The sequence below is a fragment of the Pseudacidovorax sp. 1753 genome, from assembly GCF_040544975.1.
GTDB lineage: Bacteria > Pseudomonadota > Gammaproteobacteria > Burkholderiales > Burkholderiaceae_C > Xenophilus.
In genome coordinates this window covers 1-445,154 of record NZ_JBEPKY010000001.1, presented here as the reverse complement: position 1 = coordinate 445,154, position 445,154 = coordinate 1, and the positions used below count along the sequence as shown (strand labels likewise).

At 69.4% G+C, this 445,154-nt stretch carries 406 protein-coding genes, 3 tRNA genes and 3 pseudogenes (1 of these 412 running past the window's edge); 216 read left to right on the top strand and 196 right to left on the bottom strand.

The genetic code is table 11. The features are described from left to right. The 6 genes in view from ABIC63_RS02060 to ABIC63_RS02035 are tightly spaced (at most 30 nt apart) and all read left to right on the top strand, a layout consistent with a single transcriptional unit that may run on beyond the window. Positions 1-719 carry the 3' portion of an alpha/beta fold hydrolase gene (locus ABIC63_RS02060; RefSeq protein ID WP_354318488.1) on the top strand. 79 nt of this gene lie to the left of the window's left edge, so 719 of the gene's 798 nt are visible here — the last part of the coding sequence; the start codon falls outside the window, past its left edge; the stop codon is at positions 717-719. 30 nt (positions 720-749) lie between these two features. Further along, the gene (locus tag ABIC63_RS02055) at positions 750-2,177 is read left to right on the top strand and encodes an FAD-dependent oxidoreductase (RefSeq protein ID WP_354318487.1); all 1,428 of its coding nucleotides are present in this window, start codon (positions 750-752) and stop codon (positions 2,175-2,177) included. After that, positions 2,174-2,992 carry a sugar phosphate isomerase/epimerase family protein gene (locus ABIC63_RS02050; protein WP_354318486.1) on the top strand — a complete coding sequence of 273 codons (819 nt, stop codon included), beginning with the start codon at positions 2,174-2,176 and terminating at the stop codon, positions 2,990-2,992. Before ABIC63_RS02055 ends, ABIC63_RS02050 begins: the two co-directional genes overlap by 4 nt. After that, a complete protein-coding gene (locus ABIC63_RS02045) occupies positions 2,973-3,794 on the top strand; it encodes a shikimate dehydrogenase family protein (protein ID WP_354318485.1) in 822 nt (273 codons plus the stop codon). The genes ABIC63_RS02050 and ABIC63_RS02045 overlap by 20 nt, the downstream gene beginning before the upstream one ends. Further along, a complete protein-coding gene (locus ABIC63_RS02040) occupies positions 3,791-4,681 on the top strand; it encodes an alpha/beta fold hydrolase (RefSeq protein WP_354318484.1) in 891 nt (296 codons plus the stop codon). Before ABIC63_RS02045 ends, ABIC63_RS02040 begins: the two co-directional genes overlap by 4 nt. A gap of 28 nt (positions 4,682-4,709) precedes the next feature. Then, a complete protein-coding gene (locus ABIC63_RS02035) occupies positions 4,710-5,801 on the top strand; it encodes an SMP-30/gluconolactonase/LRE family protein (RefSeq protein WP_354318483.1) in 1,092 nt (363 codons plus the stop codon). A gap of 43 nt (positions 5,802-5,844) precedes the next feature. Here ABIC63_RS02035 and ABIC63_RS02030 read toward each other — a convergent pair whose 3' ends face one another. From ABIC63_RS02030 to ABIC63_RS02010, 5 genes are all read right to left on the bottom strand, one after another. After that, entirely contained in the window at positions 5,845-9,909 is a 4,065-nt protein-coding gene (locus ABIC63_RS02030) for a translocation/assembly module TamB domain-containing protein (RefSeq protein WP_354318482.1), read from the bottom strand. A 7-nt stretch (positions 9,910-9,916) separates the two neighbouring features. Next, the gene (locus ABIC63_RS02025; protein WP_354318481.1) at positions 9,917-11,848 is read right to left on the bottom strand and encodes an autotransporter assembly complex protein TamA; all 1,932 of its coding nucleotides are present in this window, start codon (positions 11,846-11,848) and stop codon (positions 9,917-9,919) included. A 92-nt stretch (positions 11,849-11,940) separates the two neighbouring features. Beyond that, on the bottom strand, positions 11,941-13,128 hold the full coding sequence (locus tag ABIC63_RS02020; RefSeq protein ID WP_354318480.1) for a vWA domain-containing protein: 1,188 nt from the start codon (positions 13,126-13,128) through the stop codon (positions 11,941-11,943). A gap of 19 nt (positions 13,129-13,147) precedes the next feature. Further along, positions 13,148-13,744: a GNAT family N-acetyltransferase gene (locus ABIC63_RS02015; protein WP_354318479.1), complete on the bottom strand. Its 597-nt coding sequence runs from the start codon at positions 13,742-13,744 to the stop codon at positions 13,148-13,150. Between the two features lie 65 nt (positions 13,745-13,809). Continuing rightward, entirely contained in the window at positions 13,810-14,652 is an 843-nt protein-coding gene (locus ABIC63_RS02010; RefSeq protein WP_295524575.1) for an AAA family ATPase, read from the bottom strand. A gap of 142 nt (positions 14,653-14,794) precedes the next feature. Here ABIC63_RS02010 and ABIC63_RS02005 point away from each other — a divergent pair, with 142 nt between their 5' ends. Further along, positions 14,795-15,478: a c-type cytochrome gene (locus ABIC63_RS02005; RefSeq protein WP_354318478.1), complete on the top strand. Its 684-nt coding sequence runs from the start codon at positions 14,795-14,797 to the stop codon at positions 15,476-15,478. A gap of 110 nt (positions 15,479-15,588) precedes the next feature. Here ABIC63_RS02005 and ABIC63_RS02000 read toward each other — a convergent pair whose 3' ends face one another. Next, positions 15,589-16,434, bottom strand: coding sequence for a class III extradiol dioxygenase family protein (locus ABIC63_RS02000; RefSeq protein ID WP_354318477.1), 846 nt, complete (start codon positions 16,432-16,434; stop codon positions 15,589-15,591). 20 nt (positions 16,435-16,454) lie between these two features. Further along, a complete protein-coding gene (locus ABIC63_RS01995) occupies positions 16,455-16,811 on the bottom strand; it encodes a protocatechuate 4,5-dioxygenase subunit alpha (RefSeq protein ID WP_354318476.1) in 357 nt (118 codons plus the stop codon). Between the two features lie 81 nt (positions 16,812-16,892). Between ABIC63_RS01995 and ABIC63_RS01990 the strand changes: the two genes are divergently transcribed. Continuing rightward, positions 16,893-17,801 (top strand): LysR family transcriptional regulator, encoded by a 909-nt coding sequence (locus tag ABIC63_RS01990; RefSeq protein ID WP_502935834.1) that lies wholly within the window; start codon positions 16,893-16,895, stop codon positions 17,799-17,801. A gap of 985 nt (positions 17,802-18,786) precedes the next feature. On the opposite strand, the gene acs is transcribed toward ABIC63_RS01990, so the two are convergent. Both acs and ABIC63_RS01980 read right to left on the bottom strand, forming a co-directional pair. Continuing rightward, positions 18,787-20,754, bottom strand: coding sequence for an acetate--CoA ligase (gene acs, locus ABIC63_RS01985; protein ID WP_354318474.1), 1,968 nt, complete (start codon positions 20,752-20,754; stop codon positions 18,787-18,789). A gap of 28 nt (positions 20,755-20,782) precedes the next feature. After that, on the bottom strand, positions 20,783-22,426 hold the full coding sequence (locus ABIC63_RS01980; RefSeq protein WP_354318473.1) for an acyl-CoA synthetase: 1,644 nt from the start codon (positions 22,424-22,426) through the stop codon (positions 20,783-20,785). A 126-nt stretch (positions 22,427-22,552) separates the two neighbouring features. Between ABIC63_RS01980 and ABIC63_RS01975 the strand changes: the two genes are divergently transcribed. The 6 genes from ABIC63_RS01975 to ABIC63_RS01950 all read left to right on the top strand — a co-directional run bounded on the left by ABIC63_RS01975 (position 22,553) and on the right by ABIC63_RS01950 (position 30,778). After that, positions 22,553-24,556 carry a hybrid sensor histidine kinase/response regulator gene (locus tag ABIC63_RS01975; protein ID WP_354318472.1) on the top strand — a complete coding sequence of 668 codons (2,004 nt, stop codon included), beginning with the start codon at positions 22,553-22,555 and terminating at the stop codon, positions 24,554-24,556. Beyond that, positions 24,553-25,326 (top strand): response regulator transcription factor, encoded by a 774-nt coding sequence (locus ABIC63_RS01970; protein WP_294378926.1) that lies wholly within the window; start codon positions 24,553-24,555, stop codon positions 25,324-25,326. The genes ABIC63_RS01975 and ABIC63_RS01970 overlap by 4 nt, the downstream gene beginning before the upstream one ends. Before the next feature lie 239 nt (positions 25,327-25,565). Then, positions 25,566-25,874 (top strand): DUF485 domain-containing protein, encoded by a 309-nt coding sequence (locus ABIC63_RS01965; RefSeq protein WP_017760087.1) that lies wholly within the window; start codon positions 25,566-25,568, stop codon positions 25,872-25,874. Continuing rightward, on the top strand, positions 25,871-27,613 hold the full coding sequence (locus tag ABIC63_RS01960; protein ID WP_502935833.1) for a cation acetate symporter: 1,743 nt from the start codon (positions 25,871-25,873) through the stop codon (positions 27,611-27,613). The genes ABIC63_RS01965 and ABIC63_RS01960 overlap by 4 nt, the downstream gene beginning before the upstream one ends. A gap of 120 nt (positions 27,614-27,733) precedes the next feature. Further along, on the top strand, positions 27,734-29,284 hold the full coding sequence (locus tag ABIC63_RS01955) for an alkaline phosphatase D family protein (RefSeq protein ID WP_354318471.1): 1,551 nt from the start codon (positions 27,734-27,736) through the stop codon (positions 29,282-29,284). Positions 29,285-29,569: 285 nt separating this feature from the next. Then, on the top strand, positions 29,570-30,778 hold the full coding sequence (locus tag ABIC63_RS01950) for an MFS transporter (RefSeq protein ID WP_052383685.1): 1,209 nt from the start codon (positions 29,570-29,572) through the stop codon (positions 30,776-30,778). 866 nt (positions 30,779-31,644) lie between these two features. Here ABIC63_RS01950 and ABIC63_RS01945 read toward each other — a convergent pair. Next, positions 31,645-33,105: an MFS transporter gene (locus ABIC63_RS01945; protein WP_354318470.1), complete on the bottom strand. Its 1,461-nt coding sequence runs from the start codon at positions 33,103-33,105 to the stop codon at positions 31,645-31,647. 122 nt (positions 33,106-33,227) lie between these two features. Between ABIC63_RS01945 and ABIC63_RS01940 the strand changes: the two genes are divergently transcribed. Beyond that, entirely contained in the window at positions 33,228-33,464 is a 237-nt protein-coding gene (locus tag ABIC63_RS01940; protein ID WP_294366798.1) for a hypothetical protein, read from the top strand. A gap of 245 nt (positions 33,465-33,709) precedes the next feature. Here the strand turns inward: ABIC63_RS01940 and ABIC63_RS01935 are convergent, their stop codons facing one another. The 5 genes from ABIC63_RS01935 to ABIC63_RS01915 all read right to left on the bottom strand — a co-directional run bounded on the left by ABIC63_RS01935 (position 33,710) and on the right by ABIC63_RS01915 (position 37,811). Beyond that, on the bottom strand, positions 33,710-34,540 hold the full coding sequence (locus ABIC63_RS01935) for an urease accessory protein UreD (protein WP_354318469.1): 831 nt from the start codon (positions 34,538-34,540) through the stop codon (positions 33,710-33,712). A 129-nt stretch (positions 34,541-34,669) separates the two neighbouring features. Further along, positions 34,670-35,188 carry a nucleoside deaminase gene (locus tag ABIC63_RS01930; RefSeq protein ID WP_354318468.1) on the bottom strand — a complete coding sequence of 173 codons (519 nt, stop codon included), beginning with the start codon at positions 35,186-35,188 and terminating at the stop codon, positions 34,670-34,672. Positions 35,189-35,392: 204 nt separating this feature from the next. Next, the gene (locus ABIC63_RS01925) at positions 35,393-35,662 is read right to left on the bottom strand and encodes a hypothetical protein (protein WP_294366804.1); all 270 of its coding nucleotides are present in this window, start codon (positions 35,660-35,662) and stop codon (positions 35,393-35,395) included. Positions 35,663-35,802: 140 nt separating this feature from the next. Continuing rightward, a complete protein-coding gene (locus ABIC63_RS01920; protein ID WP_354318467.1) occupies positions 35,803-36,765 on the bottom strand; it encodes an isopenicillin N synthase family dioxygenase in 963 nt (320 codons plus the stop codon). A 17-nt stretch (positions 36,766-36,782) separates the two neighbouring features. Next, positions 36,783-37,811 carry an ABC transporter substrate-binding protein gene (locus ABIC63_RS01915; protein ID WP_354318466.1) on the bottom strand — a complete coding sequence of 343 codons (1,029 nt, stop codon included), beginning with the start codon at positions 37,809-37,811 and terminating at the stop codon, positions 36,783-36,785. A gap of 535 nt (positions 37,812-38,346) precedes the next feature. On the opposite strand from ABIC63_RS01915, the gene ABIC63_RS01910 reads away from it, so the two are divergent. Beyond that, positions 38,347-39,351, top strand: coding sequence for an isopenicillin N synthase family dioxygenase (locus ABIC63_RS01910; RefSeq protein ID WP_354318465.1), 1,005 nt, complete (start codon positions 38,347-38,349; stop codon positions 39,349-39,351). A 33-nt stretch (positions 39,352-39,384) separates the two neighbouring features. Here ABIC63_RS01910 and ABIC63_RS01905 read toward each other — a convergent pair whose 3' ends face one another. Continuing rightward, the gene (locus ABIC63_RS01905; protein ID WP_354318464.1) at positions 39,385-40,074 is read right to left on the bottom strand and encodes a GntR family transcriptional regulator; all 690 of its coding nucleotides are present in this window, start codon (positions 40,072-40,074) and stop codon (positions 39,385-39,387) included. A 101-nt stretch (positions 40,075-40,175) separates the two neighbouring features. Between ABIC63_RS01905 and araD the strand changes: the two genes are divergently transcribed. The 6 genes from araD to ABIC63_RS01875 all read left to right on the top strand — a co-directional run bounded on the left by araD (position 40,176) and on the right by ABIC63_RS01875 (position 46,763). Beyond that, complete coding sequence (gene araD, locus ABIC63_RS01900) at positions 40,176-41,906, top strand: L-arabinonate dehydratase (protein WP_354318463.1); 1,731 nt, start codon at positions 40,176-40,178, stop codon at positions 41,904-41,906. Positions 41,907-41,980: 74 nt separating this feature from the next. Further along, the gene (locus ABIC63_RS01895) at positions 41,981-42,691 is read left to right on the top strand and encodes a ribonuclease activity regulator RraA (protein ID WP_354318462.1); all 711 of its coding nucleotides are present in this window, start codon (positions 41,981-41,983) and stop codon (positions 42,689-42,691) included. Positions 42,692-42,734: 43 nt separating this feature from the next. Continuing rightward, positions 42,735-43,715, top strand: coding sequence for a Bug family tripartite tricarboxylate transporter substrate binding protein (locus ABIC63_RS01890; RefSeq protein ID WP_354318461.1), 981 nt, complete (start codon positions 42,735-42,737; stop codon positions 43,713-43,715). 12 nt (positions 43,716-43,727) lie between these two features. After that, positions 43,728-44,699 (top strand): tripartite tricarboxylate transporter substrate binding protein, encoded by a 972-nt coding sequence (locus ABIC63_RS01885; RefSeq protein ID WP_354318460.1) that lies wholly within the window; start codon positions 43,728-43,730, stop codon positions 44,697-44,699. Positions 44,700-44,764: 65 nt separating this feature from the next. Beyond that, entirely contained in the window at positions 44,765-45,724 is a 960-nt protein-coding gene (locus ABIC63_RS01880; protein WP_354318459.1) for a 2-hydroxyacid dehydrogenase, read from the top strand. Between the two features lie 49 nt (positions 45,725-45,773). Further along, positions 45,774-46,763 carry a Bug family tripartite tricarboxylate transporter substrate binding protein gene (locus ABIC63_RS01875; RefSeq protein ID WP_354318458.1) on the top strand — a complete coding sequence of 330 codons (990 nt, stop codon included), beginning with the start codon at positions 45,774-45,776 and terminating at the stop codon, positions 46,761-46,763. 56 nt (positions 46,764-46,819) lie between these two features. Here ABIC63_RS01875 and ABIC63_RS01870 read toward each other — a convergent pair whose 3' ends face one another. After that, the gene (locus ABIC63_RS01870) at positions 46,820-47,269 is read right to left on the bottom strand and encodes a C40 family peptidase (RefSeq protein WP_294367611.1); all 450 of its coding nucleotides are present in this window, start codon (positions 47,267-47,269) and stop codon (positions 46,820-46,822) included. 89 nt (positions 47,270-47,358) lie between these two features. Beyond that, a complete protein-coding gene (locus ABIC63_RS01865) occupies positions 47,359-48,408 on the bottom strand; it encodes a DUF2272 domain-containing protein (RefSeq protein ID WP_354318457.1) in 1,050 nt (349 codons plus the stop codon). Positions 48,409-48,635: 227 nt separating this feature from the next. Here ABIC63_RS01865 and ABIC63_RS01860 point away from each other — a divergent pair, with 227 nt between their 5' ends. Next, positions 48,636-49,049: an OsmC family protein gene (locus ABIC63_RS01860; protein ID WP_294366826.1), complete on the top strand. Its 414-nt coding sequence runs from the start codon at positions 48,636-48,638 to the stop codon at positions 49,047-49,049. A 342-nt stretch (positions 49,050-49,391) separates the two neighbouring features. Here the strand turns inward: ABIC63_RS01860 and ABIC63_RS01855 are convergent, their stop codons facing one another. The 8 genes from ABIC63_RS01855 to ppc all read right to left on the bottom strand — a co-directional run bounded on the left by ABIC63_RS01855 (position 49,392) and on the right by ppc (position 61,633). Next, on the bottom strand, positions 49,392-50,159 hold the full coding sequence (locus tag ABIC63_RS01855) for an ABC transporter permease (protein ID WP_294366827.1): 768 nt from the start codon (positions 50,157-50,159) through the stop codon (positions 49,392-49,394). 24 nt (positions 50,160-50,183) lie between these two features. Next, positions 50,184-51,026 carry an ABC transporter ATP-binding protein gene (locus tag ABIC63_RS01850; protein ID WP_354318456.1) on the bottom strand — a complete coding sequence of 281 codons (843 nt, stop codon included), beginning with the start codon at positions 51,024-51,026 and terminating at the stop codon, positions 50,184-50,186. A gap of 80 nt (positions 51,027-51,106) precedes the next feature. After that, the gene (locus ABIC63_RS01845) at positions 51,107-52,138 is read right to left on the bottom strand and encodes an ABC transporter substrate-binding protein (protein ID WP_294366831.1); all 1,032 of its coding nucleotides are present in this window, start codon (positions 52,136-52,138) and stop codon (positions 51,107-51,109) included. Positions 52,139-52,325: 187 nt separating this feature from the next. Further along, on the bottom strand, positions 52,326-54,626 hold the full coding sequence (locus ABIC63_RS01840; RefSeq protein WP_354318455.1) for an NADP-dependent malic enzyme: 2,301 nt from the start codon (positions 54,624-54,626) through the stop codon (positions 52,326-52,328). Positions 54,627-54,913: 287 nt separating this feature from the next. Further along, positions 54,914-55,888, bottom strand: coding sequence for a 2-hydroxy-3-oxopropionate reductase (locus ABIC63_RS01835; protein WP_354318454.1), 975 nt, complete (start codon positions 55,886-55,888; stop codon positions 54,914-54,916). Positions 55,889-55,929: 41 nt separating this feature from the next. Beyond that, on the bottom strand, positions 55,930-56,709 hold the full coding sequence (hyi, locus tag ABIC63_RS01830; RefSeq protein ID WP_354318453.1) for a hydroxypyruvate isomerase: 780 nt from the start codon (positions 56,707-56,709) through the stop codon (positions 55,930-55,932). A 93-nt stretch (positions 56,710-56,802) separates the two neighbouring features. Then, the gene (gene gcl / locus ABIC63_RS01825) at positions 56,803-58,596 is read right to left on the bottom strand and encodes a glyoxylate carboligase (RefSeq protein ID WP_354318452.1); all 1,794 of its coding nucleotides are present in this window, start codon (positions 58,594-58,596) and stop codon (positions 56,803-56,805) included. Positions 58,597-58,771: 175 nt separating this feature from the next. Beyond that, positions 58,772-61,633: a phosphoenolpyruvate carboxylase gene (gene ppc / locus ABIC63_RS01820; RefSeq protein ID WP_354318451.1), complete on the bottom strand. Its 2,862-nt coding sequence runs from the start codon at positions 61,631-61,633 to the stop codon at positions 58,772-58,774. A gap of 104 nt (positions 61,634-61,737) precedes the next feature. On the opposite strand from ppc, the gene hemC reads away from it, so the two are divergent. From hemC to ABIC63_RS01800, 4 genes are read left to right on the top strand one after another with little or no spacing between them, the layout of a single operon-like run. Further along, positions 61,738-62,649: a hydroxymethylbilane synthase gene (hemC, locus tag ABIC63_RS01815; protein ID WP_354318450.1), complete on the top strand. Its 912-nt coding sequence runs from the start codon at positions 61,738-61,740 to the stop codon at positions 62,647-62,649. A 42-nt stretch (positions 62,650-62,691) separates the two neighbouring features. Next, entirely contained in the window at positions 62,692-63,450 is a 759-nt protein-coding gene (locus ABIC63_RS01810; RefSeq protein ID WP_354318449.1) for a uroporphyrinogen-III synthase, read from the top strand. After that, positions 63,447-64,532, top strand: coding sequence for a uroporphyrinogen-III C-methyltransferase (locus ABIC63_RS01805; RefSeq protein ID WP_354318448.1), 1,086 nt, complete (start codon positions 63,447-63,449; stop codon positions 64,530-64,532). Before ABIC63_RS01810 ends, ABIC63_RS01805 begins: the two co-directional genes overlap by 4 nt. Positions 64,533-64,536: 4 nt before the next feature. After that, entirely contained in the window at positions 64,537-65,811 is a 1,275-nt protein-coding gene (locus ABIC63_RS01800; RefSeq protein ID WP_354318447.1) for a heme biosynthesis protein HemY, read from the top strand. 208 nt (positions 65,812-66,019) lie between these two features. Here the strand turns inward: ABIC63_RS01800 and ABIC63_RS01795 are convergent, their stop codons facing one another. Continuing rightward, the gene (locus tag ABIC63_RS01795) at positions 66,020-69,067 is read right to left on the bottom strand and encodes an Rne/Rng family ribonuclease (RefSeq protein WP_354318446.1); all 3,048 of its coding nucleotides are present in this window, start codon (positions 69,065-69,067) and stop codon (positions 66,020-66,022) included. Positions 69,068-69,637: 570 nt separating this feature from the next. On the opposite strand from ABIC63_RS01795, the gene ABIC63_RS01790 reads away from it, so the two are divergent. The 4 genes from ABIC63_RS01790 (at position 69,638) to ABIC63_RS01775 (ending at position 72,948) form a co-directional block, all read left to right on the top strand. Next, positions 69,638-70,696, top strand: coding sequence for an RluA family pseudouridine synthase (locus ABIC63_RS01790; protein ID WP_476346131.1), 1,059 nt, complete (start codon positions 69,638-69,640; stop codon positions 70,694-70,696). Next, on the top strand, positions 70,683-71,363 hold the full coding sequence (locus ABIC63_RS01785) for an HAD-IA family hydrolase (RefSeq protein WP_294366859.1): 681 nt from the start codon (positions 70,683-70,685) through the stop codon (positions 71,361-71,363). Before ABIC63_RS01790 ends, ABIC63_RS01785 begins: the two co-directional genes overlap by 14 nt. A 118-nt stretch (positions 71,364-71,481) precedes the next feature. Beyond that, positions 71,482-71,853: a Rieske (2Fe-2S) protein gene (locus tag ABIC63_RS01780; protein ID WP_017760026.1), complete on the top strand. Its 372-nt coding sequence runs from the start codon at positions 71,482-71,484 to the stop codon at positions 71,851-71,853. 45 nt (positions 71,854-71,898) lie between these two features. Further along, on the top strand, positions 71,899-72,948 hold the full coding sequence (locus ABIC63_RS01775) for a S49 family peptidase (RefSeq protein WP_234196049.1): 1,050 nt from the start codon (positions 71,899-71,901) through the stop codon (positions 72,946-72,948). 26 nt (positions 72,949-72,974) lie between these two features. On the opposite strand, the gene ABIC63_RS01770 is transcribed toward ABIC63_RS01775, so the two are convergent. Genes ABIC63_RS01770 through ABIC63_RS01760 form a run of 3 tightly spaced genes read right to left on the bottom strand, consistent with a single transcriptional unit; the run spans position 72,975 to position 75,534 of the window. Further along, on the bottom strand, positions 72,975-74,153 hold the full coding sequence (locus ABIC63_RS01770; RefSeq protein ID WP_294366863.1) for an MFS transporter: 1,179 nt from the start codon (positions 74,151-74,153) through the stop codon (positions 72,975-72,977). After that, positions 74,150-74,956 (bottom strand): SAM-dependent methyltransferase, encoded by an 807-nt coding sequence (locus tag ABIC63_RS01765; RefSeq protein WP_354318445.1) that lies wholly within the window; start codon positions 74,954-74,956, stop codon positions 74,150-74,152. The genes ABIC63_RS01770 and ABIC63_RS01765 overlap by 4 nt, the downstream gene beginning before the upstream one ends. Then, positions 74,953-75,534: a Maf family nucleotide pyrophosphatase gene (locus tag ABIC63_RS01760; protein ID WP_294366867.1), complete on the bottom strand. Its 582-nt coding sequence runs from the start codon at positions 75,532-75,534 to the stop codon at positions 74,953-74,955. The genes ABIC63_RS01765 and ABIC63_RS01760 overlap by 4 nt, the downstream gene beginning before the upstream one ends. 82 nt (positions 75,535-75,616) lie before the next feature. Between ABIC63_RS01760 and ABIC63_RS01755 the strand changes: the two genes are divergently transcribed. The 23 genes from ABIC63_RS01755 (at position 75,617) to ABIC63_RS01645 (ending at position 96,187) form a co-directional block, all read left to right on the top strand. After that, positions 75,617-76,183 carry a YceD family protein gene (locus ABIC63_RS01755; RefSeq protein WP_354318444.1) on the top strand — a complete coding sequence of 189 codons (567 nt, stop codon included), beginning with the start codon at positions 75,617-75,619 and terminating at the stop codon, positions 76,181-76,183. Between the two features lie 275 nt (positions 76,184-76,458). Further along, entirely contained in the window at positions 76,459-76,641 is a 183-nt protein-coding gene (gene rpmF, locus ABIC63_RS01750) for a 50S ribosomal protein L32 (RefSeq protein ID WP_017760020.1), read from the top strand. 60 nt (positions 76,642-76,701) lie between these two features. Further along, complete coding sequence (plsX, locus tag ABIC63_RS01745) at positions 76,702-77,793, top strand: phosphate acyltransferase PlsX (RefSeq protein ID WP_354318443.1); 1,092 nt, start codon at positions 76,702-76,704, stop codon at positions 77,791-77,793. After that, positions 77,790-78,767 (top strand): beta-ketoacyl-ACP synthase III, encoded by a 978-nt coding sequence (locus tag ABIC63_RS01740; protein WP_294366876.1) that lies wholly within the window; start codon positions 77,790-77,792, stop codon positions 78,765-78,767. The genes plsX and ABIC63_RS01740 overlap by 4 nt, the downstream gene beginning before the upstream one ends. 72 nt (positions 78,768-78,839) lie before the next feature. Continuing rightward, positions 78,840-79,787 carry an ACP S-malonyltransferase gene (gene fabD, locus ABIC63_RS01735; protein WP_354318442.1) on the top strand — a complete coding sequence of 316 codons (948 nt, stop codon included), beginning with the start codon at positions 78,840-78,842 and terminating at the stop codon, positions 79,785-79,787. Positions 79,788-79,817: 30 nt separating this feature from the next. Beyond that, complete coding sequence (gene fabG, locus ABIC63_RS01730) at positions 79,818-80,561, top strand: 3-oxoacyl-ACP reductase FabG (protein WP_295531038.1); 744 nt, start codon at positions 79,818-79,820, stop codon at positions 80,559-80,561. 152 nt (positions 80,562-80,713) lie between these two features. Beyond that, positions 80,714-80,953: an acyl carrier protein gene (acpP, locus tag ABIC63_RS01725; protein WP_017758944.1), complete on the top strand. Its 240-nt coding sequence runs from the start codon at positions 80,714-80,716 to the stop codon at positions 80,951-80,953. A gap of 181 nt (positions 80,954-81,134) precedes the next feature. Next, complete coding sequence (gene fabF / locus ABIC63_RS01720) at positions 81,135-82,379, top strand: beta-ketoacyl-ACP synthase II (protein ID WP_114802592.1); 1,245 nt, start codon at positions 81,135-81,137, stop codon at positions 82,377-82,379. 50 nt (positions 82,380-82,429) lie between these two features. Continuing rightward, positions 82,430-82,891, top strand: a complete 462-nt coding sequence (locus ABIC63_RS01715; RefSeq protein ID WP_354318441.1) for a hypothetical protein — start codon at positions 82,430-82,432, stop codon at positions 82,889-82,891. Next, positions 82,888-83,526 carry an RNA polymerase sigma factor RpoE gene (rpoE, locus tag ABIC63_RS01710; protein ID WP_294366888.1) on the top strand — a complete coding sequence of 213 codons (639 nt, stop codon included), beginning with the start codon at positions 82,888-82,890 and terminating at the stop codon, positions 83,524-83,526. The genes ABIC63_RS01715 and rpoE overlap by 4 nt, the downstream gene beginning before the upstream one ends. Positions 83,527-83,538: 12 nt before the next feature. Beyond that, complete coding sequence (locus ABIC63_RS01705; protein ID WP_354318440.1) at positions 83,539-84,165, top strand: sigma-E factor negative regulatory protein; 627 nt, start codon at positions 83,539-83,541, stop codon at positions 84,163-84,165. 158 nt (positions 84,166-84,323) lie between these two features. Then, the gene (locus ABIC63_RS01700; protein WP_354318439.1) at positions 84,324-85,274 is read left to right on the top strand and encodes a MucB/RseB C-terminal domain-containing protein; all 951 of its coding nucleotides are present in this window, start codon (positions 84,324-84,326) and stop codon (positions 85,272-85,274) included. A gap of 129 nt (positions 85,275-85,403) precedes the next feature. Next, positions 85,404-86,873 carry a DegQ family serine endoprotease gene (locus ABIC63_RS01695; RefSeq protein ID WP_294366893.1) on the top strand — a complete coding sequence of 490 codons (1,470 nt, stop codon included), beginning with the start codon at positions 85,404-85,406 and terminating at the stop codon, positions 86,871-86,873. A 558-nt stretch (positions 86,874-87,431) separates the two neighbouring features. Beyond that, the gene (gene lepA, locus ABIC63_RS01690) at positions 87,432-89,243 is read left to right on the top strand and encodes a translation elongation factor 4 (RefSeq protein WP_294366895.1); all 1,812 of its coding nucleotides are present in this window, start codon (positions 87,432-87,434) and stop codon (positions 89,241-89,243) included. 52 nt (positions 89,244-89,295) lie between these two features. After that, complete coding sequence (gene lepB / locus ABIC63_RS01685) at positions 89,296-90,270, top strand: signal peptidase I (RefSeq protein WP_354318438.1); 975 nt, start codon at positions 89,296-89,298, stop codon at positions 90,268-90,270. Positions 90,271-90,333: 63 nt separating this feature from the next. Next, positions 90,334-90,690: a DUF4845 domain-containing protein gene (locus ABIC63_RS01680; protein ID WP_017758935.1), complete on the top strand. Its 357-nt coding sequence runs from the start codon at positions 90,334-90,336 to the stop codon at positions 90,688-90,690. A 55-nt stretch (positions 90,691-90,745) separates the two neighbouring features. Continuing rightward, on the top strand, positions 90,746-91,432 hold the full coding sequence (gene rnc, locus ABIC63_RS01675; RefSeq protein WP_354318437.1) for a ribonuclease III: 687 nt from the start codon (positions 90,746-90,748) through the stop codon (positions 91,430-91,432). Between the two features lie 80 nt (positions 91,433-91,512). Then, positions 91,513-92,499 carry a GTPase Era gene (gene era, locus ABIC63_RS01670; protein ID WP_354318530.1) on the top strand — a complete coding sequence of 329 codons (987 nt, stop codon included), beginning with the start codon at positions 91,513-91,515 and terminating at the stop codon, positions 92,497-92,499. A gap of 221 nt (positions 92,500-92,720) precedes the next feature. After that, a complete protein-coding gene (gene recO, locus ABIC63_RS01665) occupies positions 92,721-93,503 on the top strand; it encodes a DNA repair protein RecO (protein WP_354318436.1) in 783 nt (260 codons plus the stop codon). Positions 93,504-93,561: 58 nt separating this feature from the next. Beyond that, positions 93,562-94,326, top strand: a complete 765-nt coding sequence (locus ABIC63_RS01660; protein ID WP_354318435.1) for a pyridoxine 5'-phosphate synthase — start codon at positions 93,562-93,564, stop codon at positions 94,324-94,326. Next, entirely contained in the window at positions 94,323-94,718 is a 396-nt protein-coding gene (gene acpS, locus ABIC63_RS01655) for a holo-ACP synthase (protein WP_354318434.1), read from the top strand. The genes ABIC63_RS01660 and acpS overlap by 4 nt, the downstream gene beginning before the upstream one ends. 120 nt (positions 94,719-94,838) lie before the next feature. After that, on the top strand, positions 94,839-95,942 hold the full coding sequence (gene nagZ / locus ABIC63_RS01650) for a beta-N-acetylhexosaminidase (protein ID WP_354318433.1): 1,104 nt from the start codon (positions 94,839-94,841) through the stop codon (positions 95,940-95,942). Between the two features lie 11 nt (positions 95,943-95,953). Beyond that, the gene (locus ABIC63_RS01645) at positions 95,954-96,187 is read left to right on the top strand and encodes a DUF167 domain-containing protein (protein ID WP_354318432.1); all 234 of its coding nucleotides are present in this window, start codon (positions 95,954-95,956) and stop codon (positions 96,185-96,187) included. Between the two features lie 37 nt (positions 96,188-96,224). Here the strand turns inward: ABIC63_RS01645 and lysS are convergent, their stop codons facing one another. Together lysS and ABIC63_RS01635 are read right to left on the bottom strand one after the other, a co-directional pair. Beyond that, entirely contained in the window at positions 96,225-97,763 is a 1,539-nt protein-coding gene (lysS, locus tag ABIC63_RS01640) for a lysine--tRNA ligase (protein WP_354318431.1), read from the bottom strand. A gap of 231 nt (positions 97,764-97,994) precedes the next feature. Continuing rightward, positions 97,995-98,621, bottom strand: a complete 627-nt coding sequence (locus ABIC63_RS01635; RefSeq protein ID WP_354318430.1) for an LON peptidase substrate-binding domain-containing protein — start codon at positions 98,619-98,621, stop codon at positions 97,995-97,997. A 72-nt stretch (positions 98,622-98,693) separates the two neighbouring features. Between ABIC63_RS01635 and ABIC63_RS01630 the strand changes: the two genes are divergently transcribed. Continuing rightward, on the top strand, positions 98,694-99,251 hold the full coding sequence (locus ABIC63_RS01630; RefSeq protein ID WP_294366920.1) for a YggT family protein: 558 nt from the start codon (positions 98,694-98,696) through the stop codon (positions 99,249-99,251). A 60-nt stretch (positions 99,252-99,311) separates the two neighbouring features. Here ABIC63_RS01630 and ABIC63_RS01625 read toward each other — a convergent pair whose 3' ends face one another. The 21 genes from ABIC63_RS01625 to ABIC63_RS01525 form a co-directional block, all read right to left on the bottom strand. Beyond that, positions 99,312-101,777: a PepSY domain-containing protein gene (locus ABIC63_RS01625; RefSeq protein WP_354318429.1), complete on the bottom strand. Its 2,466-nt coding sequence runs from the start codon at positions 101,775-101,777 to the stop codon at positions 99,312-99,314. A gap of 18 nt (positions 101,778-101,795) precedes the next feature. Further along, the gene (locus tag ABIC63_RS01620; protein ID WP_354318428.1) at positions 101,796-103,889 is read right to left on the bottom strand and encodes a TonB-dependent siderophore receptor; all 2,094 of its coding nucleotides are present in this window, start codon (positions 103,887-103,889) and stop codon (positions 101,796-101,798) included. Positions 103,890-104,056: 167 nt separating this feature from the next. Next, on the bottom strand, positions 104,057-104,929 hold the full coding sequence (gene accD, locus ABIC63_RS01615; RefSeq protein WP_017761322.1) for an acetyl-CoA carboxylase, carboxyltransferase subunit beta: 873 nt from the start codon (positions 104,927-104,929) through the stop codon (positions 104,057-104,059). 108 nt (positions 104,930-105,037) lie between these two features. Then, the gene (gene trpA / locus ABIC63_RS01610) at positions 105,038-105,901 is read right to left on the bottom strand and encodes a tryptophan synthase subunit alpha (protein ID WP_294366944.1); all 864 of its coding nucleotides are present in this window, start codon (positions 105,899-105,901) and stop codon (positions 105,038-105,040) included. Continuing rightward, positions 105,898-107,154: a tryptophan synthase subunit beta gene (trpB, locus tag ABIC63_RS01605; RefSeq protein WP_354318529.1), complete on the bottom strand. Its 1,257-nt coding sequence runs from the start codon at positions 107,152-107,154 to the stop codon at positions 105,898-105,900. Before trpB ends, trpA begins: the two co-directional genes overlap by 4 nt. Positions 107,155-107,281: 127 nt before the next feature. Then, complete coding sequence (locus ABIC63_RS01600; RefSeq protein WP_354318427.1) at positions 107,282-107,974, bottom strand: phosphoribosylanthranilate isomerase; 693 nt, start codon at positions 107,972-107,974, stop codon at positions 107,282-107,284. A gap of 64 nt (positions 107,975-108,038) precedes the next feature. Beyond that, a complete protein-coding gene (truA, locus tag ABIC63_RS01595) occupies positions 108,039-108,851 on the bottom strand; it encodes a tRNA pseudouridine(38-40) synthase TruA (RefSeq protein ID WP_354318426.1) in 813 nt (270 codons plus the stop codon). A 124-nt stretch (positions 108,852-108,975) separates the two neighbouring features. Further along, positions 108,976-111,663, bottom strand: coding sequence for a motility hub landmark protein FimV (locus tag ABIC63_RS01590; protein ID WP_354318425.1), 2,688 nt, complete (start codon positions 111,661-111,663; stop codon positions 108,976-108,978). Between the two features lie 145 nt (positions 111,664-111,808). Further along, a complete protein-coding gene (asd, locus tag ABIC63_RS01585) occupies positions 111,809-112,939 on the bottom strand; it encodes an aspartate-semialdehyde dehydrogenase (RefSeq protein ID WP_354318424.1) in 1,131 nt (376 codons plus the stop codon). 319 nt (positions 112,940-113,258) lie between these two features. Next, the gene (leuB, locus tag ABIC63_RS01580; RefSeq protein WP_354318423.1) at positions 113,259-114,329 is read right to left on the bottom strand and encodes a 3-isopropylmalate dehydrogenase; all 1,071 of its coding nucleotides are present in this window, start codon (positions 114,327-114,329) and stop codon (positions 113,259-113,261) included. Positions 114,330-114,358: 29 nt separating this feature from the next. After that, a complete protein-coding gene (leuD, locus tag ABIC63_RS01575) occupies positions 114,359-115,009 on the bottom strand; it encodes a 3-isopropylmalate dehydratase small subunit (protein WP_354318422.1) in 651 nt (216 codons plus the stop codon). A gap of 17 nt (positions 115,010-115,026) precedes the next feature. Continuing rightward, a complete protein-coding gene (gene leuC, locus ABIC63_RS01570; RefSeq protein WP_354318421.1) occupies positions 115,027-116,448 on the bottom strand; it encodes a 3-isopropylmalate dehydratase large subunit in 1,422 nt (473 codons plus the stop codon). A gap of 208 nt (positions 116,449-116,656) precedes the next feature. Next, positions 116,657-117,628: a LysR family transcriptional regulator gene (locus tag ABIC63_RS01565; protein ID WP_294366971.1), complete on the bottom strand. Its 972-nt coding sequence runs from the start codon at positions 117,626-117,628 to the stop codon at positions 116,657-116,659. Between the two features lie 186 nt (positions 117,629-117,814). After that, the gene (locus ABIC63_RS01560) at positions 117,815-117,955 is read right to left on the bottom strand and encodes an entericidin A/B family lipoprotein (RefSeq protein WP_114802580.1); all 141 of its coding nucleotides are present in this window, start codon (positions 117,953-117,955) and stop codon (positions 117,815-117,817) included. Between the two features lie 171 nt (positions 117,956-118,126). After that, positions 118,127-119,437, bottom strand: coding sequence for a citrate synthase (locus ABIC63_RS01555; protein ID WP_294366975.1), 1,311 nt, complete (start codon positions 119,435-119,437; stop codon positions 118,127-118,129). Between the two features lie 63 nt (positions 119,438-119,500). Next, a complete protein-coding gene (locus tag ABIC63_RS01550) occupies positions 119,501-119,812 on the bottom strand; it encodes an FAD assembly factor SdhE (RefSeq protein WP_294366978.1) in 312 nt (103 codons plus the stop codon). A gap of 34 nt (positions 119,813-119,846) precedes the next feature. Further along, positions 119,847-120,548: a succinate dehydrogenase iron-sulfur subunit gene (locus ABIC63_RS01545; RefSeq protein WP_017761520.1), complete on the bottom strand. Its 702-nt coding sequence runs from the start codon at positions 120,546-120,548 to the stop codon at positions 119,847-119,849. 28 nt (positions 120,549-120,576) lie between these two features. After that, positions 120,577-122,385 (bottom strand): succinate dehydrogenase flavoprotein subunit, encoded by a 1,809-nt coding sequence (sdhA, locus tag ABIC63_RS01540; RefSeq protein WP_294366993.1) that lies wholly within the window; start codon positions 122,383-122,385, stop codon positions 120,577-120,579. A gap of 4 nt (positions 122,386-122,389) precedes the next feature. Further along, positions 122,390-122,755: a succinate dehydrogenase, hydrophobic membrane anchor protein gene (gene sdhD, locus ABIC63_RS01535; protein WP_017761522.1), complete on the bottom strand. Its 366-nt coding sequence runs from the start codon at positions 122,753-122,755 to the stop codon at positions 122,390-122,392. Between the two features lie 25 nt (positions 122,756-122,780). Continuing rightward, positions 122,781-123,227, bottom strand: coding sequence for a succinate dehydrogenase, cytochrome b556 subunit (gene sdhC, locus ABIC63_RS01530; RefSeq protein WP_234196121.1), 447 nt, complete (start codon positions 123,225-123,227; stop codon positions 122,781-122,783). Positions 123,228-123,414: 187 nt separating this feature from the next. Then, positions 123,415-124,170 (bottom strand): GntR family transcriptional regulator, encoded by a 756-nt coding sequence (locus ABIC63_RS01525; protein WP_354318420.1) that lies wholly within the window; start codon positions 124,168-124,170, stop codon positions 123,415-123,417. A 206-nt stretch (positions 124,171-124,376) separates the two neighbouring features. Here ABIC63_RS01525 and ABIC63_RS01520 point away from each other — a divergent pair, with 206 nt between their 5' ends. From ABIC63_RS01520 to ABIC63_RS01500, 5 genes are all read left to right on the top strand, one after another. Beyond that, positions 124,377-125,363: a malate dehydrogenase gene (locus ABIC63_RS01520; RefSeq protein WP_058644257.1), complete on the top strand. Its 987-nt coding sequence runs from the start codon at positions 124,377-124,379 to the stop codon at positions 125,361-125,363. A 135-nt stretch (positions 125,364-125,498) separates the two neighbouring features. Then, positions 125,499-126,275 (top strand): trans-aconitate 2-methyltransferase, encoded by a 777-nt coding sequence (gene tam, locus ABIC63_RS01515; protein WP_354318419.1) that lies wholly within the window; start codon positions 125,499-125,501, stop codon positions 126,273-126,275. Next, positions 126,272-127,297 carry an HpcH/HpaI aldolase/citrate lyase family protein gene (locus tag ABIC63_RS01510; RefSeq protein ID WP_354318418.1) on the top strand — a complete coding sequence of 342 codons (1,026 nt, stop codon included), beginning with the start codon at positions 126,272-126,274 and terminating at the stop codon, positions 127,295-127,297. Before tam ends, ABIC63_RS01510 begins: the two co-directional genes overlap by 4 nt. A 31-nt stretch (positions 127,298-127,328) precedes the next feature. After that, complete coding sequence (locus ABIC63_RS01505) at positions 127,329-127,913, top strand: hypothetical protein (protein ID WP_354318417.1); 585 nt, start codon at positions 127,329-127,331, stop codon at positions 127,911-127,913. Positions 127,914-128,060: 147 nt separating this feature from the next. After that, the gene (locus ABIC63_RS01500; RefSeq protein ID WP_354318416.1) at positions 128,061-130,652 is read left to right on the top strand and encodes a bifunctional aconitate hydratase 2/2-methylisocitrate dehydratase; all 2,592 of its coding nucleotides are present in this window, start codon (positions 128,061-128,063) and stop codon (positions 130,650-130,652) included. A gap of 149 nt (positions 130,653-130,801) precedes the next feature. Here the strand turns inward: ABIC63_RS01500 and ABIC63_RS01495 are convergent, their stop codons facing one another. Then, entirely contained in the window at positions 130,802-131,299 is a 498-nt protein-coding gene (locus ABIC63_RS01495; protein ID WP_234196131.1) for a pyridoxamine 5'-phosphate oxidase family protein, read from the bottom strand. A 117-nt stretch (positions 131,300-131,416) separates the two neighbouring features. After that, entirely contained in the window at positions 131,417-132,277 is an 861-nt protein-coding gene (locus ABIC63_RS01490; protein WP_294367020.1) for a helix-turn-helix domain-containing protein, read from the bottom strand. Positions 132,278-132,413: 136 nt separating this feature from the next. On the opposite strand from ABIC63_RS01490, the gene ABIC63_RS01485 reads away from it, so the two are divergent. The 6 genes from ABIC63_RS01485 (at position 132,414) to ABIC63_RS01460 (ending at position 139,615) form a co-directional block, all read left to right on the top strand. Then, positions 132,414-132,833, top strand: a complete 420-nt coding sequence (locus ABIC63_RS01485; RefSeq protein ID WP_354318415.1) for a hypothetical protein — start codon at positions 132,414-132,416, stop codon at positions 132,831-132,833. An 81-nt stretch (positions 132,834-132,914) separates the two neighbouring features. Then, positions 132,915-135,671 carry an aconitate hydratase AcnA gene (gene acnA / locus ABIC63_RS01480; RefSeq protein WP_502935832.1) on the top strand — a complete coding sequence of 919 codons (2,757 nt, stop codon included), beginning with the start codon at positions 132,915-132,917 and terminating at the stop codon, positions 135,669-135,671. 224 nt (positions 135,672-135,895) lie between these two features. Then, positions 135,896-136,189, top strand: coding sequence for a FeoA family protein (locus ABIC63_RS01475; RefSeq protein ID WP_234196137.1), 294 nt, complete (start codon positions 135,896-135,898; stop codon positions 136,187-136,189). Then, a complete protein-coding gene (feoB, locus tag ABIC63_RS01470) occupies positions 136,182-138,062 on the top strand; it encodes a ferrous iron transport protein B (RefSeq protein ID WP_354318413.1) in 1,881 nt (626 codons plus the stop codon). The genes ABIC63_RS01475 and feoB overlap by 8 nt, the downstream gene beginning before the upstream one ends. A gap of 25 nt (positions 138,063-138,087) precedes the next feature. After that, positions 138,088-138,354, top strand: a complete 267-nt coding sequence (locus ABIC63_RS01465; RefSeq protein WP_114802575.1) for a DUF6587 family protein — start codon at positions 138,088-138,090, stop codon at positions 138,352-138,354. Positions 138,355-138,418: 64 nt separating this feature from the next. After that, positions 138,419-139,615: an FAD-dependent monooxygenase gene (locus tag ABIC63_RS01460; RefSeq protein WP_354318412.1), complete on the top strand. Its 1,197-nt coding sequence runs from the start codon at positions 138,419-138,421 to the stop codon at positions 139,613-139,615. 187 nt (positions 139,616-139,802) lie between these two features. Here the strand turns inward: ABIC63_RS01460 and kynA are convergent, their stop codons facing one another. Together kynA and ABIC63_RS01450 are read right to left on the bottom strand one after the other, a co-directional pair. Beyond that, complete coding sequence (kynA, locus tag ABIC63_RS01455; RefSeq protein WP_354318411.1) at positions 139,803-140,687, bottom strand: tryptophan 2,3-dioxygenase; 885 nt, start codon at positions 140,685-140,687, stop codon at positions 139,803-139,805. A 26-nt stretch (positions 140,688-140,713) separates the two neighbouring features. Further along, on the bottom strand, positions 140,714-141,907 hold the full coding sequence (locus ABIC63_RS01450) for an amino acid aminotransferase (protein ID WP_354318410.1): 1,194 nt from the start codon (positions 141,905-141,907) through the stop codon (positions 140,714-140,716). Between the two features lie 220 nt (positions 141,908-142,127). On the opposite strand from ABIC63_RS01450, the gene ABIC63_RS01445 reads away from it, so the two are divergent. Next, positions 142,128-142,508 (top strand): RidA family protein, encoded by a 381-nt coding sequence (locus ABIC63_RS01445; RefSeq protein ID WP_017761821.1) that lies wholly within the window; start codon positions 142,128-142,130, stop codon positions 142,506-142,508. 6 nt (positions 142,509-142,514) lie between these two features. On the opposite strand, the gene kynB is transcribed toward ABIC63_RS01445, so the two are convergent. The 4 genes from kynB to ABIC63_RS01425 form a co-directional block, all read right to left on the bottom strand. Continuing rightward, a complete protein-coding gene (gene kynB, locus ABIC63_RS01440) occupies positions 142,515-143,159 on the bottom strand; it encodes an arylformamidase (protein WP_294367053.1) in 645 nt (214 codons plus the stop codon). 101 nt (positions 143,160-143,260) lie between these two features. Then, positions 143,261-143,569 (bottom strand): YkgJ family cysteine cluster protein, encoded by a 309-nt coding sequence (locus ABIC63_RS01435; RefSeq protein ID WP_294367055.1) that lies wholly within the window; start codon positions 143,567-143,569, stop codon positions 143,261-143,263. A gap of 19 nt (positions 143,570-143,588) precedes the next feature. Next, a complete protein-coding gene (gene argF, locus ABIC63_RS01430) occupies positions 143,589-144,545 on the bottom strand; it encodes an ornithine carbamoyltransferase (protein WP_354318409.1) in 957 nt (318 codons plus the stop codon). A 4-nt stretch (positions 144,546-144,549) separates the two neighbouring features. After that, positions 144,550-145,755 carry an aspartate aminotransferase family protein gene (locus ABIC63_RS01425; RefSeq protein WP_354318408.1) on the bottom strand — a complete coding sequence of 402 codons (1,206 nt, stop codon included), beginning with the start codon at positions 145,753-145,755 and terminating at the stop codon, positions 144,550-144,552. A 179-nt stretch (positions 145,756-145,934) separates the two neighbouring features. Between ABIC63_RS01425 and ABIC63_RS01420 the strand changes: the two genes are divergently transcribed. Beyond that, positions 145,935-146,258: a DUF3579 domain-containing protein gene (locus ABIC63_RS01420; RefSeq protein ID WP_017761816.1), complete on the top strand. Its 324-nt coding sequence runs from the start codon at positions 145,935-145,937 to the stop codon at positions 146,256-146,258. A gap of 140 nt (positions 146,259-146,398) precedes the next feature. Here the strand turns inward: ABIC63_RS01420 and rpsT are convergent, their stop codons facing one another. Then, on the bottom strand, positions 146,399-146,713 hold the full coding sequence (gene rpsT / locus ABIC63_RS01415; protein WP_017761815.1) for a 30S ribosomal protein S20: 315 nt from the start codon (positions 146,711-146,713) through the stop codon (positions 146,399-146,401). A 165-nt stretch (positions 146,714-146,878) separates the two neighbouring features. On the opposite strand from rpsT, the gene murJ reads away from it, so the two are divergent. The 5 genes from murJ to yccS all read left to right on the top strand — a co-directional run bounded on the left by murJ (position 146,879) and on the right by yccS (position 154,048). Further along, a complete protein-coding gene (gene murJ, locus ABIC63_RS01410) occupies positions 146,879-148,441 on the top strand; it encodes a murein biosynthesis integral membrane protein MurJ (RefSeq protein ID WP_354318407.1) in 1,563 nt (520 codons plus the stop codon). Positions 148,442-148,527: 86 nt separating this feature from the next. After that, a complete protein-coding gene (locus ABIC63_RS01405; protein WP_354318406.1) occupies positions 148,528-149,379 on the top strand; it encodes a SirB1 family protein in 852 nt (283 codons plus the stop codon). Between the two features lie 146 nt (positions 149,380-149,525). Continuing rightward, positions 149,526-150,215, top strand: coding sequence for a response regulator transcription factor (locus ABIC63_RS01400; protein WP_076507850.1), 690 nt, complete (start codon positions 149,526-149,528; stop codon positions 150,213-150,215). Continuing rightward, complete coding sequence (locus tag ABIC63_RS01395; RefSeq protein WP_354318405.1) at positions 150,212-151,651, top strand: sensor histidine kinase; 1,440 nt, start codon at positions 150,212-150,214, stop codon at positions 151,649-151,651. Before ABIC63_RS01400 ends, ABIC63_RS01395 begins: the two co-directional genes overlap by 4 nt. A gap of 117 nt (positions 151,652-151,768) precedes the next feature. Then, positions 151,769-154,048: a YccS family putative transporter gene (gene yccS / locus ABIC63_RS01390; RefSeq protein ID WP_294367083.1), complete on the top strand. Its 2,280-nt coding sequence runs from the start codon at positions 151,769-151,771 to the stop codon at positions 154,046-154,048. Here yccS and ABIC63_RS01385 read toward each other — a convergent pair. The 5 genes from ABIC63_RS01385 to purM form a co-directional block, all read right to left on the bottom strand. Beyond that, positions 154,003-155,064 (bottom strand): GlxA family transcriptional regulator, encoded by a 1,062-nt coding sequence (locus tag ABIC63_RS01385; RefSeq protein WP_354318404.1) that lies wholly within the window; start codon positions 155,062-155,064, stop codon positions 154,003-154,005. The genes yccS and ABIC63_RS01385 overlap by 46 nt on opposite strands. Next, positions 155,061-155,414 carry an antibiotic biosynthesis monooxygenase family protein gene (locus ABIC63_RS01380; protein ID WP_354318403.1) on the bottom strand — a complete coding sequence of 118 codons (354 nt, stop codon included), beginning with the start codon at positions 155,412-155,414 and terminating at the stop codon, positions 155,061-155,063. Before ABIC63_RS01380 ends, ABIC63_RS01385 begins: the two co-directional genes overlap by 4 nt. 96 nt (positions 155,415-155,510) lie before the next feature. Continuing rightward, on the bottom strand, positions 155,511-156,083 hold the full coding sequence (locus tag ABIC63_RS01375) for an isochorismatase family protein (RefSeq protein WP_354318402.1): 573 nt from the start codon (positions 156,081-156,083) through the stop codon (positions 155,511-155,513). Positions 156,084-156,207: 124 nt separating this feature from the next. Continuing rightward, positions 156,208-157,257, bottom strand: coding sequence for an AI-2E family transporter (locus tag ABIC63_RS01370; RefSeq protein WP_294367097.1), 1,050 nt, complete (start codon positions 157,255-157,257; stop codon positions 156,208-156,210). A gap of 25 nt (positions 157,258-157,282) precedes the next feature. Further along, a complete protein-coding gene (gene purM / locus ABIC63_RS01365; protein WP_354318401.1) occupies positions 157,283-158,350 on the bottom strand; it encodes a phosphoribosylformylglycinamidine cyclo-ligase in 1,068 nt (355 codons plus the stop codon). Between the two features lie 160 nt (positions 158,351-158,510). Here purM and hda point away from each other — a divergent pair, with 160 nt between their 5' ends. The 5 genes from hda to ABIC63_RS01340 all read left to right on the top strand — a co-directional run bounded on the left by hda (position 158,511) and on the right by ABIC63_RS01340 (position 163,203). After that, complete coding sequence (hda, locus tag ABIC63_RS01360) at positions 158,511-159,194, top strand: DnaA regulatory inactivator Hda (protein ID WP_294367103.1); 684 nt, start codon at positions 158,511-158,513, stop codon at positions 159,192-159,194. Between the two features lie 46 nt (positions 159,195-159,240). After that, entirely contained in the window at positions 159,241-160,881 is a 1,641-nt protein-coding gene (gene pcnB / locus ABIC63_RS01355; RefSeq protein ID WP_294367106.1) for a polynucleotide adenylyltransferase PcnB, read from the top strand. A gap of 95 nt (positions 160,882-160,976) precedes the next feature. Then, positions 160,977-161,429, top strand: a complete 453-nt coding sequence (gene folK, locus ABIC63_RS01350) for a 2-amino-4-hydroxy-6-hydroxymethyldihydropteridine diphosphokinase (protein WP_354318400.1) — start codon at positions 160,977-160,979, stop codon at positions 161,427-161,429. Positions 161,430-161,528: 99 nt separating this feature from the next. Further along, positions 161,529-162,173 (top strand): DUF47 domain-containing protein, encoded by a 645-nt coding sequence (locus tag ABIC63_RS01345; RefSeq protein ID WP_017759823.1) that lies wholly within the window; start codon positions 161,529-161,531, stop codon positions 162,171-162,173. 19 nt (positions 162,174-162,192) lie between these two features. After that, a complete protein-coding gene (locus ABIC63_RS01340) occupies positions 162,193-163,203 on the top strand; it encodes an inorganic phosphate transporter (protein ID WP_354318399.1) in 1,011 nt (336 codons plus the stop codon). Between the two features lie 28 nt (positions 163,204-163,231). Here ABIC63_RS01340 and ABIC63_RS01335 read toward each other — a convergent pair whose 3' ends face one another. Next, entirely contained in the window at positions 163,232-163,732 is a 501-nt protein-coding gene (locus ABIC63_RS01335; RefSeq protein WP_294367114.1) for a TM2 domain-containing protein, read from the bottom strand. Positions 163,733-163,741: 9 nt separating this feature from the next. After that, positions 163,742-164,269, bottom strand: coding sequence for a GNAT family N-acetyltransferase (locus tag ABIC63_RS01330; protein WP_294367118.1), 528 nt, complete (start codon positions 164,267-164,269; stop codon positions 163,742-163,744). Positions 164,270-164,425: 156 nt separating this feature from the next. Between ABIC63_RS01330 and rpsP the strand changes: the two genes are divergently transcribed. The 7 genes from rpsP to hisC all read left to right on the top strand — a co-directional run bounded on the left by rpsP (position 164,426) and on the right by hisC (position 169,671). Further along, positions 164,426-164,701, top strand: a complete 276-nt coding sequence (gene rpsP, locus ABIC63_RS01325; protein WP_294367120.1) for a 30S ribosomal protein S16 — start codon at positions 164,426-164,428, stop codon at positions 164,699-164,701. A 17-nt stretch (positions 164,702-164,718) separates the two neighbouring features. After that, positions 164,719-165,279, top strand: coding sequence for a ribosome maturation factor RimM (gene rimM / locus ABIC63_RS01320; protein ID WP_017759818.1), 561 nt, complete (start codon positions 164,719-164,721; stop codon positions 165,277-165,279). Positions 165,280-165,314: 35 nt separating this feature from the next. Then, positions 165,315-166,073 (top strand): tRNA (guanosine(37)-N1)-methyltransferase TrmD, encoded by a 759-nt coding sequence (gene trmD, locus ABIC63_RS01315; RefSeq protein WP_354318398.1) that lies wholly within the window; start codon positions 165,315-165,317, stop codon positions 166,071-166,073. A gap of 148 nt (positions 166,074-166,221) precedes the next feature. Beyond that, the gene (gene rplS, locus ABIC63_RS01310) at positions 166,222-166,605 is read left to right on the top strand and encodes a 50S ribosomal protein L19 (protein ID WP_017759816.1); all 384 of its coding nucleotides are present in this window, start codon (positions 166,222-166,224) and stop codon (positions 166,603-166,605) included. An 88-nt stretch (positions 166,606-166,693) separates the two neighbouring features. Continuing rightward, positions 166,694-167,452 (top strand): CoA pyrophosphatase, encoded by a 759-nt coding sequence (locus tag ABIC63_RS01305; protein ID WP_294367132.1) that lies wholly within the window; start codon positions 166,694-166,696, stop codon positions 167,450-167,452. A gap of 75 nt (positions 167,453-167,527) precedes the next feature. Further along, positions 167,528-168,523 (top strand): CobD/CbiB family protein, encoded by a 996-nt coding sequence (locus tag ABIC63_RS01300; protein ID WP_294367135.1) that lies wholly within the window; start codon positions 167,528-167,530, stop codon positions 168,521-168,523. A 62-nt stretch (positions 168,524-168,585) separates the two neighbouring features. Continuing rightward, positions 168,586-169,671: a histidinol-phosphate transaminase gene (gene hisC / locus ABIC63_RS01295; protein WP_354318397.1), complete on the top strand. Its 1,086-nt coding sequence runs from the start codon at positions 168,586-168,588 to the stop codon at positions 169,669-169,671. A 93-nt stretch (positions 169,672-169,764) separates the two neighbouring features. Here hisC and rsgA read toward each other — a convergent pair whose 3' ends face one another. Beyond that, a complete protein-coding gene (gene rsgA, locus ABIC63_RS01290; RefSeq protein WP_294367621.1) occupies positions 169,765-170,679 on the bottom strand; it encodes a ribosome small subunit-dependent GTPase A in 915 nt (304 codons plus the stop codon). Positions 170,680-170,740: 61 nt separating this feature from the next. Continuing rightward, entirely contained in the window at positions 170,741-172,009 is a 1,269-nt protein-coding gene (locus tag ABIC63_RS01285; RefSeq protein WP_354318396.1) for a M48 family metallopeptidase, read from the bottom strand. 69 nt (positions 172,010-172,078) lie between these two features. Between ABIC63_RS01285 and orn the strand changes: the two genes are divergently transcribed. From orn to greB, 4 genes are all read left to right on the top strand, one after another. After that, a complete protein-coding gene (gene orn, locus ABIC63_RS01280) occupies positions 172,079-172,663 on the top strand; it encodes an oligoribonuclease (protein ID WP_294367142.1) in 585 nt (194 codons plus the stop codon). A 275-nt stretch (positions 172,664-172,938) separates the two neighbouring features. Further along, positions 172,939-174,861 carry a DEAD/DEAH box helicase gene (locus ABIC63_RS01275; protein ID WP_294367144.1) on the top strand — a complete coding sequence of 641 codons (1,923 nt, stop codon included), beginning with the start codon at positions 172,939-172,941 and terminating at the stop codon, positions 174,859-174,861. Positions 174,862-175,289: 428 nt separating this feature from the next. Next, positions 175,290-175,366, top strand: a tRNA-Arg gene (locus ABIC63_RS01270). Between the two features lie 83 nt (positions 175,367-175,449). After that, positions 175,450-176,016 carry a transcription elongation factor GreB gene (gene greB, locus ABIC63_RS01265; protein WP_354318395.1) on the top strand — a complete coding sequence of 189 codons (567 nt, stop codon included), beginning with the start codon at positions 175,450-175,452 and terminating at the stop codon, positions 176,014-176,016. A 37-nt stretch (positions 176,017-176,053) separates the two neighbouring features. Here greB and ABIC63_RS01260 read toward each other — a convergent pair whose 3' ends face one another. From ABIC63_RS01260 to ABIC63_RS01245, 4 genes are all read right to left on the bottom strand, one after another. Continuing rightward, positions 176,054-178,309 carry a RelA/SpoT family protein gene (locus ABIC63_RS01260; RefSeq protein WP_294367148.1) on the bottom strand — a complete coding sequence of 752 codons (2,256 nt, stop codon included), beginning with the start codon at positions 178,307-178,309 and terminating at the stop codon, positions 176,054-176,056. 101 nt (positions 178,310-178,410) lie between these two features. Continuing rightward, positions 178,411-178,614: a DNA-directed RNA polymerase subunit omega gene (rpoZ, locus tag ABIC63_RS01255; protein ID WP_017758912.1), complete on the bottom strand. Its 204-nt coding sequence runs from the start codon at positions 178,612-178,614 to the stop codon at positions 178,411-178,413. Between the two features lie 22 nt (positions 178,615-178,636). Next, entirely contained in the window at positions 178,637-179,257 is a 621-nt protein-coding gene (gene gmk, locus ABIC63_RS01250; protein WP_017758911.1) for a guanylate kinase, read from the bottom strand. A gap of 5 nt (positions 179,258-179,262) precedes the next feature. Further along, on the bottom strand, positions 179,263-180,180 hold the full coding sequence (locus tag ABIC63_RS01245; RefSeq protein ID WP_294367152.1) for a YicC/YloC family endoribonuclease: 918 nt from the start codon (positions 180,178-180,180) through the stop codon (positions 179,263-179,265). A 119-nt stretch (positions 180,181-180,299) separates the two neighbouring features. Here ABIC63_RS01245 and ABIC63_RS01240 point away from each other — a divergent pair, with 119 nt between their 5' ends. The 6 genes from ABIC63_RS01240 to ABIC63_RS01215 all read left to right on the top strand — a co-directional run bounded on the left by ABIC63_RS01240 (position 180,300) and on the right by ABIC63_RS01215 (position 185,097). Then, a complete protein-coding gene (locus ABIC63_RS01240; RefSeq protein WP_294367153.1) occupies positions 180,300-181,313 on the top strand; it encodes a serine/threonine protein kinase in 1,014 nt (337 codons plus the stop codon). Then, a complete protein-coding gene (locus ABIC63_RS01235) occupies positions 181,310-182,212 on the top strand; it encodes a PP2C family protein-serine/threonine phosphatase (protein WP_354318394.1) in 903 nt (300 codons plus the stop codon). Before ABIC63_RS01240 ends, ABIC63_RS01235 begins: the two co-directional genes overlap by 4 nt. 82 nt (positions 182,213-182,294) lie before the next feature. Then, entirely contained in the window at positions 182,295-183,026 is a 732-nt protein-coding gene (gene rph / locus ABIC63_RS01230) for a ribonuclease PH (RefSeq protein ID WP_017760655.1), read from the top strand. 23 nt (positions 183,027-183,049) lie between these two features. After that, positions 183,050-183,658 (top strand): RdgB/HAM1 family non-canonical purine NTP pyrophosphatase, encoded by a 609-nt coding sequence (gene rdgB / locus ABIC63_RS01225; RefSeq protein WP_294367163.1) that lies wholly within the window; start codon positions 183,050-183,052, stop codon positions 183,656-183,658. Then, complete coding sequence (gene hemW, locus ABIC63_RS01220) at positions 183,655-184,914, top strand: radical SAM family heme chaperone HemW (RefSeq protein WP_294367166.1); 1,260 nt, start codon at positions 183,655-183,657, stop codon at positions 184,912-184,914. Before rdgB ends, hemW begins: the two co-directional genes overlap by 4 nt. A gap of 98 nt (positions 184,915-185,012) precedes the next feature. Then, positions 185,013-185,097, top strand: a tRNA-Ser gene (locus tag ABIC63_RS01215). On the opposite strand, the gene ABIC63_RS01210 is transcribed toward ABIC63_RS01215, so the two are convergent. Beyond that, on the bottom strand, positions 185,086-185,433 hold the full coding sequence (locus ABIC63_RS01210; RefSeq protein ID WP_354318393.1) for a hypothetical protein: 348 nt from the start codon (positions 185,431-185,433) through the stop codon (positions 185,086-185,088). The two genes, ABIC63_RS01215 and ABIC63_RS01210, sit on opposite strands and share 12 nt — an antisense overlap. A gap of 397 nt (positions 185,434-185,830) precedes the next feature. Between ABIC63_RS01210 and ABIC63_RS01205 the strand changes: the two genes are divergently transcribed. The 9 genes from ABIC63_RS01205 to ABIC63_RS01165 all read left to right on the top strand — a co-directional run bounded on the left by ABIC63_RS01205 (position 185,831) and on the right by ABIC63_RS01165 (position 191,774). Next, positions 185,831-186,061: a hypothetical protein gene (locus tag ABIC63_RS01205; RefSeq protein WP_354318392.1), complete on the top strand. Its 231-nt coding sequence runs from the start codon at positions 185,831-185,833 to the stop codon at positions 186,059-186,061. 270 nt (positions 186,062-186,331) lie between these two features. Next, positions 186,332-186,640, top strand: a complete 309-nt coding sequence (locus ABIC63_RS01200) for a hypothetical protein (RefSeq protein WP_354318391.1) — start codon at positions 186,332-186,334, stop codon at positions 186,638-186,640. Positions 186,641-186,766: 126 nt separating this feature from the next. Next, complete coding sequence (locus ABIC63_RS01195) at positions 186,767-186,949, top strand: hypothetical protein (protein WP_354318390.1); 183 nt, start codon at positions 186,767-186,769, stop codon at positions 186,947-186,949. Continuing rightward, positions 186,946-187,191, top strand: coding sequence for a hypothetical protein (locus ABIC63_RS01190; protein ID WP_354318389.1), 246 nt, complete (start codon positions 186,946-186,948; stop codon positions 187,189-187,191). Before ABIC63_RS01195 ends, ABIC63_RS01190 begins: the two co-directional genes overlap by 4 nt. A 79-nt stretch (positions 187,192-187,270) precedes the next feature. Continuing rightward, positions 187,271-187,501: a major capsid protein gene (locus ABIC63_RS01185; RefSeq protein WP_354318388.1), complete on the top strand. Its 231-nt coding sequence runs from the start codon at positions 187,271-187,273 to the stop codon at positions 187,499-187,501. 1,233 nt (positions 187,502-188,734) lie between these two features. Next, positions 188,735-189,055: a virulence factor TspB C-terminal domain-related protein gene (locus tag ABIC63_RS01180; protein WP_354318387.1), complete on the top strand. Its 321-nt coding sequence runs from the start codon at positions 188,735-188,737 to the stop codon at positions 189,053-189,055. A gap of 27 nt (positions 189,056-189,082) precedes the next feature. Continuing rightward, entirely contained in the window at positions 189,083-189,349 is a 267-nt protein-coding gene (locus tag ABIC63_RS01175; RefSeq protein WP_354318386.1) for a DUF2523 family protein, read from the top strand. After that, positions 189,346-190,461, top strand: coding sequence for a zonular occludens toxin domain-containing protein (locus ABIC63_RS01170; RefSeq protein ID WP_354318385.1), 1,116 nt, complete (start codon positions 189,346-189,348; stop codon positions 190,459-190,461). Before ABIC63_RS01175 ends, ABIC63_RS01170 begins: the two co-directional genes overlap by 4 nt. A gap of 362 nt (positions 190,462-190,823) precedes the next feature. Continuing rightward, on the top strand, positions 190,824-191,774 hold the full coding sequence (locus tag ABIC63_RS01165) for a rolling circle replication-associated protein (protein WP_354318384.1): 951 nt from the start codon (positions 190,824-190,826) through the stop codon (positions 191,772-191,774). Here ABIC63_RS01165 and ABIC63_RS01160 read toward each other — a convergent pair. Next, positions 191,751-191,978 (bottom strand): hypothetical protein, encoded by a 228-nt coding sequence (locus ABIC63_RS01160; RefSeq protein ID WP_354318383.1) that lies wholly within the window; start codon positions 191,976-191,978, stop codon positions 191,751-191,753. The genes ABIC63_RS01165 and ABIC63_RS01160 overlap by 24 nt on opposite strands. Positions 191,979-192,081: 103 nt before the next feature. Between ABIC63_RS01160 and ABIC63_RS01155 the strand changes: the two genes are divergently transcribed. From ABIC63_RS01155 to ABIC63_RS01140, 4 genes are all read left to right on the top strand, one after another. Further along, positions 192,082-192,675 (top strand): recombinase family protein, encoded by a 594-nt coding sequence (locus ABIC63_RS01155; protein ID WP_354318382.1) that lies wholly within the window; start codon positions 192,082-192,084, stop codon positions 192,673-192,675. A gap of 208 nt (positions 192,676-192,883) precedes the next feature. After that, on the top strand, positions 192,884-195,061 hold the full coding sequence (locus ABIC63_RS01150; protein ID WP_294367169.1) for a sensor histidine kinase: 2,178 nt from the start codon (positions 192,884-192,886) through the stop codon (positions 195,059-195,061). Next, complete coding sequence (locus ABIC63_RS01145; protein ID WP_354318381.1) at positions 195,058-195,672, top strand: response regulator transcription factor; 615 nt, start codon at positions 195,058-195,060, stop codon at positions 195,670-195,672. The genes ABIC63_RS01150 and ABIC63_RS01145 overlap by 4 nt, the downstream gene beginning before the upstream one ends. 150 nt (positions 195,673-195,822) lie before the next feature. Further along, on the top strand, positions 195,823-196,806 hold the full coding sequence (locus tag ABIC63_RS01140; protein ID WP_294367176.1) for a tripartite tricarboxylate transporter substrate binding protein BugE: 984 nt from the start codon (positions 195,823-195,825) through the stop codon (positions 196,804-196,806). A gap of 146 nt (positions 196,807-196,952) precedes the next feature. Here the strand turns inward: ABIC63_RS01140 and ABIC63_RS01135 are convergent, their stop codons facing one another. From ABIC63_RS01135 to ABIC63_RS01120, 4 genes are all read right to left on the bottom strand, one after another. Continuing rightward, a complete protein-coding gene (locus ABIC63_RS01135) occupies positions 196,953-198,269 on the bottom strand; it encodes a c-type cytochrome (protein WP_354318380.1) in 1,317 nt (438 codons plus the stop codon). Then, entirely contained in the window at positions 198,266-198,973 is a 708-nt protein-coding gene (locus ABIC63_RS01130; RefSeq protein ID WP_294367183.1) for a c-type cytochrome, read from the bottom strand. Before ABIC63_RS01130 ends, ABIC63_RS01135 begins: the two co-directional genes overlap by 4 nt. A gap of 93 nt (positions 198,974-199,066) precedes the next feature. After that, positions 199,067-200,200: an HPP family protein gene (locus tag ABIC63_RS01125; RefSeq protein ID WP_294367186.1), complete on the bottom strand. Its 1,134-nt coding sequence runs from the start codon at positions 200,198-200,200 to the stop codon at positions 199,067-199,069. Between the two features lie 168 nt (positions 200,201-200,368). Beyond that, positions 200,369-201,784 (bottom strand): short-chain fatty acyl-CoA regulator family protein, encoded by a 1,416-nt coding sequence (locus ABIC63_RS01120; protein ID WP_294367188.1) that lies wholly within the window; start codon positions 201,782-201,784, stop codon positions 200,369-200,371. Between the two features lie 163 nt (positions 201,785-201,947). Here ABIC63_RS01120 and prpC point away from each other — a divergent pair, with 163 nt between their 5' ends. The 9 genes from prpC (at position 201,948) to ABIC63_RS01075 (ending at position 213,085) form a co-directional block, all read left to right on the top strand. Then, positions 201,948-203,126: a bifunctional 2-methylcitrate synthase/citrate synthase gene (gene prpC / locus ABIC63_RS01115; RefSeq protein WP_294367191.1), complete on the top strand. Its 1,179-nt coding sequence runs from the start codon at positions 201,948-201,950 to the stop codon at positions 203,124-203,126. Positions 203,127-203,236: 110 nt separating this feature from the next. After that, positions 203,237-204,214, top strand: coding sequence for a tripartite tricarboxylate transporter substrate binding protein (locus ABIC63_RS01110; protein ID WP_354318379.1), 978 nt, complete (start codon positions 203,237-203,239; stop codon positions 204,212-204,214). Positions 204,215-204,296: 82 nt separating this feature from the next. Next, entirely contained in the window at positions 204,297-206,945 is a 2,649-nt protein-coding gene (acnD, locus tag ABIC63_RS01105) for a Fe/S-dependent 2-methylisocitrate dehydratase AcnD (RefSeq protein ID WP_354318378.1), read from the top strand. 3 nt (positions 206,946-206,948) lie between these two features. Next, entirely contained in the window at positions 206,949-208,142 is a 1,194-nt protein-coding gene (gene prpF, locus ABIC63_RS01100) for a 2-methylaconitate cis-trans isomerase PrpF (RefSeq protein WP_354318377.1), read from the top strand. 64 nt (positions 208,143-208,206) lie between these two features. Further along, positions 208,207-209,067 (top strand): isocitrate lyase/PEP mutase family protein, encoded by an 861-nt coding sequence (locus ABIC63_RS01095; protein WP_354318376.1) that lies wholly within the window; start codon positions 208,207-208,209, stop codon positions 209,065-209,067. Between the two features lie 12 nt (positions 209,068-209,079). Next, positions 209,080-210,048, top strand: a complete 969-nt coding sequence (locus ABIC63_RS01090) for a DUF4434 domain-containing protein (protein ID WP_354318375.1) — start codon at positions 209,080-209,082, stop codon at positions 210,046-210,048. Between the two features lie 133 nt (positions 210,049-210,181). Beyond that, complete coding sequence (locus ABIC63_RS01085) at positions 210,182-211,354, top strand: acyl-CoA dehydrogenase family protein (protein WP_354318374.1); 1,173 nt, start codon at positions 210,182-210,184, stop codon at positions 211,352-211,354. A gap of 34 nt (positions 211,355-211,388) precedes the next feature. Continuing rightward, positions 211,389-211,628 carry an acyl carrier protein gene (locus ABIC63_RS01080; RefSeq protein WP_017760834.1) on the top strand — a complete coding sequence of 80 codons (240 nt, stop codon included), beginning with the start codon at positions 211,389-211,391 and terminating at the stop codon, positions 211,626-211,628. A gap of 17 nt (positions 211,629-211,645) precedes the next feature. Then, the gene (locus ABIC63_RS01075) at positions 211,646-213,085 is read left to right on the top strand and encodes an AMP-binding protein (RefSeq protein ID WP_354318373.1); all 1,440 of its coding nucleotides are present in this window, start codon (positions 211,646-211,648) and stop codon (positions 213,083-213,085) included. Here ABIC63_RS01075 and ABIC63_RS01070 read toward each other — a convergent pair. From ABIC63_RS01070 to ABIC63_RS01030, 9 genes are all read right to left on the bottom strand, one after another. After that, positions 213,075-213,761 (bottom strand): alginate O-acetyltransferase AlgF, encoded by a 687-nt coding sequence (locus ABIC63_RS01070; protein ID WP_294367212.1) that lies wholly within the window; start codon positions 213,759-213,761, stop codon positions 213,075-213,077. The two genes, ABIC63_RS01075 and ABIC63_RS01070, sit on opposite strands and share 11 nt — an antisense overlap. Beyond that, on the bottom strand, positions 213,761-215,344 hold the full coding sequence (locus ABIC63_RS01065) for an MBOAT family O-acyltransferase (RefSeq protein ID WP_294367214.1): 1,584 nt from the start codon (positions 215,342-215,344) through the stop codon (positions 213,761-213,763). Before ABIC63_RS01065 ends, ABIC63_RS01070 begins: the two co-directional genes overlap by 1 nt. A 5-nt stretch (positions 215,345-215,349) precedes the next feature. After that, positions 215,350-216,456 (bottom strand): alginate O-acetyltransferase AlgX-related protein, encoded by a 1,107-nt coding sequence (locus tag ABIC63_RS01060; RefSeq protein WP_294367623.1) that lies wholly within the window; start codon positions 216,454-216,456, stop codon positions 215,350-215,352. A 2-nt stretch (positions 216,457-216,458) separates the two neighbouring features. After that, positions 216,459-217,448 (bottom strand): alginate O-acetyltransferase AlgX-related protein, encoded by a 990-nt coding sequence (locus ABIC63_RS01055; protein ID WP_294367216.1) that lies wholly within the window; start codon positions 217,446-217,448, stop codon positions 216,459-216,461. Positions 217,449-217,509: 61 nt separating this feature from the next. Continuing rightward, the gene (locus ABIC63_RS01050; protein WP_294367217.1) at positions 217,510-220,713 is read right to left on the bottom strand and encodes an NfrA family protein; all 3,204 of its coding nucleotides are present in this window, start codon (positions 220,711-220,713) and stop codon (positions 217,510-217,512) included. Next, positions 220,710-222,407: a glycosyl transferase family protein gene (locus ABIC63_RS01045; RefSeq protein WP_354318372.1), complete on the bottom strand. Its 1,698-nt coding sequence runs from the start codon at positions 222,405-222,407 to the stop codon at positions 220,710-220,712. The genes ABIC63_RS01050 and ABIC63_RS01045 overlap by 4 nt, the downstream gene beginning before the upstream one ends. A gap of 198 nt (positions 222,408-222,605) precedes the next feature. Further along, a complete protein-coding gene (locus ABIC63_RS01040; protein WP_354318371.1) occupies positions 222,606-224,801 on the bottom strand; it encodes a cellulose biosynthesis cyclic di-GMP-binding regulatory protein BcsB in 2,196 nt (731 codons plus the stop codon). Continuing rightward, positions 224,798-225,973: a non-hydrolyzing UDP-N-acetylglucosamine 2-epimerase gene (gene wecB, locus ABIC63_RS01035; RefSeq protein ID WP_294367219.1), complete on the bottom strand. Its 1,176-nt coding sequence runs from the start codon at positions 225,971-225,973 to the stop codon at positions 224,798-224,800. The genes ABIC63_RS01040 and wecB overlap by 4 nt, the downstream gene beginning before the upstream one ends. 411 nt (positions 225,974-226,384) lie before the next feature. Then, positions 226,385-226,576: a CsbD family protein gene (locus ABIC63_RS01030; RefSeq protein WP_017757436.1), complete on the bottom strand. Its 192-nt coding sequence runs from the start codon at positions 226,574-226,576 to the stop codon at positions 226,385-226,387. A 383-nt stretch (positions 226,577-226,959) separates the two neighbouring features. Between ABIC63_RS01030 and ABIC63_RS01025 the strand changes: the two genes are divergently transcribed. Genes ABIC63_RS01025 through ABIC63_RS01000 form a run of 6 tightly spaced genes read left to right on the top strand, consistent with a single transcriptional unit; the run spans position 226,960 to position 234,669 of the window. Beyond that, positions 226,960-227,418 (top strand): type IV pilin protein, encoded by a 459-nt coding sequence (locus tag ABIC63_RS01025; protein ID WP_294367221.1) that lies wholly within the window; start codon positions 226,960-226,962, stop codon positions 227,416-227,418. Then, positions 227,406-228,035, top strand: coding sequence for a GspH/FimT family pseudopilin (locus tag ABIC63_RS01020; protein ID WP_294367223.1), 630 nt, complete (start codon positions 227,406-227,408; stop codon positions 228,033-228,035). Before ABIC63_RS01025 ends, ABIC63_RS01020 begins: the two co-directional genes overlap by 13 nt. Before the next feature lie 7 nt (positions 228,036-228,042). Continuing rightward, positions 228,043-228,468, top strand: coding sequence for a type IV pilus modification PilV family protein (locus ABIC63_RS01015; protein ID WP_294367225.1), 426 nt, complete (start codon positions 228,043-228,045; stop codon positions 228,466-228,468). Positions 228,469-228,473: 5 nt separating this feature from the next. Further along, entirely contained in the window at positions 228,474-229,670 is a 1,197-nt protein-coding gene (locus ABIC63_RS01010) for a PilW family protein (RefSeq protein ID WP_354318370.1), read from the top strand. Next, a complete protein-coding gene (locus tag ABIC63_RS01005) occupies positions 229,667-230,296 on the top strand; it encodes a pilus assembly PilX family protein (RefSeq protein ID WP_354318369.1) in 630 nt (209 codons plus the stop codon). The genes ABIC63_RS01010 and ABIC63_RS01005 overlap by 4 nt, the downstream gene beginning before the upstream one ends. A 53-nt stretch (positions 230,297-230,349) precedes the next feature. Next, a complete protein-coding gene (locus tag ABIC63_RS01000) occupies positions 230,350-234,669 on the top strand; it encodes a PilC/PilY family type IV pilus protein (RefSeq protein ID WP_354318368.1) in 4,320 nt (1,439 codons plus the stop codon). Between the two features lie 33 nt (positions 234,670-234,702). Here ABIC63_RS01000 and ABIC63_RS00995 read toward each other — a convergent pair whose 3' ends face one another. Continuing rightward, positions 234,703-236,841, bottom strand: a complete 2,139-nt coding sequence (locus ABIC63_RS00995) for a putative bifunctional diguanylate cyclase/phosphodiesterase (RefSeq protein WP_354318367.1) — start codon at positions 236,839-236,841, stop codon at positions 234,703-234,705. A gap of 192 nt (positions 236,842-237,033) precedes the next feature. Between ABIC63_RS00995 and ABIC63_RS00990 the strand changes: the two genes are divergently transcribed. The 5 genes from ABIC63_RS00990 to ABIC63_RS00970 all read left to right on the top strand — a co-directional run bounded on the left by ABIC63_RS00990 (position 237,034) and on the right by ABIC63_RS00970 (position 243,524). After that, positions 237,034-237,948 (top strand): DUF4394 domain-containing protein, encoded by a 915-nt coding sequence (locus ABIC63_RS00990; protein ID WP_354318366.1) that lies wholly within the window; start codon positions 237,034-237,036, stop codon positions 237,946-237,948. 21 nt (positions 237,949-237,969) lie between these two features. Next, positions 237,970-238,593, top strand: coding sequence for a methylamine utilization protein (locus ABIC63_RS00985; protein ID WP_354318365.1), 624 nt, complete (start codon positions 237,970-237,972; stop codon positions 238,591-238,593). Then, the gene (locus ABIC63_RS00980; protein ID WP_354318364.1) at positions 238,590-241,007 is read left to right on the top strand and encodes a putative bifunctional diguanylate cyclase/phosphodiesterase; all 2,418 of its coding nucleotides are present in this window, start codon (positions 238,590-238,592) and stop codon (positions 241,005-241,007) included. The genes ABIC63_RS00985 and ABIC63_RS00980 overlap by 4 nt, the downstream gene beginning before the upstream one ends. A 155-nt stretch (positions 241,008-241,162) precedes the next feature. Next, a complete protein-coding gene (locus ABIC63_RS00975) occupies positions 241,163-241,747 on the top strand; it encodes a protein-tyrosine phosphatase family protein (RefSeq protein ID WP_294367241.1) in 585 nt (194 codons plus the stop codon). Positions 241,748-241,763: 16 nt separating this feature from the next. After that, positions 241,764-243,524, top strand: coding sequence for a hypothetical protein (locus tag ABIC63_RS00970; RefSeq protein ID WP_354318363.1), 1,761 nt, complete (start codon positions 241,764-241,766; stop codon positions 243,522-243,524). A gap of 21 nt (positions 243,525-243,545) precedes the next feature. Here ABIC63_RS00970 and ureG read toward each other — a convergent pair whose 3' ends face one another. The 8 genes from ureG to ABIC63_RS00930 form a co-directional block, all read right to left on the bottom strand. Further along, the gene (gene ureG / locus ABIC63_RS00965) at positions 243,546-244,193 is read right to left on the bottom strand and encodes an urease accessory protein UreG (RefSeq protein WP_234196406.1); all 648 of its coding nucleotides are present in this window, start codon (positions 244,191-244,193) and stop codon (positions 243,546-243,548) included. 38 nt (positions 244,194-244,231) lie between these two features. Beyond that, positions 244,232-244,903: an urease accessory protein UreF gene (locus ABIC63_RS00960; RefSeq protein WP_354318362.1), complete on the bottom strand. Its 672-nt coding sequence runs from the start codon at positions 244,901-244,903 to the stop codon at positions 244,232-244,234. A gap of 225 nt (positions 244,904-245,128) precedes the next feature. Further along, positions 245,129-245,785 carry an urease accessory protein UreE gene (ureE, locus tag ABIC63_RS00955; RefSeq protein ID WP_354318361.1) on the bottom strand — a complete coding sequence of 219 codons (657 nt, stop codon included), beginning with the start codon at positions 245,783-245,785 and terminating at the stop codon, positions 245,129-245,131. A 76-nt stretch (positions 245,786-245,861) separates the two neighbouring features. Beyond that, entirely contained in the window at positions 245,862-246,374 is a 513-nt protein-coding gene (locus ABIC63_RS00950) for a GNAT family N-acetyltransferase (protein ID WP_354318360.1), read from the bottom strand. Beyond that, complete coding sequence (gene ureC, locus ABIC63_RS00945; RefSeq protein WP_354318359.1) at positions 246,374-248,092, bottom strand: urease subunit alpha; 1,719 nt, start codon at positions 248,090-248,092, stop codon at positions 246,374-246,376. The genes ABIC63_RS00950 and ureC overlap by 1 nt, the downstream gene beginning before the upstream one ends. Beyond that, positions 248,092-248,397, bottom strand: a complete 306-nt coding sequence (locus tag ABIC63_RS00940) for an urease subunit beta (RefSeq protein WP_017761531.1) — start codon at positions 248,395-248,397, stop codon at positions 248,092-248,094. Before ABIC63_RS00940 ends, ureC begins: the two co-directional genes overlap by 1 nt. A gap of 16 nt (positions 248,398-248,413) precedes the next feature. Further along, a complete protein-coding gene (locus tag ABIC63_RS00935) occupies positions 248,414-249,019 on the bottom strand; it encodes a HupE/UreJ family protein (RefSeq protein ID WP_354318358.1) in 606 nt (201 codons plus the stop codon). Between the two features lie 113 nt (positions 249,020-249,132). Beyond that, positions 249,133-249,435: an urease subunit gamma gene (locus ABIC63_RS00930; RefSeq protein ID WP_017762114.1), complete on the bottom strand. Its 303-nt coding sequence runs from the start codon at positions 249,433-249,435 to the stop codon at positions 249,133-249,135. A gap of 69 nt (positions 249,436-249,504) precedes the next feature. On the opposite strand from ABIC63_RS00930, the gene ABIC63_RS00925 reads away from it, so the two are divergent. From ABIC63_RS00925 to ABIC63_RS00910, 4 genes are all read left to right on the top strand, one after another. Further along, entirely contained in the window at positions 249,505-253,344 is a 3,840-nt protein-coding gene (locus ABIC63_RS00925) for a hybrid sensor histidine kinase/response regulator (protein ID WP_354318357.1), read from the top strand. Between the two features lie 2 nt (positions 253,345-253,346). Continuing rightward, positions 253,347-254,438, top strand: coding sequence for a response regulator (locus ABIC63_RS00920; protein ID WP_354318356.1), 1,092 nt, complete (start codon positions 253,347-253,349; stop codon positions 254,436-254,438). A 781-nt stretch (positions 254,439-255,219) separates the two neighbouring features. Then, the gene (locus tag ABIC63_RS00915; RefSeq protein ID WP_354318355.1) at positions 255,220-256,998 is read left to right on the top strand and encodes an ATP-dependent nuclease; all 1,779 of its coding nucleotides are present in this window, start codon (positions 255,220-255,222) and stop codon (positions 256,996-256,998) included. Positions 256,999-257,017: 19 nt separating this feature from the next. After that, the gene (locus ABIC63_RS00910; protein ID WP_354318354.1) at positions 257,018-258,076 is read left to right on the top strand and encodes a DNA cytosine methyltransferase; all 1,059 of its coding nucleotides are present in this window, start codon (positions 257,018-257,020) and stop codon (positions 258,074-258,076) included. 497 nt (positions 258,077-258,573) lie between these two features. Here ABIC63_RS00910 and ABIC63_RS00905 read toward each other — a convergent pair whose 3' ends face one another. The 5 genes from ABIC63_RS00905 to ABIC63_RS00885 all read right to left on the bottom strand — a co-directional run bounded on the left by ABIC63_RS00905 (position 258,574) and on the right by ABIC63_RS00885 (position 263,600). Beyond that, entirely contained in the window at positions 258,574-259,293 is a 720-nt protein-coding gene (locus tag ABIC63_RS00905) for a gamma-glutamylcyclotransferase (protein WP_354318353.1), read from the bottom strand. 64 nt (positions 259,294-259,357) lie between these two features. Continuing rightward, positions 259,358-260,344, bottom strand: coding sequence for a Bug family tripartite tricarboxylate transporter substrate binding protein (locus ABIC63_RS00900; protein ID WP_294367271.1), 987 nt, complete (start codon positions 260,342-260,344; stop codon positions 259,358-259,360). A 78-nt stretch (positions 260,345-260,422) separates the two neighbouring features. After that, positions 260,423-261,571 carry a mandelate racemase/muconate lactonizing enzyme family protein gene (locus tag ABIC63_RS00895; RefSeq protein ID WP_076510661.1) on the bottom strand — a complete coding sequence of 383 codons (1,149 nt, stop codon included), beginning with the start codon at positions 261,569-261,571 and terminating at the stop codon, positions 260,423-260,425. 37 nt (positions 261,572-261,608) lie between these two features. Then, a complete protein-coding gene (locus ABIC63_RS00890) occupies positions 261,609-262,604 on the bottom strand; it encodes an NAD(P)-dependent oxidoreductase (protein ID WP_354318352.1) in 996 nt (331 codons plus the stop codon). Positions 262,605-262,754: 150 nt separating this feature from the next. Further along, positions 262,755-263,600 carry a FadR/GntR family transcriptional regulator gene (locus ABIC63_RS00885; RefSeq protein WP_354318351.1) on the bottom strand — a complete coding sequence of 282 codons (846 nt, stop codon included), beginning with the start codon at positions 263,598-263,600 and terminating at the stop codon, positions 262,755-262,757. Positions 263,601-263,737: 137 nt separating this feature from the next. On the opposite strand from ABIC63_RS00885, the gene ABIC63_RS00880 reads away from it, so the two are divergent. Genes ABIC63_RS00880 through ABIC63_RS00860 form a run of 5 tightly spaced genes read left to right on the top strand, consistent with a single transcriptional unit; the run spans position 263,738 to position 269,261 of the window. After that, positions 263,738-264,709 carry a 2-hydroxyacid dehydrogenase gene (locus tag ABIC63_RS00880; protein WP_354318350.1) on the top strand — a complete coding sequence of 324 codons (972 nt, stop codon included), beginning with the start codon at positions 263,738-263,740 and terminating at the stop codon, positions 264,707-264,709. Between the two features lie 24 nt (positions 264,710-264,733). Next, a complete protein-coding gene (locus ABIC63_RS00875) occupies positions 264,734-266,203 on the top strand; it encodes an NAD-dependent succinate-semialdehyde dehydrogenase (RefSeq protein WP_354318349.1) in 1,470 nt (489 codons plus the stop codon). A gap of 40 nt (positions 266,204-266,243) precedes the next feature. Continuing rightward, entirely contained in the window at positions 266,244-267,131 is an 888-nt protein-coding gene (locus ABIC63_RS00870) for an NAD(P)-dependent oxidoreductase (protein ID WP_354318348.1), read from the top strand. Between the two features lie 22 nt (positions 267,132-267,153). Then, entirely contained in the window at positions 267,154-268,251 is a 1,098-nt protein-coding gene (locus ABIC63_RS00865; protein WP_354318347.1) for an isocitrate/isopropylmalate dehydrogenase family protein, read from the top strand. A gap of 41 nt (positions 268,252-268,292) precedes the next feature. Further along, positions 268,293-269,261, top strand: a complete 969-nt coding sequence (locus ABIC63_RS00860; RefSeq protein ID WP_354318346.1) for a Bug family tripartite tricarboxylate transporter substrate binding protein — start codon at positions 268,293-268,295, stop codon at positions 269,259-269,261. A gap of 100 nt (positions 269,262-269,361) precedes the next feature. Here ABIC63_RS00860 and ABIC63_RS00855 read toward each other — a convergent pair whose 3' ends face one another. The 8 genes from ABIC63_RS00855 to ABIC63_RS00820 all read right to left on the bottom strand — a co-directional run bounded on the left by ABIC63_RS00855 (position 269,362) and on the right by ABIC63_RS00820 (position 277,082). Further along, positions 269,362-270,873 (bottom strand): tripartite tricarboxylate transporter permease, encoded by a 1,512-nt coding sequence (locus ABIC63_RS00855; RefSeq protein WP_294367287.1) that lies wholly within the window; start codon positions 270,871-270,873, stop codon positions 269,362-269,364. Positions 270,874-270,910: 37 nt separating this feature from the next. Continuing rightward, positions 270,911-271,396, bottom strand: coding sequence for a tripartite tricarboxylate transporter TctB family protein (locus ABIC63_RS00850; RefSeq protein ID WP_354318345.1), 486 nt, complete (start codon positions 271,394-271,396; stop codon positions 270,911-270,913). Positions 271,397-271,572: 176 nt separating this feature from the next. After that, on the bottom strand, positions 271,573-271,959 hold the full coding sequence (locus ABIC63_RS00845) for a type II toxin-antitoxin system VapC family toxin (protein ID WP_294367291.1): 387 nt from the start codon (positions 271,957-271,959) through the stop codon (positions 271,573-271,575). Further along, a complete protein-coding gene (locus ABIC63_RS00840) occupies positions 271,956-272,204 on the bottom strand; it encodes a type II toxin-antitoxin system Phd/YefM family antitoxin (RefSeq protein WP_294367293.1) in 249 nt (82 codons plus the stop codon). The genes ABIC63_RS00845 and ABIC63_RS00840 overlap by 4 nt, the downstream gene beginning before the upstream one ends. Positions 272,205-272,267: 63 nt before the next feature. Beyond that, the gene (locus ABIC63_RS00835; protein ID WP_294367295.1) at positions 272,268-273,644 is read right to left on the bottom strand and encodes a HAMP domain-containing sensor histidine kinase; all 1,377 of its coding nucleotides are present in this window, start codon (positions 273,642-273,644) and stop codon (positions 272,268-272,270) included. After that, complete coding sequence (locus ABIC63_RS00830) at positions 273,644-274,360, bottom strand: response regulator transcription factor (RefSeq protein WP_294367297.1); 717 nt, start codon at positions 274,358-274,360, stop codon at positions 273,644-273,646. The genes ABIC63_RS00835 and ABIC63_RS00830 overlap by 1 nt, the downstream gene beginning before the upstream one ends. After that, positions 274,357-276,108 carry a single-stranded-DNA-specific exonuclease RecJ gene (gene recJ, locus ABIC63_RS00825; RefSeq protein ID WP_354318344.1) on the bottom strand — a complete coding sequence of 584 codons (1,752 nt, stop codon included), beginning with the start codon at positions 276,106-276,108 and terminating at the stop codon, positions 274,357-274,359. The genes ABIC63_RS00830 and recJ overlap by 4 nt, the downstream gene beginning before the upstream one ends. Continuing rightward, the gene (locus ABIC63_RS00820) at positions 276,105-277,082 is read right to left on the bottom strand and encodes a hypothetical protein (protein WP_354318343.1); all 978 of its coding nucleotides are present in this window, start codon (positions 277,080-277,082) and stop codon (positions 276,105-276,107) included. Before ABIC63_RS00820 ends, recJ begins: the two co-directional genes overlap by 4 nt. Positions 277,083-277,187: 105 nt before the next feature. Here ABIC63_RS00820 and ABIC63_RS00815 point away from each other — a divergent pair, with 105 nt between their 5' ends. From ABIC63_RS00815 to ABIC63_RS00800, 4 genes are all read left to right on the top strand, one after another. Beyond that, positions 277,188-278,444, top strand: coding sequence for a lipoprotein-releasing ABC transporter permease subunit (locus ABIC63_RS00815; RefSeq protein WP_294367303.1), 1,257 nt, complete (start codon positions 277,188-277,190; stop codon positions 278,442-278,444). Further along, positions 278,437-279,201, top strand: coding sequence for a lipoprotein-releasing ABC transporter ATP-binding protein LolD (gene lolD, locus ABIC63_RS00810; RefSeq protein WP_294367305.1), 765 nt, complete (start codon positions 278,437-278,439; stop codon positions 279,199-279,201). Before ABIC63_RS00815 ends, lolD begins: the two co-directional genes overlap by 8 nt. Positions 279,202-279,352: 151 nt before the next feature. After that, a complete protein-coding gene (locus ABIC63_RS00805) occupies positions 279,353-279,532 on the top strand; it encodes a type II toxin-antitoxin system HicA family toxin (protein WP_294367307.1) in 180 nt (59 codons plus the stop codon). A 26-nt stretch (positions 279,533-279,558) separates the two neighbouring features. Beyond that, on the top strand, positions 279,559-279,954 hold the full coding sequence (locus tag ABIC63_RS00800; protein ID WP_294367308.1) for a type II toxin-antitoxin system HicB family antitoxin: 396 nt from the start codon (positions 279,559-279,561) through the stop codon (positions 279,952-279,954). A 26-nt stretch (positions 279,955-279,980) separates the two neighbouring features. Here the strand turns inward: ABIC63_RS00800 and ABIC63_RS00795 are convergent, their stop codons facing one another. Next, a complete protein-coding gene (locus ABIC63_RS00795) occupies positions 279,981-280,886 on the bottom strand; it encodes a LysR family transcriptional regulator (RefSeq protein WP_294367310.1) in 906 nt (301 codons plus the stop codon). 91 nt (positions 280,887-280,977) lie between these two features. Here ABIC63_RS00795 and ABIC63_RS00790 point away from each other — a divergent pair, with 91 nt between their 5' ends. Both ABIC63_RS00790 and ABIC63_RS00785 read left to right on the top strand, forming a co-directional pair. Continuing rightward, a complete protein-coding gene (locus ABIC63_RS00790) occupies positions 280,978-282,312 on the top strand; it encodes an arylsulfatase (protein ID WP_354318342.1) in 1,335 nt (444 codons plus the stop codon). Between the two features lie 36 nt (positions 282,313-282,348). Then, on the top strand, positions 282,349-283,320 hold the full coding sequence (locus ABIC63_RS00785; RefSeq protein ID WP_354318341.1) for a Bug family tripartite tricarboxylate transporter substrate binding protein: 972 nt from the start codon (positions 282,349-282,351) through the stop codon (positions 283,318-283,320). Between the two features lie 27 nt (positions 283,321-283,347). Here ABIC63_RS00785 and ABIC63_RS00780 read toward each other — a convergent pair whose 3' ends face one another. From ABIC63_RS00780 to ABIC63_RS00740, 9 genes are all read right to left on the bottom strand, one after another. Beyond that, on the bottom strand, positions 283,348-283,716 hold the full coding sequence (locus ABIC63_RS00780) for a RidA family protein (protein ID WP_354318340.1): 369 nt from the start codon (positions 283,714-283,716) through the stop codon (positions 283,348-283,350). Between the two features lie 17 nt (positions 283,717-283,733). Then, positions 283,734-285,197: an N-acyl-D-amino-acid deacylase family protein gene (locus ABIC63_RS00775; RefSeq protein ID WP_354318339.1), complete on the bottom strand. Its 1,464-nt coding sequence runs from the start codon at positions 285,195-285,197 to the stop codon at positions 283,734-283,736. Between the two features lie 26 nt (positions 285,198-285,223). Then, positions 285,224-286,225, bottom strand: a complete 1,002-nt coding sequence (locus tag ABIC63_RS00770) for an ABC transporter ATP-binding protein (RefSeq protein ID WP_354318338.1) — start codon at positions 286,223-286,225, stop codon at positions 285,224-285,226. After that, entirely contained in the window at positions 286,222-287,259 is a 1,038-nt protein-coding gene (locus tag ABIC63_RS00765; RefSeq protein WP_354318337.1) for an ABC transporter ATP-binding protein, read from the bottom strand. The genes ABIC63_RS00770 and ABIC63_RS00765 overlap by 4 nt, the downstream gene beginning before the upstream one ends. After that, a complete protein-coding gene (locus ABIC63_RS00760; RefSeq protein WP_354318336.1) occupies positions 287,256-288,152 on the bottom strand; it encodes an ABC transporter permease in 897 nt (298 codons plus the stop codon). The genes ABIC63_RS00765 and ABIC63_RS00760 overlap by 4 nt, the downstream gene beginning before the upstream one ends. 180 nt (positions 288,153-288,332) lie before the next feature. After that, positions 288,333-289,268 (bottom strand): ABC transporter permease, encoded by a 936-nt coding sequence (locus ABIC63_RS00755; RefSeq protein ID WP_354318335.1) that lies wholly within the window; start codon positions 289,266-289,268, stop codon positions 288,333-288,335. A gap of 20 nt (positions 289,269-289,288) precedes the next feature. Next, complete coding sequence (locus tag ABIC63_RS00750; RefSeq protein WP_354318334.1) at positions 289,289-290,875, bottom strand: ABC transporter substrate-binding protein; 1,587 nt, start codon at positions 290,873-290,875, stop codon at positions 289,289-289,291. 62 nt (positions 290,876-290,937) lie between these two features. After that, positions 290,938-292,380: a M81 family metallopeptidase gene (locus tag ABIC63_RS00745; protein WP_354318528.1), complete on the bottom strand. Its 1,443-nt coding sequence runs from the start codon at positions 292,378-292,380 to the stop codon at positions 290,938-290,940. Positions 292,381-292,401: 21 nt separating this feature from the next. Then, positions 292,402-293,574, bottom strand: coding sequence for an NAD(P)/FAD-dependent oxidoreductase (locus ABIC63_RS00740; RefSeq protein ID WP_354318333.1), 1,173 nt, complete (start codon positions 293,572-293,574; stop codon positions 292,402-292,404). A 158-nt stretch (positions 293,575-293,732) separates the two neighbouring features. Between ABIC63_RS00740 and ABIC63_RS00735 the strand changes: the two genes are divergently transcribed. After that, on the top strand, positions 293,733-294,422 hold the full coding sequence (locus tag ABIC63_RS00735) for a helix-turn-helix domain-containing protein (RefSeq protein WP_294367331.1): 690 nt from the start codon (positions 293,733-293,735) through the stop codon (positions 294,420-294,422). On the opposite strand, the gene ABIC63_RS00730 is transcribed toward ABIC63_RS00735, so the two are convergent. The 9 genes from ABIC63_RS00730 to ABIC63_RS00690 are packed head-to-tail and all read right to left on the bottom strand — an operon-like array spanning position 294,403 to position 301,792. Then, on the bottom strand, positions 294,403-294,951 hold the full coding sequence (locus ABIC63_RS00730; protein WP_354318332.1) for a methyltransferase family protein: 549 nt from the start codon (positions 294,949-294,951) through the stop codon (positions 294,403-294,405). The two genes, ABIC63_RS00735 and ABIC63_RS00730, sit on opposite strands and share 20 nt — an antisense overlap. A gap of 53 nt (positions 294,952-295,004) precedes the next feature. After that, the gene (locus ABIC63_RS00725; protein ID WP_354318331.1) at positions 295,005-296,054 is read right to left on the bottom strand and encodes a LacI family DNA-binding transcriptional regulator; all 1,050 of its coding nucleotides are present in this window, start codon (positions 296,052-296,054) and stop codon (positions 295,005-295,007) included. Then, positions 296,051-297,037, bottom strand: a complete 987-nt coding sequence (locus ABIC63_RS00720) for a 2-hydroxyacid dehydrogenase (RefSeq protein ID WP_354318330.1) — start codon at positions 297,035-297,037, stop codon at positions 296,051-296,053. Before ABIC63_RS00720 ends, ABIC63_RS00725 begins: the two co-directional genes overlap by 4 nt. Beyond that, a complete protein-coding gene (locus tag ABIC63_RS00715) occupies positions 297,034-297,987 on the bottom strand; it encodes a sugar kinase (RefSeq protein ID WP_354318329.1) in 954 nt (317 codons plus the stop codon). The genes ABIC63_RS00720 and ABIC63_RS00715 overlap by 4 nt, the downstream gene beginning before the upstream one ends. A 35-nt stretch (positions 297,988-298,022) precedes the next feature. Beyond that, a complete protein-coding gene (locus ABIC63_RS00710; protein ID WP_294367342.1) occupies positions 298,023-298,772 on the bottom strand; it encodes a sugar phosphate isomerase/epimerase family protein in 750 nt (249 codons plus the stop codon). 4 nt (positions 298,773-298,776) lie between these two features. Then, complete coding sequence (locus ABIC63_RS00705) at positions 298,777-299,553, bottom strand: amino acid ABC transporter ATP-binding protein (protein WP_354318328.1); 777 nt, start codon at positions 299,551-299,553, stop codon at positions 298,777-298,779. 41 nt (positions 299,554-299,594) lie between these two features. Then, the gene (locus ABIC63_RS00700; protein WP_354318327.1) at positions 299,595-300,392 is read right to left on the bottom strand and encodes a transporter substrate-binding domain-containing protein; all 798 of its coding nucleotides are present in this window, start codon (positions 300,390-300,392) and stop codon (positions 299,595-299,597) included. A gap of 50 nt (positions 300,393-300,442) precedes the next feature. Next, positions 300,443-301,096 carry an amino acid ABC transporter permease gene (locus ABIC63_RS00695; RefSeq protein WP_354318326.1) on the bottom strand — a complete coding sequence of 218 codons (654 nt, stop codon included), beginning with the start codon at positions 301,094-301,096 and terminating at the stop codon, positions 300,443-300,445. 24 nt (positions 301,097-301,120) lie between these two features. After that, positions 301,121-301,792, bottom strand: coding sequence for an amino acid ABC transporter permease (locus ABIC63_RS00690; protein ID WP_354318325.1), 672 nt, complete (start codon positions 301,790-301,792; stop codon positions 301,121-301,123). Between the two features lie 178 nt (positions 301,793-301,970). Between ABIC63_RS00690 and ABIC63_RS00685 the strand changes: the two genes are divergently transcribed. After that, on the top strand, positions 301,971-302,390 hold the full coding sequence (locus ABIC63_RS00685) for a BLUF domain-containing protein (protein ID WP_354318324.1): 420 nt from the start codon (positions 301,971-301,973) through the stop codon (positions 302,388-302,390). Between the two features lie 24 nt (positions 302,391-302,414). On the opposite strand, the gene ABIC63_RS00680 is transcribed toward ABIC63_RS00685, so the two are convergent. From ABIC63_RS00680 to ABIC63_RS00670, 3 genes are read right to left on the bottom strand one after another with little or no spacing between them, the layout of a single operon-like run. Then, the gene (locus ABIC63_RS00680; protein WP_354318323.1) at positions 302,415-303,272 is read right to left on the bottom strand and encodes an SDR family oxidoreductase; all 858 of its coding nucleotides are present in this window, start codon (positions 303,270-303,272) and stop codon (positions 302,415-302,417) included. After that, complete coding sequence (locus ABIC63_RS00675; protein ID WP_354318322.1) at positions 303,265-303,900, bottom strand: cysteine hydrolase family protein; 636 nt, start codon at positions 303,898-303,900, stop codon at positions 303,265-303,267. Before ABIC63_RS00675 ends, ABIC63_RS00680 begins: the two co-directional genes overlap by 8 nt. Next, a complete protein-coding gene (locus ABIC63_RS00670) occupies positions 303,897-304,796 on the bottom strand; it encodes a manganese catalase family protein (protein ID WP_354318321.1) in 900 nt (299 codons plus the stop codon). Before ABIC63_RS00670 ends, ABIC63_RS00675 begins: the two co-directional genes overlap by 4 nt. Before the next feature lie 411 nt (positions 304,797-305,207). Between ABIC63_RS00670 and ABIC63_RS00665 the strand changes: the two genes are divergently transcribed. Further along, positions 305,208-305,729 carry a ferritin-like domain-containing protein gene (locus ABIC63_RS00665; RefSeq protein WP_354318320.1) on the top strand — a complete coding sequence of 174 codons (522 nt, stop codon included), beginning with the start codon at positions 305,208-305,210 and terminating at the stop codon, positions 305,727-305,729. Positions 305,730-305,804: 75 nt separating this feature from the next. On the opposite strand, the gene ABIC63_RS00660 is transcribed toward ABIC63_RS00665, so the two are convergent. Beyond that, positions 305,805-306,086 (bottom strand): hypothetical protein, encoded by a 282-nt coding sequence (locus ABIC63_RS00660; protein WP_354318319.1) that lies wholly within the window; start codon positions 306,084-306,086, stop codon positions 305,805-305,807. A 342-nt stretch (positions 306,087-306,428) separates the two neighbouring features. Between ABIC63_RS00660 and ABIC63_RS00655 the strand changes: the two genes are divergently transcribed. After that, on the top strand, positions 306,429-306,692 hold the full coding sequence (locus tag ABIC63_RS00655) for a hypothetical protein (protein ID WP_294367362.1): 264 nt from the start codon (positions 306,429-306,431) through the stop codon (positions 306,690-306,692). Between the two features lie 425 nt (positions 306,693-307,117). Here the strand turns inward: ABIC63_RS00655 and ABIC63_RS00650 are convergent, their stop codons facing one another. Next, positions 307,118-307,297 (bottom strand): hypothetical protein, encoded by a 180-nt coding sequence (locus ABIC63_RS00650; RefSeq protein WP_294367364.1) that lies wholly within the window; start codon positions 307,295-307,297, stop codon positions 307,118-307,120. Between the two features lie 378 nt (positions 307,298-307,675). Between ABIC63_RS00650 and ABIC63_RS00645 the strand changes: the two genes are divergently transcribed. Further along, positions 307,676-308,311 carry a response regulator gene (locus tag ABIC63_RS00645; RefSeq protein WP_354318318.1) on the top strand — a complete coding sequence of 212 codons (636 nt, stop codon included), beginning with the start codon at positions 307,676-307,678 and terminating at the stop codon, positions 308,309-308,311. Positions 308,312-308,362: 51 nt separating this feature from the next. Here the strand turns inward: ABIC63_RS00645 and ABIC63_RS00640 are convergent, their stop codons facing one another. Both ABIC63_RS00640 and ABIC63_RS00635 read right to left on the bottom strand, forming a co-directional pair. After that, complete coding sequence (locus tag ABIC63_RS00640; protein WP_354318317.1) at positions 308,363-308,632, bottom strand: hypothetical protein; 270 nt, start codon at positions 308,630-308,632, stop codon at positions 308,363-308,365. A gap of 265 nt (positions 308,633-308,897) precedes the next feature. After that, the gene (locus ABIC63_RS00635) at positions 308,898-309,533 is read right to left on the bottom strand and encodes a response regulator (protein ID WP_354318316.1); all 636 of its coding nucleotides are present in this window, start codon (positions 309,531-309,533) and stop codon (positions 308,898-308,900) included. A 345-nt stretch (positions 309,534-309,878) separates the two neighbouring features. Here ABIC63_RS00635 and ABIC63_RS00630 point away from each other — a divergent pair, with 345 nt between their 5' ends. The 3 genes from ABIC63_RS00630 (at position 309,879) to ABIC63_RS00620 (ending at position 314,101) form a co-directional block, all read left to right on the top strand. Beyond that, entirely contained in the window at positions 309,879-311,291 is a 1,413-nt protein-coding gene (locus ABIC63_RS00630; protein WP_294367371.1) for a sigma-54-dependent transcriptional regulator, read from the top strand. Between the two features lie 56 nt (positions 311,292-311,347). After that, complete coding sequence (locus tag ABIC63_RS00625) at positions 311,348-313,729, top strand: PAS domain S-box protein (RefSeq protein WP_354318315.1); 2,382 nt, start codon at positions 311,348-311,350, stop codon at positions 313,727-313,729. A gap of 126 nt (positions 313,730-313,855) precedes the next feature. Continuing rightward, positions 313,856-314,101 (top strand): hypothetical protein, encoded by a 246-nt coding sequence (locus ABIC63_RS00620; protein ID WP_354318314.1) that lies wholly within the window; start codon positions 313,856-313,858, stop codon positions 314,099-314,101. A gap of 46 nt (positions 314,102-314,147) precedes the next feature. Here the strand turns inward: ABIC63_RS00620 and ABIC63_RS00615 are convergent, their stop codons facing one another. Beyond that, positions 314,148-314,492, bottom strand: coding sequence for a hypothetical protein (locus tag ABIC63_RS00615; RefSeq protein WP_354318313.1), 345 nt, complete (start codon positions 314,490-314,492; stop codon positions 314,148-314,150). Between the two features lie 29 nt (positions 314,493-314,521). Beyond that, on the bottom strand, positions 314,522-315,880 hold the full coding sequence (aptA, locus tag ABIC63_RS00610) for an omega-aminotransferase AptA (RefSeq protein WP_354318312.1): 1,359 nt from the start codon (positions 315,878-315,880) through the stop codon (positions 314,522-314,524). Between the two features lie 243 nt (positions 315,881-316,123). On the opposite strand from aptA, the gene ABIC63_RS00605 reads away from it, so the two are divergent. Continuing rightward, positions 316,124-317,023 (top strand): LysR family transcriptional regulator, encoded by a 900-nt coding sequence (locus ABIC63_RS00605; protein ID WP_354318527.1) that lies wholly within the window; start codon positions 316,124-316,126, stop codon positions 317,021-317,023. Positions 317,024-317,081: 58 nt separating this feature from the next. On the opposite strand, the gene ABIC63_RS00600 is transcribed toward ABIC63_RS00605, so the two are convergent. Both ABIC63_RS00600 and ABIC63_RS00595 read right to left on the bottom strand, forming a co-directional pair. Beyond that, the gene (locus ABIC63_RS00600) at positions 317,082-318,062 is read right to left on the bottom strand and encodes a Bug family tripartite tricarboxylate transporter substrate binding protein (RefSeq protein ID WP_294367380.1); all 981 of its coding nucleotides are present in this window, start codon (positions 318,060-318,062) and stop codon (positions 317,082-317,084) included. A 111-nt stretch (positions 318,063-318,173) separates the two neighbouring features. Next, complete coding sequence (locus tag ABIC63_RS00595) at positions 318,174-318,965, bottom strand: substrate-binding domain-containing protein (RefSeq protein WP_294367382.1); 792 nt, start codon at positions 318,963-318,965, stop codon at positions 318,174-318,176. Between the two features lie 85 nt (positions 318,966-319,050). Between ABIC63_RS00595 and ABIC63_RS00590 the strand changes: the two genes are divergently transcribed. Then, complete coding sequence (locus tag ABIC63_RS00590; protein ID WP_294367384.1) at positions 319,051-319,989, top strand: LysR family transcriptional regulator; 939 nt, start codon at positions 319,051-319,053, stop codon at positions 319,987-319,989. Positions 319,990-320,094: 105 nt separating this feature from the next. Further along, positions 320,095-320,874 carry an oxygen-binding di-iron domain-containing protein gene (locus tag ABIC63_RS00585; protein ID WP_354318311.1) on the top strand — a complete coding sequence of 260 codons (780 nt, stop codon included), beginning with the start codon at positions 320,095-320,097 and terminating at the stop codon, positions 320,872-320,874. A gap of 15 nt (positions 320,875-320,889) precedes the next feature. Here ABIC63_RS00585 and ABIC63_RS00580 read toward each other — a convergent pair whose 3' ends face one another. Both ABIC63_RS00580 and ABIC63_RS00575 read right to left on the bottom strand, forming a co-directional pair. Next, on the bottom strand, positions 320,890-321,123 hold the full coding sequence (locus tag ABIC63_RS00580; protein ID WP_295379895.1) for a hypothetical protein: 234 nt from the start codon (positions 321,121-321,123) through the stop codon (positions 320,890-320,892). Between the two features lie 173 nt (positions 321,124-321,296). Beyond that, entirely contained in the window at positions 321,297-322,175 is an 879-nt protein-coding gene (locus tag ABIC63_RS00575) for a peptidoglycan DD-metalloendopeptidase family protein (protein WP_354318310.1), read from the bottom strand. 97 nt (positions 322,176-322,272) lie between these two features. On the opposite strand from ABIC63_RS00575, the gene pcp reads away from it, so the two are divergent. Continuing rightward, positions 322,273-322,944, top strand: a complete 672-nt coding sequence (pcp, locus tag ABIC63_RS00570; RefSeq protein ID WP_354318309.1) for a pyroglutamyl-peptidase I — start codon at positions 322,273-322,275, stop codon at positions 322,942-322,944. 80 nt (positions 322,945-323,024) lie between these two features. Here pcp and ABIC63_RS00565 read toward each other — a convergent pair whose 3' ends face one another. Continuing rightward, positions 323,025-323,966, bottom strand: a complete 942-nt coding sequence (locus ABIC63_RS00565) for a LysR family transcriptional regulator (RefSeq protein WP_354318308.1) — start codon at positions 323,964-323,966, stop codon at positions 323,025-323,027. A gap of 116 nt (positions 323,967-324,082) precedes the next feature. On the opposite strand from ABIC63_RS00565, the gene ABIC63_RS00560 reads away from it, so the two are divergent. Continuing rightward, positions 324,083-325,192 carry a YeiH family protein gene (locus tag ABIC63_RS00560; protein ID WP_354318307.1) on the top strand — a complete coding sequence of 370 codons (1,110 nt, stop codon included), beginning with the start codon at positions 324,083-324,085 and terminating at the stop codon, positions 325,190-325,192. A gap of 181 nt (positions 325,193-325,373) precedes the next feature. Next, complete coding sequence (locus ABIC63_RS00555; RefSeq protein WP_354318306.1) at positions 325,374-326,945, top strand: tannase/feruloyl esterase family alpha/beta hydrolase; 1,572 nt, start codon at positions 325,374-325,376, stop codon at positions 326,943-326,945. 22 nt (positions 326,946-326,967) lie between these two features. On the opposite strand, the gene ABIC63_RS00550 is transcribed toward ABIC63_RS00555, so the two are convergent. The 7 genes and pseudogenes from ABIC63_RS00550 to ABIC63_RS00520 all read right to left on the bottom strand — a co-directional run bounded on the left by ABIC63_RS00550 (position 326,968) and on the right by ABIC63_RS00520 (position 335,061). Next, the gene (locus ABIC63_RS00550) at positions 326,968-327,180 is read right to left on the bottom strand and encodes a YbdD/YjiX family protein (RefSeq protein WP_476346328.1); all 213 of its coding nucleotides are present in this window, start codon (positions 327,178-327,180) and stop codon (positions 326,968-326,970) included. 16 nt (positions 327,181-327,196) lie between these two features. Further along, a complete protein-coding gene (locus ABIC63_RS00545; RefSeq protein ID WP_354318305.1) occupies positions 327,197-329,275 on the bottom strand; it encodes a carbon starvation CstA family protein in 2,079 nt (692 codons plus the stop codon). 130 nt (positions 329,276-329,405) lie between these two features. Then, on the bottom strand, positions 329,406-330,050 hold the full coding sequence (locus tag ABIC63_RS00540; protein WP_354318304.1) for a response regulator: 645 nt from the start codon (positions 330,048-330,050) through the stop codon (positions 329,406-329,408). Continuing rightward, positions 330,047-331,405 carry a cache domain-containing protein gene (locus ABIC63_RS00535; protein ID WP_354318303.1) on the bottom strand — a complete coding sequence of 453 codons (1,359 nt, stop codon included), beginning with the start codon at positions 331,403-331,405 and terminating at the stop codon, positions 330,047-330,049. Before ABIC63_RS00535 ends, ABIC63_RS00540 begins: the two co-directional genes overlap by 4 nt. 182 nt (positions 331,406-331,587) lie before the next feature. Beyond that, positions 331,588-332,136: pseudogene (locus tag ABIC63_RS00530) on the bottom strand (pseudouridine synthase); the annotation flags it as partial. A gap of 100 nt (positions 332,137-332,236) precedes the next feature. Beyond that, entirely contained in the window at positions 332,237-332,932 is a 696-nt protein-coding gene (locus ABIC63_RS00525) for a uracil-DNA glycosylase family protein (protein WP_354318525.1), read from the bottom strand. 242 nt (positions 332,933-333,174) lie between these two features. Then, a complete protein-coding gene (locus ABIC63_RS00520) occupies positions 333,175-335,061 on the bottom strand; it encodes a glutamine--tRNA ligase/YqeY domain fusion protein (RefSeq protein WP_294367412.1) in 1,887 nt (628 codons plus the stop codon). Positions 335,062-335,262: 201 nt separating this feature from the next. On the opposite strand from ABIC63_RS00520, the gene ABIC63_RS00515 reads away from it, so the two are divergent. Next, the gene (locus ABIC63_RS00515) at positions 335,263-335,592 is read left to right on the top strand and encodes a hypothetical protein (protein WP_294367414.1); all 330 of its coding nucleotides are present in this window, start codon (positions 335,263-335,265) and stop codon (positions 335,590-335,592) included. Between the two features lie 108 nt (positions 335,593-335,700). On the opposite strand, the gene ABIC63_RS00510 is transcribed toward ABIC63_RS00515, so the two are convergent. The 6 genes from ABIC63_RS00510 to ABIC63_RS00485 are packed head-to-tail and all read right to left on the bottom strand — an operon-like array spanning position 335,701 to position 340,267. After that, on the bottom strand, positions 335,701-336,498 hold the full coding sequence (locus ABIC63_RS00510; protein WP_354318301.1) for a LytR/AlgR family response regulator transcription factor: 798 nt from the start codon (positions 336,496-336,498) through the stop codon (positions 335,701-335,703). Positions 336,499-336,511: 13 nt separating this feature from the next. Continuing rightward, positions 336,512-337,678, bottom strand: a complete 1,167-nt coding sequence (locus ABIC63_RS00505) for a sensor histidine kinase (protein WP_354318300.1) — start codon at positions 337,676-337,678, stop codon at positions 336,512-336,514. Then, positions 337,675-338,649 (bottom strand): sterol desaturase family protein, encoded by a 975-nt coding sequence (locus tag ABIC63_RS00500; RefSeq protein ID WP_354318299.1) that lies wholly within the window; start codon positions 338,647-338,649, stop codon positions 337,675-337,677. Before ABIC63_RS00500 ends, ABIC63_RS00505 begins: the two co-directional genes overlap by 4 nt. 49 nt (positions 338,650-338,698) lie before the next feature. Then, entirely contained in the window at positions 338,699-339,373 is a 675-nt protein-coding gene (locus tag ABIC63_RS00495) for a glutathione S-transferase family protein (RefSeq protein WP_294367424.1), read from the bottom strand. A 41-nt stretch (positions 339,374-339,414) separates the two neighbouring features. After that, positions 339,415-339,699 (bottom strand): 2TM domain-containing protein, encoded by a 285-nt coding sequence (locus tag ABIC63_RS00490; protein WP_294367427.1) that lies wholly within the window; start codon positions 339,697-339,699, stop codon positions 339,415-339,417. Positions 339,700-339,730: 31 nt separating this feature from the next. Continuing rightward, a complete protein-coding gene (locus ABIC63_RS00485; protein WP_294367429.1) occupies positions 339,731-340,267 on the bottom strand; it encodes a DUF6622 family protein in 537 nt (178 codons plus the stop codon). Positions 340,268-340,577: 310 nt separating this feature from the next. On the opposite strand from ABIC63_RS00485, the gene ABIC63_RS00480 reads away from it, so the two are divergent. The 5 genes from ABIC63_RS00480 (at position 340,578) to ABIC63_RS00460 (ending at position 350,980) form a co-directional block, all read left to right on the top strand. Further along, positions 340,578-342,197 carry an efflux RND transporter periplasmic adaptor subunit gene (locus ABIC63_RS00480; RefSeq protein WP_354318298.1) on the top strand — a complete coding sequence of 540 codons (1,620 nt, stop codon included), beginning with the start codon at positions 340,578-340,580 and terminating at the stop codon, positions 342,195-342,197. Continuing rightward, positions 342,194-345,364 (top strand): efflux RND transporter permease subunit, encoded by a 3,171-nt coding sequence (locus tag ABIC63_RS00475; RefSeq protein ID WP_354318297.1) that lies wholly within the window; start codon positions 342,194-342,196, stop codon positions 345,362-345,364. The genes ABIC63_RS00480 and ABIC63_RS00475 overlap by 4 nt, the downstream gene beginning before the upstream one ends. Continuing rightward, a complete protein-coding gene (locus ABIC63_RS00470) occupies positions 345,361-348,645 on the top strand; it encodes an efflux RND transporter permease subunit (protein ID WP_354318296.1) in 3,285 nt (1,094 codons plus the stop codon). Before ABIC63_RS00475 ends, ABIC63_RS00470 begins: the two co-directional genes overlap by 4 nt. Next, positions 348,642-350,114, top strand: coding sequence for an efflux transporter outer membrane subunit (locus tag ABIC63_RS00465; RefSeq protein ID WP_354318295.1), 1,473 nt, complete (start codon positions 348,642-348,644; stop codon positions 350,112-350,114). The genes ABIC63_RS00470 and ABIC63_RS00465 overlap by 4 nt, the downstream gene beginning before the upstream one ends. A 161-nt stretch (positions 350,115-350,275) precedes the next feature. Next, positions 350,276-350,980: an SGNH/GDSL hydrolase family protein gene (locus ABIC63_RS00460; RefSeq protein ID WP_354318294.1), complete on the top strand. Its 705-nt coding sequence runs from the start codon at positions 350,276-350,278 to the stop codon at positions 350,978-350,980. Positions 350,981-351,014: 34 nt separating this feature from the next. Here the strand turns inward: ABIC63_RS00460 and ABIC63_RS00455 are convergent, their stop codons facing one another. From ABIC63_RS00455 to ABIC63_RS00430, 6 genes are all read right to left on the bottom strand, one after another. Then, positions 351,015-354,176, bottom strand: coding sequence for an EAL domain-containing protein (locus tag ABIC63_RS00455; protein WP_354318293.1), 3,162 nt, complete (start codon positions 354,174-354,176; stop codon positions 351,015-351,017). Between the two features lie 106 nt (positions 354,177-354,282). Beyond that, complete coding sequence (locus ABIC63_RS00450; protein WP_354318292.1) at positions 354,283-355,002, bottom strand: murein hydrolase activator EnvC family protein; 720 nt, start codon at positions 355,000-355,002, stop codon at positions 354,283-354,285. 80 nt (positions 355,003-355,082) lie between these two features. Continuing rightward, positions 355,083-356,831 carry an ATP-binding cassette domain-containing protein gene (locus ABIC63_RS00445; protein ID WP_354318291.1) on the bottom strand — a complete coding sequence of 583 codons (1,749 nt, stop codon included), beginning with the start codon at positions 356,829-356,831 and terminating at the stop codon, positions 355,083-355,085. Positions 356,832-356,843: 12 nt separating this feature from the next. After that, positions 356,844-357,320 (bottom strand): CreA family protein, encoded by a 477-nt coding sequence (locus ABIC63_RS00440; RefSeq protein WP_294367443.1) that lies wholly within the window; start codon positions 357,318-357,320, stop codon positions 356,844-356,846. Beyond that, the gene (locus ABIC63_RS00435) at positions 357,320-357,868 is read right to left on the bottom strand and encodes an NUDIX hydrolase (RefSeq protein WP_354318290.1); all 549 of its coding nucleotides are present in this window, start codon (positions 357,866-357,868) and stop codon (positions 357,320-357,322) included. Before ABIC63_RS00435 ends, ABIC63_RS00440 begins: the two co-directional genes overlap by 1 nt. A 25-nt stretch (positions 357,869-357,893) precedes the next feature. Continuing rightward, on the bottom strand, positions 357,894-358,598 hold the full coding sequence (locus tag ABIC63_RS00430; RefSeq protein WP_354318289.1) for a fumarylacetoacetate hydrolase family protein: 705 nt from the start codon (positions 358,596-358,598) through the stop codon (positions 357,894-357,896). 76 nt (positions 358,599-358,674) lie between these two features. On the opposite strand from ABIC63_RS00430, the gene maiA reads away from it, so the two are divergent. Then, positions 358,675-359,316: a maleylacetoacetate isomerase gene (gene maiA / locus ABIC63_RS00425; protein WP_354318288.1), complete on the top strand. Its 642-nt coding sequence runs from the start codon at positions 358,675-358,677 to the stop codon at positions 359,314-359,316. Between the two features lie 28 nt (positions 359,317-359,344). Beyond that, positions 359,345-360,097: a peptidoglycan editing factor PgeF gene (gene pgeF, locus ABIC63_RS00420; protein ID WP_354318287.1), complete on the top strand. Its 753-nt coding sequence runs from the start codon at positions 359,345-359,347 to the stop codon at positions 360,095-360,097. On the opposite strand, the gene ABIC63_RS00415 is transcribed toward pgeF, so the two are convergent. Continuing rightward, a complete protein-coding gene (locus ABIC63_RS00415) occupies positions 360,026-360,289 on the bottom strand; it encodes a hypothetical protein (RefSeq protein ID WP_354318524.1) in 264 nt (87 codons plus the stop codon). The two genes, pgeF and ABIC63_RS00415, sit on opposite strands and share 72 nt — an antisense overlap. A 141-nt stretch (positions 360,290-360,430) precedes the next feature. Between ABIC63_RS00415 and phaC the strand changes: the two genes are divergently transcribed. Both phaC and ABIC63_RS00405 read left to right on the top strand, forming a co-directional pair. Then, a complete protein-coding gene (gene phaC, locus ABIC63_RS00410) occupies positions 360,431-362,164 on the top strand; it encodes a class I poly(R)-hydroxyalkanoic acid synthase (RefSeq protein ID WP_354318286.1) in 1,734 nt (577 codons plus the stop codon). A 41-nt stretch (positions 362,165-362,205) separates the two neighbouring features. Further along, a complete protein-coding gene (locus ABIC63_RS00405; RefSeq protein WP_354318285.1) occupies positions 362,206-363,384 on the top strand; it encodes an acetyl-CoA C-acetyltransferase in 1,179 nt (392 codons plus the stop codon). A gap of 77 nt (positions 363,385-363,461) precedes the next feature. On the opposite strand, the gene ABIC63_RS00400 is transcribed toward ABIC63_RS00405, so the two are convergent. After that, positions 363,462-365,261, bottom strand: a complete 1,800-nt coding sequence (locus ABIC63_RS00400; protein WP_354318284.1) for a sensor domain-containing diguanylate cyclase — start codon at positions 365,259-365,261, stop codon at positions 363,462-363,464. Next, positions 365,258-365,803, bottom strand: a complete 546-nt coding sequence (locus tag ABIC63_RS00395; RefSeq protein ID WP_354318283.1) for a nucleoside 2-deoxyribosyltransferase — start codon at positions 365,801-365,803, stop codon at positions 365,258-365,260. Before ABIC63_RS00395 ends, ABIC63_RS00400 begins: the two co-directional genes overlap by 4 nt. Positions 365,804-365,921: 118 nt before the next feature. On the opposite strand from ABIC63_RS00395, the gene cuyB reads away from it, so the two are divergent. Next, complete coding sequence (cuyB, locus tag ABIC63_RS00390; RefSeq protein WP_354318282.1) at positions 365,922-366,710, top strand: cysteate racemase; 789 nt, start codon at positions 365,922-365,924, stop codon at positions 366,708-366,710. A 76-nt stretch (positions 366,711-366,786) separates the two neighbouring features. Here the strand turns inward: cuyB and ABIC63_RS00385 are convergent, their stop codons facing one another. The 6 genes from ABIC63_RS00385 to ABIC63_RS00360 are packed head-to-tail and all read right to left on the bottom strand — an operon-like array spanning position 366,787 to position 371,734. Continuing rightward, positions 366,787-367,677: a LysR family transcriptional regulator gene (locus ABIC63_RS00385; RefSeq protein WP_354318281.1), complete on the bottom strand. Its 891-nt coding sequence runs from the start codon at positions 367,675-367,677 to the stop codon at positions 366,787-366,789. Positions 367,678-367,707: 30 nt separating this feature from the next. Beyond that, the gene (locus tag ABIC63_RS00380; protein WP_354318280.1) at positions 367,708-368,208 is read right to left on the bottom strand and encodes a dihydrofolate reductase; all 501 of its coding nucleotides are present in this window, start codon (positions 368,206-368,208) and stop codon (positions 367,708-367,710) included. Between the two features lie 13 nt (positions 368,209-368,221). Beyond that, complete coding sequence (locus ABIC63_RS00375; protein ID WP_354318279.1) at positions 368,222-369,043, bottom strand: thymidylate synthase; 822 nt, start codon at positions 369,041-369,043, stop codon at positions 368,222-368,224. Between the two features lie 27 nt (positions 369,044-369,070). Next, positions 369,071-369,856: a tRNA-uridine aminocarboxypropyltransferase gene (locus ABIC63_RS00370; protein WP_354318278.1), complete on the bottom strand. Its 786-nt coding sequence runs from the start codon at positions 369,854-369,856 to the stop codon at positions 369,071-369,073. Between the two features lie 35 nt (positions 369,857-369,891). Next, a complete protein-coding gene (locus ABIC63_RS00365) occupies positions 369,892-371,322 on the bottom strand; it encodes an FAD-binding oxidoreductase (RefSeq protein ID WP_354318277.1) in 1,431 nt (476 codons plus the stop codon). Positions 371,323-371,326: 4 nt separating this feature from the next. Beyond that, positions 371,327-371,734, bottom strand: coding sequence for a DUF2069 domain-containing protein (locus tag ABIC63_RS00360; RefSeq protein WP_294367464.1), 408 nt, complete (start codon positions 371,732-371,734; stop codon positions 371,327-371,329). Positions 371,735-371,796: 62 nt separating this feature from the next. On the opposite strand from ABIC63_RS00360, the gene ABIC63_RS00355 reads away from it, so the two are divergent. Then, positions 371,797-373,071, top strand: a complete 1,275-nt coding sequence (locus ABIC63_RS00355; RefSeq protein WP_354318276.1) for a YihY family inner membrane protein — start codon at positions 371,797-371,799, stop codon at positions 373,069-373,071. 43 nt (positions 373,072-373,114) lie between these two features. On the opposite strand, the pseudogene ABIC63_RS00350 reads toward ABIC63_RS00355, so the two are convergent. Beyond that, a pseudogene (locus ABIC63_RS00350) lies at positions 373,115-373,468 on the bottom strand (Mpo1-like protein). Positions 373,469-373,561: 93 nt separating this feature from the next. On the opposite strand from ABIC63_RS00350, the gene ABIC63_RS00345 reads away from it, so the two are divergent. The 4 genes from ABIC63_RS00345 to ABIC63_RS00330 all read left to right on the top strand — a co-directional run bounded on the left by ABIC63_RS00345 (position 373,562) and on the right by ABIC63_RS00330 (position 376,547). Then, on the top strand, positions 373,562-373,933 hold the full coding sequence (locus tag ABIC63_RS00345; protein WP_294367470.1) for a thioredoxin family protein: 372 nt from the start codon (positions 373,562-373,564) through the stop codon (positions 373,931-373,933). Positions 373,934-373,976: 43 nt separating this feature from the next. After that, positions 373,977-374,636 (top strand): response regulator transcription factor, encoded by a 660-nt coding sequence (locus tag ABIC63_RS00340; protein ID WP_294367472.1) that lies wholly within the window; start codon positions 373,977-373,979, stop codon positions 374,634-374,636. Continuing rightward, on the top strand, positions 374,633-375,991 hold the full coding sequence (locus tag ABIC63_RS00335) for an ATP-binding protein (RefSeq protein ID WP_354318275.1): 1,359 nt from the start codon (positions 374,633-374,635) through the stop codon (positions 375,989-375,991). The genes ABIC63_RS00340 and ABIC63_RS00335 overlap by 4 nt, the downstream gene beginning before the upstream one ends. Before the next feature lie 142 nt (positions 375,992-376,133). Next, positions 376,134-376,547: a YgiW/YdeI family stress tolerance OB fold protein gene (locus ABIC63_RS00330; RefSeq protein WP_354318274.1), complete on the top strand. Its 414-nt coding sequence runs from the start codon at positions 376,134-376,136 to the stop codon at positions 376,545-376,547. On the opposite strand, the gene ABIC63_RS00325 is transcribed toward ABIC63_RS00330, so the two are convergent. Both ABIC63_RS00325 and ABIC63_RS00320 read right to left on the bottom strand, forming a co-directional pair. Further along, positions 376,540-377,343 (bottom strand): alpha/beta fold hydrolase, encoded by an 804-nt coding sequence (locus ABIC63_RS00325; protein ID WP_354318273.1) that lies wholly within the window; start codon positions 377,341-377,343, stop codon positions 376,540-376,542. The genes ABIC63_RS00330 and ABIC63_RS00325 overlap by 8 nt on opposite strands. 1 nt (position 377,344) lies before the next feature. Then, positions 377,345-378,655 (bottom strand): O-acetylhomoserine aminocarboxypropyltransferase, encoded by a 1,311-nt coding sequence (locus tag ABIC63_RS00320; protein ID WP_354318272.1) that lies wholly within the window; start codon positions 378,653-378,655, stop codon positions 377,345-377,347. 159 nt (positions 378,656-378,814) lie between these two features. Between ABIC63_RS00320 and ABIC63_RS00315 the strand changes: the two genes are divergently transcribed. Beyond that, positions 378,815-379,282, top strand: a complete 468-nt coding sequence (locus ABIC63_RS00315) for a CBS domain-containing protein (RefSeq protein WP_354318271.1) — start codon at positions 378,815-378,817, stop codon at positions 379,280-379,282. An 82-nt stretch (positions 379,283-379,364) separates the two neighbouring features. On the opposite strand, the gene ABIC63_RS00310 is transcribed toward ABIC63_RS00315, so the two are convergent. Next, positions 379,365-380,591 (bottom strand): polyhydroxyalkanoate depolymerase, encoded by a 1,227-nt coding sequence (locus ABIC63_RS00310; RefSeq protein WP_354318270.1) that lies wholly within the window; start codon positions 380,589-380,591, stop codon positions 379,365-379,367. A gap of 117 nt (positions 380,592-380,708) precedes the next feature. On the opposite strand from ABIC63_RS00310, the gene ABIC63_RS00305 reads away from it, so the two are divergent. Beyond that, positions 380,709-381,365 (top strand): glutathione S-transferase, encoded by a 657-nt coding sequence (locus ABIC63_RS00305; protein ID WP_234196590.1) that lies wholly within the window; start codon positions 380,709-380,711, stop codon positions 381,363-381,365. Positions 381,366-381,413: 48 nt separating this feature from the next. Here ABIC63_RS00305 and mog read toward each other — a convergent pair whose 3' ends face one another. Both mog and yjgA read right to left on the bottom strand, forming a co-directional pair. After that, positions 381,414-382,013: a molybdopterin adenylyltransferase gene (gene mog, locus ABIC63_RS00300; protein ID WP_294367491.1), complete on the bottom strand. Its 600-nt coding sequence runs from the start codon at positions 382,011-382,013 to the stop codon at positions 381,414-381,416. Continuing rightward, complete coding sequence (yjgA, locus tag ABIC63_RS00295) at positions 382,013-382,669, bottom strand: ribosome biogenesis factor YjgA (RefSeq protein ID WP_354318269.1); 657 nt, start codon at positions 382,667-382,669, stop codon at positions 382,013-382,015. Before yjgA ends, mog begins: the two co-directional genes overlap by 1 nt. A gap of 61 nt (positions 382,670-382,730) precedes the next feature. Here yjgA and pmbA point away from each other — a divergent pair, with 61 nt between their 5' ends. Next, entirely contained in the window at positions 382,731-384,101 is a 1,371-nt protein-coding gene (gene pmbA / locus ABIC63_RS00290; protein ID WP_354318268.1) for a metalloprotease PmbA, read from the top strand. A 4-nt stretch (positions 384,102-384,105) separates the two neighbouring features. On the opposite strand, the gene ABIC63_RS00285 is transcribed toward pmbA, so the two are convergent. Then, positions 384,106-385,011: a LysR substrate-binding domain-containing protein gene (locus ABIC63_RS00285; RefSeq protein WP_354318267.1), complete on the bottom strand. Its 906-nt coding sequence runs from the start codon at positions 385,009-385,011 to the stop codon at positions 384,106-384,108. Positions 385,012-385,224: 213 nt separating this feature from the next. Between ABIC63_RS00285 and ABIC63_RS00280 the strand changes: the two genes are divergently transcribed. Further along, positions 385,225-385,983 carry a sulfite exporter TauE/SafE family protein gene (locus tag ABIC63_RS00280; RefSeq protein ID WP_354318266.1) on the top strand — a complete coding sequence of 253 codons (759 nt, stop codon included), beginning with the start codon at positions 385,225-385,227 and terminating at the stop codon, positions 385,981-385,983. A gap of 42 nt (positions 385,984-386,025) precedes the next feature. On the opposite strand, the gene ABIC63_RS00275 is transcribed toward ABIC63_RS00280, so the two are convergent. The 12 genes and pseudogenes from ABIC63_RS00275 to ABIC63_RS00220 form a co-directional block, all read right to left on the bottom strand. Next, positions 386,026-386,487: an NUDIX domain-containing protein gene (locus ABIC63_RS00275; protein WP_294367503.1), complete on the bottom strand. Its 462-nt coding sequence runs from the start codon at positions 386,485-386,487 to the stop codon at positions 386,026-386,028. Positions 386,488-386,491: 4 nt separating this feature from the next. Then, positions 386,492-386,938, bottom strand: coding sequence for a GatB/YqeY domain-containing protein (locus tag ABIC63_RS00270; RefSeq protein WP_354318265.1), 447 nt, complete (start codon positions 386,936-386,938; stop codon positions 386,492-386,494). A gap of 149 nt (positions 386,939-387,087) precedes the next feature. Further along, the gene (rpsU, locus tag ABIC63_RS00265; RefSeq protein WP_007833691.1) at positions 387,088-387,300 is read right to left on the bottom strand and encodes a 30S ribosomal protein S21; all 213 of its coding nucleotides are present in this window, start codon (positions 387,298-387,300) and stop codon (positions 387,088-387,090) included. 255 nt (positions 387,301-387,555) lie between these two features. Beyond that, positions 387,556-388,776 (bottom strand): BaiN/RdsA family NAD(P)/FAD-dependent oxidoreductase, encoded by a 1,221-nt coding sequence (locus tag ABIC63_RS00260; RefSeq protein ID WP_354318264.1) that lies wholly within the window; start codon positions 388,774-388,776, stop codon positions 387,556-387,558. Between the two features lie 137 nt (positions 388,777-388,913). Next, a complete protein-coding gene (gene cobA / locus ABIC63_RS00255) occupies positions 388,914-389,726 on the bottom strand; it encodes a uroporphyrinogen-III C-methyltransferase (RefSeq protein ID WP_354318263.1) in 813 nt (270 codons plus the stop codon). Next, complete coding sequence (gene ybiB / locus ABIC63_RS00250) at positions 389,723-390,631, bottom strand: DNA-binding protein YbiB (protein WP_354318262.1); 909 nt, start codon at positions 390,629-390,631, stop codon at positions 389,723-389,725. The genes cobA and ybiB overlap by 4 nt, the downstream gene beginning before the upstream one ends. A gap of 47 nt (positions 390,632-390,678) precedes the next feature. Next, on the bottom strand, positions 390,679-393,516 hold the full coding sequence (locus ABIC63_RS00245) for a nitrate reductase (protein WP_354318261.1): 2,838 nt from the start codon (positions 393,514-393,516) through the stop codon (positions 390,679-390,681). A 7-nt stretch (positions 393,517-393,523) separates the two neighbouring features. Continuing rightward, positions 393,524-394,726, bottom strand: a pseudogene (locus tag ABIC63_RS00240) (NAD(P)/FAD-dependent oxidoreductase); the annotation flags it as partial. Positions 394,727-394,764: 38 nt separating this feature from the next. Beyond that, a complete protein-coding gene (locus ABIC63_RS00235; RefSeq protein ID WP_354318260.1) occupies positions 394,765-395,595 on the bottom strand; it encodes an ABC transporter ATP-binding protein in 831 nt (276 codons plus the stop codon). Then, the gene (gene ntrB, locus ABIC63_RS00230; protein ID WP_294367516.1) at positions 395,592-396,527 is read right to left on the bottom strand and encodes a nitrate ABC transporter permease; all 936 of its coding nucleotides are present in this window, start codon (positions 396,525-396,527) and stop codon (positions 395,592-395,594) included. The genes ABIC63_RS00235 and ntrB overlap by 4 nt, the downstream gene beginning before the upstream one ends. A gap of 34 nt (positions 396,528-396,561) precedes the next feature. Beyond that, positions 396,562-397,809, bottom strand: a complete 1,248-nt coding sequence (locus tag ABIC63_RS00225; protein WP_294367519.1) for a CmpA/NrtA family ABC transporter substrate-binding protein — start codon at positions 397,807-397,809, stop codon at positions 396,562-396,564. Between the two features lie 419 nt (positions 397,810-398,228). Continuing rightward, complete coding sequence (locus tag ABIC63_RS00220) at positions 398,229-399,488, bottom strand: nitrate- and nitrite sensing domain-containing protein (protein WP_354318259.1); 1,260 nt, start codon at positions 399,486-399,488, stop codon at positions 398,229-398,231. Between the two features lie 167 nt (positions 399,489-399,655). Here ABIC63_RS00220 and tsaD point away from each other — a divergent pair, with 167 nt between their 5' ends. After that, the gene (gene tsaD, locus ABIC63_RS00215; protein ID WP_354318258.1) at positions 399,656-400,717 is read left to right on the top strand and encodes a tRNA (adenosine(37)-N6)-threonylcarbamoyltransferase complex transferase subunit TsaD; all 1,062 of its coding nucleotides are present in this window, start codon (positions 399,656-399,658) and stop codon (positions 400,715-400,717) included. On the opposite strand, the gene ABIC63_RS00210 is transcribed toward tsaD, so the two are convergent. After that, a complete protein-coding gene (locus tag ABIC63_RS00210; protein WP_354318257.1) occupies positions 400,656-401,723 on the bottom strand; it encodes a LacI family DNA-binding transcriptional regulator in 1,068 nt (355 codons plus the stop codon). The two genes, tsaD and ABIC63_RS00210, sit on opposite strands and share 62 nt — an antisense overlap. A 187-nt stretch (positions 401,724-401,910) precedes the next feature. Here ABIC63_RS00210 and ptsP point away from each other — a divergent pair, with 187 nt between their 5' ends. From ptsP to ABIC63_RS00190, 4 genes are all read left to right on the top strand, one after another. Next, positions 401,911-404,469 (top strand): phosphoenolpyruvate--protein phosphotransferase, encoded by a 2,559-nt coding sequence (gene ptsP / locus ABIC63_RS00205; protein ID WP_502935831.1) that lies wholly within the window; start codon positions 401,911-401,913, stop codon positions 404,467-404,469. Beyond that, on the top strand, positions 404,466-405,434 hold the full coding sequence (locus ABIC63_RS00200; RefSeq protein WP_354318255.1) for a 1-phosphofructokinase family hexose kinase: 969 nt from the start codon (positions 404,466-404,468) through the stop codon (positions 405,432-405,434). The genes ptsP and ABIC63_RS00200 overlap by 4 nt, the downstream gene beginning before the upstream one ends. A gap of 85 nt (positions 405,435-405,519) precedes the next feature. Further along, a complete protein-coding gene (locus ABIC63_RS00195) occupies positions 405,520-407,292 on the top strand; it encodes a PTS fructose-like transporter subunit IIB (protein WP_354318254.1) in 1,773 nt (590 codons plus the stop codon). Between the two features lie 107 nt (positions 407,293-407,399). Then, positions 407,400-408,242 carry a shikimate 5-dehydrogenase gene (locus ABIC63_RS00190; RefSeq protein ID WP_354318253.1) on the top strand — a complete coding sequence of 281 codons (843 nt, stop codon included), beginning with the start codon at positions 407,400-407,402 and terminating at the stop codon, positions 408,240-408,242. A 98-nt stretch (positions 408,243-408,340) separates the two neighbouring features. Here the strand turns inward: ABIC63_RS00190 and ABIC63_RS00185 are convergent, their stop codons facing one another. Then, entirely contained in the window at positions 408,341-408,715 is a 375-nt protein-coding gene (locus ABIC63_RS00185; protein WP_294367537.1) for an Hsp20/alpha crystallin family protein, read from the bottom strand. Positions 408,716-408,841: 126 nt separating this feature from the next. Between ABIC63_RS00185 and ABIC63_RS00180 the strand changes: the two genes are divergently transcribed. The 25 genes from ABIC63_RS00180 to ABIC63_RS00060 all read left to right on the top strand — a co-directional run bounded on the left by ABIC63_RS00180 (position 408,842) and on the right by ABIC63_RS00060 (position 432,612). Further along, positions 408,842-410,125: a branched-chain amino acid ABC transporter substrate-binding protein gene (locus ABIC63_RS00180; RefSeq protein ID WP_354318252.1), complete on the top strand. Its 1,284-nt coding sequence runs from the start codon at positions 408,842-408,844 to the stop codon at positions 410,123-410,125. Positions 410,126-410,139: 14 nt separating this feature from the next. Further along, positions 410,140-411,303, top strand: a complete 1,164-nt coding sequence (locus tag ABIC63_RS00175) for a pyridoxal phosphate-dependent aminotransferase (RefSeq protein WP_354318251.1) — start codon at positions 410,140-410,142, stop codon at positions 411,301-411,303. A gap of 140 nt (positions 411,304-411,443) precedes the next feature. After that, positions 411,444-411,710 carry a 30S ribosomal protein S15 gene (rpsO, locus tag ABIC63_RS00170; protein WP_017756937.1) on the top strand — a complete coding sequence of 89 codons (267 nt, stop codon included), beginning with the start codon at positions 411,444-411,446 and terminating at the stop codon, positions 411,708-411,710. Positions 411,711-411,916: 206 nt separating this feature from the next. Next, a complete protein-coding gene (gene pnp, locus ABIC63_RS00165; RefSeq protein ID WP_294367546.1) occupies positions 411,917-414,271 on the top strand; it encodes a polyribonucleotide nucleotidyltransferase in 2,355 nt (784 codons plus the stop codon). 80 nt (positions 414,272-414,351) lie between these two features. After that, the gene (locus ABIC63_RS00160; RefSeq protein WP_294367548.1) at positions 414,352-415,341 is read left to right on the top strand and encodes an NAD(P)H-quinone oxidoreductase; all 990 of its coding nucleotides are present in this window, start codon (positions 414,352-414,354) and stop codon (positions 415,339-415,341) included. A 28-nt stretch (positions 415,342-415,369) separates the two neighbouring features. Beyond that, the gene (gene tpiA, locus ABIC63_RS00155) at positions 415,370-416,122 is read left to right on the top strand and encodes a triose-phosphate isomerase (protein WP_354318248.1); all 753 of its coding nucleotides are present in this window, start codon (positions 415,370-415,372) and stop codon (positions 416,120-416,122) included. Between the two features lie 32 nt (positions 416,123-416,154). Beyond that, the gene (secG, locus tag ABIC63_RS00150; RefSeq protein ID WP_354318246.1) at positions 416,155-416,523 is read left to right on the top strand and encodes a preprotein translocase subunit SecG; all 369 of its coding nucleotides are present in this window, start codon (positions 416,155-416,157) and stop codon (positions 416,521-416,523) included. Positions 416,524-416,657: 134 nt separating this feature from the next. Beyond that, positions 416,658-416,742 (top strand) — tRNA-Leu (locus ABIC63_RS00145). A gap of 74 nt (positions 416,743-416,816) precedes the next feature. Continuing rightward, positions 416,817-417,176: an NADH-quinone oxidoreductase subunit A gene (locus ABIC63_RS00140; RefSeq protein WP_017756932.1), complete on the top strand. Its 360-nt coding sequence runs from the start codon at positions 416,817-416,819 to the stop codon at positions 417,174-417,176. Between the two features lie 30 nt (positions 417,177-417,206). Then, positions 417,207-417,689 (top strand): NuoB/complex I 20 kDa subunit family protein, encoded by a 483-nt coding sequence (locus ABIC63_RS00135; protein WP_017756931.1) that lies wholly within the window; start codon positions 417,207-417,209, stop codon positions 417,687-417,689. A gap of 13 nt (positions 417,690-417,702) precedes the next feature. Beyond that, positions 417,703-418,311, top strand: a complete 609-nt coding sequence (locus ABIC63_RS00130; protein ID WP_294367557.1) for an NADH-quinone oxidoreductase subunit C — start codon at positions 417,703-417,705, stop codon at positions 418,309-418,311. 15 nt (positions 418,312-418,326) lie between these two features. Next, positions 418,327-419,580 carry an NADH-quinone oxidoreductase subunit D gene (locus ABIC63_RS00125; protein WP_294367558.1) on the top strand — a complete coding sequence of 418 codons (1,254 nt, stop codon included), beginning with the start codon at positions 418,327-418,329 and terminating at the stop codon, positions 419,578-419,580. Beyond that, positions 419,577-420,122 (top strand): NADH-quinone oxidoreductase subunit NuoE family protein, encoded by a 546-nt coding sequence (locus ABIC63_RS00120; RefSeq protein WP_288407935.1) that lies wholly within the window; start codon positions 419,577-419,579, stop codon positions 420,120-420,122. The genes ABIC63_RS00125 and ABIC63_RS00120 overlap by 4 nt, the downstream gene beginning before the upstream one ends. After that, positions 420,122-421,462 (top strand): NADH-quinone oxidoreductase subunit NuoF, encoded by a 1,341-nt coding sequence (gene nuoF / locus ABIC63_RS00115; RefSeq protein WP_294367564.1) that lies wholly within the window; start codon positions 420,122-420,124, stop codon positions 421,460-421,462. The genes ABIC63_RS00120 and nuoF overlap by 1 nt, the downstream gene beginning before the upstream one ends. Positions 421,463-421,482: 20 nt before the next feature. After that, positions 421,483-423,639: an NADH-quinone oxidoreductase subunit NuoG gene (nuoG, locus tag ABIC63_RS00110; RefSeq protein ID WP_294367567.1), complete on the top strand. Its 2,157-nt coding sequence runs from the start codon at positions 421,483-421,485 to the stop codon at positions 423,637-423,639. Then, a complete protein-coding gene (gene nuoH, locus ABIC63_RS00105) occupies positions 423,636-424,712 on the top strand; it encodes an NADH-quinone oxidoreductase subunit NuoH (RefSeq protein ID WP_234196621.1) in 1,077 nt (358 codons plus the stop codon). The genes nuoG and nuoH overlap by 4 nt, the downstream gene beginning before the upstream one ends. 12 nt (positions 424,713-424,724) lie before the next feature. After that, positions 424,725-425,234 carry an NADH-quinone oxidoreductase subunit NuoI gene (gene nuoI, locus ABIC63_RS00100; RefSeq protein WP_058641599.1) on the top strand — a complete coding sequence of 170 codons (510 nt, stop codon included), beginning with the start codon at positions 424,725-424,727 and terminating at the stop codon, positions 425,232-425,234. Between the two features lie 25 nt (positions 425,235-425,259). Continuing rightward, on the top strand, positions 425,260-425,901 hold the full coding sequence (locus ABIC63_RS00095) for an NADH-quinone oxidoreductase subunit J (RefSeq protein WP_294367578.1): 642 nt from the start codon (positions 425,260-425,262) through the stop codon (positions 425,899-425,901). Then, on the top strand, positions 425,901-426,209 hold the full coding sequence (gene nuoK, locus ABIC63_RS00090; RefSeq protein WP_354318243.1) for an NADH-quinone oxidoreductase subunit NuoK: 309 nt from the start codon (positions 425,901-425,903) through the stop codon (positions 426,207-426,209). The genes ABIC63_RS00095 and nuoK overlap by 1 nt, the downstream gene beginning before the upstream one ends. Positions 426,210-426,211: 2 nt before the next feature. Continuing rightward, on the top strand, positions 426,212-428,245 hold the full coding sequence (gene nuoL, locus ABIC63_RS00085) for an NADH-quinone oxidoreductase subunit L (RefSeq protein ID WP_354318241.1): 2,034 nt from the start codon (positions 426,212-426,214) through the stop codon (positions 428,243-428,245). 22 nt (positions 428,246-428,267) lie between these two features. Continuing rightward, positions 428,268-429,743 (top strand): NADH-quinone oxidoreductase subunit M, encoded by a 1,476-nt coding sequence (locus ABIC63_RS00080; protein WP_354318239.1) that lies wholly within the window; start codon positions 428,268-428,270, stop codon positions 429,741-429,743. Between the two features lie 28 nt (positions 429,744-429,771). Further along, positions 429,772-431,259 carry an NADH-quinone oxidoreductase subunit NuoN gene (gene nuoN, locus ABIC63_RS00075; protein WP_294367585.1) on the top strand — a complete coding sequence of 496 codons (1,488 nt, stop codon included), beginning with the start codon at positions 429,772-429,774 and terminating at the stop codon, positions 431,257-431,259. 7 nt (positions 431,260-431,266) lie between these two features. After that, a complete protein-coding gene (locus tag ABIC63_RS00070) occupies positions 431,267-431,575 on the top strand; it encodes a DUF2818 family protein (protein WP_294367587.1) in 309 nt (102 codons plus the stop codon). A gap of 3 nt (positions 431,576-431,578) precedes the next feature. Further along, on the top strand, positions 431,579-432,172 hold the full coding sequence (locus ABIC63_RS00065) for an NUDIX domain-containing protein (protein ID WP_294367589.1): 594 nt from the start codon (positions 431,579-431,581) through the stop codon (positions 432,170-432,172). Then, positions 432,169-432,612 carry a DUF1178 family protein gene (locus tag ABIC63_RS00060; protein ID WP_294367590.1) on the top strand — a complete coding sequence of 148 codons (444 nt, stop codon included), beginning with the start codon at positions 432,169-432,171 and terminating at the stop codon, positions 432,610-432,612. Before ABIC63_RS00065 ends, ABIC63_RS00060 begins: the two co-directional genes overlap by 4 nt. Positions 432,613-432,761: 149 nt before the next feature. Here the strand turns inward: ABIC63_RS00060 and ABIC63_RS00055 are convergent, their stop codons facing one another. Beyond that, positions 432,762-434,450, bottom strand: coding sequence for an ABC transporter transmembrane domain-containing protein (locus tag ABIC63_RS00055; RefSeq protein ID WP_476346407.1), 1,689 nt, complete (start codon positions 434,448-434,450; stop codon positions 432,762-432,764). Positions 434,451-434,639: 189 nt separating this feature from the next. On the opposite strand from ABIC63_RS00055, the gene ABIC63_RS00050 reads away from it, so the two are divergent. The 9 genes from ABIC63_RS00050 (at position 434,640) to ABIC63_RS00010 (ending at position 444,738) form a co-directional block, all read left to right on the top strand. Beyond that, a complete protein-coding gene (locus ABIC63_RS00050; RefSeq protein ID WP_294367594.1) occupies positions 434,640-435,185 on the top strand; it encodes a MarR family winged helix-turn-helix transcriptional regulator in 546 nt (181 codons plus the stop codon). Further along, positions 435,182-436,672: an efflux transporter outer membrane subunit gene (locus ABIC63_RS00045; protein ID WP_294367596.1), complete on the top strand. Its 1,491-nt coding sequence runs from the start codon at positions 435,182-435,184 to the stop codon at positions 436,670-436,672. Before ABIC63_RS00050 ends, ABIC63_RS00045 begins: the two co-directional genes overlap by 4 nt. A gap of 35 nt (positions 436,673-436,707) precedes the next feature. Further along, positions 436,708-438,054, top strand: coding sequence for an HlyD family secretion protein (locus tag ABIC63_RS00040; RefSeq protein WP_294367598.1), 1,347 nt, complete (start codon positions 436,708-436,710; stop codon positions 438,052-438,054). Between the two features lie 21 nt (positions 438,055-438,075). After that, a complete protein-coding gene (locus ABIC63_RS00035; protein WP_294367600.1) occupies positions 438,076-439,644 on the top strand; it encodes a DHA2 family efflux MFS transporter permease subunit in 1,569 nt (522 codons plus the stop codon). Between the two features lie 329 nt (positions 439,645-439,973). After that, on the top strand, positions 439,974-440,744 hold the full coding sequence (locus ABIC63_RS00030; RefSeq protein WP_354318237.1) for an ABC transporter ATP-binding protein: 771 nt from the start codon (positions 439,974-439,976) through the stop codon (positions 440,742-440,744). 77 nt (positions 440,745-440,821) lie between these two features. Next, positions 440,822-441,532, top strand: coding sequence for an ABC transporter ATP-binding protein (locus ABIC63_RS00025; RefSeq protein ID WP_294367604.1), 711 nt, complete (start codon positions 440,822-440,824; stop codon positions 441,530-441,532). A gap of 43 nt (positions 441,533-441,575) precedes the next feature. Continuing rightward, entirely contained in the window at positions 441,576-442,769 is a 1,194-nt protein-coding gene (locus tag ABIC63_RS00020) for an ABC transporter substrate-binding protein (RefSeq protein WP_017761172.1), read from the top strand. Positions 442,770-442,867: 98 nt separating this feature from the next. After that, positions 442,868-443,743, top strand: a complete 876-nt coding sequence (locus tag ABIC63_RS00015) for a branched-chain amino acid ABC transporter permease (protein ID WP_294367606.1) — start codon at positions 442,868-442,870, stop codon at positions 443,741-443,743. Between the two features lie 17 nt (positions 443,744-443,760). After that, complete coding sequence (locus tag ABIC63_RS00010) at positions 443,761-444,738, top strand: branched-chain amino acid ABC transporter permease (protein ID WP_294367607.1); 978 nt, start codon at positions 443,761-443,763, stop codon at positions 444,736-444,738. Positions 444,739-444,900: 162 nt separating this feature from the next. Here ABIC63_RS00010 and ABIC63_RS00005 read toward each other — a convergent pair. Beyond that, on the bottom strand, positions 444,901-445,154 hold a 254-nt coding region (locus ABIC63_RS00005; protein ID WP_354318236.1), incomplete at its 5' end, for a hypothetical protein.

Genomic DNA, 445,154 nt, shown 5'->3' with positions numbered 1-445,154 from the left:
AGTCACTCCCCTTCGTCCTCGTGCATGGGGCCTGGCACGGCGGCTGGTGCTGGAAGCACGTGGCGGCGTCACTGCGCGCTGCAGGGCATCTGGTCTTCACGCCGACGCTCACGGGGCTCGGCGAGCGCCGGCACCTCCTGTCGCCCCAGGTCAACCTCGACACGCACATCGACGACATCGTCAACCTGCTCGAGTACGAGGAGCTGGAAGACGTGGTGCTGGTGGGCCACAGCTACGCCGGCATCGTCATCTCCGGCGTCGCCGATCGTGCGCGCGCCCGGCTGAGGCAGCTGGTGTTCCTGGATTCGCTGCTTCTCGAATCCGGCAAGAGCCTGTTCTCGGACTTCCCGCAGTCCGTGGTCGACCAGCGTCTGAAGACGATCCGTGAGACCGGTGCCGGCGTGGGCGCAGCGCCTGCGCTGCCCCCGTCGGCATTCGGGGTCACGGCTGCGGCCGATGCAGCATGGGTCCAGCGCCGCATGACGCCGCAACCCGTGGGCACCTACCTGCAGCCGCTGCAGCTCAAGTCCTCCTTGGGCAGCGGCCTGCCAAAGACCTACATCGAATGCACCGTCGATCCGATCGCCACGCTGGAGCCGACCAAGGCCCGCGTCCGCGCCGACGCAGGCTGGCAGACGCGAAAGCTCGCGACAGGCCATGACGCGATGGTGACTGCACCCGGGCCCTTGAGCGAGCTACTTCGCGAACTGGCCGCCTGACATCCACCTCTCCTTCTCGAAAGCTGCACGATGGGAACCCTCACCCCGGAAGACCGCCACTTCTTCCAATCCGACGTCAACCTGCGCCAGAGCCAGCGCACGCAGCGTGCGCCGCAAGGCCACATCGCCGAGGCCGCACGGCACACGCCGGTGCACACACGCTGCGACGTGCTGGTGCTGGGCGGCGGCCCGTCCGGCGTCGCGGCCGCGGTTGCCGCTGCGCGTTCCGGCGCGCGGGTGGTGCTGCTCGAACGCTACAACCACCTTGGCGGCCTCTCCACCGGCGGCCTCGTGATCTGGATCGACCGGATGAGCGACTGGCAGGGCGAGCCGGTGATCCAGGGGCTTGCCGCCGAGATCATGGAGCGGTTGGGTGCCGATGCCGTCGCGGGGCCGCCGCGCGAGGCGTGGGGATCGCAGGATCCGGACCAGGCCGCGCACTGGGCGCTGCGCACCGCGGCCTTCCACGGCGTGGTCACCCATTCGCCGACCATCGATCCCGAGAGGCTGAAGGGCGTGTACCACCAGATGGTGCGCGAGGCGGGCGTCGACCTGATCCTGCACGCCTGGATGGTCGCGCCGGTGGTCGAAGATGGCCGCGTGACCGGCGCCATCTTCGAGAGCAAGCAGGGCCGCCGCGCCGTCCTGGCCCACGTGGTCGTCGACACGACGGGCGAGGGCGACCTCTATGCCGCGGCCGGTGCGGCCTACGACTCGGACATCGACGCGCGCGAGATCCATCACTGCATCAACACCTCCTGGCTGTTCGCGGGCGTGAACATGCAGCGCTGGCTCGAATTCCGCGCCCACGAGCCCGAGGCCTTTGCCGCGTTCATGGCGCGCGGCCGCGAGACGGTCGGCAGCTTCGAGAAGCCCCTCGTCTCGTGGCGCAACGACGTCGCCACCTTCCTCGGGCCACGCAAGGCGGGCTTCAGCGCGCTCGATGTCGACGACATGACGCAGGTCGAATGGGAATCGCGCCGGAGCATGGAAGACCATCTGGCGTTCTACCGCGCGCATGCACCGGGCTTCGAGGGCGCCTGGATCATGCTCATGGCCCCGCAGATCGGCACACGGCACGGGCGCCGGCTGGTGGGCGTGAAGCGGGTGCTTCGCGGTGCATGGGACGCCGGTGCCATCGAGCCCGACGAGATCGGCATCAGTCCCAGCCCGTCGCCGCGCTTTCCCAACATCTCCGTGCCCTACGGTGCGCTCGTGCCCGAGACGCTGGACGGCGTGCTGGCGGCGGGCAAGCACATCGCCTGCGATGCGAACTCCCACGGCTTCCTGCGGGAGATTCCCCAGTGCTGGCTCACCGGCCAGGCCGCCGGCACGGCCGCAGCGCTGGCGGCCGACCACAACGTGCTGCCGCGCAACGTGGACCTGAAGCGGCTGCAGGCGGCGCTGACGGCACAGGGCGTGCCGCTGCGCCAGGCGCGTGCGGCGGTGCCGGCATGAGCTTCACGCTCTCGCTCGCGCACCTGGGCATGCTCGATGCGTCGCCGCCGCAACTGGTGGAGGCGGTCCATGCGGCGGGGTTTCGCGGCGTCGGGATGCGGCTGCATCCTGCGCGTCCCGGCGAGGCGCCCTTTCCCATGCACGAGGGTGGCCCGATGCTGCGCGAGACGCTCGCTCGCCTTCACGACCTGGGGCTCGAGGTACACGATGTCGAGATCGTGCGCATCGGGCCTGCGTTCGACGCGCGGGCGTTCGACGGCGTCCTGGCTTCGGCCCAGGCGCTGGGCGCACGGCGGCTGATGGTGAACGTGGACGACGTCGACACCGGCCGCGCCACGGCCCACATCGGCATGCTGGCCGAGCGTGCCGCCTCGCACGGCCTGAATCTCGGCCTCGAGTTCATGGTCTACACGGCGGCGCGCTCGCTGCAGGTGGCCCGGGAACTGGTCCGGCCATTCGCGCACGATGCGGTGCGCGTGGTGGTCGACGCGCTGCATTTCTTCCGCGCAGGCTGCACGCCGCAAGACATGGCGGACCCGTCCATCGACCACCACTTCATGCAGATCAACGACGCACCCGCCCGGCGGCATCCTGGCCTGTCGGCCAGCGAAGAGGGCCGGGCCCACCGGCTCTTTGCCGGCGAGGGTGCGTTGCCGGTCCATCGTCTGCTGCCTTACCTGGGCGACGACGCGGTGCTGTCGGTGGAGTCGCCGAGTGCGATCCGAACGGCCACGCTCGACATCCATTCGCGCGCCGCCGCCGCCTGGCGCAGCGCCCATCACTTCCTGCAAGGACATGGCCATGACCACGAATGAAAGCTGGGAGGGGTTGCGGCTCGACGGCCGCACCGTCGTGCTCGGCATCATCGGAGACCCTGTTGCCCAGGTGAAGGCGCCGCTGCCGCTGACGCGCCTGCTCCAGGCGCGGGGAACGAACGCGGTGCTGGTGCCGATGCATGTGCGGGGAGAGGCGGTAGGCAGCCTGCTCGACGCCCTGCATGTGGTGCACAACTTCGCGGGCATCGTCGCCACCGTGCCGCACAAGCAGCGCGTGGCTGCGCTGTCGATGGAACTGCTGCCGGCCGCGCAGCGGGCGCGCGCCGTGAACGTGGTCCGGCGCACCCCGCACGGTTGGCAGGGCGACCTGCTCGACGGTGCCGGCTTTCTGCGCGGGCTGGTACGCAGCGGCTTCGACGTCGAGGGACGTCGTGTGGGCCTGGTTGGTGCGGGTGGGGCGGGCTGCGCGATCGCCTTGTCGCTGGCCGCGGCGGGCGCGGCGGCCATCGACGTGCACGACGTCGACGAGACGAAGCAGCTTGCCCTGGTCGATCGCCTGCGTGCGCTTGGGCATGCCGCCGGCCGGTGGGACGCTGCCAGTCCGCGCGATCTCGTCGTGAATGCAACGCCCGCGGGCATGCGGCCCGATGATCCACTGCCCATCGCGCCGTCGGCCATCCTGCCCGGCCACACGGTGGCCGAGGTCATCATGGAGCCGTCCATCACGCCGCTGTTGGCGCATGCACGGCAACTCGGTGCGCGCGTCGTGCCTGGCCGGCACATGATGGACGAGCAGCTCGAAGCGATGGCCGATTTCTTCTTCGACGGAGACCAGCGATGAGCACGCCTTTCTTTCCAGGTTTCGAGGTGCGTCGCTTCGCACTCGGTGACGCAACCATCCATGCAGAGGTGGGCGGCAGCGGGCCGCCGCTGCTGCTGCTGCATGGGTATCCGCAGACCCATGTGGCCTGGCACCGCATCGCGCCGACGCTGGCGCGGCAGTTCACCGTCGTGGCGCCGGACCTTCGCGGCTACGGCGACAGCGTCGGGCCAGGCGGCGATCCGCTGCACATCCGTCACTGCAAGCGCACGCTGGCGGGCGACCAGGTCGCCTTGATGAATGCCCTTGGCTTCGAACGCTTCGCGGTCATGGGCCATGACCGCGGCGCGCGCGTCGGCTATCGCCTGTGTCTGGATCGGCCGGAGGTTGTCAGCGCCTTCGTCTCGTTGACGGTGGTCCCGACCGAGACGATGTGGCAGCGCGCCGGCATGGCGTTCGGGCTCAAGGCCTTCCACTGGTACCTGTTCGCGCAACCCTTCGACCTGCCCGAGCGCATGCTGCGCGCCGATCCGGGCTACTTCCTGGACTGGGCGCTGCGCAATGCGGTGCTCAAGGTCGACGCCGTCACGCCCGAGGCATTGGCCGAGTACCACCGGGCATTCGCCAAGGAGTCGGTGCGACATGCCATGGTCGAGGACTACCGCGCGGCGGCCTCGATCGACCTGCAGCACGACCGCGACGATCTCGCGGCCGGCCGCCGCATCGCGTGCCCCCTGCAGGTGCTGTGGTCTGCATCGAGTGCAGGGGCACCGGATCCGGTCGAGACCTGGCGGGCCTGGGCCGATGATGTCGAGGGCGCGGCCGTCGACTGCGGTCACCTGATGGCCGAGGAGGCACCGGACGAGGTGCTGCGGCATGTCCTGCCCTTCCTCCAACGTCACGCCTGAACGCCGAGAACAAAGAAGGAGACATCACATGCGACGGATGATGATGCTGGCCGGACTCGTTCTGGCGCTGCAGGCCCATGCGCAGCCGGCGCCCATGCGGCTGAGTCAGCTCGGCGATGCCGCACCGGCGCGCCAGCAGGAGTTCTTTCCCGCACCTTCCTTCGAGCTGGTGCACACGGGCGGCTGCGGCGTGATGGAAGGCATCGCCAGTGCGTCCGACGGCAGCGTCTACTTCACCGAGATCACACGCTCGGTCGGCTGCAGCGATGCGGCCGGTGTGCAGGGCGGTCGCATCTGGGTGGTGCCGCCCGGTGGCACGCCGCGCATCTTCCGCGAGCCCAGCAACATGGCCGCCGGCTTGGCCATCGACGCGCAGGATCGATTGGTCGCCGCGGAAGGGGCCGACTACGGCGGCCGTCGCGTCTCAGTGACCGACCTGCGCAGCGGCAGCTACCGCGTGGTTGCGTATTTCCACGAGAACCGGCAGTTCAATGCACCGAACGATGTGGCGATTGATCGCGCCGGCCGCATCTTCTTCTCGGACCTTCGCCTGTTCGGACCCGAGACCATCGAACAGCGGATCAACGCCGTCTACCGGCTCGATCCGCCCGAGGCCAGTTCGAAGGGCCTGTGGCCGGTGTCGCGCATCCTCGGCAACGACGCCAAGATGAACGGCGTCGAGCTGTCGCCGGACGGACAGACCTTGTACGTGGGCCACTGCGATCCCGGGACCAATGCGCTCGGCGAGCAGGGCAGGCCGGCCCTGGACCGCACGGGGGCGGGCGGCCTGGTGGCGTATCCGCTGGATGCCGCCGGTCGGCCGGGCGCACCCCGGGTCCTGCTCGACCTGGAGAAGGCCGGCTGCGTGGACGGCATGACGACGGATGTGGATGGCAACCTCTATCTCGCCCTGCCGAGTGCGCCGTCGGGGCCAGGTATCTACGTGTTGACGCCGGACGGCGCCCTGGTGGCGCGACTCACCCTGCCGAACCGTGAAAGCCCCGTCAACGTGGGCTTCGGTCGCGGCCCGGAGGCGGGCACGCTGTATGTCGCGACGGTAGGCGTGGGCAAGGTCTATCGCCTGCGCACGGGCAAGGTCGGGTTTGCGCCGTCCCGCTGACGGGTCTTCCTGCCCCTCGACTGCCGTGCTCTGCACGCGCCCGTCAGTCGTACTGCACCGTGTAGATCAGGTCGATCCCGCTCTGAATCCCCGCCTGCCCGCGCAGCGTCAGGTTGCGCGTGAGGTCGTAGAAGAAGTAGATCGTGCCCAGGGTGCCCGCCAGGCTGCGCTCGTAGGTGACGTAGAAGTCGTCCGAGAGCCGTTTGCCCAGCGTGATGGCCGAGCCGGCCACGTCGCCGTTGCCGCCGCCCTTGAAGCCGATCTCGTCCAGCCCGAAGCGGCTGGCCAGGCTGCCGCCTTCGCCGCCCGCGCCCAGGCGGCCCAGCAGCGCCAGGGCGGCCTGCTGCATCAGCTGCGCCTCGCCACCGCTGGCGGCGGAGGCCCGGCCCAGCACCACCCACGACAGCACCTCGGCGTCCGACAGCGGCGGGTCGGAATAGAGCTTGACCCGCGGCGCCTGCGCCGAGCCGGTGATCTGCACGCCCGCGCGCTGGCTGATGTTGGGTCGCAGGGCCAGGATGTCCAGCTGCGGGTTGTCCACGGGACCGTTGAAGCGGACGATGCCGCTTTCCACGTCCAGCGCCTGGCCGTAGGCGCGGTACTGGCCCTGCACGGTGCGGATCTCGCCGGTCACGCGCGGCGGCGCGGTGGTGCTGGTGGCGCGGATGTCCAGCTTGCCTTCCAGCCGGGTGGTGATGCCGCGGCCCTGCACCGCAAAGTCGCGGCCCAGGTCGAAGCTCACCTGGATGTCCGGCGGCCTGGCCGTGGTCGGCTGCTGCGGCGACACCTCGGCCGCCTCGGCCTTCTTGCGTTCCTGCACGTCGCGGGCGGCCGAGTGCACGACCACGTCGCTGCCCAGGCTGGGCGCGCTTTCGTCGGGCAGGATGATCACGGCGCGGTCGGCCGTGAGGGCGCCGCGCAGGCGGATCTGCCCGTCCTGCAGACCGGCCTGCAACTGGCCGGACAAGGTGAGCTGCCGGTCGGAGCGCACCAGCGCACGCAGGCTGCGGATCTCGCCGCGCATCGACATCGACAGCCCCGAGCGGCCGGCGCTGGCGGGGCCCCAGCCCAGCTCGCCGCTCATCGTGAGGCTGCCGCCGTCCTGCGCGGCCTGGCTGGCGACGGTGCTCAGGTTGCCGCTGCGGCCAGGAATGCGCACCCGGCTGCCGGGGCCGCCCTGCAGGCGGAATTCCTCGATCACCACGCGGTTGCCCGCCAGCGTGGCGCGCAGGCGGCCATCGCGCAGGTCCAGGCCCTCGACGGCGGCCTTCAAGGCGAGCTGGTCGGCGCGGACGGTGCCGTTCCAGCGCGGGTCGTTGCGCTGGCCGGCCAGGGTGGCGTCGGCCTCCAGCGTGCCGGCAATGCGCCAGCCCGGCGGCGCCAGCATGGACCACACGCCCAACTGCGGCAGGCTGGCCTGCAGGCGGCCGGCCAGGGGAGCATCGGTTGGCCACTGCCAGCCTTCGCCCTGGCGCTGCAGGCGGGTGGAGGCATGGGCCTGGATGCGGCCGGCACGCTGGCTGTCCCAGTCCAGGCTGGCGCGGACGGTGTCGCCTTCGGCGTCCAGCCGCAGCTCGGCCTGGCGCAGGCCCGCGGGCGTGGAGGGCGCGGTGTCGCTGGAGTCGGTCTTGACCTCGCCGGGTGCGCCGGTGCCGTGGCTTTCGAGCTTGCGCACCAGCGCGGCTTCGCCCGCCTGCACGCGCAGGTCGCCGCTGGCGCGGCCCAGGCGCACACGGGCGCGCAGCTGGTCGAGGGCGGCGATGTCCCAGTCGCCATCGAAGACCAGGTCGCCGCTGATGCCCAGTTCGCGCAGGCTGGTGTCGCCGCCGAAGGCGCGGCTCCAGGTCATGGGCAGGCCCTGCAGGCGGCCCTTGGTCTGCAGTTGCACGCCGTTATTGCCTGAGCTGAGGCGGATCGGTTCCCACGACAGCCGCACGGTGCCGGGCACCGGACCGCGCACGGTGGCGCTGCCGGCGGTGGTCTCCACCTGCAGGCGGTCGCCGGACTGGCGCACGCGGGTCTCGAAGCCCTGGCCCAGTTCCAGCACCCAGGGCGTGTCGCCACGGCCGCCGTCGTCGAGGTCGGCGCGCAGGCGGGCCAGGGCCAGTCGCCATTGGCCGGCGGCTTCGAGGCCGCCGCTGGCGGTGGTGTCGAGCCGGGCCCGGCGCTCGCCCTGCCGCACTTCGCCCGACAGCGCGAGGTTGGCGCGTGCCAGGCTGCCGTCGATCGTGGCGGAAAGAGCCGTCAGCTGGAGCGGAACCGGCCGCGTGCCGTCCGCGGCAGGGCCCGGCTTGAGCAGCAGTTGCGGCGTGCTCAGCTTGGCGTTGACCGTGGGTTCGGCGCTGCCGCGGGGCAGGGGTGCCGTCGGCTTGGCCAGCCGTTCCTGGAAGCTGCGCCAGCCGCCGCTCCAGCGCGCGTCCAGCCGCGCGCCGCCTTCGGCCGTCATCGCCTTATTGATGTTGGCGAGGCCGGGCAGCTTCTGCAGCCAGGCCTGCAGCCGGGCGGCATCCTGCAGCTGCACCTCGGCCTGGCCAGTGCCGCGCGCGGGCGCCATGTCGGCCTGCAGCCGCGCGTTGACGCCCGGCAGCACCAGGCGCAGATCGCCGCTGCCGGCCTGCTCGGCGACACGGGCGCGCACCTGACCCTCGATGCTGGCGCCCTCGGCCTCCACACGAAGGGTCGGCAGCTCGGCCAGCTGCGTGCGCAGGTTGTACTGGCCCTTGGCCAGCAGACGTTCCAGGCCGAAGCCCTGCAGGCCCTGGGCACTGGCCCGACCGCCCTGGGCGCGCAGGTCGGTGTCGAAGCGCAGCACATCGCCTTCCTGTCGCGCGGTCACCGGGCCGCTGATGGCGCCGCCTTCCAGTGCGGTGTGCAGTTCGCCAGGGCGCACGCCCTCGATGCGAGCTTGCACCTGCCACGGGGCCGGAGCGGGCTTCCAGCTGCCCTGGGCGTCGATGCGGCCATGGCCGGCCTCGACATGGGCTTCGTCCACCGTCCACGTGCCATCCGCCGGGCCGGCGTAGCCGATGCGGGCGCGCAGGCGCTCCACCGGCAGGCGCTGCTGGTCCCAGGGGCCGGGCATGGCATTGCGAAGGTCGGCGCGCAGACGCCAGGCCTGCTCCCCAGTCGGCGGATCGGGCTGCACGGCGACCTCGCCGCTGAGGCGGGTCAAGGGCCCGGTCTTCCAGAAGGTGGCGACATTGACGTCGCGCAGCGTGGCCAGGGCGTCGATGACGGGCTGCGGCGCCCAGGGTGCCAGGTTCGCATCGAGCTTGGCGTACAGCGCGCCGGCCTTGTCGTCGGTCTGCTCGGCGCGGGCCTCGGCCTGCACGGTCAGCCGTGCATTGGCGCCCGCCAGGTTGCCCTTGGCCGTGGCGGTGGCTTGAACGGGCAGGGTGCGGCCGTCGCCCAGCGGGGCCTGCAGGCGGCCCTGGAGCGCGGCATTCAGCGCCATCGGCCCGTCGCCCTGCAGCTGCACCTGGCCGCTGTAATGGCCGCCTTCGAGGTCGACGCCGTCCAGGTCCAGCCGGTGCTCGGCCTTCTGGTAGCGGTAGTGGCCGGCCAGTTGCTGCGCCACCACCGGTGGCGGGCCCGCCCAGCGGACCTCGCCGATGCGGAAGGGCACGTCCACCTCCACCACCGGCAGCACCAGGCGTTCGAGCGGTTGCAGCGGCTTCTTGGGCGCGTCCGCGGGTGCGGGCTTGGCCTCGATGAGCACCTGCGCGGCGCGCACTTCGCCCAGTTGCACGCGGCGGTCGAACAGGGGGCGCAATTGCCAGTCGATCTCGGCCTGGTGCACCTCGACGGTGAGGTCGGGCGTGCGGTAGCGCAGCAGGCCGATGCGGCCGCCTTTGCGCAGCGAGCCGGTCACCTCCTGTGTCTCCAGCGTCTGGCCGGCGGGCAGGTACCGGGCGGCGCGTGTCAGGACGGTGGCGAGCGAGCTGTCGCTGCCGGCCCACCACCAGGCGCCGCCCAGCAGCACCAGCACCAGGGCGAGCAGGCCGACGACTGTCCAGGCCAGGCCGCGCAACACCCGGCGCGTGCGGGAGCGAGTGGGCGGCGTCGTGGGGCGCTGCGGCGTCGGGGGCTGCGGGGTGTCGGTACTCACGGCGTCGTCAGAAGCTGAAACCCAGGCGCAGGTGCAGCCGGAACTTGCGCGTCTCCACGCCATAGCCCAGATCGGCCTGCACCGGCCCCACGGGGCTGCGCCAGCGGGCGCCCACGCCCACGCCCACCTGCGGCTTGTTGAGCTGGCTCACCTGGTCGGCCACGCTGCCGGCATCGACGAAGACCACGCTTTCCCAGGCCGAGACCTTGTTGTCGAAGACCAGCGGCTTCTGCCATTCGGCGCTGAGCACGGCCAGGTAGCGGCCCGCCACCGTGGCGCCGCTGGCATTGGTGGTGCCGATGGAGCGGTAGGCATAGCCGCGCACACTGGTGTCGCCGCCGGTCAGGAAGAGCAGGGTGGAGGGGATCTGCGCATCGTCCGTGGCCGTCACGGCGCCGACCTGCGCCCGCAGCGCCAGCCGCGATTGCCGTGCCAGGCCGGGCGTGTCGCCCTCGGCCACGCGGCCCAGCGGCAGGATGTAGAGCGAGCGCACGTCGGCGCGGGTGAACGGCCGCTGGGCGCCGCTCAGGGTGTAGCCGGCACCCAGCTCCAGGCCCAGGCCCCAGCCGCGTCGCGGCGCGCCCGCATCGTCGAAGTAGCGGCCCGTCCACGACCAGTTGGCGCTCAGAGCCGAGGCCGAAGGCGGCGCGCCCACGCCGCGGTTGAGCGCGTAGTCGTACTGCAGGTAGTAGGCGCGGTCGATCTTGGGGTCGGACTTGCTGCGGCCGAAGCGGGCCCGGCCGCTGTCGACCTCGTAGTCGCCCGACAGGTCCTGCTTGAGCTCGCCGGAGGTAATCCAGCGCCAGCCGTCGTCGCCCGGGATCGCACTCCATTCGGTGTTGAGCGAACGGGTATTGCGGTCCACCGAGAGCTTGGTCACCGCGCGCCAGTCCAGCAGCGGCATGCGGTTGTGGATGTGGTCGGCCGACAGCCGCGGCCCGGAGTCGGAGGTGAAGCCCGCCCCCAGCACGATCTTCTGCAGCTTGGCCTCGCGCACCTGCGCGACGACGGTGGCGGCCTGCGGGTCGGCATCGGTGTCGAGCGTGAGGAAGACCGAGTCGTAGTAGCCGCTGCTGGCCATGCGGGCCTGGGCGTCGAGCAGCTCCTGCTGGTCGTAGGGCTGGCCGGAGGGCACGCGGGCGATGCGCCGCGCGCCGTCCACGCTGTAGCGCTCGGCGCCGCGCACCTCCAGCGGCCCGAAGCGGTAGGCCGGGCCCGACTGGTAGGTGACCGACAGCCGGGCGGTGCCGGCATCGGCGTCGACGTCGGCGCGGCTCAGCGAGATGCTGCCGGTGGGAAAGCGCTGCGCGACCAGCTTGCGCAGGCCGGTGTTCTTGGCGCCGTCCCAGGCCGACTGGGTGAAGTCCTGGCCGGCCGACAGCGTCCAGCCGTCGCGGATGGCTTTGCGCTGGGCGGCGGTCTTCTCGTCGGTGGCGGTGGCGATGGGGCCGGCGAAGTCCACCTGGGCGGCCGTCACCTTGGTGCGCGGGCCCGGATCGACCCGGATGCGGACCTCGTAGGGCACGGCGGCGTCGGCCGGCAGGTCCACCAGTTCCATCTTGAGCGTGGGCGTGAAGTAGCCCAGCGTGCCCAGCAGCTCGCGGGCATTGGCGTCGGCGGCCACCATCAGGCGGGAGATCTCGGCCAGTTGCAGGTCGTCCAGGCGGCGGTAGCGCTGCAGCTCCAGGTGCTGCTCCAGCAGCTCGCGGGCTTCGTCCGGGCCTTCGACGCGCACGTTGAAGCCGTGCCGTCCGCCCGCGGCGTCTGCTCCGTTGCTCGTGAGGGCCGACGGCGCGTCGTCGGCCCCCGCCTTGTCGTCCTTATGGCGGCCGGGCAGCAGGCTGCAGCCCTGCAGCAGCAAGGCGCCGAGGAGCAGCAGCACAAAAAGAAACGCCGGCGCGCGTGCCGGCGTCGGTCGACGGGAATCCACCCTGGGCATGGGGCGCCATTCTGGCATCGGGCCCCGGGCCGGCTTGTCGGAATGCCGCCCGTCCTGCGGGGGCTTGCCGATGCAGAGCCTGCTGCCTTGTGCTACTTCGACAGCAGCCGCATCGCGTCTTCCAGCCCCTTGAGCGTGAGCGGGAACATGCGCTGCGACATCAGCTGCTGGATCACCGAGATGCTCTGGCGGTATTGCCACACGCCCTGCGGCTCGGGGTTGATCCAGGCGAACTTGGGGAAGGCATGCGTCAGCCGCTGCAGCCATTCGGCGCCGGGCTCCTCGTTGTTGTATTCCACGCTGCCGCCGGGCTGCAGGATCTCGTAGGGGCTCATGGTCGCGTCGCCCACGAACACCAGCTTGTAGTCCTTGTTGTACTTGCGGATGATGTCCCAGGTCGCGAACTTCTCCGAGAAGCGGCGCCGGTTGTTCTTCCACATGAAGTCGTAGACGCAATTGTGGAAGTAGTAGAACTCCAGGTGCTTGAACTCGGTCTTGACGGCCGAGAACAGCTCTTCCACGCGTGCAACGTGCTCGTCCATGGTGCCGCCCACGTCCATCAGCAGCAGCACCTTGACGTTGTTGTGGCGCTCGGGCCGCATCTTGATGTCGAGGTAGCCGGCATTGGCGGCGGTGCGGCTGATGGTCTGGTCCAGGTCCAGCTCGTCCTCGTGGCCCTCGCGCGCGAAGCGGCGCAGCCGGCGCAGCGCCATCTTGATGTTGCGCGTGCCCAGCTCCTGGGTGTCGTCGTAGTCCTTGTAGGCGCGCTGCTCCCAGACCTTGACGGCGCTCTTGTTCTTGCCGGCGCCGCCGATGCGGATGCCCTGCGGGTTGTAGCCGCCGTGGCCGAAGGGCGAGGTCCCGCCGGTGCCGATCCACTTGCTGCCGCCCTCGTGGCGCTCCTTCTGCTCCTCCAGGCGTTTCTTGAGCGTCTCCATCAGCTCGTCCCAGCCCATCTTCTCGATGGCGGCCTTCTGCTCGGGCGTGAGCTCCTTCTCCAGCACCTGGCGCAGCCAGTCGAGCGGCACTTCCTTGGTGAAGTCGGTGAGCATCTCCACGCCCTTGAAGTAGGCGGCGAAGGCGCGGTCGAACTTGTCGTAGTGCTTCTCGTCCTTCACCAGCGCGGTGCGGCTGAGGTAGTAGAAGTCGTCCATGCCGAAGGCATCGTCCGAGTTCGGCCCCACCACGTCGGCCTGCAGGGCCTCCAGCAGCGTGAGGTATTCCTTGACCGACACGGGCAGCTTGGCCGCGCGCAGGGTGTAGAAGAAGTCGATCAGCATGGGAGATGTCCTTGCACGATCAATCGCGCGGCTTGTCCAGCAGATACAGCAGCTGCGCCTTCACCTCCGGCCACTCGCCGGAGCGCAGGCTGTACATCACGGTGTCGCGGATGGTGCCGTCGCGGCGCAGGGCGTGGCCGCGGATCACGCCGTCCTTCTTCGCGCCCAGGCGCTCGATGGCGCGCTGGCTGGCGAAGTTGAAGTTGTCGGTGCGCCAGCCCACCACGTGGCACTGCAGCGTCTCGAAGGCGTGGCGCAGCAGCATCAGCTTGCAGGTGGTGTTGACATGCGTGCGCTGCACGCGCTGCGCGTACCACGTGTAGCCGATCTCCACCCGGCGGATGGCGGGCACGATGTCGTGGTAGCTGGTGGTGCCCAGCACCGTGCCGCTGGCCTCGTCGAGCACAGCGAAGGCGAGGCGATTGCCGTCCTCGCGCATCTTCAGCGCCTGGGCGATGTAGGTGGCGGTGTTCTCCGGCTCCGGCACCGAGGTGACGCGGATGTTCCACAGCGCGCCGTCGGCGGCGGCCGCCGCCAGGCCGGCCTCGTGCTGCGAGGTGAGCGGCACCAGGCGCACGCCGCGTTCGCTCAGTTCAACGGGTTCGACGACGGCCATGGGCGAAACGGCAAAGAGGGACGGTGGGAAAGGTCGGAGAACTTAGGAAGGCGCGCGCCTGCGGCTCACCGGTTGTTGCGCTGCATGAAGACCAGCTTCTCGAACAGCGTCACGTCCTGCTCGTTCTTGAGCAGCGCGCCCACCAGCGGCGGCACGGCGACCTTCTCGTCCTTGCTCTGCAGGGCCTGCAGCGGGATGTCCTCGGCCACCAGCAGCTTGAGCCAGTCCAGCAGCTCCGAGGTCGACGGCTTCTTCTTGAGGCCGGGCAGGCCGCGCACGTCGTAGAAGGTCTTCATCGCCGCGGCCAGCAGCTCCTGCTTGAGGTCGGGGAAGTGCACCTCGACGATGCGGCGCATGGTCTCGGCATCGGGGAACTTGATGTAGTGGAAGAAGCAGCGGCGCAGGAAGGCGTCGGGCAGCTCCTTCTCGTTGTTGGAGGTGATGAACACCACCGGCCGGTGCTTGGCCTTGACCAGTTCACGCGTCTCGTAGCAGTAGAACTCCATGCGGTCCAGCTCGCGCAGCAGGTCGTTGGGGAATTCGATGTCGGCCTTGTCGATCTCGTCGATCAGCAGCGCCACCGGCTCGTCGGCCGTGAAGGCCTGCCACAGCACGCCCTTGACGATGTAGTTGTGGATGTCCTTGACCCGCTCGTCGCCCAGCTGCGAATCGCGCAGGCGGCTGACGGCGTCGTACTCGTACAGGCCCTGCTGCGCCTTGGTGGTGGACTTGATGTGCCACTGCAGCAGCGGCAGGCCCAGCGCGCTGGCGACTTCCTCGGCCAGCATGGTCTTGCCGGTGCCCGGCTCGCCCTTGACCAGCAGCGGGCGCTTGAGGGTGATGGAGGCGTTGACCGCCAGCATCAGGTCCTGCGTGGCGACGTAGTTGTCGGAACCCTTGAATTTCATGGATGGCTTGCAGTGGGGAAAAGCGGGAGAAAGGTGCGCCCGATGCACGTGCGATCAGGGCTTTCCAGCGGGTCGGCGCAAGGGTCGGCTTCCTATAATCGCCCGCCGATCCCCCAAGTCCTCACGAGATTTTGCGCGCAAAATGAACAAGCTGTTGACCACGATGTTTGCCCTTGCTGTCGCTTGCGTGACCAGCGTGGCCTCTGCGCAAAAGGTGACGGGCAATGCCGACAACGGCGCCAGGAAGGTGGCCATGTGCGTGGGCTGCCACGGCATCGTGGGCTACCAGGCCAGCTTCCCCGAAGTGCACAAGGTGCCCAAGATCGCGGGCCAGAGCGCCGGCTACATCACCGCGGCGCTCACCGCCTACAAGGGCGGTGACCGCAAGCATCCCACCATGCGGGCCATCGCCGACACGCTCACCGAGCAGGACATCGCCGACCTGGCCGCCTATTACTCGGCCCTCGGCATGAACGACGGCGCTGCCCCGCCGGCCACCGCCAAGGCGCCCAGCGACAAGGTCCAGGCCCTGATCGCCCGCAACGCCGACAACAGCTGCACCAAGTGCCACGGCGCCAACTTCAACACCCCCAACGACGCCACGGTGCCCAAGCTGGCCGGCCAGTACGGCGATTACCTCTTCGTGGCGCTCAAGGCCTACAAGACCAGCCACCCGATGGTCGGCCGCTCCAACGCGGTGATGAGCACCCAGGTCAAGCCCTACAGCAACGCCGAGCTCAAGCAGCTGGCTCAGTACATCGCCTCGCTGCCGGGCGAACTCAAGACGGTGCCGGAGTCCGAGCTGCACCGCACCGCCAGCAAGTAATCAAGTTAGCGGGGTCAGCCCCCATCGAAAAGGCCTGCGAGGCGACTGCCCGCAGGCCTTTGCTCATGGGGCGCCTGGTTTGTCGCGGGCCGAGGGCGGCGCCGCGCGCCTCAGGCCGTCTCCAGCGCCAGCAGCGCCGTCGCGGTGTTCGAGATCGGCAGGTGGTAGTTGGCGTGCACCTTGCGCGCCGACGGGCCTGCGGCGGTGAGTGCCCCGCGCATGGCCAGCCACATGAGCAGTTCCACGCCCTGGGTGCCGGCCTTCTCGACGATCTCGTGCACCGAGAACTGCGTGGCCCATTCCGGGTTGGTGAGCAGGCTGTCCATGAACTGCAGGTCGAAGCGCTTGTTGATGTGGCCGGCGCGCGTGCCGTCGAGCTGGTGCGACAGCCCGCCCGAGGCGACGAAGAGCACGCGCCGGTCCTCGCCCCAGGCCGCCACCGCCTCGCCGACGGCCTTGCCCAGCGCATAGACGCGGCTGGCCTTGGGCAGCGGGAACTGCACCGTGTTGATGCACACCGGCACGATGGTCACCGGCCAGTCGCCGCTGGGCCACAGCAGCTTGAGCGGCAGGGTGCAGGCATGGTCGACCAGCATCTCCTGGCAGCTGACGATGTCGAAGTCGCGCTCGACCAGCGTGTTGATGAGCTGCCACGACAGCGCGGGCTCGCCGCCGACCGGCGGCTGTGTCGGAATGCCCCAGCCCTCGTCGGCCGAGGCGTACTGCGACGCCGCGCCGACGGCGAAGGTGGGCATCTTGTCGAGGAAGAAGTTGAGCCCGTGGTCGTTGTAGAACATGACCACCACGTCGGGCCGGACCGTCGCCAGCCAGTCGTGCACGGGCGGATAGCCGTCGAAGAAGGGCTTCCAGTAGGGCTCGGCCTGCAGGCCCTTGTGGATCGCGTTGCCGATGGCGGGAATGTGCGAGGTGCCGATGCCGCCGATGATCTTGGCCATGGTGTGTCTCCGGGTCCGGGTTACTGTAAGTTGGCCGCGACGAGCCTGGCCTTGAATTCGTCCTTGGAGAGGCCGGTCTGCTGGGCACCGATGTCCTGCATGTCCAGCTTGAAGATGCCCGCGAACTTGGCCAGGTAGTAGGCATTGCCGCCCGCAGCGATCAGCTGCAACACGTTGCGCGCGCGGATGGCCGCGGCCTGCTCGGCATTGAGGCCATAGCGGCGCATGTAGCCCTCCTCGTCGGCCAGGAAGGCCTGGCGATTGGCCTCTTCGTTGAAGGAGAAGCACATCTTGTTGAGCGCGTAGCCCTTGCGGGCCTGATCGCCGTCGAACAGGGTGGTGCCCTCGATGGGCGTTGCTGGCGCAGAGGTGGTCATGCGGTCTCCTCGTCGATCCCGTGGTGATGGAAGGCCGCCAGTATTCGCCCGCCGTTGCCAAAGATAAACCGATGGATCATCATGGATCGCATGAGCGATTTCGATTGGTCCGATCTGGACGCGCGGCTGCTGCGCCTGCTGGTGGCGGTGGTGGAGACGGGCTCCATCACCGGCGCGGCGCAGCGACTGGGTGTCACCCAGTCGGCGGTGAGCCACCTGCTCGACAAGCTGCGCGCCATCACGGGCGACCCGCTGTTCGTGAAGTCGGGCCGCGGGATCGTACCGACGGCCCACGCGCAGGCGCTGGCGCCGCAGGCGCGCGAGCTGCTGGCCCAACTGCAGGCCTTCGCGCGGCATGCCAGCTTCGATCCCGCCGCCTGGCGCGGCGTGCTCACCATCGCCGCCAACGATTTCCAGCGCGAGGTGCTGCTGGTGCCGCTGGCCGCGCGGCTGCGGGCGCAGGCGCCGGGGCTGGTGCTGCGGGTACTGCCCTCGGACGTTCCCACGGCCGAGATGCTGCGCAGCGGCCAGTGCCAGCTGGTGGTCAGCCCGCGCCCGCCCGAGGGCAGCGACATCGTGCAGAAGCGCTTGTTCGAGGACCGCTGGCGCGTCTTTTACGACCCGGCCGTGCGCGAGGCGCCGGCCACGCGCCGAGAGTGGCTGGCCGCGGACCATGCGACGGTGGTCTACCCGCCGCAGCGGCGCATGGCGCTGGACGAGGCGCTGGCGGCGCGCGGCATCGAGCGCCGATTCGTGGTCACGGTGCCGGGTTTCGCGGGCCTGCCGGCCTTCCTGCGCGGCACGTCATTGCTGGCGACGGTGCCGGGGTTGTTAGGCGAAGGCCTGATGCGCGAATTTGCCAGCGTGGCGGTGCCGGTCGCCTGTCCGCCGTTGCCGATGTACATGGTGTGGCATCTGCGGCACCAGCAGGATGCGGCGCATCGGTGGTTGCGCGAGCAGTTGGCGTCGGTGGTGCCGGCCCGGCGCTGAGTGTTGCGCCGGGCGGCTGTGTGCGTGCGTCCGGGTTGCACAGTTTGCGCGGGTCACTTGGGTCGCACGGGTCACTTGGGTTGTGCGGGTCACGCTGTTTACGTGGGCCGCACCGGTCGCACCGGTCGCGCGGGTGTTCGGAACGGTAACCCGGCAGAGGACGTCGGCATGCGCGCTCCCGGTGCACGCTCGCGCTCACCGACTTGCCTCACCACACGGGTGCTCGCTCTCCACCGACGTGCTCGCCGCACTGCACGGCGCCGCGAATGGCACCTCCGCACGCACACCGCCATCCTCCGCCTCGACATTGCGCCTGAGCCGCCGGAATTCGGTACCGACGCCAATGGAGACGCAGCGCATGAACTGCCGAGGCGCCGATGCCGTTGCGATCATCGGACGCCGGTGATGCGACCCGTGACGCGCAAAAAGCGGCGCGCGTGTGCCGCGAAGCGAACGATACGGATGTGCCGGGCAAGCATCCTGGCAATGCGATGCGATGCGATGCGATGCATACGGTGCGCCCGATGCGCCCGATGCGCCCGATGCGCCCGATGCGTGCGATACGGGCGATGCAACATGGGCGCGGCACAGAGGAGTTGCCGTCGGACCTGCCCGGGGGGGCGGCAGTTCACCAGCGGCGTCAGCCGCGTGACCCCAAGCGCGAAGGGGATGGGCTTGTGCGCAACGTCGAGGCGGAGGATGGCGGTGTGCGTGCGGAGGTGCCATTCGCGGCGCCGTGCAGTGCGGCAAGCACGTTGGTGGAGAGCGAGCACCCGTGTGGTGAGGCAAGTCGGTCAGCGCGAGCGTGCACCGGGAGCGCGCATGCCGACGTCCTCTGCCGGGTTACCGTTCTGGACACTCGTGCGACCGGTGCGACCGGTGCGACCGGTGCGACCGGTGCGACCAGTGCGACCAGTGCGACCAGTGCAACCCATGCAACCAGTGCAACCCATGCAGCCGGAACGACGGGCCTGACCAGCTCCGCTCAGTTCGTCTGCGCCAGCTGCTCCAGGATCGCCGGGTTCTCCAGCGTCGACGTGTCCTGGGTAATGGCCTCGCCCTTGGCGATGCTGCGCAGCAGGCGGCGCATGATCTTGCCGCTGCGCGTCTTGGGCAGGTTGTCGCCGAAACGGATGTCCTTGGGCTTGGCGATCGGCCCGATCTCCTTGGCCACCCAGTTGCGCAACTCGTTGGCCAGGGCCTTCGCCTCCTCGCCCGTCGGGCGGGGCCGCTTGAGCACCACGAAGGCGCAGATCGCCTCGCCCGTCGTGTCGTCCGGGCGGCCCACCACCGCGGCCTCGGCCACCAAGTCGGTCTTGGCCACCAGCGCCGACTCGATCTCCATCGTGCCCATGCGGTGCCCCGACACGTTCAGCACATCGTCGATGCGGCCCGTGATGGTGAAGTAGCCCGTCTTCGCATCGCGGATCGCGCCATCGCCCGCCAGGTAGTAGCGGCCCTGGAATTCTTCCGGAAAGTAGCCCTTGCGGAAGCGCTCCGGATTGCCCCAGATCGTGCGGATCATGGACGGCCAGGGCCGCTTGACCACCAGGATGCCGCCCTGGCCCCAGGGCAGCTCGTTGCCCGTCTCGTCCACCACCGCCGCCGCGATGCCCGGGAAGGGCAGGGTGCACGAGCCCGGCACCAGATCGGTGGCGCCCGGCAGCGGCGTGATCATGTGGCCGCCCGTCTCCGTCTGCCAGAAGGTGTCGACGATGGGACAGCGCCCGCCGCCCACATGCTGGTGGTACCAGGTCCAGGCCGCGGGGTTGATCGGCTCGCCCACCGAGCCGAGGATGCGCAGGCTCGACAGGTCGTAGCGGGCCGGGTGCACCGCCTCGTTGGCCTCGGCCGCCTTGATGAGCGAGCGGATGGCTGTCGGCGCCGTGTAGAAGATCGTCGCGCGGTGCGCCTCGATCATCTGCCAGAAGCGGCCGGCGTCGGGGTACGTCGGCACGCCCTCGAACACGATCTGCGTCGCACCCAGCATCAGCGGCCCGTAGGCGATGTAGGTGTGGCCCGTCACCCAGCCGATGTCGGCGGTGCACCAGAAGATGTCGTCGGCCTTCATGTCGAAGGTCCAGTGGCAGGTCAGGGCCGCATGCAGCAGGTAGCCGCCGGTGGCGTGCTGCACGCCCTTGGGCGTGCCCGTGGAGCCCGAGGTGTAGAGCAGGAAGAGCGGATGCTCCGCCTCCACCCATTCGGGCTCGCAGTGCTCGCTCTGGCCGTCGACCAGCTCGTCCAGCCACAGATCGCGTGGCGCCTGGAAGGGCACGGCCGCGCCGGTGCGCCGCGCCACCACCACATGCCGCACGCTGGCGCAGCCACCCTGGGCCAGCGCCTCGTCCACGATGGCTTTGAGCGGCAGCTGCTTGCCGCCGCGCACCTGCTGGTCGGCCGTGATGACCAGGCAGGCGCCGGTGTCGGCAATGCGGTCGCGCAGGGCATGGGCCGAGAAGCCGCCGAACACCACTGAGTGGATGGCGCCGATGCGCGCACAGGCCTGCATGGCCGCCACGCCGTCGATGGACATGGCCATGTAGATGACGACGCGGTCGCCCTTCTTCACGCCCAGGGCGCGCAGCGCGTTGGCGATGCGGTTGACCCGCACCAGCAGCTGGCGGTAGCTGACGTGCGTGACGGCACCGTCGTCGGCCTCGAAGATCAGCGCCGTCTTGGCGCCCAGGCCGCGCTCGATGTTGCGCTCCAGGCAGTTCCAGCTGGCGTTGAGGGTGCCGTCGTTGAACCATTCGAAGAAGGGCGCGCGGCTGTCGTCCAGCACGCGGGTGAAGGGCGTCTTCCAGCCCACGTACTCGCGGGCCAGACGGCCCCAGTAACCCTCGGGGTCGGCCTCGGCCTCGGCCACCAGGCGGTCGTAGGCGGCGCGGCCGGAGACATTGGCCTTCGCGGCCAGGACGAGGGGCGGGGGATAGAGGGCGGCGGTGTCGCTCATGGTCGTCTCCGTGAAGGGAAAGGGGTCGTCACTCGATGGCGCGGGCGGAGTGCACCCGCTCGCGCAGCACGAACTTCTGGGTCTTGCCGGTGGAGGTCTTGGGCAGCTCGCCGAAGACGATCCGCTTGGGCATCTTGAAGCGGGCCAGCAGCGGCCGGCAGAAGTCCAGCAGGGCGGCCTCGTCCACCACCATGCCGGGCTTGAGCTCGACGAAGGCGCAGGGCACCTCGCCCCACTTGGCATCGGGCATGGCCACCACGGCGGCGGTCAGCACGGCGGGGTGGTGGTGCAGCGCGTCCTCCACTTCGATGGACGAGATGTTCTCGCCGCCCGAGATGATCACGTCCTTGCTGCGGTCGGTGATCTTCACGTAGCCGTCGGGGTGCAGCACGCCCAGGTCGCCGGTATGGAACCAGCCGCCGGCAAAGGCCTCCTCGGTGGCACGCGGGTTCTTGAGGTAGCCCTTCATCACCGCATTGCCGCGGAAGAAGATCTCGCCCACCGTCTCGCCGTCGGCCGGCACCGACTGCAGCGTGGCGGGGTCGAGCACCGTCACCGCCTCCTGCAGCGGATAGGGCACGCCCTGGCGGCCGTTGAGCCGCGCACGCTCGACCGGCGGCAGCTGCGCCCACTCGGGCTTCTGCGCGCACACGGCGGACGGGCCGTAGACCTCGGTCAGGCCGTAGACATGGGTGATGGCGATGCCCGCGGCCTCGCAGCCCTCAATCACGGCGGCCGGTGGCGCTGCCCCGGCCACCAGGCCCTGTACAGGATGGTCGATGCCCGCGCGCAGCGCGGCGGGCGCGGCAATGAGCAGGCTGTAGACGATGGGCGCGCCGCACAGGTGCGTGATGCGGTGCTCGCGGATCAGCCCGTAGATCACCGCGGGATCGACGCGCCGCAGGCACACGCTGGTGCAGGCCATCAGCGCCGTGGTCCATGGAAAGCACCAGCCGTTGCAGTGAAACATCGGCAGGGTCCACAGGTAGACCGCGCCCTGAGGCAGGTTCCAGGCCAGGGCGTTGCTGGCGGCGTTGAGGTAGGCGCCGCGGTGGTGGGTGACCACGCCCTTGGGATTGCCGGTGGTGCCGCTCGTGTAGTTGAGGGCGATGGCGTTCCATTCGTCGGAAGGCGGCTGCCAGTCGAAGGCGGGGTCGCCGAAGGCGAGCAGGGCCTCGTAGCCGATCTCGCCCAGCCGGGCGCCGGGCGGTGCCGTCTCGTCCTCCACCTCGATCACCAGCGGCCGGTGCGCGCCCAGGGCGCTCAGCGCCTGCGCCACCACGCCGGCGTACTCGCGGTCCACGAGCAGCACCTTGGCCTCGCCATGCTGGAGCATGAAGGCGATGGCCTGCGCGTCGAGCCGGGTGTTGAGCGTGTTGAGCACGGCGCCCGTCATGGGCACGCCGAAGTGGGCCTCGTACATGGCCGGCACGTTGGGCAGCATGCAGGCCACCGTGTCGCCAGGGCCCACGCCGCGCTGGGCCAGGGCGCTGGCCAGGCGCCGGCAGCGCTCGTAGGTGGTGGCCCAGCTCTGCCGCAGCTCGCCATAGATGAGCGCGGTGCGCTGCGGAAACACATGCGCCGCCCGCGCCAGGAAGGACAGCGGCGTCAGCGCCACGAAATTGGCCGCATTGCGGTCCAGGCCCAGGTCGTAGGGATTGATGTGCGTCAAGCTTGTCTCCTGCGCAGTCGTGCCATCGTTCGACGGCGGTCATTTGTTGGCTTGGGGTCAGCCACATGCAGCAGACTCCGCCGCCGCAAGGATGAACCCCGAAGATTGCAGGAGACGCCGCCGAATATGACGAATGTTTGCAGCCCTGCTGCAGCCGAAGACGGCGGCGGCCCGGCGCCCCTGCAGCGCTACGTCACGCTGCAGACCGGCCTGGACATGCTGGACGACGGCATCTCCATCTTCGATGCCGAGCTGCGCCTGGTGGCCTGGAACAAGGCCTACCTGCGGCTGCTGGACTTTCCGCCCGCGTTGGTGTGGATGGGTGCCCCGTTCCGCGACTTCATGGAATTCAACGCCCGCCGCGGCGACTACGGCCCGGGCGACCCCGAACAGCTGGTGGAGGCGCGCATGGCGCTGGCGCGGCGCTTCGAGCCGCACGACGTCGAGCGGGTCCGACCCGATGGCCGCGTGCTGCGCATCCGCGGCCAGCCCGTGCCGGGCCTGGGCTTCGTCACCCTGTATTCCGACGTCACCGAGCGCCACCGCGCGGAGGCCACCATCCGTCGCCAGAACGCCGAGCTGGAAAGCCGCGTCACCGCGCGAACCACAGAACTGCAACGCAGCGAGCAGCGCGTGCGGCTGGTGATGGACTCCATCCCGGCGCTGGTGGCGTACTTCGACGCCGGGCGCGTCTACCGCTACCTCAACCGCGGCTACGCGGACTGGTTCGGGGTCGACACCGCTCGGCCCGAGGGCGTGAGTGCGCGGCGCTTCCTGGGCGAGGCGGTCTATGCGCATGTGCGCCCGCATGTCATGCGCGCACTGGCGGGCGAACCACAGAGCTTTGCCTACGACCTGTGCACGCAGGACGGCCAGATCCGCACGGTGCGCACCTCGCTCGCGCCCGAGCGCGCCGCCGACGGCCGCGTGGCGGGCTGCTTCGAGCTCACCTTCGACATCACCGAGCAGCGCCGCGCCCAGGAGCTGGTGGCGCGGGCGCAGAAGCTGGAATCGCTCGGCCACCTCACCGGCGGCCTGGCGCACGACTTCAACAACATCCTCACGGTGGTGATCGGCAACCTCGATGCGCTGCTGCGCCGCGGCGCCGCCGACGAGACCACGCGCGAGTTCGCCCAGCCGGCGCTGGACGCGGCCCGCCGCGGTGCCGAGCTGGTGCGGGCGCTGCTGAGCTTCGCGCGCCGGCAGCCGCTGCAGGCGGCCTCGGTGCATGTGGGCGCGCTCATCGAGACGGTGGCGCGCCTCGTGCGCCGCGCGCTGCCCGACACGCTGGCGCTGGAGGTGGACGCCGGCCCTTCGGCGCTGTGGACTTGGATCGACGCTACGCTGCTCGAGCAGGCGCTGGTCAACCTGATCCTGAACGCGCGCGACGCCACCGGGCCGCTGGGCCGCATCGTGCTGCGGGCGCGCGCTGCCCGGCTCGACGCCGCCCGGGCGGCGCCGCTGCAGATGTCGGCCGGCGACTGCGTGTGCATCGAGGTGCAGGACGATGGCTGCGGCATGGACGCCGACACGCTCGCCCGCGTGTTCGAGCCCTTCTTCACCACCAAGCCGCCGGGCAGCGGCACGGGCCTCGGCATGGCCGTCGTCTACGGCTTCATCCGCCAGTCGGGCGGTGCCATCGACCTGCGCAGCGCGCCGGGGCAGGGCACCACCGTCACGCTGTGGCTGCCCGCGGCGGAGGCACCCCCGACCGCAGCCGACGAACTGCCCCCGGGCCAGGCCGCAGCGCCGGCCTCGCAGGGCCTGGCGCTGCTGGCCGACGACGACGCGCAGGTGCGCCGCGTGATCCGACGCAGCCTGCTGGAGCTGGGCTACTCGGTGTTGGAGGCCGAGAGCGGCGCCGAGGCGCTGCAGCTGCTGGCCCACATGCCCGGCCTGGCGCTGGTGCTGTCGGACGTGCAGATGCACGGCCCGGTCGACGGCGCTGCCGTGGCCACCGCCGCCTGCGCCTTGCCGGCGTCGGACGGCGCGCCGGCACCGTCCGTGGTGCTGATGAGTGGCCACGCGCCCGAGGCCATCGCCCGTCCGGCGGGCGTGCCCGTGATCACCAAGCCATTCACCGCCGAGCAACTCGCGCGGGCCATCGAGGAAGGGAGACGACCACCATGAATACGCCACGCCACGGCATACCCCCAGCACCGGGTGCGCGCAGCCCCGGCGCCCACGACGAGGGCGGCGCGTCCGACCTGATCTATGTGATCGAGGACGAGCCCGAGGTCGCGCGCATCGTGCGCGCCACGCTGCAGGACTTCGGCTTCGCCTGCGAAGTCTTCGCCAGCGGGGCGGCGGCACTGCGCCGGCTGCAGGTGGAAAAGCCCGACCTGTGCATCATCGACCTCGGCCTGCCCGACATGGACGGGCTGGACCTGATGCGACGCATCTCGGCGGCCAGCAGCGCCGGCGTGTTGATCCTCACCGGCCGCGGCCACCCCGCCGACCGCGTGATGGGCCTGGAGCTGGGTGGCGACGACTACGTGACCAAGCCCTTCGAGGCGCGCGAGCTGGTGGCGCGTGTGCGCAGCATCCTGCGCCGCCGCGGCCAGGCGGGCGCTGCTGCGGCCACCCAGCGTCGCCGGGCGCGCTTCAACGGCTGGTGCATCGACTGGGCCTCACACGTGCTCACTGCGCCGGACGGCACCGAGCACCTGCTGGGCACGGCCGAGGCGCAGGTGCTGCGCAGCTTCATGGAGCGGCCGCACCAGATCCTGACGCGCGAGCAGCTGCTGGGCACCCGCGACCTGCTGCCCACCGACCGCAGCATCGACGTGCGCATCTCGCGCCTGCGCAAGAAGATCGAGGCCGACACCGAGGCGCCGCAGGTCATCAAGACGGTCTACGGCGCGGGCTACCTGTTCGCGGCCAACGTGGAGTGGGACTAGCACCCGAGCGTAGGGGCAGGTTTTCGCCGCCGGGCCGCCCCAAGGCGAAAACGCGCCCCCTCGGGGGGCAGCGACCCGCGAAGCGGCGGAGCGTGGGGGCGCTCCATGCGTCAGCCTCGCGCAAGCCTCATTGCGCGACTTGGATTGCAATGTGACGAATGATTGCGCCGGGTCCGCGCGCCGGGACCGGCATCGAAGAATGCAGCACAGGCTCATTCCAGATGCCAGGAGACAACCCCATGAAAGACCCGGTCGCGGAGCGCATCCGCTCCCATCCCAAATACCTTGAGCTGCGGCGGCGCCGCAACCGCCTGGGCGGCTGGCTCACCGCGATCATGCTGCTCGTCTACTACGGCTATGTCGCGCTGATCGCCTTCGACAAGCCCTTCCTCGCGCGGCCCATCGGCCAGGGCGTGACCACGCTGGGCATTCCCATCGGCCTGGGCGTGATCGTCTTCACCATCGTCATCACGCTGGCCTACATCCGCCGCGCCAATGGCGAGTTCGACCGGCTCACGGCCGAGATCCTGAAGGAGGCCGGCCAATGACGCGTCTCTCCTTCCGTTCCACGGCGGCCCGCCTGGCGCCGGCCGCGCTGCTCATGCTGGCCGGCCTGGCCCACGCCGCAGGCGGCGACGTCGGCCAGGTGGCCAAGCAGCCCACCAACTGGATCGCCATCGGCATGTTCATGGTGTTCGTGGCGGGCACGCTCTACATCACCAAGTGGGCCGCCAAGCGCACGCGCTCGGCGGCCGACTTCTACACCGCGGGCGGTGGCATCACCGGCTTCCAGAACGGCCTGGCCATCGCGGGCGACTACATGTCGGCGGCCTCCTTTCTGGGCATCTCCGCCGCCGTCATGGCCACCGGCTACGACGGACTGATCTACTCCATCGGCTTCCTCGTGGGCTGGCCGGTGCTCACCTTCCTGATGGCCGAGCGGCTGCGCAACCTGGGCAAGTTCACCTTCGCCGACGTGGCCGGCTACCGCTTCCGGCCCGGCCCCATCCGCGCCTTTGCGGCCAGCGGCACGCTGGTGGTGGTGGCCTTCTACCTGATCGCCCAGATGGTGGGCGCGGGCCAGCTCATCAAGCTGCTGTTCGGCCTGGACTACTGGGTGGCGGTGGTGATCGTGGGCGCGCTGATGATGGTCTACGTGCTCTTCGGCGGCATGACGGCCACCACCTGGGTGCAGATCATCAAGGCCGTGATGCTGCTGGCCGGCGTGACCTTCATGGCGGTGATGGTGCTGGCGGCCTTCCACTTCAGCCCCGAGGCGCTGTTCGCCAAGTCGGTGGAGGTGCGCACGCAGATTGCCGCCAATGCCGGCAAGTCGCCGGAAGAGGCACGCAGCATCGGGCTGGCCATCATGGGCCCGGGCGGCTTCGTCAAGGACCCGATCTCGGCCATCAGCTTCGGCATGGCGCTGATGTTCGGCACGGCCGGGCTGCCGCACATCCTGATGCGCTTCTTCACCGTGCCCGACGCCAAGGAGGCCCGCAAGTCGGTGGGCTGGGCCACGGTGTGGATCGGCTACTTCTACCTGCTGATCTTCATCATCGGCTTCGGCGCCATCACGCTGGTGCTGACCAACCCGGAGTTCGCCAACGTGGCCACGGGCGTCATCCACGGCGGTGCGGGCGCGACCAACATGGCGGCCGTGCTGGTGGCCAAGGCGGTGGGCGGCAATGTGTTCTACGGCTTCATCTCGGCGGTGGCCTTCGCGACCATCCTGGCGGTGGTGGCAGGCCTGACGCTGTCGGGCGCCTCGGCGGTGTCGCACGATCTCTATGCCACGCTGATCAAACAGGGCCGCGCCGAGCCGCGCGACGAGCTGCGCGTCTCGCGCATCACCACCGTGGCGCTGGGCATCATCGCGGTGCTGCTGGGCATCGCCTTCGAGAAGCAGAACATCGCCTTCATGGTGTCGCTGGCCTTCGCCATCGCGGCCTCGGCGAACTTTCCGGTGCTGTTCATGAGCGTGCTGTGGAAGGACTGCACCACGCGCGGCGCGGTGGTCGGCGGCACGCTGGGCCTGGCCGCCTCGGTGGGGCTGACCATCGTCTCGCCCTCGGTGTGGGAGGCGACGCTGGGCTATCCCAAGGGCTCGGCGCTGTTCCCCTACACCTCGCCGGCGCTGTTCTCCATGGCCATCGGCTTCGCGGGCATCTGGCTGTTCAGCCTGCTCGACCGAAGCCGCCAGGCCGCGGCCGAACGCGCGGCCTTCCCTGCGCAGCAGGTGCGGTCGGAGACCGGGCTCGGCGCATCGGGCGCGTCCGGACACTGAGCGCAGCATCCCGCGGGGGTGGGGCCTCCATCGTTCCGCGCTTGCCCGGGGCGGCGGCCCCTGCCAGGGGTGCGCCGGCAAGGACAGCTGGCGGCAAGGCGCAGCGAGCATGATCGGGCCATGCCGTCTTCCGTCCGACTCCTGTCGCAGCTCTCCCGCCGTCGCCTGCTGCAAGGCGCGGCGGGCGCGGCGCTTGCCGCCCCCTTCCTCCGATTGCATGCCCAGGGCGGCGACAGCCGGCCGCTCTTCACGCTGGGCGTGGCCTCCGGCTGCCCCACGGCCGAGGGCGTGGTGCTGTGGACCCGCCTTGCCCCCGAGCCGCTGGCGGGCGGCGGCATGGACGAGGCGCCGGTGCCGGTGGACTGGGAGCTGGCCGAGGACGACCGCTTCGCCCGCATCGTCGCCCGCGGAAGGGCCATCGCGGTGGCCGACCTGGCGCACTCGGTGCACGTCGAGGTCGCGGGCCTGGCCCCCGGCCGCGACTACTGGTACCGCTTCACGGCGCAGGGCATGCGCAGCCCCGTCGGCCGCACCCGCACCGCGCGGGCGCTGCAGGACGCGCAGCCGCTGCGGCTGGCCTTCGGCTCCTGTCAGCAGTACGAGCAGGGCTTCTACAGCGCCTACCGCGACATGGCCACGCAGGACCTGGATGCGGTGGTGCATCTGGGCGACTACATCTACGAGTCCTCCTGGGGCCGCCACCACGTGCGCCGCCACGAAGCCGGCCTGCCGCAGGACCTGGCCGGCTACCGCAACCGCTACGCCCTGTACAAGGGCGACGCCGACCTGCAGGCGGCGCATGCGGCCTTCCCCTGGTTCGTCACCTGGGACGACCACGAGGTGCAGAACGACTATGCCAACGACCGCTCGCCGCAGACGCCCGATCCGGCGCAGTTCATGGCCCTGCGCGCGGCCGCCTACCAGGCCTGGTACGAGCACATGCCGGTGCCGGCCTGGATGCGCCCGCAGGGCGTGCAGGCCCGCATCCACGGCCGCTGGCAGATGGGCGGCATGGCCGAACTCTTCGTGCTCGACGGCCGCCAGTACCGCTCGGCCCATCCCTGCGTGCCGGTGACCGGCAACAAGGGCTTCGTCGACTGCGACGAGCGCAGCGCCGCCAGCCGAAGCTACCTGGGCGCCGAGCAGGAGGCCTGGCTCTACCAGGGCCTGGCGCGCGCCCAGGGCCGCTGGACGCTGATCGCGCAGCCGACGCTGATGGCCACCGCCCCGCGCAGCCGTGGCGAGGAGCGCGGCTACTGGGTCGACGGCTGGGACGGCTACGCCGCCAACCGCGAGCGCCTGTACGGCGCGCTGGCGGCGCGCGCCGAGCGCAACGCGCTGGTGCTCAGCGGTGACGTGCACTGCTTCTGGGCCGCCGACCTGCAGCGCCCCGGCGATGCCGCACCGCTGGCCACCGAGTTCGTGGGCGGCTCGATCAGCTCGCAGGGCCTGTCGATGGCGACGGTGGCGGCGCTGCAGGCCAACAACCCGCAGCTGCGCTGGGGCCGTGGCGATGTGCGCGGCTATGCGCTGGCCACGCTGGCGCCGGCCGAGGCGCGCATCGAGTTCCGCGCGGTGGACGACATCCGGCGTGCCGATTCCGGCGTGAGCCGGCTGGCGCGCTTCGTGGTCGAGCACGGCTCGCCGGGCGTGCACACGGTGGCGGGCTGATGCCGCTGGGGTCCGCCGTCGCCGCGCGGCCGGACCGCGCGCGGCGAATGGCGGCATCCGGCGGCGGGTGGCGCCCGACAATGCTCTGCCGCCGTCCGCACCCGCCGCACAGGAAGACCCCGCCTGCCGACCCGGATTCGCCCCCCTGTCGCCGCCGTGCCCGCCGACGCTGTTAGGGTCGGCGATTCCCGGGTTTTCCCTCATCCTTGGCCGACTGCCGGTTCCACTTGCCGATCGGCAATGCCGGCAGGCGTCCTGCGCCCTGTTCTGTCCCGCGCCTTGCCCATGACTTCCGCCGCTTCCCTCGCCGACGCCCAATCCGAACGCACGCTGCTGCGCGCCGTGCTCGCCCTGGGTCTGGGCGGTTTCTCCATCGGCACGGGCGAGTTCGTGATCATGGGCCTGCTGCCCGAGGTGGCGCGCGACATCGGCACCAGCATTCCGCAGGCCGGCCACGCGATCAGCGCCTATGCGCTGGGCGTGGTGGTGGGCGCGCCGGTGCTGGCGGCGCTGGCCGCGGGCTGGCGCCGTCGCGTGCTGCTGATGGCGCTGATGGCCTTCTATGCCATCGGCAACATCGCCAGCGCCCTCGCACCGGACTACCTGTCGCTGCTGGGCCTGCGCCTGTTGACCGGCCTGCCGCACGGCACCTATTTCGGCGTCGCGGCGCTGGTGGCGGCGGCGCTGGCACCGCCCGGGCAGCGGGCGCGTGCGGTGGGGCTGGTGATGCTGGGCCTGACCGGCGCCACGCTGGTGGGCGTGCCCATCGCGGCGTGGCTGGGCCAGCATTTCGGCTGGCGCGCGGCCTTCGTCTTCGTCGGGCTCATCGCCGCCGCGGCGGTGCTGATGATCCGCCTGTGGGTGCCCGACATGGCGGCGGCGCAGGGGGCGAGCCCCATGCGCGAGCTGGGCGCGTTGCGCCGGCGCCAGGTGTGGTTCACCCTGGGCATCGCGGCCATCGGCTTCGGCGGCATGTTCTGCGTGTTCAGCTACGTCAAGCCCACGCTGACCGAGGTGGCCGGCCTGTCGGTGGGCCGCGTGCCGCTGGTGCTGGCGCTGTTCGGTGTCGGCATGGTGGCGGGCAACCTGGTCGGCGCGCGCCTGGCCGACCGGGCGCTGATGCCGACCATCGGCGGCATCCTGGCCTATGCGGCGGTGGTGCTGGCGGCCTTCTCGGTCACGGCCCACCATCCGGTGGCGGCATCGATCAACATCCTGCTGGTCGGCACGCTGGTGGCCATCGGCCCGGCGCTGCAGATCCGGCTGATGGACGTGGCCGGCGACGCCCAGACCCTCGCCGCGGCGCTGAACCATTCGGCCTTCAACATGGCCAACGCGCTGGGCGCCTGGCTGGGCGGCGTGGCCATCGACGCGGGCCTGGGGTGGACGTCCACGGGTTGGGTCGGCGCGCTGCTGGCGCTGGCGGGGCTGGCGCTGTTCGCGGCGGCCGTGGCGGATGGGCGTCGCATGTCGCGGGGTGCGCGGCTGGCTTGAGTTCGTTGTTCTTGTCGGGGGCCTCTGCTGGGCGCTTCGTGTTGGATGGTGAGCCGGGATTGCGTGTGTTCGGTGGTTGGGCCAGGGTGACTTGCTCATTGGCTGGCCCACGACTCTTGTTGCTTGTCCTGCCAAGTGCCAACTTCATCGGATGACCACCGGCAGGGGGTGCTAACCGGCGGAGGACGCCGGCATGCGCGCTCCCGGTGCACGCTCGCGCCGACCGGCTTGGTGCACACGGCGGGTGCTCGCTTTCCACCGACGTGCTTGCCGCACTGCACGGCGCCGCGAATGGCACCTCCGCACGCACACCGTCATCCTCCACCTCGACGCTGCGCCCGAACGGCTGGGTTCGGCCGCCCTGGTCCTCACTCCGTTCGCCCTGAGCCTGTCGAAGGGCAGAGCGGCGCGCGGCGCAAATGCCCGGCGGTGCTTGAGCCGCCTGCGTGCTGCCTATAGGGGCGGGCTGCGACAGGCTCAGCCCGAACGGGTTGGGATTGACTGGCCGGCATAGCTCCAGCGCCCGAAGGGCCCAGAGCACCCGAAGACCCGACGACGCCGAAGACCCAACGGCGTCAAAGACCCAGGGTCCTAAAAACGGGAGGGCTCGCGCGCAGCGTCGAGGCGGAGGGTGCCGGTGTGCGTGCGGAGGTGCCATTCGCGGCGCCGTGCAGTGCGGCAAGCACGTCGGTGGAAAGCGAGCACCCGTGTCGCGCAACAAGCCGGTCAGCGCGAGCGTGCACCGGGAGCGCGCATGCCGGCGCCCTCTGCCGGGTTACCGCCCCGACGACCTGCGAACCCAGGCCTTCAGAGCGCCCCTACGACTGGCAACAGTACACCCGGACTGCTCCACCCACCCGACCGGCTCAAGACCCCCGCCGCGCCCCCTCCATCGGCGGCGCGATCTCCTCCAGCGCGCGCTGCTCCGCATCCACGCCCCAGCGCAGCGCCGCCAGCCCCGCCGCGATGACCAGTGCCGCACCGATGCCGTAACCGATGGCCACCGCCCCGCGGCTGCCCGTCTCGATCAACGCCCCGAAAAGCCAGGGCGCCACGAAGCCGCCCGCACCCGTGCCCAGCGCGTAGAACAGCGCAATCGCGATGGCCCGCATCTCCAGCGGAAACACCTCGCTTACCGTCAGGTAGGCCGAACTGGCCGCCGCCGAGGCCAGGAAGAACACCGCCGACCAGGCCAGCGCCTGCGTCAAGGCATCCAGCCAGCCCGCCATGAAGGCCACACCCGTCAGCGCCAGGCCCACGCCCGCGCCCGCATAGGTGAGGGCGATCATCCGCCGCCGGCCCACGCTGTCGAACAGCGGCCCCAGCAGCAGCGGCCCCAGCACATTGCCCAGCGCGAAGGGAAAGATGTACAGCGCCACCCGCGACGCATCCACGCCGTGGAAGCGCGTCAGCACCAGCGCATAGGTGAAGAAGATCGCGTTGTAGAAGAAGGCCTGCGACAGCATCAGCCCCAGCGCGACCGCGCTGCGCTGGCGGTAGTGCACCAGCAGCACGCGCGCCACCTCGCGCAGGCTGGGGCTGGGCCGGTGGCCCACCGGCGCATGGACGACCGGCGGCGGCAGCGGCCCGTGCTCCCGCGCCACCTGGGCCTCGATGTCGGCCAGGATCCGCTCGGCCTCCGCCGCCCGCCCGTGCGCGGCCAGCCAGCGCGGACTCTCGGGCACATGGCGGCGGATCAGCACGATGGCCAGGGCCAGCAACGCACCCAGCCCGAAGCCCACCCGCCAGCCCCACACCGGACCGAACACCCGCGGGTCGAGCACCACCAGCGCCAGCCCCGCGCCCAGCGCGGCGCCAAGCCAGAAGCTGCCGTTGATCGCCAGGTTGACCCGGCCCCGCACCCGCGCCGGCACCAGCTCGTCGATGGCGGAGTTGATCGCCGCATATTCGCCGCCGATGCCCAGGCCGGTGAAGAAGCGGCAGACCGCGAAGATCGCGAAGGTGGGCGAGAAGGCGGTGGCGAAGGTCGCTGCCGCGTACACGGCCAAGGTGAGCATGAACAGCTTCTTGCGGCCGAGCCGGTCGGTCATGCGGCCGAAGACCAGCGCACCGGTCACTGCCCCCGCCACGTAGAGCGAGCCGGCCAGGCCCACCTGCGCGGCCGTCAGGCCCAGGGTGTCGCCGCGCTCCAGCACGCCGCCGATGGAGCCGACCATCGTCACCTCCAGCCCGTCGAGCACCCAGGCGATGCCGAGCGCGATGACCACGCGCCAATGCCAGCGCGACCAGGGCAGTCGGTCCAGTCGTGCGGGGATGTCGGCGCCTGCAGGCGCCGACGGAGAGGAAGAAGTGGCAAGGGTCGTCATGGCGCTCCGATCTGCGGGCCACGCTAGCGCGGCCCGGGACGCGGAGGCGTCGGCCATGGCTGACAGGCGATGTGGCGAATGGACGTAGACGGACCCGGGCGCCGGGCCGCAGCGTCGCGGTGATGACCCAATCCCAAGACCCCTCCCAGGACGTCGCCACGCAAGGCGCGACGCCCGCCTCGTCGCCGCAGCGCGAGACGCCCCGCCAGGACAAGGCCTCGCCCGGCACGCATTACAAGGACGAGCCGGAAGTCACCCAGGAAGAGTCCGTGCCCCTCGACGGCAAGGACCCGGTGGGCGAGAAGATGATGGAAAAGCTGGGCGACGAACGTCGCCAGCAACAGGAGGATCGCCAATGAAGCGCGGGCACGACGCACTACTGGCAATGGGCGAGACGGTGCCCGTCATCGATCCGCCGCCGCCCACCCCGGTGCCGCCGTTGACCGAACCTTTCCCGCCCGGCACGGAACCCGCGCCGCCTGTGCCTGTGCCGCCGTCGCCCTCGCCGGAGCCGCTGCCCGCGCCGTTTCCTGCGTAGCCTGCGAGACGGGCCGGAAGCCCTGCGCCACGACCGATGCCGGGCCCATGCCGGCAATGCGCCGATTCAGGTGGACCAGATGCGCGGCGGCGCCCCGTCCAGCCGCCACAGTTGGCGGCGCCAGTCGGTCCAGATGCCCCGCAGCAGCTGCATCGCCGGCTCGACCACCGGCGCGAGCACCCGCACGACGATCACCGAGGGCTGTGGGCTGGTGGCGCCGGCGGTCTCGCCCAGGGCGTGGCTGTCGATGCGGGTGCGGGCGATCTCCAGCAGGGCCTCGCGCCGTTCGCGAGGGATGGGCGTGCCGCTCACATGGAAGAGCGAGGCAATGCAGCGCCGACCGGCCAGGCCCAGCGCACCGTCGAGCAATGGGGCATCGCCGGCCTCGATGCGTCCCCGCTCCAGCCAGACACCGGGCACCTCCAGGTGCTGCTGCAGGCTGCCCGCCACGAAGGGCTGGCCTGCATGGGGCAGGCCGAGGGCCGTCACGTCCCAGCCGATGAATTCGCCGCCCGGTTCCACATCCAGGCGCAGGCGGTTGTGGGCCTGGCAGCCGCTGTAGCACAGGGCTTCCAGCGGCAGCCATTCCAGCCGCGCCCCGGCCTGCACCTGCAGGTGCGTCTGCTGCACCGCGGGTTCGCCTTCGCTGCGGTAGAAGCGGGATGCGCCCGGCGTGGTGACCAGGCCGTGGCTGCCGGCAGCGGCCGTCACGTGGATGTCGAGCGTGTCGCCACCCACCAGGCCGCCGGGTGGGTGCACCAGCACGTTGTGGCAGATGGTGTCGCCTTCGGGGTAGAGGCTCTGCAGGATGCGCAGCGGACCGTCATGGCGGAAACGCGCCACGCTGCGGCCGTCGCGCGCGGCATAGTCGATGGAGAGTCGGGCGTGCCAGGGCATCGGGGGAGTCTAAGCAGGCGCAAAGCGCGGGCCTCGCAGCGCAGGCTACAGAAACGGCCTGCCGCCGACGACTGCGCCGCGGCATCGCAGTGCGGCGGCCGGAACGCGTCCGGGAGAAAGCCGTGCAGACTACGCGGCCTTCCAGGCCCCGACGTGCGCCGCACCGGCCTCGTCGATCAGGGCGGGGCCGAGGCAGTCGATGGCATGCGGCGAGGCGCGGAACACGTCGCGGCAGGAGAGCTCGGCGTCGCGCTGGTCCGAGCGCTCGCCACGGAACTCGCGCAGCCGCTCGGCATCGATGCCGAACACCACGCGGCCGATGCCCGACCAGAAGATCGCCCCCGCGCACATCACGCACGGCTCGGCCGAGGAATAGATCGTGGCCTTGGCCAGCACCTCGCGGCCGAGGCCCAGGCCGGCGAGCTTGCGGATGGCATTGGTCTCGGCATGGCCGGTCACGTCGCCGGTCTCGCCGCTGTTGCAGTAATCCTCGGTCAGCACGCGGTTGTCCTCGGACACGATGACGGCGCCGAAGGGCCGGTTACCGCGGCGGCGGCCGGCATGCGACCAGCCGATGGCCTTGCGCAGGTAGCGGCCGTCGCGTTCGTCGAGCGCGACTTCCGGGGGAAGCAGGGTGGAGAAAGACATGGAGCGGGCGGCGGGCAGGTGCCGCGGAACGAAGGGGGAAGAGGCAGAACGGCCGGGCGCCGCAGACTGCAGGAGGCATGCCAGCCGCGCCGGAAGGCGCGGTGGGCACGGGACAGGGATTGAAATGCGCCAAGCCTGGCGAAGGTGGACGGCCTGCGATGAAGCCGGCAGGAAGGAAAGGAGGATCGGTGCGGGCTCGGGCGATCAGACGTCGAAGTCCAGCGAACGCTCCTGCCGGTGCAGCGGTGCCTCGGGCGGCAGCGTCGACTGGCGAAGGGTGCGCAGGCCCAGCTCGGTGATGCCGAAGACGACCGCCTCGCGGGCAGAGCCCGGCCCGAAAGGCCCCACGGCCGGCACGCTGGCGGTGATCAGTTGGGCCGCCTTCAGCAGCAGCACGTGGTCCACCTCGGCCGTCTGTCGGACGGCCAGCGGAAAGCGTTCCTTCTCGATGCGAGCCAGGTATTCGAGGGACATCGCCACCTCCTGTGCGAACCGCCATTCTGTGACTTAATTCACAAACAAGTGTGACGCTGGATCAAGGCCTTGTGTCGACTGTGAGTACTTGTTTGCGACAGCGGCACGGGCCGGCGCGGGCAGCCCGGCGCGCCACCGCATCAGGCCGCGGCGGCGATGCCGTAGGTGCGCCGGTACATCTCCACCAAGTGTTGGCCGGCCGTACACGGCGCGAAGCGGGGCGTCTCGCCCGCTGCGACGGTGCCGGGCACGGCCTCGATGCGGGCCAGGTAGTCCGGCTCGTAGAAGAAGGGGATGGAATAGCGCGGCGCGCCGCCCGAATGCACGTTGCGCACGCGGTGCGGGTTGGAGTGGTACAGGCCGTTGGTCCAGCGCGGAATCATGTCGCCCAGGTTGACCACGAAGCAGCCTGCGATGGGCGTGGCGGGCAGCCAGTCGCCACCGGGCATCTGCACCTCCAGGCCGCCGTGGCCGTCCTGCGCCAGGATGGTGATGGCGCCCCAGTCGGTGTGCGCCCCGGCGCCGAAGGTGCGCTCGTCCGCGCCTTCGGGGTGGGCGGGGTAGCGGATCATGCGCAGCGTGACCATGGGGCTGTCGCTGGTGGCGTCGAACCAGGTCTCGGGGAGCTGCAGCGACAGCGCCATCAGCTGCATCAACCGGCGCGACAGGGCCAGCATGGCCTGGATGTAGGCCTCGCATTGCGCGGGCGCGTCGGGCACCTCGGCGGGCCACTGGTTGTGGCCGTAGGTCTGGTAGCCGGCAAGCACATAGGGATGGTCGGCCGGGTAGGCCATGCCGCAGTAGAAGCTTTCCTTGAGGTCGGGGCGGGCGGCGGCGTCGAGGGTCTGTGCACCCATCAGCTCGTAGCCGCGCATCGCGGGCGACTTGTGCATCTCCAGCGCCTCGCGCGTGGCCATCGGCACGTCGAGCAGCCGGCGGGCCAGCTCGAACTGGGCCTGCACCTGTTCGGCCGGCACGCCGTGGTGGCGCACGTAGAAGAAGCCCGAGGCCATGGCGGCGGCGCGCATCTGCGCGGCCACCTCGGCGCTGCGCGGCCCGCCCAGGGCGAGCGCGCCGCCCAGGTCGATGACGGGGATGGTCATGGCGGCCTCGTACCTTGTCAGGCCTTGAGCTTGCGCTCGGCAGCCGTGGGCAGGAAGCGGTCGGTCCAGATGTCGCCCACGGTGGGCGAGCTCTTCAGGCCGAAGGCGGCGACGGTCTCGTCGATGGTGGCTTGCAGGCGCTCGGGCGTGGCGGCGCCCCAGCCGAGGGCCATCGTGCCCGGCGTCTTCATGCTGCCGTCGACGATCAGCTGCAGGCGCTCGTGCTCGATGGCCTCGTTGGCCAGCGGTTCGCGCGCCTTGATGGCGCCGGCGCCGGCCTTCGTGTCGGCCATGGCCTCGATCCAGCCGCGTGTGGTGGCCTTGACGAAGGCCTTCATGGCCTCGGCGTTCTCCATGCTCTTCGCATTGGCGACCAGACCGTTGCCGTACGACTTCATGCCGTAGTCCGAGAAGCGGAAGGCCGTGATCTGTTCCGGGCCCATGCCGCGCAGCTTGAGGTTGAGCAGACCGGTGAAGTAAAAGTAGCCCGCGCCGTCGAAGTCGCCCTTGACGAAGCGGGTGTCGCCGATGTCGGGCGCCACGTTCTCCCACTTGACGCTGGCCGGGTCGAAGCCCTGGGCCTTGGCGAAGACGGGAAACAGCTTGCGCGAGGCATTGAAGGGCTGGCCCAGCAGCGTCTTGCCCGCCAGGTCGGTGGGCTTCTTGATGGGGCCGTCCTTGCGCACCAGGATGGCGTTGGGATTCAGGTCGTACTGGATGGCCACGGCCTTGAGGCCCGCCGTGGGGTTGTTGACGTCGAACTCGACCATGGTGGCCAGATCGGCCGAGGCGCAGTCGTAGGCGCCGCTGCCCACCAGGCTGATGGCGGCGGCCGAGCCGTTGCCGGTGTCGATGGCCACGTCGAGCCCGGCGTCCTTGTAGTAGCCGCGCTGCTGCGCCAGCAGGAAGCCGGCGGCCGTGGCCTCGACCTTCCAGCCCAGGTTGAACTTGAACTTCTGCAGGGAGCCCTGGGCACGCACGAAGGGCGTGGCGGCGAGCAGGGTGGCGGCGCCCGAGGCGGCCAGGAGGGAGCGGCGGTGCAGCATGGTGCGGTCTTCGAACAAATGCGTTGGAAAGCCCCGCGGGCGGTGGGCCGGGCGCGGGGATGCCAGAGCAATTTCCGGGCGGCTCCGGGTGGGGCCGCTGAACGCTTCTACTCCTGCAAGGGTTTCAGCACGATCCATGCCGCGCGCGTTGCAATGCCTGCGCGCCCGCGCGGCCTGGGCTCGTGCACCACCAGCGCTCGCGTGTGGTGCGGCCATGGCGGCGCGCGCACCGCCCTGGTTGGTCACGCCCCGGCTTGGCGCAAGAGACCCTTGGTCGATCTCGGAAAGCGCACAAAACGCTTGCTGCGTCCCGGGGTGCGCCGCCCATAATCGCGGCCCAGAGAGTAGAAGCGTTCAGCAACGCCCGCCTGCCGCCCCGGCAGGTGTCAGCGGCCCGGGAATTGCTCTTGACGTCCTGCCCACGTGCACCGTGGCGCGGCGCGATCAGGATGCAGCAGCAGCCCCGAAGCCCGCCCTCCATGGTCTCCGACGGACGGACAACTTCCTTCCACCCCACTCACCGGAGAGCCCCACCATGACCGCCATCGCCACCACCGCCCCCGACTTCGCCCTTGCCGAGCTTGAAAAGGAATCGCGCATGGGCGCGATGGGTTCGGAGACCACCACCCGCGAGGTGCGCCGCATCAGCCTGGCCGACTTCGACACCCGCCGCGCCGAGATCGCCGACCAACTGTGGGATGCCGCGGTCGACGTCGGCTTCTTCCAGCTGGTGGACCACGGCATCGACCTGGCCGACATCCGCGCCGCCTTCGCAGAGGCCGAGCGCTTCTTCGCGCTGCCCGATGCGGTGAAGGCCCAGTACCCGCTGGCCAACAACGCCGGCTGGGAGAGCAAGGCACAGGTGCGGCCCTCCACCGGCACCGCCGACCAGAAGGAGAGCTACCAGATCACGCTGCCGCTGATGGGCCCGCTCTTTCCCACCGAGGCGGAACTGCCCGGCTTCAAGGCCGCCATGCTGGCCTTCGAGCAGAAGAGCTGGGAGATCGGCATGAAGGTGCTGTCCTGCTTCGCGCTCAAGCTGGGCTTCGACACCGAGTTCTTCACCCGTGCGCACGACAAGTCCAGCGCCGAGTACCAGAGCACGCTGCGTCTGCTGCATTACTACGCCATCCCGCCCGAGGCGCAGGCGCATCTCGACCTGTGGCGCGCCGGTGCGCACACCGACTTCGACTGCCTGACCATCCTCTACCAGCGCCAGGGCCAGGGGGGCCTGCAGGTGTGCCCGGGCAAGGAGTTCGAGAAGCAGGAGTGGACGTCCATCCCGCCCGACGAGGACGTCATCACCTGCAACATCGGCGACATGCTCATGCGCTGGAGCGACGACCAGCTGCCCAGCAACTTCCACCGCGTGCGCAACCCGCTGCCGGGCGAGTACATGGGCCCGCGCTACAGCATCGCCTTCTTCTGCCAGGCCAACCGCGACGCGTTGATCGAGTCGCCCTCGGGCAAGTACCCGCCCATCACCGCGGGCGACTACCTCAAGCAGCGTATCGCGGCGAATTTCGGCAGGAAGTACTGAGCCTCGCCACGCAGGAGGCGGGCCCGACCCTGCTCAGACGAGCACGTAGTCCGGATACTGCCGGCAGATCTCGTCCACCGCGCTGAGCGTGCCCGACAGGTGGGTGCGCAGCGCCTGCTGCGCGGCGGCCGGATCGCCGGCCTCGATGGCGCGCACGATGGCGCGGTGGTCGCGCAGGATCGACTCGGTCTTGCCGGCCGTCGGCAGGTGCAGCCGCCGCAGCCGGTCCACATGGCCCGAGGCCTTGTTGACGAGTGCCCACAGGCCGGGCACTTCGGCGGCCTCGTACATCAGGCGGTGGAAGTCGCGGTCGGCCTCCACGAAGTCGCCATAACGCTGGGCCTTGGCCAGCGCCGACTGCTGGGTCACCGTGGCCTTCAGCCGCGCCAGCAGCTCGGGCGGCGCGCTCGTCGCCAGCTGGTGGACCAGCTCCAGCTCCAGCGAGCGGCGCAGAAAGTGGGACTGTCGTGCCGCCGCGATGTCGATGCGGCTGACCAGCGTGGCGTGCTGCGGAAACACATCCACCAGCCCTTCCTCGGCCAGGCGCAGCAGGGCCTCGCGCACGGGCGTCTGGCTGACGCCGAAATGATCAGCCAGCTCCTGGCGCGCGAGCACTGAGCCGGGGGGGAGGTCGAGCGCAAGGATCGCGCTGCGCAGCGTTTCGAGCACCTGCGGCGCGGCAAGGCGCGTGCGGTCGAGTCGGGTCTTGGACAGGGGGGCCATCAGCGCCCCGATTCTGGCATTTGACGCACTAATATATTAGTGTTTCAATGCGCCTCGACCGCCGGACAGACGACCACCGGCGGCGCCGGAGACACGCTTTCATGACCCGACGCACCCCCGAGAGCCTGCGCAGCGCGCGCTGGTTCGCCCCCGACGACTTCCGATCCTTCGGCCACCGCTCGCGCGTGCTGCAGATGGGTTACGGCTACGAGGACTGGATGGGCAAGCCCGTCATCGCCATCGTCAACACCTGGAGCGATGCCAACCAGTGCCACAGCCACTTCAAGCAGCGGGTGGAGGACGTCAAGCGCGGCATCCTGCAGGCCGGCGGCTGGCCGCTGGAGCTGCCGGCCATCTCGCTGTCGGAGAGCATGGTCAAGCCCACCTCCATGCTCTACCGCAACTTCCTGGCGATGGAGACGGAGGAGCTGCTGCGCAGCCATCCGGTGGACGGTGCCGTGCTCATGGGCGGCTGCGACAAGACCACGCCCGGCCTGGTGATGGGCGCCACCAGCATGGGCCTGCCCTTCATCTACCTGCCCGCCGGCCCCATGCTGCGCGGCAACTGGAAGGGCCGCGTGCTGGGGTCGGGCTCCGACGCCTTCAAGTACTGGGACGAGCGGCGCGCCGGCCGACTGGACGAGACCGCCTGGCGCGAGATGGAGGCCGGCATCGCCCGCAGCCACGGTACCTGCATGACCATGGGCACGGCCGCCACCATGATGGGCATCGCCGAGGCCGTGGGCCTGACGCTGCCGGGCGCCAGCAGCATTCCTGCCGCCGATGCCAACCACATCCGCATGAGTGCCGACTGCGGCCGCCGCATCGTCGAGATGGTGTGGGAAGACCTCACGCCCGCGCGGCTGCTCAGCCGCGCCAGCTTCGAGAACGGCATCGCCTGCGCCATGGCGATGGGCTGCTCGACCAACGCCATCATTCACCTCATCGCCATGTCGCGCCGCGCCGGCCATCCGGTCAGCCTGGAGGACTTCGACGCCGCCAGCCGCCGCGTGCCCGTGATCGCCAACATCCGGCCCAGCGGCGACGCCTACCTGATGGAGGACTTCTATTACGCCGGCGGCCTGCGCGCCATGCTGGAGGCGATCCGCGGCCACCTGCGGACCGAGGCGCTCACCGTCAACGGCCGCACGCTGGGCGAGAACATCGCCGGTGCCGAGGTGCACCACGCGGACGTGATCCGGCCGCTGGACAACCCCATCTATGCCGAAGGCGCGCTGGCCGTGCTGCGCGGCAACCTGGCGCCCGACGGCGTGGTCATCAAGCCCAGCGCTTGCGCGCCGCACCTGCTGCAGCACACAGGCCGCGCACTGGTGTTCGACGACTATCCCTCGCTCAAGAAAGCCGTGGACGACCCCGAGCTCGACGTCACCGGCGAGGACATCCTGGTGCTGCGCAATGCCGGGCCGCGCGGCGCCGGCATGCCGGAGTGGGGCATGTTGCCCATCCCCACCAAGCTGCTGCGCCAGGGCGTGAGCGACATGTTGCGGCTGTCGGATGCACGCATGAGCGGTACCAGCTACGGCGGCTGCCTGCTGCACTGCTCGCCCGAGGCGGCGGTCGGCGGCCCGCTGGCGCTGGTGCAGAGCGGCGACCGCATCAGCGTGGACGTGCCCGCACGCCGTATCCACCTGCATGTGGACGACGAGGAACTCGCGCGCCGTCGCGCCGCCTGGAACCCCCCGCCGGCGCGCTACGAGCGCGGATACGGCTGGATGTTCGGCCGCCACATCAAGCAGGCCCACGAGGGCTGCGACTTCGACTTCCTCGAGACCACCTTCGGCCGGCCGGTGCCGGAGCCGGACATCTTCTGACGTTGGCCGGGCGCGGATTGCAGCGCGCCCGTGCCTCCCGCACCGACTTTCTCTTCTTCCGACAGGAGCCCTTCGTGAAAGACCAGACCCGCGCGCTGCTGATGAAGGTCAGCACCGCCACGCTGTGCACCGCGCTGTTCAAGCGCGGCCTGCGCCATCAGATGATCCAGGACGTCCGTCCGCTCAACCCCGGTCTGCCCACCATGGTGGGCGAGGCCTTCACGCTGCGCTACATGCCGGCACGTGAGGACCGCAACCGCATCGACGTCTTCCTCGACCGCAACCATCCGCAGCGCCAGGCCGTGGAGCAGTGCCCGCCCGGTGCCGTGCTGGTGATCGACAGCCGCAAGGACGCGCGCGCCGCCTCGGCCGGCGGCATCCTCGTCGCGCGGCTGATGAAGCGGGGCGTCGCCGGCGTGGTCACGGACGGCGGCTTTCGCGACAGCCCCGACATCGCGCGTTACGACATGCCTGCCTACCACGTCCGGCCCAGCGCCCCGACCAACCTGACGCTGCACGAGGCCATCGAGATCAACGGCCCCATCGGCTGCGGCGATGCCCCGGTGTTTCCCGGCGACGTGGTGGTGGGCGATGCCGAAGGCGTGATCGTCATCCCCGCCCACCTGGCCGACGAGGTCGCCATCGAGGCCACGGAGATGACGGCCTTCGAGGACTTCGTGCAGGAGAAGGTGATAGAGGGCCGATCCATCCTCGGCCTCTATCCGCCGACCGAAGAGCAAAGCCGCAGCGACTTTGCCGCCTGGCGCGCCGAGCGCGGCCGCTGACCGCTGCAGGCCGACCCATCGAACAACAACGGAGACGACACGCATGACCATCAACCGCCGCCAGGCCCTGCAGGCCGGCATCGCCCTGACCCTGCCCGGTGTGGCCCTGGCCCAGGTCGAATGGCCCACGGCCAGGCCCATCACCTACGTGGTGCCCTTCACGCCGGGCGGCTCCACCGACATCGTCGGCCGCACCCTGGCCCAGAAGCTGGGCGAGAGTCTCAAGCAGTCGGTGGTGGTGGACAACCGCCCCGGCCAGGCCGGCGGCATCGGCGCAGCCTATGTGGCCAAGGCTGCGCCCGACGGCTACACGCTTTTCGGCGGCACGATCAGCACGCATGCCATCAACGCCAGCCTGTACCGCAAGCTGCCCTACGACCCGGTGAAGGACTTCGAGCCGGTCTGCCTCACGGCCCGGCTGCCCAACGTGCTGATCGTCAACACGCAGCTAGGCGTCAACTCGGTGGCGGAGCTGGTGGCGCTGCTCAAGAAGGACCCGTCCAAGCGCAACTTCGCCTCTTCGGGCGCGGGCACGTCGACGCACCTGGCCGGCGAGATGTTTGCCGATGCCATCGGCGTCAAGCTCACCCACGTGCCCTACAAGGGAACACCGCCGGCCATGACCGACGTGGCGGCGGGTCTCGTGCCCTTCATGTTCGACCAGGTGACGGCGGCGCTGCCGCTGGTGCAGAGCGGCAAGCTCAAGCTGCTGGCCGTGACCACGGGCAAGCGCATCGCACTGCAGCCGCAGCTGCCCACCATGATCGAGGCCGGGCTGCCCGGCTTCGAGATGTCGTCCTGGCAGGCCGTGTATGCGCCCAAGGGCACGCCGAAGCCCATCGTGCAGCGCCTCAATGCCGAGATCGTCAAGGCACTGCGCCAGCCCGACGTCAAGGACAAGCTCGAAGGCCAGCTCGCGATGGAGATCGTCGCGGGCTCGCCGGAGGAGCTGCGCGACTTCATGGCGCAGGAGATCCCGCGCTGGGCCGAGCTGGTAAAGAAATCCGGCGCCACGGCCGACTGAGGAGCGCGCACCATGCAACGCAGACAGCTGCTCGGTGCCCTGGGCGCCAGCGCCGCCGCCTGGGCCCTGCCGGCCGCGGCGCAGACCGCCTTTCCCAGCCGCTCGCTGACCATCGTGGTGCCCGCCTCGCCGGGCGGTGCCATCGACCTCGCCGCTCGCCTGATCGGCCGGAAGCTCAGCGAGGCCTGGAATCAACCGGTGGTGGTCGACAACCGTGCCGGTGCCACCGGCATCATCGGCACGGACTTCGTGGCCAAGAGCCCGCCCGATGGCCACACGCTGGCGCTGGTGGCCAGCAGCCATGCCATCAATCCGAGCATGGTGCGCAAGCTGCCCTTCGACACGCTGCGCAGCTTCGAGCCGGTGGTGCTGACCCATGTGGTGCCGCTGGTGCTGGTGGTGGCGCCCAGCCTGCCGGTGCGCAGCGTGCAGGAGCTGATCGCCTATGCCAGGGCGCGGCCGGGCCAGCTGGCCTTCGCCTCCAGCGGCTCGGGCGGTGCGCCGCATTTCTCGGGCGAGCTGTTCAAGAGCATGGCGGGGCTGGACCTCACGCACATTCCCTACAAGGGCAGCACGCTGGCGCATCCGGACCTGATGAGTGGCCGTGTGGCATTGATGTTCGACACGCTGGCGGCGGTCAACGCGCAGGTGAAGGCCGGCAAGCTGCGCGCCCTGGCCGTGACCACGCCGCGGCGTGTGGCCATGCTGCCCGACGTGCCCACCATGGCCGAGGCGGGCCTGCCCGGCTACGAGACCAGCACCTGGGGCGGGCTGCTGGCGCCGGCCGGCACGCCGGCGGCGGCGATTGGCCGCCTCAATACCGAAGTCAACCGCATCCTGACGCTGCCCGAGGTGCGCCAGCATTTCCAGAACGCTGGCATGGAGCCGGGCGGCGGAACGCCGCAGCAGTTCGGCGCCTTCATCGCCAGCGAGATGGCCAAGTGGGCGCAGGTGGCCCGTCAGGCCGGCATCCAGCCCGAGTGAGCACCGGCACGGCCCTTTCCGAACATCGCCCACGTGCGACCGTCCGTGCAATGCCCGACAGAACCATGACCCTCGACACCCGACCCCGCATCCTCCAGAACGGCCCGCTGCTGCCGCAACTCGAACAGGCGCTGGCCGCCACCTATCGCCTCACCCTTCTGCAGGCGCAGCCGGACCCCGCGGCCTTCCTGGCGGCAGAGGGCGCGCAGTTCGACGGCATCGCCTGCACGGCGCGGATCGGTGCACCGCGCGCGCTGATCGATGCGTTGCCCTCGCTGCGCGTCATCTCCAACTTCGGCGTGGGCTTCGAGACCATCGATGTCGAGCGGGCCCGCGAGCGTGGCATTGCCGTGGGCTACACGCCCGACGTGCTCAACGACTGCGTGGCCGACACCGCCTTCGGCCTGGTGATGGACGTGGCGCGCCGCTTCAGCGCGGCCGACCGCTTCACCCGTCGTGGCGACTGGCTGCGCGGGCAGTTCCCGCTCAGCCGCCGCGTGAGCGGCAAGCGACTGGGCATCGTCGGGCTGGGCCGCATCGGCCGCGTCATCGCCCGGCGCGCCGGCGGATTCGACATGGCGGTGCGCTACCACAACCGTCGGCCGGTGGACGACGTGCCCTACGGCTACGAGCCCACGCTCGAGGGCCTCGCGCGCTGGGCCGACTTCCTGGTGGTGGCCAGTGCCGGTGGGCCGGCCACGCGCGGGCTGATCTCGGCGGCGGTGCTCGACGCGCTGGGGCCGCAGGGCTTCCTGGTCAATGTGTCGCGCGGTACGGTGGTCGACCAGGCGGCGCTGGTGCAGGCGCTGCAGCAGGGCCGCATCGCGGGCGCAGGGCTGGACGTCTTCGAGCAGGAGCCACAGGTGCCCGAGGCCCTGTTCGCCATGGACAACGTGGTGCTGCTGCCCCATGTGGCCAGCAACACGCACGAGACCCGGCAGGCCATGGCGGACCTCGTGATGGACAACCTGGCCAGCTATTTCGCGACCGGCCGGGTCCGCGTGCCGGTGCCGGGCTCGGCCTGAGGCGCGAGCGCCCTTCGACGATTTCACAGACCAACGAGGAGCAGATCCCATGGAGACAAGACCCTTCCTTCGGCGCCGCGGTGCCCTTCTGGCACTGAGCGCGCTGGCCGGCCTGGCACCGCTGGGCACGCTGGCGCAGTCCGCCTATCCCGTGCGGCCGATCACGCTGATCGTGCCCTTCTCGCCGGGCGGCGGCACCGACATCGCGGCGCGCCTGCTGGCCACGCGCCTCAGTGCCAAGCTGGGCCAGTCGGTGGTGGTGGAGAACCGCGCCGGCGCTGGCGGCCTGGTGGGTGCCGACCTCGTCGCCAAGGCCAGGCCCGACGGTTACACGCTCTTCTTCGGCAACGTGGGCACGCAGTCCATCAATCCCTGGCTCTACAAGATGCCCTACGACCCGGACAAGGCCTTCGCGCCGGTGTCGCTGTTCGCCGAGCTGCCCTTCGCGTTTGTGGTCAACACCGCGCTGCCGGCGCGCACGCCCAAGGAGCTGGTCGCACTGGCCAAGGCCTCGCCTGGCAAGTACACCTTCGCCAGCTCAGGCAACGGCGGATCGCCGCACCTCACCGGCGAGATCTTCCAGCAGGCGACGGGCATCGAGCTGCGCCATGTGCCCTACAAGGGCGGTGGGCCGGCCATGGCGGACCTGATCGCCGGCCATGTGGACATGCTCTTCGCCTCGGTGCTGGAGACCTCGGGCTACGTCAAGGCCGGCAAGCTGCGCGCGCTCGCCGTGACCAGCGCGCAGCGTTCTCCCGCCATGGCCGATGTGCCCACGCTGGCCGAGTTGGGTGTGCCCAATGCGGAGTCGGGCTCATGGACGGCGGTGATGGCGCCGGCCGGCACGCCGCCCGCCATCGTCGAGCGGCTGTCGACTGCGGTGCAGGAGGTGGCCCGCATGCCCGAGGTCAAGGAGGCGCTGGTGGCCCAGGGTGCCACACCGCGGGGCACCACCGCGGCCGAGCTGCAGCAGGCGATCGATGCCGACAAGGTGCGCTATGGACAGGTGATCAAGACGCGGGGCGTGCGCATCGACTGATGAAGTTGCCTGGCCCGGCGCCGCGCCTGTCCTTGCGCTGGATGCCGCGCAGTCGCTCAGGGCCGCCGGGCACTCACGGGCTGTTTCGACCAGTACACGCCGGCAAGCTGGTCCAGCCGCACGGTGCCGCCGGTCGACGGAGCATGCACGAAACGTCCGTCGCCCACGTAGATGCCGGCATGGCTGGGCCGGCCACCACCGAAGAGCACGAGGTCGCCGGTGCGCAGCGCGTCCACGCGCACCGGTTCACCGAACTCGTCGAGCTGCGCCACGGTGCGGGGCGGCACCAAGCCGGCGCGGGTGCGATAGACATAGCCGATGAGTCCGCTGCAGTCGAAGCCACCGTCGGGCGTGTTGCCGCCGTAGCGGTAGGGCGTGCCCACCAGGCCGAGGGCGTGGATCGCGATGTCGCTGGCCTGATCCGGCGTGAGGGGCGGGTAGCGGTAGCGGTCGGGCCGCGACGGTGCGCTGCCGCAGCCCGCCAGCAGCAGGCCCTGAAGCAGCATCGCCGAGAGGAAGAGTCGCTTGCCGGGCGTCACGGGCGCGATTCTGGCGCAGGCCGCCGCCCGCGCACGCACCGCCGACCCTGCTGCCATCAGCGCCATTGCAGCAGCAGCACCCAGGGTGCGGTGCTCATGTGCCGGTCGGTGCAGCCGCTGCAGCCGGGCTGGTAGCTGGCGTCCAGAAGACGGGCGCCCGGCGCAAAGGCCAGGCGCCGCCCGGTCACGCTGTCGAGCACGTTGCCGCCGACGGTGTCGAAGCCACCGTCGTCCATCTGCACGACCACATCGCAATGCATGGGTAGGCCGCTGCCGGCCGTGCGGCGGAGCTCCAGCGCCTGGCCCAGTTCGTCCAGCGTCACGAGGTCGCGGCTGCCGGCTCGGGCATGGCACACCAGGTCGCCCACGCGGGGCGTGGTGGTGCGCAGGTCGCAGGCCCGCATCGCGCCCGTGGAAGGGGCGCCGGCGCTTTCCTGCATGCGGGTATGCCACGCATCGGCCGCATAGTCGGCGTGGGCCTCGGAGAAGATGAACTCGCCAGGCCGCAGGCCGGCCTCGCGCCCGACCCAGCTGACGAAGGCGGCCGACCAGGGCGTGTCGATGACGGCGACGCGCGCCAGCACCACGGCGATGGCGCGGCGCTCGTCGCTTTGCAGGCCCAGTCCCTGGCCGACGCCCAGGCCCTGGAGCAGGTCGGCGGATGCCATCTGAAGCGCTTGTTCCAGCAGTTCGCGTTGCGCGGGACGCGCGGCGCCGAAGCGCACGGCCGAGGGCCAGCGGGCCTGCTCGGCGTCGTCGACGGCGGACCAGTAGCGCAACACGCGCTGCCAGGGTGCGGGTCGGGCGAAGACGCCGCTTTCTTCCGCCTCGGCGGCGCCGCTGCGGATCAGCCGACCTTCGGCGTCCAGCCGCGCGCCGCCCCAGGCGGCGTGCTCGGCCTGCGCGATGCGGGCCATGGCGAGCGCGCGCGGCGGCGAAGGCTGGTTGCTCGTGGCCGCGCAGCGTTCAGGCGAGGAAGGTGCCGCCGCCGGGTTGTCGGCGGCAGCGCAGCGCAGGCTGGCGATCAGCGCAAGGCACGCCGCGAGACAGGGCCGCAGCCAGGTGCGCAAACGGGGTCGCAGCGTGGCGAGAGCCGATGGAAACATGGCGAGCGAGCATACGCTGCGCGGATTGCCGGCGATGTGGGGATCGGCGTCTGGCGGAACAGGGGCGTGGTCCTCTTGTATCTTTCGTCCAAGACGTCAGCCGACGCTTGACGGCGCGTTGTCCGTGTACACCGTGGCCCTGTTGTCGTTGGGCGGATTCCGCGGCGACCCACGGCGCTTGGGCCGAGTCCTTCCTTTTTTCCTTCCTTCAAATCCAGGAGCCCCGAATGACCGTCACCGTTCGCCGCAACGGCAGCAGCGGCACTGCCCACACGCTGCACATCCGCGGCCATGCCATCACCGTCGACGCTTCGATCGCAGGCGGCGGCACCGACGCCGGCCCCGACCCGCACGACCTGTACGACGCCGCGCTGGCCGCCTGCAAGGCGCTCACGATGCTGCTGTATGCACAGCGGCGCGGCATCCCGGTCGAGGACATTCAGGTCGACGTCGACCGCGACGCCAGCCAGGAGCGGCAGGGCACCTACCGGCTGTCGGCCAGGCTGCAGGTCGGCGGCGCGCTCAGCGATGCCCAGCGCGACGAGCTGCTGCGCGTGGCCGGCAAGTGCCCGGTGCACAAGCTCATGACGGAGGTGAAGACCGAGATCGAGACAGACTGGGCCGACGGCACGGTTGCCTAGGGATGCTCTTCACGAATGCGCGCGCCGTGGGCATCTGCGGACTCGGGCGATCTGCGTCGTTGCAAATGCTCGCAATAGCCGGGCTATTGCTATTGCTGCGCTTTGCGCCTCGCAGCTCATCCCGATCCGCAGCGCCCACTTGCCGCTCGATTCGTGAAGAGCACCCCTGGGGCCGGCTCACGCTGCGCGAAGGGCCGCTTCCTTTGGGTGGCCCCGCGACTTGCGCAAGCCCTTTCGCGAAGTGGCCAGTTGCCGTCCCCACCGCGATGCGCCCGCGCTCGCGCGCTTAATGCGCAAGGCTTGGCAGGGCACGGTGATCCGCGCGAACGGGGTGCGCAGCGCTCAGCCGCCCTGCGTGCCCCGATGCGCCCAGGCGGTGGTGTGCTTCTCCAGCGCGCTGAAGAGCTCGTACATCACCATGGCCATGGCGCCCACGACCATCAGGCCGGCGAAGGCCAGGCCCATCTGCATGGCCGAGCCGGCACTGATGAGCAGGTAGCCGATGCCCTCGTTGGCGGCGGTCATCTCCGACACCGTCGTGCCCACGAAGGCCAGCGTGATCGCCACCTTGAGCGAGGCGTAGAAGTAGGGCATGGAGCGCGGCAGGCCGATCTTCATCAGCACGTCCCAGCGCTTGGCGCCCAGCACCCGCAGCACATCCTCCAGCTCCGGCTCCAGCGTGGCCAGCCCGGTGGCGATGTTGACCATGATCGGGAAGAAGCTGATGAGGAAGGCCGTGAGGATGGCCGGCCCCACGCCGATGCCGAACCACACCACCAGGATGGGCACGAAGGCCGCCTTGGGCAGCGCGTTGAAGGCCGTCATCAGCGGGTACATGGCCGCATAGGCCAGGCGCGAGCTGCCGATGACGAAGCCCAGCAGCACGCCCACCACGATGGCCAGGCCGAAGCCGGCCATCGTCACCCAGAAGGTGCGCCAGGCATGGCCGGCGATGATGGTCTTGAACTCCCAGAATTGCGTCCAGATGCGCCAGGGGCTGGGGAAGATGAATTCCGAGACGGAGAAGGCCGAGCAGATGATCTGCCACAGCAGGATCACGGCCACCAGCAGCAGCCACGGCGACCAGCGTTCGAGCAACTTGTTGTTCATATGCAGACGGTTCCCTGAGCGTTCTTACTGCGGCAGCGGCGCGGCGGGTGCGCCTGCGTTGCCCTGGCGGATGGCCCCGATGTGGCCGCGCAGCTCGTGCACGATGTCGCTGAATTCCTTGGTGTAGGTGACTTCGAGTTCGCGCGGACGCGGCAGCTCGATCTCGCGCTTGACCACGAAGCGGCCGGGCGACTTGCTCATCACGTACACCGTGTCGGCCAGGAAGACCGACTCGCGCAGGTCGTGCGTCACCAGGATCACGTTGAAGCGCTGCTCGGTCCACAGGTCGCGCAGGATGCACCACAGCTCCTCGCGGGTGAAGGCATCGAGTGCGCCGAAGGGCTCGTCCAGCAGCAGCATCTTGGGCTCGTGGATCAGTGCGCGGCAGATGCTGGCGCGCTGCTGCATGCCGCCCGACAGCTGCCAGGGGAACTTGTCCTCGTAGCCGGCCAGGCCCACCTTCTGCAGCAGGCGGCGGGCGCGCTCTTCGTACTCTTTCTTCTTCGACTTGAAGGTGGAGCGGTAGGGCTCGACGATCTCCAGCGGCAGCAGCACGTTGTCGACCGTGGTGCGCCAGGGCAGCAGCGAGGGCGCCTGGAAGGCCATGCCCGAGATCTTGAGCGGGCCGGTCACCGGCTGGCCGTCGATGCGGATCCTGCCCATCGACGGCATCTTCAGGCCGGTGGTGAGCTTCATGAAGGTGGACTTGCCGCAACCCGAGGGCCCGACGATGGCGATGAACTCGCCCTTCTTCACCTTGAGGTCGATGGCCTCGACGGCGAAGTGGTTCTCGCGCAGCAACTGCTCGTTGTAGGCGAGCCAGACGTCCTGGAAGTCGACGAAGGGCGTGGTGTTTTGCGTGTCCATGGGCGGTGCACAAGAAACCGGCCTGCGGCCGGCCGCCGGGGGCCGGCCGCAGGCCGAGGAAAAGAAGGCGCGGGCGCCGCTTACTTCTTGAGGATGGCCAGCTCGGCGGCCGGCGGCAGCACGCTGCCGTTCCAGATGGCCTCGGGCTTGACGCGGGTCTTGGTGCCGTAGGCGTCGGACACCTGCGAGGCCATCAGCGCCAGGCGCGCCGGCACCACGTTGCCGAAGCCTTCGGCGCGGGCGTCGGGGCTGTTGATGACGGTGTCGATGGCCAACTGCAGGCGGCGCGTCTCCAGCTTGGTATCGATGATGCCGTCGCGGGCCTTGACCGATTCGATGGCCACGGCCGGGTTGGCGATGACTTCCTTGGCGCCCTTGGTGAAGGCCGACAGGAAGGCCTTGACCACCTGCGGCTTCTCGGCCAGCAGCTTGGGCGAGACGATGATGGCGTTGCCGTAGAGCTTCACGCCGTAGTCGGGATAGGGCAGCACCACCACGTCGCTGGCCTTGGCGCCGCGGGCTTCCAGGTTGAGCAGCGAGGTGAAGGTGAAGCCGGTGATGGCGTCGATGTCGCCGCGCATCAGCATGGTCTCGCGCAGCGTCGGGTCCATGGCCGTCCAGGTGACGTTGGTGATGTTGTTGGCCTTGGCGAAGATGGGGAAGGCGCGGCGGCCGGCATCGAACACCGGGGCGCCCAGCTTCTTGCCCGACAGGTCGGCCGGCTTGGTGATGCCGCTCTTCTTGAGCGCCATGGCCGAGGCCGGCGTGTTGTTGTAGACCATCATGACGGCCACCGGCTTGTTCGGGCTGTCGGGGTTGTTGGCGTGGAATTCCATCAGCGCCGCCAGGTCGGCGAAGCCCATGTCGTAGGCGCCGGACGCCACACGGGTGACGGTGCCGCCCGAGCCGTTGCCGGCGTCGATGGTCACGTCGATGCCGGCCTGCTTGAAATAGCCCTTGGCGGCCGGATGCAGGAACAGGGCGGCGGGCCCCTCGAAGCGCCAGTCCAGCTGGAACTTGATCGGCGTGGTGGCCTGGGCATGGGCCGCGCCCAGGCCGAAGGCGAAGGCCGAGGCGGCCAGGAAGGACTGCAGGACTTGTCGCTTGTTCATGAAGACTCTCGCTGAGGGATGTGGCAGGAAAAGCAATAACGGTGCCTGCACCGTTGGGGTGCGATCCTCAACCTTGCGCCAAAGCGGTGCACCCGGGTCATCCCGGAGCGGACAGCAAAACGCCCCACGGCGTGCACGCACGTGGGGCGTCGATGCGCCAAGTTGGCGCGTCTTCAGCGGCGGGAACTCAGCGCGTGGTGTTGGCGTTGGCCACGGCCAGGGCCGTCATGTTGAGCACGCGACGCACCGTGGCGTTGGCCGTCAGCACATGGGCGGGCTTGGCGGAGCCGAGCAGGATCGGGCCCACCGTCACGCCATTGGCGCCGGTCATCTTCAGCACGTTGAAGAGGATGTTGGCCGAGTCCAGGTTGGGGCAGATCAGCAGGTTGGCCTCGCCGGTCAGCGAGGAGCCGGGCAGCGATTCGCGCCGCACCGATTCCGACAGCGCGGCGTCGCCGTGCATCTCGCCGTCGCATTCGATGTCGGGCGCCATCTGCGCGAACAGGTCGCGGGCGATGCGCATCTTGCGGGCCGAGGCGCGCTCGGAGGTGCCGAAGTTGGAATGCGACAGGAAGGCCACCTTGGGCGGCAGGCCGAAGCGGCGCACCTCGTCGGCGGCCATCAGCGCGATCTGCGCCAGTTGCTCGGCCGTCGGGTCCTCGTGCACGTTGGTGTCGGCGATGAACAGCGTGTACTTGTCCAGCATCAGCGCGTTCAGCGTGGCGAAGTCCGGCACGCCGCGCTGGGTACCCAGCAACTGGCCCAGGATCTTGAGGTGGCTGTCGAAGCGCCCGACCAGGCCGCACAGCATGGCGTCGGCGTCGCCCAGGTGCACCATCAGCGCGGCGATGGTGGTGTTGGAGCGGCGCACCATCGCCTTGGAGGCTTCCGGATTGATGCCGTGGCGGCCCATGAGCCGGTGGTAGGCCTCCCAGTACTGGCGGAAGCGCGGATCGTTCTCGGGATCCACCACCTCGGCGTCGACGCCGGGGCGCAGGTTGAGGCCGGCCTTTTTGATGCGCATGGCGATGATGTCCGGGCGGCCGATCAGGATCGGGCGGGCGATGCCCTCGTCCACGGCCATCTGGGCGGCGCGCAGGGCGCGCTCGTCCTCGCCCTCGGCATAGGCCACGCGCTTCTTCTCGGCCATCTTGGCGGCGGCGAAGACCGGGCGCATGAACATGCCGGTCTGGTAGACGAAGCGCGACAGCTGCTGGCGGTAGGCCTCCAGGTCCTCGATGGGGCGGGTGGCGACGCCGGATGCGGCGGCAGCCTTGGCCACGGCCGGGGCGATGCGCAGGATCAGGCGCGAGTCGAAGGGCTTCGGGATCAGGTAGTCGGGCCCGAAGGACAGCTCCTCGCCCGCATAGGCGTTGGCCACTTCCTCGCTGATGTCGGCCTTGGTCAGGTCGGCGATCTCGCGCACGCAGGCGAGCTTCATCTCTTCCGTGATCTTGGTCGCGCCGCAGTCCAGCGCGCCGCGGAAGATGTAGGGGAAGCACAGGACGTTGTTGACCTGGTTCGGGTAGTCGCTGCGGCCGGTGGCGATGATGCAGTCGGGGCGCACGGCCTTGGCCAGCTCGGGGCGGATCTCCGGCTCCGGGTTGGCCAGGGCCAGGATGATGGGCTTGTCGGCCATGGTCTTGACCATGTCGGCCGTCAGCACGCCGGGCGCCGAGCAGCCGAGGAAGACGTCGGCCTGCTTCACTACGTCGGCCAGGGTGCGCGCGCCCGTGTCGGGCTGGGCGAAGCGGGCCTTGGACTCGTCGAAGCCGCCCGGCCGGCCGGTGTAGATCAGGCCCTTGGAGTCGCAGGCGAAGATGTTGGCCGTCTTCGCGCCCAGGCCCACCATCACGTCCAGGCAGGCGATGGCGGCGGCGCCGGCGCCCGAGACGGCGATCTTCACGTCGCCGATCTTCTTGCCCACCAGCTCCAGGCCGTTGAGCAGGGCGGCGGCCGAGATGATGGCCGTGCCGTGCTGGTCGTCGTGGAAGACGGGGATGTTCATCCGCTCGCGCAGCTTCTTCTCGATGTAGAAGCATTCGGGCGCCTTGATGTCCTCGAGGTTGACGCCGCCCAGCGTGGGCTCCAGCGCCGCGATGATGTCCACCAGCTTGTCGGGGTCGCGCTCGGCCAGCTCGATGTCGAACACGTCGATGCCGGCGAACTTCTTGAACAGGCAGCCCTTGCCTTCCATCACCGGCTTGCCGGCCAGCGGGCCGATGTCGCCCAGCCCCAGCACCGCGGTGCCGTTGGTGACCACGCCCACCAGGTTGCCGCGGGCGGTGTATTCGGCCGCCTTGGAGGGATCGGCCTGGATGTCCAGGCAGGGATAGGCCACACCCGGCGAATAGGCCAGCGACAGGTCGCGCTGGTTGACCAGCGGCTTGGTGGGCGTGACCGAAATCTTGCCGCGCACACCGGCGCGGTGGTATTCACGGGCAGCGTCGCGCAGGGCTTCTTCTGCGGGGGACAGCGGCTTGGACATGCAATCTCCTTGGGGGCGGGAAACGGTCGGAATCGTTGGAAAGCGGGCCGAGGCTAACGCAAAGGGGGGGCCCGGAAGAGGCCGGGAGCGACAGCGCCATCAGCCGTCTCATGCCGATACGGCATGGGCTCATGCAGTCGGCGGGATCGCGCGTGGCGGATGCCGAATGCAATGCGCCGCGCGTCCCGGTGGGGGACGCGCGGCGTCGGACATTCTCGTGCTGGTGCGGCGATGCGTCGCGGCTGCGACGCCTAACGAAAGGCGATCCGTTCGGACCTTTCCCTTGTTCAGCCACCGTCTGGTGTCACCGGATGCCCCGCAGTGGCCTCGAGTGCCAGCACCAGGGCGGAATGGTCCGACTGGCCATGACCGAGCGCCGCACAGGCATTCATCAGCTGCGCCGCACCCGCCGTCTGCGGCAGGGCAACGCCCAGGCTGCGGGCGCTTTGCATCGCGAGGTTCAGGTCCTTCTGATGCAGGGCGATGCGAAAGCCGGGGGCGAAGCTGCGGGTGATCATGCGATCGCCATGCACCTCCAGGATGCGGCTGGCCGCGAAGCCACCCATCAGCGCCTGCCGCACCTTGGCCGGATCGGCGCCGGCCTTGCTGGCGAAGACCAGGGCTTCGGCCACGGCAGCGATGTTGAGGGCCACGATGATCTGGTTGGCCACCTTGGTGATCTGGCCCGCGCCCACCTTGCCCACGCGGGTGACGTTGCTGCCCATGGTGTGCAGCAAGGGCCGCACGTCCTCGAACACCGCCTCGTCCCCGCCGCACATGATGGTGAGGCTGGCGGCCTTGGCACCGACCTCACCGCCGGAGACGGGCGCGTCGACATAGCCGGCACCCAGGGCCGCGATGCGGCGGGCGAAGTCCTGCGTGGCGATGGGGTCGATGGAGCTGCAGTCGACCACCGTCTTGCCTGCGCCGCCACTGCAGTCGCGGGTTGCGTCGGCCAGGCCCTCGGCCACGCCGTGTTCGCCGAACAGCACCTTCTCCACGTCGGGCGTGTCCGGCACCATGAGGAAGATCACTTCGGCTTGGCGCGCCACCTCGGCGGCGCTGGCGAAGACCTCGGCCCGGCCGGCAAGGGCGGCCGGCACCTGGCCGCGGGTGTGGACGAAGAGCGTGTGGCCGGCAGCGGCGAGGTGGCCAGCCATGGGCGCTCCCATGATGCCGAGGCCGATGAAGCCGATGCGGCGGGGTGCGGTGGGGGCGTTGCGGGCGCCGGTGCTGGTGTCGGTCGAGGTATGGGCGTTCATGAGGGTCGTCTCCGTCGAAGTGCTTGCGCGATCCGTGCGGCTCAGGCGGTCAGTGCGCTGATCCAGTCCAGCCCTTCCTGCGTGCTGGCGCGGGGCTTGTATTCGCAGCCGATCCAGCCTCCATAGCCCAGCGCGTCGATGTGCTGGAACAGCCATTGGTAGCTGATCTCGCCCGTGCCGGGCTCGCCGCGGCCCGGGTTGTCGGCCACCTGGATGTGGCCGATGCGGTCCAGGTGCCGGCCGAGGGTGTTGGTCAGCTCGCCTTCCATGCGCTGGGCGTGATAGACGTCGTACTGGATGCGTAGGTTGGGCTCCCCCACCTGGTCGAGCAGGGCCAGCGCCTGATCGGTCCGGGTAAGGGCGAAGCCGGGAATGTCGAAGTGGTTGATGGGCTCGACCAGCAGCCGCAGCCCGGCGGTGTCGAGTGCGCGGACGGCGAAGCGAAGGTTGTCAACCAGCACGGGCTGCACGTCGGCAAGCGTCGCTCCTTCGGGCAGCTTGCCCACCAAGCAGTTCAGCTGCGGGCAGCCCAGCGTCTTGGCATAGCCGATGGCGCGACCCACGCCGTCGCGGAACTCGGCCACACGGTCCGGGTGGCAGGCGATGCCGCGCTCGCCCGCCGCCCAGTCGCCGGCCGGCAGGTTGTGCAGCACCTGCACGAGCCCGTGGGCGCGCAGGGCCTCAGCCAGTTCGCGGGCCTCGAAGTCGTAGGGGAAGAGGTATTCCACCCCTTCGAAGCCGGCGCGGGCGGCGGCCTCGAAGCGCTGCAGGAAGGGCAGCTCGGTGAACAGCATGGTGAGGTTGGCGGCGAAGCGGGGCATGGCGGTCTCTTGTTTTCGAAATGGGACGGTGCTCAGCAGGCGTGAGTGAATCCGGCATGGCCGAGCGGCCATGGCGAGTTCGCTCGCACCTTCTCAATCGAGCATGGCGACGGCAAGTGCCGTGGGTGCGTCGGCCAGGCCCTCGGCCAGCGGTTCGAACTCGCGGATGGCGTCGATCTCGGTGCCCATGGCGATGTTGGTCACGCGCTCCAGCATCACCTCGATCACCACCGGCACGCGGTGCTCGGCCATCAACGCTTCGGCCTGGTCGAACGCGGGCTGCATCTCCTCGGGCCGCTGCACGCGGATGGCCTTGCAGCCCAGGCCTTCGACCACCTTTTTGTGGTCCACGCCGTAGTGCCGCTCGATGCCGGCATCGGGCGCGGCATTGATGTTCTCGAAGCCCAGCTGCACGCAGTAGTCCATGTCGAAGCCGCGCTGCGCTTGGCGGATCAGGCCCAGGTAGCTGTTGTTGACCACGATGTGGAGGTAGGGCAGCTTGAACTGCGCGCCCACCGCCAGTTCCTCGACCATGAACTGGAAGTCGTAGTCGCCCGACAGCGCCACCACGCGGCGCGACGGATCGGCGGCGCGCACGCCCAGTGCGGCCGGCACCGTCCAGCCCAGCGGGCCGGCCTGGCCGCAGTTGATCCAGTGCCGCGGCTGGTAGACATGCAGGAACTGCGCGGCCGCGATCTGCGACAGGCCGATGGTGCTGACGTAGCAGGTCTCGCGGTCGAAGTGCCGGTTCATGCACTGGTAGACGCGCTGCGGCTTCATCGGCACCTCGGCGAAGTCGGTCTTGCGCAGCATCGTGCGCTTGCGCTCGCGGCATTCGGCGGCCCAGGCACCGCGGTCGGGCAGGCGGCCCTCGGCCTTCATGGCCTCGGCCACCTCGACGAACAGGGCCAGTGCGGCGCCGGCGTCCGAGACGATGCCGAAGTCGGGCATGAACACGCGGCCGATCTGCGTGGGCTCGATGTCCACATGCACGAAGGTGCGGCCGTGGGTGTAGACGTCCACCGAGCCGGTGTGCCGGTTGGCCCAGCGATTGCCGATGCCCAGCACGAAGTCGCTGGCCAGCAGGGTGGCGTTGCCGTAACGGTGGCTGGTCTGCAGGCCGCACATGCCGGCCATCAGCGGATGGTCGTCGGGAATGGCGCCCCAGCCCATGAGCGTGGGAATGACCGGCACGCCGGTCAGCTCCGCCAGGCGCACCAGCAGCGCGCTGGCATCGGCGTTGACGACGCCGCCGCCGGCCACGATCAGCGGCCGCTCGGCCGCGTTGAGCATGGCCAGGGCCTTCTCGATCTGGGCCCGCGTGGCGGCCGGCTTGTAGGGCGGCAGCGGCGCATAGGTGTCGATGTCGAATTCGATCTCGGCCATCTGCACATCGAAGGGCAGGTCGATCAGCACCGGCCCCGGCCGGCCCGAGCGCATCAGGTGGAAGGCCTGCTGGAAGACCTGCGGCACCTGCGCGGGCTCGCGCACGGTGACGGCCCACTTGGTGACGGGCTTGGCGATGGACTCGATGTCCACGGCCTGGAAGTCTTCCTTGTAGAGCCGGGCTCGCGGCGCCTGGCCGGTGATGCACAGGATCGGGATGGAATCGGCCCATGCCGAATAGAGCCCCGTGATCATGTCGGTGCCCGCCGGGCCCGAGGTGCCGATGCACACGCCGATGTTTCCCGCCACGGCCCGCGTGTAGCCCTCGGCCATGTGCGAGGCGCCTTCCACATGCCGCGCCAGGATGTGGCCGATGCCGCCATGGGCGCGCAGCGCGGCATACAGCGGATTGATGGCGGCGCCGGGCACACCGAAGGCCTGCACGATGCCCTCGCGCTCCATCACCAGCACGGCGGCCTGGGCCGCGGTCATTCTTGCCATGGGTTCGTCTCCTCGTTCGATGGGTCGAACTCTAGGAAGGACGGCCCGGACGCAGAAGGCGAGGGCGGGCGATAAGCGCTATTCCGCCAGCGAATGGCGCGGCAGGCGCGGGCGAAGAAAAGCCGCGCGGGCCCAGGGCCGGCGCGGCTGTGGAAGGGCGCGGGGCGCCGGAGGATCAGCCCGTGTTGCGCAACCCCGCTGCCACCCCATTGATCGACAGGTGGATGCCGCGCTGCAGCCGCTCGCTGCCGTCGCCGCCGCGAAAGCGCCGCATCAGCTCGACCTGCAGGTGGTGCAGCGGATCGATGTAGGGGAAGCGGTGGCGCACCGAGCGCTGCAGCTCGGCATTGCCCTCCAGCCGCTGCTTCGCGCCGGTGATGAGCGTGAGCGCATCGGAGGTGCGGCGCCATTCGGCCTCGATCATCGAGAACACCTTCTGGCGCAGCTTGCGCTCGCCCACCAGCTCGGCATAGCGCGCGGCCAGCTGCAGGTCGCTCTTGGCCAGCACCATGTCCATGTTGGACAGCAGCGTGCGGAAGAAGGGCCACTGGGCATACATCTTCTGCAGCAGCGCCTCACGCTCCTTGCGCCCAGCCACGTCCTTGGCTTCGCCCAGGAATGCCTGGATCGCGCTGCCGAAGCCGTACCAGCCGTTGATGGTCAGGCGGCACTGGCCCCAGCTGAAGCTCCAGGGCACGGCGCGCAGGTCCTCGATGTTGCGTTTGGGATTGCGCGAGGCCGGACGCGAGCCGATGTTGAGTTCGGCGATCTCGCGGATCGGCGTGGAGCCGAAGAAGTAGTCGACGAAGCCGGGCGTCTCGTAGACCAGCGCGCGGTAGGCGTCCATGCTGGCCTGCGAGATGGTCGACGCGGCATTGATGAAGGCCGTGGGCGCGGACTTGGTGGAGCCGAGGAAGGTGGCCTCCAGCGTGGCCGCGACCAGCGTCTCCAGGTTGCGCCGCCCGATCTCGCGGTTGGCGTACTTGGAGCCGATCACCTCGCCCTGCTCGGTCAGGCGCAGCTGGCCGCGCACGGTGCCGGGCGGTTGCGCCAGGATGGCCTGGTAGCTGGGACCGCCGCCACGGCCGACGGTGCCGCCGCGGCCGTGGAACATGCGCAGGCGGATGCCGTCCTTCTGGCCCTCGTTCATCTCGTCGAACAGCTTCACCAGCGCCATGCCGGCGCGGTAGAGCTCCCAGTTGCTGGTGAAGATGCCTCCGTCCTTGTTGCTGTCGCTGTAGCCCAGCATGATGTCCTGCTCGCCACCCGAGCGCTGGATCATGGCGCGCACGCCGGGCAGCTCGTAGACGGCGCGCACGATGGGCGCCGCATTGCGCAGGTCGGCGATGGTCTCGAACAGCGGCACGACGATCAGGTCGCACACCGCGTCCTCCTGCAGCGTGCCGCGCAGCAGGCCCACTTCCTTCTGCAGCACCATGGCCTCGAGCAGGTCGCTCACCGTCTCGGTGTGGCTGATGATGTAGTGGCGGATGGCGGCGCGGCCGTAGCGGCGGTGCGATTCCAGCGCCTGCTGGAAGATCGCCACCTCGCTCACCGTCAGCGGCTGGTAGCTGGCGCCGGGCACGCGCAGCGGGCGCGCGTCGTTGAGCAGCCTGAGCAGCAGCGTCTGTTTGTCCTCTTCGGCCAGCTCGGCATAGGCGGGCTCGAGGCGGGCCACCTTGAGCAGGTCGGCGATCACGGCCTCGTGCTTGTCGGAACTCTGGCGCAGGTCCACCGTGGCCAGGTGGAAGCCGAAGACCTCCACCGCGCGCATCAGTGGGCGCAGGCGCTGGTCGAGCAGCACGCTGCCGTGCTTGTCAATCAGCGATTCCTCGATGGTGCGCAGGTCGGCCAGGAACTCCTCGGCCGACTTATAGGGGTTCTGCGGCGCCACGGCATGGCGCGCGGCGACACCGCCGGTCAGGTCGCGCAGTGTGGCGGCCAGGCGGGCATAGATGCCGGTCAGCGCGCGGCGGTAGGGCTCGTCGTGGCGGTGCTCGTTGGGGTCGGGCGAGGCCTCGGCCAGGGCCTGCATCTCCACCGTCACATCGACCAGCGTGGCGGACATCGACAGCTCGCCGCCCAGGTAATGCACCTCGGTCAGGTAGTGGCGCAGGACCAGCTCGCACTGGCGGCGCAGGGCGTATTCGAGCGTCTCGGCCGTGACGTTGGGGTTGCCGTCGCGGTCGCCGCCGATCCACTGGCCCATGCGGAAGAAGGAGGCGATGTGCTCCGCGCCCAGGGCCTTTTCCAGCGTCGCATAGACCTTGGGGATCTCGCGCAGAAAGGTGGCTTCATAGTAAGAGAGCGCGTTCTCGATCTCGTCGGCCACGGTGAGCTTGGTGAAGCGCAGCAGCCGCGTCTGCCACAGCTGCACGACGCGGGTGCGCAGCAGGGCCTCGTTCTCTTCGAGCTCGCGCGGCGTGAGCGTGTCCTTCTGGCCGGCGAACAGGACCTGGCGCTGCCGGATCTCGTCGCGGGCCGTCAGCAGCTGGGCGATGCCGCGCTCGGCATCGAGGATGGACTTGCGCTGCACCTCGGTCGGGTGGGCGGTGAGCACCGGCGACAGGTAGCTGTGCGCCAGCGTGCCCACCACCTCGTCCGCCGAGACGCCGGCCTTGCGGATGCGGGCCAGGGCCACGTCCAGGCTGCCGTCGATGGCTTCGCCGGCGCGCTCGGCCTCGGTCCGCCGACGGATCAGGTGGCGGTCCTCGGCCAGGTTGGCCAGGTGGCTGAAGTAGGTGAAGGCGCGGATCACCTGCACCGTCTGCGCCGCCGAGAGGCCCTTGAGCAGCTGCTTGAGCGCCCGGTCGGCCGAATGGTCGGCATCGCGGCGGAAGGCCACCGACAGCGTGCGCACCTTCTCGACCAGATCGAAACTGTCCTTGCCCTCCTGCTCGCGGATGACGTCGCCCAGGATGCGGCCCAGCAGCCGGATGTCTTCGATCAGGGGGACATCGTCGGGGCCCTTGCGCAAGGGCGGGGCGATGGTGTCGCCGGGCTTCTTCGTGCTCTTCGTCCGGTTGGCGGGCGGCATGCAGGACTCTCCTCTTCGCAGTGGTTGTGGTGTGCGCCATCAGTCGTTGCTGCGGCGCAACATGCTAGCATCCGCGACCCAGCAAACCACGCGGAGACCGCTCTGTGAGCCACATCGTGATCGCCACCCGCGAAAGCCGCCTTGCCCTGTGGCAGGCCGAGCATGTGCGGGACCTGCTGCAAGAACAGGGCCACACGGTCGAACTGCTGGGCATGACCACCCGCGGCGACCAGATCCTGGACCGCACGCTCAGCAAGGTCGGCGGCAAGGGCCTGTTCGTCAAGGAACTCGAGCTCGCGCTGGAAGAAGGCCGCGCCGACATCGCCGTCCATTCGCTCAAGGACGTGCCGATGGAACTGCCCGAAGGCTTCGAACTCGCGGCCGTTCTCGAACGCGAGGATGCGCGCGATGCCTTCGTCTCTCCCACGTACGCCCGGCTGGACGACCTGCCCGAGGGGGCCGTCATCGGCACCTCCAGCCTGCGGCGCACCGTGCTGCTGCGCGCACTGCGGCCCGACCTGCGCATCGAGCCGCTGCGCGGCAACCTCGACACCCGGCTGCGCAAACTGGATGAAGGGCACTATGCCGCGATCGTGCTGGCCGCTGCCGGTCTGATGCGCCTGGGCCTGGCCTCGCGCATCCGCACTGTCTTCGAGCCCGAACAGATGCTGCCGGCCGCTGGACAGGGAGCGCTGGGCATCGAGATCCGTGCCGACCGGCCCGACCTGCGCGACGCCCTGGCTCCGCTGGTCCACATGACCACCTGGCGCCGCGTGGCGGCCGAGCGCGCGGTGAGCCGGGCGATGGGCGGCAGCTGCTCCATGCCGCTGGCCGCCTTCGTGCAGGACCTCGGCGACGGGCGGCTGCATGTGCGTGCCGCCTGGGGCGATGCGGAGCAGCCAGGTGCGCTGGTGCGGGCCGAGCTGACCGATGTCGCCACCGACCTCGCTGCGGCCGAGGCCCTGGGCACCGAGGCGGCACGGCGTCTGCAGGCCGGCGGTGCCCGGCTCGGCTGAGCGGCACTGGCGCCCGCGGCCCGAGCGCTGTCCTGCCCTGCCATGACTGCGGCGCCGTCGCTGATCGTCACGCGGCCTGAGCCCGAGGCCACGCGCTGGACCGAGGCGCTGCGCGCGCGGGGCATCGATGCACACGCCTTGCCGCTGATCGAGATCGCGCCGCTCGCCGGTGCCATCGCCTGGCCTGTGGGCACGCCGCCGCAGGCCTTGATGTTCGTGAGCGCCGCCGCCGTGCGGCACTTCTACACCGCCCGGCCGCCCGAGGCCGTCGCCACCTGCCGTTGCTGGGCCACCGGCCCCGGCACGGCCCGCGCGCTGGCCGAAGCCGGTGTGGATGCGACCCGCATCGACCAGCCGCCCGCCGAAGGTCCCTTCGACTCGGAATCGCTGTGGGCCCGTGTCCATGACCAGGTCGGGCCGGGCGCCTGCGTCTGGCTGGTGCGCGGTGCCGATGCCCAGGACCGCGCCGCGGGCCGCGACTGGCTCTCGCGCCAGATCGAGGCCGCAGGGGGCGTGGCCGTGCAACTGCCCGTCTACCGTCGGCTGGCGCCCGTGCTCGGCGACGCGGGTGCCCGGATCGTGCAGGCCGGCACCGAGGGCGGGGCGACCTGGCTGTTCAGCAGCTCGGAGGCCGTGGGCAACCTGCGTGGCCTGGTGCCCCAGGCCGACTGGTCGCGCGCCGCAGCCCTGGCCACGCACGAGCGCATCGCCCAGGCCGCGCGCGATGCCGGCTTCGGCCTTGTCCGCGTGGTGCCGCCCGATCTGGACGCCGTGGCCGCGTCGATAGAATTCCCGCGATGAGCGCACCCCCCGCGACCGACGACACCGTCACCGATCCCGTCGCGCGACCCCTGGCCCCCGTTCCCCCATCTCCCGTGCCCGCCCCCGGCGCCGTGCTGGTGGTGCGGCTGGCCTTTGGCGCCATCACCCTCGCGGCGCTGGTCGCCATCGTCATGGCCGCCATGCTGTGGCAGAAGGTGGGCGGCATGCAGGAGCAACTGGCGCGCCAGAGCGCCGACGCCACGCGCCAGGCCACCGAGGCCCGTACCCTGGCCCGCGAGGCGCAGGAGACGGTGCGCGCCGCCGATGCCCGCGTGGCGCTGCTCGAAACCCGCCTGGCCGAGGTCAGCCTTCAGCGCGCACAGGTCGAAGAGGCGCTGCAGAGCCTGTCGCGCTCGCGCGACGAAAGCCTGTTGGTGGACATCGACGCCGCCCTGCGGCTGGCACTGGAACAGGCCCAGGCCACCGGCAACGTGCAGCCGCTGCTGGCCGCCTTGAAGGCCAGCGACCAGCGCATCGTGCGCGCCAGCCAGCCCCGGCTGCAGCCCGTGCAGCGGGCCATCCAGCGCGATGCCGACCGCATCCGCGCCACGGCCAGTGGCGACGGCGGCGAGGCCCTGTCGCGGCTCGACGACCTGCTCAAGGGCGTGGACGAACTGCCCGTCATGAACGCGCTGGCGCCGCGCGGCAACCGCGCCGCGAGCGACGGCTGGGCCAACGAGGCCGTGCCCGCCGACGCGCCCTGGTGGCAGCGCATCCTGCTGGCCGTGCGCAACGAGGTGCGCTCGCTGATCCGCGTCTCGCGCATCGACCGGCCCGAATCGGTGCTGCTCGCCCCCGACCAGACCTACTTCCTGCGCGAGAACCTCAAGCTCAAGCTGCTGAGCGCCCGGCTGGCCCTGCTGGCCGGCCAGGTGGCGCCGGCACGGGCCGAGCTGGCTGGCGTGACGGCCTCGCTCAACCGCTACTTCGACCCCGCCTCGCGCCGCGTGCAGGCCGCGGCCACGCAGCTGCAGCAGGTGCAGGCGCTGGTGCGCGCCGCCGAGCCGCCGCGCATCGACGACACCCTCACGGCCCTGGCCGCCGTGTCCGCGGGGCGCTGAGGTCATGCGCGCGGCCGTCTGGCTCCTGGTGCTCTTCGCGGTCGCGGCCGCGGTGGCGCTGTTCGCGGGCAACAACCAGGGCATCGTCACCGTCTTCTGGCCACCCACGCGGGTGGACCTGTCGCTCAACTTCGCGCTGCTGTTGCTGATCCTCGTGTTCATGCTGCTGTATGGCGCGTTGCGCGCGCTGCAGGCGCTGTTCTCGTTGCCCGTGCAGGCGCGCCAGTGGCGGTTGCAGCAGAAAGAGCGCAATCTGCACGCGGCCCTGCTGGACTCTGTGGTGCAGCTGCTGGCCGGCCGCTTCACCCGCGCGCGCAAGTCGGCGCTGGCGGCGCTGGCGCAGGAGCATGTGCTGGCCGGGCTGGACGCCCGGCTGCCCCAGTCGCAGCAGGTGCGGGTGTTGGCCCACCTGATGGCCGCCGAGAGTGCCCAGGCGCTGCAGGACCGCGCGGCGCGCGACGCCCATCTGCAGCATGCCCTGAACGAGGGCCGCGACCGCGGCGGCATGTCCGCCGAGACACGCGACGGCGTGCAGCTGCGCTCGGCCCGCTGGGCCCTGGAAGATCGCAATGCCGTGGCCGCGCTGGACCGCCTGGCCGAATTGCCGCAGGGCGTGCAGCGTCGCACGCTGGCACTGCGCCTGCGGCTGAAGGCCACGCGCCTGTCGGGCCGCACGCAAGATGCGCTCGACACTGCGCGTCTGCTGGCCAAGCACCGTGCCTTCTCGGAAGACGGTGCGCGCAGCATCGTGCGTGGCCTGGCGCTGGAACTGGTTGGCCAGGCGCACGACCCCGCCCAGTTGATGCGCGCCTGGAACGAACTGGACCCGGCCGAGCGCGCCATCCCCGAGGTGGCCATCCAGGCGGCCCAGCGCATGGTGGTGCTGCGCGGCGACCTTGCGATGGCGCGGGCCTGGCTGCTGCCGGTGTGGGAGCGCTCGCTGGCCCAGCCCGACGCGCTCAGCGACAGTCAGCGTGCCAAGCTCGTGCGTGCGCTGGAGGCGGGGCTCGACACGGTCGATCCCGAATGGCTGGCCCGCATCGAAGGCGCCCAGCGCGCCCAGCCGCGCGATGCGCACTTGCAGTACCTGGCCGGCATGGCCTGCATGAAGCGGCAGCTCTGGGGCAAGGCGCAGCAATTGCTGACCCAGGCCGGCTTGGGCCAGCAGGACGCGGAACTGCATCGCCGTGCCTGGGTAGCCGTTGCCCAGCTCGCCGAGCAGCGCGAGGATGCCGAGCAGGCCCTGATGGCCTGGAAGCGGGCCGCGCAAGGCGGCTGAAAGGCCAGGGCGCGTTCGAGGACAGCCGGTGTCTTCGGCCCCCGGCGGTGTCGTTCGGGCTCGGGTCCGGCATCTCCCGATGACCGGCCGACTCCCATGCAAAAGGCCCGTGGTTTGCGCCACGGGCCTTTTGCTTTGACGCAACCTGCAAGACAGGTCGGGCCTGGGCTGCCGGCCCGCCGCAGCGGGTCCGGCATGTTCCTTTCGATCAGGACACGGTTGCTGCCGGCTGGCTGCCGAGATCGGCCGCCTTCTCGAAGGGCAGCGTGATGGCGCCCAGGTCGCGACGGGTCTCGACCAGCACCAGCGGGCCTTCGTCCAGCACCACCACCGGCGGCCGCTCGCGCGGCACGTGGACCGGCTTGGGTTCGGCCGCGATGGCCGCCCGCACTTCGGCGATGCGGTCGGGGTTGGAGTTCACCCATTCGAGGCCGGCACCCTGGGCCACGGCGGCCAGTTCGTCGGCCGGCAGGGCGAAGGCGGTCACACGGGGCAGTGCGCCGCGGCCCGGTGCGGCCGCAGCAGGGGCCGGCGCCGGCGCCGGCACGGGCGCGATGGCCACGGGTGCAGCGGCGACGGCCGGCTCGGTCGCCGGTTCGGCGATCGGCGCGGCAGCGGTCAGGCCCGGCTCGACGGCGGATGCCAGCGGCGCGTCGGCCTCGTCGCGGACCGCCTCGCCGGCCTCACGCTCGCGCGAGGCGCGGTCGCGGCGATCACGGCCATAGCGGTCGCGGGAGCGGCGGCGCTCCTCGCCTTCGCGGCGCGGCGCCTGGTCGTCGCCCACCGCGGCGTCGGCCGCTTCGGCAACGGCGGCCGCCTCGGCCGGCGTCTGGTGCAGGGCTTCGGCCTCGGTCACTGCGGCTGGCAGGGCGTCGACCGGGCGCCGCTCGCGGCGGCCTTCACGCGGCGCCGGATCGCCGCCACGCGGTGCGTCCTCGCCCTCGGCAGCGGCGCCTTCGCGCGCCATGCCGTCGTCGCGGCGGCGTTCGCCGCGCTCGCCGCGTTCACGACGTTCGCCCTGGCGGCCGTTGCGCTCGCCACGCTCCCCACGCTCGCCGCGTTCACGGCGCTCTGCGGGCGCATCGCTGCCCTCGACCGTGCCGTCGACCGGCGCCTGCAGGGATTCGACCGGCGCGGCATCGCGACGCTCGCCACGGCCATTGCGGCGTTCGCGTTCGCCGCCTTCGCGCGGTGCGCGGCTTTCGCGGCCCGCGGTGTCGCCGTTGCGGGCTTCACGCGGCTCGCGGCCCTCGCGGGCGTCACGGCCTTCGCGCGGCTCGCGCCGGCCTTCGCCGTTCAGTGCCTCGCGGCGTTCACCACGCTCGCCTCGGTCGGCACGGCCTTCGCGGTTGCCACGGCCTTCACCGCGACCTTCGCCACCACGGCCTTCACCGCGGCCGTTGCGACCTCCGCGTTCGCCGCGGCGATTGCCGCCGCCTGGGCGTGCCGTTTCTTCCGCTGCCGGTGCCGGTGCAGGAGTCGGGGCGGCGATGGGCGCCGGCGCTGGCGTGGCGCCGAACAGGCCCTTGAGCCAGCCGAAGAAGCCGCGTTCGGCCGGTGCGGGCGCTGCCGGCGCCGGTGCTACCACGGGTGCGGCGGCAACGGGCGCCGGCGCCGCGGGCTTTTCCTCGCGCGCGGGCACGACAGGCGCCGGCGCATCCGGCAGCACACCCTTGATGACGGGGCTCTGGCGGTTGGTCGGCTCCTGCGAGCGGCGCGTGATGCGCGTCGGGTCCTCGACCTCGTCGGCCATGGTGTAGCTGGCACGCAGCTGATCCAGGCGCGGGTCGTCGTGCTTCATCCGCTCCAGCTTGTAGTTGGGCGTCTCCAGCGTCTTGTTCGGGATCATCAGCACGTTCACGCGCTGCTTGAGCTCGATCTTGGCGATCTCGGTGCGCTTCTCGTTCAGCAGGAAGGAGGCGACCTCCACCGGCACCTGCACGTGCACGGCGGCGGTGTTGTCCTTCATGGACTCTTCCTGAATGATGCGCAGGATCTGCAGCGCGCTCGACTCGGTGTCGCGGATGTGGCCGGAGCCGCCGCAGCGCGGGCAGGGGATCGACGAGCCTTCGGACAGCGCCGGCTTCAGGCGCTGGCGGCTCATCTCCATCAGGCCGAATTTGCTGATGGTGCCGAACTGTACGCGGGCGCGGTCCTGGCGCAGCGCGTCGCGCAGGCGGTTTTCGACCTCGCGGCGGTTCTTCGACTCGTCCATGTCGATGAAGTCGATGACGATCAGGCCGCCCAGGTCGCGCAGGCGCATCTGGCGGGCCACTTCGTCGGCGGCTTCGAGGTTGGTGCGGGTGGCCGTCTCCTCGATGTCGCCGCCCTTGATGGCGCGGGCCGAGTTGACGTCGATGGACACCAGCGCCTCGGTGTGGTCGATCACGATGGCGCCGCCGGACGGCAGCTGCACCGTTCGCGCGTAGGCCGACTCGATCTGGTGCTCGATCTGGAAGCGGCTGAACAGCGCGGCATCGTCGCGGTAGCGCTTCACGCGGGCGGCATGCTCGGGCATGACGTGCGCCATGAACTGCTGCGCCTGCTCGTAGATGTCGTCGGTGTCGATGAGGATGTCGCCGATGTCGTGATTGAAGTAGTCACGGATGGCGCGGATGACGAGCGACGATTCCTGGTAGATCAGGAAGGCGCCCTTGCCGCCCTTGGCGGCGCCGTCGATGGCGGTCCATAGCTTGAGCAGGTAGTTCAGGTCCCACTGGAGCTCGGGCGCGGTGCGGCCGATGCCGGCGGTGCGCGCGATGATGGACATGCCCTTGGGGTACTCGAGCTGGTCCATCGCCTCCTTGAGCTCGGCGCGGTCCTCGCCCTCGATGCGCCGGCTGACGCCGCCGCCGCGCGGGTTGTTGGGCATCAGCACCACGTAGCGGCCGGCCAGGCTGACGAAGGTGGTGAGGGCGGCGCCCTTGTTGCCGCGCTCTTCCTTCTCGACCTGGACCAGCAGTTCCTGGCCCTCGCGAATCGCATCCTGGATGCGCGCCTGGCTGGCGGAGACGCCTTCGGCGAAGTACTGCTTGGAGATTTCCTTGAAGGGCAGGAAGCCGTGGCGGTCTTCCCCGTAGTCGACGAAGCAGGCCTCCAGGCTGGGCTCGACGCGGGTGACGACGGCCTTGTAGATGTTGCCCTTGCGCTGCTCGCGCCCTTCGATCTCGATTTCGTAGTCGAGCAGCTTCTGCCCGTCCACGATCGCCAGGCGGCGTTCTTCGGCCTGCGTGGCGTTGATCAGCATCCGTTTCATGGGAGTGCGTGTCCTTGTTCGTGTGTGTCTTCACTGGCCCGGAAGGGGCCCACGATGCGCGGACGACGCGGCGAAACGACGGGACAGCGCCGTTCTCCTTTCCGCAGGTGTGCAGGCGGCACGCAGCCACCGGCCGGGCATCAGCCCGCAGGACGCAGCAGGGGAGGGGGCGCGAGGATAGGCGCGAGACCGATCTGCCGCCGGCCGGACATCTTGGGGACGTCGGGCGGCTGGGCAGGCACCGAGGTGGCGGGCGCTGGATGCATGGGCGTTGCCACCGGCATCAGCCAGCGCAGACACATACGGAGCAGCCACATCAGCAGCACAAGGGGGTCTCGCATCGATCCGCCGTCCGGCGCCCGTCTCTGGAAGAACAGGCCGCCGGCCGGCAAGGGGGGAATCCGTCTCGGGGTTTCGTCGGCGTCGGCTCGCCTTGCGCATCCGGCGCCGCCCGTGGCCTGGTGGGCGCGGGGCCGGCGATGGTGGACCACGCAAGTGGCATCGACCTCCAGCGCTTCCGGCGGGTGCTCTAAACTTCTCGTTCGAATAAGCACTGACCGAGCCGCGCTGGTGACAAATATTATAGGTCTTAAGCCCGGCCCCAAAGAGCGTCCGGCGCGGGCGCCGGCCCCCGAAGTCCGGTTGGTGACGGTGGACGCCGAGTCCGCCGGCCAACGCCTGGACAACTTTCTTTTCCGTCACCTCAAAGGCGTGCCCAAGACGCATGTCTACCGCATCATCCGTTCGGGTGAGGTGCGGGTGAACAAGGGCCGCGTGCAGGCCGACTCCCGGGTGGAAGAGGGCGACGTGGTGCGCCTGCCGCCGGTCCGGGTGACGGCGGCCCCTGCGCCTTACGCACCGACCGCGCCGGCCCGCGACTTCGATCTGCTGATGGAGGACGAGGTGCTGCTGGCCGTCAACAAGCCTGCCGGCACGGCCGTGCACGGGGGCAGCGGCGTGAGCTTCGGCGTGATCGAACAACTGCGCGCCGCCCGGCCGACGGCGCGCTTCCTCGAGCTCGTGCACCGGCTGGACCGCGAGACATCCGGCATCCTGCTGGTTGCCAAGCGGCGCAGCGCGCTCACGGCGCTGCAGGCGCAGTTCCGCACCCGCGAGACGGGCAAGACCTACTTGGCCCTGGTGGACGGCGACTGGCCGGCCCGCCGCAAGGTGCTCGACGCTCCGCTCGCCCGCTACCTGCTGCCGCCCAAGGACGGCGCCGCCGAGGGCGAACGCCGCGTGAAGGTGGTGGACAAGGACCATCCCGACGCCATGCGCGCCCTCACGCTGGTGCGCGTGCTGGCCCGCGTGCAGCTGCCCGGCGACGACGCGCCGATGAGCCTGCTGGCCGTGACCATCAAGACAGGCCGCACTCACCAGATCCGCGTGCACCTGGCGCATGAGGGCCATCCCATTGCCGGTGACGACAAGTACGGCGACTTCGAGCGTCGCCGTACGCTGGCGCGGCTGGGCCTGCGCCGCATGTTCCTGCATGCCTGGCGGCTGCGCTTCCAGCATCCCGTCTCCGAGGCGCCCGTGGCGCTGCAGGCGGCGCTTCCCGACGAACTGGCGCAGCTGCTGCCGCCGCAGGCGCTCGTCGCCCTGACCGATCCCCATGACGAACACTGACACGCCCGCGGCCAGCCGCCGCTTCGACCTGATCGCCTTCGACTGGGACGGCACGCTGTACGACTCCACCGCGGTCATCGTGCGTTGCATCCAGGAGGCGGTGGTCGACGTCGGCGGCCGCCGGCCCAGCGATCAGGACGCGGCCTGGGTCATCGGCCTGGGCCTGGCCGAGGCGCTGGCCCGCGCCGCGCCAGACGTGCCGCCCGAGAAGTACCGCGAGTTGGGCGAGCGCTACCGCTTCCACTATTTGCGCCACCAGGACGACCTCGTGCTCTTCGATGGGGTGCTCCCGTTGCTCGACGCGCTGGCCGCGCGCGGCCACAAGCTGGCGGTGGCCACCGGCAAGTCGCGCCGGGGACTGGACCAGGCGCTTCATACCGTCGCGCTGCGCCATCGCTTCGATGCCTCGCGCACGGCCGACGAGACCTTCGGCAAGCCGCATCCGCGCATGCTGCTCGAACTGATGGACGAACTGGACGTGACGTCCGAGCGCACGCTGATGATCGGCGACACGGTGCACGACCTGCAGTTGGCACGCAATGCCGGCTGCGCCAGCGTGGGCGTGGGCTATGGCGCCCATTCGACCGAGGGCTTCGAGGCGCTGGGGCCGTTGCATGTGGCCCATTCCGTGGCGGAGCTGACCGACTGGCTTCTGCGGCACGGCTGAGGCCGCCCAGCCCCTGGCCGCGCCGGGGGCACTTGCCGGCGCCGCCGGGCGGTGGCCGGTGTGGCGCCGCGGCAACCCCCGATACGGCATCCGGGGCGTTCTTTGGTACGCTGCCCAAGTGGCCGACGACGCCCCCATTCCCCTGTGCCGCAGCGCCGACCTGACCGATGGTGGGCTGGCGGTGTCATTCGACGTCATCTATGGCGGCCAGACTTGCCGGGCCTTTGCCATCCGCTGGCAAGGTCGGCCGCATGCCTACCTGAACCGTTGCACCCATGTCGCCATGGAAATGGACTACCAGGAGGGACGCTTCTTCGATGACACCGGCCGCTGGCTGCTGTGCGCCACCCATGGCGCGGCCTATGCGCCCGACACCGGCGCCTGTGCCGGCGGGCCCTGCCGCGGCGGGCTGGTGCGCATCGAGCTCAGCGAAATCGAGGGCGTGGTGCACTGGCATACTGCCTGGAACCTGCGCCCGTTCACCTTCTGAACCCGAGCCTGCATTGATCATCACGGCTCGACGGCCTTCCGCATCATGAGTCCTCCCGACCGCCTGGAACCCTCCGGCTTCGAGCCTTTCGAGCCCAAGCCCGCGCCCTTGAACGAATCCGCAGCCCCTGCACCCACTTCCGTGAAAAACGATCCGACCTCCGCGCCCGGTTGGGAGCGCGCCACCTTGGAAAAACTCGCCTTCGCCTCGTTGAAGGAGCAGCGCGCCGCACGCCGCTGGAAGACCTTCGTCCGCCTGGCCTGGCTGGTGTTCTTCATTGCGCTGGCCTGGATGGCCCTGAGCCGCGCAGCGCCCAGCACAGCCACCACCACCGCCCACACCGCCGTGGTGAGCATCCGCGGGGAGATCGCCGACGGCGCAGACGCCAGTGCCGAATTCATCATCGCTTCGCTCAAGAGCGCCCTCGAGGATCCGGGTTCCAAGGGCGTCGTGCTGCTGATCAACTCGCCCGGCGGCAGCCCGGTGCAGGCCGGCATCATCCATGACGAGATCAAGCGCCTGCGCGCCAAATACGGCAAGCCGATCTACGCCGTGGTCGAGGAAAGCTGTGCCTCGGCGGCTTATTACATCGCCGCCGCCGCCGACAAGATCTATGTGGACAAGGCCAGCCTCGTCGGCAGCATCGGCGTGCTGATGGACGGGTTCGGCTTCACCGGCACGATGGAGAAGCTGGGCGTCGAGCGCCGGCTGCTTACCGCTGGCGAGAACAAGGGGTTCCTCGATCCGTTCAGCCCCATGAGCGATGCCCAGCGCGCCCACGCCCAGCGCATGCTCGACCAGATCCATGCGCAGTTCATCGATGTGGTCAAGAAGGGCCGGGGCGACCGACTCAAGCTCGACACGCCCGGCCTGTTCAGCGGCCTGTTCTGGACCGGCCAGGAGGCCGTGGACCTGGGCTTGGCCGACCAGCTTGGCAGCATCGACTACGTGGCGCGCGACGTGATCCAGGCCGAGGACGTGGTCGACTACACCCGCCGCGACAACGTGGCCGAGCGCCTGGCCAAGAAGTTCGGTGCGGCCTTTGCCGATGTGGCGGTGCACGCCACCCTGCGCGCCGCGCCTTCGGTGCGCTGAGCCGGCGCAGCGGCGATGCCGCTTCTTCAGCGGGCGGTGCCGCGTGCCGCGAGCGGCGCCGAAACCGCCAGTGCCAGCGCGAACAGCACCACCACCGAGAGGGCGTGGGTCAGCGAACTGGCGCCGGCGATGAGGCCGATGACGGGTGGTCCCGCCATGAATCCCAGGTAGGCGGCCGCAGAGACGGCCGCGATCCCCCGCGCGGGCTCCACGCCCGGGACGCGGGCTGCGGCTGCAAAAAGCAGCGGCACCACATTCGCGAAGCCCAGTCCGACGCCTGCGAAGGCGGCCAGCGCCACCCAGGGCGAATGCGTGAGCAGGCCGACCGTCATGGAGGCGGCGGCCAGCAGGGCGCTTCCTGCCAGCAGCCGCGTCGACGGGACGCGGGCCCGCAAGGCATCGCCGCCAAAGCGCGCCGCGGCCATGGCCGCCGAGAAGCTGGCGTAGGCGAGGGCGGCCTGCTGCTGCGGGCTGCCGAGTTCCTGCTGCAGGTACAGCACGCTCCAGTCGTACATCGCGCCTTCGGCCACCAGGCCCAGGGCCGCCAGCAGGCCAAGGACGAGCAGCGGGCCGCCCGCATCGCGCAGGCCACCGCCTTCATCTGCGCTGGCGGAGGCCGTGTGCGAGGCGGGGAGCATGCGCGTCGCTGCCACGCCGATGGCGAGCGCCATCGCCCCGGCGACGACCGCCAGGTGGGTGACGGGCGGCCAGCCGGCCGCGAGCAGCGCGGCGCCGCTGCTGGCGCCCGCCATGCCGCCCAGGCTGAACATGCCATGCATGCCGCTCATGCGTGGCACGCCTTCGGCCAGTTCGATGGCGGCGGCCTCGGTGTTGATCGCGACGTCGAACACGCTGGTGAGCAGGCCGAACACGGCCAGCAGCGCGAGCAGGGCGGCATAGCCTGGCATGGCCAGCAGCAAGGCGAGCAGCAGCGCATAGCAGCAGCCGGCTGCGCCGGCGATGCGATTGGCGCCGTGGCGGCCGATCCAGCGGCCGGCGCGCGCAAGGCCGAGCAGCGCCCCCGCGCCAGCGGCCAGCATCGCGAGGCCCAGCGCTGCCTCGTCGATGCCGTAGTGCGCCTTGACGGTGGGAATGTGCACGCCCCAGGTGGCGAAGATGAAGCCGGAGCAGAAGAACTGCGTGCGCGCCGCCCAGCGGGCGGCGGGCAGGCGGGCTGCCGGTTGAATCAGCGGTGGCGCACTCATCGGCCGAACGCGAAGACCGCCGGCAGCTTGCCCAGGGCGCGCTCGGGCAGGGCTCGCCAGGCCTTCACGCTGCGGCTGCTGATCTGCGCCTGCGGCAGGGTGAGTCCCGAGGCCACGGCCAGGCGCGTGTTCGGCTGTAGCGTCTGCACCAGGGCCTGGAGCACGGCCTCGTTGCGGTAGGGCGTCTCGATGACGATCTGCGTCTGGCCGCGCTTGAGGGCCAGGCCCTCCAGGTCGCGGATGCGCTGGCGCCGGGCCTCGGCGTCCTGGGGCAGATAGCCGGTGAAGGCGAAGTCCTGGCCGCCCAGCCCGCTCGCGGCCAGCGCCAGCAGCAGGGACACGGGCCCGACCAGCGGCACCACCGGCGCGCCCAGGTCGTGGGCCGCGCGCACCACGGACGAACCGGGATCGGCCACGGCCGGCATGCCGGCCTCGCTCAGCAGCCCGACGTCGTGGCCGGCCTGCAGGTCGACCAGCAGGCCGCGGGCGTCGAAGCCGCCGCCATGGTCGCCCTTCTTGTGCACTTCGCGGGGCAGCTCCCGGATCGACATCTGCTGGATCGGCACGGTGAGCGGCGCCACGCTGTCGATGCGCTTGAGCAGGGCTCGGGCGCTCTTGGCGTTCTCGCAGACCCAGTGGCCGAGGCCGGCGGCCGCGCGCAGGGTGGCGGCGGGCAGGCCGTCCTCGACCGGCACCTGGGTCTCGCAGCCGAAGTCCAGAGGGGCGGGCACCAGATAGAGCGTGCCGGGGCGCGGGTGTCCGTCGGGTGGAAGGGCGTGGGCTGGCGTGGAGGATTCGCTCACAGCAGTTCCACTCCCGCGGCACGCAGCATGCGGCAGGTGCGGATCAGCGGCAGGCCCACCAGCGCCGTCGGATCGTCGTTGTCGATGGCGTCGAGCAGCGCGATGCCCAGGCCCTCGCTCTTGGCGCTGCCGGCGCAGTCGTAGGGCTGCTCGGCACGCAGGTAGTGTTCGATGGCGGCGTCGCTGAGCGTGCGGAAGGTGACGCGCACGGGCGCCAGGTCCTGCTGCACGAAGCCCGTGCGCCGGCAGACCACGGCCAGCGCGGTCTGGAAGACCAGGGTGCGGCCGCTCATCCGGCGCAGTTGGGCGGTGGCGCGCTCGTGGTCGCCGGGCTTGCCCAGCGGCTCCCCGTCGAGGTCCGCGACCTGGTCGGAGCCGATCACGATGGCCTCGGGAAATCGCTCGGCCACCGCGCGGGCCTTGGCCAGCGCCAGGCGGGCGGCGAGTGCGGCGGGCGCCTCGCCGGGGTGGGGTGTTTCATCCACCTCGGGCGGCTGGACATCGAAGGGCAGGCGAAGCCGCGACAGCATTTCGCGGCGGTAGCGGGACGTGGACCCGAGGATGACGGTGCGTTGCATGCGCGGATTCTCTGCGAGCCTTCGGGGGTGGCGGGTCGGCCGCGATGCCGTGCGGCCAGGGGTGGGACGTAGACTGCGCCCCATGAAGACGGAATTCGATGCGGCCCGCCTGGACGTGAAGGCCTTTGCCCAGGCCGGTGCCACCCTGGTCGAAACCAGCCCGCTCGCGCCATGGGCGCGCCTGACCGAGGAGGCGGCGCAGGCCACCGGTGAGGCAGGACCTGTGGAAGTCGCCTGGAGCGCGCACGGTGAAATGCGCGGCAGCGCCGCCGGCCCTGGCGTGCCCTGGCTCCATGTCGAGGCTGAGGTGCAACTGCCGCTGGTATGCCAACGCTGCCTGGGCCCTGTGCAGACTGTGCTGTCGGTGGACCGGTGGTTCCGCTTCGTCGCCGACGAGGCCACTGCCGCGGCCGAGGACGAAGAAGCCGACGAGGACGTGCTGGCCCTGGCGGCCGACTTCGACCTGCGCGCACTGGTCGAGGACGAGTTGCTGATGGATATTCCCGTGGCGCCGCGCCACGAGGTCTGCCCCGAGCAGCCGCGCTTTTCGGCGGCGGACGAGGATTTCGACGCGGCCGGCAGCGACAAGCCCAACCCCTTCGCGGTGCTCGAAGGCCTGCGCAAGCCCAAGTCCGAATCGAACGATTGACGCCCGAGGCGGCTGGCTCTGGCGCTGACCCTGCCGGCTGGGTTATACTCATTGGCTTCGCGCGCATGCCGCAGGCCCTGTCAGACGATGCACGAATGCTTCGTGCATGTCCGGGCCGCCCCCGGTGCTCCGCTCTTTGGTCGGCATTGCTGACTGATTGTTGGCTGGGCACTCGCGGGTTGCAGCGCGGTTAGCCAGGCCGGTTCGACCGCTGGCGCCGCTGCCTCAGGGTCTCGCGCCTTTCCGCCACCCCAACAGATTCGCAGGAGCCAACCATGGCCGTTCAGCAAAACAAGAAGTCGCCTTCCAAGCGCGGCATGCACCGTTCGCACAACGCGCTGGGCGTGCCCGGCATTGCCGTCGAGCCCACCACGGGCGAGACGCATCTGCGTCACCACATCAGCCCCAACGGCTTCTACCGTGGCCGCAAGGTGCTGAAGACCAAGAACGAAGCCTGATTGCCCCTTCAAGGCCAAGGCCCGAGGCTACTGAACCCGTAGCGTCGGGCCTTTGTTTTGATGTCCAGCACCGATCTGCACGCTCCGGCTGCCACGGCGATCACCCTCGCGGTCGATTGCATGGGCGGCGACCATGGCCCCCGCGTCACGCTCGCGGCCTGCCGCCGTTTTCTCGACAACCATCCTGATGCCCACCTGGTGCTGGTCGGCGTCGAGTCGGCCGTGGCTGGCTTCAGCCACGAGCGGGCGCGGCATGTGGTCGCCACCGAAGTGGTGGGCATGGACGACCCTGTCGAGGTGGCGCTGCGCCGCAAGAAGGACTCGTCCATGCGCGTGGCCATCCAGCAGGTCAAGGACGGCGCCGCGCATGCGGCCGTCTCCGCCGGCAACACCGGTGCGCTGATGGCCATCGCCCGCTATGTGCTCAAGACGCTGGACGGCATCGACCGGCCGGCCATCGCCACCCAGTTGCCCAACATGAAGGGGGGCGCCACCACGGTGCTCGACCTGGGGGCGAACGTGGACTGCGATGCCGAGACGCTGCTGCAGTTCGCGGTGCTTGGCTCGGCGCTGGTGTCGTCGATGAGCGGCGACGATTCGCCCACGGTCGGCCTGCTCAATGTCGGCGAAGAGGTCATCAAGGGCAGCGAGGTCATCAAGCGCGCCAGCGTGCTGCTGCGCCAGGCGGCCGAGTCGCGCGACCTCAACTTCCACGGCAACGTCGAAGGCAACGACATCTTCAAGGGCACCACTGACATCGTGGTGTGCGATGGCTTCGTCGGCAACGTCGCGCTCAAGGCCACCGAGGGCGTGGCCTCGATGATCGTGGACTTCCTCAAGCAGGAGTACTCGCGCGGCCTGATGAGCAAGGTCGCGGCGCTGGTCTCCTACCCGGTGCTCAAGGCCCTCAAGAAGCGGCTGGACCACCGTCGCTACAACGGTGCAGCGCTGCTGGGCTTGCGCGGCTTGGTGTTCAAGAGCCACGGCTCGGCCGACGAGCTGGCCTTCGGGCATGCTCTGGATCGCGCTTATGATGCCGCCCGCAACAACCTGCTCGACCGCGTCCGCGCCCGCATCGCCCATGCCGCCCCACTGCTGGCGCGGCCTGAGGTGACGGCGCCCACCGACAACGCGGCACTCCAAGCTTCATGACGCTCTATTCCCGCATCACCGGCACCGGCAGCTATCTGCCGCCGCGCCGGGTCAGCAACGACGAACTGGCGCAGGAACTGGCTGGTCGCGGCATCGAGACCTCCAACGAATGGATCGTCGAGCGCACCGGCATCCATGCCCGCCATTTCGCGGCAGACGGTGTCAACAGCAGCGATCTGGCGCTGGAAGCCTGCCGCCATGCCCTGGAGGCCGCCGGCCGCAGCGCAGCCGAGGTGGACCTGATCATCGTGGCCACGTCCACGCCCGACATGGTGTTCCCCTCGTCGGCCGCCATCCTCCAGCACAAGCTCGGCATCGCCGGCTGCCCCGCCTTCGACGTGCAGGCCGTGTGCAGCGGCTTCGTCTATGCGCTGACGGTGGCCGATGCCATGGTGCGCACAGGCGCGGCCAAATGCGCGCTGGTCGTCGGCGCCGAAGTGTTCTCGCGCATCCTCGACTTCAACGACCGCACCACCTGCGTGCTGTTCGGCGATGGCGCCGGCGCCGTGGTGCTGGAGGCCAGCGACACCCCTGGCATCCTGGCCAGCGACCTGCATGCCGACGGCTCGCACGTGGGCATCCTGTGCGTGCCCGGCCATGTGTCGGGCGGCCAGGTGCTGGGCACGCCGCTGTTGCACATGGACGGCCAAGCTGTCTTCAAGCTGGCCGTGCGGGTGCTCGAAGAGGCCGCGCGTGCCACGCTGGCCAAGGCCGGCAAGACCGAGGCCGACATCGACTGGTTGATCCCGCATCAGGCCAACATCCGCATCATGCAGGGCACGGCCAAGAAGCTGAAGCTGGGCCTCGACAAGGTGGTCGTGACCGTGCATGAGCACGGCAACACCTCGGCCGCGTCGATCCCGCTGGCGCTGGATGCCGCGGTGCGTGGCGGGCAGGTGCGCACCGGAGACACGGTCATGCTCGAAGGCGTGGGCGGCGGCTTCACCTGGGGCGCCGTGCTGCTGAACCTGTAAGGCGCTTCCGTCACCGGGATCGCTGGGCGTCGCGTCCATCACAGGATGCGCGCCGATGGAGACTCAATCACCATGAAGAACTTCGCATTCGTCTTCCCGGGCCAGGGCTCGCAGTCCGTGGGCATGCTCGACGCCTGGGGCGACCATCCGGCCGTGCGCGAGACCCTCGCCGAGGCGTCCGAGGCGCTGGGCCAGGACGTGGGCCTGTTGATCAAGGAAGGCCCGAAGGAAATCCTGGCCCTCACCACCAACACCCAGCCGGTGATGCTGGTGGCCGGCATCGCCGCTTGGCGCGCCTGGCTGGCCGAAGGCGGCGCTCAACCGTCGGTGGTGGCCGGTCACTCGCTCGGCGAGTATTCCGCGCTGGTCGCTGCCGGCGTGCTGACGCTGGCGCAGGCGGCGCCGCTGGTCCGCTTCCGTGCCCAGGCGATGCAGGAGGCCGTGCCGGTCGGTACGGGCGCCATGGCCGCCGTCCTGGGGATGGCGGCCGAGCAGGTGAAGGCCGGCTGTGCTGAGGCCACGGCCGCCATGGGCGCCCCCGGTGAAGTGGTCGAAGCCGTCAATTTCAACGACCCGATGCAGACCGTGATCGCCGGCAGCAAGGCGGCCGTCGAGCGCGCCTGCGAACTGCTCAAGAGCCAGGGCGCCAAGCGCGCACTGCCGCTGCCGGTGTCGGCGCCCTTCCATTCCAGCCTGATGAAGCCGGCGGCCGAGGCCCTGGCGCGCCGCCTCGCGGAGGTCGAACTGAAGGCGCCGCAGATTCCCGTGCTCAACAACATCGACGTGGCCATCGAAACCGATCCGGCCCGCATCCGCGAGGCGCTGGTGCGCCAGGCGGCAGGTCCGGTGCGCTGGGTCGAGAGCGTGCAGGCGCTGCAGGCTCAGGGCGTCGAGGCCGTCGTCGAATGCGGTCCTGGCAAGGTGCTGTCGGGCATGGTCAAGCGCATTGCGCCCGGCCTGGCCAGCGGCTTCATCCAGGATCCGACCTCGCTGGGCGAAGCGCGGCAGTTGGTCGCCTGACGCCGTCTCTTCCTTTTTCTGGAAACACGCATGAACACTCCCGCGATCCAGGGCCAGGTGGCCCTCGTCACCGGCGCCACGCGCGGCATCGGCGCAGCCATCGCGCTGGAACTCGCCCAGCGCGGCTACAAGGTCATCGGCACGGGCACGAGCGCCGACGGCGCCGCCAAGATTGGCGCGGCGCTGTCGCCCCACGGCGGTGAAGGCCAGGTGCTGAATGTCACCGACGGCCCGGCCGTGGAGGCCATGATCGACGCCATCGTGAAGGCCCACGGTGGCCTGCATGTGCTCGTCAACAACGCCGGCATCACCCGCGACATGCTCGCCATGCGTCTGAAGGACGAGGACTGGGATGCCGTCATCGACACCAATCTGAAGGCGGTCTTCCGCCTGTCGCGCGCCGTCATCCGTCCGATGATGAAGCAGCGCTATGGCCGCATCATCAGCATCACCAGCGTGGTGGGCGCCTCCGGCAATCCGGGGCAGGCCAACTATGCCGCTGCCAAAGCGGGCGTGGCCGGCATGACCCGTGCCTTGGCGCGCGAGCTGGGCAGCCGTGCAATCACGGTGAACTGCGTGGCGCCTGGCTTCATCGAGACCGACATGACCGCCAGCCTGCCCGAGGCGCAGCAGCAGGCGCTGCTGTCGCAGATCCCGCTGGGCCACCTGGGCAAGCCAGCCGACGTGGCCCATGCCGTGGCCTATCTCGCATCGCCGCAAGCTGGCTATGTGACCGGGCAGGAACTGCACGTCAACGGCGGCATGTACATGTGAACGCCGCCAGCCGCCGCGCGCGTCCGTCGGACGAATCTGCGCAGGGGGCTGGACAGTGGCTTCTCCGAGCGGCCGTAGGCCCTTGCCGGAACTTCGCCCGGAGCGGCCCGGCTAAAATCCTTGATTCTTTACCACCCTCAGAGGGAACCTAAATGAGCGATATCGAAGCACGTGTCAAGAAAATCATCGCCGAGCAACTCGGCGTGGAAGAGTCGCAAGTGACCAACGAAAAGGCCTTCGTGGCCGACCTGGGCGCCGACTCGCTGGACACGGTCGAACTCGTGATGGCGCTGGAAGACGAATTCGGCATCGAGATCCCGGACGAAGACGCCGAGAAGATCACGACGGTGCAGAACGCCATCGACTACGCCGTCAAGAACCAGAAGGCCTGATCGGCCAAGCCCCAAGCCGTTTGCCCGCTGCGCTGCACGACCGGCGCTTTGCGAGGCTCCCTCCTCTCCCGTTTCGCGGGCCTTCGGCTTCACTTCCTCCCGGAACCGTCCTTTCAATGACGTTTCAGGCGCACGGCGCCCCAGGTCTGGGAGACCCACCATTGCAGAAAGGTTCGCCGGCATGACTCAACGCCGCGTCGTCGTCACCGGGCTCGGTTGCATCTCCCCCGTCGGAAACACTGTGGCCGAGAGCTGGGCCAATCTCGTGGCGGGCCAGTCGGGCATCAGCACCGTCACCAGCTTCGATGCCAGCAACCTGGCGTGCCGCTTCGCGGGCCAGGTCAAGGGTTTCGACATCACCCAATACATCTCCGAGAAGGAGGCGCGCCACATGGACCGCTTCATCCATCTCGGACTGGCCGCCTCGATCCAGGCGGTGCAGGACAGCGGTCTGCCCACCGGCGAGGCGCTGTCGCCCGAGCTGGCTGAGCGCATCGGCTGCAACATCGGCTCGGGCATCGGTGGCCTGCCGATGATCGAAGAGACGCATGCCGAGCTGACCAACCGCGGCCCGCGCCGCATCTCGCCCTTCTTCGTGCCGGCTTCGATCATCAACATGATCTCGGGCCACCTGTCGATCAAGTACGGCTTCACGGGCCCGAACATCGCGGTGGTCACAGCCTGTACCACCGGCCTGCATGCCATCGGCCTGTCGGCGCGCCTGATCCAGGCCGGCGACGCGGACGTGATGGTGGCCGGCGGTGCCGAGTCGACCGTCTCGCCCCTGGGCATCGGCGGCTTCGCGGCCGCACGTGCGCTCTCCACGCGCAACGACGATCCGGCCACGGCCTCCCGCCCGTGGGACAAGGACCGCGACGGCTTCGTGCTGGGCGAGGGCGCTGGGGTCGTGGTGCTCGAGGAATACGAGCATGCCAAGGCCCGTGGCGCCAAGATCTATGCCGAGCTCGTGGGCTTCGGCATGAGCGCCGACGCTTACCACATGACTGCGCCCAGCGTGGACGGTCCGCGCCGCAGCATGCAGGCCGCCCTGCGCAACGCCGGCATCAACGCCGACCAGGTCGATTACCTGAATGCGCATGGCACGTCCACGCCGCTGGGCGACCTGAACGAAACCAACGCCATCAAGCTGGCCTTCGGCGACCACGCCCGGAACATGGTGGTGAACTCCACCAAGTCCATGACGGGCCATCTGCTGGGCGGCGCCGGGGGCATCGAGTCGGTGTTCACGGTGCTGGCGGTGCACGAGCAGAAGAGCCCACCGACCATCAACATCTTCAACCAGGATCCGGAATGCGACCTGGACTACTGCGCCAATACGGCGCGGGACATGAAGATCGACGTGGCCGTGAAGAACAACTTCGGCTTCGGCGGCACCAACGGCACGCTGGTGTTCAAGCGGGTCTGACGCGTTCCCTTGGCGTTTATCCCGTCGCTTTTCGCCCCTCTGAATTTCCCATGCACCACGCCCCGGCGGTGAGTTTTCCGGTCGGGGCCTCCCGCCGCGCGGCAGCCCTGCATGGGGCCGTCGCGGGCATCGGAGGCCTCTGCGCCTTGGGTTGGGGCTTCCATTTCGCCGCCTTCGATGCGGCGACTGTCGCGATGATCCTGGCTGCAGTGGCGGGCGTGGTACTGGCGTGGGATGCGCGCCGGACCGCTGGCCGGGGCGTGTTGCATTGGACCGGTGGCGAATGGTCGATGACCGACCTTCGCGGCCTGAACCCGCAGGCGGGCGGCGCGCTGGCCGTGCTCATGGACCTCGGCACGCTGATGCTGGTGCGGTGCGTGATGACCGACGGCCGCACCCACTGGATGTGGCTGGACCGGGACGCCGATCCCCTGCGGTGGCGGGCCCTGCGCCGGGCTGCTTTCGATGGTGTGCCCGCCGAAGGGCGCCGTTCCCAGGGGGCGTCGGCATGACGAGCGCTCCGCCGCCGCCACCGCCTGCCAATCCGGGCGAAGCCGATCTTCTGCTGGTCCAGCGCACCCTGGCCGGCGACGCCAAGGCCTTCGAACTCCTGGTGATCAAGTACCAGCGAAGGATCGAGCGCCTCATCGGCCGGATGGTGCGCGATGTGGACCTGATCGAAGACATCGCGCAGGAAACCTTCATCCGGGCCTATCGTGCGCTGCACCAGTTCCGTGGCGACGCGCAGTTCTACACCTGGCTGTACCGGATTGCGGTGAACACCGCCAAGAAGGCGCTGGTGGACATGAAACGCGACCCGACGGTGTCCGAAGCGGCGCTGCGCAGCAGTGACGACGACGATGAAACTTACCGCGGCGGAAACGAACCAATCAGCGACGAAACCCCTGAATCCGTGCTCGCGGCCAATGAAGTGGCTGCGGCGGTGAATGCCGCCATGGAGGCGCTGCCGGCCGAATTGCGCCAGGCCGTGACCTTGCGTGAGATCGAGGGGTTGAGCTACGAGGAAATCGCCGAAGCGATGAATTGCCCGATCGGTACCGTCCGTTCGCGCATCTTCCGGGCCCGCGAGGCGATTTCTGCGCGAGTGAAACCCCTGCTGGAGAACCAGTCGGGCAAACGTTGGTGATCAGGTGAACCCATGAACGAGCTTAGGACCCAGACCCTCGAACGGGTATCGGCGCTGATGGACGGCGAGATGCCGGCGGACGAAATGGCGCAGGCCGTGCAACAGGTGGCCGGCGACGACGCACTGCGTGACTCCTGGCAGATGTACCACCTCGTGGGCGAGGCGCTGCGCACCGGACGGCACACCGCCTGCACCGACAGCGATGCCTTCCTCGACAAGCTGCGTCAGCGCATGGCCCAGGAGCCGCCGGTGCTGCGGCCCATCGAAGTGGTGCAACCCCCGCTCGAATGGAGCCGTCGCGCGGAGGCGGCCAACGAACCAGTGTTCCGGTGGCGCATCGTGGCCGGTGTGGCCTCGGTGGCCGTGGCGGCGGCGGTCGGCTGGAGCTTCGTGTCGGGTGGCGGCACCTCCGGCGGCGCCCAGATGGCGAGGCAGGATGTCGGCGCGCCGACGCTGGCGTCCGTCAGTCCGGCGCCCGCGCAGCAGCAGAGCCTCGTCCAGGTGGGCAACCGCCCCGAGGTGATGCTGCGCGACCCGCGGCTCGACGAGTTGCTCGAAGCCCACCAGGAGGCCGGCGGCGCCTCCCAGATGCCCTCGGGCTTCCTGCGCAACGCCACCTTCGAAGCCCCTTCCCGCTGACCGACCGGATCGCCATTCCACTGCCGATGCCCGTTTCTCCCGCCTCGCGCCGCCGACTGGTCGCGACCGTTCCCGCTGCCTTGCTGGTATTGGCTGCTGCGCCAGCAGGCGTGCAGGCGGCGCCGCCTCCGGGCAGTGCCTCGCCTTCGACGACCACCTTGACGCCTGTCCAGGCGCCGACCGGCTCAGGTGCGATCGACTGGCTGCGCCGCATGCACGAGGCGGCGCGCACCACCGAATACGTGGGCACCTTCGTGGTCTCGACCGGCGCCGGCGCGTTGTCGAGTGCGCGCATCTGGCACGCCTGCGACGGCCCGGTGTGCATCGAGCGTGTGGAGACGCTGTCGGGGCCTCAGCGGTCCACCTTCCGCCGCAACGAGCTGGTGCGTACCTTCCTGCCGGACCAGCGGCTGGTCAAGACCGAGCAGCGCGAGAACCTCGACGTCTTCCCCAATCTCCTGGGGGCGACCGAGGGCTCCATTACCGAGTTCTACGACGCCCGTCCGCTCGGGCGGGGCCGCGTGGCCGGCATCGAGGCCGACGTGGTCCAGATCGTCGCCCGCGACGCGATGCGCTTCGGCTACCGCGTGTGGTGCGAGCGACGCTCGGGCCTGGTGCTGAAGCTGCAGACCCTCGATGCGCGCGGCGCCGTGGTGGAGCAGTCGGCCTTCTCCGAACTCCAGTTCGAGGAGCCCATGCCCGTTCCGGCGCTGGCCGAGATGATGGACAACACCCAGGGCTGGAAGACCGAGCGCTCCAGGCTCGAGTCCGTCAATGTCGACGCCGAGGGCTGGACGCTGTCGCAGCCCGTCCCCGGTTTCAAGCCGGTCAGCAGCTACCTGCGTCCCATCGGCGAGCCGCGCTTCTTCTTTGGGCCGCGCAAGCGCATCCTGCAGTGGACCTTCTCCGACGGGCTGGCCACGGTGTCGCTGTTCCTGGAGCCCTACGGCGACCAGCCGCGCCAGGAGGGGGCCCAGGCCCAGGGCGCCACCTACACCCTCTCGCGCAAGCTCCCCGACGCTGCGGGCGACTGGTGGCTCACTGCCGTGGGCGAGGTGCCGATGCGCACCCTGGACGCCTTCGCCCGCGCGCTCGCGCGCACCCGCTGAACCTTTCGCCGCCTGGGCCTTCTCAAGGGCATCTCCCGAGAGGGGCGGCCCAGCGGCTATCGTGGTGCCCGCTCCTTTGCTCTCCCTGTTGTTGAAAGAAGTCCGAGGATGACGAACAGAGACCGTTTCATGTCTTCTTCCGCCCTGGTCCGCCGCGTTCCGGCGCTGGCCTTCGCCGCCCTGTCCGGATTGACGCTGCTGGTGCCGATGCAGCCGGCCGTGGCCCAGGCGGCTCAGGCGACCCGCACACTGCCCGACTTCACCGACCTGGTCGATCAGGTCGGCCCGTCGGTGGTCAACATCCGCACGGTGGAGCGGGTCACGCGCCGCGGTTCGGGGGAGATGGACGAGGAGATGCAGGAATTCTTCCGCCGTTTCTTCGGCCAGCCGCTGCCTAACGTCCCGCGGCAGAACCGGCCCCAGCAGCAACCGCAAGAGGAAGAGCGGCCCCGTGGCGTCGGCTCAGGCTTCATCCTCACCGCGGACGGCTATGTGATGACCAACGCCCACGTCGTCGAGGACGCATCGGAGGTGATCGTCACGCTCACCGACAAGCGTGAGTTCAAGGCCCGCATCGTCGGCGCCGACAAGCGAACCGATGTGGCCGTGGTCAAGATCGACGCCACCGGCCTGCCGGCGGTGAAGGTGGGCGACATCTCCCGCCTGCGCGTGGGCGAATGGGTGATGGCCATCGGCTCTCCCTTCGGTCTGGAGAACACCGTGACGGCGGGCATCGTGAGCGCCAAGCAGCGCGACACGGGCGAATACCTGCCCTTCATCCAGACCGACGTGGCCATCAACCCGGGCAACTCGGGCGGGCCGTTGATCAACATGCGCGGCGAGGTCGTGGGCATCAACAGCCAGATCTATTCGCGGTCGGGCGGCTTCATGGGCATTTCCTTCTCGATCCCGATCGATGAGGCCATCCGTGTCAGCGACCAGTTGCGTGCGACGGGCCGCGTGTCCCGCGGGCGCATCGGCGTGCAGATCGACCAGGTCAGCAAGGATGTGGCGGAATCCATCGGCCTGCCGAAGGCGCAGGGCGCGTTGGTTCGCGGTGTCGAAAGCGGCTCCCCGGGCGACAAGGCTGGCATCGAGCCCGGCGACGTCATCCTGAAGTACGACGGCCGCGACATCGAGCGGCCGAGCGACCTGCCGCGCATGGTCGGCAACACCAAGCCAGGGACCAAGACCACGGTGACCGTGTTCCGCCGGGGCGGGACGCGTGACCTCTCGATCACGGTGGCCGAGCTGGAGGCCGACCAGCCGACGCGCCGGCCGGCCGCCGGCAAGGAAGAGCCCAAGCCTTCCGTTTCGGCGGCCGCGAAGTCGTTGGGGCTGGCGTTGGCCGAGCTCACCGAGGCCCAGCGGCGCGATCTCAAGCTGCGCGGCGGTGTCCGGGTCGAATCCGCCACCGACGCGGCGGCCCGCGCCGGCCTGCGCGAGGGCGACATCATCCTGTCGGTGGGCAATGTGGAAGTGGCCAGCCTCAAGGAATTCGACGCCGCACTGGCCAAGATGGACCGGAACAAGGCCGTCAGCGTGCTTTTCCGGCGTGGGGATTGGGCCCAGTACGCGTTGATCCGCCCCACCCGCTGAGCGCTGCGGACGGTGTCGGGGCCCGTCAGGAGTGCGGCGGGCGGATTCTGAGTGGCCCCATCCATGACTTGGTTTTTGAGGCCATTCGGGCTTAGTGGGGCGGCCTTGACGGCGCCTCTCGGATAAAAATTTGCGAACGACCGGTGGAGGTTGATAGGACGCATCGCCTCGGCGGGATCTCAGGCGCTAACAACCATTTCGGTAGAATGAGGCCGCCTCAGTGCGGTTTTGCTTCATAAGCACCCATCGCTTGTTCACGATGCGGGATTCAAGGTCGCGATGCACCGTCGGTCCACAGATCGCCCACAAGTTGTCCAGAAAACAACCCACACAGCCTGTGAATAAGGTGTTGATAAATTCCTGTTGCTGACCTGCAACGAGGCTTCCCCGGCGTCCGCCGGCCTGTACGCGCCCCCCGTTTTGCCTACAATGAAGTTCCAACTACTGCAGTTGCCATTGCTTGTTGGTTCAGGGCGCGTCTGCCGAGGACGCGCCCTTTTTTCTTGTGCGCTTCGCCCTGCTGCACCAGCAAATTCAAAGACTTAAGTCTTCTCGTTGATGAACCACATCAGAAACTTCTCGATCATTGCGCACATCGATCACGGCAAGTCCACGCTGGCGGACCGCCTGATCCAGCGTTGCGGCGGCCTGGCCGAGCGCGAGATGGAAGCGCAGGTGCTCGACTCCATGGACATCGAGAAGGAGCGTGGGATAACCATCAAGGCGCAGACCGCTGCGCTGCACTACAAGGCCAAGGACGGGCAGGTCTACAACCTCAACCTCATCGACACGCCGGGCCACGTCGACTTCTCGTATGAGGTCTCGCGTTCGCTGTCCGCCTGCGAAGGCGCGCTGCTCGTGGTCGATGCTTCGCAAGGTGTGGAAGCGCAGACGGTGGCCAACTGCTACACGGCGCTGGACCTCGGTGTCGAAGTGCTGCCGGTGCTCAACAAGATGGATCTGCCCCAGGCCGATCCGGACCGCGCGAAGGAAGAGATCGAGGATGTGATCGGCATCGATGCCGGTGACGCCATCCCCTGCTCGGCAAAGACCGGCATGGGCGTGGACGAGATCCTGGAGGCTGTCGTTGCCAAGATCCCTGCGCCGCGCGGCAATCCGGATGGCGCGCTGCGCGCCATGATCATCGACAGCTGGTTCGACGCCTACGTGGGCGTGGTCATGCTGGTGCGCGTGGTCGATGGCCGGCTGGCCAAGGGAGAGCGCATCAAGCTGATGGCCACCGGCGCGACCTACAACGCCGACAACCTCGGTGTGTTCACGCCGGCCAACGAGCCGCGCAACAGCCTGGAGGCGGGCGAGGTGGGCTACATCATCGCCGGCATCAAGGAGCTGCAGGCCGCCAAGGTGGGCGACACGGTCACGCTGATCAAGCAGGGCTCGGGTGGCGCGGCGTTCACGGCCACCGAGCCGCTGCCGGGCTTCAAGGAGATCCAGCCGCAGGTCTTCGCGGGCCTGTACCCGACCGAGGCCAGCGAATACGACCAGCTGCGCGACGCGCTGGAGAAGCTCAAGCTCAACGACGCCTCGCTGCATTTCGAGCCGGAGGTGTCGCAGGCGCTGGGCTTCGGCTTCCGCTGCGGCTTCCTGGGCCTGCTGCACATGGAGATCGTGCAGGAGCGCCTGGAGCGCGAGTTCGACCAGGACCTGATCACCACCGCGCCCAGCGTGGTGTACGAGGTGCTCAAGAGCGACGGCGAGGTCATCATGGTGGAGAACCCGTCCAAGATGCCCGACATCGGTCGCATGGCCGAGATCCGGGAGCCCATCGTGACGGTGCACCTGTACATGCCGCAGGAATACGTGGGCCCGGTGATGACGCTGGCCAACCAGAAGCGCGGCGTGCAGATCAACATGGCCTACCACGGCCGCCAGGTCATGCTCACCTACGAGATGCCGCTGGGCGAGATCGTGCTGGACTTCTTCGACAAGCTGAAGTCGGTGAGCCGCGGCTATGCCTCCATGGACTACGAGTTCAAGGAGTACCGCGCCTCGGACGTGGTCAAGGTCGACATCCTGCTCAACGGCGACAAGGTGGACGCGCTGTCCATCATCGTGCACCGCAGCCAGTCGCAGTACCGCGGTCGCGCCGTGGTGGCCAAGATGCGCGAGATCATCAGCCGCCAGATGTTCGACGTGGCGATCCAGGCGGCCATCGGCGCCAACATCATCGCCCGCGAGACCGTCAAGGCGATGCGCAAGAACGTGCTGGCAAAATGTTACGGCGGCGACATCACGCGCAAGCGCAAGCTGCTCGAGAAGCAGAAGGCCGGCAAGAAGCGCATGAAGCAGATCGGCTCGGTCGAGGTGCCGCAGGAAGCCTTCCTCGCCATCCTGCAGGTCGAGGACTGAGCGGACCCGCCGGTCCGCCGCCACTCAGCTTCCCTCAGAACAATTCCAAGCGATGCCCATCCTCACCTCCCTGATCCTTGCCGCGTTCGCCGGCTACATCGGCGCCTGGTACGTCGGCGCGGTGGAGGGCAACTTCGCCCTGCTGCTGTTCCTGGCCACCGTCGTCACCGGCCTGTACTGGCTGGCCGAGCGGCTGGTCTTCCTGCCGCGCCGCCGCAAGGCGGCGCAGGCCTTCGAGGCCACGCAGGCCCAGCGCCGTGAGGAACTCGCACGCCAGGGCATCGACCGGCTCGATACCGACGACGGCGGCAAGACCCGTGAGCGGCTGCTGGCCCAGCCCTGGTGGCTGGACTGGACGGCCGGGCTGTTCCCGGTGATCCTGGTCGTCTTCCTGCTGCGTTCCTTCGTGGCCGAGCCGTTCAAGATCCCGTCCGGCTCGATGATGCCGACGCTGCTGACCGGCGACCTCATCCTGGTCAACAAGTTCACCTACGGTCTGCGCCTGCCGGTGCTGGGCACCAAGATCACCGAGGGCACGCCGCTGGCCCGCGGCGACGTGGTCGTGTTCCGCTATCCGCCACAGCCGTCGATGGACTACATCAAGCGCGTCGTCGGCGTGCCGGGCGACGAGGTGTCCTACCAGAACAAGCGGCTGACCATCAACGGTCAGCCCGTGAGCAAGGACCCGCTGCCCGACTACTTCGACGAAGACACGATGCGCTATTCGAAGCAGTACTCCGAGAAGCTGGGCGCGGTCGACCACCGCATCCTCAACGACGAGACCCGTCGCGCAGGCCTCTCGGATGCCGAGATCATGGCCTTCCCCAATCGTGAAAATTGTCGTTACAGTGTTGAAGGGTTTGTTTGCAAGGTGCCGACCGGTCAGTACTTCATGATGGGCGACAACCGCGACAACTCCCTCGATTCGCGTTACTGGGGTTTCGTGCCGGACCAGAACGTCGTGGGCCGTGCCTTCTTCGTCTGGATGAACTTCGGCAACCTCAAGCGGATCGGGCCATTCCACTGATCAGGCGCCGCAGCGTGGCGGCGGGCAACGAGGGCGGGTCATCCCGGCGAAGGAGTGAAGTTCATGAGGGCAGGCGAAGGCAGAACCCGTCAGCGGGGCATTTCGTTCATCGGGCTGTTGTTCGTCGTGGTCGTGCTGGGCTGTGTCGGCGTGGTCGCCGCACAACTGGTGCCCACCTTGATCGAGTACCAGGCCATCATGAAGGCGGCGGAGCGGGCCAAGGCCGGCACCACCGTGCCCGAGGTCCGCTCGCTGTTCGACCGGGGCCAGGCCATCGACGACTTCACCGCCATCTCGGGCAAGGACCTGGAGGTGCAGAAGGTGGGCGACAAGGTGGTGGTCTCCTTTGCCTACGAGAAGCAGATCCATCTGGTCGGACCGGCCTGGCTGCTGATGAAATACTCCGGCCGCACCGACTGAGAGCCGCCTCGGCTTCCAGCAGGCTGCGGCACCACCACAACAGGGAAGTCTTCACGTGAATCCGAGCAGCCTGGCGGCGCTCCAGGCGCGCCTGGGGCATGCCTTCTCCGACGAGCGCCTGCTGCAGCGGGCCCTCACGCACCGCAGCTATTCGGCCGAGCACAACGAGCGCCTGGAATTCCTGGGCGATTCGGTGCTCGGCTTGGCCATCTCGCATCTGCTCTACACCCGGTTGGCCCGTCAGGCGGAGGGCGACCTGTCGCGCGTGCGCGCCAACCTCGTGAAGCAGGACACGCTCCACGGTATCGCGCAGCGACTGGAACTGCCCGGCCTGCTGCGGCTCGGCGAGGGCGAGGCACGTTCGGGCGGTGCGGCCCGCCCCTCGATCCTGGCAGATGCGGTCGAGGCACTGATCGGCGCTGTGTATCTGGACGCCGGCTTCGGCCCGGCGCAGGCGCTGGTCCAGCGACTCTATGCCGGGATCGAGATCGATCCGCAGATGAGCGCCGCGTCCAAGGACCCGAAGACCGAGCTGCAGGAATGGCTGCAGGGCCACAAAATGAAACTGCCGACCTACCGCGTCGTCGGTACCCTGGGTGCCGCGCACAAGCAGACCTTCGAGGTCGAGTGCGAGGTGCCGGAACTGAGCCTGGTCGAGCGTGGCAGCGGCGGCTCGCGACGGGCTGGCGAGCAGGCGGCGGCCGCCACCATGCTGCAGCGCCTGAAGACCCGCGGCCGCTGAATCTCCCTCTTGCTGTCATGAACGAGCACAACGACCTTCCCGACGTCCCTTCCGCGCCCGACCACGATCCGGTGCCCGACATGCCCCCCATGCCGCCGCTGCCCGCGGGCGGTCAGGCCGAGCCCATCCCGGGCCAGCGCTGCGGCCTGGTGGCCATCGTCGGCAAGCCCAACGTGGGCAAGTCCACGCTGATGAACGCGCTGGTGGGCCAGAAGATCAGCATCACCTCGCGCAAGGCCCAGACCACGCGCCACCGCATCACCGGCATCCGCACCGTGGCCGACGCCGAGGGCCCCGGTGGCACGCAGTTCGTGTTCGTCGACACGCCCGGCTTCCAGACCCGGCATGCCAATGCGCTCAACCGCTCGCTCAACAAGACGGTGCTGGGCGCGGTGGCCGACGTGGACCTGATCCTCTTCGTGGTCGAGGCCGGCCGCTTCACGTCGGCGGATGCCAAGGTGCTGGGCCTGCTCGACCGCAACATCCCCGTGCTGCTCATTGCCAACAAGCTCGACACCGTGCTGCGACGCGCCGACCTGGCGCCCTGGCTGCAGCAGATGCAGCGCGAGCACGGCGGCGAGGCGCAGGACCGCTTCGCCGAGTTTGTGCCCATGTCGGCCAAGAACGCGAAGGACATCGAGCGCCTGTTTGCCATCTGCGCCAAGTACCTGCCCGAGCAGAACTGGTGGTATGACGCCGAGGAGCTGACCGACCGCAGCGAGAAGTTCCTGGCCGGCGAGACGGTGCGCGAGAAGCTGTTCCGCCTGACCGGCGACGAACTGCCCTACACCTCCACGGTGGTGGTCGACAAGTTCGAGGAAGAGCCGCCGCAGAAGAAGGGCCACAAGCGCCTGGTCAAGATCGCCGCCACCATCGTGGTCGAGCGCGACGGCCACAAGGCCATGGTGATCGGCGACAAGGGCGAGCGCATCAAGCGCATCGGCATGGAGACGCGCCAGGAGCTGGAGAAGCTGATGGACGCCAAGGTGTTCATCGAGCTGTGGGTCAAGGTGCGCTCCGGCTGGGCCGACGACGAAGCCCGTGTCAAGAGCTTCGGCTACGAGTAATGCTCCCCCCCGTTGCTTGCTCACTTCGTGTAGCCGCCTCCCCCCTCAAGGGGGCCGAGCCCGTACAGCCGAGATCCTGTGAATCTCGGCTGACTGGCGAGGGGTCGCGCCGGAGGGGCGGCGCGGTCTGCAAGACCTCGCTGGCGGCCCGGCTAAGCCGGTTCCGCGGGCGCTCACGCATGGCCTGCTGCGCGGCCATTCGACCGGGGCTGGGGAACTGAGTGGCCGGGGCGGCGCGCCGGGTCGCGCATGAACCCGCCTTCGTGCTGCACCGCTACGACTGGAGCGAGTCCAGCCTGATCCTGGAGGTGTTCACCCGCCACCACGGGCGCATCGCGCTGGTGGCCAAGGGGGCGAAGCGGCCGAGTTCGAACTTCCGGCCGGTGCTGCTGCCGTTACAGCCGCTGCAACTGGCCTTCGGCGGCGATGCCGAGGTGCGCACCCTCAAGTCCGCCGAATGGATGGGCGGCCACGTCATGCCGACCGGCGACGCGCTGATGTCGGGCTACTACCTCAACGAGCTGCTGCTGCGCCTGCTGGCGCGCGAGGATGCGCACCCGACGCTGTTCGACGCCTATGCGGCCGTCGTGCAGGTGCTGGGCACGCCGCACGATCCGGCCTCGCAGCAGGCGGTGCAGGCCTCGGCCCTGCGGGCCTTCGAGCTGCTGCTGCTTCGCGAGATCGGTTTCCTGCCCGACCTGGACGCGCAGACCTCGACGCTGGCGCCGCTCGCCCCGGGCGGCCGCTATCTGTTGCTGCCCGAAACCGGCCTGCGCGAGGCCGGCGAGGACGAGCCCGCGTCCATCGGTGCCGAAGGCTGGCAGTCGCTGCAGCGCGCACTCGCCGACCATGCCCCCTTCACCCGCACGCTGCGCACCGTGGCCGAGCTGTCGCCCGGCGCCAGTGGCGCGCTGCGCAGCCAGCTGCGCCAGCTGCTCCACTACCATTGCGGCGTCGCCCAGCTGCGCACCCGGCAGATGATGCGCGACCTGCAGGATCTGTGAGGCGCGTCCGACCACCGGTCGCAACGTTCGCCATCCAGGCCAAGCCGAAGGTCCATCCGTGAACACCGCCACTTCCTCCCGCACGGCACTGTCCGTCAACGTCAACAAGGTCGCGCTGCTGCGCAACACCCGCCACCTTGGCATTCCGAGCGTCACCCGTGCGGCCACGCTGTGCCTGCAGGCCGGGGCGCACGGCCTCACCGTGCATCCGCGGCCCGATGCCCGCCACATCCGCGCCGACGACGTGCACGAACTGCACGCGCTGCTGAAACAGGAGTGGCCGGGCGTCGAGTTCAACATCGAAGGCAACCCCTTCCACAACCTGATGGACTTCGTTCGCGAACTGCGCCCGCATCAGGCCACGTTCGTGCCGGACAGCGAAGACCAGTTCACCAGCGACCATGGCTGGACCTTCCCGCAGGACGCCGAGCGCCTGCGCCCGCTGATCGCCGAGGCGAAGGCCCTCGGCGTGCGCGTGAGCCTGTTCATGGATCCTGTGCCCGAGATGATGGCCGCGGCCCGCGCCGTGGGAGCCGACCGTGTCGAGCTCTACACCGAAGGCTATGCGGCCTCCCGCGGCCGGTCCGACGCCGATGCCGTGCTGGCCCGCTACGCCGCCGCTGCCCGGGCCGCGCAGGCGGTCGGCCTCGAAGTGAACGCCGGTCATGACCTGAGCCAGGACAACCTCACGGACTTCCTGCGCGCCGTGCCGCAGGTCAAGGAGGTGTCCATCGGACATGCCTTCGTCGCCGACGCGCTCGAAGCCGGTTACGACGCCACCACGCGCGCCTACCTGCGCTGCATCGACGCGGCTGCCTCGTGATCCACGGCATCGGCACCGACCTCTGCGACATCCGCCGCATCGAGGCCACGGTCGGCCGCCAGGGCGACCGTTTTGCCGAGCGTGTGCTGGGCGATGCCGAACTCGCGATCTGGCGCCAGCGCAGCAGCCGCTGGCCGGCGCGCGGCATGCGCTACCTCGCCACCCGCTTCTCGGCCAAGGAAGCGTTCAGCAAGGCCATCGGCCTGGGCATGCGCATGCCCATGAGCTGGCGGCTGTGCGAGGTCCTCAACGACCGCAGCGGCAAGCCGTACATCGCGCTGCACGACCCGCTCAAGAGCTGGTTCGAGGCCCAGGGCCTGAGCGCGCATGTGACCGTCACCGACGAGGCCGACTACGCGGCCAGCTTCGTGGTGGTCGAGAAGCGCCCCTGACGCATGCGCTGGTGGATGCCCTGATCGGCTCCGTCTGGCGGCCACGCAGCGCCTCCCTCCTGTCTCCTGTCCCCCGTCTCCGCCGCCTGTTCCCCCGCCGCAGTGCCCGACCTGGACCCCATGACCGATTCCCCCCTCATCATCGACGTCGCCGGCACGGCCCTCACGGCCGACGATCGGCGCCGCCTGCAGCACCCGCTCGTGGGCGGCTGCATCTACTTCAGCCGCAACTTCGAGAGCCGGGCGCAGATCACGGCGCTCTCGGCCGAGATCCAGGCGCTGCGCCCCGACCTGTTGATCGCGGTGGACCATGAGGGCGGCCGCGTACAGCGCTTCCGCACGGATGGCTTCACGGCGCTACCGTCGATGCGGTCGCTGGGCATGCTGTGGCAGTCGGGGAGCGATGGCCCGCAGTGCGCACAGAACGCGGCGGCCGCCCTCGGCCAGGTGCTGGCGGCGGAGCTGCGTGCCTGCGGCATCGGCTTTTCCTTCGCGCCGGTGCTGGACCTGGACCATGCCGACGCCGCCGCGGTCGAGACGCCGGGCTCGCGCAGCGCCGTCATCGGCAACCGCAGCTTCCACCGCGATCCGGCCATCGTGGCGGCGCTCGCCCGGGCGGTGATGCACGGCCTGCGCGATGCCGGCATGGCGCATTGCGGCAAGCATTTCCCCGGTCACGGCTTCGCGGCGGCCGATTCGCACGTGGCCGTGCCGGTCGACCCGCGTGGCCTGGAGGAGATCCTGGCCGACGACGCCGCACCCTATCGCTGGCTCAGCGCGAGCCTGGCGGCGGTGATGCCGGCGCATGTCGTCTATCCCGCCGTCGATGCGCGGCCGGCAGGCTTCTCGTCGCGCTGGCTGCAGGAGGTGCTGCGCCAGCGCCTGGGCTTCACGGGCGCGGTCATCAGCGACGACCTCAGCATGGAAGGTGCCCGCCACCTCGAAGGCCGGCTGCTGCAGCCGGCCCAGGCGGCGCTGCAGGCTCTGCAGGCCGGCTGCGACCTGGCGCTGCTGTGCAACCAGAGCCTGAACGGCGGCGCGGTGCTGGACGAATTCCTGGATGCGATGACGCAGGCGCGCGCGAGTGGCGAACTCGCGCCGTCGCCCGAACGCGAAGCCCGCCGCCGGGCCCTGCTGCCGCGCGGGGAGGCACTGGGCTGGGACGCGCTGATGGCCAATGCGGCCTACCGCCACGCCCGCGCGCTGCTGCCCGCCACCGTCTGAGAACGCGGCCCATGGCGACCACCATGCTGCAGGTGAAGGTCAAGCCCAACGCCCGGGCAAGCACGCTGGTGCAGCAGGAAGACGGCACCTGGCTGGCCCAGCTCAAGTCGCCGCCGGTGGACGGCAAGGCCAATGCCGAGCTGATCGCCCTGGTGGCGAAGCAACTGGGTGTGGCCAAGGCGGCCGTCGACATCCACGCCGGCGCGGGCGGGCGGATGAAGCTGGTGAAGGTGCAGCAGGGCTGAGAGCGGCCAGATCGCCGCGCCGGCCCCGACAGGCTGCTCAGCCCTCGCGCCGCAGCGCCGGGAACAGGATCACGTCGCGGATGCTGGGCGAGTCGGTCAGCAGCATCATGAAGCGGTCGATGCCGATGCCGCAGCCGCCGGTGGGGGGCATGCCGTACTCCAGCGCGCGCACGAAGTCGTGGTCGAAGTACATCGCCTCGTCGTCGCCGCTGTCCTTGGCGGCCACCTGGGCGTTGAAGCGGGCGGCCTGGTCTTCGGCGTCGTTCAGCTCCGAGAAGCCGTTGCCGAACTCGCGGCCGGTGATGTAGAGCTCGAAGCGCTCGGTCACTTCGGGCCGCTCATCGTTGGCACGGGCCAGCGGCGAGATTTCGGTCGGGTGCTCCATGATGAAGGTGGGCTGCCAGAGCTTCTCTTCGACCACTTCCTCGAAGTACAGCACCTGCAGGCTGGCCAGGGTGCGGCTGGCCAGGCGGTCCTTCTCTTCGCTCATGCCCAGCTTGCGCAGCGCGGCGATCAGCCAGTCGCGGCTGTCGACGTTGTCGCCGGCTTCGGTGTGCTTGACGATGGCCTCGCGGATGGTCAGCCGCTCGAAGGGCGCGGCCAGGTCCACCGGCTTGCCCTGGTAGGTCAGCTGCAGCGTGCCCACGGCCTTGGTGGCGGCGTCGCGGATCAGCGCTTCTGTGAAGTCCATCAGGTCGCGGTAGTTCCAGTAGGCCGCGTAGAACTCCATCATCGTGAACTCGGGGTTGTGACGGACCGAGATGCCTTCGTTGCGGAAGTTGCGGTTGATCTCGAACACGCGCTCGAAGCCGCCCACGATCAGGCGCTTGAGGTAGAGCTCCGGCGCGATGCGCAGGTACATCTCCTGGTCCAGCGCGTTGTGGTGCGTGACGAAGGGCTTGGCATTGGCGCCGCCGGGAATGGGATGGAGCATGGGCGTCTCCACTTCCAGGAAGCCATGGCTCACCATGAATTCGCGGATGCCGCTCACCGCCTTGCTGCGGGCGGCGAAACGGGTGCGGGCGGCCTCGTCGGTGATCAGGTCCACGTAGCGCTGCCGGTACTTCTGCTCCTGGTCGCTCATGCCGTGGAACTTGTCCGGCAGCGGTCGCAGGCTCTTGGTCAGCAGGCGCAGGCGGCTGACCTTGATCGACAGCTCGCCGGTCTTGGTCTTCATCAGCGTGCCTTCGGCGCCGACGATGTCGCCCAGGTCCCACTTCTTGAAGTCGGCGTAGGCCTCTTCGCCCAGGGCGTCGCGGGTGACGTAGAGCTGGATGCGGCCGGTGGCGTCCTGCAGCGTGGCGAAGCTGGCCTTGCCCATCACGCGCTTGAGCATCATGCGGCCGCCCACGCTGGCGGCCACGGGCGTGGCTTCGAGCGTCTCGGCGGCCGTCTCGCCGTGGGCGGCGAGCAGGGCGTCGGCGCGGTCGGCGGGCTTGAAGTCGTTGGGGAAGGCGACGCCGCGGCCCTCGGCCTGGCCGGCCCGCAGCGCCTTCAGTTTCTCGCGTCGTTCGGCGATCAGCTGGTTGTCGTCAACGGAAGGGGCGGCAGCGGCCGGCGTGGTGTGGTCGGACATGGAGGGCGTCGTGCAGTTGGAGGCCGCCGCCGGGCGCGGGGGCGACCGGGGGGAGGGCGGCTGTCAGGGGAAGGGCGCCAGGGTCGCCGGGCGGTGGGCCCGGTGCAGCGCGGCCGGCGATTTTAGCGGGGCCGCGCTGTGCAACGCGGTACGCGCGCCGCGGGAACGCCGCCTGGGCGAAGCCTGTGTGCTCGCAGTGTGATAACGGGGCGGGCGGCCCGCGCCGTTCGCTCAGCGCTGGCCCGAGATGCGGGTCTGCGCCAGCAGGTCGCTCACCAGCTCCAGACGAACCAGCGGACTGTCCAGGGCCAGCAGGCGCTGCCGCATCTCGGAGGGCAAGGGCAGCAGCTCGCACCAGCGGTTGGCCACCCAGGCGCAGTCGTCGTAGTCCGGCGGCTCGGCCAGGGGCAGCGGCCCGCCGCGCTGGCGCAGGGTCTCGGCGAACTGGCGCAGCGCATCGGCCACGCCGAGCAGGTCGTCCGGCACGGGCACGCGTGCTTCGGGCGGCAACACCTCGGTGCGCGCCGTCCACAGGCCGTTGTTTTGCTGCCGGCGCTCCAGGATGCGAAAGCGCTCGGTGCCCACGCATTCGATGACCAGCAGGCCGGATTGAGGCGACTCCAGGTGACGAATGGTGGCCAGCGTGCCCAGGTCCGCAAAGACTTCGGGCGCGGCGCCGGCAGCGCGCACCTCCGCGCCCCGCATCAGCCCGACCACGCCGAAGGGCGTGCCGGCCTTGTGGCACTCGCCGATCATCTGCAGGTAGCGCAGCTCGAAGATCCGCAGCGGCAGCAGCCCGCCCGGAAAGAGCACGGTTCCGAGGGGGAAAAGCGGCAGGAAGGCGTTGGCTTCGGACATGATGGGCGCAAAAGTGCGTGGCTATCATCGCACTCCCTCCTTGCCCCCTGCGGCGCCTTCGATTTCCTGACGATGCTCTACCAGATCCCTTCGTTCCTGCTGGACGTCATCGCCGGCCTGCTGGGCGGCGCCTGCCTGCTGCGCCTGTACATGCAGCTGCACCGCGTGCCCTTCGGCAATCCACTGGGGCGTTTCGTCTTCGCGTTGACCGACTGGATCGTGCTGCCCCTGCGCCGCATCCTGCCCGCGGCGGGCCGCTGGGACCTCGCCAGCCTGGTGGCGGCCTGGCTGATCGTCATGCTCAAGTACCTGCTGCTGATGCTGCTGGCCGGCGGGCTGCGGCCGGTGGCGCTGCCGCTGCTGTCGCTGTTCGGGCTGCTGCAGCTGGCGGTGTCGGGGTTGACGGCGCTGCTGATCGTCTATGCGGTGCTGTCGTGGGTGCCCGGTGCCTCGCCGGTGCTGCACGACCTGGTGCAGCGCCTGGCCGAGCCGCTGGTGCGGCCCATCCGCCGCGTGGTGCCGCTGATCGGCGGCGTGGACCTGTCGCCGCTCGTGGCCATCGTGCTGCTGCAGATCGTGGCGATGGTGCTGGGCAACCTGCTGGTGGGCATCTACGGCATCGGGCGCTGAGGCACGGAGCCGGCGCCGAGCCCCACAGGGCGGGCGCCGGGCAACTGCGCCTGAAGCCGCTCAGTAGACGTCGCGGCGCAGCCGGCCTTCCATGAGCAGCGCCTCCACTGCCGCGGCACCGAGCAGCTCGCGCAACGCGGCATCCACGCCCTGCGTCATGCCTGCCAGGCTGCCGCAGACATAGAGCACGGCGCCGTCGTCCATCCAGCGGCGCAACGCGTCGCCTGCATCCTTCAGCGCGTCCTGCACATGGCGGCCGGCGGGCGCTACGCGCGACCAGGCCAGGTCCACCCGCGGTAGAAGGCCGCGAGCCTGCCAGGCCTGCACGTCGTCGGCGAAGAAGGCATCGTGGTCTGGGTGCCGCTCGCCGAAGATAAGCCAGTTGCGCCCGTGGCCGCGCCGCGCCCGCTCGCGCAGATGTCCGCGCAGGCCCGCGAAGCCCGAGCCGTTGCCGATGAAGATGCAGGGGCGGTCGTCGTCGATCAGCCGGAAGCCCGGGTTGTCGACCAGCCGCAGGCGCAGCGGTGCGCCAGGCAGGGTCTGCACCGTGAGCCAGTTGGACATGAGGCCGAGGCGCCCGTCGTCCAGCACGCGCTGGCGCACCAGCAGGCTGAGGGTGCCGTCGTCCGGGATCGAGGCGACGGAATAGCGCCGTGGCGGCTCGCCGGACGTGGGCGCTTCGATCTCCACCAGCGCGCCTGGCTGCCAGGCGGTCTCGGGGGGCAGGGCGATCTGTAGCTCGAACAGCGGCGAGCCGGCGCTCCCAGGATTCAGGTGCGTGCGCAGGCCCAGCTCGGCATGCAGCCAGTCAGGCGCGGCCTGGGCCGGGCCCAGCGTTGCGTCCTCGTCCAGCACGACGCCGAAGGCTGCGCCCACTTCGGCGCGCCAGCGCACGAGGGCGGAGGCGTCCGTCTCGTCCATTTCCACCAGCGGGAACAGCGGTCGCGCGCCCAGACGCCGTAGTTGCCCGTCGAGTGCACGACCGAAGCCGCAGAAGGCGCCGTACTGGCGGTTGCCCAGGGCCATCAGGCCGAAGGCGGGCGCCGGCGTCAGCGGCCCGCTCATCGTGCTCAACCGCCGGGCGAAGGCGCGTGCCGCGTCGGGCGGCTCGCCGTCGCCATAGCTGCTGGCCACGACCAGCACGCGCGGGTGGCGGGACAGATCAGCCGGGGCCAGCGCCTGCAGCGGCCGGACGTTGGCGGGCACGCCAGCGGCGCCCAGGGCTGCCGCGGTCTGCCAGGCGAGTCGTTCGGCGTGGCCCGTCTGGGTGGCGAAGGCGATCAGCAGCCCGCCGGTCTCGGGTGTGGCGCTGCCCCCTGCGGCGGCCAGCGAGGCCCGCCGCGCCTGCCGAGCCGCCGCTGCCTCGCGCCGCCGACGCAGGTACAGCAGCCAGCCCGTCACGGCGAAGAGCAGGAGCCCGGCGCTGGCCAGCACCATCACCACCCGGCCGAGCGGGCCCCAGAAGCTGCCCATGTGCAGCGGATAGATGCTGTTGACCAGCCGCGCTGGCGCGCTCAGTTCGGCATAGCGGCGATGCTCGATGGGCTCGCCGGTGGCGGCGTCCAGGTAAAGCCGGTTGCGGGCGCGCTCGTGCTCGGCGTCGCGGCGCAGGTAGGTGACTTCGACCCGCGGATTGGCGCGTGCCGGCAAGCGCAGCGTCACCAGCTGCCAATTGCCGTCCGATGCGCGCAGGAATCCCTGCCAGAGCCGGTCCAGATCGGGCGCGACGCGGGGTGGCGCAGACCCGGGGCCCGCCGCGGACGACGCGCCGCCAGCGGCGCCCATGGTGCGGCCGGCCGGGTTGCCGCCGCTGCGCTGCATGCGCACCGCCTGTCCTTCGCCCACCGCGCCGTCCACCGCCGCACGCACGGCGTCGAAGCCCCAGTAGACGCCGGTCAGCCCCGACACCAGGTAGCACAGCAGCGCCAGCGTGCCCGCCACCGCATGCAGGTTCCACAGCAGCGCGCGGCCGCGCAGGCGCAAGTCCACGCGCAGCCAGGCGCGCCAGTCCAGCGTCCGGCGCGGCCAGCGCAGCACCAGGCCGGAGAGGGCCAGCAACAACAGCGAGGCCGCGAGCACGCCCGTCACCGGTTTGCCGGTGTCGCGCGGCAGCAGCAGCCAGCGGTGCAGCGATTCGACGGTCTCGAAGAATTCGTCGCCCTGCGGCTCGGGCAGCGGCTCGGCGGTCCACGGGTCCAGCCAGTGCTGTGCGCCGCGGCGCGGGCCGGGCGCCGGTGCGAGGCCGATGCGCACGGGCCAGCCGGCCTGCTCGCGCAGGGTGAGCGTCTGCACCTGTACCTTCGGGTCACGCGCCTGCACGGCGGCGACCAGCGCGGCGGGAGTGAGCGGCGCAGCGCCGGGCATGGGCGGCTGGCGCTGGAACAGCGCCGGATTCAACGCCTCGACGATCTCCGCGCGGTAGGCCAGCAGCGCGCCGCTGCTGCCGATGACCGCCAGCACCGTGCCGGCCGTGATGCCGGCCAGCCAGTGCAACTGGAACAGGACTTGGCGCCAGGTCCAGCGCATGTCAGCCTCTCGCTGCGCTCACAGGTCGACCTTCATCAAGGCCTTCACGGTGCGCGGCGTGCCGACAGCCAGACGCGTCCCGGCGGCCGACCAGTAGCGCTTGTCGCCGGCGTTCTCCACGTTCAGCTGGAACTGGGTGCGCCTGCCGAACAGCTGCGTCACGTAGCGCGCCCCCACGTCGAACAGCGTGTAGCCGCCGATGAAGCCCTGGTTCAGGTCGTCGATGGGCCGTCGGCCCGTGTAGTAGGCGCCGCCGTTGATCGAAAGCCCTGGCACGCCTGCGATGTCATACGACAGGAACAGGCTGGCCGTCTTGCGCGCCGTGTTCTCGGGCATCTTGCCGTTGTACTGGGCGTTGATGTCGCGGAAGGCGGCGTTCAGCAGCTGGCCCGAGGCCTGCCAGGCCAGCTGCTTCGTGATCTGGCCCTGGGCCGACAGCTCCAGCCCGCGGAAGACCTGCCGGCCGTCGCCCACGAAGGTGTTGGCGCTGTTGGTGTAGGTGCCGGGCCGGTCGATGTCGAACACCGCGGCCGAGAACATCGTGCCGGTGGGCGCCTGCCAGCGCAGGCCGAGTTCCTTCTGCTTGCTCACGCCCGGGGCCAGCCGCTGGTTCTGGTTGGTGGTGCCGGCGGGCGCCGCCTCGCCTTCCTCCACACCCTGCGCATAGGAGCCGTAGACGGCCAGGTCCGGCGTGAACTTGTGGGTCAGCGCGAGCAGCGGCGAGGTCTTGTCGACGTCGTAGGCGATCACCGGCAGCGTGGTGCTGGCGCCCTGCACGCTCTGGTAACGCGTGTGGCGCACGCCGGCCACCAGTTGCCACTCGGGCGAGATCACGATGCGGTCCAGCGCGTACAGGCCCAGGTCGCTGCTGTCCTGGAAGCCGTTGGTGGGCACCAGCGTGCGGCTGCTGAGCGCCAGGGGCGCGATGGGAAGCGGGGCGTACAGGTACTGCACCGTGCTGGCGCTGCCGTAGCTGCGGTTGTAGAGCGGTGCCTGGCTCTTGTCGGCCCGTGCCACGCCCAGGGTCAGCTCGTGCTGGAGACTGCCCGTCTGGAAGGTGCCGAACAGCTCGGTGCGCAGCAGCTGCGAGGTCTGCTCCAGGTGCTGCACGGTGCCGGTGATGCGGCCCCGGCCCGTCGTCACGTTGTAGTTGCTGAAGGTCGCCAGCCCGCGGTCGCGCTCGGCGTCGGATCGACCGGCCTCGACCATCAGCGCCCAGTCGCTGTTGATCGAGTAGTCGGCGCGCAGCTGGGTGTTGGTCACCTCGGCGGAGAAAGGCGCCCAGGTGGGGCCGAGCAGCCGGGTGGGGTCGGGCAGGGCCGGCAGCGTGATCACGCCGTTGACTGCCGCCGGCCGGGCGATGCCGGCCTGCTCCACGATGCGCTTCTGGTAGTGCTCGATGTCGGCCTTGAGGGTCAGCTGCGCGTTCACGCGCCAGTCGAAGGCCAGCGACTGCATCTGGCGGTTGCCGTCCACGCCGCCGATGGCCGAGCCCAGGCTGCCGCCCGCGGCATTGATGCGCACGCCGAACTGATCGTCCGCGCCGAAGCGCCGGCCGATGTCCACCAGGCCCTGCGCGCCGCCATGGTCGTCCACCTTCACGCCTACGCTGGTCACCGGTGTGGCGCCGGCCCGCTTGGTCACGAAGTTGACGATGCCGGCCGGCGAGGTGAAGCCGTAGTAGAGCGCCGAGGCGCCCTTGAGCACCTCCACCCGCTCCTTGTTCTCCATCGGGATCTCGGAGATGTTGGGGATGGCCAGCGAGCCGTTGAGCCGGTAGTTGGTGCGGTTCTCGACCCCGATCCCGCGGATCACCAGCTGGTCGAAGGTGTCGCCGCCGTTCTGCTGGCGGGTGACACCGGCGGTGTTGCGCAGCACGTCGTAGACGCTGTCGGCCGCCTGCAGTTCGATGACGGCGCTGGTGACGGCATTCACGGTGGCCGGAACGTCCATCAGCTGTCCGCCGCGGAAGGTGCCCGCCTCCACCGTGTTGGCGACGAAGCCGTTGCTGCGGTCGGCGCGCACGTCCACGGTGTCCAGGGTGGTCTGGGCCAGGACGGCGTAGGGCAGCGGCAGCGCCATGGCGGCGGCGACAGGGAGCAGTCTTCTCATGAGCAGGCGGGCCGGCGAGCGGCCACAAAAAAGCGCGCCGATGCGCGCTGTTGGCGAACTGGTAAAAACCCTATTCTGCCTTGCTAATGAGAACTTTTCTCATATTCGTGGCGATTGTCGCAATCGCACCACGGCCCGGCCGCTTCGGACCGGGCGCCCAAGGGCGATCAGCCGACCGCGTCGGCCGGCTGGCGCGTGAGCATGGCCAGCACGCTGGCGATGGTCTTGCGAAGCTCGCGGCGGTCGCTGATGAAGTCGACGGCGCCCTTTTCCTGCAGGAACTCGGCGCGCTGGAAGCCCGCGGGCAGCTTCACCCGCACGGTGGACTCGATCACGCGCGGGCCGGCGAAGCCGATCAGCGCCTTGGGCTCGGCGATCACCACGTCGCCCACGAAGGCGAAGCCGGCCGAGACGCCACCCATGGTCGGGTCGGTCAGCACGCTGATGTACGGCAGGCCCTTCTTGGCCAGGCGGGTGAGGGCGGCGTTGGTCTTGGCCATCTGCATCAGCGACAGCAGGCCTTCCTGCATGCGGGCGCCGCCGGTGGCCGTGAAGCAGATGAAGGGCACCTTCTGCTCGATGGCGGTTTCGACGCCGCGCACGAAGCGCTCGCCGACCACCGAACCCATGGAGCCGCCCATGAACTCGAACTCGAAGCAGGCGGCGACCACGCCGATGTTGAGCACCGAGCCGCCCATCACCACCAGGGCGTCGGTCTCGCCGGTGGACTCCAGCGCTTCCTTCAGGCGCTCGGGGTACTTGCGGCTGTCCTTGAACTTGAGGGCATCGACCGGCAGCACTTCCTGGCCGAGCTCGTAGCGGCCCTCGGCGTCGAGGAAGGCGTCGAGCCGCGCGCGGGCGCCGATGCGGTGGTGGTGGCTGCAGCTGGGGCAGACGTTCTGGTTCTGCTCCAGGTCGGTCTTGTAGAGCACCGTCTCGCAGCTCGGGCACTTGATCCACAGGCCCTCGGGCATCTGGCGCCGGGCACCGGGGTCGGTGGGCGCGATCTTGGGGGGGAGAAGTTTTTCGAGCCAGCTCATGGTGTGCGTCCGAGTTCTGTGCAAGGAGGCGGACGGGGCGGCCAGGCCGCCTGTCCGCGGCGCCTGCCGGGCGCGGTGGCCGGGCAGGGCGGGGAACGAGGGGAAGGATTATCCCGCTTTCGGCCCGGAGACCGGCAGCGCATCCAGCGCGGCGCGGATGCCGCGCAGGAAATCGCCCGCCGCAGCCAGTGCCGCTTCGCGCGGCTGGCCCTCCAGCAGCTGGATGATCCGCGTGCCGATCACCACCGCGTCGGCCGTGCGGCCCACGGCCTGCGCCGTCTGCGCGTCGCGGATGCCGAAGCCCACGCCCACCGGCACCGTCACGTGCTGGCGGATGCGCGGCAGCATCTGCTCGACGGCCCCGGTGTCCAGGTGGCCGGCGCCGGTCACGCCCTTGAGCGAGACGTAGTAGACGTAGCCGCTGGCCACCCGAGCCACCTGCGCCATGCGCGCGTCGGTGCTGGTGGGGGCGAGCAGGAAGATCAGGTCCAGCCCATGGGCGCGCAGGTCGGCGGCGAAGGCTTCGCATTCCTCGGGCGGGTAGTCGACGATGAGCACGCCGTCCACGCCCGCCGCCGCCGCGTCGCGCACGAAGGCGCCGACGCCATGCTTGAGGTCGTAGCGCTCCACCGGGTTGGCATAGCCCATCAGCACCACGGGCGTCTTCGTGTCCTGGCCGCGGAACTCGGCCACCATGACCAGCACCTGCGCCATGCCCACACCCATCGCCAGTGCGGCCTCGCCGGCCTTCTGGATCACGGGGCCGTCGGCCATCGGATCGGAGAAGGGCACGCCCAGCTCGATCACGTCGGCGCCGGCGGCGACCATGGCGTGCATCAGTGCAGGCGTGATGTCGGCCTGCGGAAAGCCGGCGGTGACATAAGGAATCAGCGCCTTGCGGCTCTCGCCCGCCAGGCGCGCGAAGGTGGACGCGATGCGCCGGCTGTCCGGCGTGGTGCTCGTGCTGCTCATTGCTTGCCTCCCTTCACCGAGAGGCCACGCATGGAGGGGCGGTCGTAGAAGTCCACGCCCGACAGGTCGGCCACGGTGCCGATGTCCTTGTCGCCGCGGCCGGACAGGTTGACCAGAATGGACTGGTCGGGCCGCATCGTCTTGGCGAGCTTCATGGCGTAGGCCACCGCATGGCTGGATTCCAGCGCCGGGATGATGCCCTCGGTGCGGCACAGGTGGTGGAAGGCGGCCAGCGCCTCGCCGTCGGTCACACCCACGTACTCGGCGCGGCGGATGTCGGCCAGGTAGGCATGCTCGGGGCCCACGCCGGGGTAGTCCAGGCCGGCGCTGATGCTGTGCGTCTCGGTGATCTGGCCGTCCTCGTTCTGCAGGATGTAGGTGCGGTTGCCGTGCAGCACGCCCGGGCTGCCGCGCTGGATCGAGGCCGAATGCTTGCCGCTGTCCAGGCCCTCGCCAGCGGCCTCCACGCCCACCAGCTTCACCTGCTCATAGGGGATGTAGGGATGGAAGATGCCCATGGCATTGCTGCCGCCGCCCACGCAGGCCACCACCACGTCGGGCTGGCTGCCTTCGCCCGGGAGCATCGAGGGCATCTGCTCCAGGCACTCCTTGCCGATCACGCTCTGGAAGTCGCGCACCATGGCCGGGTAGGGGTGCGGGCCGGCCACCGTGCCGATGATGTAGAAGGTGTTCTCCACGTTCGTCACCCAGTCGCGCATGGCCTCGTTGAGCGCGTCCTTGAGCGTGCGGCTGCCGGATTCGACCGGCACGACGGTGGCGCCCAGCAGGTTCATGCGGTAGACGTTGGGGCTCTGGCGCTTGACGTCCTCGCTGCCCATGTAGACCACGCATTCCAGGCCGTAGCGGGCGCAGATGGTGGCCGTGGCCACGCCGTGCTGGCCGGCGCCGGTCTCGGCAATGATGCGCGGCTTGCCCATGCGGCGCGCCAGCATGGCCTGGCCGATCACGTTGTTGATCTTGTGGGCGCCGGTGTGGTTGAGGTCCTCGCGCTTGAGGTAGATCTGCGCGCCGCCCAGCTCGCGGCTGGTGCGGGCCGCGTGGTAGATCGGCGATGGCCGGCCGACGAAGTGCTTGAGCTCGTAGGCGAATTCGGCGAGGAAGTCCGGGTCCTCGCGGTAACGGTCGTAGGCCTCGCGCAGTTCGGCGATGGCATGGGTCAGCGTCTCGCTGACGAAGCTGCCGCCGTAGGGGCCGAAATGGCCGGCGGCGTCGGGCAGGGCATAGGTGGGCATGTTCATGGCGATCGTGATGATGGCGCCGGTGCGCAGGCGGGCACCGGCAGAACGATGAGGTCTTCTTGGCAGCCGTCAGGACGCGCAGTGTCCTGACGGTGCAGCCGGCGGGCCCGAAGGCCCGGGCTCAGCGGGCGAGGAGCGCGTCGGCCGCGCGGACGGCGGCGACGAACTCGCGGATCTTGTCGCCGTCCTTGATGCCCTTGGCCGTCTCGACGCCCGAGCTCACATCAACCGACAGCGACCGGCAGCGCGGGCGCAGCAGCGCAATGCCATCGCCCACGTTTGCAGGTGCGAGCCCACCACTCAAGACGAGGTGAGCGTCGACGGCGGTTGGAAGGAGTGACCAATCGAAGACCTTGCCGGCACCGCCATAGCCGTCGACATGGGCGTCGAGCAGGATGGCGCTGGCCTGGGAATAGGAAGCCGCGTAGTTTAAGAGGTCGAAGCCGGCCCCTGCCGCGCCCAGGGGGATGCGGGCGGCGCGCAGCCAGCGGTGGCGGCCCTCGGCGGCGGATTGCCAGCACAGTTCAGGCGTCTCGTCGCCATGGAACTGGGCCATGGAACCCGGCACCGCCGCCAGCGCGGCCTGCACCCGATCCGGTGCTTCATTGACGAAGAGCAGCACCGGCACCACGAAAGGCGGCAGCCGGCGCGCCAGCTCCGCGGCGCGCTCCACGGTCACGGCCCGCGGGCTTTTGGCGTAGAGCACGAAGCCCACCGCATCGGCCCCCGCGTCCACGGCCGCGTCCACGTCCTGCTCGCGCGTGAGACCGCAGATCTTGATGCGGGTGCGGAAGGTGGCGGACGAAGGGGGCATGGCGTGTGCGGACAGAGGAACAGGGCGCGTGACTGGGCGAGAGGGGGTGACTGCCCGACGAGGTTCAGGGCAGGTCCTCGCAGGCACCAGGCTCCACGCCCATGGTGACCTCGGGCGGAAGTCCCCATGCGGCGTCGTACATCGGCCCGAGGAAGTACAGCCCGTCGGCTGCGAAGGTGGGCGCCGCTGCCTGCCGGCTGCGCGCGTCGCGCACCTCGCGCAGCCAGTCGGGTGTGGCATGGCCCTGGCCCACGCGTACCAAGCAGCCCATGATGTTGCGGATCATGTGATGCAGGAAGGCGTCGGCCTCGAAGTCGAAGTGCCAGTGGCAGCGCTCTGCCGCACCGACGCGCGCGATGGCGATGCGCCGCACGGTCTTGACCGGCGATTTGGCTTGGCACGCCGAAGCGCGGAATGAGCTGAAGTCGTGCTCGCCCAGCAGGTGCGCGGCGGCGGCGCGCATGGCCTCTCCATCCAGCGCATGCATCGACCAGCCCACCTTGCCCGCCTCCAGGCTGGGCCGCACCGGCGACTGCGACAGCACATAACGGTAGCGCCGCCCCAGGGCCGCGGCGCGGCAGTGGAAGCGGTCGGGCACCGGCTGCGCCCACTGCACGGCGATGTCCTCCGGCAGGAAGCGGTTGGGCCCGCGCACCCATGAGAAGGGCACGCGCTCGACGTCGGTGTCGAAGTGCACCACCTGCATCCAGCCATGCACGCCCGCGTCGGTGCGGCCGGCGCACAGCGTGCCGATGCGCTGCTGCGCAAAGCGTTCGAGCGCCCGTTCGAGCTGGTCCTGCACCGTGCGACCGGAAGGCTGGCTCTGCCAGCCGTCGTAGGCGCGGCCGTTGTAGCGGACGCCGAGCGCGAGCCTCATGCGCGCGACGCGCCTGCAGCGGGCAGGCAGGCGAGGAAGATCGGAGGGCAGGACGGCAGCGCGGGCATGGCAGAAAAAGAGGGCCGGCCGCCCTGGGTGGGTGGTACGGCGCGGCCCTGGAGTATCAGCGCAGTTCGGCCAGCAGGCGGCGTGCGTCTTCCTGCAGGGCGCCGTCGCTTTCAGCGATCAACTCCTCCAGCAGCATGCGGGCGCCTTCCGGATCGCCCAGCGCGTGCAACTCGCGCGCGAGCGACAGCTTGACGGCGTCGGCACTCTCCCCGGGGCCAGGGTCGATGCCCGTGGGAATGTGCAGCGGCAGGTCCATGGGCTGCGTGTCGGCCGTGTTGAGCGCGGCGTGGAAGTCGCGGCTGAAGATGTCCGAGCCTTCCATGGACAGCGGCGCGTGCAGCGTGGCGGGCTGGGTGCGCACCTCGTCGCCGACATGGCGGAACCCTGCCATTGGCTCCAGTTCGGCCGGGGCGGTGTCGAAGTCGTTGCCCAGATCGCCGACCGGGGCCGAACGCAGGGGCGCCGGAATGGTGGGCTCGTCCGCCGCGCCGCGAAGTCCCGAGGCTGGCCCGCCGGGGACCGGACGCGCGTCGTCTGCCAGCGCCGACGGGAACAGCGACGAGACCGATGGCGTCGTGGGCGCCGGAGCGGCCGCCGGCGTGCGTGCGGGCGGCAGGTCCAGATCCAGGTCGAAATCCAGGGGCGCGACCGAAGGCACGAACGCCTGGGGCTTCGGCTCCTCCGGGGGGGCGGACATGGCGCCGGCCGCGCTGGCGGATGCGGCGATGCCGGCGGCGCTCATGGCAGGCGCCAGGCCGGCAGGCAGGGCGGCTGCCGGGGCGTCGGCCGCATGGGCGCCCTGGTAGAGCGCGTTGGACGGGTCTAGGCTGCGGCCCAATTCCTGCGCGCGATGCCAGTCGGACCCCTTGCCGCCCGTCTGCCCCTGCAACTCGAGCGCCAGTTGCTCGAAAGCGCGGGCGTCGCGGCGGCGGGCGTAGATCTCCAGCAGCTTGAGCTGGATGCTGGTGCGTTCCGGCGACGTGCGCAGCGCTTCCTTGAGGATCTCCTCGGCCTGGAGGTCGCGGCCGTAGGCGAGGTACACGTCCGCCTCCGCCACCGGGTCCACATCGCCTGCATCGAGCTGGCTGGGCGAATAGTTGAGCGAGGAGGCGCCGCTGTGGTCCTCCTTGGTGTCGACCGTCGCGCCGCCGGAGCCGCCGAAGTAGGAGTCCTTCTGCAGGCTTTCGGGGAACAGGCTCTCGGCCGCGTCCTTCTTCTGCTGCTGGCGCCGGCGAGCCAGCAGGGCGAGCAGCAACAGCAGCAGGACAATGCCGCCACCCGCCAGCATCAGCGGATTGGCCAGCAGCGAATCCAGCAGGCCTTGTTCTTCCTGCGCGGCGGAGGGGGCAGGCGGGACCGGTGCGGGAGCCACCGCTGCGGAGGCGGGTGGTGCCGGTAGCGCCACGGCGGCCCCGCCGGACGCGGCGGCTTGCGGCGTTGGCGCCGTGGCTGCGGGTGTCGACGAGGCGGACCCTGTGGTGGAAGGCGCCGTCACGCCTGGTGCGCCCGTACCGCCCGCCGTTCCCTCGGAGGGCGCCGCGGCCTGAGGGGCGGAAGGCCCGGCAGGTGCAGCCTGTGCGGGCGCCGCCGTGCCTGCGGACGCGCCGCTCGATGCGCCTTGCAGCCGGTTGAGTTCCTCGATGTTGCGGGAGAGTTCGGCGACCCGGCTGCTGGATTCCTTTGCCTGGCGCTGCTGTGCCAGGCGCTCCTCGGCCGAGGCCTGGCCCGGCGCCGCGCCCCGCGAGATGGTCAGCCGGTCCGCGGATGCACCCGCGGCCGATCGGTCCTGCACGCGCGCCTGGAGGCCGCCCGACGCCTGCCGGTCCGCCCCTTCCACGTTCATCGACGGCGCGTTGGTGGCCAGGCGTTGCCGGTAGCTGTTGAAGTCGCGGCTCTGGGCCACGATGGTGCGGCGGGCTTCTTCCGGCGGTGTGGCCCGGGCCGCGTCGGCCGAAGGCATCTGCAGCACGGCGCCGGCGCGCAGCCGGTTGACGTTGCCGTTCATGAAGGCGCTGGGGTTGGCGCGCAGCATGGCCAGCAGCATTTGGTCGAGCGAGACATCGGCCGGCTTGGCGGCCGCGGCCAGGCGGCCGGCGGTGTCGCCCGCGCGCACGGTGATGGCGCTTGCAGCCCCTGGCGGCGCCGCTGCCGGAGCAGGCGCTGCCGCGGCTTGCGCCGGGATCGCTGTCGGCCGCTCGGCCCTTGGGGCCTGCCGGGTGGGTGCGGGCGTGATCGGTCGGTCGATGGCCACACCCGACGATGTCGCGGGCGCCCGGCCCTGCGGCGGATCGATTAGGGCGGTGTAGTCCCGGACCAGTCGCCCGCTGGGCGAATTGGCTTCGATCAGGATGTCCACGAACGGGTCGTTCATCGGACGCACCCCTTCCAGGCGGACGACGTAGCCGCCGTCCGCGCGCCGCTGGAGCGTGGTGCGCACGCCCTGGAGCGTATCGGCGAACGTCAAGCCGGCGTTCTGGAAAGTCTGAGGTGCAGCCAGGCGGACCTGCAGGTTCGTCGCCTCGGCCTGGGTGACGTCGGTGACCTGGACTTCGGCCCGCAGGGGCTCGCCCAGCGCCGACAGCACATTCAGCGCGCCCAGCGTCAGCGCCTGCGACTGGGTGGACCACAGGCCGAACGCCGCCACCACGGCCCAGCCCAGTGGAGAAATGCGGAAACGGCGAACGGCCGCCGAAGCGGCCGTGTCGCGCCCGGCGGCCTGCGCAGGCGGCGAGAGTCTGGTCATGCTGTCGCGGGCCATGCCCGAAAAATGTAAGTAGACGTTAACACCCGCGCTGCCCAAAAACAAGGCGAAGGGCCCCGCTCGGTTGGGGCGCCGGCCGTCTCATCCAGATCATGCGTTGCCCCGGGGCAACGCATGATGAGGAGTGTTAAGCGTCCAGCAGGATGCGCAGCATGCGGCGCAATGGTTCCGCCGCGCCCCAGAGCAGCTGGTCGCCGATGGTAAAGGCGCCCAGGTACTCGGGGCCCATGGCCATCTTGCGCAGCCGGCCGACCGGGATCGTCATGGTGCCGGTCACGGCCACGGGCGTCAGGTCCTTGAGGGTGGCTTCGCGCGTGTTGGGCACCACCTTCACCCAGGCGTTGTCGGCCGCGATCATGGCCTCGATGTCGGCCAGCGGCACGTCCTTCTTGAGCTTGAATGTCAGGGCCTGGCTGTGGCAGCGCATGGCGCCCACGCGCACGCAGAAGCCGTCGACCGGCACGGCGGGGCTGCCGAAGCCTTCGCCCTGGCCGAGGATCTTGTTGGTCTCGGCCATGCCCTTCCATTCTTCCTTGGACATGCCGTCGCCCAGGTCCTTGTCGATCCAGGGGATCAGCGAGCCGCCCAGGGGCACGCCGAAGTTGGCCGTCTCTTCGCCCGAGAGGCTGCGCTGCCTGGCGATGACCTGGCGGTCGATCTCGAGGATGGCGCTCTTGGGGTCGTCCAGCAGGGCCTTCACTTCCGAGTAGAGCGTGCCGTACTGCGTGAGCAACTCGCGCATGTGCTGCGCACCGCCGCCCGATGCGGCCTGGTAGGTCTGCGTGCTCATCCACTCGACCAGGCCCGCCTTGTAGAGCGCACCCACGCCCATCAGCATGCAGCTGACGGTGCAGTTGCCGCCGATCCAGTTGCGGCCGCCGTCGGACAGGGCGTTCTTGATGACCGGCATGTTGACCGGGTCGAGCACGATGACCGCGTCGTCCTTCATGCGCAGCGTGGAGGCGGCGTCGATCCAGTGGCCCTTCCAGCCGGCGGCGCGCAGCTTGGGGAAGACTTCGGTGGTGTAGTCGCCGCCCTGGGCCGTGATGATGATCTCGCAGCGCTTGAGCTGGTCGATGTCGAACGCGTCCTGGAGTGTGGTCTCGTTCTTCGCCATGGCGGGCGCCTTGCCGCCGGCGTTCGAGGTGGAGAAGAACAGCGGCTCGATCAGATCGAAATCCTTCTCGGCCACCATGCGGTCCATCAGGACCGAGCCGACCATGCCGCGCCAGCCGACCAAACCTACCAACTTGCTCATGTCAAAAGCCCTTTCAGAGTCATACAAAGAAGACCGCGGCGAATGGGCTGGCCCGCCTGGCTCGTCCGTGGGCCAGGGGGGAGGCACGCGCGACGAACCAGGCTGGGTCAGCCCTTAATGGTCGTCGTGGTTTTGGTGATGGATGCGCGCGCGGTGCTGGCCAGGGCGGCAGGCACGGTGTTCAGGGCGAACGGGCGGGCGACAAACATGGGGCACGATTGTAGCGCGCATCGGTATCGTCCTACATGCAAAACGGCCCAACAGGGCCGTTTTGCAGCGGATGTTGCGTGCGCCCGCCGGGCGCCGCGTTCACACCTTTTCAGGCCAGGGCCTTCAGCACGGCATCGCCCATTTCCCGGGTGCCGACCTTGGTCGTGCCTTCGCTCCAGATGTCGGGCGTGCGCAGGCCCTGCGCCAGCACGGCCTTGACGGCGGCCTCGATGCGCTGGGCGGCCTCTTCCTGATTGAGCGAGAAGCGCAGCAGCATCGCCGCGCTCAGGATGGTCGCCAGCGGATTGGCCACGCCCTTGCCGGCGATGTCGGGTGCGCTGCCGTGGCTGGGCTCGTACAGGCCCTGGTTGCTGTCGTTCAGGCTGGCCGAGGGCAGCATGCCGATGGAGCCGGTCAGCATCGAGGCCTCGTCCGAGAGGATGTCGCCGAACATGTTGCCGGTCACGATCACGTCGAAGGCCTTGGGCTTCTTCACGAGTTGCATGGCGGCGTTGTCGACGTACATGTGCTCCAGCTCGATGTCCGGATAGTCCTTGTGCACCTCGGTGACCACGTCCTTCCAGAACTGGAAGGTCTCCAGCACGTTGGCCTTGTCCACGCTGGTGACGCGCTTGTTGCGCTTGCGGGCGGCCTCGAAGGCCACGCGGGCGATGCGCTCGATCTCCGGGCGCGAGTAGCGCATGGTGTCGAAGGCCTCGTCGGCGCCCGGGAAGTGGCCGTCGGTGGCCACGCGCTTGCCACGCGGCTGGCCGAAGTAGATGTCGCCGGTCAGCTCGCGGATGATGAGGATGTCCAGGCCTGCGACCAGCTCGGGCTTGAGGCTGGAGGCATGCGTCAGCTGCTCGTAGCAGATGGCGGGGCGGAAGTTGGCGAACAGGCCCAGATTCTTGCGCAGGCCCAGGATGGCCTGCTCGGGGCGCAGCGGGCGGTCCAGCTTGTCGTACTTCCAGTCGCCGACGGCGCCGAAGAGCACGGCATCGGCTTCCTTGGCCAGCTTGAGCGTGGCCTCGGGCAGCGGGTGGCCGTGGGCCTCGTAGGCGGCGCCGCCGACCAGGGCGGTCTCCATCTCGAACGTCAGGTCCAGCGCGTCCAGCACGCGCACGGCCTCCGCGACGATTTCGGTGCCGATGCCGTCGCCGGGCAGAACTGCGATTTTCATAAGTGATGTTTCGGTGAGAGAAAAATGGGTCAGGCGATCATCTGGTGGGCGAGCCAGGGCTTGGCGGCAAGGCGCTCGGCTTCGAAAGCCTTGATCTTGTCCTTGTGGCGCAGCGTCAGGCCGATGTCGTCCAGGCCGTTCATCAGGCAGTAGCGGCGGAAGGGCTGCACCTCGAAGGGGATCTCCTCGCCGTCGGGCTTGACGACCACCTGGCGGTCCAGGTCGACGGTCAGCTCGTAACCCGGAAAGGCGAACACCTCGTCGAACAGCTTGGCCACGGTGGCCTCCGGCAGCACGATGGGCAGCAGGCCGTTCTTGAAGCTGTTGTTGAAGAAGATGTCGGCGAAGCTCGGCGCGAGGATGGCGCGAAAGCCGTACTGGTCCAGTGCCCAGGGCGCATGCTCGCGGCTGGAGCCGCAGCCGAAGTTCTTGCGTGCCAGCAGCACCGAGGCGCCCTGGTAGCGCGGCTGGTTCAGCACGAAGTCGGGGTTGGGCTTGCGGCTGGCCGGATCCATGCCGGGCTCGCCATGGTCGAGGTAGCGCCATTCGTCGAACAGGTTGGGGCCGAAGCCGGTGCGCTTGATCGACTTGAGGAACTGCTTGGGGATGATCGCATCGGTGTCGACGTTCTCGCGATCCATCGGGGCCACGAGGCCCTTGTGCACGGTGAATTTCTGCATGGTGTCTGCTCCCTGGCTCAGGCGATGGTGCGGATGTCGACGAAGTGGCCGCGGATGGCGGCGGCGGCGGCCATGGCCGGGCTCACGAGGTGGGTGCGTCCGCCCGCGCCCTGGCGGCCTTCGAAGTTGCGGTTGCTGGTGGAGGCACAGCGCTCGCCCGGCTCCAGCCGGTCGGCGTTCATGGCCAGGCACATCGAGCAGCCGGGCTCGCGCCACTCGAAGCCGGCAGCCTTGAAGATCTCGTGCAGGCCCTCGCGCTCGGCCTGTTCCTTCACCAGGCCCGAGCCCGGAACGACCATGGCCACCTTGATGTTCTTGGCGACTTTCTGGCCCAGCTTCCTGACCACGGTGGCGGCCTCGCGCATGTCCTCGATGCGGCTGTTGGTGCAGCTGCCGATGAACACCTTGTCCACGAAGATGTCGTTCATGGCCTTGTTGGGCTCCAGGCCCATGTAGGCCAGGGCGCGCTCGATGGCGCCGCGCTTGTTGGCGTCCTTTTCCTTGTCCGGGTCGGGCACGCGGCCGTCGATGGGCAGCACCATCTCGGGCGAGGTGCCCCAGGTGACCTGCGGCTTGATCTCGGCCGCGTTGAGCTCGACCACGGTGTCGAACTTGGCGTCGGGGTCGGAATGCAGCGTCTTCCAGTAGGCGACGGCCTGGTCCCATTCCACGCCGGTGGGCGCGAGCGGGCGGTTCTTCACGTAGTCGATGGTCTTCTGATCGACCGCCACCAGGCCGGCGCGCGCGCCGCCTTCGATGGCCATGTTGCAGACCGTCATGCGGCCTTCCATCGACAGGTCGCGGATGGCGGAACCGGCGAACTCGATGGTGTAGCCCGTGCCGCCGGCCGTACCGATCTTGCCGATGATGGCGAGCACGATGTCCTTGGCCGTGCAGCCCAGCGGCAGCTTGCCCTCGACCTTGACCAGCATGTTCTTGGCCTTCTTGGCCAGCAGGGTCTGCGTGGCCATCACATGCTCGACCTCGCTGGTGCCGATGCCGTGGGCCAGCGCGCCGAAGGCGCCGTGGGTGGAGGTGTGGCTGTCGCCGCACACCACCGTCATGCCCGGCAGCGTGGCGCCGTTCTCGGGCCCGATCACGTGCACGATGCCCTGGCGCTTGGACAGGAAGGGGAAGAAGGCGGCGGCGCCGAATTCTTCGATGTTGGTGTTCAGCGTGGTGACCTGTTCCTTGCTGATCGGATCGGCGATGCCGTCGTAGCCGCGCTCCCAGCCGGTGGTGGGCGTGTTGTGGTCGGCCGTGGCCACCACCGAACTGACGCGCCACAGCTTGCGGCCGGTCTGGCGCAGTCCTTCGAAGGCCTGCGGGCTGGTCACTTCGTGCACCAGATGGCGGTCGATGTAGAGGACGGCGGTGCCGTCTTCCTCGGTGTGGACGACGTGCTCGTCCCAGATCTTGTCGTAGAGCGTGCGGGCCATGGGGTCTCGTCTTTCGTGGGGGATCGGGGTTGGTATTCGGGAGGTCTCACAAGGTGTGAATGAATCCGGCGTGGCCGAGCGGGCTGCGAAAACGCTCCCAATCAAGGCGCAAAGCGCAGCCATAGCTCGGGCTATGGCGAGCATTTGCAACGCGGAGTGGGCGTGTTTTGGCAGGACGAGCGGGCATGTCGGGTTCGTTCACACCTTGTCAGGCGTCGTCCGCGTCGGCGGGCACCTGTGCGGCTTCTGCCTGCTGCAGGTGCTGAACCAGCGTGCGCGCCGCCACTGGCAGGGTGGAGAAGTCGCGGGCCACCAGGCGGATCTCGCGGTGCGCCCAGTCGTCGCTGAGGTCCACTGCGGCCAGCCGGCGGCCGATGCCCGCCTGCATGAGCTCGAAGGCGCGGCGTGGCATCACGCCTACGCCCAGCCCGTTGTCGATCATGCGGCACATGGCGTCCAGCCCGGTGACGTGGATGCGCAGCCGCACGCTGCGGCCCTCGGCGGTGGCGGCCTGGTACATCGCGCGGTAGATGGAGCTGTGGGTGTGAAGGCCCACGTGGTCCTCGTCCAGCGTCTGGGCGAAGCCGACGCAGGGCTGCGCGGCCAGGGGATGCTGCTGCGGCAGCACGAGTGCCAATTGGTCGCGCCGGTAAGGCAGGGTCTGCAACTCGCCCGCATCGTCCTCGGGCACATGGCAGATGCCCAGATCGGCCGCTCCGGCCTGCACCGCGCGCACCACCTCGTGGCTGAGGTGTTCTTCCAGATCGATCTTGATGCCTTCGTGAAGCCGGGCGAAGGCGCCCAGATCCTCGGGCAAGTACTGCACGATGGCGGAGATGTTGGCATGCACCCGCACATGGCCGCGCACGCCCTCGGCGTACTCGGAGAGCTCGCCCTGCATCTTCTCCAGGCTGTAGAGCATGGCGCGGGCGTGGTGCAGAAGGCTTTCGCCAGCGGGCGTCAGGTCCACCCCTCGGGCATGGCGGTAGAGCAGGCTGATGCCGAGTGTGGATTCGAGGTCGGACAGCCGCTTGCTGATGGCCGATGCCGCGATGAACTCGCGCTCGGCCGCACGGCCGATGCTGCCCAGCTCGCACACGGCCACGAAGAGCTGCAGCGACGTCAGGTCGATGCGGCGCGCAAAACTGCGTTCGAGGGTGAGCGGGGCGGGCGAGGTCATCACGATCCACGAGGGGAGGCGTGATTTTCCTATGGTTTGTCCATGCTAGTCATCGCGGATGGCGATGGGGTGGCTGGCAAGGCGAGAACCCGTTGTGCCCCGTCGCGCCATGACGGTCGCGGGGTGCCAAGAAAAACGGCCCACGAGGGGCCGTCCGGTGGTGTGGAGCGGCAATGCCGCCCACGGTCACTGTCGCTTCTTTGCAGAATCTTCGATCTTTTCGCCAGCCTTTTGGACGTCCTGGCCCGCACCCTTGAAGGTGTTGCAGCCGGCCAGCGGCACGGAGACGGCGAAAGTGATGGCGAGCAGGGCGGCGAGTTTCTTCATGGGACGTTTCCTTCCTCTTCGTGGACGATGTGGATGTCGGAGGTCACCCTCCGCAGCGCAATGTGACGACCAGGAAGTCAGGCGGATGTCAGTCAAGACGCAAAAAGGCCGCCCGAAGGCGGCCTATGCATTGCAGGCGGGCACCTCGCGGCACCTGCATGCGGGCGGCGTTCAGCGCTGGGCGATCGGCTTCACGTCGCGCTTGTCGGCGCCGGTGAAGAGCTGACGCGGACGGCCGATCTTGTACTCGGGGTCGCTGATCATTTCGTTCAGCTGCGCGATCCAGCCCACCGTGCGGGCCAGCGCGAAGATGCCGGTGAACAGGTTGACCGGGATGCCGATGGCGCGCTGCACGATGCCGGAGTAGAAGTCGACGTTCGGGTAGAGCTTGCGCTGCACGAAGTAGTCGTCTTCCAAGGCGATCTTTTCCAGCTGCTTCGCCAGGGCGAACAGCGGGTCCTTCTCCAGGCCCAGCTCGGACAGGACCTCGTTGCAGGTTTCCTGCATCAGCTTGGCGCGCGGGTCGTAGTTCTTGTACACGCGGTGGCCGAAGCCCATCAGCTTGACGCCGGAGTTCTTGTCCTTGACCTTCTCCATGAACTCGCCAACCTTGGAAACACCGCCATTGCGCTGGATGTCTTCCAGCATATTCAGGCAGGCCTCGTTGGCACCGCCGTGGGCGGGGCCCCACAGGCAGGCCACGCCGGCCGCGATGGCGGCGAACGGGTTGGTGCCCGAGCTGCCGCACAGGCGCACGGTGGAGGTCGACGCGTTCTGCTCGTGGTCCGCGTGCAGGATGAAGATGCGGTCGATGGCGCGCTCGATGACCGGGTTGACCTTGTACTCTTCGCACGGCGTGCCGAACATCATGCGCAGGAAGTTGCCTGAGTAGCTCAGGTCGTTCTTCGGATACATGTACGGCTGGCCGGTGCCGTACTTGTAGGCCATGGCGACCAGCGTGGGCATCTTGGCGATCAGGCGGATGGCCGCGATCTCGCGATGCTCGGGGTTATTGATGTCGGTGCTGTCGTGATAGAAGGCCGACAGGGCGCCCACCAGGCCGGTCAGCACGGCCATCGGGTGCGCGTCGCGGCGGAAGCCACGCAGGAAGAACTGCATCTGCTCGTTCACCATCGTGTGGCGCGTCACCGTGTCGGTGAACTCGGCCTTCTGCGATTCGTTGGGCAGTTCGCCGTTGAGCAGCAGGTAGCAGGTTTCCAGGAAGTCGCAGTTCACCGCCAGCTGCTCGATGGGGTAGCCGCGGTACAGCAGCTCGCCCTTGTCGCCGTCGATGTACGTGATGGCCGACTGGCACGACGCCGTGGACAGGAAGCCCGGGTCGTAGGTGAACATGCCCGTCTGCGCGTACAGCTTGCGGATGTCGATGACGTCCGGACCGACCGTGCCCTTGTAGATCGGCAGATCGATGGCTTGATCGCCATTGCTGAACGCGAGCGTGGCCTTGATGTCGGAGGCTTTCATGTCGACTTTCTCTTGAGAAGGTGGAGGAAATGGGGAGGGTGGCGAAGGATCGGATGGAGCGGCTCAGGCCGCGAGCCGGTCGCCCGGGGGGCGCATCAGCTCCAGCACCGCCGCCACCTCGGCCCCGGCCCATGCGGGCTCGGGCTCCTTTCGGCGCAGCAGAAGGTCGAGCAGGTCGTTGTCCGGCAGGTCCATCAGGGTTTCGATCGCCTGGGCCTGGGCCCGGGTCAAGCCAGAACCATGCCGCTCGAAGAAGCGGGTGATGAAGATGTCGTTCTCCAGCAACCCGCGTCGGCAACGCCACTGCAGCCGGGCCAGGGCGCGCTCGTCGAGTCGTTCGTCGGATGCGCCCGGGGCTGGCTGCGATTGCGGCATGGCGTGTCGTCTCCGTTGCTTCGTTCGGCCAGGATCAGATGGCGCGACGCACCATCAGCTCCTTGATCTTGCCGATCGCCTTGGTGGGATTCAGGTGCTTGGGGCACACGTCCACGCAGTTCATGATCGTGTGGCAGCGGAACAGGCGGTACGGGTCTTCGAGGTTGTCGAGCCGTTCGCCGGTGGCTTCGTCGCGGCTGTCGGCGATGAAGCGGTAGGCCTGCAGCAGGCCGGCCGGGCCGACGAACTTGTCGGGGTTCCACCAGAAGCTGGGGCAGCTCGTGGAGCAGCTCGCGCACAGGATGCACTCGTACAGGCCGTTGAGCTCCTCGCGCTCCTCAGGCGACTGCAGCCGCTCGCGCTCGGGGGCCAGGCCCTCGGTGATCAGGTACGGCTTGATCGAGTGGTACTGCTTGAAGAACTGGGTCATGTCCACGATCAGGTCGCGGATGACCGGCAGCCCCGGCAGCGGCTTGAGCACGATGGTGCCCTTGAGCGTGTTCATGTTGGTCAGACATGCCAGGCCGTTCTTGCCGTTGATGTTCATCGCGTCCGAGCCGCACACGCCTTCGCGGCAGGAGCGGCGGAAGGCGATGCTCGGATCCTGGGCCTTGAGCTTGACCAGGGCGTCCAGCAGCATGCGTTCGTGGCCGTCGAGTTCGATCTCGACGGTCTGCATGTAGGGCTTGGCGTCCTTGTCCGGGTCGTAGCGGTAGATCTGGAATGTGCGCTTCATGTCGGTGTCTCGTGGGGTTGCGGCGATGTCAGAACGTGCGGACCTTCGGCGGCACGCTGTCGACGGTCAGCGGCTTGAGGTTGACCGGCTTGTAGGTCAGGTTGTTGCCCGCGCTGTGCCACAGCGTGTGCTTCATCCATTCCTTGTCGTTGCGGCCCAGCGGGAACTCCGGATGGTCGGCCGGGTGCTCGTAGTCGTCCACCGTATGGGCGCCGCGGCATTCCTTGCGGGCAGCGGCCGAGACCATCGTGGCCTGGGCCACTTCGATCAGGTTGTCGACTTCGAGTGCTTCCATGCGCGCGGTGTTCCACACCATGGATTTGTCTTTCAGCGTCACCGAAGGAACGCGGCTGCGCAGGTCGGCCACCTTGACCACGCCTTCGTCCATGCTGGCCTGGGTGCGGAACACGCCGGCGTGCTGCTGCATGGTGGCGCGGATGTCGTTGGCGATGTCCTGCGCGTAGATGCCGTCGTTGGAGTCCTGCAACTGGTTCAGGCGCGCCAGGGTGCGGTCGGCGCCGTCGGCCGGCAGGGGCTTGTGCTCGCCGCTGTTCTTGACGAAGTCGACGATGTGCTTGCCGGCCGACTTGCCGAACACCAGCAGGTCCAGCAGCGAGTTGGTGCCGAGGCGGTTGGCGCCGTGCACCGACACGCAGGAGCATTCGCCCACCGCGTACAGGCCGCCCACGACCTGGTTGTGCACCTCGCCGTTCTGCACCACCACCTGGCCGTTGATGTTGGTCGGGATTCCGCCCATCTGGTAATGGATGGTGGGCACGACCGGGATCGGCTCCTTGGTGATGTCGACGTTGGCGAAGTTGTGGCCGATCTCTTCCACCGAAGGCAGGCGCTTGCGGATGGTGTCGGCGCCCAGGTGGTCGAGCTTCATCAGGATGTAGTCCTTGTTGGGACCGCAGCCGCGACCTTCCTTGATCTCCTGGTCCATCGAACGCGAGACGAAGTCGCGCGGGGCCAGGTCCTTCAGCGTGGGCGCGTAGCGCTCCATGAAGCGCTCACCATTGCTGTTGAGCAGGATGGCGCCTTCGCCGCGGCAGCCTTCGGTCAGCAGCACGCCTGCGCCGGCCACGCCGGTGGGGTGGAACTGCCAGAACTCCATGTCCTGCAGCGGGATGCCGGCGCGCGCCGCCATGCCCAGGCCGTCGCCGGTGTTGATGAAGGCATTGGTCGACGCGGCAAAGATGCGGCCCGCGCCGCCGGTGGCCAGCAGCACGGCCTTGGCCTGCAGCACGAACAGGTCGCCGGTTTCCAGCTCGATGGCGGTGACACCCACCACGTCGCCGTCGGCGTCGCGGATCAGGTCCAGGGCCATCCACTCGACGAAGAAGTTCGTCTTGGCCTTCACGTTCTGCTGGTACAGCGTGTGCAGCATGGCGTGGCCGGTGCGGTCGGCCGCGGCGCAGGCGCGCTGCACGGGCTTCTCGCCGTAGTTGGCGGTGTGGCCGCCGAAGGGGCGCTGGTAGATCGTGCCGTCCGGATTGCGGTCGAAGGGCATGCCGAAGTGTTCGAGCTCGATGACGACCTTCGGTGCTTCACGGCACATGAACTCGATGGCGTCCTGGTCGCCCAGCCAGTCAGAACCCTTGATGGTGTCGTAGAAGTGGTAGTGCCAGTTGTCCTCGGACATGTTGCCGAGCGAGGCCGACACGCCGCCCTGCGCCGCCACGGTGTGCGAGCGGGTCGGGAAGACCTTGGACAGCGAGGCCACGTTCAGGCCGGCGCGCGAGAGCTCGAGCGCGGCACGCATGCCGGAACCGCCGGCGCCGACGATGACGACGTCGAACTTGCGCGTCGCGATTTTTGCTTTGGTGTACGACATGGGCTCAGATCCTCCAGAGCACTTGAATCGCCCAGCCGGCACAACCCACGAGCCAGACGATGGTGAAGATTTGCATGAACAGACGGATGCCGACGGGCTGGACGTAGTCCATCCACACGTCGCGCATGCCCACCCATACGTGCCAGAGGAGCGCGGCGATCACTGCGAAGGTCAGGACCTTCATCCATTGCGGGGCAAAGATGCCTGCCCACTGGTCGTAGCCGACGGGGCCGCGCGTGAGGAGAACCTGCGCCAGGACGACGATGGTGAAGACCGCCATCAGCGCGCCGGTGACGCGTTGCGAGAGCCAGTCGCGCAGGCCGTAGTGCGCGCCGACGACGGTGCGCTTGGAGCCGTAATTCACTGCCATGGTGTTGTGTGCCTTCTTCTTGTGATCAGTACAGGCCGAACAGCTTGGCGCCAAGCGCCAGTGTCAGGAGGATGCTGATGGCCAGGACGACGATGGCGGAGGTCTTGCCGAACTCCTTGGTCACGGCCGCATGGCTGACGTCCATCCAGAGATGGCGCAGGCCCGCGCAGAAGTGGTGCAGGTAGCCCCAGATCAGAGCCAGGGCCACGAGCTTCAGGAACCATCCCGGCAAAAAACCAAGGCCGCTGTCGAAGGCGGCCTTGAACTTGGCATAGGAGATTTCCGAAGAGACGGAGGTGTCGAACATCCAGATGATGAAGGGCATCAGCAGGAACATCAGCACGCCGCTGACACGGTGCAGGATGGACACGATGCCCGCCGGCGGAAGCCGGTAGCCCGTGAGATCCGTGACCACGTTGATGTTGCGGAATTCGCGGCGCGGCGGCCTGGTCTTGGAAGCTAGCTCTGTCATGGGGAGGTTCTTTCTGGGAGGTCGATAGGGCGACTCGTGTCAGGACGTTTATGCAGGCAACTCAAAATTCTATTGCAATGCACCATGTTGCATGGGCTGTCTCTGAAGCTTTCTGTCGCCTTGCTCTGTTGCTATATTTTTTGGAGCAACATCGTTTCTGCCCATCAGTGTCGGAGGGGGCAGCGGGCTAGCCGAGGTCATTGCGATAGTGGTGCGTGTCGGTGCGGTACAGGCCGCGGCGCAGCTCCATCGGCGCATCGTGATACGTGTGGGCGATGCGTTCCACCGAGAGCAGCGGCGTCTGCAGTGTCACCTGAAGCAGCGAAGCCTGCTCGGCATCGGGGAGAACGGCGCGCAGCTTCTCCTCTGCCCGCACCATGCGGACGCCGAACTCGGTCTCGAACATCTCGTACATGGGGCCGCGCCACTCGGCCAGACGTTCCGCCGTGAGTCCCTTGAAGGGCGCGCCGGGCAGCCAGAGGTCTTCGAGGATCGTGGGAACGCCGGCATAGGCCAGCACGCGGCGTACCTGCAACACGGCGTCGCCCGCGCGCAAGGCCAGCGCCCGCGCGACCTCGGCGCTCGCGCGCACCCTTCTGCAGTCCACGATGGTGCGTTCTGCGGGGCCCTCGCTGGTGGGGCTTCCCTGGTCGGGCACCAGCTTGAGGAAGCGGTATTGCACCTGCTGCTCTGCATGAGTGGCGACGAAGGTGCCCTTGCCCTGCCGGCGGACCAGCAGGTTGTCGGCCGCCAGCTCGTCGATGGCCTTGCGCACCGTGCCCTGGCTCACGCGAAAGCGTGCGGCGAGTTCGATCTCGCTGGGGATCGGCTCACCCGGCTTCCATTCCCCCGCCTGCAGGCCCTGCAGGATCAAGGCCCGTATCTGCTGGTACAGCGGGCTGAAGGAAGGCGTGCCGGCATCCGCGGCGGGTGGGGAGGACATGGGTGGGGTGTGCAAGACGGGCATCGCGAAGCGTGCCAAGTCCCACATCTTATATAAGACATAAGACGTGCGCCATGGAATCGGCCTAGAATGCGCGGTTGTTTCCTGCCCCGGGTCGATTGGCGGTGCCGGTCGATGTGCAGATTCCTGCAGGCAGGGCTCACACGGCACGTTCCGTTTCCTTTCTCTTCGTCTGGAGTCTTCCCATGAGCAAAAAGCCCGTTCGCGTCGCCGTCACCGGCGCCGCCGGCCAAATCGGTTACGCCCTCCTGTTCCGCATCGCCTCGGGCGAGATGCTTGGCAAGGACCAGCCGGTCATCCTGCAACTGCTGGAAATCCCCGACGAGAAGGCCCAGAAGGCGCTCAAGGGCGTGATCATGGAGCTGGAAGACTGCGCCTTCCCGCTGCTGGCCGGCGTGATCCCCACCGGTGACCCGGAAGTCGCCTTCAAGGACGCCGACTACGCCCTGCTGGTGGGTGCGCGCCCCCGCGGTCCTGGCATGGAGCGCGCCGACCTGCTGGCCGCCAACGCCCAGATCTTCACCGCCCAGGGCAAGGCCCTGGACAAGGTCGCCAGCCGCGACGTCAAGGTGCTGGTGGTCGGCAACCCCGCCAACACCAACGCCTACATCGCCATGAAGAGCGCGCCCAGCCTGCCGCGCGAGAACTTCACCGCCATGCTGCGCCTCGATCACAACCGCGCCGCCAGCCAGATCGCCGCCAAGACCGGTGGCCAGGTCGGCGAGATCGAGAAGCTGACCGTGTGGGGCAACCATTCGCCCACCATGTACGCCGACTACCGCTTCGCCACCATCGGCGGCAAGAGCGTGAAGGACGCCATCAACGACCAGGTCTGGAACGCCGACGTGTTCCTGCCCACCGTGGGCAAGCGCGGCGCCGCCATCATCGATGCGCGCGGTCTGTCGTCGGCCGCCTCGGCCGCCAACGCCGCCATCGACCACATGCGCGACTGGGCCCTGGGCTCGCAGGGCAAGTGGGTCACCATGGGCGTGCCCTCCAACGGCGAATACGGCATTCCCAAGGACGTGATCTTCGGCTTCCCGGTCACCACCGAGAACGGCAAGTACAAGATCGTCGAAGGCCTCGAAATCGACGCTTTCTCGCAGGAGCGCATCAACAAGACCCTGGCCGAACTGCAGGGCGAGCAGGACGGCGTCAAGCACCTGCTCTGAGGCCTTCCGAGGCCACGCGCGTTCCGGCCGGCTCGGCCTGGGCGCGCGGCGGGAAGAGGTTCCAGCCGCCTCGCGGACCTTCTTTCCGATGGCCCGGGAACGCGGGGCCCGTTTTCCGACTCTTCCTTCGACACCATGGATTGGGATCCCGCGCTGTACCGCCGCTACGAGGATGAGCGGACTCGCCCGGCCGCCGAGTTGCTGGCGCGGGTGCCGTTGACGTCGGCGAGGCGGGTGGTCGACCTGGGTTGCGGCCCGGGCAATTCCACCGAGCTCCTGGTGCGCCGCTTCCCGGATGCCGAGGTGATCGGCGTCGACAACGCCGAATCCATGGTCGCCGCCGCGCGCCAGCGGCTGCCGCAGTCCCGCTTCGAGTTGGGCGACATCGGCACCTGGCAGCCTTCAGGCGACGCGCCCGATCTCATCTATGCCAATGCCGCCCTGCAATGGGTGCCGGGCCACGAGGAGTTGCTGCCGCGGCTCTTTTCCTCGCTGGCGCCGGGGGGCGTGCTGGCCATCCAGATGCCCGACAACCGCCAGGAGCCCACGCATCGCCTGATGCGCGAGCTGGCCGGTCGCACGCCCTGGTCCACGCACATCGGCGATGCCGACCGCGTGCGCACTGAGCTGCTGACGATCGGTGGCTATTACGACTTGCTGGCGGCCGAGGCGGCCGAGGTCGACGTCTGGCACACCGTCTATCAGCACCGCATGGCTTCTGCCGCGGCCATCGTCGAGTGGGTCAGCGGTACCGGCCTTCGCCCTTTCCTCGATCCTTTGCCAGCGGACCTGCGGGCCAGCTACCTGCAGGCCTACGAGCAGGGCGTCGACGCGGCCTATCCGGTGCGCACCGACGGCCGCCGCCTGCTGGCCTTTCCGCGCATGTTCATCGTGGCACGCCGTCCCTCATGAGTGCCGATTCCATCGCTGTACGACGCGCCGCGCACCCGGCGGAGGTACTGCTCGGCGCCCAGGCCGGCGCTATCGCGCTGCCGGTGTGCGACCACTACAGTGGCGTCGAGGCCCGCATGCGCAAGAGCCTGGCGCTGCAGGCCGAGATGGCGGCCGAATTCGGGGCCTGCGTCTTCGACGTCACGCTCGACTGCGAGGACGGGGCGCCCGTCGGCGGCGAAGTGGATCATGCCCGGCTCGTCGTCGAATTGGCTCGCAACGCTGCGCCCGGCATGCGAGTGGGCGTTCGCGTTCATCCGGTCGACCATCCTGCGTTCGAGGCCGACGTCGACACCATTGCCGGCCAGGCCGGCGACCGCCTGGCCTACCTGATGGTGCCGAAGGTGGAACGGCCGGCCGATGTGGCGCGCGCCGTGGCCGCGCTGGACGCGGCCGGCGCCTCCGGCTTGCCGCTGCATGTGCTGATCGAGTCTCCCCTGGCGGTGCACCATGCCTTCGACATCGCGGCGCATCCTCGGGTGCAGTCGCTCAGTTTCGGCCTGATGGACTTCGTCTCGGCCCATGCCGGTGCCATCCCGGCGGACGGCATGGGCGCGCAGGGCCAGTTCTCGCACCCGCTGGTCGTCCGCGCCAAGCTGGCCATCGCGAGTGCCGCCCACGCCTTTGGCAAGGTCCCGTCCCATTGCGTCGTGACCGAGTTCAACGATGCGCAGGCCATGAAGAGCGCCGCGCGCCGGGCGGCGCGGGAGTTCGGCTACACGCGGATGTGGAGCATCCATCCGAACCAGATCCGTCCCATCCTCGAGGCCTTTGCGCCGGACGAGGATCAGATTCAAATTGCTACACAAATAATAGCTTCAGCACAAGAAGCAGATTGGGCGCCCATCAGCTTTGATGGCACATTGCACGACCGCGCGAGCTACCGCCACTTCTGGCAGGTGCTGATGCGCGCACACGCCACCGGACGCACATTGCCGGACCGCGCTGCCGGCTGGTTTGCGACCGACAACGCGTCCACCTGAACTCCGCCATCCAAGGAAGGTTCCTCTCACCATGAACAAGACCCTCGCGTTCATCACCGCTGCCGCGCTCGCGCTGCCGCTTTCCACGCTGGCCCAGACCAGCAGTACCGCCGACAAGGCCGCCACCAAGGCCAAGCCTGCCGCCAAGGCCGCGTCCAAGGACAAGGTCGTGCACGTCAAGGGCAAACAGCACCTCAAGGCCAGCGCCGTCAAGGCGGTGGAAGAGACCACGCCCGTCGCCGACGACGCCGTGCTCACCGACAACGACATCGAAGTCGCCAAGCGCGTCTTCACCGGCAAGATCCAGTGCGAACTGGGTGCCGACGTGACCGTCACGGCCGACGATGCCAAGCCCGGCTTCTTCACCGTCAGCACCAAGGGCGCCAAGTACCGCATGCACCCGGTCGAGAGCCGCACCGGCGCCATCCGCCTGGAAGACAGCCGCGCGGGCGCCATGTGGCTGCAGCTGGGCAACAAGTCCATGCTGATGAACCAGAAGCAGGGCGTGCGCATGGCCGACGAATGCCAGGCTGCACCGCAGGTGGCTTTTGCCGAAGAGATGAAAAAGAACCCGCCCAAGGCGCTGTTCGAAGGCGCCGACGCACCCAAGAAATAACCCACAGCCCGGCTGGTCACCGGCGCGGCTCTTGCTTGGAGCCCGTCGCCGTGGCCACCGTCGGCGCGCAGGCCCTGGGAGGGCTCGAACCCCTGCGGCTGCCGGCGTGAATGGATGCTGTCCGAACGTTTTCCGGAGAAAAGAAAGATGTTGCAAGCCTACGTTGACCATGTCGCCGAGCGCGCCGCGCTGGGCATCCCCCCGCTTCCCCTGTCGGCCAAGCAGACCAGCGAAGTCATCGAACTTCTGAAGTCCGCCACCGCCAAGGATGGCGAATTCCTGCTGAACCTGCTGACCTATCGCGTGCCTGCCGGCGTGGACGACGCGGCCAAGGTCAAGGCCAGCTACCTCGCCGCCATCGCCCATGGCACCGAGAAGAACGCGCTCATCAGCCGTGCGCACGCCGCCGAACTGCTGGGCACCATGCTGGGCGGCTACAACATCGGCCCGCTGATCGATCTGCTCAAGGACGCCGAGGTCGGCGCCGTGGCGGCCGAAGGCCTCAAGAAGACGCTGCTGATGTTCGACCAGTTCCATGACGTCAAGGAACTGGCCGATGCCGGCAATGCCAACGCCAAGGCGGTGCTGCAGAGCTGGGCCGACGCGGAGTGGTTCACCAGCCGCCCGGAAGTGCCCCAGAGCATCACCTTCACCGTCTTCAAGGTGCCCGGCGAGACCAACACCGACGACCTGTCGCCCGCCCCCGACGCCACCACCCGTCCCGACATCCCGATGCACGCCCTGGCGATGCTGAAGAACAAGCGCGACGGCGCGCCCTTCGAGCCCGAGGAAGACGGCAAGCGCGGCCCAGTCAAGTTCATCCAGGACCTGGTCGCCCGCGGTCTGCCCGTGGCCTATGTGGGTGACGTGGTCGGTACCGGTTCGTCGCGCAAGTCGGCCACTAACAGCGTGCTGTGGTGGACGGGCGAGGACATCCCCTACATCCCGAACAAGAAGTTCGGCGGCATCTGCCTGGGCACAAAGATCGCCCCGATCTTCTACAACACCATGGAAGACGCCGGTTCCCTGCCCATCGAGCTGGACGTGAGCCAGATGAACATGGGCGACACCGTCGAGCTGCGCCCCTACGAAGGCAAGGCCCTGAAGGACGGCAAGGTCATCGCCGAGTTCCAGGTCAAGAGCGACGTGCTGTTCGACGAAGTGCGCGCCGGTGGCCGCATTCCGCTGATCATCGGCCGCGGCCTCACCACCAAGGCACGCGAGGCGCTGGGCCTGCCGGCCTCCACGCTGTTCCGCCTGCCCAAGGCGCCGGTTGACACCGGCAAGGGCTTCTCGCTGGCGCAGAAGATGGTCGGCCGCGCCTGCGGCCTGCCCGAAGGCCAGGGCATCCGCCCGGGCACCTACTGCGAGCCCAAGATGACCTCGGTCGGCTCCCAGGACACCACCGGTCCGATGACCCGCGACGAGCTGAAGGACCTGGCCTGCCTGGGCTTCTCGGCCGATCTGGTCATGCAGTCCTTCTGCCACACGGCCGCCTACCCCAAGAAGGTGGACGTGAAGATGCACCACGAGCTGCCCGACTTCATCAGCACCCGTGGCGGCATCTCGCTGCGCCCGGGCGACGGCGTGATCCACAGCTGGCTCAACCGCCTGCTGACGCCCGACACCGTCGGTACCGGCGGCGACTCGCACACCCGCTTCCCGATCGGCATCAGCTTCCCGGCCGGCTCCGGTCTGGTCGCCTTCGCGGCCGCCACCGGCGTGATGCCGCTGGACATGCCCGAGTCGGTGCTGGTCCGCTTCAAGGGCAAGATGCAGCCTGGCGTCACGCTGCGTGACCTGGTCAATGCCATTCCGCTCTACGCCATCAAGCAGGGCCTGCTCACGGTCGAGAAGAAGGGCAAGAAGAACATCTTCTCCGGCCGCATCCTCGAGATCGAGGGCCTGCCCGAGCTGAAGGTGGAACAGGCCTTCGAACTGTCCGACGCCAGCGCCGAGCGCTCGGCCGCCGGCTGCACGGTGCACCTGAACAAGGAACCGATCATCGAGTACATCAACAGCAACATCACGCTGATGAAGTGGATGATCGCCGAGGGCTATGCGGATGCCCGCACGCTGCAGCGCCGCATCGACGCGCAGGAAGCCTGGCTGAAGGACCCGCAACTGCTCAAGGCCGACGCGGACGCAGAGTACGCCGCCGTGATCGAGATCGACCTGGCCGACATCCACGAGCCCATCGTGGCCTGCCCGAACGACCCGGACGACGTGAAGACGCTGTCCGACGTGGCCGGTGCCAAGATCGACGAGGTGTTCATCGGCTCGTGCATGACCAACATCGGCCACTTCCGCGCGGCTTCCAAGCTGCTGGAAGGCAAGCGCGACATCCCGGTCAAGCTGTGGATCGCCCCGCCGACCAAGATGGACGCCCAGCAGCTGACCGAGGAAGGCCATTACGGCGTCTTCGGCAATGCCGGCGCTCGCACCGAAATGCCCGGCTGCTCGCTGTGCATGGGCAACCAGGCGCAGGTGCGCGAAGGCGCGACGGTGATGTCCACCAGCACCCGCAACTTCCCGAACCGCCTGGGCAAGAACACCAACGTGTACCTGGGTTCGGCGGAACTGGCCTCCATCTGCTCCAAGCTGGGCCGCATTCCGACCAAGGACGAGTACATGGCGGACATCGGCGTCATCAACCAGAACGGCGACAAGATCTACCAGTACCTGAACTTCGACAAGATCGAGGACTACAAGGAAGTGGCCGACGGCGTCGCTGCCTGATCCTGATCGCCGGCCTCAGCCAGCGCATCGCCAATGCAAGGGCCCGCCTTTCGGCGGGCCCTTTTTCGTTCGTCCGGGGGCCGCAAACCTGCAGCCTCGCTGTCGTTCGGTTAAAGCCCCGTCGCGCCGAGCAGAAGCGCGCAACGGGATCAGAGATCCAGCTTCTTGTGCTCGCCCATCGAGGGCGGCGCCTTGCCGCCCATGGCGGCGCGCGCGATCTTGAGCAGCTGCGTGACCTTGCTCTCGGTCACGTCCCAGTACTCGGCCGCTTCGATACCCACAGCCAGCAGACCCAGGTTGGGATCGTCCACGCCCTTGGGGAACCAGGCCTCCGCGACCTTGTTGAAGAGCTCGCGCTTCATGGTCTCGTCATTCGAGAGCACGGCCCGGCCGGCTACCGACACATAGCTGTCGTCGTCCGGATTCGCATAGGCCACGTTCACGACCGGATCGCTGGCGACATGGCGGGCGATCTCGCCGTCGAGCGGGATGAAGAAGTACAGCGTGGCGTTCTCGTCCACCGAGCGGTTCTGCGTAGTCAGCGGGTGGCTGTGCAGCAGGCCATCGCCATGGCGGTGCGTGAGCATGCCGAAGCGCGTGTCCTTGATCAGCTCCCAGAGCTTGGCGTGGTCGTCGGTGTGAGTCATGGCGAACTTCCTTTGTCCTTCTGATGGGTGGGTGAGGCGGCGCGTCGTGTGGACGCGTGCCATGCACCGTAGAAGCCCTCCGCGGGGGCGCCTGACGCCTGCAGGCGCGTCCGCCTGTCAGCGCATGCCGACCCCGCTCGACAGCGGTGCGTCGTCTGCCAGGGCGGCAAGCGCCGCCGAGGTGGCCGCGTCGGCAGGGAAGAAGGATTCGATGGCCAGGTCCTGCAGCGTGATGTCCACCGGCGTGCCGAAGACGGTGGTGGTGCTGATGAGATTGAGCACCGCCCCGCCATGGCGAAGGCACAAGGGCACGGCGATGCCCGCGAGATCGCCATCGGCCACCGCCTCGTCCCGGGGCGCCGGCAGGGCGTAGCCGGACAACTCCTGGTGCAGCGCCTGCAGCACCGGATCGCCGGTGGCGCCGATCTGCTGGGCCAGGCGCTCCAGCAGGTGTGCCCGCCAGGCGCGCCGGTTGGTGATGCGCGGCGCCAGGCCCTGGGGATGCAGGCTCAGGCGCAGCACGTTGACCGGCGCTGCCAGCAGAAAGGGCGCGACGCCTTCGAGCAGCCGTGGCACGAGCGCATTGGCGGCCACCAGTTGCCAGTGGCGGTCCACTGCCAGTGCGGGGTAGGGCTCGTGGGCCTGCAGCAGACGGTCGACGGCCTTGCGGGCCATGGCCAGGGCCGGATCGTCGATGGGCCGTTCGCGGTACATCGGCGCATAGCCGGCGGACACCAGCCACCGGTTGCGTTCGCGCAGCGGCACCGAGAGCCGCTCGGCCAGCCGCAGCACCATGTCGCGGCTGGGCAGGGCTCGGCCCGTTTCGACACAGCTGAGGTGGCGCGTGGAGATGTCGGCCTCATGGGCCAGGTCGAGCTGGCTCATTCGCCGGTGCTGGCGCCAGTGGCGCAGATGGGCACCGAAAGACGCGTCGCTGCCCGGCGGCGGGGAGGAGTCGGGGTGGGGACTGGCGGACATGCGGCCATTCTGGCGGCCCCCTCCGCGGCCGGACCATGACCTGCCAGGTCATGGCCGCGGTGCAGCGGCGGCGGGAGGATGCGTTCGACGGGGTCCCGCGGCCCCGTCGATTCCATCCACCCTGCAAGGAGTTGCCATGTCCCCGATCCTGACCTCGCCCCGTTTTCTTTCCCGCGTGATGGGGCTGGATGCCGCGTCCTGCCTGCTCACGGGCGCCATCCAGTGCGCAGCGACCGCGCCGCTGTCCGCGCTGACCGGCCTGCCTTCGGCACTGCTTGGCTACAGCGGCCTGTTCCTGCTGGTCTATGCCGCCGCGGCGGCGTGGATGGCCAGCCGCGCCGCGCCGCCCCGCGTTCTCATCGCCCTGGTGGCCGTTGGCAATCTCGGCTGGGCGCTGGGGTGTTTGGCCCTGCTTGCCGGTGGCCGCCTGCAGCCCACGGCGCTCGGCGCGGCCTGGTTGGGGTTGCAGGCCGTGGTGGTGCTGGCACTGGCTGCTGCGCAATGGGCCGGCCTGCGCGCCACGTCGCCCCGCCGCCGGCCGGCGCTGCAAGCCTGAGCGCCTCGGTAGGAGGGGCATCCCGCTGACGTCCAGTGCCTTCAAAGCCTGCTATCTTGCTCGTTGGTTCGAACAAGAAGGATGCTTTCCATGGCCGACGCTGCTCCTGCCCACGTCTTCGCTTCCGCCCTCAAGACCTTCAAGACGGCCTCCGGCCGGCAAGGCAAATACTGGTCGCTGCCCGAGCTGACCAAGAAATTTCCCAACATTGCCAAGCTGCCAGTGTCGATCCGCATCGTGCTGGAGTCGGTGCTGCGCAACTGCGATGGCCAGAAGGTCGCCGCCGAGCATGTGGAGCAACTGGCCAACTGGCAGCCCACTGCCGAGCGCACGGAGGAGATTCCCTTCGTGGTGACGCGTGTGGTGCTGCAGGACTTCACCGGCGTGCCGCTGCTGGCCGATCTGGCCGCCATGCGCAGCACCGCCAAGCGTCTCGACAAGTCGCCCAAGACCATCGAGCCGCTGGTGCCCGTGGACCTGGTGGTCGACCACTCGGTGATGGTGGACCACTACGGCACGCCCCAGGCGCTGGACCTGAACATGAAACTGGAGTTCTCCCGCAACAAGGAGCGCTACCAGTTCATGAAGTGGGGCATGCAGGCCTTCGACACCTTCGGCGTCACGCCGCCGGGCTTCGGCATCGTGCACCAGGTGAATCTGGAGTACCTGGCGCGGGGCGTCTACAAGTCGGCCGACGACAAGGCCGACGTCCCCACCTGGTACCCGGATTCGCTGGTGGGCACCGACAGCCACACGACCATGATCAACGGCGTGGGCGTGGTCGGCTGGGGCGTGGGCGGCATCGAGGCCGAGGCCGCCATGCTGGGCCAGCCGGTGTACTTCCTCACGCCCGATGTGGTGGGCTTCGAGCTCACCGGCCAGCTGCGCGAAGGCGTGACCGCGACCGACCTGGTGCTCTACGTCACGCAGATCCTGCGGCAGGAGAAGGTGGTCGGCAAGTTCGTCGAATTCTTCGGCCCGGGCGCCGCGTCCATCCCGGTGCCCGACCGCGCGACCATCGGCAACATGGCGCCCGAATACGGCGCCACCATGGGCTTCTTCCCGGTGGACGAGAAGACCATCGCGTACTTCCGCGGCACCGGCCGAACGGACGAGGAGATCGAGCGCCTGGAGGCCTACTACAAGGCCCAGGGCCTGTTCGGCATGCCCGCCCCCGGCGCGCTCAACTACACCAAGACCGTCAAGCTGGACCTGTCCACCGTCACGCCCAGCCTGGCCGGCCCCAAGCGGCCGCAGGACCGCATCGACCTGGGCCATCTGGCCGGCCGCTTTACCGAGCTCTACAGCAAGCCCAACGAGGCCAGCGGCTTCAACCAGCCGGCCGACAAGCTGGCAGTGCGCCATGACATCGCACTGGACGGCAAGCAGGTCTCCATCGGCAACGGCGACGTGCTGATCGCGGCCATCACCTCGTGCACCAACACCTCCAACCCCAGCGTGCTGCTGGCGGCCGGCCTGCTGGCCAAGAAGGCGGTGGAGGCGGGCCTGACGGTCAAGCCGCACGTCAAGACCTCGCTGGCGCCCGGCTCGCGCATCGTCACCGACTACCTGCAGAAGACGAAGCTGCTGCCCTACCTGGAGAAGCTGGGCTTCTACCTGGCCGGCTATGGCTGCACCACCTGCATCGGCAATGCCGGCGACCTGGCGCCCGAGATCAACGACGCCATCACCGGCAACGACCTGGTGTGCGCGGCCGTGCTGTCGGGCAACCGCAATTTCGAGGCGCGCATCCACCCGAACCTGAAGGCCAACTTCCTGGCCTCGCCGCCCCTGGTGGTGGCCTTCGCCATCGCCGGCAACGTGACGGTCGACCTGATGACGCAGCCCGTGGGCAAGGGCACGGGCGGCAAGGACGTGTACCTGGGCGACATCTGGCCCAGCGCCGCCGAGGTGGACGAGTTGCTGCATTTCGCCATGGACGCGCAGGCCTTCCGCCGCAACTACGAGCAGATCGCCGCCAACCCGGGCGAGCTGTGGAACAGCATCAAGGGCGTGCAGGGCGAGGTCTACGACTGGCCCACCTCCACCTACATTGCCGAGCCGCCCTTCTTCGAAGGCTTCGGCATGCAGCCGGAGGCAACGGAGGCGGGCGTGACCGGGGCGCGCGTGATGGCGCTCTTCGGCGACTCGATCACCACCGACCACATCTCGCCGGCCGGCTCCATCAAGGAGAGCTCGCCCGCCGGACAGTGGCTCAAGGCGCATGGCGTGGGCAAGGCCGACTTCAACAGCTACGGCTCGCGCCGCGGCAACCACGAGGTGATGATGCGCGGCACCTTCGCCAACGTGCGCATCAAGAACCTGATGCTGCCGGCCGGCGCCGACGGCTCGCGGGAAGAGGGCGGCCTGACGCTGTTCCAGCCCAATGGCGAGAAGATGTACATCTACGACGCCGCGATGAAGTACATCGAACAGGGCGTGCCGACGGTGATCTTCGCCGGCGAGGAATACGGCACTGGCTCCAGCCGCGACTGGGCCGCCAAGGGCACGCAGCTGCTGGGCATCAAGGCCGTGGTGGCCCGCAGCTTCGAGCGCATCCACCGCGCCAACCTGGTCGGCATGGGCGTGCTGCCGCTTCAGTTCCTGGGTGCCGACTCCTGGCAGAGCCTGGGCCTCAAGGGTGACGAGAAGATCGACGTGCTCATTCCCGGCGAGCTCAAGCCGCAGCGCGAGGACGTCAAGCTGGTGATCGAAAGCGCCGACGGCAGCCGCAAGGAGGTGACCGTGCGCCTGCGCATCGACACGCCGATCGAGGTCGAGTACTACAAGCACGGCGGCATCCTGCCCTTCGTGCTGCGGCAGCTGCTGCAGGGCTGAAGCGCCCGGCCGCTGCGTCCGATTGGACGCGGTCCCGGTGCCAGCAAGGTCGCGGAACGGTGAGCGCCGGTCCGCGGCCTTTGTTTTGCGCGGCCCGCTTTGGCCAGCATTGCCGAACGGCAACGCGGTTTCTGATCCCCGGGACTCCTGCTTGCAATTGAAAATTGTTAGCATCTGGCTTTTGCCAGAGAGAGCTTCGCCTTGCGGCGGGGCCCATTGCTTCCGTGTCCACCTCTGCCTCGCGCGCACCGGCCGCCTTTCTGCCGCTCGACCAACTGCCCGACCGCCAATGGGCGACCGTGATGGATGTCGCCCGCGGCGAAGCCGCGGACGACCGCGACCTGGCGCTGCGCCTGACTGAAATCGGCTTCGTCCCCGGCGAGCGCGTCTGCGTGGTGGCCAGTGGTCACCCCGGCCGCGAGCCGCTGGCCGTGCGCCTGGGTCACACCACCTTCGCCCTGCGTCGCTATGAGGCCGCACTGATCCACGTCGCACCCGCGGAGGCCGCCCATGGCTGAGGCGAGCATCGCGTTCCAGTCGCCCAACCCACCGCGCCGCGTCGCGCTGCTGGGCAATCCCAACTGCGGCAAGACGGCCTTGTTCAATCTGTTGACGGGCAGCCGCCAGAAGGTGGCCAACTACGCCGGCGTGACCGTCGAGCGCAAGGAAGGCGAACTGCGCACACCCGGCGGTCGCCACGTGGCGGTGCTGGATCTGCCCGGTGCCTACAGCCTCAATGCGCTGTCGGCCGACGAGGCGGTGACGCGCGACGTCGTCACTGGCCGGCGCGACCAACTGCCCGACCTGCTGGTGTGCGTGACCGACGCCACCAACCTGCGGCTGAACCTGCGCCTGGTGCTCGAGGCCAAGCGCCTGGGCGTGCCGATGGTGATGGCGCTGAACATGACCGACATGGCCGAGCGCCAGGGCATCCGCGTCGACACCGACATCCTCTCGCGCGAGCTGGGCATCCCGGTGATCCGCACCGTGGGCGTGCGCCGCAATGGCGCCACCGACCTGCTGGCCGCGCTCGACATCCCAGTGCCCGCCTCCTCGCCGCTGCCCTGGGAGGCGCCCTCGATGGACGACGTGCTGGCCTCGCACAGGGAAGTGCGCCGCATCCTCGACCTCGCGGTGCAGACGCCGCAGGGCAGCCTGGCCACCAGCGACCGCATCGACCGCGTGGTGCTGCACCCGGTGTGGGGCATGCTGGTGCTGGCCGTGACCCTGTTCCTGATGTTCCAGGCCGTGTTCAGCTGGGCAGCGGTGCCCATGGACGCCATCAAGGCCGGCACCGACGCCATCGGCGGCTGGTTGCAGGGTGTCATGGCCGAGGGCCCGCTGCGCAGCCTGCTGGTCGACGGTGTGGTGGCGGGCGTGGGCGGCGTGCTGATCTTCCTGCCGCAGATCCTGATCCTGTTCCTCTTCATCCTGGCGCTGGAGGACTCGGGCTACCTGCCGCGCGCCGCCTTCCTGCTGGACCGGGTGATGGGCACGGTGGGCCTGTCGGGGCGCTCCTTCATTCCGCTGCTGTCCAGCTTCGCCTGCGCCATTCCCGGCATCATGGCCACGCGCACCATCAGCAACTGGCGCGACCGGCTGACCACCATCCTGATCGCGCCGCTGATGACCTGCTCGGCCCGCCTGCCGGTGTATGCGCTGCTGATCGGCGCCTTCATCCCGCAGCGCGAGGTGCTGGGCATCTTCAACCTGCAGGGCGTGGTGCTGTTCCTGCTGTATGTCTTCGGCATCGTCTCGGCCATGGCCGTGGCGTGGGTTCTCAAGCGCCTGCGCACGCAGCAGGGCCATTCGCCGCTGCTGATGGAACTGCCGGCCTACCGCTGGCCCAACCTGCGCAATCTGCTGCTGGGGCTGTGGGAGCGGGCGTGGATCTTCCTGCGTCGCGTGGGCACCATCATCCTCACGCTCACCATCCTGCTGTGGTTCCTGTCCAGCTACCCGGCGCCGCCCGCCGGTGCCACCGGCCCGGCCATCGAATACAGCTTCGCCGGCCGGCTGGGCCAGTTGCTGGAATACATCTTCGCGCCCATCGGCTTCAACTGGCAGATCTCCATCGCCCTCGTGCCCGGCATGGCCGCCCGCGAGGTGGCGGTGGGCGCGCTGGGCACGGTGTATGCGCTGGCGGCCTCCGGCGAAGAGGTGGCGGGCGCGCTGGAGCCGCTGATCGCCGGCAGCTGGTCGCTGGCCACGGCCCTGTCGCTGCTGGTGTGGTTCGTGTTCGCGCCGCAGTGCATCTCGACGCTGGCCACCGTGAAGCGCGAGACCAACAGCTGGAAGCAGGTCTTCATCATGGCCGGCTACCTGTTCGGGCTGGCCTACGTGGCCTGCTTCATCACCTACCGCGTCGCAGTGGCCCTCGGGGCCGGCTGACGCTTCTCTTGCGGAGATCCGAGTCATGCAGAACGCCGTCGTTGCCCTGATCGTCCTCGTGGCCGCCGTCTATGCCGCCTGGCACTGGATGCCGGCCGGCTGGCGCCGGTCGCTCGCGCCCCGCATGGCGCGCTGGATGGCGCGCAGCGGCCTGGTGCGCGAGGAGCGCGAGGCCAAGGTGGCCCGCTCCCTGGGCCAGGCGGGCGGCTGCGGTTCCTGCGACAGCTGCGGCACCTGCGGCCCGACGCCGGTCGGGGGCCGCGACGGCGCCTCTTCCTCCGCACGCCGCTGATCCAGCGCAGCCCGGCCGGCGTCGCCGGGCCGAGAATCGTGGACTTTTTGGGATCCACGAGCGCATGCGCATCCATTCCCTCATCGTCGGCGGCGGCATCGGCGGTCTGGCCGCCGCCCTGGCCCTGGCGCGGGCCGGCCACACGGCAGACCTGATGGAACAGGCGCCCGCCTTCAGCGAGGTGGGCGCGGGCATCCAGCTGGGACCGAACGTGGTCCGGAGGCTGCGCGCCCTGGGGCTTGGCGAGGCGCTGAATGCCATCGTGGCCCATCCCGAGCGGCTGTGCGTGTCATCGGCGCTGAATGGTGGCCGCATCGCCACCATGCCCCTTGCAGGCGCCATGGAGCAGCGCTACGGCGCGCCCTACTTCACGGTCCATCGCGCCGATCTGCACGGCCTGCTGCTGGAGGCCGTACGCGCGCAGGCCTCGGGCGCCGTGACGCTCAGCACGGGCGCGCGCATCGAGCGCCTGTCCACCCGCGGCGACGAATTCGTCTGCGCCGCCACCGACGATGGCCGCGCCTGGGAAGGCGATGCGCTCATCGGCGCCGATGGTGTGTGGGGTCGTGTCCGGCCGCGCATCTGGCCCGACGCAGCGCCGGCGCGGCCGACCGGGCACATGGCCTTTCGTGCATTGCTGGAGCAGAACGCCTTGCCCGCGGCACTGCGCAGCCGGCAGGTGGATGTCTGGCTGGCGCCGCGACTGCACGCCGTGGCCTATCCGGTGCGGGGGGGCGAACGGCTCAATCTGGTGGTGCTGACCGAAACATCGCCGGACGAGGTCGGTGCCGATGCGCGCGATTGGGACCAGGCCGCCAGCCGCGCTGCACTCGACCGTGCCACCGGCCATGTCGGCCAGCCGCTGCGGGCGCTGCTCGATGCCGTTCCGGCGTGGCGAGCCTGGACGTTGTGCGACCGGACGCCGCTGACCGGTCCGCAGGAGATGGTCGACGGCCGTGTGGCGCTGCTGGGCGATGCGGCGCACCCGATGCTGCCCTACCTGGCGCAGGGTGCCGGCATGGCGATCGAGGACGCCGTGACGCTGGCGCAGCAGCTCAGTGGCTGCACCTCGGCCGAGGTGCCCCAGGCCCTGGCGCGCTATGCGCAGGCGCGTTGGGCGCGCAATGCGCAGGTGCAGGCCCGTGCGCGGCGCAACGGGCGGATCTTCCATCTGGGTGGCCCCGCACGCTGGGGCCGCGACATGGTGATGCGGCTGGCCGGTCCTACACTAATGGACCAGCCCTGGCTGTACGCCGGCTGAGCGCCCTGCAGGCCCGTGAGGTCATCCGCAACCGAATGAAACCGGACCCGCGTCAAGGATCGAAGGGTCGCGGAGCAGGCCAAGCCAAGGCACCCGAGGAACTGGCTTGGCCAGGCCTCGGGGTGCGCCCCCCTCCGAGCCGAAGGCGACAGAGAGGGGGGAGCCGCGAAGCGGCATGGGGGGTGCTTCAGAGCTCCGTCCTCAGCGTCCAGAGTTCAGGGAACAGCACCACGTCCAGCATCTTGCGCAGGTAGCTCACCCCACCGGTGCCGCCAGTGCCGCGCTTGAAGCCGATCACCCGTTCCACCGTCGTCACATGGCGGAAGCGCCAGAGGCGGAAGGCGTCCTCGATGTCGGTGAGCTTCTCGCCGAGCTGGTAGAGGTCCCAGTGGGCCTTCGGGTCGCGGTAGACCGTGAGCCAGGCCTCCTGGACGGCCTCGCTCGCGGTGTAGGGCTGCGTCCAGTCCCGCTCGAGCTTGTCGGCCGGAATGGCGAGGCCCTCCCGGGCCATGAGTCGCAGGGTCTCGTCGTAGAGCGAAGGGCGGCGCCACGCGGCGTCCACCATGGCCAGCAGGTGCGGCCGGTGGGCATGCGGCTTGAGCATGGCGGCGTTCTTGTTGCCCAGCGCGAACTCGATGCAGCGGTACTGCGCGCTCTGGAAGCCGCTGGAATTGGCCAGGTAGGGCCGCATGGCGGTGTACTCCGGCGGCGTCATGGTCGACAGCACCGTCCACGCGCCCACCAGCTGCTCCATGATGCGTGTCACCCGCGCGAGCATCTTGAAGGCCTCGGGCTTGGTGTTCTCGCTCGGGTTGGCGATGGCGGCCGTGGCGGCCGTCAACTCGTGCAGCATGAGCTTCATCCACAGCTCGCTGGTCTGGTGCTGCACGATGAACAGCAGCTCGTCATGCGTGGGCGACAGCGGATGCTGGGCGCTCAGGATCTCGTCCAGATGCAGGTAGTCGCCGTAGCTCATCGACTGGCTGAAGTCGAGCTGGGCTTTTTCTTCGTGGACGATCTGTTCGGGCAGTGCTCCGCCCTCCGCCGGGCCGGCGGATGTCGAGGAATTCATCGCAAGGCTCCTGGGAGGGGTAGGGGTCAGTCCAGCACGGCGGCCATGGCCTGGGCGACGTAGGCCACGTTCTTGGTCGACAGGCCGGCGATGCACATGCGGCCCGAGCGCACCAGATACACCGCATGCTCTTCGCGCAGGCGGTCCACCTGCTCGGGCGTGAGACCGGTGTAGCTGAACATGCCGCGCTGGGTCAGGAAGTAGCCGAAGTCGCGGCCAGGCAGCCGGTCGGCCAGCGTGGCATGCAGGGCCTCGCGCATGGCCTTGATGCGGCCGCGCATCTCGGCGAGCTCGGCGTCCCACTGGGCGTAGAGCTCGGGCGTGCTCAGCACGCGCGTGACGATGCGCGCGCCGTGCGTCGGCGGGCTGGAGTAGTTGGCGCGCACCGAGCTCTTGAGCTGGCCCAGCACCCGGCCGGCTTCCTCGGCCGAGCCGCACACCACCGACAGGCCGCCGCAGCGCTCGCCGTACAGCGAGAAGCTCTTGGAGAAGGAGTTGGCCAGGAAGAAGCGCACGCCCGCATCGGCCAGCGCGCGCGGCGCGAAGGCGTCCTCGACCAGGCCGTCGCCGAAGCCCTGGTAGGCCATGTCCACATAGGGAATCAGGCCGCGCTCGGCGATCACGGGGATCAGCTGTTTCCACTGGTCCTGTGACAGGTCGACGCCCGTGGGGTTGTGACAGCTGGCGTGCATCAGCACGATGCTGCGGGCGGGCAGCGTCTTGAAGGCCGCCAGCATGTCCTGGAAGCGCAGGCCGCCGGTGGCCGGGTCGTAGTACGGGTACAGGTTCACCTGGAAGCCGGCGCCCTCGAACATGGCGCGGTGGTTCTCCCAGGTCGGGTCGCTGACCCACACCTGCGAATCGCCGAAGTAGCGCTTGAGGAAGTCGCCGCCCACCTTCAGGCCGCCGGAGCCGCCGATGGTCTGGATGGTGGCAACGCGGCCGCTGGTGACGGCTTCGTGCGTGGGGCCGAAGGCCAGCTTCTGCACTGCGGCGCGGTAGTCGGCCATGCCTTCCATGGGCAGGTAGGAGCGCGGGCCGATTTCCTGCAGCAGCGCGGTCTCGGCGGTGCGCACCGCCTTCATCACGGGTAGGCGGCCGTCGTCGTCGAAATAGATGCCGATGCTCAGCGACACCTTGTTGGGCCGCGTGTCGCGCTGGAAGTCCTCCATCAGCGAGAGGATCGGGTCACCGGGGTAGGCGGGAATGTGTTCGAACATGGCGTGGCTTTCGGTGGTGCGGTCCGTGGGCGGAGGGCGGCACGGACGATGCAAGCTGCGGGCCGGGCGGGCTGCCGCGCTCGGGGACGAGCGGCGTAGGACAGGGCGCTACGGAGCGAAGCGGGGAAGTTATCACCGTCAAAAAATGCGTTGTGTCGCTTATTTCCAACGGTGACCATAAAATAAACGTCGTTTTATGTATGGAACATCTGGGGCTGTGATGAAGCAAGTGATCGATGTGGGCCTGCCGGCGCTCAAGCAACCTTTTTCTTGGGCCGTGAAGGCCACGGGCGCGATGCTGTTCACCGCCCATGGGCCCGTCCGCACCGACGGGACCATCGACACCGGGACCATCGAGGCGCAGACGCGCCTGACCTTCGAGAACCTGCGGCGCGCCGTGCAGGCGGCCGGCGGCACGATGGCCGATGTGACGCAGGTGCTGATCTACATGACCGACGTGGCCGACATGCCGGCCATCGACGCGGTATACCGCGAGTTCTTCGAGGCGCCGTATCCCAACCGCTCCAGCGCCGCCGTGGCGGCGCTGGTGGTGCCGGGCATGAAGATCGAGATCGTCGCCTACGCCATGGTGCCGGCCTGAGGGCCGTCAGGTCAGCGCGCGCAGCACGGCGCGCACGGGCGAGGCATCCGCCTGCACCAGCTTGAGCGGCAGCGCGATCAACTCGTAGTCCCCTTCGGGCACGGCGTCGAGCACCAGGTTCTCCAGTACGCGCATGTCGTGGCGGCGGATGGTCTGATGGCTGGGCAGGGCCTTGCTGTCGGCCGGGTCGATGCTGGCCGTGTCGATTCCGATCAGCCGCACGCCCAGCGCAGCGAGGCGCTCGACCGTCTCGGGCGCGTAGGCGGGCAGTTGCGGGTCCCAGCGGTCCACGGGGGCGCGTTCATAGGTGCGTACCAGCACGCGCGGCGGCAGGTGGTCGTCGACTGCATGAGCGATGTGCCGCCATTCGATGAGCGGCGCCGCGCCGATGGCATGGATCACGCGGCAGGTGCCGAGGAAGGCGTCCAGGTCCACCAGGCCGATGGTCGTGCCATCGGCCGCGTAGTGGAGAGGGGCGTCGGCATGCGCGCCCACGTGTGGCGACATCGTGATCTGGCTGACGTTGACGGGGCAGCCGGGTCCCAGCGTCGCGGCCCATTGCTGTGCATAGGGCGTGTCACCAGGAAAGACGGGGGCGCCGACGTAGACGGGAGGGGAAATGTCCCAGAGACGGGCAGAGGTGGCAGACATGGGTCGGACCATAGCGCTGCCGCGGCGGGCGTGGTGTCGGTTATTCCCAACGCGGACGAAGACGCGACCTGTGCGCGTTGCCCCGGCGTCAGGGACTCGCCTCAGCCCTCGAGTGCCGGCAGGCCGTGCCGTGCGCGCGCCTTCTCGCAGCCGTAGCTCCCGGGCTCGAGTTCGCGACAGGGATTCGGTCGCCACTCGTAGATGCCGCAGCTCACCGATTGCCCTACCTTGCCGGTGAGCGCCGCGCAGCGGATCGGCACATGGTCCGTGCCTCGCATGCGGCAGGTGGCGCCGTTGACCTCGACCGTCAGCCCGGCGGGCACCGTGCCGCCCATGTCGTCCAGCTCGTAGATGCTGAAGTCGACACGGTAGCTGGCGCAGCAGGCACCGCAGCTCTGGCAGGGGCTCATGGACGCGCCGCGAACGCCGTCAGCCGATGCGGCCGAGCAGCAGGTACTCCATCAGTGCCTTCTGCACATGCATGCGGTTCTCAGCCTCGTCCCAGACGACCGACTGCGGGCCGTCGATGACCTCGCCCGTGACCTCTTCGCCGCGGTGGGCGGGCAGGCAATGCATGAAGAGGGCGTCGGGCTGGGCCACGGCCATCATGGCCTCGTCCACGCACCAGTCTGCAAAGGCCTGGCGGCGCTGCTCGTTCTCCGCCTCGTAGCCCATGCTTGTCCACACATCGGTGGTGACCAGGTGCGCGTCGCGGCAGGCGTCCATCGGGTCCTTGAAGACCTTGTAGCTGTCGCCGGAGCGGATGCCGGCGACGGCCTGGTCCACCTCGTAGCCGCTGGGCGTGCTCACGTGCACTGCAAAGCCGAGGATCTCGGCCGCCTGCAGCCAGGTGTTGGCCATGTTGTTGCCGTCGCCCACCCAGGCCACGGTCTTGCCACGCAGCGCCTCGGGGTCCGGCGTGCCGTCGGCGCCGAGACCGCGGTGCTCCAGGTAGGTGAACAGGTCGGCCAGGATCTGGCAGGGATGGAATTCGTTGGTCAGGCCGTTGATGACCGGCACGCGCGAGTTGGCGGCGAAGCGCTCGATCTTCTCCTGCTCGTAGGTGCGGATCATGACCAGGTCGGTCATGCGGCTGATGACCTTGGCGCTGTCCTCGATGGGCTCGGCGCGACCCAATTGGCTGTCGCCCGTGGTCAGGTGCACCACGCTGCCGCCGAGCTGGTACATGCCGGCCTCGAAGCTCACGCGGGTGCGGGTGCTGGCCTTCTCGAAGATCATGGCCAGGGTGCGATCCGCCAGCGTGTGGTGCTTCTCGTAGGTCTTGAACTTCTTCTTGACGAGCGCCGCGCGCCGGAACAGGTACGCGTACTCGTCGGCCGTGAAGTCGCTGAACTGGAGGTAGTGGCGGATCGCAGGAAGGCTCATGGGCTTATTGTGCCGGCTCGGCCAGGAAGGCTTTCACGATGGGGGCGAGGAGGGCGACGATCTCGTCGGCCTCGGCCACGGTGAGGACCAGCGGCGGCACCAGGCGGATCACGCTGTCTGCCGTCACCGACAGCAGGAGGCCGGCGTCGCAGGCACGGGTCAGCACGGCGCCGGCGGGCCGGTCGAGCTCGATGCCCAGCATCAGGCCCTGGCCGCGCACTTCCTTGACGCCGGCCACGCCCTCGAAGGCGGCCTGCAGCGCGCCCTTGAGGTGGGCGCCGACGTCGGCAGCGTTCTGCAGCAGGCTGTCCTTTTCCATGATGCGCAGCGTCTCGATGCCGGCGCGCATGGCCAGCGGATTGCCGCCGAAAGTGGTGCCGTGGTTGCCCGGCTGGAAGATGTTCGCGGCCTTGGGGCCGGCCACCACCGCGCCCACCGGCACGCCCGAACCCAGGCCCTTGGCCAGCGACATCACGTCCGGCACGATGCCGGCCCACTGGTGCGCGAACCACTTCCCGGTGCGGCCGATGCCGGTCTGGATCTCGTCGATCATCATCAGCCAGTCGTTGGCGTCGCACAGGGCCCGCACCTGCTGCAGGTAGTCCCAGCGCATCGGGTGGATGCCGCCTTCGCCCTGAATGGTCTCGAACATCACGGCCACCACGTTGGGGTTGCCCTCGGTCGCCTTCTTCAGCGCCTCGATGTCGTTGAGCGGCACGCGGATGAAGCCCTCGACCAGCGGGCCGAAGCCTTTCTGGATCTTCGGGTTGCCGGTGGCCGACAGCGTGGCCAGGCTGCGGCCGTGGAAGGCATGCTCGTACACCACGATCTCCGGCCGCTCGATGCCCTTGTCGTGGCCGAACTTGCGCGCCAGCTTGATGGCGGCCTCGTTGGCCTCCAGCCCGGTGCAGCAGAAGAAGGCGTTGGTCATGCCCGACAGCGCCGTCAGGCGCTCGGCCAGCACTTCCTGGCCGGGCACGTAGTAGTAGTTGGAGGTGTGGATCAGCTGGGTGAGCTGTTCCTGCAGCGCCGGCACGAGTTCGGGATGGTTGTGGCCCAGCGTGTTGACGGCGATGCCGCCCAGGCCGTCCAGGTAGGCCTTGCCGTTGACGTCCCACACGCGGCAGCCCTGGCCGCGCACCAGGGCGATGGGCAGCCGGCCATAGGTGTTCATGAGGTGGGGCGAGGTGGGGGCGGCAGTGACGCTCATGGGTTCTCCTGAAAGTGAAGAAATTCTAGGTGGGGGGCATGACGCCTTCGTTGAGGATTGCGCATCACTGCCATGCGCCGCGATCCCCATCGGATGCATGTCCCGCGGAGGTCGCGCGCGGGACACGCTGGGTAGAATCCCTTGTGCGGCGCAACACGCCTGCGCCGAACACGAGAACAATGGTTTCCCCCTCTGCCAAAGAAGTCTTCATCCAGGGCGTCACGAGCCAGGGTCGCACGTTCCGGCCCAGCGACTGGGCCGAGCGGCTGGCCGGCGTGATGAGCCAGTTCCGCCCCGGCGGTGCCCGCCTCGGGGGGCATCTCAGCTATTCGCCCTGGTGCGTGCCGACGGTGATCAATGGCGTCAAGTGCGTGGTCGTCCACCGCGACCTCCAGGAGTCCGAGCCGATGGCCTGGGATTTCGTCATGAACTTCGCCAAGGACAACGACCTCCAGGTGGCCGAGGCCTGCCTGGTACCGGACGGGAAGCCGGCCAAGGGCTGATTGCCTCGCCTGTTTGCCGCTTCGGGCCTGCCGGATCCAGAAACGAAAAACCGCCCGAAGGCGGTTTTTCTTTTTTCGCTGCAGCGCACCCGATCAAACGGCGGACCGCCTGTCGGCAGTCCGGGCTGACCTGAATTCCGTCAGGCGGCGGCCGCCGGGGCGGCAGTGGCCAGGGCCTTGACCTTGGCGGCCAGGCGGCTCTTGTCGCGCGCGGCCTTGTTCTTGTGGAAGATGCCCTTGTCGGCGATGGTGTCGACGACGCTCTGGGCCTTGGCAAACAGCTCGGTAGCCTTGGCTTGGTCGCCAGCGGCAACGGCCTTGGCAACGTTCTTCAGGGCCGTGCGGTACTTGGAGCGCAGCGAGCTGTTGGCGGCATTGAGCTTGGTGTCCTGGCGGACGCGCTTGCGGCCCGACGCGAGGCGCGGGTTCTTCTTTTTGGGCTTGGCGGATGCCATATTTGTGTTCCTTGAGTGTCTGGGGATGATGCGGCGAACCCGCGAGTATAGCCCACCCGATTCTTGCTCGCCTCGTGCAAGAGTGCCCTGGTCAGCGGCGGCAACGGGAGCAGGCGGTTGCCCGCGCAGTCAGGCGCCCCAAGGCCCCGCCTACACTGCGCCGCCGTGTCGCTCTTCAAATCCGCTTCCACCGTCTCCCTGCTGACCCTGGCCTCGCGCATCACCGGCCTTGTGCGCGATGTGCTGATGAGCTCGGTGTTCGGCGTGAGCGCGCTGACCGACGCCTTCTACGTCGCCTTTCGCATTCCCAACCTGTTCCGTCGCGTGCTGGGCGAGGGCGCGTTCAGCCAGGCCTTCGTGCCGGTGCTGTCGGCCACCCGCACCGAGGGTGGCGAGGACGCGGCGCGGCAACTGATCGACCATGTCGGTACGCTGCTGCTGTGGGCGTTGGTGCTGGTGTGCGGGGTGGGCGTGGTCGCCGCGCCGCTGATGGTGTGGGTCATGGCCAGCGGCCTGGAACGCTCGGGCAGCTTCGATGCCGCCGTCGTGATGACGCGCTGGATGTTCCCCTACATCGGCTTCATGTCGCTGGTGGCTTTTGCCGGCGGCATCCTCAACACGTGGAAGCGCTTCGCGGTGCCGGCCGCCTCGCCCGTACTGCTCAACGTGGCGTTGATCCTGTCCATCGTGACGGGGGCGCCGCTGTTCCGACGCTGGGGCATCGAGCCGATCTACGCCCAGTGCGTGGGCGTGATGGTGGGCGGCATGTTGCAGCTGGCGATCCAGATCCCGGCGCTGCGCCGACTGGGCCTGATGCCGAAGCTGGCGGTGCGCTTCGCAGCCCTGCGCGAGGCCTGGGCCGACCCGGGCACCCGCAAGATCCTCGGCCTGATGCTGCCGGCCATGATCGGTGTCAGCGGGGCGCAGCTGTCGCTGCTCATCAACACACAGATCGCCTCGCACCTGACCGCCGGCAGCGTCACCTGGATCACCAATGCCGACCGGCTGATGGAGTTTCCCAGCGCGATGCTGGGCGTGGCCCTGGGCGTGGTGCTGATGCCCCAGCTGGCGGCGGCCCGCGCGGCCCAGGATGCGGATCGCTATTCCGCCATGCTGGACTGGGGGCTTCGGCTCATCGTGCTGTTGGCGCTGCCCTGTGCGGCGGCCCTGCTGGTGTTTCCGGTGCCGCTGGTGGCGGTGCTGTTCCACAACGGCGCCTTCGACGACGCCAGCGTGCTGCGCACGGCGGATGCGCTGGCGGGCTACGGCGTCGGGCTGGTGGGCATCGTGTCGATCAAAGTGCTGGCTGCCGGTTTCTATGCGCGCCACGACATGCGCACGCCCATGCGCATCAGCCTGGCGGCGCTGGCCATCACCCAGCTGCTCAACCTGGCGTTCGTTCCCTGGCTGCAGCATGCGGGCCTGACGCTCGCCATCGGCGTGGGGCAACTGGTCAATGCGCTGGCGCTGTGGGTGGGCCTGCGCCGCAGCGGCAGCTACCGGTTGGCGCCGGGCTGGGGCCGCTTCCTGCTGCAGGTGCTGGCGGGAACCGTGGTGATGACGGCGCTGCTGGTCTGGGGTGCGCACGGTTTCGACTGGGTGGGCCTGCGCAGCCAGCGGCTGCTGCGCATCGGGCTGCTGGCGGCCTTCGTGGCGGGGGCGGCGGTGCTGTATTTCGGTGTGTTGACCGCCTGCGGCCTGCGGTTGCGCAGCTTCGTGCGGCGCTGAAGCACGGCGCCCGGCATCGCCGAGGTGGCCGTGGGGCTTCCGCCGGCCGCCTTGACGCTGGCGACGCGGCTCCACTACAAAGGCCCATGTCTCTTCGATACGACACGCCGACGCCACTGGCCTATTTCGAATCGCTGGTGCAGAGCGACGAGCACTTCCCCCTGCTCGAGGCCGCCGCCAGCCTCGCGCAGGATGAGTATCCCGAGCTCGACGTCCAGCAGGTGCTGGGCGACATGGACCAGCTGCTGGCCCGCCTCAAGCGGCGCCTGCCGGCGGACGCCGCGCCGCTGGCGCGGCTTCGGGCGCTGAACCAGTTCTTCTTCCACGACCTGGGTTTCGGCGGCAACGTCAACGACTACTACGACCCCGACAACAGCTTCCTGCATGTGGTGCTGCGCACCCGGCGCGGCATCCCGATCTCGCTGGCGGTGCTGTGGATCGAGCTGGCCCAGGGCCTGAACCTGCATGCGCGCGGCATCAGCTTTCCCGGCCATTTCATGCTGAAGGTGTCGCTGCCCAAGGGGCAGGTCGTGATCGACCCCTTCACCGGCCGTTCGCTGTCGCGGGAGGAACTGGCCGAACGCCTGGAGCCGTACAAGCGCAGCAACGGCCTGGTGGGCGAATTCGACGTGCCGCTGGGCCTGTACCTGCAGCCCGCGCCTGCACGGGAGATCATCGCCCGCATGCTGCGCAACCTGAAGGAGATCCACAGCGCGCAGGAGGACTGGGCCCGCCTGATCGCCGTTCTGGACCGCCTGATCGTGCTGCTGCCCCAGGCCTGGGGCGAGTACCGCGACCGCGGCCTGGCCCGCGCCGAGCAGAGCCATACCGCGCAGGCAGTGCATGACCTCGACACCTACCTCGCCCATGCCGAGGACGCTCTGGACGTCGATGCCATCACGGAGCGTGCCGCCGAACTCAGACGCGCACTGTCCTGAAGAACGGCCGTCACCGCCCGCTCGGGGCTCCGCGCGCCCGCAAGTGGCGCAATCAGGCCAGAACAACGAGATTCGCGCCGATGCACTGACGACTTGCTGACCACCCCCTGGTCAGCTTCCCTTCGGGTGGGGTAGCCTTCGCCCCCATGCGAATCCTGTTGGTGGAAGACGATGCGACCCTGCGCGACGTGATGCTGCGCAGCCTGACCGATGCCGGACATCGGGTCGATGTGGCGGCGAGCATGGAGGAGGCCGATTACCTCTGGCGTGTGCAACCCTTCGATGCCGTGCTGCTGGACCTGAACCTGCCGGCCGGCCCCGGCCCCGGCAGCCCGCTGGGCAGCGGCCTGACCGTGCTGCGGCAGGCGCGCAGCCGCGGTGACCGTACGCCGGTGCTGGTCCTCACCGCCCGCAACCGAACCGACGAGCGCATCGCCGGCCTGGACGCCGGCGCCGACGACTACCTCGGCAAACCCTTCGAACTGCCCGAAGTCGACGCCCGCCTGCGCGCCCTGGTGCGCCGCGCCCAGGGCACGGATGACGTCGCATTGGTCGGCCAGCTCAAGCTCGACCGCCGGGCGCGCCGTTTCTTCATCGGCAGTGCGCCGCTGGACCTGCCGGCCCGCGAATTCGAGGTGCTCTGGGAGCTCATGAGCCCGCCGGGCCACGCCGTCAGCAAGCGCGTGCTCTCCAACAAGCTCTCGAGCTTCGACGACGCGCTGGGCGACAACGCGCTGGAGGCCTTCATCTCGCGCCTGCGCAAGAAGCTGCTCGGCAGCGGTGCCGGCATCCGCACCCTGCGCGGCATCGGCTACCTGCTGGAAGGCGACGCTTGAGCGCCCGGCCGGCCACCGCCGCGGCAGTTGCGGCGGCCGGGCATCGCCCGCGCCCGTCGCTGCGCGCGCGGGTGCTGCGGCAGGTGATGCTGCCGCTGGCCCTCACCTGGCTGGCCGGCACGGTGGTGGTGCTGACCATCTCCAACTATTTCGTGCGCCAGGCCTTCGACCGCGCACTGGTGGACGATGCCTACGCCATCGCCGCCAACATCCAGCCCCAGGGCCGGCCCGACGCGCAGTTGCAGCTCACGGCGCGCGAGATGACGACGCTGCTGTTCGACCAGCGGGAGACGGTGTACTTCGCCGTCCGTCGGCCCGACGGCAGCCTGCTTTCCGGCGAGCCGACGCTGCAGACGCCCTTCCTGGCCGACGGCGCGACCTGGCATCTGGCGGACGTGCGCTTCGCCGGCAAGCAATTGCGCGCCGTGGTCCTGCGCCATCCCGCCGGGACGGGCGACTTCACCGTGGTCGTGGCCCAGACGACCGGCTCGCGCACGGCGCTGCTGCGGCGCTTGGCGCTCTATGCGACGCTGCCGCAGATCCTGCTGCTGGGCGTGCTCGCCTGGTGGCTGTGGCGTGGCATTGCGCGCGAGCTGGCCCCGCTGGGCGCGCTCCAGCAGGACCTGGGCCGGCGCGACGCCAGCGACCTCTCGCCGGTGATCGTGGGCGGCGACACACGCGAGGTCGCGCAATTGGGCGATGCCCTGAACGACCTGTTCGTCCGCCTGGACGGCAGCGTTCGGGCGCAGCGGGAGTTCGCCGGCAACGTGGCGCATGAGCTGCGCACGCCATTGGCCGGCATCCGCGCGCTGGCGCATTACGGCCTGGGCCATTCCGACCCGGGTGTCGCGCGCGAACAGTTGCAGCGCATCGCCGACAGCGAGGCGCGCGCCAGCCACCTGGTCGACCAGTTGCTCGCGCTGGCGCTGGCGGCCGAATCCGATGCCGTGCTGCAGCGTGAGCCGGTGGTACTCGACGAACTGGCCCATGAGGCCGTGCTGCGCCACCTGACCCGTGCCGACGCCCGCGGCGTCGATCTGGGCGCCCGCGGCCTCGACGAGGCGCAGGAAAGCGGCGGCTTCACCATCAACGGCAGCGTGGCGCTGGTGGAGGGCATCCTCGACAACCTGATCGACAACGCCCTGCGCTACGGCGGCATGACCGTGACCATCGAGTTGTCGAAGGAAGAGGTCGATGGCGCGATGGTGCCCGTGCTCTCGGTGGCCGACGACGGACCCGGGATTCCCGAGGTGCAGCGGCAGGCGCTGATGCACCGCTGGGCCCAGGGCACCGACGGACGCAAGCTGGGCGAAGGGTCGGGCCTGGGCCTGTCCATCGTCGCCCGCTATGCGAAGCTGCTGGGCGCGCAGATGCGCCTGGCCGCCACGGCGAGTTCGGGCGGGCTGCGGGCGAGCATCCTGTTCACGACCCGCTGAGCCGGCCGGCCATCACCGCCGTCGGTGCGCCGGGCCACCGCCTGCATCGACGGGCGCGCTGCTTCAACAGACCCGCGGCATGCATCCTGCGTGACCCGGACGACTTTCCGCTCTTCCATGGACTCCCTGATCTCGATCGACGGCCTGCGCGGCCAATGGCGGCTGCTCTTCCAGCGCGCGCAACCCCTGCGCGTGCTGCTGGCGCTGGCCACGCTGATGGCCGGCGCACGGCTGGCTGGCCACCAGGATGCGGTGATCCCGCTCTTCCTCGGCACCATCGCCAGCGCGCTGGCCGAGACCGACGACAGCTGGCGCGGCCGTCTGCGTGCGCTCCTGGTGATGCTGGCCTGCTTCGCGGCCGTGGGCGCGGGGGTGCAGGCCCTGTTCGGCCTGTCGTGGGTCTTCATCGGCGTGTTCTGCCTGGCGGCCTTTGGCATCACCATGCTGGGCGCCATCGGCGCACGCTACAAGGCCATCGCCTATGGCACGTTGATCCTGGCGATGTACGCCACCATCAGCATGGAGCACGCCGTCGCGGCGCACGGCCCCGGCCACCACTGGCGCGAGCCGCTGCTGCTGGTGGCCGGCGCGGCCTGGTACGGGGCGATCTCGGTGCTGTGGTGCGCGCTGTTCCCTTCGCTGCCGGTGCAGGCCATGCTGGTGCGGGTCTATGGCGTGCTGGGCGAGTACGTGCGCTACAAGGCCTCGCTCTTCGAGCCGCTGCGCGGCGTGGACGTGCAGCGCAAGCGGCTGGCGCTGGCCGGGCTCAACGCGAAGGTGGTCGCCGCTCTCAACGATGCCAAGGAAGCCATCTTCTCGCGCCTCGGCCCGCGGGCGCCCACGGGCCGGCTCGCGCGCTACCGCGGTCTCTACCTGATCGCGCAGGACGTGCACGAGCGCGCCAGTTCCTCGCACGAGGACTACAACGCGCTGGCCGAGGCCTTCTTCCACAGCGACCTGCTCTACCGTTGCCAGCGCGTGCTCTGGTTGCAGGGCGATGCGTGCAGCCAGTTGGCCCGGTCGGTGGAGCGGCGCGAGCCCTTCGTGATGGACGGCCAGAGCGTGCAGGCCCTGGCCGAACTGCGCAGCGCCATCGTGCATGCGCGTGCGACCGCAGGTGAAGAGGCGCAGCAACGGCTGCCCGCCATCGAGGCACTGGCGCGCAACCTGGCCCTGCTCGACGGGCAACTGGCCGGCGCCAGCGATACGGCGCATCCCTCGGCCCGGCTCGGCCGCACCGACATGAGCCTGTTCGACCGCTCGGCCCGCGACTGGCGCGATGCGCTGGCGCGCGTGCGCCGGCAGCTCACGCCCCGCTCGCCGCTGTTCCGCCATGCCGTGCGCCTGGCCGTCGCGCTGGCCGCCGGCTATGGCGTCATGCATGTGGTGCAGCTGCAGGAGGGCTACTGGATCATGCTGACCACGCTCTTCGTCTGCCAGCCCGGCTATGGCGAGACCATCGCTCGCATGGGTCAGCGCGTGGCCGGCACGGCCCTCGGCGTGGTGGCGGGCTGGGCGCTGATCGACCTCTTTCCCCAGCCGCTGCTGCAGTCGGTGTTCGCCGTGGTGGCGGGCGTGGTGTTCTTTGCCAACCGCAGCACGCGCTACCTGCTGGCCACGGCGGCCATGACCTTGCTGGTGCTGATGTGCTTCAACCAGATCACCGACAGCGCGCGCCTGATCGAGCCGCGGCTGATCGACACCGCCATTGGCAGCGTGATCGCCGGCCTGGCCGTGCTGCTGGTGCTGCCGCACTGGCAGGCCCGGCGCATCCACGAGATCGCCGCGCAGGCCATGCGCCAGCATGCGGCCTACCTGCGCCAGATCGCGAGCCAGTACGACAGTGGCGCACGCGACGACCTGGCCTACCGGCTGGCGCGGCGCAACGCCCATAACGCCGACGCGGCGCTGTCCACGGCCGTGACCGAGATGTTCCGCGAGCCCGGCTTCGCCCGCCGCCGCGCAGGCGTGGCGGTGCGCTTCGTGATCCAGTCGCACACGCTGCTGAGCTACCTCTCGGCGCTCGGCGCGCACCGCGCCGCGGTGCCCGACGGCCCGCAGGTGGCGGTGCTGCGAGAGGCCGCCCAGCAGGCTGCCGCGGCGCTGGAACAGTTGGCGGCAGACGTCGAGGCGGGCCGGTTGGGTACGGCGCCGCCGCACCCGGCGCGCGAAGCGCTGGCTGCCGGCGCCGAGACGGACGCCGGTCGCAACGTCCCCCAAGCGGACGAGGCCGACGAGGTGATGGCCCGCCTGCGGCTGATGCGCACCGAGTTGCTGCTGGTGTGGGTGCAGATCGACGTGCTGCGTGCCCATGCCGCCGACTGGCTGGCGGTGGCCGACGCCGCGCCCGATCAGGCGGCCGAGGGGCGCGCGGGCGTGCCCGGCAGCCCAAACTGATGCCAGGCCCGGCGCAACTGCGTGTCCGTGCCGAAGCCCGAGGCCTCGGCCGCCTGGGTCACGCTGGCGCCGGCGCCGATGGCCTGCCGGGCCTTTTCGAGCCGCAAGCGCCGCAGGTAGGTCAGGGGCGCCACGCCGGCATGCTGGACGAACAGGCGTGTCAGGTGCCGTGGTGAGGTGTGGGCCAGGGCGGCCATGCCCGGCACAGTCCAGCCGGCCTGGGGCGCCTCGCTCACTGCGTCCTGCACGCGGTGCACCACGGCATGCAGGTGATGGCGGTGGGCCAGGAAGGGCGAGAGTTCCGGATCCTGCGGGCCGCGCCGTAGCGGCATCACCATCGTCTGCGCCACCTGGGCTGCCAGCGCTTCGCCGCACAGCGTGCCGATGCGGTGCAGCACGAGGTCGATGCCGGTGGTCACGCCGGCGCTGCTGAAGACGGGCGCGTCGAGCACGAAGACCCGGTTGGCCACCACCTCGCAGGCCGGTTCGCTGGCCTTCAGTTCATCGAGGTGATGGTGGTGCGTGGTGGCGCGCCGGCCCGCCAGCAGGCCCGCGTGGGCCGCGAGCAGGGCGCCGCCGCAGATGGTCAACAGCTCCAGTTGGCCGGCTTCCAGACGCTGGCCGCGCAGCCAGTGCAGCAGATGACGCGCCTCGGGTGTGTCGACGTCGATGTGTCGCCCGGGCAGGCCCACCAGCACGAGCCAGGTCGCCCGCCCATCCCAGGCGCCAGGCAGCGGCATGAGGCCCGCCAGCTGCACGCCAACGGAGCTGCGCAGTTCGGGCTGGGCAGCGGCGAACTCCACCTCGAAACGCAACGGCCGGCCGCTGGCCTCGAGCAGCCGGTTGGCGATGCGCAGCGCCTCGGCGGGCCCGGCCCAGTCCAGCGCCAGGCTGTCGGGCAGCAGGGCAAAGACGACGCGGATGATGGTGCGCGCTTCCTGCGGCTGGCGCGCCGGTGCTGTTGCGGCCGTGGTTGCGGCGCGTACGTGCGTGGGCGCGGCCGGACGGTCGCTCATGGCCGGCCGCTGCCATAGGCCCGTTCGACGCGGGCCACGCGCAGTTCGAAGGCCGTGTACCAGCGGCTGCGGCCCTGCTCGCGGGCGGCGGCGTGCTCGGCATGGCGGCGCCAGGCGGCGATCGCCTCCTCGCTGGCCCAGTACGAGACCGTGATGCCGAAGCCATCGGCGCCGCGTGCGCTTTCCACGCCCAGGAAGCCGGGCTGCGCCGCCGCCAGCTCGACCATGCGGTCGGCGGCCTCGGCGTAGCCGTCGTCGTCATGCCCAGCACTTCGCTGGGAGGAAAAGATGACGGCGTAGCAGGGGCCGTCGAGCAGGTGCGCAAAGGGGCTGGCGTTCGGGGTCGTCATGGAGGGGGGCCGGGACATGTGCCCTCAGCGCGCCGTCGCCTGGAGGGCGCAGCGCGGGGCGCCGGGCGTCGAGGTCAGCCTGCGATTCTGTGCGCTTCAGGCCGTTTCGAGCGCGGGCAGACGTGCGAGGGCCTGCGCCGCGCTGCACACCTGCGCGAATCGGTCCTGCAACACGGTGGCCGTCCGGGCCTTGATCTGCGCGGCCGTCAGCGGCTGGCCATCGGGCTGGACCATGTCGAAGGTGAGCGTGGCGTCCAGCGCACAGTCCACCTGCCAGCCGAGATCGCTGGCGTGGCGTGTCGTCGTCTCGCAGCATTGCTCGGTGCGGATGCCGCTGACGATCAGCCGGCGGACGCCCTGCTGCGTGAGCCAGACGTCGAGCCCGGTGCCCACCAGCGCGCTGTGCCGGTGCTTGACGAAGGTGGCGTCGGCGGCGAAGTCGGCCAGGCCGTCGAAGGGGCGGACGTGGCCGCTCTCCTCGGCGAAAGGGTTGGCGGCATCGTGCGGGCCGTCGACGTGATAGATGCGCACGATGGGCACACCGGCGTCGCGGCAGCCTGCGATCAGCGCGTTCTGCGCGGCCAGCCACGCGGAAACGTCGTCGGGACGGTAAAAGGGGCGGTGGAGAAAGGACGCCTGGGCGTCGATCACGAGCAGGGCGGTGGTCATGGCTGCTTCCGGTCTGGGCGTTGAGGAAGCCTGCATTGTTCGGAGCGCCGCGCCCTGCGTCCGCACCGGCTGCGCCCGCTTTCGATCGGAATCGGACATCGGCAGGTCGCGCCCCGTGCCTGCCTCAGACCAGCTTCGCCGCCTCCAGCTCCTTCTTGAGGTAGGCGTAGAACAGCGGCGCCGCCACCAGCCCGGCCGGCCCGAAGACGGTTTCGGCCACGAACATCACCGACAGCAACTCCCACACCGCCATGTGGGTGCGCTTGCCGACCACCTTGGCGTTGATGACGTACTCGGCCTTGTGGATCAGGATCAGGAAGACCAGACAGGCCGCCGCCGTGAGCGGCGACACCGACAGCCCCACCAGGGTCAGCACCACGTTGCACAGCAGGTTGCCCACGATGGGCACCAGCCCCGCCACGAAGGTGAAGGTGATCAGCACGGGCGTGTAGGGCAGCCGCGTGTCCCACAGCGGCAGTACCAGCAACAGGAAGGTGGCCGTGAGGGCGGTGTTGAAGCTGGCGATCCAGAACTGGGCCGCCACGATCTGCTTGAAGGCCAGGCCGAAAGTGGTGATGCGCTGGTGAAGTGCGGCAGCCAGGGGGCGGCGGTGGAGCGGCGGTAGCGCGACGGCGGCCAGGCCGCCGACGATCAGGCCCACGTAGCCGTGCAGCACGGCGTTGAGCCAGGCCCGGCCGGCCAGGGCGAGCGTGCCCGCTTCGTTGCGCAGGTAGTTGGCCACCATGCGCTGGACGTCGTCGGCCGCCGCCGGCAGCGAAGCGGCCAGCTCGGGCGGCAGCTTCTGGCGCAGTTCCAGGATGGTGCGGGCGATGTAGTCGAGCAGTCCGCGGTACTGCTGCGGCGCCTCCACCACGTATTCGCGCGCCTGCGACACACCCAGCGCCAGCAGCGCCAGCGGGCCCAGCACCACCAGCAGGATCGCCACGGCCTTGATGATCGATTCGACCCGCGCCCGCGCGCGGGGCGGCAGCCGCCGATGTGCCCACTGCACCGTGAGGCGCGTGAACCAGCGCGTGAACAGAAAGCCCACGCAGGCGCACAGCAGGCCCACCAGCAGATGGCTGAGCAGGATGCCCAACAGGCCCAGCCCCATCAGCAGGTAGCTGGCGATGACCACCGGCCGGCTTGCGCCGACGGCGACAGGATGCGGCATCGTCACGGCGTGGCCGGGCGGATCCTCAGGCCACGACGACTGCGGCGCCGTTGCCGCGCTCGGCGATGGTGCCGATCTCGTGCACCGTCTCGCCCTGCGCGCGCAGCGTGGCGGCGCAGGCCTCGGCGTCTGCCGCGGCCACGACCACCACCATGCCGATGCCGTTGTTGAAGGTGCGGTTCATCTCGATGTCGTCGATGCCCGCCACCTTCTGCAGCCAGGCGAACAGCTCGGTCTGCGGCCAGCTGCCCTTGGTGAGGTGGGCCGCGGTGCCTTCGGGCAGCACGCGCGGAATGTTCTCCAGCAGGCCGCCGCCGGTGATGTGGGCCAGGGCCTTGATGCCGCCGTCGCCCGCCTCGCCGCCATGCGGATGCGCGGCCAGGGCCGCCAGCACCGGCTTGACGTACAGGCGCGTGGGCGCCATCACGGCCTCGCGGAAGGGCTGGCCATCGAGCGTGGAAGGCAGGTCGGCGCCGGCGCGTTCGATCACCTTGCGCACCAGCGAGAAGCCGTTGGAATGCACGCCGTGCGAGGCCAGGCCCAGCACCACGTCGCCGGGCTTGACGTTCTGGCCGGTGAGGATCTTCGACTTCTCGACCGCGCCGACGGCGAAGCCGGCCAGGTCGTATTCGCCGGCGGGATACATGCCGGGCATCTCGGCCGTCTCGCCGCCGATCAGCGCGCAGCCCGACAGCTCGCAACCCTTGGCGATGCCGCCCACGACGCGGGCGGCGGTGTCCACGTCCAGCTTGCCGCAGGCGAAATAGTCCAGGAAGAACAGCGGCTCGGCGCCTTGCACCAGGACGTCATTGACGCTCATGGCCACCAGGTCGATGCCCACGGTGTCGTGCATCTGCCATTCGAAGGCCAGCTTGAGCTTGGTGCCGACGCCGTCGGTGCCGGAGACCAGCACCGGCTCCTTGTAGCGCTTGGGCACCTCGAACAGCGCGCCGAAGCCGCCGATGCCGGCCAGCACGCCTTCGCGCATCGTCTTCTTCGCCAGCGGCTTGATGCGGTCGACCAGCGCGTCCCCCGCGTCGATGTCGACGCCGGCGTCCTTGTAGCTGAGGGGGGTGGAGGAGGGCGAAGTCATGGTGGCGAGCGGCGCAGGGAAGAGACCAAAAGAAGGCGGCCCGGGCGTCTTCGACAGGCGCGGAGGCGGGCCGCATAGAATTTCACGCGATTTTAAGGGTCGGCTCCGGCCCGCCCCGCCGCATTCCCGCATCCCCTCCGCCGCCATCCATCTCCCTCGCATGAAGCAGCTCGCGCTCGACATCGGCCTGCAGACAGCGCCGACGCTGGCGAGCTTCCACGTCGGGCCCAATGAAGAGGCGGTGGCCCATCTGCGGGCCTGGGTGGGTACGGGCCGGGGCACGCTGCACTCGCCGGTACCGATCTACCTGTGGGGCGAATCGGGCACCGGCAAGACGCACCTGCTGGAGTCGGTGGCTTCGGCCCTGTACGACCAGGGGGCCCGGCTGGGCTGGATGCATCCGGGCCTCTACGATCCGCCACCCTTCGACGAACAGTGGGACGCCGTGCTGATGGACGACGTGCACCTGTACGACACCGTGCAGCAGCAGGCCGCCTTCAGCTGGTTCGTTCAGGCCCAGTCGCTGCAGTGCGGCGTGGTGGCGGCGGGCGAGCTGCCGCCGGCCGACCTCAAGCTGCGCGAGGACCTGCGCACGCGGCTGGCCTGGGGCCATGTGTTCCAACTGCAGCTGCTGAGCGAGGCAGAGCGGCGGGCGGTGCTGCACGAACTGGCCTCGGCGCGCGGCCTCAAGCTGCCGCCGGAGGTGGTCGACTACATGCTGCACCGCTTCAGCCGCGACCTGGGCAGCCTCATCGAGCTGCTCAAGAAGCTCGACGGTTATGCGCTGCAGACGCAGCGTGCCATCACCATCCCGCTGGTGCGGCACATGCTCGAAAACGAATGAAGACACTCCGGGCCGCCCTGCGGGGGCGGCCCGACACACGGATTCCATGATCAAGCAATTCATCGACAAGATCCTGGCCAAGACGGGCTCGGCCCGCGGCAGCCGTTCGCGCTTCGGCAAGCGCCAGGAAGTGGATGCCAGCGTGCACCGCATCGACCCCGCGCTGGTGGACGAGCGGGCCAAGAATGTGGTGACCACGCTGCAGCAGGCCGGTTTCGAGGCCTACATCGTGGGCGGCGCGGTGCGCGACCTGCTGCTGGGCCTCAAGCCCAAGGATTTCGACGTCGCCACCAACGCCACGCCGGAAGAGGTCAAGGGCCTGTTCCGTCGCGCCTTCATCATCGGCCGGCGCTTCCGTATCGTGCACGTGGTGTACGGCCGCGGGCGCGAGCACGAGGTGATCGAGGTCTCGACCTTCCGCGCCTACATGGAGGCCGGTGCCGCCGAGCAGGTGGCCGGCAACGAGCGCACCAGCAAGAGCGAACTCTCGGCCATGAAGCATGCCGTGGATGCCAGCGGCCGCGTGCTGCGCGACAACGTCTGGGGGCCGCAGGACGAGGACGCCGCGCGGCGCGACTTCACCGTCAACGCGATGTACTACGACCCGGCGCGGCAGATCGTGGTCGACTATCACAACGGCATCCGCGACGCGCACAAGCTGGTGCTGCGCATGATCGGCGACCCCGCCACCCGCTACCGCGAGGATCCGGTGCGCATCGTGCGCGCCATCCGCTTCTCGGCCAAGCTGGCGGCGCTGGGCTTCAAGATGGACGCCAAGACGGCGGCGCCGTTGGTCGAATCGGCCCGGCTGCTGGCCGACGTGCCGCAGAGCCGCATGTTCGACGAGATGCTCAAGCTGCTGCAGACCGGCCATGCGCTGGCCAGCATCGCGCAGCTGCGCACGCTGGGTCTGGCGCGCGGCATCTATCCGCTGCTCGACGTGGTGGTGGAACGCGCCGACCTGCCCTTCGTGAAGGCCGCGCTGGCCGACACCGACCGCCGCGTCGGCGAGGGCAAGCCGGTGGCGGCCAGCTTCCTGCTGGCCTGTGTGCTGTGGAGCGACGTGCGCGAAGGCTGGCAGGCGCGCCTCAAGGAGCGCCCGGGCCAGCGTGCACAGCCGCCGATCCCCGCGCTGCAGGACGCCATCGACGACGTCTTCAACACCCGCATCGGCGACGTGTCGGGCCGCGGCAAGCTGGCAGCGGACATGCGCGAGATCTGGATGATGCAGCCGCGCTTCGACAAGCGCGTCGGAAGCACGCCCTACGGTCTGGTGGAGCAGGCACGCTTCCGTGCCGGCTTCGACTTCATGCGCCTGCGCGCCGACATCGGCGAGGTGGATGAGGCCATCGCCGAATGGTGGCAGGAGTTCAGCACCGCCGACGACATCCGCCGCGAGGACCTGATCGAGCAGGTGCGGGCGGAGCAGCGCAAGGCGCAGTCGGGCAGCCGCGCGCCCCGCGTTCACACGCGCAGCCCTCGTGCCGCGGCGCCTGCGTCGACGGGCGGCGGTGAACCGGCCGAGGCCGCCCTGGGCGAACAGACCGGCGATGGCGAGGAGGCCCTGGTGCCCGCAGACGGCGAGGGCGGGGCACCGCGCAAGCGCCGCCGGCGCCGCAAGCCGCGCAGCGGCGGCGGCGCGGCGGGGGGTGGCGACGCGGGCGGCTCCTCGCCCGACGCGGCGTGAGCCTCGCGCCGGGCACGCCGACGGGCGCACCCATCGCCAGCGACGCTGGAGGTCACCCCGTCCCAGGCAAGCACGCCGTACCCGAAGTGCCCTGCGTGCGCGCCTACGTGGCGCTTGGCGCCAATCTCGGCGACGCCCAAGCGGCCGTGGTTCGTGCACTCGCCGACCTTGGCGGCCTGCCGCAGACGCGTCTGGTCGCCCGCTCCAGCCTCTACCGCAGCGCGCCCGTCGATGCCGGTGGCCCGGACTTCATCAATGCGGTCGCCGCCCTCGAGACGCAGCTGTCGCCGCTCGATCTCCTTGACGAGTTGCAGCGCCTGGAGCTCGAGGCGGGCCGCGAGCGTCCGTATCGCAACGCGCCGCGCACGCTCGATCTGGACCTGCTGCTCCATGGCGATGCCCGCATCGCCGAGCCGCGCCTTGTGGTGCCCCATCCGCGGATGCATGAGCGGGCCTTCGTGCTGTTGCCGCTGGCGGAAATCGCGCCCGAGCAGGTCGACGCGGCGCAGCTCGCAGCCGTGGCGGGCCAAGCCATCCAACGCCTCTGAAGCACCCGTTGGGGGCGCCGGCAGGCGCCGCCCTTTACACTTGCGGGTTGCTCGGGTGTCATCACCCTGTCGCATCTTTCGTGTAAGGACGCCAATTTCATGCTCGGCAAGCTGCTGCCCCGCGAGGGCAATTTCTTTGAGATGTTCAACCAGCATGCCGAGCGCATCGTCGAGGCCGCACGGGCTTTCGAACAGCTGGTTGCCAACTACAACGACGTGCACCTGCGTGAGCAGTACAACCGCGACGTCGACAACGCGGAGCGCGCGGCCGACCGCGTGACCCACGACGTCAACCTGCTGCTGCACAAGACCTTCATCACGCCCATCGATCGCGAGCAGATCCACAAGCTCATCAACACGATGGACGACGTGGCCGACCTGATCCAGGACTGCGCCGAGACCATGGCGCTGTACGACGTGCGGCAGATGACGGACGAGATCTCCCGCCTGACCGCCCTGTCGGTCAAGTGCTGCGGCCGTCTCAAGGATGCCGTCAAGTACCTGGGCAAGATCGCCGATCCCGCCGTGGCCGAGGCCACGCTCAAGACCTGCGAAGAGATCGACCGCATCGAATCCGACGCCGACCGCGTCATGCGCAGCGCCATGAGCAAGCTCTTCCGCGAAGAGCCCGACGTGCGCGAAGTGATCAAGCTCAAGGCCATCTACGAGCTGCTGGAAACGGTCACCGACAAGTGCGAGGACGTGGCCAACGTGATCGAGGGCATCATCCTCGAGAACTCCTGATCCGCCGGGAGCAATCTCCATGGCAACGGTGCAGGTCGCCCTCTGGGTGGTGGTGGTGCTGGTCGCGCTGGCCGTCGCCTTCGACTTCATGAACGGCTTCCACGATGCGGCGAACTCCATCGCCACCGTGGTGTCCACCGGCGTGCTCAAGCCGGGCCAGGCGGTGCTGTTCGCCGCCTTCTTCAACTTGATTGCCATCTTCGTCTTCCACCTCAGCGTGGCGGCGACGGTGGGCAAGGGCATCGCGCATGCCAACGTGATCGACGTGCACGTGGTGTTCGGCGCGCTGATCGGGGCCATCAGCTGGAACCTGGTCACGTGGTACTACGGCATTCCCAGCAGCTCCTCGCATGCGCTGATCGGCGGCATCGTGGGCGCCGTGATGGCCAAGACCGGCACCTCGGGCCTGGTGGGCGCCGGTATCTGGAAGACGGTGGCCTTCATCTTCGTTTCGCCGCTGCTGGGCTTCCTTCTGGGTTCGCTGATGATGGTGGCCGTGGCCTGGATCTTCCGCCGGGCCACGCCCTCCCGGGTGGACCGGTGGTTCCGGCGGCTGCAACTGGTCTCTGCCGGCGCCTACAGCCTGGGCCACGGCGGCAACGATGCCCAGAAGACCATCGGCATCATCTGGATGCTGCTGCTGGCCACGGGCTATGCCTCCGCCGCCGACACCTCGCCGCCCACCTGGGTGGTGGTGTGCTGTTACACGGCCATTGCCCTGGGCACCATGTTCGGTGGCTGGCGCATCGTGCGCACCATGGGCCAGAAGATCACCAAGCTCAAGCCCGTTGGCGGCTTCTGCGCCGAGACGGGCGGGGCGCTGACGCTGTTCCTGGCGACGGCGCTGGGCATTCCCGTGTCGACCACGCACACCATCACGGGTGCCATCGTCGGTGTGGGGTCCGTCCAACGCGCCAGCGCGGTGCGCTGGGGCGTGGCGGGCAACATCGTGTGGGCGTGGATCTTCACCATTCCCGCTGCTGCCTTTGTGGCGGCCATCGCCTACTGGCTGAGCATGCAGCTGTTCTGAGGCGGCGGGGCGCCGGCCTGCCGCCTGCTCATTGCGAGATGCGGCGGCCTTCCTCGATCTGGTGCTCGAAGTAGCGCTGGAAGCTGAAGACGATGCTCGACATCAGCACCGTCGCGCCGATCAGCAATGCAAGCACGACGGCACCGATGGTGAACCAGTTGGTGCCACCCGGCGCCGCATCGGGCGCGAGCTGGGGGTTGTGCTTGGCGTTCCAGCGTTCCGGCGTCATCAGGCCGTAGATGATGGCCATCAGCGCGCAGCCCGCGATGGTGAAGCCCAGGAACGGGATGAGTACCCAGCTCCAGCCGTCGTCCAGCCCGTACATGCGGGCCCGCTCGACGCCGTAGAGGCCCAGAGCGGTCGGGATCGGCAGCAGCCAGCCCAGCATGTCGCCCAGGCCGTGGAGGTAGAAGCGGTGCAGCCCCAGCGGGCCGCCAACAAAGGCGAGCCACGCTGCGAGGGTCTTGCTGCGAGGGCTGCGCACGGAAACGGCGGCGGGGACGGTCCTGGCCGGGGTGTCGACGGTCATAGCGGTTCCTTATTCGGGTGACGTGCTGCTGCCTTCGCCGAGCACCTTGTCCATCAGCACCACGTCGCGCCACTGGCCGAACTTCCAGCCGCAGTCCTTGATGACGCCGACGTGGGCGAAGCCCAGCTTGCGATGCACGCCGACCGAGCCGGCATTGGCCGAGTCGCCGATCACGGCGATGAGCTTGCGCACACCGGCTGCCTGCGCGGCAGCGACCAGGGCTTCAAGAAGCCGTGCGCCGAGGCCCATGCCGCGTGCGGCGTCGGCGATATAGATCGAGTCCTCGGCGGAGTAGCGATAAGCGGGCCGCGGCTTGAACCAGTTGCAGTAGGCGAAGCCGAGCACCTCGCCGGCCTCGCTCTCTGCCACCAGATAGGGCAGGCCCTTGGCCAGAACGTCGGCCCGGCGGTTGGACATGTCGACCTGGGTCGGGGCGTCGGTCTCGAAGGTGCCCGTGCCATTCAGGACGTGATGGGCATAGATGGCCGTGATGGCCGCGAGATCTTCGTCGCGGCTGGGTCGAATGGTCAGGTGCATGGAAGCGGGGGTGCGGAAGGGCGCTATACTCGCGGGCTTTTCAGCGTGTCGCTGGCCGGGTGGCCATGTCGCGTGTCTCAACGCTGGAGAAGAATTCACCGGCCGATCCCAGGCATTCCCAGAAACCTGCGGCTGGCTCCACCCCAAGGATAAATCATGGTCGTCATTCGACTCTCCCGCGGCGGCTCCAAGGGCCGTCCGTTCTTCAACATCGTCGTTGCCGACAAGCGCACCCGTCGCGACGGCCGCTTCATCGAGCGTCTGGGCTTCTACAACCCCACCGCCCGCGGCGGCGAGGAAAGCATCCGTATCGCCCAGGACCGCCTGGCCTACTGGAAGAGCGTTGGCGCCCAGGCTTCGCCCACCGTCGTGCGCCTGATCAAGCAGACCGGCGCCGCCGCCCCTGCCGCCACCGAGCAAGCCGCCGCCTGATCGGCGCGCCGTCGCCGATGCTGCCCACGCTCGACGCTGCCGAACTGCCGGCGGACGCCATCGAAGTCGGGCGCATCGTCGATGCCTGGGGCATCAAGGGCTGGTTCAAGGTCCTGCCCCACAGCGCCGAGCCCGAGGCGCTGTTCACTTCCAAGCGCTGGTTCCTCCAGCCGCCTGGCAACGGTCGCCAGGTCTTTCGACTTCCCATCCGAGAAGCCCGCGAGCACACCGACTGCATCGTGGCGCATTCCGATGAGGTGCCCGACCGCAATGCGGCCGAGGCCCTGCGCGGTGCCCGCATCTTCGTGCCGCGCTCCCTGTTCCCGACGCCGGGAGACGACGAGTACTACTGGGTCGACCTTGTCGGCCTGTCGGTCGTCAACCGCGAAGGCGTGGCCTTGGGCACGGTGCGTGAACTGCTGGCGACCGGCCCGCAGACCACCCTGGTCCTCGAGGTGCCGCCGACTGCTGAAGGCGACAAGCCTGGCGAGCGGTTGATTCCCTTCGTCTCCGCCATCGTCGACAAGGTCGATCTGGCCGGCCGCCTCATCGTGGCCGACTGGCAGCCCGACTACTGAGCGGCTGGCCCACTGCCGCCTGCACGCGGACGCGCATGCGCTTCGACGTCCTGACCCTTTTCCCGGAACTGTTCGCGCCCTTCCTCGCCAACGGCATCAACCGGCGCGCCTTTGCGTCCGGACAGGTGGACGTGCGCTTCTGGAATCCGCGCGACTTTGCCGAAGGCAATTACCGGCGCGTCGACGACCGGCCTTTCGGCGGCGGGCCCGGCATGGTCATGATGGCCGAGCCCCTGGCCCGTTGCGTGGAGGCTGCCGTTGCCGACCGGGGTGAGGCCTCGCCCGTGGTCCTTTTCTCGCCCGTGGGCCAGCCACTGCGCCACGCAGTGGTGACCGAATGGGCGGCGAGTGCCGGGGCGGTGCTGATCTGCGGCCGCTACGAGGGACTGGATCAGCGCTTCATCGATCGCTACGTGACCCATCAGATCAGCCTGGGCGATTTCGTGCTGTCCGGCGGCGAACTGGCGGCGCTGGCGCTGCTCGATGCCGTGGCACGGCTACAGCCCGGCGTGCTCGGCGACGCCGACAGCCATGCGCAGGACAGTTTCAATCCCGAGCTGGATGGCCTGCTCGACTGCCCGCACTACACGCGACCCGAGGTCTGGCGCGACATGTCCGTGCCGGCGCCCCTGATGTCCGGCCACCACGCCCAGATCGAGCGCTGGCGGCGGGAGCAGCGGCTGGCGCTGACGGCCGAGCGCCGGCCCGACCTGATCGCCGCGGCCCGCGCCCAAGGCCGTCTCCAGCCGCTGGACGAGCAGTATTTGCAGCAACTGCCGCAGCCCACGCTATAATCGAAGGCTTTTCGATCCTCTGTCCGGCCGCGGCCCTCGTCCCGAGGCTCGCCCTTGTGGATCCGGCGCCTTCTTCGCAACTCGCGATAGTGCAGGCACCGGCAGCCGCCTTCAGTGCAGCGCGGACACGATCCTTTCGCAGGAAACCATGAACCTCATCCAGACCCTCGAGCAAGAGGAAATCGCCCGCCTGGGCAAGAAGATCCCCGCGTTCGCTCCTGGCGACACCGTGATCGTCAGCGTCAACGTGGTCGAAGGCACCCGCAAGCGCGTGCAGGCTTATGAAGGCGTCGTCATCGCCAAGCGCAACCGCGGCCTGAACAGCGCCTTCACCGTGCGCAAGATCTCCAGCGGCGAAGGCGTCGAGCGTACCTTCCAGACCTACAGCCCGCTGATCGCCGGCATCGAAGTCAAGCGCCGCGGCGACGTGCGCCGTGCCAAGCTGTACTACCTGCGCGAGCGCAGTGGCCGTTCTGCCCGCATCAAGGAAAAGCTGCCGGGCAAGGCCTCCAACGCGGCCGCCGCGAACTGATTCGCGACGTGCAGGCAGGACCGGTCACCGCTCCTGCCGTCCTCACAGGGCCGCCTTCGGGCGGCCTTTTTCATTGCAGTGCACCGCCATGTCCCTGAGTCCTGAACCTCCTTCTTCCGGTAGCCCGGGCCATGCACCGCCCGAGGTGGTCAACGCGGTCGGCACGCCGGCCGGGGCGGTGACGGATCCGCGCGCCGTGCCGGTGACCCGCATCGACCGCGACCTGCCCGCGGTGCCTGCCGCCCGTCTGACGGCTGCGGCCCTGCGCGAGCGCTTTTCCACGCCCCACAGCGTGACGTGGACCCCCGAAGTCCGCAGGGAGCCGAGCCTCACGCGCCGCAACCCCGCCCCTGCTGCCGTCCTCGTGCCGATCGTGCAGCGGGATGAGCCCACGGTACTGCTGACCGAACGCGCCACCCGCATGTCCACGCACTCGGGCCAGATCGCCTTTCCGGGCGGGCGGGTGGATCCCGGCGATTCCAGCATCGCTGCCGCGGCCTTGCGTGAGGCGTGGGAGGAGGTGGGACTGGAGGCGGGCTTCGTCGAGGTGCTGGGTGAACTGCCCACCTACACCACCATCACCGCCTTTGTCGTGACGCCGGTCGTCGCGCTGGTGCAGCCCGGCTTTGTGCTGCGACCCAATCCTGCCGAGGTGGCGGATGTGTTCGAAGTGCCGCTGGCCTTCCTGATGAACCCTGCCCACCATCGTCGCCATCAGGTGGAAGGCGAGGGCCCCGCGGCGCGGCACTTCTTCTCGATGCCGTACCAGGACGGCAGTCGCGAGCGCTTCGTCTGGGGCGCCACAGCGGGCATGCTGCGCAATCTCTACCGTTTCCTGGTCGCATGACGGCACTGTGCGTGCCAGCGATGGCTGCGCCGCCGGAGTCCGTGGCGGGCTTCAGGGCCGTCTTATGATTCCTCGATGAGCTTCTTTGCCATCCTGTGCGCGCTGCTGATCGAGCAGGTCCGGCCGCTGGCATCCGACAACCCGGCAGCTCGCGCGGCGCTGGCCTGGACACGCTGGACGAGCCGCAACTTCGATGCCGGCAAGCCGCACCACGGATGGGTCGCATGGTCGCTGGCCGTGGGGGTGCCCAGCCTGCTGGCACTGGGGCTGCACTGGCTGCTGATGCTCACGCTGGGCGCGCCCTTTGCGCTGGTCTGGGGCGTGGGCGTGCTCTACGTCACGCTGGGCTTCCGACAGTTCAGCCATCACTTCACGGAGATTCGCGACGCGCTGGATGTGGGCGACGAGGCGCTCGCGCGCAGCCTGCTCGCACGCTGGCAGCGGGTCGACGCGGCCGAGCTGCCGCGCAGCGAGATCGTGCGACACGTGATCGAGTACTCGGTCATTGCGGCGCACCGCCATGTGCTGGGCGTGCTTGCCTGGTTCTCGCTGGGTGCGCTGCTGGGCCTGGGGCCGGCCGGGGCGGTGTTCTATCGCATGAGCGAGTTCGTCGGCCGCTATTGGGCCTACAAGCACAACGCCATGAGTCAGCCGGCAAGCGTCTGGGTGCAGCAGGCCGCGGACCGCGCATGGACGGTGATCGACTGGCTCCCCGCCCGCATCACGGCCCTGGGCTTCGCGGTGGTCGGTAGCTTCGAGGAAGCCATCGACTGCTGGCGCAACGACGCGCGTCATTTCGCGGGAGTGAACGATGGCGTGATCCTGGCTGCCACCTCGGGGGCGCTGAATGTGCGCCTGGGTGGCGAGCAGTTGCGGCCCAGCCGGCCGCTGGCCGACGCGCTGGTGGATGCTGCCGACCAGCCCGGTCCTGCCATGTCGGCCGGTGGCGGCACGGCGGGGCGAGAGCCCGAGCCGGCCCATCTGCGCAGCGTCGTGGGCCTGGTGTGGCGCTCGGTGGTGCTGTGGATGCTGCTGCTGGCGCTCTTGACGCTGGCGCGCCTGCTGGGCTGAAGGCCCGCGTCGTCTTCTCTCTTTCATCTTCCTCAGCGGTCTTGTACCGCATGGTGAGCGACATGTCCCCTCCCTATCCTGTCTTCTGGAGCCCGCGTGTCGTGGGGCTCGAGCCCTATGTGCCCGGCGAGCAGCCGCGCATCGCCAACCTGGTCAAGCTCAACACCAACGAGCATCCGAGTCCGCCGTCGCCGCGGGTGATTGCCGCCATCGCCGAGGCCGCGCGTGAAGGGCTGCAGCGTTATCCCGATCCTGAGTCCACGTCGCTGCGCGAGGCCATCGCCCGCCGTCATGGCTTGCAGCCCGCGCAGGTGTTCGTCGGCAACGGCTCCGACGAGGTGCTGAGCCACGCCTTCCTGGCTTTCTTCCAGCGCGGCGAGCCCCTGCTCTTTCCCGATGTCACCTACAGCTTCTACCGGGTCTGGACCCAGCTGCACGGCATCGAGGCGGAGGCGGTGCCGGTGGACGAGGCCTTGCGCATCGACATCGACGCCCTGGCCCGGCGGGCGGAGCAGGGCTGCGCGGGCGTGGTGATCGCCAATCCGAATGCGCCGACGGGGCAGGGGCTGCCCCTGGACGCCATCGAACAGTTGCTGCGCGCCTGCCCCATGCGGGTGGTGTTGGTCGACGAGGCTTATGTGGACTTTGGCGCCAGCAGCGCCGCGGCACTGGTCGAGGCGCACCCTAACCTGTTGGTGGTGCAGACCCTCTCCAAGTCGCGCGCGCTGGCCGGCCTGCGCGTGGGCTTTGCGCTGGGGCAGGCGCCGCTCATCGAAGCCCTGGCCCGCATCAAGAACAGCTTCAACTCCTACCCGCTCGACCGGCTGGCCCAGGCCGGCGCACAGGCGGCCATCGAGGACGACGAGTGGTTCAGCGCGCAATGCCGCGCGGTGATCGACGCGCGCGAAGGGCTGACGCTGCAGCTGGAGGACCTCGGCTTCGAAGTGTTGCCTTCGCAGGCCAATTTCGTGTTCGCGCGCCATCCGCAGCGCGACGCGGCCACCCTGGCGGCAGCGCTGCGCGAGCGGGCCGTGCTGGTGCGGCATTTCCGGCAGCCGCGCATCGACCAGTGGCTGCGCATCAGCATCGGCACGCGGGCGCAGTGCGGTGTGTTGGTGGAGGCGCTGCAGGCGATCCTGGAGGGCTGAGGCTGAGGCTGAGGCTGAGGCTGAGGTTCGGCGCGGCAGTCGCGCCGGCATGCCCGGCTTGCGACTGGGAGGCGGGGCGCAGCCCGTGGCCCTTCAGTACGCCGGCCGGCTCAGCTCGTCGAAGAGTTCGTTGTAGATGCGGTAGCGCATCGCGCTGATGTCCGCGTCGCTGTTGCCGTTGCGCTCGTCACCTTCCACATGGGCGATCACGCCGCACCCAGGCTCGTGCCGGTGCGTGCAGTTGTAGAAGCGGCATTCGCCCGTGTGGGCCGCGATGTCGGGCATCAGCGCCGGCAATTGCGTGGGCTCGATGTGGTGAAGGCCGAATTCCTGGAATCCGGGCGAGTCGATCAAGGCCGTCCCGGCTGGCTTGTCCATCCAGTACCAAGTGGTCGTCGTGGTGGTGTGGCGGCCCGAATTGAGTGCCTGCGAGATCTCGCCCGTCTGCGCCAGCGCCGAAGGCACCAGCCGGTTGACCAGCGTGCTCTTGCCCACACCCGAGGGGCCGAGGATGAGTGTGGTGCGGCCTGCCAGTTCGGCCTGCACCTCGGCCAGGCCCGAGGCGCCGGTGTCCTTCAACGAAAGGGGCAGCACCCCGTAGCCCATGCGGCGGTAGGGCGCGAGTCGCTCCCAGGCCGGCGAGAAGAGACCGGGCAGGTCGCTCTTGTTGAGCACGATCAGCGCGCGGATGTGCTCGGCCTCGGCGGCGATCAGCGCCCGCGCCAGCTGATGCTCCGAAAAGTCGGGTTCCGCCGCGACCAGCATCAGGATCTGGTCCAGGTTCGCCGCGAAGGACTTGGTGCGGATCTCGTCCTGGCGGTAGAACAGATTGCGGCGCGTGTCCACCCGTTCGATGGTGCCCTCGTCGGTGCTTGGCAGCCATTGCACCCGGTCGCCCACCACGGCCTGGCTCTTCTTGCCGCGCGGGTGGCAGATGCGGCGCTCGCCGTCGGGCGACTCCACCAGGCAGTGGCGGCCATGGCTGCCGACCACCAGCCCCGCCTGCATCGTTGCCGTGGCGGGTGCGGTGCCGACGGGCGTACTGTGCTTGCTGCGGCCCACGGCTGCCTCAGGCCACCGCGGCCGGCTGCAGCCGCGCCAGGCGCTGCGCCGCCGGCGGGTGCGAGTAATAGAAGCCGACGTAGACCGGATCCGGCGTCAACGTGGACGCGTTGTCCTGGTGCAGTTTGAGCAGGGCGCGGGACAGGTCGGCACCGTCGGCATGCGTGGCCGCGAAGGCATCAGCTTCGAATTCGTCCCGACGCGACATGCGCGCCATGACCGGCGAGACGAAGAAGCTGAACACCGGCACCACCAGCATGAACAGCAGCAGCGCCAGCGCGTCGTTGGGCGCCGCCATGTGCGGCTGCACGCCCAGCCCGGTGTAGAACCAGGCCTGGGCCGACAGCCAGCCCAGAAGTGCGAAGGCCGCCAGGCTCAGCACCAGCATCAGGCCCATGCGGCGAGTGATGTGGCGGTGCTTGAAGTGGCCCAGCTCGTGGGCGAGCACGGCCTCCACCTCGCCCGGTGTGAGCTGCCGCAGCAGCGTGTCGAAGAACACCACGCGCTTGGACCGGCCGAAGCCAGTGAAGTAGGCATTGGCGTGGGCGCTGCGGCGGCTGCCGTCCATCACGAACAGGCCCTTCGCCGCGAAACCGCAGCGGGTCATCAGCGTCTGCACGCGCTGCTTGAGCGATTCGTCCTCCAGCGGCGAGAACTTGTTGAACAGCGGGGCGATCCAGGTCGGGACGATGAACTGCAGCAGCAGCGTCCAGCCCGCGAGTGCCACCCAGGCCCACAGCCACCAGAGCGGCCCGGCCGCACCCATCAACCAGAGCACCAGCGCGGCCAGCGGCAGGCCCAGCGCCACGCCCAGTGCCGTTCCCTTGAGCAGGTCGCCCAGCCAGAGCCTGGGCGTCATCTTGTTGAAGCCGAAGCGCTCTTCGAGCCGGAAGGTCTGCCACCACGTGAAGGGCAGGTCGATCAGCCCGCCGATCAGGCTGAAGGCGCCAAGCAGCGCGAGCTGTTGCCACATGCCGGCGCCGAGCCAGGTGGCCAGCGTCTTGTCCAGCAGGTCCAGGCCGCCCAGCAAGGTCCAGGCGATCAGGGTGGCCGCGCCCCAGGCGGCTTCGATCAGGCCGAAGCGCATGCGCGCGACCGTGTAGTCGGCGGCCTTGCGGTGTGCTGCCAGATCGACGGTGCCGGCAAAAGGCGCGGGCACGGCATCGCGGTGCCGGGCCACATGGCGGATCTGACGTGCCGCCAGCCAGAAGCGCAGCAGCAATCCGGCACTCAGCGCGACGGCGAAAAGAAGGGTGAAGGCAAGGGAGGCGGACATGCGTGGCGCAGTGTAGTGGCGCCCCACCGGCCACACGGGGCGCGGGTGACTGTGGGCGAGAATGCCCCGATGTCCGCATCCCAAGCCTCTTCTGCCCCGGCCCTCCCCAAGAGCGATCAGAACCTCGTCTGGCTCGACTGCGAGATGAGCGGCCTCGATCCCGAGAAGGAGCGCCTGCTCGAGATCGCCGTCGTCGTCACCAGCCCCGACCTGTCGGTGCGTATCGACGGCCCCGTGCTCGTCGTCCACCAGAGCGACGCCGTGCTCGACGCCATGGACGCGTGGAACAAGGGCACGCATGGCCGCAGCGGCCTGATCGACAAGGTGCGCACCTCCACCCTCGACGAAGCCGCTGCCGAGCAGCAGCTCATCGACTTCCTCATGCGCTACGTGCCGCGCAGCGGCTCGCCGATGTGCGGCAACACCATCGGGCAGGACCGGCGCTTCCTGGTCAAGTACATGCCGCGGCTGGAGGCTTACTTCCATTACCGCAACCTCGACGTCAGCACGCTCAAGGAATTGGCCAAGCGCTGGAAGCCCGCCGCCTATGCCGCCTTCAAGAAGCAACAGGCCCACACGGCGCTGGCCGACGTGCACGAGTCCATCGACGAGTTGCTGCACTACCGCGACACCTTCCTGCGCCTGCACGATTGAACATTTGCTCAAAGCGGGATTAGGCAAAACCCTGAACTCCTGCCATAATCGTGGGCTCGCTGCAAAACCATGACCGCAGCGAGTTTGCGCATCTCCCTTCTTGCACATTGGTCGGCGGCTCCCGCACACAGCGGAACAGCTCGATGAACCCGACCACGGCGCCTGATCCTCTTACACGGATCGCCTGCGCGCCGATAGTCGTTGGATGGTTGATGTTTTTCTGAACCTCCAACGTGCCTGCCCCTGCGGGGCGGCGTGCGTTCACGATCAGTTTTATGACCGACTCCCTGCATGAGCAGGGCGCTGCTGCGCCTGTGCTCGACCCTTCCTTTTCCACTGAAATCGTGGCTGATGGCCGCGCCGACGCGCCCGAAGCCGTCCTGGCCCACGACGTCGTCGCCGAGCCTGCTGCGCCCGAGGGCCCGCATCCTTTTGCCAAACTCGGCTTGGCGCCCGAACTCGTCGCCGCCGTGCGCGACCTGGGCTACACCGAACCCACCGCCGTCCAGACGAAGGCCATCCCGATGGCCATGCCCGGCAACGAAGAGCAGGACGCCAGCGCGGCCGGCTTCGTCGACCTGATGGTCTCCAGCCAGACCGGCAGCGGCAAGACCGCCGCCTTCCTGCTGCCCGTGCTGCACACGCTGCTGTTGCAACAGCAGCGCGAAGAAGAAGAGGCCAAGGCCGAGCATGCCCGCCTGGTGGCCGAAGCCGCCGCCCGCGGCGAAGCGCCGCCCAAGAAGCCCCGCCGCGTCAATCCGACGCAGTCGCGCAACTTCAAGGCGGCCGTCCCCGGCGCGCTGGTGCTGTGCCCCACGCGCGAACTGGCTCAGCAGGTGGCCCACGACGCCATCGAACTGGTGCGCCACTGCCGCGGCCTGCGCATCGCCAACGTGGTGGGCGGCATGCCCTACCAGTTGCAGATCGCCCGCCTGCAGAACGCCAACCTCGTGGTGGCCACGCCCGGCCGGCTGCTGGACCTGCAGCGTTCGATGCAGATCAAGCTGGATCAGGTGCGCTTCCTCGTCGTCGACGAGGCCGACCGCATGCTCGACCTGGGCTTCGCCGACGACCTCGCCGAGATCAACCAGCTGACCATCCAGCGCCAGCAGACCATGATGTTCAGCGCCACCTTTGCGCCGCGCATCCAGCAACTGGCCGCCCGCGTGATGCGCGAGCCGCGCAAGGTGCAGATCGACAGCCCGCAGCAGAAGCACGCCAACATCCGTCAGGTGCTGCACTGGGCCGACCACGCCAGCCACAAGCGTGCGCTGCTCGATCATTGGCTGCGTGACACGGCCATCCAGCAGGCCGTGGTCTTCGCCAGCACGCAGATCGAATGCGACGGCCTGGCCAATGACCTGCAGCAGGCCGGCTTCTCCGCCGTGGCGCTGCACGGGGCGCTGAGCCAGGGCCTGCGCAACCGTCGACTCATGGCGCTGCGCAACGGCCAAGTGCAGATCCTCGTGGCCACCGACGTCGCTGCCCGCGGCATCGACGTGCCGACGATCAGTCACGTCTTCAACTTCGGCCTGCCGATGAAGGCGGAGGACTACACCCACCGCATCGGCCGTACCGGGCGGGCGGGCCGCGATGGTATCGCCGTGACCTTCGCCGAGTTCCGCGACCAACGCCGCATCTTCGACATCGAAGCCTTCACCAAGCAGCAGTTCCAGCCCGAAGTGATCGAAGGCATGGAGCCGACCCGCCGTGCGCCGACGGCCCAGCCGCCGCGTGGCGGCGCGGGCCGGGGCCGTGGTGGTCCGGCCGGTCGCCAAGGAGACGACCGCCGTCGCTCGCCTGGCTTTGCCGGCGGTGGCCGTGCGCAGGGCTGGGGTGAGTCCTCGGGCGGCGCGCGTCATGGCGGCCAGCGCTCGCAGGGTTTCGACGGTGGCGCTCGCGCAGGGGGTGGCTTTGGCCGGCCTCAGGGCGACGACGGTTTCGGTGGCGGCCATCGCGGCCGTCAAGAGGGCTTCGGCGGCGGCCAACGTTCTGGCGAAGGCTTCGCAGGTCATCGTGGACACAACGAAGGCTTTGGCGGCCGTGGGCATGGCGAGGGCTTTGGCGGTCCCCGCTCGCACGGCGACAGCCGCCGGCCCGCGCCTGCTGCGCGCGACGGTCGTCCTTCGGGCGCCGGTCGTGGCCCCGGCGGCAAATCTTTTTCGGGTCGTGCCTTCGTTCCGCGTGACAGAGGCTAAAAAATCGTGTCATAATCTCACCTCTTCGGGCCGTTAGCTCAGTTGGTTAGAGCAGAGGACTTGAAGGGCATCAGCCTAAAGGTGCCTCGGCGCCAACGGATGAAGCCCGACGGGTTGCTCAAGGTAAGTTCACTCTGCCTTGAAGTAGAACTTCTCAAATTCGGCGAACGCTAACGTGCTCTTCCGAGCGCCAGGCCAACGCCGAGCGAAGCCCCGAAAGGGGAACGTGTAGAGACTCGACGGGAAGGCCGAAAGGCAAGACAGAGTCCAGACCACGAACCGGAAACGGGCAGCGAAAGCTGAAGTGGTAGGCATAATCCTTTGGTCGCTGGTTCAAGCCCAGCACGGCCTACCAGGACGGAAGAAACGAAGAAAGTTTTGCTTGATAGTTGGCGCCACGAAAATGTCGTGCTATACTAGAAAGCTCAGCGGCTGTAGCTCAGCTGGATAGAGTACTTGGCTACGAACCAAGGGGTCGTGGGTTCGATTCCTGCCAGCCGCACCATATTTCCCTATGGGGAACAACGGGTTAGCGCCACAAGCGCTAGCCCGTTTTTCTTTGTCCGAAACTTTTGAGGGAGTTCGCGCATGAGCAAAGCCTTCACCAAGGAACGCGACAACGGTGATAAGGATGACGAGGCGGGCGGCCTCCCGCCCTTGCCCCCAGGTGGCAAGAACTACATCACGCCGGCAGGTTATGAGCGCCTGCGTGCCGAACTACTGTCATTGATGGATGTGGAGCGTCCCAAGGTGGTCGAGGCCGTCCACTGGGCCGCCAAGAATGGTGACCGATCGGAAAACGGCGACTACCTGTACGGCAAGAAGCGGCTTCGAGAAATCGACCGGCGGATCCGCTTTCTCACCAAACGCCTGGAGATCGCCGAAGTGACCGATCCGTCGGCCCATTACGGCAGCGACCAGGTGTTCTTTGGCGCTACCGTGACCTACGCGGACGAATCCGGCGAGGAGCACACGGTCACCATCCTGGGGATCGACGAGGCGGAGAGCGCACAACGCCAGGTGAGCTGGATCGCGCCCATCTCGCGGACCTTGCTCAAGGCCCGCGTGGGCGATGCGCTCAAGCTGGTGACACCCGGCGGTACGCAGGAGATCGAGGTGGTCGAGGTCGTGTACCCGGCGCCGGCTTCCCGCTGATCGGACCACAGCGCGGGCGGGCGACGGCGGGGGGCGCTCAGGGCGCGGGCACGATCCGCCGTGCCGACAGCACGGACGGTGTACGCCGCGCGGCGCGCAGCACGGATTCGACATGGGCTGCGTCGCGCACAGCGATGACGAAGCGCAGGTCGGTCGAATCCTGCTGGCTTTCGTCCGGCATCTCGACGTGGGTGATGTCCGCCTCGGCCCGGGCGAGGGTGGAGGCGACGCGCGCCAGCACGCCCTTGTCGTTGCGAACCGTCACCAGGATGCCTGTCTCGAAGCTGCGCACGGGCTCGTCGGCCCATTCCACTGCGAAGAAGCGCTCGGCGTCCTTGTGGCGCAGCCGCTGGCCGACCCCGCAGGCGTCGGTGTGGACCACCAGACCTTCGCCATGGCCCAGATAGCCCACGATCGGATCGCCGGGCACGGGGCGGCAGCACAGCGCAAAGCGCACGGATGAGTTTTCGCTGCCGTCCAGCGTGACCGCGCCTTGCGAGACGTTCTCATGCGCCGTGAAGCGCTCGCGGCTCATCAGCAGCGCATCGGGCTTCTCGCCACGCTCGGCCAGCAGCGTCATCAACCGCTTGGCCACGATGCTGGCCACCCGCTTACCGAGGCCGATGTCGGTCATCAGGTCTTCGCGGTTGCGGTTGCCGGTGAAGCGCAGCAGCTTGTCCCAGATCGCCTGATAGTCCGCTTCGATTCCCGGCAGCTTGCGCACGCCCTCGGCACGCAGCGCCTGGGACAGCAGCTTTTCGCCCAGGCGCTCCGACTCGGCCTGGGCGAGGGTCTTGAGGTAATTGCGGATCTTCGAGCGGGCCCGCCCGGTACGCACAAAACCCAGCCATGCCGGGTTGGGCGTGGAGACCGGCGCGGTGATCACCTCGACCACGTCGCCGTTCTTGAGTTCGGTGCGCAGCGGCACCTGCTCTCCGTTGATGCGGGCTGCCGAGGCGTGGTGGCCCACGTTGGTGTGGATTGCATAGGCAAAGTCCACCACCGTGGCGCCGCGCGGCAGCGCCAGGATCTCGCTGCGAGGCGTGAAGACATAGACCGCGTCCGGGAACAGATCCACCTTGACGTGTTCCCAGAACTCACGCGCGTCGCGCGTCTCGTCCTGGATGTCGACCAGCGACTGCAGCCACTTGGCGCTGAGCCGCTCGCCCTGGTCTGCATCGCCGACGGCCTTGTAAAGCCAGTGTGCCGCCACGCCGGACTCGGCGACCACATGCATCGCTTCGGTACGGAGCTGGAACTCCACGTTCACGCCCGAAGGGCCCACCAGCGTCGTGTGCAGCGACTGGTAGCCGTTGATCTTGGGGATCGCGATGTGATCCTTGAACTTGCCCGGGTGCGGCTTGTACAGCTGGTGCAGCACGCCCAGGCCCGTGTAACAGGCGATCGTGCTGGGCACGATCAGGCGAAAGCCGTAGATGTCGGTGACCTGTGCAAAGCTCAGGTGCTTGTCGTCCATCTTGCGGTAGATGGAATACAGCGTCTTCTCGCGGCCGGCGATACGCACTTGGAGGCCGGCGGCAGCAAACGCCGTCTCCACGTCGCGCTGCACTTTCTGGATGAGATCGCGCCGGCGGCTGCGGGCCTTGGCCACGGCCTTGGTCAGGATCGCGTGGCGCCAGGGCTTGAGATGCCGGAACGACAACTCCTGCAACTCGCGGTAGGTCTGGTTGAGCCCCAGGCGGTAGGCGATCGGGGCGTAGATGTCCAGCGTCTCGCGCGCGATGCGGCCCCATTTGGCCCGCGGCGCATCGCTCAGGGTGCGCATGTTGTGCGTGCGGTCGGCCAGCTTGATGAGGATGACGCGCACGTCGCGCGCCATGGCGAGCAGCATCTTGCGGAAGGACTCGGCCTGGTTCTCCTCGCGCGTGTCGAACTGAAGCTTGTCGAGCTTGGTGAGGCCGTCCACCAGTTCCGCCACCGCCGAACCGAAACGCTCGACCAATTCAGGCTTGGTGACGCCGCAGTCTTCGATGGCGTCGTGCAGCAGCGCGGCCATGAGGGCCTGGGCATCGAGCTTCCACTCGGCACACTGGGCGGCGACGGCGATGGGATGCGTGATGTAGGGCTCGCCGCTGTTGCGCAACTGGCCGAGATGGGCTTCGTCGGCAAATCGGTAGGCGCGGCGCACCAGGTCCACATCCTCCGCCGCCAGATAGTCCAGTCGCGCAGTCAGCGCGGCGAAGCTGGCCGCAGCCGCATTCAGCGCGGCGGTCGGCGCCTTGCCGGGCGCCGGCGCCGCGCCGGATGCGGAAGAGGGAAGGACCACACTCATGCTTCGACTTTAGCCGCTGAAGCGTCCCGCGGTCTCCGGGCGCAAAAAAAGCACCTCGAAAGGTGCTTGTTCTTCGCCGGAGTTGCGAGAGGTGGCGGCAATCAGCCCGGAACCTTCTTGAGCATCTCGAGGCCGACCTTGCCATCGGCGATCTCGCGCAGGGCGGTGACCGCGGGCTTGTTCTTGCTCTCGATCTTGGGCGCATGGCCCTGGCTCAGCATGCGGGCGCGATAGGTGGCCGCCAGGACGAGCTGGAAGCGGTTGGGGATCTGCTGCAGGCAGTCTTCGACGGTGATGCGGGCCATGACGGTATGCCTTGATGAAGTGTCAGGGAATGTTCAGTGCCGCGAAGGTGTCGGCACGGGCGCGGCGCTGGGCAGAGTAGCGAAGCCGCTGCGCGTGAACGATCGCTTTGAGGTCGAAAAGCGCGCGTTCAAATAACTCGTTGATTATAACGTAGTCGAATTCACGGGTTTGCGTCATCTCCTCGGCCGCATTCTGCAGGCGCAGCTCAATGACCTCGGGGGCGTCCTCGCCGCGGCGCTCCAGGCGGGAGCGCAACTCTTCCCAACTCGGCGGCAGGATGAAGATCAGCACCGCGTTGGCGAACACCTTGCGCACCTGCAGCGCGCCCTGGAAGTCGATTTCCAGGATCACGTCGGCACCCGAGGCGATGCGCTCTTCCACCGCGCGCTTGGACGTGCCGTAGCGGTGGCCATGCACATTGGCCCACTCGAGGAAGGCCTCGGCCTGCACCATGGCGTCGAATTCGGCGGGCGAGACGAAGAAGTACTCGCGGCCGTGCTTTTCCTGCCCGCGCGGCGCACGGGTGGTGTGCGAGACCGACGGGTTGACCGCCGAATCCAGCTCGCGCAAGGCCTTGACCAGGCTGGACTTGCCGGCGCCGCTCGGCGCCGCGACGACAAACAGGTTTCCGGGATATTCCATGGCGCTCATTCGATGTTCTGGACCTGCTCGCGCATCTGCTCGATCAGCACCTTCATGTCGACGCCGATGCGGGTGAGTTCGAGTGCCGCCGACTTCGAGCCGAGTGTGTTGGCCTCGCGGTGCAGTTCCTGGATCAGGAAGTCGAGCCGCTTGCCGACTTCGCCGCCCTTGGTGAGCAGCCGGTCGATCTCGTCGAGGTGGGCGCGCAGACGGCCCAGTTCCTCGGCGACGTCGATGCGGATCGCAAAGGCGGTGGCCTCGGAGAGCGCGCGGTCCTGCGCGGTCTCGGGCGTCGCACTGCCCGCGGTCAGGCCCATGGCTTCCTGCCAGCGCTCCAGAAAGCGGGTGCGTTGCTGCTCCACGAGCCGGGGCACGAGCGGTTCCGCCTGCTCGGCCAGGGCGCGCAGGCCCTGCAGCCGCTCCTGCAGCAAGGCCACGAGCCGGCCGCCTTCGCGCTGGCGCGCGGCGATCAGGTCGTCCACCACGGAGGTGGCGAGAGCGACGACATCGAACTGTTCGGCGGGCAGCGTGCGGCCGCCGTCGCTGCCGGCCAGCCGCAGCACATCGGCCACGCTCAGCTCGCGGGCCGTCGGCAGCCAGGCACGCACCGCGTCCTGGACGCCGTTGAGCCGCTGCAGCAGGCGCACGGAGGGCTCGGCCACCGCCGCGTCCGTGCCGGTCTCGACCGAGCCACGCATCTCGACCTTGCCGCGCTTGAGGCGGCGGGTGAGAAGTTCGCGAAGGGCCGGCTCGTGCTGGCGCAGCTCTTCGGGCAGCTTGAAGCTCAGGTCCAGGAAGCGGCTGTTGACGGCGCGCAGCTCCAGGCCGAGGCGAGGGCCCGGGCGTTCCTCGCCCGCGGGCGCGTCCGCGCTCGACGCGCGGCTCTGGCCGCTGGCGTAACCGGTCATGCTGTAAACTGCCATTGCACCTCGCTCTCGGCTCGTGTTCGTCTGACAAGCCCCGCAGAAGCGACGGGCCGGCACCCTCTCTCATGTGGATCGACGGGCTTGCCGCCTCACCTCTTCGGGCGAAGCCTCCGATTATGTCAAAGGTCAAACCGTCGCCCCTGATGCCGGACACGGTGATCGGTGGCTACCGAGTCGTTCGACGCATTTCCTCCGGCGGTTTCGGCGTGGTCTACCTGGCGGTGGACAAGGCGGGCCAGCAGGTCGCCATCAAGGAATACCTCCCTTCGTCGCTCGTGACGCGCGAGGACGGCAGCCTCATTCCGCAGGTGGCGCCCGAAAAGCTGTCGCTCTACCGACTCGGACTCAAGAGCTTCTTCGAGGAGGGCCGGGCCCTGGCGCAGATCGCCCATGCCTCGGTGGTGAGCGTGCTCAACTTCTTCCGCGAGAACGAGACCGTCTACATGGTGATGAACTACCTGGAAGGCGCCACGCTCCAGGACTTCATCGTCACCGCCCGCGAACTCAAGCGCGCCAAGGTGTTGCGCGAGTCGACCATCCGCTCGCTGTTCGACGAGATCCTCCGCGGTCTGCGCGTGGTGCACCAGCACAAGATGCTGCACCTGGACATCAAGCCCGCCAACATCTTCATCACCGACGACGACCGCGCGGTGATGATCGACTTCGGCGCCGCCCGCGAGGTGCTCTCCAAAGAGGGCAACTTCGTGCGGCCCATGTACACGCCCGGCTTTGCTGCGCCCGAGATGTATCGGCGCGACTCTTCCATGGGCCCGTGGACCGACATCTATGCCGTGGGCGCCTGCATGTACGCCTGCATGCACGGCTATCCGCCGCTGGACGCCCCCCAGCGGCTCGACAAGGACCGCCTGGGCCTGTCGCTCACGCGCATGCGCGGCGTGTACTCGGACGACCTGATCGAGGTGGTCGAGTGGTGCATGGCCCTCGACCCGCTGTCGCGGCCCCAGTCCGTCTTCGCGCTGCAGAAGGAGCTGGGCCGCGAGGGCGAGCGCCGCTACACCAAGCTGTCGGTGGCCGAGCGCATGCGCCTGTCGATCGACAACATGCGTGCCACGGAGCGCAAGCCGCTGGCCAAGGCCGGCACGCCCACCACCCGTCCGGCGGCGTCATGAAGTTCTCCGTCTTCCAGGTCAGCCGCAAGGGCGGGCGCCTCAAGAACGAGGACCGCATGGGCTACTGCTACACCCGCGAGTCGGCGCTGTTCGTGCTGGCCGACGGCATGGGCGGCCATCCGGAAGGCGAGGTGGCGGCGCAGATCGCGCTGCAGGCGGTGGCGGCGCTGTTCCAGCGCGAGGCGCGGCCCGTGCTCAAGGACGTGCGCGCCTTCCTCGCGGCGGCGGTCATGGCGGCCCACCAGCAGATCATGCGTTACGCCAGCGGCAAGGCCATGCTCGACACGCCGCGCACCACCATCGTGGTGGCGGTGCTGCAGCAGGGTTGCGCCACCTGGGTCCACTGTGGCGATTCGCGCCTGTATGCGGTGCGGGGCAACCGGCTGATGGTGCGCACGCGAGACCACTCCAATGTCGAGCGGCCTCGTGCCGAGGGGGGCGCCATGCCGGTGAACCGCAACCTGCTGCAGACCTGCCTGGGCTCGCCGGTGCCGCCGCTGTTCGATCTGTCCGAGCCGCTGTCCCTGCAGCAGGGCGACCGCCTGATGCTCTGTTCCGACGGGCTCTGGAGCGTGGTCGAGGACGCGCTGCTGGTCCGCACCCTCGGCGCCCGCCCGGTGGCCGATGCGGCGCCCGAACTCGTCGAGATGGCCCTGCGCCGCGGCGGCAGTCACTCCGACAATGTCACGCTGATCGCGGTGGAGTGGGAGACGCCCGATGCGCCCGGCTCCGAGCCGGGCGTTTCCACCGACAGCATCGGGCCGGACGTCTTTGCCTCCAGCATCCAGGCCGGGCTGCCGGGCGAGGAAGACCACGACGAGCTCGACGAGGCCGCCATCGAGCGCTCCATCGCCGAGATCAACGAGGCGATACGGCGCTCCGCCGCCCGAAAGAACTGATCCGCGCAAGGTGCTGCACGGCGAGCCTTCCGGGCCCGCGGCCATCGCCTTGCTTTTCCACGTTTCCGATCCAGAGATTCACATGAGCCCTTTCATCCGCAGCAGCGGCCGCGCCGCCGACCAGCTCCGCCCCGTGCGCATCACCCGCGGCTTCACCATCCATGCCGAAGGCTCCGTCCTCATCGAGTTCGGCCAGACCCGCGTGCTGTGCACCGCCTCCGTCGAAGAGAAGGTGCCGCCGCACAAGCGCGGCAGCGGCGAAGGCTGGGTCACCGCCGAGTACGGCATGCTGCCGCGCGCGACCCACACCCGCGGCGATCGCGAGGCCGCACGCGGCAAGCAGAGCGGCCGCACGCAGGAGATCCAGCGACTCATCGGCCGCTCGATGCGTGCCGTGTTCGACCTGGCCGCGCTGGGCGAGCGCACGATCTACCTCGACTGCGACGTGCTGCAGGCTGATGGCGGCACCCGCACGGCCGCCATCACCGGCGCCTTTGTGGCCGCGCATGACGCCGTTGCCAAGCTCATCGCCGCCGGCACGCTGGCCGCGTCGCCCATCCGCAGCCATGTGGCCGCCATCTCGGTCGGCATCGTGCAGGGCACGCCGCTGCTGGACCTGGAATACGTCGAAGACTCTGCCTGCGACACCGACATGAACGTCGTGATGACCGGCGCCGGCCACTTCGTGGAAGTGCAGGGCACGGCCGAGGGCGCCGCCTTCAGCCGCGACGAGATGAACCAGCTGCTGGCGCTGGCCGACAAGGGCATCGCCGAGCTGGTGCAGCTGCAGAAGCAGGCGCTGCAGATCGCCTGAGCACGCGCGCGTACGAGACATCCATGAAACTGGTTCTCGCATCCAACAACGCGGGCAAGCTGGCCGAGCTGCAGCAGCTCTTCGGTACGCTGGGGCTCACGCTCGTGCGGCAGTCCGAGCTGGGCGTGGGCGAAGCGGAGGAGCCCTTCCGCACCTTCGTCGAGAACGCGCTGGCCAAGGCCCGCCACGCCAGCGCGGCCACCGGCCTGCCCGCCATTGCCGACGATGCCGGCCTGTGCGTCGACGCCTTCGGCGGCCTGCCTGGCGTGGACACGGCCTACTACGCCACGCAGTTCGGCTACGAGAAGGGCGACGCCAACAACGTCAAGGCACTGCTGGCGCAGCTGCGCGGCGAATCCAACCGCCGCGCCGCGCTGGTCAGCACGCTGGTCGCGCTGCGCCACGTCGAGGACCCCGAGCCGCTGGTCGCCGTGGGCCGCGCCGTCGGCGAGATCACCACCGAGCCGGTGGGCGAGCACGGCTTCGGCTTCGATCCGGTGATGTTCCTGCCCCAGTTCGGCAAGACCTTCGCGCAACTGCCGCCCGAGGTGAAGAACGCCCACAGCCACCGCGGCCAGGCCGCGCGCGCCATGCTGGCCCTGATGCGCGAGCGCTGGGCCCTGGGCGGATGAGCAGCATCCCGATCCAGCCCGTCGTGGCCGTGGCGCCGCAGGCCAACGACGTGCTGCACATGATGCGGCCCGGCCCGCTGCAACTGGCCGCATCGCCGCCGCTGTCGCTATACATCCACCTGCCCTGGTGCCTGCGCAAGTGCCCCTACTGCGACTTCAACTCGCACGAGTGGCGCGGTGAGGGCGATGCGGCGGCCGTGCCCGAGCAGCGCTACATCGACGCCCTGATCGCCGATCTGGATGCCGCGCTGCCCCTGGTGTGGGGCCGCACCGTGCACACCATCTTCCTGGGTGGCGGCACGCCCAGCCTGTTCGCGCCCGAAAGCATCGACCGGCTGCTCGGCGCCGTGCGCGCCCGCCTGCGGCTGGAGCCCGGCTGCGAGATCACGCTGGAGGCCAACCCCGGCACCTTCGAGCGCGACCGCTTCCGCGCCTACCGCGCCGCGGGCGTCACGCGGCTGTCGGTCGGCGTGCAGAGCTTCGACGACGCGCACCTGAAGGCGCTCGGCCGCGTGCACGACCGCCGCCAAGCCATCGCCGCCGTCGAAGAAGCCGCCCAGGCCTTCGAGACCTTCAATCTCGACCTGATGTACGCGCTGCCCGGGCAGACGCCGCAGGGCCTGGAGGCCGAGCTGGACCAGGCCCTGGCCCTTGCGCCCCCGCACCTGTCGATCTACCACCTGACCATCGAGCCCAACACCTTCTTCGCCAAGCACCCGCCCGTGCTGCCCGAGGACGACATCGCCTACGCCATGCTCGACCGCATCACCGAGCGCACGGCGGCCGCGGGCCTGGCGCGCTACGAGGTGTCGGCCTATGCAAGGCAGGGCCACAGCTGCACGCACAACCTCAACTACTGGCAGTTCGGCGACTACCTGGGCCTGGGCGCGGGTGCGCACGGCAAGCTGAGCTTTGCCCACCGCATCGTGCGGCAGGTGCGCGTGCGCGACCCGCAGCGCTACATGGCGCAGGCCCTGGCCGGCCAGGCCGTGGCCCAGAGCGACGACGTGGCACTGGCCGACCTGCCCTTCGAGTTCATGCTGAATGCGCTGCGGCTGAAGGAAGGCTTCACGCTGGCCCAGTTTGGCGAGCGCACCGGCCTGGCCATCAGCGCCATCCGCCGCCCGCTGGAAGAGGCCGAAGCCCGCGGCCTGCTGGCGCGCGACCTGCACCGCGTGTGGCCCACCGAGCGGGGCATGGATTTTCTGAGCGACCTGCAGGCGATGTTCCTGCCGGAGGGCGGCGAGGCGGACTGACGCCGACCCACCCGCGGAAGGGCGCGGCGGTGCCCTTACACTTGCGGCCTCTTTTCGCCTTCGGGCGCCATCCGGCGCCGCCGCAGAAGGCCGACCCAGGAAGCGTGGCAGAGTGGTCGATTGCACCGGTCTTGAAAACCGGCGACGGGCAACCGTCCGTGAGTTCGAATCTCACCGCTTCCGCCGAGACACAGTAGCCCCGCCTTGAGCAATCTCGGTGGGGCTTTTTGCTTCTTCGCCGGCCTCGGGGAATGCGTCAATGATCGCCTGTAGGGTGGCCAATGCCTCGGCTTCCCATGGGTCGGCTGGGTCCAGTTTGGCTGCCAGTCCTTCAAAGATCGCTCGTTTGGTGTCGTGGCCAGCGATGTGGGCGATCTGTGCACGCATGCCGAGCGGGCACGCGCGCCGGCCTGACTTCATCTCCCACAAGTTCCCCTGCGTGATGCCTAGCTGCGTCGCTAGCTTTCGTTCCGATCCGACTATCTTTCCGGCTTGTTCGATAGCAAATACCAAAGACATATCGACTCCTAAAAATGGTGTCACTCCATAAAATGGGGTAACCAAAAGTTGGGGTCAGTTGCTGACTCCATTGTTTGGTGATTTTCACCTTAGGAGCCGGCATGCTTTCCTTCCCCTCTCACTGCGCAGTCTGTGGCGCGCCCTTCACGATCACCCATTCGTGGACCCCTTGCACTCCCCCCGCTGATCAAGCTTCGGCTGATAGCTTGCCGGCTCCGGTCGAGGTAGGCGGCGGGGACTGCACCCGTGGTCCGTCCTTGGATGCGCTTCAGCTCCGTTATTTGCGGGCTGAGTACCTTGAGGACGTGGCGATGTGGGGTCGTGAGGATCCGATGTCGTTGGAGGTGTTCTCCGAGCTTCGGCGTTGTGCGGCCTTCCTCATTGGCCGGGGCTGCTGATGACTGCCTCCGATCAACTCTCCCTGTTCGAGCCTGAGGGCCCCGAAGCCCTCACGCTGCTTCGCAAACACCTGGCCGATGCGGCGCGCTACGCGAAACAGGTCGTCCAGTTTGAAGCCCTGTGCATGCCTGGTGCTGCGCGCCTGGCGCAGTCGGAGTCGGATGCCGCGTTGGGCCGTGCTGTTGTCCTCGCCATTTTCTTGGACCTTGAGAGGGAGGCGGGGTTATGAAGGGTCGTCGCTCTCCGGAGCCTGTCCTTTTGCATGTATTGGGTTGGGTCTGTTACCTGTGGGGTCTCGGTTCCCTGGTTTGGTCGGTGTCCGTCGGGGACTGGTGGAAGGCTTATGTCTCGATGGTGTGTGCTGCCGTGGGTTCGGGCGTATTCGGCCTGCTGTTGGCGTCGCGTGATGACCGTCGTTAGACCCCATCCGATAGCCCATGCGCGCGTGGGCCTTCGGCTGGCGTCTTGCCAGTCTGTCCGGGCTTAGGAGGCCCCCACTATGGCTATCACTGCACTGATCAAGATCATCAAGGTCAACGAAGAACGTACTGGCAACAAAGACGGCCGTCCCTGGTCCATGCAGGATGCGGAATGCCTGCTGTTGAACGAAGACGGCACGCCCGCACAGGTCGGCGTGTTGATGCTGCCTAAGCAGCTGCGTGGTAAGGATTCCCCCACGCCTGGCGACTACGTGGGCGCCTTCGCCCTCGGTGTCTCCCTCCGGGACCGTCGCGTGGAAGCCATGCTGACCGGCTTGACGGCCTTGCCGCCCAATCACTTCCAGAAGTCTTCCCGGTCGGGCCAGTGATGGAACCTGTCTTCGTCCTCGGCCTGGCTGGTGGCTTCCTAGTGGCGGTGGTCTTCACGTCGCTGGTGGATGGTGCGCACATGGTGGCTGAGCGCAATCGTCGTATTCGTCTCGCAAGGGCTCGTCATGGTTGATCCCGTCGTTGTCGCGCAGCTGGTGGTCAATGCCATCGGCCAATCGTTGGGCATGTTCGCGTGGGTGTGTGTCGGTGCTGCCTTCTTCGGCAGTGTCATGGGGAACATCGCCATGGATGCCGTCTATTACGGGGCTGAGAAATTCCGTCAGCGACGTGAGAGGGAAGAGGCGTGATTTGCGTGCGCACCGAGGCTGTTGTGCTGCCCAGTGGCAGTGCGGATGTGCTCGTGCAGGACAGTGCGTGTTCCACCGGCCTGGTGGTGACCACGCGCGAGGAAATGGCCCGGCTGCTGTACCCCATCCAGCCGCTGTCTTCATCGGAGGCCGGGGCCATCACCTCGGCTGTTGTGGGTGCGTTGGCGTTGGCCTTCGCGGTGGGGTTGGTCTTTCGGTTCGTCTGGAACGGACGGGGGTAGAGCTCAGCGGGTAGCCGGCCAGCGTTGTGAAACGTCGTCGGCCTCCCGGTGCGCTGTTGCACCTTGAAAGGAGGTCCATATGGACAAGCAAACGAAAGGCGCGCTGAAGCGCGCGGTGGTGGTCGGTGGTGCCCTGGCGGCTGCGGCCGGTGGTGCCATGGCCCAGTCGGCCGGCATCGACGTCTCGGTGGTGACCACGGGGATCGATCAGGCCAAGACCGCGATCACCACGGTGGGCGGCGCCATGATCGGCCTGGCGGTCGTCGTGATGACGTACCGCTGGATCAAGGGCTTCGTGGCGGGCGGCTAAGCCTTCACGTGTGCGGGGGTGCGGTGGGGACACTGCGCCCCCTTTTTTTCGTCTCGGAGGGTCTATGACAGTGGATTTCGACTTCTCAAACAACGTCGTGATGGTGGTCACTGTCGCGGCCTTCTGGCTTTTGTTCTTGACGGCAGGGGGGCGGTGATGGCGTTCCTTCGTTTGATCGTCCTGGTGCTTGTTTTCGGTGGTGTCTTTGGGGCTAAGGATGCGGCCGCTGCGCTCGCTCCCGTCGATGGCGCGCAGTGCCGTATCCAAACCGGGAATGGGCAGTGGAGTGACTTCTTTTTGTCTTGTCAGGATGCGGCCAGTAGCAAGACTGGGGGCTATAACGCTGGTGCGCAGGCTTCGTGCAATATTTCCTATCCGGCCACGTCCCCATGCCAAATGGTCACTACATGCGATTGGGGTGGAGAGTGCCGCTACAACCTGCCTGTTGAATATCGCTCTGCATGTCCGGCGAACAGTACGGCGTCGGGTAGCACGTGCAGTTGCAACAGTGGCTATATCGAGTCGGGCAATTCCTGTGTGCCTGAGCCTGACGAATGCCAGAAGCTGGCCGGGCAGACAGCCGGCTATAAGAACTATGAGGGTAAGGGGGACGAGTTCTTTTTCTGCGATGGTTGGAACAGTGCCGGGGGTGGTAAGTGTGTGGTCAAGGTGGAACGTGGGTTGTCGTGGGAAGACCCTCCGGGCTCTGGTCACTGGTTCTCTCAAGGTAAGGGCGTCTACACGGGTCAGAAGGGGACGTCATGCAATGGCAGTGGGGGCAACGGGGAGGGGCCTGCTGGCAGCACGCCGAAGCCTGCGGACGGCAAAGAGCCTGACAAGCCCGATCCTGGTACTGCTTCGCCGTCGCCTTGTCCTGAGGGGCAATCGGCTGGGGAGGTCAATGGACAGCGTGTGTGCGCGCCGCGTGGCACTGACAGTCCCGTTGAAGAGAAGTCCACCAGCAGCAGTACAAATGCCAACGGGGACAAGACCGACACCACGAAGGAGACGAAGTGCGACGGGTCGAAGTGCACCACGACCACGACCGATTGCACGACTCTCAATGGTCAAAGCTCGTCCACGTGTAGCAGTACGTCCTCCACGGTTTCAGCCGGTGATGCCTGCAAAGGCAACTCCTCATTGAGTGTTTGCGGTGATGGGGAGGACGGCAGTAGCTTCTCCGGCTCGTGCGCCTCGGGCTTTCAGTGCAAAGGGGACGCCATCCAATGCGCCATGGCTCAGGAGCAACACAAGCAACGGTGCGACTTCGTTAACTGGTCATCGACGTGGAAGCAAACTGGGGAGACGCCGGTAACGGGTGTGCGTCAGGGCTTTGAGCAAGCGGCCGGGGGTTCTCAGTTCACGGCCTGGCTCAATCAACCGAGCGAAACGGCTGCGTGTCCTGCGGGCAAACCGATGCAACTGCTGGGGCAGACCTATGTGTTGTCCTTTGATCCGCTCTGCGAGGTGGGCGAGGGGGCGCGGCCCATCGTCCTCGCTGTGGCGGTGTTGTTGGCCCTGCGCACCTTCATGCGCGTTGTCCTCGTGGGGTGATCTATGCCGTGGTTGGTTGGCGTCATCATGTCCGCCCTCACGGGGGTGGTGGGCCAAATGCTCATGCGTGTCCTTGCGGGCCTGGGCATTGCCTTTGTGAGCTATCAGGGGTTGGATGAGGCCTTCCAGCAGGCCTCTTCTGCAATCAACACCTACATGGATGGTGCGCCCTCTGATGTGGTGGCCATCTTCAAGATCATGGGCATCTATACGGCGGTGAAGATCTACCTTGCCGCCTGGGGTGCTGCCATCGGCGTGCGTCTGGCATTCCGGGTGCTGAGGTTCACCAAATGAGTGTGTGGTTCATCACTGGCCTGCCTGGTGCGGGCAAGACGCTCAAGGCCATGATGCTGGCTGATCAGTTCACGAAGGAAGGTCGGCAGGTCTACGCGGCCAATGTGCGGGGCCTCACTCGGACCGACTGGCTTCCCTGTGACCCTCGCAAGTGGATGGACCTTCCCGATGGGTCGGTGGTCTTTGTCGATGAGGTGCAGGACTTCTTTCCCCAGCGTGGGGCGCGTGATCCGATGCCCGACGCCGTCGCTCGGTTGGACAAGCATCGGCATCGTGGCTTTACCTTCATCTTTACGTGCCAGTATCCGAAGCAGGTGGACTTTGCGCTGCGTGGCTTCGTGGATCGGCATTTGCACCTGCGTCGCAATTTCGGCCTGGCCACGTCGACGGTGATCGAGCTGGATCGGTGTATCGACATTGACGACAAGGGCGACATAAACAAAGCCCTCAAGACGGCCTTTCGATTCCCGAAGGAAGCCTTCGGCTGGTATCAGTCCGCCACGGAACACAACATGAAGGTGCGCATTCCTGCGCGTGTGTTGGCGTTCCCGGTGTTGATCGTCGGTGTCCTTGGCCTGGTGTGGGCGGCGTACACCACGATCAGTGGATGGGGTGACAAGGTGTCGAAGCTCGATGGTGGCCAGCTCATGGGCAATGCCGCCATCCCGGCCGGTGCTGGTGTGCCTGGTGGGTCTGGTGTGGCTGCTGCGGCCCCTCGGCCAGTGTTGGCCAACGTGGCGGCCTATCAGGCGCGCATCCCTGGCCTGGCATTCACTGCGCCCCGTTATGACGATGTGGCCAAGCCCGTGCGTGCTCCCTATCCCGCTGCCTGCGTGTACATGGCTTCTGCGGGGTGTAAGTGCTTCACCCAGCAGGGCACGCCGTATTCCACGTCCGAGGCTCTGTGCAAACAAATCGTGGCGGGTGGGTTCTTCCTCGATTTCGAGCCTGACCCGAAGCGACGAGAGGACGGCTCCACGCGCGTGGCGGCTGCGGTGAGGGTGGATGGTGCGGCAGCGCCTGAAAAGCCCGCTACGGGCGGCCTGACCGTTTTTGAGGCCCCTGCGGCCCGGCAGGTGGCGGCGTCCACGTTGACCAAGGGCGGCAAGTGACCCCGATCCTTCCTGCTGAGCAATCGACGGCGTGCAGCCGTCGCGGCCGGTGCGCCGCCGCTGTCGCCCTAGGCGACGTGGTGGCCCGCTGCATCGCTACGCAGTGTGAGGACCTTCCCGTGTGCCTGGTGTCCGGTGGCCGGTGTGCTGTTCCCTGTGCGGGGTGCGCTTCGTCTCCTCCGGCCGGGGCGGGCCGCGGGGAGGCCGGAGGCCGCGCGGCCGCCGGGCGAGCGAAGCGAGCCTAGATTTATCCAATAAACACTTTGGAACATGGATGTTCTGAGGTGCCAAAAGAAAGACCCCGGAAGCCTGGCAGGGCAGTCCGGGGTCGGAAGTTGCAAGGGCCATAGGAGGGCCGATGCATGCGTGATTATCCCGCTTTCACATCCCCTGTCGAATGCAAGCTCCCAGGGGGCGTCATCGTCTGTGTTGACGGTACATGTTGGTTCCGTGAGCGTGGCACTCGCTACCGGGCCAGTATTCGGCGCCTGAGTGCTTCTCAGGTCGAGGTCACTGCTCATAGACCATCGGTCTGGTATGAGGGCACCACGGACGATCTCACCAATGATCAACGGGCTTATCTGCGTGCCCTCCGGCTGGGCCTGTTGCCTGAGCCCACGGATGAGCAACGGGCGGAGGCTGAGGCAAAGCGCAGGGCCTTGTCTCTCTCTGTTGCTGCCAATCGGGCTAAGTCCAACATCCGTCGCCTGTGCAAGACGTTCAATGCGGATGCCCTTCTCACCCTTACCTATCGTGCCAATCAGGATGACTTGGCGCTCTGCAAGAGGCATCTGAAAGAGTTCGTGCGCCGTCTTCGTAGGGTCTGTCCTGGCTTCGCTGCTGTTGCCGGTTTTGAGCGGCAGAAACGCGGTGCCTGGCATGTTCACTTGGCTTGTCCTGCACGGCTCATGGCCATGGGTCATGGTGTGAAGAGCTTCAACGTCATACGGGCCATCTGGCGCAGTGTGACGGGTGACCTGGGCGGCAATATCGATGTGTCGAAGCGGTTCCGTGCCCATCGAAGCAGCTGCGCTCGCATTGCTGCCTACATTAGTAAATACATCACGAAGGCCTTTGCTGAAGGCGAGAAGTGGACCAATCGGTGGACGCGTTTTGGGGAAATGTCGATCCCTGATGCTGTCAAGCTGGAGACCGACTCCCTTCGGGATTTGATCGTTGATGCCTATCGGGCGGTAGGTATGTCGGGTGAGGTGGCTGGGGCCTGGATTGGTCCGGAAGGGGACTGGTTTTTCTTTGCCGGAGAGGGGCGGCTTGTCGATGTCGATTGGCTAGTCGGCGCGCATGTCGGGTAGATGGCTGGTGTCTGCTCGTCCTTGAGTCATCAGGCGGCGATCCATCTTGAGGGCTTCCCTGATGCCGTCTCGGATCGCATAGCGCATCGCTAGATAACTGAGTCCGAAGAACACGAGTAACGCGATGATGAGTGCTGCTAGTTCGGCTATCAGATAGGTGGTCATCATCTGTTGGAACTGTTGTTCAAACGTGCTCGGCTTCATTGCTGCGTTCCTTTTCGGAGTGAGGGGGCCTAGGCGCTATCGGGGTAGGCGTGTTCATGATATTTCGGGGTGTGTCTGTGCCCTGGCCCCGTGAGGTTGTGTAATGACCGTGTTTGGGTATGCGCGTGTGTCGACGCGCGAGCAGGAGACGTTTTTGCAGCTTGATGCGTTGAAGGCTGCAGGCTGTACAGAGGTGTTCCAGGAGAAGGCTAGCGGGGCTTCGCAGAGGGGGCGTCCTGAGCTTGCAAGGTGCTTAGATGCTTTGCGTCCTGGCGATACGCTCGTTGTGTACAAGATTGACCGCATAGCTCGGAGCCTGGCTGATCTGCTTGATATCTTGCGTCGCCTGGAGAGGACCGGTGCGATGATTCGAAGCGTCACGGAGCCGCTCGATACGACGACGTCCATGGGCATGTTTGTTGTGCAGGTCCTTGGCTCTGTCGCCCAGTTGGAGCGGGCCATCATTCGCGAGCGGTCCATTGCTGGGCAGCAGGCGGCAAAGCTCCGGGGTGTCAGCCTTGGCAGGAAGCGGACCTTGACCGCAGAGGATGAGGCGGAAATTGTCCGGCGCTACGTTGCTGGTGGGGTCACTCAGGCTGGCTTGGCTACGGAATACGGCGTGTCGGCCTCGGTGATCAAGCGGGCGGTGTATCGGGTCGTGAAGCCCCGCGAGTATCAAAAGCGCTCGAAGGTCTGATCGTGATGGGAGCGGCTGCTAAAGGCCATTCGCAAGCCGTTGCGGCGTCAGCATGGCAGCCGCTCGAGCTGCGGCAGTTCGAATCCCTGGCATCACTAGTGCAGGCGTAAGCCACCGCTTCCGCCAATCTTGGCTTCCCTCCGCATTAACGGACTATCCGGCCCGCTGACTCCGCCAAGCGTCGCTGCATGAAAATCGCGGCCCGCTCATGCCGCCTTCCGCTTCGCTCACCAGTGATGTCGCCGCTCTCCGGGCTTCGCCCCGCTGGCGCCGTCTTGCCGCCTGGAGCGCCCTTCTCGCCGCAGCCGTCCTCATCATCGCCCTCGCCGGCCAATGGGCCGCCGACCGCGCCGCCCGCAACCAGGCCGACGAAATCCGCCGCGCGGCAGAGGTCCAGCTCTCGGGCCTGCGCGATGCCACCGGCCGCTACCGGCACCTGCCCTTCACCGCGGCCCTGCACCCTGTGGTGCTCGCGCTGCTGAACGCGCCCGGGCAGGCCGCGCTCGGCCAGAGCGCCAACCGCTACCTCGAAGAACTCAACCGGCTGGCCGGCTCCGACGTGCTCTATCTCATCGACGCGCACGGCGTCACGCTGGCCGCCAGCAACTGGGCCGCGCCACAGAGCTTCGTCGGCCATTCCTATGCCAACCGCCCGTACTTCACCGAGGCGCTGGCGGGCCGCAGCGGGCGCTTCTACGGTGTGGGGCAGACCACCGGCGAGCCCGGACTGTTCATCTCGGCGCCGGTACGGGGCGACGGTGACCAGGTGCTGGGCGTCGTCACCGTCAAGGTCAGCCTGCGGCAGCTGCAGGAGTCCTGGCGCATCGCCAAGGATCCGATCCTGCTCACCGATGCGCGGGGCATCGTCTTCCTCAGCTCCGTGCCGCAGTGGCTCTACCACGCCACGCGGCCGGTCGATGCCGAGGGGCTGGCGCAGGTGCGGCGCGACCAGCAGTACGGTCCGCGTGCCAGCTTTCCGCAACTGCCCTGGAAGGTGGCGCGGGACGGCGACCGGCCCGGCGCCTTGATCCGCACGCAGATCGACGGTCAGGCCCGCCACTTCCTGGCGGTGAGCGAGCCGGTGGAAGACCTGCCGTGGACGCTGACGGTGATGGCCGACCACGACCAGGTGCTGCGCACGCGCGAGAGCGCGTGGATGGTCGCCGTGCTGTGCCTGAGCCTGCTGTTGCTGGGCGGGCTCTACTGGCGCCTGCGCGAGCGGCGCTTTGCCGAGCAGCGCGACGCCCGCCGCGAGTTGGAGCTGCGCGTCGAGGAGCGCACCCACGCCCTGGGCGAGGCGCATGCCTTCCGCAAGGCCATGGAAGACGCGCTGCCCGTGGGCATGCGGGCGCGCGACATGGAGGGGCGCATCACCTACGTCAATCCCGCCTTCTGCCAGATGACGGGCTTCGAGGCCGGTGAACTGCTGGGCCGGCTGCCGCCCTATCCCTACTGGCATCCCGACGAGGTCACGCGCCACTGGCACCACTACGACGCCATGATGAGTGGCCGCAGCGCGCCCGATGGCCACGAGTCGCGACTGCGGCACAAGGACGGGCACGAGGTCATCACCATGGTCTACACCGCGCCGCTGATCGACGCCGAGGGCCGGCATGCGGGCTGGATGAGTTCGGTGGTCGACGTGACCGAGCAGCGGCGCGCCGAGCTGCAGCAGCGCCAGAACGAAGCGCAGCTGCAGCATGCCCAGCGCCTGGCCAGCCTGGGCGAGATGGCCTCGACGCTGGCCCACGAGCTGAACCAGCCGCTGATGGCGTTGAGCAGCTTTGCGAGTGCGGCCAAGGCCTTCGCGCAACGCGGCGAGGGCGCACTGCTGACCCAGAGCCTGGACGACACCATCGCGCAGGCCCAGCGCAGCGCCGAGATCGTGCGGCGCATCCGCGGCTTCGTGCGCCAGCGCACCGCGGGCGCGGAGGACTGCGCGCTCGCCACGCTGGTGGCGCAGGCGCTGGCCCTGCTGCGCGGCGAACTGCGGGAGTCCCAGGTGACGCCCGAGGTGCGCATTCCCGACGACCTGCCGCTGCTGCGCGGCGACCGCGTGCTGCTGGAGCAGGTGCTGCTCAACCTGGTCTCCAACAGCCTGCATGCGATGCGCGCGGTGCCGGCCGCGGAGCGCCGGCTCGAGATCGAGGCGCATCCGCGCGAGGGCTGCATCCAGCTGCAGCTGGCCGACCGCGGCACGGGCATCGATCCGGCCATCGCCGACCAGGTGTTCGAGCCCTTCTTCACCACGCGCCCGGGCGGGCTCGGCCTGGGCCTGAACATCTGCCGCACCATCGTCGAGGCCCACCGCGGCCGCCTGTTCTTTGCCGGACGCGAAGGCGGCGGCACGATCTTCACGCTCGAACTGCCCATCGCCTGCCCATGACCCTGCCCGCCAACAACCTGTGTGTCGTCGACGACGACGAGGCCGTGCGCCGCTCGCTGGGCCTGCTGCTGCTGTCACGCGGCTATGCGGTGCGCACCTTCGAAAGCGGCGAGGACTTCCTGGCCGGCGCCGACCTGCAGCACCCGGGCTGCGTGATCCTCGACCTGCGGCTGGGCGGCATGAGCGGGCTGCAGGTCTTCGACGCGCTGCGGCAATGCAACAGCGCGCTGGAGGTGCTCTTCCTCTCCGGCCACGGCGACATCCCCATGGCGGTGGAGGCGGTGCAGAACGGCGCCCTGGGCTGGCTCGAAAAGCCCTGCAACGACGAGCGCCTGCTGGCCGCCGTCGCCAAGGCGCTGGAGAAGGCCCAGGCCAACGCCGAGCGCCGCCAGGCGCTGCAGGCCGCCCAGGCGCTGTGGCAGAAGCTCACGCCGCGCGAGATGCAGGTGGCGCGGCTGGTGGCCGAGGGCAAGCCCAACAAGGAGATCGCGCAGGAGCTGGCGCCGGTGGAGCTGCGCACCATCGAGACGCACCGCGCCCATGTCTTCGCCAAGCTGGGCGTGGCCAACAGCCACGGGCTGTACCGCTTCCTGCGCGAGCACGGCCTTTAGAACTGCGCGTGCCGGGATTGGGGATAACCCCTGCGTAGCGCCACGGAGGCCGCCGGCCCGCGGCTACGGACGACGCCGCCCCGCCGCCGCGCCACACTGCCGGCCGGCCCGCAACGAGGCCGCTCCCGATCACGACAAAAGGAAACAACCATGCAACGCAGTCACTGGAAGGCATTGGCGGGTGGCGCCGTGCTCGCCGCCCTCGTTGCGGCGCCCGCCGCATTCGCGCAAGGCTATCCCGAGCGGCCGATCGAGCTGCAGGTGCCCTTCGCACCCGGCGGCACGACCGACATCGTGGGCCGCGTCATTGCCGATCCGCTGGGCAAGATCCTGGGTCAGCCGGTGGTGGTGGTCAACAAGGCCGGCGGCGGTGGCGCCGTGGGCGCGCTGGAAACCGCACGCGCCACGCCGGACGGCTACAAGCTGGGCGTGGCCACCGTGTCCAGCACGGCCGCCAATCCGGCGATCAACCCCAAGACGCCGTACAACCCGCTGACGGACTTCACGCCCATCATCAACATCGCGGCCACGCCCAACGTGATCGCCGTGAACCCCAGCTTTCCGGCCAAGGACTACGCGGGCTTCATTGCCGAGCTGAAGAAGAACCCGGGCAAGTACTCGTACGGCACCTCCGGCACCGGCGGCATCGGCCACCTGCTGATGGAGCTCTACAAGAGCGTGACCGGCACCTTCATCACGCACATTCCCTATCGCGGCGCCGGTCCGGCCCTCAACGATGTGGTGGCGGGCCAGGTGCCCATGATCTTCGACAACCTGCCCTCGGCGCTGCCCTTCATCAAGGCCGGCAAGCTGGTGCCCATCGTGGTGGCCGCGCCGCAGCGCCTGAAGGAGCTGCCCAATGTGCCCACCTTCAAGGAAGTGGGCCTGGAGCCGGTGAACCGCATGGCCTACTACGGCATCCTGGGGCCCAAGGGCCTGCCGAAGGAGGTGGTCGACAAGATCAGCATGGGCACCAAGAAGGCCCTCGAAGACCCGGCCGTGCGCAAGCGCATCGAAGACACCGGCTCGATCATCGTGGCCAACACGCCCGAGCAGTTTGCTGAACAGATCAAGGCCGAGTACGCGGTCTACAAGGACGTGGTGCAGAAGCAGAAGCTGACGCTCGACAACTGATGCGCCCGCGGCTGGCCGGCGCTCCGTGACGCCAGCCGGCCTGCACCACCAAGCCCGCCTGCTCGGCCTGTCCGCGCGGGCGTTGTCGTTTCAGCTCTCCGTTGTGCTGCGCGACAGCCGCGGCGCGCGGCGCTGGATGCTCGCCTTCAGCGTTGCATGACTTCGCGCAGCGTGACTTCTGCCCCCGTATTGCCCCAGCTGCTTCGCACATAACTCAGCACCGCGGCAATGTCCTCATCGCTCAGCACATGGCCGAAGGGAGGCATGCCGTAGGGGCGCGGATTGCCCTCGGTGGCCGGCGGGTAGCCGCCGCGTCGCACCACCTGCACCAGGTTGACCGGGTTGGCCAGGTTGACTGCCCGGTTGCCCGCGAGCGGCGGGAAGGCGCCCGGCTCCCCCTGGCCCTGGTCGCCGTGGCACCAGGCGCATTGCTGGGCATAGATCTTCTCGCCGCGGGCCAGCAGCGACACGTTGCGGTGCGGTGGCTGGGTGGGGGCAGGCGGCGCGGGCTGCTGCGGCAGCTCCTTCAGGTACAGCGCCATCGCCTGCAGGTCCGCGTCGCTCATGTGCTGCGTGCTGCGGTACACCACCTCGGCCATGGGGCCCAGCACCGAGCCATGCTCGGTGCGGCCGGTCTTGAGCAGCGCCACGATGTCCTGCAGCGGCCAGCCGGCCACGCCCGCCTCGTGCGGCGCGTCGAGTGCGGGTGCATACCAGTTCTCGCCGGGCAGCATGCCGCCGGCCAGGCCGCGGCTCACATCGGTTGCGCCCAGCGTGTTGCGGCTGCCGTGGCAGGCGATGCAGTGGCCCAGGCCCTGCACCAGGTAGGCGCCGCGGTTGTGCTCGGCCGAGCGACCGGGCTCGGGCACGAACTCGGCCGGCCGGAAGAACAGCGCCCGCCACACGGCCAGCGCGACCTGCGTGTCGTAGGGAAAGCGCAGCGTGTGCGGCCGGTTGGCCTGCGTCACCGGCGGCAGGCTCTGCAGCCAGGCGAAGAGCGCGTCCGAATCCTCGCGCGTGACCTGCGTGAAGCTGGTGTACGGAAAGGCCGGATACAGCAGCCGCCCGTTGCGCGAGCGGCCATGGTGCAGGGCGCGCCAGAAATGGTCGGCGTTCCACTGGCCGAGGCCGGTGAGCGGGTCGGGTGTGAGGTTGCCGGCATACAGCGTGCCGAAGGGCGTCTCGATGCCGCGCCCGCCTGCATAGGCGGCGCCGCCTCGGGCGGTGTGGCAGCCGGCGCAGTTGCCGGCAATGGCCAGGTAGCGGCCGCGGTCGAGCTGCGCGGCCGAGGCCGCGGGCGGCGGCAGGTCCCCGCGGATCGGGGCTTCGCCGCGCAGGTTGAGCAGCACCACGGTGGTCGCCAGTGCGGCGAGCACGGCGGCGAGGGCCAATCCGCTCCACAGGGCAACGCGTCGGAATCCGAACAGGCGGGCTTCGGTCCCGGCAGCACGGGGCGCGCTCATTGGTGCGCCTCCATCGCGCTGCACGCCACCGGCAGGCCCGCGGGCAGGGCCGACGGGGGCACGGCCTTGTAGTTCGCCGGCACCGGCTGCGCGGCCAGCCAACCGGCGACGGCGCGGATGTCCTCGCTCTTGAGCCGCCTTCCGACCTCTGCCATGCAGTCGGGTGCCAGTGCGCGCCGGTCGCCCGTGACCCAGGCGCCCAACTGCGAGGCGATGTACAGGCGCGGCAGCCCCAGCAGCCCCGGAATGCCCGGCTGCACGCCGGTGAGCGCCGGTCCGTGGCAGCGCACGCAGGCCGGAATGCCGCGCGTTGCATCGCCTTCGAACACCAGCGCCCGGCCGCGTGCCAGCTCGGCGGCCGGCAGGTCGGAGGGCGTGGGCGCGGGATAGGGCAGGTCCAGCCCGGCGAAGTACTCGGCCATCTCGCGCAGGTAGGCATCCGAGAGCTGGGCCAGCAGGTGGTTCATGTCGGCCTGCTGGCGCCGGCCGTCGCGGAAGCTGCGAAGCTGGTCATAGAGGTAGCCGGCCGGCTTGCCCGCCAGCCGCGGGAAGTAGCCGGAATTGGTCGCCAGCCCCTCGCGGCCGTGGCAGGTGGTGCAGGCGGCCATGCGGCGCTGCATCTCGTCGGCGGCCTGGGCGCTGCTCAGCGTGCCGGCCAGAAGTGCCAGGGCCAGCACGACCCCGCGTGCAAGGCGTGGGCGCACGCCGGGTCCCTGCCGCGCGCGAGCCGCCTCCGGCCCGCCTTGTCGTCTCGTCACCGTTTTCTTCATGGTCGACTCCGTGGCTCCGTTGCGTCCTCAACCCGCGGGGCGGGTGGCCCGGTGAAGCGCGCGCACCACGTCCGACTGCGTGATGATGCCCACCAGCCGCTTGTCGGCATCGATCACCGGCAGGTGGTGATGCCCCGCCTCGGCGAACAGCGGCACCAGCTCGGCGATGCGGCGGTGGCCGCTCACCACGCGCACCTCGCGGGTCATGATCTGGCCGACGGTCTCGGGCTTGTCGGAATGGGTGAGGCCGTCGCGCCGCAGCAGTGTGCGCAGGCGCTCGCCCACGCCTTCGCGCTGCTCCCAGCCGGCATGGCGCAGGAAGTCGGCCCGCGTCAGGATGCCCACCACGCGCTGCGAGCGGTCCACCACCGGCAGGGCCTTCACGCCCCGCGTGCGCATCAGCGCCCAGGCTTCGTCCAGCGGTGTGCCGAACTGCACCGACGCCGGTTCGGGCGACATCACCTCGGCGCATTGCAGGTGGCCGAAGTTGCGCTCGTAGGCGGCCGATTCGGCGTACTGCAGGATGTCCTGCAGGTCGTCGCGGCTCACGTCCAGCACCTGGTTGTAATGGGCCAGTGCCGCGTCCAGGTCGGTGGCAGAAAAGCGGTCGGCCGCCGACGCGGGGGCCGGGGCCTGCGGCGCATGCGGATAGCGCCGGCCGGTCAGGCCGTTGTAGAGCATGCCCGCCAGCACCAGCAGCAGCGAGTCGACCAGCATCGGAAAGAGCGCGAAGCCGAAACCCACGCCGCCCAGCGCCGCCAGCAGGGCCGAGGCGCCGCCCGGCGGATGCAGGCAGCGCAGCGCGAACATCACGGCGATGGCCGCCAGCACCGCCACCGCGCCCGCCCAGGCCGGGTCGGGAATCAGCAGGGCGCAGGCGCTGCCCACCAGCGCCGAGACGGTGTTGCCGCCCACCACGGCCCAGGGCTGGGCCAGCGGGCTGGCCGGCACCGCGAACACCAGCACCGCGCTGGCGCCCAGCGGGGCCACCAGCCAGGGGGTGCTCATGCCGGTGCGCAGGGCCCACCAGCGGGCGATCAGGGCCGTGAGCAGGATGCCCAGCCCGGCACCGGCGAAGGCCCGCAGCCGTTCGCGGGCGTCCACCCGGGCGGCGGCGGGACGGAAGCGGGCCGCCAGATCGGCCCAGGAGAGAGATGGCATGGTCACGCAGGCAATGCCGGCGCGCGGCTGCCGGCGGGAAGAGGCTGGCCGGCTCGGGGCGGCCGGTACGGGGCGGTCGTGGCCGCCGCCCGCATCCTACGTGGCGCACGGCTTTGGTGCATCTGCCCGGGCGCTCGCGGGCGACATCGGCCGGCCCTCGGCATGCGATCAGCTGCAACCATAGGGAATGAATTCGGTGCGCTGCTCGTCCACCTTGAGCGGCTGGCCGACGAAGGGAAAGGCGCGTTGGGCGCAGTCGCGCCGCTCGCACACCTTGCAGCCCATGCCGATGGGCGTGGCGCGGGCCGGGTCCTGCAGGTCCAGTCCATAGGCATAGACCAGGCGAGGCGCATGCCGGATGTCGCAGCCCAGGCCGATGGCGAAGGTCTGGCGCGGGGCGCCCCAGCCGCGGCTGCCGCCAGCCACCGTGCGCGCCACCCACAGGCTGGTGCGGCCGTCGGGCATGCGGGCCAGCTGCGGCAGGATGCGCCCCGGCTGGCTGAAGGCTTCGTACACTGCCCACAGCGGGCAGGTGCCGCCCGTGCGGCTGAAGTGGAAGTGCGTGGCCGACTGCCGTTTGGAGATGTTGCCCGCCCGGTCCACCCGCACGAAGAAGAAGGGCACGCCCGGCGCACTCGGGCGCTGCAGCGTGCTCAGGCGGTGGCAGGCCGTCTCGAAGCCCACGCCGAAGCGCAGCGCCAGCAGGTCGATGTCGTGCCGCAGCCGGTCGGCGGCCTCCAGATACTCGCCATAGGGCAGCAGCAGCGCGCCCGCGAAGTAGTTGGCCAGGCCGATGCGCGCCAGCCGGCGGGCCGGCGCGTCGGCGTCGAAGGGCGCGTCGCCGGTCAGCGCCGAGAGCGTGTCGGCCATCTCCAGGAAGGCGAGTTGCGTGGCCATCTGGAAGGCCTGCTGCGCCGGTGCCAGCAGCGGCGAGAGGGTCAGCGTGCGGCTGGCCGCGTCGTACTGCCGCTTGCCGCCGATGCCGGTTGCATCGGCCTGCGTGACCCGCACGTCGTGCCGCTCGCGCAGGCGCTCCGCCAGCCAGGGTGCCATGGCGCCGCCGCGTGCGCGGGTCTGCGCCGCCAGCGACTCGGCCGCGCGGTCCAGTGGATCGAAGTGGTTCCGCTGGGCAAAGAAGAAATCGCGCACCGCCTCGAAGGGCGTGGCGCGCGGCAACCCGAGTTCGGACGACCGGTCGTCGCCCAGGCGCAGCGCCATGGTCTCCAGCTGGGCCTGCAGGTCGAGTTGACGGCGGTGCAGCGCGACCAGCGCGCGGCCCAGCGCGGGCATCTGGGCGGCCACCTCCTGCATCTCGGGCAGGCTGACCGGCTCGGCGGCATCGGCCAGGGCCTCGCGCAGGCCGGCCACCAGGCGTGCCTCGTCGTCTTCGGAGAAGGCCTGGATGTCGACGCCCAGCGTCCGGTTCAGCCGCAGCAGCACCGCCACCGTGAGCGGACGCTGGTTCTGCTCCAGCTGGTTGAGGTAGCTGGGCGACAGGCCCAGCGCCTGCGCCATGGCGATCTGCGAGAGGCCGCGCTCGGCCCGCAGCTTGCGCAGGCGCACGCCCATGAAGCTCTTCTTCATGCGCAACTCCGTGGCCCAGTGATTCGCAGGATTCGCAGATTCGCCGATTTCGTTCGCACCGATTCGCCTTTTCAGTCCTGGTGGGAGGGCGCCATTCTGCGTAGATTGCGAAGCCTTGCAAGCCGGCTGTTCCGCCGCTGCACACCGTCAGGAGACCTGCCCCATGAGCCTTGCCACCGCACTCGCCCCTGCGCCCGACGCCGCGCCCGCCTTCAAGCCCAAGAAGTCCGTCGCGCTTTCCGGCGTGGCCGCCGGCACCACGGCCTTGTGCACGGTGGGCCGCAGCGGCAACGACCTGCACTACCGCGGCTACGACATCCTGGACATCGCCGAAGTCTGCGACTTCGAGGAGATCGCGCACCTGCTGGTGCACGGCACGCTGCCCAATCGCGCCGAACTCGCGGCCTACAAGGCGCGGCTGCGGGCCCTGCGCGGCCTGCCCGCCAGCGTGAAGGCCGCCCTGGAGCGGCTGCCCGCCGCCGCCCATCCCATGGACGTGATGCGCACCGGCGTCTCGGCCCTGGGCTGTGTGCTGCCCGAGAAGGACGGCCACGGCGCCGCCGGCGCCCGCAACATCGCCGACCGCCTGCTGGCCTGCCTGGGCTCGATGCTGCTGTACTGGCACCACTGGAGCACCAACGGCCGGCGCATCGAGGTCGAGACCGACGACGACGCCATCGCCGGCCACTTCCTGCACCTGCTGCACGGCCGGCGGCCCGGCGAGGATTGGGTGCGCGCCATGCACACCTCGCTCAACCTCTATGCCGAGCACGAGTTCAACGCCAGCACCTTCGCCGCGCGGGTCATCGCGGGCACGGGCAGCGACATGTATTCGTGCATCGCCGGCGCCATCGGCGCGCTGCGCGGCCCCAGGCATGGCGGTGCCAACGAGGTTGCCTTCGAGGTGCAGCAGCGCTATGCCACGCCGGACGAGGCCGAGGCCGACATCCGCCGGCGGGTGGACGCGAAGGAGGTCGTGATCGGCTTCGGCCACCCGGTCTACACGGTGGCCGATCCGCGCAATGCCGTCATCAAGGGCGTCGCCCGGCGCCTGTCGCAGCAGGCGGGCGACCCGCGGCTGTTCGACATCGCCGAGCGGCTGGAGTCGGTCATGTGGCAGGCCAAGCGCATGTTCCCCAACCTTGACTGGTTCAGCGCCGTGAGCTACCACCGCATGGGCGTGCCCACGGCCATGTTCACGCCGCTGTTCGTCATTGCCCGCACCAGCGGCTGGGCGGCCCATGTGATCGAGCAGCGGCAGGACAACAAGATCATCCGGCCCAGCGCGGTCTACACCGGCCCCGAGGACCGCGCCTTCGTGCCGCTGGATCAGCGCGGTTGAGCGATGGCCCTCCTTCGCGCGATCCGCGCAGGTTCCCGTCAGGTTGAGACGCCGACCATCCCGCGCCCGGCCGGCCGCATGGTGCGGCCCGCCCATCTGGAGACATCTTCGTGACCCTCAATCGCCGCCTCTTCAACACCGGCCTCGCCAGCCTGGCCCTGCCGCTCGGCTTCGACGCCGCCGCGCAGGACGGCTACCCCAACAAGCCGATCCGCATCGTGTGCCCTTTCGCGCCGGGCGGCGGCTCGGACTTCATCGCCCGCGTGGGCTCCAACCTGCTGGCCAAGGGCGTGGGCCAGTCGGTGATCGTCGACAACCGGCCCGGCGCCGGCGGCACGCTGGGGACGGACTATGCGCTGCACCAGCCCGCGGACGGCTACACGCTGCTGCTGGTGGCGGGCAGCTACACCGTCAACCCGGCGCTGTACAAGCTCAAGTTCGACCCGGTGGCCGACATCACGCCCGTGATCCAGCTGTCCAAGGGCGCCTACGTGCTGTGCATCAACCCCAACAAGGTGCCGGCCAAGAACATGGCCGAACTGCTGGACTACATGCGCAAGAACCCCGGCAAGGTCGCCTTCGCCTCGGCCGGCAACGGCAGCCACCTGCACATCACGACCGAATACCTGTTCGGCATGGCCAAGGTCAAGGGCACGCACATTCCCTACAAGGGCACCGGCCCGGCCGTGACCGACCTGGTGGCCGGCAACGTGGACCTGCTGGTGGCCGGCACCGAGGCGCTGATGCCGCATGTGAAGGCCGGCAAGCTGCGCGCCCTGGGCGTGACCACGGCCCAGCGCCTGGCGGCCTACCCGGACCTGCCCGCCATCGCCGAAGCCGGCCTGCCCGACTACGACGTGGTGGCCTGGCACGGCCTGATCGCGCCCAAGAACCTCCCGCCCGCGGTGCTGGCCAAGATCAACGGCGCCATCAACACCGGCCTGAAGGCGCCCGAGCTGGTCGCGCAGCTGGAGCCCACGGGCGTGTCGCCCGCGGGTGGCACGCCAGAGCAGTTCGGCGCGCTGATCAAGGCCGAGATCCCGCGCTACGCCAAGGTGGCGCGCGACAACAACATCCAGGTCCAGTAAAAAGCGGGCCGGCCGGCGCGGGCCGCCGGCCGTCTTCCCGCAACGCGGCGGCGCATCCACGCGCCGCCCGCTCCACGATCCCATGAACCGTCTTCACCGCCAGCCGCTTCCCGACACCAACCTGCACTTCTTCGACGCCCGCGCCGCCATCGAGGCGCTGCAGCCCGGCGCCTGGGCCCGGCTGCCCTACACCGCACGGGTGCATGCCGAGAACCTGGTGCGGCGTGCCGACCCGGCCCACCTCGACGACTACCTGCGCCAGCTGATCGAACGTCGCCGCGACCTGGACTTCCCCTGGTATCCGGCGCGGGTGGTGTGTCACGACATCCTGGGCCAGACCGCGCTGGTGGACCTGGCGGGCCTGCGCGATGCCATCGCGGCCGAGGGTGGCGATCCGGCCGCGGTGAACCCGGTGGTGCCCGTGCAGCTGATCGTGGACCATTCGCTGGCCGTCGAATGCGGGGGCTTCGACCCCGATGCCTTCGCGAAGAACCGCGCCATCGAGGACCGCCGCAACGAAGACCGCTTCCACTTCATCGAGTGGACGAAGCACGCGTTCGACAACGTGCAGGTGATCCCGGCGGGCAACGGGATCATGCACCAGATCAATCTGGAGAAGATGTCGCCGGTGGTCGCCGTGCAGGACGGCGTGGCCTATGCCGACACCTGCGTGGGCACCGACAGCCACACGCCGCATGTGGATTCGCTGGGTGTGATCGCCGTGGGCGTGGGCGGCCTGGAGGCCGAGAACGTGATGCTGGGGCGTGCGTCGTGGATGCGGCTGCCCGACATCGTGGGCGTCGAGCTGATCGGCGAGCGCGCGCCCGGCATCACGGCCACCGACATCGTGCTGGCGCTGACCGAGTTCCTGCGCCAGCAGAAGGTGGTGGGTGCCTATGTGGAGTTCTTCGGCGAGGGGGCGGCGAAGCTGTCCATCGGCGACCGCGCCACCATCTCCAACATGTGCCCCGAGTACGGCGCCACCGCCGCGCTCTTCGCCATCGACGAGCAGACGCTGGACTACCTTCGCCTGACCGGCCGCGAGCCGGCGCAGGTGCAACTGGTGGAGGCCTATGCCAGGGTCGCCGGCTTGTGGGCCGACACGCTGGCAGAGGTCGAGTACGAGCGCGTGCTGCGCTTTGACATCGCAACGGTGGAGCGCAACCTGGCCGGCCCCTCCAACCCGCACCGCCGCCTGCCGGCGCGTGCCCTGGCCGAGCGCGGCATCGCCGATGCAGCCAAGCTGGCCGAAGGCCGCGCCGACGAGGCGGCGGGTCGGCTGCCCGATGGCGCTGTCGTCATCGCCGCCATCACCAGCTGCACCAACACCAGCAATCCGCGCAACGTCATCGCCGCCGCGCTGCTGGCGCGCAATGCCAATGCGCACGGGCTGGTGCGCAAGCCCTGGGTGAAGACCTCGCTGGCGCCGGGCTCTAAAGCGGTCGAGCTGTACCTGCAGGAAGCCGGCCTGCTCGGCGAGCTGGAGCGACTGGGCTTCGGCATCGTGGCCTTCGCCTGCACCACCTGCAACGGCATGAGCGGTGCGCTCGATCCGGCCATCCAGCAGGAGATCGTGGACCGCGACCTGTATGCGACGGCCGTGCTCTCGGGCAACCGCAACTTCGACGGTCGCATCCACCCGTACGCCAGGCAGGCCTTCCTGGCCTCGCCGCCGCTGGTGGTGGCCTATGCCATTGCCGGCACCATCCGCTTCGACATCGAGCGCGATGTGCTGGGCACCGATGCCGAGGGCCGCGCAGTGCGGCTGGCCGACCTCTGGCCCAGTGACGCGGAGATCGACGCCGTGGTCGCGTCCAGCGTCAAGCCCGAGCAGTTCCGCCGCGTGTACGAACCCATGTTCGCGATCCGCGCCGAGGGCGAATCACGCGCCAGCCCGCAGTACGACTGGCGCCCGCAGTCCACCTACATCCGCCGCCCGCCCTACTGGGACACCGAGGGCATGGGCGCGCTGGCCGCCCAGCCGCGGACGCTGCGCGGCATGCGGCCCCTGGCCCTGCTGCCGGACAACATCACCACCGACCACCTCTCGCCCTCCAACGCCATCCTGGCCGACAGCGCGGCCGGCGAGTACCTGGCCCGCATGGGGCTGCCGGAGGAGGACTTCAACTCCTACGCCACGCACCGCGGCGACCACCTGACGGCCATGCGTGCCACCTTCGCCAATCCGCAGCTGGTCAACGAGATGGCCGTGGTCGATGGCGTGGTGAAGAAGGGCTCGCTCGCCCGCATCGAACCCGAAGGCCGGGTGGTGCGCATGTGGGAGGCCATCGAGACCTACCTGCAGCGTCGCCAGCCGCTGGTGGTCATCGCCGGTGCCGACTACGGCCAGGGCTCCAGCCGCGACTGGGCGGCCAAGGGCGTGCGCCTGGCGGGCGTGGAGGCGGTGGTGGCCGAAGGCTTCGAGCGCATCCACCGCACGAACCTGATCGGCATGGGCGTGCTGCCGCTGGAGTTCCTGCCGGGCACCACGCGCCTGACGCTGGGGCTGGATGGCACCGAGACCTACGACGTGGAGGGCGGGCGCACGCCCGGCGCGCAGCTGGCGCTGGTCGTCCATCGCGGCAGTGGCGAGCCGTTGCGGGTGCCGGTACGCTGCCGGCTGGACACGGCGGAGGAGGTGTCGGTGTACGAGGCGGGCGGCGTGCTTCAGCGCTTTGCGCAGGACTTCCTGGCGGGGCAGACTGCCCCTCTTCAACTGGCCACGCACTGAACCATGCCCGCGCCTCAAATCAAGATCCCCGCCACCTACATGCGCGGCGGCACCAGCAAGGGCGTGTTCTTCCGCCTGCAGGACCTGCCCGAGCGCGCCCGCGAGCCCGGCCCGGCGCGAGACGCGCTGCTCATGCGCGTGATCGGCAGCCCCGACCCCTACGGCAAGCAGACCGACGGCATGGGCGGCGCGACCTCCAGCACCAGCAAGGTGGTCATCCTGTCGAAGAGCAGCCGGCCCGGCCATGACGTGGACTACCTCTTCGGCCAGGTCGCCATCGACAGCGCCTTCGTCGACTGGTCGGGCAACTGCGGCAACCTGTCGGCGGCCGTCGGGCCCTTCGCCATCGCGGCGGGCCTGGTCGATGCGTCGCGCGTGCCAGCGGAAGGCGCGTGCACCGTGCGCATCTGGCAGGCCAACATCGGCAAGACCATCGTGGCCCATGTGCCCATGGCGGACGGCCAGGTGCAGGAGACGGGCGACTTCGAACTCGACGGCGTGACCTTCCCGGCCGCCGAGGTGCCGCTCGAATTCCTGGACCCGGCGGAAGAAGGCGAGGGCGGCGCGATGTTCCCGACCGGCCGGGTGGTCGACCAGCTCGACGTGCCCGGTGTCGGCACCTTCGCGGCCACGCTGATCAATGCCGGCATCCCCACCATCTTCCTCAACGCGGCCGAGCTGGGCTACACCGGCACCGAGCTGCAGCCGGTCATCAATGGCGACGCCGCCGCGCTCGCGCGCTTCGAGACGATCCGCGCCTGGGGCGCCGTGCGCATGGGGCTGATCCGCGACGTGGCCGAGGCCGCCACGCGGCAGCACACGCCCAAGGTGGCCTTCGTCGCGCCGCCGCAGGAGTACGTGGCCTCCAGCGGCAAGCCCGTGCGCGCGGCCGACATCGACCTGCTGGTGCGTGCGCTCTCCATGGGCAAGCTGCACCACGCCATGATGGGCACCGCGGCCGTGGCCATCGGCACCGCGGCGGCCATTCCGGGCACGCTGGTCAACATGGCCGCAGGGGGTGGCGAGCGCAGCGCCGTGCGCTTCGGCCATCCCTCTGGTCTACTGCGGGTCGGCGCCGAGGCACGGCAGGTCGATGGACCGGCCGGGCCGCAATGGCAGGTCACCAAGGCCCTCATGAGCCGCAGCGCCCGCGTGCTCATGGAAGGCTGGGTGCGCGTGCCCGGCGACTGTTTCTGAACCGGACCGCCGACGCGCGCCAGGCCATGGCGGTTGCGCCCGGCGGTCGAATCCTCTCGCTTGCATGTCCACTCGCAAACAACTCAAGTCCCTGGTCGAGGCCCGACGCGGCGTGCTCGTGCCCGGGGCCTTCAATGCCCTCTCGGCCCGCGTGATCGAAGACCTCGGCTTCGAGGCGATCTACGTTACCGGCGCCGGCGTCACCAACATGTGGTTCGGCATGCCCGACCAGGGCTTCATGGGCCTGGCCGAGATCGCCGACCACACGGCCCGCATCCGCGACGCCGTCGAACTGCCGCTGATCGTCGATGCCGACACCGGCTTCGGCAATGCGCTCAACGTCCATCACACGGTGCGCACGCTGGAGCGGGCCGGCGCCGACTGCATCCAGTTGGAGGACCAGGTCGCGCCCAAGCGCTGCGGTCACTTCTCGGGCAAGGAGGTCATCAGCACCGAAGAGGCCGTGAGCAAGATCAAGGCCGCCGTCGATGCGCGCCGCGATGCCGACCTGATGATCCTGGCCCGCACCGACGCCGCCGCCACGCACGGCTTCGAGGCCGCCATCGAACGCGCGCAGCGATTCGCCGAGGCCGGGGCCGACATCCTCTTCGTCGAGGCCGTGACAAAGGCCGACGAGGTGCGCGCACTGCCGCAGCGCCTGGCCAAGCCCCAGCTGATGAACATGGTCATCGGCGGCAAGACGCCCATCTTCAACGCCGACCAGTTGGGCGAGCTGGGTTACGGCATCGTGCTCTATGCCAATGCCGCGCTGCAAGGTGCGGTGATGGGCATGCAGAAGGCCCTGACCGTGCTGCGCGACCAGAAGGAAGTGCAGGAGTCCAGCGGCCTGGTGGCGCCCTTTGCCGAGCGTCAGCGCCTGGTGGGCAAGCCCACATGGGACGCGCTCGAAAAGCGCTACACCTGAGCGGGCGGCACGATGCCCACCCGACGTTCCTGGCTCGGCGCCGCGGGCGCTGTGGCAGCCCTGCTGGCGGCCGGCTGCGCGCCCGCGCCGATGCGCCTGGACGGCACCTTCCTGCAGCCCTGGCGCAGCCACGAGGCGCTGTCGCTCGAGGAGTGGCAGCGCCGCCTGCGCGTGACGCGCGAGCTGGGCTGCCGCGAGGTGGTGGTGCAGTGGATGGGCCTGTACGGCGGCGCCAACGACTGGATGCTGACGCCCGCGCTGCTGCAGATGCTGTTCGACGAAGCGGCGCGCCAGGGCATGGGCGTGCGCCTGGGCCTGCCCTACGACGAGCGCTGGTGGACCACGCTCGGTGCCAAGCAGCCCGAGGCGCTGCCGGCCTTCCTGGACCAGACGCGCGAGCGCAGCCTGGCCGCCATGCGCAGCGAGCCCTGGCCGGCCCATGCCGCCTTCCGCGGCTGGTACCTGCCCTACGAGATCGACCAGTACAACTGGGCCACGCCCGAGCGCCGGCGCCTGCTCACCGCCTGGCTGCGCGAGCTGGCGGCCGAGCCCCTCAAGCGCAGCCAGCCGCGCCTGGCCGTCTCCACCTTCTACAGCCGCCTGCCCACGCCGGGCTCGCTCGACGGCCTGTGGGCCGAGATCCTCGACGCCGCGCTGCTGCGGCCCATGCTGCAGGATGGCGTGGGCGTCGCCGGCATGGGCAACTACGCGGGCCTGGAGCCGCTGCGCCGCCTGCTGCGCCAGCGCGGCGTCGCCTTCGACCTGATCGTGGAGTTGTTCGAGCAGTTGCCCAACCCGCCCGGCCAGCCCGACGGCTTCCGCGCCCGGGCGGCCACGCTGGAACGCGTGCGCGCCCAGCTGGAGGTGGCGCGCACCTACGGTGCCGAGCATGTGCTCGCCTTCGCCATCGACCCCTGGCTGCTCGGCGACACGCCCGAGGCCAAGAAGCTGCTGCGCGACTGGCGCGGCGGCGACGCCTGAAAAAAGCGTCCGCGCGTGGTCGATGTCACACCGGGCGCGCTCGCGTCAGGTGCTGGTCACGCCTGCTCCGCAAAGCTTGCGAAAAGTGAACATATACTAAAAATGTATCAACATTCGCAAGTTGTGGACGGGCATGAAGGCCGCTGAATCGTTGTCTGCAGCGGCCTCCGTGGAGGACGCCACATCCCGTGCGGCCGAGGTGGCCGCCGCCCATGCCGATGCCGTCGACCGCGAAGGCCGGCTGCCCACCGAGGTGCTCGACGCCCTCCGGGCGGAAGGGCTCATGGGCCTGCTGGTGCCCGCCCGCCACGGCGGCCCCGGGCTGCCGCTGCGCACCGTGGTCAACGTCTGCCGGCGCCTGTCCGAGGCCTGCGCCTCGACCGGCCTGATCTACGCCATGCACCAGTCGCAGTCGGCCGTGGCCATCCAGCATGCGCAGAACAGCGACTGGCTGCAGGGCCTGCTGGCGCGCATGGCGTCCGGGCAGTTGCTGGTGGCCTCGGCCACCACCGAAGGCGCCACCGGCGGTGCCATCCGCTCCAGCGCCTGCTTCCTCGACCCGCAGACGGATGGCCGTCTGCAGCTGCGCAAGAACGGCGCCGTCATCTCCTATGCGCCTGCGGCCGACGTCTTCCTGGTGAGCGCCCGCCGCGCCGAGGATGCCGCGCCCACCGACCAGCGGCTGGTGGCCGTGCTCAAGGACCAGATCCAGCTGCACGCCCACGCGCCCTGGAACCCCATGGGCATGCGCGGTGCCCGCACCGACCGTTACGACCTGGGGGCCGACTGCGGGCCGGAGCAGGTCTATGCCGAGCCGTTCTCGGTGCACATGTCGCAGACCATGCTGCCCACCTCGCACCTGCTGCTGGGCGCCGTGTGGCTGGGTATCGCCGTCTCGGCGCTGGGCCGGGCGCGCGCCTTTCTGCGGCACCGCAACCGTGGCGGTGCGCCGCTCAATCCCATCGCCAACCTGCGGCTGGCCGAGGGCGAGACGCTGGTGCAGCAGTTCCGCGGCACGCTCGCCGCCTGCATGGCGCTCTACGAGGACGCCGACGGCCCGCAGACGGCCACCGAACGCATGGTCAGCTACAACGCGCTGAAGGTCGGCGCTTCGGAGCTGGTGGTGCGCGTCACCGACATCGCGCTGCGCATCTGCGGCATCCAGGGCTACATGGAGCCGGGCGAGTTCTACCTGAGCCGCCACATCCGCGATGCCCATGCCGCGGCCGTGATGGTCAACGACGACCGCATCCTCGGCAGCCTTTCCACCGTGGTGCTGGGCGTGCCGCTCAACCGCGACCTTTGAACATCGAGGCCCCGCGCCTCCGCCTTTTCCATCCATGACCACGCCTGCCGAGATCGAACAACAACTCATCGCCCTGATCCAGTCCGCCATCCTCAAGAAGGTGGACCCGGAGGTGCCCCTGCTCGAATCCGGCCTGCTCGATTCCGTGGCCGCCGTCGAGTTGATGCTGGCCATCGAGAGCCGCTTCGGCTGCACGGTGCCCATCACCGAGGCGCAGGAGCATCTTTACTCGGTGCGCACGCTGACCGACTTCGTGGTCGCCAACGCCGCCTGAGGCCTGCCCCGCCCGCCATGCATTTCGACTACGACAGCGGCCGCTTCGTCCAGACCGAGTCCGGCGGTGAGCGGCCCGCCATCGTGGCCCGCGACCGCCACCTGGACTGGGCCCAACTGCAGCGCGAGGCCGAAGCCTGGTGCGACGAGGCCCGCCGCCTGGGCCTGGGCGCGGACATGCCCATCGTCATCCGCGGCCACAAGGAAGCGGCCTTCATGGTGGCGCTGACGGGCGCGCTGATGCTGCGCGCGCCCTTCGTGCCGGTCGATGCCGTGTACCCGGCCGAGCGCCTGGCCAGCATCTGCCAGATCCTCGATGCCCATCTGCTCTACGACGCGGCCCAGGGCCGCTTCGAGGTGCTGCGCGACGGCGCCGGCACGCCGCTGGCCGAGAAGCAGCTCTGCTACGTGATGTTCACCTCGGGCACCACCGGCCAGCCCAAGGGCGTGCAGATCGGCCGCGAGAGCGTGCAGGGCCTGATCGACTGGATGCGTCTGGACTTCGGCCTCGGCGAGCGCCCGGTCTTCCTCGACCAGACGGTGTTCAGCTTCGATGTGTCGCTCTACGACGTGTTCGGCATGCTGGCGCTGGGCGGCACCATCCTTATGCTCGACCGGCAGGACGCCGCCTCGCCGCTGAAGGTGGCGGCATTGATGGCCGAGCATGGCGTGACGACCTGGGTGTCCACGCCGTCCTTCGCGCAGCAGCAGTTGGTCAACCCGGGCTTCACGCAGGCCGCGCTGCCGCAGTTGCGCGCCTTCGTCTTCTGCGGCGAGCCGCTGCCGGTGCCGCTGTGCCGGCAGCTGCGCAAACGCTTTCCCGATGTGCCGCTGCTCAACACCTATGGCCCCACCGAAGCCACGGTGGCGACCACGCTCCTGGTGGTGGAAGACGCCATGCTCGCCACCGACACGCCGCTGCCCATCGGCCGCGCCAAGCGCGACAGCGCCGTGTACTGCGACGAGGGCGAGCTGTGCATCGCCGGCCCGCATGTGATGCGCGGCTACCTCAACCGGCCCGACCTCAACGCCACGCGCATGTTCGTCCGCGACGGTCAGCGCGGCTTTCGCACAGGCGACCTCGGCACCGAGACCGAGGACGGCCTGCTCTTCTGCCATGGCCGCATCGACGACCAGATCAAGCTCAATGGCTACCGGCTGGAGCTGATGGAGGTGGACGCCGCCCTGGCCACGCTGCCGGGCAACCGCGGCGCCTCGGCGGTGGCCCTGCGCCGGCCCAACGGCGCCGTGGCCCGGCTGGTGGCCTTCGTCGAGACCGGGAGCGACGACCCGGCGCTGCCGGCCGAGCTGGCCGACTGGAAGGCGCTGCTGGCCGCGCGCCTGCCGCACTACATGATCCCGTCGGAGCTGCTGCCCTGCGCGCAGTTGCCGGTCTCGGTCAACTACAAGACCGACCGCGCCAGGCTGGCGCGGCTGTACGAGACGCTCAACGCTTGAAGGTGTCGGTGCGGGCCGGCTGCATCGTCAGCACCGGCTTGTCGGCCGTGCCGGTCATGAACAGGCTCAGATGGTCGCCGGCCTGCAGCGCGGGCAGGGCCTGCGCCGCGCTCGTGGCACCGCCGCAGGCCGCAGCCAGCTGGGCCTGCACCGGGTTCACCGAGCGTGCACCGGCCGCCATCGGCGCCACGTCGCGAACGACCGGCGTGCCGGCGGGTGCGATCTGCAACTGGGCCTTGGCACAGCCGGGCACCAGGTTGTAGAAGCGCAGCTCGGCCTTCAGCGCATCGGGCACGTCGCCCGTGTCGTCGATGGCGGTGAAGGCATAGGCGCTGCCCTCGCGCCGCAGCACCCAGGTGCCGAAGCGGTCGGGCTGCACCTCCAGCGTCGCGCTTTTCTTTCCCCCCACCTGAACGGCGAAGGGCCGGCCGCCGGCCACGATGGCATAGCTGGTGGCGGGCGTCTGCGGCCCGATGCGCTGGGCCGGGCCGTCGGCCACTTGTACCAGCAGCGTCTCGGTCGTGGGGTTGACCACGCGCACGAAGGACGAGCCGGCCGGTGGCCGCGCGGCATACAGCTGCGACAGGGCGCCGTCCTGGGCCTGGGCGGGCAGTGTCACGAAGGCGGAGACGGCGGGCAGCACCAGCGCGCGAAGGAGGAAGGCGAGAGGCTTCATCAGAATTGAAAGTAGAGGAACCGCGCTTCGCGATGCAGGTTCATGACGCTGACCAGCAGCAGGATCAGCACCACGACCAGCCAGCCTGTGCTCGGCTGCCAGCGCAGCCACGTGGGCCGGCCTTCCTGCACGCGCCCCAGGGCAGGCGAGAAGCGGCCGAGGATCTGGTAGGCGTTCGGCGCGCCCCAGGCGATGGCCAGCAGCCCCACGATCAGCAGCGCCTGCATGTGGCGGCCGATCAGCGCCTGCCAGCCCGCCCAGCCCTGCGCCAGCAGGCCGGCCGTCTGCGCGCCGCCCAGCGACTCCACGCCGCGCAGCCCGGCCATGCCTTCGAGCAGTGCCAGGGCGCCCTGCACGTCATGGGCGCGGAAGAACACATGCGCCACCGTCACCGAGGCAAAGGTCAGGCCCACGCAGGCGATGAGCCACAGCCGCTTGCCGCGCGCACCCTGCGGCGCGATGCGTGGCGCCAGGCCGATGCGCCAGGCGTGGTTGAGGCACAGGTAGCTGCCATGCAGCAGCCCGTAGATGAAGAACTGCAGCCCTGCGCCATGCCACACGCCCGCCAGGCCCATGGTGTAGAGCGTGGGCCAGCCGATCATCAGCGCGAAGCCCAGCGGCGTGCGGCTGCCGGCGGCACCCACCGGCAGGCCGCGGCGGCTGCGCCAGCGCGACACCTTCATGGCCATCGGGTAGTAGAGGTAGGTGGTGAGGTAGCGCGTCAGCGTCATGTGCCAGCGCGCCCAGTAGTCGATGATGCTGGCCGCCTTGAAGGGCGAGTTGAAGTTCAGCGGAAAGCGCACGCCGAACATCTTGGCCAGGCCCAGCGCCATGTCCGAATAGCCCGAGAAGTCGAAGTACAGCTGCAGCGTGTAGGCCAGCGCGGCGCCCCAGGCGCCCCAGAACTGAGGGTCGCCCGGCGCCGCGAAGCCGGCGTCGGCATAGGGTGCGATGCTGTCGGCCAGCAGCACCTTCTTGGCCAGCCCGATGACGAACAGCGTGCCGCCCACCGACAGGTTCTCGGCGCGGAAGCGGTAGGTCTCGGCCTGGTCGAACTGCGGCATCATTTCCTTGTGATGCAACACCGGCCCCGCGATCAGGTGCGGGAAGAAGGTGACGAACAGCGTGTGGTTGAGCAGGCTCGCCTTCTTCACCGCGCCGGCCTGGCAGTCCAGCAGGTAGCCGATCTGCGTGAAGGTGAAGAAGGAGATGCCCAGCGGCAGCAGGATGTCCTGCACCGGCCCCGCGCGCAGCCCCAGGTCGGCCAGCGCAGCCAGTAGCGTGGTGAAGTACTTGTAGTGGAACAGCAGCGCCAGGTTGCAGCCCACGCCCACCGCGGTGATCCACCACTGCCGGCGCTTGTCGGCAGCACTGCCGATGATGAGCCGGCTGAACACATGGTTGACCAGGATCGAGCCGGCCAGCAGCGCGACGAAGCGCGGGTTCCACCAGCCGTAGAAGACGAAGGAGGTCAGGCACAGCCACAGCGCCGCCCAGCGCCGGCCGGCCGCGGCCAGGGCGTAGTAGCCACCCAGCGCCACTGGCAGGAAGAGGAACAGGAAGAGGTACGAGTTGAACAGCATGCGCGTCAGGGCAGGGCGGCGGCGGCACGCGCCTCGTCGGCGCTCAGGGGCAGCGAGAGCGAGAGCTCGGAGAAGGTCCACACCACGAGCTTGAGGCTGGCGGGCCAACGGTCCTGCTGGGCCAGGGCGGCCAGCATGGCGCCGGAGAAGTAGCCGCCGTCGTGGCTGATGGTCCAGACCTCGCGTCCGAGCTGGCGGCCCAGGCGGCCGGGGAATTCGCTGCGAAGGCCGTTGGAGTCGCCCACCAGCAGCACCTCGGCCGACGGTCCCGCATCCAGCAGACCGCCAGTGGCCACGGGCACGATGCGCTCGGGCGTGAATTGCTCCAGCGTCGGGCGCCAACCTTCGGGCATTCGATCCAGGCCGGCCAGCACGATCAGGTCGCCCATGCGCGGCTCGGGCGCTGCGCCGCGCTGCTCGTCGAAGCGCTGGCTGCCCGGGCCGCCGAGCATCGGCAAGGCGGCGCGGGCGATGGCGTCGGCCGCCGCCTCGGCGCCCGCCGGGGCCATGTGCACGTCGGTGCGGTAGTAGGCCTGGGGCAGGGCCGCCAGCGCAGGGCGCAGGTCCACCTGCGTCACGCCGGCCTCGGCCAGGCGCTGCTGCCAGTCGTCCAGCCGGGCCTGCATGACGGTCGACACCGGCAGGCCGCACAGGTGCGCGGCCTCGATGCGCGACTTGTCCGGCACCGTGGCCACCACCAGTTGCACGCCGCGCGCGCGCAGCACCTGCGCCCAGTGCCGCATCAGGGCCAGGCGGCGCGCATAGGCCGCGGCCGCGACGGCCTCGCCGGCCGGTGGCCGCAGCCCGTCGCGGTAGAAGAGCCAGCCCGGGCAGCCCGGGGCCACCTGCGGACCCAGGTCGCCCAGCAGGCGCCAGCGCAGGCCGGCACCCCAGCGCGTCCAGTCGGACTGGCCGGGCAAGGCGCCCAGCGTGCGGTTCATGGCGGCCTCGGCGCCGGTCTGCTGCCAGGCGGTGCGATCCGTCGTTCCCAGCCGCCACGCGCCCCAGGCGAGGCCGGCGACCAGCAGCAGGCCGATGACGATGGCGAAGGGGACGTGCCGGCGGTCGGGGGGGGCGGAGGCGGAGGGCGGGGGCGCCGGCGGTGCGGCCATGCTCACGCGAGCGCGGCCTGGATGCGGCGCTGCCACTCCTCGGCCGACACCACCGACGCGCTGTCCCACAGCCCGCGCGCGTCCGGTCCCAGGTGGAAGTTGGGCTCGAACAGCTGCCACACCAGCGCCTGCGGCTTCTGCTGGCGGAAGGCATTCGATTCCACGTACTCGAGCAGCACCCGCCAGAAGCCCACGTCGCCCGGCTTCCAGTTGACCGACACCGGCCGGTCCAGCACGTTCGACAGCTTCTGCGGAAAGCCGAAGTAGGGCTGCACCATGCTGTTGCCGGTGACGTGCACCGGCGAGGGCGCGTCGGCCAGCAGGCTTTCTCCGTCGCCGGCGCGGCGCACCGAGTAGATCTCGCGGCCCACGGCGCGGCGCTGCTCGGGCGACAGGAAGCGGTCCGCCAGATCGCCGTAGCGGCGCTCGTTGATCAGCGGCCCCAGCGCCATGCCGGTGCCGGGCTGGCCGGCCAGGTTGGGCACCTTCTGGCGGATCAGGTCGGCCGTGGCCTGGGCCGTGGCGTCGGCCGCGGGCTGCGCCCAATGCTGGTCGGTGCGGTAGTAGACCGCCTGGCCGGCGGCCTTGAGGGCCATCAGCAGCTTGTCGTCGTCGAAGGTGGCCACGCCCGCCGTCTGCAGGCGCGAGAGGATGCCGGCGTAGCGCTGGCGCATCTCGGGCGACATGGGCTTGTCCGCGGGCAGCTTCTCCTCGTAGATGCGCATCTTGTCGGGCAGCACCGGCACCACCAGGGCCACGCCCTTGGCCGCCAGCAACTGGCTCACCTGCACCACGCGCGCCACGGTGGCGTCGATGCCCTTCCAGTCGGGCGTGGTCAGGCTGTCCCAGGCCGCGAAGATGTAGTTGTCCTGGCCCACGAAGGCCAGGTTGTCGGCGGGCTGGGCCCGTGCCAGGCCGGCCAGGGCCAGGCCCATGGGCAGGCCCAGCAGGTGGCGGCGTCGCAGGCCGCTGGCGGTGCGGTCGTCGGTCATGGATGCAAACCCCTCGTCGTGTCGTCTCGGTGCGCGCGGTTGGGCCGCGCGTCGGCAGGAATCAGTAGGAATAGGACAGCGTCATGAACAGGCCCTTGGCCCGGTCGGCATCGCCGCCCAGGCGGGCGCGGTACTGCAGGCTCAGGTCGGCATGCGAGCGCTGGGCGTTGTAGCGGTCCTCGTTGAGCCAGTAGCGCAGGTTGACGCCGATGCCGGCGCCGGCGGACCAGCTGCTGCCGTTGCCCGCCAGCGCGAAGCTGCTGGCGCCGGCCAGCGGCACGCCGCTGACGCGCGCCTGCGTCGAGTACCAGTCGGCCGCCAGCGTGACGTGCGGGAACACCACCAGCCGGTCGCTGTACGAGGTCAGGAAGCTGCGGCCCACGCGCACTTCACCGGCCGCGAAGCCCTGGCCGCGGCGCAGGCGCCCGTTGCCGGTGGCGAGCGTGTTGCCCGAGGCATCGCGCTCGGTGTAGTCCACGCCATGGTCCAGCAGCGTGTAGCCGGCCTGCACGTAGCCTTCCATCGTGTACCAGCTGGGCTTGTCCAGCCGCAGCGCGGTGCCCTCGTAGAAGCCGTAGAGCATGTAGGCCTGCCACCCGCCCGAGGCCTTGCCGCCCTGGTAGTCGATGGTGGCGGCCTGGCTGTTGAGTGCGCAGCGCACCGAGGCCGGCCCGGCGTTGATGGCGCCCGAGCGCGTGGCCGTGCCCAGCAGGAACTGACGCTCGATGCCGAAGGTGAGGTTGGTGCCCGCATCGGGCGTGAAGCGCGCGCCGATGGCGCCCGTGGTCGACGGCCAGCCCGAGGCGCTGTTGAAGGTGCCCTGGCTCACGGTGGTCGTGCCGCCGCAGGGGTTGTCCACCACCTGCGCGCCGGTCACCGTGTTGCCGCTGTGCAGCGTGTTGGACAGCCGGCCGTAGACCTCGAAGGTGCGGTTGCTGCTGTTGAGGAACTCCGGCGGGCGCCAGTAGGCCTCCACGGTGCTGAAGGTGGAATTGCCCGGCACCGAGATCGGCTGGCCGGCCAGCGCGTTCGAGGGCGAGCGCGCGCCGCGGTAGCCCACCGAGGCGTTGACGCCCCATTCGCGCGAGAAGTTGGCGACGGCGCTGCGGGTGTCGAAGCGCTGCTGCCTGTCGAGCGTGAGCTTGCCCGCGTCGGCATCGTCGATGGCCTGCCGCAGCATGGCGGCGGCGGCGGGGCGGTTGCCGACGGCGGCGGTGGCATAGGCCTCGTCCAGCACGTTGGTCTCGGGCGCCTCGCCGGTGCTGCGCGCCGCCACGAAGTCCTGCAGCGACAGGTCGTACTGCTTGCGCGCGCCATAGAGGTAGGCGCGCTGGCGCAGCAGGCCGGCGTCGGTGGGCTTGGCCGCCAGGGCGGTGTTCAGGCGGTCCATGGCCTCCTGCTGCTCCTGCGCATTGCCGGAGGCCAGCGTGGTGGTCAGCAGGTTCTGGTTGGCCTCGCTGTCGGGCTGCTCGGCCACGGCGCGGCGGGCCAGGGCGATGGCCTTGGGGTATTCCTGCCGGCCATAGGCCGCATAGGCACGGCTGGCGGGGCTGTCGGTGCCCGGGTCGTCCCAGGGCGCCAGTTCGCAGACGGTGCCGTAGGGCGTGTCGCGGCACAGCTGCAGCGGCGCATGGGTCTCCAGGCTGTTGTCGGCGTCGGTGCCCCAGCCGGCGAAGCGGCTTGCACGCTTGAGCCTTGCCTGCGCCTGGGCATCGTCCGCCGGCAGCGGGGCCAGCAGCGCCTTGGCGCGATCGGGCTGGTCGGCGGCCAGCGCCAGGTCGGCGCCGATCAGCCGGGCATTGCGGCGCTGGTCGTCGGTGATCCAGTCCAGCGCCAGCACCTCGTCGATGTCCTGCTGCGCGGCGGCGGTCTCGCCCAGCGACTGGCGCAGGTAGGCGCGCAGCAGCTGCACGCCGGTGTTCTCGTCGTCGGCCGACAGGGCTTCGGTGGCGGCCTTCTCGGCTGCGGCGTCGTCGCGCATGGCCTGCAGCACACCGATGAGCAGCATGCGGTGGCTGGCCACGTCGGGCGCGATGCGCACCGCATCGCGGGCCTCGGCCAGCGCCTCGCGGTTGCGGCCCTTGTTGAGGGCGGCGTAGGCGGCCTGGGCGTGCAGGTTGGCGATCTGCTGCCGCGCCAGTCGCATGCGGGCCATGATCGCGTCCTTGTTGGGCGCGCCCAGGGCCATGGCCACGTTGCCGTACTGCACCACGTCGTCGTAGCGCTGCTGGTTCTCCAGCGCGTTGAGCCACAGCAGGGTCCAGGGCCCTTGGCTGGGATCGATGCGCACCGCCTGCTCGGCCAGCTTTGCGGCCTCGGCGTACTTGCCGTCGTTGTAGAGGGTGTAGGCCTCGGTGGCGATGGGAAAGCCGCGGCGATAGGCCTCGGTGGTGGGGGCGGCGCCGGTGCCGGCGGGCGCCGGACGCAGGTTGACCAGCGCGGCCTGCAGCTCGGGGCTGCCGTGGCCCTGCGCGATGGCCTGCGCGGCGCTGCGTTCGGCCTCGTCCAGGCGGCCGAGCTTCTGCAGCGTGTAGACGCGCAGCAGCTGCAGGCGCGGCACGTCCGGCCGCAGCTTGAGGGCCGCGTCGGCGCGCTCCAGGGCCAGGGCATAGCGGCCCTGGTTGTAGGCGCGGTAGCCCTGCGCGGCCAGGCGCCAGGCGGTGCCGCGCAGGCGGTTGCCGCCGCGGCTCGCGCGGCCGGCGCGGGGCCCGGGCGCACGCGCGGCGGGGGCCGCGCGGCGCTCGCCGGGCCGCACGAACTGCGCGGGCGCGTCGGGCGAGGGCGACTCCTGCAACTGCGCCAGGTCCAGCCGAGTGGGGATCGTCGGCAGGCGGCGGGCGCCGGCGCCCAGCACCACGTCCGGCCCGCCGGGCGGGAAGGGGCCCTGCGGCGGCGCCGGCGGCGGCGCACCGCCGATCTGCATGAGCGGGTCGGCGTCGGCGGAAGAGGGCAGGCCCCGCGGCTCGATGCGGGCCATGCGCACCATGGCCAGGCTGTCGCCCGACAGGCGCCGGCGCCAGCCGGGCAGTTCGGCCATCTGCAGGGCGTCCTGCGGTGTCTCGGGCACGGGCGTGGGCGCCGGCTGTCCGCCGGCCGTGGCCGTCTCGGGCAGCGCCAAACGGTAGGCGACACGCAGCTGGACGCCGGTGTCCTGCCCGGCGGGTGCCTCGGCGGCGAGGGGCGCGACCGAGGCCAGGGCCGGCATCACCGGCCAGGCCGCGGCCAGGGCCATCGCCAGCGTGGCTTTGCGGTGCAGCGGTTTCATGCGGGAGCCTGTTGTTGGGTGTGGGTTTCGAGGCCGACGAACTGCGAGTCGTTCTCCTGGAAGGCGATGGCCTCGTCGAGGGTGGCGTCGTCCAGCCAGCCGTTGTCCACCAGGATGGCGCCCAGCGGCCGGCGCGACTGCGCCTGCTGGCGCAGCGCGGCCTCCAGGTGCTCGGGGTCGATGGCCCGCCATGACAGCAGCAGCTCGCCCAGGCGCTGGCGCGTCTGCACCAGGTGGTCGTCGGAGGGGAAGTCGTGCATGGTCTTGTCCCACACCAGCCGCGTGCCGAAGAGCTTGTGCGACAGGAACAGGCGCCAGGCCCGGGCCGCGGCGGCGGCATTGATGAAGTTGCCCACCACCATTCGCGGCACCGACAGCAGGCCGTGCTCCCAGCCGTACATGCGGGTCACGAACCAGGCGCGCTGCAGCACGCGCCAGACCAGCAGCACGCCGTTGATGGCCATCACCGTCACCACCCAGCTGCCCGGATGCAGCAGCGGCGGGTAGTGCACGGTGAACCAGCCGAACTGGTAGGCCAGGAAGAACAGCATGAAGTTCAGCACCAGCAGGTAGCCCAGCATGGCGACGAAGGAGGTCACCAGGCCCTTGCGGTCACGGTAGAGCAGGTACTTGGCCGCGAGCGAGCCGCGCCAGCCCACCTGCTCCCAGCCCTGGAAGCCGATGCCCAGCGTCCAGCGGGCCTTCTGCCGGTAGGCGGTGCGGAAGGTGTCGGGGAAGAACTCCCGCACGCCCAGCGGCATGCGCAGGGCATGCACCTTCTCGCGCCCCAGGCCGAACCACGAGCTGCGCCGCGTCACGTATTCCACCTCGAAGCGGCCGAAGATCTGCTTCATGCCGAGCTGGCCCAGGCGGTTGCCGATGTCGTAGTCCTCGGTCAGGCTGTCCACGTTGAAGGGCTGGTTCTGCGTGGCCTCGGCCAGGGTGTGCAGGGCGCGCAGCGAGAAGCAGGTGCCCACGCCGGCCGACGGCACGGTGCCCGCCAGGCTCTCGCGCACCACCAGGTCCTTGCTGTGCCATTCGGCGAACTCGTCCATGTAGGTGCCGGCCACCAGTTCGAACCAGTGGCGCTCCAGCGAGGTCACCGGCAGCTGGATGAAGTCCATCCGCGGCAGCAGGTAGTTGTAGTACTTGAGCTCCAGCGGGTGGAGCACGTCCTCGCTGTCGTGCAGCACCACGCCCGCGAAGCGCTGGCCGGTGGACTTCTCGTACTTGAACACGGCCTGCACGACCCAGTTGAGGCAGTCGGCCTTGCAGGTGGGGCCGTCGTGCGGCACCTCCACGCGCACCAGGTGGCGGTAGCGCCGGCGCATGCGCTCCACCTCCTCGATGGTGCGCGCGTCGTTGCGGTAGGTGCCCACGAAGATCGCGTAGTCGCGGTACTCCAGCGTGGAGACCATGTTGGCCAGCATGGGCGCGATCACGTCGTACTCGTGCCACGCCGGGATCATGATGGCCATGGGCTGCTCTGCGCGTTCGCGCAGCTGCGCCACCGACAGCGGCGCATAGCGCCGCCGCACGGTGAGCGCGCGCCAGGCCTCGCGCACCCAGTACCAGAGGTCGATGAACAGGTCGTCCAGCCCCGAGATCAGCACCAGCACCGCCACGGTCGCCGTCAGCACCTCCAGCAGGTGGTAGTAGTCGGCCGCCAGGTACGGCCAGTAGAGCGAGTCCATGCGGGAAAAGAGCCTCAGCGCCGCATGCCGGCCGATGGCGGCGCCATCCTCTGCCGGCATCGGCAGGACCGGGCACTTGCGCGAAACAAGAGGCCGCGGAGCAGGCCACGCGCGTGCACCCGCGGAACTGGCTTTGCCAGGCCGCCGGGTGCGCCCCCTTCAGGGGGGGGGCGTAGCGCGCAGCGCGCAGCCTGGGGGTCACTTGTTCCGGTCATGGCGACGCTTCAGGCGATGGGCGATCACGAAGAGCAGCAGCAGTGCCAGCAGCGCGAAGGCGATCACCGGCACGCCCCACGACAGGTGGCGGCGCCATTCGGCCAGGAAGCCGGAGCCTTCGGGCGCGGCGTCGCTGTTGGCCGCGGCGCTGCCATCGGACCAGGCCACCGGGCCCTCATCGCCCAGCACGGCCAGGTCGCCACGGTTGAGCACGAAGGGCTTGCCCAGCGCCGGCTGCGTGCCCAGCACCTGGTAGACGAGGCCGTACTGGCCGTGGCTGCTGGCCACCTCGATGGCACTGGCCTGGCTCAGGCCGCCGACGTCCAGCCAGGGCGACTGCTTGCCGTTGATGCGCAGGTGGCCGTCCTTGACGGACACGCGGGCATTGGCACCGTCGACCGGCACCTGCAGCGCCAGGAAGGGGCGGGCGGGGCTGAAGGCACCCTGGCCCTGCACCACCAGCTCGGCCCGCACGGGGCTCACGCCCGATGCGGCGGCGATGCGCACCAGGCGCGGCAGCGTGGCGATGGCGTCGGCCAGGTAGGACTCGGGCACGGCCACCTGCGGGTGGTAGGCCATCAGCGGCAGCAGGCCGACGAAGGTGCCGTCGGGCGCGGCGTCGCCCGTGCGCAGGGCGGTGGTGCGCAGCACCTGCACGGGGTAGGCCTGGGGCGCCTCGTTGCAGCCGTCGTAGTAGGGCTGGCGCTGGATGGCCACGCGCAGCACGTTGTTCAGGCCCAGCACGTAGCTGGGCACGCGGGCGTCGATGCGCTCGGGATGGCCGTCGGCGTTGAGCTGGCGGGCGCCGAGCAGGGTGTCGTTCCAGTACACCGTGGCCACCGGGCGCGAGCGGCCCGCGCTGGGCGAGACGGCCAGGTCGACGCCGATGTCGGTGGGCAGGCGGCCGTCGGCCGACAGCGCGGCCAGCGGCATGGTGACGGTCCAGTCGCCCTTGGCGAGCACGTCGAAGTTGGGGTTGGTGCCGCCCCACTGCGTCGGATGGATGACCGTGCGGCTGCCGGCTTCGGCCTGGTCGGCCTTGTCGATCACGGCATTGCGGCCGATGAGCACGTTGCGCCAGGCGTCGGCGAAGGCACCGGCGGCCTGCGCGCCGGCATCTTCGGCCAGCACGATCACGGGCCGCGCACCCAGCGTGGCCAGCCGCACCATGTGCGAGGGCATGCCGTCGGCGGCCAGGGCGGTCTGCCGGCCGCGCCAGTCCGACAGCGCGCGGGCGGCGTCGGCATCGGCATTGAGTTGCGTGGCCAGCGCGTCGAGCGCGGCATTCATCTGCTGGCGCAGGGTGGCGTCCATGACGAGCAGGTCGCCCGTGGCGGCACCGGAGCCCAGCACCATCAGCGCGCCCACCTCGGCGGCATCGCGGATCTGGTGGCGGGCGTCGCCGGCGGCCAGGCCCGAGAAGGCGGGCAGGCCGGCCAGCGCGGGCGGGATCTGCCAGCCCTGGGTGTCGACGCTGTCGCCCACCGCGGGGAAGCTGCGCACGTTGATCTGGCGGCCGGCCTGTTCCATGGCCAGGCCGATGCGCCAGGCGCTGTCGTAGGCGCCCTTGGACAGGCGCTTGCCGGCCACGATCATCGTCGGCCTGGCGGGCAGCGCCATCCAGGCGTCGGCCAGGTTGGTCAGGGCGCCGCTGGTGAAGCGGTAGGTGAAGCGGGTGTCGGGCTCGACGGCCAGCACGTTGCCCGAGGGACGCTCATAGGCGCAGATGCGCTCGGGCGAGTTGTTGATCCAGCTGACGCCCAGGCGCAGGAAGCCGTCGACGATGGTGCGGGTGTCCACCTTCAGCACCTGGCTGGCGTCGCCCTCGGCCGTGTCCACCCGGGTGGCATAGCTGGGCCGGCCGTTGACGGCCAGCGTCATCGAGGTGCGGGCCTCCTCGGGCTTGTAGTAGCGGCCGCGGAAGTCGATGCCCGCATCGGCAATGGCCACGTTGCGCGGCACCGGCAGGTAGAACTCCTGCTTGGCGTCGAAGCCGGTGAGCAGCACGGTGCGGGTGATCCCCAGGTCGGCCAGCGTGAAGCTGCGCGTGACCCAGGTCTCGCCCTGCAGTCGCTGCAGGGCGTCGCCCGCAGGACTGGCCAGGGCGGCGACGGGGGCCAGCAGGCCGATCCCGAGGACCAGTGGAAGAGGATGAAGCAGGCGGTGGGGCAGTCTCATGCGAAGTCCAGGCTCGGAACGGAAGCGGGTTGGAGGGGCGGGGGCGCGAACTCGGCCACGGGGCGGCCGCACAGCGCATCGACGATGCGGCGGCAGGCATGGCCGTCGCCGTAGGGGTTGCCGCGGCGGGCGATCTCGGCATGGGCGTGCGGGTCGTCCAGCAGGCGCCGGGCGGCGCGCAGGATGCGCTCGGGCGCCGTGCCCACCAGGTGGGCGGTGCCGGCGGCCACGGCCTCGGGGCGTTCGGTCACGTCGCGCATCACCAGCACGGGTTTGCCGAGGTGGGGCGCCTCTTCCTGCACGCCGCCGGAGTCGGTCAGGATCAGGTGGGCGCGGCGCATCAGCCAGATGAAGTCCAGGTAGCCCACCGGCTCGATCAGGTGGACATTGGGCAGGCCGTGCAGCAGCTGCATCACGACGCCGCGCACGTTGGGATTCATGTGCACCGGATAGACCACCTCGACGTCGTCGCGCAGGGCCAGCTCGCGCAGGGCGGCGCAGATCTGCCGGAAGCCGTCGCCGAAGTTCTCGCGCCGGTGGCCGGTGACCAGCACCAGCCGGCGGCCGGGCGCGAGCCAGCCGTAGCGGCCGGAGACGGTGGCCGACAGCGCGGGATCGGCGTCCAGCCGGGCCAGCGCGGCGGCCAGCGCGTCGATGACGGTGTTGCCCGTCACCCAGGCGCGGCCGCCCAGGTTCTCGCGTCGCAGCGCATCGCGCGCGGCGGGCGTGGGGGCGAACATCCACTCGCTCATCACATCGACGACGCGGCGGTTCATCTCCTCGGGGAAGGGCGCCTTCATGTCGCCGCTGCGCAGGCCTGCCTCCACATGGCCCACCGGGATGCGCAGGTGGAAGGCGGCCAGGGCGCAGGCGGCGGCGGTGGTGGTGTCGCCATGCACCAGCACGCAGTCGGGGCGCAGTTCGCGCAGCACCTCGTCCATGCGCGTCGTGAGGCGGGCGCTGAGTTGGTTGAGCGTCTGGTCCGGCTGCATCACGTCCAGGTCGTGATCGGCCTTCAGGCCGAACAGCCCCATGGCCTGCGCCAGCATCTCGCGGTGCTGGCCGGTGATGCACAGGGTGCTGCGCAGCTGGGGCTCCGCGGCCAGCGCGGACACCAGGGGCGCCATCTTGATGGCTTCGGGGCGGGTTCCAAAAATCGAGAGGACGTGCATCGGAAGGCGGAAAACGTGCCGCGGCCAGAGCGCCCGGACGGCGGACTCCGCCGCGTCCCCGGGACTCTTGGCTTCAACGGTACGGACTGTTAACTTTAGTTAACTATGGTATCGAGCGTGCCGGACGAGACGCCGAACTACACGCTGAAAAGGGACTGAAATGTGAACTATTGTTAACTAACGGCGAGCGTCGCCGGGCTTTCCCAGCGGAGCCTGACTCCGTGCGCCCAGGCCATGTGGCCGATGACCCGGTCCAAAGCAAAAGGTCCCCCTGCCGGTGAAGGCAGGGGGACCTTGAAAAGGGGGGCGGCGGGGATCGCCGCCGACCGCGGGGGCCCCGGCGCCCAGCATCTTCGGCCGCGCCCCGACGGGCGGGCGGAAAACAGGGGCCGGCTCCGCGGCGGTGGACGCTCAGTGGCGCAGCTTGTCGGCGGCGTCCTTGGCCGCTTCCTTGGTGTCGCCGTAGGCTTCCTGGGCCTTGCCGGCGGCCTTGTCGGCCATGCCTTCGGCCTGCATCTTTTCGCTGCCGAAGGCCTTGCCCACGGTCTCCTTGACCGAACCCTTGGCCTGCTTCAGGTTGCCCTGCACGGAATCCTTGTTCATGAATACCTCCTGGTCGAAGCGCCTGCGGCGGGATTGCCCCAGGCATTCGCGATGCGGCGAATGCATCCATGCTAGGCAGACGAGGCGTGCAGAACAGGGCGGACCACCCCATGCCGGCGTAGTGCGGAAAGCCTGCCGCCTGTAGGCGCCGGATGGCGTGGGCCGTCGCTTTTGCATGCCTCCCCACGAAGCGACTTCCTGCCTGGCTGGCGCGGGTACGTCCATCCACCATAAGGCGCACGTTGCGGCCTAGCCACTAGCACGTCGATGGCCCGCGCGGCAAGCAGCCGTTCGATTGACGTTCTCGTTACCGCAGTTAACAATTCATTAACATTCGGCCAAGAGTCTCCTTTTTTCCCTCTCCATCTTCCGCAAAGGCCCCGATGAGGTTCAGCACGCGGCACGCTCGGGGCTTTACGCTCATCGAGGTCATGATCGTGGTCGCCATCGTGGCGATCCTCACGGCCATCGCCCTGCCCAGTTACCGCGACTACGTGCTGCGCGGCCAGATGGTGGACGGCACCAACGGCCTGGCGACGATGCAGGCCAACATGGAGCGGTACTTCCAGGACAACCGGCAGTACTCCGACGTGAGCAGCAGCGTGCAGTCGCCCTGCCGCACCGGCACGGACGCCTCGCGCACGGTCGGCAAGTTCCTCATCTCCTGCGACAGCACGACGGCCAATGCCTATTCGATCCAGGCGGTCTCCAGCGCGCTGGGCGGGCTGACCTTCAAGCTCGACCAGACCGGCAAACGCTCGACTTCCAACCTGCCCTCCGGCTGGGGCGCCGACTGCGCCAACGCGTGGATCCTCAAGCGAGGCCAGACGTGTCCCTCCTGAGGCGCGGCGCGCGCGGGGGGCGGAGCCGCGTGGCCGGCTTCACCCTCGTCGAGCTGATGATCACCGTCTCGCTGCTGGCGATCCTGCTGGCGGTGGGCGTGCCCTCGCTGGCCGACTGGGTCCGCAACAGCCGCATCCGTACCGCGGCCAACAACATCCAGGACAGCCTGCGCACCGCCCAGGCCGAGGCGATGAGCCGCAGCCGTCCCATGGTGCTGGTGTTCACCGACAGTCCGCCGGCCACGGCCCCCGCGTCGGTGGCCGTGCGCAGCGGCGGCAGGTTCTGGGCCGTCTACCAGCTGCCGCTGGACGGCTCGGCCGAAACGGCGCAACTGGTCGTCTCGGGCAACTTCAGCGGCGGGGCCGATGGCGTGGCGGTGACGGGGCCCGCGGCCCTGTGCTTCAGCAGCCTGGGGCGCGTCGTGTCCACCGGTGCGAGTTCGGGCCTGACGGCCGCCTGCCAGGTGCCCACCGGCACACCGCCGCAGCAGGCCTACAACGTCACGCTCACGGGTGCCGACCGGCCCCTGCGCGTGACCGTGGGCCTGAGCGGCCAGGTGCGCATGTGCGACCCGGCCCGCAACATCACCAGCAGCCCCGACGGCTGTCCGAGCTGAGCGCCGCATGCCCCTCCACACCGATCGCGCCGCCCCGTCGCGCGGCCCCCGCCAGGCGGGTGTCGCGCTGATCGAGGTGCTGGTCTCCATCCTGCTGTTCTCCATCGCCCTGCTGGGGTTGATCGGCCTGCAGGCCCAGGCGACCTCGCTGTCGCTGGAGGCCGACTACCGCAGCCGCGCGGCCCTGCTGGCCGACGAGATCGCCGCCCAGGTCTGGATGAAGAAGACGGTCGCGCTGGACAACGACGCCATCACGAGCTGGAAGAACAAGGTGGCCTCGTCCGCCAGCCTGCTGCCCAGCGGCACCGGCGGCTTCGACCGCGTCGGCAGCACCAACGCGGTGGACATCACCATCACCTGGAAGCCGCCCTCGCGCAGCAGCACCGACGCCGCCAGCAGCTTCCGCACGCGGGTCACCGTGCCTTCGCTGTGAACCGGATGGCCGCACGCACGATGCTCCTTCGCGCTGCCGCGGGCCGGCGGTCCGCGCGCGGCGTTTCGCTGATCGAACTGCTGGTCGCCATGGCCCTGGGCCTGATCGTGGTGCTGGCCGTGATGAGCATGCTGGTGGTGGGCGAGGCCAACCGCCGCACCACCACCGGCACCAACGACATGACCCAGACCGGCGGCTTCACGGTCGCCACGCTCGACCGGGCGCTGCGCTCCGCCGGCGCGGGCTTCGCCCAGGGCTTCGACTGGGGCGTGATGGGCTGCAAGCTCCATGCGGCGCGCAACGGCACCAACGTGCTGCCGGTGAGCGCCGCCTTCCCGGCCCCCTTCGCAGGCCTGCTGGGCGGCGCGACCGACAGTGCCGACCTGCGCCTGGCGCCCGTGCTGATCGGCCAGGGCCAGAGCCAGACCGGCTCCGACATCCTCGTCACCATGGGCGGCAGCGCCGCGCTCGGCGACCTGCCGCGCCTGGTGCGCGGCAATGCCGGCACCCAGAAGATCCTGCTGGACAACACCCTCGGCCTGCAGGCCAACGACGTGCTGCTCATCAGCGCCAAGAGCGCGGGCGACTGCGTGGTCACGCAGGTCGATGGCACCTTCACGCCGCCCGCGGGCGGCACCGACACGCTGCCGCTGGCCGGCCTGTACTTCCGCGCCAACACCACCAGCAGTTCGCTGGCCGGCATCGCCGGCAGCGCCGACGCCTACATGACCGCCCTCGGCAACCAGGATGCCGACAACCTGCAGATGCAGATGTTCGGCGTGGGCACCGGCGGCATCCTGTACCGCTACGACCTGCTGCGCTCGACCGGCAGCAGTGCCGCCGAGCCGCTGGCCGAGGGCGTCTATGCGCTGCGGGCGCTCTATGCCGTGGACAGCAGCTCGACGCCGGACGGCGTGTGGGACGGCGGCTATGTGGCGCCCACCGGCGACTACACCATCAAGACCCTGATGAAGACGCCGGACACCCAGCGCCGCATCGTCGGCGTGCGCGTGGCCATGCTGGTGCGCAGCCCCGTGTACGAGAAGACGATGGTGTCGCCGGCCACGTACGTGCTGTTCAGCGACCAGACGGCGCTCAAGTACACGATCAACCTTTCCGACGACGACCGGCACTACCGCTACCGCGTCATCGACACCGTCGTTCCCCTGCGCAATCTGTTGATGAAGCAGCCCGCCTCATGAGCCTTCGTCCCGTGTCACGTCCGCGCCGCGCGGCCGGCCTGCGGCGCCAGCGCGGCGTCGTGCTCGTCTTCTGCCTGATCGTGCTGGTGGTGCTGCTGGCCGGCGGCGTCGCCGTCACGCGCTCGATGAATGCCTCGCTGTCCAACACCGGCAGCCTGGCGCTGCGCCGCGACCTGGTCAACCAGGCCGAGTCGGCCATCAAGCGCGCCATGGACCAGACCTATCCGGTGGGCGGCACGGCCGCCGCCAACAAGGCGCTCAACTACAGCCCGACGCCGCTGGACGTCAACGACATGGGCATCCCCAACGCGCTGCTCACCGACACGGCCTTCGGCGCCGTGGGCAGCACGGCCAACGATATGGACGGCGCCATCGGCGACCTGACCGGGGGCGTGCGCATCCGCTACGTGGTGGACCGCATGTGCGACATCGCCGCCCAGAGCGCCACCGACCAGGGCCGCGGCCACTGCGTGCCGATCACGCGCGAGGCCGTGGGCGGCAGCGCCCAGCTCGCCACCCGGGCGCCGCCGCCGGTGCAGCCCATCTACCGCGTCACCGTGCGCGTGACCGGGCCGCGCAACACGCAGGTCTTCGTCCAGAGCTCGTTCACCAAGCCCGAAAGCTGATGCGGGCGCGCCCCGAGCCGCCTCGCCTACCCGTCGTGAAGCACGAACCCGCCATGCCCAAGCCCCTCCTTCGATGCGCGCAGCGCCTGTGCTGCCTGCTGCTGATGCTGGTGCTGCCCTTCCATGGGGTGGCGCTGGCGGCGTCGCTGGCCGACCAGCCGGTGTTCTCCAGCTCCAGCGTGCCCGGTAACCTGGCGCTGGCACTGTCGGTGGAATGGCCGACCGCCTCGCGCACGGCGCACACCGACAACTACGCCAACACCAGCCGCTTCCTGGGCTACTTCGACACCGAGAAGTGCTACCGCTACGTGCAGAACACGGCGGCCAACGTGACGGACGGCAGCATCACGATCGAGACCGGCAAGGGCGACCAGAGCTACTTCACGCCCATCGGCGCCGCCACCAACCGCACCTGCAGCGGGGCCTGGAGCGGCAACTTCCTCAACTGGGCCACCACCGCGGCCATCGATCCCTTCCGCTGGGCCATGACGGGCGGGCGCCGCGTGGTCGACACGGTCGACACCACCATCATCGAGAAGGGCTGGCATTCGGGTCAGGGCCTGTTCAACGACCGCAACCTGCCGCAGCAGTACATTGCCGGCGCCACGCCGTTCACCAGCGCCAGCTCGCTGGGCATCTCCATCAACGGCCGCGGCTTCGCGATGCGGCTGACGCCCACCACCGGCATCCGCGGCGACTACTACGCCAACACCGTCAACCAGAACCCCGCCGGCAACCCCACCTACACCAACTACGCCGATTCGCTCAACACCAACTGGGGCACGGGCGGGCCGGGCAATGGGGTGGGCACGGACAACTTCACGGCGATCTACAACGTCACCTTCGCCGCGCCGAGCAGCGGCAGCTACCGCTTCCGCACCACGTCGGACGACGGCGTGCTGCTCTACGTCAACGACGTGCTGCAGATCAACCAGTGGAACGACCACGGCACGCAGCAGGACGTGACCGGCGACCTCGTCTTCACGGCCGGGCAGTCGGTGCGGGTGCAGGTCAAGTACTACGAGCGCGGCGGCGGCGCCGTCATGCAACTGGAGATGCAGCCGCCGGGCGGCAGCTATGCCTCGCTGTCCTCGCAGCTCGCGCCGACGCTGGACTACACGGTGCGCGTGAAGGTCTGCGACCCCTCGGCCGGTGCCGGCGGCGTGGAGGCCAACTGCACGCAGTACGGCAACAACTGGAAGCCCGAGGGCCTGGTGCAGCAGTACGCGGGCGACATCCGATTCAGCGCCTTCGGCTACCTCAACGACAGCTCGGCCACCCGCGATGGCGGCGTGCTGCGGGCACGCCAGAAGTTCGTGGGGCCGACGATGCCGGTGCCCGGGCAGCCCGACACCGCCAACACGGCGGGCCGCGAGTGGGACCCGGCCACGGGCCAGTTCGTGCGCAACCCCGACAGGGACGACGCGCTGGCGACCACCACCACGGCCGTGCCCATCGCCGACAGCGGCGTCATCAACTACCTGAACAAGTTCGGCCAGATCTACCCGGGCAACTACAAGGACTACGACCCGGTCAACGAGCTGTACTACGCCACGCTGCGCTACTACCGCAACCTGGGCAATGTGGCCGAGTGGTCGAACCTGCCGGGTACCGGCAATGCCACCGACGTGGCGGCGCGTCGCAAGCAGCTCGACGGCTTTCCCGTGATCACCACTTGGGACGATCCCATCCAGTACTCCTGCCAGCGCAACTTCGTGCTGGGCATCGGCGACATCTACACCTGGAACGACAAGAACGTGCCGGGCAACAACACCGGCACCGACTCCGAGCCGCGCAAGCCCGATCCGGTCGCCAACGACGCCTCTGTCGATGCGGTCGTGGCCACCAACCGCGTCGGCGTGCTGCAGAACAAGGACGACTCGACGGTGAACGTGAACCTGGCCTCGGTCAACACCGGCGCCGGCGCCTCGCGCTTCTACATGGCGGGCCTGGCCTTCGACGCCAACACCAAGGACATCCGGCCCGACAACGCCGCCGTGGCCAAGACCATCGGCAAGCAGACGGTGCAGACCTACTGGGTGGACGTGCTGGAGCAGCCCTTCCAGAGGAACAACAAGTTCTACCTGGCGGCCAAGTTCGGTGGCATGAAGGTGCCGGCCGATTTCGATCCGTACGACTTCGCCGGCACCATTCCGACGGAGTGGTGGTCCACCAACGGTGACATGCTGACCGACGCCCGCGACAACCCGCCGAAGCCTCAGGCGCGTCCCGACAACTACTTCACCGCGGGCCGGCCCGACACGATGGTCTCGGGCCTGACGCGGGCCTTCGAGAGCATCGTGGGCAACATCAAGGCCTACACCAGCACCTTCTCGCTGGCGGGCCGGCAGGTGACCACCCAGGCCGACGTGTCGTATGCGGCGCAGTACGACTCCAGCAACTGGTCGGGCGAGGTCACGGGCACCGCCATCCGCTTCGACACCGACGGCACGCCCACCCCCGCCGCCACGGCCACCTGGACCACCAACACCGCCTTCGAGGGCCAACTGGGCAGCGGCGACGGCTGGAGTACCGCGCGCCGGGTGGTGACCTGGTCGGGCACCGCGGGCGTGGCCTTCCGCTACGACAGCCTCAGCAGCACGCAGAAGAGCGCGCTGGACACCAGCTACGTCAGCGGCAACGACGGCGCCAGCTACCTGCAGTGGTTGCGCGGCGACCGCACGCTGGAAGGCCAGGGCTACCGCACGCGCGTGGTCACCTCCACCGACAGCAGCGGCACCACGCAGCGGCTGCCGCGCCGGCTGGGCGACATCGTCAACTCCCGCATCGCGGTGGTCGGGCCGCCGGCGGGCCCCTATTCCGACGCCGCCAACCCGGGCTACAGCGCCTTCAAGACCGACGCCAACAATGCCGCGCGCCCCACCGTGCTCTACGTGGGCGCCAACGACGGCATGCTGCACGCCTTCCGGGGCGGCACCGGCACCACCGCCGGGCAGGAGCTGTTCGCGTATGTGCCCTCGGTGCTGTTCGGCCGCGACCCGGGCGATGCAACCAATCCGGCCGACGGACTGCTGGCGCAACTGGGCAAGCCCACCTATGCGCACCGCAACTATGTGGATGCGACGCCGCAGGTCATCGACATCGACTTCGCCCGCGCCGGCCAGGCCTTCGCCGACACGGCCGCCGGCCAGAGCCCGACGCCGGCCTGGCGCAGCCTGCTGATCGGCGGACTAGGCAAGGGCGGGCGCAGCTACTACGCCATCGACGTCACCCGGCCCGACCTCATGACCACCGAGGCCACGGTGGCCAGCAAGGTGCTGTGGGAATTTCCGAGCGCGGCGCAGCTGCCCTCCGCGGCGGGCGGCACCTGCAACCTCAGCAGCGGCAACTGCGTCGACATCGGCTACAGCTTCGGCGACCCGGTGGTGGTCAAGACCGCCAAGTGGGGCTGGGTGGCGCTGTTCACCTCGGGCTACAACAACCAGGACGGCAAGGGCTGGCTGTTCGTCGTCGATCCGCGCAACGGCCAGTTGCTGGAGAAGGTGTCCACCGGCACCACTGCCGCCGACGGCATGGCCCGGGCGACGGCCTATGTGCGCGACTACAACGACTTCACCGCCGATGCCGTCTATGTGGGCGACCTCGGCGGCCAGCTCTGGCGCTTCGACCTGACGGCGCCCAAGGGCGGCGGCGCCTATCCCGCACCCACGCGCCTGGCGATCTTCAAGGACGGCAGTGGCGCCGTGCAGCCCATCACCACCGCGCCGCTGGTGGAGGTGCATCCCGTCACCCGTCAGCGCTTCGTGCTGGTGGGCACGGGCCGGCTGCTCGACCGCTCCGACATCCTCAGCAGCCAGAACCAGAGCTTCTATGCGCTGATCGATGGCGGCATCGGCAGCTTCGCCACCGCGGCGGCCGACGCCAGCGGCACCAATGCCGGCAGCTATCCGGTGGACGGCCGCACCCGCCTGGCGGCGGTGACGCCCGCTGGCGCCACGGGCAACGCCAACGGCGGCACGCTGACTTCGGCCGTGAACCTGGCCGGCAAGGCCGGCTGGTACATCGACCTGGGCCAGAGCGGCTCGGTGGGCTGGCGTGCCATCTCGCCCGCCACGGCCTTCAGCGGCCTGATCGCCTTCAGCGCCACGCTGCCCACCGGCGACGCCTGCAGCCCGGGCGGCCAGAGCCGCATCTATGCGCTGAACTACGCCAGGGCCACCTCGGTGCTCGACAGCAGCGTGGCTTATGTGCCGCAGAGCTCGGTGCTCACCGACCTGAGCTTCTACAACGCCCGTGGCAAGCCGCGCCTGATTGCCGGCAACACCAAGGGCGAGGTGGCCGCGCCCACGGGCAGCTTCTGGGCCTTCGATCCACGCCAGCTGGGCTGGCGCGAGGTCGGCACGGTCAGGTAGGGGCGGCGGCGCCGGGCCGCCGCCGCGGGCGGCTCACAGCGGCGCGAGCACCGAAGGCGAGAAATCGCCGTGGGTGTCCGCCGGCCGCCGGCCCAGGCTCCATGCGAGCAGCTGGTCCGCCGGCATCGGCCGCGCGAAGAAGAAGCCCTGCAGCTCGTCGCAGCCCATGCCCAGCAGGATGTCGCGCTGGCCGGCCGTCTCCACGCCCTCGGCCACCACGCGCAGGCCCAGCGCGTGCGACAGGCGCACCACCGCGTCGACCACGGCCCGCGCATCGGCGCTGGTCTCCAGGTCGCTCACGAAGCTGCGGTCGATCTTGAGCTGGCGCGCCGGCAGCTGGCGCAGGTAGCTCAGGCTGGAGTAGCCGGTGCCGAAGTCGTCGATGGCCAGGAAGACGCCGATGCGCGAGAGGCCGTCGAACACCCGCTGCGTGGCGGTCACGTCCTCCATGGCCACGCTCTCGGTGATCTCGCACAGCAGTCGTTCGGCCGAGATGCGGTGGCGGCCCAGGGCGTCGGCGATGCGCTCGACGAGGTCGGGCTCGCGCAGCTGGTGCGCCGACAGATTGATGGCCACGCGCATGAGGAGGCCCTCGTCCTCCCACTGCGCGACCTGGCGGCAGGCTTCCTCGATCACCCAGTGGCCCAGCGCGTTGATCAGGCCGAAGCGCTCGGCCAGCGGAATGAACACCAGCGGGCTGATGGGCCCCAGCGTCGGATGCGTCCAGCGCAGCAGGGCCTCCACGCCGCGGATCTGGTTGCGGCGGCCGTCGATCTTGGGCTGGTAGTGCAGCGCCAGCTGGCCGCCCTGGATGGCCAGGCGCAGGTCGGACTGCAGGCTCAGCTGCTCCTCGGCGTTGGTGCCCATGCGCGACTCGAACATAGCGTAGTTGCCGCCGCCGGCGCGCTTGGCCGCGTACATGGCGGCGTCGGCGCAGGCCACCAGCTTGTGCTTCTCGCCATGGTCGGGGTAGACGACGATGCCGACCGAGGCCGAGATCTGCACCGGCCGCTGGCCCACGAGGAAGGGCGCGCGGATCGCCTCGACGATGCGGCGGGCCACCGCCGTGCAGTCGGCGGCATAGACCACGTTCTCCATCAGCACCACGAACTCGTCGCCGCCGATGCGGGCCACGGTGTCGGTGCTTCGGGCCACCGCGCGCAGGCGGTCGGCGGCGTCGCGCAGCACGGCGTCGCCCAGCGAATGGCCGAAGGAGTCGTTGACCGGCTTGAAGCCGTCCAGGTCCACGAACAGCACCGCCAGCTTCTCCTTGCCGCCGTCGGTGCGGGCCAGGGCATGGCCCAGCCGGTCGTCGAACAGCACGCGGTTGGGCAGGTCGGTGAGCGGGTCGAGGAAGGCGCGGCGGTGCAGCTCCTCGTTGGCCTCCTGCAGCTGGTGGTTGGCCTCCTTGAGCGAGCGCGCCAGCTGCATGGTGCGCCCGCGCAGCCGGGCATCGAGCACCGAGGTGAAGAGGGTGAGCATCAGCATCAGCAGCGTCGCCGCCATGACCATCAGGCCCAGGCTTTTGCCGCCGAGCTCGCCGGCACTCAGGCAGACGCTGCCTTCCACGAAGCCGGCCGCGGCCATGCCGGCATAGTGCATGCCGCTGATCGCCAGCCCCATGACCACCGCGGCGCCCAGCTGCAGCAGCCGGGCCTGGCCGCCTTCGCTCTCGCGCAGCAGGAAGAACAGCAGCAGCGCCGCCGCCGAGGCGCCCCACGCGATCAGGGCCGAGGCCCCCACCATGGGCCAGTGCCACTGGATGCCCGGTGCCACGTCGATGGCCGCCATGCCCAGGTAGTGCATGGCACAGATGCCCGCAGCCATCGCCGCCGAACCGTACAGCAGCGGCTTCGCGCCCAGCCGGTGTCGGGCGGCCAGCCGCAAGGCCAGCGCCGAGACCGCCACCGCCGCCAGCCACGACAGAGCCGTCAGAGCATAGGTGTAGCCCAACTCGATGGGCAGCGAGTAGGCCAGCATGCCCACGAAGTGCATCGACCAGATGCCGGTGCCCAGCACGAGCGAGCCGGCGGCGGACCAGGTGCGCGAGACGATGCGGTCGCGGGTGTGGACACGCCGGGCCAGATCGAGCGCCACGTAGGAGGCGAAGGCCGCGATCAGGACGGAGGCGGCCACGACCCACGGGTCATAGCGGGGAATGAGGAAGTTCACGGCGGCAGGTGGCCCGCCGGATTGGAGGCCGAGCGCAGCCCAGGAGGAATGGGACGACCAAGACTTCGGCTATACGCAGCAAGACTTGAGTCGGATCAAGGCGCGCATTGGACGGCTTTCGCCCGACCCGGGTTTGTGTAGGGGGATTGGGCTCAAGTCCGCGCCGGAATTGCCGAAGATCAAAAGATGACCTTGTCCATTTCTTCTCGGCGTGGGTGCCTTGGCGGGCTGGGTCCCGCCGCCATCGCCGCCGGCCTGCTGGTGCAGGGGCTGGCGGATCCGGCACTCGCGCAGCCCGCGCCCGCGGCACGGCCCCACACACTGTGGACGCTGACCGCCGACCGGGTGCTCCACCGCTACTCGGCGGACGAGCCCGCCGTCGAGCAGGCCAGCCGCCCGGTGGCCGGTCTGCCTGCCGGCGATCCGGTGGTGGGCATCGACTACCGCGTCGCCTACGGCCAGCTCTACGCCCTGACGCGCAGCGGCCGCCTTTACGTGCTCGACACCGACACCGGCGAGGCCAGGGCCGTGAGTGCCGCCGCCACCGCCGTGCCCATGGACCGGGGCGAGGTGTACGGGATGAACTTCAACCCCAGCGCCGACCGGCTGCGGGTGGTCGATTGCGCCGGCCAGAACTTCCGCCTCCACCCGCTGACCAACGAGGTGGTCGACGCCGATCCGGCGACGCCGGGCGTGCAGCTCGACGGCCGCCTGGCCTATGCGGCCACGGATTCGGGCGCCGGCAAGGGCGTGTGCATCAAGGCCGTGGCCTACACCTACAACAAGCGCGACCCGAAGATCACCACCAACTACGCCATCGAGGCCTCGCAGGGCTGGCTGCTGATGCAGGGCAGCCTGGAAGGCGCGACCCCGGTCGTGTCTCCCAACACCGGGCAGCTCACCACCGTGGGCGCGCTGGCCCTGGGCCGGATCGAATCGGTGCAGTTCGACATCGCGGACCGCGACAACGACGCGCTGGCCGCCATCCGGCTCACGCCGCAGTCGCCCACGCAGCTCTACCGCATCCGGCTCGCTTCGGGCGCCAGCACGCTGCTGGGCACGCTGGGCCAGGGCGCGCCGGTGCTGGGCTTCGCCATCGAGCCCTGATCCCCCGCGCGGCCAAGTCCCATGCCGGCCCTCGCAGGACTGCGGCGCGCCGCCCGCCTGTTGCCCGTCGCCCTGCTGCCGCTGGCGGGTGAGGCGGCCACGGTCGAGGTGGGCGTGGTCGACGCTGCCGGCCGGCCGCTGGCGCAGGCGGTGGTGTTCCTCGAATCGCCGGCTGCGGCCGCCCAGGTGCGCCCGCTCAAGGAAGTGGAGCTGGCGCAGGCGCAGCGCCGCTTCATGCCCGAGGTGCTGCTGGTCACGCGCGGCACCTCGGTGGACTTTCCCAACCGGGACGAGGTGCGGCACCACGTCTATTCCTTCTCGCCGGCCAAGCGCTTCGAGCTCAAGCTCTACATCGGCCGCCCCGCCAACCCGGTGCTGTTCGACATGCCGGGCGTGGTGGTGCTGGGCTGCAACATCCACGACGACATGGTGGGCTGGGTGCTGGTGCTGGACACGCCCCACTATGGCCGCACCGATGCCGCCGGCCGGCTGGTGCTGAAGGATGTGCCCCCCGGCAGCTACCAGCTGCGCGCCTGGCATGCCACGCTGCCGGTGGGCGAGCCGCCGGCCGGTGCCGTCCTGAACGTGGGGCGCGAAGGGGTGCAGGCACGGACGCAGCTGCCGGTGCGCACGGTCCCGCCATGATCCGCGCCTTCCAACGGGCTTCGCTGGTCAACCGCATCGCGCTGGTGATGCTGGCGCTGCTCCTGTTCATCCAGGCCGGCACTTTCTGGGCCGCGCGGCAGTCGCTGTGGCGGCAGGCGCGTACCGACGTGCAGCAGCGGCTGGTGGTGGGCGAGGGCATCTGGCGCAACCTGCTGGGCCAGCGGCAGCAGCGCCTGCACGAGGCGGCCTCGGTGCTGGCCTCGGACTACGGCTTCCGCGCCGCGCTCGCGGCCGGCGACGATGTCACGCTGGCCTCGGCGCTGGGCAACGGGCTCGCGCGCATCGGTGCCAGCACGGCGGCCTCGCTCGATGCGCAGTTCCGCTGGCTCGCCGACAGCCCCGGCGACCTGCCCCTGAGGCTGAGCACGGCCCAGCTGCGCCACCTGGCCGGCCTGCAGGCCGGCAGCGGGGCGCAGCTCTATGCGGCGGGCGGCAAGGTCTACCAGCTTGTGCTGGTGCCCATCCGCGCGCCGCTGATCGTCGGCTGGGTGCTGATGAGCTTCGAGCTCACCGCCGAGATTGCGCGCGACTTCAGCGCGCTGGCGCAGATCCAGCTGGTGCTGATGGCCAGCGACGACGGGCCGGGCCCGCTGGTGCCCGTGCTCGACACCCTGCCGGTGGGCGGCCAGCCGCCCACGCAGCGGCTGCAGGACGCCGCCGCCCTCGAGTGGACGCATGGCGGTCAGGCCTGGCTGCTGCGCCGCGCCCCGCAGCCCATGCTCGACGGCCGCATGGAGGCGGTGCTGATGGCCTCGCTCGCGCCGGCCACCGGGGCCACGCGCGAGATGACGCTGCAGCTGGGCCTCATCACGCTGCTGGGCCTGGTGCTCTTCGCCATCAGCGGCCGCATGGCCGTGCGCCAGGCGGTGCAGCCGCTGGCCGAGCTGTCGGCCAGTACCCGGGCCATCGGTGCCGGCAATTTCGACGTGGCCATCCACCAGCGCAACCGCGCCGACGAGGTCGGCATGCTGGCGCGCGACTTCGACGACATGCGGCTGAACCTGCGCGACCACCGGGGCGAGATCACCCGGCTGGCCTTCCGCGACACCCTGACCGGCCTGCCCAACCGCGAGGCCTTCCAGCGCATGCTGGCCAAGGAACTCGCGAAGGCGGGCGTGGCCGCCGAAAGTGCGCCCGCGCCGGACAGCCCGTGCGCCCAGGGCGTGGTGCTGCTGCTGGACATCCACCGCTTCAAGCTGGTGAACGACGTGCTCGGCTTTCCCTTCGGCGACGGCGTGCTGCGGGCCGTGGCCGCCCGGCTGCAGGCGCGCATGCCGCTGCCGGGCGATGGCGTGGCCCGCATCGGCGGCGACACCTTCGCCGCGGTGCGCAGCGGCCTCGACCAGGCCGAGGCGGAGGACTGGGCGCAGTCGCTGGTGCGACTGTTCGACGATCCGCTGCTGGTCGCCGGCCAGCGCATCGATGTGCAGATGAGCGCGGGCTATGCACGCTGGCCGGGCGATGCCGCCACCGGCGACGAGCTGGTGGGCCGGGCCGAGCTGGCGCTGCAGGCGGCCAAGCGGCAGGGCCGCGAATGGCTGGCCTACGAGCCCGTGCAGTCCGTGAGCACGGCGGTGGCCGTGTCGCTGCTGTCCGAGCTGCGCAGCGCCGTCACGCGCAGCGAGTTGCGGCTCTTCCTGCAGCCCAAGCTGAGCCTGGACAGCGGCCAGGTGTGCACCGCCGAAGCGCTGCTGCGCTGGCAGCATCCCGAACGGGGCTTGCTGCCGCCAGCGCACTTCATCCCCTTCGCCGAGCAGACCGGCTTCGTGCGGCGGCTCACGCAATGGGTGTTCGACGAGGCCTGCCGCTGCTGGCTCACGCTGTCGGCGCAGGGCCTGCGCATGGTGTCGGTCAACCTTTCCACGCGCGACCTGGTCGATGTGCACCTCATCGGCCGGCTGCAGGCCAGCCTGGACCGCCATCGCGTGCCGGCCGGGGCCTTCTGCCTGGAGATCACCGAGAGCGCGATCATGGACGACCCGCAGCGCGCCCGGGCCACGCTGGTGCGCCTGGGCGAGATGGGCTTCCGGCTGTCCATCGACGACTTCGGCACCGGCTATTCGTCGCTGGCCTACCTCAAGCACCTGCCGGTGCACCAGCTCAAGGTCGACAAGTCCTTCGTGCTGAAGATGGCCGACGACGAAAGCGACGCGAAGATCGTGCGGGCCATCGTCGACCTGGCGCACAACCTGGGGCTGGAGGTGGTGGCCGAAGGCGTGGAGGGGCCCGAGGCCCTCGCGCAGCTCGCGCGCATGGGCTGCGAGAAGGCGCAGGGCTTCCACATCGCGCGGCCCATGGCCTGGGAGGCCTTCGGCGGCTGGATCGCGGCGTGGACCGCGGAGCAGGCCGTGGCGCGCGCGAGTGCGCTGGACAGGGCCGCGGCCGCGGGCTGAGCGCACGCACCGCCTGCCGCGCATCGCCGTCGAAACGCAGCAACCGGGGGCCGGTCTCGGCCGGGCTGTGGCAGTGCCCCTGTGGGACAAAGCTGACTGCGTTGCGGGTGCCAGGTGCTTGCGCGCGCCATGGCCTGCCCGCCAAGATCAGGCGGATGAATACGTTGCGCGCATCCCCGCATTTCGACTGGATCACGCCGCAGCTGGCGGTGGGCGGACATGTTCCCGTGGGCTTCTATCCCGAACTGGCCGGCATGCATGGCGTGCGTGCCGTGATCGACCTGCGCGAGGAAGACCGCGATGACGAGGAGGCCCTCACGCGCCACGGCGTGCGGCTGCTGCACCTGCCCACGCCCGACATGTGCAGCGTGGGCGATACGCACCTGGACCACGGCATCCGCTTCGCGCAGGCCAGCCTCGACGCGGGCGAGCGCCTGCTGATCCACTGCCAGTGGGGCATCGGCCGCTCGGCCACGCTGGCGCTGTGCGTGCTGGTAGCGCGCGGCATGCCGCCGCTGCAGGCGCTGGCGGACATGAAGTCGCGGCGCGCGGTGGTCTCGCCATCGCCCGCGCAACTGGGCTGCTGGATCGCGTGGATGGAACGCCATCGCGATATCGCGCCCGAGCCCTTCGCGGTGCCTACCATGGCGCAGTGCCAACGCATCGCCTATGCGCACCTGATGGGCGGCACGGGCAGCGGCACGGCCGACGTCGCCACGCGCGGCGCCCCCGACCGGTGAGGCGTCCGGCCCGGCCATGATCGTCTACGGCGACGGGCAGCGGAAGGAGCGTTCCCGGGCCAAGCTGGCGCGCGTGTGCATCGGCCTGCGCCGTGCACGGGCACTGCCGCCCGGCATCGTGCGGCATGCGCGGCTGGTGGAGGCGCTGATCGAGGCCGGCGAACTGCTGCAGGGCGTGGCCGATGCGGTGGGCGACGAGGCGCTGTCCCAGGGCGTGCCTCCGGGCGTTGCCAGCGCCACCCAGCTCACGCTGGCCCTGGCGCGCTGCTGCCTGCACAGCTGGTGCTACGGCTTTGCGCTGGCCCATGAGGACGCGGTGGAGGACGCCGTGCGCGACTGCGCCCGCCAGCCGCTGCCGGCCTGGATCACCGTGCACCGCTGCGAGGGCTATGCCTTCTATGGGCTCTACCCCGAGGGCCACGGCATGGCGGCGCTGCAGGTGCGCGAATCCGGCGCGTTGTCGGGCGAGCGCACGCGCGTGGTGGGGCTGCGCAGCATCGGCACCAGCCTTGCGGCCATGGTGGCCGCGGGCCTGCGTGCGCCGGGCTTCGAGACGCTGCGGCCGCAGGGCCATCCGTTCGACCGCCAGGCCGGTGCCTTGCCGTCGGCCGGCTGGGCGCCCGATGCCGCCCTGGTCGACGAGGGGCCGGGCCTGTCGGGCAGCAGTTTCCTGGCCGGTGTGGAGGCGCTGCGGCGCGCGGGCGTGCCGCCGCCACGGGTGCATCTCTTTCCTTCGCACGGCCATGGCCCGGGCCCGGCGGCAAGCCCGCCGGCACGCCAGCTCTGGCGCGAGCAGCCCGTCCACTACCTGGGCTTCGACGACGTGGCCGGCGCCGCCGCCTTGCCACCGCACCGCGTGATGGACTGGGTGCGCGACCGGCTGCCGGGCGTGGCGGGCGACATGATCGACCTGTCGGGCGGCGCCTGGCGGGCCCGGCACGGCGATGGGACCGAGGCGCTGCCCGCGCAGGTGCACATGGAGCGGCTCAAGTTCCTGCTGCCGGCCGACGGTGGCGACTGGCTGCTGCGCTTTGCGGGCCTGGGCCGTGGCAGCCGCCTGGCCTGCGCGCGGCGGCACCTGTTGGCCCGGCATGGCTTCTGCCCGCCGGTGCAGGGCCTGTGGCATGGCTTCACGGCCGAGCGCTGGCTGGCCCATGCACGGCCGCTGCCGCTGTGGCCGGCGGCGGAGCAGCCCACCCGTGGCCTGCTGCTGGAGCGGCTGGCCGAGTACCTGGCCTTCCGCGGCACGCGGCTGCCGGCACCTGCCACAGCCGGCGCCACGCGCGAGGTGCTGCTCGACATGGCGGGCCACAACATTGCCAAGGGCCTGGGCGACGAAGGCGCGCGCGCCTGGCAGGCCTGGCGCGGCGCACTGCCGGCCGCCGGCCTGACGATGCCGCTGCGCCGCGTGCTGACCGACAACCGGCTGCATGCCTGGGAATGGCTGTGGGACGGCCGCACGCTGCGCAAGACCGATGCGGTGGACCATGCCGTGGCCCATGACTTGGTGGGCAGCCAGCCGCTGGAGTGGGACGTGGCCGGCGCCACGGTGGAGTTCGGGCTGGATGCCGGCGAGCGGCACTGGCTGATGGGGCGACTGCGGGCGGCTGGGGTGGCCGTGCAGTCGTCGCTGCTGGCGCTGTACCTGCCGCTGTACGCGGCCTTCCAGCTGGGTGCGTTCACCATGGCCCTGCAGGCGGCGCCCGACGCGGAGAAGGCCACGCTCGCGCGCGAGGTGCGCCGCTATGGGCAGTGGGTGCGGCGCGTGCTGGGCTGATGCGGGTTCGTCCGCGCCCGCTCAGCCCGCAGCGAGCATCCCGCGTTCCTCGATGAAGCGCACCACCTGCGCCAGGCCGTCCTGCGTCTTGAGGTTGGTCATGACGAAGGGCTTGCCCTTGCGCATGCGCACCGTGTCGGCTTCCATCACGCCCAGGTCGGCGCCCACGTGCGGCGCCAGGTCGGTCTTGTTGATGACGAACAGGTCGCTCTTGGTGATGCCGGGGCCGCCCTTGCGCGGGATCTTCTCGCCCGCGGCCACGTCGATCACGTAGATGGTCAGGTCCGACAGTTCGGGGCTGAAGGTGGCGGCCAGGTTGTCGCCGCCACTTTCCACGAACACGACGTCGGCATCGGGAAAGTCGCCCAGCATGCGGTCGATGGCCTCGAGGTTGATGGAGGCGTCCTCGCGGATGGCGGTGTGCGGGCAGCCGCCCGTCTCCACGCCCAGGATGCGCTCGGCCGGCAGCGCGCCGGCCACGGTGAGCAGGCGCTGGTCTTCCTTGGTGTAGATGTCGTTGGTGATCGCGATCAGGTCGTACTGCGCGCGCATCGCCTTGCAGAGCATCTCCAGCAGGGTGGTCTTGCCCGAGCCGACGGGCCCGCCGATGCCCACGCGCAGGGGCGGCAGCTTCTTGGTGCGGTTCGGAACGTGGTGCAGTGCGGTCATGGTCTTGTTGCGTGAAGGTGGGGAAGGGCCTGTCGGGCCTAGCTGCGGAACAGCCGCGAATACTGCGTCTCGTGCCGCGCCGACAGGATGGCCAGCATGGGCGAGAAGGACTGGCGCCGCTCGTCGGGCAGGGCCAGGGCGGCCTCGACCGCGGCGGGGATCTCCTGCGCCAGCCGCGCCAGGATGCGCTGGCCGGCACTCTGGCCCAGCGGCACGGCCTTGATGGCGGCCGCGCTCATGTTCTCGGCCCAGCCGAAGGCGAAGGCCAGGCAGCCGTCCTGGGCGCTGGCACCCGCGCGCGCGGCGGCGAAGGCGAAGGCCACGGGATAGGTGGGCGGCAGCTCGGCGAAGCAGGCGGCGGCATCGGTGTGGTGCAGCTTGAGCCATTCGACGAAGGAGCGGCCCATCTGCTCGGTCTGCAGCAGGAACTCGGCGGACTCGCGCGTCTGGCGCACCCAGTCGTTGAGCGACTGCACGCGGGCGAGGTCGCCGGCCGACCAGGCCGCGATGGCCTGGGCCACCACCGACAGGTCCCCGCGCGCCAGGCTCAGGTGCAGCTGCCCGGCCAGCCAGTCGGCGGCCGAGGCTTCGTCCTTGACGCCGGCCCATTCGATGGCGGCCTCCAGCCCCTCGGAGTACGAGAAGCCGCCCACGGGCAGCGCGGGCGAGGCGAGCCAGATGAGTTGCAGAAGGCTGTGGGGGGCGAGCATGGTCAGAACCCTCGCGCCGGCTGGCCGCTTCGTTGCCATGCATGAGGCGCAGGGATTGGCTTCCTCTCCCTCTGGGGGAGGGCAGAGACGGACTCCCTCCCCCTCTGGGGGAGGGCGGGGGTGGGGGCCCGCCCACTCGCGATGCGTCGCGGCGCACAAGCCCCCATCCCTGCCTTCCCCCAGAGGGGGAAGGAGCCTTCGCGCCTCCCCAGCTCCAGCGGCATGTCAGTGCGAATGGTCATGGCCGCAGCCGGGCCCATGCACATGGCCGCCCTGTGCCTTGCCGTGCTCATGGTCATGGTCATGGTCATGGTCATGGTCATGGTCATGGTCATGGTCATGGTCATGGTCATGCGCGTGGTCGTGGTCATGCCCGCCCCCATGCGCATGCCCGTGGTGATGGTGCGAATGCCCATCGTTGGTCACATGCCCACCATAGGCGCCGCCTTCGGGCTCGAAGCTTTCCTGCACCTCGTTCACGATCAGGTGCATGGCGCGCAGCATGTCGGCCAGCACATGGTCGGGTTCGATCTTGAGGTGGTCGGGTTGCAGCTCGATGGGCACATGGCGGTTGCCCAGGTGGTAGGCGGCGCGCACCAGGTCGAAGGGTGTGCCATGGGCCGTGCAGTGGGTGATGCGCAGCACCGTCTGCGGCGCGGCGATCACGCGCACCAGCGAGCCGTCTTCCACCACCAGGATGTCGCCGCCACGCACGGCCGTGCCGCGCGGCAGGAAGACGCCGATGCGCCGCCCCTGCGAGTCGATGGTGTCGAAGCGGCTCTTCTGGCGCACGTCCCAGTCGAGTTCGATGGTGGCGGCGCGCTTGACGAGCACGGGCGCGAGGCCGCGGCCCTGGGGCATGAGTTTGTTGGCGGTGAGCATGGTCGATCCTGAGGGCCGCACAGCGGCGGCCGGATGAGACAAGAAAGGCCACCATTGTCCGGCGACCTGGTGTGCCTCAAAGCATGCGGGTCATGAAGCAGCTGGCCGGATCCGGCCCATAGTCCCCGAAAGGCGGACAGGGCTCGAAGCCGTGCCGCGCATAGAGTGCCCGCGCGGGAGCGAAGAAGGGCTGGGTGCCCGTCTCCAGGCTCATCCGCGTGTGGCCGGCGGCGCGGGCCTCGGCCAGGGCGTGGGCCAGCAGTTGCGCGGCGATGCCGCGGCCGCGCAGGTGGGCGGCGGTGCGCATGGACTTCAACTCGGCATGGCCCTCGTCCAGCCGCTTCAGCGACACCGTGCCGGCCAGCGTCTCTTCAGGGCCATCGTCCGTCCAGGCACTCCAGAAGCGGATCTCCGGGCGGCGCAGGCCTTCCAGGTCCAGCGCATGCACGCTCTCCGGCGGCGAGACGCGGCGCATGTCGGCCAGGTGCTCTTCGAGGAAGCGCGCGATGCGCGCATCGCGCAGATCGTCCAGCCGGATGACCAGGGCCGGCGCGCCGCTGGGTTTCGAGGCCTCGGGCGGCATCCCCATCAGAACAGGAAGTAGCGCTGCGCCATCGGCAGCACCTTGGCCGGCTCGCAGGTCAGCAGCACGCCGTCGGCACGCACGGCGTAGGTCTGGTGGTCGATCTCCATCACCGGCGTCAGGCCGTTGTGGATCAGGTCCTTCTTGCGCACGTTGCGGATGTTCCTGACCACGCCCAGCGTCTTGGCCAGGCCGTAGCGGCGGCCCACGTCGGCAGCATGCGCGGCCTGGGAGACGAAGGTCAGGCTGCTCTTGGCGATGTTGCCGCCGAAGGCGCCAAACATGGGCCGGTAGTGCACCGGCTGCGGCGTCGGGATGCTGGCATTGGGGTCGCCCATCGCCGCCATGGCAATGCTGCCGCCCTTGATGATGCAGAAGGGCTTGACGCCGAAGAAGGCCGGCTTCCAGATCACGATGTCGGCCCACTTTCCCACCTCCAGGCTGCCCACCTCGTGGCTGATGCCGTGCGAGATGGCGGGGTTGATCGTGTACTTGGCCACGTAGCGCTTGGCGCGGAAGTTGTCGTTGCGGGCGCTGTCCTCGGGCAGGCTGCCGCGCTGGGCCTTCATCTTGTGCGCCGTCTGCCAGGTGCGGATGATGACCTCGCCCACGCGGCCCATGGCCTGCGAGTCGCTGCTCATCATGCTGATGGCGCCCATGTCGTGCAGGATGTCCTCGGCCGCGATGGTCTCCTTGCGGATGCGCGATTCGGCAAAGGCCAGGTCCTCGGCGATGGCGGCGTCCAGGTGGTGGCACACCATCAGCATGTCGACGTGCTCGTCCAGCGTGTTCTGCGTGTACGGCATGGTGGGGTTGGTGGACGAGGGCAGGAAGTTGGCCTCGCCCACCACGCGCAGGATGTCCGGCGCATGGCCGCCGCCCGCACCCTCGGTGTGGAAGGCGCACAGCGCGCGGCCCTTGGTCGCCGCGATGGTGTCCTCGACAAAGCCCGACTCGTTCAGCGTGTCCGAGTGGATGGCCACCTGCGTGTCGGTGGCCTCGGCCACCTCCAGGCAATGGTCGATGGCCGAGGGCGTGGTGCCCCAGTCCTCGTGCAGCTTCAGGCCGATGACGCCGGCCTCGATCTGCTCGTGCAGCGCGCCGGTGCGGCTGGCGTTGCCCTTGCCCAGGAAGCCCAGGTTCATCGGGAAGGCATCGGCCGACTGCAGCATGCGCTCGATGTGCCAGGGGCCGGGCGTGCAGGTGGTGGCGAAGGTGCCCGTGGCCGGGCCGGTGCCGCCGCCGAGCATGGTGGTCACGCCGCTGGCCAGGGCCTCCTCGATCTGCTGCGGACAGATGAAGTGGATGTGGCTGTCGATGCCGCCCGCGGTGACGATGTTGCCCTCGCAGCTGATGACTTCGGTGCCCGGGCCGATGACGATGTCCACGCCCGGCTGGGTGTCGGGGTTGCCGGCCTTGCCGATGGCGGCGATGCGGCCGTCCTTGAGGCCGATGTCGGCCTTGACGATGCCCCAGTGGTCGAGGATGAGCGCGTTGGTCAGCACCGTGTCGACGGCGCCCTGCGCGCGCGTGCGCTGGCTCTGGGCCATGCCGTCGCGGATGGTCTTGCCGCCGCCGAACTTGACCTCCTCGCCGTAGCCGCCGGCGCGCAGGGTGTAGTCCTGCTCGACCTCGATGACGAGGCCCGTGTCGGCCAGGCGCACGCGGTCGCCGACGGTGGGGCCGAAGATTTCCGCGTAGGCGCGGCGCGAAATGGAGGCCATCAGAGTTTTCCTTGCACCAGGCCGCGGAAGCCGTAGACGATGCGGTCGCCCGCGAAGTCGACCAGCTCGACGGTGCGCTGCTGGCCGGGCTCGAAGCGCACGGCGGTACCCGAGGCGATGTTCAGCCGCATGCCGCGCGCGGCCTCGCGGTCGAAGTCGAGGGCGCCGTTGGTTTCGGCGAAGTGGTAGTGGGAGCCGACCTGGATCGGCCGGTCCGAGCCGTTCTTGACCACCACGGTGAGTGTGCGGCGGCCGGGGTTGAGGTCGTGGTCGCCCGCGTCGATGAGCAGTTCGCCCGGGATCATGGCGGTGGCCTCCGGGTCAGGCGATGCCGCCCAGCAGGGCCAGGCCAAACAGGCCGACGGCCGCACCGGCGATGCGCGGCAGCCAGCGGTTGGCATGGCGCAGCGCCAGGCCCAGGCCGATGCCCGCGGCATGCAGGCCGACGGTGGCCAGCAGCATGCCGGCCAGGGTGGCGATGGCGCCGCCGTGCTCGGCCAATTCGCGGCCATGGGCGATGCCGTGGAAGACGGCGAACACGCCCACCAGCGCGGCGGCGGCGGTGGCGGGCAGGCGGCGCTGCGTGGCCACCAGCAGGCCCAGCACCAGCAGCGAGGTGGCGATCATGGGCTCCACCGCCGGCAGCGACAGGCCGGCCAGGCCCGCCAGCGCGCCGGCGAGCAGCATGCCGGCGAAGCCGATGGGCGCGGCCAGCAGCTCGCGGCGGCCCTTGGCGGCCAGGGCGCTCCACAGGCCCACGGCCACCATCGCGGCCAGGTGGTCCAGGCCGGTCAGCGGGTGGACGAAGCCGGCGACGAAGCCATGGTGCGCGCCGGCATCGGCGCCGGTGTGGGCCAGGGCGGGCAGGGCGGCCGTGGCGGCCAGAGCGGTGGCGATGCGAAGAAGCAAGGGGCGGGAAGTGCGCATGGGCGTCTTTCTGAGAAATGGGGTGGATGGCGATGCGGGCAGGGCGGCGGAGTGCGTGCGGGTGGCGCAGAGGGCCGCAACCGGACGCGGTGCTCGGGCGCCCGCGCGGCGCCTCATTCGATGGGCTGGTGCACCGTCACGAGCTTGGTGCCGTCGGGGAAGGTGGCCTCGACCTGGATGTCCGGGATCATCTCGGGCACGCCTTCCATCACGTCGGCGCGGGTCAGCACCTCGCGGCCTTCGCTCATCAGCTGGGCCACCGTCTTGCCGTCGCGGGCGCCTTCCATCACGGCCGCCGAGATCAGCGCGACGGCTTCGGGGTAGTTGAGCTTCAAGCCGCGGCCCTTGCGCCGCTCCGCCAGCAGGGCGGCGGTGAAGATCAGCAGCTTGTCTTTTTCTCTGGGCGTGAGTTCCATGGTTCGCTTTGCTCTGGTGTCCGTGCGGCGACGGGCGGCCGCATGCCGGCAGGAAGGGCCGGGCGCCGCATGATAGGCAGCGTCAACGCGTTGCAACAGTCGTGCCTTGCTCGGCATGAAAGCTGCACTCTGCCGCCTGTGAACGCCGACGCCCCGCCCCTGCCCGCCGCGCCCGACGCCGACGACGCGCCCCAGCGCATCGTCAAGGTCCGCCGCGACTACAACAGCTGGGTCGGCAGCGAGACGCTGGAGGACTACGCCCTGCGCTTCACGCCGCAGCGCTTTCGCAAGTGGTCTGAATGGCGGGTGGCCAACACCGCCTTCGGCGCCGCCTCCTTCCTGATCCTGGAGGCCGTGGGCGCGACGCTGCTGGTTCAGTTCGGCTTTGCCAATGCCTTCTGGGCCATCGTGGCGACGGGGCTCATCATCTTCCTGGCCGGCCTGCCGATCAGCGCCTATGCCGCCCGCTACGGCGTGGACATGGACCTGCTGACGCGCGGCGCCGGCTTCGGCTACATCGGCTCGACCATCACCTCGTTGATCTACGCGAGCTTCACCTTCATCTTCTTCGCGCTCGAAGCCGCCGTGATGGCCTATGCGCTGGAGCTGGCGCTGGGCATTCCGCCGGCCTGGGGCTACCTGGTGTGCGCGCTGGTGGTGATTCCGCTGGTGACGCACGGCGTCTCGGCCATCAGCCGGCTGCAGGTCTGGACGCAGGCCATCTGGCTGCTGATGCTCGTGGTGCCTTTCGCCTTCGTGCTGGCGCGCGATCCTGGTGCATTTGCGGGCATCACGCACTATGGTGGTGATCGCGGGGGCGTCTCCAGCTTTGGATTGCACGGATTTGGTGCCGCGCTGACGGTCGGCATCGCCCTCATCACCCAGATGGGGGAGCAGGCCGATTACCTGCGCTTCATGCCGGCGCGCACCGCCGCCAATCGCGGGCGGTGGTGGGCGGCCGTGGTGGCGGGCGGCCCGGGCTGGGTGGTGCTGGGTGTGGCCAAGATGCTGGGCGGTGCCCTGCTGGCCTACCTGGCCATCACCCACATGGTGCCCACCGAGCGGGCGGTCGATCCCAACCAGATGTACCTGGCGGCCTACGAGTACGTCTTTCCGCAGTACGGCTGGGCGGTGGCGGCCACGGCGCTGTTCGTGGTCATCTCCCAGCTCAAGATCAACGTCACCAATGCCTATGCCGGCTCGCTGGCCTGGAGCAACTTCTTCTCGCGCGTGACGCACAGCCATCCGGGCCGGGTGGTGTGGGTGGTGTTCAACGCCCTCATCGCCTTCATGCTGATGGAGATGAACGTCTTCGAGGCCCTGGGCGACGTGCTGGGCCTGTACGCCAACATCGCCATCGCCTGGATGATGGCCGTGGTGGCCGACCTGGTCATCAACAAGCCGCTGGGCCTGTCGCCGCCGGGCATCGAGTTCAAGCGGGCCTACCTGTGGGACATCAACCCGGTGGGCGTGGGCGCCATGGTGCTGGCCTCGGGCGTGTCGATCACGGCGCACCTGGGCGTGTTCGGGCCGATGGCGCAGGCCTTCTCGGCCGTGATCGCGCTGGGCACGGCGCTGGTCGCCTCGCCGCTGATCGCGTGGGTCACCGGTGGGCGCTTCTACCTGGCGAGGCAGCCCGGGGCGCCTGCTGCCGCTGCGCCCGCTCCCGCCAGCAGCGCCCCGGCTGTTCCTCCCTTCCCCCCTGGGGGAGGGCAGGGGTGGGGGCCAGCTCAGGCGGAGCGCTCATCACTCGGCGCCTTGGCCCCCATCCCCGCCTTCCCCCAGAGGGGGAAGGAGCAACAGCCATCGGCATCGCGGCAGCGGGCCCATCGCATCCACTGGGTCGCCCCCGAAGCCTCCTACCAGCGCCTCGCCCCCCGCCGCTGCGTCATCTGCGAGCGCGAGTACGAGGGCCCCGACATGGCCCACTGCCCCGCCTACCAGGGCGACATCTGCTCCCTGTGCTGCACGCTCGACGCCCGCTGCGGCGACCTCTGCAAACCGCATGCGGGCCTGTCGGCGCAGTGGTCGGCCGTGCTGCGTTGGCTGCTGCCCCGGCGCGTGTGGCCCTACCTGGACACGGGCCTGGGCCACTTCCTGATGCTGATGCTGATCGTGGTGCCGCTCCTGGCCGCCGTCTTCGGCGTGCTCTACCAGCAGGAGCTGCGCGGCATCGGCGACTGGATCGACAGTGGCGGTGCGCCCTCGGTGGCCGCCGGCCGGGCCGCCGGCAGCGAGGCCGCGCAGGCCTTGGGCTCCGGCTTCCTCAAGGCCTACATGGCGCTGCTGCTCATCGCCGGCATCGTGGCCTGGTGGCTGGTGCTGGCGCACCAGAGCCGCAAGGTGGCGCAGGAAGAATCGAACCGCCAGACCCGCCTGCTGATGCGCGAGATCGAGCTGCACCGCCAGACCGACCGCGCCCTGCAGGCCTCGCGCCAGGCCGCCGACGAGGCCCGCCAGACCGCCGAGGCCGCCAACCAGGCCAAGAGCCGCTACATCAGTGCCATCAGCCACGAGCTGCGCACGCCGCTCAACAGCATCCTGGGCTATGCGCAGCTGATGGGCCAGGATCCGTCGGTGCCGCCGCACCGCCAGCAGGCCGTGGCCGTCATCAAGCGCGGGGGCGAGCACCTGCTCTCGCTCATCGAAGGCACGCTCGACCTGGCCCACATCGAGGCCGGCAAGCTCACGCTGCAGGCCCGGCCCATGGCCTTCGGCGACATGCTGCAGTCGCTGGCCGACATGTTCGAGCTGCAGGCCGCGGACAAGGGCTTGCGCTTTGTCTTCGAGCCCGCGCTGCAGCTGCCGGCCGTGGTGCGCGCGGACGAGCGCCGCGTGCGGCAGATCCTCATCAACCTGCTGGGCAATGCCATCAAGTTCACGGGCCGGGGCCAGGTCACGTTTCGCGCCGCCTATGCCCGCGAGTTCGCCACGCTGGAGGTGGAAGACACCGGCCCCGGCCTGCACGAGGACGAACTGGCCCGCATCTTCGAGCCCTTCGCCCGCGGCGACTCGCGCGGCAGCGCGCCCGGCGCCGGCCTGGGCCTGACCATGGCCAAGATGCTCACGGACCTGATGGGCGGCGAGATGAAGGTCAGCAGCACGCCGGGGCAGGGCGCGCTGTTTCGCGTTCGGCTCTTCCTGCCGCGGGTGCACGAGGCCATGGCCGGCACGCTGGGCCACGGCGCCTCCATCGGCAGCACCAGCCTGGCGGCGGGGCCGGCGGCCGAATCGCCGGTGCAGCGGCGCGGCTACGAAGGCCCACGCCGCCAGCTGCTGGTGATCGACAACGAGGAAGCCGACCGCGACCTGCTGGTGCACCTGCTGCAGCCCCTGGGCTTCGAGCTGCGCACCGCCGCCAGCGGCCATGACGGGCTGGATCTGCTGGCCGCCGGCTACCGGCCGCATGCCGTCTTCGTGGACCTGGCCATGCCCGGCATCGACGGCTGGGAGACCATCCGACGCGCCCGCGCCCTGTTGGGCGCGAGCCGGGGCGCCGCCCACGAGACCGTGTTCGCCGTCGTCTCCGCCAACGCCTTCGACAAGCGGCTGGAGAACGACGTCGGCATCACGCCCGAGGACTTCTTCGTCAAGCCCGTGCGCCACAGCGAGCTGCTCGACTGGATCGGCCGCCGCCTCGACCTGCGCTGGACGGCCGACCCCGCCGCCGCCGCGTCCAAAGAGCCGTCCGAGCCCGCCGCCATCGTCGCCCCCGGCGCCGAACGGCTGCGGGCGCTGGAAGAGGCCGTCCAGCTCGGCTACCTTCGCGGGATCATGACCAAGCTCGACGACATCGACGCCGCCCAGCCCGAATGCGCCGCCTGGACGGCGCAGCAGCGTGCGCTGGCGCGGCAGTTCCGCTTCGAGGACATGGGCCGCGCCCTCACCGAAGCGCTCGAAGCTTCCTGACCATGAACGGCATCGACGAACTCCCCGACGACGACGACAGCGGCGCTGCCGCCGCTGCTGTGCCCGCCATCTCGCCGCTGGCCGCCAGCCTGCGCGAGAACACCGCCCGCGGCGACCTCGTGCTGGTGGTCGACGACGTGCCCGACAACCTGGCCGTGCTGCACGACGCGCTGGACGAATCGGGCTACACCGTGCTCGTGGCCACCGACGGCCCCACCGCGCTGGCCCGCGCCGCCCAGGCCCGTCCGGACATCGTGCTGCTCGACGCCATGATGCCGGGCATGGACGGCTTCGAGGTCGCGCGTCGCCTCAAGGCCGACGCCGCCACGGCGGAGATTCCCATCGTCTTCATGACCGGCCTGACCGAGACCGAGCACCTGGTGGCGGCGCTGGAATCGGGCGGCGTGGACTACGTCACCAAGCCCATCAAGCCCAAGGAAGTGCTGGCCCGCATGAACGTGCACCTGCAGGGCGCCCGCCGCGCGCGCCAGCAGGCCCAGCAGGCGGGCCAGGCCCGCAACGCCCTGGACGCCTTCGGCTACGCCAGCATCACCGTGCGCATGCCCGAGGGGCGGCTGATCTGGCAGACCTCGCTGGCGCGCGAACTGCTGATGCGCTACTGCGGCACCGAGGCGCCCGCCACGCCCGCCGCCATCGTGGCCTGGCTGCAGCGCCACCTCCCCCAGGCCCAGCAGGCCGGCGCCGAGCCCCCGCCGCTGGAGATCGGCCAGCAGGCCGCGAGCCGCCTGCAACTGCGCGTGCACCGCCAGACCGGCGACGCCGACGGCACCGCGAGCGCGACGGTGCCCGGCGCTGGCGACTGGCTCATCATCATCCGGGAGCTGTCGGACACGGCGGTGATCGAGGCCATGAGTCTGGCCCTCAAGCTCACCGCCCGCGAGGCCGAGGTGCTGTACTGGGTGGTCAAGGGCAAGACCAACAAGGACATCGGCGAAATCCTGGGCGCCAGCCCGGCCACCGCCAAGAAGCACCTGGAGCGGGTGTATGTGAAGCTAGGGGTGGAGACGCGCACCGCGGCGGCGGGGGTGGCGATCAAGCGGATTCGGGAGATTCAGCCGCATTTTGAGGTGTGAGGCGCTCAACGACGCTTTGCACTAAGCGTTTGCGTCGTGCTGAAAGCGGTTTGGAGGTCTTGCCTGTCGATGATCGCTGCAGGTGCACAGCGCCCAAATTAGTTGTAGCTTCTGGCATGGGGCTAAAGAAGCGCGCCGGAGCCACCCCTTTTCGTTTCAGATGACCTTTGGGCTGTTGCCGGGAACCCGAAGGCAATCGCTTACTGCTTGACCCCATAGATGGCTTAACGCAAAGAGCAAATGCGCCGATGCTCGTCGCCAGCCTAGGAATCGCACTTCCCATTGCCGAACTCGCGCTTGATTACCCTTAATGGGTTCCGGTCGTCGCCTCGTCTGCAGGCCTTTAACTGCTCGATCCTGTTGGTCAGCGGATCAACCGGGGGGGGGGGCGTAGCGTCGGCTCCCTGCGCAGCACTAGCGCATCACTACACGCCAGCCCGTATGCGTCTTCGTTTCCCGGCGCCTGTCCACTGCCAGCAGCCACAGTGCCTCGGACCGCCTTCTCCCGCGCGTGCAACAGGCGGTTACTCCCCGATACCTGTTTGGGGTTGCCAACGGTGCGACCCATCGTGTGCACCAGCCCTGAGGCAGGCATCCAGACCGACGTGGGCCGTCGTGTTAGTTTGCCCATGGTTGCCTTTCTGGATCTGGTGCATTTCGGGGCCTCATATGTGCGGACCATCGTGCGGAGCGTCCTTCATGAAGACAATCGGGCATCAGCCGAAAGTGTGGTGGTTGCTGCGCACTTGTAGCGAGAATGCTTCGAAAGGAGCCAGCAAGTATGTCCGACGACGAGGTTATAGCAGCACTAATCAAAACCATTGGTAAGTTTCCAATCGGAACGGTTTTGAAAAATTATATTACCTTTGCTCAATTTCCACGGTTCAAAGGTTTGGAACCAGGAACCCGAGTAGATTTTAAATTTCCGTTAACCGCGCTCGTAGGTGCAAACGGGAGCGGAAAGAGCTCACTACTTCATGCCCTATGGGGAATGCCTTTCGGATATTCCACAGCAAAGTTCTGGTTTTCAACAGATCTAGACCCGATAGCCGAGAGTAAGGTCGACCCACAACGATATTTTTACGGGCATTGGAACGAAAGTTTCAAGGGGGAGGTTGAAACGCGAAAAGCGCGGATCGGCAAGCGCAGAGGATATGACTATTGGGAGCCTTACAGATGGAGCAGCGCAGATGGAATGCGGGTCAAGCCGACTGGAAAATTTGCAGGGAGATCTAAAGATCGATGGAATCCCGTACGCCGAAATGTGGTATATATAAATTTCAAAGCGACATTTGGATCTTTTGATCGATACTTTTATTTTGACGACGCGAGCGGAGGTGCAAGTGCAAAAACTGCCGCAATGCTTAACGAGGCCCGGCGTTTAAAGGTAATTAGAGATAAAGATCTGCGAAGTTATAAGCTCGCAGGAAAAGAGCGTGTCTTTGAAAATAGGGTACTTGCAGAGGACGAGGTCAAGCAGATATCACGTATCCTTGGAAGAGACTATGAGTCGGCGAGGATAATTAGGCACTCGCTTTACTTGGGTAACCGAGCGCAGGACCTTAGCGTGATATTTCAAAGGGGGCTCCTTTATTCAGAGGCGTTTGCGGGCAGTGGAGAAGTGGCAGCGGTGAGTGCCGTTGTGCAGGTCCTAGCGGCGGAGCCTTACTCATTGATTTTGCTCGATGAGCCAGAAACTTCGCTGCACCCGGGAGCCCAGCGCGCATTGCTCAGATTTTTGCTGGAACAAATCAAAGAGAAGAAGCATCAGATTGTCCTTTCGACGCACTCGGGGGAATTCCTCTCTGGCCTCCCTCACGAAGCTATCAAAGTATTTGAAGACAACGGAAAGATGCAAACCAGAATCCTTCCAAAGTCTTCTCCGTTTGCCGCGCTTAGACGCCTAGGAAAACCTGCAGAGAATAAGCGTCGTGTCTTGGTCGAGGACCAGCTGGCCGCGATTATTTTAGAGCAAGCTGTAAAGGGAATTGACGAAGGCGATGCTGCTAATTTAGAAATTCGTGTTGCTCCGGGCGGAGCGGAGGCGTTGTTGAAATATGTTGCGCCAGCCGCGATGCTTTCAAGTGATAGAATATTTATATTCTTGGACGGCGACAAAAAAATGAAAGACGAATTTTCTGATCCGGAGACGATTGCTCCTGCACAATATGCTTCCTTGGATGAACTGTTGAAGACTGAAGTTGGCTTTAATCCATTGCTTCATATTCCTGGAGGCGCGGACGCTGCTGGCCACAAACAGGCGAAAATCGATGCGCAGCTAGCTTACCTTGCTTGGCTCAGAAAGCATGTGGCATATCTACCGCGACACGTTCCTGAACATATTGTTTTGGAAGCTTTAGATCCTGAAAATGAACATTATAAAAAAAGCGCCGCTGCCGCAAAAAAGACGCTTCGAGACTTTGTTGGCGAGGGTTTAGATGTACAATGGACGGGCCCTGAATATCTGGGCATGCTGAAGTTCAAAATTGCTCAAATTCCGAATGATAATGCTGATCTTACTGCGATCCGGGATCAACTAAGTGTCTGGATTCATAGCTAATTCATTCAGGTCTGATTGTATGACTCACGTTTTGGGGCGCCCCCTAGCCATAGATCTTTTTAGCGGGTGCGGTGGATTAACGCGTGGGCTGAAAGATGCAGGATTTAAAGTGTTGGCAGCAGTTGAGATAGATGCCAAAGCGCAGCAAACTTATTTGCTCAATCATCCCGATGTTTGTCTGTATAAAAACGATATCCGCCTGATTTCGGCTGAGCAATTGATGGAAGATTGTTCAATTAACGTAGGGCAGTTGGATTTACTTGCAGGTTGCCCGCCTTGCCAAGGATTTTCAAGGCTTCGGACTAAAAATCGAGCAGTATCCGTGCATGATGATCGGAACACTCTGATTAAAGAGTTTCTGCGTTTAGTTCTTGAGTTGCGACCGAAGACAATAATGATGGAGAATGTTCCATCACTCAAGGACGACATAGGATTTGTCGAGATGGTTCGGCAGATTTCGCGTGCAGGCTATAGGACCAACGTTGAAGTGTTAAATGCTGCTGACTATGGTGTTCCTCAACGACGACGTAGATTGATTTTTCTTGCTTCGCGTGTGGGAGCGCCGCAAGTCGCGCCAAAAGCAAAAACGCGCCTAACTGTTAGGGATGCAATAGGCAGTCTTGAAGCGCCTTCGAGGTCGAAAGACCCCTTACATGCATTTCCAGAGAATCGCTCTCAATCTGTCAAGGATCTCATTGCTAAAATTCCAAAGAATGGGGGAAGTAGGGCGGAGCTTGGAAATGATCATCAGCTCCCTTGTCACCGGAGAAGCGACGGCTTTAGAGATGTTTATGGCCGTATGGCATGGGACGATGTCGCCCCGACCATTACGGGAGGCTGTCATGCGCCGTCGAAAGGACGATTTCTTCATCCTTCCTATAACCGTACGGTCACACTCCGGGAAGCAGCGCTGCTGCAAGGTTTTCCGCGAGAATATAGGTTCGACACGTCTCATGGAAAAGAGTCAATCGCACTAATGATCGGGAACGCTTTGCCTCCCCCCTTGATTGCAGCGCAAGCTCAGTCACTTAAAAATACCCTGATCGCCTCCCAAGCTTCTGGTGCTTCAAAGCCATAAATAAGTGGTTCCTATAGCTACGTGATTCACCAGTCGAAATTGCCCCCGCCAAGGAAAGGGTATCGACATTTGCTCTCCCATCGACGCCATCGAATTCTGCCGTGGGCTTGATGATCTTCTCATACGGCGGACCTGTCTTAGGCTACAGCGTTCGCCAACACTTCACGCCAGTTACCAAAACGTAGCTGTGCTAACGGGTAACGCCAGACCATTGAAAGTGTTCCCAAAAACCTGCATTCGAAGCCAAACTTCGGCACCTAAGCTAGCCCTGAGTCGTTGCGTATCGTTATTAAGACGGATGGGCAGTACAACGTAACGACGCACGCTGCGGGGCTCCTGCGTAGTCACGAGATGGTTGTGTCGGGAATGCGGGGTTATAGAGTTTGTATAGGCAGGACTGTCCAAGAGCCGGATGTAGAGGCGCACATTGCCATCAGCGAGACTCAGCCCGCTTCCCCGACGGATTTCTGCAGACCCGTGTGATTACTTCGCGCAGTTCAGGCGGCTCGTGGGACTGCCGACGCGGGCAAAAGCGCCTGAAAAAGTCGCTCGATCTCTTTATCCCGGATGCCGAGATCGGCCAGCGCGTCCACCGTGTGCTGAAAGTAATCCTGGCAGTTCCCCAGCACCCCACGCCCATTGGCGATATACCGCGCCACCTCCCCCGGCTCCATCCGCCCCGCATACCGGGGATGCGCCCGGTTCGCCACGAAGGTCAGCATCCGCCGCCGCTCCCCCTGGCATTCGGCCGTCACCCACCGCGCTGCATAGGCCCCCGACAGCATCTCCCGCCGCCACACCAGCTGCAGTTCGCTGCGCACCTGCTCGGCGGCGATGCGCAGGGCGATGCCGCGGCAGGCGCCGCCGCGGTCCAGGGCCAGCATCAGGCCGGGGTGCTCGACGGAGCCGCGGGCCATGTACAGCCACAGGCAGAAGCGCCGGCCCCAGCCGCGCACCAGGGCGGGCGCGGCGTCGATGTGGTGGATGGCGGGGTTCCACATCAGCGAGCCGTAGCCGAAGAGGTAGAGGTCTTCGGCCGGGTCGTGGCTCGCCAGGGTGGCGTCCAGGCAGGCGTCCAGCTCTTCCTGGGTGCGCAGCCGCACGTCGGGCGGTGCGCAGGCCTTCAGGGCGGCCATCACGGAGCCGTCGAACAGGCTCTCGCGGGTGAAGGGTTGACCGGCAGGCGCCGGAGGCAGCGGGCTGAGGCTGGCGGGCATGGCGTTGGATTGTGCGACGGGCTGGCTGACCGCCAGCACGTTTCGTGCGCGCCCGCCCGTGTGCTCACTCCAGCTTGACGCCAGCGTCGTTCACCACCTTCGTCCACTTGGGGATCTCCTTGGCCAGCAGCTCGCCGAAGGCCTCGGGCGTGCTGGCGACCACCTCGACGCCCTGGTCGCGGAACAGCTTGACCACCTCCGGGTCCTTCAGCACGGCCACGATGTCGCGGTTGGCGCGCTCGACGATGGGCTTGGGCACGCCCGCCGGCATCTGCATGCCGAACCACACGATCACCTCGTAGCCCGGCACGCCGGCCTCCTGCACCGTGGGCACCTCGGGCAGCAGCGCGGCACGGCTGGCGCCGGTCACGCCGATGGGCTTGAGCTTGCCGGCCTTGATCTGCTGCATGAGGTTGGGCACGTTGTCGAACAGCACGTCGATCTCGCCGCCCAGCATGGCCATCACGGCCGGCGCGCTGCCCTTGTAGGGCACGTGGGTCATCCTGGTGCCCGTCATGCTCATGAAGAGCTCCATCGACAGATGGTTGGACGAGCCCGAGCCGGTGGAGCCGTAGTTGAGCTTGCCGGGGTTCTTCTTGGCGTAGGCGATGAGTTCGCGCACGTTGGTCACGCCCTGCAGGTCGGGCCGTACGACCAGCGCGTTCTGCGTGTAGCCGGCCCACACCAGCGGCTGGAAGTCGGCCGTGGCGTTGTAGGGCAGCTTGTTGCCGTACAGCGCGGGCAGGGCCGAGAAGGGCAGGGGCGTGATGAGGATGGTGTAGCCGTCGGCCGGCGACTTGGCCGCCAGGTTGTTGCCCAGCACCGTGTTGCCGCCTGGCCGGTTGTCCACCACCACCGACTGCTTCCACGTGCGGTTGAGGCGGTCGCTCACCGTGCGCGCGAGCGTGTCGTTGAAGCCGCCCGGCGTGTAGGGCACGATGATCCGCGTGGGCTTGCTCGGGTAGTCGTCGTTGGCCCAGGCATGGCCCACGGCCAGGGTCAGGGGGGCTGCGGCCATGGCCCGCAGCAGTTGGCGCTTGTCGAATTGCATGGCTTGTCTCCGTTGTTCGTCGTCGTTGTCGTGCTGCCGGTTGCGCACCGGCGGGCGGGGTGGCGGCTGCGGGGTGGGTCAGAACTTCACGACATAGCCCGGGCCATCGACCATCGGGTACTTGTCGAAGATCGACTCGTCCACCTCGATGCCGATGCCGTGTCCGCGCGGCGGCTCGACGCAGCCGTCGTCGCCGATCTGGAAGGTGCTGCCGAACATGTCGCGGAAGGGGTTGAAGTGCGACACGCAGGCCTCGAAGTAACCCGCGTTCTCGGTGGCCGCCAGGAAGTGCAGCGTGGCCGCATGGTTGAGCCCGGTGGCCGAGCTGTGCGCATGCAGCGGAATGCGGTAGGCCGAGGCCATGGCCGCGATGCGCACGCCCTCGGTGATGCCGCCGCTCTTCGACAGGTCGGGTTGCCAGACCTGCACCGCGCGTGCGTCCAGCATCTGGCCGAACTCGAAGCGGGTGAAGTGGTTCTCGCCGGCCGCAATGGGCACCAGCGGCGAGATCTTGGCGGCTTCGCGGTACGAGGCGAAGTCGTTGCAGGCGAAGGGCTCTTCCAGCCAGCCGGCCTGGATCTCGGCCAGCACGGGCATCACGCGACGCACATCGGCGATGGTGTAGGCGGTGTTGGCATCGGTGAGGATGTCGATGTCGTCGCCGAGCACCGCGCGCACCTTGCGCAGGCGCGCGACGTCGTTCTTGACGGTGTCGCCGATGCGCAGCTTGACGGCCTTGTAGCCCTGCGCCACATAGGACTGGGCTTCTTCGGCCAGCGACTCGGGGCTCTGGTAGCCCAGCGCGATGCCGCCCGCGTAGGCAGGGATGCGGCGGTGCGATCCACCGAGCAGCTCGTACAGCGGCATCTTGGCGGCCTTGCCGCGGATGTCCCACAGCGCCATGTCGATGCCCGACAGCGCCAGGCAGGTGCCGGCGCCCAGCCCGTGGCTGGACAGCTGCATGCGGTGCACGCGCTGCCAGGCGCCCACCACGTCGGTGGCGTTCATGCCCACCAGCAACGGCTGCAGCGTGTTGTGGATCAGGCTCACGATGGCACCGGGGCTGCGGCCCGGATGCGCCTCGCCATAGCCGGTGATGCCCTCCGAGGTCTCCACGCGCACGATGATGCAGTCGCGCTTGAGCGTGCTGCCGATGCCCATCGTGACGGTCTTGCCCTCGGGCAGCCGGTACGACAGCGGGATGGCGGTGATGCGGGTGATCTTCATGGCGTGTCTCCTGTTCTTGAGGGTGGGGTGGCGGTCTTCAGCGGCCGAGCGGAGGTGGGGCGCCGAAGACTTCGGGGTTGACGATGTTGGGCGGCCGCTCGCCGCGCAGCAGCACGGAGGCCAGCGTGTCCACGGCCATGAGGCCCATGGCCCGCTCTGCCTCCTGCGTGATGCCGGCCAAGTGCGGCGTGAGCAGCACACGCGGGTGCTGGCGCAGGCCGCTGTCGGCAGGCAGCGGCTGGGTCTCGAAGACGTCGAGCACGGCGCCGCCGAGCGGACCCTGGGCGAGGGCCTGCACCAGGTCCTCTTCCCGCACCACGGGCCCGCGCCCCACGTTGACCAGCACGGCGCCGAGCCTGGCGTGCGACAGCACTTCGGCATCGACCATGCCGCGTGTCTGCGGCGTGAGTGGGCAGGCGACGACCACGAAGTCGCTGGCCGCAAACAGCGCCGGCAGTTGCAAGGCGGCCATGCCTGCAGGCACCTTGGCAGGCGTGCCGGTGCACACCGCCACGCCCATGCCAAAGCCCTGCTGCGCGATGGCGGCGATGCGCTGGCCGATGGCGCCGAAGCCGATCAGGCCCAGCGTGCGGCCCCGCAGTTCGAAGGTGCGGGCGCCGGCCTGGGCCCGCGCCGCACAGTCGCCTGTGCGCACGCTGGCGTCGAAGTCGGCCAGCTGCCGGGCGTGGGCCAGCAATGCCGCGAACACGTACTCGGCCACGGCATTGGCATTGACGGCCGGCGTGTTGCCCACGGGAATGCCACGCGCGGTTGCGCGCTCGACCGGAATGAAGTCCAGCCCCACGCCCTGGCGCATCACGCAGCGCAGACGGTGAGGGCGGTCGAACAGGTCGGCCGGCAGCAGCCGCCGCACCACGATGCCGTCGAAGCGGCCGATGGCCTCGCGCAGCCAGGCATCGCTGGCCTCGCGCACCACGCCGTCGGGGATCTGCTCGGCCTCGGCCCACTGGGCGAGCCGTGCGAAGGCATCAGGATGCAGCGGATCGGTCAGCAGGACGCGAGGTGGGCTCATGGCGGAGGGCGTTGGCGGGTGCAGGGCCTGCCGCACGGCGAAGGTGCCTGCAGGGTGGGCGGCGGCGGTGTCCGTGCGGAGCCGCTCGCCAGACTCTTGCCAAAGTTGTGTGATGAATCTATCAGACAACTTTGCGCATGAACCCCGTGTTTACCTTGGGGCGGCGGCTTTGCTTCCCTTGGTTTGAACGGGCGATGTCGCACCCAGCTTGGCGCGGGCCACGCGGCGCGCGGCAGCCCGGCTGTCGCCGGTCCAGAAGTCCTGGCCCGCCTGCTCGATGCGCCCTGCGGTGTTGTGCATGTGCATGAAGGCGGCCGTGCGGGCGGCAGCGGCGTCGCGCGCCTTGATGGCGGCGCAGATGGCCTCGTGCTCGGCCTGCACCTGCGCAGCCAGGTCGGTGCGCCGCGCCTCGTTGGAGCGTGTCAGGCGGATCGCGTCGTGCAGTGCACGCGTGAGCATGCCCAGCAGTTCGGTGTAGTGCGCGTTGTGGGCGGCATGCGAGATGGCGATGTGAAAGGCCAGGTCTTCCTCCACGCCGTCGCGGCCTTCCTTCTCGGCGCGGGCGATGGCCCGCAGCGCCTGCTGGATCTGCGTCATCTCGGCGCCGGTGCGCCGCTCGGCGGCCAGCGCAGCCATTTCCGCCTCGATGCCGCGGCGCAGTTCCAGGATGCGCAGCACGCCGTGCGCGGGCGACTCGGCGTCGTTGGCGCTGCCCTGGCCCAGGCGGAAGGCGTCTGCGGCCTTGGGGTCGCGCACCACCGTGCCGCTGCCCTGGCGCGTTTCCACCAGCCCTTCGGACTTGAGGCGCGAGATGGCTTCGCGGATCACGGTGCGGCTCACACCGTACTGCTGGGTCATGGCCAGTTCGGTGGGCAGGCGGGTGTTGACGGGGTAGACGCGGGCGCGGATGTCCGCCGCGATCAGGCCGGTCACCCGGTCGGCCAGCGTGCCTTCGGCAGCGCGGGAGGTCGCATCGTCTTGGATCGAGAAGGCCATGGTGAGGGCAGGCAGGTCGGGGCCCGAAGAATAGCACCGGCGCTTCGTGCTTGACAGAAGTGATGTGACGTATTTGTAATACAACTTGAGCGCAACACGGCGATGGCCGGCGCATCGCAGAACCAAGAGAGACAGCCATGAACCTTCCCGACCGGCCGCGGGCCTTCCTCTGCCGACGCTTCACCCCCGCCGTCGAGGCCGCCCTGGCCGAGCGCTTCGAGCTGGTCGTCAACGAGGACGATTCGATTCTTTCTGCCGCACAGATCTCGGCGCGTGCGCAGGACTGCCACCTGCTCTTCGTGACGGCCACCGAGCCGGTGACGGCCGAGGTCATGGCCGCGTTGTCGCCCACGCTGGCGGTGGTGGCCACGCTGTCGGTGGGCCACGACCACATCGACCTGGCCGCTGCCCGCGAGCGCGGCGTGCAGGTGCTGCACACGCCCGACGTGCTCAGCGATGCCTGCGCCGAGATTGCACTGATGCTGCTGCTCAATGCCTGCCGCCGCGGCTTCGAGGCCGACCGGCTGGTGCGCAGCGGCGCATGGCAGGGCTGGGCGCCCACCCAGTTGCTGGGCATGGGTCTGGTCGGGCGGCGCCTGGGCATCTTTGGCATGGGCCGCATCGGCCGGGCCATTGCTGAGCGTGCGCGGGCCTTCGGGCTGGCCATCCACTATCACAACCGCTCGCGTCTCGTGGCCGAGCTGGAGGCGGGGGCCACCTACCACCAGACGCTGGAAGCCATGCTTCCGGACATCGACATCCTCATGATCGCGGCGCCGGGTTCGCCGGCGCTCAAGGGCGTCCTCGATGCGGAGCGCCTGGCACGTCTGCCGGCGGGCGCGGTGGTGGTCAACATCTCCCGCGGCGATCTGGTCGATGACGAGGCGCTGATCGATGCGCTGCGCCGTGGCCACATTCGCGGCGCGGGGCTCGACGTGTTCGCCAACGAGCCCCACGTGCATCCCGGCTACCGCGGGCTCGACAACGTCTTCCTCTCGCCGCACATCGGCAGCGCGACGCACGAGACGCGCGATGCCATGGGCTGGCTGCTCATCGACGGCATCGAGGCGCTGCGCGCCGGCCGTACGCCCGACAACCTTCTGCGCTGATCCCTTTCATTCCAAGCACGCCTCATGAAGCTCCAACACACCGAACTCTTCCGCCAGCAATGCCTCGTCGGCGGCCGCTGGGTCGACGCCACCGACGGCGCCACGCTGACGGTCACCAACCCCGCGGACGACAGCGTGCTCGGCACGGTCCCGCGGCTTGCCACCGCCGACGTTCGCGCGGCCATCGATGCGGCCAACCAGGCGCTGCCCGCGTGGCGCGAGACCAGCGCCAAGGAGCGCTCGCGCCTGATGCGGCGCTGGTTCGACCTGTGCATGGCGCACCAGGACGACCTGGCCATGATCCTCACGCTGGAGCAGGGCAAGCCGCTGGCCGAGGCCAAGGGCGAGATCGCCTACGGCGCCAGCTTCATCGAATGGTTTGCCGAAGAAGCCAAGCGCGTTTACGGCGACGTGATCCCGGCCGCCAGCATGGACCGGCGCATCGTGGTGCTCAAGCAGCCTGTGGGCGTAGTGGCGGCCATCACGCCGTGGAACTTTCCCAACGCGATGATCACGCGCAAGGCCGGCGCCGCGCTGGCGGCCGGCTGCACCATCGTCATCAAGCCCGCGTCGGCCACGCCCTATTCGGCGCTGGCCCTGGCGCAACTGGCCATGGAGGCGGGCATTCCGCCGGGCGTGCTCAACGTGGTGACCGGCTCGGCCTCGACCGTGGGCGGCGAGCTGACGGCCAACCCGGTGGTGCGCAAGCTCTCCTTCACCGGCTCCACCGAGGTCGGCAAGACCTTGATGGCGCAATGCGCGGGCACGGTCAAGAAGGTGTCGATGGAGCTGGGCGGCAACGCGCCCTTCATCGTCTTCGACGATGCGGACCTGGACGCCGCGGTCGCCGGCGTCATGGCCTCCAAGTTCCGCAACGCGGGGCAGACCTGCGTGTGTGCCAACCGCATCTTCGTGCAGTCGGGCATCTACGAGCGCTTCACCGCCCTGCTGCGAAAGGCGGTGGAAGCGCAGGTGGTCGGCAACGGCCTGACGCCCGGCGTTCAGCTGGGCCCGCTGATCGACGACGCGGCCGTGGCCAAGGTGCGCGAGCACATCGACGATGCCGTTGCTTTGGGCGCGAGCATCGTGACCGGCGGCACGGCGCACCCGCTGGGCGGGCGCTTCTTCATGCCCACCATCCTGGCCGAGGTGTCGCCGAAATCCCGGCTCATGCAGGAAGAAACCTTCGGCCCGGTGGCACCGCTGATCCGCTTCGAGACCGACGAAGAAGCCGTGGCCATGGCCAACGACACGCCCTTCGGCCTCGCGGCCTACTTCTACACGCAGGACTACGCCCGCGCCTGGCGCGTGGCCGAGGCGCTGGAGGTGGGCATCGTGGGCCTCAACGAAGGCCTGATCTCCACCGAGCTGGCGCCCTTCGGCGGCATCAAGGAATCGGGCGTGGGCCGCGAAGGCTCCAAGTACGGCGTGGACGACTACGTCGAGATCAAGTACCTGTGCGCCGGCGGCCTGGGCCGGCCGCTGCCGCGCTGAGCATGGCGCCACATCGCATCGACAACCAAGGAGACATCCAATGAGCGACAAGAAGATCGGCCTGATCGGCGTGGGCCTGATGGGCCACGGCATCGCCACCAACATCGTGCGTCATGGCCATTCGCTGGCCGTGCTGGCGCATGCGGGAAACCAACCGCTGGACGCCCTCGAGGCGGCAGGGGTGCGCATCGTGGGCAGCGCACGGCAGCTGGCGGCCGAGGTCGACGTGCTGCTGCTGTGCGTGACCGGTTCACCGCAGGTGGAGGCCGTGCTGCTCGGCGATGGCGGCGTGCTGCAGGGGCTGCGGCCCGGCGGCATCGTCATCGACTGCTCCACCGCCATCCCGTCGTCCACCGAGCGTCTGGCCGGCGTGGTGGCCGAAGCCGGCGGGCGCTTCATGGACGCCGCCATGACCCGCACGCCCAAGGAGGCTGCGGAAGGCCGGCTCAACCTGCTGGTGGGCGCGGAGACCGCACTGTTCGACGAATGCCGCCCGCTGCTGGCCTGCTTCGCCGAGAACATCACGCACTGCGGGCCGGTCGGGTCCGGCCACCGCATGAAGCTGCTGCACAACTATGTCTCGCTGGGCTCGGTGGCGCTGATCGCCGAGGCAGCGGCCTGCGCGCAACGCGCGGGTGTGGCGGCCGAGGTGTTCATCGACGTGCTGGCCAAAGGCGGCGGTGGCGGCACGGCGCTGGAGCGGCTGCGCCCCTTTCTGTTGTCGCAAGACCCGAGCGGGCTGCGCTTCAGCATGGCCAACGCCTTCAAGGACCTGGGCTACTACGCCACCATGGCCCGCGACAGCGGCGCTGCCGGAACGATTGCCGAAGGCGTGCGGCAGACGCTGGAGGCGGCCGTGGCGCATGCCGGCGGTGAGCGGCTGCTGCCCGAACTGGTGGCTGTGCTGGCCAAGCGCGAATCGACCTGACTTCAAAGGAGAACGAGAACCCATGTCCCCCTATCGGATCGCCACCATCGACGGCGACGGCATCGGCCCCGAGGTGTGCCAGTCGGCCGCCCGCATTCTTTCGGAAGCCTGCGGCAGTGCACTGCTGGACTTCGTGCGCTGCGACGGTGGCGCGGCCCATTACGCACGCACCGGCCAGGTGCTGCCCGACGACACCTTCGCGCTGTGCCGCGATTCCGCGGCCATCCTGCATGGCGCTGCAGGGCTGCCCGGTGTGACCTATCCCGACGGCACCGAGGTCGGCAACGACCTGCACCTGCAGCTGCGCTTCCGGCTCGACCTGTATGCCAACGTGCGGCCCGTTCGGCTCTGGCAGGGCGTGAAGTCGCCGCTGGCCGGCTGGCAGGCCGGGCAGATCGACTACGTGATCGTGCGCGAGAACACCGAGGGCCTGTACGCCAGCCGCGGCGGCGGCATCAACCTGCGCGGGGAGGTGGCCACCGACACCATCGTGGTCACCCGCAAGGGCGTGGAGCGCGTGGCCCGCTTCAGCTTCGGCCTGAGCCGCAAGCGCCAGGGCGCGCCGCGCGACGGCAAGCGGCGGGTGACGGTCTGCGACAAGGCCAACATCCTGCGCAGCTATGCCTTCTTCCGCGCGGTGTGCGAGGAGGTGGCTCGCGAGCATGAGGACGTCGAGATCGATTACGCCTATGCCGACGCGATGACGGTCCACCTGGTCAAGCGGCCCGACTTCTACGACGTGATCGTGGCCGAGAACATGTTCGGCGACATCATCTCGGATCTGGGGGCCGCCACCATCGGCGGCATGGGGCTGTCGCCCTCCGCCGAGCTGGGCGAGCACCATGGCCTGTTCCAGGGTGCCCACGGCTCGGCACCCGACATCGCGGGGCAGAACCTGGCCAGTCCGCTGGCCACCATCCTCTCGGGCACGCTGATGCTGCACTGGCTCTCGGAGCGCCATGGCGACGAGCGGCTGGCCGTCGCAGCTCGCCGCATCGAGACGGCCGTCGGCGAGGTGCTGGCCCATGGCGACGCGGTGCCGCGCGACCTGGGCGGCACCGCAAGCTGTACCGAGGTGACCGAGGCCGTGCTGCGCCGCATGGCGCGGGCGCTCGACTGAGCCATCGCCTTTCACTGTCAGAACAAGAACGGAGACCTTTCATGCGCAAGACACCCATCCTTCTCCTGGCCGCGACCCTGACCGGCCTGGCAAGCGCGCCGGCGCGCGCCGAAGGCGCCCCCATCACCATGATCGTGACCGTGCCGCCCGGCGGCTCGTCCGACGCGTTGGCGCGGCTGGCCGCGACCGCGCTGGGCAACCGGCTCAAGCAGTCCGTGGTCGTCGAGAACGTCACGGGCGCGGGCGGACTGGTCGGCATGCAGCGCTTCCTCAAGGCCAGGCCCGACGGCAGCACGCTGCTGTTCATCAACCAGTCGCTCACCATCCTGCCGCACCTGTACAAGCAGGCCGGCTACTCGGCCGTCGCCGACGTGGCGCCGGTCGGCATCGTGGCCAAGGTGCCGATGGTGCTGTCGGTCAGCAATGCCAGCGGCATCCAGGATCTGCCCAGCCTGATCGGCAAGATGAAGAGTGCGCCCGGCACGCTCAACTTCGGGTCGGGCGGGCCGGGCACCACGGCGCACTTCGCGGAGGCGTTGTTCCTGCAGCAGGCGGGCGTGCAGGGCCAACTGGTGCAGTACCGCGGCACCGGGCCTGCGCTGACCGACCTGATGGCCGGCACCATCCATGCCGTGATCGACCAGACCGTGACGATGCTGCCGCTGCACAAGGACGGTCGCGTGCGCGCCCTGGCGGTCTCGGCCGCGGCGCGGGTACCGCAGGCGCCCGACGTGCCCACCTTTGCCGAGGCGGGCCTGCCCGCCTTCGATCTGGCGATCTGGAACGGCGTGGTGGCGCCCAAGGGCACGCCGGCCCCGACGCTGCGGCGCATCGAGCAGGCACTGTCCGACGCGGTGGCCGAGCCCGAACTGCGTGCCCGCCTGGAAAGCCTGGGTGCGCAGGCCCCCACGGCCCAGGAGCGCGGGCCGCAGCACCTGCGCCAGTTGATCGAGCAGGATGCGGGCCGCGTGGAGGCCCTGGCGAAGACCGGCGTCTTCGTGGCCAACTGAGGGCTTCCACCCGGCGCTCGAAACGAAAAAGCCCCGCGGCGTCTGACCGCGGGGCCGTGGGTCCGCTGCCGCAAGGGCAGCGGATGCCTGTCGGGGAGGTCTATTCCTCGACGAAGGCCTCTTCGCGCTTGGCCTTCACCGCCGGCAGCAGCACGATCACCAGCAGCAGGGCCGCAGCGATCAGCAGCCCGGCCGAGATGGGCCGGCTCACCAGCACGCCCCAATCACCGCGCGACAGCAGCAGGGCGCGGCGCAGGTTCTCTTCCATCATCGGCCCCAGGATGAAGCCCAGCAGCAGTGGCGCCGGCTCGCACTTGAGCTTGAGGAAGGCATAGCCCACCACGCCGAACACCGCCACCATCCAGACGTCGAAGGTGTTGTTGTTCTCCGAGTACACGCCCACCGCGCAGAACAGCACGATGGCCGGGAAGAGCCACTTGTAGGGAATGGTCAGCAGCTTGATCCACACGCCGATCAGCGGCAGGTTCAGGATGATCAGCATCAGGTTGCCGATCCACATCGAGGCGATCAGGCCCCAGAACAGTTCCGGGTTGCTGGTCATCACCTGCGGGCCGGGCTGGATGTTGTGGATGGTCATGGCGCCCACCATCAGCGCCATCACCGGGTTGGGCGGAATGCCCAGCGTCAGCAGTGGGATGAAGGAGGTCTGCGCACCGGCGTTGTTGGCCGACTCAGGGCCCGCCACGCCGCGGATGTTGCCCTTGCCGAAGGCCACCTCGCCCGGGGCGCGGCGCATCTTCTTCTCCAGCGTGTACGACGCGAAGGAGGACAGCAGCGCGCCGCCGCCCGGCAGGATGCCCAGCGCCGAGCCCAGCGCGGTGCCGCGCAGCACGGCGGGCGTCATGCGCTTGAAGTCGGCCGCCGTGGGCCACAGGCCCTTGACCTTGGCCGTGAACACCTCGCGCTGCTCGGCCGGCTGCGACAGGTTGCCGATGATCTCGCCATAGCCGAACACGCCCATGGCGATGGCGATGAAGCCGATGCCGTCGGTCAATTCCGGAATGTCGAAGCTGTAGCGGGCCACGCCCGAGTTGACGTCGGTACCCACCAGGCCCAGGGCCAGGCCCAGCAGGATCATGGTGATGGCCTTGAGCAGGGAACCGGAGGCCAGCACCACGGCACCGATCAGGCCCAGGATCATCAGGCTGAAGTATTCGGCCGGGCCAAACTTGAAGGCCAGCTCGGTCAGCGGCGGCGCGAAGGCGGCCAGGATGATGGTGCCCACGCAGCCGGCAAAGAAAGAGCCCAGGCCGGCGGCGGCGAGCGCGGGCCCGGCCCGTCCCTGCCGGGCCATCTGGTAGCCGTCGATCACCGTGACCACGGACGATGATTCGCCCGGCAGGTTGACCAGGATGGCCGTGGTCGAGCCGCCGTACTGCGCCCCGTAGTAGATGCCCGCCAGCATGATCAGCGCCGACACCGGTGGCAGCGCATAGGTGGCCGGCAGCAGCATGGCGATGGTGGCGACGGGGCCGATGCCCGGCAGAACCCCGATCAGCGTGCCCAGCAGGCAGCCGACGAAGGCGTAGACGAGGTTCTGGAAGGTGAAGGCGACGCCGAAGCCGATCGCCAGGTTGTTGAAGAGGTCCATGAGGCCCGTGTTCTTGTATGTCTCTGGAGAAAGGGGATCAGGCGATGAACGTGGGCCAGACCGGGAACTGCAGCTTGAGCGCGACGACGAAGGCGAGGTAGCTGCCCACCGCCAGGATGGTGGCCAGCACCAGCGAGGACTTCACGCTGAAATGGTCCCCCGCCAGGTTGGCGATGAAGGTGAGCGCATAGATGGCCACGATCAGCCCCATGGGCGGCAGGCCGATGCTGGGCAGGCCGCCCAGCAGCACGCCGAAGGCCAGGTTGGCGCCGATGATGAAGACCAGCGGCCGCCAGGCGATGCGACCGATGGGCTCGCCATCGTCGGTGTCCACCGTCATCGCCTTGAGCGTGATCAGCGTGCCCATGATGGCGATGAGCACGCCGACGATGAGCGGAAAGTAGCCCGGGCCCATGCGGGCGCCGTCGCCCACCGTGTACGAGGTGGCGCCCCAGGCGAACGCCACGCCGAAGGCGCAGAACAGCGCGCCCGAAAAGAAATCTCTCTGACTCTTGATCTTCACCCTGCAGGTCTCCTTGATCGTTGATGAGCAATCCGCGCACGGCGGAGGGCCCGCCACAGCCGGGCGGGAAAGCGCGGGCGATCGTAGGAAAGGGGGCGTGCGCCGTGGGTTACCGACACATTGCCATTTGGCAATGTGGGCGCGGGGGAAGGGCCGCTGGCTGAGCCGTCTGGGCTTCAGACGTGCAGGATGCGGTCGCTGTAGAGCGCCACGAGCGGGTCGTGCGTCAGCAGGTGCATGGGTTCGACCAGGGCCTGAGCCACCAGCAGTCGGTCGAACGGGTCTTTGTGGTGAGAGGGCAGCGTCTCCACCTCGATGATGTGCTCGGGCTTGATCGGCAGGAGCTGATAGCCCGCGTCACGGAAGTAGGCCCATGCCTCCTCGCTGCTGACCGGCATGTCGCCTCGGCCGAGCGAATGCTTGATTGCGATCTCCCACAGCGATGCAACGCTCACCCAGACGGTGGCGCGGGGTGACACGATTCGCTCGCGCGCAGCGGGAGAAAGGCGCGGGCTGTCGGCGATGGCCCACAACGCAATGTGGGTGTCCAACAGCAGGTTCAAAGCTTGGTCTCGCCAGCGAACAAAGCGGCCACTTCGGCGTTGTGCGCATCGATCGAGTCCGGCACCTCGAACTTGCCCTTCGCGACACCGATGCGCTTTTGCACGATGGGCTGGTCCACGGGAACGAGCTTGGCGACCGGCCGCCCATGGCGAGCGATGACGATCTCGCTTTCCGCGCCGGCCTCGATGGCCTCGACCAGCCGCGACAGCGACGATTTGGCTTCGAACATGTTGACGGGCTGCATAGGGTGGGTTCCTGGTTAGCTAACCTTAGTCTAAATTGCCGTTTGGCGCTCTACAAGCGCCGATCATTCGTGGTGCAGCGGCTGGACCGGCAACACCAGCCGCATCCGCAACCCCGGCTGCGCGCCCTCGGCCACCAGACGCCCGCCGTGCAGCGCGGCGACGGCGCGCACGTTGGCCAGGCCCAGGCCGTGGCCGGGCAGCTCGGGTTGCAGGCGGGTGAAGCGCTCGCCGATGCGGGCCAGGTCGGCCTCGGGCACGCCGGGGCCGTCGTCCTGCACCTCGACCACGGCCTGGCCGGCGGCCATCGATGTGCCGAGGCGCACGGTGCAGCCGGGGCCGCCGTACTTCAGCGCGTTGTCGACCAGGTTGGCGATGGCACCGGCCAGCAGGTCGCGGTCGCCGTCCACCCACACCTCCTGCGCCGGTTGGCGCAGCAGCCGTGCGCCCTGGCTGTCGGCGACGGCCTCGTACAGCTCCGCGACGTCGTCGGCGATGGTGTGCAGGGCCACGGGCGCGAAGGCGCGGCGGCGGGCGCCGGCCTCGGCCTCGGCGATCTGCAGCAGCTTCTGGAAGACGGTGCCCAGCTCCTGCAATTCGTGCACGGCGCGGTCGATGGCCTCGCGCCGCGCGTCGTCGCCGGTGCCTGGCGCCTGCGCCGCCTGCAGACCCAGCAGGGCGCGCGTGAGCGGCGTGCGCAACTCGTGCGCGATGGTGTTGGAGACATGGCGCACGCCCTCCATCAGTGACTCGATGCGGTCGAGCATGGCGTTGATGTCCTGGCCCAGGCGCGCGAACTCGTCGTCGCCCGATGCCATGTCCACTCGCTCGGCCAGCCGGCCTTCCTCGGCGATGCGCCCGGCCGTGAGGCGTACCCGGCCCACGGCCTGCTCCAGTTCCTGGCGGAACACGAACACGCCGCCCACCAGCAGCAGCAGCGCGATCAGGCCCGCGGCGGCACTGGCGCTGACCACCAGCGATTCAAGCGCCTCCTGGTCGCCCAGGTCGTGGCCGACCACCAGCAGCGCATCGCCCGGCAGGCGACGGACCGCCAGATAGCCCGTGATGGCGCTGCCGCCGCGCAGGGCGCGCTGCTGGCCGTCGCGGTTGCTGGCGGCATCGGCGGGCGGCGCATCCAGGTTGCCGGCCAGGCGCGTGCCGTCGGGCTGCCACAGGCCGTAGAGCTCGGTGTCGGACTGCCGGCCATCGGCCAGCGCGCGGCCGATGGCGGCAACGACGGCGTCCAGGCCCTCCTGCTCGGCGCGTGCCAGCATCTGCGTGGTGGTGGTGCCCACCTGTCGCGCAATGCGCTGGTGCAGCACGCCCACCGTCTGCAGGTACACGATGGCCAGCGCCGCCATCATGGTGATGGCCACGAGCACGGCGTACTGGAAGGCGAGCCGGAAGCCCACCGAGGCCCACAGGCGGCGCCAGGCGCCCATCAGGCGGAAGACTCCCCGGGCTCTGGCGCAGCCAAGCGGTAGCCCACGCCGCGCTCGGTATGGATCAACGGCGGGCCGCCGGCGCCGTCGAGCTTGGTGCGCAGACGGCTGATCTGCACGTCGATCACATTGGTCTGCGGATCGAACTGGTAGTCCCACACGGCTTCGAGCAGCATGGTGCGGGTCATGACCTGGCCCGCGTTGAGCATCAGGCAGGCGAGCAGGCGGAACTCGCGCGGCTGCAGTGCCACCGGCTTGCCGCCGCGCTCGGCCTTGCGCGTGCCCAGGTCCAGCCGCAGGTCGGCCACCTGCAGCACGCGCTGCTCCGGGCCTGGCCGGGCGCGGCGCACCAGGGCCTCGGCGCGCGCCGCCAGTTCGGAGAAGGCGAAGGGCTTGGCCAGATAGTCGTCGCCGCCGGCCTTGAGGCCGCGCACCCGCTCGTCCAGCGCGCTCAGGGCACTGAGCACCAGCACCGGCGTGCGCAGGCCCAGGTTGCGCAGCGTGCCCAGGATGGCGAGCCCGTCGATGTTGTTGGGCAGCATGCGGTCGAGGATGACCAGGTCCCAGGCCTCGCCCGTGGCCCGCGCCAGCGCATCGGCACCGTCGCGGCTGATGGCGACCGTGTGCCCCATGCGGCGCAGGCCGTCGGCGATGTAGCGGGCGTTGGCCTCGTCGTCCTCGACGAGCAGGCAGCGCCAGGGCAGGGTCTCGCTCATCGGGGCAGCTCGGCGCCTTCGACCATCAACCGCAGCCGGCGCACGCCCTGCCATTCGTCGGCGTCGAGCCGGAAGGCCAGGCGCACGCGGGGCGGCAGCGGCTCGGTCTGGCCGAACCAGATGCCGTCCACGGGCTGGCCGGCCAGGCGCAGCTTGAGCGACAGGTGCTTCTCGCCCACCAGCCGCTGCGAGACGACCTCGACCTCGTCGCTGAAGGTGGGCGGCGCAAAGCCCTGGCCCCACACCTCGCGGTGCAGCGTGTCGACGAGCTCCACACGCAGGTACTCGCGGGCGATGGGGCCGTCGGTCTCCAGCCGGCGCGTGAGCGTGGCGGCATCCAGCCATTCGGCCGCGACCTGGGCCAGCGCCCGCTCGAACACCGGGAACTGCTCGCGCGCGATGGTGCAGCCGGCCGCCATGGCATGGCCGCCGAAGCGCAGCAGCACGCCGGGGTGGCGCTTGGCCACCAGGTCCAGCGCATCGCGCAGGTGAAAGCCGGGAATCGAGCGGCCCGAGCCCTTGAGTTCGTGCGACTTGCCCTCGGCGCCGCTGGCCGCGAAGACGAACACCGGCCGGTGGTGCCGGTCCTTCAGGCGCGAGGCCACGATGCCCACCACGCCTTCATGGAACTCGGGGTCGAACACGCTGATGGCGGCGGGCATGCCGGCCTGGGCCTTGTCCTGGCCCTCCACGGCCTGCTGCATGCCGAACAGCGACTCGGCCAGCCGGATGGCCTGCTCGCGCATGCCGCCCTCGATGTCGCGGCGCTCGCGGTTGATGCCGTCGAGCAGCTTCGCCAGTTCGTCGGCGCGGCCGGGGTCGTCGGTCAGCAGGCATTCGATGCCCAGCGTCATGTCGGCCAGCCGACCGGCGGCATTGATGCGTGGGCCCAGGGCAAAGCCGAAGTCGAAGGTCGTGGCCACCTCGGGCCGCCGGCCGGCGGCGCTGAAGAGGGCGGCCACACCCGGCGGCATGGCGCCGGCGCGGATGCGGCGCAGGCCCTGCGCCACCAGTCGGCGGTTGTTGGCGTCCAGCCGCACCACGTCGGCCACGGTGCCCAGGGCCACCAGCGGCAGCAGAGCATCCAGCTTCGGCTGTTGGACACCCGGAACGTTCCAGGCGCCGCGCGCACGCAACTCGGCGCGCAGCGCCAGCAGCACATAGAACATGACGCCCACGCCGGCGATGCTCTTGCTGGCGAAGTCGCAGCCCGGCTGGTTGGGATTGACCAGCACGTCGGCGGCCGGCAGCTCGGCGCCGGGCAGATGGTGGTCGGTCACCAGCACCGCGAGGCCCAGCGCGCGCGCGCGGGCCACGCCCTCCACGCTGGCGATGCCGTTGTCCACGGTCAGCAGCAGTTCGGCACCGGTGGCGGCCACGCGCTCGGCGATGGGCGGCGTCAGGCCGTAGCCGTCGGTCACGCGATCGGGCACCAGGTACTGCACCTGGCGCGCGCCCAGCAAGCGCAGGCCGCGGATCGCCACCGCACAGGCCGTTGCGCCGTCGCAGTCGTAGTCGGCCACCACGCAGATGCGGCGGTCGGCAGCGATGGCGTCGGCCAGCAGGCGTGCGGCGGCATCGGCGCCGCGCAGGCCGGCGGGCGGCAGCAGGCGGGCCAGGCCGTCGTCCAGCTCGTCGGCCGAGGCCACGCCGCGGGCGGCATACAGGCGCGCCAGCAGCGGATGCAGGCCGGCCTGTTCGAGCGCCCAGGCGGTGCGCGGCGGCACGTCGCGGGGAATGATCTTCACAGCGACTCCAGCACGGTGGCGACGTCGGGCGTGCGCTGCAGCCAACGCTGCAGCAGGCCGCGCTGGCCCTGGTAGCGGCGGGCCGTGCGGTCGCCGCACAGGGTCAGCGTCACGGGCTCGCCGGCCCGGCTGCGGGCCAGCCATTGCGCGATGGGGCCGGCGTCGAGCGCGGCCCAGGCGGCGGCCCAGGCCTCGCCATGGTCGTCCAGGGCGGCGGGGCGGAGGCGCTCGTCCACGGCGGGCTCGGCCGCCTGCGGGTGCACGACCGCCGCGCGGCCGGTGCCGCTGAACCACAGCGAATTGACCAGCAACTGGCGGCGTTCGCCACGCGCGTCGTTGACCGGGTGGTTGTAGAGCAGCATCTGCATCTCGTTCTGCAGCCGCCGCAGCGTGCGGGCGCCGTCGGCCATGGGCAGCCAGGCCTCCAGCGGCTGGCCGATGGCGCGGTCGAGCGAGGCCGTGGGCAGCTGGTCGAACACCGGTCCGCTGGCCAGCCAGGTGCCGGGCGCGTCGGTGGCGAAGAGATGGATGTCGTCCTCTTCGAAGAAAGGCCGCACGGCGGCCAGCAGGGCCTGCGATTCGGTCGGCTGCACGCCCAGGTGCGAGGGATCGATCAGCACCACCTCGCTCATGCCGGCCTGCCAGTGGCACAGCGTGACCCAGGCCCAGGCCTGGTCGGTGGCGCCGGGCAGGCCGGCGCGGCGGGCCGCCTGCGCGGCCCAGGGCAGGGTGCCGTCGGCGGCGGGCGGCAGGCCCAGCGCGGCGGCGCGGGCGCGCTCGTGCGGCGGGGTGAGGCTCTGCTCTTCCTGCACATCGGCCGCGGCCTCGGGCAGGCGGGCGAGCAGGGCGGCCAGGTTGGGCAGCTTCAGGCCGGGCAGGGCGGCCTGGCAGGCAGGCGTGCTGCGCCCGGCGAAGGGGACGATCAGGTGCAAGGGGGAGGAGGAAGCGGGATGCGCGTCGGCGGAAGGCGACATGCGCGGTATTGTCGCGTCCGACGCGGGGGCTCGCGGGCCAATGCCACAATGCCCGGCCCGGCTTCCCGGGGGCTTCCGGCGCCATGCGGCGCTGTCTTCGCATCCATGGCTCTTCCCTACGAACTGCAGCTGGGCTGGCGCTACACACGCGCTGGCCGGGCCACCCGCCGCAACGGCTTCATCTCCTTCATCTCGGGCGTTTCGATGGCGGGCATCGCGCTGGGCGTGGCCGCGCTCATCATCGTGCTGTCGGTGATGAACGGCTTTCAGAAGGAGGTGCGCGACCGCATGCTGGGCGTGGTTTCGCACATCGAGATCTTCTCGCGCGACGGCCAGGCGCTGCAGGATCTGCAGCCCATCATGGACGCGGCCCGCAAGAATCCGCAGGTCATCGGCGCTGCGCCCTTCATCGCCAGCCAGGCGCTGGTCGCCCGCGGCGAAGACATGAAGGGCGCGCTGGTGCGCGGCATCGAGCCCAGGCTCGAACCCGAGGTCACCGACTTTTCGAGCACCGCGCAGAAGGGCGCGCTCGACCGGTTGGTGCCGGGCCAGTTCGGCATCGTGCTGGGCGCCGAGCTGGCGCGCCAGCTCTATGTGCGCGACGGCGACCAGGTGACGCTGATCGCGCCGGGAGGTCAGGTCACGCCGGCCGGCGTGGTGCCGCGCCTCAAGCAGTTCACCGTGGTCGGCACCTTCGATTCGGGCCACTACGAGTACGACTCGGCCCTGGCCATGATCCACGAGCAGGACGCGGCCAAGGTCTTCCGCCTCGAAGGGCCCACCGGCATCCGCCTGAAGCTCAAGGACCTGAACCAGGCCCGCGAGGTGGCCGACGAGCTGGCCAAGACGCTGCCGGGGCAGTTCCTCATCCGTGACTGGACGCGCCAGAACAAGACCTGGTTCTCGGCCGTGCAGGTCGAGAAACGCATGATGTTCATCATCCTCACGCTGATCGTGGCCGTGGCCGCCTTCAACCTGGTGAGCACGCTGGTGATGACGGTGACCGACAAGCGCGCCGACATCGCCATCCTGCGCACGCTGGGCGCGAGCCCGAAGAGCATCATGGGCATCTTCGTGGTGCAGGGCGCCATGGTGGGCGTGATCGGCACCTTCGCCGGCCTGGGGCTGGGCCTGCTGGTGGCCTACAACATCGACATCATCGTGCCGGCCATCGAGCGGCTGCTGCACACGCACTTTTTGCCGCAGGACATCTACCTCATCAGCCGCATGCCCAGCGACCCGCAGCGCAGCGACATCATGCCCATCGCCATCATCTCCCTGGTGCTGGCCTTCGTGGCCACGCTCTACCCCAGCTGGCGCGCCAGCCGCGTGAACCCGGCGGAGGCCCTGCGCTATGAATAAGGCCCCCACGCTTCCTGCTTCGCATGGTGCGCTGCCCCCCGAGGGGGCGCTGCCCGCCTTGGGGCGGCCCGGCGACGGGCACCCCGCCGTCGTGCTCAAGGCCCGCGGCCTGACCAAGCGCTTCCACGAAGGCCGCATCGACCTCACCGTGCTGCATGGCGTGGACCTGGACGTGCGCGCCGGCGAGACCATGGCCATCGTCGGCGCCTCCGGCTCCGGCAAGAGCACGCTGCTGCACCTGCTGGGCGGGCTCGATTCGCCCAGCAGCGGCACGGTGGAGCTCAAGGGCCAGCCCATGGGCCGGCTGGACGCTGCGGCCCAGGGCCGGCTTCGCAACCAGTACCTGGGCTTCGTCTACCAGTTCCACCACCTGCTGCCCGAGTTCAGCGCGCTGGACAACGTGGCCATGCCGCTGAAGATCCGCCGCGAAGCGCCCGAGAAGGCCGCCGAGGCCGCCCGCGCCACGCTGGCCGCCGTGGGCCTGGGTCAGCGCCTGTCGCACCGGCCGGCGGAACTGTCCGGCGGCGAGCGCCAGCGCGTGGCCATCGCCCGTGCGCTGGTCACCCAGCCCGCCTGCGTGCTGGCCGACGAGCCCACCGGCAACCTGGACCGCAGCACGGCCGACACCGTGTTCGCGCTGATGCTGCAGCTGGCCCGCGAGCGCGGCACGGCGTTCGTGATGGTGACGCACGACGAGACGCTGGCCGCACGCTGCGATCGCGTGCTGCGGCTGGTGCAGGGGCGGTTGGCGGACTGACGGGCGCTCCGGTATGCGCGCGGCTCAGCGGACTTTTAATCCGTTGGTCGCCGGTTCGAATGCGGCTTCCAGGTGAATGCGAAACCGATGGGAAGGCCGCCGCTGTGTGCGCATTTGCGCAAACTTGCGCAATGTTGTGTAGAGTTGCGCGATGTCAAGCGACGCGGTCATCAAACAGCTCACGGCCGATGGTTGGTATCTGGTTAACACGGTCGGATCGCATCGCCAATACAAGCATCCGACGAAGCCGGGCAAGGTCACGGTCCCGCACCCTAAGAAGGACCTGCCGATCGGTACCGTCAAAAGCATATTGAAACAGGCTGGACTTTGAGTCCTGGGACTATCGAAGGAACGACGATGCTTTATCCCGTCTACGTCCACAAGGACAAGGACAGTGCCTTTGGCCTGACCTTCCCCGATCTTCCAGGCTGCTTCGCCGCCGCAGACGAGTCCGCCGACATTCCCAGTGCAGCGCAGGAGGCCGTGGAGGCCCACTACGGCAGCGACGCTGACCCCATTCCCGCGCCCACGGGCGTCGATCAGTGGGCAGGCAGCAAGGCCTTCAAGGGCGGCTTCTGGATGCTGGTGGACATCGACCTCACCAAGGTGCGCGACAAGGCCGTGCGTGTGAACGTGAGCATGTCCGAAGCGCTGCTGCAGCGCATCGACCAGTACGCGAGCCAGCGCCGCATCTCGCGCTCGGCGTTCCTGGCTGCGGCCGCAGAGCATGAGATGGCCGAGCGCGAGAACTGACGGTGGAGTCGGACGCTGTGAGGCACTCAGTCCCTGGCCTTGCTCCGTTCCAGCAGTAAACCCCGCAGCGTCTCCATCAACGGCGACCACGCCGACCCCGGCCGCGACAGCAGCACCACCGCCCGCGGGATGCGCAGGGCCGCCACCGGCAACTGCGTGAAGCGCTCGGCCGGCGCCAGCTGCATCAGCGAGCGCGGCAGCAGCGTCACCAGGTCGGTGGCGGCCAGCACCGTCAGGTTCATCTCCGACGAGAAGGGCACCTCGACCACGATCTGCGGCGCGGGCAGCCCCTGCCGCGCGTAGACGGCCTCCACGGTGCGGTAGGCGAAGGAATGCTCGGGCCCGAGCATCCAGCCGTAGGCCGCGACGTCCTTCAGCATCGGCCGCGCGAGCCGCGTGAGCGGATGACCCACGCGCACCAGCGGCAGCAGCGGATCGCTGTCGACCTTGGTGCGCTCGGCCGGCAGCGGCAGGCCCTCGTACGCCGGCACCAGGGCCAGGTCCAGCGTGCCGTCCTGCACCTGGGCGGCGAGGGCGTCGGAGCGGTCCACCCGCATCTTCACGCGCAGGCCGGGCCGCATGGCCAGCATGGGTCCGAGCACCGCGGCCATGCGGTTGCCGCCGGTGGTGTCGGTCACGCCCAGGCGCAGCAGGCCGGCCTGACGGGCGCGCATCTCGTCGGCCAGCAGCACCGTGTCGGCATATTCGGCCTGCAGGCGGCGCATCTGCTCGGCCACCCGCAGGCCGGCCGAGGTCAGCCGCACGCCGCGCACGCTGCGCTCGAAGAGCTGCAGCCCGAACTCGCGCTCCACCCGCTGCATCGCCTTGGTCAGCGCCGACTGGGTCACGCCCTGTTCGTCCGCGGCGGCCGAGAGCTGGCCGTCACGGGCCACGGCGAGGAAGTAGCGGATGTCCTGGATCGAGAGATTCATTCCTGGCATTCATGGCAAGGCGGTGGAACGGGAATGCTAGAAGACGCCGCGCTGTCATAGATTGCAGGCCATCCAATCCCTTTTGCTTTCGATGGCCTCCCACGCTTCTCCCCACATCGTCCTCATCGTGGCCGACAACCTTGGCTGGGGCGAACTCGGCTGCTACGGCGGCGGCGCCCTGCGTGGCGCACCCACGCCGCGCATCGACGCGCTGGCCCGCCAGGGCCTGCTGCTGCAGAACTTCAACGTCGAGAGCGACTGCGTGCCCACGCGCTCGGCCCTCATGTCGGGCCGGCATCCGATCCGCACCGGCTGCCTGCAGTCCGTGCCGCCGGGCCTGCCGCAGGGCCTCACGCGCTGGGAGGTGACGTTGCCGCAACTGCTGTCGAAGGTCGGCTATGCCACGGCCCATTTCGGCAAGTGGCACCTGGGCGATGTGGCAGGGCGCTTTCCGTCGGACCGCGGCTTCGACGAGTGGTACGGTATTCCGCGCACCACGGACGAGAGCCAATTCACGTCCTCCGTGGGCTTCGACCCCAGCGTGGTCGACCTGCCCTACATCATGGAAGGCCGTGCGGGCGAACCCTCGCGCGAGGTGAAGCTCTACGACCTGGAGGCGCGCCGCGGCATCGACGCCGACCTGGTGGACCGCTCATGCGCCTTCATGCAGCGCCATGTGGCGGCGAACCGGCCCTTCTTTTTGTACCTGCCGCTGGTGCACCTGCACTTTCCGACGCTGCCGCATCCGGACTTTGCCGGCAGCACCGGCAACGGCGACTTCGCCGACTCCATGGCCGAGATGGACCACCGCGTGGGCCAGATCGTCGACGAGGTGGAGCGCCTGGGCATTGCCGACAACACGCTGTTCATCTTCTGCAGCGACAACGGCCCGGAGTTCCGTGCGCCCTACCGCGGCACGGCCGGCCCCTGGCGCGGGACGTATCACACGGCCATGGAAGGCAGCCTGCGCGTGCCCTTCATCGCGCGCTGGCCGGGTCGCATCGAGCCGGGCCGCGTGAGCAACGAGATCGTGCACGTGACCGACCTCTTCACCACGCTGGCCGCCGTGGCCGGTGCCGAGCTGCCGCAGGACCGGCCCATCGACGGCGTGGACCAGCGGGCCTTCTTCTTCGGCGAGCAGCCGAAGTCGGCGCGCGAGGGCTTTCTCTTCTACATCAAGCAGGAGTTGCGCGCGGCCAAGTGGCGCGACTGGAAGCTGCACTTCTACTGGGAGCCCGAGGTCAACCAGGGCCAGGGCAAGCTGGAGTCGCCGTACCTGTTCAACGTGACGCGCGACCCGAAGGAAGAGACCGATGTGCTGGTCTTCAACACCTGGGTCATGGGACCGGTGCTGCGCATGATCCGCGACTTTAACGCCAGTGCGGCCGCGCATCCGCACACGCCGCCCGGCCAGCTCGACCGCTGAGCGCCGCCCCTCGAACAACTCCCGGAATCAAGCCCCATGAACGCCACCACCACCCGCCGCCATCTGCTGCGCCTTTCGGCGCTCGCACTCTCCGCCATGGCCCTCGGCGCCCATGCCGAAGCGCCCTGGCCCGAAGCGAAGCCCATCACCTGGATCGTGGGCTTCGTGCCCGGCGGCTCGGTGGACGTGCTCACGCGCGCCTTCGCCAAGGCCGTGTCCGACCAGATCGGCCAGTCCATCGTGGTCGACAACGTGCCGGGTGCCTCGGGCGCGCTGGCGCTCAAGCAGGCGGCGCGCGCCAAGGGCGACGGCTACACGCTGGTGACCGTGCCGGGGCCCGTGCTCTTCGGCCAGAAGCAGCCCGAGGTGGGCCGCGAGCTGCAGGCGGTGGGCCTGCTGTCGCAGGGCCCCATCGTGCTGGTGGGCGGTGCGGGGCTGGCGCCGACGGACCTGACGTCGCTGATCGCCGCGATGAAGAAGAACCCGCAGCAGTGGGACTACGCCAGCTCGGGCATCGGCACCGGCCAGCACCTGGCCGGCGAGCTGTTCAACCAGATGGCCGGCACGCAGATGCTGCATGTGCCGTACAAGGGCGGCGGCCAGGCGGTGGTGGACATCGTCGGCGGCCAGGTCAAGCTGGGCATGCTGGGCGTCACACCCGTGCTGGCCCAGATCAAGGCCGGCCAACTGCGTGCCTATGCGGTGACCACGCCCTACCGCATCCCCAGCCTGCCCAGCGTGCCGACCATGAGCGAGGCCGGGCTCAAGGGCTATGAGGCCACGCAGTACTTCGCCGTCGCTGCAGCCAAGGGTGTGCCCGAGCCGGTGGTGGCGCGGCTCAATGCCGCCATCGCCAAGGCGACCGAGAACCCCCAGGTGAAGGCGGCCCTGGAAGCCGGCGGCCAGTTGCCGGGCCACATGTCGCCCGCCGAGGCGGAGAAGTTCGTGCAGGACAGCCTGCGCAAGTTCGGTGACGTGGCCACCAAGGCCCACATCGTGTTGAACTGAGTGGGTCGGGCCGCTTGGGGTCGCGCCTCAGCCGCCGACCCAGGCCTGGACCTCGATCTCGACCCGGGCGCCCTGGTAGAGGACGGCCTGCACGCACGAGCGCGCAGGCAGCCCTTGTGTGAAGTGCCGGGCGTATTCCTGGTTGAACGCGGCGAAGTCGCCGAGGTCGGCCAGCCAGATGGTGGCGCGCACCACATCGGCCATGCGGGCACCGCAGTCGGCCAGGTTCTGGGCCACGCGCTCGAGCACGGCGCGCGTCTGCGCCTGGATGTCGCCTTCGATGATGCGGCCCTGGGCATCCATGGGCAGCACGCCCGAGACGAACAGGAAGCCGCCGGCGCGCACCGCCTTCGAGAAGGGCACCGGCAGCGGGGTGGGAAAGCGTTCGATGGGCATCGTGGTTGCGCAGTGCCTCAGTGGGACGGGGCCGCCTGGCGGCGGATGACCTGACCCTGGCGCGCGCCCGTGTGCCGGCCGCCCTGCCAGGTGATGGCGCCATTGACGATGACCGCCTCGATGCCTTCCGCGGGCCGCGTGGGCTCGGCATAGTCAGCCGCGTCGCGCACGGTGCCGGCATCGAAGACCACGATATCGGCGGCCTGGCCGGCTTCCAGCGTGCCCCGGCCGTGAAGCCCGAAGTTGCGGGCCGTGAGCCCGGTCATCTTCCAGACGGCGGTCTCCAGCGGAAACAGGCCGACGTCGCGGCTGTAATGGCCCAGCACGCGTGGGAAGGTGCCCCAGAGCCGAGGATGCGGCTTGCTGCCGACGGGGATGCCGTCCGAGCCGATCATGGTGTCGTCGAAGGCCAGGATGCGCTGCACATCGCCCTCGTCCATCAGGAAGTAGATGGCGCTGCCCGGCTGCAGCCGGCGCGCGGCCTCCACGCGGTCCACGCCCCAGTCGCGGGCGATGTCGTCCAGGTCGCGGCCGGCGCATTCCGGATGCGGCAGGCTCTCGGCGATCAGCACGCGGCCTTCGAGCATGCCTCGGTCCGCACGGATCATGGTCGAGCCCGCCGTGTAGGGATAGCAGTCGAGGCAGACGCGCTGGCGCTGCATGGCCTCGCGGATGAAGGGCAGCGTGACCTGCGACTTGCCGAAGTTGGGCGTGTTCTGCACCTTGTGGTGGGAGACGACCACCGGCACGTCGAGTTCGCGGCCGATGCGGAAGGTCTCTTCCAGCGAGCTCATCACCTGGTCGGACTCGTCGCGCATGTGGGTGACGTACAGGCCCCCGGCGGCGGTGAGCGGCCGGCAGACTTCGATGATCTCCTCCGTGGTGGCCTTCACCGCGGGCGGATAGAAGGTGCCGGTGGAGACGCCGATGGCGCCTGCGTCCATCGCCTCCTGCACCAGCGCGCGCATGCGTGCGATCTCCTCGCCATTGGCCTCGCGGTCCAGTGCCGGCATGGTGACGGCGCGCAGGGTGGAGTGGCCGACCATCGCGGCCACGTTGACCGACGAGGGGCGGGCACGCAGCGCATCCAGGTAGTCGGCGAAGCGGGTGAAGCGCTCCCCGGCGGGCACGTCGATCAGGTTGAGCGGCATGGGCAGGTCCATGTCCCGCCGCAGCGGCGCGGCGCTGATGCCGCAGTTGCCGGCGATCACGGTGGTGACGCCTTGCGACACCTTAAACGGGATCTGCGGCTGCGACAGCACCGCCTGGTCGTCGTGCGTGTGCGAGTCGATGAAGCCGGGCGCCACGATGCGCCCCGTCGCATCGATCTCCTGGGCGGCCCGATGGCCGGCCAGATCGCCGATGGCGCTCAGGCGGCCGTCGCGCACCGCCACGTCCGCGCGAAAGCGGGGCGTCCGGCGGCCGTCGATGACGGTGGCGCCGCGGATGATCAGGTCGTGGTCACGGTTGCTGTCGGTCATGGTGTGGTGCGTTGGATGGAGAAGGCTCAGCGGAAGTGGCAGGCCACCTGATGGCCGTCGCCACGGGGCGTGAGGGCGGGGGCCTGCTCGGCACACAGCGGCTGGGCCAGCGGACAGCGCGTGTGGAAGCGGCAGCCCGAGGGCGGATTGGCCGGGCTCGGTGGATCGCCCTGCAGCAGGATGCGCCGTGCCGGCGTGCGCGGGTTGGGCACGGGCACGGCCGACAGCAGGATCTCGGTGTAGGGATGTCGCGGCTGGGCGAAGACGGCGTCGCGCGGGCCGATCTCGACGATGCGGCCGAGGTACATCACTGCCACGCGGTGGCTGATGTGGCGCACCACGGCCAGGTCGTGCGCGACGAACAGGTAGGCGATGCCGAACTCCGCCTGCAGGTCCATCAGCAGGTTGACCACCTGCGCCTGCACCGACACGTCCAATGCCGAGACGGGCTCGTCGCAGACGATGAGCTTGGGGTTGAGGGCCAGCGCGCGGGCGATGCCCAGCCGCTGGCGCTGCCCGCCGGAGAACTCGTGCGGGTACTTGGCCGTGGCTTCCGGCCGCAGCCCCACCTTCTCGAACAGCCAGCGCACCCGCTCCCGCCGCGCGTCGGCGGAGGACATGCCGAAGTTGCGCAGCGGCTCCGCCACGATCTCGCCGGCGCGCAGGCGCGGGCTCAGCGAGGCATAGGGGTCCTGGAAGATGATCTGCACGTCCCGCCGCCGCAGGCGCATCTGCTCGGGCGACAGGGCGAGCAGATCCTCGCCGTCCAGTCGCACCGACCCCGAGGTCGGCTCGATCAGGCGCATCACCGACTTGGCGGTGGTGGTCTTGCCGCAGCCCGATTCACCCACCAGCGACAGCGTCTCGCCGCGTGCGATGTCGAACGAGACCTCGTCCACCGCCTGCACGGGCGGTCTGGGGCGCGCCAGCCAGCGCCGCGGCGACACATAGTGCTTGCGCAGGGCATGCACCGACAGAAGAGGCGCTGCGCCGGCGTTCGGAATCGCGCTCGTGGCGGTGGCAGTCATGCGGCGGGCTCCAGGGCATGGGTCGGCAGGCGTGCCTCCTGCACGGCAAAGCAGGCGACGGCGTGATCGCCGCCTTCGCGCATCAGGGGCGGCACCTCGTTGCGGCAGCGGTCGGCGGCCCACGGACAGCGCTCCGCGAAGGCGCAGCCGCGCCTGGGCGCCTGCGGCGAAGGAACCAGCCCGGGGATCTCGGTCAGACGTGCGCTGTGCGTGTTCATCGCGGGCATCGATGCCATGAGCGCACGCGTGTAGGGATGCAGCGGCCGGTCGAAGAGATCGACCACGTCGGCCTCTTCGACGGTGCGGCCGGCATACATCACGACCACGCGGTGGCAGCTCTCGGCCACGACGCCCAGGTCGTGCGTGATCATCACCACGCCCATGCCGAGCTCCTGTTGCAAGCGGCGGATGAGGTCGAGGATCTGGGCCTGGATCGTCACGTCCAGCGCCGTGGTGGGCTCGTCGGCGATCAGCACCTCGGGATTGCAGGCCAGCGCCAGCGCGATCATCACCCGCTGGCGCATGCCGCCCGACAGCTGGTGCGGGTACTCGTGCACGCGGCGTTCGGGCTCGGGAATCTGGACCAGCCGCAGCATCTCCACGGCGCGCGCCAGAGCCTGCGCGCGGCCTGCGCCCTGGTGCAGCTGCACCGTCTCGGCGATCTGCCGGCCCACGCTGAGCACCGGGTTCAGCGAGGTCATCGGCTCCTGGAAGATCATCGAGATGCGGTTGCCGCGGATGGCGCGCATCTGCTTCTCGCTCAGGGTCAGCAGGTCGGTGCCGCGCAGACGCACCTGGCCGCGGATGCGGGCCGGTGGCGTGGCCAGCAGCCGCATGATCGACAGGGCCGTCACGCTCTTGCCGCAGCCCGACTCGCCCACCACGCCCAGGGTCTGGCCGGCGCGCACGGTGTAGCTCACGCCGTCGACGGACCGTGCGGGGCCGGTGAGCGTGTCGAAATGGGTGTGCAGGTCCTGCACTTCCAGCAGGGTCTCGCCCACCGGCAGGCGGGGCTGGGGGGAAGCGGCTGTCATAGCTGGCGGGCCAGGCGGGGGTCCAGCGCGTCGCGCAGGCCGTCGCCCAGCAGGTTGATGGCCAGGACCGTGGCCGCCAGCAGCAGCCCGGGATACAGGATGATGTGGAAGGCGACGGCCACGAAGTTGCGGCCCTCGGCCATCATGTTGCCCCAGCTCGGCGTGGTGGAGGGCACGCCCACGCCCAGGAAGGACAGTGAGGCCTCGATGAGCACGGCCGAGGCTGCGACGAAGGTGGCCTGGACGACCACGGGCGCGATCATGTTGGGCAGCACATGCCGCACCAGGATGGTGGGTAGCCGTGTGCCCACGGCATGGGCGGCCTCGACGAACAGCTGCTCGCGCAGCGTGAGTGCCAGCGATCGCACCAGCCGGACCACGCGCGGAATCTCTGGAACGGTGATGGCGACGATCACCGTCGTCAGGCTGGCGCGCGTGATGGCCATCAGCGCGATGGCCAGCAGGATGCCCGGGATCGCCATCAGCCCGTCCATGACGCGCATCACCGGACCTTCGGCCCAGCGCACGAAGCCGGCCACCAGGCCCAGGAACACGCCGGCCACCGTCGCCAGCACGGCCACCGACAGCCCGACGAGCAGGGAGACGCGCGCGCCCCACACCGCCCGGCTGTAGACATCGCGGCCCAGGGCATCGGTGCCGAACCAGTGCTCGGCCGACGGCGCCTGCAGCCGCGCCAGCGGGTCGATGTCCTGCGGGTCGTAGGTGGCGAGCCAGGGCGCCGCGAACGCGAGCACCACCATGGCCACCAGCAACAGCGCCCCCAGGATCAGCGTCGGGTGCTTGCGCGCCCAGCGAAAGCGCGGCACCTTGAAGGGAACGTCGGCACCTGCGTTCGGTGGCGACACGCCCGCGGCGGAAGCCGTGGAGCTCATTTCATTTCTCCTGAGTGCTTCGCATGAAGCCGGCACGCGAACATCCCTCGAATGGCCGCGGAGCAGGCCAAGCCAGGGCGCCCGAGGAACTGGCTTTGCCAGGCCTCTGGGCGCGCCCCCCTCCAAGCCGAAGGCGCAAGAGAGGGGGGAGCCGCGAAGCGGCATGGGGGGTGTCTCATCTCAATACCTTATGCGAGGCTCGAAGAGCCGATAGCTCAGATCGATCAGCAGGTTGATCAGCACATACACCCCGGCCGACAGCAGCAACACGCTCTGGATGACCGGGTAGTCGTGCCGCTGCACCGAATCGACCACGAGCCGGCCCACGCCGGGCAGTGCGAACACGGTCTCGGTGACCACCACGCCGCCGATGAGCAGCGCGATGCCCATGCCGACCGTGGTCGCGATGGGCACGGCCGCATTGCGCAGCGCATGCCCCAGCACCGGCAGCACGCCCAGGCCCTTGGCGCGGGCGGTGCGGATGTAGTCCTCCTGCAGCACTTCGAGCACGGTGGCCCGGGTCATGCGCGTGATGAGGGCGATGTACACCAGCGCCAGGTTCAGGCACGGCAATGCGAGCGAGCGCAGCCAGGGACGAACGCCCTCGGAGAGGGGCACATAGCCCTGCACCGGAAACCAGTCCAGCCGCACCGCCAGGCCATAGATGAGCAGGTAGCCGACGAGGAAGGCCGGAACGGAGAAGGACAGCACCGCGAACACCATCACCAGCCGGTCGATGAAGGCACCCGCCTTCCAGGCGGCCAGCGTGCCCAGCGGCACCGCCAGCAGCAGCGTGAGCGTGATCGTGAGCAGCGCGATCGACAGCGTCGGCTCCAGCCGCTGGGCCAGCAGCTGCGTGACCGGCACCTGCGTGAAGATGGAGGTGCCCAGGTCGCCCGTGGCCAATCGGCCCAGCCACAGCGCGAACTGCCGCCACAGCGGCTGGTCCAGTCCGAGCGCGCCGCGCAGGCGGGCGATGTCGTCCGCCGTGGCCAGGTCGCCGGCGATCAGCGCCGCCGGATCGCCCGGCGACAGGTGGATCAGCAGGAAGACGACCACCGCCACCACCGCCATCACGGGCACGGTGGCCGCCAGGCGCCGCAGGATGTAGCCCATGCCGTATCAGTCCCCGTGCGTCACTTGTCGAGCTGCCAGACCAGCGGCAGACCGCCGCTGAGCTTCTCGACACCCTTGAGCTCCTTGCGGGCCGCGATGGCGGGCGAGTACTGGCCCACGTTCACGTAGGGCAGGGCCTCCCAGGCGCGGGCGTGGAAGGCGTCGAGCGCCTCCTTGCGCCGGGCCGGGTCGGTGGCCTTCAACCAGGCCATGCGCAGTTCGTCCAGCTTCTGATCGCAGGGCCAGCCGGGCAGGCTGTTGCCGCAGGCGGCACTGAGGTAGGCGTTGGTGATCGGCGAATCGGCGTCGAAGCCGCCGGCCACGGTCACGTACATGCTCCAGCCGCCGGCGTCCGGTGCCTCGCGCTTGGCACGCCGGGCGCCGATGGTGGCCCAGTCGGAGGTCTGCACGTCGACGTTCATGCCCAGGCTGCGCAGCGTCTGGGCGGCCATCAGGCCTTCGGCATTGAGGTAGGTGACGTCGCTGGGCAGCAGCAGCACCACCTTCTCGCCCTTGTAGCCTGCGTCGGCGAGCATCTTCTTGGCCTGGGCCAGGTCGGGCGTGCGGAAGGGCTCGGCACCGGCGAAGCTCTCGTTGGGCCCGCCGCAGAGGAAGAAGCTCACGCAGCTGGTCAGGCGCATGTCGCGCGGGTAGCCCATCGCCGCCATGAAGCGTTCCTGGTTCACCGCCTTGGCCACCGCCTGGCGCACCTTGGGATTGTTGAAGGGCGGATGCAGCTGGTTCATGACCATCCAGCCCTGCCAGGAGCCCGAGGCCTGCACCTTGACGTTGGCGTCCGCACGCAGCGGCAGGATGTAGTCGGGCGGCACCTGCTCGATGAGGTCGACCTCGCCCTTCTGCAGCGCCGAGATGGCGCTGTTGGCATCGGGCAGGTACAGCCACTCGACGCGGTCGAAGGCCGACTTCTTGCTGCCCGCGAGGTTGCTGGCGGCCTCGGTGCGTGGCACGTAGTGCGGGTTGCGCACGAACACCGCCTTGTTGCCCGGCACCCATTCATCGCGCTTGAACACATACGGGCCCGAGCCCAGCACCTCGGAGATCGGCGAGGTGGTGGGCAGCTTGGCCAGCCGCTCCGGCATGACGACCGGCGGGAAGCCCGAAGGCTTGGAGAGCCCTTCCAGCACCAGGCCGAAGGGTTCCTTGAGCGTGAGCGTGAAGGTCGTGGCGTCCACCGCCTTCCACTCGGGCGAGGAGATCGCCGTCATCGCGCGGCCGATGCTGTCGCGCCCGGTCCAGCGTTGCATGGAGGCCACCGCGTCGGCGGCGGTCACGGGGCTGCCGTCCGAGAACTTGAGGCCGGGCCGCAGGGTGAAGGTCCAGAGCCGGCCATCCTTCGAGGTGCTGTACTTGTCCACCATCTGCGGCTTCGGCACGCCCTTGTCGTCCAGGCCGAAGAGCATGTCGTAGACCATGTAGCCGAAGTTGCGGGTGATGTAGGCCGTGGTGAAGGTCGGGTCCAGGATCTTCACGTCGGCATGGGCCACGACCTTCAGCGTCTTGGTCTGGGCCAGTGCGGGCAGGCTGCACAGGCTGGCGGCGGCACCCAGGCTCAGGGCGGCGAGAGAGGCAAGCAGTCGTCGTTTCATCGTGGGGACTCCGGAAGGCGGGGAGGACGGGGGAATGCGGACAGGAAGGAGGGACGGGCGCGTCAGTCGAGTGGCCACTTGGGCCGGCGCACCTTGCGGTAGGGCAGGGTGCGCAGATCGAGCGTCACGGCGCCGGGCGCGGCCGCGTAGATCACATGCCGGCCCACCTTCGAGAAGGAGGCCTGGAAGTGCTGCGACGACTTGACCACCACGATCTTCTTGGCGGCCAGGTCGCAGCCGAGCTGGGTGAAGGCATCGGTGCCCATGGCCTGGTTGCGCAGCGTGATCAGCAGGATCTCGATGCCCGCGGTCTCGACCAGCGCGCTGTCTCCGACCGGAAAGGGCGCGCCGCCCAGGCCGGTCATCACCATCTCGGGCATCACGGCCTTGACCGTGCAGTCGAGGTCCAGCGGGTCGCCGGACAGCGGGCCGATCTTGCCGCCGATGCGAAGGGCCAGCCGCGCGCCGGCGCCGGCCTCGAAGGCGATGCGCGCGGCGATGGGGTCCCACATCGGGCCGATGGCCGCATTGCCGATGCCGCGTTCGAGCATCCGCCGCAGGATGAAGGTGGAGTCGCCGGCCGCGCCGCCGCCCGGGTTGTCGGCACCGTCGGCAATGATCACCGGCCCGCCTTCGAAGGCCAGGGCTTCGTCCAGCGCGGCGTCGATGGCCGGATAGGACACGGCGAGTGCCTCGCGCAGGCCGATCAGCTCGTCCGCCAGCTGGCGTGCCAATGCCTGGGCCTTGGCGGCGTCGCCGTCGGCATAGACCAGCAGCTTGGTGCCCATGTCCGGCACGTCCCCCCAGGCAAAGCCGTGCGACACCGAGATGGACAGGATGCCTTCCCTGCCCTCCAGCGCCTGGATGCGGTCCACGAAGCCGCGCGCCGGCTGGCGCGAGGTGTGCATGGTGACGATCATGTCGCAGTCCACCACCGCGGCCACGGGCCGGACGCGGCCCTGCACCTGGGCGGCGCACAGGTCCACCAGCTCGAAGGCGCGATCGAGCACGTCGGTGTGGGGATATTCCTTGTAGGCGATCAGCAGGTCGGCGTTGTCGACCATGGCTGCGGTGAGATGGTTGTGCGGGTCCAGCTCCGCGCCGACCACCACGTCGGGGCCGACGATGGCCCGAACGCGCGCCAGCAGGTCGCCCTCGCAGTCGTCATAACCGTCGGCCACCATGGCGCCGTGCAGGCCCAGCACGACCATGTCCACCGGGAGCGCCGCCCGGAGATCGGCCAGCAGCTCATCGCGCAGGCCTTCGTAGGCCTGGCGCGTGGTGGTGCCGCTGGGCTGGGCTGCGGCCACCATGCCTTCCTTCAGGATCCAGCCGGCCTCCTTGCCGCGCAGCCGCGCGGCCCACAGCGGGCCGGCGAAGAACACCATGGTGTCCGGGTGCTCGCCGGCCTTGAAGTAGCCGCGGTCACGGAACGACGCCATGCCCGTGGGCATGGGGGCGAAGGTGTTGGTCTCGGTCGCCAGGCAGGCGCTGAAGACGCGCAGAGGGGTCATGGCAGTGGGCTTTCAGGCAGTGGACGCGAGGCGCAGGCGCCGGGGAGAGAGCATGTCGGCCGTCAGGCCGAAGGCCGCCAGGTGGGCCGGAATGGGCAGGCCGCGCAGGAGGGCGGCACAGGCCTCGCCCATGGCGGCCGAGGTCTGGATGCCGTAGCCGCCCTGGGCTGCAAGCCAGAAGAAGTCCGGCGCCTCGGCGTCGAAGCCACCCACGAGGTCGCCATCGGCCACGAAGGAGCGCAGCCCCGCCCAGGTGCGGCTGGGCCGCCGGATGCGCAGCGTGGTCATGCGTTCGATGGCGTCGATGGCCAGGGCCACGTCCAGCTCTTCGGGCTGCACGTCGTGCGGAAGCACCGGATCGGCATTGGCGGGCGAGCCCAGCAGCACGCCCGCATCGGGCTTGATGTACCAGGTCTCCGATGCGGCGATGGTCATGGGCCAGTCGTGCACGGTCACGCCCTCGGGCGGTGCGAAGGTGAAGGCGGTCCTGCGCCGCGGCTGCAGGCCCAGGCCCGGCAGCCCGGCAAGCGCCGCCACCTCGTCGGCCCAGGCACCGGCCGCATTGACCAGCACGGGCGCGCTGCACCGGTGGCTGCCCGCCTGGACATGCCAGCCGTCGCCCGTGCGCTCGATGTGCCGCACCGGGGCATCGCAGAGCAGCTGCGCGCCCTGGCGCCGCGCGCCGCGCAGATAGCCCTGGTGGATGGCATGCACGTCCATGTCGGCGGCGTCGGGTTCGAGGACGGCGCCGATGACTTGCTCCGGCCGCAGCACGGGCAACAGCGCACAGGCCTCGCTGGCATCGAGCCTGCGTGCATGCGGGTTGGTGGCGCGCAGCACGTCCCACCATTCCTCCAGCGCGGCTTCGTCGCCATGGGTGCCCAGCACCATGGCGCCGCGCGGCGTGAGCAAGGGGTGCTCGGCGAAACCGGCAGGCGGCGCATCGAAGAAGGGACGGCTGGCGCGCGTGAGCGTGCGCACCTGGTGCGTCCCGTAGCTTTCCATGAAAAGCGCTGCGGACCGGCCCGTCGAGTGGTAGCCGGGTTGGGACTCGGCCTCGAGCAAGAGCACCCGGCCATGCGGCGCGAGCCAGTAGGCCACCGACGCGCCTGCAATGCCGGCCCCGACCACGATGAAGTCGGCCGTCGAGCAGGCGGCGGTGGAGGGTGAGGTGTCGGACGGCATCGCTGAAGTCTAGGAACAAATTTGCGTATACGCAAAAAGATTCTGGCGCCGTTCCCAAGAAATTGGTGCAGACCCTGATCTCTGATTTGCGCTTACGCAAATTGCGGGCCAAGGGTGAGCCGGCTTGCTGTCACAATCCGCGGCAACCCGCCTTGCCCATGAAAGAGCCGCGCCCTCGCACCCCGGCACCACGTCCTGCCGCCAACACCCTCGATCGCGAAACCTTCGGCCGCCGCCTGCGCGCCGCGCGCAAGCAGCTCGGCTGGACGCTGGCCCAGCTGGCCGAGCGCTCGGGGGTATCGATCCCCACCATCTCGCGTGCAGAGCGGGGGCAGCTCGCGCTGGGCTACGAGAATTTCGCCGCGCTGAGCGAAGCGCTGCAGATGGACATGGGCGAGATGTTCTCCAGCGCCCACACCAAGGCGGCGCAGTTCAGCGGACCTCTGGTCACGCGGGCCGGGGAGGGGGTGGCCTATCGGGGCGAGAGCTTCGTCTACGAATTCCTCAACTCCAGCGCCGTCGGCAAGAAGATGATCCCCGTGCTCGGCACCGTGTGCGCGCGCCGCTTCAACGGACCGGAGGACTTCGCGCGGCATCCGGGAGAGGAGTTCGTCTATGTGCTCAGCGGCTCGGTAGACGTGTACTTCGAGACCGGACAGACGGTGAGCCTGGTCAAGGGCGACTCGCTCTACTTCGACAGCCGCATCGGGCATGCCTATGTCAGCACCAGCCGCCAGCTGGCGCGCACGGTGGGTGCGATGACGGCGGAGAGCGATTCGATGCAGCGCGCACGCAGCCTGACCGTGCTGCCGGACGACGGCGGCGGCGCTACAGCAGCCCGGGAATGAAGCGCCGGGTGCGCTTCATGTACGCGCGGTAGGGCTCGCCGAAATAGGCCAGACATTCCTGCTCGTCGCGCAGCGCAGTGACGATCAGCAACGCGGTGGCCGCCAGGCCCAGGCCCACGGTCAGCGGCGTGAGGTGCTTCAGCGTCGCGCCCCAGGCCAGCATGATCAGCGCGGTGTACATGGGGTGCCGGATGTGGCGGAACAGGCCGGTGGTCACCAGGCGCGAGGTCTTCTCGAAGCCCAGCAGGTGCTCGTCTCGCCGTGCCTCGGTGGGCGCACCCTCGCGGCGCAGCTGCCGCCAGGCGGCCAGCGGCAGGACGATGGAGCCGAACAGCAGCACCCACGACAGCAGCTGCCGCGGCGAGAACGGGTCCACGGCCCACACCGCGCGGTTGAGCAGCGCCACGACCAGCGTGCATTCCCAGGCGAAAAACCGGTAGAAGCCGTGCGAGTGCGGATGCCGCAGCGCGCCGCGCGACACCCAGGCGATGGCGGCGCTGCCGAGGACGAAGACGGTGAGGTCGCGCATCGACTCGAATCTACACGCCGGCCGCGCGCGTTGGGCGGCCGGTGCTCGGCCGTTCAGGGTGCCGAGGAGCCCCGCACCACGAGCGTGCCCGGCAGCAGCAGTTCGCGCGCCGGGCCTTCCAGGCCCTGCATGCGCTCGATCAGGCAGGCGGCCGCGGCGCGGCCGAGTTCGTCGGTGGGCTGCGCCAGCGTGCTGAGGCCCGGGCCCACCAGCGAGGCCCACTCCGGCTCGTCGAAGCCGACGAAGCCCAATTCGGCGCCGAACTCCCATCCCAGTTGCCGAACGGCCTGCGCCACGCGCAACGTGACCACCGAATTGCCCGCCACCACGGCGGCGCGGCGCGGCGTGCGGGCCCGCTTGCGCAGGGCACGCAGCGCATCGCGCAGGGCTTCGTCGCCACCCTCGGCCATCTCGAACACCTCCCCATGCACCCGCGGCGAGGCCTGCGCATGCGCCTCGAGGCAGTCTCGGAAGGCGGCCGTGCGCTCGCGCCGGGTGCTCACGCCCTGCTGCGGCTCGGTCACGTAGAGCAGCTCGCGCCAGCCGCCATCGATGAGGTGGCTGCAGGCTTCGGCCATGGCGCCGCGGTTGTCGATGGAGACGAAGTCCGCCTCCAGGCCGTCGTGCCGCCGGTCCACCAGCACGGCCGGCTTGCCGTGGGCCGCGATGGCCTCGACCACGCCCGCGCCGCGCCCGAGGGTGTTGAGGATGAAGCCATCCACCTGGTAGCCGGCCAGGGCGTCGATGGCTTCGCGCTCGCGGCCCGCCTCGTTGCCGATGTTGAACAGCATCACCAGGTAGCCCGCGTCCTTGCAGGCCTTCTCGGCGCCGCGCAGCACGGCCACCGAGAAGGGGTTGGTGATGTCGGCCACGATCAGCCCGATGAGCCGCGAGCGGCCGTGGCTGAGCGCCTGCGCCATCGGGCTGGGCACATAGCCCAGTTCGGCGATGGCGGCCTCGACGCGGGCCGCGATGTCGGGGCTGAGCAGGCGTTCGCGGTGGTTGAAGAAGCGCGACACCGTGGCCTTGGACACGCCCGCCACGCGCGCGACGTCCGAGATGGTGGGGCGGACCGGCCGCACGGCCGGCGGCGGTGTGTTCATGAAGCCGCAGTGTCGTACACCGCGGCGGGGCGGCGACCCGCCAGCGCATCGAGCAGGTTGCTCACCGCGAGTTCGGCCATGCCATGGCGCGTCTCGTGGGTGGCCGAGCCGATGTGCGGCAGCGGCGTCACCTTGGGGTGGGTGCGCAGCGGCGAATCGAGCGGCAGCGGCTCGCGCGCGAACACGTCCAGGCCGGCGGCGCGCAGGTGGCCGCTGTCCAGCGCCGCCAGCAGGGCCGGCTCGTCCACGGTGGCGCCGCGGCCGCCATTGATGAAGATGGCGCCGGGCTTCATCTGTGCGAGCAGGGCGGCATCGACCATGCCGCGGGTCTGGGGCGTGAGCGGCAGCATGGCGACCACGAAGTCGGCGCGGTCCAGCAGCTGGGGCAGCGGCGTGTGATGCGCGCGGCCCTGCAGCTCGGGCGCCTGCGTGGCCAGGTCGACCGGGCGGCGGGCGTGATAGAGCACCGGCATGCCGAAGCCCAGCGCGGCACGGCGTGCGATGGCCTGCCCGATGCGGCCGAAGCCCAGCAGCCCCAGCGTCTTGCCATGCACGTCGAAGCCGAAGAGGTCTTCGCCGATGTTCCTGTCCCAACGGCCTTCGCGCACCAGGGTGGCCAGCTCGACCACGCGGCGGCTGGTGGCCATCAGCAGGGCGAAGACGGTGTCGGCCACGGTCTCGTCCAGCACGCCGGGCGTGTGGGCCAGCACGATGCCGCGGGCATGAAGCGCGGCCAGGTCGTAGTTGTCCACGCCCACCGAGACGCTGGAAACCACCTCCAGCTTCGGCGCCGCGGCGATCACGCCGGCGTCGATGGGAAAGCTGGAGCCGATCAGGCCCTGTGCCTGGGGCAGGGCGGCGTCGAAGGCGGCACGGTCCTTCTTGGGGTCGGCGAAGCTGACCTCGTGCGCGGCCTGCAGCCGCGCCATCTGTTCGGGCGGGAGCGCCCGGAACACCAGGACCTTCTTGCGTGCGTCGCTCACAGGCCAGCCTCCTGCAGCTGGGCCCGCGTGGGCAGGCCCTCGGTGTCGCCCAGCGCCTGCACGGCGCGGGCACCGATCCAGGCGCCGCGGCGCACGGCTTCCGGCACGCTGCGGCCTTCGAGCAGCGCGCTGATCACGCCGGCCGCAAAGCCGTCGCCGGCGCCGACGGTGTCGATCACCTGGTCGACCGGAAAGCCCGGCACATACGCGCTGCCCGCCGTGGCACTGTCGTAGTAGGCACCGTCGGGGCCGAGCTTGACAACGACCAGCGAGGCGCCTGCCTCACGGTAGAAGCGCGCAATGGCTTCGGGGGTGGTCTCGCCGGTCAGCAGCCGGCCTTCCTCCAGGCCGGGCAGCACCCAGTCAGCCTTGGCGGCCAGCGCATTGATGCACGTGCGCATGCGCTCGGTGCTGCCCCACAGCGTGGGCCGCAGATTGGGGTCGAAGGAGATGCTGCGGCCGGCGGCGCGCATCAGGTCCAGCGTGCGGTGGGCGGTCGGCAGTGTGGTCTCGGAGACGGCGGCGAACACGCCGGTGGCATGCAGGTGCCGCGCGGCGCAGAGCCAGGCCTCGTCGATGTCCTCGGGCCGCATCTGGCTGGCGGCCGAGCCCTTGCGGTGGTATTCGATGGGCGGATCGCTGCCGTCGGTGACGCGGCCCTTGAACTGGAAGCCGGTGCGCTGCGTGGCGTCGCACACCACATGCGAGCAGTCGATGCCTTCGGCCTGCATGGTGGCCAGCAGCGCGCGGCCCATGGAGTCGGTGCCCAGTCGGCTGGCCCAGCCCACCTTCAGGCCCAGGCGCGCCAGGCCGATGGCCACGTTGGTCTCGGCGCCGGCGCTGCGCTTGTGGAAGAGCGTGGCCTGCTCGATGGGGCCGGGCTCGTCGGCCACCAGCAGCAGCATGGCCTCGCCGAAGGTGGCGGCGTCGAAGGTGGGGGCGGTGGTCATGCGGGACGGTTCAGCGAAGGCTCGGGCTGGGGTGTTCAAGCGGCGGTGCGCAGCTGGCGCAGGGCAGCGATCTCGGCGCGGGTGACGGCCGTCAGGTCGTCGCCGATCAGCGGGTATTCGATGGCATGCGGCACATCGGCCGGCAGGGCGCGCAGCACGGCGCGCCAGGGTGCGGCCGATTCGGCCAGCGGCACCGCGACCCACTTGTCGGGCCGGCGCTGCACGCCCTTGGCATGCACGTAGCACACGCGGTGGGCCAGGGCGCGGGCGGCCTCGAGCGGGCATTCGCCCAGCCAGTGCCAGTTGCCCATGTCAAAGGTCATGCCCAGGTCCAGGCCGGCGGCCTGCTGGGCGTCGAAGAAGGCGAGCAGCGCGTCGAGTGTGCCGGCGGTGGGCGTCTGGTCGTTCTCGATCACCAGCTCCACCGGCGTGCGGGCCAGGGCCTCGCGCAGTGCGTCGAGGGAGTCGCGGCTGCGCGTGGCGTGGAAGCCGCCGATGGCCATCTTGAGGCGTGGCGCGTCCAGGGCCACCGCGCGGGCCAGGCCGGTCTGGAGCGCGGTCGTGTCGAGCTGCCCGTCGGCGGTCCAGAGGCCTTCGGGGCTGGAGTAGACCGCGGCATGGCCCTTGAGTGCCGCCAGTTCGGACGCGGGATTGCGCAGCAGCTCGCCGCGCACTTCGACGCTGTCCACGCCGGCTTCGTAGGCCAGGCCCGTGGCCCAGGCCTGGCCATGGCGGCCCACCTCGGCCGCGCCGAAGGAGGAAAGAGAGATCAGGACGGAGAGCATCGTGTCAGTGACCGGACGTCAGGATCTGGCCCAGGAACTGCCGCGTCTTCTCGTGCTGCGGGTTGCCGAAGAAGGCCTCCGGCGTACCTTGTTCGAGGATCTCGCCGCTGGCCATGAAGATCACGCGGTCGGCCACGCTGCGGGCAAAGCCCATCTCGTGGGTGACGCACAGCATGGTCATGCCGTCGTCGGCCAGGCCGATCATGGTGTCCAGCACTTCCTTGACCATCTCGGGGTCGAGCGCCGAGGTGGGCTCGTCGAACAGCATGATCTTGGGCGCCATGCACAGCGCCCGGGCGATGGCCACGCGCTGCTGCTGGCCGCCGGACAGCTGACTCGGGTACTTGTTGGCCTGCTCGGGAATGCGCACCCGCGTCAGGTACTTCATGGCCACCGCCTCGGCCTCTTCGCGCGACATGCCGCGCGAGCGCATCGGTGCCAGTGTGCAGTTCTGCAGGATCGTGAGGTGCGGGAACAGGTTGAACTGCTGGAACACCATGCCCACTTCCGCGCGCACGGCATCCACGTTCTTGCCGCCGGCCGTCAGCTCGATGCCGTCGACCGTGATGCGGCCCTTTTGCACCGTCTCCAGCCGGTTGATGCAGCGGATCAGCGTGGACTTGCCCGAGCCCGAGGGCCCGCAGATGACGATGCGCTCGCCGGTGCGCACCGACAGGTCCACATCGGTGAGCACCTGGAACTCGCCATACCACTTGCTCACCCCTTCCATGCGGATGATGGGGTCGCCCAGTTCATGGGGCGCGGCCACGCTGCTGTTCATCGTTCGGCTGCCTTGTGCGGTCGGATAGGGAAAGAAGCCAATCAGGAGTTGGGCATGGCCGGGAAGTCCGTGCCCAGCCACTTCTGGTAGAGCTTGTTCAGCTCGCCGTTCTTCCTGTTGCGCTCGACGAATTCGTCCAGCGTCTTCTTCAGCTCGGGCTGGCCCGGGCGCATGGCGATGCCCATGACCTGCTGGCGCAGGTTGAACTTGTTCTCGAAGTTGCTGCCGGCGCGCTTGGCGATCTGCGCGGCGACGGTGGTGGAGCAGCCGATGGCATCGACCTGGCCCGACATCAGCGCCTGCATGGCCGAGGCGTCGTCGTCGAAGCGGCGGATCTCGGTGCCCTCGGGCGCCACGGCGGTCAGCGACACGTCCTGCGTGCTGGCGCGGGCCACGCCCACGCGCTTGCCCTTGAGGTCGGCGGGCGACTTCATCTCGACCTTGCTGCTGCCGTACAGCACGATGGTGGCGGCGGCGTAGGGCACCGAGAAGTCCACCTGCTTGGCGCGCTCGGGCGTGACGGCCAGCGAGGCGATCAGCAGGTCGACCTTGTTGGTCAGCAGGAAGGGAATGCGGTTGGGGCCGGTGACGGGCACGATGTTGGCCTTCACGCCCAGGTCCTTGGCCAGCAGCTTGGCCACGTCGGCGTCGTAGCCGTCGGGCTGGTTCTTGGCGTCGGTGGTGCCGTAGGGCGGAAAGTCCACCAGCATGCCGATGGTGATCTCGCCCTTCTTCTTGATGTCGGCCACGGACTGGGCCGAGGCCAGGGGTGCAAAGGCGGTGGCGCAGGCGGCCAGGCCCAGTGCCAGGGCGGTGCGGCGGTGCAGGCTGAGGTTCATGGAGGTCTCCTTGGGTTGAGCGTGACGGGGGTGAAGAGAGGGGGGCGCAGTCAGCGGGCGAGCGCCCGCGCGCGGCGGCGCTCCATGTGCGCGGCCAGCAGCGACAGCGGCCAGCAGATGACGAAGTACAGCGCGGCCACGGTGCTGAACACCTCCAGCGGCTGGAAGGTGGCGTTGTTGATGATCTGGCCGGCGCGGGTGATCTCGGTGAAGCCGATGATGGCCGCGAGCGACGTGCCCTTGATGATCTGCACCACGTAGCCCACCGTGGGAGGCAGCGCGATCTTGAAGGCCTGGGGCAGCACCACGTCGCGCAGGCGGGCGGTGTACGACAGGTTCAGCGCCATGGCCGCTTCCCACTGGCCGCGCGGAATGGCCTGGATGCAGCCGCGCCAGATCTCGCCCAGGAAGGCGGCGCTGTTGAGGATGAGCGCCGCGCCCGCGGCGACCCACGGGTTGATGTCCAGCCCCAGCACCGGCGCGCCGAAGAAGATCAAAAACAGCTGCAGCAGCAGCGGCGTGCCCTGGAACACCTGGATGAACACGCCCGAGGCGAAGAGCGCCGCGCGGTTCTCGCTGGTGCGGGCCAGCGCAATGAGCAGGCCCAGGATGGCGCCGCCCACGAAGGCGATGGCCGACAGGGCCAGCGTCCATTGGGCCGCTTCGAGGATGAACAGGAATTCGGGAAAGCCGAAGGTACGCATGGTGGTCGTGTCCTTGTGCTGCCTTCAGCGGCGGTCGGGGTAGTGCAGCACGCGCTGGTAGATCAGCTTGAACAGCAGCGAGAAGAGCAGGGCGAGGCCGAGGTAGATGGCGGCCACGACGATGTAGATCTCGAAGCTGCGGAAGGTCTGCGACTGCAGCGTGGCGGCCACCGAGGTGAGGTCGTCGGCCGAGATCACCGACACCACGGCCGAGCTCAGCATCAGCAGGATGAACTGGCTGGTCAGCGCCGGGTAGATGGCCTTGAGCGCGGGCTTGATGATGATGAAGCGGAAGATCTCCCAGCCCTTGAGGTTGAGCGCGCGGCCCGCCTCGATCTGCCCCTTGGGAATGGACTCGATGCCGGCGCGGATGATCTCGGTGGCATAGGCCCCGAGGTTGACCACCATGGCCGTGAGCGCCGCCATGTAGGGCGACCAGCGCACGCCGACGACCGGCAGCGCGAAGAAAAAGAAGAACAGCTGCACCAGGAAGGGCGTGTTCCGGATCACCTCGATGTAGGCGTTGATCAGGAAGCGCAGCGGCGCCGGGCCGCTGGTCTTGCCCCAGGCGCACACCACGGCCACCGCAAGGCCCAGCAGGGTGGCGGTGAGGGAGAGCTGCACCGTGATCCATGTGCCCTTGAGCAGCAGGGGCCAGGCGGCGAGCACGGCATCGAACTGGAACTGGTAATTCACGGGCGTGGGGCGCGTGGGCGCGCCGGTGTGTCTCCGATGACGGAAATTATGAAACCGGTTTCAGAGATTGTGTTCAGGGTTTGCCCTGAGGCAGCCCGAATCCAAGTGACCATGCGCCGGTCGCCGTCTGCAGTTGAGCCGACTTCTCCGGTCCCGGCACGGCGGCTAGGATGGCCGCGTGATCTACCGACTCATCTATGCCAGCCGCGCCCGGGCCTTCCGCTCGGAGGACGTGGCGGGCATCCTGCGGCAGTCGCGCGACAACAATGCCGCGGCCTCGATCACCGGTGCGCTGTGCCTGCTGGATGGCGTGTACATGCAGTACCTGGAAGGCCCGCAGGCCGCGGTGGAGCGCCTCTACAGCATCATCCTGGCCGACGACCGGCACCAGCAGGTCAAGTTGCTCGATCGCGGCCCGGCCCCGGCGCGGGTGTTCGCCGACTGGTCGATGGCCCTGCTGGATTGGGACGAGCGCATCCGCGCGGTGTTCCTGCTGCACGGCATGCCCCATCCGCTGGACCTCTACGCCACGCCTTCCGATCACGCGGCGGCTCTGTTTGGCGCAATCGCGCGCACGCCGGGCTGGGTGGCGCTGTAGGCAAACTTCCTTGCCGCGTCATCGCTAGATCATCGGCACGCCGCCAGTGACGGCAATCGTGGCGCCCGAGATGTAGCTGGCCTCGTCCGAGGCCAGCATCACATAGGCCGCCTGCAGTTCCTTGGGCTGCGCGGGGCGCTTCATCGGCGTCTGTTGCCCGAATTTGGCCACCTGCTCGGGCGGCATCGTCGAGGGGATCAGCGGCGTCCACACCGGGCCCGGCGCCACGCAGTTCACGCGGATGCCCTTCTCGGCCAGCAACTGGGCCAGCCCGCCGGTGAGGTTCTGGATCGCGCCCTTGGTGGCGGCATACGCCACCAGCGTGGCGTTGGGCTTGTCGGCGTTGATCGACGCTGTGTTGATGATCGACGCGCCCGGCTTCATATGCGGCACCGCGGCCTTGGCCAGAAAGAACATGGCGAAGACGTTGGTGCGGAAGGTGCGGTCGATCTCCTCTTCGGTCAACTCGTCGAGCGACTTGTGGCTCATCTGGAAGGCGGCGTTGTTGACCAGCACGTCGAGGTGGCCGAACTGCTGCACGGCCGCATCCACCAGCGAGCGGCAATGCGCCTCGCTGCGGATGTCGCCGGCGATGGCCAGGCATTGGCGGCCTTCTTTCTGCACCCACTCGCGGGTGACGCGGGCATCGCTTTCCTCTTCCTCCAGGAAGGAGATCAGCACGTCCGCGCCCTCGCGCGCAAAGGCCAGGGCGACGGCGCGGCCGATGCCGCTGTCGCCGCCGGTGATCAGCGCCACCTTGCCCTGCAGCTTGGCGCTGCCGCGGTAGCTGTCGGCGCCGAAGTCGGGCTCCGGGGTCATGCGCGACTCGAGGCCGGGCGGCTGCTGGGGCGGCGTGGAGGCCTGGGGCGTGGGTTCAGTCATTGGAAGGCTCCTGGCGGGGCGGTGGGGAAGGGGAAGAAGAAGGCGACGCGCCCTCGAAGAGCACGCGCCAGGTGTCCGGCGCCTCGACCTTCCACGTCTCGCGCAGCTGCTGCAGCAGCACCTTGTGCCGTTCCTCGCCCTGCGAGGCCGAGCAGTCCGCGGGCACGATCGGGTCCAGCTCGCGCATGCGCGCGTCCGACACGGACATGAGCACGCACTGGTCGCTGGAGACACCGGCGAGCACCAGCCGTTGAACCTTCAGGTGCTGCAGCAGGAACGGCATGGGCGTGCCATGGAAGATCGAATGCTTGGGCTTGAGCACGAAGTAGTCGTGCTCGTGCGGGCGCATCAGTCGCGTGATCTCCGCGCCCGACCCGTCCTGGGCCAGGGCCGCATCGACCAGCGAGCGGAAGTCCGACCGCCAGCGCCCGCGGTTGTCGTTGGCATAGATGACGGGCACACCGCGGTCGCGGCAGGCCTGGGCCAGCGCCGCGATCTCGGTGGCCACGCGCTGGGCATGCGGCAACAGGTGCTCGGCGTCCGGAAAGTCCCAGCCACTGATCATGTCGATGATGACCAGCGCCAGGCCACCCGGCGCCGGCGCATCCGCGTCGCGGCCCTTGCTCACTTCTTCTTGGCCGCCGGTGGCGGGGTGACGCCGGCGCCCAGCTCGGCACCGGTGGTGGGATCGATGTCGGTGCGCGACTGCGTGCGCGTGGCCATGGCACGCACCAGCTCCGCATCGCCCTCGGGCAGTTCGACCGAGGCCCAGCCGGTGCGGCCGTCCACGGGGCCCGAGTCCTGCGTCATCGGCACGAAGTCCCAGTCCGGCCCTTCGTTCCACGGACCCCTGACATCGGCCTCGCCCTTGGACATGCGGAAGTACACGCTGGTGAAGCGCGGGTCGCCCGGCAGCTTGCCCGGCGGGAAGTTGGGCTCGATGCTGTAGAGCGCCTTCTCGAAGGACTTCTGGTGCGCCACCTCGCGCGTCATCAGGAAGGTGAGGGCGTCCTTCACGCCGGGGTCGTCGGTGAGGTTGATGAGCCGCTCGTAGACGATCTTGGCGCGGGCCTCGGCCGCGATGTTGGAGCGCAGGTCGGCCGTGGGCTCGCCGATGGTGTCGATGTAGGCAGAGGTCCAAGGCACACCTGCCGAGTTCACCAGCGGGGCTCCACCGCCGTAGAGCACCTGCGTGAGGTGGCTGTCGTTGCCTGCGCCGGTGATGGAGCGATAGAGATCGCCCTGCTCGTCGATGCCCTCGGCCAGTCGGCCCTTGGCGCCCTTGTTGAGCATGCACACGATGTTGCCGATCACCTCCAGGTGGCTCAGCTCTTCGGTGGCGATGTCGAACAGCATGTCCTTGCGTCCGGGATCGTCTTCGGCCACGGCCTGGGTGAAGTAGCGGCAGGCCGCAGCCAGCTCGCCCTGTGGGCCGCCGAACTGCTCCAGCATGAGGTTGGCGAGGCCGGGGTTGGGCATGCTGACGTGCACGGTGTATTGCAGACGTTTGTTGTGCGAGAACATGAAGAGGACTCCTGTGGGGGGATGGGTTTGACAAGGGGCCCGCTGATGCAGGGGCTCCAGCGCACAGCGTTCGCGTGCTGCCTCCAGGACCGTGTAGGTGGAGGCTCAGCTCGGGGTGGGAGCGCACAGCCGGGCCTGGAAGGCGTACGCGTCGGGGCGGGCTTGCGGGGCATCTCGCGAGTTCGGCGCGGGGGCAGCCCGAACTCTTCCTACATCGCCAGGGCCCCTGGCTCCCAGAGTGGTGGCATCAACATCCCGCAAGGACGCGCTCTTATGAACCCCGAATCTGGCAAGGCTCCTGGCGTGGACTTGTCAAGCGAATCAGCGGCCGGCGAGGAGGACCCGGGTGCCTCCCTCGACGGCTTCGCTGCGGACGGCAGTGCGACGCACGCACCTTCTTCGCCTGCACCCATGAACCTGTCCATGACCTATGCCGCCGAGCACCTGATGGACTGGTTGCGAGACGCCCATGCCATGGAGGAGCAGGCAGAGCTGCTGCTCCAGACGGCGTGCGACCGCCTGGGCAGTCACCCCGTGCTCAAGGCCAGGTTGCAGGCCCATCATCAGCAGACCCGGGAGCAGGCGCGAATGCTGAGCGAGTGCATCCACCGTCGCGGCGGCAGCACTTCCGGGGGCAAGGAGGTGGCAGGCAGGATGAGTGCAATGGTGCAGAGCCTGAGTGCCCGGCCGGCCAGCGACGAGGTGATCAACGTGGCGATGACCTGCTATGCCTTCGAGCACTACGAGGTGGCCACGTACCGTGTGATGGTGGCCGTGGCCGAGATGGCGCAGGACCCCCAGACCCGTCACGTGTGCGAGGAAATTCTGCGCCAGGAGGAAGCGACTTTGGGATGGTTGGCCGAGCACCTGGGCGTACTCACGCAGGAGTTCCTTGCGCTGTCGAAGAATGCCGGCGGCGACGACAAGCGGTGAATCCGGCAGTCGTGGCGTGGGCCAGGTCCACGGCCGAAGCGCGCGTTCACGGGAGCGCACCGTGTGAGGAGCACCTCAGCGCGCGGGTGGCGCCTCGCGGCCCTTGCGTGTCTTGCCAGGCCACGGCGGTGGTTCGGTGTTGGGATTGGGCCGCATGGATTCGCGCACGCCCCAGGGCGCTGAGCCGTCTTGTTCCGCGGCCTCGGCGTCCTGACGCTTGTCCATCATGCGCTCATGCGGTCCCGGCTTGACGGTGTCCCCATCCGGATAGCCTTTGGCGGGGCCCAGATTGCCCGCGGCGCCGTCGGTGGTCGGTCGGGTGCCCTCGCCGCTGTCGGTGATGCGTGTGGTACTCATGGTCGCAGGCTCCTGGTGTGAATGCGCGCAGGACTCAGCGAAGGCGAAGCGCTGCGCACGTGCAGCGCCTGACCGTCCGGAGATCCGGCGCCGCGACGTTCGGAGATCCGGCGCCGCGAGGAAGCTTCAGGTTGGCCCGCAGCCTCCTCCGGGCGTGTAGGCGCGGGAGGAGCCTGCCGTGCGCCTGGACACCACAACCCTGGAGCGCACACCGCTTTGCGGCGATTCCTACGCCTTGGTCGACCGGGTGGCACAACCTGCATGGCTCTCCGCTTCGCTCGTCATCCCGTCTTCACGCCGGGCAGACGCTGGAGCGGGCCTGCACCGTTCAAGGACAACGCCATGAATCCCAACGAAGACCGCCGCCGTGCTCCGCCCCAGGGTGTGGGTGAGGATCCCGTCCGCACGCTGGACGGCCATAAGCGCCCCGACGAACAGACGCCGCCAGAGCAGATCCCCATGCCGGTTGCGCCGGTCGTTGGCGACGCACGGCACCCGCCCACCACGCAGCTGGACCAGGACACATCGCCCGCTGGCGACCGCGGCGACGGGGCACATCGCCATGCCGAGGACCTGCGTCAGGTCAGCGGGGTACCGGACGCCTGAGCGTCACACCTCTTCCGTTCGGGCTGAACTTGTCGAAGCCGTGGCGGTGAGCACCCCAAAAGGCCTTCCCGTCACGCGGGCTTCATCGCGTCTGGGCCGGCTTCGGCGCCTGATTCGTCTCGGTGGTGCGATTGCGCGATTCGGCCGCACGCTGGCCGCCGAGTCCACCCGGCTGTCCCACCCCGATCTCACGGCCATGGCCGCTGCTCGCCTCGGGTTGATCCGGGTTGGTCCGCCGGCCTTCAGTCCCGCTCGTCGGCGCTGCGCTTTGCGGGGGGCGACTGGCCGGCGGAGGCACGGCGCGGCCCGTCGAACCCGGCGTGGCGCTGCCCTGGGGATTGCCGCGCGGGTTGCCGGAGCTCTGCGCCGCCGCTGGCAGGCCGGCCGCCAGCGCCCCCATCGCAACTGCCGCTGCGGCCCAGCGTTCAATGCACGCCATGACCACCGCCCTGGCGCTGCTGTTTCTGGTTGCCGCTGCCTGCATGGTCCTCGCGGTCATGGCGGCTCTCGGGCGTACGCCGGCCTTCGTTGCGCGGCGTGGGGCGCTGCTTGCCAGTGGCGTTGTGCTCGGTGTGGCCGGGACGTCCGTTCTGTGAATTCGACATGGAAATGCTCCTTGGGTCGTGGGCCCGCCGTCCGGGGCTCGGGCGCCGCCGACCTCGGCGGCTGGGGGCGGGTCCGTTCAGCTTATGGAGCTGCCAGCGGCCCCATGTCGGACAAGGACGGGCCCATCGTCAGCGGGCCGGGGCGAGCTTCGCCTTGCGGCTGCAAGGCTTGCGGCAACACTTGCTGCAAGCGATGAGGCCCGGTCGGCTGCGGGCCCAGCCAGCCGGTCTGCATGTCGCCAACACGCAGCTTCTTCTTTCATCCTCAAGCGGATGGCGCGGCATGGGAGTTGCCAGTACACCGTCATGCAGAGCACCCATCATGCGGCCTCCGCGCCCACTTCCGCCTTTTCGCTGTCTTCCCGCCTCCCGCGCGCCTTGCAGCCGATTCGTGTCGGCGTGGTCGACGACCACCCGGTCGTGCGCACCGGCCTCAAGGCGCTGTTCGGCGCCGAGGACGACCTGCAGATGGTGTGGGAATGTGACCGGGCACGCGGGCTGGCCCGCGAGCTGATCGCGCAGCAGCTCGATGTGCTGGTGCTCGACCTGGTGATCCCGGGTTCGAACGTGCTCGACGAGGTCGTCCGCTTGCGCATGCAGGCGCCCGATGTGGGCCTGGTGGTGTATACCGGGTTTGCGGCGGAGCAGTACGCCTGCACGCTGGTGCGCGAGGGCGTGCGGGCCCTGGTCGACAAGGAAAGCGATCCGCACGAACTGCTGCGGGCCGTGCGTGCCGTCGCGCGCGGCGAGCGCCACATGTCGCCCACCATGGCCAACCTGCTGCTGGAGCACTGTGTGCCCGCCGATGGCCGCCACGAAGAGCCGCTCACCCGCCGCGAGTTGCAGGTGCTGCTCAAGCTGGCTCAGGGCTGCGACCTGCAGCAGGCTGCTTCGTCGCTGTGCCTGTCGGTCAAGACGGTGGGCGGCTACCGGACCCGCATCCTGGAGAAGCTGGGCCTGCGCTCCAACGGCGAGATGACGCTCTATGCCATCCGCCACCAGCTGATGGAGTGAGAACGGCGCCGCTCGGCCGTACTTCGCCGGGCCATGCGCGCCGCTGGCGAGTCAGATGGGCGGATCGTTGCGTCCCGAGGCCAGGGCGGCCAGCCGGGCCCGGAAGGCCGCGAACAGCTCGTTGAGCTTGCGCACCTGCCGCGCGATCACGCCGCGGGCCTCTTCCTGCAGCGCCGGGTCGTCGGTGGCCCCGAGCAGTTCGGTGGCGGCGGCCATGGCGCTCAGCGGTGAACGCGCGTCGTGGTCGAACTCGCGCAGCAGCGCCTGCTGCGGCGACTCCGGCGGCGCAGGTGGGGTGGACGGCGGGGAGCGAGTGGTCATGTCAGTCTTCCATGGCGCTGTGCGCCACCCGCCTCGCATGAAACTGGCGCGGCGACACAAATTGGATGGCCGCGGAGCGGGCCAAGCCAGGGCATCCGAGGAACTGGCTTCGCCAGGCCCCTGGGTGCGCCCCCCTCCAAGCCGAAGGCGCCAGTGAGGGGCTGAGGGCCGCGGCTCCGAGCCTGCCTGCGCCGGCTTGGACGTGCCCGAAGAGCAGCCGCCTCCGGCGGCCGCCCGGAGCATTGGAGCGGCATGGCGGGTGTCCTCACCTGAGCAGCCGACGCTTGGTCGCGTAGTAGGTCAACTCGCTGTTCGAATGGAGGTCCATCTTGGCCATGATGCGGGCCTTGTGGGTGCTGATCGTCTTGGCCGACACGCACAGGGCGTCGGCGATGTGGGCCGGGCTGTCGCCCTGCGCGAGCTTCAGGAAGATCTGGAACTCGCGCGGCGTGAGCGCGTGGTGGGGCGCCGCCTCGCTGGTCTGGATGCTGGAGCGCTGGGCCAGCACGCCCGCCATGTCCGAGGTGATGTAGCGCCGGCCGGCGTGTAGCGCGCGGATGGCGGCCAGTACCTCGGAGGGGTCGCAGTCCTTGCCCAGGTAGGCCCGGGCGCCGTCGCGCAGCAGCGCGGGGCCGTAGTGCTCGGCCGGGTAGCCGGTGTAGACCATCACGGCCACCCCCGAGGCGCGTTCGCGCAGGGTGGTCATGAGGTCCAGCGCACTGTAGCCCGGCATCATCAGGTCCATGATCAGCACGTGGGGGCGCACGTCCAGCGCCAGCGCGCGCGTCTCGCGGCCATCGCTCGCCTCGCCCACCACGCTCATGTCGTCGCAGGACGAGAGCAGGGCCCGCAACCCCGAGCGCACCACCGGATGGTCGTCGGCGATGCCGACCCGGATCACGTGGGTGCTCCCGCGCGGCGCGGCCACCGCGCAGGTGCGCAGGGGGTGCCGGGCGAAAAGGCAGAGGGTGGAAGGGGTGTGCCGAAATCGGTGGTTCTGGAAAGTCTCACCCCCAAGACAGCGCAACGGATGTGCCACGCTCGAACGGCGCTTATTTAATAAATAAGTGTTAATTTCTGCGGGATTCTTGGGGTGAATCGGCAGTCCTTGCCGCAATTTCTGCATCCGTCCGACAGCGGGGGGACGCGGGCTGCGATAGCGTCCGGGCCTGCGCGCAGGATTCCGCGCCGCATCGCCCGCGCCCGACCGCGGGCCGCCGCTAGAAAAGCACATCCGAGGAGTGGAATGGGACGAGCACTGATCGTCGAGGACGATGAGGACGTGGCACGCATGCTGGCGGCCCTGGTGGCGCGCGAGGGTCATCGCGTCTCCACCTGCGGCACCCTCGCCGATGCGCGGCGTGCGCTGGTGGTCTCGCCGCCCGACCTCATGCTGCTGGACGTGCACCTGCCCGACGGCAGCGGCTTCGAGTTGCTCGAAGCGGCCCAGGCCAGCACGCACGACATCGAGGTGGTGCTGATCACCGGGCAGGCCAGCCTGGAGACCTCGATCCGGGCGCTGCGCCTGGGTGCGGCCGACTACCTGGTCAAGCCTGTTCAGGCGCAGCAGTTGCGGCACCTGCTGTCGCGCCTGATGCGGCCCTCGCGGCTGCGGGCCGAGGTGGCAGAACTGACCGAGACCTGGCGAGAGACCGGCCGCTTCGGCGCCCTGATCGGACGTTCCGAGCCCATGCAGAGCGTCTACCTGCAGATCGCGCGTGTCGCGGGCTCGGCGGCGACGGTGTTCATCCAGGGCGAAAGCGGCACCGGCAAGGAACTGGTGGCCCGCGCGGTGCATGACCTGAGCCGCCGCCGCGAGCAGCCCTTTCTGGCCGTCAATTGCGGCGCGCTGTCGCCCCACCTGATCGAGAGCGAGATCTTCGGCCACGAGCGCGGCGCCTTCACCGGGGCCGAGCGCCAGCACCGCGGCTTCTTCGAGCGGGCGCACGGCGGCACGCTCTTCCTCGACGAAGTGACCGAGATGCCGGCCGAGCTGCAGGTCAAGCTGCTGCGCGTGCTGGAGTCGGGCACCTTCATGCGCGTGGGCTCCACCGAGCTGCAGCAGACCGACGTGCGCATCATCGCGGCCACCAACCGCGACCCGCATGCGGCCGTGCGCGCCGGCGTGCTGCGCGAGGACCTGCTCTACCGCCTCAATGTCTTTCCCATCATCCTGCCGCCACTGCGTGCCCGCGGCGACGATGTGGAACTGCTGGCCCTGCACTTTGCGCAGCAACTGCGCGTGCAGGAGGGCCTGGGCCGTCGCTTCACCCCCGAGGCCCTGCGCAAGCTGCGCGCCTACCACTGGCCCGGCAACGTGCGCCAGCTGCGAAATGCCGTGCAGCGCGCCTGGGTGATGAGCGTGGACGGCTGGCTGTCCGACGAATGGATGCCACCCGGCGCGGCCGATTCGTCGGCCGAGCTGGCGGCGGCCTCGGCGCCCATGCCGCTGGAGCCGCTGCAGGCCCAGGCGCAGGTGCAGGTGGCAGCTGCACCGGGCTGGATATCCGTGCCCGTGGGCACATCGCTGGCCGAGATCGAGCGCCAGGCCATCGTGGCCACCTACCTGCATTGCGACCGCCACAAGGAGCGCGCGGCGGCGGTCCTCGGGATCAGCCTGAAGACGCTCTACAACCGCCTCAAGGCTTACAGCCTCTGAGCCGGCATGGCGGCAGGCTTGGCGGGCCCGCCCCACCATCCACCGAGAGGAACCGCATGGACGAACCTGCCCGCTCCCACGCCCCTCCGCCCGGCCCTCCTGGCCCGCCCGCTGCCACCGGTTCAGCCGATGCGGCCGCGGCCGGCCAGCGCGTGCGCGAGCTGGAGCGCGAGATCGAGGCCCTGCAGCAGAGCCATGGCGAACTGCTCAACCTGCTCGACGCCACCGCCATCGCGACCGTCTTCCTCGACCGCGAGCTGCGCGTGGTGCGCTACACCCCGGCGGCCTGCGCCCTGTTCCGCTTCATTCCCGGCGACCTGGGCCGGCCGCTGTCCGACCTGGCCACGCCGCTGCGCTATGCCGGCCTGATGGCCGACGCCGGCCGCGTGCTGCGGCACCTGACGCCCGTGGAGCGCGAGGTGGAGGCCGGCGCCGGCATCTGGTACCTGGCCCGTGTGCTGCCGCACCGCACCGGCGAGGGCCAGGTGGCCGGCGTGGTGCTGACCTTCGTGGACATCAGCGAGCTGCGGCTGGCGCAGCGGGCCCTGCGCGAGTCCGAGGCGCGTTTCGGCGCCATCGTCAACCAGGCCTCGGTGGGCGTGCTGCAGGCCGACGAGGCGGGCCGCATCTTCTTCGTCAACCGCCACTACGCGCGCATGCTGGGCTACGACGAGGGCGAACTCGTCGGCACCCTGCTGATGGAGCTGATCCACCCCGAGGACCGTGCCGCCAGCATGGAGCGCACCGAGCGGCTGCTGCGCGACCACCAGCCCTTCCAGATCGAGAAGCGCTGCCTGCGCAAGGACGGCTCGGTGCTGTGGATGCACAACAGCGTGGGCCTGCTCGACGCCCAGGGCGACGCCACGCCCTCGCTGGTGGTCGTCAGCACCGACATCGGCGAGCGCCGCCGTGCCGAGGACGCCTTGCGCGCCAGCGAGGAACGGCTGCGCCTGATCGTGGAGAACGCGGTCGAATACGCCATCTTCTCCACCGACCTGCAGGGCCGCATCACCGGCTGGAACACCGGCGCCGAACGTCTGCTGGGCTATTCGGAGCCCGAGGTCGCGGGTCGCTTCGCCGACCTGGTCTTCACCGAGGAGGACCGCGCCTCGGGCGCGCCGCGGCTGGAGCTGCAGGCCGCGGTGCGCGAGGGCCATGCCATGGACGACCGCTGGCATGTGCGCAAGGACGGCTCGCGCTTCTGGGCCAGCGGCGCGCTCATGCCCATGCGCGGGCCCGATGGCCTGGTGGGTTTCGTCAAGATCCTGCGCGACCAGAGCCAGCAGCGCGCCGCGCAGCAGGCCCTGGAGGCGGCCAACCGCAGCAAGGACCGCTTCCTGGCGGTGCTGTCGCACGAGCTGCGCAATCCGCTCGCCTCCATCCATGCGGCGGGCACGGCACTGGCCGAGCCGGACCTGCCCGCGCCGGAGCGCGGCCGTGCCACCGACATCGTGCGGCGCCAGGCACAGACCATGAAGGTGCTGCTCGACGACCTGCTGGATGTCTCCAGCCTGCGCCTGGGCCGTATGAACCTGCGCAAGCGCTGGGTGCCGGTGCGCGTGCTGGTGGAGGCCGCGGTGGAGTCGACGCGCCACGGGCTGGACGATGCGGCCCATGCGCTGGCGGTGTCGGTTCCCGAGCCGGAGCTGCAGCTCTTCGTCGACCCCGTGCGCATGAGCCAGGTGCTGTCGAACCTGCTGACCAATGCCGTCAAGTACACGCCCGACGGCGGACGCATCGCGCTCGACGTCGCGCGGCACGGTGGGGAGCTCGTCTTCTGCGTCAGCGACAACGGCATCGGCATGGAGGCCGGCGTGGTCGAGTCGATGTTCGAGATGTTCGCGCAGCGGCCCTCGGAGCTGCGGCCCGGCGCCGGCGGGCTGGGCATCGGCCTTGCGCTGGTGCGCAGCATCGTGGAGCTGCACGGCGGCCGCGTCAACGGCGACAGCACGGGCCCGGGCCAGGGCTCGCGCTTCACCGTGGCCGTGCCCATCGACGGGCTGCCCGGCGAGGTGCGGCCCGATCCGCAACCGCCCGCGAGTCTCGCGGACGCCGCCGCCGCGGCGCGCCTGCCGCGGGTCCTGCTGGTGGACGACAACGCCGACGCGGTCTGGCCCATCGCGCGGCTGCTGGGGCTGCGGGGCTTCGACGCGCACGTCGCGCTGTCGGGCAGCGAGGCGCTGACCCAGGTGGTCCATGCGCCGCCGGACGTGCTGGTGCTGGACATCGGCATGCCCTCGCCCGACGGCTACGAGGTGGCGCGGGCGGTCAAGGCCATGCCCGACGCGCAGGACGTGCGGCTGATCGCCGCTACGGGATGGGGGCAGCCCGACGATGTGGAGCGCACGCGCCGCGCGGGCTTCGATGCCCACCTGGTCAAGCCGCTGGACCTGGACGAACTCGTGGCGGCGCTGCGGCGGCTGTGCCCCGGCACCTGAGCCGCGCGGCACCTGCGGCGCGCGGCCGACAAGGGCGGCTGTTGCGCGCCGACGCGGTGCGCGTGCCTGCGCACGCAGGATGGGTGTCCTGGCCGCCTTTGCTGCGGACCGCAAGGAAACACTCGGATGGATTGGATCGGTCTGCTTCAATGGCCCGCGTTCGCGGCCTCGGTGATCTCGGCCTGGCTCGTGGCTTCGAACGACAAGCGTCGGCGCAACACCGGCTTCTGGATCTTCCTGGCCAGCAACGTGATGTGGGCAGCCTGGGGCCTGCACACGCAGGCCTGGGCCCTCATCGCGCTCCAGCTGTGCCTGGCCGTGATGAACGTGCGCGGCCTGCGCAAGACCGAGACGGTCGGCAAGGACGATTGAGCGGCCGGGCGGCGAGGGCGGTGGTGGCCCGGCCCGTCCGGCCCGTTCAGCGCGAAGGCGCGGCGGAGGCCTCGATGAACTGCAGTTCGACAGCCGGCTCGCCGGGCCGCACGCCCAGCGACTGGTTGGCGGCCTCCTGCGCGCAGAGCAGGACGTCGATGGCCAGGTCCTCGGCCTCGCTGAGTGGGCAGTCGCCGGTGGCGCCCGACTGCTCCCAGTCGGCCAGCTTTTCCATGGCCTGCCAGGCGAACTGCGGCGCCACCCGTGTCACACGAAAGATGTCATGTGCGGCCTCCAGCGCCGTGCTGTGCTGTGCCAGCGTGCCGTCGGGCACGAGGACCTGCATCATCACGGCGGGGCGGGTGGTGGCGGCGGTGCTTCGGGCGTCCATCCCCGTATTGAAGCACGAGCGGCTGAACGTCAGGCGACTTCCTGCAGCGCCTCGCCCACGGCGTTGATCAGGCGGTCGATCTCTGCGCGCTCGGTGATGAAGGGCGGGGCCAGCTGGATGGTGTCGGCGCCGTAGCGCACGTAGAAGCCCTTCTTCCAGCAGGCCATGGCGATTTCGTAGGGCCGCTTGGCCGGCTCGCCGGGCACCGGCGCGATGGTGATGCCCGCGGCCAGGCCGAAGTTGCGGATGTCGGCCACATGCTTCGCACCCTTGAGGCTGTGCACGGCGGTCTCGAAGTAGGGGGCCAGCGCCTTCACGCGGCCGGGGCCGTCCTCGGCGATCAGCAGGTCCAGCGCAGCGATGCCGGCGGCGCAGGCCACCGGGTGGGCCGAGTAGGTGTAGCCGTGGGGGAACTCCACCAGGTAGTCGGGGCCGCCCGCCGCCATGAAGGTGTCGTAGATCTCCTTGGTGGCCACCACGCCGCCCAGCGGCTGCACGCCGTTGGTCACCTGCTTGGCGAAGTTCAGGATGTCGGGCGTCACGCCGAAGGCCTCGGCACCCGTCATGGCGCCGGCGCGGCCGAAGCCGGTGATGACCTCGTCGAAGATCAGCAGGATGTTGTTCTGCGTGCAGATCTCGCGCAGGCGCTGCAGGTAGCCCACCGGCGGAATCACCACGCCGGCCGAGCCGGAGAAGGGCTCAACGATCACGGCAGCGATGTTCGACGCGTCGTGCAGGGCGATCACGTCCAGCAGGCGGTTGGCCAGCTCCACGCCGCCCATCTCGGGCATGCCCTTGGCGAAGGTGCCCATGGCCGGCTGGGTATGGGGCAGGTGGTCGGCCTCGACGCCCTGGCCGAAGGTCTTGCGGTTGCCGCCGATGCCGCCGACGGAAATGCCGCCGAAGTTGACGCCGTGGTAGCCCTTCTCGCGGCCGATCAGGCGGGTCTTGGTGCCCTGGCCCTTGGCGCGCCAGTAGGCCCGGGCGAGCTTGAGCGAGGTGTCGGCCGACTCGGAGCCGGAGTCGGTGAAGAAGACATAGTCCAGGCCCTTGGGCATCAGGTCCTTGACCTTGTTGGCCAGCTCGAAGGACAGCGGATGCCCGAACTGGAAGGCCGGCGAGTAGTCCAGCGTGGCCACCTGGCGGGCCACGGCCTCGCTGATCTCGTTGCGGCAGTGGCCCAGGCCCGTGCACCACAGGCCCGACAGGCCGTCGAAGATCTTGCGACCGTCGGCGTCGATGAAGTAGGCGCCCTTGCCGCTCACGATGATGCGCGGATCGGCCTTGAACTGGCGGTTGCCGGTGAAGGGCATCCAGTGGGCTTCGAGCCAGGCGGCGTCGGTGCGTACGGCGGGGGCCGGGGCGGGAGAGGCGAGGGTGGAGCTCATGGCAGCGGTGGGAAAAGGGCTGAGGATGGGCGTGATTGTGGGCCTGCCGATACTGGCGAAAATGGACATTCATCACTGTTCACTTGACGATCCATGCAAGCAAGAAAGTCGCGTGCCGCCGCTTCCACTGCATCGCCGCCGCCCGTGAGCAAGGTCAAGCCGAGGCCGGCAGCCGTGCCGGCTGCTGCCGCCGCCGACGAGGCCCGGCCGCGCGGCCGGGCCGTGCTCGGCCAGGTCAGCGACATGGACCTGCGGCTGCTACGCGTGTTCAAGGCGGTGGTCGACTGCGGCGGCATGACCGCAGCCGAGCTGGAGCTGAACATCGGCACTTCCACCGTCAGCCGCCACGTCAAGGACCTGGAGACGCGCCTGGGCCTGACGCTGTGCCGGCGCGGGCGCACCGGCTTCGCGCTGACGCCCGAAGGGCAGAAGGTCTACGAGCAGACGCTGGGCCTGCTGGCGGCGGTGGACACCTTCCGCGGCGGCATCGACGAGATCCACGGCCGCATGGGCGGCGAGCTGGAGGTGGCGCTGTTCGACAAGACGGCCAGCAACCCGCAGGCCCGCATCGGCGAGGCGATGGCACTCTTTGCGGAACGCGCGCCCAGCGTGTCGCTGAACGTGCACGTGGCTTCGCTCAACGCCATCGAGCGCGGCGTGATCGACGGCCGCTTCCATGTGGGGGTGGTGCCGGCGCACCGGGCCTCGCAGAGCCTGGCCTATGCCGACCTGTTCGGCGAGACGATGCAGCTCTACGCCGGCCGCGGCCATCCGCTGTTCGAGGCCGACACCGCCGCGCTGGACTGGGCCGACCTGCGCCGCCATGCCTTCGCCGGCCTGGGCTACCACTCGCCCAACATGGAGCTGAGCCACCGCGCGCGCCTGACGCGCCGGGCCACGGGCTACGACCAGGAGGCGATCGCGCTGCTGCTGCTGTCGGGCCGATACCTGGGCTTTCTGCCGGACCATTACGCGGCCGGCTTCGAGCGCGAGGGCCGGCTGCGGGCACTGGCGCCGCAGCGGCTCGTCTACGACTGCCGCTTCGTCGGCGTGTGGCGCCGCTCGCCGCAGCCGGCGCGGGCCACCGCGCTCTTCGCGCAATGCCTGCAGGAGGCGCACGCGGCGGCGGGCTCGCCCCAATGAAAAAGCCGGCCACGCGGGCCGGCTTGCTCAGCCGTGCGGGACGGGCCCGCGCCGTCCCTTATTCGGGCTTGACGCCCGCGCTGCGCAGGCTGTCGCCCCAGCGCTGGGTCTCGCGCTGCACGAAGCTGCGCACTTCGGCCGGCGTCATGTTGCCGGCCGTCACGCCCTGTTCTGCAAAGCGGGTCTTGACCTCGGGGTTGGCCAGCACGGTGCGCAGTTCCTTCTGCATGCGTTCCTGCACGGCGGCTGGCGTGTTGTGCGGGGCCATGAGCGCGAACCACGTCGTCATCTCGTAGCCCGGCACGCCGGCTTCGGCCAGGGGCGGCAGGTTGGGGAAGATGGGCGAGCGGGCGGCCGAGGTCACGGCCAGGGCACGCACCTTGTCGGCCTTGATGTGGGGCGAGGCCGAGGGGCTGGTCTCCAGCGCCATCTGGATGTTGCCGGCCAGCAGGTCGGCCATCATGGGCGCGCCGCCCTTGTAGGGCACATGCGTGATGTCGGTCTTGGTGATGGCACGGAACAGTTCGCCGGCCAGGTGCTCGGTGCTGCCGGGGCCGGCCGAGCCGTAGTTGAGCTTGCCCGGGTTCGCCTTGGCATAGGCGATCAGTTCCGGCACGGTCTTGGCCGGCACCGACGGGTTGACGATCAGCACGTTCGGCGTGGTGCCGATCAGGCCGATGGGGTCGAAGTCGCGGCCGAAGTCGTAGGGCAGGCTCTTGTACAGCGCCGGTGCCACAGCGTGGGCGATGGCGGCCATCAGGAAGGTGTTGCCGTCCGGCGTGGCGCGGGCGGCGATGCCGGCGCCCAGGGTGCCGCCGGCACCGCCGCGGTTGTCCACCACCACCGGCACGCCCAGTTGCGTCGACAGTTTCTGGCCCACGATGCGTGCCAGGATGTCGTTGGTACCGCCGGCCGCGAAGGGCACGATGAGGGTGATCGGCTTGGAGGGCCAGTCGGCCGCCGCGGCAATGCCGGCAGCGCCGGTCAGGGTGGAAAAGGCCAGGGCGCTCAGCACGGCGCGGCGGGAGATCGATCGCATGGTCGGCGGGTCCGGAAAGGAGAGAGAGGGAAAGAGAAGGGGAAAAGCGCCGGCGCAGACACGCACGGCGCGGGCCGGGCCACCGCGTGCGGCGGCCGAGCCTGGGGATGCTCAGCGCGCGCCGCCCTTGGTCATCGGCACCAGGCCGGTGGAGCGGATGACCTCGGCGTTCTCGGGCGTGGCGAGGAAGCGCAGGAAGCGCGTGGCCTCCTCGCGGCGCGGGCTGCTGGCGACGATGGCGGCGGAGAACTCGGTCACGTACTGCACGTCGGCGGGCAGGTCACCCACGATGTCGATGCCATGCACCGGCAGCAGTTCGCTGCGCTGCTGGCAGCCGAAATCGGCCTCCTTGGACGCGATGATCTCGCCCACCGGCGTGGCGGGGATCTTGCGGCCCTTGCCGCGCATCTGCTCGGCGATGCCCAGCTTGGGCAGCATCTCGCGCTCGATGTATTCGCCGCTGGCGCTGTCGGACCAGGCCACCGAACGGGCATTCAGCAGCGTCTGGCGCAGCTTGTCGACGGTGCCGATGTCGGGGCGCGGTGCGCCCTGGGGCACGGCGCAGGCGATGGTGGAATCGGCCAGCACGACCTTGGAGCCCGGCACCAGCTGGCCGGTGGCCATCAGCTTGTCGAGCGCATCGCCCACCATGATGACGACGTCGATGGGTTCCTTGCGGTCCAGGCGCTGGGGAATGGCGTTCTTGGTGGCGCCCATCGACGGGCCCCACTGCGAGTCGACCGCGTGGTCGGGCTGCTTCTGCCACTCGGCCACCAGCTTCTTGTAGGCCGCCGCGAAGCCACCGGAGGAGACGACGGTCAGGGGTTCGGCCAGGGCCGTGCCGGTGAAGGCGAGGAAGAGGGCGGCGCAGGCGAAGCTTCGCTTCAGGCTTGTCTCGGTCATGTTCTTGGAGGATGGGTTGAAACCGGCCGGCATCGTCGGCGTCCCGCGTTGTTACGACAAGTGCAACGTTCAATACACTTGTTGCGTGCCACGCATCAATTTCGATCTCCAGCAGCTGCAGGCCTTCGTGGCGGTGGCGGACCGCAGCGGCTTCCGCGCGGCGGCCGAGGACCTTCACCTCTCGCCCGCCGCGCTCAGCCGCCGCGTGGACCGGCTGGAGCAGCTGCTCGGCGCACGCCTCTTCGAGCGCACCACGCGCGACGTGCGTTTGACTCGGGTGGGCGAATCCTTCCTGTCGCGGGCACGCCTGGCACTCGACGACCTGGAGGCGGCGGTGCTCGGCGTGCACGAGATCGCCGCGCGCCATGCCGGCCGGATCTCCATCGCCTGCGTGCCCACCGTGGCGACGGCGCGCATGCCGCAGCTGATCGAGGGCTTCAGCCGCCGGCTGCCGCAGGTGAGGGTGCGGCTGATGGACGGCGGCATGGATGAAGTGGCGGCCGCCGTGCGCACCGGCGAGGCCGATTTCGGCCTGGGCTTCAGCGGCGTGACCGACCCCGCACTGAACTTCGAGCCCCTGCTGGAAGAGCGCTACGTGCTGGCCGTGCGCCGCGACCATCCGCTCGCGCGCAAGCGTTCGCCCAACCTGGCGATGTTCTCGGGCGAGCGCTGGGTGGCGGTGGCGCGCACCAGCGGTAACCGGCGCCTGCTCGATGCCGGCCTGGGTGCCGACCAGCGTCCTCCGCCGGCCTGGCTGGAAGTTGGCCATGTGAGCGCGCTGCTTGCAATGGTGGAGGCCGGCCTTGGCGTGGGCCTGGTGCCCGAGCTGGCCCTGCCCGTGCGCGATCCCAGGCTCAAGGGACTGCACCTGGCGGACGTGCCCTTGACCCGGCGCATGGGGGTGCTGACGCTGGCGGGTGCCACGCCGTCGCCGCTGGCGCAGCGCTTCCTGTCGCACCTGCGTACGGCTTGGTGCGAAGCGCCGGCGCGCGCCGCGAAGGCTGGCGACTCGGCCTCCGGTTGATCCAACTCAAACAGGCGGCGAAAGCAGCGGGCGCCTCATCGACATGCGGTGGACTCAGGTCAAGAATCCGCCGTTCCTCGTCTTCCGCGCCCCGGCGCCGGCCCCGTGCCCATCGAGCTCTACCGCGACGCGCAGCATGCCTGCCTGATGTTCACCGACCTGGTCCGCGACGGCGGCGAGGCGGTGCAGTGCAACCAGTTCCTGCTGATCGACCAGGGCGTGGGCGCGATCATCGACCCGGGCGGCAACATCGCCTTCAATGAGCTCTTCCTGGGCATGACGCGGCACTTCCAGCCGAGCCGACTGAGCTACCTGATCGCCTCGCATGCCGATCCCGACATCATTGCCTCGCTCGACCGCTGGCTGACGACCACCTCGGCGCAGTTGGTCATCTCGCGAATCTGGGCACGCTTCGCGCCGCATTTCGCCAAGAGTGGGAAGACGGCGGACAGGGTCCTGCCCGTGCCCGACGAGGGCGGCCGGCTGAAGCTCGGCGGCAGCGAACTGTGGCTGCTGCCCGCGCACTTTCTCCATTCCGAGGGCAACTTCCAGTTCTACGACCCGGTCAGCCGCATCCTGTTCTCCGGTGATCTGGGCGCCTCGATGGTGGGCGGTGCCGAAGCGCAGGCGCCGGTCACCGACTTTGCCCGTATCCGCCCGCACATGGAGGCCTTCCACCGCCGCTACATGGTGTCCAACAAGGTGATGCGGCTGTGGGTGCGCATGGCGCGCCAACTGGACATCGCGCTGCTGGTGCCGCAGCACGGGGCGCCGCTTGCCGGGCCGGCCGTTGGCGCCTTCCTGGACTGGGCCGAATCCCTGCAGTGTGGGATCGACCTGCTGGGGCAGGACGCCTACCTCGTGCCGGTGGGCGTGCTGGGGTAGGCGTCCTGCATCGCGTCAGGCGGCGGCCTGATCGCCTGCCTCGGGGCGGATCTTTCCGGCCTCCACGTACTGGTCGTACTGCAGGCGCGGCATGGCGGTGGTGCCGACGGTGCCGGGCTCGGCTTCCCACGACAGGGTGACGCTGTCGTCGGCTTCCAGGATCTCGACCCGGCCTTCCGGGATCTCGATGGGCGCGCCGTCGCCGGGCGTGAAGGTGACATGGCCATGGATGGTGGCAAATCGGGGCATTCGTTTCTCCTCGGACGATGGTTCGGGCGGGCCTTCCACTGCGACCCGCCTCGGTGCGGATTGCATCAGGGCCGGGGCGGGCGGCCGTGTCGGACGGCGGCGCATGCTGCAGCGCGGCAGAGGCGAATTCGTTGATGTGTTTCAGGCCGCCGACGCGTGCAGCGGCCGCCGGATCAGGCCTCGATGAACAGCGCCGGATCGACCATCGTCCGGTTGAGCATCACGCCCCAGTGCAGGTGCGGCCCCGTCACGCGGCCGGTGGCGCCGACGGCGCAGAAGGCGTCGCCCGTGGCCAGGCGGTCGCCCACCTTCGCGTCGATGCGGCTGAGGTGGCAGTACATGCTCAGCAGTCCGCCGCCATGGTCCAGCCAGACGGTGCCGCCGTTGAAGAAGTAGTCGCCCGTGTCGATCACCCGGCCGGGCAGCGGTGCGCGCACCGGCGTGCCGGTGCCGGCGGCGATGTCCATGCCGCTGTGCGGATTGCGGGCCTGGCCGTTGAAGACGCGGCGCAGGCCGAAGGAGCTGGAACGGCGGCCGGGCACCGGCACCGCCATGGCCAGCTCGGCGGGCATCGGTTCGCTGAAGGTGGCCATGACGCCGGCCTGGTGGTCGCGCTCGCGCTCGTAGCGGGCCTGGTCCGCGGCGGAGAGGTCGACGGTCTTCGGCGCCACGGTGAGGCGCTGCTCGGCATAGCGCTTGGGCGCGATGGCATAGGGGATGCGGCGGCTGCCGCCCGCCTCGCCGACCCGCACATGGGCCTCGCCGGGCTGCGCAGCCAGCGGAATGCCGACGATGGCCGCCCAGGCGATGGGGTCGCCTACCACCAGCACGGGCAGGCCGGCTTCCGTCGTCACGCGGGGGCGCTGGTTGGCAGGGCCTAGAGGCAGGCGCGCCACCCCGCCCGGCACCTGCGATGCATGCGGCCACACTCCCGGCTCAGGACCGGCCGATACAGGCCGCGCGGCGTGCGTCGCAAAGGGAGTGAACAGAGGCAGGGCACACAGGCCCAGCAGCGTGCGGCGGCGGTTCGGGAATCGAAAGTCTTGGGTCATGGGCGGGATGGACAGGCGAGCGGCCTGGCGGCCTGGCAGGCATGGAGCCTACCTGTCTGCGATACCCTTGCGGGCGCCTGCGTTCCTTCCTGTGTCCATGTCCACGCCACTTCGCCGGGTTCTGCTGACGGGCTTCGAGTCCTTCGGGGGCGATGCCCTCAATCCTTCGTGGGAAGTGGCCCGCGCGCTCGACCGCGAGGTGCTGGCATCCGGCGTGGTGGTCGAATCCGTCTGCCTGCCCTGCGTCTTCGACGACGGAGTGGCCCGCCTGGACGAGCACCTGGCCGCAGGCGCCCCGCCGCTGTTGGTCGTCGCGCTGGGCCTGGCCGGCGGGCGGGCGGGCATCACGCTGGAGCGCGTCGCCATCAACATCGACGACGCCCGCATTGCCGACAACGCGGGACGCCAGCCGGTGGACCGGCCCGTGGTGCCTGGCGCCCCGGCCGCCTACTTCTCGACCCTGCCGATCAAGGCCATGGTGCGGGCGCTGCAGGCCACGGGCCTTCCTGCCGCGGTGTCGAACACCGCGGGCACCTTCGTCTGCAACCACCTGTTCTTTGCTTTGATGCACCGGCTCGCCACGCGCCTGCCGTTGGCGGGCGTGCGTGGTGGTTTCGCGCACCTGCCCTGGTTGCCTGCGCAACTGGCCGAGCACGCCGGCGAGCCGGCCCTGGCGCTGGGTGAGCAGGTCGAGGGCGTGCGCCTGATGCTGCGCACCGCACTGCACGTCGACACGGACATCGTGGAGGGCGGCGGCACTCTGCATTGAGCCGGCCGGACCGTTGCGCGGCGTTGGATGGACCGCTGTGCCTGCGGTGGTGCGTCGCCGCTCCCGGTCCCTGGCCGCGCTCAGCGCGCCCCGTCGTGGTCCGCCGCGGCCCGCGCCAGGGCCATGGCCCAGAAGCGCGACAGCGCCCGCGTCGGCTGCTTGTGCCGGTGCAGCACCAGGTGACATTGCCGCCGCAGCGGCGGCAGCGCGGTCTGCAGCGCCACGAGCCGGCCGGCGGCCAGCGCCTCCTGCACCACCCAGCGCGAGAGGCAGGCCACGCCCAGCCCTTCCACCGCCGCCTGCTGGATCGCCTCGGAGCTGCCCAGCTCCAGGCTGCGGGCATGGCCGCCCAGGTGCGGCAGTAGCAGCTGGTCGGTCACCTCGCGGGTGCCGGAGCCGGGCTCGCGCAGCAGCCACAGCGACTCGCGCAGGCGGCGCATGGGCACGCGCGCTGCATTGTTCGCGGTGCCGAAGGTGCCGGGCGCGGCGACCAGCACCATCTCGTCCTGAAGCCAGGGCGTGCTGGCCAGGGCGGGCAGGCGGTTGGGACCTTCGATCAGGCCCACGTCCAGCTCGAAGGCGGCCACCGCCTCGCAGATGGCCTCGGTGTTGCCGATGCGCACGCGCGCCTGCCAGCCGGCCGGCGCGGCCTGCAGCTGCGCCCCCAGAAAGTCGCGCAGCAGCGCCGGCAGAACATGGTTGCCCAGCGTGGTGCTGGCGCCGATGCGCAGCGCCAGCGCGTCGGCGTCGCCGCCGTCGTGGGCCAGGCGCTCGATGTCGGCCGCGGCGTCCAGCAGCGCCAGGGCGCGCGGCAGCACGCGGCGGCCATCGTCGTTGAGCACCAGGCGCTTGCCGTTGCGGTCGAACAGGCGCAGCCCCAGCAGGCGTTCCAGCTCGTTCAGGGCCGAGCTGGTGGCCGACTGCGACAGCGCGATGGCCTGGGCCGCCGCTGCGGTGCTGCCCGCCTGGGCAACGGCGGCAAAGACGCGCATCTGACGCAGGGTGAGGTGGGGCATGTCCATGGGCGGGGATCTCCATCGAGCGATCCAGTCGCTCGATCCTAGCCAGATTACCCGTTGGACGGGTCGAAGGCCGGTGCCTAGAGTCGATGCCATTCCCACTGACACAGCGGCTTGCCATGAACACCGAGGTCCATCCCCATCCTGCATACGCCTTGCCGGCCGCAGCGCCGGTGTCCTGGGGCGCGCGCCATCTGCCCGGTCTGGCCCTGGCCGGACTGCTGGCCGCCGGGGGCATGGTGCTGGGGCAGATCCCGGCGCTGGCGCACAGCGGTCTGAGCGCGCTCACGCTGGCCATCGTGCTGGGCATGGTCGCCGGCAACGGGGTGCCGGCGCACTGGCATGCCCGGCCCGGGCCGGGCATCGGCATGGCCAAGCAGCAATTGCTGCGGCTGGGCGTGGTGCTCTACGGCCTGCGCCTGACGGTGCAGGACATCGGCCACGTCGGCCTGGCGGGCGTGCTGGTCGACGCGCTGATGCTGGCTTCCACCTTCGGCATCGCCTGCTGGGTGGGCCTGCGCTGGCTGCGCATGGAGCGCGAGACGGTGATGCTGATCGGCGCCGGCAGCGCGATCTGCGGCGCTGCCGCCGTGATGGCGACGGAGCCGGTGGTGCGCGGCCGCCCGGCGCAGGTGACGGTGGCCGTGGCCACGGTGGTGGTCTTCGGCACGCTGGCCATCTTCACGTACCCGGCGCTGTATGTGCTCAACCAGCACTGGGCACTGGTGCCCGGGGGCCAGCACGGCTTCGGGCTCTATGCCGGCGCCACCATCCACGAGGTGGCGCAGGTGGTGGCCGCCGCGCGCGGCATCGGCCCCGAGGCGGCCGACACGGCGGTCATCGCGAAGATGGTGCGCGTGATGATGCTGGCGCCCTTCCTGCTGATGCTGGCCGCCTGGCTGGGCCGTCGGGGGGGAGCCAGCCACTCTGCAGAGGGCCATGGGGACGGCCCCGTGCCCGCCGCACGCCTGGCCGTGCCCTGGTTCGCCTTCGGCTTCGTGGCGGTGGTGCTCTTCAACTCGCTGCACTGGCTGCCTGCCGGGGCCGTGCAGGCGGCCAACGCGCTGGACAACCTGCTGCTTGCGATGGCGATGGGCGCCCTGGGCTTCACCACGCGCCTCGGCGCCATCCGCCAGGCTGGCCCCCGGCCGCTGCTGCTCGCCGCCGTGCTGGCCCTCTGGCTGGTGGTGGGCGGGGCGGTCATCAGCCGGCTGGTGCTGGGCAGCTGATCCGGTTCGCGGCAGGCGCACCGGCTGCGCCGCGTAGCGCAGGCGACGACGGCTCGTCCGCCGGGCGGGCACACTGGGCGCGGGCTTCGGCATGAAAGCCCGCCGCTCGCCGGGCACGGCCTTCCGGCGGCGGAACGCCAACAACCAGGAGACACGTATGACCCTCCCTTCCTCCCTTCGAATGTCTGCCCTTTGCCTCGCGGCGCTGGGTGGCGCCGCCCAGGCGCAGAACGCCGGCAGCTTCCGCGATTCCGCCCAGTCGGCTTCGAGCTACGCCGAGGCCAGCCTCGCCGCCACCGGCGACTGTGCGCGGCTCGGCCAGCAGGTGACCTCGGTCGAGGGCACGCGGCTGACCGTGCTCAGCGCCACCGTCACGCCGGCCGCGCAGGGCGTGCCCGACTTCTGCCGCATCGTCGCCATGCTCGACCCTGAGGTGCTGGTCGAGGTGGCGCTGCCCCTGCGCTGGAACGGGCGGCTCTACATGCGCGGCAACGGCGGCTATGCCGGCGAGCGCATCGATGCACCCAGCCGCGTGGCCCTGCGCGACGAGGCGCTCAAGCGCGGCTTCGTCGCCGCGCAGACCAACACCGGCCACGATGCCATCGCGCAGCCGCTGGGCAGCTTCGCGCAGAACGACCTGGCCAAGCTGGTCGACTACAGCTTTCGCGCCGTGCACCTGACGGCGCAGGCGTCCAAGGACTTGGCCGCCGCCTTCTACGGACGCAAGCCCGCCAAGTCGTATTTCGACGGCTGCTCCACCGGCGGGCGGCAGGGCCTGATGTCGGCGCAGCGCTATCCGGCCGACTTCGACGGCATCGCCGCGGGTGCGCCGGTGCTCAACTTCACTGGCACGATGTACGACTACGTGTCGTACGCGCCGCTGATCGCCAAGGCCGGCTTCACCGGCGCGCAGCTGTCGCAGATCGGCCGGGCCATCATGGCCAAGTGCGATGCGGTGGACGGCCTGAAGGATGGCGTGATCACCGACCCGCGCCGCTGCGTCATCGACCCAAGGGCGGACTTCCCGGGCCTGAGCGAGGCGCAGGTCGCCGCGCTGGAGGCGGTGCACCGGGACATGCAGCACAAGGGCCAGAACGTGTTCCCGGCTTGGCCCTGGGGCTCGGAGGCGCCCGACGCCAGAGGCACCAGCGGCTGGGCGGAATGGTTCGTCTCCATGCCGCAGGCCCCGGCCGCGACCTCGGGCGCGCAGGCCCTGCCGCCTGGCGAGACCCGCCAGAGCGCCTATGCCCAGACCTTCCTGCGCTACTTTGCCGACCAGCCCGCGAGCCGGCCCGATGCCGACTGGCGCAGCTTCGACCTGGACCAGGGCTTCCGGTCCACCGGGTTCATCAGCACGCTGGTCGATGCGCGCAACCCTGACCTGAGCGCCTTTGCGGCCCGCGGCGGCAAGATGATCACTTACCACGGCTGGGCCGATCCGGCCCTCAATCCGATGATGAGCGTGGGCTACCACGAGGAGGCTGCGCGCGCCACCCCCAAGCTGGACGACAGCTACCGCGTGTTCATGGTGCCCGGCATGCAGCACTGCGGCGGCGGTGACGCCCCGAACGTGCTCGATGCCGTCACTGCCGTGATCGACTGGACCGAGACGGGCCGCGCGCCGGCCGCGCTGCTGGCCACCCAGCGCCGAACCGACGGCAGCGAGCGCAGCCGGCCGGTGTGCGCCTTTCCGCAAGTCGCGCAGTACCTGGGCGGCGATGTGGACAAGGCGGCCAGCTTCGCCTGCCGGTGAGCGCTGGCCAGGGCGCCGCCGATCAGCAGCAGCGCCCCTTGCCCCCGCCGTAGCGCGCCTCCAGCCGTTCGCGGAAGAACTCCTCGTAGCTCATCGGCGCGCGGTCCGGATGGGTCTGCGCCATGTGCGACAGGTAGGTGTCGTAGTCGGGCAGGCCCACCATCAGCCGCAGCGACTGGCGCACCGAGCGGGCGATATAGCGCCCGGTCTCGGGCAGGGTGGCGAGGCTCACCATGGCGCGCACGTGCCGGTCAATGGGCGCCGGCCGCACGCGCGCCCGCGGCCATCGGCTCGTAGGGCGTCTCGTGCACCGTGGGCCGGTTGGCGGCCCGGGCCGACAGGCAGGCGCGCACGGTGTAGACCAGCACGCTCAGCACCACGAACATGAAGAGCGCGCACAGCCCGGCATCGAGCCGGTCGTTGAACACGATGCGCGCCATGGCCTCGGGCGTCTTGGCCGGCGCCACCAGCACGCCGTTGGCGATGCCCTCGGTGTACTTCGCGGCATGGGCCAGGAAGCCCACCTTCGGGTCGGCCGAGAAGATCTTCTGCCAGCCCGCCGTCAACGTGCAGGCCAGCAGCCACACGGCCGGCGCCGCCGCCACCCACGCGTAACGCTCGCGCTTCATGCGGAACAGTACGACCACGCCCAGCATCAGCGCCACGGCGGCCAGCATCTGGTTGGAGATGCCGAACAGCGGCCACAGGGTGTTGATGCCACCCAGTGGATCGACCACGCCCTGGTACAGGAAGTAGCCCCAGGCCGCCACCGTCAGCGCCGTCGCCAGCAGGTTGGCCGGCAGCGAGTCGGTGCGCTTGAGCGCGGGCACGAAGCTGCCCAGCAGGTCCTGCAGCATGAAGCGGCCGGCGCGCGTGCCGGCGTCCACCGCCGTCAGGATGAACAGCGCCTCGAAGAGGATCGCGAAGTGGTACCAGAAGGCCATCATGGCCTGGCCGCCGATCACCTGGTGCAGGATGTGCGCCATGCCCACGGCCAGCGTGGGCGCGCCGCCGGCACGGCCCAGGATGGTGTGCTCGCCCACGTCCCGGGCGGTCTGCGCCAGCATGTCGGGCGTGACCACGAAGCCCCAGCCGGAGATGGTGGCCGCCGCTTGCTGGGCGGTGCTGCCCACCAGTGCGGCGGGGCTGTTCATGGCGAAGTAGATGCCCGGCTCGATGCACGAGGCCGCCACCAGCGCCATCACCGCGACGAAGGACTCGGCCAGCATGCCGCCATAGCCGATGAAGCGCGCATGGCGCTCGTTGTCCAGCATCTTGGGCGTGGTGCCCGACGAGATCAGCGCATGGAAGCCCGACACCGCACCGCAGGCGATGGTGATGAACAGGAAGGGGAACATGGAGCCCGACCACACCGGGCCGTTGCCATTGGCGAACTGCGTGAGTGCCGGCATCTGCAGCTGCGGCATCACGATCACGATGCCGATGGCCAAGGCCACGATGGTGCCGATCTTGAGGAAGGTCGACAGGTAGTCGCGCGGCGCCAGCAGCAGCCACACCGGCAGGCTGGCGGCCACGAAGCCGTAGCCGATCAGCATCCACGTCAGCGCCTTGCCGTCGAAGGTGAACATCGCGGCCCAGGCCGCGTTCTCGCTCACCGCCTGGCCGCCGAAGATGGCGGCCATCAGCAGCACGAAGCCGATGACCGACACCTCGCCGATGCGGCCCGGGCGGATGTAGCGCAGGTACAGGCCCATGAACACCGCCACCGGCACCGTGGCCGCGACCGTGAAGGTGCCCCAGGGCGATTCGGCCAGCGCCTTCACCACGATCAGGGCCAGCACCGCCAGGATGATGATCATGATCATGAAGGTGCCGAAGAGGGCGATCATGCCGGGCACCGCGCCCATCTCCTGCTTGACCAGGTCGCCCAGCGAGCGGCCGTCGCGGCGGGTTGAGATGAACAGCACGATGAAGTCCTGCACCGCGCCGGCGAACACCACGCCCGCCAGCACCCACAGCAGCCCGGGCAGGTAGCCCATCTGCGCCGCCAGCACCGGGCCCACCAGCGGGCCGGCGCCCGCGATGGCCGCGAAGTGGTGGCCGAACAGCACGTTCTTGTCGGTGGGCACGTAGTCGAGCCCGTCGTTGTGCCGGTGCGCAGGCGTCTTGCGCGAGCCGTCCAGCCCCAGCACCTTGTCGGCGATGAAGAGGCTGTAGTAGCGGTAGGCGATCAGGTAAGTGCAGACGGCGGCGGTCACGACCCACAGGGCGTTGACGCTTTCGCCGCGCGTGAGGGCGACGGTGGCCAGCGCGAAGGCGCCGACGACCGCCACCACGAGCCACACGAGGTGGCGGCGGAGGCTTTGCATGTGCGTTGTCTCTCGAGGGTGAAAACCCATCGAGTGTCGGAAGCGGCGCCGGGCGGCGCATCCGTTGCAGTGCGTGGGAAGTCCGCGAGGGATTGCCTAAGGGACAACCCTGGTGCGCTGTGCGAGGCCTTCAGCGGCCGTCCGGGCCGAACTGCCGCGTGTGCTCCACCGCATAGCGGATCAACTCCGCCTGCCCCTCGATCCCCAGCCGGCGCTTGATGCTCTGTCGGTGCGCGTCCACCGTGCGCACCGACAGGCCCAGCTCGCGGGCGATCTGCTTGCTGGATTCGCCGCGGCCGATGGCCGAGAGGATCTCGCTCTCGCGCGGGGTGAGCAGCGGCCGTGGCGCCTGGTTGCGGAACAGCTTTTTCGACACCGCCGGGCTCAGGAAGGTGCCGCCGGCCGCCACGGCCTCGATGGCGGCGACGATTTCCGAGGCCGGCGCATCCTTGAGCACGTAGCCCTGCGCGCCGGCCTGCAGCGCGCGCTGCACGTACTCGGGGTTGTCGTACATGCTGAGCATGACGACGTGCGGCGGCGTGGGCCGGGCGAGCAGCAGGGCGGCCAGCTCGATGCCGTTCAGGTCCTTCATGCCGACGTCGACCAGCATCAGGTCCGGCCGCGCGGCATCGACCTGGGCCAGGGCCTCGGTCGCGCTGCCGGCTTCGCCGACGATGCGCAGGCCGGGCAGCGCCTCCAGCCGGGCGCGCAGGCCATCGCGCACCAGCGGATGGTCGTCGACCAGGAACAGGCGCACGGGCGTCTCGGGGTTCATGCGGAGATTTCCTTGAAGGTGCGCGGCAGCTCGGCCGTGACGGTGGTGTGCCCGGGGGCGGACTGCAGGCGCAGCCGTCCGCCGACGGCTTCCATGCGCTCGCGCATGTGGCGCAGGCCCAGGCCGCGGTGCGGGTCGGCCTGCGCGGCCTCGACGTCGAAGCCCAGGCCGTCGTCCTCGACCGTCAGGCACACGCGGTCGGGGCTGAAGTGCAGGCGCAGGTCGGCGTGGGCCGCGCCAGCGTGCTTCTGGACGTTGGTCAGCGCCTCCTGCGCGATGCGAAAGAGGGCGGTCTTGGCCTCCGCCGACAGTTCCCCGGCTTCGCCCGTGACCTGCAGCGCGACCGTGGGGCCTACGCCACCGGCCTCGTCCACCAGGCGCTCCAGCGCGGCGGGCAGGCCCAGGGTGTCGAGCAGCGCGGGCCGCAGGCGGTGCGAGATGTGGCGCACTTCCAGCAGCGCCTCGCCCAGGCGCTGCAGCGCTCGCGTTAGCAGCGGCGGGACGGGTCGGCCCTCGCGCTGCAGACCATCCACCGCCGATTCGACCAGCAGCTTGGCCGACACCAGCGTTTGGCTGGTGCCGTCGTGCAGCTCGCGGGCGAGGTGGGCGCGTTCTTCCTCCTGCGACTGCACCACGCGCCGCGCCAGCTGGCGCAGCTTGGCCTCGGCCACGCGGTGCTCGCTGAGGTTAAGCAGCAGCCCCCCGGCACTCACGGCCGCGAGCGAGAGCATGGCGATGGCGGCGATCCACAGCAGGGTGCCGCTGACGTTGCCGCTGGTCTGCTGGTCCAGCGCGTCGAGCGTGGCCTGGATGTCGTCCAGGTACAGGCCCGTGCCCACCATCCATTGCCATCGGTCCAGCGCCTGCACATAGCCCAGCTTGGGCGCCAGACCGCCTGCCGAGGGCTTGCGCCATTCGTATTCGACGTAGCCACCGCCGGCCCGCGCGCGGCCGATCAGGTCGCGGATGGTGTAGCGGCCATGCGAATCGCGCAGGTCCCACAGCGACTGGCCCACCAGCTCGGGCTGGCGCGAATGCATCAGCACGTGGCCCTGCAGGTCGTAGACGAAGAAGTAGCCGTCGTTGCCATAGTCCAGCGTGCCCAGCAGGCGCAGCGCCTCATGCTGTGTGGCTGCGTCGTCGCCGCGCTCGTAGAGCGGGCGGATCACGCTCAGGCCCAGGTCCACGTAGCTGCGCAGCTCGCCGCGGCGCTGGGCCATGTGGCTCTGCTCTATCAGCAGGCGCTCGCGGCGGTGCAGGTCGCGCGACTGGTGCTGCAGGCCGAAGGCGACCAGGCCCAGGGCCGCGAGCAGCGGCAGCACGGCCAGGGCGATGATCTTGGTGCGCAGGGTCATGGGCGGCGGCGGCCGGGCGGCGGGGTGCGGCGCGCCGGGGCTGGATCGGAAGCGTCGGGCCGGTGGCCCGCGCTGCGCGGGCTGTACGGCCGCCGCGGGCCCGCGGGCCGGGACCCAGGGGCACCACCACTGCCCCCGGGGCGTGGCGGTCGGGGCACCGGCGCATCGAGCACCGGCGGCACCTCCAGCGCCTCCCAGGTGCCGGCCGCCAGTCCGTCGAGCACGAAGGGGCCGATGGCGACGCGGATCAGCCGCAGCGTCGGCAGGCCCACCGCCGCCGTCATGCGCCGCACCTGCCGGTTGCGGCCCTCGCGGATGGCCAGCTCGATCCAGTCGGTGGGGATGTTCTTGCGCTCGCGGATGGGGGGCTCGCGGGGCGGCAGCTGCGGCGGTGGATCGAGCCGGCGCGCGCGTGCCGGCAGCGTTGGCCCGTCGTTGAGGACCACACCGTTTCGCAGCTGCGCCAGCGCCTCGTCGGTGCAGATTCCCTCCACCTGCACCCAGTAGGTCTTCTCCATCTTGTGCCGCGGGTCGGCGATGCGCGCCTGCAGCGGGCCGTCGCTCGTCAACAGGAGCAGCCCCTCGCTGTCGGCGTCGAGCCGGCCGGCCGCATGCACGCCGGGCAGGTCGATGAACTCCTTGAGCCCGCGCCAGCGTCCCTCTGGCGTGAACTGGCTGAGCACGCCGTAGGGTTTGTGGAAGCGGATGAGGCGGGGGGACGGCGCAGTCATGGACGGCGGCGAGCATAGCCCCGCCTTCAAGTCCGGTCGTCGCCATGGCGCAATCGTCCGCAGCCATCCTCGCGGCGAAGCGCCTTGAGGCGCCGGGGCGTCAGCTCAAGTCCCGCAGGCGTGTATCCATCAGCGCCGAGAAGCGCGAGAACCACACCGCATTGGCCGGCGATGGATGCGGCAGCGGCGCGAGCGTGATGGGGTGCGTGACGCCGCCGTGCGCGTAGCCGACCTCCAGCGTGCAGGCATAGCGTTCGTCGCCCAGCGCCCAGAAGTCGTCGAGGGCCGCATTCACCTCCGCCGGCTGCCCGATGCCGAACCAGAAGAAGGCCTCGCGGCCCAGCGCGATCACGGTGCGCCGGCCATCGCGGCCTTGCCACAGGTCGATGAGCAGCTCCGCCATCAGCGGCTGGAAGCGCCGCTTGACCGCCATCGACCAGGCCTTGTTGCCCACGGGCTTGTAGGGCGCCGTGTTGAGCCAGAACACGCCTGAGCCGGCGCGGATGGACGCATCGAAGTCCGGCGCCGGCGCGTTGGCTCCGTGCCGCTGCCGATGGAGCGCCGCGCGCACCAGTTGCCCGCCCTTGCCGAGGAAGGGCTGCCCGTGCTGCGCCTCGGTGCGCCCCGGGTCGCGGCCGAAGATGCACAGCGCCGCATCCCGCGGCCCCAGGCCGATGACCGGATCGCGCCAGTCCCGGCCGGCCGATTCGTAGGCCTCGCGGTCGATACCCGGTAAGTCTTCAGCCAACTGCCGGAAGCTGGCGTGCTGGGCCGGCGATAGCGTCGCGTCCGTCATCGTCACGGATCAAGAATCAGCGGGCGAGGGATGCGGCATCGCGCATGGTGCCGCGTCGTCGGCCAGGAATGACGACACGTCGCGCGTGGCACTCGTGTCCCGCGCTGCCGGCAAACCGTCTTCACCAGCAAACGGTGAGCGCTGCATGAATTCAAGCAGCGACTCCCGCGTCGGCGGCGCACGGTCCAAGCCTTGCGCAGAGGCTGCATGTGCCACCGACTTGCCAGGGACCGGCTCTTCGCTCATTTCCCCCAGCTGTCTTTCAACCCGCTCGTGCGGTTGAACACCAGCCGCCCCTCGGCCGAGGCCTTGGCGTCGACCACGAAATAGCCCAGGCGCTCGAACTGGTAGTTCGTCTCCGGCGCGGCGCCGGCCAGACCGGCTTCGACGTAACCCTGCACGGTGCTCAGGCTGGCGTCGTTCAGTTCGTCGGCGATGTTGTCGGCGCTGCCGGGCTGCTCGGTCTTGAAGAGGCGCTCGTAGAGGCGGATCTGGGCCGGCACGGCGTCATGGGCACCCACCCAGCCGATCACGCCCTTGACCTTCACGCTGTCGGCACCGGGCGTGCCGCTCTTGGTGTCGGGCAGGACCTCGGCCAGCACCTGGGTCACGCGGCCGTCGGCGTCTTGCTCGAAGCCAGTGCACTGCACCACGTAGCCGTACTTCAGGCGCACCTTGTTGCCTTCGACCGGCTGGCCGGCGGCGTTGGTGTGCGGCGGGAAGAGGCGGCGGTAGCCCTTCTCGGGCACGGCCATGAAGTCCTCGCGCTCGATCCACAGCTCGCGGCCGAAGCGGAAATGCCGGTGGCCCGCAGCCTCGTCATGCGGATTGACCGGGGCGGTGCAGGGCTCCAGATGGCCGGCGCCCATGGCGCTGTCCCAGTTGGTGATCACGAGCTTGAGGGGATCGAGCACGGCCATGGCGCGCGGCGCCACAGGGTCGAGCGCATCGCGCAGCGCGGCTTCGAGCGCGGCGTACTCGGTCCAGGCGCCACCGGACTTGGTGGTGCCGCTGCGCTCGCAGAAGAGCTTGAGCGCCTCGGGCGTGTAGCCGCGGCGGCGCAGGCCGGCCAGCGTGGGCATGCGCGGGTCGTCCCATCCGTCCACATGGCCTTCCTCGACCAGCTGGCGCAGCTTGCGCTTGCTGGTGATGACGTGGGTGACGTTGAGCCGCGCGAATTCGTACTGCCGCGGCGGCGGGGCGGTGAGCAGGCCGCCTTCGATCAGGCGGGCCATCAGCCAGTCGTAGAAGGGGCGCTGGTCCTCGAACTCCAGCGTGCAGATGCTGTGGGTGATCTGCTCCAGCGCGTCCTCGATGGGGTGCGCGAAGGTGTACATCGGGTAGATGCACCACTGGTCGCCCGTGTTGTGGTGCGTGGCGCGGCGGATGCGGTAGAGCGTGGGGTCGCGCAGGTTGATGTTGGGGCTCGCCATGTCGATCTTGGCGCGCAGCACGGCGGCGCCGTCGGGCAGCTCGCCGTTCTTCATCTGGCGCAGGCGGGCGAGGTTCTCTTCCGGGGTGCGGCTGCGGAAGGGGCTGTCGGTGCCGGGCGTTCCGAAGTCGCCGCGGTTGGCGCGCATCTGCTCGGGCGTCTGCTCGTCCACGTAGGCGTGGCCGGCCGTCACCAGGTGCTCGGCCGCGCCGTACATGAAGTCGAAGTAGTTGCTGGCGTAGTAGATGTGGTCCTGCGCGGTGCCGGGCTGCGCGGGCATGTCGGCCAGGGCGGTGGAGTAGCCCATCCACCGGATCGCCTCGCGGATGGAGTCGACGTACTCCTGCTCTTCCTTCTCGGGGTTGGTGTCGTCGAAGCGCAGGTGGCACACGCCGCCGTATTCCTTGGCCAGCTCGAAGTTCAGCCAGATGCTCTTGGCATGGCCGATGTGCAGGTAGCCGTTGGGTTCGGGGGGGAAGCGGGTGCGGATCTTCGCCGGATCGGGCATGCCGGCCTGGTGGTAGGGCCCGTCGCCCGGGCCACCGCCCCAGCGGCGCGAGTCATAGGTGCCCTGTTCCAGGTCGGCTTCGATGACGTGGCGCAGGAAGTTGCTCGGGGCGGCCGGGGCCGCGGACGCGGCAGCCTGCTTGCCGCCGTTGTTCTTGTTGTCGCCGTGCGGGGCAGTGGGAGAAGTCATCGGGGAATTTTATGGGTGGCCCGGCGTCGATGGTTTCGCCGCGCTGCAGCGCAAGTGGCCTCCACGATGCCGGAGGGGTTACGTCTGGCAACCAACGTCACGTTCACGGGTGAACCTTTCCGGGGCATCGGCCGTTCTATGGGTCAGGTGGACGGCAGTTTTGCGAATGCCCTCCTTCCCCAGTTTTTCCAGGAGATCGAGATGAATGTCTCTCGCACGGGCTTCTTCAAGTGGGCGGCGGCTGCCGCCGTTGCAGCGGGTGCCCTGTTTGCCGCATCGTCGGCCAGCGCGCAGGTGAGCTGGTCGCTGGGCGTGTCGGTGCCGGGCGTGGCCGTGGGAGTGGCGGCGCCGCCGCCCGCGTACTACGGCCCGCCGCCGGCCTATTACGTGGCCCCGCCCGCACCGGTGTATTACCGGCCGCCGCCGCCGGTGTACTACCGTCCGCCCCCGCCGGCGGTGGTGTACGAGCCGGCGCCGGTCTACTACGGCCCGGGGCCTTACTACTACCGCCACCATCACCACTGGCGCTGAGGGCAGTGGATCGGCTTCACGGCCGGTCCATGCCGCGAATCGAGCCGCCTTTCCGCCTGCCGGAAGGCGGCTTTTTCGTGGGCGCTGCGTACTTTTCGGGCCTGTTCGCTACATCGCCCGGAACAGCGGCGCATAGAGCCGGCTCACCGGCAGCGGCTCATTCGGCCGGCCGCGCAGCGTCAGCTGCATGCGCCCCGCCTCGTCGCGATGGACGGCGTCGACGGCGTCGGCCCGCACCACCACCGCGCGGTGGATCTGCCAGAACCGCTGCGGATCGAGCTGCGGCAGCAATTGCTTGAGCGGCGTGCGGATCAGGTGCTCGGCATCGGCCGTCAACACGCGCACGTATTTGTCGGCCGCCTCGAAATACAGGACCTCGTCCACCGGCACCATGCGCACGGTCGACCCGCCGGCATTGCTGGCCGCGATGAATTTGAGCGGCGCCGATTCGCCGCGTGGCGGGGAGGCGGCGCCCAGCAGGTCGCGCCACTGCGCCAGTGCCTGCTGCGGCAGGGCCGCGGGCGCGGCCAGGCGCTCCTGCAGCCGGGCGACGGTGCGGGCGAGCCGCTGCGGCTGCACCGGCTTCATCAGGTAGTCCAGCGCCTGCGCCTCGAAGGCGCGCGCGGCGTATTCGTCGTAGGCGGTGACGAAGACCAGTTGCGGCATCGGCGCCTCGTCCGAAGGCCAGCGTTCGGCGACCTCCTCGGCGGCGGCCAGTCCGTCCTGACCGGGCATGCGGATGTCCATGAACAGCACGTCGGGGCGCAGCCGCAGCGCCTCGCGGGCGGCGCTCAGGCCATCGCCGACAACGGCCGTCACCTGCAGGGCGGGCCAGGCGCGGGCCAGTTCGACCTGCAGGGACTGGGCGAGCAGCGGTTCGTCTTCGGCGATCAGGGCTGTGGGCATCGGCAGGGCGTGGTCAGGCGGAAGCAGGCAGGGGCAGGGTGACGGTGGCACGGGTGCCGCCGCCGCGCGGTGAGCTCAGCGTGAGCGTGCCGCGCTCGCCATGCAGGGTGCGCAGGCGCTCGCGCACCTGGGTGAGGCCAAAGCCGCCCTTGGAGGTCGCGCCAGTGTCGGAGGGCGGCGAGCCTGCGCCCTCGGCGAGCCCGCCGTCTGGTGTCGCGGCCAGGCCGGCACCCGTGTCGATGACGTCGATGACGAGGTCGTCCGCCTCGCGGCGGGCCAGCACACGGATCTCGCCGCCTTCGACCTGCGGCTCCAGCCCGTGCCGGATGGCGTTCTCGACCAGCGGCTGCAGCAGTAGCGGGGGCACTGGCACCTCGCGCAGCTCGGGCGGCAGGTCGAGGGTGCAGCGCAGGCGCGGCCCCATCCGCACGGCCATCAGCGCCAGGTAGTCGGCCAGGCGGTCGAACTCCTGCGACAGCGAATGCAGCGTGCTGCGCGAGCCGCCCAGCGTGGCGCGCAAATAATCGTTCAGGCGGTCCAGCATGGCGACGGCGCGCTCGGGGTCGGTGGCGATCAGCACGCGCAGGTTGGCCAGGGTGTTGAAGAGCATGTGCGGCTCCAGCTGGGTCTCCAACAGCTTGAGCCGCGCCTCGCTGGCATCGCGGGCCGCCGCGGCAATCTCGGCGGCCATGGCGGCCGACTTGCCTTTGGCGTGGAAGTAGAAGGAGCCGATGGCGCCGGCCGCCACCGTGATGTACAGGCCGATGATGTTCTTGTTGGCAGGCCCGGCGTCGCTGTCGCCGGGGCCGATCAGCCAGTAGGCCACCTCGTCGCCCACGTAGAAGCCCACCAGGATGCCGCTCACGGTGAGGACCATGCCGCGCCAGCCCTTGGGCCAGCCACGGCCGCCCTCGGGGTTGCCATGGCAGTGGCGCGGATCGACCAGATAACGGCCGGCTTCCATCGTGGCCCAGCAGATCGTGCCGATGCACACCGAATAGACGAGCTGGATCAGATAGCTGCGCGTGGGCCACATCAGCGTGGTGAACACCGTCACCACGCAGCACAGGGCCAGCACATGCAGGTAATGGCGCAGGAGGCTGCGCAGCAGGACGGTCATCGGCGAGGCGCCGTGGCCCGGCGGCCGGCCTCCAGGTGCTGCATCCGCGGGCTCGGTCATGGCGCCGGCAGTGGTGGCACGATCGCGACGTCAGTCGCGGGGCCGCTCGGCGGGGGGGCCGCGGGCATGGTCGGTGTGGCCAGCCTTGCATTGCGACGCAGCTCTTCCGTCGTCTCGCCGCCCCCGGGCCGCCATCCCGGCGGGCGCCACAGGTAGCCCAGCGCCTCGCCCACCGACTTCGCCCCGCGCAGGTCACGCCACAGTGCGCGCCAGCCGTCGAGTTCGATGGCCAGCAGGTTGTACGAGGTCTGCGGCTTCACCAGGCCGTAGCGAGGCTTCACGTCCTGGCGTTCGGCGATGTAGGTGCCGAACAGGCGGTCGAACACGATCAGCACGCCGCCATAGTTGCCGTCCAGGTATTCGAGGTTCGACGCATGGTGCACGCGGTGCGCCGAGGGTGTGTTCAGCACCCATTCCAGCGGGCCCAGGCGCGGGATCCAGGTGGCATGGATCCAGAACTGATAGAGCAGGTTGAGCGTGAACATCAGCAGGATCAGCCGCGGCGGCGCGCCCAGCAGCGGGGCGAGCAGGAAGAAGGCCAGGACGCCGGTGAGCTTGCCCGTCCAGCCGAAGCGGTAGGCCGCCGATAGGTTCAGGTCGTTGGGCGAATGGTGGATGGAATGCGTGCACCAGAACCAGCGCACCCGGTGCGCCGCGCGGTGGTACCAGTAGTAGCAGAACTCCTGCAGCAGGAAGGCGGCGACCCAGCCCGTCCAGTGATCCAGCGGCAGGGTGAACAGCCGGTGCGCATAGAGCCAGTCCATCCAGCCCACCCAGAAGGCCAGCGGCAGCAGCCAGCGTAGCGGGTATTCGCGCACCAGGAAGTCGACCACCGACAGCCCGGCGGACTTCCAGTCGTAGGCCGGCCCCAGCCCGCGGGTGTGGCGCCACGACAGTACCGCGGCCTCCAGCAGCGAGGCGACCAGCACCGTCACGACGGCGAACTTCAGGATGAGCAGAAGAACGGGCATGGTGGCGCGCTCCGGACGAGATGTTGGGGAAAGGCCGCCGGCGCTGCGCTCAATCCATCAGGGCGTAGGGGCCGCCACGCTGCAGCGCGCGCTGATAGGCCGGCCGTGCGTGGATGCGTTCGAGCCACGCCATCAGCTTCGGCCGGCTGCCGTCCAAGCCGGCCCGGGCGCGGGCAGCTTCGACCGGGAAGCTCATCTGGATGTCGGCCACGCTGAAGTACGGGCCGGCGAACCAGTCGCGCTGGGCCAGTTCCGACTCCATGAAGTCCAGATGCTGGCGCAGTTGCGGCTGCACGAAGCTGGCCATGGCCTTGTCGGCGATGCCGCGGGCGATGGGCTTGACGAAGAAGGGCATCTTCGCGCCCTTGATGCGGTTGAACACCAGCGTGAGCAGCAGCGGCGGCATGGCCGAACCCTCGCCGTAGTGCAGCCAGTAGCGGCAGCGCAGGGCCTCGGGGCTGCCGGCCTCGGGCAGCAGGGCGCCCGCGGGGTAGCGCTCGGCCAGCGTCTCCAGGATGGCGCCGGATTCGGCGAGCACGCTGCCGTCGTCGAGCGTGACGACCGGCGCCTTGCCCAGGGGATGCACCCGCTTGAGCTCGGGCGGCGCCAGCATGGTGGCCGGGTCGCGCTTGTACTGCACGATCTCGTAGGGAAGCTGGAGCTCTTCCAGCAGCCACAGCACACGTTGGGAGCGGGAATTTTCGAGGTGGTGAACGGTGATCATGGGGCGCGATGTTGCCTCAGAAAGCATGCGGGGATGGGGCGTCAGCGGCCGGTGCGGGCCAGCCGCTCTCGCTCGCGTTGCACCATGTGTGCCATCACCGGGTTGCCGGGCGCGAAGACCCACACGCCCAGGCCGTGGAAGAACAGGCCCAGGCCCCAGCCCAGCAGCGGAAAGACCGCCCAGTGCCGGCCCTGCGCCAGCGACAGCACGATCAGTCCGAGGTTGACGAGCGCATAGACGGCGGCGTGGGCGAACCAGCCGAGCTTGGCCCGGGCACGGCGATGCGCCAGGGCATCCAGGGAGGCGGAAGACGGTTCGGGGCGCATGATGGATCCGCTTCAATCGTGTGGACGGCGATCAGGCCAGCGATGCCGTGCGGTCGGCGCTGATCGCCAGGCGCCACAGGCGCAGCGCGCCGCCCGCGAAGATGCCGCTGAACAGGCCGTACAGGGCGCTGATGCCCAGGGCGAAGCCGCTGTCCTGCGCCAGGCCGGGATGGAAGACCAGCGTCACGCCGACGACGTACTTGGTCAGGAAGATGCCCATCATCCGCACCAGCGGCCAGGGGCTGCCGGGCAGCAGGAACTCGCGCAGTTCGGGGTCGTACTGGGTGCGCGGCGACAGCGGCCGCGCCTGCATCCAGAAGCCGCTGGCGGCGGCAGCGACCACCCAGGCCACCAGGGCCAGCAGGCCAGCCTGCGAATGGCCGAAGGCCGAGGCCACGCCATAGAGCGCGAAGCCGACCAGCGCCAGCGGCAGCACGGTGACGCCGGCCAGGCTGACCTCGCGCGTCACCAACTGGCGCGCGCCGCGCCAGGCCAGCAGCGCGAAGACGGCGAACACCCAGGTGGGGGTGTGGGCGACGATCTGGAAGAGCATGGAATCGGTGAGCATGGAAACTCCTTGAGTGAGGTCAGGTGGATGAGGGCCGCCGGCAGGCAGGCTGCGATGGGATGGGACTGTGCCGGCGGCCCGGGCCCGCCGCCACCAGCCTGCGATGAACGGCGCCAGCGCGGCGCGAACGGCCGGATGGCGGCGCCAACGGCAGCCGGCTGCGCCGCACACCGACCCTCCTGAAGTCGCCCGACGGGGCGCCGACCGACAGCCGCGAGGCTTTACCACCGCTTTACGGTCGCTCCCACATCGCAGCTACGATTTCCCGCTCTACTCGCGGCACGCCCAGCCGCTCGCTTGCCACGCATCCATGGACCCTCGCCACACTCCCCCTTCCGAGACTTCGAACGCCGCAGAGCCGGTGGTGCCGCCCGCGCGGCCTCCGGGGCGGCGCAGCCGCTGGCTGGGGGGCGCGGCGGTGCTCGTGCTGGTGGCCGGCCTGGTGGGACTGGGCTGGTACCTGGTCCACCGTCCGGCGGCCGAAGGCAGCGCCGGCGTCGGCGGGCCACCGGGCCGCGGCGGGCCTGGAGGCCCCGGGGGGCCCGGCGGTCCGGGAGGGCCAGGTGGCGCGGGCGGCGGCTTCGGCAGCGTCACCGTGGGCAATGCCGTGGTGCGCAGCATGCAGTTGCCGATCACGCTCGACGCACTCGGCACGGTCACGCCGCTGGCGACCGTCACGCTCAAGCCGCAGGTCGGCGGCGTGCTGACCGAGGTGCTGTTCACCGAGGGCCAGACGGTGCGCAAGGGCCAGCTGCTGGCCCGCATCGACCCACGCCCCTACCAGCAGGCGCTGGACCAGGCGCGCGGGACGCGGCTGCGCGACGAGGCACAGCTCGCCGCTGCCCGCGTCACGCTGGAGCGCTACCGCACGCTGCTCTCGCAGGACTCCATCGCCCGCCAGGACGTGGACACGCAGGCCGCGCTGGTGCGCCAGCTCGAAGGCACGGTGGTCAGCGACAAGGCCGCCGAGGCCAGTGCGCAGCTCAACCTCGACTTCACCCGCATCACCGCCCCGGTGGCAGGCCGCATCGGCCTGCGTGCCGTGGACCCAGGCAACTACGTGGCGGCCAATGCGACCACGGGCGTCGCCGTCATCACGCAGATGAACCCGATCGACGTGCAGTTCTCGGTGCCGCAGGACCGTGTGCCCGACATCCAGGCGCAGCAGGCCACCGGGTCCAGGCTGCCGGCCACGGCGCTGGACCGCACCCGCAGCGATGTGCTCGATCAGGGCGTGTTCTCCACGCTCGACAACGTGGTCGACGTGGGCACCGGTACCGTCAAGGCCAAGGCCCGCTTCGACAACACGCAGGCCAAGCTCTTTCCCAGCCAGTTCGTGAACCTGCGGCTCACGCTGCGCACGGTCGATGCGCTGGTGGTGCCGGTGACCGCGGTGCGCACCGGGCCCACCGGCCCTTATGTGTATGTGATCCGCGACGACCGTACGGTGGAGGTGCGGCCCGTCAAGCGCGGCGAGTCCACGCCGGAGGTGATCGCCATCACCTCCGGCCTGCAGGCCGGCGAGAAGGTGGTGACCGAAGGCGGCGACCGGCTCAACGACGGCTCACGCGTTCAACTGCAGGGCGAGCGCCCGGCCACCGGCCCACGCCAGGGCGTGCAACGCCGCCGCGGGGCCGAGGGTACGGGCGCGCCCGCCGCAGGTGCGTCGGCGCCGCAGGCCGGGGCATCGGCGCCCGCTGCCGGCGCGCCTGCGTCCGCCGCCGCCTCGCCTGCGCCCGCATTGCCCACGCCCGAGCAGCGCCAGCGCATGCTCGACAGTGCCCGCGACAACCCCGAACGGCTGGCCCGCATCCAGGCGATGCTCGACGGCCTGGACAAGGGCGATCCCGAGGCCATCGAGCGCTGGCAGCGCCTGCAACAGCGTCGGCGCGAAGGCGGCGGTGGTGGCGGCAGCGGTGAAGGCCGATGAATCCCTCGCGTCCCTTCATCGAGCGGCCGGTCGCCACCGGGCTGCTGATGCTGGCCATCGTGCTGGCCGGCCTGGTGGGCCTGCGCTTCCTGCCGCTGGCGGCGTTGCCGCAGGTGGACTACCCGACCATCCAGGTGCAGACGCTGTATCCCGGCGCCAGTCCCGAGGTCATGAGCCGCACCGTCAGTGCGCCGCTGGAGCGCCAATTCGGCCAGATGGCCGGCCTCAACCGCATGAGCTCGACCAGCGCGGCGGGCGTGTCCATCGTCACGCTGCAGTTCGACCTGGACCAGACCCTGGACGTCGCCGAGCAGCAGGTGCAGGCCGCCATCAACGCGGGCGGTTCCTTCCTGCCCACCGACCTGCCGGCGCCGCCGGTCTATGCCAAGGTCAACCCGGCCGATGCGCCCATCATGACGCTGGCGGTCACGGCCGACACCCTGCCGCTGACCGAGGTGCAGAACATCGTCAACACCCGGCTGGCGCAGAAGATCAGCCAGGTCAGCGGCGTCGGCCTGGTCACGCTGGCGGGCGGCCAGCGGCCGGCCGTGCGCATCCAGGCCAACACCCAGGCCCTGGCCTCGGCCGGCATCGGGCTGGACACGCTGCGCAACGCCATCGCCGCGGCCAATGCCAACGGCGCCAAGGGCAGCTTCGACGGGCCGCAGCGCGCCTACACCATCAATGCCAATGACGCGCTGCTCACCGCGGCCGACTACCAGAAGCTGATCGTCGCCTGGAAGAACAACGCGCCGGTGCGCCTGGCGGACGTGGCCCGCGTGGTCGACGGCGCCGAGAACGCACAGCTGGGCGCCTGGGCCGGCCTCAAGGACGACAAGCCCCAGGCCAACGGAGCGGGCGACGGCACGCTGCGCCAGTCCATCATCGTCAACGTGCAACGCCAGCCGGGCGCCAACGTGATCTCGACGGTGGACGCGATCCGCGCCCGCCTGCCCGAGCTGCAGGCCGCCATGCCGGCCAATGTGCGGGTGGAGGTGCTGTCCGACCGCACTTCCGGCATCCGCGCCTCGGTCGAGCATGTGCAGATGGAACTGGTGCTGGCCGTGGTGCTGGTGGTGCTGGTCATCTTCCTGTTCCTGCACAGCCTGCGTGCCACGATCATCGCCAGCATCGCGGTGCCCATCTCGCTCATCGGCACGGCCGGCGTGATGTACCTGCTGGGCTACTCGCTCAACAACCTGAGCCTGATGGCCATGACCATCGCCACCGGCTTCGTGGTGGACGATGCCATCGTGATGATCGAGAACATCGCCCGCAAGCTGGAGGAGGGCGAGCCGCCCTTCAAGGCCGCGCTCGACGGCGCCTCGCAGATCGGCTTCACCATCATCTCGCTGACGGTGTCGCTGATCGCGGTGCTGATCCCGCTCCTGTTCATGCAGGACGTGGTGGGCCGGCTGTTCCGCGAGTTCGCCGTCACGCTGGCCATCACCATCCTGATCTCGGCCGTGGTCTCCCTCACGCTGGTGCCCATGATGGCCGCGCGCTGGCTGGAGCCCGAATCGAAGAGCGGCGGCCGGCTCGGCCGCACGGTGCAGCGCTTCTTCGACCGCGTCATCGCCCGCTACGACGTGGGCCTGGGCTGGGTGCTGCGCCACCAGGGCCTGACGCTGGTGGTGGCCGTGGCCACGCTGGCGCTCACGGCCCTGATGTACGTGGTCATCCCCAAGGGCCTGTTCCCCACGCAGGACACCGGCCAGCTCAAGGCCCGCATCGAGGCCTCGCAGGACGTGTCGTACGAGCGCATGGCCCAGCTGCAGGAGCGCGCGGCCGCCGTCGTGCTGGCCGATGCCGATGTGCAGAGCGTGAGCTCGGTGGTCGGCGTGGACGGCGCCAGCAACATGGCCCTGAACACCGGCAGCATGCTGATCAACCTGCGCCGCAGTCGCGATGCGCAGGACGTGGTGATGAACCGGCTGACGCAGGCGGTGCGTGCGCAGGTGGCGGGCGTCAAGCTCTACCTGCAACCCACGCAGGACCTGACCATCGATGCCGAATCCGGCCCCACCGAATTCCGCGTGGCGCTGGAAGGTTCGGACACCGCCACCGTCAACGACTGGGCGAAGAAGCTGGTGGCCCGTCTGGGCAACGAGCCGCTGGTGCGCAATGCCACCACCGACGCCGGCGCGCAGGGCCTGGCTGCCTATGTGGACATCGACCGCAACACGGCCTCGCGCCTGTCGGTCACGGCCAGCTCGGTGGACGATGCGCTCTACAGTGCCTTCGGCCAGCGCATCGTCTCCACCATCTTCACCGAGACCAACCAGTACCGGGTGATCCTGGAGGCGCAGCGCGAGGGGCTCGATTCGCCCCAGGGCCTGGGCAGCCTGCAGCTGCGCACCGGCGGCGGCACGGCCACGCCGCTGTCGGCCTTCGCCACCGTGCGCGAGCAGCCGGCGCCGCTGCAGATCACGCGGGTGGCGCAGTACCCCGCGGCCACGGTCGGCTTCGACACCGCGCCGGGTGTGGCGCTGGGCAAGTCGGTGTCGGCCATCCGCGCCGCAGCCAATGAGATCGGCCTGCCTGTCGGCATCAACCTGCGCTTCCTGGGTGCGGCCGGGGCCTACGAGAACTCGCTCACCAGCCAGCTGTGGCTGATACTGGCCGCGGTGGTGTGCGTGTACATCGTGCTCGGCGTGCTGTACGAGAGCTATGTGCACCCGATGACCATCCTCTCGACGCTGCCCTCGGCGGGCGTGGGCGCGCTGCTGGCGCTGATGCTCACTGGCAACGACCTGGGCGTGATCGGCATCATCGGCATCATCCTTCTGATCGGCATCGTCAAGAAGAACGCGATCATGATGATCGACTTCGCCATCGACGCCGAACGCAACGAGGGCAAGCCGCCGGAAGAAGCCATCCGCCAGGCCGCGTTGCTGCGCTTCCGGCCCATCCTGATGACGACACTGGCGGCGCTGTTCGCGGCGGTGCCGCTGATGCTGGGCTTGGGTGAGGGCGCCGAGCTGCGCCGGCCTCTGGGCCTGTCGATCTTCGGCGGGCTGGTGCTGTCGCAGCTGCTCACGCTGTTCACCACGCCGGTGATCTACCTCGCCTTCGACCGGCTGGGCCGGCGCTTCTCGCGCCGACGCCGTGGCGAGGATGACGGCGACGGTGGCGCCACGGCCCCTGCGCCGGAGGCCCGCGCGTGAACCTGTCGCGCCCCTTCGTGTTGCGGCCGGTGGCCACGGTGCTGCTGACGCTGGGCATTGCGCTGGCGGGCATCCTGGCCTTCTTCAAGCTGCCGGTGTCGCCACTGCCCAAGGTGGACTTCCCGGTCATCAGCGTCAGTGCCAGCATCGCCGGCGCCAGTCCCGACACCATGGCCAGCAGCGTGGCCACGCCGCTGGAGCGGCGGCTGGGCGTGATTCCGGGGGTGAATGAGCTGACCTCCACCAGCTCGGTGGGCTCCACGCGCATCACGCTGCAGTTCGACCTGGACCGCGACATCGATTCGGCCGCGCGCGAGGTGCAGGCCGCCATCAATGCGGCCCGCGTCGACCTGCCCGCCACGCTGCGCAGCAACCCGACCTACCGCAAGGCCAACCCGGCCGCGGCGCCGGTGATGATCATCGCGCTCACGTCCAAGACGCGCACGCCCGGGCAGATCTACGACACGGTCTCCAACATCGTGAGCCAGCGCCTTTCGCAGGTCGAAGGCGTGGGCGACGTGGAGATCGGCGGCGGCTCGCTGCCCGCCGTGCGGGTGGAACTGGAGCCCTTCAGCCTCAACCGCCTGGGCATCAGCACCGAGGACGTGCGCGCGGCCATCCAGGCCAACAACGCCAACCGGCCCAAGGGCGTGATCGAGAGCGAGGACCGGCGGCTGCAGATCTACACGCCGTCCCCGGGTCTGCGCGCGGCCGACTACCGCGATCTGGTGATCGCCTGGCGCAACAACGCGGCGGTGCGCCTGAAGGATGTGGCCGAGGTCATCGACAGCGTCGAGAACACGCGCACCCTGGGCCTGTTCAACGGCCAGCCGGCCATCGTGGTGCTGCTGCGCGCCCAGGCCGACGCCAACGTGATCGAGACGGTGGACGCGGTGCGCGCGCTGATCCCCGAACTCAAGGCGCAGCTGCCGCAGGACATCGACGTGCAGGTGGCCTCGGACCGGACGGCCTCCATCCGCTCGGCCCTGCACGAGGTCGAGTTCACGCTGATGATCTCGGTCGCGCTGGTGGTGCTGGTGGTGGGGCTGTTCCTGCGGCGTGCACGGGCGACCATCATCCCGACCGTGGCCACGGTGGTATCGCTACTGGGCACCTTCGGCGTGATGTACCTGCTGGGCTTCTCGCTCAACAACCTGAGCCTGATGGCCCTGACGGTGGCCACCGGCTTCGTGGTGGACGACGCCATCGTGGTGCTGGAGAACACGCAGCGGCACATCGAGAACGGCATGGGCCGGCTGCAGGCGGCGCTGCAGGGTGCGCGCGAGGTCGGCTTCACCGTGCTGTCCATCAGCCTGTCGCTGGTGGCGGTGTTCATTCCGCTGCTGTTCATGGGCGGTCAGGTGGGCCGTCTGTTCCATGAGTTCGCGGTGACGCTGTCGGTGGCGGTGCTGATCTCGCTGGTGATCTCGCTCACCACCACGCCCATGATGTGCGCGGCCCTGCTGCGGGCGGAGGGCTGGTACCAGCGCCGCCCGCCCGGGCCGCTGGGCCGCCGCTGGGCCCCGGTCAGCGCCTGGCTGGGCCGCCAGGGCGACCGTCTGTGGGGCGGCATCCTTCGTGGCTATGCCCGCAGCCTGGACTGGGCGCTGGCCAGCAAGACCATCGTGGTGATCTCGCTGCTGGCGGTGATCGGCCTGAACGTCTACCTGTTCGTCCATGTGCCCAAGGGCTACTTCCCGCAGCAGGACAACGGGCAGATCAACGCCGGCCTGCGGGCCGACCAGAGCATCTCGTCCGTCGCGCTGTCGGCCAAGCTCAAGCAGGCGGTGGACATCATCAAGGCCGACCCGGCGGTGGACACGGTGGTGGGCTTCACCGGCGGCACGCGCGCGGGCGGCGGCTTCATGTTCGTCAACCTGAAGCCGCTGGCCGAACGGGGCGTGAAGACGCAGGTGGTGATCGACCGGCTGCGGCCGCAGCTCAACCAGCTCACGGGCCTGCGGGTCTTCCTGGGGCCGGTGCAGGAGCTGCGCATGGGCGGGCGCTCCAGCAATTCCACCTACCAGTACACGCTGCGCGCCGACAACATCACCGACCTGCGGGCCGCCTCGGCCAAGCTGGCCGCGCGCATGGCAGAGCTGCCGCAGCTGGCCGACGTCGACGGCGAGAGCTCCAACGACAACGGCGTCGAGACCTTCCTGTCGGTGGATCGCGACGCGGCCGCGCGGCTGGGCGTCAACACCACCGCACTCAACAGTGCGCTCTACAACGCCTACGGGCAGCGCTCGGTGGCGACCATCTACAACGACCTCAACCAGTACTCGGTCATCATGGAATGGGCGCCGCGCTTCCAGACCTCGCCGCTGGCGCTGAAGGACCTGTACGTGCCCTCCACGCTCAGCAGCACGACCAACGCGGACGGCAGCACGGGCAGCACCTCGCTGCAGGCGAATACGGACACCAGTACCGGCACCTCGACCACCACCTCGGCCAACCCGGGGCAGCGCGGCGCTTCCACCGGGCAGGCGCTGGCGACCAGCACCACGACGCTGGTGCCGCTGTCGGCCTTCGCCACCCTCAAGGAGCGGGCGGTGCCCAGCGCCATCAGCCACGAGGACACCGAGCTGTCGAGCACCATCTCCTTCAACCTGCCCGACGGCGTGACGCTGCAGGAGGCACAGGCGGCCATCAAACAGGCCGAGAACGACGTGGCCCTGCCCATCAACGTGCGCGGCAGCTTCGGCGGCACGGCGCGCGCGGCGCAGCAGAGCGGCAACCAGCAGGCGCTGCTGATCGTCGGGGCCATCGTGGTCATCTACATCGTCCTGGGCATCCTGTACGAGAGCCTGATCCATCCGGTGACGGTGCTCACCACGTTGCCCTCTGCCGGCGTGGGCGCGGTGCTGGCGCTGCTGATGCTGCGCATGGACCTGTCGATCATGGCGCTGATCGGGCTCTTCCTGCTGATCGGCATCGTCAAGAAGAACGCCATCATGATCATTGACTTCGCGCTGGAGGCGCAGCGCCAGCGGGGCCTCACGGCCACCGAGGCGGTGCGCGAGGCCAGCCTGCTGCGGCTGCGGCCCATCCTCATGACCACGCTGGCCGCCATGCTGGGCGCGCTGCCGCTGGCCATCGGCTTCGGCGTGGGCTCGGAGCTGCGCCAGCCCCTGGGCGTGACCATCATCGGCGGCCTCGTCGCCAGCCAGCTGCTCACGCTGCTCACCGTGCCCGTCATCTATGTGCTGATGGACCGCCTGCGTCCCGGCGGCGGCCGCGTGCCGCCCATCGGCATCCACGAACACGCTCCCACCCGATGAAGACCCGCCTCGCTCCTTCCGCCTTCCTCGCGCGCCGGCAGCTGCTGCTGGCGGCGCCGGCAGCCGTCCTGCTGGCCGGCTGCGCCGTGGGGCCGCGCTATGTGCCGCCGGCCGATGCCGCCCCCATGGCCTTCAAGGAGGCGCCGGCCGTGGCCGGCTGGTTGCCCGCCACGCCGGGCGACACGCTGGACAAGGGGCCGTGGTGGAAGCGCTTCGACGATGCCCAGCTCGATGCGCTGGCCGAGCGCGTGCAGTTGAACAACCAGAACATCGCCGTTGCCGTGGCCGCCTACAGCCAGGCCCAGGCGCTGGTGCGCGAGCAGCGCGCCTCGCTGCTGCCGTCGCTCACGGCCAGCGGCAGCGGCCGCCGCAGCGGGCCTGTCCGGAGCAACAGCGGCACGTCGCCGTCCAACAGCTTCTCGGCCGGGCTCACGGCGAGCTGGGACGCCGACCTCTGGGGCCGCCTGCGCCTGTCGGTGGAAAGCGCCAGTGCCAGCGCGCAGGCCAGTCAGGCCGACCTGGCGGCGGCCCGGCTGTCGGCCACGGGCGCGCTGGCCACCAACTACCTGCAGCTGCGCGCGACGGATGCCGAGATCGCGCTGCTGGATCGCACGCTCGAAGGCTACGAGCGCTCGCTGACCATCACGCGCAACCGCTACCAGGCGGGCATCGCGGCGCAGACCGACGTGCTGCAGGCGCAGACCCAGTTGGTCAGCGCGCGTTCGGACCGTGCGGGCCTGGTGCGCGACCGGGCCGTGCTGGAGCATGCGATCGCCGTGCTGGTGGGCGCGGCGCCCGCCGACTTCCGCATCGCGCCGCAGGCCGACTGGCTGCCGGTGGTGCCCGCGGTGCCGCTCAGCCTGCCGGCCGAACTGCTGCAGCGCCGGCCCGACATCGCGGCGGCCGAACGCGCGATGGCGCGGGCCAATGCGCAGATCGGCATCGCCCGCAGCGCCTACTTTCCCAGCCTCAATCTCACGGCCTCGGTCACCGGCAGCGCGAGCCGGGTGGGCGACCTGTTCAATGCCTCGAACCTGCTGTGGGCGCTGGGCCTCTCGGCCGCGCAGACGGTGTTCGATGGCGGCGCCATCGCGGCCCAGGTGGATGCGGCCGGCGCCACCTACCAGGGCGCGGTGGCCAGCTACCGGCAGACCGTACTGACTGCCTTCCAGGCGGTGGAGGACCAGTTGAGCAATGCCGCTGCGCAGGCCGAGCAGGCCGTGCTGCTGCGCCAGGCCTCGGAAGCCGCGGACCTGACGGAGCAGCAGATCCTCAACCGCTACCGCGCTGGCCAGGTGAACTACACCGACGTGGTGACGGCCCAGGCCTCGGCCCTGAGCGCGCGGCGCAGCCTGCTCAGTGCCCAGCTGTCGCGGCAGGCCTCGGCCGTGGCGCTGATCCAGGCGCTGGGCGGGGGCTGGGAGGCCGACTGGCTGCGTCCGCCGGCCGCCGTGTCCGCGCCCCGCTGACGGTCCGCCCTCGCACGGTCCGCCGTGCGGCCCGGTGCGTGGCGACCTCCCAGATCGCTCCGCATTCGCTTTCCAGAATCGCCCTCCGCATCCCTCGGTCCGCCGGGCGCGGGCATGCGGGCGCCGGCGTGGGGCCGTGCGATTCATCCGGGAACAGGGCAATGAACGATTCGACCGCCAGCCGGCCGCGGCCGGCGCGCAGGCTGCCGTGGCTGATGCTGGCGCTCACCCTTGCAGGCTGCGCACCCAGCCGCATTGCGTGGCGCAATGCATCGCCGCAGGACGAGGAGCAATGGCGCCGCCAGCAGAAGCTGCAGCAGCAGCCCGACTGCAGCGTCGCCTTGTGGGGAGATTCCATCCTGCACGGCGCGCACAACGGCGCCCATCGGCTGGCCGAGCCGCCGGCCGCCATCCTGAAGCGACTGCGGCCACTCTATGCCGTGGAGGACAACTCGGTGCCGGGCGACAGCGCCTACGCGCGCCAGCCGCAGTTCGAACGGCTCACGCTGCAGGCCCGCATCGTGGTGCTGCAGTACGGCATCAACGACGCCGGCCACCACTATCCCTACGAGCCGTCCTTCCGGGCGATGGTGGCGCATGTGAAGGCCGAGGGGCGCACGCCGCTCATCACCGGGCTGTCGCAGGTGATCGGCGCAATGGCGGGCCGCGACGAGAACGACGCCATCGCCCGCCGCATCGCTGCCGAGACCGGCAGCGTGTTCGCCGACTGGGGCGCGGTGCGCTTCGATCCGGCCGACATGGCCGACGGCGTGCACCCGGGGCCGCGCTATGCCGAGCGGCTGACGGCGCAGCTGGCGAAGGCGCTGGACCGCGTGGCGCCCGAGTGCGCCGCGTCCGGCGCCTGAGCGCGCCGCTCACACCCCGCGGCGCGCCAGGCGATCAGGCGGCCGCCAGCTCCGCCGGCCGCTGGCTGCGCAGCCAGCGCTCCAGTTCGGCCGGCGGCATCGGCCGGCCGAAGTGGAAGCCCTGCAGCTCGTCGCAGCGCGCGGCATGCAGCATCTGCGCATGCTCGGGTCGCTCCACGCCTTCGGCCACCACCCGCAGGCCCAGCGTGTGGCCCAGGCCGATGATGGCCCGCGCGATGGCCAGTTGTGCCGGGTCCTCCAGCATCTGCTGGACGAAGGAGCGGTCGATCTTGAGCTTGTCGATGGGGAAGCGGTTGAGGTAGTTGAGGTTCGAGTAGCCGGTGCCGAAGTCGTCGATGGACAGCGTCAGCCCCAGCGCCTTGAGGGCGTGCAGCTGGGCCATGGTCTCCTCGGCCGTCTCCATCAGCGTGGACTCGGTCAGTTCCACCTCCAGGTGGGCGGGGTTGACCTGGTGGCGGGCCAGTGCCGTGCGCAGCACCTCGGGCACGCCGCTGGTGCGCAGCTGTACCGCCGACATGTTGAGCGAGACGGTCAGCTCGCCCAGCCCCGAGCGGCGCCAGGCATCGTGCTGGGCGCAGGCCTGCTGGATCACCCAGTCGCCGAGCGCCACGATCTGTCCGCTTTCCTCCGCGATGGGAATGAACTCGGCCGGCGGAACGGCGCCCAGCTCGGGGCTGTGCCAGCGCAGCAACGCCTCCACACCGATGGTGCGGCCCGAGCCTGCCTCGATGCGCGGTTGGTAGGCCAGCCACAGCTCGCCGCGCTCGATGGCGTGGCGCAGGCAGGACTCGACCTGCTGGCGCTGTTGCGCACGGGCGTTCATGGCCGGCGTGAAGAAGCGGGCGGTGTCGCGGCCGCTGGACTTGCTGTCGTACATCGCCATGTCGGCATGCCGCATCAGCGTGTCGATGTCGGCGCCGTCTTCCGGGTACATGGCCATGCCCACGCTGCACGAGACGTACAGGCGCGAGCCGTGCACCTCGTGCGGCTCGCGCACGGCGGGCAGGATGCGCTGCTCTACCACCGCGGCCAGGTCGTCGCTGCCGCGCACACCGTCGAGGATGACCATGAACTCGTCGCCGCCCAGGCGGCTGACCGTGTCCACGGGCCGCACCGAGTCGGCGAAGCGCTGCGCCACCGAGCGCAACAGTGCATCGCCCACATGGTGGCCCAGCGAATCGTTGATGTTCTTGAAGCGGTCCAGGTCGATGAAGAGCACGCCCACGCCGCGGCCGGCGGACTGCGCCCGGTCGATGGCCTCGCGCAGCCGCTCGGCACACAGGGAGCGGTTGGGCAGGCCGGTGAGCACGTCGTGCAGCGCCAGGTAGCGGATGCGCTCCTCGCTGCGCTTGCGGTCGCTGATGTCGATGGAGGTGAAGATGTAGTGCGAGATGCGGTCCGGCCCGTCGCGCACCACGCTGGCCACGATCCAGGCCGGGTAGGCATGGCCGTCGCGGCGGCGCATCAGCACCTCGCCCTGCCAGGCGCCGCGCTTGTCCAGCGCCGGCCACAGCGTGCGCAGGTGGGCGCCGTCGTCGGCCAGCAGCAGGGCCGGGCTCTGGCCGACCAGGTCGGCCAGGTCGTGCCCGGTGCCGCGGCACAGCGCGTTGTTCACGGTGATGATGTCGTGCTCGGCATTGATGATCAGGATGCCTTCGGACGAGGCCTCGAACACCTTGGCCCACAGCTTGAGACGCTGCTCCATGTGCTTGAGCTGGTTGATCGGCGTGAAGGCGGTGAGCATCGCCTCCTGGCCCTGGTAGTGGATCAGCCGGGCCGACAGCACCGCCCAGCCTGGGGCGCCGCCGCCCTGCCAGCGCACCTCGAATTCGTCGACGGCGCGGCGGTCGGCCAGCTGCTGGAAGAAGCGGGCGCGCACGCCCGGCTCCAGCCCCTGGGCCCACGGATCCTGCGAGCGGCCGCCCAGCCAGGCCTGCGCCGGCGCATTGGCGTTGAGCACCTCGTGGCCCGGGATGGCCGTGACCATCAGCGGGATCGGGATCGATTCGACCAGCTCGCGCTGGGCATCCGCCGCCCGCGCCGAGGCCGCCAGCTCCTGCTGGATGCGGCGCTCGCGGTCGAGCTGGGCCAGCATGTCGTTGAAGCCCACCACCAGGCGGCCGATCTCGTCGTTGCTGTGCCAGCTGGCGCGCAGCGTGTGGTCGCCGGTGCGGCGCACCGTGTCCACCACGTCCGACAGGCGGCGCAGCGGCTTGGAGATCTGCCGTGCCACATAGAACACTGCGCTCAGGATCAAGAGCAGCAGGAACAGCGCCGTGCCCAGGTGCAGCCACATGCGGGTGAAGAAGCCGTGTTCGCGCACGGCGAGCAGCGTGCTCATCTCGCGGCTGGTGGCGCTCCAGGCCTCGTCCAGCCGGGCGAACAGCGCCTGCTGGGCGGGGTCGAAGGCGGCCAGCGGTGCGCTGTCCTGCTCCTGGGCCGCGCGGGCGGCGCGGCGGAAGTCCTCGATGGCGGCCAGCAGCCGGCCGCGGGAAGCATCCAGCGCGCCGGCCAGCGGGCCGCGCGCCGCGGCGAAGGCCTCGCCGTAGTCGCTGCGGATGGCGGCGGCCACGGTGTCGAGTCGGCCCTCCAGGATGAAGAAGCGCGTGTTCGATTCCGTCCGCTCCAGGGGCGTGCGGGTCTGGCGGTGGGCGACGAGCTGGCTGCGCATGGCCGCGCCCAGCTCCATCAGCTCCGGAAAGCGCAGCAGCAGCAGCGACATGGTGTAGTAGCTGTCCAGGTCCGGATCGAGGATCAGGTTGGACTGGTTGCCCACGCGCGTGACCAGCGCCCGGCCGCTCTCCAGCGCCTGCCGGGCCGTGGCATCGCGCTCGGGTTGCGGCGCTCGCCTCCAGGCCTGCGCGTCCTGGCGGAAGTGGCGGCTGGCCTCGGCGCTTTGCATGCCTTCGCCCCAGTGCCGCTCGACGCGCGCCAGCGTGGCGTCGTCCGCCGCCCGCGCGCCCTGCCAGCCGGCCAGTGCCATGAGGGTGGGCCGCACGCCGTCGATGTAGGCCGTGCCCGCGGCTTCCTTCCGGCCGAAATCGATGGCGATGAACTTCTCGTTGATCAGGATGCCGCTGATGAAGATCACCGCCGTGAGGTCCAGCAGGTAGATCACCAGGAGCTTGCGGCCGACGCTGAGCCGTCCGAGGCGGCGCGAAAGAAAGTTCAACATGAGGGATGCTTTGGACACAATTTCTTGCAAATTGCGTGCCGCGGTCTTGCCCCATGCTGGTGCATCGCCGACGCCCGGTTGCACCACCGGGCGCCCGAGGGACGTGTCAGCGCGACATGTACAGCTGCGGATCGACCGCCACACCCTGGCGTCGGATCTCGAAGTGCAGGCGGCTTTCTTCGCCCGCATCGCCGTCGTCGATCTCGGCGATCACCTCGCCCTGGCGGACCATCTGCTGCTCGCGCACGCGGATGTTGCGCACATGGGCATAGGCGCTGATCACCTGGCCGCCGTGCTCCACGATCACCGTGCGGCCGTAGCCCGCCAGCTCGGTGCCCACGAACGCCACCTTGCCGTCGGCGGCCACGGCCACCGGATCGCCGGCATGGCCGGCGATGTCGACGCCCTTGTTCTGCTCGCCATCGAAGGCCTGGAGCACGGCGCCGGGTGCTGGCGCGGCAAAGCGCGGCATCTCGCCGGGCGTGGCGCTCAGGGCGGCAGCGCCGGCCGCGGCCGGGGCGGCGCGGCGGGCGACCGAACGGCCCTTCTTGCCGGGGGCTGGACGGCCGCGCGCGCTGGTCCCGCGGGTGGCTTGCGCGGTTTTGGCCCGCCCGGCGCTGCGTGCCGGCGCGGCCTGCCTGGACTTGGAGGCGGCCGGCTTGGAAGCGGCGGGTTTCGAGGATTTGGCCGGCGTGTGACTGGCCGGGGCGGCCATGGCAAGACTGGCCGCGAGCATCAGGCTGCCGCCCAGCAGGGCGGCCCAGCCCGCCGACAGCGGGCGCGGCGGCCGCGGGCGGCGGCGCAGCAATGAAATGGGATTGAACATGGGGCGCTTGGAGCGATTGGCGGGCCGAGGGTTCAGCGTCGCGCGGTTCGGGAGCGTGCGTGACGCATGCCGGGATGTTCTCAGGCCGAGGCACCGGCGACCTGCACCGCGAGCGCCGGGTGGCGGGCCAGCACGGCCTCGCGCGGACCGGCGTCGGCCACCCGCCCGGCCTCCATCAGCACGACGGTGTCGAAGCGGCCGAGCAGGGCCAGCCGGTGGATGGAGGCGACCACGCAGGCGTGCGGGAATGCCGCCGAGAGGCGGTCCAGCACCTGGGCCTCGGTGGCGGCGTCGAGGGCGCTGGTGGGCTCGTCCAGCAGCAGCAGGGAGCTGCCGGCCGCGGCCAGCGCGCCGCGCGCCAGGGCGAGGCGCTGACGCTGGCCGCCGGAAAGGTTGAAGCCGCGCTCGGTGAGCGGGCTGTCCAGGCCCTGCGGCAGGCGAGCCAGCACTTCATCGAAGGCGCTGGCCGCGGCGGCGGCCTGCAGCTCGGCGTCGGGCCGGGCGTCGCCGAAGTCCAGGTTCTCGCGCACGCTGGCCTCGAAGACCTCGGCCTCCTGCGGAATCAGGGTGGCCATCTGGCGCAGGCTGGCCCAATCGGCCGGGCGGCCGTCCAGCAGCAGCGATCCCGCCTGGGGCGCGTACAGCCCGGCCAGCACGCGCAGCAGCGTGCTCTTGCCGCCGCCGCTCGGGCCGACGAGCGCGACCCGGCTGCCGCGCCGCAACTGCAGGTCGATGCCCTGCAGGCCATGGCCGCGGCTGCCATCGGCATAGCGCCATTGCATCGCCTCCAGCGAAAGCGTCGCCCAGGCGGCTTGCGCATCCACAGGCGGCACGGGCTGCGACGGGTCGCCCGGCGCGTCCCAGATCGGCGCGGCGCTGCCCCAGTCGGTGTGCATGCGCGCAAAGCTCTGGAAGTTGGCCGCCATCGAGCCCACCACCGACGCCGCCTGCTGCGCATACTGGTAGATCATGAACACGGTGCCCAGCATCACCGGCTGGCCGGGGACGCGGTTCTGCCACACGTATTCCATGACGAGCGCCCAGGTCAGGCCCAGGCCCAGCAGGTCGACGGTGAACCACTTGCCCTCGTTGACCACCACCGCCCGCTTGAGCGGCGCCGACACCGCGCCCATGCGCCGGCCGAGCAGCCGGCGCGAGGCCGCCTGCAGCCGCAGGCCGATCACCGTGCCGGCATTGCCGATGAAGTCGAACAGGGCGGCGGCGTAGCGCCGGTCGGCATCGTTCTCGGCGCGGGCCAGCTGCATCAGCGTGCGGTCGAAACGCACGATGACGACCGCGATGGCGACGAAGCCCACCAGGGCGATCAGCCCGCTGGCCGGCGCCAGCAGCGCCAGAGCCACCAGCGGACCGATGAAGCTGAAGGCGTTCTGCACGTAGACGAACTGGTTCTGCGTGAAGTCGGACAGCGCGCGGCTGGCTTGATGCACGCGATGCTGCAGCTCGCCGGAATGGTGGCCATCGCGCCACACCAGCGGCGCGGCGGCGATGCGGGCATAGAGCTGGTCGGCCACGCGCTCGCGCACGCGCAGGCCCACGTTGCGCTCCAGCACGCGGCCGGGGCCGTGCAGCATCCACGAGACGAGGTAGATGGCCAGCAGCAGCAGGATCCAGCGGCCCGAGCCGGCGATGTCGCCGCGCTGCAGCGTGTCGATGGCGCGACCGGCGAGCCAGGGCAGGGTCAGGCGGATGAGCTGCGAGGCCGAGATGAGCGTCGTCGCGCCCACCAGGTGCGTGCGCACGCCCGCGGCATGACGCCATAGCGCCTGGTAGAGCTCGCGGACGGCGCGGGCGGGGGACGACGTTGCCATCGCCGCGGGGCCTTACTTCAGCGGGATGGGCGTGCCCCGGTCCACCGGCACGGCGGTGACCGCATTGGTGGGCGAGCCGTCGATCAGCTTGTCGGAATAGGTGAGGTAGACCAGCGTGTTGCGCTTGGCGTCGACCATGCGCACCACGCGCAGTCGCTTGAACAGGATCGACTGCCGCTCGCTGTAGACCTCTTCCTGCTGCGGCAGGGGATTGGCGATGGCGATGGGCCCGACCTGTCGGCAGGCGATCGAGGCCTCGGCCTTGTCCTCGGCCAGGCCCACGGCGCCCGACAGGCCGCCGGTCTTCGCACGCGAGACATAGCAGGTCACGCCCGTGACCTTCGGATCGTCATAGGCCTCGACCACCACCTTGTGGTCCGGGCCGATGAGCTTGAAGGCCGTGCTGACTTCGCCGACCTTGGTGTTCTGGGCGTGGGCCAGGCCGGCACCGGCCAACAGCAGCAGGGGCAGGAGCAACGGTGCGCGCATCACTGGATGTCCAGGGTGTGGAACTGGAAGCGGCCGGCGCGCCGGTCCTCGAAGAAGCAGCGGAGCGCCTCGCGCACGGTGCGAAAGGCGATCTCGTCCCAGGGGATTTCGTCCTCTTCGAACAGGCGGGCTTCGATGGTCTCGTGGCCGGGGTCGAAGCGGTCGCTCTGCAGCTCGGCGAGGTAGAACAGGTGGACCTGGCCGACGCGCATCACGTTCATGAGGGCGAAGAGCTCGCCCATCTTGAACTGCGCCCCGGCCTCTTCGACCGTCTCGCGGGCGGCGCCGTCGGCGGTGGTCTCGCCCAGCTCCATGAAGCCCGCCGGCAGTGTCCACTTGCCCCAGCGCGGCTCGATGTTGCGCTTGCACAGCAGCACGCGCGTGCCCAGCACCGGCACCGTGCCCACCACGTTCAGCGGGTTCTCGTAGTGGATGGTGCCGCAGGCCGGACAGACGGCGCGCTCGCGCGTGTCGCCGTCGTCGGGAACGCGGTAGACCACCGCAGTGCCGCAGGCCTTGCAGTGCTTGATGCGGGGTCGCTCGAACATGGGGCGCCGGCTCCTCGGTGGCCGATCAGGCGATGCGGACCGACAGGCGCGGCAGGCCGGCCACCTCGCCCTCCAGCAGGTCGCCCTGCACGACCGCGGCCACGCCCTCGGGCGTGCCGGTATAGATCAGGTCGCCGGGCTGCAGCTCCCAGGCGGCCGACAGGTGCTCGATGGTCTCGGCGATGTTCCAGATCAGCTGGCTCACGTTGCTGCGCTGGCGGTCGGTGCCGTTGACCTGCAGCGAGATCGCGGCCTTCTCGATGTCGCCCGCCTCGGCCTTGGGCACGATCGGGCCGATGGGCGCGCTCTGCTCGAAGCTCTTGCCGATGTCCCAGGGACGGCCCTGCTTCTTCATGTCGTTCTGCAGGTCGCGGCGGGTCATGTCCAGGCCCACGGCGTAGCCGAAGATGTGCTTGTGGGCGTCGGCCGCGGCGATGTTCTTGCCGCCGGTGCCAATGGCCACCACCAGCTCGATCTCGTGGTGCAGGTTCTTGGTCAGCGTGGGGTAAGCCGCGGTGCCGGTGGTGCCGGCGTCGACCACCACGGCCGCATCGGCCGGCTTCATGAAGAAGAAGGGCGGCTCGCGGCCGGTGAAACCCATCTCCTTGGCATGCTCCTCGTAGTTGCGGCCGACGCAGTAGATGCGATGGATCGGGAAGCGTGCGGCGCTGCCCGCCACGGGAACCGACACCACCGGTGCCGGCGCAAAGACGAAATCCTGGGAAGCCATGGAGACTGCTCTTGGGAGGGTTGGGGAAGGGAAGGGCGAGTGTGCCAGAGGCGGCGCCGTCGTATGCTCGGCGACCATGACCAAGCTGCACAACTACTTTCGCTCCTCGGCCTCCTTCCGCGTGCGCATCGCCCTGCAGCTCAAGGGCCTGGCCTACGACTACGTGCCGGTGCACATCGCCCGCGGCGACCACAAGACCGCGCCGTATGCGCAACTGTCGGCCGACCAGCTGGTGCCGCTGCTGGAGACCGACGACGGCCAGCACTTCTCGCAGTCCATGGCGATCATCGAATACCTGGACGAGCTGCATCCCGAGCCGGCCCTGCTGCCGCGCGACGCGGCCGCCCGCGCCCATGTGCGCGCGCTGGCGCAGTCCATCGCCTGCGAGATCCATCCGCTGAACAACCTGCGCGTGCTCAAGTACCTGGTGCGCGAGCTCAAGGTGAGCGAAGAGGCCAAGAACGACTGGTACCGCCACTGGGTGCGCGACGGGCTTGTCGCCTTCGAGCGCCAACTCGCCGCTTCGCCTGCAGGCCGCTTCTGCTGGGGCGACACGCCCACGCTGGCCGACTGCTGCCTGGTGCCGCAGATCTTCAATGCCCGCCGTTTCGACAGCGACCTGTCGGGCCTGCCGCGCACCATGGCGGCGTACGAGGCCTGCATGGAACTGCCGGCCTTCCAGGCCGCGCAGCCGTCGCAGTGTCCCGACGCGGAATGAGCCTCGGATCGACGGCCGGAGCGCGGGCATGCAACTGATTTGCCCCGACTGGCCGGCGCCGCCTGGCGTGCATGCCCTGTGCACCACGCGCGACGGCGGCGTGTCCGGAAGCGCGCAGGGTGGCGGCTGGGCGGGCCTGAACCTGGGCACGCATGTGGGCGACGACCCGGCGGCGGTGGCCGAGAACCGCGCCCGGCTGGCTGAGGCCGCCGGCGTGCGCCCTGTCTACCTGCAGCAGGTGCATGGCACGGCCTGCGCGCCGCTCGACGCGACAAGCCCGGACGGTCTCGAAGCCGATGCCTGCACGACCGCCGAGCCCGGCATCGCCTGCACGATCATGGTGGCCGACTGCCTGCCGGTGCTGCTGACCGATGCGATGGGCCGGCGCGTGGCCGCCGCCCATTGCGGCTGGCGCGGCCTGGCCGCAGGCGTGCTCGACAGCGCCTGCGCTGCTTTCGACGCTGGCAGCGAATTGCTGGCCTGGCTCGGGCCCTGCATCGGTCCGACGGCCTTCGAGGTGGGGCCCGAGGTGCGCGTGGCCTTCCTGGCACGCGACGAAGGCGCTCACGCCTGCTTCGTGCCGGGCGCCGCCGAGGGCAAATGGCTGGCGAACCTGCCGGCCTTGGCGCGACGCCGCCTGGCTGCGCTGGGCGTGCGGGACGTGCATGGCAACGACGGCAGCGCCGCCTGGTGCACCGTCGGCAATCCCTCAGTCTTCTTTTCGTACCGGCGCGACGGGCGCGTCAGCGGGCGCTTCGCCGCCCTGGTCTGGCGCGACTGAGCGTGCGGGATCCGGCGTTGGGCGGTCCGACTCCTCTTCAGCCGCCTCGCGGGCACGCCGCGCCCGACGCCGCGCGGGCGTGGACAGGATGTAGCCCACGATGCCCATGGGCAGCAGCCCGTACAGCACGAAGGTGACGATGGCGCCGAGCAGGCTGCCGTTGGTGTTCGTGGCCTCGGCCACGGCCATCATCACGGCCACGTAGAGCCAGGCGATCACGACGAGATGGAGGAACACGGGGCGGCTTTAGAGGTAGGCTTTCCGGGGGAAGAAGGGTCTCGAAAATGCAGGATACTCCCCCGACCATCCGTCAGGTGAGGCACCGGAGACTCCATGAACCAGCAAGACGCGAAGGCCCAGATGAACGCCATGTTCGGGCCGTTTCAGCAGGCATTGACCGATGGTTGGGGCAAGGCGATGAACGCCTTCGGCCAGCTCGGCAACGGCGGCAGCTTCGGTGGTGCCGCGCAGCCCGAGTTGCCGCGCTTCTCCTTCGACCCGGGCCGCCTGCAGGCCATCCAGCAGCAGTATGTCGAGGAGGCCGGCGCGCTGTGGCGCCAAGGCCTGTCGGTCACGCCGCCCGGCGACAAGCGCTTCGCCGGCGAAGGCTGGGCCGCCAACCCCATGGCCGCCTTCTCGGCCGCGGTGTACCTGCTCAACGCCCGCACCCTGCTGGCCATGACCGAGGCGGTCGAGGCCGACGCCAAGACCCAGGCCCGGCTGCGCTTCGCGGTCGAGCAGTGGATGGCCGCCTCGGCGCCCAGCAACTTCCTGGCCTTCAATGCCGAGGCGCAGCAGAAGGCGGTCAAGACGCAGGGCGAGAGCATCGCGCGCGGCATGCAGAACCTCATGCACGACCTGCGCCAGGGCCATGTGAGCATGACCGACGAAAGCGCCTTCGAGGTGGGCCGCAACGTGGCCACCACCGAGGGTGCCGTGGTCTTCGAGAACGAACTGTTCCAGCTCATCGAATACAAGCCGCTGGGCGACAAGGTGCACGAGCGTCCGCTGCTGCTGGTGCCGCCTTGCATCAACAAGTTCTACATCCTCGACCTGCAGCCCGACAACTCCCTGGTGCGCCATGCCGTGGAGCAGGGCCACCGCACCTTCGTCGTCAGCTGGCGCAATCCCGACGAGTCGCTGGCCCACACGACCTGGGACGACTACATCGAGAAGGGCGCCATCACTGCCATCGGCGCGGTGCAGGCGATCAGCGGCCAGGACAAGCGGGGCGGCAAGATCAACGTGCTGGGCTTCTGCGTGGGCGGCACCATCCTGGGCACGGCGCTGGCCGTGCTGGCGGCGCGCGGCCAGAAGCCGGCGGCCTCGGTCACCTTCCTCACGACGCTGCTGCGCTTCGAGGACACGGGCATCCTCGACGTCTTCATCGACGAGGCTTTCGTGCGCTTCCGCGAGATGCAGATGGGCCAGGGCGGCCTGATGCCCGGCGCCGACCTGGCGGCCACTTTCAGCTTCCTGCGGCCCAACGACCTGGTCTGGAACTACGTGGTGGGCAACTACCTCAAGGGCGAGTCGCCGCCGCCCTTCGACCTGCTCTACTGGAACAGCGACGCCACCAACCTGCCGGGCCCGATGTACGCCTGGTACCTGCGCAACACCTACCTCGAAGACAAGCTCGCCGACAAGGACGCGGTCACCGTGTGCGGCGAGAAGGTGGACCTGGGCCGCATCGACATCCCGGCCTACATCTACGGCTCGCGTGAAGACCACATCGTGCCCATCGGCGGCGCTTACGCCACCACGCAGCTGCTGTCGGGGCCGATGCGCTTCGTGATGGGCGCCTCGGGCCACATCGCCGGCGTGATCAACCCGCCCGCCAAGAAGAAGCGCAGCCACTGGTTGCGCGAGGACGACAGCTTTCCGCCCACGCATGCCGAGTGGCTGGAAGGCGCCACCGAATACCCGGGCAGCTGGTGGACCGACTGGGACGCTTGGCTCAAGCGCCATGCCGGCAAGCAGGTCCCCGCACCCAAGGCCTATGGCAACGGCGCGGCCTACAAGGCCATCGAGCCGGCGCCGGGCCGCTACGTCAAGGCCAAGGCCTGATCCCTTTTCCTTCCCAACGATTTCACTGAAGAGAGAGCACCATGGAAGACATCGTCATCGTCTCGGCCACCCGCACCGCCATCGGCAAGTTCGGCGGTTCGCTGGCCGGCATCCCGGCCACCGAGCTGGGCGCCATCGTCATCAAGGAAGCCCTGGCCCGTGCCAAGGTCGAGGCCGGCCAGGTGGGTGAGGCGATCATGGGCCAGGTTCTGGCCGCCGGCGCTGGCCAGAACCCGGCCCGCCAGGCCTGGCTCAAGAGCGGCGGCGCCAAGGAGACGCCGGCCCTGACCATCAATGCCGTCTGCGGCTCGGGCCTGAAGGCCGTGATGCTGGCCGCCCAGGCCATCAACGCCGGCGACAGCGAGATCGTGGTGGCCGGCGGCCAGGAAAGCATGAGCCTGGCGCCGCACGTGCTGCCCAACTCCCGCAACGGCCAGCGCATGGGGGACTGGAAGCTGGTCGACACCATGATCGTGGACGGCCTGTGGGACGTGTACAACCAGTACCACATGGGCATCACGGCCGAGAACGTGGCCAAGCAGTACGACATCAGCCGCGCCGCCCAGGACGAACTGGCCCTGGCCAGCCAGCAGAAGGCGGCGGCCGCCCAGGACGCGGGCAAGTTCAAGGACGAGATCACCGCCGTCAACATCCCGCAGAAGAAGGGCGACCCCATCGTCTTCAATGCCGACGAATTCATCAACCGCAAGACCAGCGCCGACGGCCTGGCCGGCCTGCGTCCCGCCTTCGACAAGGCCGGTGGCGTCACGGCGGGCAATGCCTCGGGCCTGAACGACGGCGCCGCCGCCGTGGTGGTGATGAGCGCCAAGAAGGCTGCCGCCCTGGGCCTGACGCCATTGGGCCGCATCGCCAGCTTCGCCACCTCTGGCCTCGACCCGGCCATCATGGGCATGGGCCCGGTGCCGGCCTCGAAGAAGGCGCTGGAGCGCGCCGGCTGGAAGGCCGCCGACCTGGACCTGCTGGAGATCAACGAAGCCTTCGCCGCCCAGGCCTGCGCCGTGCACAAGGAAATGGGCTGGGACACCAGCAAGGTCAACGTCAATGGCGGCGCCATCGCGCTGGGCCACCCGATCGGCGCCTCCGGCTGCCGCATCCTGGTGACGCTGCTGCATGAGATGGCCCGCCGCGATGCCAAGAAGGGCATCGCTTCGCTGTGCATCGGCGGCGGCATGGGCGTGGCGCTGACCATCGAGCGCTGAACCCCGGCGCCGCCGCTGGCCCCAAGGCCGGCGGCGCCACCCTCCCACAAGGCCCGGCATGTCCGGGCCTTGTGCTTTCAGGGCGCGGACATGTCGCCCGCGAAGCTGAATCCGGGCGCGTGCGACTGCTGCTTGCTGTGGTACATCGCGCGGTCGGCGGCGCGCAGCAGTGCGTCCAGGCTGTCGCCGTCCTGCGGGCGGCAGGCAATGCCGATGCTCATGCCGACGCGCAGGCCCTGGCCTTCCCAGTCCACGGGCAGGGCGGCCTGGCCGAGCAGGCGCTGCGCCAGGGCGGCAAGCGCATCGCGATGGGGGTCGCCCGCGACCAGCAAGGCGAATTCGTCGCCGCCTAGGCGGGCCACCAGGTCCGAGTCGCGCACCGACTCGCGCAGGCGGCCGGCCAGCGCCGCGAGCACGGCGTCGCCGGCCGCATGGCCGTGGCGGTCATTCACTGCCTTGAAACCGTCCAGATCCAGCAGCAGCACGGCGAAGGGGCGCCCCTCGCGCAGCCACCGATCGGCCTGCACCTCCAGGCCGGCACGGCTGGCCACGCCCGTGAGCGAGTCGGTCCGCAAGGCGTCCACCAGCTCCAGGTTGTGGGCGGCCAGCGCCTGTTCCGAGCGCAGCACCAGCCGCAGGCGCGAAGCGGCTGCCACGGCGAACACGACCAGTTCGAGCACCAGCGCACCTTGCGTGAGGTTCATGTGACCGGGCTTCCAGTCGATCAATCCCCAGCTGGCGAAGACGATGGCCCCCACGGTCAGCAGCAGCAGGGCCACGCCCACGCAGTACAGCACTGCGGGCCAGTAGCGGCGCCGCCCCGCCACGATCGCGCCGGCGAGCAGGACGGCCGAGGCGAGCACCACCGACGCCTGCACCAGGTTGAAGGTCAGCAGCGGATGCGGCCCGAAGAGGCCGTACACGGCGGCCACGCCCAGCGCAGCCAGCAGGGCGACCACCAGCCGGTCGAGCCACGGCGCAAACTGCCGCAGGTTGAGCAGCCGTCGCCCGAACTGCAGCTTGCAGATCGCCCACAACGCCGGCATGAGCGTGTAGGAGACGCCCGCCGCTGCCGGCCAGTTGGCGAAGGGGTAGCGCAGCAGGTGCCCGTTGAAGCCGGCGATGGCACCGAGCGCGCACAGGCAGGACAGCAGGTAGTAGACGTAGATGGCCTCGCCGAAGACCAGCAGCAGCACCAGGCCGTACACCAGCAGGCCGATGAGGATGCCGTAGCTGATGCCGTCGAACATGCGCTTGTCCTGGGTGGATTCCAGGTAGTCGGCGGTGCGCCAGACACGCATGTCGTAGACGCGGGCGAAGGTGGATTCCGCCCGCACATAGACCGTATAGGGCTGCGCGTCGGGCAGGTGGAAGCGCCAGGCCATCTGTTCGGACGAGGCCTGGCGCGTGCGCCAGGGATGCCGCATGCCCGTCACCACGGGCTCGGCCAGCGCATGGCCGTCGGGCGCGAAGGGGCCGTAGAACCGCATCTCGTGCGTGGAGACCGAAGGGACCAGCAGCAGCCATTCCTGCGGCGCGTCGGCCGGATCGGCCAGCCGCAGCTGGAACTTGAACCACAGCACCCGATCGGCCTCGCGGCCCCGCAGCGGATCCTCCGGCAACATGAAACGCGACTGCCACTCGGGCCGGCGCACCTCGTCGAGCGTGAGCGTGCGGCTGGTGTCGTCCAGCACCTGCAGGTGCCAGGCCAGGGGCAGACCGCCGGCCTGGCGGCCGATGGCCGCGGGCGCCAGTCGCTCGGACGGCGAGGCGACGATGCCCTGCGCCACGGCCCAGGCCGCCAGGCCCAGCCACAGCAGCGCGCCGAGGCACAGCCTGCGCCAGTGGCGTGCGCCTGCCGCGGCGCCGGGCCTCATGGGGCGCCGGCCCCCAGCAGACGGGCGAGCATCCGGATCGCGCTGGCGGCGTCCTCGGCCAAGGGCGTGGCGCCCGTGAGCATCAGGTTCAGCCGCTGTTCCCGGCCCTCGACCTCGGTGCCGTCCGCCTGCTCGCGCAGCACGCCGTGGCTGTCGGTGCCGCAGGGCCGTGCGGCCCGGACCCGGTCGGCATAGCTGCCCGCCGGCACGCCGTAGGCGACCACCGGCTTGTCCAGCGCGATGGCGAAACCGACCTCGAAGACCGTGCCCGAATCGGGCTCCAGCCCGCGGAAGCACTGCAGGTTTGCGATCACGCCGCTGCAGCTGCGGATCAGGTCGATGTTGCCCTGGTAGATGCGGCGGGCCTGTTCGTCGTCGCCCACGGCTCCGGCCAGGTCGACATGGGCATCGGAAGGCGCCACGCCTTCCAGGCCGCAGGCGCTGCACAGCCGCTTGAGTTCGCGGAACACGGCCGGATGGTCGGGCCGGAAGATGTCCGGGCCCGCCAGGTAGACACGCGGGCGCAGGGGGTCTGCATTCATCGCGCGCATTTTCGCGGTCCGACGTGCGTTTGGGGATGACGAAGACCATAAGCCGTGCTGATGGCTGCCGCCGCAGACGCGATGGCCGCGGCCTCGGGCGGCCACCTAGCATCGGTCCATGCCTGTTGCCGCCTCCTTGCCGACGATGACCGCGCCCGAGGCTGGCGGCGACACGCCCTCGCTGGCCCCCATCGGCATCCTGGGCGGCATGGGGCCGCTCGCGACCCTGGACTTCATGCACAAGGTGCTGGCCGCGACGCCCGCCCGCTGCGACCAGGATCACCTGCCGCTGCTGGTCAGCTCCATCCCCCAGATTCCCGACCGGACCGCCGCCTTCCTGGGCGAGGGCGTGTCGCCGCTGCCTGCGCTCGTGGACAGCGCCAGGCGGCTGGCGGATGCGGGCGTTCGGCTGCTGGTCATGCCGTGCAACACGGCGCACCTGTGGTTCGAGCCGCTGCAGGCCGCGCTCGGCCTGCCGATGCTCCACCTGGTGGATGTCGCGTTGGACGAGGCTGTGCGGCAGGCCCCGCCCGGGGCCGCGCTCGGTCTGCTGGCCACGCCGGCCACGCTGGCGTCGGGCCTGTACGTCCGGCGCGCCGGCGCCTCCGTCCACTGGCAGATGCCGACGCAGGACGAACTGGCACGGTGGGTGGTGCCGGGCATCCAGGCCATCAAGGCCGGCGATCTGGCACAGGGCGAAACCTGCCTGCGTCAGGCCGCCCAGGCCCTGGCCGACCGCGGCGCGCGCATCCTGGTGCTGGGCTGCACCGAGATTCCGCTGGTGCTCGATGCCGCTCGTGCCGGGTTGCCGGTCATCGATGCAACGGCCGCCCTGGCGCGGGCCACGGTGGCCTGGGCGCTGGCACAACGCGCAGGTGAACCGGTGCGGCAGAAGGCGTCGGCCTGATCCCCGCCCGCGTCGACGAGCCCGCCGCTGCCCGGTCCTGCCGGCCTTCCGGCCCGGCGTGGGTGCAGCCGACCGCTCAGCGAGGCTCGGCGGTGACGGCCCGCAGCGCCTTCAGGAAGTCGGCCACCGGCCGCGGCGAGCGCACGCCTTGCGGCAGCAGCGCCCGCACCTCCACCGGGATCTCCGGCAGCAGCGTGCGCACATGCAGGGCCTCGTCACGCCGGGCCTGGGCGGTGAAGGAGTCGACGATGGCCGGACCGAAACCCTGTTCGGCCAGCACCAGCGCGATGTGGTGCGTCTGCACCGTGATGCCGCCCGTGGGCGCCACGCCCAGCCGCGACCATTGTTCGGCCAGCATGGTGCCGATGGGGTCGCGCTCGTCGATGCGGATGATGGGGCTGCGCAGCACCTCGTCCAGCGCCACGGTGGCGCGGGTGTCGGCGCCGGCATGATCCACCCGCGAGACGCACACCAGCCGGCCGCTCGCGATGGCCTCCTCGTGCAGTGCCGGATGCGGCGCGCTGCCGTAGACGATGCCCACGTCGCCCTCGTGCAGCGCCATGGCCTGCGCGATCTCGCGCGAATGCAGGGTGCGGATGGTGACCGGCATCTCGGGATGGCGGCGCTTGAAGACGGCCAGCGCATCGGGCAGCGCCCGCACCGCGAGCGAGGGCACGATCAGCACCCGTAGCGGCGTACCTTGGTCGCGTCCGAGCGCCAGCGCGACGCGGCGCACCCGCTCCAGCTGTGCCATCAGCGGCTGCACCTCCGCATACAGTGCCTGCGCCTCGGCCGTCGGCACCAGCCGGTTGCGTTGCCGCGTGAAGAGGGCATAGCCCAGCTGGAGCTCGGCATGCTGCAGCGTCTGCGTGGCAGCCGGCTGCGTCACATGCAGCAGCCGCGCGGCCGCGCTCACGCTGCCCGTCAGCATGACGGCGTGGAACACCTCGAGGTGCTTGAGTTTCATCGGCGGACGCAGCGGACGCCGGGCGGCCGCTCAGCCCCGCTCGTAGGTCACGAAGGCGAAGGGCAACCCCTCGAGCGCGGAGCTGACGTGTGATTCACGCGCCGTTTCGCTCCAGCCGGCATCGAGCACCGGCGCGAAGGCGTCGCCCTCGTAGTCGCGGTCGATTTCCGTGACGACGGCGCGCCGGGCCATGGGCGCGGCCTCGGCGTAGAGCTGGGCCCCGCCGATCACCCACAGTTCCGGCGCATCGCCGGCGGCGGCGATGGCCTCGGCCAGGCTGTGTGCGCGCACGGCGCCTTCGGCCTGCCAGGCCGCCTGCCGCGTGACGACGATGTTGGTGCGGCCCGGCAGCGGCCGGAAGCGCGGCGGCAGCGAATCCCAGGTACGGCGGCCCATGATGACCGGGCAGCCGCGGGTCTGCGTGCGGAAGTGCGCCATGTCCTCGGGCAGGTGCCAGGGCAGGGCGTTGTTCCGGCCGATGACGCCGTTGGCGGCGCGGGCGTAGATGAGGTTCAGGCGGCCCTTCGACATGGCAGCGCCTGGATCAGACCGCCACCGGCGCCTTGATGGCCGGGTGCGGGTCGTAGCCCTCGAATTCGAAGTCCTCGAACTGGTAGTCGAAGATGCTGGCCGGCCGGCGCCTGATGCGCAGCGTCGGGTAGGGCCGCGGCTCGCGCGAGAGCTGCAGCGCCACCTGCTCGGCATGGTTGCTGTAGATGTGACAGTCGCCGCCGGTCCAGATGAAGTCGCCGACTTCCAGGTCGCACTGCTGCGCCAGCATGTGGGTCAGCAGCGCATAGCTGGCGATGTTGAAGGGCACGCCAAGGAAGATGTCGGCGCTGCGTTGGTAGAGCTGGCACGACAGCCGCCCCTCGGCCACATAGAACTGGAAGAAGGCGTGGCAGGGCATCAGCGCCATCTTCGAGAGCTCGGCCACGTTCCAGGCACTGACGATGATGCGGCGCGAGTCGGGGTTGGTCTTGAGCTGTTCGACCACCTGGGCGATCTGGTCGATGTGACCGCCATCGGGCGTGGGCCAGCTGCGCCACTGCACGCCGTACACCGGGCCGAGGTCGCCGTCCTCGCGCGCCCATTCGTCCCAGATGGTCACGCCGCGCTCGCGCAGCCAGTTGTTGTCGGACGAACCGGCCAGGAACCACAGCAGCTCGTGGATGATGGACTTGAGGTGAACCTTCTTGGTGGTCACCAGCGGGAAGCCTTCGCGCAGGTCGAAGCGCATCTGGTGGCCGAACACGCTCTTGGTGCCGGTGCCGGTGCGGTCGCTCTTGAAGACGCCATGCGTGTCCACATGGCGCATGAAGTCTTCGTACTGGGAGCGGATGGGGTGGGTGTCGGCGCGGGTCATGGGGCGGTCGCAAAAGCAGGCCGGATTCTAGAAGGCGCCCTCCGGGCGCGCGTCGCCCGCGCCGGGATCAGTGGTCGGCGCTGATGACAGTGCGCGCAGCCGTTGCCGGGCGCTGCCGTCCGGGTCGACCGGTTGCTGGTTCTTCGCCTGCAGGTAGTGATGGGTGAAGACGTCCAGGTAGGCGTCGAGCACGCGGGCCGCCAGCGGCTCGTCGGCGAGTTCGAGGCACAGCGCTGCGACCTCGCTGGTGCAGAGGTGGTGCTCGTGGCAGGTCTGGCGCAGGCGGTACTGGGACGACTTGGTCGGCGACAGGCTCAGCACCGGGAAGGCATCGAGGTACGGGCTGCGTCTGAACATCTTGCGCGCCTCGGTCCATGTGGCGTCCAGCAGCACGAAGAGCGGGCGCCGACCGTCCTCACCGTTCGCCGCCGCAGCCGGAGGCACGGCTTCGACCACACGCTCGGGCGCGGCGTACTGGCCGGGAAACACCACCAGCGGCTGCCATTGCGGGTCGCGCAGCAGCGCCAGCAGGCCCGGGTCGGGCTGCGTCCGCGTCCAGCCGAAGGCGAAGGTGTCGGGCACCACGTCGGCCACCAGCCAGCCTGTGTTGGTGGGCTTGAGCGGCTCGATGTCGGCCATGAGCAGGCACACGCCCGCGCGCACGGCCAGCGCCGGCCGCAGGGCGCACATGCAGTGGCTGGGCACCAGGCGGCAGGCCGGACAACGCTCGCGCTTGAAGCCGCCGCGCGCCATGAAGGGTTTGGTGCTGCGCGCGAGACGGTCCGCACGCAGGCGGGCGACGGCATGGGGCATGCAGGAGTGTCCCAGGCACCGGGTCGCGCAGGCGTTCAGGCGGCCAGGACCCGGCCCGGATTGAGCAGGCCCTGTGGGTCCAGCGCCGACTTGATGGCCCGCATCATGCCCAGCGCCACCGGCGACTTGTGCTGTTCGAGCGTCTGGACCTTCAGGCTGCCGATGCCGTGCTCGGCCGAAAAGGAGCCGCCGAACTTCTGCACCTGCGCATAGACGAGTTCGTTCACCCGCTTCTCCTGTTCGCGCAGGAAAGCCTTGGCATCGCCTTCGGCTGGCGCCTGGACGTTGTAGTGCAGGTTGCCATCCCCCAGGTGGCCGAAGTTGACCAGCCGCACACCCGGAATCTCGCGCGCCAGCAGGGCGTCGGTCTCGGCGCAGAAGGCCGGGATGCGCGACACCGGCAATGAGATGTCGTGCTTGATGTTGAGCCCCTCCTCGGCCTGGGCCAGCGGAATGCTCTCGCGGATGTGCCAGAGCTCGTGCGCCTGCGACAGGTTCTCGGCCACCACGGCATCGGCCACGCAGCCGGATTCGAAGGCCGATTCGAGCAGCGATTCGAAGCGGGCGCGGGCGTGTTCCTCGGATTCGCTGTCGGAGTTCTCCAGCAGCACGAAGTAGGGATGGCCGTCGCCCGCCTCGTCGGCGAAGGGCACGCGCAGCTGCGGCATGTGCCGGCGCACCAGGCTGAGGGCGAAGCGGCCCATCACCTCGAAGCCCGTCAGGCCTGCGCCCAGGTGCCGCTGGGCCTGGCCCAGCAGCTGCACGGCGTCCTCGAAGGAGCCCACCGCCGCCCAGGCCGTGAGCCGCGCCGCCGGCTGCGGAAAGAGTTTGAGCGTGGCGGCCGTGATGATGCCCAGCGTGCCTTCGCTGCCGACCATCAGGTCGCGCAGGTCGTAGCCGGTGTTGTCCTTGCGTAGCCCGCTGCTGCCGTCCCACACCTCGCCCTGGGCCGTCACCACCTCCAGGCCGAGGCACAGCTCGCGGGCATTGCCATAGCGCAGCACCTGGGTGCCGCCCGCGTTGGTCGCCAGGTTGCCGCCGATGGTGCAGCTGCCTTCGGCCGCCAGGCTCAGCGGGAACAGGAAGCCGGCCTGGGCGGCGGTCTCCTGCAGCACCTGCAGCACGCAGCCGGCCTCCACGGTGATGGTGAGGTTGGCCGCGTCGATCTCGCGCACGCCGGCCATGCGTGCCAGGCTCAGCACCACCTGGCTGCCGCTCTCGTCGGGGATGGAGCCCACCGCCAGGCCGGTGTTGCCGCCTTGGGGCACGATGGCCGTGCCGGCGGCGGCGCAGGCCTTGACCACGGCCGCCACCTCGGCGGTGCTGCCGGGGCGCACGACGGCCAACGCCTTGCCGCGGGCCCGCTTGCGCCAGTCCTGTTCGTAGGCGGTGAGGTCGCCGTCGGTCAGCACATGGGCGGCGCCGACGATGGCGCGCAGCGATTCGATCAGGGCAGGGGTTGTCATGGTTTCAGGAAGTCGATGGATCGGCAGCGCGCATCCGCTGGCCGGCCCGCAGCCGCAGGCGCACATGCCAGGCGCAGGCCACGAAGAGCAGCAGGCACAGCGCGATCTCGATGCCCGCGAGGGCGCGGCTCGTCGGCAGCGTGTCGCTCCAGGCGCGCACCACGCCTTCGGTGAAATAGAGCCAGATCATCAGGCTCAGCCAGCGATAGGTGTACAGGCGCCACTTGAGCAGCCCCGCCAGCGGAACCAGCAGGGGCAGCACCTTGAGCGCCAGCCAGCTGCCGCCGGGGCGCAACGGCGCCAGCCAGAGCTCCCAGGCCAGGCCCAGCCCGATGAGCCCCAGCAGGCAGCCCACCGCCAGCACGCGCGTGGCGACGACGGAGGCCGAGGGAGGGGCGGAGGACGTGTTCAAACCGGGGGGAGGAAAAGAGGCCGCGGCAGACGGGCGCGGCGGGGGTGTCGAAAGGCGGTGGCATGATACCCAGCATGATTCGCCATCGGCTCTGGAGGGATCTCACGCGCTTTCCGTGGCGCAGCACCGCGGCGGTGCTGGGCGAGCGGTTCCGCGACGATCGGCTGGCCCTGACGGCCGGCAGCCTCACCTTCACCACCACCATCGCCCTGGTGCCCTTCTTCACGGTGGCACTGGCGTTGTTTACCGTCTTCCCCATCTTCGCCACGCTGCAGGACCGGCTGCAGCGCTGGCTGGTGCAAAGCCTCATCCCCGAGAACATCGCGCGCCAGGTGCTGGGCTACCTGACGCAGTTCGCCGGTGCGGCCAGCGGGCTGGGCATCGTGGGCCTCGGGGTGCTGCTGATCACGGCCATCGCGCTGATCCTGACCATCGACAAGACGCTCAATGGCATCTGGCGGGTGCAGCGGCCGCGGCCCCTGGCGCAGCGGGTGCTGATCTACTGGGCCTCGATCACGCTGGGCCCGCTGCTGCTGGCGGTGAGCCTGTCGACCACGGCCTACGTGTTCAGTGCCTCGCGCGGGCTGATCGGCGAGTCGGGGCTGAACCTGCGCTGGCTGTTCGATGGGGCGGAGTTCCTGCTGCTGGCGCTGGGCATGGCCTCGCTCTACCACTATGTGCCGAACACACAGGTGCGCTGGGCCCATGCCTGGGCGGGTGGCCTGTTCGTCGCGGCGGCCATCGAGGTGGCCAAGCGGGTGCTGGCCTGGTATCTGAGCTTCGTGCCCACGTACTCGGTGCTCTATGGCGCCTTCGCCACCGCGCCCATCCTGCTGATCTGGATCTACACCGCCTGGGTGATCGTGCTGCTGGGTGCGGTGATCGCGGCCTATTTGCCGATCCTGCTGTCTGGCGTGGCCCGGCGCGGTGGTCGGCCGGGCTGGCCCATGCAGCTCGGCATCGAGGCGCTTCGCCTGCTGGCCCAGGCCCGCAAGGGACCCGCGCGCGGGATGGGGGTGCAGGAGATGGCCAGGCGTCTGCGGGCCGACGTGCTGCAGCTGACCCCGGTCATCGAGGCGCTGGTATCGCTCGACTGGGCGGCGCCGCTGGCCGAGGAGCCGGCGAGCGGCGATCCGCGCTACGTGCTGTTGGTGGACCCGGCCGCCACGCCGCTGGCGCCGATGGTCGAGGCGCTGCTCCTGCCTCGCAAGCCGGTGCTGGAGCCGATGTGGGAGCGGGCCCCGCTGGCGCGCCTGACGCTGGCCGACGCGCTGGCGTCGGAGCGCTCGCCGGGCTCTGCCGAAGGCATCCCGCTGGCGGGTGGTGTGGGCACCTGAGTGTCCGCGGCCGCGTTCGGGCGGCTTCCCTGCGCTGTCCCGATCAGAGCTTGACGCGCCCCGCCCAGATGTCCCGGTACATCACCCAGTCGCCCATGAAGCTGTAGAGCGGCCGCTTGAAGGAGGCCGGCTTGTTCTTCTCGAAGGCGAAGTGGCCGACCCAGGCGAAGCCATAGCCCGCGAAGAGCGCGCCCAGCAGCCACCACGGGTTGGCCGTGACCACCAGCACCGCCAGGCTGGCCAGCGCCAGCGTGGAGCCGATGAAATGCAGGCGCCGTCAGGTGCGGTCTGCATGCTCGCTCAGGTAGAAGGGGTAGAACTCGGCAAAGCTCGAGAACTGGCGCGGATCGACGGCGGCACCGGCCGGCGTGCGCGTGGCGGCGGGGGAGGGATTCATCGCAGTCTCCTGTCGCCTCGGAGGGCGTTGCCCATAATAGCGACGGCCTTTTCCGTGGCCAAAGCCCCTTCCCAAGACCCTGACGCCCGCACCGTGACCGACGCCCCCGCAGCCGATTCCACCTGGGCCGTGTGCCTGTGCGCCGAATGGTGCGGCACCTGCCGTGACTACCGCCCCCTGTTCGCCGAGGCCCAGCGCACGCATCCGCAGCTGCGCTTCGCCTGGGTCGACGTGGAGGACCATGCCGACCTGGCCGACGAATTCGACGTCGAGACCTTTCCCACGCTGCTGCTGGCGGGGCCGCAGGGCGTGCACTTCCTGGGCCCGATGCTGCCGCACGCCGGCACCCTGGCGCGCATGCTGGAGTCGCCGCCCGCGGCCCGGCCCGCCGATGCCGCGGTCACCGCGCTGCTGCAGGCGCTGGCGGCGCGGCAGGACGATGCCTTCGCCGTCGACGGGGCGTGACGGGCCTCAGATTCACTTCATCCTCGGACCCTAGGCTGCCTCCATGCGGATCCTGCTGGTCGAAGACGATGCCTCGCTGGGCGCCACCGTGCAGTCGTGGCTGCAGATGGATGGCCACGCGGTGGACTGGCTGCTGCGCGGCGACCAGGCCGTGACGGCGCTGGCCACGCACGACTACCAGTGCGTGCTGCTCGACCGGGGCCTGCCCGGGCTCGATGGCGACGGCGTGCTGCAGGCCCTGCGCGCCCGTGGCGCCACATTGCCCGTCCTGCTCATCACCGCTCGCGACACCCTGGCCGACCGCGTCGAAGGCCTGGACCTGGGCGCCGACGACTACCTGGTCAAGCCCTTCGACCTCGAAGAACTTTCCGCCCGTGTGCGCGCGGCGCTGCGGCGCGAAGCCCGGCAGCCCACGCCAGTGCTGCAGCATGGGGGCGTCACGCTCGACCCGGTCGCCAAGCGCGCGACGCGGGACGGCGCCCCCGTGTCGCTGACGGCGCGCGAGTTCGCCGTGCTCGAAGCGCTGATGCGCCGACCCACCCACATCCTCAGCCGCGCGCAGATCGAGGAGGCGCTCTACGGCTGGGGCGAAGAGGTGGAAAGCAACGCCATCGAGGTCCACATCTACAACCTGCGGCGCAAGCTGGGCAGCGGCTTCATCACGACGGTGCGCAACCAGGGCTACGGCCTGGCGCCCGCATGAGGGCGGACCGCCCCTGGTCCCTGCGCCGCCGCCTGCTGGCCACCGTCGTGGCCGCCAGCGTGGTGGTCTGGCTGGTCAGTCTGGCCATCGTCATCCAGGTGGCCTGGCATGGCGTGAGCGAGACCTTCGACGAGGCGCTGGAGGAAAGCGCCCAGCTCGTGCTGCGCCTGGGCCGCGAGCCCGCCACGGCGGCGGCGGCCGGCGCGCGCAGCGATGGGTTGCGCCTGCGCATCTACTACCAACTGGTGTCGCCCGACGGCCGCGTGCTGCAGCGGGGCAGGGATGCACCGGCCACGCCCTTCGTCGCGCCGCTCACGGGCGACGACGAGCACTACAACGTGCGGGTCGACGGCCAGTACTGGCGCGTGCATGTGCGGCGCGACCCCGCCACCGGTCTGCAGGCCCAGGTCGGCCAGCCCTGGGAGGAGCGACTGGACCTGCTGGAGGACATCGCCGAGCGACTGGCCTGGCCGGCGTTGGGCCTGCTGCTGCTGCTGGTGGCCGTGTGCTGGTTCGCCATCCGCCGGTTTCTGCGGCCGCTGGAGACGGCCGCCGCCGGCATCGCCGCCAAGTCGCCGCAGGACCTGACGCCCGTCGACGCGCAAGGCATGCCGCAGGAGCTGCGTCCCATCCTCGGCGCGCTGGACGGCCTGCTGGCCCGCCTGGGGATGGCGATGGAAAACGAGCGCCGCTTCACCAGCGACGCCGCGCACGAGCTGCGCACGCCGCTGGCCGCCCTGCGCAACCGCGTGCAACTGCTCGCCCGCCAAGGCCACCTGCCGGCGGAGGAAGCGCAGCAGTTGCGGGCCGACGTGGACCGCAGCACGCAGCTGGTCGAAAGCCTGCTGGCGCTGGCGCGGCTGGACCCGGTGAAGACGTTGGAGGCGGTCGAGCCGGTGTCGCTGGCGCCCCTGGTGGACGAGGCGCTGGCCGGCGCCGGGCCGGGCCGTGGCGGCCCCGGCGCGGCGCCTGCCGACACTGTGCGCGTCGGGACGGCACTGTCGGTTCCGGTCATCGTCGGCCATCCTGCGCTGCTGGCCACGCTGGTGCGCAACCTGATCGACAACGCCCGCCGCTACGGCGGCCCCGACACGCGCATCCGCGTGGAAAGCACCGCCTTGCCTGGCGGCGGCACGCGCCTGGCCGTGCGCGACGACGGGCCCGGCGTGCCGCCTGCGCAGCGCCGGCGGCTGGGCGAGCGCTTCTTCCGCGTGCTGGGCAGCGGCCAGCCGGGCAACGGGCTGGGCCTGTCCATCGTGGCGCGCATCGCGGCGCTGCACGGGGCGCGGCTGCATTTCGAGGAAGGGTTGGACGGGCAGGGACTCTCGGCCATCGTGGACTTCCCGCCACGCTGACACGCACCGAGGCCATCAGTTGGCCTTCATCTTCGGGCCGCCCAATGGCTTCACTGGCCCGGGATTCCGGGCACAGCCTTCGTCCCGTCGGATTCGTCCAGCCGAACCGGCTTCGTCCCACCCTCTTCAGGAGCCTTGCACCATGCGTTCTTCCATCCTCGCCTCGACCCTCGCCCTCTCGCTGCTGGCCGCCGGTACGGCCGGCGCCGCAGGCAGTGCCGCCTCCGCACAGAGCGCCGCGCCGACCCCGGTGGCCGCAGCGACCGGCGGCTACAGCGGCCCCAGCACCGTGCCCGTCAGCACCGTGCGCCAGTTGCTCGACAGCGGCCGTGACGACCAGCAGGTGCGGCTGCAGGGCCGCATCGTGTCGCACGATGGTGGCGAGAACTACACCTTCGCCGACGACACCGGCCGCATCCGCGTGGAAATCGAGCCACAGCACTTCCCGGCCGGCCGCACGCTCAGCGCCGATCAGCGCGTGGAACTGCACGGCGAATTCGAGAAGGGCCTGCGTACCACCGAGGTGGAGGTCGAGCGCCTGATCGTCCTCAACTGAGGAAGTCGCGCAGCGCGAACAGCACCGCGTCGGGCGCCTCGCTCATCAGGGCATGGCCGGCCTTCACCGTCACCACGCGGGCCCCCGGCGCCTTGTTGCGCAGCGCCTTGGTGGCGCGCGGCGGTGTCATCTGGTCGGCGCCGCCCAGCAGGAAGAGCACCGGGCAGCGTACCTTCTCCATCGCCGCCTCACCGCCCGCATAGTCGTTACAGGCCTTGAAGCCGGTGTGGAAGACGTTGACGGCCGTGTTGCTCGCCAGCACCCGCCGCATCAGCGCCCGCGAACCGCCCATCAGCCAGGTGCCCGGTCCGAGCGAGGAGGGCGGCGGCGCCAACATGGAATGCGAGAACACGTTGACCATGTCGATGGCCTTCTGCGGCGCGTTCAGCGAACTCTCCAGCAGCGCTGGCGACACCACCATCGGATAGGCCGTGCCCACCAGTGCCAGATGCGTGATGCGATCCGGCGCCCGCGCCGCCGCCTCCAGGGCGATCAGCGAGCCGAAGCTGTGGCCCACCAGCGCGGCGCGCCCCACGCCAGCGGCATCGAGCAGCGCGAGCACGAAGTCGGCCGCCGCCTCCACCGAGGCGGGCGGCGCGCCCTCACTCCGGCAGTGGCCGGGAAGGTCCACCGCCAGCACGTTCCAGCCGTGGTGCGCGAACCAGCGGCTCTGCAGGATCCACACGCTGTGGTCGTTGAGCACACCGTGGATGAAGACGACGGTGGGCCTGGCGGCGTCGAAGGGCTTGCCGCCGGTATAGGCATAGGCGCGGTGGCCGTTGACCTGCAATTCCATCTCAGGCTCCCGCTTTCTCGGCAGCCTTGAGGGCGCGCTTGAGGTCGTCGATCAGGTCGTCCGCATCCTCCAGACCGATCGACAGGCGGATCGTCCCCTGGCCGATGCCGGCGCCTGCCAGCGCCTCGTCGCTCATGCGGAAGTGCGTGGTGCTGGCCGGATGGATCACCAGCGAGCGGCAGTCGCCCACGTTGGCCAGGTGGCTGAACAGCCGCAGCGCCTCGATGAAGGCCTTGCCCTGCGCCCGGCTGCCCTTGATGTCGAAGCTGAACACCGCCCCCGCGCCGCGCGCGCCGCCGCGCAACAGCCGGCTGGCCAGTGCATGGCTGGGGTGCGATTCCAGCAGCGGATGCCCCACGCGCGAGACGAAGGGGTGGCTGGCCAGGAACTGCACGACGCGCTCGGTGTTGGCCACGTGGCGCTCCATGCGCAGCGGCAGCGTCTCGATGCCCTGCAGGATCAGCCATGCCGTGTGCGGGCTCATGGCCGCGCCGAAGTCCCGCAGGCCTTCGCGGCGCGCGCGCAGCAGGAAGGCGCCCACAGTGCTCTCCTCGCTGAACACCATGCCGTGGAAGCCGTCGTAGCCCTGCGTCAGCTCCGGGAAGCGGCCGGAGGCCTCCCAGTCGAAGCTGCCGCCGTCGACCAGCACGCCGCCGATCACCGTGCCGTGGCCCGACAGGAACTTGGTGGCGGAGTGGTAGACCAGGTCCGCGCCCCAGTCGAAGGGCTTGATGAGGTAGGGCGAGGTGAGCGTCGAATCGACCAGCAGCGGCACCCTGGCCTCTCGTGCGATCTGGGCGATGGTGGGGATGTCCAGCACGTCCAGGCCGGGATTGCCGACGGTCTCGCCGAAGAGCAGCTTCGTCTCGGGGCGGATGGCGGCGCGCCAGCCGTCGATGTCGCCGGGCTTGACGAAGGTGGTCTCGATGCCGAAGCGGCGCATCGTGTAGTGCAGAAGGTTCTGCGAGCCGCCATAGAGCGCCGTGCTGGCCACGATGTGCGAGCCCGCGCCCATCAGCGTGGCCACGGCCAGGTGCAGTGCGGCCTGGCCGCTGGCGGTCGCGATGGCGCCGATGCCGCCTTCGAGCGCCGCCACCCGTTGCTCCAGCACCGCATTGGTCGGGTTGCTGATGCGGCTGTAGACGTGGCCCGCGCGCTCCAGGTTGAACAGCGCCGCCGCATGGTCGCTGGACTCGAAGACGAAGGAGGTCGTCAGGTGGATGGGCACCGCGCGGGCGCCGGTGGCCGGGTCGGGCGCCGCGCCGGCATGCAGCGCCAGGGTGTCGAAGCCGGGGTCGGAATAGCCGCTCATGGCTGGGCTCCGAGCATGGGGCGTGCGCAAAGGCGAGGTATCAAGCGTGTCTCCTTGTCAGTGCCTGCGGGCTGGCCCTGAGAAAAGTGTCGAGGCCGGGCGCCAGTTGCAAGGGATTGTGGGCTATATTTTCAGGACGGTTTCTTGAGGAGCATCCCGATGAAAGTCAGCGACATCCTGCGCGTGAAGGGCAACACGCTCTACACGATCGGCCCCGACGATCCGCTGGCCGAGGCGGTGGGCGTCATGGCAGACAAGGACATCGGCTCGCTGGTGGTCATGTCCCATGGTGACCTGGTGGGCATGCTCACCTTCCGCGAGGTGATCCTGCAGATCCAGCGCAACGGCGGCGCCATCGGCGACACCCGGGTGCGCACGGCCATGGACGATGCGCCGCTGACCTGCACCAACGGGACCGACCTCGACGAGGTCCGCCGCATGATGCTGGAGCGCCATGCCCGCTACATGCCGGTGATGGACAAGCGGATGCTGATGGGCGTGATCAGCTTCTACGACGTGGCGAAGGCCGTGGTGGACAGCCAGAACTTCGAGAACAAGATGCTCAAGGCCTACATCCGCGACTGGCCTGCGGAAGAAGAGAACGCGCAGAACCGGCCCTCGCTCTGAGGCGAGGCAGCGACAAGACAAGCCGCGTCGCCTGCTGGGGCACGCGGCTTTTTTACGGCCGTGTGGAGGCGACAGAAGGACGTCACCCCAGTTCAGCGGCTTGATGGATTGTTTCGCGCACCCGCGGATAGATCTGCGCATTCCACTTGCTGCCGCTGAACACGCCGTAATGGCCCACGCCCGCCTGCAGGTGGTGCGCCTTCAGGTAGGGCCGGATGCTGCTGCAGAGGTCCTGCGCGGCCACCGTCTGGCCCACGGCGCAGATGTCGTCGCGCTCGCCTTCCACGGTGAGCAGGGCGGTGCGGCGGATGGCCCGCGGATCGACCCGCCGGCCGGCCACGGTCAGCTCGCCGCGCGGCAGGTCGTAGGTCTGGAAGACCCGCTCGACCGTCTCCAGGTAGAACTCGGCCGGCAGGTCGTTGACCGCGAAATACTCCTCGTAGAAGGTGCGGATGGCCTGGGCCTTGTCCATTTCGCCCTCGACAAGATGGGCATAGAGGCGGCGGAACTGCTCCTTGTGCCGCTCCATGTTCATGCTCATGAACGCTGACAGCTGCACGAAGCCCGGGTACACCCGGCGCATGAAGCCGGCATGCGGCAGTGGCACATGGCTGATCAGGTTGCGCTCGAACCAGTCGATGGGCCGCTCCGTGGCCAGGCGGTTGACCTGCGTCGGGTTGATGCGGCAATCCACCGGCCCGGCCATCAGCGTCAGGCTGCGCGGGGCGGCGGGGTCGTCGTCCTCGGCCATCAGTGCGGTGGCGGCCAGGGCGGCCACGCAAGGTTGGCACACCGCCACCAGGTGCACGCCAGGCCCGACCGCGCGCAGGAAGTCCATCAGCTGCAGCGTGTACTCGTCCAGGCCGAAGCGGCCATGGGCCAGCGACACATCGCGCGCGTTGTGCCAGTCGGTGATGTAGACGTCGTGGTCGCGCAGCAGGGTGCGCACCGTTTCGCGCAGCAGGGTGGCGAAATGGCCCGACAACGGTGCGGCCAGCAGCACGGGGGGCTCCGCTGGTGCATCGGCCGGCCGCAATTTGCGAAAGCGCAGCAATGTGCCGAAAGGGGCCTGGAGGGCCTTTTCCTCGACCACGGGCACGGCCTCGCCGTTGATCGTCACCTCGCGGATGCCGTAGTCGGGGCGCTGGTGGGTGAGCTTGAGCCGGTCGAAGACGTCCATCGCCGCCGACAGGCGCCGGGGAATGGTGCGCTCGTTGCCGGCGGCAAAGAGGGCATGTCCGAAGAAGTGCGACAGCTGCCGCAGCGGCGACAGCAGGTCGGCCTGCATTTGATAGGCCTGGTACAGCATGCCCCGGTCAAGGCAAGTTGCGGGCCAAGCCGGTGCACAGGCCGGCTGCGGCCCATGCACTGTTCTGGCACAGGCTTTGCACTGCTGCCGGTGGAGTCACCGACTGGAGCATTCGACATGGCCAAGGCCGTTCTCACCATCAGCAGCAAGAACTACGGCGCGTGGGCCCTCCGCGGGTGGCTGATGTGCAGGCTGGCGGGTCTGGATTTCGTCGAGAAGGTCATCCCGCCCGACGATCCGGCCATGAAGGCGGAGATGCTGTTGCTGTCCTCGTCCATGCTCGTGCCCTCGTTGGAGCATCGGGGCATCCGGGTGTGGGACACCATGGCCATCGGCGAGTACCTGCACGAGAACTTCCCCAAGGCCGGCCTGCTGCCAACCGATGCAGCCGCCCGCGCCCACTGCCGGGCGATCTGCGGCGAGATGCATTCGGGCTTCTCAGCCCTGCGCGGCGCCTTGCCCATGAACATCAAGGCCCGCTTCAAGGACTTCAAGGTGTGGTCGCGCGCACAGGCCGACATCGACCGCATCGTGGCGATCTGGCGCGAATGCCTGTCGACCTATGGCGGCCCCTTCCTCTTCGGCGATCGGCCGGGCCTGGCCGATGCGATGTATGCGCCGGTGGTGACGCGCTTTCGCAGCTACGGCGTGGCGCTGGACGACCTGTGCGCGTCCTACAGCCAGCAGGTGCTGGAACTGCCGGCCATGCGCGAATGGATGGCCGCGGCCCTGCAGGAGCCCGAAGAGATCGACGAGCTCGACGCGGAGTTCTGAGCGCGTGCCGGCGCCTGGCGTGGCCAGGCGGGCAGGGAAGAAAAGTGCTCAGTCGCGGGCCGGCCGAATCGCCGACTTGGGCCGGAATGCCTTACAGACGTCGTCGTGCGTTTCGAGGTAGGGCCCGCCGATCAGGTCGATGCAGTAGGGCACGGCCGCGAAGATGCCGGGCACGATCTGGCTGCCATCGGCCGCCTTGAGGCCCTCCAGCGTCTCGGCGATGGACTTGGGCTGGCCGGGCAGGTTGATGATCAGGCTGCGATCGCGGATCACCGCCACCTGGCGCGACAGGATCGCCGTGGGCACGAAACGCAGGCCGATCTGCCGCATCTGTTCGCCGAATCCGGGCATCTCCTTGTGCGCGACGGCCAGCGTGGCCTCGGGCGTGACGTCGCGCAGGGCGGGGCCGGTGCCGCCAGTGGTCAGCACCAGGCTGCAGCCGGCATCCACCAGCTCGACCAGCGCGGCGCTGATGCGCTCGGCCTCGTCAGGAATCAGCCGCGGCTCGAAGGCGATGGGGTTCTTGAGCGCCCGCGTCAGCCAGTCCTGCAGCGCGGGCAGGCCCTTGTCCTCGTAGACGCCGCTGCTGGCGCGGTCGCTGACCGAGACGATGCCGATCCTGACCGGCGCGAAATCGGCGCCGTCCATCAGGCGTCTTCCTCGCGCGACTGGGCCGCGGCCTGGTCGGCATGGTCGTCGTCCCCATGCACCGACAGTTGCTCGCGGATGCGCTGGAACAGCTCGCGGAAGGCCTTGCCCTGGCGGGGCGCCTCGCCGGGCTTGCCGGCCTGGTGGTCCTTGCGGGCTTGGCGCACCAGGGCCCGCATCTGCTGGGCGTCCGTGCCCGGGTGCGTCTCGATCCAGGCGCCCAGGGCATCGTCGTCGGCCAGCAGGCGCTCGCGCCATTGCTCGGCCTCGTGCAGCATGGCGGTGGCATGGGCGGGGCCGCGGGCCTGCTCGTCGAGGGCGGTGCGCACGGCCTCCAGCGTCTCGGGGTCCAGCTTGCGCATCAGCTTGCCTACGAACTGCGACTGCCGCCGGCGGCCTTCGAAGTTGGTGATGCGGCCGAGTTCCTTGAGGGCTTCGATGAGCTGATCGGGCAGTCGCAGGCGCTCGCGGGCTTCGCCGCGCAGCGTGAGCAGGGCCTCGCCCAGCGCCTGCACTTCGGCGCTTTCGCGCTTGAGGTCGGTCTTGCTGGTCTCGATGCCGCCCTTGAGCTCGCGCTTGTATTCGATGTCGAGTTCGCTGCCTTCGGCGACGAACTGGCCACGGACGAAGTAGCCTTTTTTGGGTTTGCGGGGCATGGCGGGGGAATTGGGTGCGCCGCCCGGCCATCGGGGGCGCGTCGCTATCATTGTCCCTCACATGAGCACCACCACTTCGCGCGCGGAAAGCGGCTTCGCCTACAGCCGAGATTACTTCGAGAACCTGGTCGACACCGCCCTGGCGCATGCCAAGAAGCTGGGTGCCACCGACGCCGGCGCCGAGGCGTCCGAAGGCTGCGGACTGAGCGTCTCGGTGCGCAAGGGTCAGCTCGAGAACGTGGAGCGCAACCGCGACAAGTCGCTGGGCGTCACCGTCTACGTGGGGAACCGGCGCGGCAATGCCAGCACCTCCGACTTCTCGGAAGCGGCCATCCGCGAGACGGTGCAGGCGGCGTACGACATCGCCCGCTTCACGGCCGAGGACCCGGTCGGCGGCCTGCCCGACGAGGCGGACATCGCCAAGGACCATCCGGAACTGGACCTCTTCCATCCCTGGGCCATCGACAGCGAAGGTGCTGCCAAGCTGGCCCTGGAGTGCGAGGCAGCGGCCCTGTCGACCGACCGCCGCATCACCAACAGCGAAGGCGCGGGTGTGTCGGCCCAGCAAAGCCACTTCTTCAGCGCGCACACGCATGGCTTCCGCGGCGGCTATGCCAGCTCGCGCCATTCGATCTCGGTCGCGCCCATCGCCGGCCGCGGCGACGACATGCAGCGCGACGCCTGGTACAGCTCCATGCGATCGGCGGATGAGCTGGCCTCGCCGCAGGCCGTGGGTCGCTATGCGGCCGAGCGGGCCCTGAGCCGGCTGAAGTCGCGCAAGATCAAGACCACCGAGTGCCCGGTGCTGTTCGAGTCGCCCCTGGCCGCCGGCCTGCTGGGTGGGCTGGTGCAGGCCGTCAGTGGCGGATCGCTGTACCGGCGCAGCACCTTCCTGCTCGACTCGCTGGGCAAGGATGTGCTGCCCTCGCACATCGACGTGACGGAAGACCCCCACATCCGCCGCGGCAAGGGCAGCGCGCCCTTCGATGACGAGGGTGTGATCACCCGCGCGCGCACCGTGGTCGACGCCGGACGGCTGGAGGGCTACTTCCTGTCGACCTATTCGGCCCGCAAGCTGGGCATGAAGACCACGGGCAATGCCGGTGGCTCGCACAACCTGACGCTGCGCTCGCGCCTGACCGACCCGGCCGACGACCTGGACGCCATGCTGCGCAAGCTGGGCACCGGCCTGTTCGTCATCGAGCTGATGGGCCAGGGCGTCAACTACGTCACCGGCGACTATTCGCGCGGCGCGAGCGGCTTCTGGGTCGAGAACGGGCAGATCGCGTTCCCGGTGCAGGAGATCACCATCGCCGGCAACCTCAAGTCGATGCTGATGGGCATCCAGGCCGTGGGGGCCGACGCCTACAACTACGGCGCCAAGACGGTCGGGTCGATGCTGATCGACCGCATGAAGGTGGCCGGGGCCTGAGGGTTCAGGCGCTGCGCGCCGCCTCCGGCAGGGCCGTGAGGTGCGCGAGTAGCGTGCGCGTCTGAGGCGACAGCGTCGCCTCGTCGCGCACGCAGGCCCGCAGTTGGCGGCCTGCCCATTCATCTGCCAAGGGCACCCGCGCCAGTGCCATGGTGCGCGCGCACCGCGCTGCCGCCGTGTGCGGCACCACCCCGGCGCCGATGCCCTGCGCTGCCATGCGGCACACCGCGTCGAAACTGCGCACCCGCGCCCGGTAGCGCGACGGCAGCCCGGCTGCACGGATCTGGCGGCTGATGTGTTCCTGCAGCGGATTGCCGGCGGCCAATCCCACCCATTCCGCATCGCCCAGTTCGGCGAGCGTTACGCGGCGTCGACGGGCCAGCGCATGGCCGCGCGGCAGCACCAGCACCAGGTCGTCGCGGCGGAAGGCGTGGTCTTCCAGGCCGCCGAAGTCGGCGAGCTGCGAGGCAATGCCAATGTCCGCGAGGCCGGCGCGCACCGCATCCGCTACGTCGGCGCTGGCGCGTTCGTCCAGGTCCACCGAGACCTGCGGATGCGCCGCCAGGAAGTCGGCCAGGGGACCCGGCAGGTGCTCCATCAGCGCGGCGGTGTTGGCCAGCAGGCGCACGCGGCTGCGCAGGCCCTGGCCGTGCTCGGCCATCTCGCCATACAGGCACTGCATCTGCGCCAGCACTGTGCGGGCATGGTGCAGCAACGTGCGGCCCGCCTCGGTGGGTGTCACGCCCGCCGCATGGCGATGCAGCAGCGGGCCGCCCAGCGCCTGCTCCGTGCCGCGCACCCGCTGGCTGGCGGAGGCCAGCGTCATGGGGGCTCGGTCGGCGCCGCGGGTGAGGCTGCCGGCCTCGACCACGTGGACGAAGAGGCGCAGGTCGGTCAGGTCGAATCGCATGGGGCACAAGTTAGCACGCGAGGGCGGCCGCGGGGGTGGCCGGCGGCCGCCCTCAGGCATGGCCATAGGGGGCTGCGTTTCTTCCGCATTGGCGGGGAGCGGCCGGGGCGGCCAGACTTCGGGCCTTCACCCACTGCGTCGCCCTTGCCGACCCTCACGCCATGGCCCGTCCTTGCCACCCGCCGACTGCTGCATCGACCGGCCACGTGCGCCATGTCGGCTGAGCTGTCCTCGGGCCCATTCTGGGCGCTGACCGCCGGCGTCTTCGTGCTCGCCGGGGCCGTGAAGGGGCTGCTCGGCCTGGGCCTGCCCACGCTGTCGATGGCCCTGCTCGCGCTCTGGATGCCGCCGGCCCAGGCGGCGGCGCTGCTGGTGCTGCCATCGCTGGTGACCAATCTCTGGCAGGCCGGACCCTGGCGCGAGGCCTTGGCGCTGCTGCGCTGCACGATGGGTCTGCAGGTCGGCATGGCTGCAGGCACGCTGGGCGGACTGGCGGTTTGGGGCCCGCCTTCGGGTCGCAGCGGCGTGCTGCTGCTGGGGCTGGCGCTGATGGCCTATGCCGCCTGGGGCCTCGCCGGCCGTGGGGCGAGCTTGACGCCTGCGCAGGCGCGCTGGATGGGGCCGGCGGCCGGCTTGTTCACCGGCGTTCTGACAGCGCTCACCGGCGTGTTCGTGTTGCCCGTGGTGCCCTATCTGCAGGGCCTGGGGCTGCCGCGGGCCGCGTTGATGCGGGCGATGGGCCTGTCTTTCAGCACCTGCACACTGGCGCTGGGCATCGGGCTGGCGGGCAATGCGGACGGCGTGCCGGCCGCGTCGTGGTGGCCTTCGCTGGCCTTGCTGGTGCCGGCCTGGCTCGGCATGGCGCTGGGGCGGCGTCTGCAGGCGCGCCTGCCGTTGCCGGTGTTCCGGCGCTGCTTCTTCGCCGGGCTCGCGCTGCTGGGCGGATGGATGGTGCTGCGCGGGGCCGTCTGAGCGGATGCGGACTGGGCGCAGGCCCCGAACGGCGGCGCGCGTTCAGGCCCGCAGCGCCTGCCAGACCCGCTCGATGGCCTGCCGGTAGGGCAGGGTAAAGCCGTCCAGCGGCTCCTGCGGCGTGAGCCAGCGGAAGTCGAACACCAGACCGTCCTCTTCCGGGCTTCCGTGGGCGGTGTGTTCGAAGCGCTCGGGCAGCGGCGCGTCGATGCGCAGCAGGAACAGATGCCACAGCTGCTCGTGCGTGTGGTCGTTGCCCTCGTGGCCTGCGGCGCAATGGCGCAGCAGCGTGCCCAGAGGCTGGAGCGGGCCGTCGAAGCGCAGGCCGGATTCCTCCAGCAGTTCGCGGCGGACGGCTTCTTCGGGTGACTCGCCGGGCTCGATGGTGCCCTTGACCAGTTGCATGCCGCGGTCCCCCGGATGGTGGAAGACCAGCAGCCGGCCGCGCGCGTCCACCACGCAGGCGCAGGCCTTGCCGATGGGGGCGACGGCCGGCGTGTCCATGCAATCAGCCGGCGAGTGCGGCCTTGACCGCGGCACTGACCTGGCCCATCTCGGCCTTGCCCGCCAGGCGCTGCTTGGCGGCGCCCATCACCTTGCCCATGTCGCCGGGCCCGCTGGCGCCCAGCTCGGCCACGATGGCCTTGACCTCGGCGGCGATTTCGTCGGCGCCCAGGCGCTGGGGCAGGTAGGCCTCGAGCACGGCGACCTCGGCGGCTTCCTTGTCGGCCAGTTCGGTGCGGCCGGCCTGGGTGAAGGCGGTGATGGAGTCCTTGCGCTGCTTGATCATCTTGTCGATGACGCCGACCACGGCGGCATCGTCCAGCTCGATGCGCTCGTCCACTTCCTTCTGCTTCATCGCGGCCAGCAGCAGGCGGATGGTGCCCAGGCGCTCGGCTTCCTTGGCGCGCATGGCGGTCTTCATGTCTTCGGTGATGCGGGCCTTGAGGCTCATGGTGCGTCCTTGCTGGGTGAAGAAGAGGGAGTGGGAAAAAGACGAAAGCCGCGGCAGGTTTCCCCGGCGCGGCTTGCTTGGTGCGCGACCGGCGGCGTCGAGGACGTGCCGGTGTTGCCTGCAGATCGATCAGTACAGCTTCTTGGCGATCAGTACAGCTTCTTGGGCAGCTGCATGCTGCGCACGCGCTTGTAGTGGCGCTTGACGGCCGCGGCCTTCTTGCGCTTGCGCTCGGCGGTCGGCTTTTCGTAGAACTCGCGGGCGCGCAGGTCGGTCAGCAGGCCGAGCTTTTCGATGGTGCGCTTGAAGCGGCGCAGCGCGACGTCGAAGGGCTCGTTTTCTTTAACGCGGATGGTGGTCATTGATTCAAAGAGATGTTGAATGTGACCAGGGAAGATCGAGGCCCCCGGCCGGTGGTCCTCAACTCGAAAGATTTGCGGCCCGCTGAGGGGTAGGCCAAAGTTAGCCGGCTAATGTAGCAGATTTGGGAGCGCCGCTCAAGCTGCCTCGGGTGCTTGGCGGCGCGTGCCTGGCGCGATGCCGGAGACGATGGGGCTGAGGCGCCGTATCCCCGGCACCCCGCGTCGTCGTGCTGCGCCAGCGGTGGCCCGGCGCGCTCAGCCGGCCTGCAGCGCCTGCGCGCAGGCGTGGGCGCTGGCCCAGGCCCACTGGAAGTTGTAGCCGCCCAGCCAGCCGGTCACGTCCACCGTCTCGCCGATGAAGAAGAGGCCGGCCTGGCGCGCGGCTTCCAGGGTCTGCGAGGACAGCTCGCGCGTGTCCACGCCGCCGGCCGTGACCTCGGCCTTCTTGTAGCCCTCGGTGCCGTCGGGCACCAGCGACCAGCGGCTGATGCGCTCGGCCAAGCGGGCCAGTGACTTGTCGGCCGCCTCGTTGATGGGCCGCTGCAGGCCCGGGTCCTCGCCGGTCCAGGCATCGGCCAGTCGCGAGGGCACCAGCGTCGCCAGTTCGTTCGCCACCCGCTTGCGCGAATCGCGCTTCGCCTCGGTCAGGCGGGCCTGCACGTCGGTGCCCGGTGCGAAGTCCAGCGTCAGCGGCGTGCCGGGCTGCCAGTAGCTGGAGATCTGCAGGATGGCCGGCCCCGAAAGCCCGCGGTGGGTGAACAGCAGGTCCTCGTCGAAGCGCATCCGCGCCTTGCCGCTGCCGGTGCTGATGGCGACCGGCAGCGCCAGGCCGGCGAGTTGCGCATAGGGCGCCCAGGCCTGGCCGCCGAAGGTCAGCGGCACCAGCGCGGGCCGCGGGGCGATGGTCCGCAGGCCGAACTGCGCCGCGATGCGCCAGCCGAATTCGGTGGCGCCGATCTGCGGGATGGCCAAGCCGCCCGTGGCGATGACCAGTTGTGGCGCCTCCACCGGCCCCCGTGCGGTCTGCAGCCAGTAGCGGCCAGCCCCGGCGTCGAAGGCGACCGACTGCACGGCGCAGGGCTGCCAGCGTTCGACCCGGCCGTCGGCGCATTCGGCCAGCAGCAGATCGATGATCTGCTGCGAGGGCCCGTCGCAGAAGAGCTGGCCCTTGTGCTTCTCGTGCCAGGCGATGCCGTGGCGGTCCACCAGCGCGATGAAGTCGGCGGGCGTGTAGCGGGCCAGGGCCGAGCGGCAGAAATGCGGGTTCTCGCCCAGGTAATGGCGCTGCGGCGCGCGCGGGTCGAGTTCGCGGTTGGTGAAGTTGCAGCGGCCACCGCCGGAGACGCGGATCTTCTCGGCCACGCGCTCGGCATGGTCGATGAGCAGCACGCGCAGGCCGCGCTGGCCGGCCTGCGCCGCGCAGAAGAGGCCGGCGGCACCGGCGCCGATGACGATGGCGTCGAAGTTGGAGGACATGGGGCGCGCAGTATCCGTTGCCCGGCGGGGCTGCAAGTTGCTGAGGTCGGCGTCGCCCGGCGCGAAGTCGGCCGCGCAGGTCCTCATCGATGCCGGCCGAGGCTGACCTCTGCCGGAGCGGCGCGGAACGCTTCGGTTCAGGTCCCGAAGCGTGACGAGGCCGTGTCGCCGACCGCCACCATGCCGCGCAGCACATCCCCCACCACGATGATCGACGGGCTGCCCAGGCCACTGTGCGCCAGGTCGGCGGCCAGCGTGCCCAGCGTGCTGCCCATCTGACGCTGCTGGGGCAGGCTGGCGTGTTGAACCACCGCCACCGGCGTGGCGGCCGGCAGGCCGCCGGCCAGTAACTGCTGCTGGATGTGGGCCGCGCCGGCCACGCCCATGTAGATGACCAGCGTCAGGCGTGCATCCCGGGCCGTGGCGGCCAGGGCGGCCCAGTCGGTGCTGTCGTGGCGCGCGGCGTCGACCGCGCCGGTCTTGGCATGGCCGGTGACGAACACCACGCCCGCCGCATGGTCGCGGTGGGTCAGGGGCACGCCCAGCGCCGTCACCGCGGCCAGGCCGGCGGTGATGCCGTTGACCACCTCGCAGGCGATGCCGGCCTCGCGCAGGTGCTCGACCTCCTCCCCGCCGCGGCCGAAGACGAAGGGATCGCCGCCCTTGAGGCGCACCACGGTCTCGCCTTCCTGCACGGCGGTGATCATCAGCTTCTCGATGAAGGCCTGCGGCGTGCTCTTGCAGCCGCCGCGCTTGCCGACGTGCACGATGCGCGCGTCGGGCCGGGCCCACTGCAGGATCTCGTCGTTGACCAGGTCGTCCACCAGCAGCACGGTCGCGGCCTGGATGGCCTTCACGGCCTTGAGGGTGAGCAGTTCCGGATCGCCCGGGCCAGCACCGACGAGGGTGCAGCGGCCAAGGGGGCGGGAGGCGTTCGTGGGCGTGTTCATGCGTGGGCGGCCAGCTGGCGGATGTGCGCGACCTGGGCGGCGATCGCATCGGGAAGGGGCAATTCGCCCGCCAGCACGCGGCGGGTGTAGGCGGCGGTGGCGACGGCGTCGAGTTCGGCCGGCAGGCCGGGGATCTCGGCCAGTGTGCCGGGCTGCTGCGTCTGCAGCGCCTGGCGCTGGCCGCGCACGAAACCTTCGACGTGCAGGGTGCGGCGCGGATCCACCACCACCTCGCCTTCGAGGCCGCGCGAGAGCATGGCTGTCATGCCCAGCAACTCGAACAGCTCGGTCATCACCGTGCCGAAGGCGGGATGGGTGTAGCTGCCCACCACCACCGCCGGGCCGGCCACCGGCTGCATCAGCTTGACCACGCTGTGGCCCGCGTTGCGCAGGCCGACCACGCGGCGCACTTCCAGCAGGCGCTTGAGGCCGCCGTGCAGCAGGCCGGTGTCGACCACGGCGATCTGGCCGGTGTCCAGCGGCGTCAGCGTCGTCGCTTCGGCATGGCCCAGTTCGGCCAGCACCTCGGCGGCCGTGACCCGGCTGCTTTCGGTGCGGCTGCCGTGCACCAGCACCGGCAGGCCTTCGCGGGCCAGCAGCAGCGCCAGCAGGGGCGTGAGCACGGGCAGCCGGCGCGCGCCGTTGTAGCTGGGTAGCACGACCACCGGGCCGGCCAGGCTCTGCAGGCAGGCCAGCCGCGCATGGGTGGCGTCGAGAAAGCCGGCCATCTCCTGCGTGGTCTCGCCCTTGACGCGCATGGCCAGGCAGAACGCACCGATCTCCAGGTCGGTGACGCTGCCGTCCAGCACTTGGCCGAAGAGGTCCGCCGCCTGTTCGCGGGCGAGGGGCTTCGCACCGCGGGCGCCGCGGCCGATGTCCTTGATGTAGTGCGCAATGCTTCCCATGGGTGTCCGGATTGTCCCGCAGCGCTTATGCCGGAATGCGAGGGCGCTTATGCCGCCTGGCGATGCAGGCGCACCGGCGTCTCGCGCACCATGCGGCGCAGTTCGGGCACGCAGGAGCCGCAGTGGGTGCCGCAGCGCAGCGCCTGTTGCAGGCTGGCCAGGCGCTCGCCCTCGCTGCCGTCGCAGGCCGCCAGGTGCTCGCCGATGGTCTGCTCGGCCACGCCGAAGCAGTTGCACACGGTCTTGCCGCGCGACACCACCGCCACCGGCGCCGTCGCCTGGTACGACAGCAGGCGACGGCCGAAGGCCTGAGCCGGCAGCCGGTCCTGGATCAGCGTCTTGAGCCAGCCCTCGGCGCGGGTGTCGCCAGCCAGCAGCACGGCGCGCACATGGGCGATTTCACCGTCGCGCTGCAGCCGCACGGCGCGGCGGTGGCCGCGGGCCGGGTCGGCGTAGCGCAGGGCCTGACCGTCGCCCAGGCCGAGCAGGGCCTCGATGCGGTCGACCAGCGCGGCGGGCGGTGGCCTGTCGGCTGCGGCGCGCAGCAGCACTCCGCCTTCGCCGCCACCGGCACCTTCGTCGCCGAAGGGCACGCAGCTGACGAAGCGCAGGTCGCGGGCCGCTTCGCGCAGCGCCTGCCGCACGGCCAGGGCCCGGTCGGCCGGCAGCCAGGCGATGCCCAGCAGCGTCCAGGGCAGGGCCAGGCGGCGGATGCGCACGGCCGCGTGCTTGAGTTCGGGCTGCTTGGAGGTGGGGCAGAAGGTGGGCGTCGTCAGGCCGTTGACGCCGGTCATCTCCCGGCCCTGCGGGTCCCGGCCGCCGAGGAACTCCTCGCCCCAGTGCATCGCGAGGAAGGTCTGCGCCGGCGCCAGCGTGGCATCGGGCTGCACCGGCAGCACCGCGCTGCCGCGGCGGGAGCTGACCTCGACCAGGTCGCCGGCCGCCAGGCCTTCGCGGGCCATGTCCTGCGGGGCCATCTGCAGCGCCGGCTCGGCCACATGGCCGAACAGCCGGCCGAGCGTGCCGGTGCGGCTCATGCCGTGCCACTGGTCGCGCAGGCGGCCGGTGTTGAGTGCATAGGGCCAGTCGGCGTCGCGTGCCTCGGCCAGCGGGCGCCAGGGCTCGGGGCTGAAGCGGGCGCGGCCGTCGGGCGTGGCGAAGACGCCGTCCTGGTACAGGCGCGCCGTGCCGGCCGCTTGCCCTTCCGGCATGGGCCACTGCTGCGGGCCGAGTTCGTCCAGCAGGGCGTAGGAAAGGCCGGTGATGTCCAGGTCGCGGCCACGGGTGGTGGCGCGGTGCTCGTTCCAGACCTGCTCGGGCGTGTCGTAGGCGGTGAGGGCGTGCGTGGCGGGTGCCAGTGCCTGCAGGGCCAGCCGCGACTGCAGCCGCCGGCCGAAGTCGGCCGCGATGGCCCAGTCGTGGCGCGCCTCGCCGGGCGCCGCGACGGCGGGCCGCACGCGCGAGATGCGCCGCTCGCTGTTGGTGACCGTGCCGTCCTTCTCGCCCCAGGTGGTGGCGGGCAGCAGCAGGTCGGCGAAGGCAACCGTGGCGGTGGTGGCGAAGGCTTCCTGCAGCACGACGAATTCGCAGCGCTCCAGCGCCCGACGCACCAGCGCCTGGTCGGGCATGGACTGGGCGGGGTTGGTGCAGGCGATCCACAGCGCGCGCACCCGGCCTTCGGCGGCGGCACGGAACATCTCGATGGCGCTCAGGCCCGGCGTGGCCGGGATGGTCGGAACGCCCCAGAAGGCGGCCACCTCGGCCCGGTGATCGGCGTTGGCCATGTCGCGGTGCGCGGGCAGCAGGTTCGACAGGCCGCCCACCTCGCGGCCGCCCATGGCATTGGGCTGGCCGGTCAGCGAGAAGGGGCCGGCACCCGGTTGGCCGATCTGGCCCGTGGCAAGGTGCAGATTGATGAGCGCCGCGTTCTTGTCCGTGCCGTGCGAGGACTGGTTCAGTCCCATGCAATACAGGCTGAGCGTGGGCGCACGGCGCGCCGCATCGCCGGTGCCGCCGGTGGCGAACAGGCGCGCGGCTTCCACGATGTCGGCAATGGGCAGGCCACAGATCTCGCTCACGCGCTCGGGGGTGCAGTCCTGCACCGTTGCGCGCAGCGCCTCTAAGCCATGGGTGTGGGCGTCGATGAAGGCGGCGTCGGTCCAGCCTTCGCGCAGCATCACATGCAGCAGGCCGTGGAAGAGCATGACGTCGCTGCCCGGTTGCAGCGCCAGGTGCAGGTCGGCGATCTCGCAGGTGTCGGTGCGGCGCGGGTCGACCACCACGATCTTCATGGCCGGGTTGGCGCGCTTCGCTTCTTCGATGCGGCGGAAGAAGATGGGATGCGCCCATGCCGTGTTGCTGCCGGCGATGAACAGGCAGCCGGCGTCCTTCACGTCGTCGTAGCAGGCAGGCGGAGCGTCGGCGCCCAGTGTCCTCTTGTAGCCGGCCACGGCGCTGCTCATGCACAGGCGCGAGTTGGTGTCGAGGTTGTTGGTGCCGATGAGGCCCTTGGCCAGCTTGTTGAAGACGTAGTAGTCCTCGGTGAGCAGCTGGCCCGACAGGTAGAAGCCGACGGCATCCGGGCCGTCCTCGGCGATCACGCGCGCGAAGCGATCGGCGGCGAGGTCCAGCGCCTCGTTCCAGCCGATGGCGTGGGGCGCTTTGCCGCGCGCGGGTCGCAGCGCCGGTGCCAGCAGCCGCGTCTGCTGCGCGATGGCGGGCGAGGCCGTCAGGTGCAGCGTGCTGCCCTTGGTGCACAGGCGGCCGAAGTTGGCAGGGTGGGACGGGTCGCCGCGCACGCCGGTGATGCGGTCGCCTTCGGTCTGGATGAGCACACCACAGCCCACGCCGCAGTACGGACAGGTGGAGCGCGTTTCCTCAGCCATGCGCCGGCTCCCCGAAGATCAACTGCTCGCGCAACTCCGCCACGCTGCGGCCTTCGCGCAGCAGGTCCAGGTACCAGCCGCCGCCCTCGGCATCGCCGTAGAGGCAGGCGCCGACCAGCCGCTCGTCCTTGAGCACCAGCTTGCGGTAGACACCGCCTTCGGGGTCGCGCAGCACCAGCATCTCAGTGCCTTCGCCGCCCATGAAGTCGCCGGCCGACAGCAGTTCGACACCCGTCACTTTGAGCTTGGCCGAGACGGTGCTGCCCTCGTAGCGGCCGATGCCCATCTGCGCCAGGTGGTTGGCCGCCACGCGGCCCTGCTCGAACAGCGGCGCAACCAGGCCGTAGGCCACGCCGCGGTGCTGGGCGCATTCGCCCACGGCGTAGATGCGGCCGTCGGTCACGGTCTGCAGCGTGTCGCTGACCACGATGCCGCGCTCGCAATACAGCCGCATCTGCTGCGCCAGCGCGATGTGCGGCCGGATGCCGATGGCCATCACCACCAGGTCCGCGGGCAGCTCGCTGCCGTCCGTGAGGCGCACCGCGCGCACGCGGCCCTGGCCGTCGTCCAGCAGCGCCTCGGTCTGCGCGCCCAGGCGGAAGTTCAGGCCTTGTTGTGTTTCCAGCGTCTGGCGTAGCAGCGTGGCGGCCTCGGCGTCGAGCTGGCGCTCCATCAGCCACTCGTTGCGGTGCACCACGGTGACGGCCATGCCGCGACGGGCCAGGCCGCTGGCGGCTTCCAGGCCTAGCACGCCGCCGCCGACGACCACGGCATGGCGGTGCGTGCGGGCGGCCTCGATCATGGCCTCGGTGTCGGCGATGTCGCGGTGGGCGAGCACGCCGCGCAGGCCGGCGCCCGGCACCGGCAGCACCACGGGCTGCGAGCCGGTGGCCAGCAGCAGCCGGTCGTAGGCGGCCTCGGTGCCGTCGTCGGCGCGCACGATGCGGCGGGCGCGGTCCACCTGCGTGACGGTGCGGCCCGCATGCAGGGTGATGCCCTGCTCGCGGTACCAGTCCCAGTCGTTCAGCACGATGTCCTGCAGGCTGCGCTCGCCGGCCAGCACCGGCGACAGCAGGATGCGGTTGTAGTGCGGATGCGGCTCGGCACCGAACACCGTGATGTCGTAGAGCCCCGGCGCGATGGCCAGCAGCTCCTGCACCGTGCGCATGCCGGCCATGCCGTTGCCGATCACCACCAGTTTCTGCCGCATCCTTGTCTCCTGCGTGCCGTGTTCCTGCGTGGCCGCCCTCAGGCGGCCTGCTTCTCCACGTGGCCTTGCCGGGTGTAGAGGAAGTCGATCACCGCCTTGCGGTAGTGCACGTAGTCGCGGTCCTCGGCCAGTTCCACGCGATTGCGCGGGCGGGGCAGGTCCACCGCCAGCACCTCGCCGATGGTGGCGGCCGGGCCGTTGGTCATCATCACGATCTTGTCGGACAGCAGCACGGCTTCGTCCACGTCGTGCGTGACCATCACCACGGTGCTGTGCGTCTTCTGCACGATGGCCAGCAGCTCGTCCTGCAGCTTGGCGCGCGTCAGGGCGTCGAGCGCGCCGAAGGGCTCGTCCATCAGCAGCACCTTGGGTTCCATGGCCAGGGCGCGGGCGATGCCCACGCGTTGCTTCATGCCGCCGGAGATCTCGCCGGGCCGCTTGTGCGTGGCCGCCGTCAGGCCCACCAGCGCGAGGGCATCGGTGGTGCGCTGGCGCAGCTGGGCCTTGGACTCGGTGCCGCCGAAGACACGCTCCACGCCCAGGTGGATGTTCTCGAAGCAGGTCAGCCAGGGCAGCAGCGAATGGTTCTGGAAAACCACCGCACGCTCGGGGCCGGGGCCGGCGATCTCCTTGTTGGCGCACAGCAGCGCGCCCTGCGTGGGCCGGGTGAGGCCGGCGATGAGGTTCAGCAGCGTGCTCTTGCCGCAGCCGGAGTGGCCGATCAGCGCCACGAACTCGCCCTTGGCGACGGTCAGGTCGATGTCGCGCAGCGCGACGAAGCGGCCCTTGGGCGTCTTGAAGGCCTGCTCGACGCCCTGGATCTGGATGAACTTGGCATCGGCAGCGGAGTTGGAAACGGCGGTGTTCACGACTTGACCTCTTCGAAGGTGAATGCGGTGGCGAGCTTGACCAGGGCCATCTCCAGCAGCAGGCCCACGATGCCGATCACGAAGATGGCGATGATGATGTTCTTGACGTTGAGGTTGTTCCACTCGTCCCAGACCCAGAAGCCGATGCCCACGCCGCCGGTCAGCATCTCGGCCGCCACGATCACCAGCCAGGCGGTGCCCACGGCCAGGCGCACGCCGGTGAGCATGTAGGGCAGCACGGCGGGGAAGAGGATGCGGGTGAGGATCTTCCATTCCGACAGGTCCAGCACGCGGGCCACGTTCATGTAGTCCTGCGGCACGCGCTGCACGCCCACGGCGGTGTTGATGACCATCGGCCAGATCGAGCAGATGAAGATGGTCCAGATGGCGGCCGGGTTGGCGCCCTTGAAGACCAGCAGGCCGATGGGCAGCCAGGCCAGCGGCGACACCGGGCGCAGCAGGCTGATCAGCGGGTTGAACATGCGCGCCAGGAACACCGAGCGGCCGACGGCGAAGCCCGCCGGAATGCCCACCAGCGCCGCCAGGCCGAAGCCCACCGCCACGCGCTGCAGCGAAGCCAGCACGTTCCAGCCCACGCCCTGGTCGTTGGGGCCGTTGCTGTAGAAGGGGTCGGCGAAGACCTGCACCGCCTGCTTCCAGGTCTCGGCCGGGCCCGGAAAGCTGCCGCCGCTGCGCGCGGCCACCAGCTCCCACACCAGCAGCAGCAGGCCAAAGCCCAGCAGCGGCGGGACGATGCGCAGCCACAAGCCGCTGAAGTCGCGCGAGGCACGCGCCGCCTTGGCCGGCTGGGCGGGCGCCGCCGGCACATCGGGCGCAGACACCACGGTCAGCGGCTTGGCCGGCACATGCACGGACGGGGACGGGGCCGCGATGTCGGCCTCGCGCGGAAGATGGAAGACGGCGGCAACCATGGTGATGGGCTCCTGGTGGATGGAGGGTGCGGCCTCAGGCGCGGACCTTGAACGAATCGGCGTACTTGGCCGGCTCCTTGCCGTCCCACACCACGCCGTCGATGAGCTTGCTGCTGCGCATCGGGCTGGCGGGCACCGGCGTCTTGGTGGCGGCGGCGGCCTGCTTGTAGATGTCGATGCGGTTGATCTCGGTGGCCACCTTCAGGTAGTCCGGATGCTCCTTGAGCAGGCCCCAGCGCTTGTGCTGGGTGAGGAACCACATGCCGTCGGACAGGTAGGGGAAGTTCACCGCGCCGTCGTTGTAGAACTTCATGTAGTTCGGGTCGTCCCAGGTCTTGCCCAGGCCGTTCTGGTAGCGGCCCAGGATGCGCTGGTTGATGGCGTCCACGCTGGTGTTGACGTAGCTCTTCTCGGCGATGGTCTCGGCCATCTTGTTCTTGTTCGAGAGGCCGCCGTCGATCCACTTGCCGGCCTCCAGGATGGCGGCCGTCACGGCGCGGGCCGTGTTGGGGTACTTCTTGACGAAGTCGGCCGAGGTGCCCAGCACCTTCTCGGGGTGGTCCTTCCAGATGTCCTGCGTGGTCACGGCGGTGATGCCGATGCCGTCCATGATGGCCCGGTGGCCCCAGGGCTCGCCCACACAGAAGCCGTCCATGTTGCCCACGCGCATGTTGGCCACCATCTGCGGCGGCGGCACCACGATGGACTTGGCGTCCTTCATCGGGTTGATGCCGTTGGCCGCCAGCCAGTAGTACAGCCACATGGCATGGGTGCCGGTGGGGAAGGTCTGGGCGAAGGTGTATTCGCGCTTGTCGGTGGCCATCAGCTTGGCGAGCGAAGCGCCGTCCACCGCGCCCTTGTCGGCCAGCTTTTTCGACAGCGTGATGGCCTGGCCGTTGTTGTTGAGGGTCATGAGCACGGCCATGTCCTTCTTGGGGCCGCCGATGCCGAGGTGCACGCCGTAGATCAGGCCGTAGAGCACGTGGGCGAAGTCCAGATCGCCATTGACCAGCTTGTCGCGCACGCCGGCCCAACTGGCTTCCTTGCTGGGGACGATCTTCACGCCGTACTTCTTGTCGATGCCCAGCACCGAGGCCATGACGACGCTCGCGCAATCGGTCAGCGGGATGAAGCCGATCTTCACCTCCTCCTTCTCGGGTTTGTCAGAGCCCTGGGCCCAGACGCAGGCGCGCAGGGCAGGATCGATGGTCAGGGCGCTGGCAGCGGCGGCCTGCAGCACGCGGCGGCGGCTCAGCGGGGCGGGGCGGTTGGCGTCGGTCATGGGCGGACTCCGGGGCAAGAAGGGCAGCGAAGGGGAAAAACAAAAAGGCGTCCTCGCCGCGCCGGCTCCATCGCATGCGGTGCATGCCATGGAGCCAGCGGGAGAGGACGCCTTTGTCCTGTGTCCGGCCTGCCTTGCCCGCCTTTGGGCGCCGCCTGCCGGACGACCGTTTCCGGTCTGTGGTCAGGACTACGCAAGCGGTGTGCCAGGATGGGCTGATGGGCGGTCCAAGGTGGCTTCGTCAGAGGGAGAAGGGCCGGACAGGGCTTGCCGAGCCCACTGCTGCAGGCGTCCCCGGGCGACCGTCATGCGCCACGGACGTGCGCCGCGGATTGCTGCTGTGCACCAAAAGCAGCTGTGGTGCGGGCGTCAGCGCCGGTTCTGTGTCAACCTGGGGCGCGGCTGCGCAGGGGCCCGGCTCAGCGCGGGGCGCTGCCGCCCAGCGGCAGGAAGTCGGCCATGGCCAGCACCGACTCCGCCACATCCACCAGGCGGCGGTTCTGGTTCATGGCGGTCTGGCGCAGCATCTTGTGCGCCTCTTCCTCGCTGAGCTGGCGGTGGGCCATCAGCAGGCCCTTGGCGCGCTCGACCACCTTGCGCTCGTTGAGCGAGGCGCGCACGGTCTGCAGTTCGTCGTTCATGGCCTGCAGGCGGCGCGACTGCTCCTGCACCATCTGCAGCACCGAACGCTCGAGGTTGCGACCGTAGCCGGTGGCGGGCGCTTCGGCGGTCTCGGCCGTGGCGTCGGCGAAGAAATCGCCGGGCGTCACGGCCTTGGCCTGCAGCGCCTCGTAGCGTTGCAGCTCGGCGCTGGCCTGCTCGATCTTCCGGCCGCACAGGGCGCGCAGCTCGCGCGCCAGGCCGTCCTCGATGGCCTGCATGGCGTCGATGCGGCGGGTGCAGCCCTCGAACCACAGCGGGCTGAGGTTGGCGTCCAGCACCGTGCCGGCGGGCGAGGTGCAGCCGATGCGGCGCAGGCGTTCCAGTTCGGCCAACTGGGTGGGTGCCTGGCTGGCCTGCCACTGGGCGCGCAGCGTCTCGTCGCTGAACTCGCAGAACAGGCCGAAGCAGCGCTCCTGCGATTCGATCAGGTGCAGCCACTGCTGGCGCTGGGCATCGTCGTTGCCGCCGCGCAGGAAGGCGGCGGCGCCAAAGGCGCGCTCCTGGCCGGCGAATTCCTTGCCCTGCATGAAATTGAACATGGCGACCAGCCAGCGAGAGATGTCCGGGTCGGTGGCGCCATCGGCCGCCTCGAACACCACCGCCAGCAGGCCGGCGATCAGCTTCACGAAGGCGGCGGTGGAGACGTCCGGCCCGATCGACAGCGCCTCGATGCGCGCGCGCAGGGCAGGCAGGGCGTCCAGCCCCTGCAGCACATAGGCAACCCGGGGAAAGAGGCGCGAGCCGCCCGCCAGCCGCCGCGGGTCGTCCACCAGCGGATCGAGGGCGGCGCGGACCTGCTGTTCCTTCGCGCGGCAATCGGCCATCTGTGCGGCCCGCTCGGCGGCGAAGCGCTGGCCGCCCGAGCCCAGGAAGACGTTGGTGATGCCGCGCTCGCGCTGCAGCGCATGCACCAGCCGGCCCAGCGTGCCCACCAGCTCGCTGGTACGGGCGAGCTGGTCGAGCTCGTCGATCTCGCAACGGCGGGCGGCGATCAGGAAGCCAAGGCTGGTCGTCATGGGTGAGGCGGCAATGAAGCAGGAAAACGCGGGGGCGAGAGCATGCCGCAAATTCCATGCCCCTCGGCCTGCAACCCCGCTGGCTCGCCGGCCTTGCACGCCGGGCCGGCGCAGGGGCATGGGGTTGCCGCCCGGCCCCGCGCGGGAGCGCCGCCTACACTGCCGCGATGCGCATCCTGGGCATCGAATCCTCCTGCGACGAAACGGGCGTGGCCCTCGTCGAGACCCTGTCCGACGGCGGCGTGCCGCGCCTGGCCGCCCACGCCCTGCACAGCCAGATCGCCATGCACCAGGCCTATGGCGGCGTGGTGCCCGAGCTGGCCAGCCGCGACCACATCCGCCGCGTGCTGCCCCTGACCGAGGCCGTGCTGGCCGAAGCCGGCTGGACGCGCGCCGACATCGACGTCGTCGCCTTCACCCGCGGCCCCGGCCTGGCCGGCGCGCTGTTGGTGGGCGCGGGCGTGGCCTGTGCGCTGGGCGCGGCGCTGGGCCGGCCGGTGCTGGGCGTGCATCACCTGGAAGGGCATCTGCTCTCGCCCTTCCTCAGCGTCGATCCGCCGCAGTTTCCCTTCGTCGCGCTGCTGGTGTCCGGCGGCCACACGCAGCTGATGCGGGTGGAAGGCGTCGGGCGCTACGAGCTGCTGGGCGAAACCATCGACGACGCTGCCGGCGAGGCCTTCGACAAAAGCGCCAAGCTGATGGGCCTGCCTTATCCGGGCGGGCCCTGGCTGTCGAAACTGGCGGAGGGCGGCGATGCGCAGGCCTTCAAGCTGCCACGGCCGCTGCTGCACAGCGGCGACCTGGATTTTTCCTTCGCCGGCCTCAAGACGGCGGTGCTCACGCAGACCAAGAAGCTGGGTGCCGAACTGGAAGCCCGCAAGGCCGACCTGGCCGCCTCGACCCAGGCGGCCATCGTCGAGGTGCTCGTGCGCAAGTCGCTCGCGGCGCTGGAGCGTACTGGCCTCAAGCGCCTGGTGGTGGCCGGTGGCGTCGGTGCCAACCGGCTGCTGCGCGAGCAGCTGAATGCCGCCTGTGCCAGGCGCAAGGTGCGCGTGCACTACCCGGAGCTGGCGCTGTGCACCGACAACGGCGCCATGATCGCGCTGGCCGCGGCCATGCGCATCCAGTCCGGCCTGTCGCAGCCGGAGGCGCGCTACGCCTTCGACGTCAAGCCGCGCTGGCCGCTGGATGCGCTGGCCGAGGCGGCGCCACCGTCGCCGACGGCCTGAGCACGCTCGATCCGCGCACCAGCAGCTCGCCTTCGAGCACGATGCGCCGCGGCGGCCGGCCGGGTTCGGCCATGCGCTGCAGCAGCAGTTCGGCCGCGGTCCGGCCGATGTCGGCGGTGGGCTGGGCCATCACGGTGACGGCCGGCTCGGGCAGGGTGGTCCAGTCGTTGTTGTCGAAGCCGGCGATGGCCACGTCCTCGGGCATGGCCAGGCTGGCCTCGCGCACCGCCTTCCAGGCCCCTAATAGAAGAAGGCCGTTGGTGGCCAGCAATGCGTCCGGGCGCTCGGCCTGGGCCAGCAGCGTGGCGGCGGCCGCCTGGCCTTCGGCCGCCAGGGGGCGCAGGGCCACCACCTGCGGCTGCAGGCCGGCCTCGCGCATGGCGGCCTCGTAGCCGGCCTGGCGCTCGCGGCCGGTGCTGCTGCGCGAGCCTGCCAGCAGCGCGATGCGGCGGCAGCCCTGCGCGATCAGGTGCTCGGTCAGGCGACGGGCGGCAGGGGCGTTGTCCAGCAGCACCAGGTCGCTGGGCGTGCTGCCTTCGGGCGCCCGGTCGACCATCACCACGGGAAAGGGGTGCTGCCCCGCGCGGAATCGCCGCGTCAGCTCCAGCGTGGGCGAGAGGATCACGCCGCTGGCCTGCTCGTCTGCCATCAGCTCCAGGTAGGACTGTTCCTTGGCCGGGTCTTCGTCGCTGTTGCACAGGATCAGGCGCAGGCCGTGGCGGTAGGCGATGTCTTCCACCGCCCGGCTGATCTCGGTGAAGAAGGGGTTGCGGATGTCCGAGACGATCAGCCCGATGAGCGAGGCCCGCTGCTGCCGCAGCCGCCGCGCGGCCAGGTTGGGCCGGTAGCCCAGCTCGTCGATGGCCTGCTGCACGCGCTGGCGCAGGTCGGGTCGCACCGCCTCGGGGTGGCTCAGCACCCGCGAGACGGTGGTGGTGGAGGCGCCGGCGCGTTCGGCGACGTCCTTGATGCTGGCGCTCTGGCGATGCGGCAGGGGCTGCGTCATGGGTGAAGGCTGAAATCGATACCAGGATTCTGCATTCCGAGGACGGCGAGGCGATGAAGGTTCTATCGCCTGAATCTCGGTGTTTACCCTGATTTTTGAGACATATCAGCGGGTTTTGGTGGACAGCCGGGCGCCCGTTTCGATAATTCCATCATTGGTATCGATTCCAAAACTTTCAGGAGACGGTATGGATCTTCCCGTGCAAGTCCAACTCGCCGCCACGGTCGCCGACCGTGAGGCCGCCATCCGCGCCGCCGGCGCCCTGCTGGTTCAGGCCGGCTTCTGCGACCCCGCCTATGCCGACAGCCTGCTGCGTCGCGAGCAGGTCGCCACCACCTACATGGGCCGCGGCCTGGCCGTGCCGCACGGCATGGTGGAAGACAAGGGCCTGGTGCGCCGCACCGGCCTGGCTGTCGTGCAGGTGCCGGGCGGCGTCGCCTGGGATGCGCCCGACCACCGCGTGCAGCTCGTGGTGGCGGTGGCCGCAGCTTCCGACCAGCACATCGCCGTGCTGCGCCGCCTGACCCGGCTGATGGCCGATGGCCAGCGCCTCGAAGCCCTGGCCGCCACCGGCAATGCGGAAGAGATCGTGGCCGCGCTCACCCGCGACGGCGCCGCCCCCGTCGCCACCGCCGTGCCCGAAGACCTGCCGATGGCGCAGGACGTGGTGCTCGACTACCCGAACGGCCTGCATGCCCGCCCTGCCACGCAGTGGGCGCAGGTGGCCTCGCGCTTTCTGGCCGAGCTGCGCGTGCGCCATGGCGACACCGTGGCCGACGCCCGCAGCATGCCCGCGCTGCTGGGCCTGGGCGCTGGCCGCGGCGCGCGCCTGCGCATCTCGGCCGCCGGCCCGGACGCCGCGCAGGCGCTGGCCGCCCTCAAGGACGTGATCGTGCGCCTGGCGCAGGACGAAAAACGCCAGGCCGAGCAGGCCGCCGCCCGCGAGAAGCAGGCCCACGGCCTGGGCCGCGAACTGGCCGGCTGGCAACCCGAGGCACGCCAGCACATCGGCGGCATCGCCGCCAGCCCAGGCCTGGTGATCGGCACGCTGGTGATGGCCGACGCGCCCGCGCTGGAGGTGGCCGACCAGCCCGGCCAGGGCGTGGCCGCCGCCGCCGCGGCGCTCGACGAGGCCCTGGCCGCTGCCGAGGCCGAGCTGGTTGCGCTGGCCGAAGGCGCGCGCCGCAAGAACGCCGCCGAGCAGGCCGGCATCTTCGAGGCGCACCGCCAGATCCTGGCCCACCCGGAACTGCTGCGCGACGCCACCCGGCTGGTCGTGCAGGGCCACGGTGCCGCCTGGTCCTGGCGCCATGCGCTGGCCGGCCATGTGGCGGCCCAGCGCGCCGTCGCCGACCCGGTGCTGGCTGCCCGCGCCGCCGACCTGCAGGACGTGGGCGACCGCGTGCTGCGCGCCCTGGTGGGCGAGGCCGGCGCCGCCGCGCAGGACCCGTCGCGCTGGCCCGCCGACAGCCTGCTGCTGGCCGACGACCTGTCGCCCTCGGTCACGGCGCAGATCGACGTGCAACGCGTCAAGGGCTTCTGCACCGCCCGCGGCGGCCCGACCGCCCACACCGCCATCCTGGCGCGCGCCCTGGGCCTGCCGGCCGTGGTGGCCGCCGGTCCCGGCGTGCTCGCGGCCCGCAGCGGCGAGCGCGCCATCCTCGACGGCTACCGTGGCCAGCTGCACATCGGCCCCAGCGACGAAGCGCTGGCCCAGGCCCAGGCCATGATCGACCGCCTGGCCCGTCGCCAGGCGGAAGAGGCCCGCAGCCGTCTGCAGCCGGTGACCACGCTGGACGGCCACGGCCTGGAGATCGCCGCCAACATCAACAAGCCCGAGCAGGTGGCCAAGGCGCTGGACCATGGCGCCGAGAGCGTGGGCCTGATGCGCACCGAATTCCTCTTCCTGGAGCGCGACCATGTGCCCGATGAAGAGGAGCAGTACGCGGTCTACCGCGACATGGTGCGCGCCCTGGGCGGCCGTCCGCTGATCGTCCGTACGCTGGACATCGGCGGCGACAAGCAGGTGCCGCACCTGGACCTGCCGGTGGAGGAGAACCCCTTCCTCGGCCTGCGCGGCGCCCGCCTGTGCCTGGCCCGCGACGACCTGATGCTGCCGCAGCTGCGCGCTCTGGTGCGCGCCGCGCAGGAAGGGCCGCTGTCGCTGATGTTCCCCATGATCAGCACCCTCGACGAAGTGCGTCGCCTGCGCGAGCGCCTGAGCGAGGTGCAGCAGTCGCTGGGCCTGTCGCCCGAGCAGGGCGGCCGGCGCATTCCGGTGGGCATCATGATCGAGGTGCCTTCCGCTGCCATGATGGCCGACCGTCTTTCGCCGCATGTGGACTTCTTCTCCATCGGCACCAACGACCTGACGCAGTACGCGCTGGCGGTGGACCGCCAGCATCCGCAACTGGCCACCATGGCCGACAGCCTGCATCCGGCCGTGCTGCGCTTGGTCGCGCAGACGGTGGACGGCGCGCGCCGCCATGGCCGCTGGGTGGGCGTGTGCGGGGGCCTGGCCGGCGAGCCGCTGGGCGCGGCCTTGCTGGCCGGCCTGGGCGTGCAGGAATTGAGCATGAGCGTGGGCGACATCGCTGGCGTCAAGGCGCTGCTGCGCCGCCACAGCCTGGTTGAGCTGCAGGCGCTGGCGAAGTCGGCGCTGGACATGGACGACGGCGGCGCCGTGCGCGCCCTGGCCGCGCAACTGCGCGACACCGCGCCGGCTGGCGACGAGGTGGCGGCATGACGTCCACCGCGATGCAGCTGATCACGGTCACGCCCAACCCGGCGATCGACCACACCGTCTCGCTCGACCGGCTGGAGCCCGGCGCCGTGCACCGGGCCCGTGCCGAGCAGTTCGAGGCCGGCGGCAAGGGGATCGGCGTGGCGGCCGTCGCCGCAGCGCTGGGCCTGCGCACTGCCGCCTCGGGCTGGCTGGGCGACCAGAACCCGCATCTCTTCGAGCACGCCTTCGCCGAGCGCGGCATCGCCGACGCCATGGTGCGCGTGCCGGGCCGCACCCGCACCAACATCAAGCTGGCCGACGCCGCGCGCGGCGACAGCACCGACATCAACCTGGCCGGCATCGCCTTCGACGCCCAAGCTACCGCGCAGGCCGAAGCCGCGCTGCTGGCGCGCCTGGCGCCGCTGGTGGGCGAGGGCACCTGGTGCACCCTGGCCGGCAGCCTGCCGCCCGGCGTGGGCGTCGAGAGCCTGCTGCGCCTGGCCGAGGCGCTGCGCGCCAGCGGCGCCCGCCTGATGGTGGACACCGGCGGCAAGGTGCTGGGCGAGCTGCTCGACCGCCTGCCCGCCGCGCCCGACTTCCTCAAGCCCAACCGCGCCGAACTGGAAGAGCTGGTCGGCCAGCCGCTGCCCGCTGCGGCCGACGTGGCGCGCGCCGCACTGGCGCTGCGCGCGCGCGGTGTCGGCCGGGTGGTCGTCTCGCTGGGTGGCGACGGCGCCGTCATCGCGGGCGAGGGCGGCTGCTGGCTGGCCCGGCCGCCGCGCGTGCCGGTGGCCACCACCGTTGGCGCCGGCGATGCGCTGGTGGCCGGCACGCTGGCGGCGCTGGTCGAAGGCCGCGACTTCCCCGAAGCCGGGGTCTTCGGCATGGCCTGCGCCGCTGCACGCATCCAGCGCATCGCGCCCGGGCTGCCGCCGCGGGCCGAGATCGAGGTCCTGGCCGCGCGCATCGCGCTGCAGCCGGTCTGACCGGCATCGAAGCCGCCGACGCCCCATTCAAGATTCCGTTATCCCTTCTGTCACTCACCCCACCAAGACCCCGCCAGGAGACACCATGGCCTCACTCATCGCCATTGCCGCCAGCCAGGCCGGACCCGCGCACAGCTTCATGCTGGGCGAGGTGCTGGCCGACGCCGCCCGCCAGCTCGGGCACGACCTGAAGCTGCAGGTGCAGAGCTCGCTCGGCACCCAGGGCCAGCTCTCGGCCGCGGAACTCGCCCAGGCTTCGGCCGTCATCGTGGCGGCTGACGCCGGTGCCGCCGTGGACCGCAGCGCGCTGCCCGCCGGCCGTGTGCTGGACGTGGCGCCCGACGCCGTGTTCCGCGATGCCGGCGCCGTGCTCCGCCAGGCGCTGGCCCTGGCCGGTGCGCCGGCTTCGGCTCCGGCCGCCGCAGCACCTGTGGCGGCGGCCGCTGCCGGCCGGCCACTGAAGATCGTCGCCATCACCTCCTGCCCCACCGGCGTGGCCCACACCTTCATGGCTGCCGAGGCGCTGGAGCAGGGCGCCAAGGCCCTGGGTCATCAGATCCAGGTGGAGACGCAGGGCTCGGTCGGCGCGCAGAACACGCTCGGCGCCCAGACCATCGACGAGGCCGATCTGGTGCTGATCGCCGCCGACACCCAGGTGGACCGCAGCCGCTTCGCCGGCAAGCGCCTGCATTCCTCGGGCACCAAGGCTGCCATCCACGACGCGCAGGGCCTGATCGCCAAGGCACAGGCCGAGGCGGCCGTCTGGGGCGGGGAGGGCGCCGCGGCTGCCGCATCCACCGCCGCAGCCGGCGCCAAGCCGGCGGGCAAGGTCGCGGCCACCGGCCCCTACAAGCACCTGATGACCGGCGTCTCCTTCATGCTGCCCTTCGTGGTGGCGGGCGGCCTGCTGATCGCGCTCGCCTTCGCGCTGGGCGGCATCTATGTCTACGACGACGCGCACAAGGGCACGCTGGGCTGGACGCTGTTCCAGATCGGCGCCAAGGGCGGCTTCGCGCTGATGGTGCCGGCGCTGGCCGGCTACATCGCCTTCTCCATCGCCGACCGGCCCGGGATCGCGCCCGGCATGATCGGCGGCCTGCTGGCGGGTACCGTCGGCGCCGGTTTCCTGGGCGGCATCGCCGCGGGCTTCATCGCCGGCTATTCGGTGAACGCGCTCAACCACTGGATCCGCCTGCCGCGCGGGCTGGAGGGCCTGAAGCCCGTGCTGATCCTGCCGCTGCTGGGGGCGGCCATCACGGGCGTGGCCATGATGCTGGTGATCGGCCAGCCGGTGGCGGCCATCATGGCGGCGCTGACCGACTGGCTCAAGGGCATGCAGACCAGCAGCGCCGTGCTGCTGGGCATCACGCTGGGCGCCATGATGGCGGCCGACATGGGCGGGCCGATCAACAAGGCGGCCTATGTGTTCTCCACCACGCTGATCGCCTCGGGCGTGGCCACCCCGATGGCCGCGGCCATGGCCGCCGGCATGGTGCCACCGCTGGGCATCGCGCTGGCCTGCCGCCTCTTCGCCAGCCGCTTCACGCCCGATGAGCGCGAGGCCAGCAAGGCCGCCGCGGTGCTGGGCCTGGCCTTCATCACCGAGGGCGCGATTCCCTATGTGGCGCGCGATCCGCTGCGCGTGATTCCGGCCTGTGTACTGGGCTCGGCCACCGCCGGCGCGCTGTCGATGATGTGGGGCATCGCCCTGCAGGCGCCGCATGGTGGCGTGTTCGTGCTGGCCATTCCCAATGCGGTCAACCATGTCGTCCTGTATGCGCTGGCCATCCTGATCGGCAGTGTGGTGACGGCGCTGGCGCTGGGTGCGTTCAAGAAGAAGGTGGTGGTGGCGGCCTGATTCAGCGCACACCGCCTTCCGCCAGCGGCGGGCCTGTGCATGCGCAGGCCCGCCGCCTTTTTTTGGCGCGTTAAGCTGCGCCGCCTGATTTCCAAGGAGAGCCATCCATGAGTGCTGCGAAGGACATGCGCCTGACCCTCAGCCGCGACACCAGACTGTGCATGTCGCTGTCGGGCCGGCCGAGCAACTTCGGCACCCGGCTGCACAACCACCTGTACCAGGCGCTGGGCCTGGACTATGTCTACAAGGCCTTCACCACCACCGACCTGCCGGCCGCCATCGGTGGCGTGCGCGCCCTGGGCGTGCGGGGCTGCGCGGTGTCCATGCCCTTCAAGGAGGCCTGCATTCCGTTGCTGGACGAGCTGACACCCTCGGCCGCGCGGCTGCAGTCGGTCAACACCATCGTCAACACGGACGGGCGGCTGGTGGCCTACAACACCGACTACATCGCCGTGGCGGCGCTGCTGAAGTCGCACGGCGTGCCGCCGGGCACGCCCTTCGTGCTGCGCGGCAGCGGCGGCATGGGCCGGGCGGTGGCCGCGGCCCTGGTGGACCATGGCCTGGGCCCCGGCATGCTGGTGGCGCGCAACGCCGACAGCGGCCGGGCCGTGGCCAATCTGCATGGCCTGAAGTGGCAGCCCGAGTTGCCGGCGGAGGCACCGGGCGCGGTGCTGGTCAACGTCACGCCGCTGGGCATGGCGGGCGCGCCGGAGTCCGAGGCGCAGGCCTTCCCCGATGCGCTGATCGCCGAGGCGGCCTGGGTGTTCGACGTGGTGGCGCTGCCCTCCGAGACACCGCTGGTGCGCGCCACACGCCGGCTGGGCCGGCCGGTGATCACGGGCGAGGAGGTGATGGTGCTGCAGGCGGTGGAGCAGTTTGCGCTCTACACGGGTGTGCGGCCGGATGCGGCGCGGGTGGCCGAGGCCGCCGCCTTCGCGCGGGCCGGCTGAGCGACACGCATGCAGCGCCTGCGCTGACCACGAAGAAGCGGCCTCCGAGGAGGCCGTTCTTCATGGGGTGCGCTGAGCGCCCCCGTCCAACGTAAGACTCAGGCGATGGTCAGCTGCGTGACCTTGCTCACCGGCGCCAGGCGGGCCAGCTTCAGGGTCAGAACGCCGTTTTCCAGCTTGGCTTCGCTGGCGGCGGTGTCAATCTCCTGCGGCAGCTCGTAGGCGGCCTTGTACTGGCGCTTGGCTTCGGCGCGGGTCTCGATGCGCACCACCTGGCCTTCGATGCCCACGCCCAGGTCTTCACGGGCGATGCCGGGCACGTCCAGGCTCAGGGTCCAGCCCTGCTCGGTGCTTTCGACCTGCACGCCGCGGGCGGTCGGGAAGAAGGCGTCGTTGACGAAGCGCTCGAAGCCGCGGTCGAAGCTGCGGGGCGAGGCGAGGGCGGCGGAACGGATGGCGGGTGCGAACAGCATGTGTTTCTCCAGTCTGAAAGAGGGTCGATCCAGGGGCGCAGGATGCGCCCCTTACACTGCGCGGCCTTTCAGTCGTGAGTGCCGCTTGAGACCTATCTAGGCACCCTCCCAGCGGCTTTCAAGAGCATGTCCCAGACCTATATTTCTCGTCGTCGCGTCTTGAAAAGCGGCGCGGCGGCGCTATGTGCATCGACCCTCGGCGGCCTGGCCCGCGCGCAGGGCGGGGCGCCCATCCGGCTGGCCCTGGTCGAGAGCCTGAGCGGCCCCTTCGCCAACACGGGCGAGGCCGTCTTCCGCAACCTGCTGTGGGCCGTGGAGCGCGTCAACGCCCGCGGCGGCGTCCCGCTGCCGGGCGGTGCGCGTCCGCTGCAACTGGACCGCTATGACAGCAAGGGCCAGACCGAAGAGGCGCTGTCGGCCCTGCGTGCTGCCATCGACAACGGCGCGCAGGCGGTGCTGCAGGGCAACTCCTCGGCCACCGCCGCAGCCATCCTGGATGCGGTGGACAAGCACAACGAGCGGGACGCGCGCCGGCGGCTGCTCTTCCTCAACTACTCGGCGGTGGACCCGATCCTCACCAACGAGCGCTGCAGCTTCTGGCACTTCCGTTTCGACGCCCATGCCGACATGCGCATCGCCGCGCTGATGGCCGTGTTCAAGGAAGACCGCGCCGTGGGCAGCGCCTACCTGATCGGCCAGGATTACAGCTTCGGCCAGGCCGTGCTGCGCGAGAGCCGCCGCCGCATCACCGAGCTGCGGCCGGACGTGCGCATCGTGGGCGAGGAACTGCACCCCATGGGCAAGGTGAAGGACTTCGCGCCCTACGCCGTGAAGATCAAGGCGAGCGGCGCCCAGGCCGTGTTCACCGGCAACTGGGGCAACGACCTGACGCTGCTGGTCAAGGCGGCGCGCGAGGTCGGCTTCGAGGGCAAGTTCTACACCTTCTACGGCAATGCGCTGGGCGCGCCGGCGGCGCTGGGCGATGCCGGCGTGGGCAAGGTGATCGCCGTGGCGGACTGGCTGCCCAACGTGCCCACGCCGGAGTCGGCGGCCTTCTACAAGAGCTTCCGCGCGCGCTTCCCGAGCCCGGCGGACGACTATGTGCACATGCGCATGCAACTGATGATCGAGGCGCTGGCGCAGTCCATCGCCCAAGCCGGAAGCACCGAAGCGGCCTCCGTCGCGGCCCGACTGGAGAACGCCAAGGTGTCGCTCGCCGGGCGCAGCGGGCGCATGCGGGCGGCGGACCACCAGTTCCAGCAGCCGCTGGTCGTGGGCCTGATGGACCGCCAGGGCACGCCGGGCGTGACCTTCGACGTCGAAGGCTCGGGCTACGGCTTCCGCGTCATCAAGGACATCGCGCCTGAAGTGGCCGAGCTCCCGACAACCTGCCGCATGCAGCGGCCCTGATCCCGAGGACACCCATGCGCCAAGCCATCGACAACCTCGAAGCCTCCAAGATCCGCGAAGTCGCCAACGCCGGCATGGGCCGCAGCGACGTGCTGGCCTTCTGGTTCGGCGAGAGCGACGAAGTCACGCCCGAGCCGGTGCGCCGGGCCGCCATCGACTCCATCGAGCGCGGCGAGACCTTCTACGCCCACAACCTGGGCCTGCCCGAGCTGCGCGAAGCCATCGCGCGCTATGCCTCGCGGCTGCACCCGGCCGTGGGCATGGAACGCATCGCCGTCACCTCCGGCGGCGTCAGCGCGCTCATGATCGCCGTGCAGGCGCTGGTGGACCCGGGCGACGAGGTGGTGGCGGTGACGCCGGTCTGGCCCAACCTGACGGCGCAGCCGGCCATCCTGGGCGCCACGGTGCGCTGCCTGCCACTGGCGCCGGTCGACGGCACCTGGACGCTGGACCTGGCGGCCCTGCGCGCCGCCGTAACGCCCGCCACGCGCCTGCTGATCCTGAACGCGCCCAACAACCCGACCGGCTGGACGCTCACGCGGGCCGAGCAGCAGGCCATCCTGGACCACTGCCGCGCCACCGGCACCTGGATCCTGGCCGACGAGGTCTACGAGCGCCTGTATTTCGCCGGCGACACGGCCAATGGCTGCGCCCCCAGCTTCCTGGACCTCGCCGCGGCGGACGACCGGCTGGTGGTGGCGCACAGCTTTTCCAAGAGCTTCCTGATGACCGGCTGGCGGCTGGGCTGGCTGGTGGTGCCGCCGACGCTGCTGGATGCGGTGGGCAAGCTGATCGAGTTCAACACCTCCTGTGCCAGCGTGTTCAGCCAGCGCGCGGGCATCGCCGCCCTGGCGCACGAGGCCGAGATCACGCCGCGCGTGGTGGCGCACCTGCAGTCCTGCCGCGACACGCTGGTGCCGCTGCTGCAGGGATTGCCGGGCCTGAAGGTGTCGAGCGCCAAGGGCGGCATGTACGCCTTCTTCCAGATCGAGGGCGCGGCCGATTCGCTGGCGCTGGCCAAGCGCCTGGTGACCGAAGCTGGCCTGGGCCTGGCCCCCGGCAATGCCTTCGCGCCGGAGGCGCAGGGCTGGCTGCGCTGGTGTTTCGCCTCGCGGGACACCGGCCGGCTGGTGCAGGGCGTGGAGCGGCTTTCGGGTTGGCTGACCAGAAACTGCTAGAATTTCAAGGCTTTGCGCGTTGCAAAGCTCCACGGCACCCCCGGTTCCAGGGAGTGCCGCAAGTCAACAACCCCGCGCCCACGGCCATGCGTCTCAACCCCGCAGGCCGCCTCAGGTCGGGAATCACAGGACACATCATCATGATTTCTTTCGAAAAGAAGGCCGAGGTCGTCAAGGCCAATGCCCGCGCTGCCAACGACACCGGCAGTCCCGAAGTGCAGGTTGCCCTGCTCACGGCTCGCATCAACGAGCTGACCCCCCACTTCAAGCAGCATGCCAAGGACCATCACGGTCGCCGCGGCCTGCTGCGCATGGTGAGCCGCCGCCGCAAGCTGCTGGACTACCTGAAGTCCAAGGACGCCGAACGCTACACCGCCCTGATCGCCAAGCTGGGCCTGCGCAAGTAAGCCGCTTCGCATCGCACGAACGCCTGAGTTAGCCCGCTAGCTCAGGCGTTTTTAACTTCGGAGACCGCAGAACGGATCGAAGCTGTGTCATTCCAACGGGCCCCTCGCGCGAGGGCTTCGCTGGAATGGCATCGTGTTCCGCCCCTGCGCTCCGCCACCCGCGGACCGGCCTCGACGCCGGTACCGCACCACCCAAGGAGCAGAGCATGAGCCTCTTCAACAAAGTCACCAAGAGCTTCCAGTGGGGCGACAAGACCGTCGTCATGGAAACCGGCGAGATCGCCCGCCAGGCCACCGGCGCCGTGCTGGTGGACATCGACGGCACCGTGGTGCTGGCCACCGTCGTCGCCTCCAAGTCGGCCAAGCCGGGCCAGGACTTCTTCCCGCTGACCGTCGACTACATCGAGAAGACCTACGCCGCCGGCAAGATCCCCGGCAGCTTCTTCAAGCGCGAAGCCAAGCCCAGCGAACTCGAGACGCTGACCAGCCGCCTGATCGACCGCCCGATCCGCCCGCTGTTCCCCGAAGGCTTCCTGAACGAAGTGCACGTGGTGATCCACACGCTGTCGCTCAACCCCGAAGTCGACGCCGACATCGCCGCCATGATCGCCGTGAGCGCCGCCCTGTCGGTCTCGGGCATTCCGTTCAGCGGCCCCATCGGTGCCGCGCGCGTGGGCTACATCAACGGCCAGTACGTGCTGAACCCGGGCAAGACCGCCCGTGCCGACTCGCAGATGGATCTGGTGGTCGCCGGTACCGAAGCCGCCGTGCTGATGGTCGAATCCGAAGCGCTGCAACTGTCCGAAGAGATCATGCTGGGCGCCGTGGTCTTCGGCCACGAGCAGGGCAAGATCGCCATCGAGGCCATCCACCAGCTGACCCGTGAAGCCGGCAAGCCGCTGTGGACCGAGAACGGCACCTGGGCGCCCGAAGCCAAGGACGAGGCCTTCGAATCCAAGATTAAGGGCCTGGCTGAAGAGAAGCTGCGTGCCGTCTACCAGATCCGCAGCAAGCAGGCCCGCACGCAGGCCCTGCGCGAAGCCAATGCCAGCGTCTTCGAGGCACTGAAGGCCGAAGGCGCCGAGTTCGACGCCGGCAAGGTCAGCGACCTGCTGTTCGCCATCGAGGCCAACATCGTGCGCAGCCAGATCCTGCAGGGCGAGCCCCGCATCGACGGCCGCGACACGCGCACCGTGCGCCCCATCGAGATCCGCAACAGCGTGCTGCCCCGCACCCACGGCTCGGCCCTGTTCACCCGCGGCGAGACGCAGGCGCTGGTCGTGACCACCCTGGGCACCGAGCGCGACGCGCAGCGCATCGACGCGCTGGCCGGCGAGTTCGAGGACCGCTTCCTGTTTCACTACAACATGCCTCCCTTCGCCACCGGCGAAGTGGGCCGCATGGGCTCCACCAAGCGCCGCGAAGTGGGCCACGGCCGTCTGGCCAAGCGTGCCCTGGTGGCCGTGCTGCCGCAGAAGGACGAGTTCCCCTACACCATCCGCGTGGTCAGCGAGATCACCGAATCCAACGGCTCCTCGTCGATGGCCTCGGTGTGCGGCGGCTGCCTGTCGATGATGGACGCCGGCGTGCCGCTGAAGGCGCACGTGGCCGGCATCGCCATGGGCCTGATCAAGGACGGCAACAAGTTCGCCGTGCTGACCGACATCCTGGGCGATGAAGATCACCTGGGCGACATGGACTTCAAGGTGGCCGGCACGACCAACGGCATCACCGCCCTGCAGATGGACATCAAGATCCAGGGCATCACCAAGGAAATCATGCAGGTCGCCCTGGCCCAGGCCAAGGAAGCGCGCATGCACATCCTGGGCAAGATGCAGGACGCCATGGGCGAGGCCAAGGCCGAGATCTCGTCCTTCGCGCCCAAGCTCTACACGATGAAGATCAACCCCGAGAAGATCCGCGACGTGATCGGCAAGGGCGGCGCCACCATCCGCGCGCTGACCGAAGAGACCGGTTGCCAGATCAACATCGAGGAAGACGGCACCATCACCATCGCGGCGACCGACGCCGCCAAGGCCGACGTGGCCAAGCAGCGCATCGAGCAGATCACGGCCGAAGTCGAGATCGGCAAGATCTACGAAGGCCCGGTCACCAAGATCCTGGACTTCGGCGCGCTGATCAACCTGCTGCCCGGCAAGGACGGCCTGCTGCACATCAGCCAGATCGCCCACGAGCGTGTCGAGAAGGTCACCGACTACCTCAGTGAAGGCCAGATCGTGAAGGTCAAGGTGCTCGAGACCGACGACAAGGGCCGCGTCAAGCTGTCGATGAAGGCGCTGGCCGAGCGTCCGGCCGGCATGCCCGAGTTCGGCGACCGCCCGCCGCGCGAAGACCGTGGCGATCGTCGCGAGCGTGGTGATCGCGGCGACCGTGGTGATCGCCGTGACCGTCCGCCGCGCGAAGAGCGCCAGCCGCGTGTGGAGCCCGGCAACAGCCAGGAGCCCACGGCTGACGCGGCGGCCGCAGCGGCGGCACAACAGCAGCAGGCCGCACCGCAGGGCGCCCAAGGCGGCGCCCTGGCGCCCGATCAGCAAGGCTGATCGGCCTTGACCGGAGGCCGGCAGACCACCTCGCGTGGCCTGCCGGCTTTCGTCCATCACTGCCCTGAACAGGAGATCGCATGAAAGCCGTCGAGATCAGCAGCCATGGCGCCCCCGAGGTGCTGCGCCTGTGCACGCGCGACGATCCGCAGCCGGGCGCCGGCGAGCTGCTGATCCGCGTCGCGGCCAGCGGTGTGAACCGGCCCGATGTGCTGCAGCGCATGGGCCAATACCCGGTGCCGCCGGGTGCGTCGGACCTGCCGGGCCTGGAAGTCGCCGGCGAGATCGTCGGCGGCGATGCGGCCGAGCTGGCGCAGGCCGGCTTCAAGCTGGGTGACCGCGTGTGCGCGCTGGTCGCTGGCGGCGGCTATGCGCAGCTGTGCGTCGCGCCCATCGGCCAATGCCTGCCCGTGCCTGAGGGCTGGTCGGACGTCGAGGCGGCAGCGCTGCCGGAGACCTTCTTCACCGTCTGGAGCAACGTCTTCGACCGCGGTCGACTGCAGCAGGGCGAGACCTTCCTGGTGCAGGGTGGTACGAGCGGCATCGGCGTGACGGCCATTCAGCTGGCCAAGGCATTCGGCGCGACCGTGATCGCCACGGCGGGCAGTGCCGACAAGTGCAAGGCCTGCCTGTCCCTGGGTGCCGATCATGCGATCAACTACCGCGAGCAGGACTTCGCCGAAGAGGTCAAACGCATCACCGGCGGCCGCGGCGCGGACGTGATCCTCGACATGGTCGCTGGCGACTACGTGGCGCGCGAAGTGGGCTGCCTGGCCGAGGACGGCCGGCTGGTGATCATTGCCGTGCAGGGCGGCATCGAGAGCGGTTTCAACGCCGGGCTGGTGCTGCGCCGTCGGCTGACGATCACGGGCTCCACGCTGCGCCCGCGTCCGGTCGCCTTCAAGGCGGCCATCGCGCGCAGCCTGCGCGAGAAGGTCTGGCCGCTGCTGGCTACGCGCAAAGGCGTGCAGCCGGTGATCCATTCCACATTCGAGGCCGCGGATGCGGCCAAGGCCCATGCGCTGATGCAGTCCAATCAGCACATCGGCAAGATCGTGCTGACCTGGTGAGGGGCAAGCAGGTTATCCATCAAGAACCATGAGCAAGAAAAAACAACTCATTGCTGGCAACTGGAAGATGAATGGCGGCCTGGCCGCCAACGAGGCGCTCATCGGTGCGCTTCGTCAGGGAGTAGTCCAGCCGGTGTGCGATGTCGCGGTGTGCGTGCCCGCGCCCTATCTGGCGCAGGTGCAGGTGCTGACGCAGGGCTCGCCCATCGCGCTCGGCGCGCAGGACGTGTCGGCCCATGTGCAGGGCGCCTACACGGGCGAGCAGTCCGTGTCCATGCTGAAGGACTTCGGCGTGGGCTATGCCATCGTCGGCCATTCAGAGCGCCGCCAGTACCACGGCGAGACCGACGAAGTGGTGGCCGCCAAGGCCGCCGCCGCGCTGGCCGGCGGCATCACGCCCATCGTGTGCGTGGGCGAGACCTTGGCCGAGCGCGAAGCCGGCCAGACGGAAGACGTGGTTCGGCGCCAACTGGCTGCCGTGATCCATGCCAACGGCCACTGCATCAGCGAGATCGTCGTCGCCTACGAGCCCGTCTGGGCCATCGGTACGGGCAAGACCGCCACGCCGGAAGAGGCGCAGGCTGTGCACGCCGTGCTGCGCGCGCAACTGCAGCATGCGGCCGGCGATGCCGCCGCACGGATCCGCATCCTCTACGGCGGCAGCATGAACGCCGCCAATGCCGCGTCGTTGCTGGCGCAGCCGGACATCGACGGCGGTCTCATCGGCGGTGCCTCGCTCAAGGCGCCCGACTTCCTCCAGATCATCGCGGCCGCTTGCTGACGCGCCCGCACCCTTCAAGGAGTTCTCCAGACATGACCATCCTCCACAACATCCTCATCGCCGTGCAGATCCTGGCCGCCATCGCCATGGTGGGCCTGATCCTCCTGCAGCACGGCAAGGGCGCCGACATGGGCGCCGCGTTCGGCAGCGGCAGCGCCGGCAGCCTGTTCGGTGCCAGCGGCAGTGCCAACTTCCTGTCGCGGACCACGGCCGTGCTGGCCGCCCTGTTCTTCGCCTGCACGCTGCTGCTGGCCTATTTCGGCACGCCGCGGGCGGCCGGCGGCGACAGCCTGCTCGAGCGGGCACCCCTCACGGCGCCGGCTTCTCAGATCCCGGCCGGCAATGCCGTGCCCGCACCTGCTGCGCCCGCTTCGGACGCGGCACAGATCCCGGCCAAGTGACACAGGCATGCCCCGGGCATTACTTTGTGATGCAGTCCTGTCCAAATCGGGGCATTTCAGGGTAAACTCCAAGGCTGCCCCGGAAAGCCAATAACCTTCTTGGTTCCTCATGCCATCCGGGGCAAGCGTAAACCGCCGTCGTGGTGAAATTGGTAGACACGCTATCTTGAGGGGGTAGTGGCGAAAGCTGTGCGAGTTCGAGTCTCGCCGACGGCACCAATCTGCACCGGCTGATGCGCCGCCCGCAACGGGTCAGGGCATCAGTCGGTGGCAAGCGGTGATAGAGCCCCCCGATGAACCTCGCGACCTACCTTCCCGTTCTGTTGTTCATTCTGGTGGGGGTGGCGGTAGGCATACTCCCGCAAGTTCTGGGTTTCGTTCTGGGCCCGAACCGGCCCGACGCGGCCAAGAATTCCCCTTACGAGTGCGGCTTCGAGGCGTTCGAGAACGCCCGCATGCAGTTCGACGTCCGCTACTACCTCGTCGCCATTCTCTTCATCCTCTTCGACCTGGAAATCGCCTTCCTCTTCCCGTGGGCCGTCGCCTTCAAGGAAGTGGGTCCGCTGGGCTTCTGGGCGGCGGTGGTGTTCCTGGCCATCCTCGTCGTGGGCTTTGCCTACGAGTGGAAAAAGGGCGCGCTGGACTGGGAATGAGGCGAAGCAACCCGAGAGGAAAAGCTGGCCATGGCCATTGAAGGTGTATTCAAGGAAGGCTTCATCACCACGTCCTATGACGCAGTGGTGAACTGGGCGAAGACGGGCTCTCTGTGGCCCATGACCTTCGGTCTTGCGTGCTGCGCGGTCGAGATGATGCACGCGGCCGCGGCCCGCTACGACATCGGCCGCTTCGGCGCCGAAGTGTTCCGGGCCAGTCCGCGCCAATCCGATCTGATGATCGTGGCCGGCACGCTGTGCAACAAGATGGCGCCTGCCCTGCGCAAGGTGTATGACCAGATGGCCGAGCCGCGCTGGGTGCTCTCCATGGGTTCCTGCGCCAACGGCGGCGGCTACTACCACTACAGCTATTCGGTGGTGCGCGGCTGCGATCGCATCGTGCCGGTCGACGTCTACGTGCCCGGCTGCCCGCCGACGGCCGAGGCGCTGATCTACGGGATCATCCAGCTGCAGCAGAAGGTGCGCCGCACCAACACCATCGCGCGTGCCTGAGCGCGCCCCTCCCATGACATCGATTGCCATTGATCCGCAGGTCCTGAAGGACCAGCTTGCACTCGCCCTGGGCGACAAGGTGCGCGAGGTCAGCCTCGCGTTGGGCGAGGTGACGATCATCGTCAGCGCCGCCAATTACCTGGACGTGATGAAGACGCTGCGCGACACCGCCGGCATGCAGTTCGAGCAGCTCATCGACCTGTGCGGGCTGGACTATTCCGCCTGGCGCGACGAGGTGTGGGAAGGCCCGCGCTTCGCCGTGGTGGCGCACCTGCTGTCGGTGAGTCTCAACCAGCGCGTGCGCGTGCGCGCCTTCTGCCCCGACGACGACCTGCCTGTGATCGCCTCCGTCAACGAACTGTGGGCCGCGGCCAACTGGTTCGAGCGCGAGGCCTTCGACCTGTATGGCATCGTCTTCGACGGCCACCCGGACCTGCGCCGAATCCTGACCGACTACGGCTTCATCGGCCACCCGTTCCGCAAAGACTTCCCGCTGTCGGGCCATGTCGAGATGCGCTACGACGAGCAGATGCAGCGCGTGGTCTATCAGCCGGTGACCATCGAGCCGCGCGAGATCACGCCGCGCGTGATCCGCGAAGAGCACTACGGCGGCCTGCACTGAACCCCCGACCGACCCATGGCTGAAATCAAGAACTACACGCTCAATTTCGGGCCGCAGCACCCGGCCGCGCACGGTGTGCTGCGGCTGGTGCTGGAGCTCGATGGCGAAGTGGTGCAACGCGCCGACCCGCACATCGGCCTGCTGCACCGCGCCACCGAGAAGCTGGCCGAGCACAAGACCTTCATCCAGTCGCTGCCCTACATGGACCGTCTCGATTACGTGTCCATGATGTGCAACGAGCATGCCTACTGCCTGGCCATCGAGAAGCTGCTCGGCCTGGAAGTGCCGATCCGCGCCCAGTACATCCGCGTGATGTTCTCGGAGATCACGCGCATGCTCAACCACCTGATGTGGCTGGGCTCGCACGGCAACGACTGCGGCAGCTCCACGATCCTGATCTACGCCTTCCGCGAGCGCGAAGACCTGTTCGACGCCTACGAGGCCGTCTCTGGCGCGCGGATGCACGCGGCCTACTTCCGTCCGGGCGGCGTGTACCGCGACCTGCCGGACACCATGCCGCAGTACAAGCACAGCAAGATCAAGAACGCCAAGGCCCTCGCTCGCATGAACGAGAACCGCCAGGGTTCGCTGCTGGACTTCCTCGAAGACTTCACCAAGCGCTTCGATACCTACCTGGCCGAGTACCACACGCTGCTGACCGACAACCGCATCTGGAAGCAGCGGACCGTGGGCATCGGCGTCATGGACGCCGATCGTGCGCTCAACCTGGGCCTGACCGGCCCGATGCTGCGCGGCTCGGGCATCGCCTGGGACCTGCGCAAGACCCAGCCCTACGATGTCTACGACCAGCTTGACTTCGACATCCCGGTGGGCAAGACCGGCGACTGCTACGACCGCTACCTCGTGCGCATGGAGGAGCTCCACCAGTCGAACCGCATCATTGCCCAGTGCGTGAAGTGGCTCAAGGCCAACCCCGGCCCGGTGATCACCGACAACCACAAGGTGGCGGCTCCCAAGCGCGAGGCCATGAAGGCCAACATGGAAGAGCTGATCCACCACTTCAAGCTCTTCACCGAGGGCTTCCGCGTGCCCGAGGGCGAGGCCTATGCCGCCGTCGAGCATCCCAAGGGCGAGTTCGGCATCTACCTGGTCAGCGACGGTGCCAACAAGCCTTATCGCCTGAAGATCCGGCCGCCGGGCTTCGTGCACCTGGCCGCGCTCGACGAGATGGCGCGCGGCCACATGCTGGCCGACACCGTGGCCATCATCGGCACGCTGGACATCGTCTTCGGAGAGATCGATCGATGAGCGACTCCCTCAACAATCCTCCCATCGCCCCTGCGGCTCTGCCGCAGGACGTGCTGGACCGCTTCGCCCGCGAAGTGGCCAAGTACCCCGACAGCGACGCTGGTCGCCAGTCTGCCGTGATGGCCTGCCTGTCCATCGTGCAGCAGGTCTATGGCTGGGTGAGCGACGAGAACGAGGCCGCCGTGGCCGCCTACCTGGGCATGCCCCAGATCGCGGCGCGCGAGGTGACCACGTTCTACAACATGTACAACCAGCACCCGGTCGGCAAGTTCAAGCTGAACGTCTGCACCAACCTGCCGTGCCAGCTGCGCGACGGCTACAAGGCCCTGCACCACCTCGAAGCCAAGCTGGGCATCAAGATGGGCGAGACCACCGCCGACGGCATGTTCACGCTGCAGCAGAGCGAATGCCTGGGCGCCTGCGCCGATTCCCCGGTGATGCTGGTGAACGACCGCACCATGTGCAGCTTCATGAGCAACGAGAAGCTCGATCAACTGGTCGACGGCCTGCGTGCCGCCGAGCCCAAAGGGGAGACGCGCTGATGACCCCCGACCAAGTCCTATCGCAGTTCCGCGCCACCGGCGTGCAGACCTGCTTCCACGGCCGCCACATCGATCCGCAGATCTATGCCGGCCTGGACGGCACCAACTGGAGCATCGCCGACTATGAGGCGCGCGGCGGCTACCAGGCGCTGCGCAAGATCCTCACCGAGGGCCTGACGCAGGACCAAGTGATCGCCGAGGTCAAGACCTCCGGCCTGCGCGGCCGCGGCGGCGCCGGCTTTCCGACGGGTCTGAAGTGGAGCTTCATGCCCCGCCAGTTCCCGGGCCAGAAGTACCTGGTCTGCAACTCGGACGAAGGCGAGCCCGGCACCTGCAAGGACCGCGACATCCTCATGTTCAACCCGCATATCGTCATCGAAGGCATGGCGATCGCGGCGTATGCCATGGGCATCAGCGTGGGCTACAACTACATCCACGGCGAGATCTTCGAGGTGTACGAACGTTTCGAGGCGGCCCTGGAGGAAGCGCGTGCCGCCGGCTACCTGGGCGGCAACATCATGGGCAGCAACTTCAGCTTCCAGCTGCATGCGCACCATGGCTTCGGCGCCTACATCTGCGGTGAAGAGACGGCGCTGCTCGAGTCGCTGGAAGGCAAGAAGGGCCAGCCGCGCTTCAAGCCGCCTTTCCCGGCCAGCTTCGGCCTGTACGGCAAGCCGACCACCATCAACAACACCGAGACCTTCGCGGCGGTGCCCTGGATCATCCGCAATGGCGGCCAGGCCTACCTGGAGTGCGGCAAGCCCAACAACGGCGGCACCAAGATCTACTCGGTCTCGGGCGACGTCGAGCTGCCCGGCAACTATGAAGTGCCGATGGGCACGCCCTTCTCCAAGCTGCTGGAGCTGGCGGGCGGCGTGCGCAAGGGCCGCAAGCTCAAGGCGGTGATCCCGGGCGGCTCGTCCGCCCCGGTGCTGCCGGCCGACATCATGATGTCGTGCACGATGGACTACGACTCCATCGCCAAGGCCGGCTCCATGCTGGGCTCGGGCGCTGTCATCGTGATGGACGACAGCCGCTGCATGGTCGAGTCGCTCAAGCGCCTGTCGTACTTCTACATGCACGAGTCCTGCGGCCAGTGCACGCCCTGCCGCGAAGGCACGGGCTGGCTGTGGCGCGTGGTCGACCGCATCCACCATGGCGAAGGCCGGGCCTCCGACATGGACCTGCTGAATTCCGTGGCCGACAACATCCAGGGCCGCACGATCTGTGCGCTGGGCGATGCCGCGGCCATGCCCGTGCGCGCCATGCTGAAGCACTTCCGTCACGAGTTCGAGGCCATGGTGCCCGGCTACGTGCCGAAGACGCCGGCCCAGGCCTGAGCGGGGAGCGAGAACCTCACATGATCGAAATCGAACTCGACGGCAAGAAGGTCGAAGTGGCCGAAGGCAGCATGGTCATGCATGCGGCCGACAAGGCCGGGACCTACATCCCGCATTTCTGCTACCACAAGAAGCTCTCCATCGCCGCCAACTGCCGCATGTGCCTGGTGGACGTGGAGAAGGCGCCCAAGCCGATGCCGGCCTGCGCCACGCCCGTGACGCAGGGCATGATCGTGCGCACCCAGTCCGACAAGGCCGTCAAGGCCCAGAAGTCGGTCATGGAGTTCCTGCTGATCAACCATCCGCTGGACTGCCCCATCTGCGACCAGGGCGGCGAATGCCAGCTGCAAGATCTGGCGGTGGGCTACGGCGGTGGCGCCTCGCGCTACCAGGAAGAAAAGCGCGTGGTGTTCCACAAGGACGTCGGCCCGCTGATCTCCATGGAGGAGATGAGCCGCTGCATCCACTGCACCCGCTGTGTGCGTTTTGGCCAGGAAGTGGCCGGCATCATGGAACTGGGCATGGTGAACCGGGGCGAGCACTCCGAGATCACCACCGTGGTCGGCGACACCGTCGACTCCGAGCTGTCGGGCAACATGATCGACATCTGCCCGGTCGGTGCGCTCACGAGCAAGCCCTTCCGCTACAGCGCCCGCACTTGGGAACTGTCGCGCCGCAAGTCGGTGAGCCCGCACGATTCCACCGGCGCCAACCTGATCGTCCAGGTCAAGAACAACCGTGTGATGCGCGTTCTGCCGATGGAGAACGAGGACGTCAACGAGTGCTGGATCGCCGACCGCGACCGCTTCTCCTATGAAGCCCTCGGCAGCGAACAACGCCTGACGCAGCCCATGCTGAAGCAGGGCGGCCAGTGGCAGGCCGTGGACTGGCAGACGGCCCTCGAGTACGTCGCCAACGGCCTCAAGCAGATCAAGGGCGATCACGGCGCCGCTGCCATCGGCGCGCTGGTGAGTCCGCACAGCACCGTGGAAGAACTGGCCCTGGCCGGCGCGCTGGTGCGTGGCCTCGGCAGCGAGAACATCGACCACCGCCTGCGCCATGCCGATTTCGGCAACGTGGGCAGTGGCATCCGCTGGCTGGGCACCCCCATCGCCTCGCTGTCGAACCTGCAGCGCGTGCTGGTTGTCGGCAGCAACCTGCGCAAGGACCATCCGCTGTTCGCGCAGCGCATCCGCCAGTCGGTGCGCAAGGGCGGCAAGCTGTTTGCCATCGCATCAGCCGAGCAACTGGCGGCCGACGCCTCGTGGGCCATTCCGCTGGCCGGCTTCCAGCAGGTCGACGCGGCCGACTGGTACGGCGCTCTGGCCCGGATCGCCGCTGCCGTGGCGGCAGAGAAGGGCGTCGCCGCACCCGCCCAGGCTGATGTGACCGATGCCGCGCGCGGTGTGGCGCAGGCTCTGGTGGGCGGCGAGCGCAAGGCCATCCTGCTGGGCAACGGCGCCGCGCACCATGCCGAGGCTTCGCGGCTGTTGGCACTGGCCCAGTGGATCGGCGCCCAGACCGGCGCCAGCGTCGGCTACCTGACGGAAGCGGCCAACACCGTCGGCGCGCAGTGGGTCAACGCCCAGCCCGGCGCCAAGGGCCTGAACGCCGGCCAGATGCTGGCAGGCGGCCTCAAGGCGGCGCTACTGCTCAACACCGAGCCGGTGTTCGATTCGGCCGCCGGTGCGCGTGCCGCGGACGCACTCGGTCAGGCGCAGATGGTGGTCACCCTGAGCCCCTTCAAGGCCAACCTCGAATTCAGCGACGTGCTGCTGCCCATCGCGCCGTTCAGCGAGACGCCGGGCACCTTCGTCAATGCCGAAGGCCGCATCCAGAGCTTCCATGCCGTGGTGCGCCCCCTGGGCGAGGCACGTCCCGCGTGGAAGGTGCTACGCGTGCTGGGCAACCTGCTGGGGCTGTCGGGTTTCGACTTCGAGTCGACGCAGGACGTGATGGCCAAGGTGCGTGGTTCGTCCGCTGCAGACTTCGTCGCCGCGGAGCGCCTGAGCAACGACGCCCCGGCCGTCGACTTGGCTTCTGCCCCGGCCGCCGGACAGGCCGCACCGGTCACCGCCGCCATCTACCAACTGGACTCGCTGGTGCGCCGCGCACCGTCGCTGCAACTGACGACCGACGGCCGCCGCGCCGCCGCCGCACAGGAGGTGTCGGCATGATCGACGCGCTGTACAACGCCGGCTACGGCCTCATCGGCGCCCACTGGTGGACGGCCGGCGGCTGGCCCGTCATCTGGGCGCTGCTCAAGATCATTGCGGTGCTGCTGCCCGTGCTGGGCGCCGTGGCCTACGCCACGCTGTGGGAGCGCAAGTTCCTCGGCTGGATCCAGGTCCGCCACGGACCCAACCGGGTCGGCCCCTTCGGCCTGCTGCAGCCGATCGCCGACGCGGTCAAACTGCTGACCAAGGAACTGATCAACCCGACGGCGGCCAGCTCCGGCCTGTTCCGCCTCGGCCCGGTCATGGCCATCATGCCGGCCCTCGCGGCCTGGGTGGCCATTCCCTTCGGCCCTGACGCAGTCATCGCCAACGTCAACGCCGGCCTCCTGCTGATCATGGCCATCACCTCCATCGAGGTGTACGGCGTGATCATCGCCGGCTGGGCCTCGAACTCGAAGTACGCCTTTCTGGGCGCGCTGCGCGCCTCGGCCCAGATGGTGAGCTACGAGATCGCGATGGGCTTCTGCTTCGTCGTGGTGATCATGGTCTCGGGCAGCTTGAGCCTGGGTGACATCGTCGCCGTGCAGGGCAAGGGCACCTTCGCCGACATGGGCCTGTCCTTCCTGTCCTGGAACTGGCTGCCGCTGCTGCCCATCTTCATCGTCTACCTGATCTCGGGCGTGGCCGAAACCAACCGTCACCCCTTCGATGTGGTGGAAGGCGAGGCCGAGATCGTGGCCGGCCACATGGTCGAATACTCGGGCATGGGCTTCGCGATCTTCTTCCTGGCCGAGTACGCCAGCATGTGGCTCGTGTCGATCCTGGCCGTGCTCATGTTCCTGGGCGGCTGGCTGCCCCCGGTGGGCTTCCTGGCCTTCATCCCCGGCTGGATCTGGCTGGGCCTGAAGACCTTCTTCGTGCTGTCGCTGTTCATCTGGATCCGCGGCACGTTCCCGCGCTTCCGCTACGACCAGATCATGCGCCTGGGCTGGAAGATCTTCATCCCCGTCACGCTGGTCTGGCTGCTGATCGTCGGCGGCTGGATGCAGACGCCCTGGAACATCTGGAAATAAGGTGGACCACGAATGACTGCCGTCGCTGCTTCTCCTTTTTCGATCAAGGACTTCTTCAAGAGCTTCATGCTCGTGGAACTGTTCAAGGGCATGGCCCTGACGGGGCGCTATGCGCTGCGCCGCAAGGTGACCGTCCAGTTCCCGGAAGAAAAGACCCCCCTGTCGCCGCGCTTCCGCGGCCTGCATGCCCTGCGCCGCTACGAGAACGGCGAGGAGCGCTGCATCGCCTGCAAGCTCTGCGAAGCCGTGTGCCCCGCCGTGGCCATCACCATCGAGTCCGCCGTGCGCGACGATGGCACCCGCCGCACCACCCGCTACGACATCGACCTGACCAAGTGCATCTTCTGCGGCTTCTGCGAAGAGAGCTGCCCGGTCGACTCGATTGTCGAGACGCACATCCTGGAGTACCACGGCGAGAAGCGCGGTGACCTGTACTTCACCAAGGACATGCTGCTGGCAGTGGGCGACCGCTACGAGCAAGAGATCGCGGCCAGCAAGGCGGCCGACGCCAAGTACCGCTGAACCGGCGAAGCGAAAAGAAAAACCCATGGACGCCAAGACCGGCTTCTTCTACCTGTTCTCGGTCGTGCTGCTGTTTGCAGCCTTCCGGGTCGTGACCGCCCGCAATCCCGTGCATGCGGTGCTGTACCTGATGCTCGCCTTCTCGCAGGCCGCCGCCGTGTGGCTGCTGCTCAAGGCCGAGTTCCTGGCCATCGTGCTCGTGCTGGTGTACCTCGGCGCGGTGATGGTGCTCTTCCTCTTCGTGGTGATGATGCTTGACCTCAACGTCGACCATCTGCGCCAGAACTTCTGGAAGCACTTCCCGCTGGCCGCTCTTGTCGGCGTGGTGATCGCCCTCGAGATGGCCTATGTGCTGATGGGCGGCTTCCGCCTGCAGACCTCCGCGGCCGACACCGTGGCGGCCGCGAATCAGGTGTCCAACACCAAGGCCCTGGGCCTTCTGCTCTACAGCGAGTACGTGTACCCGGTGCAGGTCGCGGCCGTGATCCTGGTCGTCGCCATGATCGCCGCCATCGCCCTCACGCTGCGCCGCCGCAAGGACACGCGCTACGTGGACGTGAAGGACCAGATCCATGTGAGGGCCAGCGACCGCCTGCAGGTGATCAAGGTGTCGCCCACCCAGGCCCCGCAGCCCGCCGCGCCTGCCGCGGAAGGGGAGAGCAAGTGATGACATTGACCCTTGGCCACTATCTGTCGCTCGGCGCCATCCTGTTCGCGCTGGCCGTCATCGGCATCTTCCTCAATCGCAAGAACCTCATCGTGCTGCTGATGTGCATCGAACTGATGCTGTTGGCGGTCAACATGAACTTCGTCGCCTTCTCCTCCTACCTCGGCGACATGCACGGACAGATCTTCGTGTTCTTCATCCTCACCGTGGCAGCGGCCGAATCGGCCATCGGCCTGGCACTGCTGGTGCTGCTGTTCCGCAACAAGTCGACCATCAACGTCGATGAACTCGACACGCTGAAGGGATAACGATGGCCACGACCTTGTCTGCATCCACCCTGCTGGCGGTGCCGCTGGCGCCGCTCGTCGGCTGCGTGCTCGCCGGTATCCTGGGGACGCAATTCGGCGGCAACCGCATCGGCCGAGCCGCCTCGCACACGCTGACCATCCTGGGCGTGTTCGTCGCCTTCGTGCTGTCGGCTTGGACGCTCTACAGCGTGGCCGTCGACGGCGCCCGCTTCAACGCCACCATCTACGAATGGATGGTCGTGGGCGGCCTGAAGATGGAAGTCGGCTTCATGATCGACAGCCTGACGGCCATGATGATGTGCGTCGTCACCTTCGTGTCGCTGATGGTGCACATCTACACCATCGGCTACATGGAAGAGGACGAGGGCTACAACCGCTTCTTCGCCTACATCTCGCTCTTCACCTTCTCCATGCTGATGCTGGTGATGAGCAACAACCTGCTGCAGCTGTTCTTCGGCTGGGAAGCGGTGGGCCTGGTGTCGTACCTGCTGATCGGCTTCTGGTACAACAAGCCGACGGCCATCTTCGCCAACATGAAGGCCTTCCTGGTCAACCGCGTGGGTGACTTCGGCTTCATCCTCGGCATCGGCCTGATCGCGGCGTACACCGGTACGCTCAACTACACCGAGATCTTTGCCAAGTCGGGCGAGCTGGGCAAGTTGGGCTTCCCGGGCACCGACTGGATGCTGATCACCGTGATCTGCATCTGCCTGTTCATCGGCGCGATGGGCAAGAGCGCGCAGTTCCCGCTGCACGTCTGGCTGCCGGACTCGATGGAAGGCCCGACGCCCATCTCCGCGCTGATTCACGCCGCCACGATGGTGACCGCCGGCATCTTCATGGTGTCGCGCATGTCGCCGCTGTTCGAGCTGTCGGACACGGCCCTGAACTTCATCCTTGTCATCGGTTCGATCACGGCGCTGTTCATGGGCTTCCTGGGGATCATCCAGAACGACATCAAGCGCGTGGTGGCGTACTCGACGCTGTCGCAGCTGGGCTACATGACCGTTGCGCTGGGCGTGTCGGCCTATCCGGTCGCCGTGTTCCACCTGATGACGCACGCATTCTTCAAGGCGCTGCTGTTCCTCGGCGCCGGCTCGGTGATCATGGGCATGCACCACAACCAGGACATCCGCTGGATGGGCGGCGTGCGCAAGTACATGCCCATCACCTGGATCACCTTCCTGCTGGCGTCGCTGGCCCTGATCGGCACGCCCTTCTTCTCGGGCTTCTATTCGAAGGACGCCATCATCGAGGCCGTGCACGCCAGCCACCTGCCGGCCGCGGGCTTCGCCTATTTCTCGGTGGTTGCAGGCGTGTTCGTCACGGCCTTCTACTCGTTCCGCCTGTACTTCCTGGTGTTCCATGGCAAGGAGCGCTACGACCAGAACCCGGACGCGCACCACGACGACGCCCACGGTCATGGCCATGGCGACCATCACGGCCATGGTCACCACAAGCCTCACGAGTCGCCCGGTGTGGTGACCGTGCCGCTGCTTCTGTTGATGATCCCGTCGGTGGTGATCGGCTTTTTCACGCTGATGCCGATGCTGAACAGCTTCTTCGACGGCGTGATCTTCGTCGACACGGCCCGCCACCATGCGATGGCCGAGCTGCGTGAGGACATCCACGGTCCGGTTGCCATGGCCCTGCATTCGCTGACCAGCCTGCCGCTGTGGCTGGCCATCGCCGGCGTCGCGCTGTCGTACTACATGTACATGGTCAACCCGGCACTGCCGGCTGCCATCAAGCGTGCCTGCATGCCGATCTACAACCTGCTCGAGAACAAGTACTACCTCGACTGGATCAACGAGAACATCCTGGCCCGTGGCGCCCGTGCGCTGGGCACCGGCCTCTGGAAGGGCGGCGACCAGGCCATCATCGACGGCGTGCTGGTCAATGGCTCGTGGAAGCTGGTGGGCCGCATCTCGGCGGCCATCCGCTGGATGCAGTCTGGCTACATCTATCACTACGCCTTCGCGATGCTGCTGGGGGTGTTCCTTCTCATGACGTATTTCGTCTGGTTCAAGCGCTGACGCGGGCTGGAGAACAAGAAAAATGGGTTTGCTGAGCCTTGCCATCTGGCTGCCGATCGTGATCGGCGCCTTGCTGCTGGCGTTCGGGCGGGACGACCAGGCGCGCTTCGTGCGCTGGGCGGCACTCGTCGGGTCGGTGGCGAGCTTCCTTGTCACCATTCCGGTGTACACGCGCTTCCAGACCGGCACCGCCGCGATGCAGTTCGTCGAGCGTGCGCCGTGGGTCGAGCGCTTCAACATCAACTACCACCTGGGCGTCGATGGCCTGTCGATGTGGTTCGTGCTGCTCACGGCCTTCATCACGGTGATCGTCGTGATCTCGGCTTGGGAGGTGATCACCGAGCGCGTCAACCAGTACATGGGCGCGTTCCTGATCCTGTCGGGCCTGATGATCGGCGTGTTCGCCGCGCTGGACGGCATGCTGTTCTACGTGTTCTTCGAGGCCACGCTGATCCCGATGTATCTGATCATCGGCATCTGGGGCGGTCCGAACCGGATCTACGCGGCCTTCAAGTTCTTCCTGTACACGCTGCTCGGCTCGCTGCTGATGCTGGTGGCGCTGGTGTACCTGTACCGCGCGTCGGGCGGCAGCTTCGACATCGCCACCTGGCACCGCACCCCGCTGGGCGCCACGGCGCAGACGCTGATCTTCTTCGCCTTCTTTGCGGCCTTCGCGGTGAAGGTGCCGATGTGGCCGGTGCACACGTGGCTGCCCGACGTGCACGTCGAGGCGCCCACCGGCGGCTCCGCCGTGCTGGCCGCCATCATGCTGAAGTTGGGCGCCTACGGCTTCCTGCGCTTCTCCATGCCGATCGCGCCCGATGCTGCCCGTGAATGGGCCTGGCTGATGATCGCGCTGTCGATCGTGGCGGTGATCTACGTGGGCCTGGTGGCCATGGTCCAGCGCGATATGAAGAAGCTGGTGGCCTATTCGTCGGTCGCCCACATGGGCTTCGTGACGCTGGGCTTCTTCATCTTCAATCCGCTCGGCGTGGCTGGCGGCATCGTGCAGATGATCGCCCACGGTTTCGTGTCGGGCGCGATGTTCCTGTCCATCGGCGTGCTGTACGACCGCATGCACTCGCGCCAGATCGCCGACTACGGCGGCGTGGTCAACGTCATGCCCAAGTTCGCCGCGTTCGCGCTGCTGTTCGCCATGGCCAACTGCGGCCTGCCTGCCACCGCCGGCTTCGTGGGCGAATGGATGGTGATCCTGGGTGCCGTGAAGGCTAACTTCTGGATCGGCCTGATGGCTGCCACCGCGCTGATCTTCGGCGCCGCCTACACCCTGTGGATGTACAAGCGCGTGTATCTCGGCCCCATCGGCAACGACCATGTGAAGGAACTGACGGACATCAACGGCCGCGAGTTCTTCATGCTCGCCGTGCTGGCCGTGGCCGTGCTGTGGATGGGCCTGGATCCCAAGCCCTTCACCGACGTGATGGACGCTTCCGTGGCCGAGCTGCTGCGCCACGTGGCCGCCTCCAAGCTGCCTTGACCAGAGTCCACGCAGACAAGAGAACAAGATGATCGACAAACTCAGCTGGGTGGCTGTCTACCCCGAGATCCTGCTGCTGGTGATGGCCTGCGTCATCACGCTGTTCGACCTGCGTGTCAGCAGCGCGCACCGCACCGCCACCCATTGGCTCACGATGCTCACGCTGGCCGCGACGGCGCTGCTGACCGGCATGAACGCCGTCGCCGGCCACACCTTCCACGGCTTCGGCGGCATGGTGGTAAGCGACCCGATGGGCAACTGGCTCAAATGCTTCTCGGCCGTGGCGCTGATGGTCACGCTGGTCTATGGCCGTCCCTATGCGGCCGACCGCCAGATGCTGCGCGGCGGTGAGATGTTCACGCTCAGCCTGTTCTCGCTGCTCGGCATGTTCGTGATGATTTCGGGCAGCAACTTCCTGATGATCTACCTGGGCCTGGAACTGCTCACGCTGTCCAGCTATGCCCTGGTGGCACTGCGCCGCGACCATGCGACGGCCAGCGAAGCCGCCATGAAGTATTTCGTGCTCGGCGCCATGGCCAGCGGCTTCCTGCTCTATGGCATGTCGATGATGTACGGCGCCACCGGCTCGCTTGACGTCAACGAGGTCTTCAAGAGCATCGCCAGCAGCAAGGTGAACCACCAGGTGCTGGTGTTCGGCCTGGTGTTCATCGTCGCTGGTCTTGCCTTCAAGCTGGGTGCCGCGCCCTTCCACATGTGGCTGCCGGACGTCTACCACGGCGCCCCCACGGCCGTGACGCTGCTGATCGGCGCCGCGCCCGAGCTGGCGGCCTTCGCCATCGTCATCCGTCTGCTGGTGGAAGGCATGCTGCCGTTGGCCTTCGACTGGCAGCAGATGCTGGCCGTGCTGGCCGTGGCGTCGCTGCTGGTGGGCAACCTGGCCGCCGTCGCGCAGACCAACCTCAAGCGCATGCTGGCCTACTCGACCATCGCGCAGATGGGCTTCGTGCTGCTGGGCCTGGTGGCTGGCGTGATCGACGGCAACACGCTCAACGCCCAGTATGCGTACAGCGCGTCGATGTTCTACATCGTGACCTATGTGCTGACCACGCTGGCGAGCTTCGGCATCATCCTGCTGCTGGCCCGCGAAGGCTTCGAGAGCGAAGAGATCTCCGACCTTGCCGGCCTCAACCAGCGTAGCCCGCTGTATGCCGGCGTGATGGCCATTGCGATGTTCTCGCTGGCCGGCATTCCGCCGCTGGTCGGCTTCTATGCCAAGCTGGCGGTGCTGCAGGCGCTGCTGGCTTCGGGGCAGGGCGTGTATATCGGCCTGGCGGTGTTCGCCGTCATCATGTCGCTGATTGGCGCCTTCTACTACCTGCGCGTGGTGAAGGTGATGTACTTCGACGCACCGCTGACGGCCACGACCGTGGCGGCGCCGCGCGACGTGCGGGCCGTGCTGTCGGTCAATGGCGCCCTGATCCTGATCCTGGGCATCCTGCCCGGCGGCTTGATGACCCTGTGTGCCCGGGCCATCGTGGCCACGCTGGGCAACTGATCGCGTCGTGGGCAGCAACGCATCGGCCTGGGTCGTCCTCGGCGTTGCGCTGGTCCTGGCCAACCTGCCTTTCCTGAACGAGCGGCTGCTCGCCGTGCTGCCCTGGCGCACGGCGGTCAAGCCGCTCGCGGTGCGTCTGGGGGAGCTGGTGCTGTGCTATCTGCTGGCCGGCATGGTCGGCCGGCTCTTCGAGGGCAAGCAGGGCATGGTGGCGGCGCAGGGCTGGGAGTTCTATGCGGTGACGGCCGCCTTCTTCCTGGTGCTCGCCTTTCCGGGCTTCATCTGGCGCTACCTTCTCAAACGCAAAGGGTACTGAACCGTGACCGCTGACATCGCCCACCTGGAAGAAAAGAAGGTCGCGTCGGAGCGGCTGTTCGAGGGTCGGTTTCTGCGCGCGTACCGTGACACGGTCGCGCTGCCCGATGGCGGGACCGCGACGCGCGAGTACGTCATCCACCCGGGCGCGGTGGTGGTCATTCCGCTGCTGGACGATGGGCGCATCGTGCTTGAGCGCCAGTTCCGATACCCGGTGGGCCAGGTCATGGTGGAGTTCCCGGCCGGCAAGCTCGACGCCGGCGAGGATGCGCTAGTCTGCGGGCAGCGCGAACTGCTGGAAGAAACCGGCTACCGCGCCCGCGAGTGGGCCAAGGCCGGGGTGATGCACTTGGCCGTGGCCTACTCGACGGAGGTCATCCACATCTACTTCGCGCGCGGCCTGAGTGCTGGCGATCGCAAGCTTGACCAGGGCGAGTTCCTCGACGTGTTCACAGCAGCGCCCGCGGATCTGCTGAGCTGGTGCCGTGATGGCACGGTGACGGATGCGAAGACGCTGGCCTGCTCGGTCTGGATGCAGAACGTGCTTTCCGGCAACTGGGCACTGGAATGGCGGGCTGCGGATAATTCCGCGCCATGAAGGTCCTGAATCTGCGTTGTGCCCATGGCCACGGTTTCGAGGGCTGGTTCGGCTCCGAGTCGGAGTTCGAGACCCAGCGCGACGGTGGCCAGATCGAATGCCCGCTCTGTGGTGACAAGGCCATTGTCAAAGGCCTGAGCGCACCGCGTCTCAACCTCAGCGCCGGGCGCGAGGCGTTGCCGTCTGAAGCTCAGCTTCAACCGCCGCAGCAGCAGAACCCGGAAGCCCGCTGGATGCGCGCCGTCCGGGAGGTGCTTGCCAGGACCGAAGACGTGGGCGACCGGTTTGCGCAGGAAGCGCGGCGCATGCATCACGGCGAGGTGGAAGAGCGCGGAATCCGTGGCCAGGCCACGCCCGAGGAGACCGCCGCTTTGCTGGAGGAAGGCATTGCGGTGCTGCCGCTGCCGCTGCCGCCTGCACTCAAGGAACCCTTGCAGTAGGGTTGTGGATCGACGCGCGGTCGCCCGACCAGGCTGTTGCACCGCGCTCGCCACCGATGACTCAGCCCGCCGTGTGCGGGCTTTGTTGTGTCTGGGCGAAGCTGCACTGGCGCGAAGCGCCGGGATTCCCGAAAGGGGGTGCGGCAGGCTCAGGCCGTGAACTGCAGCGCCGCCAGCTTGGCGTAGCTGCCGCCGCGGGCGATCAATTCGGCATGGGTGCCTTGTTCGACGATGGCGCCGTGGTCCAGCACCACGATGCGGTCGGCCCTTTGCACCGTCGCAAGGCGGTGGGCAATGACCAGCGTGGTACGACCTTCCATTGCCGATTCGAGGGCGGCCTGAACGACCCGTTCGCTTTCCGCATCGAGCGCCGAGGTGGCCTCGTCCAGCAGCAGCAGCGGTGGTGCCTTCAGGATGGCGCGTGCAATCGAGAGCCGCTGCTTCTGCCCCCCCGACAGGCGCACGCCGCGTTCCCCCAGGAAGGTGTGGAAGCCGTCGGGCAGGGCGTCGATGAAGCCCTCGGCGTGCGCAAGGCGGGCCGCATGCCGGACTTCGGCCTCCGTCGCGTCGGGCCGGCCATAGCGAATGTTCTCGAGCGCCGTGGTCGAGAAGATCACGGCGTCCTGCGGCACCAAGCCGATGCGTCCGCGAAGGTCATCCAGCGCAAATCGACGCAGCGACTGACCGTCCAGCCGGATGTCGCCGGTCTGCGGATCGAAAAAGCGCAGCAGCAACTGGAACACAGTGCTCTTGCCCGCGCCGCTCTCGCCCACCAGGGCCACGGTTTCGCCAGGCGCCACGTCGAGCGAGAAGTGTCGCAGGGCCGCCGTGCCCGGGCGTGACGGGTAATGGAAGCCGACATCCTCCAGCATCACCTGGGCGCCTGCGGAGGCGGGTGGTGCGGCCTGCACGGCCTCTGGCGACGAAATGGCGATGGGCGCGTGCAGCAGTTCCATCAACCGTTCCGTGGCGCCTGCCGCGCGCAGCAGGTCGCCGTAGACCTCGCCCAGCACCGCCAGCGCGCTCGCCAGGATGACCACATAGACCACCGTCTGGCCCATGTGACCGGGACTGATCTCACCCCGCAGCACGGCCTGCGTGCCGGCGTAAAGGCCCCAGAGCAAGGCGGCCGAGGTGGCAATGATGATGAAGGCGACCAACACGGCCCGCGCCTTGGTGCGCCGCACGGCCGTCTCGAAGGCTGCCTGGGTGGAGCCGGCAAAGCGCTCGGCCTCGCGGGTCTCGGCCGTATAGCTTTGCACCACCGGAATGGCATTGAGCACCTCGGCCGCGATGGCGCTGGCGTCGGCCACGCGGTCCTGGCTGGCGCGGGAGAGCCGCCGGACGCGGCGGCCGAAGGCCATGGCCGGCAGCACGACGAGCACGAGCACCAGCGCCACCTGGGCCATCAGCCAGGGATTGGTCCAGATCAGCATGGCCAGCGCGCCGACGCCCATGACCGCATTGCGCAAGCCCATGCTGAGAGAGGAGCCCACTACGGTCTGGACCAGCGTCGTGTCGCCCGTGAGGCGCGACAGCACCTCGCCGGTCTGCGTGGTCTCGAAGAACTGCGGGCTCTGGTGCAGCACGCGGCCGTACACGGCGGTGCGCACGTCGGCCGTGATGCGCTCGCCCAGCCAGCTCACCGTGTAGAAGCGCGCGGCAGAGAACAGCCCCAGCGCGATCGCCACGCCGAACAGGGCCAGGAAGTGTTCGCGCAGTGCCATCACCTGATCGCCGGGTGCCGTGGGGGCCAGGCCGGCGTCGATCAGGCCGCGAAGCGCGATGGGAAACACCAGGGTCGTGACCGCCGCCATGACCAGGAACAGAGCCGCCATCGCGATCTGGAGGCGGTAGGGGCCAAGAAAGGGCGCCAGGCCGGCGAGCGAGCGGGGGGAGCTTTTGGCGTTCTTCACAGGAGTGCGGGGCAATCGCGGCGCAGTGGCCGGGCCGCGCGGATTCTAACGAGACCTTGCCACCCCAGAATCAGCCTTGACAATATTTGACGAGGCAAATAATATCTCCCCATGTCCAAATCAGAGACGACTCCGCCCGGCGGCACCGCCGGGCCGCCGCCCGTGGATTTCTACCGGGCCGAGAGCTACACCGCCGAGGAAAGCCTGGGCTACGCGATGAAGCGCATCCTGACCTGCGTGTCGCAGGCCGTCGAAAACGAACTGGTCGAGCCCGGCGGCCCGACCTATCCACAGTGGGTGCCACTGCACAAGCTGCACATGGGTAGCGCTGGCACGGTGGCCGAACTGGCCCGTGAGTGCCAACTGGACACCGGCGCCATGACGCGCCTGCTGGATCGGCTCGAAGCCAAGGGGCTGGTGCGTCGGGTGCGCTCGCAGGAGGACCGGCGGGTCGTCAACCTCGAATTGACGCCTGAGGGCCTGAGTGCTGCCCAGAAGGTGCCGGCCGTGCTCAGCCGGGTCCACAACGAGATGCTCGCCGGCTTCACGAAGGTGGAGTGGGAGCAGCTCAAGGATTACCTGAACCGCATCCTGGGGAACGCCCAGAGAAAGCAGGCCGCATGCCATCGGGCATCGGGCCAAGGAGTTTCGCGATGACTTTTTCTTCGACCCAGGGCCGCGAGGGCCGTCCGGCGCTGATGGCGGTGGGCCTGGCGGTTGCGTTGCTGGCCGCGGGCTGTGCCGACACCGCAGGCATCGCCTCCCACGCCCGCATGCGGGATGCGGTGCAGGCGGGCGTGCCGGCGAACGCGCAGCCGGCCAACGATTTCGCGCAGGTCGACGCGCAGTGGTGGCATGCCTTCGGCGATGCCCAACTCGACACGCTCGAGCAGCAGGCCCTGGCGGCCAGCCCCAGCCTGCAGGTGGCCCAGGCCCGCGTCGCCAAGGCGCTCGCGGCGACTGGCGTGGCCGAAGCGACAGGGCGACCGCAGCTCAGCGGCGACGCACAGCTGCTGCGACAGCGCTACAGCGAGAACTACATCTATGGCGCGCTCGGCGGCACGGTGCAGGAAAACGGCACGCTGCAGCTCAATGGCAGTTGGGAGCTCGACTTCTTCGGCCGCAACCGCGCGGCCATCCAGGCTGCGGTGGGCAGTGCACGCGCCGCGCAGGCCGATGCCCAGGCGGCGCGCATCCTGCTGACCACCAATGTGGCGCGCAGCTACATCCAGTGGGCGCGGCTGGAGGCGCAGCGCGATGTCGCCCGCCGCACGCTGGCCCAGCGCGAGGAGACGCTGCGCCTGGTGCGGGATCGCGTGTCGGCCGGCCTGGACACCCAACTAGAGCAACGACAGAGCGAAGGCGGGCTGCCCGAGGCACGGCAGCAGATCGAGGTGCTGAACGAGCAGATCGAGAACGCCCGGCATGCACTCGATGCGCTGGTGGCCGTGCCCGACGCCACGCGTGGTCTCAGGCCGCCCGCGCTGGCGTCGCTGCAAGCGGTGCCGCTCGCCACGCAGATTCCCGCCGACCTGCTCGCCCGCCGCCCTGACGTGGCGGCTGCCCGCTGGCGCGTCGAGGCGGCGGCGAGCGACGAGGAGAGCGCCCGCGCCCAGTTCTATCCGAACATCAATCTGACCGCCTTCGTCGGGACGCAGTCCATTGGATTCGACAAGCTGCTCAAGTCGGGTAGCCTGCAATGGGGCGTGGGGCCCGCGCTGCACCTGCCCATCTTCGAGGGCGGGCGCCTGCGGGCCAACCTGGGCGGCAAGGCGGCCGACCACGACGCGGCCATCGAAAGCTACAACGGGGCCGTGATCGATGCCGTGCACGAGGTGGCCGACCAGGTCGCCAGCGCGCGGTCAATCGGCCGGCAGCAGGTTGAGCAAGGCAATGCGCAACGCGCCGCCGAGGACGCCTACCACATCGCGCTGCAGCGCTATCAGGCGGGGCTGGGCACGTACCTGAATGTGCTCACCGCCGAGACGGCGGTGCTCACCCAGCGCCGCCAGGCGGTGGACCTCGCTGCCCGGGCGCTCGATACCCAGGCCTCGCTTGCTCGCGCCCTGGGTGGCGGCTGGGCCGGCGATGCTCCCGCGGCCGCGCAGACGGCCGCCCTCAACGAATCCGCCGCGGCGCGCTGAGACGCAGCGCCCGCACGTCCGCAAGGAGCCAGACCATGAACGACAACATTGCTTCTTCTTCCCAGGCCGCCGACGAGAAGGCGCCCAACACCCGTCGCCGCAAGGCGCTGACGACCCTGGCCGCGGTGGTGGTGGTGGCCGGCGCCGGCTGGGCTGCCTACGAGTGGCTGGTCGCGAGTCATTACGAATCCACCGACAACGCCTATGTCCAGGGCAACATCATCCAGATCACGCCGCAGGTGGCTGGCACGGTGATGAGCATCGCAGCCGACGAGACCGACTACGTCAAGCAGGGCCAGCCACTGGTGCAGTTGGACCCGGCCGACGCCCAGGTGGCGCTCTCGCAGGCGGAAGCCGCACTGGGCCAGGCCGTGCGGCAGGCGCGCACGCTCTACGTCAACAACGGCTCGCTGGCCGCGCAGGTCAACCTGCGCCAGGCCGACGTGGTGAAGGCCCAGGCCGACGTTGCTCGCGCGCAGGACGACCTGCAGCGTCGGCGCTCCCTCACCGGCAATGGGGCGGTTTCGAAGGAAGAGCTGAGCCATGCCGAGACGGCGGTCGCCAACGCCCGAAGCGCGCTGGCGGCTGCACAGGCGGGCGTTGCGGCGGCCCGCGAGCAACTGGCCAGCAACCGGTCGCTGACCGAAGGCACCACGGTCGAGGAACACCCCAGCGTCCAGGCCGCCGCTGCGAAGGTGCGCGAAGCCTGGCTGGCGACTCAGCGCGTCGCGCTGCCTGCGCCGGTCGATGGCTATGTGGCCAAGCGCACGGTCCAACTGGGCCAGCGTGTGGCGCCGGGCGCGCCCCTCATGTCCATCGTGCCGCTGGGACAACTGTGGGTCGACGCCAACTTCAAGGAAAGCCAACTGCGCAGCATCCGCATCGACCAGCCCGTGACGCTGACGGCCGACGTGTACGGCAAGAAGGTGGTCTACCACGGCAAGGTCGCCGGCCTTGGCGTTGGCACGGGTGCGGCCTTTGCGCTGCTGCCGGCGCAGAACGCGACCGGCAACTGGATCAAGGTGGTGCAACGCGTGCCGGTGCGCATCAGCCTGGACGTCAATGAACTGAAGGCTAATCCGCTGCGCGTCGGCCTGTCGATGGACGCGGAAGTCGATGTGGCCAACAGCAACGGCAAGATGCTGGCCGATGCGCCGCGCGCGTCCGACTTCGCATCGACCCAGGTCTACAACGGGCAGGACGATGGTGCCGAGAAGGCCGTGCAGCGGATCATCGCGGCCAACCTCGGGCGGCCGGTGCCGGCTTCGGCCGGCCCCGCGCCGGCTGGTGCCAAGCCGGCCGTGGCCTCGCCGTCGAGTCAGGCTGCCGAGGGCGGCGCCCGCCACGCGCTGCAGGCTTCGGCCGCCCCGCGCCCGCTCTGATCGCCGCGAGGAATTTCATCCATGGCTGCTTCTGAGCCAAAGGCGGCCGCGGCCGCCATTGCGCCACTGGAAGGCTCGGCGCGCGTGCTGGGCACCATTGCCCTGTCGGCCGCCACCTTCATGAATGTGCTGGACACATCCATCGCGAACGTGTCGCTGCCCGCCATCTCGGGTGACCTGGGCGTCAGCCCGACGCAGGGCACCTGGGTCATCACCAGTTTCGGCGTGGCCAATGCCATTGCCGTGCCGCTCACCGGCTTCCTGACACAGCGCTTCGGGCAGGTCCGCCTGTTCATGGCCAGTGTGCTGCTGTTCGTGCTGAGCTCGTGGTTGTGCGGCATGGCCCCCAACATGACGATGCTGATCGCCTTCCGGGCGCTGCAGGGCTTCGTGGCGGGGCCGATGATCCCGCTGTCGCAGACGCTGTTGCTGTCGAGTTATCCGCGCGCCAAGGCGGGCCTGGCCATGGCGATGTGGTCCATCACCACGCTGGTGGCGCCGGTCATGGGGCCGCTGCTGGGGGGCTGGATCACCGACAACATCTCGTGGCCCTGGATCTTCTTCATCAACGTGCCGGTCGGCCTGTTGGCGGCGTCGGTCACCTGGAGCATCTACCGCAAGCGCGAGACGCCCACGCGGCACGTGCCCATCGACGCCATCGGCCTGGGCCTGCTGGTCGCCTGGGTAGGCGCGCTGCAGCTGATGCTGGACAAGGGCAAGGAGCTCGACTGGTTCCATTCCGGCGAGATCATCGCGCTGGCAGTGGTGGCGGTCGTGGGCTTTGCGTTCTTCCTGGTATGGGAGCTGACCGAAAAGCACCCGGTGGTCGATCTGTCGCTCTTCAAGCGGCGCAACTTCTGGTCGGGGGCGCTCGCCACGTCGGTGGGTTACGGCCTGTTCTTTGGGAACGTGGTGATCCTGCCGCTGTGGCTGCAGCAGTACATGGGCTACACGGCGACGAGCGCGGGCATGGTGCTGGCCCCGGTCGGCCTGTTCGCCATCGTGCTGTCGCCCATGGTGGGTCTCACGGTGGGCAAGGTCGATCCGCGTTACTACGCGACCATGTCCTTCATCGTGTTCGCGCTGGTGGTGTGGATGCGCTCGCACTTCACCACGCAGACGGACTTCGAGACGATCATGATCCCGACGCTCATCCAGGGCATCGCGATGGCCTTCTTCTTCATCCCGCTGGTGACCATCACGCTGTCCGGATTGCCTCCAGAGCGCATTCCGGCGGCGTCGGGGCTGTCGAACTTTGCGCGCATCACGGCAGGCGCGATGGGCACCTCGATCTCGACCACGCTGTGGGAGAACCGCGCGGCGCTGCACCATGCGCAACTGGCCGAAGCCGTCAATCCGAGCAGCCCTGCCGCGAGTGCAACCCTGTCGATGTTCGGCAATGCCGGTTTCAGCGCCGAGCAGGCGCTGGCGCAGATCAACCGGCTCGCGGACCAACAGTCCTTCATGCTGGCCACGGCGGACCTGTTCTATGCGTCGGCGGTGCTCTTCATCCTGCTGATCCCGATCATCTGGATCGCGCGGCCCGCCAGGGGCGCAGCAGGAAGCGACGCGGCGGCAGGCGCCCACTGAAAACGAGGCGGGCCTGTCGGCCGCGCCGCGTTCCGCGAAACGAACAAGACAACGCCCGCCGGCAGACACGCCGGCGGGCGTTGTCGCACGCGCGGCGTGTAACTGCTCACCCGTCGGCGGGGCCGTGGCTCCCAAGCAATGGTCTGGGCCCGCGCTGCGGCGCTTTCGCGCATTGCACTGCAGCATCCGCATTTGCCCCAGTAGCAGCCGAGAGAGCCGCTGCCAACAATGCGCCAACGTTCGAGGCTTGCGATGCAGGCTCCCCTGGTACGACAACGACGGAGACGCATGACCCCAAGATTCGATGCGCAGCGGCAGGAGGCCCGCGGATGAGCGACATCATTCTCGAGACACGGCAGCTCACCAAGGAGTTCAAGGGCTTCACCGCGGTCAGCAAGGTCGACCTCCGGGTGCAGCGTGGCGCGATCCATGCACTGATCGGTCCCAACGGTGCCGGCAAGACCACCTGCTTCAACCTGCTCACCAAGTTCCTGGAGCCGACGTCGGGCACGATCCTGTTCAACGGGCTCGACATCACTCGCGAGCGGCCCGCACAGATCGCACGCCGAGGCATCATCCGCTCCTTCCAGATCTCGGCGGTCTTCCCGCACCTGACCGTGCTGGAGAACGTGCGGCTCGCCCTGCAACGGGCGCTCGGGACCTCCTTCCACTTCTGGAAGAGCGATCGCACGCTCGTCCCACTGAATGCTCGGGCACGCGAGCTTTTGGCGGAGGTCGGCCTCGAGGCCATGGTCGACGACCTGGCGGTGAACCTCCCTTATGGGCGCAAGCGCGCCCTCGAGATCGCGACCACGCTGGCCATGGAGCCTGAACTGATGCTGCTGGACGAACCCACGCAGGGCATGGGCCACGAAGATGTGCACCGCGTGGCCGAGCTGATCAAGCGCGTTTCCGCCGGGCGCACCATCCTGATGGTCGAGCACAACATGAGCGTGGTCTCGACCATCGCCGACACCATCACCGTGCTTCAGCGCGGTGCCGTCCTGGCCGAAGGACATTATTCCGCCGTGTCGCGCAATCCCCAGGTCATGGAAGCCTACATGGGCACCACCGACGGCCAGCTGCAAGGAGCCCACTGAATGCACGAGTCCTCGTTGCCCGACGCGGGTTGGGTACGTGATCCGGCTGCAGCCTGCGCAGCCACGAAGGAGCGTTCATGACCACGCCCGCATTGGCCATCGAAGGCCTGCATGCCTGGTATGGCGAGTCGCATGTGCTGCATGGCGTGGACCTTCATGTGAACCCTGGCGAGGTCGTCACCTTGCTGGGCCGCAACGGCGCCGGCCGCACGTCTACGCTGCGCGCCATCATGGGCCTGACGGGCGCCCGCAAGGGCAGCATCCGGGTCGGCGGACAGGAGACGATCGGGCTGCCCACTCACCGAATCGCCCATCATGGCATCGGCTACTGCCCCGAGGAGCGGGGCATCTTTGCCAGCCTGTCGGCGGAGGAAAACCTCCTGCTGCCGCCCCCACTCAAAGGGGTGGGCGCCGGCATGTCGGTGGACGAGATCTACGCCATGTTCCCCAACCTGGCGGAGCGACGCCATAGCCAGGGGACACGCCTGTCTGGTGGCGAGCAGCAGATGTTGGCCGTCGCGCGCATCCTGCGCACGGGGGCCCGGCTGTTGCTGCTTGACGAGATCTCTGAAGGCCTCGCCCCAGTCATCGTGCAGGCCCTCGCACGCATGATCACCACGCTGCGCGCCAAGGGTTATACGGTGCTCATGGTCGAACAGAACTTCCGCTTCGCGGCGCCGCTGGCCGACCGCTTCTATGTCATGGAGCATGGCGTCGTCGTCGAGTCCTTCGATGCGGCCCAGCTCGACGCCAAGATGCCGCTGCTCAACGAGCTGCTCGGCGTGTGATGCACCCCACACCCGTTCCGATTTCACCCCTAGGAGACACACCATGAAGATCACCCTTACCCGTGTTGCGACGGCTGTCCTGGCGCTGGGCCTCGCTGCACCGGTGCTCGCGCAGGAAAAGGTCAAGATCGGCCTCGTCACCGACATGTCGAGCCTTTACTCGGATGTGGAAGGCAAGGGCGGAGCGACGGCGATCCAGATGGCCATCGACGATTTCGGCGGCAAGGCACTTGGCCAGCCTATCGAGCTGCTGACTGCGGATCACCAGAACAAGGCGGACATCGCCGCATCCAAGGCGCGCGAGTGGATCGACACCGCGGGTGTGACGATGGTCTTCGGTGGCACCAACTCGGGCACGGCGCTCGCCACGGCCAAGGTGGCGGCCGAGAAGAAGCGGGTGTACTTCAACAACGGCGCGGCGACGTCCGCCCTCACCAACGAGCAATGCACGCCCTACACGGTGCACTATGCCTACGACACGGTCGCGCTGGCCAAGGGCACTGGTGCAGCGGTCGTTGACCAGGGTGGCAAGAGCTGGTTCTTCCTGACGGCCGACTATGCATTCGGCCACGCGCTCGAGGCGGACACCACCAAGGTCATCAAGGAGAAGGGCGGTACCGTGGTCGGCTCCGTGCGCACGCCGCTCAACGCCAGCGACTTCTCGTCCTTCCTGCTGCAGGCGCAGAACTCCAAGGCGCAGATCCTGGGCCTGGCCAACGCGGGAGGCGACACCATCAACTCCATCAAGGCCGCCAAGGAGTTCGGCATCGACAAGACGATGAAGACGGCGGGGCTGCTCGTCTTCCTGTCCGACATCCACAGCCTGGGCCTCAAGAACACCGAGGGCCTGCTGCACACCACCAGCTGGTACTGGGACATGAATGACGACTCCCGCAAGTGGGCGCAGCGCTTCTTCGACAAGACCAAGCGCATGCCCACGGACATTCAGGCGGCCGACTATTCGGCGACGATGACGTACCTCAAGGCTGTCGAGGCTGCCAAGACCACCGACTCGGACAAGGTGATGGAGCAACTCAAGAAGATGACCATCAGCGACTTCTACGCCAAGGGTCAGATCCGCGCCGATGGCCGTTTCGTGCATGACATGTACCTGGTCGAGGCCAAGAAGCCCTCGGAATCTAAGCGGCCTTGGGACTACTTGAAGGTCGTCAAGACGCTGCCGGGCGATCAGGTCTTCACCACCAAGGCCGAGAGCAAGTGCGCTCTCTGGAAGTAATGGACGCGGGCGGCTGAAGCAATAGCTCGTCCCGCCGGTTTCTTGTGCCGGGTCTCGCGTGCGGGCCCCCGGTCGGCAGTCTCTTCCAGCGCCATGACATGACCGTTTCCCTTCCTGCCTTGCTGAGCCAGCTGTTGCTGGGGCTTGTCAACGGATCGTTCTATGCGATCCTGAGCCTCGGCCTTGCCGTGATCTTCGGGTTGCTCAACGTCATCAACTTCGCCCATGGCGCGCTGTTCATGCTCGGCGCCGTCCTGAGTTGGGCGGCGATGAACTACTTCGGCATCGGCTACTGGTGGATGCTGATCCTGGCGCCGTTGATCGTCGGGCTGCTGGGCGTCGTCATCGAGCGGCTGCTGCTGCGCTGGATCTACAAGCTCGACCATCTCTATGGATTGCTGCTGACTTTGGGACTCACGCTGCTGGTGGAAGGTGTCGTTCGGTCCTTCTACGGCGTCTCCGGTCTGCAGTACGACGCGCCGGATCAGCTGTCCGGTGCCACCAACCTGGGCTTCATGATCCTGCCCAACTATCGGGCCTGGGTCGTCGTGGCTTCGCTCCTGGTGTGCCTGGCCACCTGGTTCGTGATCGAGAAGACCCGTCTGGGCGCCTACCTACGGGCGGGTACCGAGAACCCGAGGTTGGTCGAGGCCTTTGGCGTCAACGTGCCGTTGATGGTCACGCTCACCTACGGCTTTGGTGTCGCGCTGGCCGCGTTCGCGGGTGTCCTGGCGGCTCCCGTCATACAGGTGTCTCCGCTGATGGGGCAGAACCTCATCATCGTGGTGTTTGCCGTGGTGGTCATCGGCGGGATGGGCTCGATCATGGGTGCAATCCTCACCGGGCTAGGACTCGGGGTGATCGAAGGTCTGACAAAGGTCTTTTACCCCGAGGCATCCTCAACTGTGGTGTTCGTGATCATGGTCGTGGTGCTGCTGCTGCGTCCCGCAGGCCTGTTCGGCAAGGAAAAGTAGCAAAGGTGTCACTCGCAATGAACTCCAGATCCACCTTGGGCTATGGTCTGTTGCTGGCGGCTTTGGTGGCCGCACCGTGGCTGGGCGCCTACCCGGTCTTCGTGATGAAGCTCATGTGCTTCGCGCTGTTTGCCGCGGCGTTCAATCTCTTGCTGGGGTATACGGGCCTGCTGTCGTTCGGGCACGCTGCCTTTCTTGGCGGCTCTGCCTACGTGGCCGGTCATGCGATCAAGGTCTGGGGGCTTACCCCCGAACTGGGGCTGTTCCTCGGGACAGCGGTGGGCGCGGCGCTCGGCTGGGTCTTCGGCATGCTGGCGATCCGTCGACAGGGGATCTACTTCGCAATGATCACGCTGGCGCTGGCGCAGATGGTCTACTTCTTCGCGCTGCAAGCCCCGTTCACCGGCGGCGAGGATGGTCTGCAGGGCGTGCCGCGCGGAAAGCTGTTCGGCGTCCTCAGTCTGCAGAGCGACCTGACGATGTATTACGTGGCGCTCGTTGTCGTGGCCCTGGCGTTCGCGCTGATCGTGCGCACGGTGCACTCGCCATTCGGGCAACTGCTCAAGGGGATCAAGGAGAACGAGGCCAGGGCGCTTTCCCTTGGCTATGACGTCGGCCGTGTGAAGCTGGTGGCCTTCGTGATCTCCGCCGCGCTTTCGGGTCTGGCCGGTGCACTCAAGACGGTTGTCCTCGGCTTTGCCACGCTGACGGATGTGCACTGGTCCTCGTCGGGCTCCGTCATTTTGATGACGCTGCTGGGTGGCCTGGGCACGTTGTCGGGTCCGCTGGTTGGCGCCACGGTGGTCGTGGCGCTGGAGAACAAGATCGGTGAGTTGGGTAATCTTCTTGCGTCGGTGACGAAGGTTGACTGGTTCAGCACCCTCGGGGAATCCGTGACGATCGTGACCGGGCTGATCTTTATGGTTTGCGTCCTCGCCTTCCGACGCGGGATCATGGGGGAGGTGATCGCATTCCGGAGCCGCAAGCGGCGATAGCTGCTCGGTGCTTCGGGAAGGCCGCGGCGCGGACGAATGGTGGGGCCGCTTCGGCAGCATCCTTCGTATCTCACATGAGAACCTGCGTGCGAGTCGCAGTTGCCGAGCAACGTGACTCCACGCATAAGTCTCTCCAGTGAGTTGTCGACGCTGGGGCGCCACTCAGTTGGGCACCCTGTCAGGCAGGACAAAGAATTTGTCGGCAGCTTGATTTCCCGGCGAAAACCCTCGTATACTGGCGAGCTCGCTGACTGATACGCAGCCTTTGGTTGCTGAGTTTGGCTGGTGAGGGGTTTGAGAGAGTGGCGGCGGCTTCTGAGTAAAAAAAAGAAGTTGCGCTTTTAGAAAAAAGCGTGTCATAATCGAGGGCTCGACGCAAAGCAGCGAAGTTAGTAGTTGCTGGGTGTTGCGGGTGG

What these genes read in the sequence shown, in the direction of transcription:
- ABIC63_RS01680 (WP_017758935.1), top strand. Translation starts at nt 90,334, where the DNA reads ATGAGGGCAGGCGAAGGCAGAACCCGTCAGCGGGGCATTTCGTTCATC.
- nagZ (WP_354318433.1), top strand. Translation starts at nt 94,839, where the DNA reads ATGACCGATTCCCCCCTCATCATCGACGTCGCCGGCACGGCCCTCACG.
- ABIC63_RS01850 (WP_354318456.1), bottom strand. Translation starts at nt 51,026, where the DNA reads ATGGACACGCAAAACACCACGCCCTTCGTCGACTTCCAGGACGTCTGG.
- ABIC63_RS01925 (WP_294366804.1), bottom strand. Translation starts at nt 35,662, where the DNA reads ATGTCCCTCGAATACCTGGCTCGCATCGAGAAGGAACGCTTTCCGCTG.
- kynB (WP_294367053.1), bottom strand. Translation starts at nt 143,159, where the DNA reads ATGTCTGCCACCTCTGCCCGTCTCTGGGACATTTCCCCTCCCGTCTAC.
- ABIC63_RS00095 (WP_294367578.1), top strand. Translation starts at nt 425,260, where the DNA reads ATGGACGCCAAGACCGGCTTCTTCTACCTGTTCTCGGTCGTGCTGCTG.
- acpP (WP_017758944.1), top strand. Translation starts at nt 80,714, where the DNA reads ATGAGCGATATCGAAGCACGTGTCAAGAAAATCATCGCCGAGCAACTC.
- ABIC63_RS00560 (WP_354318307.1), top strand. Translation starts at nt 324,083, where the DNA reads ATGAACACCGAGGTCCATCCCCATCCTGCATACGCCTTGCCGGCCGCA.
- ABIC63_RS00930 (WP_017762114.1), bottom strand. Translation starts at nt 249,435, where the DNA reads ATGGAACTCACGCCCAGAGAAAAAGACAAGCTGCTGATCTTCACCGCC.
- ABIC63_RS00310 (WP_354318270.1), bottom strand. Translation starts at nt 380,591, where the DNA reads ATGCTGTACCAGGCCTATCAAATGCAGGCCGACCTGCTGTCGCCGCTG.
- ABIC63_RS01450 (WP_354318410.1), bottom strand. Translation starts at nt 141,907, where the DNA reads ATGTTCGAACACATTCCCGCCTACCCCGGTGACCCGATCCTCTCGCTG.
- nuoI (WP_058641599.1), top strand. Translation starts at nt 424,725, where the DNA reads ATGACTGCCGTCGCTGCTTCTCCTTTTTCGATCAAGGACTTCTTCAAG.
- nuoK (WP_354318243.1), top strand. Translation starts at nt 425,901, where the DNA reads ATGACATTGACCCTTGGCCACTATCTGTCGCTCGGCGCCATCCTGTTC.
- ABIC63_RS01445 (WP_017761821.1), top strand. Translation starts at nt 142,128, where the DNA reads ATGAAGCAAGTGATCGATGTGGGCCTGCCGGCGCTCAAGCAACCTTTT.
- acs (WP_354318474.1), bottom strand. Translation starts at nt 20,754, where the DNA reads ATGAGCGACACCGCCGCCCTCTATCCCCCGCCCCTCGTCCTGGCCGCG.
- ABIC63_RS01565 (WP_294366971.1), bottom strand. Translation starts at nt 117,628, where the DNA reads ATGACCTCGCCCGCCCCGCTCACCCTCGAACGCAGTTTTGCGCGCCGC.
- ABIC63_RS00365 (WP_354318277.1), bottom strand. Translation starts at nt 371,322, where the DNA reads ATGACAACCCCTGCCCTGATCGAATCGCTGCGCGCCATCGTCGGCGCC.
- ABIC63_RS00160 (WP_294367548.1), top strand. Translation starts at nt 414,352, where the DNA reads ATGAAAGCCGTCGAGATCAGCAGCCATGGCGCCCCCGAGGTGCTGCGC.
- ABIC63_RS00330 (WP_354318274.1), top strand. Translation starts at nt 376,134, where the DNA reads ATGCGTTCTTCCATCCTCGCCTCGACCCTCGCCCTCTCGCTGCTGGCC.
- ABIC63_RS01635 (WP_354318430.1), bottom strand. Translation starts at nt 98,621, where the DNA reads ATGTCCGAAGCCAACGCCTTCCTGCCGCTTTTCCCCCTCGGAACCGTG.
- ABIC63_RS00025 (WP_294367604.1), top strand. Translation starts at nt 440,822, where the DNA reads ATGACCACGCCCGCATTGGCCATCGAAGGCCTGCATGCCTGGTATGGC.
- ABIC63_RS00380 (WP_354318280.1), bottom strand. Translation starts at nt 368,208, where the DNA reads ATGTCGAAGGGCCGCCTGAACCTCATCTACGCCCGCGCCGCCAACGGC.
- ABIC63_RS00460 (WP_354318294.1), top strand. Translation starts at nt 350,276, where the DNA reads ATGAACGATTCGACCGCCAGCCGGCCGCGGCCGGCGCGCAGGCTGCCG.
- ABIC63_RS01785 (WP_294366859.1), top strand. Translation starts at nt 70,683, where the DNA reads ATGACGAACACTGACACGCCCGCGGCCAGCCGCCGCTTCGACCTGATC.
- ABIC63_RS00020 (WP_017761172.1), top strand. Translation starts at nt 441,576, where the DNA reads ATGAAGATCACCCTTACCCGTGTTGCGACGGCTGTCCTGGCGCTGGGC.
- gcl (WP_354318452.1), bottom strand. Translation starts at nt 58,596, where the DNA reads ATGGCAAGAATGACCGCGGCCCAGGCCGCCGTGCTGGTGATGGAGCGC.
- trpA (WP_294366944.1), bottom strand. Translation starts at nt 105,901, where the DNA reads ATGAGCAGCACGAGCACCACGCCGGACAGCCGGCGCATCGCGTCCACC.
- yccS (WP_294367083.1), top strand. Translation starts at nt 151,769, where the DNA reads ATGGACTCCCTGATCTCGATCGACGGCCTGCGCGGCCAATGGCGGCTG.
- ABIC63_RS01705 (WP_354318440.1), top strand. Translation starts at nt 83,539, where the DNA reads ATGAACGAGCTTAGGACCCAGACCCTCGAACGGGTATCGGCGCTGATG.
- ABIC63_RS00715 (WP_354318329.1), bottom strand. Translation starts at nt 297,987, where the DNA reads ATGACCACCGCCCCCACCTTCGACGCCGCCACCTTCGGCGAGGCCATG.
- ABIC63_RS01080 (WP_017760834.1), top strand. Translation starts at nt 211,389, where the DNA reads ATGACCACGCCTGCCGAGATCGAACAACAACTCATCGCCCTGATCCAG.
- ABIC63_RS01950 (WP_052383685.1), top strand. Translation starts at nt 29,570, where the DNA reads ATGACTTCCGCCGCTTCCCTCGCCGACGCCCAATCCGAACGCACGCTG.
- ABIC63_RS01380 (WP_354318403.1), bottom strand. Translation starts at nt 155,414, where the DNA reads ATGACGACCCCGAACGCCAGCCCCTTTGCGCACCTGCTCGACGGCCCC.
- ABIC63_RS01465 (WP_114802575.1), top strand. Translation starts at nt 138,088, where the DNA reads ATGCAGAACGCCGTCGTTGCCCTGATCGTCCTCGTGGCCGCCGTCTAT.
- ureE (WP_354318361.1), bottom strand. Translation starts at nt 245,785, where the DNA reads ATGCTCACCGCCAACAAACTCATGCCCCAGGGCCGCGGCCTCGCGCCC.
- ABIC63_RS02015 (WP_354318479.1), bottom strand. Translation starts at nt 13,744, where the DNA reads ATGGCCGTCGTCGAACCCGTTGAACTGAGCGAACGCGGCGTGCGCCTG.
- ABIC63_RS00800 (WP_294367308.1), top strand. Translation starts at nt 279,559, where the DNA reads ATGCTTTATCCCGTCTACGTCCACAAGGACAAGGACAGTGCCTTTGGC.
- rpsT (WP_017761815.1), bottom strand. Translation starts at nt 146,713, where the DNA reads ATGGCATCCGCCAAGCCCAAAAAGAAGAACCCGCGCCTCGCGTCGGGC.
- ABIC63_RS01050 (WP_294367217.1), bottom strand. Translation starts at nt 220,713, where the DNA reads ATGAAACCGCTGCACCGCAAAGCCACGCTGGCGATGGCCCTGGCCGCG.
- ABIC63_RS00695 (WP_354318326.1), bottom strand. Translation starts at nt 301,096, where the DNA reads ATGCGTACCTTCGGCTTTCCCGAATTCCTGTTCATCCTCGAAGCGGCC.
- ABIC63_RS00190 (WP_354318253.1), top strand. Translation starts at nt 407,400, where the DNA reads ATGAGTGCTGCGAAGGACATGCGCCTGACCCTCAGCCGCGACACCAGA.
- ABIC63_RS00375 (WP_354318279.1), bottom strand. Translation starts at nt 369,043, where the DNA reads ATGACCCGCGCCGACACCCACCCCATCCGCTCCCAGTACGAAGACTTC.
- ABIC63_RS01990 (WP_502935834.1), top strand. Translation starts at nt 16,893, where the DNA reads ATGGATCGCATGAGCGATTTCGATTGGTCCGATCTGGACGCGCGGCTG.
- ABIC63_RS00060 (WP_294367590.1), top strand. Translation starts at nt 432,169, where the DNA reads ATGAAGGTCCTGAATCTGCGTTGTGCCCATGGCCACGGTTTCGAGGGC.
- accD (WP_017761322.1), bottom strand. Translation starts at nt 104,929, where the DNA reads ATGAGCTGGCTCGAAAAACTTCTCCCCCCCAAGATCGCGCCCACCGAC.
- ABIC63_RS01870 (WP_294367611.1), bottom strand. Translation starts at nt 47,269, where the DNA reads ATGCTGCTTCAGGGCCTGCTGCTGGCGGGCTGCGGCAGCGCACCGTCG.
- ABIC63_RS00225 (WP_294367519.1), bottom strand. Translation starts at nt 397,809, where the DNA reads ATGACCGACGCCAACCGCCCCGCCCCGCTGAGCCGCCGCCGCGTGCTG.
- ABIC63_RS01145 (WP_354318381.1), top strand. Translation starts at nt 195,058, where the DNA reads ATGACCCTGCCCGCCAACAACCTGTGTGTCGTCGACGACGACGAGGCC.
- pmbA (WP_354318268.1), top strand. Translation starts at nt 382,731, where the DNA reads ATGAGCACCACCACTTCGCGCGCGGAAAGCGGCTTCGCCTACAGCCGA.
- ABIC63_RS00750 (WP_354318334.1), bottom strand. Translation starts at nt 290,875, where the DNA reads ATGAAACGACGACTGCTTGCCTCTCTCGCCGCCCTGAGCCTGGGTGCC.
- ABIC63_RS00915 (WP_354318355.1), top strand. Translation starts at nt 255,220, where the DNA reads ATGTCCGACGACGAGGTTATAGCAGCACTAATCAAAACCATTGGTAAG.
- ABIC63_RS00960 (WP_354318362.1), bottom strand. Translation starts at nt 244,903, where the DNA reads ATGCTCGCCCCCCACAGCCTTCTGCAACTCATCTGGCTCGCCTCGCCC.
- ABIC63_RS00525 (WP_354318525.1), bottom strand. Translation starts at nt 332,932, where the DNA reads ATGACGGACGCGACGCTATCGCCGGCCCAGCACGCCAGCTTCCGGCAG.
- ABIC63_RS00510 (WP_354318301.1), bottom strand. Translation starts at nt 336,498, where the DNA reads ATGCCCACAGCCCTGATCGCCGAAGACGAACCGCTGCTCGCCCAGTCC.
- ABIC63_RS00705 (WP_354318328.1), bottom strand. Translation starts at nt 299,553, where the DNA reads ATGAACAGCAGCGTGGCCGCGCCCCATGAACTGGGCGACCCCATCATC.
- rph (WP_017760655.1), top strand. Translation starts at nt 182,295, where the DNA reads ATGAGCCCTTTCATCCGCAGCAGCGGCCGCGCCGCCGACCAGCTCCGC.
- lysS (WP_354318431.1), bottom strand. Translation starts at nt 97,763, where the DNA reads ATGTCCGACCACACCACGCCGGCCGCTGCCGCCCCTTCCGTTGACGAC.
- ABIC63_RS00130 (WP_294367557.1), top strand. Translation starts at nt 417,703, where the DNA reads ATGACATCGATTGCCATTGATCCGCAGGTCCTGAAGGACCAGCTTGCA.
- ABIC63_RS01630 (WP_294366920.1), top strand. Translation starts at nt 98,694, where the DNA reads ATGCTCTACCAGATCCCTTCGTTCCTGCTGGACGTCATCGCCGGCCTG.
- plsX (WP_354318443.1), top strand. Translation starts at nt 76,702, where the DNA reads ATGTCCAGCACCGATCTGCACGCTCCGGCTGCCACGGCGATCACCCTC.
- ABIC63_RS01175 (WP_354318386.1), top strand. Translation starts at nt 189,083, where the DNA reads ATGTCCGCCCTCACGGGGGTGGTGGGCCAAATGCTCATGCGTGTCCTT.
- ABIC63_RS01070 (WP_294367212.1), bottom strand. Translation starts at nt 213,761, where the DNA reads ATGAAGCCTCTCGCCTTCCTCCTTCGCGCGCTGGTGCTGCCCGCCGTC.
- ABIC63_RS01620 (WP_354318428.1), bottom strand. Translation starts at nt 103,889, where the DNA reads ATGAGAAGACTGCTCCCTGTCGCCGCCGCCATGGCGCTGCCGCTGCCC.
- rpsP (WP_294367120.1), top strand. Translation starts at nt 164,426, where the DNA reads ATGGTCGTCATTCGACTCTCCCGCGGCGGCTCCAAGGGCCGTCCGTTC.
- orn (WP_294367142.1), top strand. Translation starts at nt 172,079, where the DNA reads ATGTCCGCATCCCAAGCCTCTTCTGCCCCGGCCCTCCCCAAGAGCGAT.
- sdhC (WP_234196121.1), bottom strand. Translation starts at nt 123,227, where the DNA reads ATGACAGAGCTAGCTTCCAAGACCAGGCCGCCGCGCCGCGAATTCCGC.
- lepA (WP_294366895.1), top strand. Translation starts at nt 87,432, where the DNA reads ATGAACCACATCAGAAACTTCTCGATCATTGCGCACATCGATCACGGC.
- ABIC63_RS00200 (WP_354318255.1), top strand. Translation starts at nt 404,466, where the DNA reads ATGACGTCCACCGCGATGCAGCTGATCACGGTCACGCCCAACCCGGCG.
- ABIC63_RS01945 (WP_354318470.1), bottom strand. Translation starts at nt 33,105, where the DNA reads ATGACGACCCTTGCCACTTCTTCCTCTCCGTCGGCGCCTGCAGGCGCC.
- fabF (WP_114802592.1), top strand. Translation starts at nt 81,135, where the DNA reads ATGACTCAACGCCGCGTCGTCGTCACCGGGCTCGGTTGCATCTCCCCC.
- tam (WP_354318419.1), top strand. Translation starts at nt 125,499, where the DNA reads ATGGATTGGGATCCCGCGCTGTACCGCCGCTACGAGGATGAGCGGACT.
- ABIC63_RS02050 (WP_354318486.1), top strand. Translation starts at nt 2,174, where the DNA reads ATGAGCTTCACGCTCTCGCTCGCGCACCTGGGCATGCTCGATGCGTCG.
- ABIC63_RS00565 (WP_354318308.1), bottom strand. Translation starts at nt 323,966, where the DNA reads ATGGACATGCCCCACCTCACCCTGCGTCAGATGCGCGTCTTTGCCGCC.
- nuoF (WP_294367564.1), top strand. Translation starts at nt 420,122, where the DNA reads ATGACCCCCGACCAAGTCCTATCGCAGTTCCGCGCCACCGGCGTGCAG.
- ABIC63_RS01740 (WP_294366876.1), top strand. Translation starts at nt 77,790, where the DNA reads ATGACGCTCTATTCCCGCATCACCGGCACCGGCAGCTATCTGCCGCCG.
- asd (WP_354318424.1), bottom strand. Translation starts at nt 112,939, where the DNA reads ATGAGCAAGTTGGTAGGTTTGGTCGGCTGGCGCGGCATGGTCGGCTCG.
- ABIC63_RS00180 (WP_354318252.1), top strand. Translation starts at nt 408,842, where the DNA reads ATGTCCCAGACCTATATTTCTCGTCGTCGCGTCTTGAAAAGCGGCGCG.
- ABIC63_RS00625 (WP_354318315.1), top strand. Translation starts at nt 311,348, where the DNA reads ATGGACGAACCTGCCCGCTCCCACGCCCCTCCGCCCGGCCCTCCTGGC.
- ABIC63_RS01755 (WP_354318444.1), top strand. Translation starts at nt 75,617, where the DNA reads ATGAAGACGGAATTCGATGCGGCCCGCCTGGACGTGAAGGCCTTTGCC.
- ABIC63_RS01560 (WP_114802580.1), bottom strand. Translation starts at nt 117,955, where the DNA reads ATGAAGAAACTCGCCGCCCTGCTCGCCATCACTTTCGCCGTCTCCGTG.
- ABIC63_RS01645 (WP_354318432.1), top strand. Translation starts at nt 95,954, where the DNA reads ATGGCGACCACCATGCTGCAGGTGAAGGTCAAGCCCAACGCCCGGGCA.
- ABIC63_RS01300 (WP_294367135.1), top strand. Translation starts at nt 167,528, where the DNA reads ATGAGCTTCTTTGCCATCCTGTGCGCGCTGCTGATCGAGCAGGTCCGG.
- ABIC63_RS00840 (WP_294367293.1), bottom strand. Translation starts at nt 272,204, where the DNA reads ATGCAGCCCGTCAACATGTTCGAAGCCAAATCGTCGCTGTCGCGGCTG.
- ABIC63_RS01090 (WP_354318375.1), top strand. Translation starts at nt 209,080, where the DNA reads ATGCCCACCCGACGTTCCTGGCTCGGCGCCGCGGGCGCTGTGGCAGCC.
- lepB (WP_354318438.1), top strand. Translation starts at nt 89,296, where the DNA reads ATGCCCATCCTCACCTCCCTGATCCTTGCCGCGTTCGCCGGCTACATC.
- ABIC63_RS00815 (WP_294367303.1), top strand. Translation starts at nt 277,188, where the DNA reads ATGGCTCTTCCCTACGAACTGCAGCTGGGCTGGCGCTACACACGCGCT.
- ABIC63_RS00535 (WP_354318303.1), bottom strand. Translation starts at nt 331,405, where the DNA reads ATGACCCTGCGCACCAAGATCATCGCCCTGGCCGTGCTGCCGCTGCTC.
- ABIC63_RS01775 (WP_234196049.1), top strand. Translation starts at nt 71,899, where the DNA reads ATGAGTCCTCCCGACCGCCTGGAACCCTCCGGCTTCGAGCCTTTCGAG.
- ABIC63_RS00900 (WP_294367271.1), bottom strand. Translation starts at nt 260,344, where the DNA reads ATGCAATTCGACAAGCGCCAACTGCTGCGGGCCATGGCCGCAGCCCCC.
- ABIC63_RS00620 (WP_354318314.1), top strand. Translation starts at nt 313,856, where the DNA reads ATGGATTGGATCGGTCTGCTTCAATGGCCCGCGTTCGCGGCCTCGGTG.
- leuB (WP_354318423.1), bottom strand. Translation starts at nt 114,329, where the DNA reads ATGAAAATCGCAGTTCTGCCCGGCGACGGCATCGGCACCGAAATCGTC.
- ABIC63_RS00485 (WP_294367429.1), bottom strand. Translation starts at nt 340,267, where the DNA reads ATGCTCACCGATTCCATGCTCTTCCAGATCGTCGCCCACACCCCCACC.
- ABIC63_RS02010 (WP_295524575.1), bottom strand. Translation starts at nt 14,652, where the DNA reads ATGAAATTCAAGGGTTCCGACAACTACGTCGCCACGCAGGACCTGATG.
- ABIC63_RS00735 (WP_294367331.1), top strand. Translation starts at nt 293,733, where the DNA reads ATGAAAGAGCCGCGCCCTCGCACCCCGGCACCACGTCCTGCCGCCAAC.
- gmk (WP_017758911.1), bottom strand. Translation starts at nt 179,257, where the DNA reads ATGGAATATCCCGGAAACCTGTTTGTCGTCGCGGCGCCGAGCGGCGCC.
- ABIC63_RS00545 (WP_354318305.1), bottom strand. Translation starts at nt 329,275, where the DNA reads ATGCAAAGCCTCCGCCGCCACCTCGTGTGGCTCGTGGTGGCGGTCGTC.
- ABIC63_RS00275 (WP_294367503.1), bottom strand. Translation starts at nt 386,487, where the DNA reads ATGGACACGCCGGCCGTCGCCCCCATCGGCAAGGCCTGCGCCTGCGTG.
- ABIC63_RS00120 (WP_288407935.1), top strand. Translation starts at nt 419,577, where the DNA reads ATGAGCGACTCCCTCAACAATCCTCCCATCGCCCCTGCGGCTCTGCCG.
- hyi (WP_354318453.1), bottom strand. Translation starts at nt 56,709, where the DNA reads ATGCCCCGCTTCGCCGCCAACCTCACCATGCTGTTCACCGAGCTGCCC.
- ABIC63_RS00030 (WP_354318237.1), top strand. Translation starts at nt 439,974, where the DNA reads ATGAGCGACATCATTCTCGAGACACGGCAGCTCACCAAGGAGTTCAAG.
- ABIC63_RS00795 (WP_294367310.1), bottom strand. Translation starts at nt 280,886, where the DNA reads ATGAATCTCTCGATCCAGGACATCCGCTACTTCCTCGCCGTGGCCCGT.
- trmD (WP_354318398.1), top strand. Translation starts at nt 165,315, where the DNA reads ATGCGCTTCGACGTCCTGACCCTTTTCCCGGAACTGTTCGCGCCCTTC.
- ABIC63_RS01995 (WP_354318476.1), bottom strand. Translation starts at nt 16,811, where the DNA reads ATGACCACCTCTGCGCCAGCAACGCCCATCGAGGGCACCACCCTGTTC.
- ABIC63_RS00325 (WP_354318273.1), bottom strand. Translation starts at nt 377,343, where the DNA reads ATGGAATTGCAGGTCAACGGCCACCGCGCCTATGCCTATACCGGCGGC.
- ABIC63_RS00045 (WP_294367596.1), top strand. Translation starts at nt 435,182, where the DNA reads ATGACTTTTTCTTCGACCCAGGGCCGCGAGGGCCGTCCGGCGCTGATG.
- purM (WP_354318401.1), bottom strand. Translation starts at nt 158,350, where the DNA reads ATGACTTCGCCCTCCTCCACCCCCCTCAGCTACAAGGACGCCGGCGTC.
- secG (WP_354318246.1), top strand. Translation starts at nt 416,155, where the DNA reads ATGACCATCCTCCACAACATCCTCATCGCCGTGCAGATCCTGGCCGCC.
- ABIC63_RS01495 (WP_234196131.1), bottom strand. Translation starts at nt 131,299, where the DNA reads ATGACTCACACCGACGACCACGCCAAGCTCTGGGAGCTGATCAAGGAC.
- ABIC63_RS00340 (WP_294367472.1), top strand. Translation starts at nt 373,977, where the DNA reads ATGCGGATCCTGCTGGTCGAAGACGATGCCTCGCTGGGCGCCACCGTG.
- ABIC63_RS01055 (WP_294367216.1), bottom strand. Translation starts at nt 217,448, where the DNA reads ATGACCGACGACCGCACCGCCAGCGGCCTGCGACGCCGCCACCTGCTG.
- ABIC63_RS00440 (WP_294367443.1), bottom strand. Translation starts at nt 357,320, where the DNA reads ATGCGCGCACCGTTGCTCCTGCCCCTGCTGCTGTTGGCCGGTGCCGGC.
- ABIC63_RS01865 (WP_354318457.1), bottom strand. Translation starts at nt 48,408, where the DNA reads ATGTTTCCATCGGCTCTCGCCACGCTGCGACCCCGTTTGCGCACCTGG.
- ABIC63_RS00605 (WP_354318527.1), top strand. Translation starts at nt 316,124, where the DNA reads ATGGACCTGCGGCTGCTACGCGTGTTCAAGGCGGTGGTCGACTGCGGC.
- ABIC63_RS00785 (WP_354318341.1), top strand. Translation starts at nt 282,349, where the DNA reads ATGAACGCCACCACCACCCGCCGCCATCTGCTGCGCCTTTCGGCGCTC.
- rpoE (WP_294366888.1), top strand. Translation starts at nt 82,888, where the DNA reads ATGACGAGCGCTCCGCCGCCGCCACCGCCTGCCAATCCGGGCGAAGCC.
- ABIC63_RS00820 (WP_354318343.1), bottom strand. Translation starts at nt 277,082, where the DNA reads ATGTCGCCTTCCGCCGACGCGCATCCCGCTTCCTCCTCCCCCTTGCAC.
- argF (WP_354318409.1), bottom strand. Translation starts at nt 144,545, where the DNA reads ATGAGCCTTCCTGCGATCCGCCACTACCTCCAGTTCAGCGACTTCACG.
- ABIC63_RS00880 (WP_354318350.1), top strand. Translation starts at nt 263,738, where the DNA reads ATGAACCTTCCCGACCGGCCGCGGGCCTTCCTCTGCCGACGCTTCACC.
- sdhA (WP_294366993.1), bottom strand. Translation starts at nt 122,385, where the DNA reads ATGTCGTACACCAAAGCAAAAATCGCGACGCGCAAGTTCGACGTCGTC.
- ABIC63_RS01525 (WP_354318420.1), bottom strand. Translation starts at nt 124,170, where the DNA reads ATGTCCTCCCCACCCGCCGCGGATGCCGGCACGCCTTCCTTCAGCCCG.
- ABIC63_RS00805 (WP_294367307.1), top strand. Translation starts at nt 279,353, where the DNA reads ATGTCAAGCGACGCGGTCATCAAACAGCTCACGGCCGATGGTTGGTAT.
- ABIC63_RS01805 (WP_354318448.1), top strand. Translation starts at nt 63,447, where the DNA reads ATGAGCGCACCCCCCGCGACCGACGACACCGTCACCGATCCCGTCGCG.
- ABIC63_RS01800 (WP_354318447.1), top strand. Translation starts at nt 64,537, where the DNA reads ATGCGCGCGGCCGTCTGGCTCCTGGTGCTCTTCGCGGTCGCGGCCGCG.
- ABIC63_RS01485 (WP_354318415.1), top strand. Translation starts at nt 132,414, where the DNA reads ATGTCCCCGATCCTGACCTCGCCCCGTTTTCTTTCCCGCGTGATGGGG.
- ABIC63_RS00665 (WP_354318320.1), top strand. Translation starts at nt 305,208, where the DNA reads ATGAACCTGTCCATGACCTATGCCGCCGAGCACCTGATGGACTGGTTG.
- ABIC63_RS00540 (WP_354318304.1), bottom strand. Translation starts at nt 330,050, where the DNA reads ATGAACCCCGAGACGCCCGTGCGCCTGTTCCTGGTCGACGACCATCCG.
- ABIC63_RS01500 (WP_354318416.1), top strand. Translation starts at nt 128,061, where the DNA reads ATGTTGCAAGCCTACGTTGACCATGTCGCCGAGCGCGCCGCGCTGGGC.
- ntrB (WP_294367516.1), bottom strand. Translation starts at nt 396,527, where the DNA reads ATGGTTGCCGCCGTCTTCCATCTTCCGCGCGAGGCCGACATCGCGGCC.
- pgeF (WP_354318287.1), top strand. Translation starts at nt 359,345, where the DNA reads ATGCAACTGATTTGCCCCGACTGGCCGGCGCCGCCTGGCGTGCATGCC.
- ABIC63_RS00595 (WP_294367382.1), bottom strand. Translation starts at nt 318,965, where the DNA reads ATGACCGAGACAAGCCTGAAGCGAAGCTTCGCCTGCGCCGCCCTCTTC.
- ABIC63_RS00445 (WP_354318291.1), bottom strand. Translation starts at nt 356,831, where the DNA reads ATGGCAACGTCGTCCCCCGCCCGCGCCGTCCGCGAGCTCTACCAGGCG.
- ABIC63_RS01045 (WP_354318372.1), bottom strand. Translation starts at nt 222,407, where the DNA reads ATGGACTCGCTCTACTGGCCGTACCTGGCGGCCGACTACTACCACCTG.
- ABIC63_RS00335 (WP_354318275.1), top strand. Translation starts at nt 374,633, where the DNA reads ATGAGGGCGGACCGCCCCTGGTCCCTGCGCCGCCGCCTGCTGGCCACC.
- ABIC63_RS00455 (WP_354318293.1), bottom strand. Translation starts at nt 354,176, where the DNA reads ATGTTGAACTTTCTTTCGCGCCGCCTCGGACGGCTCAGCGTCGGCCGC.
- ABIC63_RS00740 (WP_354318333.1), bottom strand. Translation starts at nt 293,574, where the DNA reads ATGCCGTCCGACACCTCACCCTCCACCGCCGCCTGCTCGACGGCCGAC.
- ABIC63_RS01795 (WP_354318446.1), bottom strand. Translation starts at nt 69,067, where the DNA reads ATGAAACGGATGCTGATCAACGCCACGCAGGCCGAAGAACGCCGCCTG.
- rpoZ (WP_017758912.1), bottom strand. Translation starts at nt 178,614, where the DNA reads ATGGCCCGCATCACCGTCGAAGACTGCCTGCAGCAGATCCCCAACCGC.
- ABIC63_RS01345 (WP_017759823.1), top strand. Translation starts at nt 161,529, where the DNA reads ATGCTCGGCAAGCTGCTGCCCCGCGAGGGCAATTTCTTTGAGATGTTC.
- ABIC63_RS01940 (WP_294366798.1), top strand. Translation starts at nt 33,228, where the DNA reads ATGACCCAATCCCAAGACCCCTCCCAGGACGTCGCCACGCAAGGCGCG.
- maiA (WP_354318288.1), top strand. Translation starts at nt 358,675, where the DNA reads ATGACCAAGCTGCACAACTACTTTCGCTCCTCGGCCTCCTTCCGCGTG.
- ABIC63_RS00050 (WP_294367594.1), top strand. Translation starts at nt 434,640, where the DNA reads ATGTCCAAATCAGAGACGACTCCGCCCGGCGGCACCGCCGGGCCGCCG.
- ABIC63_RS00405 (WP_354318285.1), top strand. Translation starts at nt 362,206, where the DNA reads ATGGAAGACATCGTCATCGTCTCGGCCACCCGCACCGCCATCGGCAAG.
- ABIC63_RS00655 (WP_294367362.1), top strand. Translation starts at nt 306,429, where the DNA reads ATGAATCCCAACGAAGACCGCCGCCGTGCTCCGCCCCAGGGTGTGGGT.
- ABIC63_RS01210 (WP_354318393.1), bottom strand. Translation starts at nt 185,433, where the DNA reads ATGTCTTTGGTATTTGCTATCGAACAAGCCGGAAAGATAGTCGGATCG.
- ABIC63_RS00935 (WP_354318358.1), bottom strand. Translation starts at nt 249,019, where the DNA reads ATGCGCACTTCCCGCCCCTTGCTTCTTCGCATCGCCACCGCTCTGGCC.
- ABIC63_RS00755 (WP_354318335.1), bottom strand. Translation starts at nt 289,268, where the DNA reads ATGGGCTACATCCTGCGGCGCCTGGCGGCCACCGTGCCCGTGATGGCG.
- ABIC63_RS01955 (WP_354318471.1), top strand. Translation starts at nt 27,734, where the DNA reads ATGCCGTCTTCCGTCCGACTCCTGTCGCAGCTCTCCCGCCGTCGCCTG.
- ABIC63_RS01085 (WP_354318374.1), top strand. Translation starts at nt 210,182, where the DNA reads ATGAAGGCCGCTGAATCGTTGTCTGCAGCGGCCTCCGTGGAGGACGCC.
- trpB (WP_354318529.1), bottom strand. Translation starts at nt 107,154, where the DNA reads ATGCCCACCTATGCCCTGCCCGACGCCGCCGGCCATTTCGGCCCCTAC.
- ABIC63_RS01260 (WP_294367148.1), bottom strand. Translation starts at nt 178,309, where the DNA reads ATGAGTGTGGTCCTTCCCTCTTCCGCATCCGGCGCGGCGCCGGCGCCC.
- ABIC63_RS00465 (WP_354318295.1), top strand. Translation starts at nt 348,642, where the DNA reads ATGAAGACCCGCCTCGCTCCTTCCGCCTTCCTCGCGCGCCGGCAGCTG.
- ABIC63_RS00490 (WP_294367427.1), bottom strand. Translation starts at nt 339,699, where the DNA reads ATGCGCCCCGAACCGTCTTCCGCCTCCCTGGATGCCCTGGCGCATCGC.
- ABIC63_RS01120 (WP_294367188.1), bottom strand. Translation starts at nt 201,784, where the DNA reads ATGAAGAAGAGCTTCATGGGCGTGCGCCTGCGCAAGCTGCGGGCCGAG.
- ABIC63_RS01140 (WP_294367176.1), top strand. Translation starts at nt 195,823, where the DNA reads ATGCAACGCAGTCACTGGAAGGCATTGGCGGGTGGCGCCGTGCTCGCC.
- tsaD (WP_354318258.1), top strand. Translation starts at nt 399,656, where the DNA reads ATGCGCATCCTGGGCATCGAATCCTCCTGCGACGAAACGGGCGTGGCC.
- ABIC63_RS01285 (WP_354318396.1), bottom strand. Translation starts at nt 172,009, where the DNA reads ATGTCCGCCTCCCTTGCCTTCACCCTTCTTTTCGCCGTCGCGCTGAGT.
- nuoN (WP_294367585.1), top strand. Translation starts at nt 429,772, where the DNA reads ATGATCGACAAACTCAGCTGGGTGGCTGTCTACCCCGAGATCCTGCTG.
- ABIC63_RS01600 (WP_354318427.1), bottom strand. Translation starts at nt 107,974, where the DNA reads ATGCCCCCTTCGTCCGCCACCTTCCGCACCCGCATCAAGATCTGCGGT.
- era (WP_354318530.1), top strand. Translation starts at nt 91,513, where the DNA reads ATGCCCCCCATGCCGCCGCTGCCCGCGGGCGGTCAGGCCGAGCCCATC.
- ABIC63_RS01155 (WP_354318382.1), top strand. Translation starts at nt 192,082, where the DNA reads ATGACCGTGTTTGGGTATGCGCGTGTGTCGACGCGCGAGCAGGAGACG.
- ABIC63_RS01975 (WP_354318472.1), top strand. Translation starts at nt 22,553, where the DNA reads ATGACGAATGTTTGCAGCCCTGCTGCAGCCGAAGACGGCGGCGGCCCG.
- ABIC63_RS00315 (WP_354318271.1), top strand. Translation starts at nt 378,815, where the DNA reads ATGAAAGTCAGCGACATCCTGCGCGTGAAGGGCAACACGCTCTACACG.
- ABIC63_RS00515 (WP_294367414.1), top strand. Translation starts at nt 335,263, where the DNA reads ATGAATGTCTCTCGCACGGGCTTCTTCAAGTGGGCGGCGGCTGCCGCC.
- ABIC63_RS00320 (WP_354318272.1), bottom strand. Translation starts at nt 378,655, where the DNA reads ATGAGCGGCTATTCCGACCCCGGCTTCGACACCCTGGCGCTGCATGCC.
- ABIC63_RS00835 (WP_294367295.1), bottom strand. Translation starts at nt 273,644, where the DNA reads ATGGGCGCCTGGCGCCGCCTGTGGGCCTCGGTGGGCTTCCGGCTCGCC.
- ABIC63_RS00500 (WP_354318299.1), bottom strand. Translation starts at nt 338,649, where the DNA reads ATGCCCGTTCTTCTGCTCATCCTGAAGTTCGCCGTCGTGACGGTGCTG.
- ABIC63_RS01695 (WP_294366893.1), top strand. Translation starts at nt 85,404, where the DNA reads ATGTCTTCTTCCGCCCTGGTCCGCCGCGTTCCGGCGCTGGCCTTCGCC.
- ABIC63_RS01275 (WP_294367144.1), top strand. Translation starts at nt 172,939, where the DNA reads ATGACCGACTCCCTGCATGAGCAGGGCGCTGCTGCGCCTGTGCTCGAC.
- ybiB (WP_354318262.1), bottom strand. Translation starts at nt 390,631, where the DNA reads ATGGGAAGCATTGCGCACTACATCAAGGACATCGGCCGCGGCGCCCGC.
- rplS (WP_017759816.1), top strand. Translation starts at nt 166,222, where the DNA reads ATGAACCTCATCCAGACCCTCGAGCAAGAGGAAATCGCCCGCCTGGGC.
- ABIC63_RS00260 (WP_354318264.1), bottom strand. Translation starts at nt 388,776, where the DNA reads ATGTCCTCCAACTTCGACGCCATCGTCATCGGCGCCGGTGCCGCCGGC.
- ABIC63_RS01005 (WP_354318369.1), top strand. Translation starts at nt 229,667, where the DNA reads ATGAGCCTTCGTCCCGTGTCACGTCCGCGCCGCGCGGCCGGCCTGCGG.
- ABIC63_RS00650 (WP_294367364.1), bottom strand. Translation starts at nt 307,297, where the DNA reads ATGTCGAATTCACAGAACGGACGTCCCGGCCACACCGAGCACAACGCC.
- ABIC63_RS00710 (WP_294367342.1), bottom strand. Translation starts at nt 298,772, where the DNA reads ATGCTCTCCGTCCTGATCTCTCTTTCCTCCTTCGGCGCGGCCGAGGTG.
- kynA (WP_354318411.1), bottom strand. Translation starts at nt 140,687, where the DNA reads ATGAATTCCTCGACATCCGCCGGCCCGGCGGAGGGCGGAGCACTGCCC.
- acnA (WP_502935832.1), top strand. Translation starts at nt 132,915, where the DNA reads ATGCTTTCCATGGCCGACGCTGCTCCTGCCCACGTCTTCGCTTCCGCC.
- ABIC63_RS01015 (WP_294367225.1), top strand. Translation starts at nt 228,043, where the DNA reads ATGCCCCTCCACACCGATCGCGCCGCCCCGTCGCGCGGCCCCCGCCAG.
- ABIC63_RS02020 (WP_354318480.1), bottom strand. Translation starts at nt 13,128, where the DNA reads ATGCTGATCGACTTCTTCTACACCCTGCGCGCGGCCAAGCTGCCCGTG.
- ABIC63_RS01905 (WP_354318464.1), bottom strand. Translation starts at nt 40,074, where the DNA reads ATGGCCCCCCTGTCCAAGACCCGACTCGACCGCACGCGCCTTGCCGCG.
- ABIC63_RS00220 (WP_354318259.1), bottom strand. Translation starts at nt 399,488, where the DNA reads ATGACGACCAGCCTTGGCTTCCTGATCGCCGCCCGCCGTTGCGAGATC.
- ABIC63_RS01065 (WP_294367214.1), bottom strand. Translation starts at nt 215,344, where the DNA reads ATGCTGTTCAACTCGTACCTCTTCCTGTTCCTCTTCCTGCCAGTGGCG.
- ABIC63_RS00015 (WP_294367606.1), top strand. Translation starts at nt 442,868, where the DNA reads ATGACCGTTTCCCTTCCTGCCTTGCTGAGCCAGCTGTTGCTGGGGCTT.
- pcp (WP_354318309.1), top strand. Translation starts at nt 322,273, where the DNA reads ATGTCCACGCCACTTCGCCGGGTTCTGCTGACGGGCTTCGAGTCCTTC.
- ABIC63_RS00175 (WP_354318251.1), top strand. Translation starts at nt 410,140, where the DNA reads ATGCGCCAAGCCATCGACAACCTCGAAGCCTCCAAGATCCGCGAAGTC.
- prpF (WP_354318377.1), top strand. Translation starts at nt 206,949, where the DNA reads ATGCCCGCGCCTCAAATCAAGATCCCCGCCACCTACATGCGCGGCGGC.
- aptA (WP_354318312.1), bottom strand. Translation starts at nt 315,880, where the DNA reads ATGAGCTCCACCCTCGCCTCTCCCGCCCCGGCCCCCGCCGTACGCACC.
- ABIC63_RS00010 (WP_294367607.1), top strand. Translation starts at nt 443,761, where the DNA reads ATGAACTCCAGATCCACCTTGGGCTATGGTCTGTTGCTGGCGGCTTTG.
- ABIC63_RS01460 (WP_354318412.1), top strand. Translation starts at nt 138,419, where the DNA reads ATGCGCATCCATTCCCTCATCGTCGGCGGCGGCATCGGCGGTCTGGCC.
- ABIC63_RS00770 (WP_354318338.1), bottom strand. Translation starts at nt 286,225, where the DNA reads ATGACTGCCACCGCCACGAGCGCGATTCCGAACGCCGGCGCAGCGCCT.
- sdhD (WP_017761522.1), bottom strand. Translation starts at nt 122,755, where the DNA reads ATGGCAGTGAATTACGGCTCCAAGCGCACCGTCGTCGGCGCGCACTAC.
- ABIC63_RS00305 (WP_234196590.1), top strand. Translation starts at nt 380,709, where the DNA reads ATGGCCAAGGCCGTTCTCACCATCAGCAGCAAGAACTACGGCGCGTGG.
- ABIC63_RS00055 (WP_476346407.1), bottom strand. Translation starts at nt 434,450, where the DNA reads ATGGCGGCTCTGTTCCTGGTCATGGCGGCGGTCACGACCCTGGTGTTT.
- ABIC63_RS00980 (WP_354318364.1), top strand. Translation starts at nt 238,590, where the DNA reads ATGATCCGCGCCTTCCAACGGGCTTCGCTGGTCAACCGCATCGCGCTG.
- ABIC63_RS01625 (WP_354318429.1), bottom strand. Translation starts at nt 101,777, where the DNA reads ATGCGCTGGACCTGGCGCCAAGTCCTGTTCCAGTTGCACTGGCTGGCC.
- ABIC63_RS00385 (WP_354318281.1), bottom strand. Translation starts at nt 367,677, where the DNA reads ATGAAACTCAAGCACCTCGAGGTGTTCCACGCCGTCATGCTGACGGGC.
- ABIC63_RS00790 (WP_354318342.1), top strand. Translation starts at nt 280,978, where the DNA reads ATGGCCTCCCACGCTTCTCCCCACATCGTCCTCATCGTGGCCGACAAC.
- ABIC63_RS00415 (WP_354318524.1), bottom strand. Translation starts at nt 360,289, where the DNA reads ATGATGGCCGTGGCCGAGGCCACGAACACCAACGGCAGCCTGCTCGGC.
- ABIC63_RS01555 (WP_294366975.1), bottom strand. Translation starts at nt 119,437, where the DNA reads ATGAAAGCCTCCGACATCAAGGCCACGCTCGCGTTCAGCAATGGCGAT.
- fabG (WP_295531038.1), top strand. Translation starts at nt 79,818, where the DNA reads ATGAACACTCCCGCGATCCAGGGCCAGGTGGCCCTCGTCACCGGCGCC.
- ABIC63_RS00630 (WP_294367371.1), top strand. Translation starts at nt 309,879, where the DNA reads ATGGGACGAGCACTGATCGTCGAGGACGATGAGGACGTGGCACGCATG.
- ABIC63_RS00040 (WP_294367598.1), top strand. Translation starts at nt 436,708, where the DNA reads ATGAACGACAACATTGCTTCTTCTTCCCAGGCCGCCGACGAGAAGGCG.
- ABIC63_RS01400 (WP_076507850.1), top strand. Translation starts at nt 149,526, where the DNA reads ATGCGAATCCTGTTGGTGGAAGACGATGCGACCCTGCGCGACGTGATG.
- phaC (WP_354318286.1), top strand. Translation starts at nt 360,431, where the DNA reads ATGAACCAGCAAGACGCGAAGGCCCAGATGAACGCCATGTTCGGGCCG.
- ABIC63_RS00670 (WP_354318321.1), bottom strand. Translation starts at nt 304,796, where the DNA reads ATGTTCTCGCACAACAAACGTCTGCAATACACCGTGCACGTCAGCATG.
- nuoG (WP_294367567.1), top strand. Translation starts at nt 421,483, where the DNA reads ATGATCGAAATCGAACTCGACGGCAAGAAGGTCGAAGTGGCCGAAGGC.
- ABIC63_RS00855 (WP_294367287.1), bottom strand. Translation starts at nt 270,873, where the DNA reads ATGGACCTCTTCAACAACCTGGCGATCGGCTTCGGCGTCGCCTTCACC.
- ABIC63_RS00475 (WP_354318297.1), top strand. Translation starts at nt 342,194, where the DNA reads ATGAATCCCTCGCGTCCCTTCATCGAGCGGCCGGTCGCCACCGGGCTG.
- ABIC63_RS00125 (WP_294367558.1), top strand. Translation starts at nt 418,327, where the DNA reads ATGGCTGAAATCAAGAACTACACGCTCAATTTCGGGCCGCAGCACCCG.
- ABIC63_RS01030 (WP_017757436.1), bottom strand. Translation starts at nt 226,576, where the DNA reads ATGAACAAGGATTCCGTGCAGGGCAACCTGAAGCAGGCCAAGGGTTCG.
- ABIC63_RS00875 (WP_354318349.1), top strand. Translation starts at nt 264,734, where the DNA reads ATGAAGCTCCAACACACCGAACTCTTCCGCCAGCAATGCCTCGTCGGC.
- hemW (WP_294367166.1), top strand. Translation starts at nt 183,655, where the DNA reads ATGAGCAGCATCCCGATCCAGCCCGTCGTGGCCGTGGCGCCGCAGGCC.
- ABIC63_RS00760 (WP_354318336.1), bottom strand. Translation starts at nt 288,152, where the DNA reads ATGAGCTCCACGGCTTCCGCCGCGGGCGTGTCGCCACCGAACGCAGGT.
- ptsP (WP_502935831.1), top strand. Translation starts at nt 401,911, where the DNA reads ATGGATCTTCCCGTGCAAGTCCAACTCGCCGCCACGGTCGCCGACCGT.
- ABIC63_RS01160 (WP_354318383.1), bottom strand. Translation starts at nt 191,978, where the DNA reads ATGAAGCCGAGCACGTTTGAACAACAGTTCCAACAGATGATGACCACC.
- feoB (WP_354318413.1), top strand. Translation starts at nt 136,182, where the DNA reads ATGGCTGAGGCGAGCATCGCGTTCCAGTCGCCCAACCCACCGCGCCGC.
- ABIC63_RS01025 (WP_294367221.1), top strand. Translation starts at nt 226,960, where the DNA reads ATGAGGTTCAGCACGCGGCACGCTCGGGGCTTTACGCTCATCGAGGTC.
- ABIC63_RS00505 (WP_354318300.1), bottom strand. Translation starts at nt 337,678, where the DNA reads ATGACCGAGCCCGCGGATGCAGCACCTGGAGGCCGGCCGCCGGGCCAC.
- ABIC63_RS02005 (WP_354318478.1), top strand. Translation starts at nt 14,795, where the DNA reads ATGAACAAGCTGTTGACCACGATGTTTGCCCTTGCTGTCGCTTGCGTG.
- ABIC63_RS01810 (WP_354318449.1), top strand. Translation starts at nt 62,692, where the DNA reads ATGACTGCGGCGCCGTCGCTGATCGTCACGCGGCCTGAGCCCGAGGCC.
- ABIC63_RS00140 (WP_017756932.1), top strand. Translation starts at nt 416,817, where the DNA reads ATGAACCTCGCGACCTACCTTCCCGTTCTGTTGTTCATTCTGGTGGGG.
- ABIC63_RS00210 (WP_354318257.1), bottom strand. Translation starts at nt 401,723, where the DNA reads ATGACGCAGCCCCTGCCGCATCGCCAGAGCGCCAGCATCAAGGACGTC.
- nuoH (WP_234196621.1), top strand. Translation starts at nt 423,636, where the DNA reads ATGATCGACGCGCTGTACAACGCCGGCTACGGCCTCATCGGCGCCCAC.
- ABIC63_RS01185 (WP_354318388.1), top strand. Translation starts at nt 187,271, where the DNA reads ATGGACAAGCAAACGAAAGGCGCGCTGAAGCGCGCGGTGGTGGTCGGT.
- ABIC63_RS00615 (WP_354318313.1), bottom strand. Translation starts at nt 314,492, where the DNA reads ATGGACGCCCGAAGCACCGCCGCCACCACCCGCCCCGCCGTGATGATG.
- ABIC63_RS02040 (WP_354318484.1), top strand. Translation starts at nt 3,791, where the DNA reads ATGAGCACGCCTTTCTTTCCAGGTTTCGAGGTGCGTCGCTTCGCACTC.
- ppc (WP_354318451.1), bottom strand. Translation starts at nt 61,633, where the DNA reads ATGCCGCCCGCCAACCGGACGAAGAGCACGAAGAAGCCCGGCGACACC.
- ABIC63_RS01970 (WP_294378926.1), top strand. Translation starts at nt 24,553, where the DNA reads ATGAATACGCCACGCCACGGCATACCCCCAGCACCGGGTGCGCGCAGC.
- ABIC63_RS01840 (WP_354318455.1), bottom strand. Translation starts at nt 54,626, where the DNA reads ATGTCCAAGCCGCTGTCCCCCGCAGAAGAAGCCCTGCGCGACGCTGCC.
- ABIC63_RS00680 (WP_354318323.1), bottom strand. Translation starts at nt 303,272, where the DNA reads ATGACTGAACCCACGCCCCAGGCCTCCACGCCGCCCCAGCAGCCGCCC.
- ABIC63_RS00480 (WP_354318298.1), top strand. Translation starts at nt 340,578, where the DNA reads ATGGACCCTCGCCACACTCCCCCTTCCGAGACTTCGAACGCCGCAGAG.
- ABIC63_RS01890 (WP_354318461.1), top strand. Translation starts at nt 42,735, where the DNA reads ATGACCATCAACCGCCGCCAGGCCCTGCAGGCCGGCATCGCCCTGACC.
- ABIC63_RS00865 (WP_354318347.1), top strand. Translation starts at nt 267,154, where the DNA reads ATGTCCCCCTATCGGATCGCCACCATCGACGGCGACGGCATCGGCCCC.
- ABIC63_RS01335 (WP_294367114.1), bottom strand. Translation starts at nt 163,732, where the DNA reads ATGACCGTCGACACCCCGGCCAGGACCGTCCCCGCCGCCGTTTCCGTG.
- ABIC63_RS01770 (WP_294366863.1), bottom strand. Translation starts at nt 74,153, where the DNA reads ATGAGTGCGCCACCGCTGATTCAACCGGCAGCCCGCCTGCCCGCCGCC.
- ABIC63_RS00985 (WP_354318365.1), top strand. Translation starts at nt 237,970, where the DNA reads ATGCCGGCCCTCGCAGGACTGCGGCGCGCCGCCCGCCTGTTGCCCGTC.
- rpmF (WP_017760020.1), top strand. Translation starts at nt 76,459, where the DNA reads ATGGCCGTTCAGCAAAACAAGAAGTCGCCTTCCAAGCGCGGCATGCAC.
- ABIC63_RS00435 (WP_354318290.1), bottom strand. Translation starts at nt 357,868, where the DNA reads ATGTTCGAGCGACCCCGCATCAAGCACTGCAAGGCCTGCGGCACTGCG.
- ABIC63_RS00035 (WP_294367600.1), top strand. Translation starts at nt 438,076, where the DNA reads ATGGCTGCTTCTGAGCCAAAGGCGGCCGCGGCCGCCATTGCGCCACTG.
- ABIC63_RS00725 (WP_354318331.1), bottom strand. Translation starts at nt 296,054, where the DNA reads ATGAACACACCGCCGCCGGCCGTGCGGCCGGTCCGCCCCACCATCTCG.
- ABIC63_RS01965 (WP_017760087.1), top strand. Translation starts at nt 25,566, where the DNA reads ATGAAAGACCCGGTCGCGGAGCGCATCCGCTCCCATCCCAAATACCTT.
- ABIC63_RS00940 (WP_017761531.1), bottom strand. Translation starts at nt 248,397, where the DNA reads ATGATCCCGGGCGAACTGCTCATCGACGCGGGCGACCACGACCTCAAC.
- ABIC63_RS01385 (WP_354318404.1), bottom strand. Translation starts at nt 155,064, where the DNA reads ATGAGCGACCGTCCGGCCGCGCCCACGCACGTACGCGCCGCAACCACG.
- ABIC63_RS01915 (WP_354318466.1), bottom strand. Translation starts at nt 37,811, where the DNA reads ATGCTGCACCGCCGCTCCCTCCTGGCCGCCTCGGGCGCCGCCACCCTG.
- ABIC63_RS01860 (WP_294366826.1), top strand. Translation starts at nt 48,636, where the DNA reads ATGACCGTCACCGTTCGCCGCAACGGCAGCAGCGGCACTGCCCACACG.
- ABIC63_RS01165 (WP_354318384.1), top strand. Translation starts at nt 190,824, where the DNA reads ATGCGTGATTATCCCGCTTTCACATCCCCTGTCGAATGCAAGCTCCCA.
- leuC (WP_354318421.1), bottom strand. Translation starts at nt 116,448, where the DNA reads ATGGCCCGCACGCTCTACGACAAGATCTGGGACGAGCACGTCGTCCAC.
- ABIC63_RS00580 (WP_295379895.1), bottom strand. Translation starts at nt 321,123, where the DNA reads ATGCCCCGATTTGCCACCATCCATGGCCATGTCACCTTCACGCCCGGC.
- rdgB (WP_294367163.1), top strand. Translation starts at nt 183,050, where the DNA reads ATGAAACTGGTTCTCGCATCCAACAACGCGGGCAAGCTGGCCGAGCTG.
- ABIC63_RS00895 (WP_076510661.1), bottom strand. Translation starts at nt 261,571, where the DNA reads ATGAAGATCACCCGCATCACCGCCATCCCGCTGTCGTACCGGCTGCCC.
- fabD (WP_354318442.1), top strand. Translation starts at nt 78,840, where the DNA reads ATGAAGAACTTCGCATTCGTCTTCCCGGGCCAGGGCTCGCAGTCCGTG.
- ABIC63_RS01125 (WP_294367186.1), bottom strand. Translation starts at nt 200,200, where the DNA reads ATGCCATCTCTCTCCTGGGCCGATCTGGCGGCCCGCTTCCGTCCCGCC.
- ABIC63_RS00600 (WP_294367380.1), bottom strand. Translation starts at nt 318,062, where the DNA reads ATGCGATCGATCTCCCGCCGCGCCGTGCTGAGCGCCCTGGCCTTTTCC.
- ABIC63_RS00280 (WP_354318266.1), top strand. Translation starts at nt 385,225, where the DNA reads ATGTCGGCTGAGCTGTCCTCGGGCCCATTCTGGGCGCTGACCGCCGGC.
- ABIC63_RS00660 (WP_354318319.1), bottom strand. Translation starts at nt 306,086, where the DNA reads ATGAGTACCACACGCATCACCGACAGCGGCGAGGGCACCCGACCGACC.
- ABIC63_RS01885 (WP_354318460.1), top strand. Translation starts at nt 43,728, where the DNA reads ATGCAACGCAGACAGCTGCTCGGTGCCCTGGGCGCCAGCGCCGCCGCC.
- ABIC63_RS00885 (WP_354318351.1), bottom strand. Translation starts at nt 263,600, where the DNA reads ATGGCCTTCTCGATCCAAGACGATGCGACCTCCCGCGCTGCCGAAGGC.
- ABIC63_RS02035 (WP_354318483.1), top strand. Translation starts at nt 4,710, where the DNA reads ATGCGACGGATGATGATGCTGGCCGGACTCGTTCTGGCGCTGCAGGCC.
- ABIC63_RS01505 (WP_354318417.1), top strand. Translation starts at nt 127,329, where the DNA reads ATGAACAAGACCCTCGCGTTCATCACCGCTGCCGCGCTCGCGCTGCCG.
- ABIC63_RS00080 (WP_354318239.1), top strand. Translation starts at nt 428,268, where the DNA reads ATGGGTTTGCTGAGCCTTGCCATCTGGCTGCCGATCGTGATCGGCGCC.
- ureC (WP_354318359.1), bottom strand. Translation starts at nt 248,092, where the DNA reads ATGGCCTCCATTTCGCGCCGCGCCTACGCGGAAATCTTCGGCCCCACC.
- ABIC63_RS01235 (WP_354318394.1), top strand. Translation starts at nt 181,310, where the DNA reads ATGAAGTTCTCCGTCTTCCAGGTCAGCCGCAAGGGCGGGCGCCTCAAG.
- ABIC63_RS01845 (WP_294366831.1), bottom strand. Translation starts at nt 52,138, where the DNA reads ATGAACAAGCGACAAGTCCTGCAGTCCTTCCTGGCCGCCTCGGCCTTC.
- ABIC63_RS01075 (WP_354318373.1), top strand. Translation starts at nt 211,646, where the DNA reads ATGCATTTCGACTACGACAGCGGCCGCTTCGTCCAGACCGAGTCCGGC.
- ABIC63_RS02000 (WP_354318477.1), bottom strand. Translation starts at nt 16,434, where the DNA reads ATGGCCAAGATCATCGGCGGCATCGGCACCTCGCACATTCCCGCCATC.
- ABIC63_RS01715 (WP_354318441.1), top strand. Translation starts at nt 82,430, where the DNA reads ATGCACCACGCCCCGGCGGTGAGTTTTCCGGTCGGGGCCTCCCGCCGC.
- ABIC63_RS01095 (WP_354318376.1), top strand. Translation starts at nt 208,207, where the DNA reads ATGTCCACTCGCAAACAACTCAAGTCCCTGGTCGAGGCCCGACGCGGC.
- ABIC63_RS00550 (WP_476346328.1), bottom strand. Translation starts at nt 327,180, where the DNA reads ATGGTGAGCCTCGCCACCCTGCCCGAGACCGGGCGCTATATCGCCCGC.
- ABIC63_RS00400 (WP_354318284.1), bottom strand. Translation starts at nt 365,261, where the DNA reads ATGAGGCCCGGCGCCGCGGCAGGCGCACGCCACTGGCGCAGGCTGTGC.
- cobA (WP_354318263.1), bottom strand. Translation starts at nt 389,726, where the DNA reads ATGAACACGCCCACGAACGCCTCCCGCCCCCTTGGCCGCTGCACCCTC.
- ABIC63_RS01875 (WP_354318458.1), top strand. Translation starts at nt 45,774, where the DNA reads ATGGAGACAAGACCCTTCCTTCGGCGCCGCGGTGCCCTTCTGGCACTG.
- ABIC63_RS00185 (WP_294367537.1), bottom strand. Translation starts at nt 408,715, where the DNA reads ATGCTGTTCGCACCCGCCATCCGTTCCGCCGCCCTCGCCTCGCCCCGC.
- ABIC63_RS01010 (WP_354318370.1), top strand. Translation starts at nt 228,474, where the DNA reads ATGGCCGCACGCACGATGCTCCTTCGCGCTGCCGCGGGCCGGCGGTCC.
- ABIC63_RS01550 (WP_294366978.1), bottom strand. Translation starts at nt 119,812, where the DNA reads ATGCCGCAATCGCAGCCAGCCCCGGGCGCATCCGACGAACGACTCGAC.
- ABIC63_RS01195 (WP_354318390.1), top strand. Translation starts at nt 186,767, where the DNA reads ATGGTTGATCCCGTCGTTGTCGCGCAGCTGGTGGTCAATGCCATCGGC.
- rpsO (WP_017756937.1), top strand. Translation starts at nt 411,444, where the DNA reads ATGATTTCTTTCGAAAAGAAGGCCGAGGTCGTCAAGGCCAATGCCCGC.
- ABIC63_RS00830 (WP_294367297.1), bottom strand. Translation starts at nt 274,360, where the DNA reads ATGAGCGAGACCCTGCCCTGGCGCTGCCTGCTCGTCGAGGACGACGAG.
- ABIC63_RS00860 (WP_354318346.1), top strand. Translation starts at nt 268,293, where the DNA reads ATGCGCAAGACACCCATCCTTCTCCTGGCCGCGACCCTGACCGGCCTG.
- ABIC63_RS01135 (WP_354318380.1), bottom strand. Translation starts at nt 198,269, where the DNA reads ATGAGCGCGCCCCGTGCTGCCGGGACCGAAGCCCGCCTGTTCGGATTC.
- ABIC63_RS01180 (WP_354318387.1), top strand. Translation starts at nt 188,735, where the DNA reads ATGGCTCAGGAGCAACACAAGCAACGGTGCGACTTCGTTAACTGGTCA.
- ABIC63_RS02055 (WP_354318487.1), top strand. Translation starts at nt 750, where the DNA reads ATGGGAACCCTCACCCCGGAAGACCGCCACTTCTTCCAATCCGACGTC.
- ABIC63_RS01590 (WP_354318425.1), bottom strand. Translation starts at nt 111,663, where the DNA reads ATGACCAGACTCTCGCCGCCTGCGCAGGCCGCCGGGCGCGACACGGCC.
- ABIC63_RS01960 (WP_502935833.1), top strand. Translation starts at nt 25,871, where the DNA reads ATGACGCGTCTCTCCTTCCGTTCCACGGCGGCCCGCCTGGCGCCGGCC.
- ABIC63_RS00905 (WP_354318353.1), bottom strand. Translation starts at nt 259,293, where the DNA reads ATGCCCGCCAGCCTCAGCCCGCTGCCTCCGGCGCCTGCCGGTCAACCC.
- ABIC63_RS00395 (WP_354318283.1), bottom strand. Translation starts at nt 365,803, where the DNA reads ATGAATGCAGACCCCCTGCGCCCGCGTGTCTACCTGGCGGGCCCGGAC.
- rimM (WP_017759818.1), top strand. Translation starts at nt 164,719, where the DNA reads ATGCTGCCCACGCTCGACGCTGCCGAACTGCCGGCGGACGCCATCGAA.
- ABIC63_RS00285 (WP_354318267.1), bottom strand. Translation starts at nt 385,011, where the DNA reads ATGCGATTCGACCTGACCGACCTGCGCCTCTTCGTCCACGTGGTCGAG.
- ABIC63_RS01205 (WP_354318392.1), top strand. Translation starts at nt 185,831, where the DNA reads ATGACTGCCTCCGATCAACTCTCCCTGTTCGAGCCTGAGGGCCCCGAA.
- ABIC63_RS01910 (WP_354318465.1), top strand. Translation starts at nt 38,347, where the DNA reads ATGACCGCCATCGCCACCACCGCCCCCGACTTCGCCCTTGCCGAGCTT.
- ABIC63_RS02045 (WP_354318485.1), top strand. Translation starts at nt 2,973, where the DNA reads ATGGCCATGACCACGAATGAAAGCTGGGAGGGGTTGCGGCTCGACGGC.
- ABIC63_RS01150 (WP_294367169.1), top strand. Translation starts at nt 192,884, where the DNA reads ATGCCGCCTTCCGCTTCGCTCACCAGTGATGTCGCCGCTCTCCGGGCT.
- ABIC63_RS02025 (WP_354318481.1), bottom strand. Translation starts at nt 11,848, where the DNA reads ATGCCCAGGGTGGATTCCCGTCGACCGACGCCGGCACGCGCGCCGGCG.
- ABIC63_RS01510 (WP_354318418.1), top strand. Translation starts at nt 126,272, where the DNA reads ATGAGTGCCGATTCCATCGCTGTACGACGCGCCGCGCACCCGGCGGAG.
- ABIC63_RS00765 (WP_354318337.1), bottom strand. Translation starts at nt 287,259, where the DNA reads ATGACAGCCGCTTCCCCCCAGCCCCGCCTGCCGGTGGGCGAGACCCTG.
- ABIC63_RS00870 (WP_354318348.1), top strand. Translation starts at nt 266,244, where the DNA reads ATGAGCGACAAGAAGATCGGCCTGATCGGCGTGGGCCTGATGGGCCAC.
- ABIC63_RS00245 (WP_354318261.1), bottom strand. Translation starts at nt 393,516, where the DNA reads ATGGCTGAGGAAACGCGCTCCACCTGTCCGTACTGCGGCGTGGGCTGT.
- ABIC63_RS01245 (WP_294367152.1), bottom strand. Translation starts at nt 180,180, where the DNA reads ATGGCAGTTTACAGCATGACCGGTTACGCCAGCGGCCAGAGCCGCGCG.
- ABIC63_RS00640 (WP_354318317.1), bottom strand. Translation starts at nt 308,632, where the DNA reads ATGACCACTCGCTCCCCGCCGTCCACCCCACCTGCGCCGCCGGAGTCG.
- ABIC63_RS00520 (WP_294367412.1), bottom strand. Translation starts at nt 335,061, where the DNA reads ATGACTTCTCCCACTGCCCCGCACGGCGACAACAAGAACAACGGCGGC.
- ABIC63_RS00780 (WP_354318340.1), bottom strand. Translation starts at nt 283,716, where the DNA reads ATGCCCATCGAACGCTTTCCCACCCCGCTGCCGGTGCCCTTCTCGAAG.
- ABIC63_RS01375 (WP_354318402.1), bottom strand. Translation starts at nt 156,083, where the DNA reads ATGACCACCGCCCTGCTCGTGATCGACGCCCAGGCGTCCTTTCTCCAC.
- ABIC63_RS01435 (WP_294367055.1), bottom strand. Translation starts at nt 143,569, where the DNA reads ATGAGCCCCTGCCAGAGCTGCGGTGCCTGCTGCGCCAGCTACCGTGTC.
- hisC (WP_354318397.1), top strand. Translation starts at nt 168,586, where the DNA reads ATGTCCCCTCCCTATCCTGTCTTCTGGAGCCCGCGTGTCGTGGGGCTC.
- ABIC63_RS01170 (WP_354318385.1), top strand. Translation starts at nt 189,346, where the DNA reads ATGAGTGTGTGGTTCATCACTGGCCTGCCTGGTGCGGGCAAGACGCTC.
- ABIC63_RS01920 (WP_354318467.1), bottom strand. Translation starts at nt 36,765, where the DNA reads ATGACCATCCCCGTCATCGACCTGGGCGGCGCGCTCGCCCTGGGCGGG.
- ABIC63_RS00730 (WP_354318332.1), bottom strand. Translation starts at nt 294,951, where the DNA reads ATGCGCGACCTCACCGTCTTCGTCCTCGGCAGCGCCGCCATCGCCTGG.
- ABIC63_RS01930 (WP_354318468.1), bottom strand. Translation starts at nt 35,188, where the DNA reads ATGTCTTTCTCCACCCTGCTTCCCCCGGAAGTCGCGCTCGACGAACGC.
- ABIC63_RS01405 (WP_354318406.1), top strand. Translation starts at nt 148,528, where the DNA reads ATGTCTCTTCGATACGACACGCCGACGCCACTGGCCTATTTCGAATCG.
- wecB (WP_294367219.1), bottom strand. Translation starts at nt 225,973, where the DNA reads ATGCACGTCCTCTCGATTTTTGGAACCCGCCCCGAAGCCATCAAGATG.
- ABIC63_RS01520 (WP_058644257.1), top strand. Translation starts at nt 124,377, where the DNA reads ATGAGCAAAAAGCCCGTTCGCGTCGCCGTCACCGGCGCCGCCGGCCAA.
- prpC (WP_294367191.1), top strand. Translation starts at nt 201,948, where the DNA reads ATGAGCCTTGCCACCGCACTCGCCCCTGCGCCCGACGCCGCGCCCGCC.
- ABIC63_RS01425 (WP_354318408.1), bottom strand. Translation starts at nt 145,755, where the DNA reads ATGAGCGTCACTGCCGCCCCCACCTCGCCCCACCTCATGAACACCTAT.
- ABIC63_RS01880 (WP_354318459.1), top strand. Translation starts at nt 44,765, where the DNA reads ATGACCCTCGACACCCGACCCCGCATCCTCCAGAACGGCCCGCTGCTG.
- yjgA (WP_354318269.1), bottom strand. Translation starts at nt 382,669, where the DNA reads ATGCCCCGCAAACCCAAAAAAGGCTACTTCGTCCGTGGCCAGTTCGTC.
- mog (WP_294367491.1), bottom strand. Translation starts at nt 382,013, where the DNA reads ATGGACGGCGCCGATTTCGCGCCGGTCAGGATCGGCATCGTCTCGGTC.
- ABIC63_RS01305 (WP_294367132.1), top strand. Translation starts at nt 166,694, where the DNA reads ATGTCCCTGAGTCCTGAACCTCCTTCTTCCGGTAGCCCGGGCCATGCA.
- ABIC63_RS00355 (WP_354318276.1), top strand. Translation starts at nt 371,797, where the DNA reads ATGATACCCAGCATGATTCGCCATCGGCTCTGGAGGGATCTCACGCGC.
- pnp (WP_294367546.1), top strand. Translation starts at nt 411,917, where the DNA reads ATGAGCCTCTTCAACAAAGTCACCAAGAGCTTCCAGTGGGGCGACAAG.
- ABIC63_RS01240 (WP_294367153.1), top strand. Translation starts at nt 180,300, where the DNA reads ATGTCAAAGGTCAAACCGTCGCCCCTGATGCCGGACACGGTGATCGGT.
- ABIC63_RS00370 (WP_354318278.1), bottom strand. Translation starts at nt 369,856, where the DNA reads ATGCCCCATGCCGTCGCCCGCCTGCGTGCGGACCGTCTCGCGCGCAGC.
- ABIC63_RS00195 (WP_354318254.1), top strand. Translation starts at nt 405,520, where the DNA reads ATGGCCTCACTCATCGCCATTGCCGCCAGCCAGGCCGGACCCGCGCAC.
- truA (WP_354318426.1), bottom strand. Translation starts at nt 108,851, where the DNA reads ATGAGGCTCGCGCTCGGCGTCCGCTACAACGGCCGCGCCTACGACGGC.
- ABIC63_RS00270 (WP_354318265.1), bottom strand. Translation starts at nt 386,938, where the DNA reads ATGAGCCTCAAGGCCCGCATCACCGAAGACATGAAGACCGCCATGCGC.
- lolD (WP_294367305.1), top strand. Translation starts at nt 278,437, where the DNA reads ATGAATAAGGCCCCCACGCTTCCTGCTTCGCATGGTGCGCTGCCCCCC.
- ABIC63_RS01340 (WP_354318399.1), top strand. Translation starts at nt 162,193, where the DNA reads ATGGCAACGGTGCAGGTCGCCCTCTGGGTGGTGGTGGTGCTGGTCGCG.
- ABIC63_RS01935 (WP_354318469.1), bottom strand. Translation starts at nt 34,540, where the DNA reads ATGCCCTGGCACGCCCGACTCTCCATCGACTATGCCGCGCGCGACGGC.
- ABIC63_RS00775 (WP_354318339.1), bottom strand. Translation starts at nt 285,197, where the DNA reads ATGACCGACAGCAACCGTGACCACGACCTGATCATCCGCGGCGCCACC.
- ABIC63_RS00910 (WP_354318354.1), top strand. Translation starts at nt 257,018, where the DNA reads ATGACTCACGTTTTGGGGCGCCCCCTAGCCATAGATCTTTTTAGCGGG.
- ABIC63_RS00975 (WP_294367241.1), top strand. Translation starts at nt 241,163, where the DNA reads ATGAATACGTTGCGCGCATCCCCGCATTTCGACTGGATCACGCCGCAG.
- ABIC63_RS00135 (WP_017756931.1), top strand. Translation starts at nt 417,207, where the DNA reads ATGGCCATTGAAGGTGTATTCAAGGAAGGCTTCATCACCACGTCCTAT.
- ABIC63_RS01000 (WP_354318368.1), top strand. Translation starts at nt 230,350, where the DNA reads ATGCCCAAGCCCCTCCTTCGATGCGCGCAGCGCCTGTGCTGCCTGCTG.
- ABIC63_RS00925 (WP_354318357.1), top strand. Translation starts at nt 249,505, where the DNA reads ATGATAGGCAGCGTCAACGCGTTGCAACAGTCGTGCCTTGCTCGGCAT.
- ABIC63_RS00495 (WP_294367424.1), bottom strand. Translation starts at nt 339,373, where the DNA reads ATGATCACCGTTCACCACCTCGAAAATTCCCGCTCCCAACGTGTGCTG.
- ABIC63_RS01835 (WP_354318454.1), bottom strand. Translation starts at nt 55,888, where the DNA reads ATGAACGCCCATACCTCGACCGACACCAGCACCGGCGCCCGCAACGCC.
- ABIC63_RS01370 (WP_294367097.1), bottom strand. Translation starts at nt 157,257, where the DNA reads ATGCCGCATCCTGTCGCCGTCGGCGCAAGCCGGCCGGTGGTCATCGCC.
- ABIC63_RS00920 (WP_354318356.1), top strand. Translation starts at nt 253,347, where the DNA reads ATGAACGGCATCGACGAACTCCCCGACGACGACGACAGCGGCGCTGCC.
- ABIC63_RS00950 (WP_354318360.1), bottom strand. Translation starts at nt 246,374, where the DNA reads ATGGGGATGCCGCCCGAGGCCTCGAAACCCAGCGGCGCGCCGGCCCTG.
- hda (WP_294367103.1), top strand. Translation starts at nt 158,511, where the DNA reads ATGAAGCAGCTCGCGCTCGACATCGGCCTGCAGACAGCGCCGACGCTG.
- ABIC63_RS01420 (WP_017761816.1), top strand. Translation starts at nt 145,935, where the DNA reads ATGGTTTCCCCCTCTGCCAAAGAAGTCTTCATCCAGGGCGTCACGAGC.
- nuoL (WP_354318241.1), top strand. Translation starts at nt 426,212, where the DNA reads ATGGCCACGACCTTGTCTGCATCCACCCTGCTGGCGGTGCCGCTGGCG.
- ABIC63_RS01330 (WP_294367118.1), bottom strand. Translation starts at nt 164,269, where the DNA reads ATGCACCTGACCATTCGACCCAGCCGCGACGAAGATCTCGCGGCCATC.
- acnD (WP_354318378.1), top strand. Translation starts at nt 204,297, where the DNA reads ATGAACCGTCTTCACCGCCAGCCGCTTCCCGACACCAACCTGCACTTC.
- rsgA (WP_294367621.1), bottom strand. Translation starts at nt 170,679, where the DNA reads ATGCAGGCGGGGCTGGTGGTCGGCAGCCATGGCCGCCACTGCCTGGTG.
- ABIC63_RS00970 (WP_354318363.1), top strand. Translation starts at nt 241,764, where the DNA reads ATGATCGTCTACGGCGACGGGCAGCGGAAGGAGCGTTCCCGGGCCAAG.
- ABIC63_RS00700 (WP_354318327.1), bottom strand. Translation starts at nt 300,392, where the DNA reads ATGAACCTCAGCCTGCACCGCCGCACCGCCCTGGCACTGGGCCTGGCC.
- ABIC63_RS00555 (WP_354318306.1), top strand. Translation starts at nt 325,374, where the DNA reads ATGTCTGCCCTTTGCCTCGCGGCGCTGGGTGGCGCCGCCCAGGCGCAG.
- ABIC63_RS01040 (WP_354318371.1), bottom strand. Translation starts at nt 224,801, where the DNA reads ATGAGACTGCCCCACCGCCTGCTTCATCCTCTTCCACTGGTCCTCGGG.
- tpiA (WP_354318248.1), top strand. Translation starts at nt 415,370, where the DNA reads ATGAGCAAGAAAAAACAACTCATTGCTGGCAACTGGAAGATGAATGGC.
- cuyB (WP_354318282.1), top strand. Translation starts at nt 365,922, where the DNA reads ATGCCTGTTGCCGCCTCCTTGCCGACGATGACCGCGCCCGAGGCTGGC.
- greB (WP_354318395.1), top strand. Translation starts at nt 175,450, where the DNA reads ATGAGCAAAGCCTTCACCAAGGAACGCGACAACGGTGATAAGGATGAC.
- ureG (WP_234196406.1), bottom strand. Translation starts at nt 244,193, where the DNA reads ATGACCGCACTGCACCACGTTCCGAACCGCACCAAGAAGCTGCCGCCC.
- leuD (WP_354318422.1), bottom strand. Translation starts at nt 115,009, where the DNA reads ATGCAGAAATTCACCGTGCACAAGGGCCTCGTGGCCCCGATGGATCGC.
- ABIC63_RS00575 (WP_354318310.1), bottom strand. Translation starts at nt 322,175, where the DNA reads ATGACCCAAGACTTTCGATTCCCGAACCGCCGCCGCACGCTGCTGGGC.
- ABIC63_RS00450 (WP_354318292.1), bottom strand. Translation starts at nt 355,002, where the DNA reads ATGTTCAATCCCATTTCATTGCTGCGCCGCCGCCCGCGGCCGCCGCGC.
- rpsU (WP_007833691.1), bottom strand. Translation starts at nt 387,300, where the DNA reads ATGACCACCATCCGCGTTAAAGAAAACGAGCCCTTCGACGTCGCGCTG.
- ABIC63_RS01545 (WP_017761520.1), bottom strand. Translation starts at nt 120,548, where the DNA reads ATGAAGCGCACATTCCAGATCTACCGCTACGACCCGGACAAGGACGCC.
- ABIC63_RS01855 (WP_294366827.1), bottom strand. Translation starts at nt 50,159, where the DNA reads ATGAACAACAAGTTGCTCGAACGCTGGTCGCCGTGGCTGCTGCTGGTG.
- ABIC63_RS01490 (WP_294367020.1), bottom strand. Translation starts at nt 132,277, where the DNA reads ATGTCCGCCAGTCCCCACCCCGACTCCTCCCCGCCGCCGGGCAGCGAC.
- araD (WP_354318463.1), top strand. Translation starts at nt 40,176, where the DNA reads ATGACCCGACGCACCCCCGAGAGCCTGCGCAGCGCGCGCTGGTTCGCC.
- ABIC63_RS01060 (WP_294367623.1), bottom strand. Translation starts at nt 216,456, where the DNA reads ATGGCCGCACCGCCGGCGCCCCCGCCCTCCGCCTCCGCCCCCCCCGAC.
- ABIC63_RS00430 (WP_354318289.1), bottom strand. Translation starts at nt 358,598, where the DNA reads ATGGCTTCCCAGGATTTCGTCTTTGCGCCGGCACCGGTGGTGTCGGTT.
- ABIC63_RS01200 (WP_354318391.1), top strand. Translation starts at nt 186,332, where the DNA reads ATGGCTATCACTGCACTGATCAAGATCATCAAGGTCAACGAAGAACGT.
- ABIC63_RS01760 (WP_294366867.1), bottom strand. Translation starts at nt 75,534, where the DNA reads ATGCAACGCACCGTCATCCTCGGGTCCACGTCCCGCTACCGCCGCGAA.
- pcnB (WP_294367106.1), top strand. Translation starts at nt 159,241, where the DNA reads ATGATCAAGCAATTCATCGACAAGATCCTGGCCAAGACGGGCTCGGCC.
- ABIC63_RS00890 (WP_354318352.1), bottom strand. Translation starts at nt 262,604, where the DNA reads ATGAGCCCACCTCGCGTCCTGCTGACCGATCCGCTGCATCCTGATGCC.